This window comes from Bacillus siamensis (assembly GCF_051628075.1).
Classification (GTDB): Bacteria; Bacillota; Bacilli; order Bacillales; family Bacillaceae; genus Bacillus; species Bacillus siamensis.
The window spans coordinates 1075210-1534411 of the sequence record NZ_CP155579.1 but is presented as its reverse complement, the minus strand read 5'-3'; the positions used below and the strand labels follow the sequence as shown (position 1 = coordinate 1534411).

The window sequence follows — 459202 nt, the reverse complement described above, 5'->3', positions numbered from 1 at the left end:
CGAATATTCCCCTTTATCATTTGTCACCGCAGGCTCAATTGCAGCGTCCTCCACTACATAAAGCGCGGCCCCTTCCACCGGTTCGCCTGTCGACTGATTGGTGATGGTTCCTTTTAACGTGCCGGACGGCATTTGCTCCAGTGTAAAGTCTGCCTGTGCGGTTTTGTCTGCTTGAACAGAAACTTGTTTTGCAGCGGGTTTAAATCCGTATGCCTCGGCTTTCAGCGTATAGTTTCCCGCTTTATGAGACAGGCTGTAGCTTCCGGTTGCGGGGTCGGAATATACGGATTTCCCCGTCTCGGCGACACTGATTTGCGCTCTGAGCGGCAGGAGATTCGTTTCACGTTTCACCGGTTTTCCGGATGATTTTACCGCCGGTTTGGCCAGTTTCGGACTGACGGTTTTTTTCTTCAGATGGCATGGCGGTGTTTGTCTATTGTGTTTACTTTTTTTGGCCGCCTTGCCGAGAGGACTGCTTGAAAGCCGGACGTCATCAATATACCATCCGTCTTCATTGAGTACTTCGTCTGACTGCATATTAAACATAAGCTTTATATTTTGGCCTTTATACGCGGATAAGTCTGCTTCTTCATCATTCCACCCTGCGGAGTCACCATTGTAAACAGCCGCCTGCTCCCAATTCGATTTTCCTTCCGGCAGAACGAACACGTACCCGTAATCAAAAAATTCTTCGAGCTTGTGCCAGCTTTTAAATTGTAAAAACAACCGTCCTGAATCCGGAACCTGGATCGGAGGCATCACCAAATTCATATTGGCTGAATCGGCATACGGTCCGGACAGGTTCGTCGCATACACTTTATCTCCGGAAAATGCAGCGCCGGGGCCTGAACTCGGAATCCCCCATTCCCATTGGTCATGTGTCCCGTAACTGGACCAGCCGGCCGGCTGTAATTCAAAATCTTCTTTGTACCCCGCCGTAATGCTCGGTTTTACGTCAGCCCGGTACGTATCAGATTCTGCAGAATGACCCCCGAAATCTTTTATTGTCCATTTATAACTTACCGTGCTGCCCGTTACGTGCGGAATTTCTGCCTGGTAAAGTCCCTTTTTTTCATCACCGCTTTTTTGAACGGCGGCGATCGTTTTCCACTCTCCTTTATCAAATTGATAGGAAAGTAACACCTCAGTCACGCTTACATCATCTTCTGCTGTAACCGTTAACGGCAGATTTGCCCCTTTGTAAGCTTCATGGACGGGTTCATGCTGCCAGCTGGGGGGATTGTGATCTTCGCCCGCAGAAGATACTTTGCCTTTTACGCTTCCGATTCCGTCTGTTACGGCAGAAACGGCGTCAAAAGCATTGACTAAACCGTGGCCGTAGCCGTTATTCGGTGATTCCGGAAAAACGGAGTCTGTCAGCTTTTCAGCGGTGCGCGTCAAAACGTCTTCCATTTCATCAACCGTAATAGACGCGTTCGCCTGCCTTAACAAAGCCGCCGTCGCCGCCACATGCGGCCCGGCCATTGAAGTTCCGTTCCAGCCGCCTTCATATGTTCCCCCAGGAATAGAGGAACGGATATTCACTCCCGGAGCCGAAATATCCGGCTTAGTTTCATGATACGGTGAGGGGCCTTGAAGTGAGAAATCAGCGAGTTTCTTGTCGATGTCAGTCGCACCTGTCGCAAATGCTTCCGGATAATTGGCCGGATTTGCGATTGAACCGGGTCCTCCCGGTGTAAATAAGTCTTCATTTCCCGCAGAGAATTCCGGAAAAATCTCGGCTGCTCTCCATGCATTCACCATATCGCGGTACCACTCGTCCATTCCTGAACCGCCTGCCCAGGAATTATTGACAACATCCGGCGCCATCTCGGGATGCGGAGTGCCGTTTTTATCTTTTGGCGCGAGCACCCATTCACCGGCATCCAAAATATCGGCATCGGTTCCTCCGTCATCTGAAAATGCTTTTACTGCAATCCATTTCGCGCCCGGAGCGACACCGATTTGATTTGAGCCGTCAGGTTCTGAACCCGTCATGGTTCCTGTTACATGAGTGCCGTGTTCAAGATCATCGTAGGGCGCGTCTTTTTTAGACACGGCATCATACCAGTTCATTTCATGGTTCGGCGCTGCGGGATTTTCAGGATCGTACCCCCGGTATTTTTCCTTAAGCGCAGGGTGATCCCACTGGACCCCTGTATCAATCGAGGCGACAACCGTACCGGTGCCGTCGTAACCAGAGGCCCAGGCCTTCGGCGCATCAATTTGGCTGATGTTCCATTCAACGCCTCCCTTTGCCTTGATCTCTTTTTGTTTTTTCTTCAATTGAAAAGGAGCTTTCGATTGAGTAAGCTGACGCTTTTCATTCGGGAGAACTTTTTCTACTTCAGGAAATGAAGCAACTTTCTCCATCACCTCTTTCGAAGCCGTGACTGCCATTCCGTTGACAATATAATAGGAATGGATGTGCTCCGCCTTGCCTTTCTTTTTTTGTTTTTCCAAATATGTTTTTATATTCTGCTGGGCATTATGAGCCGCTACTTTTAAAGAAGAGACGACCGCTGACCGCTTTTGATATTCTGTTTTTGCTGCGGAAAGCGATTGGGACTTGGCATTTTTCTCTGCTTTTTTGACCGCTTTTTTCGTATCGGCTTTCTCTTTAAATTTGATGAGAAATGTGACTTTATCATTTTTCTCAAAACGCTTCTTGACTGAATCGGAAATCTTATGCTGAATGCTCTTAGAGGAAGAAAGATCTTTGGTGGCAGAAACTGTTCCCGGTGTGGTCTCCGCTACGGCTGCACCCGGAAACAGCAGTGAACTGACGACAATCGCGCTTAAAACGGAGCCTGTCCATCTGTTTCTCATTTTTTTCTTCAAATCGTATCCCCCCTTATTTGGAAACGCAATATAAATTTGTATTCCTTCCCTCTCAATTGGAATGGTTTGTCATTTCGATGCTGTACGTTAAATGTAGACAATCTTCTATTCAGATATTGTCACATTCTGTCAGAAAGCCGGATGAAACTAGAAAACAATCAATTGGTCATAGGTATAAAGTTTCTATTTTCACTGTATAGATCATGGGGATGGGCAGGAAGACTGAGCGAAAAAAGAAAAAGGACAAAACCATGTGGTTTTGTCCTTTTTGCATCAGCCGCGTTTGTTGCGGTTTCTTAAAAATGTAGGAATATCAAGGGCATCATCCGCCGGCTGTGAAGTATGGCGGTTTCCCGTGTTTTGATGCTGTGTTTCTTCTCGTTTCGGCTCACGTTTCGCAGCAGGCTGGCTTTGAGACTTCAAGCCTTGGTTTAAAGTCGGACGCTGCGGTTTTGAGTCGTCTTTCTCCTGTTCGATAAAACCGGTCGCGATGACGGTAACGACGATTTCATCTTTCAGATTTTCATTGATAACTGAACCGAAAATCATATTCACATCAGGATCAGACGCAGAAGCGACGATATCGGCTGCTTCCTGCACTTCGTAGAGGCTCAGATTTGTACCTCCCGTAATGTTCATTAAAACACCTTGCGCTCCGTCGATTGCCGCTTCAAGGAGCGGGCTGGAGATGGCCTTTTTAGCGGCTTCGGCAGCACGGCTTTCTCCTGTTGCGATCCCGATACCCATCAATGCTGAACCTTTGTTGGACATGATGGTTTTAACATCGGCAAAATCCAAGTTGATTAAACCGGGCGTCGCGATGAGGTCTGAGATACCTTGCACCCCTTGGCGAAGGACGTTATCAGCTTCACGGAATGCTTCAAGCATCGGTGTGTTTTTATCGACAATTTCTAAAATCCGGTCATTCGGAATAACGATCAGTGTGTCAACGGCTTCTTTCATCGCCGTGATACCGCCTGCAGCCTGCAGCTGGCGTTTTCGTCCTTCAAATGTAAACGGTCTTGTTACGACTCCGACAGTCAAAGCGCCTAAGTCTTTTGCAATTTGCGCAATAACCGGTGCGGCTCCCGTTCCGGTACCGCCTCCCATTCCGGCTGTAACGAACACCATGTCAGCGCCTTTTAACGCTTCTTCGATTTGTTCTTTACTTTCTTCAGCGGCTTTTTTGCCGACTTCCGGATTCGCTCCCGCTCCGAGACCGCGGGTCAGCTTTTCTCCGATCTGCATTTTCACTTCTGCTTTTGACAGGTTAAGAGCTTGCGCGTCCGTATTTACCGCGATGTACTCTACACCCTGTACTTCGTTTTCAATCATTCGGTTGACCGCGTTATTACCGCCGCCTCCTACTCCGATTACTTTAATTGATGCTAAGCCGTCTATGTTTGTTTCGAAATCCAACATGCTAAATCCTCCTAATCTGCCGAATGACTATCAATCTATTCCCAAAACATGCTTAATAGTTTTTTCATTTTGCTCGGTTTGTTGTGTTCGGCTTGTGTTTTTTGTTTTGCTTTTGGACGCTGCTGCGCCTCAGGCCGCTGATGATGTTCTTCTTCGTGAGAGACCGCGATTTCCTGCACGGCTTCTTCCGGCATATGAAAGCCTATTTTTCTTCCCTGAATTCTGGCATTTCGGCAGGCAAATTGTATCAAGCCGACACCCGTCATATATTGAGGGTCTCTTACACCGATATAATTCGGGCTTGCGACCCTGACATTGTGCCTCAGCACTTCCTGTGCCAATGAAAGCACTCCGGGCATTGCGGCCTGTCCGCCGGTCAGCACAAAGCCGCCGGGCAGATCTGTAATTCCCATATGCTCAATTTCGGCTGCGGCAATCTCAAGAATCTCTTCCACTCTTGCTTCAATAATATTGGCAATTTCCTGCTGTGTAAAAGATTGCTTTTGATTCGTTCCTATGACGGTGACTTCAAATACTTCATCTTCTGAAGCCTCATCGTAGAATGCATGTCCGAATTGTTTTTTTACTCTTTCAGCCTCTTCGGTGGAAGTGCGCAATCCGATCGATACATCTTTCGTGATGTTTTCGCCTCCGAGCGGAATGACGGCTGTCTCCTTCAGGTGCCCCTGTTCAAATACCGCCACCGTCGTCGAGCCGCCGCCGATATCAATCATGGCGACTCCGAGGTTTTTTTCGTCTTTTGACAAAGCCGCTGAACCGGCCGCAAGCGGCTGCAGGCAGATATCTGTAATTTCGACGCCCGCTCTCTCCACACAGCGAAGTAAATTATGTAAGATCGTTTTGGAGCCGGTAATCAGCGTGCCTTCTACTTCCAGGCGCACGCCGAGCATTTTTTTCGGATCGGTAATTTCGTCTCTTCCGTCAACGATAAACTGTTTCGGAACGACGTCAACGATCAGCTGCTCGTGCGGAACTGACACGACCTGTGCCGCTTCCATTACCCGGCGGACGTCTTCAACGTGAATTTCTTTGTTTTCACTGGAAACAGCGACAACGCCGTTCGTATCTTGAATATGAATATAATTTCCATTAACGCCGACAATGGCTTTTTTCAGCGGAAAACCTACCATTCTTTCAGCTTGGTCAAACGCTTTTCTTATAGAATGAACGGTTTCATCTATATCAACGATTGAGCCTTTTTTCAACCCTTCAGACGGTACATTTCCCACTCCGATAATGTTAAGGGAATCATCTGTCATTTCTCCGACGATCACTTTTGTATTGGACGTACCGATGTCAAGACTGACGTAAAGTTCATTGTTGTTCATTCTATGGCACCTCCTCACATTTCGATCAAATTCTATTCTATTATTTGCGGAACAACAATACAATGGATGTGGCTTTACAAGTGTGTAACAAAAACAACAGCATCAACAAATTTTCATCTGATTTCTCACAATTTATGTTTAATGAAACTATTCGTTATATTCTATGTATATCCTCTTTTATATCGCATTTTTTTTATTTTTTTTGGAGACGGCCCACCTTACCGTAAGATTTCTTGTCACGGGTCATCCTGTGCAATCCAGATGCAAATATACCCGCTTTCCATTAGTCTACACTAAGATGAACCTTCAGAAAAGCGATAGATATTGCCAGAAACATCCGAAAAAAGAAGAAACAGGAGGAAAATTCCAAATGCAATGATCACTGCAGATGACACGCCCATTGCATTAAGAATTTTCCGCTTGTCCGGCAGCCGGAATCCCCGGCAAAAAACAAACATAGTCATAATGATTCCGCTATCGGTTATATCGGCTGCCATGCTGATTGTAACAGTCCCTTTTGAATCACCTTAAAATTAGTCCTTTAGAACTATTGATCAGTTTCTTTTTTCTTGCCGGATTGACCTTTTTTAAATTCTTCAAAATATGTAGCGACTTCTAAGTGGATAATTCCCTTTTTTCCGCCGTCCAGCTGAGAAACGATAGAAGGATAGGTCTTCATCCGGGCGGCAAACGTTTTAATTGAAGCGGTCACCACATATCCGTCGTTCATATACAGCTTAATCCGATCCTGATCCATTTTTACCGGCGTGTAGTAGATTTCAGAAATTGACTGCTTTAACGAACCTGAAAGCTTATCAAGCTGCTCCGCCATTTTGACCCGCTTTTTCGCGTTTGTCCAGTCTACCAAAATCGGACCCGCGTCATCGGGCGTGACTTCGTTCGGCAGCACGGTGCCGTTCTCCAGCACTTCATAATACACATCATTCCGCTGCAGATACGCGATGGTCTTATATTCTTCAATGTGAATTCTGACTTTGTTAGGAAATGCTTTTGAAAGCTCCGCCTTTTTCACCAGCTTATTCTGCTCAATCTTTTCTTCTGTTTTTTTCTTGTTCAGACTCCAGAACTCGGTCTGTCCGTTATGTATATCAGAAAGCGCGCTGATCTCTTTTACAGACACGTTTTCGTTTCCAGAAACGGTGACAGAAGAGACTTTGCTGATCGGCATCTGCAAATACACGATGATTAAAACCATCATAAAAAAGAGCACAATGAATGAAATCAGCCGGCGGTTTGCTTTTTGTTTCCGCTGCTCTTTGATTTTCGGAATCCGTTCTTCAATATTTACGATTTTTTCTCTTTCATGATTCGGGTTCACTGCCTGTCCACCTCGCTAAGAATGAAACAGCTTGACATTCGTCTGATTGAAAAACAAACGGCATGCTGTGATGCCGTTTGACATTTGTTAAAAGTATATCACATGAGCTCACGTAAATCAGAGAACCTTTAGCGATTCCCGCCGATGATTTCAACTTCTGTATGCATGTCAACATCATACTGCTCACGGATGGTCTTTTTCACATACTCAATCAGGTCAAGGACGTCCTTGGCAGTCGCCCCGCCGGCATTGACGATAAAATTCCCGTGCATTTCGGACACTTTCGCTCCGCCGATCTGATATCCTTTTAATCCCGCTTTTTCAACGAGGTTTCCGGCATGATCCGGCAGCGGATTTCTGAATATGCTTCCGGCGCAGGGGCTTGAGTACGGCTGAGTATTTTTTCTGTAATCTTTGTTTTGCTGCATTTGCGCCGTGATGGCTTCCCGTTCCTTTTGCTCAAGCTTTAGAACTGCCTCGAGACACACGCCGGGACGTTTTTTCTGCAATACAGATGTTCTGTAGCTGAAGTCCATCTCTTCGTTCGTCAGCCATTCGATCGTGCCGTCTTCAAATAAGATACGGGCTTTCACGAGAATCTCACTCATATCAGATCCGTGCGCCCCCGCATTCATATAGACGGCTCCGCCGATTGATCCCGGAATGCCTGCTGCAAACTCGAGTCCGGACATTCCTTTTTTACTCATCGAAGTCGCAAGACGGACGACTGAATAACCGCCTCCGACTGTCACCTGATCGCCGTCAATCTCCAAATGATCGAGTCCCGCTCCCAGCTTAATAACAACTCCTCTTATGCCTTCATCAAGCACGAGCAGATTTGAACCGCGGCCGATAACCGTCCATGGCAGGTCATGTTTCTTCACAATATCCATAATATCTTTGACCGCTTCCACACGGTTGGGGATGATTAAAATGTCCGCCGGACCGCCGATTTTCATCGTTGTATGATTCGCGAGCGGTTCTTGTTCCAGCACTTTGCCGACTTCGCGGTCTCTTAATTCCTGAATTACGTTCTCCATCGTAAACCTCCGCATTCCATTTGCTCTATTTTTTAATGTCTTCCATGATACTGTACAGTCTGGCTGCCGCATCGGGAACACCGAGTGATTTTGTCCGCTCACTCATGTCTTTTAACGTTTCGTCATTCATTACGATTTTGTCCAGCGCAGCGATCAGTTTTTCTCCGCTGAGCTCGGTTTCTTTCAGTACGATTGCAGCGTCATGCTGGCTGAGCGCCTTCGCATTGACTTCCTGGTGATTGGCTGTCACGTACGGGCTCGGAATGAGCACACTCGGAATGCCGAGTGCAGTGATTTCCGCAATGGTTGTCGCCCCGGCTCTGGCCACAATGACATCAATTGATTTTAAGTACTCCGGCATTTGGTGCAAAAACGGTTTTGTCACCATATTATCAGCGGCTTTTCCGCCTTTCAGCTCAGCCGTTACCTTCTCATAATGCACTTCCCCGGTAATATAAAGCACTTGGTAAGGTCTCGTTTTCAATTCTTCCTGCATATCAATAACTGCACGGTTAATAGGAGCCGCACCTCTGCTTCCGCCGAAAATAAGCACCGTTTTTTGATCTTCTTTCAGCCCGAATTCAGTTAACGAGCGGCCTGTCTTAATTGAGACGACTTCAGAGGCTCTCGGGTTTCCCGTAAAAACAACTTTTTCAGCAGGAAAATGCGATTTTGCCTCTTCAAAGCAAATCGCCACCTTATTAACATATTTCGAGAGAAACTTATTCGTGATGCCCGGAAGGCTGTTTTGCTCATGAATGATCGTCGGAATTCCCATTTTTGCCGCCGCGTATACAACCGGACCGCATACATAGCCGCCTGTGCCGATAACAGCATCTGGTTTAAATTCTTTTAAATACGATTTGCTTTTCTTCACGCCTTTTAAGAAACGCATGATGGTTTTTACATTTTCAAAAGAAAGTTTTCGTTTGAAACCTGTAATTTCAATGGCGCGAAACGGAATATTTTCCCGTTCAACAATTTTTTTCTCAAGACCGTTTTCTGTTCCGATATATAAAAATTCCACGTCCGGGTGCCGGCGCTGAACTTCTTTAATAAAGGCCAAAGCCGGATAAATATGTCCTCCGGTTCCGCCTCCGCTTACTGCAATACGCATTCGTATGTCCCCCTTAATCACACAGCGATAACCCTGTTTTTTAGGACAGGGTTATTGATGTTGTCTGTTTTTTTATAAATGACGAATATATCATGAGTGATGAGGCAAGATACAGATCAATACCTCGAGTACCGGCTGACATTTAAAAGCACGCCGACCGCTGCGAGCATCAGCGTCAATGATGACCCTCCGTAGCTTAAAAACGGCAGCGTAATTCCTGTTACCGGGATCAGCCCCGTCACAACGCCGATATTAATCATGACTTGAATAGCAATCATAGAAATAATGCCGATGGCGACAAAGCTTCCGTATAAATCCGGAGCGCCGAGGGCAATCCTGACGCCCCGCCATAATAAAATACTGAACAGCAGCAATATGAGCGAACCGCCGATAAAGCCGAGTTCCTCAGATAAAATAGCAAAAATGAAATCGGTTTGCGGCTCCGGCAGGTAAAAAAACTTTTGCCGGCTTTGGCCGAGCCCCATTCCGAACAGACCGCCCGGACCTACGGCATAGAGCGACTGAATGATCTGAAATCCGCTTCCAAGCGGGTCCTCCCACGGGTTTAAGTAGGAGGTGATCCGTTTAATCCGATAAGGAGCGGACAGAACAAGCGCCGCAAATCCGCTTAAACCGATGAGTCCGAGAAACGCGAAATGAGCGATTCGCGCACCGGAAACAAATATCATCACGATGCACGTGCCCACCATCACCGTCCCCGTTCCAAGGTCGGGCTGGCACATGATAATAATAAATGCAGAAAACACGATTCCGAGCGCGGGAACGAATCCGCGTCTGAATGACGTAATGTTCTTCTGTTTTTCAGAAAGAAATTTAGCCAGAAACGCAATCATCGCGAGTTTCATAAACTCCGAAGGCTGAATGCTGAACGCGCCCACTCCGATCCAGCTTCTTGAACCGTTCCGCACCATTCCGACTCCCGGAATCAGTACAAGCACAAGCAGGAAAAAACAAATGATCAGAAGCAGCTTCGACCATGTCCGCCATGTCCAATAATCCACATTCATAATGAAAAACATGGCAATGACGCCGATTCCCGCAAACAGCAGCTGCCGTTTCGCAAAGAAAAACGAGTCGTCAAATTTATAATCCGCCCAAACCGCACTTGCACTGTAAACCATAATTAATCCTATTGTTAAAAGCAATAACGTAATGATAACTAATAACAAATCAGGCGCTGTTTTTTTAGTAGTCAAAGCAATCGACACCCCAAGCATAAGTCATTTAGGGCTGCCGATGAACAGAGACAAGCCCTTACTTAAGCATATGCACGGCATCTATAAACATGTCACCGCGTTCTTCAAATGTTTTGAACTGATCCCAGCTTGCACACGCAGGTGACAAGAGGATGACGTCTCCTTCATTTGAGAGCGCAAACGCCGCAGATACTGCTTGTTCAACATTATCGACACGTTTGACATGTTGTATTCCCAGCTCATTGCCCAGTTTTTCTATCTTCGGCGCCGTCTGGCCGAACGTAAGGACCGCTTTGACATTGTCCATATACGGTTTCAGATCGTCAAAGCCGTTGCCGCGGTCAAGTCCGCCTGCAAGCAGTATAACCGGAGCGTTGAACGCGGAGAGCGCTTTGCTTGTGGCCAAAATATTCGTTGCTTTGCTGTCATTATAAAATTTACGATTCCGAATCGCAGTCACATACTGCAGACGGTGTTTAACACCGGTAAAGCTTGTCAGCACCTTCTGAATAGCATTATTGGATGCGCCCGCCGTTTTTGCCGCGGCTACAGCGGCTAGAATATTTTCTAAATTGTGCGCGCCCGGCAGTACGATGTCATCAACAGGCAGAATCGCTTCATCGCCGAACATCAGCATCCCGTCTTTAATGAATGCGCCGCTGGACAGTTCCTGATGAACTGAAAACGGAACGGTGCCGGCTTTTCCGCCTTCGGCAAGCCGCACGACTGTTTCATCGCTTTGGTTCACGATGGCCGTATCGCTCTCAAGCTGATGCAGATACACCTTCTGCTTGGCTTTTTCGTAATTTTCACGGCTGTGGTGATAATCCAAATGAGCGTCAAATACATTTAAAATCAGGCCGATTTCAGGTCTGAACGCATGAGTCCCCATCAGCTGGAACGAAGAAAGCTCCGTGACGATCCATTCATCACCGTCAGCATGATAAGCCACTTCACTGGCGACAGTGCCGATATTCCCCGCGATCAGCGCCTTTATCGAGTCAGCCTTCAGCATTTCGTAAACCAGGGTCGTCGTTGTTGTTTTCCCGTTCGAGCCTGTAATGCCGATGAATTTTGCATTGGTGATATAATACGCAAGCTCGATTTCCGTCCAGACCGGGATGCCTCTTCTTTGCGCTTCCTCCACCATGATATTTTCATACGGGATTCCGGGATTTTTGATCAGAATGGTAATATCATGCTGATCAAAAAGTGATGTCGGATGTTCACCGCATATAACCTCAATTCCTCTTTCTGAAAGCCTTTGGGCAGGTTCGTTTTCTTCAAAGGCTTTTTGATCATTTACGACGACGTTAATGCCTTTTTCATGAAGAATTGACGCAGCCGCATATCCGCTTTTTGCCAGTCCGAGGACCAGAAAGTTTTGTTTTTGCAAAAAAAGTTCGTTTTCCACTTATAACCACACCTCGATGTAAATTCCTAAAACGGCAAGCAGCAGTCCCGCAGTCCAGAATGTGACGACAACTCTCCATTCAGACCATCCGACCAATTCGTAATGGTGGTGAAGCGGACTCATTTTAAAGATTCGTTTTCCTGTCGTTTTAAAGCTGATGACTTGTAAGATAACAGATAAGGTCTCAATAACAAAAACTCCGCCGATAATGACGAGCAGAATTTCAAGCTTCGTCAAAATGGCAACGGTCACGATGGCTCCTCCGAGCGCAAGCGAACCGGTATCCCCCATAAATACTTTGGCGGGATGGGCATTGAATACAAGAAAACCGAGAACGGCGCCGACAACGGCAACCGAGAAAATCGCAACGTCATATTGTGACTGGTTCCACGCAAGGATCGCGAAAGCGCCGAATGCGATAGCAGCGGTACCGGACAAGAGACCGTCCAGACCGTCTGTCAGGTTGACGGCGTTTGAACCTCCGACAAGCATAAAGAGAACGAGGATAAAGTATCCCCAGCCGAGATCGATTGACAGATGTGTTCCCGGCACCCTGATGCCGGTTGAAAAATGGCAGTAATGATATACTCCGTAGAATACAATGGCGATAATGATCTGGCCGATCAATTTCTGCTTCGACGTTAATCCGAGATTCCGTTTCATCACCACTTTAATATAATCATCCAAAAAGCCGAGCAGGCCGTATCCGATCGTGACAAACAGCAGAAGAAACATTTCCGCGCTCAAATGCGAAAATTTCTGCGTCATGACAATCGCCGTAATGGCGATGGATACGATAATCATGACCCCGCCCATCGTCGGCGTCCCTGATTTTTTCATATGTGATTTCGGCCCTTCTTCCCTGATGCTCTGGCCGAATTTTAAGCGTCTTAAAAACGGGATAAGAATCGGAGATATCAGAACACTGATTAAAAATCCCATTATTATTGTAAATAAAATCACTTGCTCAAGCATTGCTCTTTTCTCCTCCCGTTTCGTTCAAACGACATACGTATTTATCATATTCACATTGTTTCCCCGTAATTCTTTTCATTTCCCTCATTCTAACACTCTTTCCTGTTTTACTTTTTATTCAGCTCAACGATAGCTCTTCCCGCTACTTCGGCGTCATCAAAGTCGAATGTTTCATTGCCGATCTGCTGATAGGTTTCATGCCCTTTTCCGGCAATCAGGACCACATCACCCTTTTTCGCGTTGGCAATGGCAAAAAAGATGGCCTGCTCGCGGTTGGCGATACTGTGATAGTAAGTTCCTTCTACTCCTCTTTCCATATCTCTTAATATGGCCAGCGGGTCCTCGCTTCTCGGGTTATCTGAGGTAAAGATCGGTTCGTCGGCAATCCGCACCGCAATTTCCGCCATTTTCGGGCGTTTTGTTTTGTCCCGGTCACCGCCGCAGCCGACGACGACGAAAAGCTTGCCCTCTGTCATGTCTTTGCATGTATTCAGGACGTTTTCCAGACTGTCAGGCGTGTGCGCGTAATCGACGACGACAGGGAACGGCTGATTGTGATTCACCAGTTCAAACCGGCCTCTGACACCTTGCAGCTCTTCAAGTGCGCTTGTGATCGTATCGAACGGGAGACCCGCTGCGATCGCTGTCGCCGCTGCAGCCAGTACGTTATACACATTGAACCGGCCGACGAGTGAAACCGTGATCTGTTTTGTTCCTTTTGGCGTAACGAGTTCAAAGCTTGTGCCTTGCGCAGAGATCTCAATTTGTTTCGCCATGACATCGGCATCGTTTTCGATTCCGTATGTAAGGATGTGTGCCGCCGTCACTCTTTCAAAATAAGCGCTAGCTTTGTCATCTGCGTTTAAAACGGCCCGCTTCGGCTTTTCATGGTTGAAAGAGCCGCCCAGCTGGGAAAACAGGAGGCTTTTAGCCTGTCTGTAGTCTTCCATCGTCTTGTGATAGTCTAAATGGTCCTGCGTCAGATTCGTGAACACGGCGATATCATAATCGCAGCCGTGAACCCTGCCGAGTGACAGAGCGTGAGAAGACACTTCCATAATGGCTGTATCAACATGCTCGTCATTCATTTTCTTGAACGTTTTTTGCAGTGTGACGCTTTCGGGTGTTGTATTTTTGACCGGGAATGTCTCATCACCGATTTTAATGTACATCGTTCCGATTAAACCGGTCTGTCTTCCCGCTTTTTTAAAAATCTCCTCAACCATATGCGTCGTTGATGTCTTGCCGTTTGTGCCGGTGATGCCGATAAGCTGAAGTTTCTTTGTCGGCTGCCCGTAAAACGCATCAGAAAGAACGCTGAGCGCCCGCTGTGACCGGCGGACGATAATGACAGGAATATCGACGTCAAGCTCTTTCTCGGCGACGATGGCCGCTGCGCCGTTTTCTGCGGCTTTTTGGGCGAAATCATGTCCGTCCACCGTATACCCTTTTATACACACAAAAAGACTCCCTTTTCTCACTTCCCTGGAGTCCATCTCAATTGAAGTTATATCAGGGTCATGAAAGTCATTTTGAACAGGTTCGGCCATTAAATATGTAAGCAGCTTTGTAAGTTTCATTGTATCAAACCTCTCAGAAATTCTATTCATTCTTTTATCATGATAATTGTTTGTAAAAGTCAGAATGGCTTTTAAACATACAGTTCATATTTTAGCGTAAATAAAAGGATACATCCAGTTAATCTTAAAAGTTATCTTCTTTTTTTATCTTTATGATAAAAGGCAGCCGAAAACAATCGGCTGCCTCAAAAAGACTCATTCTTCACTCAAGTAAACACGGATCTTTGAGCCTTCTTTTACTTTCGTTCCGGCTGCAGGTGATTGCTTCACAATTTTGCTTCCTTTTCCTGAGGAGTCTATATTCAAATTGACAAGCAGCGACTCAAGATCAGAGACAGACATCCCTACAACATTCGGAACCTCTATTGTTTTTGTGTCGTTCCATTGATATTTTTTCTCGATTTGATTTTTTCGCGGTTTAACGCCGAGCTCCGGCAGACTGTCTCTCATCATATTTCCGACAATCGGGGCGGCGACGGTTCCCCCGAATTGAATCGTGCCTTTCGGATTATCAACCGCGACATATACGACAAGGCTCGGGTCATCAGCCGGCGCAAAACCGATAAAGGAGACGATATGGTTGTTTTCGAGATATTTGCCGTCTTTGACCTTTTGAGCCGTTCCAGTTTTCCCCCCAACGCGATATCCTTCTACAAAGGCATTCCGCCCCGTTCCCTGAGCGACGACGCTTTCTAAAGCGTATCTGATCTGCTTTGACGTTTCCTGGGAAATAACTTGTCTTTTCGCAATCGGCGATTGTTTCTTAACGGTTTTTTTCGTGACGGGATCAACCCACTCTTTGGCGATAAACGGAGTATAAAGCGTTCCGCCGTTTATTGCTGCGGATACGGCTGCCACCTGCTGAATCGGCGTGACGGAAACCCCTTGTCCGAAAGCGGTTGTCGCCTGTTCGACCGGGCCGACTCTGTCAAGCGGAAATAAGATTCCCGTTCCTTCCCCCTGCAGATCGATGCCTGTTTTCTTTCCAAATCCGAAGTCCTTAATATATTGAAACAGCTTTTGTTTTCCGAGCCGTTCCCCAAGCTGTACAAACCCAGGGTTGCAGGAATTTTGAACGACTTCAAGGTAAGACTGCGAACCGTGGCCGCCCTTTTTCCAGCATCTGAGGCGGGCGCCGTCCACCTCGGCAAATCCTTTGTCATAAAAATGATCTCTTTGCAAGTTTACTTTTTGCTCTTGGAGCGCCGCCGCAAGCGTAATAATCTTAAAGGTCGAACCCGGTTCATACGTACTCCATACCGGCAGATTCCGGTTGTAAACGGACGGATCCACTGATTGATAGTCAGCCGGATCAAAATCAGGACGGCTTGACATTCCCAGCACTTCTCCGTTTTTCGGATTCATTGCGACCGCAATCATTCCGTCCGGGTTGTATTTCGCCGCTGCATTGTCGAGCTCTCGTTCTATAATCGTCTGAACCTTGGCGTCAATCGTCAATTTCATATCAAGTCCGTCTTTCGGAGGGGTGTAATCATCCGCTTCATCAGGCATTTTCTTCCCCTTGGCATCCGTATAAAATTTCACGGAGCCCTTTACACCTTTTAAGTCATCATCATAATAAGCCTCCAGTCCGAGAAGGCCCTGGTTATCAATACCGGCAAAACCGAGAACATGGGACAAAAAGCTTCCGTACGGATAATGACGGATGCTGTCTTCAGCTACATAAACTCCTTTTAAATCGAGCGCTTTGATTTCTTTCGCTTTTTTATTTGAAATTTTCCGGCCCTCGGGTGAGATTTTTTCTATGGATGTTTTCTTTGTAATGTGTTTGTAGACCTTCTCTTCTGACATATTTAAAACTGACGCGAGAAGCTTGCCCGTTTTTATGGGATTTTGAATCTGGCGCGGTACGACAAAGACGGTCGGCGCGCTTTTATTAGTAGCCAGCTTCACGCCGTTCCGGTCAAGGATCTCTCCCCGCTCAGGCTCAAACGGCAAATTCCGGCTCCAGGAATCCTTCGCCAGCGAAGTCAGCTTTTCCCCCATTACAAATTGGACATAGCCTAATCTGCTGTCAATGATCAAAAAAATGATCACGCCAAAAAGCAAAACCAGTAATAAACGTTTTCGAACCGTTACATTTGAAACGCGCAAGGGACCGTCCACTCCTTATTTAGGCTTGTTTCATTTTATGCCTCAGCTTGGACACATAGAACGGCGCGCATAAAAAAGAAGCCCGCGGGCATCCGCGGACTTCTCTGTCCCGTTAATCAGGATTTTTAAATTTCACCTTGATCACGGTATTTCCCTTCAGTTCTTTGCCTTTTTTGACACTTTGGCTGGCAGCGTAACCTTCGCCGCTCACATCAATGTGAATGCCTGATACCTTGCTGAATTGAAGCACTTCCCGTCTCGACCATCCGGACATATCCGGCATCGTCATCTTTCCGTCTGTTTTTAAGAAGATTTTCTGATTGGTGATCACATCTTCTCCGGCTTTCGGATACTGCTCTTTTACGGCAACATCACTGCCGATGACAATCGGTGTGAGATGTTCATTTTTCGCTTCCTTCTCAGCATTCGTAACCGTCTTGTCTGTCAGATCAGGCATCTTTTGGCTTTTCGTTTCTTCCTGGCCGGAATCTGACTTTTCCGTCGGCTCGATGTTCAGATAATGCAAACTGTTTTTCATCGTCGGGTTAAAGATTTCCGCGACAGGATCGGAGCTGCTTTGGCCCGCTTTTAATTGCGGCTGCTGCACGGCTACATAGATGACGAGCTTAGGATCATTTTTCGGCGCCATGCCCATGAATGAAAACACATAGTTGCTCGTCCCTTTCAAATATCCGCCCGTCCCCGCGATTTGCGCGGTTCCCGTTTTCCCCGCAACATCAAAACCTTCAATTTTATAAGGCTTTCCCGTTCCGATGTCTGACGTCACGACTTCTCCGAGCAAATTCCGGACTTGTTTGGCTGTATCAGCCGAAATCGGCGTGCCTGCTTGTTCGGGCTTTGTCTGCTTGACGACTTTTTTCGTATCAGGGTCGACGATATGGTCAATGACGTAAGGCTTCATCATTTTGCCGTTATTGGCAATCGCCGTGACTGCCTGAAGCTGCTGAATCGGCGTTATCGCCGATGCTTGGCCGTAAGCCGTAGACGCTTTATCAAAATCATATTTGAAGTTAATTTTACTTGATACTTCACCGGGCAGATCAATCCCTGTTTTTTGATAGAGCCCGAATTTGTGCAGGTACTCATTAAACCGGTCAAACCCGAGTTTTTCATTTGCCAGCTTGGCGAAAGCAACATTTGACGACCTCATGAGGCCGTCATGGAAGCTTGTCATGCCCCAGCCGGCTCCGTCGTTCCAATCTCGTACTGTTCCGCCGCCTACTTTATATGTTCCTGATTTATATTTCTCGTTTGCAGAGAACGCGTTTTCCTGAATCGCCGCGGCAAGCGTAAAGATCTTCATCGTCGATCCCGGTTCATACGCATACGACACTAAGTCGTTGTAATAATTGGTGACGTTTCTGAGATTCGGGTCAAAACTCGGACGCTGCCCCATCGCAAGCACTTTGCCTGTTTTCGGTTCTACGACAGCCGCCATGATTTTTTTCGGTTTATATTTTTCCGCCACTTTCATCATGCTGTCTTCCAAAAAGGTTTGAATTTTCTGATCAATGGTTAAATATACATTGTCACCGTTTTTAGGTGCGGTGATTTTTTCTTTGCTGTTCGGAAGTTTCCAGCCGGATTTATCACTTTCATACGTGACAGATCCGTCGCGTTCCGTCAGATAGCTGTTCAGTATTTTTTCCAGCCCTAAAGATCCTTGTATCTGGTTTGTTTTTTCATTTACATCAGCATAGCCGAGAACATTTGATAAAAACACGCCATTCGGATAGTAGCGCTTCGTATCTCTTAAGAAAGAAATACCCGGAAGATTCATTTTTTCGATCTTTTGCTTTTTCGCATAAGAGATATCGCGGCCGGCTGAACCGAATTCCACCTGCTTCGCGCCATTCCTGTTTAAGATGTCCAGAATCTCGCTTTTGTCCAGGTCAATAACGGACGCCAGCTTTTCCGCTGTCTTCTCTTTGTCTTTGACATGCTGAGGATGCTTCTTGTCGGTCGTCATCTTTTTATCAAGCACGGCAATGAGCTTATAAGTCGCCGTGTCCTCAGCGAGCACTTTGCCGTTCCGGTCAAGAATGGAGCCGCGGCTCGCTTCTATCGTCCGCTTTTTTTCGTGCTGCTCGGTCGCTTTTGTTGCAAGTTCCACCCCGTTAGCTTTACCGGTTAATTGAATGTACGCCATTCTCCCGAGAATGACAAAGAAAAAGAGAGCGAAACAAATACTCAGTATCGCTGCTCCTCTGTTCATAAACTTATTTTTTTTAGGCATGGGTTATCATTCCTGTATGTTTTTCACTTTTTTATCTTTCAGATTCAAACCGTGCTTTTTGGCGATATCCATCAATCGCTGCGGCTGGCTTAAGTCACCCGCCGTTTTTTGGAGATCACCGATCTGCTTATTCTTCTCTGATACTTTCTCCTCCAGTTTTTGCACCTCAATATTGGATTGGTACGCCGCGTATGCCTTTGATACGATAAACATTGAAGTGGAGAGAACGGCAATGGCAAACAGGACGAGCAGCACCTTTTCCCCGAGTGTAATGGAAGCCCTTTTTTTGACAATCACCTTTTTTTCGGGACTTATCACTGGCCGTTGTTGTTTTTCCTGCTGGTAAGCTAAGTTGCTCATAGGCTGATGACCTCCTTTATGTTGTCATTTGCTGCCCGTTATTTTCGTTTCTCCGCAATGCGGAGCTTCGCTGAGCGGGCGCGGTTATTTTCTTCAAGCTCCTCTTTTGATGCCGTAATGGGTTTTCTCGTAATCAGTTTTAATTCCGGTTCAAATTCTTCCGGTATCACAGGAAGACCCGGAGGCAGTTCGGGAAGTGATGATTTTTCCTTGAATGTCGTCTTGCACATTCTGTCTTCCAGTGAGTGAAAAGTGATCACAGATACCCTTCCGCCCGGCTTCAGCATCTCTATCGCCTGCAAGAGAGCCTCTTCAAATACTTGAAGCTCATCGTTTACGGCGATTCGAATGGCCTGAAATACGCGTTTGGCCGGATGACCGCCGCTTCTTCTCGCCGGAGCCGGTATCGCGTCCTTTATTAGATCGACCAGTTGGCCGGTTGTTTGAATAGGCGATTTCTCTCTTGCCTCTTCAATTTTTCTGGCGATTTGCTTGCTGAATTTTTCTTCTCCGTATTTAAAGAAAATCCGCACAAGATCCTCATACCGCCATTCATTTACGACCTCTTTCGCCGTAAGGGCGGCCGACTGGTCCATCCTCATGTCCAGCGGTGCGTCATGATGATAGCTGAATCCCCGTTCCGGTGTATCAAGCTGCGGTGAGGATACTCCTAAATCAAATAAAATTCCGTCGACACTCGTAATGCCGTGTTCGTGTAAACATTCTTTTAAATAACGAAAGTTGCTTTTCACCAAAATGAGCTGTCCTTTGTACTCAGACAATGTTTGCTTTGCGTTTTCAAGCGCCGTGTCATCTTGGTCAAAGGCGATTAAACGCCCTTTTTCCGATAGTTGCTGCAATAAATATGTACTGTGCCCGGCGCCTCCCAGGGTGCAGTCCACATAGGTTCCGTCCGGTTTGATATTTAAACCGTCGACGGTTTCACGTAGAAGTACTGTCTTATGCTGAAACATTTGTGTCGGTCCCACCTTTATCAGGAATGAATTGAATTGTCAGTTGCTGTGATGCACGAAGATCCATTATATATCAAATCCAATCATGTTTTCAGCAATTTCAGCGAATGAATCTTCTTGCTCTTCTGTGTATTGTTCCCAGATTACCTTACTCCACAATTCAATTCGATTGGAAACCCCGATGACAACACATTCTTTTTCCAGTTTTGCGTAATTCAGAAGAGATGACGCAATATTAACCCTTCCCTGCTTGTCCAGTTCGCATTCGGTCGCACCGGAAAAAAAGAAACGGGTAAATGCGCGGGCGTCTTTTTTGGTGAGCGGCAGCGCCTTCAGCTTTTCTTCGATCAGCTTCCATTCATTCATCGGGTAGCCGAAAAGACATTGGTCAAGTCCTCTTGTCAGCACAAACTGCTCACCGAGGCCTTCTCTGAATTTTGCGGGTACGATCATGCGGCCCTTTGCATCAATTGTATGCTGGTATTCACCCATAAACATGATAAGGACCCCCACTTTCTCCCCTAAACTCACCACTATCCGCCACTTCTCTCCACAACCTCATTTTACACTGTTTAAACATAAAAAAAAACCCTGAACTATTCAGGGTTCTTTAAAACTTTATTTCAAAGTTTGACAATCTGATGTTGGTTTTGAAAAGAAAATGGCAGATGTTTGAAGGTTGTGAAGAATTTTGGACCGTAACGGTTCAAATAATACATTACATTCCAGATCCGTTCCTGCGGAGCGCCGAGCGGTCTGATGCTGTTTTGGATTCTTTCATAGTCACGAAGCACAAAACCTTCTTTTTCTTCAATTCTTTTTGTTACCGTCCGTTCTAGAAACAAAAGCTGATCTTGAATGAAGGCGGCATTCTTCTGTAAGAGCGGCTCAAGGCTTGAATCGACTTTAAGCGCTTCGTCCCTTGCTTTTTTATGGGCAGCTTCAATCTGTGACTTCGCCTGTTCCATCACAGAAGAAAACTCTTCAGGAATCTGCTCGTTAAAATAAGTCTCCTTCAGATGTCCCGTGCCGTGTTCGATCGCTTCTTGAAGCGGGATATTCCGTTCTGAAAGCTTCTTTTCAATATGGCGCTCAAGAATCGTAATGTTTAACCTCGGCACTACCGGAGTCATAGAAAAGCCCATTAATGAGAAAGCCTGCTTCAGCTCGCCCCAATAATTGACTTCCCCCGGCCCTGCGATGAACGCAAGAGTCGGGATGAGAAACTCCTGCATCAGCGGCCTTGTCACAACGTTATTGCTGAAACATTCCGGTTTTTCTTCCATATGGGTATGAAGCTCGTCGTCCGTCCACTCGAGGTCAAGCTCTTTAATGACAAAAACGCCATTTTCTTTTTCAATTAAGAAGCGCTCTCCCTCATACTCGTAAAATAAGTTGGCCTGTTCTTTGTCCGATTCAATAATCGGGTGATAACCGGCTTCCCGCATAAGACGCTGCTGATTTGACACTGCTTCGGCAAGTTCATTATTGTGCTTTAAAATCTGCTGAAACATTCCCGTTTCCAGCTTTTTAATTCCGGGATCTCCGGAATTCATCAGAATAAGTCCTTCTTCTTGAAACAAGCCGGCGATTAACAGTTCAAAAAAGTCCGTAAATGTCTCTGATGAGCGTAAACATCGCTTCACATTTTGAAGGAGTGCGTTTGTGTGATCCGTTTCCTCAAAAGAAGCGAACACCTCATCAATCCACGCCGCACATTTTTCCTGATCAAGAGAGGTATTGGCTGCCGATGTTTTTTTCCAGTAAGACTGCGGCAGCTTCTGTTTCACCGGGCCTTTTTTCTCTGTTGACGTATGCACATAATTGATTTCTTCCAGATCGTGATCTTCACCCGCCACCCAGAAAATCGGAACGACAGGAATCCGGAGCGCCTCTTCCTGCTGTCTGGCAAGTACGATAATGGAGATAATCTTATGTATGGTGTAAAGGGGTCCTGTTAAAAGACCGGCCTGCTGTCCGCCTACAACCGCTGCGCTTTTTGGATCTCTCAGTTTTTTGATGGAGGCCTGCATGGCGGCGGAGTTAAATTTTTCGTGATACGAGGATAGGTAATCGGCTAATTCCTCTCTGGCAAACGGCCTTGAAGACAGGTCTTGAAGCCGCTTTTGCCATACATCCTCAGAATGAATATCATAATCAAAAAATGAAGACATGTTTTCTCCATCTATATAGTGCTGCACAAACGTATTTTGACTTTTGATGGAAAGTTCAGTTAGCTGCATCTGTCTGGAACTTCCTTTCTCCAATAAATAGTTAGGTTTCCGAAATGAGTATAGCATGTTACCGGAAAACCTCAAAAGACTTTGTTTCAGTTTCTTTCTAACACTTTTATGCTGCGGTATAAAAACGGGAGATGAACGGCCGGCAATCCCCGACTCTCCGCTTCTTTCACAAGGTAGCCGATAATCGCATCGGCCTCCGTCCGTCTTCCCTCCAAGATATCGACAAGCATGGAAGAATGATTTTTTTCCGTCAGGCTGCAAACTTCGCAAACCCTGTTCCACGCTTCCTCTCTATCCGCGAGGCCAAGTATTGTCTCCGCTTCTTCAAACACGTTTCTCATATATGTTTTGTAAGCGGCATTTGTTAACAGCTCTCCGTTTTTCACGCGCAGCAATGCAGTTAACGGGTTGATGCATACATTTATGATCAATTTTCCCGTTAACAGCTGATACCAGTCGTTTTCATCATATACGGGAAAATCCCGGTGCATGCCGGATAAGATGGTTTTGAGCGTTTCCGGACGGGATGCGCGGAATACACTCCATCTTACGGCTCCGGTCCCAGTATGTTCAACGGCATGATCTGATATCCTTTTTGCCCCGTGCTCAACCGTGCCGGCATAAAGCGAATGATCTGTATGCCAATCTTTGATGTCGTGTATGTGTCCCATGCCGTTTTGCAAAAACAACACATTCGTCCCTTTTATTGTCTCAAGATCCGGCAAAACATCGCTGAGCTGGTGCTGTTTAACAGCTGCGATTAAGAGATCGAATCCGGAAGTGATGCCTGTTTGCGCTCTGCATGACGCCGTACATTCTTTTCCGTCTTTCACCAGGCGTATACCGCCTGAGTTAATCGCATCAGCCTGCTCCGTCCGCCGCGTGATGACCGTTACCTGATGGCGGGACGATAAGTAGTAAGCACATAAAAGGCCCACCGCTCCGCCGCCGATAATTCCGATTTTCACACTGTCACACCCTATATCTGCTTTTTTCCATATTATCATAGCAGAAGCCGCCGCAAATTACTTCAATTTCGTTTTGAACAAAATGACAGACGAACATATTATAGTTGGAATTTTCAATTAAAGCGTTTACAATAATAAGTAGAACACAACAAAGGGGGAGTTTGTGTTGAAAATAGAGCGCCTGCTCATCAACTTTAAGACACTCGAAGAATTTAAAAGGTTTAAAGAATACGGGATGCAGGAGCTGTCCATGCTTGAAGATCTGCAGGATAATATCATTGAAAATGACAGCACCTCGCCTTTTTACGGGATTTACTTCGGGGATAAACTAGTGGCGAGAATGAGTTTATATCAGGTAAGCGGCAGTGCGAATCCGTATTTTGATCAGCGTCAGGACTTTTTGGAACTATGGAAGCTGGAGGTTCTTCCTGGCTATCAAAACAACGGATACGGCAAAGCGCTTGTCGATTTTGCAAAATCCTTCAGAATGCCGATCAGGACGAATTCACGCATGAAATCAGCAGAATTCTGGGATAAGATGAATTTCGAGCCCGTTAAATATGATATGGCGCGCGACAAAGGAGAAAACCCTTACATCTGGCATCCTGATATGGATGGTGAAATGACAGCCGGGGAAACGGCATAATAAAAAACCGGCCGGGACAATGCCCTCAGGCCGGTTGATTTTACAGACTCTGCGCCGATTTTCTTTCATCATCTTTCAAATTGACCATCCTTCTCGCCCTGTCCATAATATCAATTAACGCTTTGTAATCTTCTTCTGTCATCTCCAGCTTGTTTCTCAAGCTTTCGTTTTCCTCACGCAGATCCTCGACTTCTTTTTGCAGCGCGGTCAGCTGTTCTGTGAGTTTTTCTTTTTCATGACGCGCATCCGCTGCGGCTGGCGACTCTTTAAATTGCTGCAGAAACAAAATCACATCATCAATGGACAGCTCTTTTTCTCCTTCCGCCCTGCGGATCGGGGGCTGCTTGACGGTTCCCGGCAGATTGGCGGAATGCACCCCGATTTGCTTTCTTAATTCCTTCCGCTGTTTTTTCGCGAGTTCTATCCCTGACTGATATTGTTTCCTGACATAAGAATTCCATCTGAACCCGCAGGCGGCAGCCGTTCTCGTCAGCGCTCTGCCGACTTCTTCAAAAGCGGAAAGCTGCGTCCCGCCTTCCCGTATGTGCCTGAGCACCACTTCGGCCAGCAGCAAATCTTCATCTTGCGTCCACGCATCTTGTCTCGTAATCGTCAATCGTATCTCCCTCCATATTTGCTCATTTACCTCATACATATGCCGCTGATAGATTAGATAGACTATTGGCGCTCACAATTTTTTCGGCGGCAGCAAGCCGGAGGGAGAAAAAAAGAAAAGCGCAGGAACCGAAATTCCCGCGCTTTTCTTCATACATTAATTGCTTTTTACATTTATGTCTTTGCCGTTGTATGATCCGCATGCTTTACATACACGGTGAGACAATTTCATCTCTCCGCATGACGGGCATTCTGTCATACCAGGTACATTTAGTTTGAAATGTGTACGGCGCAATCTTTTTTTCATTTTAGAAGTTCTTCTAAAAGGTACAGCCATTATTCCCACCTCCTTAAAGAGTTAAGATTCATCATCTTGTGTTAAGAGCTTTTTCAGATCCGCAAGTCTGGGGTCGATCTGATTTTTCTTCTCTTCCTCAGAAATCACTTGCCAATCCTTTCCCACTTGGGGAGCGGCCCCTTCTTTTTGTTCAGTTTCACAAAAGATTTGCATAGGAATTTCTAAAAGAATCTCTTCTTTTACGATCGGAGTCAAGTCGACGGTATCGTCTTCAGCAATATGAACGTCCTCATCTTCTATATCATCCGTCTTATGAAATCTAAACAGTTCTTTTGTCGCGATTGTAAATGGATACGGCACATCAACTAAAGTTCTTGAGCACGGCAAAACCATTTCGCCTGAAATCGTAAAGTCAAACGAAACCTGCTTGGATTCAATCTCCGCGCGGCCCTTCACCCGGACGGGAGAAATGCGGCGGATGTCAGAATTCAATTTTGTCAGCTCATTCAACTCAACTGTTTCATCAAATTCAAAGCTCTTTTTCGCCATTTGATGAAGCTGATAAATCGTCCATTTCATTTGTATCACCTCAGGAAAGCAACAAACATGATTATAGCTTTTCAGAATGTTTTTGTCAATATTTTTTCTTTACAGCATAATGCCGCCGTCATGCAATCGTTGACAGCCGGATAGGCTAATCATACACTAAACGAAACGGACGAAAATATGCACTTCATTTGCAAATGTACCATACGAAGCAAAACATAGCAAGAAAGGCGGAACAAATATGAAAGCAGTCGGCCTCGTTGTTGAATATAATCCCTTTCATAACGGACACCGCTATCATGCGGAACAAGCAAAAATCAAGACGGACAGCAGCGTCGCGGCGGCGGTGATGAGCGGCCCTTTTTTGCAGCGCGGGGAACCGGCCGCCGTCTCAAAGTGGGCCCGGACAAAAATGGCGCTGGAAAACGGCGTGGATATCGTCATTGAGCTCCCTTATATGTATGCCGTACAAAAAGCGGAATTATTCGCGCGCGGCAGTGTTTCACTTCTTCACCAATTAGGATGCAGCAGCTTATTTTTCGGCAGTGAGAACGGACGGATTGACCCCTTTATTGAAGCCGCTGAAGTGTTCAGCCGAAAGGAATCTGACTGCATCCAGATTCTGAAAGAGGAGCTGAAAAAGGGGCTCAGCTATCCGGCCGCCGCCTCAAAAGCTTTTTCACACATTTTCAAAGGACAGGACATGCTTGATTTGTCTAAGCCGAATAATATTCTCGGTTTTCACTACGTCAAAGCGATACACGCCTCCGGTTCCGCCATGAAACCTTATACGACAGCCAGGATCGCTTCCGGATATCATGACGCCGAGCTTCCCGGGGATGACAGCCGGATAGCCAGCGCCACAAGCATCAGAAAAGCGCTGATCGAAAAAGGAACGGCGGCCGCAAAGAGCTTTCTCCCGGAAGCGTCTGTGCGCGAGCTGGACGCATACAGAAACTCATACGGATTATGGCACAGCACGGAAGACTATTTTTCATATGTAAAATACAGCCTCAGCACTCTGTCCGCTGAAGAATTGAGCCAAATCTATGAAGTGGAAGAAGGCCTTGAGCACAGAATTATGCGCACCATCAGACAAGCCCGCTCCTACCAGGAAATGATGGAACTATTGAAAACAAAACGATACACGTGGACGAGGCTGCAGCGGATGAATACGCACATTCTGACACGGACGAAAAAAGAAGACATGCACCGGCTTTTAAAGCCTGCAAGCGCACCTTATATCCGTCTTCTCGGAATGACGAAAAAAGGACAGGCATACCTGTCGGCAAAGAAAAAAGAGCTTACCGCGCCGCTCGTCAGCAAGCTCTCCTCTTTCTCCCATCCCGCTCTGGATCTGGACATATCGGCGGGACGGGTTTACAGCCTGCCGATAAAAGAACCTGAACGCACATGGTTTGAGAAACAGGAATTTTCACAAGCGCCGATCCGCTATGATGAAGACGAAAAACATTTTTTGAATGCGTAAAAAAAGCACCTGACTGTATCAGGTGCTTTTTACTTTCAGCTTATCCAAATAATCAAGTGCGTCCTGCATGGTGTCGACCGGAACGATCTTCATATCGGACTTGATAGCTTTTGCCGTTTTTACCGCATTTTTATAATCAGAGTTTTCAGCACCGTTTTGGTTCGGCGCAAAGAAAATATCTTTCCCCGCTTTGTCTGCGGCGACGACTTTCTGATCGATTCCGCCAATCGGCCCGACTTTGCCGTCAACGTCGATTGTTCCCGTTCCAGCTATATTATAGCCTTTTGTTTCGTCAGGTTTTGTCAGCTGGTTGTAAATTTCTAAAGACATCATGAGACCCGCAGAAGGCCCGCCGATGTTTTCAATGCTGAAATGAAGATCGGGCTTCACTTTCACGTTCCGGTCCGTATATAACGCGACACCGATTCCCGCTCTTTTCGGGTCGTCCGGGAATGATTTCAGCCCAATGTCAACGGTCTTTTCTTTCGTGTCCCGTTCAATGTGAAACGTGACTTTTTCCCCCGCTTTTTTGCTGCTGATATAATCAATCAGCTTTTCAGCGGATTCGTATTTCTTCCCGTCCGCGCTGATGATTTTATCACCGACTTCTATTTTTCCTTTTGCCGGCATGCCGGAGACGACTGAGCTGGCGTAAATGCCGTTAAATGAGTATTTTACCTGTTTTCCGGCTTTTTGATAAGCGGCAATGACCGCGTTTTCTTGAGAGCTTTTCATCATCTGCAGCTGGCGCTTCATATAGTCTGAATCTGTTTCGCCCTCTTCTTTTATGCTTTCATCCGGGACGATTTCATCGTAAGGATGCACTTTCGCCCAAAGATATGTATACGGATTGGCTGGGCCTACTTTGACAGTCATCAAGGAAAGGCTTCCTTTTTCAGGATAGCCTCCGTCCACCTTAATCAGCGGCCTCAGCTCTGATGCTTCTCCCGGCTGTGTGATGTAATACGGAAGCTTAATAAATGTAACAGCGATTAATAAGATCAGGATGATAAACACCCAGCGAAAATGTTTTGCTTTCATATGAGTTAGCCCTCCCAGTTCTCTATTTCTTGTTTAATCCGGCCGATCATCCGGTCTGCGGCTTCTTCGCCTGCTGTGATCATATGATCAATGTTGGCAAAAGAGCTTGAACTGAATGATTCAAGAGAAGGGCGGATCATGACGTCTGCGGCAATGGTCTGGTGACGGACCAATTCATTTTGCAGTATATCCATACTTTGCATGATTACATCAAAAATATGTGCCGCTTTTTCCGTTTTTTTCACCCGCGATACGTCGGAGGCGATGACGATATCAGCGCCCATATCTTTTACCGCGGAAACCGGGATTCTGTCGACTACCGCGCCGTCCACTAACATGCGCCCGTTCATTTTTTGCGGGACGAAAACGCCCGGTATGCTGATGCTCGCGCGGACGGCTTCGGATACGGAGCCTTTTGTAAAAACGAGTTTTTCTCCGGTCTGGAGGTCGCATGCCACAATGCCGAGCGGGATCCGCAGTTCTTCTATCGGCTTGCCGTACGTATACGCATGTACGAGCTGCCTGATGCGGTCCCCTTTTAAAAATCCGAGACGCGGCATCGTATAATCCGCATACAGCCGCCGCTTAAATGCTTTGGCGACTTTTTTCATCGTGGCCACGTCATGCCCGGCCGCATAAAAGCTTCCGACTAACGCTCCCATGCTGCTGCCGGCAATCATATCAATTGGAATCTGGTGCTTATGTAAACTGGATAACACTCCGAGGTGGGCAATGCCTCTTGCCCCTCCCGAACCTAACGCTAACCCGATTGTAGGTTTGGCCAACGCGACGAACCCCCTATAGACATCCTATACATGAATTCTATGGTCTAAATTGAACCCCTATGCTCGTATATTAGTACAGGATGACAAATAGGTACTTGCCCGGCCGTCCTTAAGGTCTGTTCTATATTTTATCATGATATAAATGTCAGTGTGCAATTTTAGCATCGGGGAGGTAAGAATGAACTTGTCTAAGTTTCATACATTTTTGATTTCATTGTTTTTTATTTTTTTGACGGCGACGGTTATTTCACACCCGCAGGCCTCATTCGAAGCCTCCAAAACCGGACTTTCCATGTGGTGGGAGGTAGTTTTTCCTTCGCTGCTTCCGTTTTTTATTTTATCTGAGCTTTTAATCGGATTCGGTATTGTCAGGTTTGTCGGCCTTTTACTCGAACCCTTTATGCGCCCCATTTTCAGAGTGCCTGGGGTCGGCGGATTTGTACTGGCTATGGGGATGGCTTCAGGAAATCCGGCCGGCGCGAAACTGACTGCACGGCTGCGCCAGGAGAAACAGATCTCCAGAGTGGAGGCTGAACGACTCGTCTCTTTTACCAATTCATCCAATCCGTTATTTATATTCGCGGCTGTGGCGGTCGGCTTTTTTCATAACGCCTCTCTCGGCATTCTTTTAGCATCGGCTCACTATCTCGGAAACATCGCCGTCGGCCTGACGATGCGTTCATACGGACGGAAAGAAGAAGCGTCGTATACCGGGAAAAAGACGCTCTCTCTTCCTTCACTGAAAGAAGCATTTCTGGCGCTGCACAAAGCCCGGCTTTCGGAAAAGCGGCCGCTCGGAAAAATTTTAAGCGACGCCGTCACGTCTTCTGTACAAACCTTGCTGATGGTGGGCGGTTTTATTATATTGTTTTCGGTTTTCAGCCGGTTATTATCAATCGTACAAGTCATGGATGTGCTTTCTGTATTTACAAACGCGCTTCTTTCGCTCTTCCATCTTCCCGTAAGTCTGGACATTCCTCTTATCAGCGGAATGTTTGAGATTACGCTTGGGAGCAAGCTGGTCAGTGAAGCGGATGCCGCCTTGCTGCCGAAAGCGATGATTGTGAGTTTTATTCTCGGTTTCAGCGGCCTTTCCGTACAGGCCCAAGTGGCCGGCATTTTATCGGAAACAGACATCCGCTTTAAACCGTTTTTCGCAGCGCGTATCCTTCAAGGCATTTATGCCGCCCTTTTTATTCTTTTACTGTGGAAGCCGCTTTATCTTGCATTGGACGAACCTTACCAGTCCGTATTCCTTCCGCTCCGCGATCAGGGCGCGGCCTCGGCTGCCGTCAGCGGATGGAACACACTTGTTGAAGCCGGCCCCGCCGTAACCCTGGCTGCCCTCGCCGTATACGCACTGATTTATTGTTACAGGCTGTCAGCACGGATAAAAAAAGGATGAGACGCCATACGCGCTTCTCATCCTTTAAATTTCTGCTGCAGCGCCTGTTCGACTTCCGGAGGAACAAACTCTGAAACAGGCCCGTTATATTTTGCGACCTCTTTTACAATGCTTGAACTTAAAAAAGAGTACTGATTGTTCGTCATCATAAAAAAGGTTTCTATTGACTCGTCAAGCACGCGGTTGACAGAGGTTCCCTGCATCTCATATTCGAAGTCAGAAACAGCTCTGAGTCCCCTGATAATCGCATTCGCCTGCTTTTTTTTGGCGTAGTCGATCAACAGTCCCCCTGACGTCTCGACCGTAATATTCGGTATGTCTTTTGTCACTTCCCGCAATAGCTCACAGCGTTCTTCGACTGTAAACAGCGGCTGCTTGGAAGAATTATTAAGCACGCATACGTACACATGCTCAAACACGTTTGCTCCCCGCCTGATAATGTCCATGTGTCCGTAGGTGACGGGATCAAAACTTCCGGGACATACAGCTATACTTGCCACATCATTACCCCCTATTTCGGTATATCGTCACTCCTGTAAGCCCGTAAATTTCCCTTCTTGTTACAGTAAGCGCGCCGACGGCTTCAGGAAGCGCAACCGCTTTATCATGCTCGGCTACGACAAAACCGCCTTCATTCAGCATGTTCTCTTCATCAATCATTTCGATAAGCGCTTTCAGCTTTTGTTCCTTATACGGGGGATCTAAAAAAATTCCGTCAAAACCTTTTTCACGTTTCGCCGCGGCATAGAGGGCCCGCTCTGCATCATTGCGGTATACTTCCGCTGAAGACAGCAGATCCAGCGCTTTTATATTCGCTTTTACCGTTTGGATGGCTTTGAAATCCCGATCCACAAAGATACAGCGGTCAAATCCGCGCGACAGCGCTTCAATTCCGAGACCGCCGCTCCCCGCAAACAAATCCAGCCCCGTTCCTCCGTCAAAATACGGGCCGATCATATTAAAAATAGACTCTTTTACTTTATCCGTCGTCGGCCTTGTTGATGTGCCCGGCACAGCCTTTAAGGCTCGTCCTTTTCTTGAACCGGAAATTACTCTCATTTTTCACACCACTTTTTCTGAAAACTTTGATGTTTCGCATCGGCTGAGCCGTTATGTACAAAAACAATCCCTATCTTATCATAAAGCATTCTTTCAAACAATGAGCGTGAAATCATGTATACATGCTCACATTCTTGTCAAAACTACGTGTAACAGCATCAATAAATGATGTTGTTGCCAACCGCGGAGAAGACTTACGTTTCCCCATAAGTTCTTCCTCCGGTTTCTCCTCTCCCTTTGCCTTCTCCTTAACTTGTTAAGGAATAGAAGGACCCCGCAGGTTTCTGCGGGGATTTTTTTATATGCCGATCTTATAATCGTACTCTTTCGCTTTATCAAGCTTTGATTCAAATTCCAGCTTTAAAAAGGGCTTATATGAAGGCTCTACTTTCTTCACATATGAATAAGAAGAAATCTTTTCCATCGTTTTTTCGATTTGGCCCATATCGCAATACAGCACTGCGTATTTCAGCCGCTTGGAAACATAATGAACGTTGCCGAATTTTCTCAGCATTTTACTGTGTTTTAAAGAATGCAGATATACGATTATGCCTTGGCGCTTGCTTTCCATCATGATCACCCGCCTGACTCTCTGTTCATTTTATGTAAAAGACGAGACGGCCGTCTCGTCAGGAAACTTTGCATCCGCAGCCGCCGCCGGAACCGCAGCCGCCGCCGCAGGATGACAGGCCGTCAAAATAAGGATTCCCCGTCGGAACTTTTACATGCTCCGAAACGGCCGTGCCGAGTTCGATGCTGATCTCGTCAAGCAGCGACTGAAGCTCAGTCTCCGCTTTTTTAAATTCGGCCACCTTATCATTTAAATCCAGCTCCCGCTTCAACTCTCTCATTTTGCGGGAAATTTCTCTATAATCAGGATGGTATTTGCCAAAGCGCTGCACATCCTCATACTGCTCTTTAATGCTCAAAAAAGAACGAATAATCCGCCCTGCCTCTTCATCTTCATGGAGACGCTTGTAACAATCGCGGTAATTTTCAGCCGTCTCAGACTGCAGAATCATGCCGGCAAGCTGCTCCGCTTCACTTTGAAGCCGGACGGACTCAATTGTTGCATACATTAATACGCACCTCCAGTTGTTAGTTTACCACGAAACCTGCCAATTGGAAAATGCGGCGTTTAAATGCTTTTTAATCCTGCGAACGCATGGCGTGAACCATCTGCATCATCATCTGCGCCATCTGAATCCCGTTTGAAAATTGGCTTACCCGGTGCGGTATCGTTTTTTCATAAAAATTCATCATGTCCAGCTGAAATGAATTGAGATCGTCCGGCTTTCTCGCGAGTCTTCGGTACCAGACGGGGCGCTGCCGTATAAACCGTTTCCGTTCCTCATCTGCAGATATGAATTCCTGAACCTCTTTTCGCATACACGATCCCCTTCTTTAATCCTTCCTGAACGAAAAAGGATGTTGTCCGGAGCCTTGCCGGGGCTGCTTTGTATCGCTGCTCGAAAATTGGCTTAAAAGGCTTTGCAATGATGAAATAGACTGGCTCATTTTATTGATCTGCTCATTCATTTGGTTGATATCCATCTTTTTGACGGCAGTGACCATTTTTGAAACGAAATCGTTCTTTTCAGCTGGTTCCTGTTTGGTTTCCGCTTCAGAAGCAGACTGGACGGCCTCGTCTTTAAATGGGTCCCACATCGAATCGTCCTCGCCGAGGAGAACCCAATTTTCATAGACTTCCTGCCAGCTTCTTTGTTCCTTGCGAACATTTTGAATCAGTTTGGGATGCTTTTTTACGAATTGTTTAAAATCATCGATTGATTGCCGTGATTGCTGATTCGCCACAATTCTCACCCCCTCCGAAAAGTTTTGCCTGCTATAATGTATCGGTTCAGGCGCCTTAATGTTCGCCTAAATTGCGAAAAAAAGCAGGTATATGCAAAAATTATTTTTCCCGGCAGGAGCCCGCTCGCGAAAAAACATAAAAAAACCGCGGGGGCTGCGCCCCTCTGCGGTTTTTACTGCCAAGGCTTAATGAAGTTTTGCGTATAATATTTCCGGTCCACGCCGACCCCGAGGTGGGTGTAATCAGGACTTAACAGCGCTTTTCTGTGTCCTTCACTGTTCAGCCAGCCCTCCACTGCCGCCGGACCGTCCACATAGTTGTAGGCAATATTTTCACCGGCCTCCCGGTATTTCACATCACCTTTTTCCAAGCGGTCCTTCAAAGTCCCGTATTTCTTTGAGACATGGGAGAAATACTTGTTGTCCTTCATGTCCTGGCTGTGGCCGAATGCCACTTTTGCAGCGCCTTCGTCCCATTTCAGCCTTGTAAGTCCGTGTTTCACGCGGATGACATTTGTAATATCGAGAATCTGCTGTTCGCTCGCCCGTTCAATGCTGTCCCATTTTTTATCGGAAACAGGCTCGGGTTCTGTCAGTCTTCCTCTGTACATGACCTCGTACGGCCTTTGTTTTACTAACGTCTCCGCATCAAATGCCCTGATGCTTGACAGATTCCCGTCAAATTTGTCCATGTACAGCTGAACATACATACCGCCGATCTTGACAGTTGGACGGGTATTGATATCTTCTTCAGAAAACTCAAACCGGTACGTGTTACCCTTATCCGTCACATTGACAAACGGAGCAACCTGCGTCGTTTTAAAGACTTCGCCCGTCGATTCGCCGATCTTAAACGGTTTTGCGTTGATGCCGCTTCCTGAAGCGTATAAAGTCACGGCTTTATCATTCAGAATACCGACTTGTACATATTGGTCTTTCCCCTGGTTGTACACCCACCATTCATAATCATAGGCAGAAGGATCTTTCCGGGACGGTTCCCCGAGTTTCTTTTTCACATCGGCAGCAGATTTCCCCATGAGAGAAAGCAGTCCGGATGACGGTATTTTCAGTCGTTTTCCGCTCGCCTCCTCATTGGAAACCTGAGGCTCCTCCTGATTCGTTTTTTTCTGAGGAGCCGATCCATATTGTATAAACAGAACATACGCTCCGTAAATAAGCAAAAGGATAACGAGAGCCCTGGCGATATTTTTCAACCTCTCACCCCCATGAAATCAAACCGTTCTATTATTGTTTTTCTTATACAGTACAGCCTATTTGCAGCGTCCGTCATTTATGTTTAATGGATAAACCCTTCCGGACCTTCGTCTTCAGAAATGTCAGACAGCGCCCGGCCTGCTTGCTCATTTGATTGCTCAGCCAAGGAAAGGTCGCCGAGCGTGACAATGCCGACGAGTTTTTTATCCCGTGTGACGGGAATTCTTCTGAGCTGATGTTCAGCCATCATATGAAGCACTTCTTCCACAGAAGCGTCTTCTTCTGCACTGATAACCCGCTCTGTCATTGCGTCGGTTATTTTTTGAGAGTTCGGCTTTTTGGAAGCAATTCCCCGTAATACGAGATCTCTGTCTGTCACGATCCCGACAAGGGTCGCTCCGTCTTCATCCACTATCGGAATAGCGCCGACATCCGCGTCTTTCATCTTCACCGCAGCTTCATATACATTATCTAATACTGTACAATATTGCAAGTCTGACGTCATGAGCTTATTGATCTTTGTCATTGCGGAATTCCTCCTTTTTTCTGCTACTATTGTCGTCAAATTTTTCTTTTTGCATACTTTCACCGTATGAATCATTGAATGTGCAACGCTTTCATACTATGATTGTCAGGAAAGGTAAATTTTAAAAGGAGGGGGAAGGTTTGAAGTTTGAAAACAGCGGTCTTGAAGGGGTAACTGCGGAGCTCAGCCGCTTGAATGATCTGATGGAAAGCAAAGGGCTCATTCTGGCCGGACAATGGGATTATGAAAGAGTGACTTACGACAAAAAGTTTTCAGTTGCTGAGGGGACATTTTATCTGCGGATTCAAGGAACGGCAAAAGAGGGCGATGTAGGCGGCAGCCGTGCCGTGATTCAGCTGAAGGCCCCTCTTTTAGGAAAGCATTATTATCCGCACGGCGTAGAATACGGCAGCGATGAAGAATTTCCGGAACATGTCGTCGCAAAAAGCAAGGCATTACTGCTTGAATTGGCAGAGTCTTTAAAAACAGTGCAAATGTAATAAAAAAGTACAGCAGAATATGCTGTACTTTTTTTATGAGACGGTATGCTCAATATACGGCGGCTCTGAGAGCGTATCTTTTTCCCGTTCCGTTCTGACCCACTGAAAAAAGACGACAGCCAAATATGTTCCGTAGACAATCTCTTGTATGATTTTCATCAGCACTGCCCCGAGCTGCTGATCTTCCAGAGGAGGAAGCGTGTTAAATATCTCCGGACCGGATAAAGGGATCTTTTCCACCAAGTCTAAAGGGACACAAAGCTTCATAGCTTCGGCCCAAGCCGCCGGATCTGTGTACGTGGCATACATGGGCGCCCCGCTGAACATAATGAGTGCACAAGCCGGCGTTAACAGAATCCCGTCCGCCATAATGTATCCAAGCTTCATTAAACCGCTGAGCCGGGGCAGACCGTCCACCTGATGGACAAGCGGCCACCACATAAAAAACGCCGTTACAAAGATGAGTCCGTTCATCAGCGCGTGATACAGCGAATCCGTTTTGACGAAATCAAATATAAACGGAATGTGATACAGTGAAAAAATGCCGTTAAACAGCAGCAAAGCGATAAGCGGCTGTGAAAAAAATGAAAACAGCCGCTTTACGATGGGACGGAAAATCAGTTTTTTCCATGCCCAGCCGGGAATTCCGGAAATCAAGAGCGGCGGCACGACTAAAAACAGAACCGCCATCTGCACCATATGAGCGCTGAACATCACGTGGCCCAATAAGTCAACCGGACTTCCCGCAGCCGCGTAAAAAAACAGCGCGGAAAGCACAAACAGCACCTTCTCTTTAGCCGACACACGTCCTTTATGCCGGCTGCACCAGTAAAAGTAAACACCTGTTATCACGGCAGTTATACAAAACAGATACGGGCTCCACATGGCGCGAAACCCGAACATTTCCAAATTAATCAAATCTCTCACTCCCCGCCGCCCCGATTACCACCAAATAATCGTGACAAATGCAAGCACGGTGATAAACGCGACAAATATTCCCGAATACAGAAATAGTGACGGCGCTTCATGCCCTTTCTGGCTCATATGCATAAAGTAAAACAGCTGAAAGATGACCTGGATGACCGCAAGCAGGATAAGAAACGGCATCGTAAACCATCCGGCAATGCCGTCAGCAGCCACCGTCAAAAACGCGACAAGCGTAAGTCCGATCATCAAACCGAAGGATATGACCTGATATTTCATCTCCTCGGCATTTTTCTTTTTCCGATATTCGAGATCCGTACTGACAGTCCCTCTGTTTTTGTTATCGTCCATCGTTATCCCACCATCCCCATTAAATATACAACGGTAAAGATAAAGACCCACACGACATCAATGAAATGCCAATATAGACTGGCCACATAATATTTCGGCGCATTATAAAGGCTGAGCCCTCTTTTAGCATTCCGGATCATCAGGGCGCTGATCCATAATAACCCGAATGCCACGTGTGCTCCGTGTGTGCCGACCAGCGTGTAAAACGCCGAGCCGAGCGCAGAGCTAGTAATGGTGAAACCGAACTCGTGAGTGTAATGCTTAAATTCATAAATTTCCACCCCTAAAAATCCCGCTCCCAATAAAACGGTAATCAAAAGCCACACCTGCATTTTTTTAAAGGAGAAATTTTTCATATGATACATTGCATACACACTCGTTAAGCTGCTCGTTAACAGAAGCATCGTGGCGATAAACACGATCGGCAGCTCGAACATGTCAGCCGTTGACGGCCCGCCCGCTTTAGATTCCCGCAACGCGAGGAATGTCGCAAAAAGCGAGGCGAACAGAACCGTTTCCCCGCCGAGAAACAGCCAAAATCCTAAAAACTTATTTTTCCCTTCAAGCGTTGCTTTTTCAGGAGAAGCCGGAAAGGTTTCAGCCGTCATTTTTTCCTGTAGCTGCATTACGCCTTCACCCCTTTATCATCATTCGGCAGATCTTCTTTGTGAATATGATAGCCGTAATCATCGACCAAGGACCGAAGCAGCATGGTAAAGAATGTGATGCCGAGGCCTATAAAGATAACCGGAAGCCCCCATGAATAATCGGAGTGGTATAAAAACCCGAACGCTGCGACAAACAGCCCGAAGGACATGATAAACGGCATGATGGAGCCGTTCGGCATATGAATGTCCTCTACAGGCTCTGCAGGAGACATCCCTTCATTTCCGGCCTGCTTTTCAATCCACAGCGGGTCAAGTCCCCGCACAAACGGAAGCTGTTTAAAATTATATTCAGGCGGCGGCGAAGAGACCGCCCATTCGAGCGTACGTCCGTCCAGCCACGGGTCATTCCCGACGTATTTCCCTTTTACAGAAGTATAAATAATATTGACGACAAGCAATACAGCCGCGCCCGCCATGAAAAAAGCGCCGATTGAACTGATCAGGTTGCCGGTATCAAGCCCCTGGCCGGGCAGATATGTGTAAACACGCCGCGGCATTCCCATTAAGCCGAGGAAATGCTGAATGAAGAAGGTAAGATGAAACCCGATAAAAAACAAGACAAAGGAAATTTTCCCCATCGTTTCATGAAGCACCTTCCCGAACATTTTCGGCCACCAGAAATGCACGCCCGCCAGAATGCCGAACACCACGCCGCCGATGATGACGTAGTGGAAATGCGCTACGACAAAATACGTATCATGGAACTGATAATCTGCCGCTGCGGCCGCCAGCATGACACCCGTCACACCTCCGAGCACGAAAGACGGAATAAAAGCGACGGCATACAGCATAGGCGTCGTGAATTTGACGTTTCCTCCCCAAATCGTCAAAAGCCAGTTGAAAATCTTAATGCCCGTAGGCACCGCGATCGCCATCGTCGCAACCGCAAATATCGCATTGGCAATCGGTCCGAGTCCGGTCGTAAACATGTGGTGAACCCATACCATGAATCCGAGAAAGCCGATCAGCACGATCGCAAAAACCATAGAGGAATAACCAAACAGGCGCTTTCTCGCAAACACAGGAATGATTTCTGAAAAAATCCCGAAAGCAGGAAGAATTAAAATGTATACTTCCGGATGCCCGAAAATCCAAAACAAGTGTTCCCAGATAATCGTATTTCCGCCCAATTCAGGATTAAAGAAATTCGTCCCGAACAGACGATCCAGCATCATCAGCGCTAAACCGGCGGTGAGCGGAGGAAATGCGAATAAAATGAGTGCCGACGCCACAAATGTCGTCCACGTAAACAGCGGCAGTCTCATATACGTCAAACCTGGCGCCCTCATATTAATAATGGTTGCCAGAAAGTTAATCCCCGCGATCAGCGTCCCTAAGCCTGATATCTGCAGGCCGAGCACGAAAAAGTCAATGCCGTGTCCTTTCGAATTCAGCGCAAGCGACGCATACGACGTCCAGCCTGCATCTGGAGCGCCTCCTAAAAACCAGCTCAGATTCAAGAAGATTCCCCCGAAGAAAAACAGCCAGAACCCAAGCGCATTCAGAAATGGAAATGATACGTCACGCGCCCCGATCTGAAGCGGCACAACCGCGTTCATCAGCCCGAATAACAGCGGCATTGCGGCCAGGAAGATCATTGTCGTGCCGTGCATCGTCATAATTTCATTAAACTGCTGCGCATTCACAAAATCGTTTCCCGGTCTCAAGAGCTGAATCCTGATAAGCATGGCCTCAAGTCCGCCGACGACGAAGAAAAATCCCCCGGCGATCATATATAAAATCGCGATTTTCTTATGGTCAACCGTCGTCAAATAGTCCCAAAGCAAAGAGCCTTTTCTTTGCTGCCCTGTAAGCGTATTCATCATTTGCGACCTCCCCCCTGATATCTCCCTGTCCTCACTTGTTCTCCGCTTTCAGCCCTTTTAAATATTCATACAGCGCATCTGTTTCAGAGTCCGAAAGCTTCGGATAAGTGCCTGTCATCTTATTGCCCGGTTTAATGCTGTCCGGATCTTTCAGCCAAGCTTTTACATTCTCTTTATTCGCATCCTTGATGCCGGCCACTTTGACACGTTCGCCGAAGGTAGCCAGGTTCGGAGCCGTTCTTGCCGCTTCAGCCCGTTTATCATTAGGCTCAACCGCATGACAGCTCAGGCAGTTTTTTTCCTTAAACAGCTCTTCTCCTTGCGCGGCTAAATCGGAATCTGTTGTATGCTTATAATTTTTCATCGCTTTCGTCCATTGTTTAAATTCTTTTGACGGCAGCGGTTTCACTTTGAAATCCATCAGCGCATGTGAAGGGCCGCACAGCTCCGCGCATTTCCCGAAGAAATATTTCCCCGCTTCTTTGCTGCGTTTAGAATCGAAGGTCAGAAAGAAAGTATTGTCGTTATCCGTATTCGTATCGATTTTTCCCCCGGCTGACGGAATCCAGAAAGAGTGTTTCACATCTGAGGACTTCAGCTTGAAATAAACGCGTTCATCTGTGGGAACGATCAGCTCCTGACTGGTCACAAAGCCGTAATCAGGATACTCGAATTCCCACCAGTATAAATTCGCCCTTACATTAATCACGAGCGCATCCTCTGCTTTACGGTTTTTCTTATCCATCGGCGACGTATCCGCCAGCGCCAGTGTCTGGATGACAACCGGGATGACAAGAATAATCAGAAGCAGGATCGGAATAACAGTCCAGGTGATTTCTAAAAAACGGTTCCCCTCCACCTGTTTCGGTATCGTGTCTTCCCCTATACGCGACCGTCTGAACCTCACAATGACGTAAAAGAAAATAACTGCTACGACCGCAACGACGACAACCATGATAAGTGTGCTGAGCACCGTCAGATCATACTGTTTATCAGCCACTTCGCCGGCAGGCTTGAGTGTGGACAGAAACGGTTTTCCACAGCCGCTCAATAAAAGCGGCACTAAGGCTAATAATGATAAAAGACGCCAACGCTTTAACATTTCACCCAACCCCTTTTTTGAATCAGTACAAAATGCACGAGCAGTAAATCTGCTTCCAGCTGAAATACTTCATTTCCTCATTTCTTAAAATATGAGATTTTTTACTTAAAATTCCATCTATGTATAAAAGCAAAGCCGCCTGATTAAACAAAAGGTCAAGGCGGCGTTTACTAGTTGTCATTGTTTGTTTTGGCGATCAAACAAGCTCATTATTCAATTAAAACAGCGTGAAGACCACCATTGCTACGAAATAAATGGTCATGTAATTAAGCGAATAGACAAACATAAGAGTTGCCCACTTCATAATGTTTTTCATACGGAAACCCATCAGTCCGAGAACAAGCCATCCCACATTCAGCAGAGTGCCGAGAATGACGAGCGGAAGACCGAGACTGCCGAGGAAAAACGGAAGCGGCAGCAGGCATGCGACCCAGACGATAATCTGTCTTTTCGTCACCTCAAAGCCGTGCACTACCGGAAGCATTGGAACATTCGCTGCTCTGTAATCTTCCGTCTTCTTAATCGCAAGCGCTAAAAAGTGCGGAATCTGCCAGATGAATAAAATCATGAATAATACCCATGCGACAACACCGATGTGCCCTTCAACCGCTGTCCAGCCGATTAACGGCGGAACCGCGCCCGATACACTTCCGACAACCGTATTAATCGTATAGCGGCGTTTCGTCCACATTGTATAAAGAACAACGTACGTAAACACCCCGATAAAACCGATGACTGCCGCCATTACGGTGGTCATTAAAAGCATGATAAGTCCTAAAGCAATGAGTAAAATTCCTGACCACAGCGCTTGATTCGGCTGAATCTTTCCGGTAACCGTCGGTCTTACTTTCGTGCGTTCCATTAAATGATCAATATCACGGTCATAATAGTTATTAACCGCACAAGAACCGGCGATGATCAGTGAAGATCCTATTAATGTAAGAAGCACGGTGTTTAAATTGCCTAAAAAACTCAGACCGGATATATGTAACGCAAGCCACATGCCGGTAAAAGTCGTAATTAAATTCGAATTGACGATTCCTATTTTAATAAGCGAAAGGAAATCCTTCCATGCCGTCGTCTCTTCAATCTGTCCGTCTATAGCTGTATCGTTTAAAATTCTGGAATTAGCCATAACGTAAACCTCCCTTACAAACCTAAAGCAGGTTTTTTAAGACCTGCAACTCTATCATACAAGATAATGACCTGTAAAAAAACATCCTCTTAAATATTAAACGAGAAACAGGAATTTATTTGTGAACGTTTTATGAATTTTACCAAATCTGCCGATTGCATAATAAAGCGGTTACTTTATTTCTATCAGACCCATCTGGAATAATCAACCCCATTATCTAAGAAGTCCTGATTCTATTATATTTTTGTGAACAAACAGAATTGAGAATTGCCACAAAACACATATTCGCTTACACTTGGTACGTATATCATTTTGTCCAGTTTGTTAAGAAGGTGAATGTAAAATGAATAAAGCTTTAAAAGCGCTCGGTGTGCTGACGACATTCGTCATGCTCGTCGTGCTGATCGGCGGCGCTCTTGTCACAAAGACAGGGTCGGGTCTCGGATGCGGAAGACAGTGGCCGCTTTGCCACGGCCGCTTTTTCCCGGAGCTTAATGCCGCTTCTATCATTGAATGGAGCCACAGACTCGCAAGCGGTGTCTCAATCGTTCTCGTGCTGAGCCTCGCGTTTTGGGCATGGAGAAAAGTCACGCCTGTTTTCCGTGAAACAACCTTTCTCGCCATTATGTCCATTATCTTTTTATTTTTACAGGCGCTTCTCGGCGCATTAGCGGTTGTTTTCGGATCAAATGCGCTCGTTATGGCGCTTCATTTCGGCATATCGCTGATTTCTTTCGCTTCTGTTCTGATTTTGACGCTGCTCATCTTTGAAGCGGATAAATCAGACAAAAAGCTCGTCAAGCCGCTCAGAATCGGCAGGAAAATGCAGTTTCATATGATCGGCCTTTCGATTTACACGTATATCGTCGTTTATACGGGGGCTTATGTGCGCCATACGCAATCAAGCCTTGCCTGTCCTGATGTTCCGCTTTGCAGCAGACTGAACCACGGGCTTCCGTCCCAATTTCAGGAGTGGGTGCAGATGGGCCACAGAACGGCAGCGCTGCTTCTGTTCGTATGGATCCTTATCGCTTTCGTGCATGCGGTGCGCTCCTACAAAGACCAAAAACAGATTCTTGGTGGCTGGACGGCGGCTCTTGTCTTTGTTTTATTACAGGCGCTCTCCGGAATCATGGTTGTTTATTCAGAAATGGCCACCGGTTTTGCACTTGCCCATTCACTCTTTATTGCCGGGCTGTTCGGTGTCCTATGCTATTTCTTATTATTAATTGCCCGCTTCCGTTATGAATCAAAACAGCGGAACATTTGAGGCGCATGAAAAGACCGAAGCATCAGAGCTTCGGTCTTTTTACATACAAAAAACCTGATCGCACATGGATCAGGTTTTTAATGTTCATTCTTTTACGCTTTTTCAATCTCGATCAGTAAATCGCCTGTCTGAATCGGTTCCCCGTTTTTCACATGGATCTGCTGGATCGTCCCGGAGAACGGCGCCTGCACCGTCGTCTCCATTTTCATCGCTTCATTAATCATCAGATGATCGCCTTTGTTCACCTTCGCGCCGGTTTCAGTTAACAATTTAATAACGGTTCCCGGCATTGATGCTGCAATGTGGCTTGGGTTTGTCCGATCGGCTTTTAATTTTTCCTTTACGGATGATTTAATGCTTTCATCTTTAATGACTACCTCACGCGGCTGGCCGTTCAATTCGAAATAAACGACCCGTGTCGCATCAGGCTGCGGTTCACCGATAGATACAAGCTTCACGATCAGCGTTTTTCCGCGCTCGATTTCCACTTCGATTTCTTCACCCAGCGTCATGCCGTAGAAGAAAGTCGGTGTGTCCAATACGGAAATATCACCGAAGCGTTCAGCCGTTTGTACATATTCAGTGAAAACCTTCGGATAAAGAGCATACGCGATTGCATCCTGATCACTCAATGCCGTCTGATGTGTTTCTTTCCATTCTTCTTTAATGCCTTCAAAAGATACCGGTTCAAGCAGCTCACCCGGTCTTACCGTGATCGGCGTCTGCCCTTTCAGCACGAGCTTTTGCAGTTTTTCCGGAAATCCGCCGTGCGGCTGGCCGATCTGCCCTTTAAAAAGCTCAACGACTGAATCCGGAAAATCAAGCGTTTCGCCTTTATCATAAACATCTTGTTCTGTTAAATTGTTTTGCACCATGTAAAGTGCCATATCTCCGACGACTTTGGAAGAAGGTGTTACTTTCACGACGTCGCCGAACATGCGGTTAACGACGCTGTACATCTCTTTCACCTCATTCCAGCGGTCACCCAGGCCGACTCCTTTTGCCTGCTGCTGCAAATTGCTGTACTGCCCGCCCGGCATTTCGTGATTATAAATCTCAGTGTGCGGAGACTTCATCCCGCTTTCAAATTCACTGTAATATTGACGGACGGATTCCCAGTATTGTGACAGTCTTTCAACCTGCCGGACATCCATTTCAGGACGGCGGCTGTTCCCTTCAAGCGCATGGTAAAATCCGCTTGCGCTCGGCTGTGAAGTCAGCCCCGCCATTGAGCTGACGGCGACATCCACGATATCCACACCCGCTTCAACAGCTTTGGCATAGAGAAAGACGCCGTTGCCGCTCGTATCATGCGTGTGAAGATGAACGGGAATATCAATCGTTTCCTTCAGCGCGGAGACAAGTTCGTATGCTGCTTGCGGTTTCAAAAGACCGGCCATGTCTTTAATGCCGAGAATGTGCGCACCAGACGCCTCAAGTTCTTTCGCCATGGAAAGATAATATTTCAAATCATATTTCGTCCGGTTCTTATCAAGAATATCTCCCGTATAACAAATCGCAGCCTCCGCCACTTTTCCGGTTTCACGGACGGCATCGATGGCCAGCGTCATCCCTTTCACCCAGTTCAGACTGTCAAAGATCCGGAATACATCAATACCTGATTCTGCTGACTGCCGGACAAATTTTTGGATGACATTGTCCGGATAGTTGGTATAACCGACGGCATTTGATGAACGAAGCAGCATCTGGAACAATGTGTTCGGCACTTCCTTGCGAAGATCTTCAAGGCGTTTCCAAGGATCTTCTTTTAAGAAACGGTACGCTACATCAAATGTCGCGCCTCCCCACATTTCAAGGCTGAACAGTTCAGGCCACAGGACAGCCGTGGGGTTCGCGATTTTTTTCAAATCATTTGTTCTGATTCTGGTCGCAAGCAGAGACTGATGGGCATCCCTGAACGTTGTATCAGTCAGGAGTACAGACTTTTGCTCTTTCACCCAGTCAGCAAGCCCTTCAGCGCCTCTTTCATCAAGAATCTGTTTCGTGCCGTTTACCGGCGTTTCTCCGATACCTAACGCAATGGCCTGAGGCTTATCAAACGCAGGTTTTTCTTTTTTCCCGATTCCCGGAAAACCGTTTACCGTTACATTGCCGATGTAAGAAAGCATTTTTGTTCCGCGGTCCTTCTGTTTAGGAAAAACAAACAGTTCGGGCGTTGTGTCGATAAACGATGTATCATATTGCCCGGTCAGGAATTTTTCATGCTTCGCCACGTTTTCAAGAAACGGGATATTGGTCTTAATGCCCCTGATTCTGAATTCCTGCAGGTTGCGTACCATTTTTGCCGATGCCTGCTCAAACGTCAGCGCCCATGTCGACAGTTTGACGAGCAGTGAATCGTAATAAGGCGTGATAACCGCGCCCTGGAAGCTGTTCCCTGTATCAAGGCGGACGCCGAAGCCGCCGCCTGAGCGGTAAGCCATAATTTTACCCGTGTCAGGCATAAAGTCATTCAGCGGATCTTCAGTGGTCACACGTGATTGTATCGCATACCCGATTGTAAAAATGTCTTTTTGCTGAGGAATATTGACGGCACGGCTGTGGAGTCCGTGGCCCTGCGCAACGAGAATCTGCGTCTGAACGATATCAACCCCCGTAATCATTTCCGTAATCGTATGCTCCACTTGTACGCGAGGATTCACTTCAATAAAGTAAAACTCACCGTCCGCTACGAGAAATTCCACGGTTCCCGCGTTGATATAGCCGACATTTTTCGCAAGGGCGACAGCCGCTTCACAGATCTCGTCCCTTAATTCAGGCTGTAAGGATACACTCGGCGCCACCTCAATGACCTTTTGATGGCGTCTCTGAACGGAACAGTCCCGCTCATACAGATGGACGACATTGCCTTCTTTATCTCCGATCACCTGAACTTCAATATGCTTAGGATTTTCGATCAGTTTTTCAACATACACTTCGTCGTTTCCGAATGCGGCTTTCGCTTCTGATTTGGCCCGCTCAAACGAATCTTTCAATTCGCCCTCGCTTCTGACGATTCTCATCCCCCGGCCGCCGCCTCCGAGCGAAGCTTTAATAATAAACGGATACCCGTGAACTTTTGCGAATTGTTCGACATCTTTTAATGTTTCAGCAGGCCCGTCACTCCCCGGGATAACGGGGATGCCGGCTTTTTCTGCCTGCTCTCTGGCCTTGACCTTATCTCCGAACATATCCAAATGCGCTGACGTCGGTCCGATAAATACGATGCCCTCTTCTTCACAGCGTCTCGCAAATTGGATATTTTCAGACAGAAATCCGTAACCCGGATGGATGGCGTCAACACCGTTTCTTTTCGCAATCCCAATAATTCCTTCAATATCAAGATACGCGTCTATCGGTTTTTTGCCTTCTCCGACAAGATAGGCTTCATCCGCTTTATAGCGGTGGTAGGAACCCGAATCTTCTTTTGAATAAACGGCTACCGTTCTGATGTTCAATTCTGTGCACGCCCGGAAAATCCGGATCGCAATTTCTCCCCTGTTTGCTACTAACACTTTTTGGATGGATTGTTGTGACAAATTTCTCTCCCCCTTGGCCTAATAAATATGTAGTTTATAATAAAGGAATATCCTCCCTGTGTATACACTTGTTTTTTACAGATACACAGATTTTTCCGTCTGCCGTCTTTTTATCCCCTTAGACGGAACGGGTTCCCTCTTTTTCTTCTTTTCTGAGTACTTGACATGCATACTGACGTTCACCAATATACCGGCGCTCGTCAATAATAAAAACATGGATGAGCCTCCGTAGCTGATAAACGGCAGCGGAACACCCGTAATCGGAATTAAGCCGCTGACACCGCCGAGGTTGATGAAGGTCTGAATCGCAATCATACTGGATATCCCGATTGCCAGGAGACTGCCGAACGGATCTTCACATTTTCTCGCAATATAAAAACCTTTTAACACAACAAAAGCAAGCAGCACAATGACGAACAGGACGCCGAAAATGCCGAGCTCCTCTGAAATCACCGCCATGATAAAGTCTGTATGCGATTCCGGCAGATATCCGTATTTTTGAATGCTTTCTCCTAGACCGAGACCGAAAAAACCGCCTGAGCCGATCGCATAATACGAATTTATAATCTGCAGGCCTGATGTGCCGGCATATTTAAACGGATTTTCAAGGCTTTCAAACCGGCTCATGCGCCCTGGTGTCAAAATATCGTCCCATTTCAGATAAATGATCGGGCTGACAAGAAGTAATACGATTCCCGCCATGATAACCAGCCTGAGCAGCGTCTTTCCGCTGAATCCCGAACACATAATGACGCAAAACGCGATCAGACCGATAATCATCGCCGTTCCGAAGTCAGGCTGAATGGCGATAAGCGCACAAATGACTACGGTGACGATCACCGGCGGAGCAACTCCTGTCAAAAGCTGATCGATATAGCTTTGTTTTTTCGCGTACACCGCGGCAAGATACAAAATCAGGGTCAGCTTGACAAATTCCCCCGGCTGAATGGCCATTCCGCCGATTTTAAACCAGCTTTGCGCGTTTCCGGCAACATGTCCGAAAACAAACAGCGCGCAAAGCGCAGCCACTGACGCAAGCAGTAATATTTTCTGGACCTTTTGATGGGCGAGCACTTTGTACGGAAAAACGGCCGCGATGATAAACAGCACGAGCCCTGCAATGACGGCGAACAGCTGCCGTTTAAAAAAATAGTCGCTGCTCACGCCGTAACGCATAACGGCGGTAATCATACTTGAACTGTATACCATTACCAATCCGAAGCTGCACAGCAGAATAATAGCGCTTATCAATGAATAATCATAAGATTTTAACATTCTTTTAAACATAACATCCTCTTTCCTGCTTAAAGCTTACGTTTAATACCTATTGCGTATTATATTTTACTATAATTCATAAACAATTTACGCAGTTTCTTTATAGTTTTTCGGATGAAATGCAGATTAATAGACCGTCTCACGAAAAGAAGATGCAAAAAAACGGTTTACGGTTATAAAAAAACCCAAACCGTTGAATAGTTTGAGTTTGATCATTTATTTTCCTGTAAACGCGTCATGCAGAGCAGACAGTTCTCTTTCAAGTCTGTCCAGCAGCTCTTTTCCGTCGTTTTCATCAACTAATCCCAGGCGGACAGCAAAATCGATTTCCCTCGACAGTCCGAACATCTGAGTATCCAAGACCTCTTCGTACAGAGGACATTGAGGCATCGTTAAGTTATCCATTTGTACTCGGATCAGCTTCAAAATCTTCTCAGCATCTGACTTCAACAGTTCGAATGCTTTCTGCTGATGGTCAACTATAATCTCTGAAGCCAAAAGTATCCCTCCGTTCCCCAGGCGAGTACCTAATTCTTCTATTTATCATAAAGGGTATCAGGTGAAATTGCAAGAGGATTTAAGCAGATGTCGTGATAAAAAATGTTTCAAAAAATACTCAGCCTGTATTTCTCAGACATGATTTCCAAAAGCTTCACACCCGCGATGCTGTTGCCTTTTTCATCAAGCGCCGGGCCGAATATACCGATTCCGAAATTGTATGGCGAAATGCCCATGATTCCTCCCGAAACCCCGCTTTTGGCGGGAATGCCGACCTTGATCGCGAATTCCCCGCTCGCATTGTACATGCCGCATGTCACCATAAACGTCTTGCAGATTCTCGCCACATCTTTTTTAATGACCTGTTCCCCGGTCTCCGGATGCTTGCCGTCAAGTGCGAATACGCAGCCGATTTTGGCTAAATCCAGACTGCTCATCTTAATCGCGCACTGTTTTGTATACAAATCCATGACCTCGTCAACATCGCCTTTAAAAATGTCATACTGCTTCATGTAATAACACATTGCCCGATTGATCATGGAGGAACTGAATTCTGATTCTGCGACATGTCTGCAATATGTAATTTCCTGATTATTCGCAAGCCTTCTGATAAATCCGAGCAGATAATCCAGACGGTCTTTCGGCGTATGCCCTTTAATAAAACTTGTAACGACGAGAGCGCCTGCATTAATCATCGGATTTAAAGGCTTGCCCGGGTTCATCGTCTCAAGCTTCACAATGGAATTAAACGGGTCGCCGGTCGGCTCCTGCCCTACGCAGCTGAATATCTTTTCCTTTCCGTAATCCATCAGTACGAGCGCCAGAGAAAGCACCTTCGAAATGCTCTGCAGCGTAAATGTCCGGTCGGCGTCTCCTGCCGTCAGACATGTATTTTCCGCATGATAAATCGTGACTGAAAGGCTGTCTTGCCCCGATTCTGCCAAAGCCGGAATATAGTCTGCCACTTTGCCTTCTCCGGTCTTTTTTTTCGCTTCTTGAACGAGTGCGTCCAGCTCCTGGTAATGCCGGCATACCATTTCGATCCCCTCACTTTGCTGCCGTTGGTTACGTCTAATTTGCGACGCAAAGTGACAATTCATGCGAAAACTTTTATACTTTAAGTAAAGGGGGGCTTCACCATGAGCGTTATTCAAGTTAAAGGCAATGTTACATACCCGATTACAATTGATCCGAGTGTCTGGATTTTCGATGACCGCAAGTTTCCGTTTGAAAACAATCAGCCCGTTCACTCAGACGGCTCGGCAGAAACTAAGGAGCATACACTTGATCCGGAACGGGTGATCAGAGAAGGGCGCATTTCGCCGCCGACTTTAAAAAGCGAAAAACGTTTTGAAAAAGAAAGATTAATGAACGGCAGCTTCGCCATGAAGCTCGGTGCTGTCTTAGCAAATGCCGAGCCGAAAGAAAGCGCTGTCCTTTGCGTATTTATTTCAGGATCTGAAAGAACCGAGGTGCCGCTTGAAAAGGCGATGGACGCAATCGCCCATTTCTGTGAGTCAGGGAAGCCTCTTCAAGACGGCGGTCCGGTCCATTTTTACGTGAACGAAAACTTTGAAAAACCGATAACGGGCGTCACAGAAATCGAAGTTCTATAACAAATCGGCCGCAAGCTGTGCAAGGCCGGATCTTTCGCCTTTCATAAGCTTCACGCTGCCGGAGACGGTTTGTCCTTTAAACCGCTCTACGACATAAGCAAGTCCGTTATTCAAACTGTCTAAATATGGGTGATCTATTTGCTCCGGGTCGCCCATCAGGACAATTTTGCTGCCTTCTCCCACCCGTGTCAAAAGCGTCTTGACCTCATGCCTCGTCAAATTCTGAGCCTCATCAATAATAATAAACTGATCCGGAATGCTTCTTCCCCGAATGTATGTCAGCGCCTCGACCTGAATTGATCCGATGCCCGCTAAAATCGCTTCAAGTTCACCCGGCTTTTTCGCATTGAACAAAAATTCAAGATTATCAAAGATCGGCTGCATCCACGGCTTGAGCTTCTCCTCTTTTTCACCCGGCAAATATCCGATATCCTTGCCCACCGGGACGATGGGACGAGCGACGATCAGTTTTTTATAAATACCGAGATCCTCCGTTTGCAGAAGCCCCGCCGCGAGAGCAAGCAAGGTTTTTCCCGTTCCCGCTTTTCCGATCAGGGTGACAAGCGGGATATCTTTTCTCAGCAGGAGTTCAAGCGCCATTGTCTGCTGGACGTTTTTCGGCCTGATGCCCCATACGTGCTCATCATCAAAGACGAGTCTTTTTACGGTCTCCCCTTTCTTATCTGTCATGCCGACCGCAGAAGAAGATCCTCCTAATTCATCTTTCATCAGCACAAATTGATTCGGATAAACCTGATGCTGCTGAAGCTCCTTGACTGAAATTTGTTTGTTTTTATAAAACGAGTCAAACCGCTCTTTATTCATAAATATATCTTTGTACCCACTGTATATCTCATCATGGTCAACGACTCTGTCGTTTAAAAAGTCCTCCGCCAAAAGCCCGATGGCATCCGCCTTTACCCTGACCAGCACATCCTTGCTGACCAGAATGACGGGGCGTCCGTTTTCTTTCGTTTCCTCCTCAAGGCTTAAATTTTTTGCCACCGCCAAAATGCGGTTATCATTTGTTTTTTCGATGAAAATTTCCTGAAGCTGATGAAATGACCGGTGGTTCAGTTCAATTCTGAGCGTTCCTCCGCTTTCAAGCGGAACCTTTTCGTGCAGCCTTCCTTTCTCCCTGAGCCCGTCTATCAGCTTAGATACGTGCCTCGCATTCCTCCCGACCTCGTCCATATACCGCTTTTTTGAATCGACCTCTTCCAGCACGACGGCGGGGATGACAACTTCGTTTTCTTCAAAAGAAAAAATGGCGTTAGGATCCTGCAAAAGTACATTCGTATCTAACACATAAATTTTACTCAAGTCTCAGCCTCCTGAAAAATAAGGATCAAAGCCCAGCGTGTGCTTCTCTTTTCGTGAAAAACGGGGATGCCTGCTAAAATATATGATTTGGTGAATAAAGATAGAAGGTTAATTCAACAATAAAAGAAATGAAAGCATTAAAGGAGGGAATCTGACGTGCGAATTCTTTTCATTATCATACAAGCTTTATTTATTCTGACCGGCTGCACAGCTGTACAGGACAGCCGCGGGCGCAGCAATATCCAAAACGAATCAACCGATCAGGGCGGAGCAAAACCGATTCATGTGAGTGATACAGCTCCTGAGACTGCTGTGAATCCCGGACGGACGGACATTGCAAAGCATCTAGTCGAAGTGACTGAAAAAATCCCAGGCATTACAGACGCAACCGCGGTCGTACTCGGACGATACTCAGTCGTCGGAATCGATGTGGATGACAATTTAGAACGGAGCAAAGTGGAAAGCATTAAATACACCGTAGCCCAAGCATTAAAAAACGATCCTTACGGCGCCAATGCCGTTGTCGTCGCTGATCCCGATACAGTCTCCCGCCTGAGAGGCATGGGCAGCGATATTAAGGCCGGACGTCCGGTTTCAGGCATTTTGGACGAACTCGCCGCAATCGTCGGACGTGTCATGCCGGAAGTTCCGAATGATGTGACCGACAATGAAAAAGAATCACCGACTAAATCGAATGATGACCAGCTGAATCAAAGAGATCAGAACAAGCTGCAAAACGAGCAGAATGATCAATCAGATCATCACATGAATAACCGCCGGTAAAAAGCAGCGCCCGCTACAAAGGAAGGGCGCTGCTTTCTTTCCCTTTGGCAGGCGGGTCATCCATGATATAATGCTTGTCATAGTGAAAGAGGTGAAAAATCAATGAGAGTTAAATGTTCCATTTGCGACAAAATTGAACAAATTGATGATGAAACACTGACAGCCAAACGCCTCCGCAACCGTCCGATTCATACATATATGTGCCAGGAATGCCATGACCGAATCAAAGTCAAAACAGAGGCGCGGCTGAATACCGGACATTTCTCCTTTCATCCAGGGCAAAAAACGAAAAAAGATAAAGTGAAAAAATAAACCAATAAAAAAATGACCCGCCGAAAGGCAGGGTCATTTTTTTATTGCGGTTTAGCTGACTGGCTTTTTTTGGACTGGTGCAGACGGATTTTGTAAATGATCAAAATCAAGGCGGCGACAACAAGCCCTTCTCCGACCGGCAGAAACACACCGAAAAAAGTCAGCACGGTGCAGCCGAGCACGAGAAAGAGATAAACTGCCGCAGCCTTTAAAACCGGCAGCCTTTTGGCAAAGCCGAGTTTAAATACAATCACCGAGAGCACGACGATCGTTCCGTATAACAGCCACATTCCCGTCAGCGGATGCTCATCCACTTGGTAAAGCGCAGCAAAGAACGACAGCCGTTCACTTACTTCATTCAAAAAGATCCCCTCCCCTTTTCCGTTCGGGTTCTATCTTTTCAAATTCTGCAAGTGATTAAGACATTCCTGCTGTTTTTTTCTTTTTCGCCGCTTTTTCACGTTCGTTTTTGTTCAGGATTTTCTTTCTTAAACGGATGGATTCCGGTGTTACTTCACAGTATTCATCATCGTTTAAGTACTCGAGTGATTCTTCAAGCGACATAATGCGCGCTTTCTTAATCGTAGTCGTTTGATCCTTCGTTGCGGAACGGACGTTTGTCTGCTGTTTCATTTTGCTGACATTGACGACAAGGTCATTGTCACGGTTATGTTCGCCGACAATCATGCCTTCATATACTTCTGTGCCCGGCTCAACGAAGATGACGCCGCGGTCTTCAATACCTTGAATTCCGTAAGATGTCGCTTTTCCATTTTCCATGGAAACGAGCACACCCTGACGGCGGCCTCCGACTTGGCCTTTTTGCATCGGCTGATAGCTGTCAAACGTGTGGTTCAGGATACCGAAACCGCGTGTCAGTGACAGAAACTCAGTAGAATAGCCGATGAGCCCGCGTGAAGGTACGGTAAAGATCAGGCGGACCTGGCCGTTTCCGTTATTAATCATATCGAGCATTTCGCCTTTTCTCGCACCCATTGATTCCATAACAGAACCGGTATGCTCTTCAGGCACGTCAATCTGCACGCGCTCAACAGGCTCGCAGCTTACACCGTCGATTTCCTTAATGATAACTTCAGGTTTAGACACTTGAAGCTCATAGCCTTCGCGGCGCATGTTTTCAATTAAAATAGACAGGTGAAGCTCACCGCGTCCTGAAACAACCCATGCGTCAGGCGATGCCGTCGGTTCGACACGAAGACTGACGTCTGTTTGCAGCTGTGCGTTCAGACGCTCTTCAATTTTACGGGCTGTGACATATTTGCCTTCACGGCCTGCAAACGGGCTGTTGTTTACGACAAATGTCATTTGAAGTGTAGGCTCATCAATACGAAGAACCGGCAGCGGCTCATGGTGGTCAGCCGGACAGACCGTTTCACCGACGTTGATGTCTTCCATACCGGAAACGGCAACAAGGTCTCCCGCTCTCGCTTCTTCAATTTCCACGCGCTTCAATCCTTGGAAACCGAAAATTTTCGTTACACGGAATGATTTGACCGTTCCGTCAAGTTTCATCAATGAAACCTGCTGGCCGACTTTCATCGTGCCGCGGAAAACGCGTCCGATACCGATACGGCCGACATAGTCATTGTAATCAAGAAGCGCCACTTGGAATTGAAGAGGCTCTTCGGCGTTATCAACCGGTGCAGGGACATGTTCAAGAATCGTTTCATACAGTGATTCCATGTTTTCGTCCTGCTTTTTCGGATCAAGACTTGCCGTTCCGTTAATCGCAGAAGCGTAGACGACAGGGAACTCAAGCTGTTCTTCGTTTGCATCCAGCTCGATGAACAGATCAAGCACTTCATCGATAACTTCTTCCGGGCGGGCGAAATCACGGTCGATTTTGTTTACGACGACAACCGGATTTAAGTTCTGCTCAAGGGCTTTCTTCAGTACGAAACGGGTTTGCGGCATGCAGCCTTCATATGCGTCAACGACTAACAGAACGCCGTCAACCATTTTCATAATCCGTTCAACCTCTCCGCCGAAGTCGGCGTGTCCCGGAGTGTCCAAAATATTAATGCGTGTATCTTTATAGTTAATCGCAGTATTTTTCGCGAGAATTGTAATACCGCGTTCACGTTCAAGATCGTTTGAATCCATTGCGCGTTCGGCAATATTTTCGTTGGCACGGAAGGTTCCGGCTTGGTGAAGCAATTGGTCTACCAAAGTCGTTTTCCCATGGTCAACGTGGGCAATAATCGCGATATTGCGAAGATCGTTTCGAAGTTTCACATTTTCATCTCCTAAAAAAATTAGATAACTTTCATATTATACCACACATCCTCTTTAAAAGCGTCACGTTTTTCTGTAAACTGAAAGTATGACGTTAAAGGGGATGGAAATATGAAAAAATTGAATTGGCTCTTATTATTATTTGCATTCGCAGCAGTCTTCAGCATGATGCTGATCGGCGTATCAATCGCTGAGAAAAGCGCATGGGGTGTCATCGGAAGCATTGTTCTCGTTATCGCCTTGATGGGAAGCGGTTTCACTGTAAAGAAAAAAATGCGCGAACAGGGACTGCTTGATTAAAAGCATGACCCTTTGCAAAATTCCGTAAACATGAAAAGCACAATATTGATGAAGCCTGAATGAAAAATTCAGGCTTTTTTGCACCCTCAAAACCGGCGGGATGTAAGGCTTATCTCCCCCGCCGCCTAGTCAGGAAGCCGGAAACAGCGGCATGCATCCTAGTGACAACAGCAGAGTCCGTCAGAAAAGGCAGCCGGAATTAGTCCGGCATCGTTATGCAGAAAATACCAAACTTCCTATTTCAATTCCATCACTGGCTTTTTATACTTGTGGCTGTAAGCAAATACACATAACAAGGAGAGAACGAAATGAAAACATCTTTTTTGAAGAAAACCGCTGTAACTGCCGCTGCAACCGCTTCAGCCGCCTTGCTTGCATTCAGTCCGCTTGAGTCTGCCGGTGCAAAAACAATTCAGGCAAATGAATCGCCTGTCTTGCAGGCTTTTGCCGAGAAAACACCGGAAGATGCGGCAAAGCTTTTAGACATCATCAGCCAATCCATTTACGAAAAAGACGGCGTCTATTATTTTGACGGTGAAAAAGCGGTTGAATTGGGATTAGATAAAGAAGCCGCACAGACCATTCAAAAGCTGTGGGACAGCTCAACGGAATTTTTAACCGTCCTTTCCCAATGTATCGAGAAAACGGACGGCGAATATACATTTAATAAAGAAAAAGCAGTGGAGCTCGGCTTTACGGAAAAAGAAGCTCTTATCGTTGATCAGCTGTTCACCGCTTTCTCCCAGAGTCTTCATATTCTTCAATCTGCGCTGGTTGAAGAAGACGGCGTGTATACGTTTGATCAGGAGCTGGCTGAAAAAGCAGGTGCAGGTAAAAAAGAAGCAAAGCTGTGTGCCGGATTCTTTAATTCACTGCCGCAGGAATTACTTGAAAGCATTTATACAGCCTTTCACCCGGCTGAGTAAACGAAAAAACGCCCGGTCATTCAGCCGGGCGTTTTTTTAATTCAGCAGTTTAAGCGCAAGCATGATGAGAAATACAGTCCCGAACATACAGGCGGCTTTTGTCAGCAGCCTCCCGTAATATCTTTCCTGAAACCGCCTCTCCTCCTCTTCATAACCGTCTGGCGCCTTCATCTCAGCTTCGCCAAAGTCAAGCGGCTCCTTCATCATATGATATACCCTTTTGCACTCACCGCATGTATCAAGATGGCGGGAAATATACCGCTCTGTTTCTGTTTCGCAATCGCCTTCAATATATAAAGGGAGTAAATCTCTCACTAAACAGCAAGTCATATGTGTCCGTCCTTCCTTTTTTCCGCCAAGTGCTGTTTCAGCTGCATTCTCGCCCTGTATAAGGTGCTCTTCACCTTCGGCAGGCTCCAGCCCAAAATATCAGCAATCTCTTCGTATGACAGCTCTTGAAATTCCCTTAAAATTAAAACGGTCTGCTGATCATTTTTCAGACGCTGAATCTGCCCGGCCAGCGCGTTCTTTGTGTCTGTCCGGTCAACGTAATGCTCCGGCAGTTCATATGTTGTTTGCTGAAGCCCTTCATTCAAGGTGATATCTGAAAATTGGTATTTTCTGTCCCGTCTGTACCAATTGATGAAGGTATGGTGGGCAATTGCATAGAGCCACGTGCGGATAGACGAGTGCCCCTTAAACGACTCAAGCCCGTTAAATGCTTTCATAAATGTATCTTGAGCGAGATCTTTAGCGGTCTCAGCATGATGTGTGCGTCTGTAAAGGTAATACATAATATCTTGATAATGTTCACGGTACAACTGTTCAATTGACATCTTGTTTTTCATTTAAAAATAAAACCACACTGTCATCCAGATTGAGAGCACAATGAAGAAACCATACAGTCCATACGTCAGGCATTTCATATATTTAATTTGGCGGATGTCGCCCGGCGGCGGCTTCATATCATGTTCATTCTGTCGTTTTCTGTTTTCCGCCTCTGCTCCGAATTCCGGTTCATGTTCTTTCATCCATTGAAGCGTGCCGCCTTCAAGTTCCCCTTCCTTATACAGGTCGTATAAATCGAAGAAGACAGCCTTTCTTTCTTTATTGTTCATAAAGGTTCACCGCCTCGTAAGTATCCGCGTTTACTACATATGCGTCATGGCGGTTTGAACCGAACGGCTGAATAATAACAAGCCATGCGTTATATGTTACGCCGTCTTTCACCGCTATGACAGGCTTCACCCGCTTTTTGTAAATGATGCCGTTATATGCCCCTGCCACTCTTTTGAAGGCTGTTTCCCCGTCTCTGTATGTATGCGGGAATGTTTTGGCGCTTACCTGTCCGCAAAATGAGGCCTCTATCATGCCTTCTTCATTCCGGAGCGTAAAAACGGACGTTCCTTCAGGGTTTTCAAAAACGAGGCCGTCTTGCGATTTGTCCATTTGTTTAAGCTTTGAAGTATCCGCGCCCAGCAATGTAAAAAGCCTCTTCTGAAGTTCTTTTTTTGTCAAAACGGTGCTACCGGATGAGATTCTGATTTTCATAAGGCGTCCGGATTCGGCATCAAATATCAGCTCCGCCCCGTTATTCGCTGTTACGGTCACACTGCTGCCGATCAGGCTGTTGATATCTGTATTTGTGATTTCAAATGTCTGATCAGGCATTTGCAGCGTATGAAAGGCGGATTTTGATGCTTTCATTATGTCTTTTTCCGTCATGTGCACCTGCGGCAGCGACTGAAGCTGATAAATAGACGTGTCTTCTGAAAAACCCATGATGGTTTCTTTTTCCCAGTAAAATACAGCACCCGTTTGTTCGTGATGCTTCCCTTGTCTTTTCGGCGCGATCTCCACGACAAACTGTCCGTCTTCTTTTCTCACTGTTGTCTGAATGCCTTGTGTTTTTAGTTTTCGGCCGTGCGCCGACAAGAAATCCAGCGACTTTTTCCGATACTCTTCTTCTGTTAATGTCCGGCCTCTCGGTTTTTTAAGATATTGATAATTTGTAATCATTCGGGAAACCTCGTCCACTTCCGCTTCATAATCTTCCGTTTTAAAGCGGTAAAAGTAATGGAGATCCTGATTGGTTTCTGTCAAATAAATCGGATTCTTAGCAGGAAAAAATGACGTAAGGATCCGTTCCGCCTGGTCTGAAGTAATATGTTCGCCCACATAATCAACAGAATCTTCAGCTATCGGTTTTGAAACCGCAAATGCGGCATCTCCCGCGTTGTACACCGGATTCAAAAAGACGATAAAACCAGCGGCAACGGCCGCCGCAAGAAAGCTTTTCGTCCGCCGTCTGATCCTGTCTGACCGATGAAATAAATGATGGGTCATCAGAAAACCCGCCATTGTTAAATACACCGTAAACGGGAGAAGCCTGCCGTAATCTTTTGATACCCCGGCCGAGGACGGAGAGAGCACCCACACCAATAGCCCGATGACCGCTGCATAAAACACGCCGATAAAAACCGGCCTCGGTTTCCAATACATTTTAAAAAATAAAACATTCATAGAAATCAGAAGGAGTAAAACAACCGCAACGGAACAAAGCGAGGAGACTATATCCTCTGCAGCCATCGTGTCACGATTGCTGTTCCAGAAAGCAAAAAAACTGAAGATCAGCTGAATGACGGGCAGTGTCACCAGAGTGAGATCAAACGTATAAAACATGCCCCTTCCCCTCTGCACCTGCGGCATCAGCATATAGTGAAACGCAGTGAGCAGCACATATCCGTACATTAAGAGATGAACGATCGGAAGAAGCTCTCTTTCTTCCGTTGTCAAATAGTGCGCGCTAAAGTGAGTGCTCTGCACCTGATGAACCAATTCAATCGTTATGCCCGCCAATAATACGGCCCGAAGCATGATCCCGCCATAAAACCAAACTCTTTCAGGGCTGATTTTCGGATGGAAAGTCAGCCCGTATAAAACAGCAAGGCAGACGGCCGACCACTGGATGATCAACACACTCTGTCTGCTCAAAATGAAATATCTGTCGAAGTGCTGAATAAAATGACTGAAAATCTCTGACATCTGTAACAATCCTTTACGTTTATTAAGGCCTCACCCGTTTAGACAACCGGCATTAAAAAAAGTTTTAAAGATCCTAACATTTTTCCCCTATCATTTTCCCCGTCTTCATCTGTCATTTTTTTCAGAAGAAATCGCGTCATTCGACTCATGTCTATTCCGACACGTGCCTCTCGGCTTATCCCCTGACACCGCCTCCCAGGAGCCTGTACGGGACGATTCTATCAATTCAGCTGCGGAGTCTAGTTTTATATTGCAGAATGAGAGATTGCTGGTTTATTATAACAATATAAGTTTTCATTATTTTCAAAAAGGGGGATTTATTGTGGGTTTAGGTAAGAAATTGTCTGTTGCTGTCGCCGCTTCTTTTATGAGTTTAACGATTAGTCTGCCGGGTGTTCAGGCCGCTGAGAATCCTCAGCTTAAAGAAAACATGACAAATTTTGTGCCGAAGCATTCTTTGGTGCAATCTGAATTGCCTTCTGTCAGTGACAAAGCAATCAAGCAATATTTGAAACAAAACGGCAAAGTCTTTAAAGGCAATCCTTCTGAAAGGCTGAAACTGATTGACCAAACGACCGATGATCTCGGCTATAAACACTTCCGTTATGTGCCTGTTGTGAACGGTGTGCCTGTGAAAGACTCTCAAGTCATTATTCACGTTGATAAATCCAACAACGTCTATGCGATTAACGGTGAATTAAACAACGATGCTTCTGCCAAAACGGCAAACAGCAAAAAATTATCTGCAAATCAGGCGCTGAACCATGCTTTTAAAGCAATCGGCAAATCACCTGAAGCCGTTTCTAACGGAAACGTCGCAAACAAAAATAAAGCCGAGCTCAAAGCAGCAGCTACAAAAGACGGAAAATACCGCCTCGCCTATGATGTAACGATCCGCTATATCGAACCGGAACCTGCAAACTGGGAAGTAACCGTTGATGCGGAAACAGGGAAAATCCTGAAAAAGCAAAACAAAGTGGAACATGCGGCTGCAACCGGAACAGGTACGACTCTTAAAGGAAAAACGGTCTCATTAAATATTTCTTCTGAAAGCGGCAAATACGTGCTGCGCGATCTTTCTAAACCTACCGGAACACAAATTATTACGTACGATCTGCAAAACCGCGAGTATAACCTGCCGGGCACACTCGTATCCAGCACCACAAACCAGTTTACAACTTCTTCTCAGCGCGCTGCCGTTGATGCGCATTACAACCTCGGCAAAGTGTATGATTATTTCTATCAGAAGTTCAAACGCAACAGCTACGACAATAGAGGCGGCAAGATCGTATCCTCCGTTCATTACGGCAGCAAATACAATAACGCGGCCTGGATCGGCGACCAAATGATTTACGGAGACGGTGACGGTTCATTCTTCTCGCCTCTTTCCGGTTCAATGGACGTAACGGCCCATGAAATGACACACGGCGTTACACAGGAAACAGCCAACCTGAACTATGAAAATCAGCCGGGCGCTTTAAATGAATCCTTCTCTGATGTATTTGGGTACTTCAACGATACTGAGGACTGGGATATCGGTGAAGATATTACGGTCAGCCAGCCGGCTCTCCGCAGCTTATCAAATCCGACAAAATACGGACAGCCTGACAACTACAAAAATTACAAAAACCTTCCGAACACTGATGCCGGCGACTACGGCGGCGTGCATACAAACAGCGGAATTCCGAACAAAGCCGCTTACAATACGATTACAAAAATCGGCGTGAACAAAGCGGAGCAGATTTACTATCGCGCCCTGACGGTATATCTCACTCCGTCATCAACCTTTAAAGATGCAAAAGCAGCTTTGATTCAATCAGCGCGGGACCTTTACGGCTCTCAGGATGCTGCAAGCGTAGAAGCGGCCTGGAATTCAGTCGGCTTGTAAATAAGAAAAGAGACCGGATGTCCGGTCTCTTTTTTATATCTGATACATTTCACAATGGCTTCACCATGATCATATATGTCTTTTCCCGATCGTCTTTTTCAAGCTTCAGCTGTTCAAAACCGCATTGGCTTAAAAACAGCACCCATTCCTGCCTGTCCAGGGGAACGGCTGCAAACATCGCTTTATGCGCCGCTCTCAGCCGGCCGGCAATTTCTTCAATGACCGCCCGTCCGATTCCTTTCTCTTTTGCCTCTGGAGCGACGGCCACAGTCCCGAGCCACGGTTTTCCGTTTGAGGGCGCCCATTCTAAGTGAAAGCTGACGGCGGCAGGAGCGCCGTCAAGCTCCCATACGAGCCACGTTCCATTGTACATGGAGTATGCAAGCATAAACTCCGCCGCATTTTTTGTTCCGAATTCTTCGGCTCTCCACACCGGGTGTGCCGCCGCCAGCTGCTCCAGAAATTCCAGATCTTCTTCTTCAAACTCCCTATCTGTCAGCATGTAAATAGTCGTCAAAGATGATTTTATGTATCGCCGGATTTCCCGCAAGCACGCTGTGGTTATCTAAAAACGTAAACGGTTCGCCGTCTGTTGTCGTGTAAATGCCGCCGACTTCGTTCAGCAGCACGCAGCCGGCAGCGTAATCCCACGGCGCGAGCCTCATTGTGATGTATGCGTCAATGCGGCCGGCCGCAACACTGGCCAGCTCAAGTGCAGCCGAGCCGTAGGAACGCGTTCCTCTTACCCGTTTTACGAGCGGCGCCAAAATACTCGGGTCGATTCTTCTGTTTTCCGTCACCCATGTGGCATTGATTGCAATAATCGCTTCTTCAATGGAAACCTCTTTTAAAGGCTCAAGCGGCGTGTCGTTCAGATATGCCCCTTTTCCGCTGAATGCATGATACAGCTCGTCCTGCATCACATCATAAATTAAGCCGATTTTGCCTTTTCCGTCTTCAAAAATACCGATGGAGATTGCGAAATGCCGCTTTTGATGGACAAAATTCATCGTCCCGTCAATCGGATCAATGATCCAGACGATTCCGTCAAGGGAGCGGAGTTTATCTCCCTGCCCTTCTTCGCCGAGGATGCGGTGTCCGGGAAAAGTTCCCTGTATACGGTCAATGAAAAAGCGTTCCGTCTCTTTATCCATATTTGTGACTAAATCATTCGGATTTGATTTTGTTTCAATCGTCAAGCTTTCCTGCATGGATTGTCTGATTCTCGTTCCGGCTTCTTTTACCCATTGTTTTGCGATATCATCAATTTCCGTCCAATTTGTCATACCGTGTACCTCTTTTCTATGTATAGCTTACTCTATAGCATACTGATAAAAACGATTAAAAAGCAAGGAAAATGAAAAAAATGCCTTCTCACGTAAAAACGAACCATTTCCTGCGGTTCGTTTTTACTATTCTTTATCCGTTAAGACGAATCCATTCTTTTCTGAGACGTTCCAGTTTTCTTTTACTGAGATCGATTTGATCTTCATTCTCTTTTTGCATGGCCTCATAAAGGGTTGCCAATTCATAATCAACCTCTAGTCTCCAGACAGCTACACGGTTATTTTTTTCCTCCCTGAATCCTTCCTTCACCACTTGCCTCATTGTCTTTCGCCCCTTCCAGAGATCATTTGTTAAAAAAGCATCCCATTTTCCAATTCATTAATGATACTTCTTATATCCTATGGAAACTTATATTCGGCTGTAACAACATTCTTAAAATTGTGTGTTTACCTATTCATTTTTTACCACCACTCCCCTCCGCTCAAACGTTCTCAATGTTTTTGCGGCCGGCAGGGGCTGTGGTAAAATATGAATACTTACGATAAGGAGGAAAAAGATGACTCAGATGCGTTTTACAAAAGAAGACTTTGACACATTTACAATAGAAGGATTAGATCCGCGCATGGAGGTGTTAAAAGAACAAGTGCGTCCGAAGCTGACTCTTTTAGGAGAACATTTCGCACCGACATTGTCGGCATTGACCGGAGATGAAATGTTCCCGCATGTCGCCAAACACGCGAGAAGATCTGTCAACCCGCCGGCTGACAGCTGGGTTGCCTTCGCAAACAGCAAACGCGGCTATAAGAAGCTCCCCCACTTTCAGATCGGATTATGGGACACTCATATGTTTGTATGGTTTGCCATCATTTATGAGTCTCCGATAAAAGAGGAATACGGCAGATTGCTGGAAGCAAAGCAGGATGAAATCACAAAACAGATTCCCGGTCATTTCGTATGGTCGCCGGATCACACGAAGCCTGGTGCGTACAAGCAGTCGGAGATGGATCAGGAGCAGCTGAAAACATTATTTGAACGTCTGCAGACCGTGAAAAAAGCAGAGCTTTTGTGCGGCATCCAGCTGCAGAAAGAAGACGTGATCAACATGAACAACAATGAATTCCTGCAAACCATTGAAGATACTTTTAAGAAGCTTTCCTTTTTATACACACTGACTCAGAAAGTCTCATAACATAAAAGCGGGCCGGTTTCCGGCTCGCTTTGTTTACATTTTGATAACCGCTTGATCTGATTGTTTCGCCTCTTTCACAGTCCGATACGGGGAATAGGTGCTGTCCGCTTCAAATTGGCTGCAGATTTTCTTTTCCTCCGCCTTTCCGGGAACGATTTCTTTAAAGCGGCGGTACGCATCCAGAAGTCTGTTGCGGTCAGCTCCTTTTTCATAGGCGTTTTCCACCTGCTGAAAAAACGCGATGACATCCACGGCCTCCTCTGTCGTCCAGTCTTCATTCATCGGATATTGATATTCCAAATGTCTTCACTCCTTTATAATCATGCTCAAAATAAGCATCTTCCATAGATCATAAATTGTTCTTTACTTTCTTTCAAGTTCATAATATAATTCATTTGTTTTACGTTTAAAAAACGGGTAATCATACTGAATGTAATACAAACTAATCCGTAGGTATTATGATAAAGGTGGGAAAACAATTGCCGCAACATGAAACACCCCTGTACAGCGGACTGAAAAAGCACGCGGACAGACAGCCTGTCCAATTCCACATTCCGGGCCATAAAAAAGGCGCGGGAATGGATCCGGAATTCAGACAATTTATCGGAGAAAACGCGTTAAGCATAGATTTAATTAATATTGAACCTTTGGATGATTTACATGCGCCAAAGGGCATCATTAAAGAAGCGCAGGACCTGGCCGCGGAAGCATTCGGCGCAGACCACACCTTCTTTTCCGTACAAGGGACGAGCGGCGCCATTATGACGATGGTCATGGCCGTATGCGGACCCGGAGATAAAATCATCATCCCGAGAAACGTTCATAAATCCATTATGACGGCCATTGTATTTTCCGGAGCGGTGCCGATTTTTATACACCCGGAAATTGACGATGAGCTCGGGATTTCTCACGGCATCACGCTTGAGTCTGCCGAGCGGGCTTTGACTGAGCACCCAGACGCAAAAGGTCTGCTTGTCATCAATCCGACGTATTTCGGTGTGGCGGCTGACCTGAGCAGCATCGTCAAGCTCGCGCATTCTTTCAATGTGCCTGTTCTTGTCGATGAAGCGCACGGCGTGCATATTCATTTTCATGATAAGCTTCCTTTGTCCGCCATGCAGGCGGGCGCTGATATGGCAGCCACAAGCGTGCACAAATTAGGCGGCTCTCTGACGCAGAGCTCCATTTTAAATGTGAGAGAAGGCCTTGTGTCCAAAGAAAGAGTCCAGTCGATTTTAAGCATGCTGACGACAACGTCAACATCCTATCTGCTTCTCGCTTCACTGGATGTCGCAAGAAAGCGGCTCGCTACAGAAGGCCGCGGCCTTCTTGAAGATACGATTCTGCTGGCGAATCAGACACGGGAACGCCTCAATCAAATTGAAGGCATTCGCTGTGTCGGCGAAGAAATCACAGGATCTAAAGCCGCCTTCAGTTATGATCCGACTAAATTAATCATTTCGGTCAAAAACCTCGGCTTGACCGGGCATGACATTGAAAAATGGCTGCGCGAATCATATAATATCGAAGTCGAGCTGTCCGATTTATATAACATATTATGTATTTTCACTCCCGGAGACAGAGCAGGAGATGCCGACCGCCTTGTAAACGCGCTTACAGACATTTCAAAGCAGGCTGCTGCCAATGAATATGCTCATCAGCAAACGGAAGTTCTGCTTCCTGAAATTCCTCTGTTAGCGATGACGCCAAGAGACGCGTTTTACGCAAATACGGAAGTCATTCCGTTAAAAGAATCCGCAGGACGGATCATTGCAGAGTTTGTTATGGTGTATCCGCCGGGAATTCCGATCTTTATTCCGGGCGAAATCATTACTGAAGAAAACATCAGCTACATTTTCAAAAACCTGGACGCCGGCCTTCCCGTGCAGGGTCCTGAAGACGCGACGCTTGAAATGATCAGAGTCATCAAAGAACAAAAAGCCATCCAATAAACATAAAGAAGCCCGAAACGAAATCGTTTCGGGCCTTTTTTACGCTTTTTACTCTTCTTCAAGATGACACCGGCATTGTCCGCAGCATGTTCCGTATAACGTCGTTACCTTCTCATCCTCAAAGTAATGAATCGCTTCGTTACAGTCTTGGCAAACAATCGTACCCATCTCTCATTCCCCATTTCTCAGAATTTGAAAACGCTTAATTCTTACTTGTTGTTATTATATTATTATGTCACATTTAATATGTCAACCGATAAATTGTATAACACATTTATTTTTTACGGTCTTTTTATAGCTCGAAGATCAATCACGGTATATCCTTTAGTACGCAATCCTTTTACAATGTCCGGCATGGCTTCGGCCGTCCACTTCCGGTCATGCATCAATATGTTGGCGCCGTCCCGCAAATAAGGGCTGCTCAGCGTGATATCGGTAAGCGCTTTTTTGGATTGATATTTCTGATCCCAATCGTAGCCGAAGGTCCAGTTCATTTTCACCATACCTTCTTGTTTTATAAGTTTGTCACTGTAGTCCGTATTGCTTCCGAAAGGCGCCCTGAAAAAAGCCGGTTTCTCCCCTGTTATCTTTTCAACAGCTTTATTGACGCCGATGATTTCTTCCCGTTGTTTTTGTTCGGAAAGGTCTTTTAAATTTTGATGAGTCATTGTATGATTTCCGATCATAAAGCCTAACTCATGAATATGCTGAAGCGCTTTCTTATTTTCATCTTTTTTTAAAAATTGGCCGTTCACAAAAAAGATCGCTGACGCATGGAGATCATGAAGTTTGTCCGCAATCTCAGCGGCATGCTGATCTGGTGCATCATCTATCGTTAACAATGCAATCGGTTTTTTGTCTTTCTGGTCATCCAGTTTTTCCGCGGCAAAGGTTTTCGGATTGATATAGTAACGGGGCTCTGCCTTCTGTTTTTTCTGTTTTTCCTCTTTTGTATGAGTGTTTTCCTGTTTAGCATGATTGACCGCAGCTTGAGAGTGGGGTTGTTTATTTGTTTGCGTTTTTTCAGTTGATTGGCAGCCGACAAGCAAGCACATCCATATGACGGCGGCAGCGGCTTTATACATGACAATCCCTCCTGATATGGTTTTGCCCACAGTATAACGAAAAAACAGCGCTCTCACGAAACATAATGTGCCTTTTTTACACATCGGCTTCACAAGTTGTCACACGTATTATTTCTTCATTAAAAACGGTTTCAATTATATAACAATTAAGTAACAAGCCTTAGGTTTTTCACCTCTCGTGATACACTTGATATAGTCCTTATAAATGGATGAACCAATATATTATATAAAACAGAGGAGTAAGATAGATGCGCTACCGTACGGTGATTCCCTTTTTTTTGATGCTGTTCGTTCTGTCAAGCTGTTCGGTTTCTACTGTCAGTCCATTCAAAAATAACCGGATCGACAGCATTCATCACACTCAAATCTTGTTTTTTTCCGATGAAAATCATATAGATAAAGAAGTGCCCTACTACGATGCGATTCTTGATTTAGAAAAGAAATATCCCCATCATGTTGATCAAATGAAAGTTTATGATAACAGAAAGGGCTGGGAAGAAGAAATCAACACATTCCCGGCACTGATGGTGGTCAATCACCGGCATGTCGTCATGAAGATTGAAGGCGCGGTAAAGAAAAAAGAGGATATTATCAAGCCTATGCAGCATGTGCTTGCACAATAAAAACAGCCCCCGCTTTTAAAAGCGGGGGCTGTTCATTTTCTTGCAATGATTATTTTACGATATGGATCGGGCTTCCGATTGCCACTTCGGCAGCTTCCATTGTGATTTCGCCCAATGTCGGGTGAGCGTGAATTGTCATTGCGATATCTTCAGCAGTCATTCCGCCTTCGATCGCCAGGCTCAATTCAGAAATCATGTCAGAAGCGCTAGCGCCGGCAATTTGCGCACCGATTACAAGACCGTCTTCTTTACGAGTGATCAGCTTCATGAAGCCGTCAGTTTCGTTAAGAGACAGCGCGCGTCCGTTTGCAGCAAACGGGAACTTAGCAGCAACGACTTCAATGTCTTCTTCTTTCGCCTGTGCTTCAGTGTAACCGACAGAAGCCAGTTCAGGCTCAGAGAATACAACCGCCGGAATACCGAGGTAATCGATTTCAGCAGGCTCTCCCGCAATAGCTTCCGCAGCGATTTTACCTTCGTAAGACGCTTTGTGAGCCAATGGAGGGCCGTCAATGATGTCACCGATTGCGTAAATGTTCGGTACGTTTGTGCGGCACTGCTTGTCTGTTTTAATGACACCACGGTCAGTCATTTCGATACCGACTTGCTCAAGGCCGAGCTCATCAGTGTTCGGACGGCGTCCGACAGTGATTAATACGTAATCAGCATCAACTGTTTTTTCTTCGCCTTTTACTTCGAACGTAACTGTTACGCCGTCAGGTCTTTCTTCAACGCCTTTAGCCATAGCGCTTGTATGGATTTCAACGTTGCCTTTTTTCTTCAGTCTGCGGGTAACGAGAGAACTCATTTGTTTTTCGAAGCCAGGAAGAATTTCATCTCCGCCTTCTAAAATCACCAATTCAGTTCCGAAGTTTGCATACGCTGTTCCAAGCTCAGTGCCGATATATCCGCCGCCGATAACAACGAGTTTTTTCGGAATTTCTTTAAGCGCCAGTGCGCCTGTAGAATTCAGAACACGTTCGCTATATTTGAAGTTTGGCAATTCGATAGGGCGAGAACCGGTAGCAATGATTGCGTTTTTAAATGTGTATGTTTGCGCAGAGTTCTCATCCATTACACGTACAGAGTTGCTGTCTACGAAATAAGCTTCCCCTTTTATAACGTCCACTTTATTTCCTTTTAAAAGACCTGCAACACCGCCGGTAAGCTTATTTACAACAGAAGCTTTCCATTCTTGGACTTTTGCAAAGTCAACTTTTACGTTCTCAGCAGTGATTCCCATGTCATCTGAGTGTTTTGCATTCTCGTAACGATGGCCTGCATTGATAAGCGCTTTTGAAGGAATACAGCCGACGTTCAGACAAACGCCTCCAAGAGTTGCTTTTTCAACGACTGTTACTTTTTGTCCAAGCTGAGCAGCGCGGATGGCAGCTACATAGCCGCCAGGTCCCGCACCAATCACAAGAGTATCTGTTTCAATAGGGAAATCTCCTACTACCATAACATTACGCCTCCATTAAAATAAGTTGTGGATCGTTCAGTAAACGCTTGATGTGGTTTAACGCATTTTGTGCAGTTGCTCCGTCAATCATACGGTGGTCAAAGCTGAGAGAAAGAGCTAAGACAGGAGCAGCTACAATTTCACCGTCGCGGACGATCGCCTTTTCAGCGATGCGGCCGATACCGAGAATCGCAACCTCTGGGTGGTTGATAACCGGTGTGAACCATTGGCCTCCGGCAGAACCGATATTTGTGATTGTGCAAGAAGCGCCTTTCATTTCCGCAGGTGCAAGCTTGCCTTCACGCGCTTTTGTAGCAAGGCTGTTAATTTCATCAGAGATTTCGAAAACGGCTTTACGGTCGGCATTTTTCACTACCGGCACAAGCAGGCCTTTTTCAGTATCCGCTGCAATTCCGATGTTGAAGTAATGTTTTTGGATCACTTCATCTGTTTTATCATCAATAGATGTATTTAAAACAGGGAATTTTTTCAGAGCGGATGTTAAGGCTTTTACGACGTAAGGCAGGTAAGTCAGCTTGATGCCTTGATCAGCAGCAACTTGTTTGAACTGTTTGCGGTGAGCAACAAGATTTGTTACGTCAACTTCATCCATAAGAGTTACGTGCGGTGCAGTATGCTTAGAGTTCACCATTGCTTTCGCGATCGCTTTACGGATACCGCTCATTTTTTCGCGTGTTTCAGGGAACTCGCCTTCAGGAGCCTGAGCCGCTGCAGGTTTAGCCGTTTCCTGAGGCGCCGCTGTTTCTTGCGGTGCCGCTTCTTGAGCTCCGCCGTTTACAAAGCTGTCGATATCTTCTTTTACAACACGTCCGTTATTTCCTGAACCTGTTACTTTACGGATATCCACGCCTTTTTCACGGGCATATTTGCGTACGGAAGGCATCGCGATTACGCGTTTGTTCGGATCAGCTTCCGCTTGGTCCTGCTGTCCTGCGCCTGTTTCTTTTGCAGGCTCTTTAGGAGTCTCTTCTTTAGAGATATCCTGCCCTGCTTCAGCAGACGACTGAACTTGAGCTTCAGTTTTCGCCTCTCCTGAATCATGGCTTCCTTTAAATTGAAGATCTTCGTAACCAGGTGCGTCAAACGTAATAATCGTTTGTCCAACAGTTGCAACTGTTCCCTCTTCAACTTTTAATTCTAATACTTTTCCTTTAACAGGTGAAGGAATTTCTACCACTGCTTTATCATTTTGCACTTCAGCCAGAACATCGTCTTCTTCTACCTCGTCGTTCGGCTTAACAAACCATTTTACGATTTCGCCTTCGTGGATACCTTCCCCGATATCCGGAAGTTTAAATTCAAATGCCACAGTTTTCGACCTCCTAGTTGATTAAGCAAATTTTAGTTATGCATTCGCAAGCATTGAACCTAGTAAACAGACTCCTTCATAATAAGAGAAAAGGACTCTCTTTACCGTCTTTTATGATGCCTGATTAAAATTCAAGAACTTTTTTCGCAGTTTCAAGAACGTCTTTATGGTTTGGAAGCCATACGCTCTCAGCAAGCGAGAAAGGAAATACTGTATCAGGCGCCGCAACACGCAGAACCGGAGCTTCCAAGCTCAGAATCGCGCGGTCATTGATTTCAGCTACAACGTTGGCAGCGATGCCGGCTTGTTTTTGAGCTTCTTGCACGACAATTGCGCGGCCTGTTTTTTCAACAGAAGCAATAATCGTATCAATATCAAGCGGACTTACAGTGCGAAGGTCGATAACTTCAGCAGAAACGCCTTCTTTTTCAAGCTCTTCAGCAGCCTTAAGCGACTCATGAACCATCGCGCCGTATGTGATGATAGAAAGGTCAGTACCTTCGCGTTTCACATCAGCTTTGCCAAGCTCGATTGTGTATTCCTCCTCTGGAACTTCCTGACGGAAAGAACGGTAAAGTTTCATATGCTCTAAGAAAACAACCGGATCATTGTCTCTGATAGAGGCAATCAGCAGTCCTTTTGCATCGTAAGGAGTGGATGGGATAACAACTTTAATACCCGGCTGCTGAGCGATAAGGCCTTCCAAACTGTCAGCGTGAAGTTCAGGTGTATGAACCCCTCCGCCGAATGGAGAACGGATTGTCACCGGAGAAGTCCAGCGTCCGCCGGAACGGTAGCGGAGACGAGCCATTTGTCCTGAGATTGAATCCATTACTTCATATACGAATCCGAAGAATTGGATTTCCATAACAGGACGGTAATCTTGCAGGCCTAAACCGAGAGCGAGACCGCCGATACCGGATTCAGCAAGCGGCGTGTCAAATACGCGGTCCTCACCGAATTCTTTTTGAAGGCCTTCAGTTGCACGGAATACGCCTCCGGCAACGCCTACATCTTCCCCGAAAAGCAGAACGTTTTCATTGTTTTTCAGTTCTGTGCGTAACGCATCAGTGATTGCTTGAATCATTGTCATTTGCGCCATGGCTTACTTCGACTCCTTCGCTTTGTAAATTTCAAGTTGTTCTTTCAAGTTGAACGTCGGCTCTTCAAACATATTCTCAATCAGCTCTGTTACTTTCGGTTTTGTTTCGCCGTCAGCCTTTTTGATAGCTTGTTTGATTTCTTCTTTGGCCTGTTCAATCACTTTGTTCTCTTCTTCTTCAGACCATAGTCCTTTGTTTTCCAAGAACTTGCGGAAACGGACGAGCGGGTCTTTTTGCTCCCATTCATTTTCTATTTCTTTCGTACGGTATTTAGTCGGATCGTCACCGGACATTGTATGAGGTCCGTAACGGAATGTAAGAGTTTCAATCAGAGTCGGACCTTCACCGTTAATTGCGCGCTGGCGTGCTTCTGCGGTTGCAGCATAAACGGCTAGTGCATCCATTCCGTCTACTTGAACACCTGCAATACCGACGGCAACTGCTTTTTGGGCAATTGTCTGTGCGGATGATTGCTTTTCTACAGGAGTTGAAATCGCATAGCGGTTATTCTGAACAACGAAGATCGCTGGCGCTTTAAATGCTCCGGCAAAGTTCATTCCTTCATAGAAGTCACCTTGAGAAGCTCCCCCGTCACCAGTGTAAGTAATAGCTACCGCTTTTTTACCGCGCTTTTTAAGACCTAAAGCTACACCTGCGGTTTGAATAATTTGAGCACCAATAATAATTTGAGGTGATAAAGCATTTACTCCCTCAGGCATCTGATTACCTTTAAAATGGCCTCTTGAGAACAGGAATGCCTGATGTAAAGGAAGACCGTGCCAAATCAGCTGAGGAACGTCACGATAACCCGGAAGGATAAAATCGTCCTGTTCAAGCGCGAAGTGAGATGCAATTTGAGAAGCTTCCTGGCCCGCTGTCGGTGCATAGAAACCTAAACGTCCTTGACGGGAAAGAGAAATTGAACGCTGGTCTAAAATGCGGATATACACCATTCTTCTCATTAATTCCTTTAACTGATCATCTGAAAGATCAGGCATTGCGTCTTTATTTACGACTTCACCTTCAGCATTTAAAATTTGGAACGTTTCAAACTGCTTATTAATAGCATCAAATTGTTTTTTGCTATCAACAATTGAAGTTTTTGTCTTTGCAGCCATTTTTTAAACCACCTCTTCTTTTGATTTAACAGGGTTAGGATACCGTTTAGCCATCCGTATTAAAAACAGTCTTATCATGCTCTGCAATTCTAAAATTAATCATTCAGAAATTCACATAGCGCTTAAGCAAAGATAATGACGTTTAAACTGTACTAATAAAAAAAGATTTTTTATTAGTACAATATGATCAACAACCATAGTTTACAGTAATTAAACAAAGCCGTCAATTGTTTATAACCTCATTTTGAAACCGCTTATAAAACTTAAGATCATATTGCGCCAAACTGTACTATAAAAGACTTTAAACTGTATTATAAAAATGCTCTACTGTACTATAATTTAAAAAAATTACAAAGAGTAAATTAAGTTATTTAACTTAGGGGCGGGCTTTGAAAAGATGCTCGGGATAAAAACGGGCAGTTAGCAATCGTCCCGCCTGCCGAACAGACGGGACGATGCTTTTGTCTAATTATTCAATACCCGCCCACACGATATTCAGCGGCGTCAGCACGGCATGAGGATGAAACTCGGAAACCGGAGTGAAAAATACATACGTAAAATCTTCGGCTGGATCAGAAAACATGCCGCACCAACCCATTCCAAGATGTGAGAAGGTGCCTTCTGTCATGAAATAATGGTCACCGGCCGGCCACAAATTAATGCCTAAACCAAAGCCGCCTTCCTCTCTGGGCGCTCCGAAGAAGTAAAAAGGAAGACCAGGCTTTATTTGATTTCTCAGCATCGCTTCGACTGTTTTTCTTCCAAGCAGCTTCTTATCTTTCAATCTGCCTTTATTTCTAAACATTTCAGCTAACTTCCAAATATCTCGCAACGAAGAGTACAGACCGCTTGTCGCTTTATTCGGAAAATACGGGTGATGACTTTTTTCCAGCTGTACGCACTCGTGCTCATTGATCACACAAACTTCTTCTTTTAAAGCATCAGGCACATAAAAATACGTTCTTTCTAATCCGAGCGCTTCAATAATATGCTTTGTTACATACTGTTCGTAGGATACGCCTGTTACTTTTGAAATAATGATGCCAAGTATAACAAAACCGGTTCTGGAATAGTTCCATGCTTCATCCACTCCGTACTCCAAAGGCGTACTGACGAGATAGTTTATCCATTCTTCCTCATTCGTTAAGTCAATGCCTTCAGCCTTTTGAATATCCAGCTCAAAACTTAATCCCGCCGTATGAGTCAAAAGGTGCAAAATTTTAATTTCTCCGAAACCCGGTTTATCAAACGCAGGCAAAATGAGCTTGACCGGCATTTTCAGATCGAGCAAACCTTTTTCGACGAGCTGCATGACGGCTACAGCGGTAAACACTTTTGTCAAAGAACCGATTTCTCTGATTGTATCAAGCTGAAATGTTTGCTTTTCGTTTTGTCCGCCGGTAAATTCCCCTAACGACTCAGCTGCAAAAACCTCACCTCCTCTTGACATCATATAACTCGCACATTGCAGAACTCCATTGTCTATCATCGTCTGATAATGGCTGTTAAGAGCGTTAATTTGTTTCATATCAAATGCCGGATTGCTTATTGTTTGTTTCATTGTTTTCTCCCCCTGTACTGTATGTATCGTTTTCATCCTTTACTTACCGATTTCTTGATGAATTCTGACACCGCTTTATTAAATTCTTCCGGATGTGTGATGTTCGGAAGATGCCCCGCTCCCTTAATTTTCTTTAATTCTGCATTGCTCAGCAGTTTCCGCAGCCTTTTTGTTTCTTTCTGATCAACTACGCTTTCCTTCTCACCTGTAAGGATAAGCGTTCTTGTATGAATGTCTTTTAAAAAGCCGATTGTAGAATAGCCTTCTTGTTGATGTATCTTCATAAAACGTTCAATAGAAGCATTTAAGAATTGATTACTGTATAAACTTTCATATTCATGCGACTTTCCTATAGCTATAAAATCATTTTTCAGTTTTTCCTCGACACTGCTTTCAGGGTCTTCTTCGTATTCGGTGTAACTTCCGGAAAGAATGAGTGTTTTTACTTTTTCGGGGTATTCATAGGCTATCCTCTGCCCTATCATGCCTCCCCAAGAAGCAGCCGCAATGTGGATCGGCCAAGCAACCCCTATCTCGTTCAGCACTTCGATAAAAGTCTGAGCCAGCCCGCTCAGTGTAAAATCGGCGCTCCCCTCACTCAGCCCGTAACCCGGTGTGTGTATGACAATTACATTAAATTGATCTGCCCACTCCTTCATTTGTTCTTTCCACATGTAAGCAGTGGTAGCGAAACCGCAAATCAGTAAAATTGTTTCGCCCTTACCGCTCATCAATATTTCCATATGCCGGGCATTTTCTGTGTTTGCCAGAAAATGAACGGTTTCCGTTTCTTCTGTCTGGTAAAAAGCGATGAGTTTTTTTGCGGCATCGCTTTGATCGTGCTGAAGGGCTCCTTTCTTCAGTCTGCTCCAATAATGCAAATAATCGTCGAGATGACGATTGGAGGCCGTGCCGAGTATTCGGAAAGGACTTTCAGCTTCTTCCGTAACGAACGACGAAGCATCAAAATCGGCTGCAAGCGCTGAATCTCTTACTAGAGGCGGTGCTGAACGGGCGGATAACGGCTTGAAATCGTTTTGTATTTTTTCTTTTTCCCCGTATAACACGATCAGCTGGTGGCCTTGGCCGAGAAGCGAGTGTTCAAATGCTTTGATTCCGGCAGTATTTTCTAATGGGTGAAGTCCGTACTCCATTTTCAAAATATCTTGAATACCGGGATCAACTGACATGCCTCCGTCTTTCCAGAAAGGCCAATTTACAGCGATAGTTTTTCCTGATCTTCCCCCCGCCTTTCTCATACATTCCCTCCACTCGGCAAAATGCTCCAGAAAACGATTGGCGTAGGCGTAATCGGCTTGACCCAGACTTCCGATTTCTGAGGAGATGGAAGAAAACAAAACAAAAAAGTCTAAAGGCATATCTCTGAGCGCTTCATCCAAATGAATCACACCATTGACCTTTGATTGCAGCACCGCTTGAGCTTCCGCTTCTGTTTTATTCATAATAAGGGAGTCTTTTAACACGCCTGCACTGTAAATGACCCCGTTGATTTCGGAATAATCAGCATGAATTTTTTCCGCTAACTTGATTACCTGCTGCTTATCTGACATGTCAGCCTGAATATAAGAAATGCTTGCCCCGTCATAGCGGATGCTGTCTAATTTTTCTTCCATGTCTGCTGTCATTTTCGATCGCCCGGCAATGATAACGCTGGCTCCGTGATTTGCATAAAGAAACGCTGAAATAATCCAGCCGATGCCGCTTAACCCTCCGATGATGAGATACACCCCGTTTTTTGCAAACTTTGCGGCCTTTTGTCCTGTTTGCAGCGAAGCGTCTTTATATGCTGTCACCCACCTTTTTTGATCGCCGTCATATTTCACAGCCTGATGATGTCCGGCACTTAATTCATTGAGAAGCAAAGGTGCTTTTTTAATGGTTTGTCTTGAAGAAATCTCAACCGTTTTACACTTTATATTCGGCTGCTCCGCATTCAGCGTTTTAAAAAAGCCTCCAATCGCGGCGTAAACCGGATTTGTATATTGACCCTTGTCATGTACGTACAGAATGTTGATGTTTTCTTTTACTTTTTGATGGATCAAAGCTTTGCTCAAATAAAGAATTGAATAAAAGCTGAGAGTCAGATCTAACGCTGCCTCAGTATAAGCTTTTTTTGACAGGTAATGAATGATTGACGCCGGAAACGCTCCGGACTTTTTCATATCTTCTAACAGTCTGGTGTAATGAGCAGACTGCTCCGGATTAAATTTATAATGCTTTTCATTTACCATTTCATATTCATCGGCGGCTTCCGCATAAATAACATTTTCACTGCCGATGTACTTTCGGATTTCATCACTCAATGAACTGTTGAAATCGAAAATCAATGTATTTTCCTTAGGTACTTCTCCGGACTTTAATGGCGATTCTATCCATTCTTTTTGTAAATACAAAGATTCAAGCATCGGCTTTTCAGACGGCTCTTTCGTTTGCGTTTTTTCTTTAAAAGCTGCGGCCGGCGTATTACGCACATCATATTTTTCTTCTAAATAAGCCGCTAAATCATGAATATTGTTATAATCAAAAAGCAATGTCGGATACAATTGTGTATCCAATCTTTCCTCGAGAATTTTCGATATATGCAGCAGCTGTTTTGAGTCAAGACCCATTTCGTAAAAAGATTGGTGTTTGTCCGCTTTATTTGGCGGTGTGTTTGTAACCTCTCCAATAATGGATGACAGCTCATCTGTTAATGTTTTATGACTGTCTTGGTGCTGAACTGTAACAGAGATAGAGTCTGTAATGTCGGCTCCGTATTTCTCCTGCAGATATTCCGTCAATTCACCGATTGTGGAGTAATCAAATAATAAAGTCGGGTACAGCTTTGTATCTAACATCAGTTCTATTTTTTTGGATAAGTCTAATAATTGTTTAGAATCCAAGCCCAACTCATAAAAGGAAATATCATTCTTCACTGTTTCAGCAGGTTTTTCAATCATGCCGGCTATCTCTTGGATCAAATTATTTCTGATCATTTCTTTATTGTTCGTTGCGCTGCCGACCTCTTTACCTTTTTGGGAATGCTCCAGCCTTTGTATTGATTTTTCATTTCTGACTCTTTTCACACCGAATCGCTCATAATAAAAAGCAAGCTCTCCATCAGGTCTGTATACTTCTATGTCCGCATATAAAATGTCTTTAGAAGGCGGCTGCGTTATACTGTTTTTATCAATATACACAAAACAAGACCCAGTTGTTTTATGCAGTGCCCGGAATGTCTCAATATATATAGGGATAAACGCATTTGTTCCTTCATCCGGCAAGTCTGATGTAAGGATTCCCAACAAGCTGAGAGACCCATCCAAAAATGCGGGATGCATGTAAAAGTCATCTGTATATTCTTTTGAAAGTCCGCTTAAACTGACCTCTCCCAGAATATAATTTTCACCTTCATATACCGTACCTTCCAATTTCATAAAATCTTTATGAATCAGGCCGCCCCTGCGCAAATTACGATAGGCGGCTTCAGCATCCGAAATCCGGACGGCCCCTTTCTTTAATGCTTCGATTGAAATTGTCTTTTCGTTTATCGCATTTTTTCTTATGATTTCCGCCTGCAAGTTGACTGACGCTTCACCTTCCGCCTTTTCAGCGACCCATTTCCTGCTTGTTGTTTCAACAAGCCAGCCGTTTTCTTGTTCCGTAAACTGGAAGGTGACTTTTTTAGCAAAATGGACTGACGTCGCAACAGGTTCACGGAATAAAACATGTTTGATTTCAAAACTTCGGGGTGATATCCCTTTCTCAGCTAAAAATCGTGTTATTAAATCCAGATACGTTACGCCGGGTATCGTACGCACTTGATGAAGGACATGGTCTGAAACAATATAATCGTCATGTTTGACTAATACGCTGAACCTCATGCAACTCGACAACCTTTCTTCTTTTACAAAGTAAAGAAACAGAGCAGGTGCTACTCTGTTTCATCAATAATTTCAAGAAGCCGTTTTTTATTCTGTTTGATTTGTTTTTTCCGATTTGAATCCGGCCAGTACTCTTTTCTGACAAACTCGGCAGGCGGCAGCGGAGTCCTGACGGAATGATATGAATCATCCAGGCCGCTTACCAAAAGGTGGGCGTTTGTTCCGCCAAAACCGAAAGCGCTGATGCCCGCCCACCGTTTTCCATCTTTCCAGCTTCTCAGCTCTGTATTCGGATAAAAAGGCGACTTTTCAAATTCAAAGCGGGGGTTTGGCGTTTCACAATTCAATGTAGGCGGAATTTCCTTATGCCATATTGATAAAATCACTTTAATGAAACTTGCCGCTCCGGCAGCGCTTAATAAGTGTCCGATATTGGTTTTTACACTTCCTACTCCGCAAAATTGCGTTTTGTTTGTGTCTCTTCGGAATACTTTTGTCAGAGCCTGTAGCTCAATCGGATCTCCAATCATCGTGCCTGTGCCGTGAGTTTCGACGTAGCTGACTGATCCGGGAGTGATATCGGCTTTTTCAAATGCATCTTGAATAACCTGCTCTTGAAGCTTAGGATTCGGGGTCGTAATTCCCATTGTCGCACCGTCGTTATTAATAGCTGATGCTTCAATGATACCGTATATCCGATCTCCGTCAGCTTTCGCTTTCTCCAGCGGTTTTAACAGAACAGCGCCAAAACCCTCTCCGGGTACAAAGCCGTTTGCCCTTTCATCAAAAGTAAAACACTGACCGTCCGGCGAAAGAGCTCCTCCTTCTGTTAACATCAGGTAAGGAATTTCATCCAAAAGCAGATCCGCCCCTCCTGCCAGCGCCATCTCTGAATCACCGTTTTTTATGCTTTGGCAGGCTAAATGAATGCTGACTAATGAAGAAGAACAAGCGGTATCAGAAACCATGCTTGGACCGTGAAAATTAAAGAAATGCGACACATGTGAAGCAATAAAGTTTTGACTAAGCCCGACGATGTGGCTGCTGCTTTCTTTCGGCAGTTTGTGACCGTAGCCGCCCATTCTGGAACCGACAAATACGCCGACTTTTTTTCCCGATAATTCCGTTTCTTCATAACCGGCATCCCGTACAGTCTGTACACTCGTTTCTAAGAAATGTCTTATCAGCGGGTCCGTTTGGATGGCTTTCTCCTCTTCCATGCGGAAATACTCCGGATCGAAGCTGCCGATTCCATTGATAAACCCTCCCCATTTGCTGATGCTTTTTCCCTTTTGCTGCACCGGAGAGTAATTTTCTTCTATATTCCACCGGGAATCAGGTACTTCTTTAATATGATTCTTCCCTTTTCTCAGATTGTCCCAAAATTCCTCTTTATCAGCCGCTCCAGGGAACTTACATCCGATTCCGATAACAGCTATCTTTGCAGAGGAAGCCGTCTGCGGTTCTGTATTTCGGCTCGTCACAGACTGCATTTCTTGCTGATTGCTGCTTTGAGAATCAGTCTGTTCGATTTGTTTTTTCAACGGCGGCGCCGTCTTACCGATATATTCCGCAAGACCATGAATCGTGTTGTGTTCAAGAAGCACAGTAGGGTCAATTTTTTTCTGAATCATTGCTTCTATTCGATGTATAATGCTGACAAGAAGTATAGAATCCACACCGTATTCCTGAAAATCCGTATTTGGGTTAAGCTTTTCAAGGGGAATGCTCAATTCCTCGGCAAATACGGCAGAAAGTTCACTGACAAGCCCTTCTGAACGATCAAAAGTGTCGGGAGTCTCCTGTCTTCGGACTGGCACCGAAGCTCCGCCGGTTTTATTGATGTTCAGGAGACTGTCTGCATGAAACACTGTTCCTTTTTTCACGATAGGAATGATATTGGCCGATTTTCTCTCCAGTGCATGATACAAAATCGCCAGTCCTTCCCGTGTGGAAAGAGAGTCCAATCCCAATTCATCATATAAAGGACTCGTCACAGTACCCATTCCGACTTCTTTCCAGCTCGGCCAATTGATGGACGTGAAATACGTTCTCCCCTTTTGAAAATGATAAGCCGCGAAATAGTCCATATATGCGTTTGCAGACGCGTAATCAGTCATTCCTTTCGACAGTTTGGGTGACTGTGCAGCAATTGATGAAAATAGAATAAAGAAATCCAGCGGCCTATTATTAAAAATCCGCTCCAAATTCTGAAGTCCAGTGACTTTCGGCCCGTACACCGTCTTAAATTCACTCATTCTTTTATGAATAAAGGCCGGATTTCCGCCGCTATGCAGTCCGGCACAGTGTATGACACCGCTTATATCTTTAAATTCAAGGCTTACTTGGTGAAAGAATGAACGCAGCTTCTCTTCATTTGTGAGAGAACCGCTGTAATACAGATAGTTGACACCTTTCTCTTCAAAACTTTGAAACAGTTTTATATTGCTGACTGTCTTTTCGTCCTGTCTGCCCTCTTTCAGCAAATGATCCCATTCACTTCGCAAAGGTAATGGACGCGTACCCGTCAGCACGAGTTTTTTCACTCCCCGTTTCACCAAATCTTCAGCTATTGCTCTGCCAATGCCCCCTGTCCCGCCGGTAATCACGATGGCTTTATCCGCAGGAAATGAAACAGGCCCGCCGTTATGGATTCTTTCTTCTTCAAAATACGGAACATATCTGACGCCGCTGCGGTAGCATACTTCATTCTCTGCGGTACATTGCGCCCTTTCATTCTCAAAGATTTGTTTCAGCTCATGCGTTTCTTTCATGCTGTCTATATCTATTGTTTTCACATGAACAAAGCCGTATTCCGCAGAAAGGGCTTTCAGAAAAGCCGCTGATTCTGCCCCCGTCAGCTTTGGTTTTTCCGCTTTAAATACCTGCAAGCCATTGGTGATTTGTAAAATGGATAATGGTGTTTCCTTTTTACTCCTCTTAATTATTTCTTGTATAAATAAGAATTTACCATATGGGATGCCGTTCTGATTTTCACTCTGGTTTCCGATATCTGAGAAATCAAATATATTTTCGACCTGCCGCTCACCGCCCGAGAAGATCTCACGAATAACGTCGTATGCGTGGTTTTCATCTAATAAAGAACACTCAAACATTTGATCAGAGTGTTTTATAAATGAAGAGTGATGTTTTATGACAATCAGATTCTCCTGATCTATATCCGAACAAATGGTGCGGGCAATTGATTCTGTGTCTTGATTTACAAATGCTACTGTCAGTCCGTACTCTTTTGTTTCGGATGGATTTACAAACGGATTCTCTCTCCATTTTTTTTGCAAGTGATGTTGAAAGGAATGTTGAGGGATCTCTGTCTTCTCAGTCCTGGACGGAACCCAATAACGTTCTTTCGCAAACGGATAAGTCGGAATTGAGATCCGATTACCCGGCTGCTGTAAATGTTGATGAACGGATTTCCAGTCGATATCCGCCCCCCAAACCCATAATTGAGCCAGCTTTTCCGCTTCACCGTTCTCAATAATGGTCTTTACAAACAATTCACCTGCTCTGCCTTCCGTTAACGCCTTCATTTTTTCAGCAAATGCATCTGCTGATTGCTGATTAACATATACGCCTGGAACTTGCTTGTCACCGCGGCAAAACTCAAATAATTTATCCTTAATTTCTTTAAGAGAGGTACCGGTAATCGCCGCTCTGGCCTCCATCGCTTCTCTGCCCGATTGTGTAGTGTATGCCAGATCCCGTAAAACGACGCTTTCCGATTGGCCGGCTTCCATCACTTCATTCGGGAACAGGTTTCTTATCGCTCCGGCATATTCCTTCAATAAGTATTCAGTAACTGCTTGAATGGAGGGGCAATCAGTTAATTCATACATCGTAAGTTCAATATGAAACATTTCGTTAATAAAATCCGCCATCCGGCTTAATTCCAAAGGCCCTACGCCAAATTCACTCAGGTGATCAGCAATATTAATTTCTTCCGGATGGATATGAAGCAATTCCGAAACAAACGGTTTGAGTACTTCATTCACCTTTTCTTTCATATCAGGCTGTTTATCCTTTACTTCAGGACTTAGTGAACGTTGAATAAAATCTCTCATGTTTTCGGCATACTCAAGAAGACGTTCATTGTCTCTAGCAGATAACAGGACAATACGCGGTTCATTCTCAACATGTTCTGTTGAGACGTTTGTTTCTTCATATTCTTCTATAATGATATGAACATTCGTTCCTCCCGCTCCGAATGAGCTGATCCCCGCTCTCCTCGGAACAGTTACTGTTTTTCCGTTTTCCTGCAGTTTCGGTTTCTTCCAGTCTTGCAATGACCGCTGTACATAAAAGGGAGATGCTTTAAAATCAATATTTGGATTCAACGTCTCCGCATGTATGGAAGGAAACAGTTTTTTCAGTTTCATTTGCAAAAGAACCTTTGTCAAACCGGCAATTCCCGCTGCGGCCTCAAGATGGCCGATATTTGATTTGACAGAACCGATGGAACAATATTGAGTGTGCTCCGTAAATTCCCGAAACGCTTTTGTTAATCCGGTGATCTCAATCGGGTCTCCCAGAGAAGTTCCCGTTCCGTGAGCTTCAATATAACTAATTGTACGAGGATCAATACAAGCTTTCTGAAGCGCGTCCTGTATCAGTTCAGACTGACCATTCGGATTAGGAACCGTAAAACCGTTTGTTCTCCCTCCGTGATTGACCGCTGTCGCTTTAATCAGCGCATAAATATGATCTCCGTCCCTTACCGCTTCCGCCGCCGGCTTTAAAAGTACGGATCCCACTCCTTCTCCCGGTACATAACCGTCACCGCCCTCGCCGAATGTACGGCATCGGCCATCACTTGCAAAGAAGCGGCTTTGATTTAATAATGTATATTTATTCGGATGAAGCGTAAGATTGACCCCGCCCGCAACAGCAAGTGTGCTTTCTCCTCTTCGTATACTTTCACAGGCTAAGTGAATGGCGTTAAGAGAGGAGGAACACATTGTATCAACCGCCATACTCGGCCCCTTAAAGTTAAAGAAATACGATATTCTGTTTGCTATTGCAGAAAATGGAGACCCGACGGCCAGTTCATTTCCTTTAAGTGATTCTTCAACGCCGAAAAATTGATAGCTTCCATATGTGACGCCTGCAAAAACTCCGACCTTTTTGCGGGTCAGATCTGAAGGTTTATAACCCGCATCCTCTATGGTATTGTACACTGTCTCTAAAAAGAGGCGTTCCTGAGGATCTAGAAAAGCCGCTTCTTTCGGTGATATCCGGAAAAATAAAGGATCAAACCGGTCTGGATTTTTCAGAAAACCTCCCCACTTATAGCAGCTTCCCTCCAGCATTTCCTTCCGGTCATCGGGAATTTCGCTTACGCAATCCTGTCCATTCATCAGCACATTTTGGAACTCCCTGATGTTTTCCGCACCCGGGTATCTGCCGCTGACACCGATAATGGCTATATCAGCAGAAAGGGGATCGGCCGCAATGTGCTCTTTTGAATCTTCTTCTTCAGAGCGTACCGGCGCTTTTGTTTCCAATGGTTTTCTTTTTTGCTTTTTTTGATACGACACAAGTTCAGATGTGCCGGCCGGGTTCAGCAGTTTCATCATTCGTTCGCTGTGATGACTCAGGAAATATTCGGCTAACTGCGATATTGAATGATATTCAAAAAACAATGTTTTCGACAATCTGCCGATACTTTGCTCCAGCTTTTTGGTCAGACGCATGATCATCACTGAATCAATGCCGTATTTCTCCAGATATTGTTTTTCATCTATGAGTGAGGCAGGTAATTTCAACTCTTCGGACATTATATTTTTCAGATAACTGATTATATTTTGTCTTAATTCATCGTTTTTCAAATCAGCATCTTCCTGCTGCTCTGAATGAAAGTTGATTGTGCCGGCACGCATCAGCACATCTTCAATCTTTTCTTTTCGGCCTTTCAGGGCAATCAGCTGTTCAGATGATTGACACAAGCTGTTCTCCAGAGCCTGTATTCCGTCACTGTCATCTAACGGGTCAAGACCGAGTTCCTGTTTCATGTAGGATATTCCTTCATCGTCAATATTCATCCCGCCGGAAGTCCATAGCGGCCAATTGACTGACACTACCCTTCCGGCAGACTCTTTTGCAGTCATAACTGCTGCATACTGATCCAAACAGGCATTGGCGAAAGCATAGTCACATTGGCCGGCTGAGCCGAAGACTGCCGATGTGGATGAAAACAAGACAAGTAATTCAACTTTCATTTTTTTGATTTCTTCCGCCAGCCACAACGTGCCATACACTTTCGAGCCTGTGACTTGATCCATTTCTTCTTTTGTCTTTCTTAAGATAAAAGAGTCACGGAGTACGCCGGCACTGTGAAATACTCCATGTAAGGTGCCGAACTGCTCTTTTGCAAAAGCAAACATCCGTTCAGCATCACTTTGTTTTGAAACATCAGATCGGATATATACAACTGTTGAACCTGAACTTCTTAAATATTCGATCTTTTTCTCCTGCTCTTCAGTTAAATCAGAGCGCCCCGTCAATATGAGGTTCGCTTTCCATTTTTCCGACAGATGTTTTGCCAATATATAACCGAGACCGCCCAGGCCTCCTGTAATCAGATAATTCCCATGATGTTTCAGCGGCTGGGTTAAATCGAATGAGCCGGCTTTATTATAGCTTTTCGTAAAACGTCTGCCGTTTTCATAGCGCACTTCAAAATGGATATCCCGTTTTTCGTCACACTCTCTCTGATATATATCCGCTATTGCTGGAAGAGCGGCTCCCGTACCCTCTGATTGCGTGATATTGATAATCTGATAGTGAAAATTGGGGTGTTCCTGGTGAACGGTTTTCACCAATCCGCCGAGAGCATGATGCAGCGGCAGTTGTTCTTTATTCTCAGTTTGAAAAATATGCGTCAGTTTTATTATCTTTTTCCATTTCAGTTCAATCAGCGCCTGTGTAATATACAGAAGAGAAAACAATCCGTTTTCCAATTGTTTCTGTATACCTCCCTTACTCATGTCAGCCTGAGAATCAGACCACAAGTGAAGAATCTTTTCGGGCAGCTGATAATGATCATAAATGTACCGGAACAGCTTTAGATAATCGTCTTTTTTCACGTGATTCATACAAATCGTATCATCATGCAAAACAGCAAATTCTTTTCCGCGGATAACAAACAAGAGAGTACAGTCCTTAAACAAACCGCTCAATTCTTGTATTTGCCGTTCATTTTCTGCAAAAATCAGGAGCAATCCCGTCAAGGGTACGCTCTTCTTATTCGGAATGAACGATTCTGTCCATTCCGGCTTGTAATAAAAAAGCGGATGGTTCGATGCCCGTGATTTTTGATTCTGAATGGATGTCACACGGGCATAGCCTTCGTCAGCCGATATCTGTCCTGATTGAATCAGATCAAGAATATCGCTGATTTGTTCACGTTTTCCGTTCATCATTCTTCCCCCATTAATTGTTTCAATACAGCCTTCTGATCAATATCATTGGTTTCCAATTGACGCAGGAGACGAATGAGTTCGTCGTCCGTCTGAACAGTGCCTTTTTTATGACCATATCTGAATCTCACATCTCTGCACTCTGCCAGAATGCTTCCGTTTTCATCTGTAAATGTCATATGACACGTTACATCACGGCTGTTCTGCCGGTTCTCTTTTTGAGTATAGACATAAAAATTTTGAGCGAGAGGCTGATAGACATCCGCTGCTCCCATTCCGATCAATTCCGGAAAGGTTTCTCCGCTGACAAAAAACGCACTGGCTTCAATCGCGGACTCAAGCGCTTCGGGAGAGATCGTAAAATTCTCTCTTTTTGCATAAAGCTCATCCGGCAATGAATGAAACGACAGCATTCCGTCACTGTTTTTCGCTGATTCAATGACAAAAGGCGATTCAGCAGGATGTTCAGTCATTTCTGATTTGACTTCAGCAATATCAAGCGCTTCAGGAAGCATACCGCTTTCAGGCTTAACAATATGCGCATTTCCCCTGGCAAGACGTACTTTATTCTCATTTTTTGTGTTTGCATATATGTCAAACCGCGCAAAGTCGCGCTCAGGCGTCAGCGTAATCATCAGTTCCCGTATATCAGTCATTCCGTTCATGCTTTCGGTCCACAATAAATCAGTTAATGTATGAACTGGTTGTCCAAATGCCTCCGCTGCATTGACGATAGCCATTTCAGCCAAAGATGCATAAGGGAAAAACGACACGTTTCCTTCAGACAGACTTAGTGCGAACGGATGATTACGGCTGATTTTTTTCGTGAAACTGAACTGATTAAAATCGGACGTGTTACTCCCCAAGAAAGGGTGAGTCGGCTTACTCACATCTGTTGAAACAAGCGTTTCCCCTTTTTCCGCTATCCAATACCGCTGTTTGATCAGCGGTTGTCCCGGAATAGAAATCCTGCGAGCATTCCAATTCACCTCAAAAGTCTCCCAATCTATCTTTCTTCCATTTACCCATTTGGATGCTGCTTCGGCGTAATCTGAACAAACGTGAGGCATTTCATTGTGAACTTCTGATTCGAATGTATTACCGGTATAGCTCAAGCTGCTTTTTTCTCCCCTGATATAAGCTGAGAGCTCTTCAGCAATGACCTGCCCGGAATCTGCCACTATCGCCAGCCGTTCTTCCATATGATCGCGTCCCGTCTGAAGTGTATAGGCAATATCCTGAAGACGCAGTTTATGATTGTTATCCTTCGATTCATTTTCTGATAGAAAATCAGCCATAACCTTCGCATATTTTATCAGCCGTTGTTTGTCTTGAGCCGATAAAACAAAGATCACTCGGCCGCTTTGATGATCAAAAGCTTTTGGCGGCTCATAAGCTTCCAATATAAGATGCGCGTTTGTCCCTCCTGCCCCAAAAGCGCTTACCCCGGCTCTCAAAGGATGAACAGCATTGCTGTTTTGCGGATAATTCCATTCAGCCGCTTTCCGCTGCACTTGAAAAGGAACCTGATCAAAATCTATAAACGGATTAACAATATCGGAATGCAGAGAAGGAACAAGCTGCTTATTCTTCATTTGGAGAAGCACTTTCGTTACTGCAGCGATTCCTGCCGCAGATTCTAAATGTCCGATATTTGATTTCACCGAACCGATGGCGCAAGGATGATTCAGTTGATAGGAATCTTTCAGTCCTTGAATTTCAATCGGATCGCCTAATGACGTACCCGTTCCATGCGCTTCAATATAATTGACGGTATTCGGATCAATGTCAGCTTTACGAAGCGCTTCTGAAATGACCTCCGCCTGCGCATCCGGATTCGGTATGGAATACCCGCTCGTCTTTCCTCCGTGATTAACGGCGCTTCCCTTAATCACACCGTATATTTGATCTTGATCTTCTATTGCTTTTTTCAATGGTTTTAACAATACGGCTCCGACTCCCTCACCGGGAACATAACCGCTTCCGTCTTTTCCAAAACTCCGGCATCTGCCGTCACTTGATAGAAACTGTCCCATGCTGAGGAACTTATATTTATTCGGATGTATTGACAAATTCACTCCGCCGGCTAATGCCATATCGCTCTCTCCGCAATGTATGCTTTGGCATGCGTAATGAATAGAGGTCAGTGATGAAGAGCACATTGTATCCAGAGCCAAACTCGGACCTTTTAAATGAAAATAATAAGACACCCGATTGGCAATTGAAGAATAGACGGATGCCGGCGAGAAAGCCACTCCATTTTCTTCTCCTTCAAATAGTTGATATTGGCCCCACATTGCACCGACAAATACACCGACTTTCATCTTTTCCAGCATGTTTCTCGGGTATCCTGAGTCTTCAAAACAATTTTTGGCCGTTTCTAAAAAGAGCCTTTCCTGGGGATCCATAAGTTCTGCTTCCCTTGGGGAAATATGAAAGAAAAGCGGATCAAATTGATCGGCTCCGCTGATAAAACCTCCCCACTTGCTGTAAGACTTCCCTTTCATATCTCTGTCTTCGCTGAAGAAATCATCCATATTCCAGCGGTCAGGCGGGATTTCTGTAATACAATCTTTTCCGCTCTTTAAATTCTCCCAAAATTCAGGTAAGTCTTCAGCCATCGGATACTTCCCGCTTAATCCGATAATGGCAATGTCCTCATGCCTTGTATCAGCTGTTTCATTTATTTGGATCTCACGGTTTTCATCCTCCATGAAGGTATCTTGAAGTGCAGATTTCAGTTTTTCTTTGTCACCTTCAAACACTATCAGCTGTGATGCGTTCAGAGAGAGTGAATCTTGAAAAGCTTTGATCCCATTGGTTTTACTAAGAGGAACCATACCGATTTTTTGTTTCATCCATTTTTCAGTTTGTTTATCCACTTTCATGCCGCCGTCTTCCCATAGCGGCCAGCCGATGGCTACTGAGACGCCGGAGCGTTCTTTTTTCCGCCTCATTCCTTCACGCCACTCAGCAAAAAGATCGATGAACCGGTTGGCCAATGCGTAATCCGTCTGTCCGATATTCCCGTACATCGAGCTGCTTGATGAAAACATCACAAAGAAGTCCAAAGGTTCGGTTTGCAGCAAGCTGTCCAATAAGACCGTCCCATTTATTTTCGGAGCGATCACTTCCTTGATTTCATCTTTTGATTTTTGAATCAATAAAGCGTCGTGCGTCACACCGGCACTGTGTATCACACCGTTGATTTCTCCGAATTGCCTTTTAATGGTTTTTATGATTCGCTCTGCATCGCGGCTATCTGAAAAATCACCTCTTATATATTGAACCGAAGAACCGCCTGCTTTCATTCGACTGATTTTGTTCTTTTTGTCTTCCGTAAGTTCAGAACGGCCCGCTAAAATAATATTGGCTTTTGTTTGGGCTGCGATATGTTCTGCAAATATAAGGCCTAAGCCGCCGGACCCTCCTGTAATCATGTATACTCCGTTTTCTCTAAAGGAGAAACCTGAGTTTTGAGCCGGTTCCGCTTCCCGTAAGGCACGGACCCAGCGCACATTTCCTTCATAATAAAGATCGGTTTCTCCCGGATGCGCTTCAGTTGATTCGCATCTGATGATTTCAGCTGTGAGATCCGGCAACGATGACTTGTCTGAAACTGATATCCCGATTGTCTTAAGGGCCAGTTTCGGGTTCTCAAGCAAAATAGACTGCCCTGCACCATGGACTGAAGCGTAAAGCGGCTGATCATTTTTATGGTCCGCCGGATAAAGGAAAAGCGATACAACCTTTTTTTCCGCCTTGCTGCGCATCAATGCCCGGCTGAAAAAGAATAGCGGGTAAGCCCCTTTAGAAAGCTGTTCATTTATTTTTTCCGGGCCGGCAAATGCCCCTTCCGGCCACCCGTAAACCACGGTGTCGGGCATTTGCCCCCTTTTTTTCAGATCAGCTGCAAGCCTGTCAAAGTGAGCTTCCTCCCTGTGATCTATCTCATAAACACCGTCTCCGTGATAGGAGAAACGATTCCCTGATAAAACGAGAATGATCTGTGTATTTCCGAATCCATTTTCAGCATTTTCCCGCATAAAATGAAAAAGCTCTCTGTCATATTGAAACAGCAGGTATATTCTATTCTTTTTATTTCCGCAATTTGGGTCCCAAGCGGCAGCCTTTTGTCTCCAATGCGGCGTTAAATAGGTCAGAGCCGTATGATTCTCTCCATGATGAAGAGGGAGGTCTTTTTCAACGGAAGTTTTTTCGCCGCTCTCTGCAAAATAGTTTGCAAGTTTTTGAATCGTCGGATACTCAAACAATAAAGTAGGGTACAGTTCCCTGCCTGTTTTCTCTTCCAATGCCTTTACGGCTTGCATAAGTGTTACGGAATCGAGGCCTTGTTCATAAAAACCTTTTACCACAGAGAGTGTTTCAGGGGCAGTCCCTTTGATATCTGCGATCAGCAGCTGAATGTCTCCTTCTGTTATAAGAGCGGAAAGATTTTCGTTCTTACTTTCTTTCATGTCAGGCTTTTCAGCCGGTTGATTTTGCGTTAAGAAATAATCGGACATTTTTTGATTTTCTTTAATATATGCGGCGAGTTCCCGGATCGTTTTCTGCTCAAACAGGAGTGTAGGATACAGCTGTTCCCCTGTTTTGTTTTCAAGTTCTTTGACAATGGCAAGCAAAGAAGCTGAATCCAGGCCCTGTTCATAAAAACCAATGTCTGTCCTTATGTCACGCAGATCTATATTTGAAACCCCGGATATTAATTCTTTAAGGTGTGTCTCGATATTTTCGCTTCGATTTATGATTGAATCTTTTCTGACCAGGCTGTCTTTTGGCTGAGAAGCCGCTTCAGTTTCCAAACGAGTCTGCTTCAGGTTTTCAATTAAATCTTTTGAGCGAATATGTTTCACAGACAGCCGCGTAAAATAAGCGATCATCTCCCCGTGTGCATCGTACAAACCGTAACTTACTTGGATGACATCCCCTGAATCATGATTTTGGTCTTGCTTCTCTATGTACACATAACACCTGTCTTCCAGGCGCTTCGTCATACGGAAAGATTCAATATGAATGGGAATATACGTTTTCATCCGGCTTGCCGGAGATCCTTGTGTAAAATATTCGGGACATGCCTGATAAAGGATCGATATGATGGTAGACGCATCAAGAAAAGTGGGATGCAATTGAAAATAGCCGGTATATTGATTTGCAATTTGGCTGAGCGTCAACTCTGCAAGTACAGAATGGTCAGACGCATAAACCTTCCCCAGACTCTTCATAAATTCAAAATGCTCTATATCAACCTTTTTTAAATAGTCATAACATATCTCCATATCAGCTTCACGGACGGAGGCATGTTTGATTTCATGGATATGAATTGAACTCATGCTTTCCGGGATTTTCGGCATGAGCCTGCAGTTCATATTCTCATCCCAGCTTTCATCCAGAATGCGGTCATCTTTTACCTTTCTGCTCTTCGCCTGAATTTCCCATCCCTGTTCCAATCCCTGAAAACGGATGCGGATTTCTCTGTCAAAGGTATCCGATGTTGCTACAGGTTCCAAATACAAAATATTCTGACACTCGAGTTCTTCAATAGGCAAACCTTTGCTCAGCGCCATACGGTATATCATATCTAAAAATGTGACACCGGGTATAATCCGGGTGCCATGCACCCGGTGATCCCTGACAATATAGTCCGTATGTTTAATTGTTAATGTGAACTGATAGTTTTGATTACTGGCCACCTGTCTCATTCCTTTTCTTTTCTTTATAATTCTTTGAAATCAAGTAAAGGAATCAGCAATTCTGACTCTTCCTTTTCTGGAGTTTCTCCATTGTCGATCCAGCATTGTTCCTTATTGAATATAATCGGAGAAAGCGGGTGTCTTTTTGTCTCTCCATATCCTAATGTGAGATGGCTGTCGCTTAATATCATATGTGCGTTCGTGCCCCCGAATCCAAAAGAGCTGATTCCGGCTCGCAAAACCCCTTTTCTGGGACACCATTCTTTTAAAGACGTGTTCGGAAAGAATGGCGACTGATCAAATTTAAAACGCGGATTTGGCGTTTTACAATGTAATGTCGGCGGGAGCATCTGATTTTTTATGGATAAGGCAACCTTTATAATACTCGCTATCCCCGCTGCACTCATTAAATGTCCGAAATTCGTTTTTACGCTGCCCACTCCGCAAAATTGCGTTTCTTCCGTAACCTCCCGGAACACTTCTGTCAGCGCTTTTAATTCAATCGGATCTCCTATCATCGTACCGGTGCCATGCGTCTCGACATAACTGAGAGTATCTGCATCAATCCCGCCTTTTTTCAGGGCTTTTTTTATCACTGCGCTTTGCGCTTTCGGATTAGGTGTTGTCATTCCCATTGTCTGTCCGTCATTATTAACCGCGGATGAGTCAATTACCGCGTAAATTCTGTCACCTTCGGCAAGGGCGTCATCAAGTCTTTTCAAAAGGACTGCGCCGCATCCCTCTCCCGGTACAAATCCATCTGCCTTCTCATCAAATGTATGACACTTTCCTTCAGGTGAAAGCGCCCGAGCCTCACTCAACATGACGTAAGGCTTTTGATCCAGCAAAATGTCAACCCCGCCCGCAATCGCCATATCTGACTCTTTTGACATCAGGCTTTGACAAGCGAGATGGACGCTGACCAATGAAGAAGAACAAGCCGTGTCTACAACCAGATTCGGTCCTTTCAGATTAAAAAAGTGTGAGATATGCGCACCTATGAAATTTTGTCCTATACCCACGATCGTATTTTTTGAAGGGGAACCTATTTTGGACATAAACGTCCCGGTCCGCGAACCGATGAAGACGCCGACTTCTTTGTTTGATACTTCTTCTTTTGTATAGCCGCCGTCTCTCAATGTCTGGACGCTGACCTCAAGGCATTTTTTGATTAACGGATCAAGCTCTGATGCCTCACTTTTGTTCATATTAAAAAACGCGGGATCGAAAGACTCAATATCTTGAAGAAATCCGCCCCACTTACTGATACTTTTTCCCTTTTCATAGGTGTCAGAGTAGTATGAAGAAATATCCCATCGCGACGCCGGGACTTCGCGGACACTATTTTGTCCTTTCTTCAAATTTCTCCAGAACGTTTCTGTGTCCGGAGCATCCGGAAACTCACAGCCCATTCCGATAATAGCGATTTGGTTCAGACTGGTTTGTTGTATTTGAGATCCGCTGTCCCGTACTTCGGAAGCATTTTGATTTATATCTTGCTCTTTTTTCCGAATCTCAATGTTTTCTGAATCAATTTGAGGACTGATCCCCTCACTTGCAAATAATTCGTTTAAATAGACGCCCAGTTGTGAAAAACTCGGATACTCCAGAAAAGCTGATGGTTCAATTTTTATTTGAAATGCATCTTCCGCTTTTTTGACAAGCTGAACCAGTAAGATTGAATCAACTCCGTAATCCGCAAAAGACGTATCCTGATCTAAATTCTCGTAAGGTATTTTCAGCTCCGCGGAAAAAATCTCCATTAACTTCCTGATCATAGCTTCATTGTCTCCCTGACCAGAGATCTCTTTTTCTTCAGCATCCGGGTTATTTTTAGCAGCTTGAATTCTTGTCTGAAGCAGCTGCTCCAGCTTGAATTTCTCCGGATGTGTCTTTGCCGGTATAAGGCAGGGGTATCCGTTTATCGTCATCATTTCATCCAGCATGGCAATACCTGTTTCTGTTGAGTGTGAAAGTAAACCAAGTGCCTGATATGTTGGACTTGTCACCTCGCCCATCCCAATGTCCCTCCAGCTCGGCCAGTTAATTGATTGATAATATGTTCTGCCGGCTGCATGCTGATACGCCGCAAAGTAATCCATAAAAGCGTTCGCTGCGGCATAGTCACTTGTTCCGGCGCCTAATAAAGGAAAGGCGCTCGCAACAGATGAAAACAAAATGAAGAAATCAAGTTTGTCATCAATAAAAATGTCATGGAGTACCTGCATCCCCTGCACCTTTGGCTCAAATACTTCTCTTATTTCTTGATCAGATTTATGAATAAAAGCCGGATTCGAATGATTGGCTGCACCAGCGCAATGAATGACCCCGCCGATTTTGCCGAACTTCAGTCTCACCTCTGAAAAGAAGCGTTGTAATTTTTCTTTTTCCGTGAGCGGCCCGGAATACACTTCCACCTGAACTCCCTTTTGATCCAACTCATGCAGCAGTTGTAGTTTCGAATAAAGAGGTGACTTTTCATCGGTGTCTTTTAACATGCCGGCTATTTTATCAGATTCCGGAAGGTCGGTTACTCCCATCAACACAAGTTTTTTGACTCCCTTTCCGGCATAATGTCTGGCAAGTTCTGCCCCGATCCCTCTTGTTCCCCCTGTAATAACCAGGGTTTGATCCGTACGGCATACCGGCAGGCCGGATAGTTTCCGGTTTATTTCCGCTGCATGTAATTTCTCGACGTATGGAATATAACGTTCACCGTTCCGGTAGCAGATTTCACTATACAGCCCGTCAGCACAAGCTTCATCTGTGATTACCCGTCTCAATTCCGCCGCAGTCCCGACATGCCCGTCTACATCTATTGTTTTTGATTTTATCTTTTGATACTCCGCACTCAGCATTTTATATAGTCCGGCTGTTTCGGCTCCGGCTAACGACGGCTTGTCATTCAGAAATGTCTGCAGCCCACTGGTCACATGTAAAACGAAAAGCTGTTTACGTGTCTTTATGATTTCCTGCAGCAGTGTCAGCTTCCCGATTGTGCCGGTGCGTGCCCCGTTTTGATCACTCCGCAAATCTGACAGGTCAATTATGCCGATGATTTCCGGATTTTCTTCTATGACTGCTAGAGCCGTTTTTTTGGCTTCCCCATCCGAAGGATCCCAGTTATCTGCGCAAATGACAGCGGATTCAATCAGAGGATCTGAATCAAACAATTTGAATGCAAGCCGCTCACTTTCACTATTAGCCAGGATCATCACCTGTCCTTTCATAAAAGCGGAAGGCGCAGCCTTTTGTTTTTTCCATGATTTTTTTAATACATCAAATGATAAGTCAATCGGTGCATGGGGCAGACTTTGCGGTACACCTGTTTTTTTCTCTTTCTGTGCTGCTTTTGCGGCAGGCACCCAATATCTGTTCCGTTCAAAAGGATATACAGGAAGAGAGATAAGCTTCGGTAATTCCGCAGTGTACATCTCTTCCCATTCAACGTCTCCTCCGTTCACCCAGTGAATGGCCATTTCTCTTGCACTTTTAAAGTGAGCGGCTGACAGGGCATTCTTTTGACCAGCGCCTCGGCGGGCCTTTCCCCTATATAAACCGTTTACCTTCTGATCTGACCGCAAGTACATCGTCAGCTTATTGCGAAGATCGTCAATGCTGCTAACCTCAACAGCGAGCCGCTCTTCCATAGCGTTTCTCCCGGTCTGCGAAGTGTACGCAGCATCAGCTAGTGACGTTTTTGGCTCCAGTTCTTTTATATATGCATCAATCAAGAGTCTGAGCCGTTCTTCATTTTTAGCAGAAAGCAGAATAATTTGCGTCTTGTTGCTCTGTACCGTTTCCATCTTTTCTTCATTCTTATACTCTTCGATGATAATGTGGGCATTAGATCCTCCAGCGCCGAAAGAACTGATGCCTGACCTTCTGGCTTGATTTTGCGGCGTCTCCCAATCGGTCAGTTCAGACTGCACGTAAAACGGTGTTTCCTCAAAATCAATATTAGGATTTAAGTTACCGGAATGAAGGGAAGGAGCAAGCTGTTTATATTTCATTTGCATCAGCACTTTTGTGATAGAAGCAATTCCCGCCGCAGCCTCTAGGTGTCCGATATTTGACTTAACCGAACCAATTGCACAACGATAATCGCTTTTCGAGCTGTGCAAAGCTTTGATTAAACCTGAAATTTCAATCGGGTCTCCCAAAGATGTTCCGGTGCCATGCGCTTCAATATAACTTATGCTGTCTGCATCAATCCCCGCCTTATCAAGAGTTTCACTGATGACGTTTGCCTGCTCGCCCGGATTTGGCACAGTGTATCCGTTTGTTTTTCCGCCGTGATTTACAGATGTTCCCTTAATCACACCGTAAATCCTGTCCCCGTCAGCCTTTGCGGCAGAAAGCGGTTTCAAAAGAACGGCCCCGACTCCTTCTCCCGGCACATATCCGTCTCCTCCCGCTCCAAAGCTTCTGCAGCGCCCATCGCTTGAAACAAAATGATTTTGTGAAAGCAAAGTATATTTATCCGGGTGTAAGGATAAATTCACTCCTCCGGCTATGGCGAGGGTGGATTCTCCCCTTTTTAAACTTTCACATGCAAAATGAACAGCAGAAAGTGAAGAAGAACACATTGTATCAATTGCAAGGCTGGGTCCGTGCAGGTCAAAGAAATATGATACCCGGTTTGCGATAGACGAATAAGAAGACAGGAGCGCCTGACGTTCCTCATCATCTGAAGCACCGGCTGCAAATAACTGATAGTGGCTGTAGGTGACACCGACAAATACACCTGTCTTATGCCGTTTCAACTTTTTCTTTGTGTAACCCGCATCTTCAAACGTGTGCCACGCTGTCTCTAAAAATAACCGTTCCTGAGGATCAATTAACTCGGCATCACGGGGCGAAATTGAGAAGAACAGCGGATCGAATTTATCAGCGTCTTTTATAAACCCTCCCCATTTGCTGTCATGACGGGCATTGTCACCTGTGTGATAATATTTCCGAAAATCCCAGCGCTCTTTCGGTATTTCCGTTATACAATCTTTTCCGGAAGAAATATTTTCCCAAAACTGTTCCACATCCTTCGCCATCGGGTAGCGGCCGGCTATACCGATAATTGCAATATCTTCCTCGGAAGGTGCGGATGGTATGCGGGAAACGGAAAGCTTCTCTCGTTTCCCCGGCGCCGAATGATCAATTCGCTGTTCGGCTGCCGGTAAAAACACCTTCTTCAACTCATGATGATAGTGTTCAAGAAAATACTCTGACAGCTCTTCAACACTGCTGTATTCAAAGAAAAGAGTCTTAGACACTCTTCCAAAATATTTTTCCAGACGGGAGTTAAGACCTAAAATCGTTAGAGAATCAATTCCGTAACGGTCAAACGTATCCTCGGGTAAAATACTGTCCGCCGGTCTTCCCGTTTCCGCACCGACGATCTCTGTCAAAAGACGGATCGTTTGCTTTTTCAGATCTTTTTCATTTAATTGCAGCAGATTACTGTTTTTTCCAGGCACAGTCTCTATTTCTTTATGATCCGTTAAGAGTAATTCATTTATTCTATCTTTGTCTCCGCTGATAACAGCCAGCTGAGAAGCAGAGCGGCTCATACTGTCCTGAAAAGCGGCAAGCCCGGCTTGAGCGGATAAAAGTTCCAGCCCTGCATGTCTTAAAGCCTGCAGCTCTCCCGGCCCGACTGTCATATTCCCCGCATCCCATAACGGCCAATTAATAGAAAGTGTTTTCCCGGGACGACCTTTAATGCTTCGATACTGGGTGAATCCGTCCATACATCCGTTAGCGAAGGCGTAGTCGCTTTGACCCGCATTAGGCAGAACGGCCGAAAGGGACGAAAACATAACGAAGAAATCAAGAGGCTCTTCTTCAGCTGCTTTATCCAGCCAAACGGTTCCGAATACTTTAGGCGCTATAACTTCTTCTATGCTTTCTTTCGTTTTTTTTATGATAAATGCATCTTTAACAAGTCCGGCGCTGTGCAAAATTCCGTTTAATTCTCCGAATGTCTGCTTAATGTGCTTCATTAACGCGGCCGTCTCTTTTTCCTTTGAAATATCTGCCGGGACATATAAGGCTTCAGCGCCAAGATTTTCAAGAGCGCTCAATTTTTGCGCCGTTTCACGGGAGGCCGGGGAACGCCCGGTTAATATCAGCTTGACTTCTGCCTGTTTCGCCAGATATTCCGCAAACAGGTACCCGAGACCGCCGGCTCCTCCCGTAATTAAATACACACCGTTCTTTTTTACACTGAAACTATGTTTCTCCCCATCTTCTTTTTTTACTCTTTGAAGCTGCCTTTTATAATAATGCCTCGGCTCATAACAGGTAACGTGGTTCGTCTTACATTGATTGTTCCATTCAAAAGAGATGACATCTGCAACATGCTGCTTTGTAAACGGCTCGTCAAACATTGATTTCAGCTCTGCAGCCTTACATGTGAAATTCGGATTTTCGGTCTGTACGGTCTTAAGAAAACTTTCAACCGCGTTATAAATCGGCTGAACCTCGCCCTCGGTATTTTCATACAGGTACAAAATTTCTGCTTTCGGACAAAGTTTGTTCGCCATGAAGGCCTGAAACATGTGAAACAAGGAATACAGACTTTTATTGAGCTGCTTTCTCATTGCATCTTCTGTATTTTTGAAGAGCCCGGCAGCCAAAAAATGAATAATATGACGGGGTCTTATATTTTGAGAACGCAGAACCCCGCATAACGCATCATAATCCTCATCTTTTGCAAAGTTCATTGTAAAACGACCGTTCCGGCAATCTTCGAAACGCTCGCCGGAAGTCACGTAAATGAAAGGTGCCTCATAGCCTTCAAGCTGCCTCTTCATTACGGTATACATGCTGTCGTCTTCGCAAAAAAATAAAATTGGCTCTTTCGTATGCGGGAATTTTTCACTGCCTTTAAATTCATGTCTATCCCATACCATTTCATATAGATGGGTTTTCCCCAAGCTCTTAATTAATTCCAGCCCTTCTTCAGGCGTCAGGCTGCATTCTTTCACCTTTTTCACGATTTGCTCAATTTGCATCGTTTTTTCGTTCATGGAAAAGCAACTCCTCTATCAGCTCTGACGTCTCTTTCGTATTCATCTCACCTGTTTGTGCTTTTTCAAGAAGTGACATGATTGTTCCATCTGCTGCATCTTTATTTGAGTTGTGAAGCTCAGTACCCGAGAAAGCCTCAGCCTTCTGCGCTTCATCTTTATTTAAATGAATCCAATGTCTGTTCTTGCTGAAAGGATAAAGAGGAAGAGACAGTTTAACCGGTTTGAGTTCCTCCTCATACAAGTCTTCCCAGCTGATTTCACAACCGATCGTCCACAACTGAGCCAGTTTGGCCGGCTTGTTTTGCTGAATCAGTGATTGAACATATGCATGACCTTCGGGGCCGCCGAATAAAGGAGCGTACAGACTATCAAAATCCGTTACATTTCCTGCATAAACACCTTGCAGCCTGCTCCCCTGGATGTAACCGTTTAATTTTTCAAGAAGATCTCCGGTATTCGAGCAAGTGATCGCAAGGCGGCATTCAAATGGTTCCCTTCCGGTTTGCAGCGTATATGCTATTTCTTCAAGACCGATTCCGGACTTTTCTCTAAAATTGCCGTTATACGGTTTATCAGCTGATCGATTCCGGACGCTGCTGATATAGCGGCACAGCTCGCTCAGGGTCATTAATTCCTGAAATATGTCTAGTGATATTTCTGTGCCGTACATTTGGTTTATATAAGAAATTAATTCGGAATAAGCCAACGGATCAAATCCGAATTCAGAAAGAGGTATCTTTGCATCTATATCTGCGGTATCTAAACGCAGGATACCCGCTGCCGCTTCCCGAACCGCCTCTTGCAAATCACGTTCCTGCACCTCTTGCTGACTGAATTGAACTGATAGTTCTTCATGTAAAAACGTTGTTAACTCTTTGGCTTTAACCATCAGCCTTTCCTTTGTTTTGGCCGATAGAACAATGATTTGTTCCCGCTCGGCAGTTACTGCTTTATCTTGTCCGTATTCAAATTCTTCCACGATGACATGAGCATTTGCCCCGCCGAATCCAAAGGAACTGACTCCGGCACGGCGCGGAATTTCATTTCCTTTTCGATCTATTAATCTGGCCCACTTCATTGTTTTATTGACAATATGAAACGGCGTTCCGCTTAATTGAATGTAAGGGTTCAGTTCCTTGACATGTAGTGTGGCAGGCAGTGTTTTATACTTCATGGATAGTAATACTTTAATCAGCCCCGGCATTCCAGAGGCGGGCTCTAAATGACCGATATTCGTTTTTACTGAACCGATGCCGCAATATTGATCATGATTCTTTCCTGAATGCGGCTCAAAAGATCCAAACGCTTTTTTCAAGCCTTCAATCTCAATCGGATCTCCCAGTTCTGTCCCGGTTCCGTGTGCTTCAATATAAGATATCGTATCAACAGGAATATCGGCATTTTTGTAAACAGACGTTAACAGTTCTGCCTGAGCTTCCGGGTTCGGCGCGGTCAATGAAGCAGATCTTCCTCCGTGATTTTCTCCGGTTCCTCTCAGGACTCCGTAAATATTGTCTCTGTCATTCATTGCCGCTTGCAATGGTTTCAATAACAGAACAGCTGCACCTTCACCGCGGACATAACCGTCGGCAAGTTTATCAAACGTCTTACACCGGCCGTCCCTAGACAAAATACCGAGTTTATCAGTATACATATGCGTGACTGGATCTAAGAGCAGCGAAACCCCGCCTGCTACCGCCAGCTCACTTTCACCATTTTGAATCGAGCGCACAGCTCTGTGGATTGCTACAAGACTGCTTGAGCAGGCTGTATCAATGGACTCACTCGGACCTCTGAAATTAAAATAGTGGGATACACGGTTGCTGATGAGCGCCTGACTGTTTCCGGTTCCCGCAAACGCATGCGCCCCGTCCGAATGCCTCATCAGCAGCTGGCGGTAATCATTAAATTGAATGCCCGTAAACACCCCGATATTTTTGCCAGACAGCTTTGAAGCTTTGTAACCCGCATCTTCTATCGCTTTCCAGGTTTCCTGCAAATAAATTCTGTGCTGAGGATCCATGAGTTCTGCTTCCCGCGGATTAATATTGAAAAATGCCTCATCGAATTTATCGGCATCTGTGATAAAGCCGCCCCATTTCGAATGTACTTCGCTGCTTCCTTTGCCTTCGGCGTATTTTTTCCAATCCCAGCGATCCGGGGGAATTTCCTGAATCAAATCTTTTTCATTGATTAAATTGATCCAAAACTCATCTGCATTTTTTGCTCCCGGAAAAACACAACTCATCCCGATAATAGCAACTGGCGGCTTCTCTGGATGATGGTCAGCCTGTCTTGTTGTCTTTTTTTCAAACGGAAAACTTCGCGGCGGCTTCACGTTTTTCCCGGTGGTTTTCCCAGCGTGCACTACTTTCCTTTTTTCAGAAATGTTTTTTTCTGCATCTGTATTCCCCTTTGCAACAGTACGCAGTTCACTGTTTAGAAATTCTGAAAGAGATTTTATATGGCTGTAAGTAAAGAAAACGGCAGGTGTCAGCTTAAGCTTGTATTTTTTATTCAGTCGGACAGCTAATGTTTTCAAACTGATAGAATCAAAGCCGAGATTGCCGAAATTCTCTGCCGTATCCAGCTGTTCAATGTTAATTTTCAATAATTCCGATACCATTTGCTTCAGTTCTTCCAGGACATTGTCTGCAGACACCGGTGCTGTATAAGAAATTTCCTCTTGACGAACCGGAAGCGTATTTACTTTTTGATGCGGCAGATCTTTTTTTGCTGGTGTTGTTCCGGCATCCCCGGTAACAACCGAAATTTGCGGACAGTCATTTGCCAAAATCGTCTCAAAAGCCGCTATCCCTTCTTCCGTTTCCAAATAATCAAACCCGGATGCAGAAAGATAAGCTTCTTCCGCTTCTTTGTTTAAATGCATTCCGCCTTTACGCCACAACGGCCAGTTAATCGAAATGCTCTTGCCTTGTCTCTCTTGCCGGCGGCTCTGTTCGGCTCTCCAATTTATATATTGATCTTGAAAATAATTGCCCAACGCATAATTAACCTGTCCAAAATCTCCGAAGACCGAAGAAATAGAAGAAAATACGATAAAGAAATCAAGCGGCTCATCTTTCGTTAATTCATCTAAGCATACCGTTCCTTCAATTTTAGCAGTCATGCCTTCTGAAAAATCAGTCAGATTCATCTCTGTAAATAACCGATCATCGGCATGACCAGCTGAATGAATAACACCTTGAATGGAGCCCCAAGTCCGTTTCGTTTCTTCTATGACCCGTCCCATCGTCTTTTGATCTGCGGCATCAGCTTGATAATATACAGCATCTCCTCCAAGTGCCTGCAGCCGGTCAATGTTATGGCGTTTATCAGCTGTTAACGGTGACCTTCCCGTCAATACTAATTTTGCTTGATACTGAGAGGCTAAATATTTTGCGAAAATCAGGCCCAGACCGCCTAAACCGCCCGTTATGAGGTAAACCCCTTTCTGTTTCAGCTGATGAGAGTGCTCTGTATGATTGAATACATACTCCTTTAATGTCTTAACATACCTCTTGTCATTTATATATTTAACTTCTTCCGCCTGCCGTTCCATGCCTGAAACCATTTCGTTAAGACAAAATTCAGCCATTTTTTCAATTGATATACGTTCTGAAAAACCGATTGACTTCACATTCTCTGCGGATGGCACCAACATATTTGCCGTTTTTAAACAGCCTGCAAGAGCGCCCGTATACGGATCATTCACGCCTTCTTTAAAAGAGTGAACAAGAAGCAGAGAATGAAGATAAAGAGAGGCATCACTGCGGGCGCTCAGAGCTTTTAATAAATAAAAAATTGATTCCAGGCCGCTGAGAAGGTGGTCACCCGCGTAAAATGTTTCTCCCGTGTGTAAGATGACATCAGGAGCAAACCCCTTTTTCTCTAATTCTTCGAATAAACGAATGTAATCTGACGTCACTTCCGGGTTTACACAGAATGTCAGCAGATTTTGATCGGTCTGCCGCTGATCCGGCGTGACGAGAATGACACGGCTGTCTGATTGATTTTTCAGAGCTCCAGCCAGTGCTTCATCTTTTGCAAAGACCAGAATTGTTTTTGGCTCCCTATCTTTGATTTCAATCAGAGGGTTTTTTTGATCCCACTTATGCTCATAAAAACGTGCATTTTTATTAGGCTTTTCGCCAAAAACCAGCCCGCTCAGTTCCATCAAAATCCCGCCGGCATTGTCTAATACATACACATCATAAGCCGAATCGGTTTCTCCAGTTTGTTCTGCATATACATAAACGGGTTCAGTCTCATGATCAAAAATCGTACATTCTTTAATATTTTCCGGGAGCTCTCCGGCATTTTCCCCCGCAAGGTATATGACGGCTTGATATACGCTCTCAATAACTTCCGGTTTGATTATGCACCCTTTCGGCCCGGCCTTTGCTTTTATCTTTAAAAGTACCTGTCCGTTCCTGCTGACACATTGCTCTGCCGCTTTCAGACTGTCACTGCAGCTGTATCCGAATTCGGCAAGCCGCTGATAAAACGCTTCGTACGGTATGCGTTCTGCGCGCTGAGACAGAAACGGCTCAAGATGAATATTTCCGTTCTCGTACGCCCCGCCTTCTAATTCGAGCCGCCCTGAGGAATAAATGGATGAGTCGCTCTGTTTTTCTATAGAATACGATGCACCCTGATTATCCGGGGTTAATACAATCCGGATCTGCTCATTGCTTCCGCTTTGTAACATCGGTTCTCTAAAGGAGAGCTCTGTTAATTTAATAATCGGATTCCCTGAAGCCATCGCTCCGGCAGCTCTCGCCATTTCAATCTGACTGAGAAACGGAAACATTTCCTTGTCTTGATACTTTGTTTTTATATATAAACCAGTATCGCTTACATTGATAAGAAACTTCTGTGCTTTAAAATCAGATATATTGCATGAAATGTAAGGATGCAGATCGTTATTAACGTTCATCCGGCGGCTTCCAATATTTTGCGCATCTATTCTGCACAGCTCTTTGGCAAATGGATATCCGGGTGCTGATACCCGTCTCAGAGTGGCATCTTTATAAAGTGACGGCCAATCTACTCCGTTACCGGCAACCCAGTATTCAGCAATCTTCAAAAGATCTCTGTTTGCGGCTGCTTCTTCAATTTCAGCTTTGTTCATCCTTTGAGCTTCTGTTGTGTCTTTGCCGCTTGTAAAAATATGATCCATCGCGTTTCCGAGAGTATAGCCTGTCAGTCTTTTAAGCAATTCCTCTCTTGTGGAGGCGATAACAGCCAATCTGTGCGGCATTTCTTCTCTCCCGGTTTGTAAAGTAAATGCTGTATTTCTAAGTGTTTCTAATGGATAATCTCTGGCTGCTATATGTTCTTTTGCGCGTTTTGCATATTCTTCCAGCCTGTCGGCATTTTTTGCAGAAAAAACAAATAAAAGCTGTTCAGGTTCTTCAGCCGCGAGAGGAGAGATAGCTTGATCCGCAAATTCTTCTAAAATAACATGGGCATTAGCTCCTCCTGCCCCGAAAGAACTGATTCCGGCACGCCTGGGAACGGATGACTCCCATTTTTCGGCACTGTCCGGTACATAAAAAGGTGTTTTTTGAAACGGTATATTTTCATTCAATTCAGCAGAATGAGTCAGTGACGGAACAATCGTTTTATGTTTCATTTGAAGAATAACTTTCGTAATGCCCGCTATGCCTGCAGCAGCCTCAAGATGTCCGATATTTGATTTAATCGACCCGATCGCGCATGTTTTCTTATCGCGTTCGGCACCTGAAAATGCTCTGGTCAGACCGGTGATTTCAATCGGATCTCCTAACGCGGTGCCTGTTCCGTGAGCTTCTATATAGCTGATGCTTTTTGGATCAATTAACCCTTTTTTTAAGGCTCTCGTAATGACCTCACTTTGAGCTTTGGGATTCGGTACGGTATATCCATTCGTCTTAGCACCGTGGTTGATGGCTGTTGCCTTTATAACTGAATAAATCTGATCACCGTCCGCAATAGCCTTTTTTACAGGTTTCAGCAGCACGGCACCTGTCCCTTCTCCCGGCACATAGCCGTCCCCTCCGGAACCGAAGCTTCTGCACCGGCCATCACTGGATAAAAATCCGCCTTGGGTCAGAAGTTCATATTTATGAGGATGAATGGATAAATTGACGCCTCCTGCAATTGCAATTTCACATTCATTCCTGATTAAACTTTCACAGGCAAAATGAACAGCCGTTAATGATGAGGAACACATCGTGTCCAAAGCAATACTTGGCCCGCTGAAATTAAAGAAGTAGGATACCCGGTTGGCGATTGATGCATACGAGGAAGAAACGGCCGCTTCGTGACCGACACTGTACAGCTGATATTGGCCGTACATAACCCCTGCAAAAACACCGACGTTTTTTCTTTCAAGCGTTTTCTTTGCGTACCCCGCATCTTCTATGGTGTGCCAAACCGTCTCTAAAAACAGTCTCTCCTGCGGATCAATTAATTCAGCTTCGGCAGGAGAAATATTAAAGAACAACGGATCAAAATGATACACATCGTCAATAAATCCCCCCCATTTGCTTTGGTTTTTTACTTCATCGCCTGCTGCGGGCTGATAGTGCAGCCCCGAATCCCACCGATCCTTAGGTATCTCAGTTATACAGTCTTTACCGTTCAATAAGTTTTCCCACAGAGTATCAAGATCATTTGCCATCGGGTAACGTCCGCTGATACCGATAATCGCGATATCATTATCATGATACTTCTCCTGCTGCACCTGATTTTTCATCTGGATTTTCTGTTTCCCGTTAACATCGGCTGTCTGTTTATTATCTTTTTTCTTCTGAGATGGGGTGCTGCTCCCGTTTTCTCCTAACCGGAGTTTATGAAGAAGAGTATCCCTGTGCTCCTCAACGAAATACTGTGACAATTCTGCCGCAGTCTGATATTCGAATAACAGCGTTTTTGAGAGCGCGCCGAAATGTTTTTCAAGCTCATTCGTAATATTGATAATCATAACGGAATCAAGTCCGTATTTTTCCAGTGCCTCTTCTGCATCTATTTTGTCCGCAGGCATCCTGAATTCTGCAGCAATCATTTTTATGATGAAATCAGATGTTTCAGCTGTCAGTTTCTCTGAATCAAATGATTCGATATTTCTCCCTGTTCCTTCATCTGCCTGAATGCTGTCTTTTCGTTCATATAATTGATGAACATGATTGTCAATTTGCTCATCTCCGTAAAACACAGTAAATTGCGAAAAACCGGAGGACAATGCGACTGCAAACGCTTCTTTACCTTCTTCTTTTTCTAAAGGATAAAAACCCGCCTTTTTCATTGTCTCTACCGTTCGCTCATCCACTTGCATGCCGACTTCTTTCCACAGCGGCCAGTTCAGAGAGAGAGAAATCGTATCAGAATCCTGGGCAGAACGCATATTCATGAAATGATCCATATAACTGTTTCCGAACGCGTAATCAGATTGCCCGACATTTCCCAACACTGCGGAAGTAGAGGAGAAGCAAATGAAAAAGTCAGGATTTTCTTTCTCAACAGCATCATTCAGCCACATCGTACCCAATACTTTCGGTCTGATTACCTGATCGAATTCCTCTCGTGACTTGTTAAGAAGGAAAGAGTCACGGATGATTCCCGCGCCCTGAATGACCCCGTTTACTTTTCCATAAGAAGTTTTGGCTTTTTTGACTACATATTCGGCTTCTTCCTTATTGGTAATATCAGCCTGAACATAAACAGCTGAAGAACCGGCATCCTCCAATCGTCTCAGCTGTCTTCTTATATGGTCTGAGAGCGGAGACCTCCCCGTTAAAACAAGGCAGCATTTTGTTTGAAAAGCCAAATATTCTGCAAAAGTAAATCCTAATCCGCCCGCGCCTCCTGCGATAATATATACTCCATTTTCTCTCAGCGGCACATCTCCGCTTCCGGAATTTTTTTCGGGTTCATACGTTTTGAGCTGTTTGACATAACGCTGCATGTCTTTATAACGGATCTCTACATCTGAAGGCTGGAAATTACTCAGCTCATTGCGTATGATATCAGCTGCGTGAACGGCTGCTATTGACTGCTCCATTTCAATGCTTTTTGCTGAGATTAACGGATTTTCCAGCTGCAATGTCCGCAAAAATCCGCTTGCCGCCGCGTAAAGAGGCTGTTCTCCAGAAAGATGCGAAAAATATCCATATAACAGCTTGATCGGTTTGCGGCAGTTATTTTTGAAGAGCGCCTGTTGTAGTAAAAACAAAGAATAGACTCCGCTGTCGCATTGTTCACGAATCGCTCTCTCTGTCTTTTCAAACGGCATGTCTGACCACAAATGCACCGCTTCCCGTATATCTGACTTCTCTTCTTCTATAAGCCATCCTAACAGGTTTATGTAATCTCTTTCAGAACGGGGATCGATTTCAAATACACCGTCCCCGATTTTTCGAAACTCTTTCCCCGGCTTAACCAAAATAACCCTTGTATCATGCAATGCAGCAAGTTCTTTACTCACATCTTCACTTTTATCAAATAATAAAAGGCTGCCCTCACGTCGGCCGCCTTTTACATGAATGCTGAGATCTGTCCGCTGCCAGACCATCTGATAATATATCGCCTGTCCGTTACCCCCTGCGGAATGAGAACCAAGCTGCTGTATCCGCTTTACTCCTTCTTCCAAAGAAATGATGCCGCTTTCTATGTCAGAAAGTACTTTTTTTCTAAAATGACGGGCTTCTTTCATAAAAATCTTCATCCCCTTTACAAATGGCACTGCCGCAAAATGATAAACTAATCCTGCATACGCTCCAGCGCATAATCTGCTTCCTCCGCAGTCAGTTCGCCCGCTTTTAATTGTCTGAGGAGCTCTTTTACTCTCTCGTTCTTTCGATTGGAATCCGCTGTTGCATGATTCTGTGTCTCCGCGGAAAACGTTTCTTTTTTACGAATGGTTACATCCTTTAAACCTGCAAGTCTCTCTCCGTGTTCATTAAGCAGCTGAATATCGTAAATAAGCTCGGATTGACCTTTTTGGCCTGTTTTACGCGCATAAGCCCAGCATTCTGCTGAAACTTTTTTCCGAATCGTAATCTCTCCTATTGAAAAAGGAACATAAACAGATGCCTCTTCTCTTCCGTCCGTAATGCCGAACAAAGATTGCAGAGCCCCATCAATTAAAGACGGATGCAATGTATAATTTTCAAGAGCATATGCGGCTTCTTTTGGCAGCAATAAGTGTGCAACCGCTTCCGTTCCGCCGCCCCATAAACGTTGAATCGGCTGAAAAGCGCGCCCATACAGGAACCCGTTTTCCCGAAAATACTCGTAACATTCATCTTGTTCACGGACAAAAGCACTTCTGTTTATTATCTCTTGTCTGTCCGTATTCTCTATATCATCATCACCGTAATCATGATCATAATCTAATTCACCCGTCACAAATCCAGTCCTTACAGCAGCATCCTCGTCAGGTGACATGTTAAATAATATGCTGCCGTCTTTTATGGAAATGTGAGTGTAAATGGTCAGGCTCTCTTGCAAAAGCATGGCCGGTCTGGCAAATATCACGTTTTTTAAACGAGTGACCTTTTTCTTTCGATATGACCGCGTTCCCGCTGCGCATGCCATTTCAAGAAAAGCAGCTGCCGGGAGAATGCTCTTGTTTTTTACAATGTGGTCTTTTAACCAAATCTCTTTTTCTCTTAATGTCGTTTTAAAAAACTGCTGTTCCAGAGTAGATTCATTCGAATCCAGAAGCGGGTGCAGTGAAGACTGCCGCGGCAATATTTCCGGAAATACTGCACTTTGGTTTCGAGGCACCCAGTAAGACTCCTCAGCAAATGGATATAAAGGAAGCTTGACCTTTTGCGGGGTATATTCTTCATATAACTCTCTCCATTGAATATCAGCCCCGAAAGACCATAATTTTGCAAGAAGATTCAAGTCCTTTGTCTCCATCATCACCTCGAGGAATTTATCTTTCATCTTTTGATCATGAAAGATAAAGACTTTATCAAAATCTTTCGTAACATTGCCTTTGTATACGCCCTCTCCAATTGTTCCTTCAGTACAGAAAGTTCTCAGCTTCTCCTTAAGTTCCGGCAAATCAGAAGCTACAACAGCAAGTCTGTCTTCCATCGGTTCCCTGCATGTCTGCAATGTAAAAGCGATATCAGCTGCCGAGGCCTTTGTCTCCCGCTCTGTGAATTGCAGAAGGCGCCGAGCGTATTCTTTCAGCCTGTCTTCATTTTTGGCAGAGAGAACTGCGGCAAACGGACCGCTTATTGTTTGTGTGTCCGCATGGTTTTGATATTCTTCCACAATGACATGGGCATTTGCTCCGCCCGCTCCGAACGAACTGATTGCTGCTCTCCTGTTGGAGGCGCCTGATTCTTTCCGCCACTCTTCTTCTTTCTGCTGAACGTAAAAAGGCGTCTTTTCAAATCGGATATTTTGGTTCAGCTGTTCCGAGTGAATGGATGGCGCCAATTTCTGATGCTTAAATTGTAAAAGAACTTTTGTAAGGGCTGCTATACCTGCGGCAGACTCCAAATGTCCGATATTAGACTTCACTGAACCTATGGCACAAAATTGTTTATCGTCCGTAAATTTCTCAAAAGCTTTTGTCAATCCTGCGATCTCAATCGGATCTCCGAGCGAGGTACCCGTTCCGTGTGCTTCCAAGTAGCTGACGGATCGCGGACTGATGCCCGATTTCTTGAAATTTTCAGCAATCAGCTCAGCTTGTGCATTCGGATTCGGAACCGTAAATCCATTGGTTTTTCCGCCATGATTTACAGATGTTCCTTTAATTACTCCGTATATATGATCCTGATCAGCAATTGCTTTTTCCAGAGGTTTCAACAGGACGGCTCCCGAACCTTCTCCCGGGACATAGCCGTCTCCGCCCTCTCCGAAACTTCTGCACAATCCTTCCGTGGAAACAAAATTACCTTGACTCAGCCAAAGGTATTTGCTGGGGTGTATGGACACATTAACGCCGCCCGCAAGCGCAATTTCACTTTCCCCTCTTTTAATGCTTTCACATGCCAAGTGAATGGCCGTCAGCGATGATGAACACATCGTATCCAGTGCAATGCTCGGGCCAGAGAGATTAAAAAAGTATGAAACCCTGTTCGCAATAGATGAAAAGAAGGAACTGAGCGCAATCGGATTGCCCCGCGCAGTTTCTTCTGCGCCGAATAATTGATATTGTCCGTACATGGCTCCGACAAACACACCGGCTTTCATACCGTTAAGCTTCTCTTTTGTATATCCTGAATCTTCAAACGTATGCCAGGAGGTTTCGAGAAAAATTCGCTCCTGAGGGTCCATCAGCTCAGCTTCTTTATGAGAAATGTGGAAAAACAGCGGATCGAATTGATCAACACCGCTGATAAAACCGCCCCACTTACTGTTGATTTTCCCCTTCTCCATTCTGTCAGGACTGTAATTCGATCTGAAATCCCAACGTTCCTCGGGGATTTCAATAATACAGTTTTTCCCTCCGGCAATGTTTTCCCAGAACTCCTCAAGAGTATCGGAATTCGGATATCTTCCGCTCACACCGATAATGGCAATATCCTCACCCGGCTGAACCATGCTCGGTGCAGCTGCAACTCTATGCTGCCGGTGCTGTTTTTTACTCAGATTTTCTCTTTTCTTCGGCACTCTTGTTACCGGAGCTGCCCCTGCGGCCTTAAGCACTTTTTCTTTAAAAGATGTTAGGAAGAAGTTTGAAAGCTCTTCAATGTTCTGATATTCAAAAAAGATTGTTTTTGGAAGATCCCCGAAAGTATCTTCAAGCTTTGAAATAAGTGACATGATCATAAGTGAGTTGATTCCGAATTTCTCAAAAGAGTCTTTCGCATTTATTTTATGAGCTTGGATTTTCAAGACACCGCTGATGATCTTGATTAAATAGTCATTGACTTTTTCTTTCGCAGCATATTCCTCTTCTTCATTGTGTTCCGCCGTGAGTGTATCTTGATCTGCTGCAGCTGTGTTTCTTTGAATCGAAAGCGCTTTTATCATTTTATCCCGCTCTCCTTCTGCAGGCATTAAGCTGGTAAATGAAGACCGCAGCATTTTCAGAAACGCTTCCAGAACAGAGGAAGTTCGCATCGGAGTCATTCCGTATTTTTCTTTTATTTGAATGATTCCATTGCTGTCGAGACTCATCCCGCCATCTTTCAATAACGGCCAATTGATTGAAAGGGTTTTTCCGTTTCGGGAGAGCTGAGATCGAAGCATTGCAAAACTGTCCATAAAATGATTTGCGTACGCATAGTCACTTTGGCCGGCATTTCCGTAAGCGGAAAAAGAAGAAAAGAGAACAAAAAAATCAAGATCTTCGTCTTTTGTCAGCTCATCCAGCCAGATTGTCCCGTAAACTTTCGGTTTCAGTACGTCCGTAAAATCACTGAGACTTTTATTTACAAGAAATGAGTCACGAAGGATGCCGGCAGCATGAATGATCCCGTTTATGCTGCCGTACCGCTGTTTAACGTCGAAAATGAATCGCTCTGCCTCTGTTCGATCTGTTATGTCCATCCGCTGATATTCAACAATAGAGCCGCTCTCATTAAGCTTACCGATCCGTTCTTTTTGATCAGCTGTTAAAACAGAACGGCCTGTAAGTATAATCACGGCTTGGTTTTCTTTAGCGATGTGTTCCGCAAACAGCAGCCCGAGTTTTCCGGCTCCTCCGGTAATGATATATATGCCGCCTTTTTGATACGTTACAGATTCTTTATTGTGTTCCGGAATATCAATATGCTGCAGCCCTTTCACAAAACGGGTATGTGAGTCTATTAAAATCTCACATTCATCGGATTGAAAGCGCTGTATTTCACTGATTGCAGCATCCCATATCTCAGAAACCGGAGGATTTATGTCAGAATGCTCATGGCGAATCTGTATGGTTTTCGCTTTAAGCTTGGAGCTTTCCATGTTTACCGTTTTAATGAAACCTCCGACAGCTTCATGAAACGGCTGATTCAGACCCCTTGTCCAATAAATATGCAATAACGTAACAGGTTCGTTTCTCCGCATTAAAGCTTTTGATAATAAAAAGAGCGAGTTTATCCCTCTGCAAAGAGTTTCATTAACGGATTTTTCAGTGAATTCTCTGTTTTCTCCGTTCCATAAATAAAGCACGACATCAGGTGTAAATCCGTTTTCATCCAAATCAGACAGCAGCATTTCGACATGACTTTCATCAGAAGGATTGATTGTGCATCTATTCCGTTCAATTCTATAATCAGAATCGGGCGTTACGAGAATGACACGGTTATGATCTCCATTCATCATCTCGGCATGCTGAAAAAGACGGTTATCCTGATCAAAAATCAGCATATTCCCCGGTGCCTGCTGATTCGGCATATCAATGTTATTTGTCCTTACCCAATCGTTCTTTAAAAAAATGGTTGGGGACGGAGCTTGCTCCGCCTTTTTTTCCATTTGTTCTTTTCTGTAAGTGCGAATTAGCTCCAGTCCTGCATCAGGAGACATTTGCTGTTCTTCAATTAAGGAAAGTATTTGTTTGATCTGCACTATTTTCCCTCCAGCAGCTGATAAACTTGGTCAGCAGAAAGTTCACCGTTTTTCAATTGTTCTAATAAGAAGAGAATTTCCTGATCTTCATTTTTACGTCCTGCGGTTAATTCTCCCCCGGTCACTTTTCTGACAGAAAAGTCTTTCATGCTCACGGCTATTTCGCCGCTCTCGTTAATAAAATCAATGTTATACGTATAAAAACCGGTTTCTCTCACCGAGACATGGCATCGGGCAGTAAGCGCCCTCTTAATGTGAAGCTCTCTAAGTGAATATGGAACAAATAAGCCCTCTTTCTCATTATCTCTTAACAAAAATGCCGCCGCCTGAAAACCGCCGTCAATTAATGAAGGATGGAGTGTAAAATGTGAAAACCCGTTCGCTAAATGAGCCGGAAGCTCCAATTCTGCCATTAACTCCATATCACTGCGGTATACGGCTTTCAACGTTTGAAAACTGCTATAATATGTCAGGCCCATACGACTGAAGCGGTGATAACACTCTTCCCGGGTTATGGCAGCCTTACTGCTGCGTTTGAACTTATCAATATCGACATACTCAGGATTGCTGTTTATGTCTCCGAATACTGTTTCACTTTGTGTGCAGATTTGCTGCACGCCATCCGGACCCTCTTTACATATCGTTACGTTCAACTTACCTTGTTTCATTTCCAAGTCGGTATAAATGTGCAGCGTTTTTCCTTTATATAATATAGGTCTGTTCCACATCACGTCTTTTATTTTATATACTTTACTTTCTCCGCTTATTTCCGCACAAACAAGAGCCATTTCAAGCGAAGCGGCTCCCGGCAACACATAGTCTCCTGAAACAAGATGATCAGTGACGAAAAATTCAGTTCCGGAAATAACAGTTTTAAATGCTTGTTTCTTTAATGTTGAGACATTCTCGCTGATTAATGGGTGAAGACTTTTGCTATTAACCTCGCTTTTGTTCTTTTTCGGAGTAAACCAATAACTCTCTTTTGCAAACGGATAGGTTGGCAGCGGCACTCTATTCAATTTCTGATTGCCGATTGTCTTCCATTCAAACTCGGCTCCATTGGCCCACCATTGTGCGAGCAGCTCCTCTTTTCCGCTTTGAAGAGCCTCCTGAATCATATATTCAGAAACAGCTGTACGCTCTTCAGTGTTTTCGCTTATAAATACGCCTTTTTGCACCTTGCTGTCATCAAGAAAGCTGACGTACTTATCTCTCAGCTCAGTCAGACTCGCTGCACATACGGCAATTCTTTCGTTCATTGCTTCCCGGCCGTTTTGCAATGTAAATTCCATGTCACTGGCATTAACGGTCCTGTCACCGGCAATCACGCGATCCAAGTACTGAACCATAAGCCGGATATACTCAAGTAATTGATCTTTGGTTTTCGCAGATAAAACAAAAATGTGTGTTTTACCGTTGTTTTCCGGCACTTCTTTTTGAGGTTCCCTATATTCCTCTAAAACAATATGCGCGTTCACACCGCCGAATCCGAATGAGCTGACACCTGCTCTCCTCGGCAGATCGTTGTTCTCTTCATCTTTTATCGGATTCCACTTTTGAGCGGTTTCTGTGATATAAAATGGCGTATTTTCCAGTTTGATGTATGGATTGAGTTCTGAAAAATGGGCGAGTCCCGGTAGTTTGCGATATTTAAAAGCCAGTAACACTTTCATCACTCCGGCTATTCCGGCAGCGGTTTCGAGATGGCCGATGTTTGTTTTCACAGACCCGATTCCGCAGCATTTCTGTTTCGCAAAGGGAATGTCCCATTCATGATATAACGTTTTAAATGCCTTTATGATGCTGTTCACTTCAATCGGATCGCCAAGACTTGTCCCTGTGCCATGCGCTTCTATATATCCCGCAGTGGCAGGGCTGACCCCCGCCTTCCGCCAAGCTTCGGTTAATAAGTCCGCCTGTGCGTTCGGATTCGGAGCTGTCAAAGAATTGGCGCGGCCGCCGTGATTTACAGCTGACCCTTTAATCAAACCATATATATGATCACCGTCTGCCTGTGCTTTGCTGAGCGGCTTAAGCAATACTGCAGCCGCCCCTTCACTCCTTACATAGCCGTCAGCGCTTTTATCAAACGTTTTGCACTTTCCGTCTTTGGAAAGCATACCTGCTTTATCAAAAGCTATAAACAGAGTAGGGCTTGTCATAATATGCACACCGCCTGCAATCGCCATTTCAAAATTGCCTCTTTGAATCCCCTCAGCCGCACGATGAAGCGCAACTAACGAACTTGAACAGGCAGTGTCAATCGGTTCGCTCGGACCCGTCAAATTCAGCTGGTAAGAAATACGATTTGCCAATATACAATGATTTAAACCGGTTGCGGTCTGCGCCTGAACAGAGACACCATTTTCATTCAGACGTTCCGCATAATCCGTTGTGGCGACCCCTGCAAACACCGCGGTTTTCGTCCCTGCCAAATCAGACGGCTTATAGCCCGCATCTTCTATTGTTTTCCATACAGTCTCCATAAAAATTCTTTGCTGGGGATCCATTAATTCTGCTTCGGCGGGAGAAATCCCGAAAAACAACGGATCAAAACTGTCCGCGCCTTTGATAAATCCGCCTTTTTTTATTTTTGTTCTATTGACGTCCCTGATCGGATCGCCGTCAAACTCTTTCCAGTTCCAACGGTCTTCAGGAATGTCTGTAATCATATCCCGCCCTTTTTCAATTCCTTCCCAAAAGTCTTCCAGCGAATCTGTTTGGGGGAAACGGCCGCTTATTCCCACTATTGCAACCGGCTCATTCATATGTCTTTCCTCTTGCCTGGTTTTGTTTTCAGGCTCAGGGGAATGTTCATAGGATTCCGCCGGAGGCGCGCTGTACAATGTTTTTTCGTCAGCTGCAGAAAAAGATTCTGTCTCAGCAAAAAGGATTTCTCCGTATTGCTCGATTACATAATCAGTAAGCTCAGCCAGTGAATTGCATTCAAAGAAAATGGACGGCAATAATTCCGTACCATATTGTTGATTGATTTCATTTCCGAGTCTGGTAAACGTAATCGAATCAAATCCGTACTCGCCGAATGAAGTCTCTTCTTCTATTTCCTTTCTGTCAATCTTTAAAATACTTGACATAATCTTTGCGATGCCCTCAATCAGCATTTCTCTCCGGTCTTTCGCTTCAGATTCCTCCGAAGAAAAAGAGCCGTACAGATGAAGCTCTTCGGAATACTCACTCTTTAAAAAGTCAAGAAGTTCATTAAAATCAGTAAGGCCGAAAAAATCTGACGGCATCATTGATATTTCTAATGTTTCGTTTAATTCGTTGCCCAGCATTGTAAACATAATTGAATCAAATCCGTATTCACTTATCGGCAGTTCAAAATCAAATTCCCGTTCTTCAATTTTTAATACGCCGGTGATGATGCGCGTCAAAGTGCTTTTTAAAGATTCAGTTATTGACAGCTCTTTCGGTTCGTGATTTTCGTCGGCGATTGCCCGGTCACTTTTTCCGCTGTCAATCGTTATCATTCGTTCCAGCTTTAATTCATTACCGCTAAATACCATTATTTGATGTTCACACCCTGTCATTGCTTGATCAAATGCTGCAAGGCCTTCTCGTTTTTCCAGAGGCAGCATTCCGAAACGGTCATAAAGGAACTTCTCTGAATGAATATCAATTTGCATACCGCCATCTTTCCATAAAGGCCAATTAATCGAGACTGTTTTTCCAGGTTTATTTTCCGCCGCTCTCATTTCCGCAAAATAATCCATAAACCGGTTTGCATAAGCATAATCGGTTTGTCCGGCATTCCCGATTATTGCGCTGATAGATGAAAACATAACAAAAAAGTCCAGAGGTTCTCTGTCTGTATACCGGTCAAGCCATATCGTTCCGTAAACCTTGCTGGCCAAGACTGAATCGAGATCCTCTTCACGCTTATTGATGAGTAATGAATCTTTTATCACACCGGCGCTGTGAATAATTCCTTTAACAGGACCTAATTTGCTTTTGACGAGTTTTATCAGGTTGTTGACATTTTCCTTATCAGAAATATCGGTTCTTACATAAAAAACCTCTGATCCGTTTTTTTCGAGCTCTTTTACATTGCTTACGGCTTCCTCAGAAAGCTCTGACCTGCCGATAAGCACAAGCTTGATTCTCCCTTTTCGCACAAGATGTCTGGCGAAAATCAGTCCCAGACCGCCTGTTCCTCCTGTAATGAGGTAAACTCCCCCTTCTTTTACTTCCATCTTTTGGGAGGTATCTGCACTTTCAATTTCTGCGGAGTGCTTTACCTGCCTGATTCCATCTCTGTATCTGATTTCTGAAGAAGTATCATCGCTTGTGACTGTTTCTTTCACAAGGTTTTTTAATTCAGGCAGACCGGTGTTCAGCTGTAACTGAATTTCATCGCTGTGTATTTCAATATTTTTACCGGACAACATTGGATGTTCTAAATGAAGCGACCTAAAAAAGCCGCTGATTGCCATTTGATAAGGGTAGATTTGATTGTTCCTTGTGAAAAATACATGTGATATCAGGATTTTATGTCTTGGGATTGTTGCTAGCAGAGCTTTCGTTACATTGAAAACCGGCAAAACAGCCTCTTCCAGCTTTTCATGAATGTTATGCTCAATTCCCGTTTCAGGGCTCATCCCGATTAAAATGACGCGGTCAATTGTCACTTGTCTTTCTTTAAGAATCGCCAGCAATTTCTTATAGCCTTCAAGTTTGACGCTGTTCAATTCAAAGGAATCAGCTTCTTTTTCTTGAAAACTGCCGCCATGGCGGACAAAGATCATGTTCAGGCCGATATCTTTATATGCCTTGCGGATCAGCGGTTCTGATATATCCTGACGGAGTGAAATCACAAGGCAGCTGTTTAAACCGCTGCCTTCAGGCTGATGAAGCATAGGGGCCCGCTTCCACATATCAGTGTAATACTTAGCTGAATGCCGCTCATTTTGAGTCTGCGGTGTAACCCTTAATGCCTTCAACGCTAAGTTTTTTATTTTAAGACTTACAGATCCGTTTTCATCCATAAATAGTATATGAAACCTTTTGACATCATCATGTTGTCTTTCATCGGCAGCTGTAATGTAAGCATAGCCGTTTGCCGAAGGTGCGTGAAGAATCTCCAGCTCACCTAATTCAAAAGGCAAATATGCGGTGTGATCCCCTTCTTGACCGGACATAAACCCGGTTGTGGATTGAAAAATTCCATCCAATAAACACGGTTCCAGCAGCGTGCCGGATTTTTTATGAATGCTCTCAGGAAGTGATATTCGTGCAAGAACAGCATTTTCATGGATAAACAGCTGTTTTATTACCTGAAAGCTGGCTCCATAGTCCAAACCGCTCTGCCGGAAGTTCCTATAACACTCTGCGCCGCTGATTAATCTTTTCTGTCCGGTTAACCAGCTGTCCAACTTAAAATGCTCTGTATGTGAGGCATCTTTATCTCCGCATGTGATAATGTTTCCTTGGCAATGAACTGCCGCATCAGGTTGCATATCGGTTTTCACCACAAATCTGCCGTTCTTTTGATTCGGCAGCAGATCTATCATTATCGTCTTTTCTTTTTCAACGGTTATCGGAACCGCCCATACAACCTGACTCAGTTTTATGACTGATTTTCCGTACAGCCTCTCTCCCGCTTCTCTGGCCGCTTCGATGATTGCCGCTCCGGGCAGAACGGTTTTCCCATGCACAACATGGTCTTTTAAATAATATTCAGAATCTGAAAGCGTTTTATAAAATCGGCACTCACCTGCAGAAAAATCAAATAAAGGAGCTGTACCGGCTGCTGATTTTGTTTGCGCCTTATTTGACACCCACAGTCTGTTTTTTAAGAAAGGGTAAGTCGGCAGCGCAATTTTTGCCGGTTTTCTGCCGGTGCGGAAGTCACCCCAGCTTAAATTGCCTCCTGATACCCAAAATTCAGCCATTTCGGCTAATGTGGTTCTGCCGGATTTGAGCGGAAGATCCGATTGCCGCTGTCCGCGTTTATGATTCGGTTTTTTCCCTCTAAATATTTCGTGATCGTCAATTCCATTATAAAAGTGATTTAATTTCAACATCAGATCATCGATATTATTTGAAATGACAGCAAGCCTTTCTGGCATGGCTTCACGCCCTTCAAGAAGGGTATACGCAATATCAGAAAGGTGAAGCGGCTTATTTGTTCCCGCCGGCTGCAAAAACTCGTCCTGCTTATGACGGGCCTTTTGAAGATATTCCTCCAGCTGTTTTGCCGATTCCCGTAAACTCAGTGAATGCTTGGCTGAGAGTACGATAAGTTCCTCACTTTCCTCACAATCCGTATGACAGCCAGCAGCAGACTCATACTCTTCCACAAGGATATGAGCATTTGCCCCGCCCGCTCCGAAAGAACTTAATCCCGCGCGCCGCGGATATTTGCTGTCAGAATGTTTTTCATTCGCGGGTTTTATCCAGTCGGCGGTTTCCTGCTGAAGGCAAAAAGGTGTCTCTTCCAGATAAAGATCCGGATGCACCCGTTCAGCATGCAGTGTTGCGGCTATTTTTTTATACTTCATTTGTAAGATAATCTTTGTCAGGCCGGCAATACCCGCAGCCGCTTCGAGATGACCGATGTTAGATTTAATCGATCCGAGAGAGCAATATGAAACATCTTCGGTATAAGCTCTAAACGCCTTGGTCAGGCCTCGGACTTCAATTGGGTCACCCAGCGGCGTCCCCGTGCCGTGGGCTTCAATAAAGCTGACACTTCTGGCGCTCCAACCGGCCGCTTTAAGAGCTCCTTGAATTAAATCCGCCTGTGCGGCAGGATTAGGCACCGTATAGCCATTCGTCTTTCCGCCGTGATTAATTGCCGTTCCTTTAATGACGGCGTACACAGTATCATTATCACGTATGGCATCTTTAAGCGGTTTAAGAATAACGGCCCCGACACCTTCCCCGGGTACGAAACCGTCGCCGCCTTCTCCAAAACTTCTGCATTTTCCCGATTTTGAAAGCATCCCCATCTGACATCGGTATAAATAGTCAGAAGGATGAAGATACAAATTTACTCCTCCCGCAACCGCAACCGAGCACTCACCCTTTGTTAAACTTTGGCAAGCCATGTGAATTGCCGTTAAGGATGAAGAGCAAGCCGTATCCACAGGGACACTGGGACCCGTAAAGTCAAATGTGTAAGACACTCTGTTCGCGAGAGACCATGGGAACGAATTTGGAAGTACATCGTTTTTATCCGTCGGTATTCTTTCGCCGAGCAGCTTGTAAGAATTGGTTGTCACTCCCGCAAATACACCGACATGTTTTTCGGTCTGCTTTCTCAACCCTTCAATGGTATAACCCGAATCTTCAAATGCTTTCCACACGGTTTCGAGAAATATTCGTTCCTGAGGATCCATCGCTTCTGCTTCTCTCGGCGATATTTGGAAAAACAAAGAATCAAATGATTCAGCATTCTTTAAAAATCCGCCCCATTTGCAATAAATTTTTCCCTCATGCGCTTTAGCGGGATCTGGATCATAGTATGTCTCATAATTCCATCGTTCTTTCGGAATTTCTGTGATTGCGGTTCTCTCTTTTGATAGAAGCTCCCACAATTCTTCGATATTTTCAGCCCCGGGATAACGGCCGCTGATACCGATTACCGCTATCCCGTCAAGATGTTCTTTTTCCTCCGCCGCAGGTGCAGTGATGTTTTGTTCCGGCCTGGCAGGGGTAATGCTCTGAATCTGTTTTCCTTTTTCCTCCCGTGAAAATAAACGCCCCAGCCGATCCGGATATTCCTTTACAAGATGATCTGCTAAATCTCTGATTGTATGAAATTCAAATAAAAGCGTTTTCGAAATTGCTCCCAGTGACTGCTCCAGCTTTGTGTTGCATTGATGAATCATAACCGAATCCATTCCATATTCAGCCAGATGCACATCTTGATCGATCTCTTCCCGTTCTGCACCGATCTCAGAGGAGATGATATTGGTTAAAAACAAAACTGTCTGATCCAAAATATCGCCTTGAGCCAAAGGAATGGCACTGCCTGTCTCTGTTTCGTCCGTCAAAAATCGCTGCTGCATAAATTGTTCAAAGCGCTCATGATCACCGCAGACTGCAATATTATGCAGCTGACCCGAAGTTACAATCCGCGAAAACCATTGCGTTCCGTCTTCAGCAGGAAGTTCTTCGAGCCCGGAACCATGAAAAAGAGACGTCCGCCCTTGACCTGACAGGTTCGCCCCCATTCCGATGTCTTTCCATAAAGGCCAATTGATTGTCAGCGTGCGGCCGCTGCGCAGAGAATTTTGCCGTTTCTGTTCCCGATATTCTGCAAAATGATCTAAAAAGCCGTTTGCATATGCATAATCACACTGTCCTTCGTTCCCTGCAATAGAGACGACTGAAGAAAAAACGGCGAAAAAATCCAATTCCAGCGACTTCGTTGCATGATCAAGATTCAATGCACCATGAACTTTTGGAGCAATCACCTCTGAAAGTTCCTGCTTTGTTTTTCGAAAAAGCAGCGAGTCTCTGATAACTCCTGCACAATGAATGACGCCATGAAGACCTGCATGCTGATCGGTAATACCGTCAATCATTTTTTTTACCGCTTCTTTATCGGATATATTCGCCTGTATATAATAAACCTTTGCTTTAAAGCTGTTCAGGTATTCTAAATGTTTCTGCTTATCTCCGTTTAAAGCAGATCGCCCCGATAGAATAATGGTGGATTTTTCAGTTTTCGCGCAATATTCAGCGACTTTACTGCCAATCCCCCCAAATCCCCCTGTAATTAAATACATTTTATCTTTTTCAGGGTATTGAATGGTCTTTGTGTATGTTTCTCGCTGCTTCTCTAACATCCGTGCATATCTTACGCAGCCTCTGTAAGTGATATGAATATGCCGATCAGGTGCTGTGTTTATTTCTTTATAAAGAATGGCAGCCTTCTCTGAAAATGAAACGGTTGCAGAATCATGTTCAAAGCAAACCGTCTTACAATGCAGCTGCGGATATTCTTGTTTTACCGATTTTAAAAAACCGTTCACACCTTCAAAATACGGCAATTTTTCTTTTTGATCTGCGCTGAATGTATAAATGAACGTTACTTTGTTTATAAGGTTCTCGCTGATTAAAGCCTTAGTCAGATAAAACACGGAATAAATTCCTGATTCGAGTGTTTCTTCCAGTTCAGGCCGTTTTTCAGACCACGTATGCAAAATTGCATCAGGCGCTGCGCCTTTTTCTTTTAACAAACGAATGACACCTTGATAATCTTCGGGACGCTGCCTGTTGATCGTGAAAACACTGTCGCTTATCTGCTCTAAACGGTCACCGGGCATAATAAGATATGCGGACGTATTCTCTCTTTTTTTCAACTCTTCAAAATAGTCTTTGTTTCCGGAGAACAACAAAATAGTACAGGCTTGTCCGCTGTCCGCTTCATTCTCAAGTGCGGTTTCTTTCCATACCGGCGTATAAAGTGCCTGATTCTTCTTTTCTGAAAAAGCCGCGTCTGATTTTACCTGCTGAGGGTTTAAAGAAAATTGACAGCGCTCAAACGGATAAGGCGGAAGCGGGGCTTTTCTTTTATGATAGTCACCTAGTTTCGTCCATTCAATCTCTTCTCCTGAAAGCCACATTTGCATAAATGAATGATAAAGAGCCTCATCAGCTGCTTTGTCCGTTTCAAAAGCAGCCGCTTTGTTTAGTTTTGCTGATGGAGGGAGCGATCCGAATTGAAAAACTGAAAAATCAGAAATATCCATATCCGGCTCCGTTCCCTTTTCTTCCGTGTGATGCGGCATATGATCAGCTATCTCCTGAGACACGGCATCCATTTGATTGTATTCTGTCATCAACGGAAAACGAGTTTTATCATAAAAACCTGCCGGCTGCTCATTCATACAAGCAACAGCCTGTTTAATTCCGTCTTGCTTTCTCAATAACATGCTCAGAAAAAGTTCTTTAGACAAGATTCCTTCGTCCAGTAAATTTAATATTTCCAGAACATAATCATTATTAAAGAATCCATCATAATCTGTTAAATCCCATCTCTTATACAGTCTTCTCAAAGAGGCAAGGATAGCCATGATCGCTGCTTCCTCATCAGCCGGCAATGCGTTTCTTTTATCCGCCGTGCGATTCACAATTAAAGATAAAATCTCGATTTCCTGAGTCTTTCCCGCTTTATCCCACTCTTCTAAAAACCCTTTAAACGTATATTGGTGCTCAAGAAGCAGCCGTGTTTTCCCGTACAGGCGGTCTGTAAAATCTGCCGGGAAGCTCAGACCGTTCAGCAGCATCCTTACATAATCTTCATTTAATCGAACCGGCGGGTACGTTTTTGAAGTGTACGGATTGACAAATGGAATGGACGGCGGCTTACAGGATATGTGCGAAGGTTTTTCAGCGCCTGTGATTACAGAAATGGCCTTTTCAATTTTGATGATATCCGCTGCTGCAAGAGCGACGTAATATCCGTCTCCGGCGCCTGTAATGAGGCTTGGCTTAAAACCGGATGCCAGGATACTTTTTATGATTTCCGTATTGATAACTAAAGAATACAAGCGGATTTTCTCAGGCGTCCATTTTCTTTTAAATGAACTGTGCAATGTTGGTATACCCTTCAGCACCGGCCTTACGTTCTTTTCTAAATCAGGGAACACCCGTTTCAAAACGGCAAATTGTTTATAACTTTCCCATTTGAAATCACCGATGGCAAGCGCCCATTCAGAATCTTGTTTCCTCCGAAAACTTAATCCCTCTTTAAGCTGATTTTTAAATTCCTCCTTGCTGCCTGCCAATAAACCAGCCCTGTAATCAAACGATGTCCTTGTTAAAAGGGTGCTGCTGATCACTTCATTTGATATTTTGCAAAATTCCTCTGAATCGTCAGCAAAGGTTCTCCAATGATGTATCATTTGTTTCATGCTTTCTTCACTTTTAGCGGAAAAAAGGAAGGGTACCCTTCCTTTTCTGTCAGATTCGTCTTTTGTATGTATAAATTCTTCGATGATGACGTGAGAGTTAACACCCCCAAAACCGAAGGAGCTGATTCCCGCCCTGAGCGGAGCCCCGTCTGCCGCCTTCCAATCACTTGAATCAAGCGCCGGCCTAAACGGTGTTTTTTCAAACTGTATAATTGGATTTACCGTATGTACATTCAGGCTTTTCGGCACCCTCCGGTGTTTCATCATCATTAGAACTTTTATCAATCCGGCCATTCCCGCTGCTGCTTCTGTATGACCGATATTTGTTTTCACACTTCCGATCCTGCAATATTGAGTATCCTCAGTATATTGCCGATACGCTTTTGTCAATGCTTCTATTTCTATCGGATCGCCCAGAGATGTACCTGTGCCATGTGCTTCTACATAAGAAACCGTCGCAGCATCGACAGCAGCGTTGTGTAAAGCTTCTGAGATGACCCGGCACTGCGCTTCTGCTCTGGGAGCGGTTATGGAACGGGATTTACCGCCATGATTAACAGCTGTCCCTTTTATGATCCCGTATATATGGTGACCGGCTTTTACTGCATCACCAAGGCGCTGCAACAATACAACGCCTGCCCCTTCTCCGGGAACGTACCCGTTCGCCGCTGCGTCAAAAGTTTTACATTTGCCGTCAGGACTCAGCATTCTGGCTTTAGAAAAAGAAATATATTTTCCGGGTTGGAAATTCAAGTTTACTCCCGATGCGATTGCATAATCGCTTTCTTTTGTCCGCAATGACTTAACCGCTTCATGTAAAGCAACAAGCGACGATGCACAAGCGGCATTTACAGACATGCTTTTTCCGGTCAAACCGAATGTGTATGAAAGCCGGTTGGAAAGCATAGCTTCGAAACTTCCTAAACAGGCATAACTGTCGATTTCCGATTCAGCATGACCTGTCTGCCGGTAGTCAGAATTCATAATGCCCGCAAAAACAGAAGTGGTTTTACGCTGGAGATCCTGTAAAGAGACCCCGGAATCTTCGATGCACCGCCAAGTTTCTTCTAAAAGGATTCTTTGCTCAGGATCCATGTTTTTCGCTTCCCGGGGAGAGATATTAAAAAACTTATGGTCGAAATGGTCAGCTTTATGAATAAAACCTCCCCACTTGCTGATTGTTTTGTTCGGTATACTGATATCAGCTGAATAATAAAGATCGGGATCCCACCGTTCAATCGGCACTTCCCGGATGGAATCTTTGCCGCTATTTATGTTTTCCCAGAATTCATGATAATGATCTGCATCGGGGAATCTGCAAGCAACCCCGATTATCGCGATATCCGCATCCTGTTTATTCAAATGAACCATTGGCCTCCACCCGCCCCTTCTTTAGTGTAGAAATAACGTATCCAATCTGCGCCTTAGCAGACTTTCGGTCTCATTCATCAATTTTTCACCAATGTCATCGACATGTCTGTTTCTCCATGATTCCAAATCCGTGCCCTTTACCCAATGATTAAAAGCGCCTAAAGACGGGCCGCAATGAACTTGGAAATTCACCTTTTGTTCTTCCTGCCCTTCCAAAGCAAGCAGACATCCTCTTTGCAAATACCACTTAAATAGTAACAGCATCTTATATTTTTGATTGCGCTCAGCTTTTTGGGCCAGGTTCGGCTGTTTTTCTATTATGCTTTCGTAGATTTCATCAAAAGTCTTGTTAAAATAATCATTTTCGAGCTGAATCTTTGTCTTTTCATCTATCTCACTCAAAGACTCATATTGTTGGTAGATTTGAAATAATTTATTTGCCCTGACCGGAAACAGCGTGCCCTTTTTCAGCACCTGAACCTTTGTTCCGAACTCAAACAGAGTCTCCGAAGGCGCATAAGCAGTATCGCATATTCCTGTCTCACTCAGCATTTCTTTAATAAAACCGCTTGTTTCGGCTTCAACTGTACATTGATTAATGGATCCCGTCATAATAAAATCAGCGCCCATTAAAAAAGCAGACGCCGCAGACTCGGGAGTTCCGATTCCTCCCGCAGCCCCGACTCTGATCTTCCTTGCGTATTTGTGTGTTTCCATCATCTCATCCCGCAGGTTAACAAAAAACGGCAGCATCGCCGTCAATGAGCCCTGTTCAGTATTACTACCACAATCTGCTTCAATAATGATATCGTCTGCTGCCGGAATACGGCTGAGCCACTCCGCCTGCTCTTCCGTCAGCATACCGTGCTGACACATTCTCTTTACGATACTTTGAGGAGGCGGACTCAGAAATGCGGCCGCAACTTCCGGCCGTGAAACTTTGGCAATGATCCGATTATGAGGTATAACCCTGCCGCTTTTGTCTATCTTCAACTGATGCGCTTTGTAATAAATTAATGGTGCGCTGACGGAAAGATACGAAGACACTTCTATTACTCGTACGTCATGCTTGATATATAAATCTATCAATTCCTTTTCTCTATCTTGATGATCCGGCTCAAATCGCAGATTCATTCCGTAGGGCTGACCATTTTTGAGTGTCTTCTTAATAGAAATAAGGGCCTGTTCAATTTCCCTTATAAGTAAACCCGCTGTGCCAAAGAACCCCAGCATTCCTTTCTTCCCGAGGCGGATCAGCATTTCAGCAGAAGAGATCCCTCTATGCATCGCACCTGCCAAATACGCGTATGTCAAACCGTAATCTTCTTTGAAAGATTGATCACCCAATCGGGACACCGGTGAAGCTGTACCGCTCTCTATATTTTCGGCCAAGAGGCTATGCTCTTTCCCGCTTTCCGAATTGTCCTTATTCCCTTCAGAAAAAAAGAGACTGTCTTCCGGCGCACTGATAGTAAGCGGTTCCTCATCTCTTTGTATGGTGTGAATTAATTTAGTCAGAATGTTGCCGGGACCGATCTCTTCAAACACAGTTACGCCTTGTCCCATTAGATACCTGATGCTTTCAGTCCATTTTACCGAGTTTGTTATTTGTTCAATTAAATTCCGTTTGATATCTTCTTGTTTATAAGGTCTTGCCGTATAGTTAGAAATGACTGGGAAATTCAATTCAGAAAAATGAAACTCCTCGATAAATTCCGCAAATTCACGCTGTGCACTTTCCATGAAACGAGAATGAAAAGCTCCGCCGACTTGCAATACGATATAAGCTTTCGCCCCTTCTTTTTCAAAAAAAGAGGCTGCCCGCTTTATCTCATCTGCAGCCCCTGCTATCACAATTTGTGAAGATGTATTGTAATTGGCGATATCTATTTGGCCGAATTCATACTTTTGAAGTATTTTTTTTATGTGATCCTCATCCAGTCCGATCACAGCAGCCATTCCGCCCTCGGAAGCCTCACTCATTAACTCGCCTCTTTTAGCAACCAGCCGGAGACCTGTCTCAAAATTAAAAACGCCGGCCGCAAAAAGCGCAGTATATTCACCCAGACTATGTCCTGCAACAGCATCAGGGCGTATATGACCTTCTTTTAAACTCTTTAAATATTGCAGTGCGCTCACTGTATAAATTGCAGGTTGTGTATACTTCGTATCAGTCAGCCTCTCTTTTTCATCTGAAAGGCATAAATCCTTTATGGAGTATCCTAAAATATGATCTGCCTTTTTAATGAGCTCACTGAATTCATCGAATAAGTCTCTGCCCATTCCTTTAAACTGCGCTCCCTGTCCGGGAAAGACGTAAGCAAGCATTTGTTTTCCTCCTGTTCCGTATTTCTGCCGTTTCTTTTCGTTCCGATTTTGATTAACTTTTTCACTTCAATTTTAAAATTTGTCGTTTACTCTCAGCACCCTTACTTAATAAGCATTACTAAGCAAAATAAAAAAACCTTTATGCCGGATAAAGGTTTAAAAGCAAAAAGCATGTACAAATACCATGTTGCCGTAAATATAAATAGATAGAATTTTCTGATAATTAAAATCGCATTTTCATTCTGCTTTATATATATATCAATATAATAAAAACATTCCAACGTGCCGAAACAACGATTGGTTTTATGTGAATATTTCCCTAAATAAATCCTATACCATGATTTACTTGTTGTCAATGGGAAACACACGTAAATACCAATTCTTCAGCCGCCTTTTTACAGGCGGCTGAACTCGGTTGTTATCAGTTCATCAGCCCATGCCGATTTGCCTTCACTATACTATTTGCGGAATAATAGTTCTTTCTCTTTGTTGTAGTCTTTAGTATATTGATTGAACTCATCTGCTTGTTTATGCACCTTTTCGTAAACTGAGTTTACTTTGCTGATTTGCTCTTCCAGCTGCGCTAATGTGAGCTTTTTATCTTTAATCAGTTTATAAAGGTCCTGATCAAGTGAAATGGCTTTTTCGTACTTTTTGTACAAAAGATCATAAGATGCATACCTTTTCCCCATTAAAGCGACAGCATGCCCGGCTTTTTCTTTTACTTTCTTATCCTTTATTTCTTGAGAAGTTTTTTTTGCGGATTCAAACGCTTTTTTTGAATCATCAATACTGTCTTTTTCTGCTTTCAGATGTTTTTTTCGCTGATTTGCATTGCTCAGAGCCTGATCAGACAGTGTGACAATTTTCTGGTAATCATCCATATTCAACTTAACCGCGCTGTCGTATAGCTGATGCTCTTTTTTCTCCAATTTTTCTAATGTTTTCTGCTCTTTTTGAAACGGTTTTTCCGCCTGTACGGCTTTTTCCATCGAATCATGAATCGTTTCAACCGGGTCTTTCCCCCCGCAGCCTGCAAGCAGCATACTTGCGGCGGCGAGCGCTCCAATTCCCGCCAGCATCTTTTTTTGTAACATATTCACTTAAAATCCCCCAATCTTGACAATTTCCACTATAGAAGCCCGAACGCCTTTTGACAATAGCTGAGCTGTAATTGGTATTCCCGGAATTTTTGGGAAAAGACATTTATGGCGCCGCGAGAGCGTACTTGCGTAAAAAATTGAGAAAACAGGGCGGATGACCATACATCTTTTTGGCTTTTACATAGTTTATAGTAGACGCCGGCCCTGCTGAAAAGGGTCAGCGTAATTAAAAGAGGAGGTTTTTTTATGTACGGATATGGATTTGGCGGCGGATTTGGCGGCGGTTGCTGCGGCGGCGGATTTGGTTATGGCGGCGGATACGGATATGGCTGCGGAGGCGGTTACGGCCGCACATTCGCATTAATCGTCGTATTGTTTATCTTATTAATCATCGTCGGTGCCGCTTATTTAGGCTGCGGCTGCTGACCTTATACACCATGAACATCGGCTGGCCTGCTATGGCCGGCCAATTGTTTCGTTGCGCCGCGATAAGGAAGTTCGCTATAATTTACATATTAAGCTTTAGGAGTGAAGTTTCTTGATTACTATGGAAAATATTGTCCGCGACGGACATCCCGTGCTCAGAGAGATCGCTGAAGAGGTCCGGCTTCCCGCCTCTGACGAAGAAAAACAGCAACTTGCTGATATGATTGAGTTTGTGAAAAACAGCCAAAATCCTGAATTAGCCGAGAAATACAACCTTCGTCCCGGAGTCGGTCTTGCCGCTCCTCAAATAGACGTAAAAAAACGGATGATCGCCGTTCATGCTGAAGATGCGAAAGGCACTTTATACAGCTATGCCCTTTTCAATCCTAAAATCGTCAGCCACTCAGTGGAAAAAAGCTACTTGACGAGCGGAGAAGGCTGCCTGTCAGTAGACGAACCCATTCCCGGCTATGTGCCGCGCTACGCACGCATCCGAGTAAAGGCGACAACGCTTGAAGGGGAACAGATTGACATCCGCCTCAAAGGTTTTCCGGCCATCGTGTTCCAGCATGAGATCGACCATTTGAACGGTGTGATGTTTTACGATCATATCGATCAGGAAAATCCATTAAAAGAACCTGAAAACGCCATTGCTATTGACCGTTAAAAAGAACCGGCACTTCTTGAAGTGCCGGTTTTCTTCATTTCAAAAGCCCCAGTTCTTTGACAGCCCAGCTGATTCCCTCTTCATCCACCGGCTTTGTGACGAAATCAGCGGCATCCTTTAATTCCGGAACTGCATTTCCCATCGCCACCCCGGTGCCGACAAAACGGATCATCTCAAGATCATTTAGTCCGTCTCCGAAGGCATAAGTGTCGCTTATGCTGTACGGAAGGCGCTCAAGCACTCTTTTAATGCCTTCCGCTTTTGAACCGCCCTTCGGAAGCACATCCGTTGACAGTTCATGCCAGCGGACATAATCAAACTCCGGAAAAGCCGCATATGCTTTTTCTTCATGTCCGCGGCAGAATAAAAGCAGCTGATAAATATCTTTTCCTTTATAAAATGTTTCATCAACTTCGGGATAAGGCGCTTTCAGACTGCCGATTCCTTCCGAGACGTGCGGATGTCCCGGAACGGTCGTTTTCATCGTGTCTTCCGCCATGAATACGACGGGGTGCTCCCCTTCCGCCGCCTGCTTTAATAAACGCGCGACCGCATCTTCCGGCAGCGGATTTTTATAAATCACATTGCCTTCAAACACGACAAACTGGCCGTTGTATGAAATAAATGATTCAATCTCCAGCTCTTCCAGAATCGGTTTTACCATAAACGGAGACCGCCCGCTGGCGATAAAAACGTGATGGCCGGCCTCTTGAAGCGCCGCCACGGCGTTTCTTGCGCTATCGGGGATATGTTTATCATGGTCATAGATCGTGCCGTCAATATCAAAAAAGATCAGTTTTGGTTTCATGTCAATTTCTCCTTTATCCCGTTTATCAGTCGTGTCTTGTTCAATATCATCATACAGAAAGTTTTTCTTCCGGCAAACAGCCTTGATGAAATTCCAATTTTACCCACGAAAACAAATCAAGATTTGCCGCATACTACTGCTATAAAGGGCTTTAAAGGAGGTATATGATGCTGCGCCGGTTACGGAAGAAACTCAGAAGACAGTGGGGCGGAATGCTCCGGAAAAAAGTCATCGCGTAGAAGGGATCTTTCGGTTTTTGAAAGTCCCTTTTTTGCTCGAGACTTTCCTTATAATCCGTTTTCGAATATAATAGAATAAGCGAGTCTAACATACGGCATTTAAGGAGAGATTTGGATGATTTATAAGGTATTTTATCAAGAGAAGGCTGACGAAGTACCTGTACGGGAAAATACAGATTCACTTTACATTGAGGGCGTTTCAGAACGGGACGTCAGAACAAAACTGAAAGATAAGAAATACAACATTGAATTTGTTCAGCCTGTGGACGGTGCTTTTTTAGAATATGAGAAGCAGAGCGAAAATTTTAAAGTATTGGAGTTATGAGCGGAATGAAATTTGTAAAAAATGACCAGACTGCCGTTTTTGCCCTCGGCGGATTGGGCGAGATCGGGAAAAATACGTACGGGGTGCAGTTTCAGGATGAGATTGTACTGATTGATGCGGGAATTAAGTTTCCTGAAGATGAACTTCTCGGCATTGATTACGTAATCCCCGATTACACGTATTTAGTAAAAAACGAAGACAAAATTAAAGGTCTGTTTATCACCCACGGTCACGAAGACCATATCGGCGGTATTCCGTACCTGCTCAGACAAGTAAATATTCCCGTTTACGGCGGTAAACTCGCGATCGGCTTACTTCGGAATAAACTTGAAGAGCACGGACTGTTAAGACAGACAAAATTAAACATCATCGGTGAAGACGACATCGTTAAGTTCCGGAAGACGGCTGTATCCTTCTTCAGAACGACACACAGCATTCCGGATTCATACGGAATCGTCGTCAAAACACCGCCGGGCAATATCGTACATACCGGGGACTTTAAGTTCGATTTCACACCGGTAGGCGAGCCGGCAAACTTGACAAAGATGGCCGAAATCGGGAAAGAAGGCGTTTTGTGCCTGCTTTCTGACAGCACGAACAGTGAGGTGCCCGATTTCACCATGTCAGAACGCCGTGTAGGCGAAAGCATTCACGATATTTTCCGAAAAGTGGACGGCAGAATTATATTTGCGACATTCGCTTCGAACATTCACCGTCTTCAGCAAGTGATTGAAGCTGCCGTTTTAAACGGCAGAAAAGTTGCCGTATTCGGACGCAGTATGGAATCGGCTATTGAGATCGGACAGACTCTCGGTTACATCAGCTGCCCTAAAAATACGTTTATTGAGCATAACGAAATCAATCGTATACCCGCCAATAAAGTAACGATTTTATGTACGGGCAGCCAAGGTGAACCGATGGCGGCGCTATCACGCATCGCTAACGGCACGCACCGTCAGATATCCATTAATCCCGGAGATACGGTTGTCTTTTCTTCTTCTCCGATTCCCGGAAACACAATCAGCGTAAGCCGCACCATCAACCAGTTGTACCGTGCGGGCGCAGAAGTCATTCACGGTTCGCTGAATGACATCCATACATCCGGACACGGCGGACAGGAAGAACAAAAATTAATGCTCCGCCTGATTAAACCGAAGTTCTTCATGCCGATTCACGGGGAATACAGAATGCAGAAAATGCACGTCAAACTCGCGACTGATTGCGGCATACCTGAAGAAAACTGCTTTATTATGGACAATGGCGAAGTGCTGGCGCTCAAAGGCGAAGAAGCCGCTGTGGCAGGCAAAATCCCGTCCGGTTCCGTGTACATTGACGGAAGCGGAATCGGTGATATCGGCAATATCGTGCTCCGCGACCGCCGCATTCTTTCAGAAGAAGGCCTTGTTATCGTTGTTGTCAGCATCAACATGGACGACTTTAAAGTATCGGCAGGACCTGATTTAATTTCAAGAGGTTTTGTATACATGAGAGAATCAGGTGATTTAATCAACGACGCACAGCAGCTCATTTCGAACCATCTTGAGAAAGTAATGGATCGGAAAACAACGCAGTGGTCCGAAATTAAAAACGAAATTACCGACACGCTCGCTCCGTTCCTATATGAAAAAACAAAACGCCGTCCGATGATCCTTCCGATCATTATGGAGGTCTAAAAAAACTGCACTCATCATGAGTGCAGTTTTTTATTGCAGCGGAATATGCTGAAAGGCTTTGACATCAAACAGACCGGTTGCCGTCATTTTAATATCCGGAATCACCGGAAGCGCTAAAAACGATAATGTAAGAAACGGATTGAAATTACCGGTGAATCCGAGCAAAGGAAGCTTTTCATGAAGCACGCCCAGGCTGTCATTCACCCATTCCGCAGACTTATCAGACAAAAGCCCGGCGATCGGAAGCGGGACAGAGTGAAGCAATTCTCCGTTTTTCACGGCTGTCAGCCCTCCTCCGGTGTCACGCAGTCTGTTGATTGCTTTTGCCAAATCGGCATCGTTTGTACCGACAGCGATGATGTTGTGGGAATCGTGAGAAATGGTTGTAGCAATGGCGCCTTCTTTTAACCCGAACCCTTGTACAATACCGAGACCTATCATTTTTTCTCCGCTGTGGCGTTCAACGACGGCGATTTTTAATAAATCATTTTCTGTATCAGGGCAAAATGTGCCGGCAGACGGTGCAGGGACTTCTCTTTTCCTCGTCTCTAAATGATTTGGTATGATTTCGATTACATTCATCAGCCTGCCCTCTTGAATCGGCATGCGAAAATCTGATTCAGTCAGCGGCGCTTTCAGCCGTACTGTATCTAACAGCGCCTGATCCTGAGAATAAGAGCCGGCGGACTGCTCATAAACCGGGCAGCCGTTCTCGGCAACGGTCCGGCCGGCGACCAAGGTTTTTGTGACGGCAGCCTCCCGTAAATCTGAAATAAACAAGAGATCCGCGTCAAAACCCGGTGCAACCGCGCCTTTTGTTTCAAGGCCGTAGCACTCGGCCGCATTTAAGCTGGCGAGCTGATACGCAAGGAATGGATCAAGTCCCGCTTTTATTGCCATTTTGACTTGGTGGTTCACACTTCCTTCTGAAAGCAGATCGTCTACATGTTTATCATCCGTACAAAAGAAGAAGCGGCGTGCATTTTTTTCGTTCACCGCCGGCAGCACATTAAGCGTATTTTTGGCCACTGATCCTTCGCGCAGCATGACATACATTCCCCGCCGGATTCTGTCCAGCGCCTCTTCTTTTGTCGTCACTTCATGATCATTTGACACTAACGCGGTTCTGTATATATTGATGATATCTGAAGACAGGCCGGCTAAATGTCCGTCAATCCGTTTTCCGTGAAGCTTGGCGTCAAGCAGTTTCTGAAGCATATCCTCTTCACCTTCGGCAACAGACACGTAGTCCATTACTTCCGCCAGTCCAAGCACCTCTTTTTCCTGATAAAAAGGCTTTAAATCTTTGGCTTTTAATACGGCTCCCGAGCGTTCAAAGCTTGCGGCCGGAACACAGGAAGGAAGCATGAAACGGATGTTCAGCGGCGCTTTTTTCGCCTGCTCTATCATAAATGAAATGCCTTTTGCCCCCGAAACGTTCGCGATTTCGTGAGGATCAGTAATGACAGTCGTCACTCCGTGAGGGAGGACTGCTTTTGCAAATTCAATCGGAGTAACCATAGAGGACTCGATATGAACATGTCCGTCAATAAAGCCCGGAACGATCATTTGGCCTTCTGCATCAATGACTTCTTCCCCTTCATACTCGCCCAACCCGACGATCACTCCGTCCGTAATGGCGATATCTGCAGAAATCCATTCCTGGTTAAATACATCCATGATTTTTCCGTTTTTAATGACGGTATCGGCTTTTTGTCGGCCGGCTGATGCATTCAGCCGTTCAGCCAGTGTTTCTTTGTTCAAAATGAGGCCTCCTCTTTTTCTTTATATGGTACAATATGCTATCGGATCGCCTGATCATAGTCAATAAAAACTGCAGAATATACCGCTTACACGATAAATGTCTTTCTATTCTGACATATAAAAAAGACCGTCCTTTTACGGACGGCTTTTCACTTTGTATGAAGCACTCTTTTTTCAAATCGGGAAATGTCCGTAAGAGAGCCGATAACGATGAGAATATCTTCTTTTTGGATCATTTCAGTCGCCAGCGGAGATACGATTACTTCTTTTTCTCTCTTGATGGCTACGATGTTAATGCCGTACTTCGCGCGTATGTCCAGATCAAGCAGTGTGTTGCCCGCAAGCCTGCTGTTGGCTACGATCTCCACGATGCTGTGTTCGTCAGACAGCTCTAAATAATCAAGCACATTATTTGATACGATGTTGTGGGCGATGCGTTTTGCCATGTCACGTTCAGGGTGGACGATGTGGTCGGCCCCGATTTTCGCAAGCACTTTTTCATGATAGTCGTTCTGTGCTTTGACCGTGATCGTGTTCACACCGAGTTCCTTTAAGATCAGCGTCGTTAAAATGCTCGCCTGTATATTTTCGCCGATTGCCACAATGACGTGGTCAAAATTGCGCAGCCCCAGATTTTTCAGCACCGATTCATCGGTTGAATCGCCGATGACGGCGTGTGATGCGATTTTGGCATATTCATTTACTTTATCTTCATCAATATCCATCGCCATGACCTCAAGGCCTTCTTCACTTAATGCTTTGCAAATACTCCCGCCGAAGCGTCCGAGACCGATAACGGCAAACTCTTTTCTCATAACAGTACTCCTTTAAACAATATCTCTAATAGGAATAGTATCACATTTTCGGCAATGAGTTCATATGGCGTTTGAGCTTTTCTGAAAAGGCGGGCGATAAATACAGGTCTGCTCCGCGTTCGATTTCTTCCTGATAGTGACCCGGAGGCGCAATTTCCTCAGCTTTATCAAGCACAAGAAACGTCAGGCAGCCCCTGTATATACGGCCGCCGGCATTCACTTCTATGAACGCGGGACGATATGTATGGCTATCAACACCTTCCCTTTTATACAGATAGGTTGCCGCTTCAAACGGGAGCTTGTACAGCACGCCTTCAGTACGGCCGCCGTCTTCAACAAGATCGGCTCTGGAACCGTCAGGACGCCTTAACGTGAATCTCGTCGAATACCCTTCAACAACCGCCCCTCCGACCGGCTCGGCGAAAAAGTGATCGACCCCCGCCTGTTTAAAACGGGCATTATCCATACATGAACCGTAAGCGAAATAATAAACCGGGCTGTCATCCTCCCGTTTCATAAAACGATATTCTTTCCAGTCTCCGCTTTTGATCCGGCTGAATGAAGCACACTGCTCGGGCTTTACGACATATGCGAAGGCCGTTTTATTCCCGAGATCCGTCGTCACAGCGACTTCCTCCCGGTCAAAATCGGAATAATGCGCATCCAGCTTACGGATCATCTGATGATCTGTTTCATACAATTCTCCGTATACAAAAGCTGTTTCTGCTAAAGACGCCGCGGGCTGACCTTTTTCTGTTTTATACAGCACGCCGTTTATCGCGGCCTGCTCGCACACACACGGAGCGCCTTTCAGCAGCTCATGATTTTCTTCACGCTTCCGTAACAAACCGTATACAAAAAGAAGCAAGTTATTTTTCCTCCTTTTGGACAGCATCCGCTTCTAACGGCAGAAATACCTGAAACGTACTGCCTTCTCCATTTTTGCTCTTAATGTTAAGTTTACCATTATGCTCCTTCAGAATTCGTAAACAAATCGGAAGGCCGAGGCCTGTCCCCTGATCTTTTGTCGAGAAAAACGGTTTCCCAATGTTTTTAAGCTTTTCTTTCGACATGCCGTTTCCTTCATCCTGTATGCTGATCACCGCGTATTCTTCATCCCGTTTTGTGTAAATATGAATATTCCCGCCGTCAGGCATCGCCTCAATCGCATTTTTAATAATATTGATAAATACCTGTTTCAGCTGGTTTTCGTCACCGTTGACCATACAGGACTCAGTCTGCCTGAAATCCTTCTCAATCACAGTGTTTGACAGCACCGCGTTTGTGTCAAGAAGCGTCGCCACCTGCCTTAAAATATGGTTGAGATGATGGGCGGTAAACGTCACGGTCTGCGGCTTGGCGAGCAGTAGCAGCTCTCCCAGCACAAGATCTATCCTTTTAATTTCCGAAAAAATAATATCGAAATAATCCGTTCGTTCCGGATACTGAGCTTTCATCAGCTGAAGAAAGCCGCTGACTGATGTTAAAGGATTTCTTACTTCATGGGCGATTCCTGCCGCAAGTTCACCGGCGATAGCCAGCTTTTGAGATTGCATGGCAAGCCGTTCATTCGTTTCCAGAAGCTCATCAACCGCTTTTTTCCGTTCACTGATATCAGACATCGTCCCCAGGCTTCCGACAAATTTCTGTCTGCGGTCATAATACAGCTTATAATGAACTTCTCCCCAAAAGATAGTGCCGTCTTTTTTAATATATTTAGCCGTGAACATTCCTGACGGGGACAGCTGCTTAATTTGGGAGATAATATAATCAATGATATGTTTCTCTTTTATAAAATAATCATTATACATCGTGCCCATACATTCGCTGATGGAATAGCCCGTAATCGCCGTCCAAGCTTGATTCAAATATGTAATATTCCCTTGTGAATCTGTCTGAAAAACAATTTCCTGCAGATTGTCCATAATCCGGTTTTTCTCATCTGAAAGCGCCTTTGCTTTCTGCTCGCTGTCCTTCAGCTCCGCCAGCAGCTGCTTTTTATGATCTACATAATAAGCCAGCAGCCAGACGCTGATTAACGTGACAGTGGTAAAAGTGATATCAACAGGCCAGTTAATCGGATTCCGTTCAATTATGTAAAATAAATAATCCCAAAACATAATAAAAATCATTGCCAAGATTAATGAAATGATACGCGCTTGATATTTTCCCATAGTCCCACCTGCCGCTAGCATTTCTACATATATTGTAACATTGTTGACCGCATTATTGACTAAAAAATGATAACTATTCCCAATTATTTGAGCAGGTTTGCTTGATTTTACCGTGAGTTTTTGCACAAGTTCATAATAAAAGGGCGGAATGACGCTCCGCCCTTTTTATCATTATGATTTATCTTTTAACGCTTCCTCGATTTCCTCAAGCAGCATTTTCGCTCCTTCAGGGCTTAAGATGATTTTACCGTTGCCGTATTCCTGATTGTCGGGGGTAATTTCTCCGGTCATTAAGCAAATGCCGTGCGGTTTGTATTTTTTCAAGACAATTTTGTCTCCGTCAACAAAAAATTCAATACTATCTTTAATAGCGATATCCAATGCTCTTCTCAATTCAATCGGCATGACAATACGCCCTAGTTCGTCTACTTTTCTTACTACACCAATTGATTTCATAGAAATCCCCTACTTCCTTTAATGTCTCTTATATATGTCCAAGGAAAATCCTTCATAAACGTAGACGAAAGTAACGGAGCAAAAGTTTCTCCGCATCCGGTAATGAATGTTTTTTTACAGAAGAAAGCCTTTTTGAAATACGGGATACAGACTTTCCCTCCTTTTTTACAAAAACATTTCATTCCCGGCGGAAACCCCCAAAAATCGTGGTTTTTCTCAGAAACTTTAAATGTAGAATCAATTAAATCAGGATAGGGATTGGGTGAAAATATGTTTCAATCAACTGAGATCGGAATCGACTTAGGAACCGCTAATATACTTGTTTACAGTAAAAATAAAGGAATTATTTTAAACGAGCCTTCCGTTGTCGCTGTAGATACAACAACGAAAGCGGTGCTTGCCATCGGAACGGATGCCAAAAACATGATCGGAAAGACGCCGGGGAAAATCGTCGCCGTACGGCCGATGAAAGACGGTGTCATTGCTGATTATGATATGACAACTGACTTATTAAAACACATTATGAAAAAAGCCGGAAAAAAAATCGGGATGACCTTCCGCAAACCGAATGTCGTCGTCTGCACGCCTTCAGGATCAACAGCCGTTGAACGCCGGGCCATCAGTGACGCTGTCAAAAACTGCGGAGCAAAAAACGTTCACTTAATTGAAGAACCCGTAGCAGCTGCAATCGGAGCCGACCTGCCGGTTGACGAGCCGGTCGCAAACGTCGTCGTGGATATCGGAGGCGGTACGACTGAAGTCGCCATCATCTCATTCGGAGGCGTCGTGTCCTGCCACTCTATCAGAATCGGCGGCGACCAGCTTGATGAAGATATCGCTTCGTTCGTCAGAAAAAAATACAACCTGCTGATCGGAGAACGTACGGCAGAACAAGTGAAAATGGAAATCGGTTTTGCATTGATTGAACATGTGCCGGAAACGATGGAAATCCGCGGCCGTGACCTCGTAACCGGTCTGCCGAAGACGATCAGACTGCAGTCTAATGAAATTCAGCACGCGATGCGTGAATCGCTCCTACATATTCTTGAAGCCATCAGAGCGACACTTGAGGATTGTCCGCCGGAACTCAGCGGGGACATCGTTGACCGCGGCGTCGTGTTAACCGGCGGGGGCTCGCTTTTAAACGGGATGAAAGAATGGCTGACAGAAGAAATCGTCGTTCCCGTTCATTTGGCCGCAAATCCGCTTGAATCAGTGGCTATCGGCACGGGGCGTTCGTTAGACGTCATCGACAAGCTGCAAAAAGCGATTAAATAATAAGATTGTGCTTCTTTTTTCTCCGGCCGGCTCATATTGTGAGAACTGGAGAAACATTAAGGAGGAAGCATATGCTTAGAGATGTGGGAAGACGCATAGCGGTAGCTGTCATTTTAAGCGGAATTATCTTGGGGGGTATGAGCATTTCGCTGGCCAATATGCCCCATTCTCCGGCCGGCAGCACCGTAAAACTGAATCATCCGTAAAGACGCAGCAAAGGCTGTGTCTTTTTCATTTGCGCTCCTTTCTTTTCTTTATGAGGCGATATTTGATATGATGAGAAAAACCGATGAGGAGGAATGAACGATGAGTTCGTTTACTGAAAAGTTAAATACATATGCTCGGCTGGCGGTAGAAGTCGGCGTCAATGTCCAAAAAGGACAGCATGTCGTAATCAATGCCTCAACCGATGTCCGGGAACTTGTCAGACTGCTGGCCAAACATTCGTATGAAAAAGGCGCAAAAAACGTCACCGTAAATTGGCAGGACGATGAATTGTCCAGATTAAAATACGAAATGGCTCCGTTTGAAGCGTTTGAAGAATATCCTGAATGGGAAGCGAAAGGCAAAGAAGAGCTCGCGAAAAAAGGAGCTGCGTTTATTTCTGTCGTCTCATCCGACCCCGACCTGTTAAAAGGCACTGACGGGAAACGGATTGCAGCGTTCCAAAAAGCCGCCGGAAAAGCATTGCATACATACAGACAATATATTCAATCAGATAAGGTCAGCTGGACGGTGATCGGAGCCGCTTCAACAGGCTGGGCGAAAAAAGTGTTCCCGGATCGGCCGGAAGAAACAGCCGTTCAGCTTTTATGGGAAGAAATTTTCAAAACGACCCGCGTAAATGAAGAAAACCCAGTGGAAGCATGGAAAAAACATGACCAAAACCTTCATGAGAAAGTGGAACACCTGAACAAAAAACATTACAGCGCCCTGCACTATCAAGCTGAAGGAACAGACTTAACCATTGAATTACCGAAAAAACATGTATGGGCAGGCGCGGGAAGCGTGAATGAGAACGGGCACGAATTCATGGCCAACATGCCGACAGAAGAGGTTTTCACTCTTCCGCAGCGTGACGGGGTGAACGGCACGGTTTCCAGCACGAAACCGCTGAGCTACGGCGGCAACATTATTGATAACTTTACACTTACCTTTGAAAACGGCCGCATTGTTGATGTGAAAGCTGAAAAAGGCGAGGAGATTTTAAAAGGCATCGTCGAAACCGATGAAGGCTCGCATTATCTCGGAGAAGTGGCCTTAGTGCCGTACGATTCACCGATTTCAACATCGAATATTTTATTTTATAACACACTGTACGATGAAAACGCATCAAACCACTTGGCGATCGGCAGCGCGTATGCCTTTAATATCGAAGGCGGCAAGCAAATGACACGGGAAGAGCTTGTCAAAGAGGGCTTAAATGAAAGCATTACGCACGTAGATTTCATGGTCGGCTCCAAAGATATGAATATCGACGGGATTACCGCTGACGGCAAAAGAGAACCGATCTTCAGAAACGGAAACTGGGCATTTTAATAAAAAAGGAGGCGCTTCGGCCTCTTTTTTTATTTTGCTTCATACATTTGCAGGTTGGCAAAGACGGTTTCCAAAACAGGGGTATCAACTGACAAGCCTTTCGCTTTCTCAAGCAGAAAACCGTGTAAATGTTCACCTTCTGTCACCCGCCCATTTTCCATGTCTCTCAGCATCGACGATTTCATGTGATAAGACATGCTTGTCAACGTACGATAACTCTCTTCTTCAAGGTCAGCGTCCTTCGGAATGCCGGCAGCCTTGAAAATGGCTCCGATTTCTGCAAAAAGACGCTTTGCCGTATTGCGGCCGCCTTCTGTATCTAAAATCGGTCCCACCGGCTGTTGAAACAAAGTGGTCACTCCCGCCTGCGCGGCAATGAACATGTACTTTTTCCAAATATCCTTTTCAATATCCCGGCTGATGATGACATCCGCTTTCACACCCGCAAACGCTTTTTCCAGCTCATTTATACGTTCCGTGCGTTCCCCGCTCCATTCACCGAACACAAAGCGGTGGGCAGCGCTCGTATGAAGAATGTCCCCTTTTTCGTTAAGAGCGCTCTCAATAAAGCAGAGGCCTCCTAACACCTGCCGTTTTGAAAAAGCTTCGAACAGCTCGTTATAGTGCCTGTACCCGTTTAAAAAAGGAATAATGACCGACGAAGGTTTGACAAACGGTTTGACATCCCCAATGACGTCCTGCAAAGAATACGCTTTTGATGCGATGATAACGGCGTCAAACTCTCCATCTTCACCCGCCATGATTATTTTCGGCTTGATTGAAACATCACCATTTGCACTTTTGACGGTCAATCCCGTCTCTTTTAATTGTTCCGCCCGCTTCTGACGGACGAGAAACGTAACGTCATTTCCCTTCTCTGCAAGACGTGCGCCGATATAACCGCCCACTCCCCCTGCTCCGACAACTAAAAACTTCATGATGCATTCCTCCGTCTCTTTTCAATTCATATGTTCCTTTATTGTAACGGGAAGTCAGAAGATTGAAAACTTTTCCCGCAAATAAAAAGCAGAGTCTCCTCTGCTTTTTTTTTACGCGTATAGCTCTTCAAGCTTTTTCTGAACATCCGCATTTTCAAGAAATTCGTCATAAGACATTTGTTTGTCAACGATGCCTTTAGGCGTTAATTCAATGATGCGGTTGGCAATTGTCTGTACAAACTGATGGTCATGAGATGAAAACAGCATAGCGCCTTTAAAGCTGATTAAACCGTTGTTAAGCGCCGTAATGGATTCCAAGTCTAAGTGGTTTGTCGGTTCATCCAGAATTAAAATGTTCGCGCCGGAAAGCATCGCTTTTGAAAGCATGCAGCGCACTTTTTCTCCTCCGGAAAGAACGTTTGATTTTTTGTTGACTTCTTCCCCAGAGAACAGCATGCGTCCTAAGAAGCCGCGCAGAAAGCTTTCGCTTTGGTCATGCGGCGAGTATTGGCGGAGCCAGTCTACAAGGTTCGCATCGCTGCCGTCGAAATATTCGCTGTTGTCTTTAGGGAAGTACGCCTGAGAAGTGGTGACGCCCCATTTGAATGTGCCGCTGTCAGCTTCCATTTCCCCGGAAATGATTTTGAACAATGTCGTAACGGCAAGCTCATTGCGGCCCGTAAACGCGATTTTGTCTTCTCTGTTCATAATAAAGCTGACGTTATCAAGCACCTTAACGCCGTCAATCGTTTTCGTTAAGCCTTCTACCCGCAGCACGTCATTTCCGATTTCGCGTTCCGGCGTGAAATTGACATAAGGATAACGGCGTGATGACGGTTTGATATCATCAAGCGAAATTTTATCAAGGAGTTTCTTTCTTGATGTCGCCTGCTTTGATTTAGAGGCATTGGCGCTGAATCTGGCCACGAACTCCTGAAGCTGTTTAATCTGCTCTTCTTTTTTCTTATTGGCTTCCTGAGAAAGCTTTAAAGCAAGCTGGCTGGATTCATACCAGAAATCATAGTTGCCGACATACACTTGAATTTTATTAAAATCAAGATCGGCGATGTGCGTGCACACTTTATTTAAAAAGTGACGGTCATGGGATACGACGATGACTGTGTTCTCAAAGTTGATCAGAAACTCTTCCAGCCACTGAATCGCTTTCAGATCCAAGTGGTTCGTCGGTTCATCAAGCAGCAGAACGTCCGGCTTGCCGAACAGCGCCTGCGCCAAAAGCACTTTCACCTTTTCTGAACCGCCTAAGTCCGCCATTTTCTTCGTATGCAGGTCTTCAGAGATGCCCAGACCCTTTAACAAAATAGCGGCTTCACTTTCAGCTTCCCATCCGTTTAATTCCGCAAACTCTCCTTCAAGCTCGGCGGCGCGGATGCCGTCCTCATCAGAAAAATCCGGTTTCATATAAATCGCGTCTTTTTCCTGCATGACTTCGTATAAACGTTTATGTCCCATAATGACGACTTTCAGAACTTCGTAATCTTCATATTCAAAATGGTTCTGTTTCAGAATGGCAAGGCGTTCGCCCGGGCTCATATGGACATCGCCGGTCTGAGGCTCCAGTTCACCGGATAAAATTTTCAAGAATGTTGATTTTCCGGCACCGTTTGCGCCTATTAATCCGTAGCAATTGCCCGGCGTAAATTTAATATTGACATCTTCAAATAACTTGCGATCCGCAAAACGCAAGCTCACATTATTTACAGCAATCATTTATAATCCTCCATCGTGTCTAACATCAATAAAAGTATACCATGAATAAAGGGGAAGAGAAATGTTTCCCTGCGAATATAAGGGTTTTGAAAAGACGCAAGCGCCAAACCCGAAGCCCTGTGATACAATAGATATATATACATATTCATCACGGAGGAACAAGTTGAAGCTTTTAACACTCACAGAATATTGTCTTATGATTTTCTTTACCGGGGTTTTTCTGGCCGTCACAGGCTTTACCGCACGTGACATCGGCCTTTACGTCGGAATCGCCCTCATTTACACGTTTTCGCATCTCTTTTCAAAACGGATGCTTGAAAAACGCGGCAAAGAGAAGCAGCAGGTGAATCTTTTTTTCAGCGTTCTGGCCATTGTCGGATCAGTGCTGGCCACGGTAATGTTCATCGCCGTCGCCGCCTCGTTTGCCAAATAAAAAACGCCGGCCGTCCGAATCGGGCAGCGCGGCGTTTTTATTTTGTCTGACGCATATCATGAAACGGGAAGAACACAAACTTCGAGGTGCCGACGATCCGTTTCTCGGCAATTAAACCGAGCCCGTTCCGGCTGTCCATTGAGTTCAGCCGATTGTCGCCCATGACGAAGTATTTGCCTTTCGGAACCTTTACGGGGCCGAAATCTCCCGTCAGGTTGACTCCCAGTTTTTTCGCTTCTTTTTTATTGCTCGCGAGGTACGGTTCATCGATTTTTTTGCCGTTTATATAAAGCGTATCATTTTTCATTTCCACCGTTTCTCCGGGTTTTCCGATGAGCCGCTTTACATAATGGACTTTCGATGTATCGCCGTTAATAATGACGATGTCCCCCCGCTCGATTTCTCCGATATAATTGACGCTTTTGTTGACAAACAGCCTTTCACCGTCATGTAATGTCGGGTACATTGATGATCCTTCCACTAAGTACGGTTCAAACAGGAAATGGCGGATTAAAAGCGCAAGAGCGACCGCTATAATGATGGCCTTTCCCCATTCCCAATACGTGTTGGATTTTCTTTTTACCGATTTTTCAGAAGTAGGTTTTTGTTCTTCAGTCAACGTGGTTCCTCCTAGACGATCACTGTTACGGTTCATGTACTATCTTTACTTTATCACAACTCATCACAAAATACATAACGCTTCTATGCGCATATGATTGAAAAAAGCGCCCGTAAAGGACGCTTTTTGCTTATTTCTCTACTACCGGTTTTTTGATGATTCCTAAGATAACCGCTGTTACAACCGCTCCGATTACGATGCTCATTAAGTAAAGCAGCGGATGGTTCGTAATGAATGCAACGAATATTCCTCCGTGCGGTGCAGGGAGCGTTACCCGGAAAAACTCTGTCAGTCCGCCCGCTACCGCAGAACCGATAACGGCTGCAGGGATGACGCGAAGCGGATCAGCCGCCGCAAACGGGATGGCGCCTTCTGTAACGAAAGCAGCTCCCATGAAGTAGCACGTAATACCGGCTTCACGGTCACGTTTAGAGAATTTATGTTTAAAGAATGTTGTCGCAAGTGCGATTCCAAGCGGCGGAGCCATTCCGCCCGCCATGATGGCTGCGTGCGGGGCATAGTTTCCGGCATCGATCATCGCAATACCGAAAGTGAACGCCGCTTTATTGAGCGGGCCGCCCATGTCGATAGCCATCATACCGCCTAAAATAATACCCATTAAGACAAGGTTTCCGGTTCCAAGGCTTTCAAGCCAATTTGTTAAGAAATTCATAAACGCTGCTACAGGTGTGTTAATGACAAACTGCATCAGGACACCGGTGATAAAAATACCGAGCAGCGGATAAATCAATACAGGTTTTAATCCGTCAAGAGTCTGAGGAATAAAGACAAACAGCTTTTTCAGCAGGACTACGACATAACCGGCTAAGAATCCGGCAATCAGTCCGCCCAAGAATCCGGCATTCGCCTGCGTAGCCATAAAGCCGCCGACCATACCCGGCGCAAATCCCGGACGGTCCGCAATACTCATTGCGATGAATCCGGCAAGAACGGCAACAATCAGTTTTAACGCATTATCGCCGCCGATAAAGTTCAGCGCTGCAGCAAACGTGTTGTATGTCGGATCTTTCGGATCAGCTGAATGAATTCCCCAGAAGAATGAAATCGCAACGAGGATTCCGCCGCCGACGACAAATGGCAGCATGTTGCTGACACCGCTCATTAAGTGTTTATAGAAAGTGCTTCCGATGCTTGTGCCTGATTTCTGTTTCGGACCGTCTTCATTAGAAGAGGCAGATCCTCCGCCGCTGCCTTCGTAAATCGGCGCATCTTGATTAACCGCTTTTTCAATCAGTTCCTGAGGACGTCTGATACCGGCCGTTACGGGCACTTGAAGAACATGTTTGCCTTTAAAGCGCTCCATTTCAACCTGTTTATCAGCCGCTACGATAATCGCAGGCGCATCTTCAATTTCCTGAGCCGTCAGCTTATGCTTGATTCCGCTTGAGCCGTTTGTCTCTACTTTAATGTCGACGCCGAGCTCTTTCGCTTTTTCTTTCAGTGCGTCAGCAGCCATGAATGTATGGGCGATACCTGTCGGACATGCAGTAACCGCAAGAATTTTGCCCTTTCCTGACGGCGCTGCCTGTTCTTCCTGCTCTTCTTCTTCCTCATCGTCATCTTTGTCATGCTGATTGATGATGTCAATGATCGCATCTTCTGATTCAGCCTCAAGAAGCTGTTTGCGGATTTCTTCACGCATGAGAAGCGTTGAAAGTCTTGATAATGCTTCAAGGTGCGTATTGTTTGCTCCTTCGGTTGCCGCAATCATAAAGACCAGGTGTGCCGGCTGACCGTCTAATGATTCATAGTCCACACCTTCTTTTGAACGTCCGAATGCGATGGCCGGGTTAATGACGCTCGCCGTCTTCGCGTGAGGAATGGCAATGCCTTCGCCGATTCCCGTCGAGCTTTGGCTTTCACGATTTAAAATGGCTGCTTTGTAAGCCTCTCTGTCATTTAATCTGCCGGCTTTGTCAAGCACTGTCACCATTTCATCGATAACGTTTTCTTTCTCTTTGCTTTCTATATTGAGATGAATTGTATCTCTTGTTAACAGCTCAGTTATCTTCACTTTTCTTTCCTCCTCTATAGACGTGTGACTTTAACTTCAGGAAGAAGCTGCTGTACAAACTCTTCAGTTCCGAGCTCCTCAGAAAACGCCGTCGCGCTTCCGGAAGCAACACCTAGACGGAATGCGTCTTCCAAAGGCAGCTGTTTTGAGATTCCCGCAAGGAATCCCGCGACAACGGAATCACCCGCGCCTACGGAATTGACCAGCTTTCCTTTAGGAACATTAGCGAGGAAAACCGCCTCTTTCGTAAATAAAAGCGCACCGTCGCCAGCCATCGAAACAATCGCATGTTCAGCGCCTTGTTCAATTAATTTTTTGCCGTACGGAACGGCTGCTTCGGCTGAGTCAATGACCGTATTGAACATTTCACCAAGCTCGTGATGGTTCGGCTTCATCAAAAACGGTTTCATTTCTGTCGCTTTCATAAGCGCTTCACCGGAGATGTCTACCACTACTCGGGCATTCTGCTTTCTGCATGCCTCAGCAATTTTTTCATACGTGTTATGCGGAAGAGAAGATGGGATGCTTCCCGCTAAAACGACGATGTCTCCTTCTTTCAGAGCGGAGAACTGTTCTAAAAAGGCACTGAACACTTCGTCTGAAATCGTCGGGCCCTGACCGTTAATTTCCGTTTCATCGCCCGTTTTCAGTTTTACATTTATACGCGTGTCTTCATCTACCTCAGAAAAAGCCGTTTCCAGACCTTCCTGCTGCAAAAATGACGTGATATAATTTCCGGTAAATCCGCCGACAAACCCCAATGCTTTTGACGGCACATGGTGTCTTTTCAGTAATCTCGAAACGTTAATGCCTTTCCCGCCGGGGTACTTCGTGTCATAGCTGGAACGGTTTAAACCGCCTACGGCAAAATCTTCAACGTGAACGATATAGTCAACAGACGGATTGAGGGTTACAGTGTAAATCATTATTTCACTACCTTTACGACAGTTTTTTCTTGGTAATTATCGAATGCAAGTTCTTCAGCTTCAGTGGTAATGATAACGGCATCGCCCAAAGCGGCGAACGCTGCGAAAGAAATCTCGCCGAATTTGGAAGGGTCAGCTAAAACATACGCGTTTTTCGCCTGTCTCACAGCCTTTGTCTTCAGAAGAGCCTCATCCGGATCGGGTGTTGTAAAACCGGCTTCAATGTGCACGCCGTTCACTCCGAGAAAGCTTTTGTCAAACCGGTACTGGCTGACTGCTGTTAATGAGGCGCCGCCGATCATCGCACCTGTTCGATGCTTCACATATCCTCCGAGAAGATAAAAGGGGATCCCTTTCCTTATTAAAGCGTCGATATGCATAACTCCGTTTGTGACAACTACAATGTCCTTTGTTTGATCTATAAAATCAATCATGTGCAATGCAGTTGTTCCCGCATCAAGATAAATACAGTCACCTTCTTCTAATAAAGATGCCGCTTTTTCTGCAATCTTCAGCTTATCTTGAAGGTTTTTGGAGGATTTTTCAAGCATATCAGGTTCTTGCCGGCTGTTGGAAAGCTTAGATGCCCCGCCGTGAACGCGCTTTAAAAACCCGCGCTCTTCAAGCGTTGATAAATCTCTTCTTATCGTTGATTCAGAAGCGTTTGTCATGCTTATCAGCTCTTGAATCTTTACCACGTCACGCTTTTCAATCTGATCAAGGATCAGCTGATACCTTTCAGGAGTGAGCATATTCCGCCTCCTTTGAAAACGTATTCATTTCACCTACAACATTATTGTAAACGCTTTTTTTACTTCGAGCAACTAAAATCACTCAAATTCATTCAATAACTATCAAAATCTTTCACATTTGTTCATATTAACGTATGTACATAGGGTTTGTAAACTGTAAATTCGACAAAAAGGGGGACAATTGTATGACATTTCTTTTTATCATAAATGAAAAAAGTCTATTATATTCATTCAATCTTTAAAACACAGAAAAAACCCCATGCGGACTGCATGGGGACGTTCCACTATTCATACCGTAACGCTTCAATCGGATCTAAGCGGGATGCTTTGTTGGCCGGCAGCATGCCGAAGATGACACCGATCAGCATACTGAACAGCACGCCGATACAAACCACCTGCCAGGAAACGAGCGACGGCCAGCCCGCGATAAGGGAAACGAGTGATGCTCCCCCGTAGCCGAGACCGATTCCGATTAAGCCGCCGATTAAAGTAAGCACAACGGATTCAATTAAGAATTGTGTCAGAATCTGGCCTCTCGTGGCACCGAGCGATTTGCGGATGCCGATTTCTCTTGTCCGTTCCGTTACTGATACGAGCATAATATTCATGACCCCGATTCCGCCGACAACGAGAGAAATACCGGCGATCGAACCGATGATTGTCGTCATGACGGTCGTGACCTGACCGATGCCCGCGGCGATTTCTTCCATATTCATGACTTGATAGGCCTCTTTTGTGCCGTGATTGTCATTTAAGAGGCGGGCCGCTTCTTTACCTGTTGTTTTGATTTGATCAGCGGATTCCGTCTGAATCGAAACGTTGCTGTAGTCATTTGTGCCGAAAGACGTTTTCAGCATGTTGAACGGGACATACATTTCACTGAGCCCTAATGATAAAAACCCGCTCTCTTCTTTTAATACACCGATTACTTCTACGGGCTGTCCGCCGGCCCAGACGATTTTTCCAAGCGGAGATGTTTTCCCGAACAGCTTTTCAGCCATTTTTTTCGAGATGATGCCCGCTCTTTTCCCGGAAAGGAAATCGTTATCCGTAAATGTCCGCCCATCCTGAACGTCCAGCTTTTTTACGTCCGTGTAGCCGCTGTTAATGCCATTCAGCGTAATGTCCGTTTCTTCTTCATGATAACGGGCCGTCATTGATTTTACAGCGGAAGCGACAACCTGCTTTACGCCGTCCACTCCTTTTAATCCATTAATATCTTCTTCTGTAAAACTCGCTTGCTGCAAAGCGTTCGGATTGGCTGTTAATTCTTCATCGCTCGGCAGATAATACAATTCAATTGTATTGCCCGGCCCGCTGATGGATTGCTTCAGCATTTGCTCTCCGCCCTGGCCGACAGCCACAACAACGATTACTGAACCGACGCCGATAATGATGCCGAGCATCGTCAGAATCGATCTCATCTTGTGAGCTCTGACGGAGCTGAGAGCCATCCGGAGATTTTCTAACAGGCTCATTCCCCCACTCTCCTCTGCTCAGAATCGCGGGAAACGATACTGCCGTCACGGACGAAGATCACTCTGTTTGTACAATCCGCCACTTCAGGCTCATGTGTGACAAGCACCACGGTCACGCCCTCTGCATTAAGCTCTGTGAACTGCTCCATAATGGAAATGCTTGTTTTCGTATCCAGCGCGCCGGTCGGCTCATCAGCCAAGATAAGCTTCGGTTCGTTAACGATGGCTCTTGCAATCGCGACACGCTGCTTTTGGCCGCCGGACAGCTCATTCGGCATGTGAAGCATCCGATCCGCTAAGCCGACTTTTTCCAGCGCATATTCGGCCCGTTCCTCACGCTCTTTTTTGCCGATACCTGCGTAAATCATGGGAAGTTCGACATTTTTTCTTGCATTCAATCGCGGCAGCAGCTGAAATTGCTGAAAAACAAATCCGATTGATTTGTTCCGGACCGCCGCAAGCTCTTTTTCCGTGCATGAAGATACATCTTCTCCCGCAAGTCTGTAACTGCCTGATGTCGGTCTGTCCAGACAGCCGATGATATTCATAATCGTAGATTTACCTGATCCCGACGGTCCCATAATGGATACATATTCCCCTTGTTCAATCGTCAGGTCGATTGAACGGAGGACATCAAACGTTTCCTTGCCGATCTGATAGCTTTTTTTCACCTTTGAAAGCTGAATCATCTATGCTTTCACATCCGTTCCGTCAGTCAAACCGTCAGCCGGATTCAGAATGACTTTATCATTCTTTGAAAGTCCCTCTTTTATCTCCGTTAACTGATTCGAGGTGTCGCCGACTTTGACTTTCACGCGTTTGGCCTTCCCGTCTTTTACCGTAAAGACCCAGTGCTCATCTCCGTCTTTTTTGACTGCGGAGGACGGCAGCGTATCGGCTTTCCGCTTGTCGGTTTCAATGTTCATAATGAGTTTAAACCCCGGTTTGCCCTCCGGAAGCTTTCCGATCAGCTTGACCTGAAACGGATACTGCACGGCTTGTTCCGTGCTTTCACCCGAAGCAGCTCCTGACTTTTGTTCCGGAACGAGACCGACAGCCGTCACTCTTCCCTTCCATGTTTTATCCGGAATGGCGTCTGATGTAATTGTAACGCTTTGTCCCTTTTTCACTTTCAGTGTGTCGTATTCAGACAAATTGCCGGCAACGATCAGGTGTTCCGGGTCGCCTATATGTATTACCGGTTCTTGAATATCCGATTTTTTAGAAGCGGCTTCTTGATTTACCGAGATAACCGTTCCGTCCATCTCACTCTTGACATTGAGATTCGCCACCTGGTTTTCAAGAGATTGCTTTTGCAGGTCAGATTGCTTTAATTCAATTTCAGCCGTTTTTTGCTGAAGCTGCAGATCAGTCCGTTCGGATTCAATTTGTTTTTTGGCTTCCGCTTCTCCCGCTTGTTTTGCCAAATCTTTTTCTTTACTGTTTAAGGCTTGTAGTTTTTCTTGAATTTGTTCGATTTGCAGCCGTTTTGATTGTTCTGTCAACTCATTTTGCTCTTTATCAAGGTTGAGCTGTTCGTTTGTATACGTGACTAGCGACGACCCTTTTTTTACTTTGTCGCCTTCTTTTACTTTTACTTTATCAAGGGTTCCTTTATCCGCTTCATAAAAAACATACTGTTCTTTGGAGAATTTAAGTGTTCCCGGAACCATGACCGCAGATGAGATTTCTCTTTTTTCCATAGTCCCGGTATCGACTTTTTCCCCGGCGCTGCCGCCCGCGGGAGCGGCCGACTTATAAATATTGATACTGATGAATACTGCAACAATGACTGCGATGCCGATTCCGATCCAAAGTTTTTTCATGTTATACACCTGCTGCCACTGAATTTAACAGTCCTCCGACTGCCGATACCAAAAGCATAATAACAAACAGGACAATTGCGGAAATCCAGCCTGCTTTTTTAGAAATGCCGCCGGTATAGCGCAGACCTAACGCGAGCAGAATATAGCTCCAGATGCTGAAAATATCGATCGCGCTTAAAAAGACCGATACGCCGTCTCCGGCAGGTATGACACTCGCCAAAGATGTGACAGGGTACAGTGAGCCCGCACCGGTAAAATAAATGACAAGTCCGTTAATGACTAAGCCGATGTTAGTAATCAATGCAGTAAAGAGGCCGAGTGAGAGCATTTTTTTATAAGTTGTCACGCCGCCTGAAATTTTGACGCACAGCCAATAAATAAGCGGAACGATAAAGAGAGCGATAATGCCTCCGAAAATCCCTCCGAAAATCGAGCCGAATTTCGCGATGGTTTTGGTCATTTCAATCTGATCATCGGTCAATCCGTCAAGAGATGAGCTGTTCAGCAGTTCTTCATAATTCATTCCGAGCCCGCGCAAAATACTCCCCGCCGCGATGAGAATGATGACAATCAGGAGAGGAATGCCGATGACCGGGTGTTCTCTTAATCTTTTAAACTGCACAACAGGACTTGTAATGACGCCGAAAATTGACGGCTTTTCCGTTACTGCCGTATTGTTTTTTTCCAGATTTGGTTCCATATTGCTGATGCCTCCTATGTATTATTCTGTTTATACGTACGCATCCGGCTTATAAAAGTTTCAATTTTTTTGCCGTTTGCGTATTTATGCTAAATTGTAACACAAATTCTTAAATGTACGTTCCATAATTATGTAAAAAATGACCAGCGCCGGACTGATATGAAAGCAGGCTCAAAATCTTGTGGTGACACCTTTTTAAGCCTGTGTATGTAAAGAAAACCGCACAATTAAAAATTCCTTAAAGTTCCATTTGGTTTCCCTCTGGAATTCAGCCTTTCTTGCCGATGTTATCGGCGTACTGTGCAAAAAAGCCGGATGGCAATGATGCACATCCGGCTTTTATTCACCCTCCGCTTACAGGCGGGATAAAGGCAATGGTATCGCCTTCTGTTACGATGCTGTTGTCTTTTACGTAAGTTTCATTGATTGCGATCATGGCATTGTCTATCGTCTGGAGGCCGTACCGTTCTTTTAACAGCGTTTTTACAGCAGACGCTGCCGCCTCCTTTTCATCAAGTTCAATGACCGGTGTTCCCGCCTGCTCCGCAAGCCCGGCAAACAAAAGTACTTTAATCATCGTGATTCCCCTTTATTTAAATCCGGTTTTCCGTTCGGATAAGGCGTCGTTTCCAGCTGATCGCCTATCCATTCTTCGCCGTCTTCCCAGATCTCTTTTTTCCAAATCGGAACAATCTGTTTTATCCGTTCAATGGCATATTCATTCGCCTCATATGCCGCCTTTCTGTGCGGAGAAGACACGGCGATTACGACCGCTGCTTCTCCGATATCAAGGACGCCGACGCGGTGAGTGATCGCAGCTTCGGCTCCCTCCCATTTCGCGCTGATTTCATCGCCGATTTGAGAAAGCATTTGAACAGCCATCGGTTCATATGCTTCATATTCAAGACGCACCGTCCGCCGTCCGGCAGTCCACTCTCTGACCGTGCCGATAAACGTTGTGATGGCCCCGGCTTCGCGCTTTTCAACTTTTTTCACGATATTTTCCGCAATGATAGGTTCCCTTGTAATTTGAAAACGTTTCATTTATGCAGATCCCCCTTTCAGCTGCGAAAGCACAAACATAATGGCATCCGGATCATCCGCATGGAATACGGGTGTGCCCGCATCTGCAGGCATATGCTCCGTACTTCTGCTGACAACCGCGAGCACGCGCTCCAAATGCTTCAGCTTTTGCCAATCTTCGCTGCTTTTAATCATAATGATTTTCGGATGCGGCGCATGTTTAAAACCCTCAATGAGAAGACAGTCGATTCCCACATATTCATACAGGCCGATCAAACCAGCCAGATCCCATTTTTTTCGCGCCGTAAGCTGCAAGACCCCGTCCCCTTCTACTGCCGTAACCGCGGCACCGGCTTTTGATAAGCGCTCTGAATCCTTTCTGTCAGAAAAAGGTTCCGGCTCTCCGCCATGTCCGTGATGCTTTAAACATCCAACCGTGCAATTTTTCGGCGCCGCTTTCAGTATACGTTCGATAAACGTTGTTTTACCGCTGTTTTGAAAGCCTACGATCTGGACGATCGGGAAAGAATTGACCATGGCCATTCACTTCCATTCTCATCGCGGATGAGAAGCACGTGAACCGTCCGTCCCGCTTCATATCCCCTCGTTCCTCCCGGCAGAAGGATAAACGCGTTTGCTTCAGCAAGAGATGTGACTGAGCTTGACTTGTCGAGACCGACTGGTGACGCCATCATCTTTCCATCTTTGTGGTAAACAAACGCCCTCACAAATCTCGCAAACGGATTCGGCTTTGGAAAGTCGTTTGTTAACACGGCTTCCGCCCATCCGGCGTGAGGTTTTTCATTCAGAAGCCACGACTGAATCATCGGTTTGACAAACAGGGTGAAACCGACGTAACATGCCGACGGATTGCCTGAAAGGCCGAACAGCAGCATGTCATCAGCCCGTGCGACAGTTGTCACGCTCCCCGGGCGCATTGCCACTTTGTTAAATAAAACTTCCGCTCCCAGCTTAGCATAAATGTCAGGAAGAAAATCAAAATCACCGACTGACACGCCGCCGGTCGTGATCAGAAAATCGGTTTTTTTCATGGCTTCCTTCACCGCCGCATAACTGTCATCAAAATCATCGGAAATTTTGCCTAAGTTCAGCGGCACCGCACCCGCTTCAATGATCTGGGCATACACCATGGCCGCGTTGCTGTTGCGGATTTTCCCGGGTTCAAGCGGATCGCTTACATGAAGAAGTTCGGTTCCCGTGGCGATAATCCCGACCACCGGCTTTCTCACCACAGGAACAGAAGAATAGCCGAAGGTTGCCAAAAGAGCGGTGACGCCCGGCGTGATTTTCGTTCCTTTTTTTAAAAGCGAACTGCCCTTTTTCGCATCTTCTCCTTGGTATGAAATATTATCGCCCGCATGGAAAGGGCGTTTTACCGACATGTAATCCGTGCCGTTTTCAGAATACGTTTTTGTCAGCTCAAGCATCACTACGGCATCCGCGCCTTTTGGAATCTGCGCCCCTGTCATAATGCGGACCGCTTCATACGGTCCGAGCTCTTTTTCTGACACGGCGCCGGCTCCGATATGGTCAATGACTTCAAACGTGACGGCATTGTCACGGGAAGCCGTCTTTGAATCGCACGCCCTGATGGCAAAACCGTCATACGGAGAACGGTCAAAGGCAGGCACATCATGGTCCGCCTTAACATCTTCCGCCAAATAGCGGTGAAGGCTGTCCTCCAGCGGCACCCATTCGGTATCCCCCTGTTTTTTATATCGGCTCACTCGGCGGACTGCTTCGCCCACCTGTATCGGCGTTCTTTTTTCAAGCATAGCAATACCTCCCCTTACTACAGTCCGATCACTCTGGCCAGAACTGAATTTGCTTCTTTGATGTCATTTGTACCGTGAATCAGAGCCCGTCCGTCTTGAAAAATAACGATTCTGAAGCGCTCGTATGCCATGTGCAGCAGAAATTCATTTGCTTCGACTTTGCCGATCTGCTTCAGACGTTTGACGAGCTCTTCTTTGTCCAACCTCTTTAACGCTTCCGATCTGATTTGAACGGTGTCTCTTCCGCACAGCACGCTTGCTTTCGGCCTGTTTTCCGGCTGCAGGTACGGGTATACGGGCTCCGCGCCGCAGGAAGGGCAATGATCCCGTTTGGTCTGATCCACATTTACGCTCATATTGGTGTTATTCCACACATCAAACGTAAAAAAGCGCCGATTTACCGCTTCATGGTTTCCTGTCAGCAATTTCAGCGCCTCAGCCTGCTGATAAGCCGAGACGATATGAACCGCCGGAGGTATGATGCCTGCTGTATCACATGTCGCTCCGCCTACGGGTATTTGCTCAAACAGACAGGATAAACACGGCGTAACCTCAGGGATAATCGTCATACACATCCCCTGACTGCTGACACAGGCACCGTAAATCCAAGGCGTTTTCGTTTTCAGCGCCAGATCATTGATGACCATTCTCGTTTCAAAATTATCTGTCGCATCCACGATGCAATCCGCTTGTTCAATCAGCGGTTCAAGCGTTTCCGCCGTACCTTCGGCCGCATAAGCATCTATATGTATGTCACTGTTTATCGCCAAAAGACGCGTCTTTGCCGCCACGGCTTTCGGCAGGCGTTCTCTCGCGTCTTCTTCTGTATACAGCTGCTGTCTTTGTAAATTGCTCCATTCCACATAATCCCGGTCAATAATCGCCATACGGCCTGCTCCGGCTCTTGCCAGCCCCTCTGCTGCGGCTGTTCCGAGGGCCCCGGCCCCGACAATCAGGACACTGCTGTCAGCCAGCGCCTTCTGCCCTTTTTCCCCTATCGGCTTAAATCTTGTCTGCCGCGAATAGCGCTCTTCCATCTGTGTTGTCCCCTTGCATTTTTATTTCCATCATACCATGTTTCCTCACAATCAGTCCTGATGTGAAGACTCGATAAGCGCCAAAAGTCTGGCGTAATCATCGCGGGTGTTGATATTGACGAACTCTTCCGGCCCGGCGCCGATGTCTTCAGCCTGAACATAACAGACAGACAGATGTTTCAGCGTGTCTGCCATTTTCAGCTTGTTTTGTGCCAGCTGATCAAAAAGCACCTCTTGCACCCGTTTATGATAAACCGCCAAGAGAGGCTGCGCTCTGTTTTCACAAATCGGAATGACAGCGTCCACATTTCCGGTCAGCTTCATTTCAAGCGCTGCCATGGTCTTTCTAGTCACGAGCGGCGTGTCACAGGATATGACCGTGTATGTTTCGCCTTCCGTTTGTTTCATTGCCGTATATATGCCGGCCAGCGGCCCCATTCCCCGAAACTGCGGCACATCGGCAAGAACATGTCTCTCTTTGTTTGCTAAGAACCTTTTTATATGTTCAGGGCGGCTGATCATCACCGTCTCTCCGCAGCCGAAGGCTTTTTTCGCCTGCTCATAAAACATGCCGCCCTTCCACTTTGCAAAAGCTTTCGGTTCCCCGAACCTTCGGGAAGCTCCCCCTGCTAATATTACATTCACCCGTTTCATGTCATCTCTCCCCATTCTATATAAAAGCATAGCAAACGCCTCAGCCGAAATACAATATTACAGTGCTTGTCAGTTTAATTAAGAGGAATAGCCGTCTGTCCTATCCCATATTGTAGTGTTAACATCATGAGGGAGATGGTTCTTATGAAAATATCAGGTCCGTTTTTCCACGACACTTCTCAAGAGAACCTTTATTTGAAGTCTGAACTTTCGAGATGCAGAAAACTGATTTCGGAGTTTGAAGCAAGCTACTTTCATCAAAAAAACAATAAGCTTCAAGAGGAAAACGCTAATATTAAAGAGCGGCTTCACAAGCTTACTGACGAACTGGAAGCAATGGCTCAAAAACACAAACAGACAAGTAACACGGAACGGTCTCTGCATGAAATCAGGGCCGGGCTGCTCGATAAAATCGTCATTCTGCAAGAACTGCTGCAGAAGGAAACGTTTCGGCGGAAAAATGAGATGGAAGAAAAACACCGTCTCCATCTTACGAATGTAAAATTTGAAGAAGAAAATAAAAACTTACATACCCGTATCAGCTCACTTGAGACCGCCATGGAAACCGAACAGACTGCTCACGAAGATACGAAACGGCGTTTTCAGGCTGCTGCAGAAGAAAATATCCGGCTGCAAACACAAATGACAGAAAAAGAATACCAGCTCAAACATATTAAAATAGAAATTAATCATATGAGAGATCGAATACTAGAAACAAAAGAACGGCTTGTAGAAATAGAAAAAACGAAAGAAAAGTTATTTCAAGAAACCATTCTCTCGTACAAAAGGCAGCTGGACGAAAGTGATGCTTGGATTGCCGGCCATTTTGCTGATATTGACAGCCGGACGGCGGAACCGGCAGAAAAAGAGCTGGAACTTCCTTCTGCTGCGGCCGGGACTGTTCAGGCAGAAGACTTGCTTAAAGCGGTCACCGAACAAGTCATCTCCCTGCAAAAACAGTTTGCACAATCAGAGTCCCGTGATCAGTCGTTTGAAGAAAAGCTCGACGCGTTGAAAGAACGGGCTGATGAAGAAAAACCGTTCCAGAAATATGTCGTCAAGCTTGAAAAAAAGGCGTTAAAAGATACGCGGGACAACGCAAAAAAACTGCTTGAGTAACGCAAGCAGTTTTTTACTGTTTTATTCAGCAGCCGTATCATTTGCCGTTTCTTCTGTTTCCTGAGAAATTTCTCCCTCAAGAATATATTGGCCGCGGTATGGTTTTTTCACTTCCGGATACATTTTAATTAAACTTTGCATAAACGTTGTCATATTAGGGATTTCAAGGCCGCTTTCCTTCTCAATTTCCTTTTGCAGCTCCGAACTTTTGATCGCCGCATTGTGGCGCTTCAATGTTTTAATGGCTGCTTCACGCAGTTTTGCCGCTTTTGAACCCGGTCTTGCCGTCCCTCTTCTTCTTCTTGTAGAACCGTCCGGAATGCCGGCGGGAAGAGACGTAATAGACTGCATTTGCGGCTGTGAGGATTGAGGCTGTGTCTGCGGCTTTTGGTAGCTTCTCATTTCCTGTGCCGCAAGCTCTGCAAGCACTGGGAGAGAGTCACTTTTTTTCTCCGGACGAAACTCTTTTTTTGTATCGGACAGGCTGCCCGTATTGTCTAATTCTCTCAGTTTTGCATATATTTTATCACGTTCTATTTGATATTCACGAATGACTTTTACCTCTGCCTCGTTCAATTGTTCTAAACGTAAGCGCAGCGCTTCTCTTTCATTAAACATGTGTAAAACCCCCTGTCAAAAATTTAAACACTTTTATTTAGATATTAGATTACAAAAGTAATTTTATCAACTATTATTTTAGCATTTTACTATTTTATTTACTCTATGAAAAATTGCTTATTTTCTGAAAATGGTACTTTCTATACAAAAACCCTTATCATATAGGGGATTCTGGGCGGTGTTCCATTTTATTCAATCACTTCAAAATATAACTTGAAATTACTTGTTTAATGAAAATTAGCGTAATATCTACAATTTTCGACTATAATATGTAAAAGCTAAAGATACGGAGAAAACATGCGATACAGCGTGTTTTCTCCTGTTTTTCTTCATTTTCGTTTTCACTCCGGCTCAACAATCATGCATGTCATTTTGGAATTTTTTATCCAATAAGCACAAAAAAACCCTATTACCTAACGGCAAAGGGTTTGCAGAACCGAGACAATAGTCCGACGGAGATTGTCCCAATTATTCAGAAGCATGCTCCATTTCTGAAAGTACGCGGCTGACGCGTTTTTCAAGCATTGTCATTCCGTCTCCTCCCGCTTGAAAATGACGGAGCTGTCCGGTTTTATCAAAAACGTAATAAGCCGGCACATATTGATTCCCAAATGCTTCAGTCAGCGTATGATTGCTGTCCACGTAAATCGGCTGAGAGATATTGTGTTCAGCCGCTGTTTCCTTGATTTTCTCAAGGTCAAGATCATCTTCGGAACGGGGCATATGAACGGCTGCCACATTCAGCTGATCTTTATATTTATTACGAAGCCCGTTCACCTCAGGCATCGCTTCTTTACACATGCCGCAGCTGACAGACCAGAAGTGAATCAATGCCGGCTTTTCACCGATCAGCTGTTCCTTCGTGACTTCTCCGTTAATCCAGGCTTTGGCGCCTGTCAATTCAGGCATTTGCTGATGTAATTTCATCTGATGTCCCTCCTTATGAAAAAGATTTGTGAGCTTTCGTCCGCACTCTCATTTCGATCGGGCAACATCCGGCTGTTTTCCCCTCTAAAGTAAATGATTTGGCTGAACTGCCATGTTAAAATGAGAGCGGAGATTCTTTAGTTAATATCTTCACGAAAATAATGAGAGTGAAACCGTTCAATAGAAAAAATCATAACGGTAAATAACTGATTTCTATTAAAAGGTTTATTCTATTGGAAAACGGGTAAATAACTTTTAGCTTTTTCTGCAATAGACTTGAAAGGAAGACATCACTATGATTGATTTAAAACACTTTGATTGGGCCGGGCTCATCACTTCTGCGGGGATTTTCATCGTCAAGCTGGCACTTATTATTTTAACGTATTTTATTTTCAGAACGGCAGGCAAAAAGCTGATTAAACATCTGTTTCAGAAATTCGAGCAGCAAAACAACCTCTCCACGGGCCGCGCTTATACTTTGCGGAGTCTCGCGCTGAATGTGTACGGATACATACTGATTTTCGTTTTTATCGTCATGATATTGGATTTATTTCACTACAATCCGAGCGCTCTCATAGCAGGCGCCGGCGTGGTCGGTCTTGCGGTCGGCTTTGGCGCTCAGGGGCTTGTCAGTGACATTGTCACCGGATTTTTTATCCTTTTGGAAAAACAGATCGATGTCGGTGATTATATTACGGTTGCCAGCTACAGCGGCATTGTCGAGCAGGTCGGTCTGCGTACGACGCAAATCCGAAGCTTTGACGGCACGCTTCACTATCTTCCCAACCGGGGGATCACGAATGTGAGCAACCATTCCCGCGGAACGATGCAGGCGCTTGTCGATATTAAGGTGCCGCTTGAAAAAAACCTTGATGAAACCATTCAAGTCCTGCAAAACGCCTGTGACAAAGCAGCCCTTGAGCTTCCGCAAATTAAGGAAGGACCGGATGTCATCGGGGTTCAGGATTTAAGCACATCAGAAATGGTCATCAGAATCATCGCCAAAACAGAAAATATGGAGCAATGGCGGGTTGAACGCGTGCTGCGGAGAGAAATGAAAATCGCGCTCGACCGTTTGAAAAACGCCTCTTCTGCCGAATAGAAAAACCGAAGCATAAGCTTCGGTTTTTTCTTTTTAATGAAATTTTTTTTCTACTTCGCTGCAGATTTCGTCAGCTGTCATTCCGGAAGCCGTAATGACGGAAGCCTGAGTTGACGTATCGGCAATGCCTTGGACATTGCTGTCAAGTCCGGTTACGACACAGCAGTCACAATCCTTCGCATCCTCAGGAGTCTTCATCATCACTACGTCATATCCCTTTTGTTTTAACGCCTGTTCTACATCCGATAAAGATTGTTCAATTCCAATTTTTTTCGTCATATTGAACACCTCCGTTACGTAGAATGCTCAATTTTTGTTAGATTATTCTTCTTTTCGGATTTAATTGGCATACTCCGAAAAATATCCGACCATGACATTTACTGCGGTTTCCATCGCAGCTTCATCCGGATTCAGCTTTGCGTGATGAAGCCCGTGGGAAGAATCGGCACCGAGCCAGAACATGAAGCCGGGATATTTTTTCAGCATATACCCGAAATCTTCTCCGGTCATCGCTTCTTTCGCCGTCTTCACTTCTGCAAGATGATGATCACTGACAAATTGCATAAATTCTTCGGTCAGGCCGCTTGTATTATAAACTTGATGATAAACGGACGGGTACGTGACCTTTCCTTTACAGCGGAAGCCGATTTCAATTCCTTTGACGAGTTCTTCAATCCGCTTTTTCACATTATGCATTGATTCTTCAGAAAGCGTCCGGATCGTTCCTTCCAGATGAGCACGCTCTGCGATGATATTTTGCGCCGTGCCTCCGGTAATTGTTCCGACAGTAATTACCGCGCTGTCAAGCGGGTCCGTATTTCTGGATATGACCGTCTGCAGCTGCGTGACAAGCGTACTTGCGGCGACGACCATGTCATCTGCTGTATGCGGATATGCCGCATGTCCGCCTTTCCCCTCAAGGTCGATGACAAGCTCGCTCGTATTGGCAAACAGCAATCCGCTTTTGGTGGAGATTGTGCCGACCGGCAGTTCAGGTGCTATATGGAGAGCCGTGATCAAATCCGGCGTCCATTTTTTCAGCACATCGCTTTCAAGCATCGGTTCCGCTCCGCCCGGTCCTTCTTCAGCCGGCTGGAATAAAAAGAGCAGATCATGCTTGACCGGGTGATGGACAAAATGATCAATAATGCCGAGCGCGATGGTCATGTGCATATCGTGGCCGCATGCGTGCATAAAACCGGGATGTTCAGATGCAAACGGAAGCCCCGTCTGTTCTTCAATCGATAAAGCATCTATATCCGCTCTGTAGGCGAGCATTTTTTCCGGAGCCGTGCCGTTGACTTTGACAAAGATTCCGGTTCTCCACGTTTCGATTTCAATTCTATCTTCCGGATATTGTTTTAATATATTCAGCAGGTACTGCTGTGTTTTATATTCCTGAAAGCCGATTTCCGGGATGCGGTGCAGATCTCTCCGGATCGCTATGAGCCGCTCTTTTTCCATATGTATTCCTCCTTAAGATAAGAATAAGGCGTGGATTTTATCATCCACGCCCATTCTATCAAACCATTCCTTACAGCTGGCGTAATTCCTGTTTGATTTCTGTTTTGCCTTTTGTTTTTTCATCGATATCTTTGATTTTTTTCGCTGGTGTTCCTGCTACAACAGTATATGGCTCAACGTCATTTACTACGATGGCTCCCGCAGCGACAACCGCGCCTTTTCCGATTGTTACGCCTTCAAGCACAACCGCATTTGCGCCGATGACAACATCATCTTCCACGACAACAGGCTTAGCGCTTGGCGGCTCAATAACGCCCGCTAATACAGAACCCGCTCCGATGTGACAGTTTTTTCCGACAGTCGCGCGTCCTCCGAGCACAACGTTCATATCAATCATTGTGCCTTCGCCGATGACTGAACCGATATTAATGGACGCCCCCATCATGATAACGGCATTATCGCCGATTTCGACTTGGTCGCGGATAATAGCGCCGGGCTCGATGCGCGCTTTTACATCTTTCAAGTCAAGCATCGGAATCGCAGAGTTGCGGCGGTCATTTTCAATGACGTAATCCTCAATTTTGTCTTTGTTTTCTTCAATTGCCGCTTTAATGTCAGCCCATTCGCCAAAAACAACGCCGGATTGGCCGTTCAGGAATGTTTTAGCGGAATCGCCAAAGCTGATTCCCTCAAGATTGCCTTTTACATACACTTTTACAGGCGTTGATTTTGTACTATTTTGAATAAATGAAATAATTTCATTTGCATCCATCATTTTCATATGTATTGTCCTCCTCTGATTTTCTACCTCATTACTGTAACAAAGGAAGGATGCAAAAACAAGAAAAAAAGGAACAAGCCTTTATTCTGCCGGCTGTCTGCACAGTGCGGCAAACTGTCTTCCGAATTCCCTGAGCTCTTCTTCCTCACTGCCTTCAGGGTTGTTTTCAATTTTGACCGATGGCAGCACCACCCGTCCTCCCCGGGCCGTGATCACTTTTTCCAATTCGTCAACCGCTCCGCAAAAAAACGCATAGGACGTATCTCCGGAACCGAACAGAGCAAATGTTTTCCCTGCAAACTCCAGGTTTTCCATATCTTCAGCGATATCGAGCATTTCATCAGGAAGATCCCCGTCTCCCCACGTATATGTGCCTAATAAAATATACTCGTAGTCATTAAAAAGTTCGGCATGGATATCCATCGCTTCATATCTGTCTACAGATGCTTGTGCTTCGATCAGCCCTTTTTCAATCAAATCCGCCATTGCCTCGGTGTTTCCTGACATTGTCGCATAAACAAGCAATACTTTCCCCATCTCCGTCTCTCCTTTATGTATAGAAACTAATGTGCGAGCCGGGCCGCCTCATACGGTCTGACAAACTTACATTCGTAAAGGCCCGCGCAAAAAAAGCTTTCTTTCTGATTGGCCACCCGCCATCCGTGACCGCGGATCGTATCAAACCATTTTAATTCTCCGGCGGCGAAATCAGCTTGGTAAATGCGCGAAAATCCGTTTTCGTCCTGTGCCGAAGTGACATAAATAATACCGTCATCCTCAGAAACGTCGAGAAATGATTTTTCCCGTACGGCGGGCGCGGCTGTAATGGCAAACGCCTCTTGCGTCCGCACGTTTCGGACGGCAACCTCGCCCCGTTCTCCCTTTGCCGCTCCCTTTGCGGCAATGAGCCAGTCCTTCTTGTACATAAGCATGGAAGCCGTCATGCGCTGTCTTTCACAGCTTATACGCCGGATGCGGTCTTCTGTCAGATCATACGCCCAAATGCCGCCATAATTCATATGAATCCGGGTGCCGATATAAATCGTCTGACCGTGCAAACAAAGCGAGCGGATGACAGGCGGCTCCTTTAAATGTGAAAAGGGCTTAGCCACATGCCAAGTGACACCGAAATCATCAGATAAGTAGAGACAGTGCGTGCCGTGCGCACAGACGAACCCGTCATTCCGCCCGGCAACTGCCCAAACAGAGGCGCTGGTCGGAAATCGGGATGCCGTCCAGGTCTTTCCCTGATCGGCCGATCTGAGGACAGCGCCTTTTTCCCCCGCCGCGAATATGTAAGGCCCGATGTAAGTCAGCACATGAATCTTGCTTTTCATCCGGTACAGCCTTTTCCAGCCTTCTTCTGCGGAAAAATGAAAAATGCCTTCTCCTTTTACTGCGACAAAAAATCCTGAAGACACTGATGCCATGACAGCCGTCGCGCCTTTATGAAACATGGCACCGGTCTCCTTGGTGAGCGGCCCATGCAAGAAAACCGCGGACAAATTCTTTGCAGCATTCCTGATCCTCAGCCGTCTCAGGCGCCAATTCGATTTTCAGCGTTTCCGGATATAAATTGGCTCCGGCCTGTTCAAACGCATCGCAAAACAGCGTAACCGCTTCACAAAACTTCGGATAGGCGTGATCGCCTGAACCGAAACAAGCCGTTTTCAGTCCGTTCAGCTGGCGGTGCAGAATATCATCATAAAAATCTTCCGCTTCGTAAGGAAGATCACCATCTCCCCATGTGTATGTTCCGACAAAAACATAATCATATGCTTCGAGACAATCCGCATCTGCCTCATCCATGTCAAGACAGTCAATTGCAATCTGATGCTCGCTCAGTGTTTCTTTTATAATGCCGGCAATATCCTCCGTATTCCCCGACATGCTTGCGTATATCATTAATGCTTTCTGCATATGATCACCTCGTAATTGATAATGATTTTCATTAACATATACATTACTTTAAATGATAATGATTTTCACTGTCAATAAAAAAATAAAAAAAGACAGCCTCATTGCTGTCTTTCTAAAAAGGGTTCTCCTGCTTCAGCATATCTTTGATGACAGAAACGAAAGCCTGCACCTGTTTTAATTCAAATGCCGGCTCATAACCGAGCAGCCATGTGTCGCGGCCGATCGGATGATCCTTTGCATCAAGCAGGGGCATTTTATTTACTTTGTCTTCCTCATCTAAGGTGACTGACGGCAAAATGGCATAACCGATTCCGTGCAGCGCCATCTGCTTGCACGTTTCAATCTGATCGACGAGGATCGTCTGTTTCGGCGAGGTTTTGAATTTTTGATGCCACCAATGCTGAATTTCCTGAAAATATGTACTGTCACTTTTGAACTGGATAAACGGCCGGTCGGTATAGGCTATATCATCAATGCAGGAAATTTCCGTATCGACCAAATATAAATGATCGGTCATTAGATATTCTTTTCGGCCTTTCCATTCCGGGTTTCCCCGGATTATGCCGATATGTACCTGATCTTCATACAGACTTTTCAGCATTTCGCTGCTCCATCCTGTAATGAGGGAAACCTTTGCATTCGGATAACGCTCCACATATGTTTTTAACACTTTCGGAAGCCAGTGCTGCCCGATAATGGAGGCGACGGCAAGCTTCAATGTACCGTGAATTTCCCCTTCAAGTTCATCAATATTTTCTCTTATTCTCTCTTGCCGGTCCGTGACATCATTTGCAAATTGTATGATTTTTTCTCCTGCCGGCGTTACCGTAAGTCCTTTTTGAGATCTTAGAAAGATCTTTGTTCCCCAGGCTTTTTCAATGGTCTGCAATCGCTGGGACAGAGCCGGCTGGGACACGAATAACCGTTCGGCAGCCTTCCTCATGTTTAATTCCTCAGCTAAAACTACGAGCATATGAAGCTCTTGAAGCTGCATGTCGTCCTCCTTTTCAATGCCTTTTCGTATTTCTTATCTACCATTCTAATAAAATAAAGGCTGCCGAAGCAAGTGCAATAAATATGTATACGCTTTCTTTTTCTGACATGCAAAGAACAAATAGGCTGATCGTGCGAGCCTACTTATTCAATGACCTGAGATGGCTGCTCAGCTGCTTTAATACGACTCTTCTCGTAAAGATGCCTTCAAAGACACCTTCATCATTTTCAACGCAGACAAAGCCGTTGTTAATGACCATGCTGAACCCTTTGATAATCGGATCATTGATGTGGAGACGGGGAATGTCTTTCAGCATGACCTCCTCAACCGTCATTTGATCCAGCTTCTCAAACTCAATCCGCTCAAGTCCGAAAATGCTGTTCATAATCATATTTGTGCCGATCAAACCGTGCAGACGGTACGAAGCGTCAAGGACTGGAATAGCGGTATAGCCGGTTTTCGTCAGCACTAAAAGAGCATGCTCAAGGTTGTTTCCGACTTGTACGTGCGCCACTTTATCCGCCTCGATCATAAATTGTCCGACTGTTGCATCAAGAAGCTGATCTGATTGTAAGCTAATCATGTCACTTCGACCCCTTTACATTTTTCATCAAAACATGTATTCCCTATATCGCCATAATATAAACATTATCATTTTTTGTCGAAAAGTTTCCGTCAATAAAAAAGATACTCTTTGCAATCGAGTATCAATTTTTAGGCCGCTGATTAATTTTCATTCCGGAAACGGTCATAAAGCGTTACGAGTTTTTTATAAGTGGTTCCATCAACGCTTTTTGACCCTGCTTCTATATCGTTGATTTCGCTGGTCAAAAGCTCAATGGCATATTCATGATTGATCAGGATATTCAGCAGAAGTTTTTGTTCTTCTTCCGTAAATCGTTCACCGATAAGACTCATACGTAATCAGGCCCCCTATTTTTAACTGAATACCTCTGAAAGCAAGTTGATATTTGCTTTCAGCTCTACCGCTAGGATAAGTAAACAGAAAAAAATCGTCAACCGCATAATTCGACAATTTGCGGATTCTGTAAGACATATTATTTTGTGTAACGATTGGCATAACTGAATGCTGTGCAGGAATCGGGCTTGATTTTCGCTTCAATGCCCATCGAGGTAATACGGCCGGTCATTTCTTGTATCAATTCTTTTGTCAGCCCTTTTTGGCCGATATCCAAGTGCACTTCAAATGTAAGATCCGCTCCTTCATCAGCGAAAGGCAGGAGCAAATCGGTAATTTCCATGAAACGTCCGTCGAGGATATGCGCAGCCATCTCCTGGCTGAATGCGGTTTCCAGCGAAATTTTTTCGCGAAGGCTATGTATCGGTCTGGCGAGATCGTGATTTTTCAAACAGCCCCAAGCTCCCTTGCCTGTACGGTGCAAGTGTATAGCCGTAATAAACTTCGTGAAGTCGCGGTAAACTTGTGAATCAGTCCCCACAGACAGCACGTATGCTGATCGGGGGTCTTTATTGACAAAGCGTTTCAGCCGCTCCATCACGTCTTGAAAGGTCATCTGTGCCTCAGAAAGATTATAAAACAGAAAAGAATCAGCCATGTACGGACACTCCTCTTTCCAAAATCTACAACCAAACGAACGAGCACGGTTCCTTTGCATGATTTAATAAAGCTCCGCTTGCTAAAAGACGGGAAGCTTGGTCAGCCTGAAAAATCAAACCAAATTACTGAAGGAGCTCAAAAATTTCAATAGAAATCATGTCAATGTTATCAAACGGATATGTGTTAGGTTTTTCACCTTTTTGGAAAACCGTCAGCTCAAACGTTTGATTCTTTTCAAAATATTTAACACTGCATATTTTCTCACCATTTACTTCGAAGTAACGCTGCATCGGCTCATTAGCCGCTTCGGCTGTTTCTTGCAGACTTTGCAGCCGTGTGATGATACCCATTAATTGTGACATTCTAAAAAAAGACTCCTTTCAAAAAACAACTTCAAATCAACAAGTATTTATTATAATACAAGTTCTACAGAGCATCATACCATAAAGTAGACCGGGATGGCATTTTCCCGCTGGATTTTCAATAAGAAAATAAACGGGAAAACTGTGTTTTCGAATAGTTTGAAGCTTTTTTCGGAATGTCATACACCTTTTATAAATGATTTTTCGCTTTTTGAGCCGCCATTGTCAGATATATGTGAGAAGGAGCCTTTTTATGCGCAGGAAGGCATAAAAAAACTTGGCGGGGGTAGCGCCAAGCTTTTTCGGATCTTGATCTGATAGAGGGGTTGGGGAACAGAGAGTAACTTCTCTCTATAACTAAATGATAATGATTATCAGTATCATTGTCAATCGTTTTTTATAAACTTTTTCACATTTATAAAAAAAGCGGCCTACAGCAGCCGCTTTAAAGTAATCCGTCCTGTTCATATAAATAAGAGTAAGGCAGATCGATAAATAAATACATATTGTCATCCATCGGGTATGAAAAGGTTCTGATCATCTCACCCGTTTCAATATCACTGTACAGGTCACTGAAAAAGCCTTTTCTCGAATTACGCATCTTCATGATGTTTTCTAAAAAGTACGGACGCCAGCTCCAGTTTTTCTCCCTGTATTCAGGCTGATAAAGCCATTCGCCGGATTGCTTGAACACATTTCCCGTCAGCTGATAGCCTTCTTCATCACACATATAAATTCTGAAACAGCAGTCCGTCAGGTTTTCCGCCAGTTTCTTAATAAACTCATCATCCGCCTGATGGGTTTTCTTCAGCTCGGAAACTGCCTGATTGACCCGCTTATAAAAATTCTCAGAGTGTTCGTATACTGTCTCCAGCTTCTTTTTTTCTCTCGTGATAAATTGCTGAAACTCCGTTTTCAAGCGTGCTTTTAACAGGCTCCGGTCTATAAAATCGCCGCTCGGCGCCTGCAGATAATAGCCTTGAAAAAATCGGCCTCCGTTTCTCCATGCGTACTGGAGCTGGAAATCAGCTTCTATATCTTCATACAGCAGCGCGGCGCCGATTTTTCTCGCCAGCAATGAAATGCTGTACAGCACATGCTCATAGGATGGTGACGGCTGAGATACCTTCAGCGCCTGCAAATCTATTTTCAGAAGGTCCGGTGAAAGGAGCGCGATTCTGTCCAGGTTGCTGCTCTCCTTACCTATATTGTCCACTGCGATTTTAATGCCATATGTACGATAGTAGGCAAGCATATGGTACAGCTGTTCAATGTCGCCTTCGAAATTGTGCTCGGTGATCTCAAGCACAATACGGTTCAATTCAATGCCCTGCTCTTCGTATTCTTTCAAAAGCTCAAGAAAGCTTTCGCCGTGGTCAAGCATCAATACATTCGCATCCTGATTGATAAAAATCAACAGATCACGATCAGCTTCTTTAAACCTCTCCAGCGCCTGCCTGATGACTCTGTCATCGACCTCAAGCTTATATTCTTCCGGAATGCCGGAATCTAAGAAAAACGGCCCTAGGCTCTCAATCTCCGTATCTGCCAAAATCCGGCCAAGCACTTCGTAGCCTGCGACTCTTTGTTCCTCAGCGTTAAAAATCGCTTGGTAATACGGAATGACATCATCAATATTCGTCAGTATATCAAGTGGGTCCAACATGTTATCACCTGCTTCTCTATCTTTGTCTGATTATACACAATTATATCAGCACCACAAATGTTTAGATTAGGGGAAAAGGAGGCAGTATGGCAGCAGCTTAAAATAAAAGGGGAACATTTTTAAGATCACTCTTTAGACCGATTCATTTTTGACGTTGTTCATTTGTTTCACAATCACAAATAAAAGGGTAAATATAAGAGCATTATAACCTGCAGCTGTCCAAAAATAATGGCTCCAATCAGTTCTGTTATATATCCAATCATCCTCATGTTCCAACTGAAAGAAAGTTCCTTTTTTATCTAAAGTGCCAAATGTAAGAGTTGTTAACCCGCCAACACTCTTGGAAACGTCAACTCCATACATTGAACCGGCATGATCAGTATGATTTATTGGCATATACGTATAATCAGATAAAATTGTTTCCGCCAGCTTAGTTGGCAGAGACACATATCATACAGCCGATGTATCGCCTCCGAGCCCACTCAAATACTCCCTGGCTTTAATAAATTTCGTTTCATCAGGAAAATCGATGTGATATAGCTTTTCAAATCTGATTATTTCATCAGAAGTAAGATTGGTATTTTGATAATACTGTGGAGTAAAAGCACAAATCATAAAGTACCAAATATTAAAGATGATAACTAAACTGCTTAAAAATAGTACAACAAACCATTTTAATAATTTCTTCAATTAATCGCCCCTTAATCTTTCAAAATTATATCATAATTTTGAATAGAAAATAAAACAAGCGAACGGCCGGCTTTGCCGTTCGCTTGTTTTGCAAAATAGTCAATATACGAAAAATTAAAACGGATAAGGATTCAGCCACTGCCCGCCGTCCATTGTGATACAATCCCCGTTTATGTAGGCCGCTTCATCAGAAAGCAAAAACGCTGCCAACGCGGCGATTTCTTCCGGTGTGCCCAGCCGGCCAAGCGGGACACTGTTCATAGTGCGGGACATTGCTTTTTCCGATTCAAACAGCTTCTCCGCACCGCCTGTTCGTTCAATCGGGCCTGGGGCTATCGCGTTTGTGCGGATGCCGTATTTGCTCCCCCATTCAACGGCCAGCGTTCTTGTCAGTGACAATACCCCCGCTTTGGCTGCAGCGGAATGAACGACCCCTGCTCCCGCTCCCCATGCGTATGTGGCGGCCATATTCAATATGACACCCTTCTGCTTTTGCTCGATCCAATGCCTTGCCGCGGCTTGGCTGCAAAAAAAAGTGCCGTTTAAAACAATCTCAATAACCGCTTTCCATCCGTTGGGCGTCAGCTTTTCTGCCGGGCAAATAAAATTACCGGCCGCATTGTTAATCAGCGCATCAAGCCGGCCAAAGACTTTTACCGCTTCTGTCATCATGTCTGAAGCGGCGGATTCTGAACGGACATCCATTTGAAAACAGGCGACCTGTCCCTCAAAGGTCTCAATTTCTTTTCTTGTTTCCTCAAGTGCTTCCTGGTTCCTCCCCGTCACCATGACGTGCCATCCCAGTTCAGCCTGTTTTTTCGCCATTGCTTTTCCCATGCCGCTTGAACCGCCTGTAATGATTACCGCTTTCTTATCCATAACAACCCCACCCCTTTTATTGAATGAATAATCATTCATAATTCTATCACAGATGACTCTGCCCGTCATTACATGCTGAGAAGGGATTTTCCGGCCAAGCTGATGATATAATAGAAAAACTCTGACAAAGGTTGGTTTTACATATGGAGAAAATGACGAGAAGAACATTTTTAAAAAGAGGATTCGGCATTTTTGGCACGGTTCTTGCGACGGCTTGCGGAGGCTACGGCTATGCCCGGTATATTGAACCGCGCATGATTGAAATCACTCGGCATACAATCACCAGCCGCCTGATTCCACGCGGCTTTGACAATTTTAAAATCGTTCAATTCAGCGATACGCATCTCAGTGACGTGTTTACAGCCGAAGACTTGAATAAAACAGCGGAAAAGATCAATCAGCTGAAGCCCGATCTGCTTATCTTTACGGGAGATTTAATTGATAAGCCGCATTTATATCATGATCATCAGCATGCGCTCGCCGTGCTGGAAAGGCTTGAAGCTCCTTTCGGCAAACTTTGTGTATACGGGAACCATGACCACGGAGGCTACGGCACGAACACGTACAAGACCCTGATGGAAGCGGCTGATTTTCAAGTGCTTCGAAACGGCTTTCGTCAGGTGCAACTGGCAGATGGAAGCCGGATTGAACTTGCGTCTTTGGATGATGTAATGCTCGGAAAGCCAGATTATGAAGGCACTCTATCCCGTCTTTCCGAAGATGCGTTTTCCATTTTACTCGTTCACGAGCCGGATGCCGCACTCAAGATCGGCGGACATCCCGTAAACCTGCAGCTGTCGGGACATACTCACGGCGGTCAGGTGCAGCTTCCGTTTTTCGGGCCGCTCATTACGCCCCCTTACGGAAAAACGTATACCGACGGCATGTATACGCTGCATGACACAACCGTTTATGTCAATCGCGGGCTCGGTACGACAAGACTGCCGTATCGATTTTTAGCAAGACCGGAAATCACGCTGTTCACATTAAAAACCGTACAAAAATAAGACTTTTATCCCGATGCACAAACAGCCCCTCCTTAATATGTATATGGAAAAGAACAAAAAGGAGGGTGATGAAACTGCTGACCTATCAAGTGAAACAAGGAGAAACCATCTCAAGCATTGCGCAAGACTTCAGAATAAGCACGGCCGCTCTCCTTCAGGCAAATCCCTCAATCCAATCGGTCATTTACGCGGGACAGTATATTATCATACCGAATCTTCCCGACCCATCCACTATTCCCTATTCCATTGTCGTGTATATCGGAGCGAAGAAACTGGAGTTATACCGCCTTGGCAGGCTCATCCGTACGTACCCGATCGCAGTCGGAAAAATATTGACGACCACGCCGACCGGGGAATTTTACATCGTGAATCGCCAGCCTAAGCCCGGCGGTCCGTTCGGCGCTTATTGGCTCAGCCTCTCTAAGCTCCATTACGGCATTCACGGGACAAATAATCCTTCCTCCATCGGCAAAGCGGTATCAAAAGGATGCATCCGCATGTATAATCAGGACGTCACTGAACTTGCCGCTACCGTCCCTAATGGAACAAGGGTGACGATTATAAGATAGAAAGATCTCATTTGTTTATGGAACGAGCTGATGATAATATATTACAGTGGGACCTTTAGGGTAAGGAGCGTGTTTATGGATATATTTAAAAATCGCAATTTTGTCCGTTTATTTTTCGCAGCACTCGCTTCTCAAATGGGAACGACTGTAGGTAATATGGCTTTCGCTTTTTACTTACTGGATCGCTTTGCCAACCAGCCGGCATACACGACTTTGGCAGAGCTCATGTATTCGCTGCCGACAGTTTTCGTATTTCTGATTGTCGGTGTCGCAGCTGACCGGCTCGACAGGAAAAAGGTCGCAGAAAATTGTGACTGGATCAGGGCGGGACTGACGATCGTATTGTTTGCGGCATTATACAGCGGGAATATTCCTCTCGTGTTCTGTATATTGTTCATCAGAAGCGCCGTGACCAAGTTCTTTTTCCCGGCGGAAGCCAGCCTTGTACAAGCTATTCTGCCTAAGGAGCATTATGCGAAAGCAGCGGGACTTAACCAGATCCTGTTCAGCATCTTTATGGTATTCGGCGTCGGTATGGGTGCGTTTATGTATAAAACGATCGGTGTTCACGGAGCCATTATCCTTGATTTTGTCAGCTTTATTGTGTCAGGCTTTCTGATCCGCGCCTGCCGCATTCCGATAGAAGCCCGTCAGCCGAACGGCCCTTTTAAATGGGGAGATTCGTTTCTGAAAGACTCGGCCGCTGATTTTAAAGAAGGGATCGTATATATTATTAAAAACAAATTGCTTGCTTCTCTTATTTTCGGCTTTTTTATTTTTGGATTTGTCAACGGCGGCTTTGCCGTACTTCCGATGTTTACGATGAAATACGGACTAGCGCCCGATCATTACGAATCACACACTTCCATCTTCACCGTCGCACTCGGCTTCGGTTTGCTTGCCGGAAGTGTGATCGGAACGATGCTCGCAAAAAAAGTCAAACCGCATCATTTGATGTCGCTTCCGATTTTGGCTGCCGGACTGCTCATTTTTGTCCTCGGCTATACGGATCAGCTGTGGATTTATTATGCGGCGGCTTTTGTCCTCGGCATGTGCATCGGCCCTGTCAATATCGCCATCGGCGGCTGGATGCCGAAAATCGTTCATCCGAAAATAATGGGCCGGGTCAGCGGCTGGCAGGATCCCTTTATGATGTTTGCCCAATCGATTACACTCGGACTTGTCGCCCTGTTATTTCCGAAATTCGTTTCCAATATTGATTACCTTTATTACGGCATGGGAATCGTGATTTTGGCGGTATTTGTGTTCTATTTTATCGCCCTTCCGAAGTACAGCGCCGAGGCGGCGGAAATCGATGTGCAGCAATCATTAAAAGCTGATTCTGAAAAACATGCGAATCCTGTCTAATAAAGGAAAAAAATGCGCCCTTTTCATCAGAAAAAGGCGTATTTTTATATTCAATATTTGCATTTCAACGCTAAAAAAGTATAATCTATATATGAACTTGATCAATGCAAAGGAGAGAAATAATGGACGACCACGCTTATTCGAAAGAGCTGCAGCCAACCATCGAGAATCTTTCAAAAGCTGTTTATACTGTGAACCGCCATGCCAAAACCGCCCCCAACCCTAAATACCTTTATCTGCTGAAAAAACGGGCATTACAAAAGCTTGTGAAAGAAGGCAAAGGGAAAAAAATAGGGCTTCACTTTTCAAATAATCCCAGGTTTAGCCAACAGCAGTCAGACGTACTTATCTCTATCGGAGACTACTATTTTCACATGCCTCCAACAAAAGAAGACTTCCAGCATCTTCCGCATTTAGGTACGTTAAATCAATCGTACCGCAATCCTAAAGCACAAATGTCTTTGACAAAAGCGAAAAACTTATTGCAAAAATATGTGGGCTTAAAGGAAAAACCGCTAGCCGCTAACAGGCAGCAGCCCGCTTATCATAAACCCGTGTTTAAAAAACTTGGTGAGAGTTATTTTTAATTCCACTGCAAAAAAGCCGATGCATGACGCATCGGCTTTTTTCTATTCAATCACGTACGTATCCACTTTTTTAATTAACTCACTGATTTCAGGCTTGCTGATCTGTTCATCCGCTCCGACGACTTCGCCCCGGTGGCGCAGGTCATCCGTAATCAGGGACGAAAAGATCATAATCGGCACATCAGAGCTTTGCGGGTTATCCTTAAGGAGCTTCGTCAAACGGTGCCCGTCCATTTTCGGCATCTCAATGTCACTGATGATCATGTCAATATGGTCTGACAGATTTGCTCCTTTATCCGTTAATTCCACGACATAATCATACGCTTCTTTTCCGTTTTCAAACGTAACGATTTCACTGTACCCCGCTTCAGTCAGTTCATCCGTCAAAAGGCGCATCAGAAGCGGCGAATCTTCTACGATAATCAGTTTTTTACCCGCCCGTCTTTCATCAAATCCTTCCTGATGGACATGGTACGTCTCAACTCCGGATGCCGATTCAATGTCGTAAATGATCTTCTCATAATCAGGTAAAAAGATCATCGTGTCTTCCAGTTTAATGATACCCGTTAAGTGCCGCTCCATGCCCTGATTCAGCGAAGTCGGCTTTTCAATCGCCTCCCAGGACACCCTGTGGATCTGTGATACGGAACCGACGTGAAAGACGATTTTCCGCTTGTTGAATTCCGTCACGATATATTTATCGTCTTTTGCCCCTTCGGCATCAACGCCGAAAAAGGTATACAGGCTGATGACGGGAAGAATTTCGCCTCTCAGCTTAATCATCCCTTCTACGTCTTTGTGAGACTGGGGCACAGATGTGACATCTACCGGCTGAATGATTTCCCGGACTTTCATCACATTTATGCCAAATGTATTGACGCCTACTTCAAATTTGACGATTTCTAATTCATTTGTGCCTGAATCCAATAAAATATCGTATTGTTGTAAAGACAATTCAATCCCTCGCTATCCGCATTCAGTATTGTACTGTTTATATCGGCTGTAAACGGAAAAAGTGAATGTATTCGGGCCAACTGGCCATTAACTCTTTATAAAAAGATTCTTTTTTCTGTTATCCCATTGACTTTTTGACATCGAGTGGTAAAATAGTCAAGGATTTTTCAGGAAGAAGGGTGTAATAAATGGGTACAGTAGTCATATTCGACCAAGATCAAATGACGGTGTTAGAAGATATCAGTAAAACGGCTTACCTGCAAATGAAAAAAGAAGCGAATGAGTGTCCCGATAAGCCCGCTCCGTATATCGTATGGCGGGAAAACATCAGCTTTGAATACGGGTATTAATGACATTCGCCACATATCACAATAGATAGATCATGATACAATGAAGACAATCATTTCAGCTGGTTGTCTTATTTTTTTCTGAAAGAAGGTATGTTTTCACATATCGGACATATACTCGGGATAGTTCACTTAAATAGATGACAAATGCTCAGCTAGTGGTAAAATAGGATAAACTCAATATATAGTATAAGGTGATGAATTATGGAACATTTGCTTAATCCGAATGTAAAAGAAATTGAAATTTCAGGAATTCGCAAATTCTCAAATCTTGTAGCTCAGCATGATAATGTCATTTCGCTTACGATCGGCCAGCCGGATTTCTTCACGCCGCACCATGTCAAAGCGGCGGCCAAAAAAGCAATCGACGAGAACGCTACGGCGTATACTCCGAATGCGGGCGGTCTTGAGCTGAGACAGGCCGTACAGCTTTATATGAAGAAAAAAGCGGATCTGAATTATGAGGCCGAAACGGAAATCATCGTCACAACCGGGGCGAGCCAAGCGATTGACGCGTCTTTGCGGACGATTTTATCTCCCGGCGATGAAGTCATTCTGCCCGGACCGATTTATCCCGGCTATGAACCGATTATCCGCATGTCCGGCGCCGTTCCCGTTCATGTGGACACGACGACACACGGATTTAAGCTGACGGCGCGGCTCATTGAAGAATCGCTGACGCCTAAAACAAAATGCGTCATTCTTCCTTATCCGTCAAATCCGACCGGAGTGACATTGTCTGAAGAAGAGCTGAAAAACATCGCAGCTGTACTGAAAGGCAGAAATGTTTTTGTACTGTCGGATGAGATTTACAGCGAATTAACCTATGACAGACCGCATTATTCGATTGCGTCTTATTTGAGAGACCAGACGATCGTGATCAACGGGCTGTCAAAATCACACAGCATGACAGGCTGGAGAATCGGTTTCATTTTCGCACCGAAAGACATTGCCAAGCACATCTTAAAAGTTCACCAATACAGTGTGACATGCGCGTCCTCGATCTCCCAGAAAGCAGCGCTTGAAGCGGTGACAAACGGCGTTGATGATGCGCTTATTATGAGAGAACAGTATAAAAAGCGGCTTGATTATGTATATGACCGTCTTGTGTCAATGGGGCTTGACGTCGTAAAGCCGTCAGGCGCATTTTATATCTTCCCTTCCATTAAGTCATTCGGAATGTCATCGTTTGATTTTAGTATGGCTCTTTTAGAGGATGCAGGTGTGGCTCTGGTGCCCGGCAGCTCGTTTTCAAAGTTGGGTGAAGGGTATGTGAGGCTGTCATTCGCATATTCACTGGATACATTGAGAGAAGGTTTAGACCGGCTGGAAGCGTTTATTTTAAAAACGAGAGAATCCATGCAGACTATTTAAACAACGGCGTTACGCCGTTGTTTTTTATTGTTTCGGGAATGTAATGTGAAAAGCTGTGCCTTTATCCGGTTTGCTGTCTACTTGGATGGCTCCCTGATGGTTTTTAATAAGGTTGAATGTGACCATCAGCCCCAGGCCGGTTCCTTTTTCTTTCGTTGTCAGAAACGGTTCGCCTATTCGTTTCAGCACGTTTTCCGGTATCCCGTCACCCTCGTCTTTGATCGTCACCTTAACGGAATACTCATCTTCTGTCATGAGAATGTGGACCGTTCCCCCATCAGGCATCGACTCAACGGCATTTTTTATCAGATTGATAAACACCTGCTTCAGCTGATTTTGATCACCGTTAATAAACATGCTGTCCCGTTCGTAATCCGTTTTGATGAAAATCCCTTTAAGATTTGCCTGCGTCTCTAAAAGAGCGGTTACCTCACTTATAATTTTCTTTAAGTTTACACGCTCTTTCACTGCGTTATGCTGAGGTTTGGCAAGCATTAAAAGTTCACTTAAAATTAATTCGATTCTGCTCAGTTCAGAAAACACAATTTCAAAATAATGTTCGTTTTCTTCCATCGTCGGCTTCATGAGCTGTAAAAATCCTTTGATCGCCGTCAGCGGGTTGCGGATTTCGTGAGCGATTCCCGCCGCCAGTTGCCCTGCGATAGACAGCTTTTCCGACTTCAGCATTAATTCCTCCGTCTGCTTCCGCTCAGAAATGTCACGCAGAATGACCTGCACGGCCGTTTCTCCGAAAAACGTCGTCGGAATGCAGACCATTTCCGTGTAGATCAGCCGGTTTTTAAAAGTAAACCACGATTGTTTAATGATTTCGGACTCGGTCTTTCGGTCGATAATATGTTGAATCCGCTGTCTCACGTCGTCATGATCACAGGGATGAAGCTGATCATAGACGTTTTTTCCGATTAAATCTTCATAGGTTTCGGCTTCAAACAGCGAAATACCCGACTCATTCATGAATACCCATTTGTCATTGTGAATCACGGCGATCGTATCAATTGAATTCTGAATGAGGAGCTGATAACGCTCTCTGCTTTTTTGAAGAATCGTCTGGAATTTTTTCCGTGAAGAAATATCAATCAGAAGCAGTAATTCCGCCCGCTGATTTTTATATGTCGTCGGCGCCGCCTTCACTTCTAAATGAATGGGCGTGCCGTCAAGTCTTCTCCACGTCTGTTCAATCATTCCGACTTCCATTCCTTTTTGCATCCGCACAATTCGGTTTTTCACAATGTCGTGATACTCTTCTTCAATAAACTCATAAGAGCGCCTGCCGATTACCTCGTCTTTGCTTTCGGCTCCCAGCATGGCAAGCATCGCGTTATTGGCGTAGGCGATTGTGCCGTTGATACTGACGTATAGAGGATTCGGCAGCGTTTCAACAAGACGCTCAAATTCGCCGTTTCCAGCCGCTTCTGCTGACTGTTGTTCTGCCTTTGGCTTCTTCTGTTCATACATATAAGACCTGCACGGTGTCTTCTCCTTAAGCACCTTGATTTTAAGGATAATTTCCCGATCTGTCCCCTCCATTTGCGGTGTGACAATTTCCACACCTGCTTCAAGCCAAACAATGGTATGATCTTTTTTAATAAGGCGAAAGGTGCAAGGCATTAAATGATGCTCATTATAGAAGTAACTTTCAACCAAAAATTGATCTTCCTCATGCAGGAACGTTTTGAGAAACGATCCGATCATCTCTTCCTGGGAATAACTGAAATACGATTTGCAGTTTGCAGAAATATACATAATACGCCCATTAGACGTCAAAACGGCATGAAGATCGGTTTTCGATTGAAGCTGTTTGACATGCTGAGTATCCTGTTCCACAGAATCCCTCCTTTGCATTTTACTCACACTGCAGGCTGGTCACGGGCTGATATTAAAAGAATTTCCACTAGATTGATTCGCTAAAAAATGAGCATTCTCCTTCTATTCTTATTGTGAACGTCAATTTTCCTGAATGAAAGAAAGGGCGCACGATATGTTCGGCCGCCCTTTCATTTGTTATTTTTTATTGTATTTCTTTTCAAGCTCTTTGTAAGCGTCAACTGCTCCCTTGGCAATATTTTTGCTGACATGATCTTTATCATTTCGAACAGACGGAACGACGACGCTGAATGCCACTCGTGGATGTTCTGACGGATAATAGCCGACAAAAGTCAGGTTATACGTGTATTCCCCCCACCAGTTTTTGTTCGTTCCGTAATAGTGCGTCTCCGCGGTTCCCGTTTTTCCGGAAACATCAGCGCCGGAACCTTGGAATGTTGAATAAGCCGTTCCTTGAGGTGAGCTTGTGACCAATTTCATTCCTTTATGAACCTGATCAAAATCGCTCGGGCTGTTATTTACTTTGTTCAAAACTTTAATATCACGCTGTTCAATCGCTTTTCCAAGTTTGTTTTTGCTGTCCGGTTCATGAATGCTTGTGACGATCCGCGGCTGCACGCGATATCCGCCGTTTGCGATGGCCGAAATATATTGAGCCATTTGAAGCGGCGTATATGTATCAAACTGTCCGATCGCAAAATCCAGCAGCAATCCCCCGACCAATTGCGGATTTGACTGCATTCCCGCTGATTCCTGAGGAAGGTCAATCCCGGTTTTGACACCCAGGCCGAATTGGGCGTAGTAGTTGCGCATTTTCTTAATATCGTCTAATCCGGCCGGCAGTGTGCCGTGCGGAACGTAGGGTATGCCGGCGATATGCATGGCCACATGAAACATATATACGTTTGAACTTCTTTGCAGCGCGGTCAGCTCAGTAATGGGTCCCATTTGTGTCCACGATTGTTTTGTCGTTTTCCCTTTAAAGCTAAGCGGTGCATCGACAAACGTTTTATAATGCGGGAGGCCGCTTTGGTAACCCGCAAGAACAGTCGCTCCTTTAACAGAAGAGCCCATCTCATATTGGGTCGTAAATGCTCCGATCGCAAAATCCTGTGTTTTATTCGTTTCGAGATCAATGCGTTTCCCCGCCATTGAGAGAATATCCCCGTTGTTCGGATCCATCATGACGGCAAATCCTCTGTCAACCATATAGTTGCCTGCGGCGCGGCTTCTTCTCAGCTCTTTTTCAATGACTTTTTCGACTTTCGATTGTAATTCCATATCGAGCGAGAGCTGCAGATCGTAGCCTCTGCTGCCTTCATCGACGGGCTTTTGGCTGATGACTTCACCTTTGCTGTTTTCCACATACTCTACTTTTTCTTTATGTGCGTTTAAATAGTCTTCATACTGATATTCAATGTAGCTTTTACCCACCCGGTCATTCAGTGAGTATCCTCTTGTGACATAATAATCTTTCCGTTCGCCCAACAATCCCTGTTCCGGTGTCGTCACACCGCCGAACAGAGAGTACAGCGTTTTGTCGTACGGATATTTCCGCGTCCAGTCATTGATTACGTCAATGCCGGGGAGCTCTTTCAGGTGCTCGGATACGACGGAAACTTCTTCATATGTCAGGTCGCTTTTCGGTTTCTGCTTGTTGTTGTCATGTTCGTCAAGCAGTGAACCGCTGTTTCCGTTTCCGTTCAGCTTATTCGGGTCCATTGATTTGACCACTTGCGGCTGATAAGCGTTTCCGCTTGAAAAACGCGTATAAATCGCCGCGATTTGCAGCTCTTTTTTATCTTTTTTGACCGCATCAATCTCCTGCTTCGGAACGCGTTCAATCTGGCGTTTGTACACTTCTTGGGATTTCAGGCTGTTTTCTGAATCCTTTATAAGCTTTTCCGCCTTCTTCGGATGTGCGGCAAGCCAGTAATCAATGATATTTCGATCCTTCATAAATTCAGTATCAATATGGATCAGTGCGGCGAGAGTTTTTGCCGTTTTCAATTTGTCCTTTGCCGAGGTTTTTGAGGTAGAAACGTATACAATTTCAGGCACAGCCTGGTTATCAACCGCCACTCTGTTCCGCTTGTCATACATCTTTCCCCGCGGTGTCGGATAATAGGCGGTTTTTGCATTTGCTTTCTCCGCATCCTGGCGGTGTTTATCCCCTTCGACAATCTGGACGATGCCGAGTTTAAAAATCAGTGCCGTAAAGAGAAGGAAAACAACTAAAAAATAGAGATTCATTCTCAGCGCTCTGTAACGTTTCGTTTTTTTCTTTGGTTCACGCGCGACTTCAGCCACTTTCTGTTACACCTCTCAAATCATTGAATATATTTACATAAACAGATTTTAATTGTAACATTTTTGTAAAAGTTGTTACAGCGAAAATGGGTAAAAAAAACTGTCAAGATCAAATTATCTCAAAATATATCTAACACTTCAAATAACTTGAAGTGATGTAACAGATTTTAAAATATAAATACAGATCGTTTTTCCTGATATAAAGCCATTTTTCTATGCTCAATTACAATTATGACAAGAGATTGTTGTCAAAGGAAATGAATGCCTGCATTATGACAAAAAAGCTGTGATAAGATTTTTCATGTAGAAAAAAACAACTTCTCTGGGAGGCTATAAACTTATGAAGAAAGCATTTCTCTTATCTGCCGCCGCGGCAGTCAGTTTGATTACATTCGGAGGCATTCAGCAGGCATCTGCCAAAGAGCTGTCATGCCAGCACGTCGTTACTGTGAAAAAAGGAAACACCGTACAGCATCTGACTCTTCAAGAGGCTGTTGAAAAACTACATATGAAAAAGAGCGCGAAACAGCTGAGCTTTAAAAATGAGAAAGAACTGAAACAGCAGCTGCAAAAACACGCAAAGCATTCTGATATGACAGTTAAAGACGTTCAAAAAGAAACACCGGCAAAAACGGCACCGGCAGCTGCTGAAAAACCGAAAGCCGATCAAAACCAGACGGCTGACAATGCAAAACAGACAGATAACACAAACAACAGCAGCGAGAAAACTCCTTCATCTGTCAGTGCGTATGAAAAGAAAGTCGTTGAATTGACAAACGCAGAGAGACAAAAGCAAGGCTTAAAACCTCTGCAGATTGATGATAAACTAAGCAAATCAGCTCACGCAAAATCACAAGATATGAAAGACAAAAACTATTTTGATCACCAAAGTCCGACTTACGGTTCACCTTTCGATATGATGAAGTCTTTCGGAATCACTTATAAAACTGCCGGTGAAAATATCGCCAAAGGGCAGCCGACTCCGGAAGCTGTCGTCAAAGCTTGGATGAACAGTGAAGGCCACAGAGAGAACATCATGAATCCTGAGTTCACTCAAATCGGTGTCGGTTATGTAGAATCAGGAAACATCTGGACACAGCAATTCATCGGAAAATAAACAAAAAAGATTGCCCCGCGGGGCAATCTTTTTTATTTCACCCAAAGCTTATAAATGCTTTGAGTCCCGCTGTTTTCTTCTCCCTGCGCGGAAAGCTTGTCGTATAATGATTTGGCCAGCGCCAATCCAGGCATTTCTTCTCCCATGAGCTCCGCTTCTTCAAGAGCAATTCCCATGTCTTTAATAAAGTGTTTCACGTAGAATCCTGGTGCAAAATCGCCTTTCAGCATACGGGGAGCGAGGTTGGACAATGACCAGCTTCCGGCCGCTCCGGTTGTAATGCTTTTCAGCACTTGTTCCGGGTTCAGACCGGATTTTTCAGCGTAAGCCATCGCTTCAGCCACTCCGACCATTCCAGCTGCAATCGCGATCTGATTGCACATTTTCGTATGCTGGCCGCTGCCGGCCGGCCCTTGATACTGAATGTTTTCCCCCATAACGGAGAAAAGCGGCAGGCATGCTTCAAACGCTTCTTTTTCTCCTCCGGCCATAATGGCAAGCGTTCCGTTCCGCGCGCCGATGTCTCCGCCGGAAACGGGTGCATCCAAGGCGTGAATGGATTTTTCTTTGGCTTTCTCAGCTATCTTCTTCGCCAGAGACGGTTTTGATGTCGTCATGTCAATGACAAACGTCCCTTCTTTTGCGTGCCGGAGAATGCCGTTTTCGCCGAGATAGATGTCCTCGACATCACTCGGATAGCCGACCATGGTAATAATAATGTCTGCTTTCTCTGAAAGGTCTTTGACCGTCTCCTGCCAGACCGCTCCCTTATTCAGAATCTCTTCCGCTTTTTGTTTCGTCCGCGTGTAGACTAAAACAGGATAGCCCGCTTCTAAAATGTGCGATGCCATACTGTTTCCCATGACACCTAAACCGATAAATCCGACCGTTTTGTTCACTGCGCTTTCCTCCCCTGATGCGATTCATATATCACTCTTTCATGTCTATATTACCATATAATAGGCTGATAGAGTCCGCGTTACAAGGTGAATTTAGAAATGGCGCTGATCAGATCTTCGCTCGCGCTCTTTAACATATCAGTCGATTGCTTTACTTTTTCAAGCGTAACGAGCTGTTCATCAGTAGAAGCATTCACTTCTTCCGCCGCTGCCGCAGATTCTTGAGAAATGGCGGATATGCTTTGAATCGCTTCTTGAATCGCGGCTTGTTCTTCACTCATTTTTTGAATGTCATTGTAAATATGATCTATACCTTGAACGAGAGACTGCATTTCCGTCGTAATCAGATTGAGGACCTCACCCGTTTCATGAATGGCGCTGTTTTGTTCATCATTCATTCTGCTTGCCTCGATCATCGCGTGTGACGCTTCTTTTGTCTCAGATTGAATCAGACGGACCGTCTCACTGATATGGCCGGAAGAAAGAGCTGATTGTTCAGCAAGCTTGCGGACTTCTTCAGCGACGACGGCAAAGCCCCGGCCGCTTTCTCCCGCTCTTGCGGCTTCAATGCTCGCATTCAGCGCCAAGAGGTTCGTCTGGTCTGAAATGGCGGATATTGCCGTCACGACTTCTTCTATGTTTTTCGTTTGTTCTTCCAGGTCATTCAGCATTGCCTCTACTTTTTTCGTTTCTGAATTGGCTTCGTTTGACTTCATCAGAAGCTGCCCGAGCGCATCCAATCCTTTGTAGCTGGCATCCTCTGAAGATTTTGAGAGTTGTTTTATGCTGCCCGCGCGATCTGCGATTCCTTTTATTTTGACTGAGAGATTTTCTGATTTTTCATTGATCGTCTCAACCTCTGACGCTTGCTCTGTCGCTCCGGCGGCGACTTCCTCTATCGCTTTTGCGATTTGTCCGCTCGTTTCATTTGTTTCTTGTGAAATGACGGTTAGTTGCTCAGATGTATCAGACACGTTTTCTGAGGAGGCCTTGACCTGTTCGACCATCTCTTTCATATTTTCAACCATTTGGTTAAAGTCTTTTGTTAACTCGCCTACTTCATCTTTTGATTTCGTCTGGGCGCGGACGGTTAAATCTCCAGCTGAGACCGAGTTTGTTTTCACGATCAGCTGCTGAATCGGCCCGGTTATCGTTTTTGCTAGGAAATAGCTGAGTCCGATCGTAATCACAAGGGCGATCAGTGACATAAAAATGCTCACCGTGTTCATTTTATCGGCTACTCCCATTAGCTGATCTTTTTCAAACTGCGTTCCGACTTTCCACCCTGTTTCTTTTACCGTTTGGTAGACGACCATGTTCCCCTGCAGCTCTTTGATGCCTTCTTTGTCTGAACTGATGTCTTTTAATGCCTGATCTTCCGAAATATTTTTCCCCTGTTTTGACGGATGCGCCAGAAGAGAACCGTTTTCATCCGCTAAAAACGCAAATCCTTTATACGGAACCTTTTGCTGATTGACCATGCTCTGAATGGAGGACAGCTTCAAATCTAAGCTCGCCACTCCGATGACGGTTCCGCTGTTTTGAATGGCTTTTGAAGCCGTCACGATCATATCCCCTGTCACAGCATCTTTATAAGGCTCAGTCCAGACAACCTTATCGGGTTTTTCGGCCGCCATTTTATACCACGTTCTATTTGTCGGATCATAGTCTTTGGCAAAGTCAGCCTTCGGATATGTAAACATTTGTTTGTCTGCGGTTCCGACGTATGCAAGCGCGACATATTTGTCATTCTGTCCGATCTGCTTTAACTCATCGTTAAAGAGCCGCGCTGTTTCTTTATTCCCATCTGTCAAAAATGTGCGGGACAATTCACCGCCTGCTAATCTCAATAATACAGTCTCATCATTTTTCAGCTGAAGCTCAATGTTCTGACCGAGTGAATTGGTGACATTTTCTGTCGTGCGCTTTGCTTCATCTGTCATCATCGGCTTTAATGTCAAATATGAAGATACCGTTAAAAAAACAACTGTTACGATAAGCATTGCCGATACAAACACAGCAATTTTAATATGCATTTTTTTAAACATAACCATCCCCTCCTGAGAGTTATATCGGTCTTTCGGCCAAGAAAATGAATAAACCTTGAAATAAATATCAAAAATTTCCGTCATTTGGCGCAGCAAAAAAAAGAGCCGTCATGCCGACAGCTCCGCCTTACGTAAAATATTCGATTTTCGCTTTCGGAAAATAGGTTTCGATATAAGACTCGAGCGTTTCCCTTAAGGCATGTTCTTCGTCCTTTTGGTATATATATTTGCCGATTCCGTAACGTCCCCATTTGTATCTTCGCTTTTCTTCATCCAGCTCAAGCTTTGTTTTCGGATAGTTCTTCTCGATCACCCGTTTGGCCGGTTTTGTAAAACGGTGCTGGATCAGTTCAAATGTAATATCATGCCGAACATCTTCATCAAGTGCCGCATCCAGCTTCTCAAACAGTTCCTTATAGCCTTCCTCCCAGCCATCATGAATATAAATGGGCGCCACGATGAAGCCGAGCGGATAGCCCGCTTTAGCGACTTTGACGGCGGCTTCAATCCGTTTGTCGAGCGGAGAAGTTCCCGGTTCAAAGTTTTTAATGACATAATCCGCATTGATGCTGAATCTGAATCTTGTCTTTCCGTTATGCTTCGCATCAAGCAAGTGATCGACATGATGGAATTTGGTCACGAATCTGAGCTTTCCCAGTTCGCTTTGTCCGAAATGCTCAATGGCTCTTTTTAATGTATGTGTCAGATGATCAATTCCGACGATATCAGACGTACAAGAGGCTTCAAATCTTGTAAATTCCGGCGCCCGTTCTTTCATATACTCATCAGCCTGATCCAGAATCTCTTCCACATTGACATATGTCCGGATGTACGGCTTTGACCCCATCGTCGTCTGCAGATAGCAATAGTGGCAATGCCCCATACAGCCCGTCGCAAACGGAATGGCATATTCGGCGGATGGCTTTGAAGAATCGAATTTCAATGTTTTCCGCACGCCGATCACCAAGGTCGATTTCGCGTTCCGGTATTGCTGCAAATGATTTTTCCCCGGAATATTCCGGACTTGATTATGCGATGTCGTTTCTCTGATTTCAAGCCCCATGTTTTCAAACTTATGTTTCAGCTCTTGCCCTAACGGGTATTCGAGTGCTCGCGGTTCAATATAAACAAGCTGGGGAACAAACGGCTTCAGCATGGACAGACACTCCCTTTACATATTCTCATGATGTTACTTTCCGTCCAAAAGAGAGTGAATATGCGTTGTAAACATTTCCTTTGATCAGTGGTGCCGGTCTTCTTCAAAAAGCTCGCTGTAAAGCGCTTCCGCTTCTTCATATGTCGAAAAGACCGCATCATCTTCGGCCAGCGGATGATAGGTTTCGTGTAAAAAAAGAGACAGTTCCCCCTCATGGTATGGGTGATGAACGATCTCCGCCTCTTTAATATGGGCAACATTGGCGGCATGCGGATTACGGTAAATGACGTAGACCGTATCCCCCGCTCCAAATGATTTTGTCATGATAATCCCTCCTGTTGAAAGTTATTGTTCCCCCCTTTTTTCCGAATATGAAAAAAACCAGACGGCTTACACCGTCTGGCTGTTGTATTACTTATTGAAAGTTTCTTTAACGAATGCGACAACCTCTTCAGTCGTGCTCATAGACAAGATTGTTTCTTTGAATGATTCAGCTTCTTTTTTAGAAAGCTTGCTGATCTGCGTTCTTGCCGGAAGGATGGATGTAGCGCTCATTGAGAACTCATCTAAGCCTAAGCCGAGAAGAATCGGAATCGCAATTTCGTCTCCTGCCATTTCTCCGCACATGCCGACCCATTTGCCCTCTTTGTGAGCGGCTTCAATGACAAGCGTGATAAGACGGAGAATCGCCGGATTGTATGGCTGATACAGATAAGCCACGCGCTCGTTCATGCGGTCAGCAGCCATTGTGTATTGGATCAAGTCATTTGTTCCGATACTGAAGAAGTCAACTTCTGTGGCAAACTGATCTGCGATAACGGCTGTAGACGGAATCTCTACCATCATACCGACTTCAATATCGTCAGAAACCGTTACGCCGGCTTTGACGAGTTTTTCTTTTTCTTCAAGAAGAATCGCTTTCGCCTGTTTAAACTCGTTTACTGTCGCAATCATCGGGAACATGATTTTTAAGTTTCCGTATGTACTTGCACGAAGCAGCGCACGCAGCTGAGTTCTGAAGATTTCTTGTTCTTCAAGGCAAAGGCGGATGGCTCTGTAGCCCAAAAACGGGTTCATTTCTTTAGGAAGCTGCAGGTAAGGAAGCTCTTTGTCGCCGCCGATATCCAATGTCCGCACGACTACTGATTTTCCTTCCATACGCTCAAGAACCGTCTTATAAGCGTCAAACTGCTCGTCTTCCGTCGGAAGCTGGTCGCGTCCCATGTAAAGGAATTCCGTACGGTAAAGCCCTACAGCTTCTCCTCCGTTTTCAAGAACGCCTTTTACATCGTCAGGTGTGCCGATATTTGCGGCAAGCTCTACATGATGGCCGTCTTTAGAAACAGTCGGTTCATTGACGAGCTTCGCCCACTCAGCTTTTTGCGCCAGGTAAGCACTGTGCTTTTCTTCATATTTCTTTAACGTTTCACTGGAAGGATCGATGATCACATCACCATCGATGCCGTCTACGATTACCGTAACACCGTTTTCAATTGTCCCTGTAGCCGCTTTTGTGCCGACAACAGCCGGAATTTCAAGCGAACGGGCCATGATCGCGGAGTGTGAAGTGCGTCCGCCGATATCAGTTGTAAAACCTTTTACAAACTGGCGGTTTAATTGCGCCGTATCAGACGGTGTCAAATCTTCAGCCACGATAACAACCTCTTCTGAGATCATGCTCGGGTTCGGAATTTCCACGCCCAGCAGGTGCCCCGTCACACGTTTTGTTACGTCACGGATATCCGCCGCACGCTCTTTCATGTATTCGTTATCCATTGATTCAAACATGGTCACGAACATGGAAGCCGTTTCTTTCAAAGCGAATTCAGCATTGACTGAATCTGTGCTGATTTTCTCCTTTACCGGGTTCAACAGCTCAGGATCACTCAGAACTAAAAGGTGCGCGGAGAAAATGTCAGCTTTGTCTTGTCCCAGTTCTTTTAAAGCATGCTCTTTAATTTTTTCAAGCTCTTCTTTAGAACGTACAATCGCTTCATCAAAACGGCTTACTTCAGCCGCAGCATCAGCAATGTTTTTCTTTTCAACCGTTAAGTCCGGCTCTTCAAGCCGGTATGCTTTCGCAATCGCAATTCCGGCTGAAGCGCCTATTCCTTTTAATTCTTGCATTACTCGCCGAGTCCTTCGCTTTTCATTGTTTCTTCTAAAGCGTTAAGAGCATCGTTTTCGTCAGCGCCTGCAGCGGAAATTGTGATTTCAGCGCCTTTAGCGATACCTAGAGACATAACGCCCATGATAGACTTAAGGTTTACTGTTTTGCCGTTATATTCTAAGTTTACGTCAGCATCATATTTGCTTGCAGTCTGTACAAGAACTGTCGCAGGACGAGCGTGGATTCCGGAATCTGCTGTTACTTTAAATGTTTTTTGTGCCATGATTATCATTCTCCTTTAAATTAAAGCTATTTTACTACACAATATTATATCATACAGCCGTACTTGTCATCTGACAAGCACGGCGTATTTATATGCTTATTTTCCGATTTTCACAATATCTTTTTGTTCCCGTTTTACAGTACCTTCGGCCGAAAGGGAAATCGTTTCACCCTCAGCAAGATTTGTAAAGACAATCGGTGTCATTAATGAAGGAACATGAGGTTTAACCGCCTCAAGATCAACTTCAAGCAGCTTTTGCCCCGGTTCAACCCGGTCACCCTCAGAAACAAAAGAAGTGAATCCTTCACCTTTCAGGCTGACTGTATCGATTCCGAAATGAATCAGAATCTCTCTTCCGCCGTCAGACTGGAGGCCGATCGCATGTTTTGTCGGGAAAACATTCAGCACTTTTCCGCGGACTGGCGATACGACGATTCCTTCTTCCGGAAGAATCGCAAAACCGTCACCCATCATTTTGCCTGAGAACACCTGGTCAGGCACATCTGTAATCGGATGGATTTCGCCGGTGATCGGAGAAGCGAACACTTCTTCACCCTGCTCGTTTTGGAGCGGATCCGCGATAACCTCTTCAACCTGCTGGCTGACTTCTTCTTGTGCGGATACTTTCGGTTCAGGGCGCGGCGTGCGTCCTGCGATGATATCCTGCATCTGAGTTTTTAAACCGTCAGAGCGCGGGCCGAAAATGGCCTGAATGTTGTTTCCGACTTCAAGGACGCCTGATGCGCCGAGCTGTTTCAGGCGGGCCTTATCCACTTTCTTCTGGTCGTTGACCGTCACACGAAGTCTCGTGATACAAGCATCAAGGTGTTTAATGTTTTGCTGATCACCCATCGCCTGAAGGATTTCATAAGGAAGGTCGCCGGCTTCGCCTGATGCGCCTGCCCCTTCATCCGCAGCTTCTTCTTCACGGCCCGGCGTTTTCAAGTTGAACTTCCTGATCGCAAACCGGAAACCGAAGTAGTAAATGAGGGCTAATCCTAAGCCGACCGGAATGACAAGCCACCAAGCCGTCCGGTTAGGCAGAATTCCGAACAGGAAGTAGTCAATCAGACCCCCTGAGAAGGTCATACCGATTTTTACATGCAGCAGCTGCATGAGCATAAAGGAAAGTCCCGCGAATACGCAGTGAATCGCAAACAGGATAGGAGCCACAAACAAGAATGAGAATTCAAGCGGCTCGGTGATTCCCGTTAAGAAACTTGTCAGAGCGGCAGAACCCATGATTCCGGCTACAAGTTTTTTCTTTTCAGGCTTCGCTTCATGATAGATTGCAAGCGCTGCCGCCGGAAGGCCGAACATCATAAACGGATATTTCCCCGTCATAAATGTACCTGCCGTCAGCTGTACGCCGTCTTTAATCTGAGCCATGAAAATCCGCTGATCTCCGCGGATAATGTCTCCGGCTGCATCTTTATAGCTGAAAAATTCATACCAGAACGGCGAGTAGAAAATGTGATGAAGACCGAACGGAATCAATGACCGTTCAATCATTCCGAAAATAAAGGCCGCCAAGGTTGGATTCGCTTCCACAAGTCCCGTTGAGAAGGAATTCAGACCATGCTGGATCGGAGGCCAGATTACTAACATAATAAGACCGAGAATTAATGCGGAAATTGATGTGATAATCGGGACGAACCGCTTACCCGCAAAGAATCCGAGATACTGCGGAAGTTCAATTTTATAAAACTTGTTGAACAATAACGCGGCCAGAACCCCGACGATAATACCGCCGAACACGCCCGTCGCCAAAGTCGGTATCCCAAGCATGTTAATATAGGCCGGGTGGTTTTCCGCAAAAAACTTAGCGCGTTCAATTTTGTCAGACGGAATACTGCCGTTTGCCATAAGCACGGCGCTCATGGATACGTTCATGACCAAGTATCCGATAATGGCCGCGATTCCGGCAACGCCGTCTCCGTTCGCAAGACCGATCGCAACCCCTACTGCAAAAAGAAGCGGCAGGTTGTCAAATACGATTTGGCCGGCGCTTTCCATAACGTTCGCCACAAGCTGAACGTTATCATTGCTTAAGAAATGCATGACTTGGATCATATCTTTGTTCTGCATGGCATTCCCTAACGCAAGCAAGATCCCCGCAGCCGGCAAAATCGCAACCGGAAGCATAAGAGCACGGCCGATTTTTTGGAGAACGCCGAATAATGCTTTAAACATAAAGAATGTACCTCCCCTGTTAGCTAGTGTGACCTTACAGCGAAAATTCATGACAACGAATTCACAGGCGCAAGTCTTCAGTTTAACCGTTTACATTTGCCCTTTTACACAACAAAAAGCATGAGTAAATAAGGGTGTGCAAAATAACGGGGCCGTTCTTCCCGTTTTTTACCCTCAATCACTCATGCCTGATCGAATCAGTGACACGTTTTTAAAGGTCTCAACTGAAATTATGAAATTTTATTGGTTAATCGGTACAGATGAAGCGTGAGATAAACCGCTTCCGCCTCATGAACTGGTTTTTTCAGCATTTGCTGTAAGATTTTTATCAGTTTCCAAGCAGTATTGTAGCATAGCGGGTATTCATTTTTCAATAATAACATTAACTTTTCTGGTTCTTTTGTCTGCTCTTCCCGTTTAATCCTATCTATGGTAAATCTGATATGCCGGATCAGCCGCAAATAGTGGACGCTGTCTTTATTGACTTTCATTTGGAAAGATTCCTCTATCACTTGAACGAGCCGGGACATCAGCTGCGAATGCTGGTTGACCTCTGAAAGGGACCGATTCGTCAGGGCGGAGTGGATATGAAGAGCGATAAAGCCGATCTCCCCTTCCGGAAGGCAGATTCCAGTCTTTTCATTAATCATGCCGACGACTTCACGGGCAATCTGAAATTCTTCCGGATAAAGCGTTTCGGTTTCCATAAGAAAAGGGTTTTTAATGTCAAAGCCCTGCTGCAGCCGCTTTACCGCAAAGGCGATATGATCCGTCAGCGCAATATGGATATGTTCATTTAACGGTTGGCTTGTTCGGTTCCTGATATGATAAATGACGTCATTGGAGATGTCGACAAGTGTCTCGTCCACATAACCGAGGAGCTTTTTAAATTGTTTTTGTTCTTTTTCATCCTTTAAGATGAACATCTTGTCATACCCTTTATCTTCAATGACATCCGCTTGTTTTTTTCCAAAGCCGATTCCTTTTCCGATCAAGACGACCTCACTGTATCTATCATGTGTTGCGATCAGCACATTGTTATTTAATACCTTCTCAACTGTAAAGGACCCCTTCATGATCCTCAGCTCCTTTGTCATTCAATACCTCATATCGTACAAAACGAACAGAAAGCGCGTCAATTCTTTTTTTAGACGGTTGATCGTTCAATAAGACGGTAATCAAAAATCTTCCTTGCCGGAGGCCCGCCGCTGATCCGATTCTTAAGCATGTGAAAAGCCTGCTTTCCCATTTCTTTCGTTTGTATATCTATTGTGGAAATACCTAACATCTTGCTGATATCATGATTGTCGATGCTCAAAATCGCCAGCTCTTCCGGAATGCGCGTCCCGTTTGCCTTGGCTTCAAGGTAAAGACCGGCGGATACTTGATCATTCGCCGCAAACAGCGCAGTCGGTTTGTCATCCCATCTCTTCCATCTGTGAAAAAGGGCTTTCCCGTCAAGCAGCGTCAGCGCCTTTTCCACAACCAGCTCTTCCCTGTAAGGCCGGCCGATCTTCTTCAGCGCCTCTTTGTATGCGGCAATGCGGACTTGACTGTTTTTTCCCTTTTTTCTGGCCAGGCTGATTGCTATTTTTCGGTGTCCCTTTTCTATCAGATAATCCAGGCCGTGCCGAAATGCTTCCCCATGCGGATTACTGATTGAGGACAGCTCAGCCGCATCAGTGTGCTGGCAGAGGATAATCGGTTCTTTCACGGTAAGCAGCTGCTCATCGGAAATTGCTTTGGAGCAGATAATGAGGCCATCCACCTGGCGCTCCTGTAATTGCGATAAAGCAAAGCGTTCTCTTTGCTGCTGATAATCCGTCTGGTATAAAGAAAGATGCACGCCTGACGCTTCGGCAGCCTCAGCAATACCCGCGACAAGGTCTGCAAAATACGGAAGATTCACCGACGGCAGCACAACGCCGATCATATCGGAAAAGCCTTTGGATAAATGCACAGCATGGATGTTGCGCGTATAGCCGAGCGATTGTACCGCTTTTTTCACTCTTTCTCTTTTGTCTTCGCTTACATAAGGATGATCGTTTAATACTCTTGATACCGTTGTAACAGAAACCCCGGCAGCGCCGGCAATGTCTCTGATCGTAGCCATGGCGTCCCCCCTTTCTTTTTTCCCTTGATCTGGAATGCGTTTCATACAGTAAGCTAAAAACAAATACAGCCTATTCATTTGAAAGGAGAATAACAGTGATGGGGATTCTTTGCTTAATCGGTTTGTGTCTGGCCATACTCGGCGGCAGTTATCTTGCTATGCGGCCGCTGCGGGAAAAGCATGATATCAAACCATTTCAGCATTTTGATGACTTTTTCATTTAACAAGGTGATAAAAAAGGACGCTGCGTTCCAGAACCGTCCTTTTTTATCACAAAGCTTTCTATTATTTCAGGATCGTTAATTCTTTCGGATATTGCGTTAATGCTTCGGCGCCGTCTTTTGTGACAAAAACATCATCTTCAATGCGCACGCCGCCTACATCCGGCACGTAAATCCCCGGTTCTATCGTGTACACCATACCTTCTTTGAGGAGCGTGTCGTTCGCGCTGCTCATTGATGGATATTCATGAACCGAAATCCCGAGTCCGTGGCCGAGGCGGTGGGGGAAATAGTCTCCGTATCCGGCTTTTTCAATAATGCCGCGGGCTTTTAAATCAAGATCGCCGATTCTTACACCGGGTTTGCTTAATTGAAGCGCCGCCTTTTCAGCTTTAAGCACCGTTTCGTAAATCTCTTCCTGTTTCGGGCTGATTGATTGGTATGCGAATGTTCTCGTAATGTCTGAGCAGTAGCCGTCAAGAATAACACCCAGATCAAACAGAACGAAATCGCCTTTTTTCAGACGGTCTGTACCCGGATTGCCATGAGGCTGGCCTGATTTTTCTCCGAACAGCACCATCGTTGAAAACGACATGCCCTGCACGCCTTTTTTCTTCAGCTCAAACTCAATCTGCGCCAGCACTTCAGTTTCACTCACGCCCTCTTTAAGCGCTGCGACACCGACTTCAACTCCGTAATCCGCAAGTTTTGCCGCTTCCCTGAGAATGCTGATTTCTTTCTCATCTTTTACGAGACGGAATTGGTTGAGCGTTTCTTCTGCCGAAGCGAACGCGGCGCCCCCTGAAGCATGCTTGAGTTGTTCTGAACGTGAAAGCGAGATCGAATCCTTTTCAACCGCGATGGAATCAAGGCGCACATTTCGTTTTGTGAGCTCGGCTTTGATCAGCTCCCACGGGTCTTCGTGATCGCCGTAGCCGATAATTTCATGCTCCCACCCGGCACTGCGGGCTTGTCCTGCTTCCATTCCCGGACAGACGAAAAACGGCTCCTGTTCTTGAAACAGGAACAATCCCATTAACCGCTCATGCGGATCCGTATAAAAATCAGTTAAATAAAATACGTTTTCCTTTGTATGTATAAACGCCGCATCGTGTCCTTCTTTTTTCAGCCAATCTGAAACACGTTGTAATCTGTTCATTTTTGTTTTTCCTCCTTACCAAAGTGGCTCTTTATTCATTCTATCAGTTTTCAAGCGTTTATGCTGTGAACGAACATTTAACAAAACAGCCGCCCGATGTGCGGCTGTTTTGTTTATTTTAATAATCTGAGTCCGTTCAGTATGACCAGAATCGTGCTTCCTTCATGCCCGATAACGCCAAACGGCAGTTCCATCACCTGCAGGAAGTTGGCGCAGATCAACAGGCAGATGACCGAGAGCGAAAAAACGATGTTCTGCTTAATAATCCGGTTCATTTTCCGTGAGAGCCTGCACATTTTCACAAGCTTATGAAGATCATTTTTCATCAGGACCAAGTCAGCCGTCTCTAAAGCCACGTCCGTTCCCCCTCCCATCGCAATACCGACGTCAGCGGTTTTCAGAGCGGGCGCGTCATTAATGCCGTCTCCGACCATGGCGATTGTGCCGTACGTTTCTTTCAGTTTCTTCACTTCCTCTGCCTTTTGGTCAGGCAGACAATCGGCAACAACCGTCGTCATGCCAGCCTCTTTTGCGATGGCGGCCGCTGTTTCAGGCTGATCTCCGGTAAGCATGGCCGTTTTAATCCCGAGTGATTCAAGCTCAGCCATTACGGCTTTTGCTTCTGGCCGGATTTGATCCTTTAACGCAAAACAGCCCGCTATCCTGTCATCTTTCTTAACAAAAACCAGCGTACAGCCTTTATCTTTCAACTCATTTCCCGATGTGTTCAAAAAAGCGTCTGCATCCTCTTTCCCTGCAAATCCAGCTTTTCCGATCATCCATTTGGCGCCTTCTATATCGGCCTGAACACCGAACCCGGACGTCTCGTCAATCGATGTATGGCCTGCAGGCACAGCGCCCCGGCTTTCGGCAAATTCAGCTATCGCCTTTGCAAGCGGGTGGCTTGATTGCTTTTCAATCGTATACACCGCTTGCATGATCTCATCCTCATTCACATATTCCGCCGCTTGGAATGCAGCAACTGCCGGCTGTCCCTTTGTGACCGTGCCGGTTTTGTCAAAAGCAATCATCCGGACGCTTCCCAGCTGCTCTAAAAACACACTTCCTTTAACCAACAATCCGTTGCGGGCTCCATTTGAAATAAGGGAAAGCGCAGCGGGCATAATGGAAGCGACAAGAGCGCACGGGGAGGCGACCACCATAAACACCATCGCCCGGTAAAAGGTTTCACTCCAGCTCCAGCCTAAAGCAAAATGAGGAACGAATAAAAGCAAAGCCACGGCTAAAAGCACGCCTTTTACATAGACACTTTCGAAACGCTCAATAAATGCCTGAGCCGGTGACACGCTGTTTTGAGCAGATTCCACCAGCCGGATGATTTTTCTGAACAGAGACTGCTCATTTGTTTTCGTAACTCGGACCGTTAAAGAGCCGTTTCCGTTTACCGTTCCTGTAAACACAGAATCTCCGGCTGTTTTTTCCGCCGGCATCGATTCACCCGTCAGCGCCGATTCATCAAGACTCGTCGCGCCTGACTCGATGATCCCGTCGGCCGCTACGCGTTCGCCCGGCTTAATGACGATCATGTCGCCGATCATGAGTTCAGCGGCCGGCACCCGCTTTTCCTGTCCGCCTTTAAGCAGGGTCGCTTCCTCCGGTTCCAGTTTCATCAAGGAGGTTAAATCACGGCTGCTTTTATTCATCGTATACGTTTCCAGCGCGCCGCTTAACGAAAAAATAAAGATAAGAACAGCGCCTTCCGCCCAATACCCGATAAGGGCAGAGCCGACAGCCGCAAAAATCATCAGCAGTTCAACATTTAAAGCCTTCGTCTCCAGCGTATCTTCAATTCCTTCTTTCGCTTTTGCAAATCCGCCGATCACAAAGGCCAGGATATACAAAGTAACGGACAGGCCTTTTGCTTCGGTGAAAAACCAGGCCGCAAGAATAAGGGCGCCCGATACGAGAGCCGCAATGAGTTCCGCATGCTGGAGCCACTTTTTTCCGGACCGCTCTTCTTGAATCTGCTGTTGTGAATGGGTTTGAGTCACCACTTGTTCATTCATTATGAATTCTCCTCTCTAATTGAGAACGCAAATCATCTTCATTTCCCCGATAAAAGCAAAACTGCCGCCTTACAGGCAGCATTTTCATAGTAATATCGCAGTGTTTTTCTTTATTATAGCACGCCGGCGAAAGATTTCAATTATAATTGTTTTAATTTCTTTTTGATAATAATTATCATCAGCAACCCTTCAGCTGTTCATGATATGCAAAAAAGGTGCAGGAGGATTTCCTCCCGCACCTTTTTACTTCTCAGACCATTCTTTTAATTGTGAAGCGGTCATCGGACCGACGATCTTTTTTTCGATTTCTCCTTTTTCATTCAGCAGAAATGACGTGGGAATTGTCATGATCCCGTATTCCTTCATAAGCTCGCCCTTAGAGTCAAGAACGACCGGGAATGTGAGATGGTGCTGATTGACAAATTTTTGAACGGCCTCTTTGTTTCGCTCAGCATTCATAAGATTTACCGTTACAAGACTTACATCATCGGATTGATGCTGTTCATAATACGTTTGAAACTGAGGCAGTTCTTTTTTGCACGGCGGACACCACGATGTCCAAAAATGCAAAATGGTTTTCTGCCCTTTATTCGGGACCGATATCTCGTCTCCTTCAATCGTCTTCATCAGAAACACGGCGGGAACTGCCTGTTTTTCTGATGAAGCTTTTGCTTCAGGCATCCAGACGGAGGCAGCTATCAAAAGGACTGCACATGCAATAAGACGGTTTTTATGCATAAGATCTTCCTTTCACGCGTTTCGGATAGCTTGCCCCTCCTTACTGAAATGTATCAGCCTTTTCAGCTCTCGATCCGGGGCGCTGTTCTTCCGCCGCCGGTCAGGAACACGGAGACACCGAGGTCTTTGCAGATCGTCGCGTAATGTAAACTTGTCAAAAGAATCATGCCGGTATTCATGCCAAGTATAATGCCGAGCATTTGCAGATTCGGCATAGAACCAAGCACATACATCATCGAAAGACCCACAATGCTGCTCCATACATTATGATAAAACGCCGTTTTCACATGACCGATGCCGATCAGACAGGCCTGAAGCGGCATCACAAACAGCTGAAAAAGAAAATACGGCCACAAAAGCTGCAAAAAATACTGCGCTTCCGGAGACTGAAAAAATAAATGGGTCAGCGGGCCGGCGAACTGAAACATGATCCAGACTGCCGGAATGCCATAGCCGAATGTAATAAAAATCGCTTGTCTCAGCCGTTTCAGTACAATGTCATATTGAGACAGCGCGTACGCTTCTGAAATGCTCGGAATCATGACAACCATCAGTGAATGAGCGATAAATGCGGGAAACGAACCGATCGTCACCGCTACACCGGCAAGCATGCCGTATTGATCAATCGCGGCTGCCCCGGCCGCCCCTGAGGCCAGCAGCGCTCCTTTTACTAAAAACGGTTCAATGGCATTTGTCACCGCGTGAAAAATACGAAGCCCCGTTGTCGGAATAGATACCGCCAGAAGACGTTTCCGCACATCTTTGCCGCGCAGATGAATGTGCTGATGGCCGGAAAGCGTCCTCCTCGCCAAAATAAACTGCGTATACAAGTATACGAACACCACGACATCACTTGCGACCAGCACAAATAACGAAATGAGCACGGCCATATCAATTTCAAAAGAGTACCATTGAAAAAAGATAAACAGACAAAGCACTTGAATGATTTTTTTCAAAACATTCGCAACCGCGATTTTCCCCATCTGCTGCACACCCATAAAATAGCCTCTGGCGATGGATGTAAAAGCGACGACGGGAATCAGTCCGATGACAATCCCTTTAATAAAAGGGTGGTACGTATCGAATACAGGAATGAACGGCAGCGCGATGCTTGCGGCCGCGGTTGAAAACGCGGTAAATACGGCGGTCATTCTGAAGGCATGCCGGAGCATGCTTTCATGCAGCTTCTGATTGGATTCCGCGATGAATTTTGAGATGGAGATCGGAAGCTCCAGACTGGCGATCACGATAATGAGAAAAATGGTGGGCAGAATGCTCATGTAAAGCCCCATCCCATGCTCGCCAAGCTCCCGCGCCAGTATCATATTCACGACAAATTCCAGACATTCAGCGAAAAAGGCGGCGATGGATAAAAGAATGATCCCTTTCACAAATCGATTCATGGTGTCTCTCCTTGTCTCTCGTTCTTTCATCATCATATGAGACAAGTTCTGAAAATATTTTCGATTTCTTAAAATTGAAAAAAGCATAGCCGGGATATTTGGTCCCGCTATGCTTACATAGCAAATACGTGTCTGCCGATCCGTTCGATAATTTTTCGGGAACGGATCCAGTGGTCAGAAGCTGTTTTCGGATTGTAGAAAAACAATGCGCTCGTTTCTCTGCCCGGATGGTTAAGCGCCTCATTTGCGGCGGCGATGGAATCCTTATCCGGCTTTTGATTAATGCTTCCGTTTGCTACCGGTTCAAATGCATTCCTTTGATAAATCACACCCCGAATGGTATCCGGGAAGCCTTTCTTTTCAGTCCGGTTCAGCACGACGCTGGCTACCGCGACCTTTCCTTTATAAGACTCACCCTTCGCTTCTGCGTGCACGAGACGTGACAGAAGTTCCCTGTCGGCACTGGAATACGTTTTTTTCGGCGGCTGATAAGCCGTTTTCTCCGGTTTGGCTTTCTGTTCAAGATGAGATGACAGCTTTATCAGATGGACCGAATGCTTATGATCCGTATTTGAAAGCTTCGGAACCGAGCTTTTTTTATTTAAATCAGCAACCAGTGTGCTGGATTCTTGCTTTGGCTTCTTCGCTAAAGTAAACAGAGCTTCTGTATGTTCAATTTTTGTTGCAGGCATAAAACATAGAAAAAAGACAGCCAAGGCAGCAAATTTTGTCGTCATACGCTTTCCTCCTTAAATACTTCACTACCTTAACAAGAGCAGTGCACAAATTCACGGTTAAAGATTTTCCAGCACTCCCAATCAGCTTTTATGATGGAAGAAGTTCGTTAACGGCCTTATTATTGGCAGAAAAACGGCCGTCATTTTCACAACATTAACCAAATTGCAGTAAAAGTATCCATCGGAGGGATTTTACATTTTGTTTACATCTGTTACAGGCAGATGAAATGAGCAGCGAAAACAAAAAAAGACTCCTCATATGCGAGGAGCCGTCAGCTTCTTGGCTGTTCTAAATACTGGAAAACAACATCTCCGCCCTGCTGTGCAATACCGCGGAAATGCTTAAAATCTTCCTGCTTCGATAAAACTGCTCGAAATGCAAGAAAATGTTCTTTCTGCACCCTGAATTCTTTGATTTCACCGGTGCGCATTTGGTTGATACGTTCTGATATTTCTTCAGGCAGCAACGAACACAGCCTCCTTTTCTCGGCTTTTTCCCGAAAATCAATATACCATCTTTCCCCCGCAGGGACAATGATTGAGCAGGCCGATACCCATATCGCTTTACTTCTTAAAGAAAATACTGCAAAATATTTTCAAACAGGATTTATGATAAAGGAGAGGAAGCTCGTGAAAATTGCTAAGGTTGGAAACGTCATTGAATTTAAAAACGGATTAACCGGTGTTGTTGAAAAGGTAAATGAAAACTCCGTCATCGTTGATGTAACCATCATGGATAATTATCGTGATCTTGAATTAGATTCCCTCACTGTCGTCAACCATAAAAATTATAAAATCATCAGAGACTCCTATTAACCCCCACTGAACAATCCGAACCATTTACATATCCCGCACAAAAGCTGCCGCCCGGCAGCTTTTTCAAATGTTTCAGATTTCCGTCATTTCAACGAAAAAATCTCCGGTCTCATCTTTATTGTAAAGATTTGTGATGGATGTATGGTAGTTGGTTATTTTGCCGCGGAATTCAAGACCCCGATCGGGCGCCTTAATTTCAAATGTTTTTTCATACAAAAGGACGGCAATGTCATGATACGTTTCAGAGGTCACCTTCAGTATAAATGAGATGACGCGGCCGTTTTTTCCCGCACTTTCTTTACAGTCATACATTTCAAGCCTTACACCGTTTAACTCTAACGGCTCCATGACAAACACTCCTTCTTTTTACAGGACATGCTATCATGCTGACCATTCATTTACAATTGATCCGCTCCGGATAAGAAAAAAACGGCGCAGGCCTTTACAAACATACGTTCCCTATTTTATAATGAAACAGACGAGCTGCCATCCAGCACCCGTCACGTAATGAAGCGGCGAGTACACTCCCCCCGGGTTTACTCGTCTTTTTCTTTTCTCCAGATGATTTCTTTTTTTATTATACAAGTTCCCGAATACGTCGGCGCGCCACAGACGAAAAATACCCCCGCTTAAAAGGCGGGGGTATTTAGGCTGCGCCTGGAACATTAACGGTTGTCAATCGTCTCCGGATACATATCATGATTCATCATCCGATGTTCAGCCATTTTTTCATATTTTGTTCCCGGTCTGCCGTAGTTTGTATACGGGTCAATGGAGATTCCGCCTCTTGGCGTGAATTTGCCCCATACTTCAATGTAGCGGGGGTCCATTAATTCGATCAAGTCATTCATGATGATGTTCATGCAGTCCTCGTGGAAGTCTCCGTGGTTGCGGAAGCTGAAAAGATACAGCTTTAACGATTTGCTTTCCACCATTTTTTCGTCCGGAATATAGCTGATGTAGATGGTTGCAAAATCCGGCTGTCCCGTTTTCGGGCAAAGCGACGTAAATTCCGGGCAGTTGAATTTAACGAAATAATCACGGTTCACGTGTTTATTCGGGAATGATTCCAAAACCTCCGGCGCATATTCAAATAAATAGTTTGTCCCTTGATTCCCCAGAAGTGTAACTCCTTCTAATTCTGATTCTTTTCTTGTCATGTAAATTCTCCCTTTCTATTAAACTCCCCGTTTATTGCCCCAAAGCAATGTATGAAGCTGAGGCAGGACTCTGACGAGATTCAGATCCGAATCGGCAGAAACCTTATCAACGAGTTTTTCATATTTTTCGAGCAGATGCGTAATTAATGCCCGGTCATCCGTCGTGTGGACATTATCGTTTCCGACCTGAAGATAAAACGGGATATTCGGATACCGCTTATGCACAGTTTTCGCGAATTGCAGATCTTCATCATTAAAAATGACGACCTTTAAGCTGACTGCGCTAAGCCTTTCAGCCGCATCAAGCGAGGACACGATGTGATCGAGCTTTGCAAAGTCGGTTGTCATCCCTGAACTCGGCGGCTTCGGTGAAATCGTCAAGTCGTTAATCATTGTGAACCAATCCTGATAGACCGTTCCCTGCGTTTCTAAAGCGGCGCGCACACCATGCTCTTTCAGCAGCAGAATCAGCGCGTCAAGCTGCTTTAACAGCGCCGGGTTTCCTCCTGAGATGGTAACATGGGAAAAGGCGTCTCCGCCGATTTCTCTCAGCTCGCGGTAAATGTCTTCCGCCGTCATCCAGCGGATATCTTTTTTGGCTGAGCCGTCCCATGTAAAGGCGGAGTCGCACCAGCTGCAGGAGTAGTCGCAGCCCGCCGTGCGGACGAACATGGTTTTCTGGCCGATGACCATGCCCTCTCCTTGTATCGTCGGTCCGAAAATTTCTAAAACCGGGATTCCTTTAGCCATTCAAATCACCTTTTTTCGGGCGGTATACGCAATAGCTTGTCGGGGTTTCCCTGACAAAAACCTGGACGCAGACCGGCTGATTCTCCAGTGTTTCAAGGTAGGACTGAACTTTATCATAAATCGTTTTGGCTACGACTTCGGTTGTCGGCAGCGAATATCGGTCATCATCAGAAAATTCATCATGGTCATTCAGCAATGTATGATCGTAAGCGCCGTGCACCAATTTCTTCAGCACGCTGAAATTCACGAGAAAGCCTGAATCATCCAGTTCATCCCCTGCAACTGTAATATTTACTGTATACGTGTGGCCGTGGACTCTGCTGCACGCTCCGGCACTTTCACGGGGAATAAAGTGCGCTGCTGAAATGTGCATGTCCTTATTCAGCTCAAACGAATAAGGATGCTGAACCTGCGGGTAAATTTGAGAAAGCAATTAGTTCCGCTCCCCTTTCATTTTCATATATTCATCATATCCTTTATTGCGAAGCAGACATGCCGGGCATTCTCCGCATCCGTCCGCAATGATGCCGTTATAGCAAGTCAATGTGTTATTCTTTACAAAATCAAGCGCGCCGAGCTCATCAGCAAGTTTCCATGTTTCCGCTTTGTTCAGCCACATAAGCGGCGTATGAATGACGAACGGCTTTTCCATCGCCAAGTTGACGGTGACATTGCAGGACTTGACAAACTCGTCCCGGCAGTCCGGGTAGCCGCTGAAATCAGTTTCGCATACACCGGTGATGATGTGGCGTGCGCCGATTTGATATGCAAGAATCGATGCAAAGGATAAAAATACGAGGTTGCGACCCGGCACAAATGTTGTCGGCAGTTCCCCGTCCTTCGCTTCAATTTCGATATCATCCCGTGTCAGCGCGTTTGGCGCAAGCTGGTTTAAAAGAGACATATCAAGCAGATGATTTTTGACACCGAGCTTTTCGGCAATCGATTTAGCTACATCAATTTCTTCTTGATGACGCTGATTGTAATGGAATGTAACGGTTTCTACTTCTTCAAAGTTTTGCAAAGCCCATAATAAACACGTCGTGCTGTCTTGGCCTCCGCTGAACACTACAACCGCTTTTTCTTTTTTCATGTCTTTCTCTCCCTTATCTATCATTCAATAAAAAAAGCGCCTTTCTCGGAGAAGGCGCCCTAAAAAACATAAAAAAAACCGTATCCAAGGATACAGCTCGTCCTTAGTTTTTTATAGAGGGTGTAGCTAGAACCTCTCCCGCATCAGTACGGATTTTCTTCTTTTTTTCACTTTTGCTATCATACCATAATGCCGTTTCCCCTGACAATAAAAAAAACAGCCTGAAACTTGTGTCAGGCTGCAAAGACCGATTTAAGCCCGGCTTTTCTTTTTCGGAAATGCCACCAGTGCAATCCCGATCAGCACAAATAAGGCAGGCCAGAAAACAGAAACCGGGATGATCGGCTGATACATCAGCGTAAAGCATAGCGCGGTCAAGGTCAGAACCGCAACCGGTATGAGCAGCGCCTTTTGTTTCCCGCCGAACAGCCACAGTTCAAATAAACCGAATGCCGCCGCCAACAGGTAAACAGGCCATGTCACACCGGAATAGGCCCAATGGGTCGCCGTTTCAAAAACAAACAAGATCCCCGTAACCAATAAAATGCCGCCCGGTACGAGAAGTCCTGCGTTTTTGACCGGCTTCGGACCGAAAATCGGAATGTGAAAAGCGGCGGCAAGCAAAAGAATGAGCGCGGGCCAGCCGCGTTCGCTGATGACTTCATTTACATTGGTGAATATGCCGAAAATCCCCATTACGCAAAGAATCGCAGCAGCAGCCAATAGCCCCCTTTGCTTTCTGCCGAACAGCCAGGCTTCAAACAGGCCGAACGCGACGGCAAAGAGGTAGACAGGCGATGTCATATTTGCGTATGTCCAGTCTGTCAGCGTTTCAAACCATAATAACCCGCCGATCACAAGCAATGTTCCGCCCGGAATGAGAAGGCCCGTTCTTTTTTTTGGCTGCATGAAGGCTGCGGCGTGAAACAGAAGCGCTACTGCAATGATCAAAAGCGGCCACAGCCCTGTCAACAGCATACCGGCAAAGCATAGGACACCCGTCCCTGCCAAAATCAAAGCAGGAATCAATACGCCGATCTTTCTCCCGCCGAAATACCACAGTTCAAACAGACCGAGAGCAGGCGCCCATATATAAACAGGCCACGTCACGCCTGAATACGCCCATCCTGTTGCCGTCTCAAAACAAAACAGACAGCCCAGCACAAGAAAAAGACCGCCGGGAACGAGCAGTCCCGTCTGTTCAGGCGTTTTTTTCGAAAAAACAAATCCGGCGTGAAACCCCGCGGACATTATAATGAAAAGAAACGGCCACGCCGAACCGGCGGAAATATGTATAACCCCCGCCTTCTGTAAAAAAAACGCAATGCCGATACAGATAAAAATAAATCCCAATAATACACGTCGCTCTTTCATCTCTTACTCCTCCCCATCATTTCCCAATTCATTATACAGAAGTGACAGGAAAAAAGAAGGGGAATTCCCAAAAAATACAGACGTTTTCATTATTTACGTTGTTTTTCTTTCGGGACTTTTTTGCAAACCAATGCGCCGATAAAGGCCAGACTCACATATCCAAACACCGGATAAACGGTGGAAATCAGCTGTCCGTAGCCGATTTGACTGACAATAAACGCAAACACCAAAATGCCGCCGTAAATATATGTACTTTTTGTATGAAGAAAACTGTTTAATTGTTTTTCCAATCCATATAAATTGCCGATAACCGACGTAAACACTTCCCCGAAAATAATAAACAAATAGATGATATGAAGCGAGCGCGAATACAAATACACTACTTGAGCCATCGGAATGTCAAACTCCAGCACATCCGGCAGCACCGATAATGATAAGAAGCTCGCGGCAAGCACCAGTGTCAAAAGAGCGCCGCCTAAATAAGCCCCCCTTCTGATCACTTTCTCTGATGACATTTCATTCGCAAGCGGCACAAGAACAGCTTGGGCGAGTGATAAATTTAACGCGCCGTAAGAGACGGCGGACAAAACCCAATTCCACTTGTCAGGCCATACCCATTCGTCCGCATTTCTCACACTTGTAAATACAAAAGAATCAGCGGCAACGATAAAAGAGAAGGAAATTAAAAGCGGCACAACCAATACATTGACGCCGAACACACCTTTTACGCCGCTTGTCATGACAGCAAAACTCAGGACGATCGTCAGAAGGATCCCCGCTTGTGCAGGCCAGCCAAGCTGTTCATGAAACAGCGCTCCCGCTCCGGACAGCATGACGGAGGTTACTCCAAGCAAGATAAACATCATAAATATGTTCACGGCGCGTCCGATGGACCGGCCGAATAAATATGTGTTCAATTCCTGATAAGATGATGCATGAATCCGTTTGGATATAATCATGATTTTGGCGCCTAAATAGATAAACATCAGGCCGCTTACCATAATACCGAACAGACCGATCCAGCCAAACCTCAGAAAAAATTCAACGATTTCCCGTCCCGTGGCAAAACCGGCTCCTACAACCGTTCCTACGTATACGAATGCAAGCTGACTTGCAGAACCTTTTCTTTGTCCCATTTCACCCTCCGGCTAAGCGCAGATTTGTCCAGGCCTTTTTATCAGCATATGAGACAAGTCGCCTGAAAAGAAGAACAAATCATCCTTCCCCAAAAACGAATTCAGCTCTCCCCTTTAAGCAAAAATATTGAAAGAAAAAAAGGACCAGCGTATACTCTTCATCAAGAAAGGTCAAACATTTCAAATGCCGCTTCTCATGCTGTAAACTTTGATTTTTCACGGTTTAAAACAAAACACTTGAAAGTCAAAGAAGGTCAGAGTATACTATTAATCAAAGAAGGTCAAAGTTAAGACCTTATTTTCTAATTCATTTGGTCAAAGAAGATCAAACAAGGAGGTTTTGGCAAATGCGTTGTCAACACTGTCAGAAAAACGAGGCGACGATTCGCCTGAACATGCAAGTCAATTCCATTCAAAGACAATTCGTTTTATGTGAAACATGTTATACAGAATTAACCCGCAAACCGGCTATGAGCATGGGTCCGCAATCTTTCGGATTCCCGTTTGAGCAAGGCTTCGCTCCCGGTCAAAATAAACAGCAGGACAGCCGTAAAAAAGGTCTGCTCGATGAGCTCGCTCAAAACGTCACAAACGGCGCAAAAGCAGGTCTGATTGACCCTGTGATCGGACGCGATGATGAGGTGGCGCGCGTAATTGAAATTTTGAACCGCCGGAATAAAAACAACCCTGTGCTTATCGGTGAACCCGGTGTCGGCAAAACGGCTATTGCAGAAGGTTTGGCGCTTAAAATCGCTGAAGGCGATGTGCCGAACAAACTGAAAAACAAAGAACTTTATCTGCTTGATGTCGCTTCCCTCGTCGCCAACACAGGAATCAGAGGCCAGTTTGAAGAAAGAATGAAACAATTAATGAACGAATTAAAAGAGCGGAAAAACGTCATTTTGTTCATTGACGAGATTCACCTTCTCGTAGGCGCCGGCTCTGCCGAGGGATCAATGGATGCCGGAAACATCCTGAAACCGGCGCTGGCCAGAGGCGAACTGCAGGTCATCGGGGCGACAACGCTGAAAGAGTACCGCCAGATTGAAAAAGATGCAGCGCTTGAAAGACGCTTCCAGCCTGTCATGGTTCATGAGCCTTCTATCGAACAAGCCATCAGCATTCTTGAAGGCATTAAAGATAAATACGAGAAATACCACGGCGTCACATTCAGCGATGAAGCGATCAAAGCGTGTGTTACACTTTCTTCCCGCTACATTCAGGACCGCCATCTGCCGGATAAAGCGATCGACTTGTTAGATGAAGCCGGTTCTAAGGCAAACCTGGAGCTTGATACCGTAAATGAAGAAGATGCGGCTGAGAGACTCAAAGCAATTGACGCGGAGAAAACAAAAGCGCTTCAGGAAGAAAATTATGAGCTTGCCGCGAAACTGCGCGATGAAGAAGCGGCGTTGGAAAAGCAGCTGGCGCATGAAACACCGGCCGCTTCTTCAGAAATCGGGGCGGAGCATATTCAAGCCATCATTGAACAGAAAACAGGCATTCCGGTCGGAAAGCTCCAGGCTGATGAACAAGTCAAAATGAAGGAACTTGAAGAACGCCTTCATGAGCGCGTCATCGGTCAGGAAAAAGCCGTGAAAAAAGTGGCGAAAGCGGTCAGACGAAGCCGCGCCGGCTTAAAATCAAAAAACAGACCTGTCGGCTCCTTCCTCTTTGTCGGACCGACCGGGGTCGGAAAAACCGAGTTATCAAAAACACTCGCAGATGAACTGTTCGGCACAAAAGATTCTATCATCCGGCTCGATATGAGTGAATACATGGAAAAACACGCCGTTTCTAAAATCATCGGTTCACCGCCGGGATATGTCGGACATGATGAAGCCGGGCAATTAACGGAAAAAGTGCGACGCAACCCGTACAGCATCGTGCTGCTGGATGAGATTGAAAAAGCGCACCCCGACGTCCAGCATATGTTCCTGCAGATTATGGAGGACGGCCGTCTGACAGACAGCCAAGGCAGAACGGTCAGCTTCAAAGATACCGTTCTGATTATGACAAGCAACGCGGGAACCGGCGAAAAACAAGCAAAGGTCGGATTCCAATCTGAAGAAAGCGTCATGGAAGAACAAACGCTGATTGATTCACTGAGCGCGTTCTTCAAACCGGAGTTTTTAAACCGGTTTGACAGCATTATTGAATTCCAATCCCTGAAAAAAGAACATCTCGTGAAAATCGTCAGCCTGCTTCTCGCAGAGCTTGAAGACACATTAAAAGAGCGCGGCATCAGCCTGAGCGTCACCGATGATGCAAAAGAAAAAATCGCTGAAATCGGCTATCACCCTGCTTTCGGAGCACGCCCGCTCAGAAGAACCATCCAGGAATTGATCGAAGACGAAATGACAGATCTCTTATTGGATGACAATGAAATAAAAGCCTTCCATGTCGTAATGGAAGAAGACGGCATCAAAGTCCGTGCACAATAAGAAAAAGCGGTTCCCTGTCTGGGGAGCCGCTTTTTTGTATCTTTTTCCATGCCGGAGGGCAGAAACTGTGAAGAATTCGGCAACAATTTCGCATTCACCCTAAAGTTCCATCCACTGCCACCGATATTAACCATAGAAAGCTAGTATAAAGGATTTGGTGAAAACTATGGATAAAACATCGATTATCGGTATCATCCTCGCCCTGATTGCTTTAAGCGTGGGCATGGTGCTGAAAGGGGTCAGCTTAAGCGCACTCGCTAACCCGGCAGCTATTCTGATTATTTTGTTCGGTACGATTTCTGCGGTGATCATCGCATTCCCCGGAAAAGAAATCAAAAAAGTGCCTGCCCTTTTTAAAGTGCTGTTTAAAGAAAACAAACAGCTGACCATTGCGCAATTAATTCCCATGTTCTCTCAATGGGCGCAAATCGCCAGACGGGAAGGTCTGCTCGCATTGGAAGCAAGCATCGAAGACGTGGATGACGCGTTTTTGAAAAACGGACTGAGCATGGCGGTTGACGGACAAAGCGCAGAATTTATCAGAGATATTATGACTGAGGAAGTTGAAGCGATGGAGGACAGACACCAGGCCGGCGCGGCTATCTTTACCCAAGCCGGCACATATGCGCCGACACTCGGCGTTTTGGGTGCGGTCATCGGCCTTATCGCCGCTCTTTCCAATATGAACAATACCGAGGCGCTCGGACATGCCATCAGTGCGGCGTTTGTCGCCACCCTTCTCGGAATCTTTACGGGATATGTACTATGGCATCCTTTCGCCAACAAGCTGAAACGTAAATCAAAACAGGAAGTCAAACTGCGTGAAATCATGATTGAAGGCGTTCTGTCGGTGCTTGAAGGACAGGCGCCGAAAGTGATCGAACAAAAACTTCTCATGTATCTCCCTGCGAACGAACGAGCAAAAGTCATTGAACAAGAAGGAGAGGCAAACAATGGCGAGAAAAAAGAAGAAGAAGCATGATGACGAGCATGTGGATGAGTCTTGGCTGATCCCGTACGCGGACCTTCTCACCCTTCTTTTGGCTCTGTTCATTGTATTGTTCGCCATGAGTTCTGTCGACGCGGCGAAATTCCAAATGCTGTCTAAATCATTTAACGCCGTTTTTACAGGAGGCACGGGGGTCCTTGAATATTCAAGCGTCACCCCTCCCGAAAATGAAAAAGACGGTGTTGACCAGTTAAAAAAAGACAAGGAAAAAGATAAAGAACAGAAAAAGAAAGAAAGAGAAGCAGCCGACCGCGAAGAGCTTGAAGGTGTGCAAAAGCAAGTCAAACAATTTATAAAAAACAAAAAGCTTGAACATCAGCTGGAAACAAAGCTGACAAAAGAAGGCCTCTTAATTACCATTAAAGACAGTATCTTTTTTGACTCAGGACGGGCGGATATCCGCCAGGAAGATATTCCGCTTGCGAAGGAAATCTCGAATCTCCTTGTGCTGAATCCGCCAAGAAACATTATCATCAGCGGGCATACGGACAATGTGCCGATTAAAAACTCGCAATTTCAATCAAACTGGCATTTAAGCGTCATGCGTGCCGTCAACTTCATGGCTATTCTTACAGAAAACCCGAAACTTGACGCAAAAGTATTCAGCGCCAAAGGTTTCGGCGAGTATAAGCCGGCTGCGTCGAACAAAACCGCGGAAGGACGCAGCAAGAACAGGCGTGTCGAAGTATTGATACAGCCGCGAAACGCCGCCCCTGACGAAAATCAGTAATATAAAAAAGGAAGCCTTTCAAATGGCTTCCTTTTTTATTTCTGATGAAAATGTTTAGCGTTTAATCCCACTCTTTTCAGCATTTCCGTACACATTTCTATCTCTTCATCACTCAGCACACTGATCATTTCTTTAATTTCGGCTGCATGATCAGGGAAAATATCGTCCAAAAGACGGATTCCCTTTTCGGAAATCTGTGCGAAAGTCACCCTCCTGTCAGTCGGCGAGGCTTTTCTGATGAGAAGTTCTTTTTTCTCTAATTTGTCAACAACGTATGTAATACTTCCGCTCGCTAATAAAATTTTGTCGCCGATCTGCTGCAGCGGCTGGTTGCCTTTATGATACAGCAGCTCAAGCACAGCAAATTCCGTCGGATTCAGGCCGTGCTTATGAATATGTTTATTCATATGGTCGTTTATGGACCGGTACGCACGCGACAGTACAATAAATAATTTCAATGAGTTTTCTGTTTTATCCGTCATACATTCAATCATCCTTTTACAAAAGAAACCGTTACAGAGAAACATTAATAAACAAAATGAAAAATGTCAACAAAAATGTTTCCAAAATTTCTCTTCTTTTTGAGGGACCTTAATAAAATAATTTGTTTTTATAGCATTTTGGTTATTTTTTCTTATTAAAGAAGTATAAACAATGATATAATACCTCTATTCAAGTGTAATGTTGGAGCGATGCAGAGTGAATACATTTAAAGGTGCCCGGGGAAAGATCAAACTTTATCTCTTATTGGTGATCATCCCGGCACTTATTATCAGCTTTTTCATATATGAAAAAGAAAAGCAGAAAATAGCCGATAAACACATACAGGAAGCCAGTATGATGCTCAATCTTCACCGCAATAAGCTCAATTATTTAATCGGTGAAACAAAAGCCCGGATGACAACACTTGCGATCGCTGTCGATAAGCCTGTCAATGAAGAAAAGATAAATGAGATCCTCACTCAGGCTTTTGAGGATGAACCAAGATTCAGCGGATTGTATATGCTGAATTCCAAAGGTGACGTCATCGCAAGCACGACCGATCTGAAAACAAAGGTGAATTTGGCCGACAGACCGTATTTTACGAAGGCAAAAAAGACGAAAAAAACGGTCATCACAAACGACTACTCCAGCAGAATTACAGGCCAGCGCATCTTTACGATCTGCGTGCCAGTGTTAGACGCAAACCGGGAGGTCACGGATTATTTAGTGGCCGCCATACAAGTCGATTATTTGAGAAATATGATCAATATGCTGAGCCCCGACGTTTATGTCAAGGCAACCCATGAGGATAAAGTGATATTTGCCAGCGGACGGGCAGATCAGTCAGAAGGCGTGAAACCGGTCAGCGGCTATCTGGATGATATTAATTGGAACATCAATGTCTACCCGAAACCGGTAGAGCTGAACGAGCTGACCAAAAGCGTGCTGCTGCCGATGTCCAGTATTGCCGTGCTGCTGAATATTCTGTTCATCCTCGTTCAATATTATCTGCTTAAGCGCAAGACCGAGCTGGAGCGCGCTCAAAACGAGGCGCAAAAATTGGAGCTGATCGGAACGCTTGCCGCAAGCACCGCTCATGAAATACGCAACCCGCTTACAGGGATCAGCGGCTTCATTCAGCTTTTGCAGAAAAAATATAAAACGGAGGAAGATCAGCTGTATTTCTCAATTATTGAGCAAGAGGTTAAACGGATCAATCAGATAGTCAGTGAGTTTTTAGTGCTCGGCAAACCGACCGCGGAACGATTGGAAGTGAACTCGCTGCAGGATATTCTTGATGAGATTATGCCGATTATTTATTCGGAAGGGAATCTTTATAATGTGGAAGTGAATGTGGAGATTCTCGTCAATCGGCCGCTCAAGGTCAACTGCACGAAAGACCATATTAAACAGGTGATCTTAAATGTCGCGAAAAACGCGCTCGAATCAATGCAGGAAGGCGGCAGGCTGTCCATCTATTTAGAGGCCCTCGACGATAAAGCGGTCATTAAGGTGGCCGACAACGGAATGGGTATTTCTGAAGATATGCTTGAGCACATTTTCCTTCCGTTTGTCACATCAAAGGAAAAAGGCACCGGCCTCGGTCTTGTCGTATGTAAACGGATCGTGCTGATGTACGGCGGTTCGATTGACATTCAAAGTGAAGTCGATAAAGGTACAGAGGTCACCATTACCCTCCCTGCCGCTTCACGATGAAAAAACACCCTGAAACAGGGTGTTTTTTATATAAGAAGAATATGTGTAAGAGGATATACAGGGGAACGGCATCATAGCCGGCAGATAGATACGAGGCGCTTCGTGAGCTGTGCCAGCGGAAAAGCCCGCTGACTGTACGCGGTCATCTTTTTAGATGCGGCGGTTGATCATGAAGCGCATTCAGTCTTCGTTATCTGTTTATCATCAATCATTTGTTTGCTTCATATGCAGGCATGACGTCACCGCGGGAGAACAAGCCTATTTTCTTCACAAGGCCCTGTATTCCTTGGTGATGTGTGCGCTCACGGTTTATCAGCTGCTGATACGCGTTCATCAGACTGTCCAGTTCCTGGCTGTGTCTGATCGTGTCATATCCCGTAAATCCCTGCCTGTTAGCCGCATCTATCATCATTTTTCTCTTTTCATCAATAGATACTAGCAATTTTTCTTGTTCAGAATAACTGCCCATTCACTTCACCCCTCACCGCTAAAAGAATAGGAAACAAGTTTGATTGGGTTATTGAGCATTATTACAGATTATACTTTATTTGTAAACATTTTTTTACTAAATAACTTAATTTTTCATTTCATATTGGAATCTTTACTATGATTACGAGAATAATACCCATTCAGGTAATGATATAAACAAAATGCGCCCATTTAATGCATAAAAAAACAGAGATTTTATATTACAATAAAAAACCTCTCATGCGGCTGACCGCATGAGAGGTTCGGACATCTATCCGTTTTGCACACTTTCATTTTCATAAATCGGCACCCATCCTTCAGTCGTCACGAAGATTCGGATTGCGACGACCCGGCGGTCCTCCTGAAGCGTAAAGTAGTGGCGGATGTTCTCCGGAACCGAAATCAAATCCCCCGGATTTAAACGGACATCAAAAAAAGTGCCGTCTTTGCCCTGAATGACGAAGATGCCGTGCCCGCTGACGATAAAGCGGACTTCATCATCCGTGTGGTGATGTTCTCTTTGAAAATTTTTCAACAGCTCATCAAGATTGGGTGTTGTATCTGATAAAGAAATGACATCCTGAGACCGATAGCCGCGCCGGGCTGAAATATCCTGAATCTCCTTCTCAAACACCGTGAGAATCCGGTTTTTTTCATCTTCGGTTAGATCGTATTTCTCCGAAAGCTCAGGCGGAAGTTTTTCAATGTTCCACTGCTCATAGATCACCTCTTGTTCGTCTAAAAAGCGCGCTACTTGTTCCTGATGTTCAATGATCGTATTCTTTTCGTCATGAATTCTGATTGTCGCCATTTTGCATTCCTCCTTTTATTTTACAAGCTGCGGCCGAAGTGACAGAAGCTTGATGTGACAGCTGAATAAAAATTCATAGGCTTCCAGCACCCTTTTCGCCTCAAACGCGGTCCGCCCCCATGCCGTAATGCCGTGGTTGCGGATTAATACCGCGCCTGATCCGGCGTCTGCATGGCGCGCAAAGCTTTCGGCCAATGCCGGGATGTGCGCCGGATTGTCAATGATCGGAACGGTCACCGACGCGTTTTCCTCCCACAATCCGAGCGCCTTAATAATCTCCTGCCCCTGAAAGGTGATCTGTTTTTCATCCCCGTAGAGCTCTGAGATGACATTATTATTAACGGTATGGACATGCAGACAGCAGCCCGCGTCTGTCTTTTGGTATAAGTACGTATGGAGAAGCGTTTCTGCCGAGGGTTTTAAGGAATGGCCGGTCTCAGCGGGCTCCCCGTTCTCATCGACTAAGAGAAAATCTTCGTCTGTTTCTTTTCGTTTGTCTTTTCCGCTTGCCGTAACGAGAAACGTCAGCGGCCCGTCGGATACTTTGATGGAAAGATTCCCGCTTGTAGCCGGGAACCAGTCTCTTTCAGCCAGCTCGCGCTTTACTTCGGCAAGTTCGCGCCAGCGTTCTTCTTTTGCAGCCATGCCTGCACCTCCCCGATATTTTCGATGCCTGTTTTCACTTCATGAAAATCTTGAAAAGGCTGATGCCGAAGACCAAGCTCTTTGCATTCAGTCAAAAGATAATCTCTCGCAAAACACATATCGGATAACTTTGCAGCCTCGACATCCGTCACCGAATCACCGATCATAATGAGAAATTTCTGCCGGTCGGATAGCTTCCGGATGACGGACGGTTTGCAGCAGCCGCACTGATTCGTGCAGGCTTCGTCACAAGCGTGCGGCCAATTGATATGAATATATTCATTGTCAAAGGATGCATGATTGCAAAAGATCCGCTCTTTTTCTACGATGCCTTCTAAAAGCGGATGCACAAAAAAGTCCATCCCTCCGCTTACGATGTAAAACGGGAGATCGTTTGACCGGACAAACGAAACAAAATCCAAAAAGCCGTCCCGTATTTTCGCATCCTTCAGAATAAAGTCAGTCAGCTCTTCTTTTAAGCTGCTCGGCAGCAGCCCGAACATCCGGCCGACTCCTTCCTGAATTGATATGCTTTTAGACAGAACACCGTCTTTTAATTCAAGCCACTCAGGTGGCGCGAATTTTTTCATCATGCTGACAATGTTGTCGTTCATGGTGACAGTTCCGTCGAAATCACAAATAATCAGCGGTGTGCGGGTCATACGGTTTCCGCCTTTCCCCATTTGTCTAATGCGAGCTGAAGATCTTTGCACGACGCGGCTTTTTCTTCAATCGGCTGTGCTTCAAGCACCGCATCAATGATGGCGCGGAACGCTCTTCCGCCGCCCTCGGCTCCTTTCGGATGGCCGTGAATGCCTCCGCCTGCATTGATGATGTGATCAATACCGAAATCACGCATCAGCAATGGCACCATGCCGGGATGAATGCCTGCTGACGGGACGGCAAACGTCGGGTGAAAGACGTCGTCTTTTACACATTCATGATGGATCGCAAGTGCGGACTCCTTCGGAAGAGCGACGGATCCGTATGGTGACGGGAATAAGCTGAAATCGGCGCCGCAATAGCGGTTCAGCTTGCCGAGCAAAAGGGCGTGCGATAAACCGTAAACGGGAGATGATGTAAACGCGCCGCTGACCGCCGGGTGCGCCATAATCGGAAGCGGGATTTCCCTGTCTTCAGCAAGGCTTTGCATGACGTCTAAGCCGTAGGCGAACACATTCAGTAAGAGGGCGTCTGCCCCGAGTTCTGCCGCGCGTCTCGCTTTATCCCGCAATTCAGAAGTCCTCCCCGTCAGGTTTACGGCGTACAGCGTGTTATGCCCCGTCTCCTCCCGCGTTTCCTTCAGGACTTGTTTTCCTTCGATAATGCGGGTTTCAAACGGAGCCAGTTCATTTTCAAAGAAAATTTCGTCATCTTTAATAAGATCCACGCCGCCGAGCGCCTGTTGTCTGAGCTGCTCTTTAATGTCGGCAAGATCACGTCCGATCACGCCTTTAAAGATGCTCATCAGAAGCGGTCTTTCAAATTCGCCCAGCAGTTTGCGAATGCCGTATATACCGAATTTCGGCCCGGGAAGGGAACGTTTAAACCCTTCGGAAAATTCAAGATCAGTCAATTTTATTTTTCCGTCCAGTGACAGCTTTCCGAATACCGTCGTCAGGACGGCCGGTATATCTTTTGAAAAGTTCGCCTCAGGATAGGCGATGGTGATGATGGATTGTGTTTCGTTTTCTTTGGCCCCTTCTTTATCCTCAACTTTCACGACCCGGCCTTTATGCTTTCTGAGCTGTTCCTGTTTCACCAGGGGCAGATCCGTCCAGGAGCCTACCGTCAGCCCCGCCGCAATCTGTTCCGCCCGCTTTTCACTGTCCGTTGTGTCCGTCAGAAGATATGTTGCCAATACTTCGCTCATGCGTGAACGCCTCTCTTTCTTTCGCAAAACATAAAAAAGCCTCTTCCTTATGAGCAGAAAGAGGCTTCGTGTTATGTCCGAATCTTATCTCTCAGCTCCTGCTGCAAGAATTAGCACCGTGCTTTATCAGTCGGTTGCCGGGCTTCATCGGGCTCGTCCCTCTGCCTGCTCTTGATAAGAATAATGATTTTATAAAGTATTTTGAATTATCGCATTGTTATCCTGATATGTCAATGCTTTTTCGGGTGAAAAGATTCAGCTTCCCGATCCGTTCCGCAGCTTCTTTAAGTCTTTCTTCACTTGTCAGAAGACCGACTCTTATATAGCCTTCTCCCCATTTTCCGAACCCGTTTCCGGCTGCGACCGCGACATCCGCTTTTTCCAAAAGCAGATCTGAAAACGACTGCGACGTATAACCGTCCGGCACCGGAAGCCATGCAAAAAAGGAACCCGCCGGAGCCGTCACATCCCAGCCGATATCACGGCAGGCTGCAATCCAGGCATTGCGTCTCGACTCATATCTGTCATTTTGCGCTGCGACGCACGTCTGATCCGCCAAAAGAGCGGCGGCTGCCGCCTGCTGCGCCGCGGGAAACAGGCTGACAAACATATGATCTTGATAAAGGTTGATCGCTTCGATGACAGACGCGTTTCCGACGGCAAATCCGACCCGCCAGCCCGCCATGTTATACGTTTTGGACAAAGTATAGATTTCAATCCCCGTTTCTTTTGCGCCTTCTGTCTGCAAAAAGCTCAGCGGTTTATGCCCGTCAAAACCGACGGCCCCGTATGCGAAATCATGAACGACACAAATGCCGTTTTGTTCCGCAAAGCTGACCGTCTCCTCGAAAAACGCCTTTGTTGCCACAGCACCGGTCGGATTATTCGGATAATTGAGATACAGCAGCTTCGCCTCGTTCTGCACCTTTTCAGGAATTGCGCTGTAATCGGGGAGAAACCCTCTATCTTCAGTCAGCGGCATCATTTCCATTTTCGCTTTCGCAAGGGCGACCCCCGACCAGTAGTCAGGATATCCGGGATCAGGCACAAGAATTGTATCTCCCGGGTTCAAAAGACATTGCGGAAGCTCAACAAGCCCCGCCTTGCCTCCGAACAGCACGGCTACTTCCGTTTCCGGATCAAGCGTCACCCCATACTCCCTTTCATAAAATTCAGCCGCGGCTTTTTTGAAGCTGTAAGCGCCCCGGAATGATGAGTATTTATGATTTTCCGGCCTTTCGACGGCGCGCTTCATTTCTTCAACGATATGCTGAGGCGTCGGCTGATCGGGGTTTCCCTGTCCTAAATTGATGATGTCTTTGCCTTCTTTCAGCTTTTGATTGACCTTTTGCACCAAAGATGCAAAAAATTGTTCCGGCAGCTGTTTGAGTACATCTGAGACTTCAAAGTTCATATTTTCACCTTCTAAAAATGTCTTGAAATGATAGTCCATCATCATATATGGTTAAATAAAAAAAGTAAAGAGAAACTTGAGGTGTATAAAAAATGAAATGGACCGTTTCCTGTTTGCAATTTGATATTTCATACGGAAATCCTTCAGAAAACTTCAAAAAAGCAGAAACTTTAATCGAGCAAGAAAGCCGCCATGCTGATGTCATCGTGCTTCCTGAGCTGTGGACGACCGGCTATGATCTCACACGGCTTGACCAGCTGGCGGATGAAAACGGCAAAGTTTCGGAACAATGGCTTAAAAAAACGGCCAAAGCATACAACATACACCTCGTTGCCGGATCTTTTGCGGTCAAAGAAGGCGAAAACGTCTATAACACTATGTACATCGCAGATAACAACGGGCAGATCGTGAAGCGGTATCAGAAAGCCCATCTGTTTCAGCTGATGGACGAACATCTGTATCTGGCAGCAGGAAACAGTGACGGTTCCTTTGAGCTTGACGGTGTCAAGTGCGCCGGGCTGATCTGCTATGATATCCGGTTCCCCGAATGGATCAGAAAGCATACGTCCCAAGGAGCGAATGTCCTGTTTATCTCTGCGGAATGGCCTCTGCCCCGCCTCGATCATTGGCGGAGTCTGCTTGTCGCCAGAGCCATTGAAAACCAATGTTTTGTCGCGGCCTCTAACTGCACGGGGTCAAATCCCGATAATGAATTTGCCGGCCACAGCCTGATTATTGACCCGTGGGGCCGGATTTTAGCCGAAGGAGATCGGACGGAAGGCGCAGTCCGGGCGGAAATCGATGTTTCAGAAAGCGCGTCCATACGCGAGACCATCCCGGTATTCAAAGATTTGCGGCGTGATTTATATTAATTTTCAAAAAAATGTTGACAAGAATATCCGGCACCTGCTAATATTTTCATCAACTGATTAATCCGAATTGTGATACAAATCAATATATTTTTCTCTTATCGAGAGTTGGGCGAGGGATTGGCCTTTTGACCCCAACAGCAACCGACCGTAATTCCATTGTGAAATGGGGCGCGTACATTTTGCGCCGAGACGATTGTCTCATAGGGCACGGTGCTAATTCCATCAGATGTTATCTGAGAGATAAGAGGCGGACTGCACTGTTTCGGCCTCCTTCTCTTTCAGAGAAGGAGGCTTTTTTTTCGGGCGTATTCTCCGTCACGATCTCTTACTGCCACTACATAATTGGAGGGTAAATCCATGTCTGCAACTAAAACAAGTCTTTATGAACAATTAACGGAAAGCTCCGCCGCAGCGTTAGCTGTGAAGCTCGGCTTATTTCAAAGCAAAAGCACTCTCACATGCCGTGAAATCGGCGACGGCAATTTAAATTACGTCTTTCACGTTTTCGATAAAGAAAACAAAAAGGGACTGATTATTAAACAGGCGATTCCTTACGCGAAAATCGTCGGGGAAAGCTGGCCGCTTACGATTGACCGGGCGAGAATCGAAAGCAGCGCCCTCATCCGCCAGGGCGAACACGTGCCCCATCTCGTTCCGGCCGTTTACTATTCCGATACTGAAATGGCGGTTACGGTAATGGAAGACCTTTCGCATCTGAAGATCTCAAGAAAAGGACTGATGGAAGGAAAACATTATCCGAATTTATCAGCCCATATCGGTGAGTTTCTGGGAAAAACGCTCTTTTACTCATCCGATTATGCGCTTGATGCGAAAGTAAAACAGCAGCTCGCAAAGCAGTTTACAAATCCCGAACTTTGCAATATTACAGAAAGGCTTGTGTTTACAGAACCGTTTTTCGACCATGAAACAAACGATTTTGAAGAGGAGCTGCGCCCATACGCAGAAAAAATTTGGAACAATTCCCGGCTGAAAGAAGGCGCTGATGAATTGAAAGCCGTCTTTCTGAATTCCGCGGAAACATTGGTTCACGGCGATCTGCATACGGGAAGCATCTTTGCCGATGAACATGAAACAAAGGTCATTGATCCCGAGTTTGCTTTCTTCGGACCGATCGGCTTTGACATCGGCCAATTTATCGCAAATCTGCTGTTAAACGCCCTCAGCCGGGACGGTGACGACAGACAGCCGTTATATGACCACACCGCCGCCGTATGGGACACATTTGTAAAAACATTCAGTGAAGCATGGGAGAAAGACTGCCTGCCTTCCTGCAGACACCTGCTGGAAGATACACTGAAAAACGCGTTTGAGGAAGCGGTCGGTTTTGCGGGATGCGAACTGATCCGGCGCACGATCGGGCTCGCCCATGTGGCTGACTTGGATGAAATCACTCCGTTTGATAAACGAATTGAACGGAAGAAGCTGGCGCTTGAAATCGGCGCCTATTATATCGAAAACAGAAAAGAACTGAAGCATATCACTGAGGTTCTGGATCAATTTAAGCTCCGTGTAAAGGAATGATGCAGCATGACAAATGAATTTGCCATCCCCCGTTCCGTGGAATGGAAAGAAACACACATCCGCATTTTAAATCAGCAAAAGCTCCCTGATGTCACTGAGTATGCGGATCTTGAAACAAAGGAAGATGTATTCGACGCGATTGTCACACTGAAAGTAAGGGGCGCTCCGGCCATCGGTATAACTGCGGCGTTCGGACTCGCGCTTGCCGCCAAATCGTTTGAAACACGCGATCTTTCTGATTTCCGCCGTCAGCTCGCCGATGTCAAAGCATATTTAAACAGCTCAAGACCGACTGCCGTCAATCTCACTTGGGCGCTTGACAGATTGACGGATTCCATCAGGAATGCAATCTCAATCAATGAAGCGAAGACAACGCTCGTTCATGAAGCCATTCAAATTCAGGTTGAAGATGAAGAAACATGCCGGATGATCGGCCAAAATGCGCTGCACCTTTTTAAAAAAGGCGACCAGATCATGACCATCTGCAATGCGGGTTCAATTGCCACAAGCCGGTACGGTACGGCGCTTGCTCCCTTTTACTTAGCGAAACAAAAAGACCTCGGCCTTCATATTTACGCATGTGAAACAAGGCCCGTTCTCCAAGGATCGCGGCTGACGGCGTGGGAGCTGATGCAGGGCGGGATTGATGTCACGCTCATTACTGACAGCATGGCCGCCCATACAATGAAGGAAAAACATATTTCAGCAGTCATTGTCGGCGCTGACAGAATTGCTAAAAACGGAGATACGGCCAACAAAATCGGAACGTACGGCCTCGCGATCTTGGCAAACGCCTTTCAGATTCCGTTTTTTGTGGCCGCACCGCTTTCGACATTTGACTTGCAGATTGAAAACGGCGATCAGATTCCGATTGAAGAAAGAGATCCGGATGAGGTCAGACAAATCTCCGGCATACGCACCGCTCCCGAAGATGTGCCGGTCTTCAACCCGGCCTTTGACATCACACCGAGCAGCCTGATTTCAGGCATTATCACCGAGAAAGGAATTGTGACGGGTTCTTACACGGAAGAAATTGAACAATTATTCGCAGACTGCCAGCTGAGCTGAAAAATCGCTGATGATGTTGCCTCAGGCAATGTCAGCGGTTTTTTTGTCTGCATAATGTCATCACTTCATCTTTTTGGGCGGCTGAAATCAGATGCATTTTAAAAAACAGCTCTGCATAACCGGCTATCTTTTGCGGACGGCTCATTTTCATCAGGCTTCGTCCTCCTTTTTCATCAGACCAACTTTTTTTACTTAATAAAATGATATGTCGGACGTGAAAAAACGGAACGTGCCATATGCTTTATTTTTCTTTATAGGATATTTGTTCGATGTTCAGCAGCGCCGCTTTTACATCCGTCTTCGTGCCCGCGTATCCCGTTAAGGCGCTGTTTTTGCCGATTACCCGATGGCACGGGACAAAAATCGGCAGCCGGTTGCGTTTATTGGCCTGTCCGATGGCGCGCACCGCTTTCGGCTTGCCGATAGCTTCAGCTACATCACCATAGCTTCGTGATTCACCGTAAGGAATCATCGTCAGCGCGTTCCATACCTTTTCCTGAAAGAGTGTGCCTTGTTGTTTCAGAGGCAGAGAGAAATGCTTTCTCTCTCCGGAAAAATATGATGTCAGCTGCTGTTTCGCCTCCGACAGCAAATCGGTTTCGCACGATTTCACGCCGGGCGTATCTTTCCGCCATTCCTCAAAATCTTGCCCGGTGAGAAACAGGCCGGTAATAAAGCCATCTTCCTCCGTCAGGCTGACCGTTCCAAACGGTGCTTTCACACTTATAAAGCAGATCATTCGCCGCTCCTTCTTTCTTCGGTATTCTGCCGGATCGGAAGCGTCAAATGAAAAACCGTGCCCTTCCCTTCTTCACTTTCCACATGAATGCGGCCCTGATGCTCTTCGATGATTTTATAACTGACCATGAGACCGAGACCCGTCCCCCTATCTTTTGTCGTGTAGAATGGCTCGCCCAGACGTTTTAATTTGTCTTCAGAAATGCCTGTTCCTTCATCTTGAAGGGATATCAGAATGTGGTCCTTATCAGAAGGCTGGATCGTCACGTAGATATTGCCGCCGCCCGGCATGACTTCAATGGCGTTTTTTAAAATATTGATAAACACCTGTTTTAATTGATTCGGCTCACAGTAAATCTGCGGGATGTTCCCGGTCTGGTTCAAATGGATCTGCACATTGACAAGATTGGCCTGGGCATTCAAGAGATCAGCCGTGTCTTTCATAATCTGCGTCACGTCTTTTTCTTCATATAATATTGCCTGAGGTTTCGCTAAAATTAAAAATTCGGTAATGATAGACTCGATGCGTTTCAATTCTGAGGTAATGACGTTAAAGTACAGGGAATATTCACCTTCAATACTTCCTTGCAGAAGCTGAATGAACCCTTTCAGCGCAGTCATCGGATTTCTGATTTCGTGGGCGATGCCGGCCGCCAGCTCCCCTACGACGTGAAGAGTGTCGGATTTCCGCAGCCTCTCCTCAAGCTCTTTGGCCTCGGTGACATCTTTAAAGATGGCCAGGTTCATATTTTGAATGATATTCCTTTTGAAGGAAAATTCCAATTTGCGGCTGTCACTGCTGCTTAACAGGAAGGGGATTTCATTATCCATTCCTTCCAGATCGATCTTTTTGGCGGGTACACCCGCGTTTTCAATTTCAAATAAAGAAAGAATATCCGGAACGGTATGCGCTCTCAGCTCATCATCCGGCATGCCGAGTATACGGCTTGCGAGAGGATTCGCGTCAATTATGCGGAATTGGTTGTCAAACAAGACTTTTCCGTCCATTGAGCCGTTGAATACTTTTCTGAATTTCAGCTCGCTTTCCCGCAATTCTTTTTCCATCCGCTTACGATCGCTGACATTTCTTAAAATGGTTAAATGCTGACCTTCGAGTATGGTTCGTTTTGATGTGAACTCAAGCTCTTTGTACTGGCCGTTTGCCATTTGAAACAGCATCTCTGCCCGGATTTCCCCGTATTTTTCATATTTCTTCTTAATCTGCTTGTATTTTTTCTGCGGATCAACGATAAACGTACATAAATTCGTTTCCGTCAGCTTATCCATCGGCAGCTCGAAAATACGGCACGCCGACTCGTTTGCTTTGGCAATTTTTCCGTCATCATTCCAAATGACAATCGCGTCCATGGCGTTTTCAAAAATTTCGCGGAAGCGCTCTTCGCTTTTAAAAAGTTTCAATTCCATCGATCGTTTCTCCGTTATGTCTCTCATAATAGACATGTAAAACCCGCTGATTAAGTTGGACGTAATCGTAAACTCAAACAGCTTCTCCTCGCCGGACCGGAGCTTGACCGGCAGTTCTCCTTTAGCGCTTCCTTTTCTCCGGAGGGTGTCCCAGATTTCTTTCAGGTGCTTTTTGTTTTCTCCGTCGGTAAAATGGCGGAGCGACAGATGGGACAGTTCATTCTGGCCGATCTCAAAGCTTTTGCAAAAAGAGAGGTTCGCATCAATAAACCCGCCGTCCTTATCAAACAGCACGATGCCGTCGACAGCTCTGTCAAACAAATCTTTGAACAGCTGCTCGTTCATAGAGAATTCACGCTCTAAGATTTTTTTAGAGGAGATATCCCTCATGACCACAAAAAAATAATCCTCCCCAATTCCGTCTCTGGCGAGGAATTCAATGTATTTCGTCGCGCCGCTGTCAAGCTTAATCGGCACCTCTTTCCACAGATAGCCCTTTTTCAAAAATTTTTTCACGGCCTTATTCAGTTCTTCCTGAGGCACGGAATATAAAAAGTCCAGAACGGAGCGGTTCATGAGGCGCTCTGCCTCAATCTGCATCATCCGGGCCGCGGCCTCGTTCGCCTGGACGATTTTCATTTCCTTATGGCATATAAAAATGGCATCAAGCGTGTTATTCATAATCACATGATACCGGTTCAAATCACTCTTCAGGCGGTCATTTTCCTCCTTCAGCCGCTTCAGCTGCTCTTTCAGCGACTCCTTTGTCTGCAAATCCAGAGTTTCAGCCATTCAGTACACTCCTTCTTCAAAAACCTATCCTTCAATATTTCTACAAAATACCTCATCTTCCTTCATTCGCCCTATACATTTCAGAAAATTTCAATGATATGACAAGTTAGAGTCTTTTTCTACGATCCTTACCTCCCCGTTACATCATCCTAACAATCCCTTTTTTCCTCCTTCAATTTTTTGTTTTTTATTTTAAAATGAACATCATCAGGAAATAATCATGCAGTGGATGATTTTTGAAGAGAAGGTGATGCTATGACAAAATCGCGAGACAGTTATTTTGACAACGCCAAGTTTATCTTGATTTTTCTGGTGGTGTTCGGCCATATCCTCCGGTCATTTATTAACGGAAATGAGTTTATGCTCCATCTCTACAAATTCATTTATACTTTTCATATGCCGGCCTTTATTCTGGTTTCCGGCTACTTCGCAAAAAACTTTAAGCGGAAAGGTTATGTAAAAAAGCTGGCTGTGAAGCTGATTATTCCGTACCTGATTTTTCAGGGCATCTACTCGGTTTTTTACTATTTGATTCAGGATGAAAGCATGACAAGCGTCAATCCGATTGATCCGCAGTGGTCTCTTTGGTTTTTAGTCAGCTTATTCTTTTGGAATCTGCTGTTGTATCCCTTTACGAAGCTGCCGAAAATGTGGGCGCTTGGGGCAAGCTGCGGGCTTGCCGTCATGATCGGGTATCTTGATTTCATCAGCAGCACGCTGAGTCTTTCACGGACGTTTGTCTTTCTTCCGATGTTCCTCGCCGGGTTTTATTTGAAAAAACAGCACTTTGATTTACTTCGGGCCAAAAGGGGCAGGCAGATTGCCGCGGGCGTACTGGGCATTGTTTTCCTCTTATGCTGGTTCATTGATTTTGATTACTCGTGGCTGTTCGGATCGGAGCCTTATTCTACATTCGGCACAGTGACGCTTTTGAGCGGTCTGTCGCGGATCTGCTGGTACGTATTGGCCTTTGCCGCCACCTTCAGCTTTTTGGCGCTCGTTCCGAAAAAGCGTTATTTCTTTACGAAGTGGGGTACGAGAACGTTTTACGTCTATCTGCTGCATGGATTCATTATAAAAACGCTGCGGCAGATCGGGCTTGAAGATCATCTGTCCGATTACCAGAATTTAGTTGTTCTCTTGATGTTAACGGCCGCCCTCACGTCCATTCTCTCCAGCAATGCGGTGAAAACGGCCGCACAGCCGTTTATTGAATTGCGGATCACCGGCTGGCTTGAAGCGATTAAAGGAACAAGGAACGGGGCTTATTCGAAATAATGTAAAATACCTCTTAAGCGTTATCGCCTAAGAGGTATTTTTTTATTTTTTGCCGTCTTCTTTTTTCTTTGGCTTCGTCTGTTCAAGCGTTTCAATCCATTTTCCGGCGTTATAATCTCCGAGCTCACTTGAAAATTCTTCTTCAAGCAATTTAGGGTCCATCGGCTTTTTATGATTTTGCATGTCTTTGCTGTGCCGGTTTGTTTTCGTCATATTATTCGCCCCCTTGTCTGCCGTGCTTTGATTTGCGGTTTGCCCCTCTCAGTCCGGGATCGCCGTCATATTGTGTTTTGTATGCATCTTTATCCATGCTCTCAGTCGGTGTATTGTTGTTGGTCAAAGCTTCATTCTTCGCTGCTTTTCGTTTCATTTGATTTCCTCCTTCTGTCTGCAGATCTGTTTTGAATTCATCAAACATTTTTTTAAGGTCGCGCACTGTCACATTTTTGGCATCATCAATGAGCTCATAGCCGATCTGTCCGTTCGGCTCAAGCAGCACATATTTAAAATCCTGTATGTCCCCGAGGCCTTCCTGCCTGATCCGCATGGAGAGCTGCGCCTCGGTGAAACGCATCTTTTTTAAATTTTCCGGGATGATTTTTCCGTCTCTGACAACGGCGACGGTTTTCCCCGAAAACAAAAACTCAAAAAAGTTTGATTTGATTTCTAAATATTCCATCAGAATCAGTACTGCGATAAAAATCGACGCCGCGAAAATGGTTTCCCATAAACTATGTTCAATAAACGGCTGAATAATAATGGAGCCGATGGAAATCATGATGACCGTCTGAGTCACCGACAGCTGGCTGATCGATTTCCGTCCGGCAATTCGCAATAAAAAGGTACCGACAGCTATCATAATCAAGGATTTCCAAAAAACGGCAAGCAATGACGTCACCTCTTTACGAATTAGAATCTCCAACAAAACCGTTTCCACCCATCCATTTTCCGGTAATAAAAAAACACCGCTTTTCAAAAAGCGGTGTCAGCCGATAATGATTCTTTCCTTCGGATAGTGATAATTAGCTTCGATTTCTTTTCTGCCGATTAAATAAAGGAACGTCAAAATACCGATTCGGCCGATAAACATGACCACCATGATCACACATTTTCCGATGTCGCTTAAATGCGGAGTGATTCCCAGCGAGAGCCCGGTCGTTCCGAAAGCGGAACAAACTTCAAACAGCAGTCCCAGCAGCGTCTGATTTTTCTCCGTCACTGCCAGAATCAGCGTTGACCCAAACACGAGCAGAATCGCCATCATCGTAACGACCAGCGACTTTATGACATCAGCCTGATGAAGCTCGCGCTTAAAGACCTTGACCGCTTTATTTCCGCGGGCAAAATGAAACAGAGCAAGAAGGTTGAGCGCAAATGTCGTCGTACGGATTCCGCCGCCGACCGAGCTCGGCGATGCGCCGATAAACATAAGGGCGCAAATGAAAAATAATGTCGGCGCCGACAGCTGGCTGATATCAATCGTCGCAAGCCCGCCGCTTCTCGTAGCGGTTGATTGAAAGAGACATAAAAATAAAACATCATGCCAGCTTTTCCCCTTCATGACATGGGTGGCTTCAAGCGCGTATATTCCGACAGCCCCGAACAAAACGAGCAGTCCGAACGTTACGGTCGTAATTTTCGTGAACAGCGTAAATGAGTATCTGCGCTGTTTTGAAAACAAAAAGTCCTTCACTTCTACGAGCACCGGAAACCCGATCGCACCGAAAACAATCAGAAGCATCGTAATAAACTGCACGAAATAGTCATGCCTGAACGGAACGAGTGAATTTCCCGTAATATCAAAACCGCCGTTCGTCGTTGCGCTGACGCTCGCAAAGAAGCCGTGCAAGTACGCCTGTTCAAACGAATCATAGTACGTTAAAAAATAGGTTCCTAAGATGATGCCGCCTAAAAACTCGATTAATAAAATCAAAAACAGCACTTGCTTCATCAAGTTGACGATACCGGAAAACTGCGATTGATTCTGATCCACCATAATGAGCTTCCGTTCCCGCAAACCGATCCGTTTGCCCATAATAAGCCAGACGAATGTTCCGAGCGTCATAATGCCGATCCCGCCGAATTGAAGCACGAAAGCCAAAATGACAATTCCGGCCGTGCTGAATGTGTCAGCCGTGTTGACGACCGTTAAACCGGTGACACTGACTGAGCTGACCGCCGTAAACAGCGCGTCTATAAACGACCAGCTGGCCCCTTGTTTGTGGGCCGCCGGCAGACTTAACAAAATAAATGCCACCGTCACAGCAAGAAAATAATATAACGCAATCAGCTGTGCAGGCGACAAAACCTGTATGAATTTCTTCAGCTTTAATTTCATAAGATAGTTCCTTCTGCCTCTCAAATGTAGTACGTAATTATTCTAATGATATTGGGAGATTTTTTAAAGGGCTTTTTAGAAAGATTTTTCATTACCTTATGTAATTTGCCGATCTTTAAACAAAAAACCTCTGAAACGATTGTCAGAGGTTTTGTTGATTATTTGGCTTCCAGCCTGCGGATGCGCTCATCCAGATCAGGGTGTGTGGAGAACAGTGACGAATGCTTTTTGCCGTTAATTTTCAACGTCTGCACCGCCGTCTGGTCCTCTTCATTCACATGTCCCGTATAAGACTTCAGCGTACGCAGGGCGTGAATCATTTTATCCTTTCCGGCAAGGTCGGCACCGCCGCGGTCAGCGTGGAACTCTCTGTGACGCGAGTATGCGAAGACGACAAGACTGCCGAGAATGGAAAAAATAATCTGAAACACGATCATCGCGATAAAATGCACGACCGGCGCGAGATCTTCTTTGACAAAGCGGCTCGCAATCCATGCCGCGATACGGGAAAGGAATACGACGAACGTATTGACGATTCCCTGAAGCAGCGTCATCGTGACCATGTCACCGTTTGTAATGTGTGCGACTTCATGGGCAAGAACCCCTTCCACCGCAGCATCATCCATCTGCTGCAATAAACCTGAGGAAACCGCGACGAGCGAACGGCGCTTAGAAGGACCGGTCGCAAAGGCATTGACCTCAGGTGAATGATATATGCCGACTTCAGGCATTTTCGTCATTCCGGCTGCACGGGACAATCTGTGCACACGGTCAACCAATTGCTGCTCTTCATAGCTGAGTGACTGCTTCTTCGGATTTAACACCCGGACGCCCATCATCGTTTTTGCCATCCATCTGGACATTCCGAGAGAAATAAAAGAACCGACAAAACCGACGACAAGGCTGAACACGAGCAATGCCATCAGATCGACGCGGCCATTTTGTATATACGAGCCGACACCGGTAACGCTTGTAATAATCGTAAGCACAATTCCGATTGTCGTAATGACCAAAAGGTTCGTTAAAATAAACAGAAATATTCTTTTCGCCATAATTACCTCCGTCTTTTTTAAGATCAAAAGAACTTATTTAATTAAATTATAAATGATCTGTTTGAAAATGCAACAATTTCGACGTATGATGTTAATGTAATTCTCAGTGATATAAGAAAGTGAACACGTAATCAATCAGAGGTGAACCATGAACACGTTTAAACTGACCCGAACCGATATGGTGCGGCTTCTTTACGCGTTAAAAGGCCAAGGAGACGCAACCCCTCTCCAAATCTTACTGCAATCAGCGGACATGACATTGGATGAAGCGGAAAGCCGGCTGCACATCCCTGAATTTCTGACGAGATTCGAACGAAAAAAAGAGAAAAAGGAATACGGGCTTTCAACAAACGAGATTGTCGAGCTGGGAAACCTGTGCGAGCTGACGTCTTTAAAATCAACCGCCGTCCAAAACTGGGTGAAGCGCGATATTAAAGATTTAATCGGACACCCTTTACTCGGAAAAAAATATACAATTGAACAAGCTGTCATCCTTCTCATTGTACGTGATTTAAAATCAATTTATGACTTCGAACATATACGCGCCATATTAAAAATCGCTTTTAACACGATTACCGACAGATCAGATGACGTCATCAGCCCGATCAGCTATTATGAGAGCTGCGCCCAGGTGATTGATTATCTTCATCATAAGACAAACCCGCCGATGAAGGAAACGAGCCTGCAGGAGCTCGTTGAACAGCAGACGGACAAGCTCAGAGACTGCTTTCAAGAACTCGAAAGCGGGCAATGGAACAATATCAGGTCCATACTCGCGGTTACCGTGCTCTCCGTTTTGACTTTCCATATCCAAGCCTCCGCCTACAAAATGACCAGCCATTTATTATAATTCATACGTTTTTTTGCCCCGGTGTCTGCGCCGGGGTTTTTTCAGGTGCACAACAATTGCCAGCATAATCAATACCGTTCCGTTTGAAACTAAAACGCGTAAAAACATCTTGCCAGAGAAAAGGAGATGAAAAAGATGGCGAGCAGAAATAAACTCTTAGTTCCAGGGGCTGAGCAGGCACTTGACCAATTTAAATACGAAGTGGCTCAAGAATTCGGCGTGAACCTTAGCTCTGATACAGCAGCACGCGCAAACGGCTCTGTAGGCGGGGAAATGACAAAGCGGCTTGTACAGCAGGCTCAATCACAATTAAACGGCAAAACTCAATAATGCAGCTTATTCGCCGGGATTTCTCGGCGAATTTTGATGTTTATCAGCATTCTCCCTTCCGTGGCGGTAGCCGTTCGGGTTCCTTCGGTCTGACGGATCTTCATGGCGCCGATAGGATTCCCAATGTTCATTTCGTTCATGATTCCAGTAATGATTGTTATACCTCTGCTTAGGCTCTTTGTCATTTCCGTTTTCCTGAGGATTTTGTGTTTGGGGCTGCTCTGTTTCCCCATCTTGTTCCTTCTGGGTATTTTCCTCTGATCCAGAAACTGCATTTTTTTCGTTTTGCTGATTGCCGTCTTGACTGTCCGGCTTCGCATCTTCCGTGCCGGGCGTTGTTTCATTATTATCCGGCTGCTCTGCTGCCTTTTCTTCATCAGGAGCCGTGTTGTCATCAGCCGCCGGTTTTTCTGTGTCCGGCTGCTTGTTTTGATCGGTATCTGTTTCAGTGTTTTTCTGTTCGTTTTCACTATCGTCGGTTTTCTTTTCAGGCTGTTTATCTTCTGTTTTCTTTTCGTTTCTTCTTATGTAGGTGCCTGTTGACATCCCTTCCTGTTTTGCTTTTTCCCTTGTTTCCATATCCGATTCAAGAGATTGAAGCTGGTAGGTGCCCTTATATTTTTCAGTCATGTCAGCCAGCTGTTTTTTAACGCCTTTTTTATATGTATTGTCATCTGTATTTTCGTAAACCGTGGAAATTAAAATCTCTTTTGATTCCTTTACATATCCATGCTTGCTGCAATCGGTAATAATATTACTGATGACTTCCTTAAAGTCGCTGCTTTTCCAGTCTCCGATGTCACTTATGACCTTTTGGGCGTCATGGTTCAGCGGTGTGAGTTCAATGACTTCGTATTTGCTGTTTAAAGCCATTTCAATGCTTGGATTAATGTCAAGCGTCATATACGCGTAAGCTTTGTTATCAGAAAAAACCGGGAGCATGATTAAAATAAATAGGATAATAGCAGTCATTGTAAACACTCCCAATTTAAAAGGGCGCAGTTTCAGAAAATCAAAAAAGCTGGCCCTTCTTCCCATACGCGTTTCGCCTTCAAACGTCATTTCCTCTCCGATTTCACAAGCGCGGTGATCATTTTTTGTTTTCAAAAATTGTCCGTCAGGGGTTAGCAACGTGACGAATTTTTTATTTTTCTCTACTATGATCCCTCTTCTCATGAGTGCAACACCCCTTTAAGATAATCTTTTAAATAAATATAATCACCGGAAATAATAATACTCATGGCGATGATATATTTTCGGTTCCGTTCGATCGTTTTTCTGCTGACCGACACGAGCTGCTCCAGCTGTTTGACCGGAAGCTGTTTCTTTTGGTGCAAAATAGACGCCAGCTCTTCATTTTCCACAAGCGTGTAGGCTACCTTAATCGCATTCTGCCTCGCATCTGTATGCTTCGGCGATTGTTCCAGCAGCTCTTTAAAAGACAGACCGTATTCTTGCAGCTGCTTCTGAAAAAAAAGAATTTCTTCCCGGCGCTGCTCAATCTCTATCTGTTTGCGGTATTCATCAATGGAAAGCTCCGCTTCAATAAGGCTTTGCGAAGACTCCTGGTCGTCGCCTTCCTGCACATCCATATTGATATGCTGGGCGGCTCTTGCTTCTTTTCTGATATAATCTATTACTTTTCTTTTTATAATCAGCTCTGCAAATGCAAGCAGCGAATTACCTTTTTCAGCCGAATATTTTTCAATGGCTTCGTTAAACGCGATCAGCCCGATGCTGAATTCGTCGTCTTTTTCATCTATATATCGTTTACAAACGGATGAAACCGTCTTCGCGATAAAAGGCTTATATTGCTGTATTAAATCGTTCTGCAGATCTTTGTCGCCTTTTTGTATTTTTTCAACAGATGTTTCAAGCGTTTGCTTCTTTTTTCCCAATTTAAACAAAAGGCTAAGCACTGGTTTCACCTCAGTTCCTCCCTATAACTACTCATAATCATAGCTAATTTAGTAGGGATTCGCAAAGGAAGAAAAAGAGAAATCGATTTCATTTGTCTCAATTATGACAAGCCAATAAGACGTACTATACATGATTTCGTGCCTTCGGGCAGAATTAAGGGGGTTTTCTCTGTGTTTTTTGTAACAAGGCTGTTATAAAATTGTTATCATATGTCTTAAATGTAAGCGTTTCAAATAAAAAAGGGAACCTGCTTTTTTTAAAAAACAGTCCCCTTTAAGATCCCTTTTACGCGTGTTCTCTTTCCGCTGATGCCGCGTCCTGCTCTATTTGTTTTGTTCCTGACATAAACCATCCGCAAACCGCAATGGCTGCCAAAACCGTCCAGAAAATGATTTTCCAAGCCGCAGAATGAATAACATCCGCCGGAATGGCGCCGAGTTCCTCATGAGCCAGAGTATAAAGAGCGAGCTTCACGCCTACCCACCCGACAATAACAAATGCCGCCGTTTCAAGGCCCGGTCTGGTTTTTAATAAGGAAACAAACATTGACGCCGCAAAGCGCATGATGATTAAACCGATAACACCGCCGGCTAAAATAACGAGAAACTGACCGCCATCCAAGCCGCCGATGGCAGGAAGCGGCGTTTCCGGAAGCGTTACGGCAAGCGCGACCGCCGCTAAAATGGAGTCAACGGCAAAAGCGATGTCAGCCAGCTCCACTTTCAATACAGTCTGCCAAAACCCGCTCTCTTTCTGCGTTTTCTGCCCTGTGCCATGTTTGAATACATACCGCTTCAGCAAATGACTGACCGCGATGTAAAACAGATATAAGGCGCCCAGGGCCTGAACCTGCCAGACATTCACCAGAAAAGAAATGGCGAACAGCGACCCGAAACGCAAAATAAATGCGCCCGCCAATCCGTAAAATAAAGCCTTCTTCCTTTGTTTTTCCGGAAGATGCTTCACCATCACAGCCATCACCAGCGCGTTATCCGCCGCTAAAATCCCTTCCAGCCCGATTAAAACGAGAAGAACCCATCCATACTCCAATAATAATGCAAAGTCCAATCCATTCCCTCCGTTTCTTTTCTATCATCCGAGCTTATACCGGCGTTTTTTTACGCAAAAAAGACCTTTGCCGATATAAGGCAAAGGTCTTGCTAGACATGAATGATTGGCATGCCAACAAAGCCGATGGATATGATCCATGAATTGACGACTTTGTTTCCGGAACATCCGGACGCTACTCCCCTTTGGGATTTCAAGAAATATTTTGTTTATACGCTCATGATAAAGCCTGTTTCACCATTTGTCAACGCTTAACTTTTTTAGCAAATTGAGAAATTTTTTCTGTTTTATCCCGATGCTTTCCTCTTTTTAAAAGCAGATAAAAGACAAGAAGCAACACAATGAATATACCGAGCGGCAGCATATATTGATCAAGAATGGAACCGACGCTTTTCCAATTTTCCCCGAGCTTCATTCCGAGGTATACGTAAACAAACGTAATCGGGAGCATCGCTGCATATGTATAAAGAGAAAACACCCAGACATTCATTTTCGCAATTCCGCACGGCAGAGAAATCAGCGTCCTGACCCCCGGTATAAAACGGCCGCTGAACGCTACCAAACCTCCGTGTTTCTGAAAGAAATGATCTGATTTCTGAAGCGATTCGGGTTTTATCCATACATACTTTCCATACTTCAGCAAAAACGGCCGGCCCCCCAGCCTTCCGATTCCATATAAGACCAGCGGACCCGAAACACCGCCGAGCGATCCGGCAAACACGGCTCCGGCAAGCGTCATATCCCCTTTTGACACCCAGTAGCCCGCAAGCGGAAGTACAATTTCCGCCGGGATAAATTCTATACTCAGCGCCAAAAAAATTCCGGCGTAGGATAAGCTTTTAAACGCTTCTATTATTGATATGATAAAACCTTCGATCATTTATCACTCCAGGCAACTTGTATTCTGAATCTTAAGAATCATTTTAACACAAAACCTCGAAACTGAAATATTTTTATGTCGCGCCGATATAAATGAGGATCGTTTCAGATCGGTAGTAGTAGGAGGAATCATCTTTTGGAATTACATGTACAATACAATGTCCCGCTTGTCGGGCTATCCATCCTGATTGCTTGTCTGGCGGCATTTACTTCACTTGAAATTTCCAGAAAAATAACGCTCAAAACGGGGATTCATAGTAAGCTGTGGCTGTTTGCGGGTTCAGTTATCATGGGTTTCGGCATATGGTCAATGCACTTTGTCGGAATGCTTGCCGTTTATATGAACATGCATATGAATTATGAAGCTGTGCCGATGTTCTTTTCTGCAGCCGCCGCGATTTCCGGATCTTTTGCGGCTTTATACATCGTCAGCCGGAGAATCTTAACATTCAGCCGGCTGATTACCGGATCTGTTTTTATGGGAGCGGGAATTTCTCTCATGCATTACATGGGGATGTCGGCCATTTCCCGGGTAATGATTATGTATAATCCCTTTTTGTTCTGTATGTCTATTCTGATTGCCATGGCTTCTTCTTTCATTTCGCTGAAAGTATTTTTCGGTTTGGCAGGGAAGAAACCGACGGAACCTTTTACTTTTCACAAAATCATCGGTTCTGTATTCATGGGAGCGGCCGTCTCAGGGATGCATTATACGGGAATGATGGCTGCCTCATTTTATGAAGACATGAGAAAGCCGGAAAACGATATGGAAATTCATTCGTTTCATTGGTCCGTTTATATTACGCTGATCATCTTTTGTTTTCAGATGTTATTGTTTTTCAGCTCACATTTCGATCGTCAGTTTTTCCGCCACAATGAACGTATGAAAGACCATGAACAGCGCTTTCAATCATTAATCAATCATAATATTGACCCTATTTTCATCCTGTCTCCTGACGGTAAAATTCTTTACTCTAATGAAGCAGGAGCCGAGATGAAACACAATTTCGGACTGGACAGCCAAAATTGGCGCCGGCATATCAGCAGGCAGCTGAAAACCTATTTTAAACAAGTAAAAAAAGAACAGCAGGCCCTGCATATTGATGCTGATCTGAAAACAGACGTCGGCTTATTTTATATTAATGTTACCTTTATCCCCGTTTTGGTCGATAACGGACTGGACAGTGTATATGTCATCTGCAAAGACATGACCAAACAGCGGAAAGCCGAGAAGGACATTCACCGTATGGCGCATTATGATTCTTTGACAGACCTGCCGAACCGCCGGCATGCCGTTCAGCGGTTGACAGAAGTTCTGGAAAGAGATCATTCATTCGGACGCTTGACCGTTGTGTTCTTTCTCGATTTAAATCGGTTTAAAATTATTAATGATGCGCTCGGGCACAATGCCGGAGACGGACTTCTTCAATCAGCGGCTCAGAGACTCTCCTCCATCATCCCGGATAATGGTTTTATCGCCCGTCTTGGCGGTGATGAATTTATTATTATTTTAACTGACGTCCCTTCTGAGAACGATGACATTGATGATTTAGCAAAACAGATCATCCTGCAGTTCGAAAAACCGTTTACCATTCAGGAGCATGAGCTGATCACCTCTGTCAGCATCGGCATCGCCGTCTCTCCAAAAGACGGGTCGGACGGAATGGAACTGATGAAAAAAGCCGATATGGCGATGTACGCCTGCAAAGACCGAAACAAAAGCAAATACAAATATTACTCTGCCCAAATCGGAGAAAAAGAAGCGAAAAAGCTTCGGCTTGAGATGGAGCTGAGAGAAGCGATTGAGAAAAAAAGGTTCGTCCTTCATTATCAGCCTCAATACAGCGCTTCTGATCAGCTCATCACGGGAGCTGAAGCGCTTCTGAGAGTGGCCGGCGCGGATGGGAAACTGCAGAATCCCGGAGACTTTATCCAGGCCGCCGAAGAAACCGGGCTGATTATTGACCTCGGCAAATGGATCATCACCGAGGCGTGCCGGCAGGCGAAGGAATGGCATGAAAAAGGATACCACCTTCCAGTCGCCATTAATATTTCGGCCAAACAGTTTCAATCAGAAGAACTGGTTCCGTTTATTCAGAAAACACTTTCCCATTACAAGCTTCCTCCCCGGCTGCTTGAAGCAGAAGTGACTGAAAGCATGACAATGGAAGATCACGAGCACAGCAAAAAAGTGCTTACCGCACTAACTGAGCTGGGAATCAGTGTAAGCATTGATGATTTCGGAACGGGTCACAGTTCTCTCAGCTACTTGAAGGACTTTCCGATTCACAGATTGAAAATAGATAAATCATTTATAGATGATCTTCAGACACATCCTAAATCTGCGCAGATCACCGGCGCCATTATTGCCATGGGCCATCAGCTTTCTCTTTTAGTCGTTGCTGAAGGGGTTGAAACGGCGATGCAAAAAAAGATTTTAGATGAAAAAGGATGCGATTTTCTCCAGGGATACTATTTCAGCAGGCCATTGCCTCCTGAGGAGATTGAACAGCTCCTCAATGAAGCGCCGGGCCACCCATAAGTTTCTACACATGGAACGGACCCGATTATCCACAATAAAGAAAAAAGGAGTTTTTATTCATGCACACGATGTGGAAGGGTTCGATCAGTTTCGGCCTCGTCAATATCCCGGTCAAGCTCTTTGCGGCCACTGAAGATAAAGATATAAAATTCCGCAGTCTTCATAAAGAAGATCATGCGCCGATTAAATACGAAAAGATCTGTACCGGGTGTGAAAAGAGTCTGGAGCCGGATGAAATCGTTAAAGGCTATGAGTATGTAAAGGGAAAATACGTCATTTTGACAGACGAAGACCTGAAAGACGTAAAACAGGAACACGAAGAAAAAGCGGTTGAGATTGTTGACTTTGTCCAGCTGCAAGAGATTGATCCGATTTATTTTAACCGGTCTTATTATGTCGGCCCTGGAGACAACGGCACAAAAGCCTATACACTTTTGCGGGAAGCGCTGAGGACGACCGGTAAAATCGGGATTGCCTCTATTACGATCCGTTCTAAGCAGCAGCTTGCGATTCTTCGGGTGTATGACAACTGCATCGTGATGGAATCCATTCATTATCCGGATGAAGTCAGAAATGCCGGACATGTGCCGGGCGTTCCGGAGCAGACAGCGGTTAATGAAAAAGAGCTGCAGACGGCGATTACGTTAATTAATGAGCTGACAACCGAGTTTGACCCAGAGCAATACGAAGACACATACCGGAAAGCCCTTCTCGCCAAAATTAATGATAAGCTTGAACATGAAGAAGCAGGCGTAACACCCGCTGCTGCCGGCCCGCGCGAAGATGTCATTGATCTTGTCAGCGCCCTTCAGGCAAGCATCGACCGGACGAAGCGGCCGAATCGCGAGCAGGCTGCACCGGCGCGGACAAAAGACGCCGCACCTGCAGGCGGCGAAGGCAAAAAGCGGAAGACGACCAGACAAAAAGCCGGAACGTCTTAATCATGGTGCTGACGATGCAGCCGATTTTGACCTCTTCACCGCCCATAGGCAGTGAGTGGCGCTATGAGGTAAAGTATGACGGATTCCGCTGTCTTCTCCGCATAGACGAAAGCGGGGTCACATTGACCAGCAGAAACGGCCAGACGCTGACGAATCAATTTCCGGAAATCACAACCTTTGCCGTCCGGTGTTTTCAGCACATGAAAGACCGGTTCCCCATTACGCTTGACGGAGAGCTTGTCTATTTAATCAATCCGTACAGAGCGGACTTTGAACATATTCAAATCCGCGGGCGTTTAAAACGGGCGGAAGCCATTGAAAGCACCGCCAATAGACGGCCGTGCCGCTTTCTGGCATTTGATCTCTTAGTTCTGGAAGGTGCCGGCACCGTCTCATTGCCGTATGTGAAGCGGAAGCGCGCCCTTTTCAAACTGTTTGAAGAAGCAAATCTTCCGAAAAGCCCCCATCACTTAGCGGAGGAAGCGATTCAGTACATTCCGGAGCACACTGACTTTGAAGCGCTCTGGGACAAGATCGTCCGGCATGACGGAGAAGGAATAGTAGCAAAAAGAGCATCAAGCGGCTGGGCGGAAAATAAACGGTCTCCCGACTGGCAGAAGTATAAACATATGAAAACGGCTCACGTGCTATTAACCGGGTTTAATCCGAAGAACGGGTACGTGACGGCCTCGGTATTAAAAGACGGCACCATTGTCCCGATCGCTTCCGTTTCCCACGGCATGCAGGCGGAAGAAAAAAACGCCGTCAGAACTATTATGGAGACTCACGGCAAAAAACAAAAAAGCGGCGAGTATATACTTGAGCCTTCCATCTGTATGACCGTGCAGTATTTAACCATATTGCAGGACACGCTGCGTGAAGTATCTTTTGTTTCTTTTCAGTTTGAAATGGATTGGACTGAATGTACGTATGAGCAGCTTATCCTCCGTTCTAAAACGCTGCCGCCGAAGCTGCAGTTCACAAGCCTGGATAAGACCGTTTTTAAGAAGTCTGAAAAAAAGAAAGCGGATTTCCTTTGTTATATGGTGAAGATGAGCGATTTTCTTATGCCTTTTCTCAAAGATCGGGCCGTCACGGTGATCCGTTATCCGCATGGAGCGCCGGGCGAATCTTTTTTTCAAAAAAACAAACCGGATTACACGCCGGACTTTGTCTCAAGCGTATTTGACGGAAGCCACGAACACATCGTATGCAGCAGCGTACCGTCTCTTTTATGGCTCGCCAATCAGCTGGCGCTGGAATTTCACGTTCCGTTTCAGACCGTGCATTCTGAAAGGCCCGCAGAAATCGTCATTGACCTTGATCCTCCGTCAAGGAACGATTTTCCTATGGCCGTGGAGGCGGCCCATGTGCTGAAACAGCTGTTTGACTCATTCAGCATTACATCATTCCCGAAGCTCTCCGGGAATAAAGGCATTCAGCTCTACATCCCGCTTTCACCGGAAGCATTCACCTATGAGGAGACCCGCGCGTTCACAATGCTCATCGCCGATTATTGCGTCAGGACGCGTCCGGATCTTTTTACGACAGAGCGTTTTATCAAAAACCGAAACGGCAGGCTCTACCTTGATTATTTGCAGCATGCCGAAGGAAAAACGATCATCGCTCCTTATTCGACCCGGGGCAATGAACTAGGAACGGTTGCCGCCCCTCTTTATTGGAACGAAGTCAACTCCTCTTTAACACCCGATGATTATACGATTGATACAGTGGTGAATCGGGTCAGGACAGAGGGAGATCCGTTTTATGATTTTTACCGGAATCCGCAGGACGGCCCGCTTTCAAACGTGCTTGAGCAAATCAAGAGAAAGAGCTGACGCTTTTCGTCAGCTCTTTTCAGTCTGATACGTGTACATCAGTTTTTCTTTAGAAATGAATAAATAGCAGGAATAAGGAATGTTTTTGAGGGTGAGCTGTTTTGCAGTAAAATATAAAATCGGAATATGTGCCGCTTTTTTAAACAGCCTGTAGCAGCTGCTGGACGGCTTTATTACATCAAATCCGAGCCTTGCCGCCCCTTTATGAAGCATTGTAATGCCGACGACGCCTTTAATCTCGTCTTTCCGTTTATGCTGGTTAATATAATCAGCTAAATGAGGCATGGATTGATAAACCTTCTGATATAGCATAATCCCCCTTCTGACCGCGCTTTCAATAGGCTGCAGCTCTTTCAGGAGTTTGACGTTATGAAGATGAATCTTGACTAACACGTCGTTTTTTTTAATTCTGGTTCCGTCGCTCAGGATGACCTCTTTCCCTTTATATCTTGTCAAACGAACGCGGAATACATTCGATTGCTGTTTATCAATCAGCGTCAGCCGGGTAAAGAAGAAATAAAGCGGATCAAGTAAGTACCATATAGTCAGCAGACAGCTTCTCACACGTTCACCTTCTTTATAATCAAAGCACTTTCATATTTTGGCATGGGGCATGTCACATTATGATTGGTAAATAATGATGCCGCCCTGTATCAGCATATGCAAAATCCGCTTCAGGCTCTACCGTAGGACAGAAAAAAACACTCTCCTTGAAGAAGAGTGTTTGTATCCGCTTTCTTTTAACGGAAAAGCAAGTGCTGGCTGTGAATCCCCGCTTTTTTCAATAAGGCTATCAGCTGTTCCTGTTCCTCAGGCATAAGTCCTGAAAACGCTCTCGCAATTCTCAATGAATGAATCGGATAAATTTTGTCTAAATACTCATTTCCTTTATCAGTTAAATGGGCGTAAACAGACCGTTTGTCCTTCGGGTCTTGTTCTCTGACCAAAAACCCGTTTCTTTCAAGCTTGTCGATGACATAGGTGACATTCCCGCTGACAAGCAAAAGACGCGACCCGATTTGCTGGAGCTTTTGCGGGCCTCTCGTATACAGCAGCTCCAAAACGGCAAATTCAGTCGGATTAAAACCGTGTTCTTTACTGTCGCGGATGCTGTGTTCAGAAACACTTTTGAAAGCCCTTGCAAAAACTTTGTACAAATTCATCGAACGCATCACTTCTTCTTCGTTAAATGATAATCTCATCATATCTACCCCGTATTTAAGATTTTTATAAAAAAATAATGTAAACCCTTACAATTCATAAGAGTCGTTCTTTGTTTTATATTCTATTCGTGCCGTTTTTCAGAATTCCTTCTTTTTTATATAAAAAAATACCCTTATACATCATTTAATTTGTATAAGGGTTTCGTTCTTTATAGGGAATGTTCCGAAAAAAATACGCGTATTCCTTTCTCAGCTCCGTGATTGTCATGGAGTTCAGTATTTCTTTCGTATAGACTCCGATCTGAAGAAGCTTTTTGGAATAATGGTTTCTCTCTTTGTCCAGTGCATTTTGAAACAAATGACTCATGACGCCCTCCTTTGTTTTCCGTTATTCTATGATCAGAATACCGCTTTTATTTCAATGACGTATGAAGCCATTGTAAAACTTATGTGGAATTATGATGTTTTTCGGTAAAGTCCGTTCTGGACGGCTCTGAGCAGCGGAAAAGCGTGTTCCCCGGCAAGCTGCATAAACGTCTCCAGCATTTCATCGCGTTTCATATCTAATTCAATGATTTCTTTTGCCAGCGAAACCGCTTTTTCTTTCTCCATTCATATCCTTCCTCTCATTGTATCTGTAAAATAAGCATAAAACGGGATACAGAGCCATGCATTAACCTTGTTAATTTTTCTGACGCTTTTTTTCTAAAATCTTCTATTTCACGTCAGAAAACCTGACAAGCGTCAGGTTTTTTCTCTTTTTTTCTTATATAATATGAGTAAAAGACATCCAGGGGTGGAAAAATGACGACAGACGAACAATCTTACAAAGATAAAAAAGTAATCTCGATCGGCATTGTAAGCGAATTAACCGGATTGTCAGTCAGGCAGATCAGATACTATGAAGAACGGAAATTAATTTACCCGCAGCGCTCATCGCGGGGAACGAGAAAATATTCCTTCGCGGACGTTGAGCGGCTGATGGATATTGCCAACAAGCGTGAGGACGGCGTACAGACGGCTGAGATTTTAAAAGACATGCGCAAAAAAGAGCAGGCCCTCAAAAACGACCCGCAGCTCCGCAAGAAAATGCTGGAAGGACAGCTTAATGCTCATTTTAAATATAAAAACCGCTGACAAAAAAAGTCCGCCTCCTGTGAGACGGACCTTTTTTTATAAAGCATGAAGAAATGCAGTTGCAATGCCGAAATAAATTAATAAGGACAAAATATCGTTCAGCGTCGTAATCAGCGGCCCGGATGCAATCGCCGGGTCTATGTTCAGTTTATGAAGAATAATAGGGACGATCGTTCCGGCCATCGTACCGATAATCAGCGTTGCAAGCAGCGATGAACCGACGACAAAACCGAGCGTTAAGTCTTTCTGCCAGACGGTTGCGACAATCGTAATCGCAATCGCACAGACAATACCGATGTAGATGCCGGCTCTTAATTCCCGGAAAATCAGTTTAAAGATGGTTTTTTTATTCATTTCTTCTTTAGCCAATCCTCTGATAACGACAGCGAGTGACTGTGTGCCTGTATTTCCCGTCGTTCCCGCGATCATCGGCATGAAAAATGCGAGGGCGACCACTTTTTGCAAAGTATCTTCAAAATAATTCAGGATGCTTCCGGAAATCAATCCGATAAACAAAAGGAGAATGAGCCACGGCAAGCGGCGGTATGCCGCCACGTACGCTTTCGTATCAAATGTAATCGCCTTACCGGAGGCGGCGAATTTTTCGTAATCTTCATCAGCCTCTTTAATCACGACGTCGATAATATCATCGACAGTGACGATGCCGACAAGCACATTATTTTCTTCAACAATGGGAATGGCTAAAAAGTCATACCGCTGGATCAGCCGGGCGACTTCTTCCTGATCCTGGAGCACCCCGGCCGAGATGACACGCGTAAACATGAGATCCTGCACTTTATCGTCAGGCTCGCCGAGAATTAAATCTCTGTAAGACAGCACCCCGACAAGCTGCTTGCTGTCATTAATCACGTACAAGTAGTTAATTGATTCTGCGATTTCCGCAAAGCTTTTCAGCTTCACAACCGCATCTTTTACTGTATAATGCTGCGGAATCCAGACGAAGCGGTTCGTCATCATCCGGCCTGCGGATTCTTGCGGATAGTTCATCAAAAGCTGGACGGCCTTTGATTCCTCGGCCTCCATACTGGACAAAAGCTGCTCTTTCAGCTCTTCATCCATCTCTTCCAGCAAAGCGGCGAGATCGTCGTTATCCATTTTATTCATTGCGAGAGTGGCTTTCGTTTTACCGACTTTATGGAGAACGGCAAGCTGAAATTCCCGCTCCAGCTCTCCGATCATGTCGGTGATGTCATCAACCGTCATATATGACAGATAGCGGGCTCGGTGCTTTTCCGGCATTTCTTTAAATAAAAAGGCCATATCATAGGGCTGAAGCTCGTCTATCATGTTTCGGAATTCTTTTATTTTTCCGTCCCGCAATAAAATGATAATGCGTAATATGAGTTCGTCATAGGTCATGTTTTGGACCATCGGGACTCGTACCTCCTTTACGGAGACGCGCCGTCCGTCAAGGGAAGTGCGGCGGTTTGTCTCCTCATCATGTCGTCACTGGTTATCTGGCTGTATATGGGTACTTCTTCTGACATACTCGAATGGGGAGAATCCATACTCCGCACCTCCTTATCATGCTCAGTCATGTACGTTTTGAGGCATAAAAAAAACCTTCCGAAATGAAGGCGAAAACAAGCACGGCAAATAAACGTGCGGGGCCTTCATTCGTAGAGCTTTAGCACTGTATGGCATAGGACAATCATCCAGCTGCGTTAAGAATCACCTTATGTCGATGATTCCTGTTGACCCATTGGCGTCTTTGGACATTTTTGGGCAGCAGCGTATCTCCATACAGGAGCCTCACCTAACGAAGTTGTTATTTGAATTGACACACTGAGATTACAGAAAAAAAAGGAATGTGTCAACCTTTAAATTGTTATTTCAGCATATGCCTATAAAATAAACGGAATAAAGGCATAAAGCCCTTATTCCGGCAAATCGTTTTCATCCTCTTCTGAAAGTAAATGATAGGATTCATGCAACATGAGCGCGTATTCCCCTTCTTTTGTCGGGTGCGGTACATACTCAGCCTCGTTGATATACTGCTCTTCCCTTTTCTTCACAGAACAGACCTCCTTTTCAACTTTAGATTGTCCAAAAGAAGATCCGTTATCATAAGAAAGAAAAACTCTCCGAAAAAGCGGGATAATGCGGTTATATCTTTCGGATGGTGAAAAAGTTCCGCAACAGCCACGGACCCGGTTTGAAACCGAGCGTTAATTGCCACGCGCCGATCGCCTGCAGTCCGAATTCCCGCACGAGAACCATTTTTTCACTCATGCTCCGCACATCCTCGAACCATACTTCATGCGTTCTCCCATTTTCATCCGTATACCGGAAGTAAGGGGAACGATCCCTCTGAGAGTAGCGGATCACTGATTGATATTTCATGGCGGTTTCCATGGCGCGCTGATTGGAGATCGCCGATCCGATCGTCCCGGGGCGGTACGGAATCACCCAATCATATCCGTACAGCGGCACACCGAGAATCACCTTTCTTCTCGGCACCCTGCTGATGGCAAAATTGATGGTTTCTCTGACCTCCGTCAAAGGCGCTACGGGTCCCGGCTCACTGCCGGCGTGGTGCCAGTCGTACGCCATGATGAACATATAATCGACGACGGCTCCGATTCCGCCGTAATCATATCCCCTCAGCCACGGCACCGCTTCATTTGTTTTCGCCGGAACCGATATCGTTAGCGCGAGCTGATGCTCTGAGAGCCGGGTTTTTAACTGCCGGAGAAATCCTGTAAACAGGTCCCGGTCGGCTTCCCTGATCCGTTCAAAATCAATATTTACACCGCCGTATCCCTTTCTTACGGTCAGGTAGACGATATTATTGACGAGGTTCGTTCTCGCCGTCGGGTTCTGCAGGACTTGATGGGCTAATTCCGGGCTGAACCCTCCTTCTGTCAGATTCGTGATAACCGCAAGCGGCCGCACTCTGTTTTGCCATGTGGTTTCTATCGCGGTCCTGTCGTTTAAATCATTCATGATATCTCCGTTTGGGCCAAAATGATATTCAAACAAAGAAATCGCCGATGAATAGGGTGCAAAATCATTAATGAGCTCTCTGTCCGCTTCAGGTGTCCGAATGACGTAAAATTGCAGGGTTCCCGCCAAATAGTTGGAGATATCCGGAATTCTCACTTTCAGACCCGGCCGCAGCCGGTTCGGCGGAATATCCGGGTTTGCCTGCATCAGCTGCATCTGCGGCACATAAGTCTTACTTGCGATAACGGCATACGTATCATTCGGCTGAACCGTATATTCATTAAGAGGGATCAAAAGCGCCTGCCCCGGAACGATATTCGTTTCCTCAAGCCCGTTGACGCTTCTGATGCTGTCAACAGGGTATCCGTACTTTCTGCTGATGGAAAATAACGAGTCACCAGACTGCACTGTATGAACAAACATAGATGTCCTCCGTTTCCTTTTGATCAAAAGGGCTCTTCTTATCTTTATGAATGATCTTCCGGTCCGATTCCAAACTCTGTTTAGAGAAAGGCTGTTTACAAATCAGATATGATCAACTATGATGATGTCATTATAAAAAACTGTATAGGAAACGCACTAGGGGTGCTGTTATCGGCTGAGATAAAACATGCGGCAGGCGTGTTTTGATCCCTTATAACCCGATCTGGATAATACCAGCGTGGGGAAGTGCAGATTGACCGGAGCGCAGGGTTTTTTCCATGCGTTTTCGTTCTGCTGCTGCATATTCCCTCGGATATGCAGTTTTTTATTTTTCATTAAAAAACGGGGAGGACACTGCAATATGAAACTTACGATCAATCGTCTTTCGTAAAATCAACTCTTTCATACATACGACTATCCGATAAGAAAGCAGGAGATCACAATGAAAAATTGGAAAATGAGAGAAATTGTCGTCATGTCCGTCATCAGTGTTGTATTCGCTGTCGTTTATTTATTATCAACTCATGCAAGCAATATAGCGGCAGGGTTTTTCGGCCGGATGAGCTACGAACCGATTTACGGTATTTGGTTTATCGTCTCGGTGATTGCCGCCTACATTATTCAAAAACCGGGAGCGGCGCTTGTTTCTGAAATCATCGCCGCGTTTGTGGAGTGTTTACTCGGAAATCCGTCAGGGCCGATGGTGATTCTGATCGGCATCGCGCAGGGAATCGGTGCGGAAGCGGTCTTTTTTGCGACACGCTGGCGGGTGTATACCCTGCCCGTGCTCCTTTTATCCGGTATGGGGTCTTCTGTTGCGAGCTTCATTTATGACTTGTTCATTTCCGGATACTCTGTTTTGAATCCGGGTTTATTAGCCGTCATGCTTCTCATCCGCCTGGTCTCAGGTGCGCTTCTTGCCGGCCTTCTCGGCAAAGCAATCAGTGATGCGCTGGCTTACACAGGGGTGCTGAACGGCATGGCGCTCGGAAAAGAATTCAAGAAGAAAAAGAAACAGGTGAACCAAGATGCAGGCATCTGAACCCCTTCTATCGGCCCGCCGTCTTACCTTTTCTTATGAGCAGGATGAGAAGCCGGTTTTTCAAGACGTGTCATTTCAGCTCCGCAAAGGAGAACGGGTTTTATTGCTCGGGCCGAGCGGATGCGGTAAAAGCTCGCTCGCACTTTGTTTAAACGGTCTGTACCCGGAAGCCTGCGATGCAGTTCAAACGGGAACCGTTTCCTTATACGGAACACATCTTTCGGACCTGTCAGAACCCGCCGCCCGATCCATCGGCGTCGTGTTTCAAGATCCGGATCAGCAGTTTTGCATGCTGACGGTTGAAGATGAAATAGCCTTCGGTCTGGAAAATTTGCAATATACAAAAGAAGAGATGGACTCAATTATTGAGGACGTTTTGGAAAAATTAGAAATCACTCATCTGAAAACACGGACGATCGCCTCGCTGTCAGGCGGTTCAAAACAAAAGGTCGCGCTCGCCTGTATCATTGCGATGGAACCGGAACTCATTATTTTAGACGAACCGACGGCACAGCTTGATCCATATTCCGTGCGGGAATTGGTGCGGCTGATCAAAGAACTGCAGGCCAAAAAAGGCTTCGGACTTCTCGTTATCGAGCATCAGCTAGATCATTGGGCGCCGTGGATAGACAGGACGATTGTCCTTGACGGAACGGGTCAGAAGGTGATGGACGGAGAGACCGACGCGATCTTTGAAACAAAACTTGAAGAGCTGACGCAGCTCGGCATTCCGATTCCGCGGGTGATCTCATTGCAGAAGCACGTCAGCATCCCTTTTACATTGTGCAAAGAAAGACTGTTTCAGGAACCTGTACCGCCCTTTCCCGGCCCCCGGCCCGCCGCGCTTTCGGCAGAGGACGCGCTGAGTGTTCACGGGCTGTCATTCAGAAGAGGAACGGACACCATTTTTCAGGACGTGAGCTTTTCCGTAAAAAAAGGGTCAATCACCGCGATTGCCGGCCCTAACGGAACCGGAAAATCCACGCTCCTGTCCGCCGCGGCCAAGCTCATCCGCCCTGTGAGCGGAGACATCAAAATAGACGGCAGACCGGTAGATTCCTATTCGGAAAAAGAGCTTCGGCGGCTGATAGGGTATGTTTTCCAAAATCCTGAACACCAGTTTGTCACAGATTCTGTCATTCAAGAGCTGCTGTTCGGCTTTGAAAACGGTAAAGCCGCAAAGGAGAAAGCTCTTCAGCTCTTAACCCGGTTCGGCCTGAGACGCTATGCCTCACAGCATCCGTTCTCTTTAAGCCAAGGACAAAAGCGCAGGCTCAGCGTCGCCACGATGCTTATGCATCAGGTGAAAGTTTTGCTGCTTGATGAACCGACTTTCGGGCAGGACGCAAAAACGGCGCGTGAGTGCATGCTGATGCTTCAGGAGATCCAAAAGGAAGGAACGGCTGTTTTAATGGTGACACATGATATGGAGCTCGTCTCAGATTATGCCGATACGATCCTTGTGCTCTGCGGCACGAAGCTTGTGTACCGCGGAACGCCCGACTCATTGTTTTCCGATCATATCGGAATCGCGGAGCGGGCGCATTTAGCTTTGCCGCTGCGGTATGAATGGATGAAACACGACAGGAGGCGGAGAAATGAACCTGCGGCTGGAGGCTGTTAACCCGTCAATTAAGGCGGCGGCTGTTTTGTTATGCGTCATTATGCTGTCGTTTATTTATAACCCGTACACGCCTGCTTTGTTTTATATTATCATTGCCGGAGGCGTCCTCTTGGCGGGACGTGTGCCGCTTAAAAAATGGCTGCTGTTTACGGTTCCGTTTGTCATTCTTGCCTTCGGATCTTTATGGACAGCCGCCGTATTCGGAAACGTCCCGACAACCGAAAGCAATCTGTTGTTTAAGCTCGGACCGATTGCCGTCAACAGTGATAATGCGGCGCTCGGGATTTCTATCGCGTTTCGTATTTTATGTTTTTCCGCTTTGTCGATGATGTTTCTTTTCACAACCGATCCGATTCTGTTTATGCTCAGTCTGATTCAGCAATGTAAGCTCCCGCCGAAGCTTGCTTACGGCGTGATTGCCGGGTTCCGGTTTCTACCTCTTCTGAAAGATGAAATCCTGATTATCAGACAGGCGCACAGAATCAGAGGCGCGGCATCTGATTCCGGGCTGAAAGGAAAGCTCTTTGCCTTCAGGCGCTTTACCATCCCGCTTTTGGCAGGCGCCATCAGAAAGGCGGAACGCACAGCGATCGCAATGGAATCTAAAGGTTTTACAGGGAGCCGAAACCGCACGTTTTACAGAACGGTTACTGTGCGCCGCGCCGACTGGTTCTTTTTCATGCTCGTGCTCCTTTTATTCGGCGCAAGCTGTCTCATTTCACTGTTGTTTGTATAAAAACAGGCCGCCGGAGTGATTCGGCAGCCTGTTTTGTATGTATGTTACTGATGATAATTGAGAGCCTGGGCGAGGTTGGATTTAATCGTAATATCCGAGAAATTAATGCCGAGCTGTACAGCGGTTTGGGCAATTTCCGGCCTGATCCCGGATAAAGTGGACGAAACGCCGATCAGGTTCAGCGCTTCAATTAATTTAAAAATCTGGTGCGCCACCATTGTATCGACAACCACTACGCCCGACAAGTCGATTAACAGATGCTCAATCAGCCGGTTTGCACATGTACTCAGCGTATTTTCAAGAATGTATTTGGCGCGTTCCGTGTCAATATTGCCGACAAGCGGCAGAAGACCCGTCCGTTTGCTCAGCGTAATAACCGGCGAGCTTAATTCTAAAATCATTTCTCTTTGCGCATTCAGCTGCATTTTCGAATTATATTCGGCGTGATCGACAAATGTGTAAATCGTAAAATCAAATACTTGAACGATTAAATTCTCCCATCTCTTCCTTTCTCCCTCGGCAAACGAAGATTCATGTTTATCGGCAAACGCATCATAATAACTGATGTACAATCTCCGGTTTCTCATGAATTCACGAACCACATACTGGACCGGGGTATCCAGATGCTTCTGGTCTTTCGCAAGCTCAATCACCCATCGCTCAAACTCTTCTAAAAATTCTTTTTCCGGTATGATATACATTTTATTAATATGCCGGTAAAATTCTTTATCTTGCTCCATCAGCTCTTCTATGATGACGGGATTTGTCAAAGAGTAAATCGAATTCGGATCCGAATCTTCCATCGTTTCAATCCATTCTTTCGCAATTTGATCCACCCGTTCGGAAAAATAGTCGTACAATGCTTCATTTATCTTCATACCTCTTCTCCTTTCCCATTTCCAATTATAGCGTCAGCTGATGCCGAATCAAAATAAAAGCCGTTGAACCATCCAATTATTTGAAATTATTTAGTGCAATAGATTGCGCCTTTTTTATGAAAATGCTTCAAATGACTCTTTCTGAACGGCATAATCTGCCATAAAATAGTAGCAACACCCTTGAATCCACTCGCAAGCATAAAAAAGGAGGGCTTTTTTATGAATGGTGAAATGCGGTTGATTCCTTATGTCACGGATGAGCAGATCATGGATGTGAACGAGCTTCCTGAGGGTATTAAAGTGATTAAGGCGCCAGAATTGTGGGCAAAAGGGTTTAAAGGAAAGGATATTAAAATCGCGGTGCTTGATACAGGCTGCGACATTAATCATCCTGATTTGAAAGACCGGGTTATCGGCGGAAAAAACTTCACCGATGATGACGAAGGCAAAGAAGACGCGATTTCCGATTACAACGGCCACGGGACACATGTTTCCGGAACGATTGCGGCCAATGATTCAAACGGCGGAATTTCAGGTGTTGCGCCGGAAGCGAGCCTTTTAATCGTTAAAGTTCTAGGCGGTCAAAACGGCAGCGGCAAATACGAATGGATCATCAACGGCATCAACTACGCCGTTGAACAAAAGGCGGACATTATTTCCATGTCACTCGGCGGGCCGAACGATGTGCCTGAACTGAAAGAAGCCGTCACAAATGCGGTAAAAAGCGGTGTACTGGTCGTTTGCGCAGCAGGAAATGAAGGTGACGGAGACGAGCGGACAGAAGAACTGTCGTATCCGGCCGCTTACAACGAAGTGATCGCCGTCGGATCAGTCTCAATCGCCCGTAAATCGTCAGAATTTTCAAACGCAAATAAAGAAATCGACCTCGTGGCGCCCGGAGAAAACATTCTCTCCACCCTTCCCAACCATAAATACGGGAAGCTGACGGGCACTTCAATGGCCGCCCCGCACGTGAGCGGAGCGCTGGCCTTAATAAAAGGGCTTGAACAGGACTCGTTTCAGCGGACGCTTTCTGAAGCCGAAATTTATGCCCAGCTTGTGCGGCGGACTCTTCCTTTGGGCATCGCCAAAACATTGGCCGGGAACGGATTTCTGTATTTAGACGCACCTGATGTGCTCATGGAAAGAGCCGAACAGGCACAGCTGCTGTCTTTCTGATATTTTTCTCATATAATGATTGATCCGCTTGTCAACATCACCAATTTTCAAAATGTGAGATTTTCTATTGACAGTGATCTGAATAAGCTGATAAGATAACCAACAAATGATGTAACTTTTCAAAAAAATTGAAATATTTTCTCTTATCGAGAGTTGGGCGAGGGATTGGCCTTTTGACCCCAACAGCAACCGACCGTAATTCCATTGTGAAATGGGGCGCGTGATTTTTGCGCCGAGACGATTGTCTCCTAAGGCACGGTGCTAATTCCATCAGACGTGATCTGAGAGATAAGAGAGGCTTACATTTTGATGTTAAAGCCTCTTTCTCTCATGAGAAAGAGGCTTTTTTGTTACATCTCACTTAAAGGAGGAGACTTAATGACTACAATCAAAACTTCAAATCTCGGTTTTCCGAGAATCGGCTTGAACAGAGAATGGAAAAAAGCGCTTGAGGCTTATTGGAAAGGAAACACTGATAAAGAAACGTTTCTTAAAGAGCTTGACAGTTTATTCTTATCAGCTGTCAAAACACAGCTTGACCAAAATATCGATATCGTGCCGGTCTCTGATTTTACTCATTATGACCATGTGCTTGATACAGCCGTCAGCTTTAACTGGATTCCGGAAAGATTCCGCAGCATCACGGATCCCGTTGATACATATTTCGCGATTGCCCGCGGTGTTAAAGACGCCGTTTCCAGTGAAATGACAAAATGGTTCAACACCAACTACCATTACATCGTTCCTGAATATGACGAAAGCATTGAATTCCGTCTGACGAGAAACAAACAGCTTGACGACTACCGCCGGATCAAAGAAGAATTCGGAGCGGAAACGAAACCTGTCATTGTCGGTCCGTATACATTCGTCACACTTGCGAAAGGATACGAAGAATCAGAGGCGAAAGCGATTCAAAAGCGCCTTGTTCCTCTTTATGTACAGCTGCTGAAAGAGCTTGAAGCAGAAGGCGTCAAATGGGTTCAGATTGATGAGCCAGCCCTTGTGACAGCCTCAGCTGAAGATGTCCGCGCCGCAAAAGAACTCTATGAATCTATTACAAAAGAGCTTTCAGGGCTGAATGTCCTCCTGCAGACATACTTCGATTCGGTTGATGCATATGAAGAACTCGTTTCGTATCCTGTACAGGGAATCGGGCTTGATTTCGTGCATGATAAAGGCAGAAACCTTGAGCAATTGAAAAAGCATGGCTTCCCGAAAGATAAAGTGCTGGCAGCCGGTGTGATCGACGGCCGAAACATTTGGAAAATCGATGTTGAAGAACGCCTTGATGCGGCTTTGGATATCCTCAGCCACGCTGATGTTGAGGAGTTATGGATTCAGCCTTCAAGCAGCCTTCTGCACGTGCCGGTGGCGAAACACCCTGACGAGCATCTTGAAAAGGATTTGCTGAACGGCCTGTCATACGCTAAAGAAAAACTGGCGGAACTCAGCGTCTTAAAAGAAGGACTTCTGTCCGGCAAAGCGGCCGTCAGTGAGCTGATTGAAGAGTCAAAAGCGGCACTTAAAGCTTTGAAAGCATTCGCAACAGGAGCGAACTCAGCTCAAAAAGAAGAATTGAATCAGCTGACAGAAAAAGATTTCTCCCGCCCTGCAAGCTTTGAAGAACGATTGGCGCTGCAAAATGAATCACTCGGTCTTCCCCTTCTGCCGACAACGACAATCGGAAGCTTCCCTCAATCTGCTGAAGTGCGGAGCGCACGGCAAAAATGGCGGAAAAAAGAATGGACGGATGAACAGTACCAAGCATTTATTAATGCGGAAACGAAGCGCTGGGTTGACATTCAGGAAGAAATCGGCTTAGACGTGCTCGTTCACGGAGAATTTGAACGGACGGACATGGTCGAATACTTCGGTGAAAAACTGGCCGGGTTCGCCTTTACGAAATATGCATGGGTGCAGTCTTACGGTTCACGCTGCGTACGTCCGCCTGTCATTTTCGGAGATGTCGAATTTATCGAACCGATGACGGTAAAAGATACGGTCTACGCCCAATCGCTGACAGAAAAGCACATGAAAGGCATGCTGACGGGACCTGTCACCATTTTAAACTGGTCATTCCCGCGCGTGGATATTTCAAGAAAAGAAATCGCCTTCCAGATCGGGCTTGCCCTCAGAAAAGAAGTAAAAGCGCTTGAAGATGCCGGTATTCAGATTATCCAAGTGGATGAACCCGCGCTCCGTGAAGGCCTGCCGTTAAAAACGCAGGATTGGGATGAATATTTAACTTGGGCCGCAGAAGCTTTCCGATTAACGACGTCTTCTGTGAAAAATGAGACGCAGATTCATACGCATATGTGTTACAGCAACTTTGAAGATATTGTCGATACGATCAATGACCTTGACGCTGATGTCATCACAATCGAACACAGCCGAAGCCACGGAGGATTCTTAGAATATCTGAAAGATCATCCTTACGTGAAAGGCCTCGGACTCGGTGTATACGACATTCACAGCCCGCGCGTGCCGGCTACTGAAGAAATCTATCAAATTATCGATGATGCGCTTGAAGTGTGTCCGACAGACCGCTTCTGGGTAAACCCGGACTGCGGGCTGAAAACAAGACAGCAGGAAGAAACCGTTGCGGCATTAAAAAATATGGTCGACGCTGCGAAACAGGCGCGAAAAAAACAAGCTCAGCTTGTATAATGAAAACAGCCATCCCTAATGTGCGGATGGCTGTTTTTTTGAGCATGTTACTTATTCTTCAGCGCCTCTGCAAGTTCACTCAGTGAATCATGCTGCTTAATTTGATAGCCCCGCCCTTCTTTCTGCAAATACCCTTTTTGGCAGAATTGCGTCAGCACATGCAAGAGATGACGGTAAGATACACCTAAATAATCACAAACCGTTACGTGCTTCTCTTTATAAAATCCTTCATACGCCGTCTGCAAAATAAAATCAGCAAGCCGGTTTTCAACCGGGAACGCCAGACTTTGTGAATACTTTGAAGCCATAAGCGTTGCCTTATCACTTAAAAACTTAGCCAATTCACGCAGAAAATTCGCATCCTGCAGCAATTGCGCGCGGCAGCGGCAAATTGGCAGAGCGAAACAAACAGTCTTCGCTGAGGCCTGAATGCCTTTTGTGTAATATACTTCATGTAATAGTTCCATCTCTCCGATGTAATCATTTTTGTTGATAAAATTAATTAACGATACTTTTCCGTTTTGATGGGTTACATATATTTTCGCTTTTCCTTCAATCACGTAAAACAGGAAATCCGGCCTCATGCCCTCTTGAATCATCCATTCATCCCGCTGATATTCCCGCACTTCCATATACTCTTCAGCGGGAAAAGAAAATAAATGCGCGATTGAGTGTTTTTCTATCTGATGCCGTTTTTTCTCACCTTTATAAATTTCCATCGTCCACCCCGAAATATATGAGATATCTCATATTATCTTTACGTTTTACATGATAACATGCCAATGAAAAGGAGGAACGGGAATGAACGCATATCGCTGGATGAGTCTGCATTTTTTTAGCTTTTTTATGACATGGGGGATTTTTCTGCCCTATTGGACGGGATGGATGGTTCATATAAAAGGGGTTTCCGTATCCGAAGCCAGTTTCATTATGAGCTTAGGTCTGGCGGCAAGAGGTATTTCCACATTGCTTTTCTTTCCTTATTTATCTGGAAAATTCAGCAGCAGAGCCATATTGAACGGAGCCAGAATCGGTACGCTTCTTGCGCTTTTATGTTATATTCCGGCTGACTCTTTTCAAAGCCTGCTTCTTGTCACATTAGGGCTGCATGTGTTTTATCCGGCTTTGATGCCTGCTTTGGACAGCGCTTGCGGCGTTTTGGTACAGCATAATGAATTAAGAGATTACGGAACCAGCCGGCAATGGGGGTCCGCCGGATTTGTTTCAGCCGGCGTCATCCTGTCCGTCTTTACAGGTATATTTGGAGATCAAGTGATTTTATGGGCACTGCTTTTGGGCACTCTGATATTCGTATGCCTCAGCTTTATGCATGCGCCCGCTGTTCTTTCAAAACGGCCGGAAACAGATTGTACAAAAAAAGAGGGCATGCTTGCCTTATTCCGCATCAAACATTTCGGTCTGGTGCTCGCAATCGTTATCTTGCTGCAGGCGGCACATGCGTCTTATTACAATTACGGTTATCTCTTTTTGCAGGAAATCCATGCACCCGCATATGCAATCGGAATCATCATCAACATCGCCGTTATTGCGGAGATCATTTTCTTTGCAATCGCTGACCGATGTTTTCATCAATTTACGGCTGGTGCTTTGCTCGCTTTGGCTGCGCTTGGTGCAACCGTACGCTGGATACTCGTATTTGCCTTTCCGCATGTCATCATTTTCTGCCTCGCGCAGACGCTGCATGCCTGTTCATTCGCGATGGGACACTATGCATTTATGAAATATTTAATTAAACATATTTCCCCTGCGCAAGTCCCGAAAGCCCAAGGCATATATTCAGCGCTTGCGCTCAGCTGGAGCACTGCGGTATTTACTGTTTTCGGAGGTTTTTTATATGAAATTGAACCCCGGTACGCCTTTATCGGAATGATTGTTTGTACGATCCCCTCTATGCTTCTTGCCCTTTTATACAGAAAACTGGAAATGAAAAAGAGAGTTTTTGCAGGATATGCACAAGATATATAGACAAAGCTTTCTTTATATATATGATCCCATTTCCGGCTGTTATTTTGACTGATTTGCCAATGTTTTAAGATGTATCTTCCGCTATAGTTAAAGTAATCGATCAACCGAGGGGGATTTGAGATGAATCAGCATATTTCATTTTTAAAGAGGGCGGTCACGCTGGGAGTTGAGAGCGTGGATGAAGGCGGAGGGCCTTTTGGCTGCGTCATCGTTAAAAACGGCGTCATTATCGCCGAAGGGCAGAACAATGTGACCTCCAGCAACGATCCGACAGCCCATGCTGAAGTAACGGCGATCCGGAATGCGTGCCGGACGCTTCAAACATATCAGCTTGATGATTGTGTGATTTACACAAGCTGTGAACCCTGCCCTATGTGTTTAGGCGCCATTTATTGGGCGAGGCCAAAAGCGGTATATTACGCATCCAGCCACTCAGATGCTTCTGACGCAGGCTTTGATGACACCTTCATATATGATGAAATCAAGAAACAGCGGACGGAGAGATCAATTCCTTTTTATCATCTCAGCTTCTCCGATCATACCGCGCCCTTTGACGTCTGGAAAACTTCCGCCCGCAAAAAAGTATATTAATCCAGAATAACCTGCTCACAACGCAGGTTTATTTTTCGTGAACGCAATTGATTCATTAAGGTCATTCTTTCAGAAAAATGGACAGCACAAGTGAATATATTGATACAGTACTGCTTTACGCTTTTTTTCGGGGACTTTATACGTAATGAAGACATTTTCTGTCAACTCATAAGGAGGGACATTGTGTCACAGCCTAATTTACCAAACATCACCCCTGTCGTGACCCATTCCAGAGACGATACCATAGACCTTCTTCTTTCATCAATTGCTATGGAAGAGCTGGGAATGGTACATATTCTGAATGCGGAAGGAGAAAAAATCCAATATGCGCTCGGAACGATTCCCGGATTAACAGGGCCGCCGTCAAGTCTTGCAGATATTTTGAACTTGAATGAGAGCGTCCGTGATACGCTTGACAGCTTAATGAAACAGGAGCTTCTTCTCGGCTCAAAATTGGACAGTATCTCAAATATCTCTGCACTGGCGGGGCCGACTGGACCGACCGGGATTACCGGGGTCACTGGCACTACTGGAGAAAATGGACCGATAGGAATTACTGGAGCTACAGGGGTCCCCGGGCCCACAGGCAGCACTGGTGCTGCCGGAGCCACCGGACTGACTGGACCCACTGGTATCACTGGAGCCACCGGCGCTGCGGGTGTCACCGGAACAAGTTTAACGGCGACTTCCGGATTTGCAAGTAATACGGGCGGCGGTGTTGTCGCTGTTGTTATCGGCGGCACAGCCATTTCCTTGCCGAATGATCAAAACCTTTCCGCAGATATTACGGCTAATGCTGCTAATACTATGTTTACCGTTGCGCCGGCAGGGCGGTACTATATCTCCTACCAGATTAATTTAGCAGCCGGCCTGCTTGTAAGTTCACGGGTCCTGATTAACGGCGCCCCGCCTGCAAGTTCAATTATTGCACCTGCCGTGTCATTGGCAAACTTCAACAACTCCTTCATTGTGAATTTGACAGCAGGCAGCACCATCCAGCTTCAGCTGTTCGGATTATTAGGTGAGGCGGCATTGCTCGGAGGAAGTGCCGGTGCGGCGTTGAACATTATTCGATTATCTTAACGGAACAAAAAAAGGATCAGGCGTTTGTCCGCTGATCCTTTTTTAATTGTGTCAGAAGTTCTTGTGCAGGTTTAAATTGAGGATTAAATTTCACGGATTTTTTGGCGTAAGCGACGGCCGTCATATCATGGTTTAATGCAGCATGGCATTTCGCCATATGATAAAAAGCTCTGAAATCGCCGGCACCTTTTAAATGTAAGTGGCCAGCATTTTCTTCTTCAATCTTCGTTCCGTTTTCAAATGCTTTGATAGCCGCTCTGTACTTTTCCAAATGATATAATATAAGGCCCTTATAATAATGAAGATTGCAGTAATCAGGATAAAGCCTGAGCACCTTGTCAATCCCTTGCTCCGCTTCTTCATACCGTTTGAGTTCAAGCAATATTGTATATTTTAAATGATACAAGAGAGACGGAGGCATTCGTTTTTCACTTAAAAATTGAAAAATTGAGCCGTTGACAAGATGTAATGCTTTTTCATAGTCTTTTATTCTGCAGCATTCGCTTGCCAAATGATAAATAAGCCACGGATCCGGATTTTCCTCTGAAAGCTCTTCATTTAAAATGCTGATATTCCGTTTATGTTTTTGTTTGATCTTTTCTTCCTGCTCCAAATAACCGTAGTGATGAATCACACAAGGAAGCGTAAAAAAAGCATTGTTTTCTTCCTCATTGGAAGAGGTGATATTTTCGTGTATTCTGCCTTGATACAGAAGGCCTTCATGATTGCGGAACAGTCTCGGCTGCATGCTTTCAAACGCTTCATTTTCATCCAGCTGCTTCCCCGTGTAATTGATGATTTTCAAAAGACCCCGGCTCGGTAATTCATCATGAAGCAGCGAAGTGATAAAGCGGCCGCTCTCCTGATCGAGCTCTTCATCCGCGTCAAGCATTAAAATCCAATCCCCTTTTGCATGCTGCAGGCCGTAATTTCTCGCCTTGGCGAAATCATTCTCCCATTCTAAATCAAACACTCTGGCCTGAAAACTTTTGCAGATATCTTTTGTATTATCTTGTGATCCTGTGTCTACAATGACGATCTCGTCCGCAATATCTTGTACACTTGATAAACACCGGGAGATATATCTCTCCTCGTTTTTTACAATCATGCAAAGCGTCAGTTTACATTCAGCATTTCCGCTCATGTTCTCACCTTTCCCGCTTTTGGAGTTGTTGATTGAACCAAGGCTTTTCAGGTGTGCCGTTCATCGTTACGAAGACAGGCCGCCCCCATCTGACAGCAGGTTCGGCAGATGATTCCGGATCCCATTCCCGAAGCTGCCTGACCGCCCGTTTCGTAACGGGATGCGTCCGGAATTCTGGCGGGCTTTCAGAAATGAATTTTTTCGTTCGTTCCGTCACTGTCTTCATTTCATGAAAGTGCCGCTCATACATCCGCTTCTGCTCTCTTTCCATGCTGATCATTAAAAACAGCCGCCCGCCTGTTTCCGCCTGCCAGCGGCACAATGCGGAGAACAGCCTGATTTCTTCTTTGTAATTTGAATCCTTTCTTTTATCAACGGTCACAGCTAATATATGTAACAGCGCAATTGTGAGACAATGCATCGCTTCAAAAGATGTCTGTTTCGCTTTTGAGAGGCTTTGATACGGCATATGCTTCACCCATCTCTTCCTTTATGAACGCTCCCCGCCTTTCCTCCTCCATTCGCATTCCTCACAATCCTCGCACTCACAGCAGCCAATGCGGCCGTAAAACAGACCGTCGCACGGATCTTCGGGCGGAGGATTCGGAAAGCGCGGATCACATGAGTCGCTTGGATTGTCGCACGGGTCATCCGGATCATCACCATCGCAGTGTTCATCTGGGTCCCGCGGGTCATCCGGGTCATCACGATCGCAGGGTTCATCTGGGTCCCACGGGTCATCAGGATCGTCCGGGTCACTCGGATTGCTTCGGTCGTCAGGATCCATGCAGGCTTCAGAATCCTGTAAGTAGATAATGTCCTCAAGCTTCGTCTGCAAAAGGAGCTGGGATTTCATGACTGTGCGCAGAAGCCGTTCGGTGCTTCGATTGATGGCTGACAATTCCCCCAGAGAAGGATCGCCGGAAGCGCCGAGAAACGTTTGAATTCGATCTGCTTCCGCCTGCAGAATATGGGATAGTCCGATTTCTTCCATAGCCACAGATGAAAGAAGGAAGTTCAAAGTCTCACATTTGGAGAGTGTAATGTCGGGGGTGATGTTCGGGATATTTGGAAGAGACATCGATTTCTCCCTCGTTTCTCTTGGTGTCATTATGCAAAAGTGCTATATCGTATTCTTATTCCGGAGGAGAAGAGTTCATTACTGATGTTTTCGTTAATAAAATATCCCGGATTTTATATCCGGGATATTCGTTCGTTTAATTATTTGAGTTCAAGTTTTACGTCAACATTTCCTCTTGTCGCTTTTGAATACGGACAGAACTCGTGAGCGGCGTGTACAAGCTTCTCCGCCGTTTCTTTATCAAGGTCTTTTGTATCAATGACGAGCGTTACGCCGATTTTGTATCCCCCGTCACTCTCATCTTTTAAAAGGCTGACCTGCCCTTCAATTTCAGAGGTCATGTCGATATTCTGTTTTTTGGCGGCGAGCTCAAGCGCTCCCCCGAAGCAGGCAGCATATCCTGCCGCAAAAAGCTGTTCAGGGTTTGTGCCCGTTTCTCCGTCTTTTTTTGCATTCGGCATGATGATGTCAAAATCCAGCACTCCGTCTTCGGATTTAATATGTCCTGACCGTCCGCCGACTGCGGTCGCTTTTGCAGTAAATAATGCCATAATTATCAGCCTCCTCATTGTACTTATTATTTATATTGCCCATGCTCATATTTTTAAACATATTAGAATAGGAAATGGGCCATTTTTCGGCTACAATAGGGGTAACGTTAACAAACAAAGAGTTGGTGAAGAAGTTATGGCAGAAAAAGAATTTGAACATATGAAACTGGAGAATCAGCTTTGCTTTTTGCTGTATGCAAGCTCAAGGGAAATGACGAAACGGTACAAGCCGCTGCTTGATAAGCTCAATGTGACCTATCCGCAATATTTGGCGCTTCTTTTATTATGGGAGCATGAAGAACTGAATGTAAAACGGATGGGTGAGCTTTTGCATCTGGATTCAGGAACGCTGACACCGATGCTGAAACGGATGGAGCAGCGCGGAATCATTATAAGAAGGCGGTCGCCTGAAGATGAGCGCTCTGTGACGATCAGGCTGACAGATGAAGGATGGGCCATGCAGAAAACGGCGGCGGATATTCCCATTGCCATGCTGGAACAGACAGGACTGTCAAAAGAGGAATTAAAGCAGGTAAAGCAGTCGCTTTATGAGGTTTTGAAAACGCTGCACGGCGTAAAATAAGGATGCCCCGAATGGGCATCCTTATTTTTATTCTGCTGCCAGAAGCTTTACTTCTATATTTCCTGCCGTCGCTTTTGAATACGGGCAGACACCGTGCGCTTTTTGGATAAGTGCTTCAAGCTCCTGTTTCTCAATGCCGGATGCTTTAACCTCAAGCGTAACGCCGAGTTTATATCCTTGATCTGCTTCATCTTTCAGCAGACTGACATGCGCAGTGACTTCTGTTTCAATACTCAGGCGCTCTTTTCTCGCTACGAGCTGAAGGGCGCTGTCAAAGCAGGCTGAGTACCCTGCAGCAAACAGCTGTTCAGGGTTTGTGGCGTGTTCGAGACGTTTCGCTCTTGGCGTTCCCGGCATGGCAACATCAAGATTCAGCACACCGTCAGAAGACGTGACTTTTCCCTCCCGTCCGCCGGCGGCTGATACTGTTGCTGTAAATAATGGTTTTGTCATGTGAATTCACCTCTATTATATTTTGTGCAATTTAATTTTACACAATATAAAGTGACTCGTCAATCTTTCTGTATAAAAAAAGCCTACCCTTTTTCAGGATAAGCTTAAGAGACTATACTCGGATTTGTCCGTTTCCTTTGATGATGATTTTTGTAGATGTTAACGCCGGAAGCCCCATCGGCCCTCTCGCGTGAAGCTTTTGCGTGCTGATGCCGATTTCGGCCCCGTATCCGAATTCAAAGCCGTCTGTAAACCGGGTTGAAGCATTATGATACACGGCAGCGGCGTCTACGGCTGTCTGGAAGTATGCGGCATGCTCGCCGTTTTCCGTCAGAATGGCTTCTGAATGGTTTGTGCCGTACTGCTGAATATGGCGGACCGCCTCCTGTACGTCCTGCACCGTCTTCACACTGAGGATCGGCGCCAGGTATTCAGCTCCCCAATCGGCTTCTTCGGCTTGTTTCGCTGCAGGCTCCAGTCCGCAAATCACCTGATCTCCGCGAAGCTCCACCCCTTTTTCTGTCAGCTGGCGCAGCAGCTTTCGCCCGTGTTCTTCCGCCCATTTTTCATGAATCAAAAGAGATTCAATCGCATTGCAGACGGAAGGACGCTGTGTTTTGGCGTTGATGACGACTTCGCTTGCCATATCTGGATCTGCTGACTCATCTATGTACACGTGGCAGTTTCCCGCTCCGGTTTCTAACACGGGTACGGTGGATTCTCTGACCACAAGATCAATTAAATTTTTGCCGCCGCGCGGGATCAATACATCCAGACCGTCATTTAATGTAAAGAGCTGTTTCGCGGTTTCTTTGCTTGTATCTTCTATGAGCTGAACGGCATCAATCGGAAGCTTTGACAGCCCGAGTGCGCGCTTCATCACACTGACAAGCGCTATGTTGCTGTGGATGGCTGAGGAACTTCCTCTGAGGACAACCGCGTTTCCGGTTTTCAGGCAGAGTGTGGCAGCATCTACGGTAACATTCGGTCTGGCTTCATAGATCATGCCCACTACTCCGAGGGGCACGCGGATTTTTTCAATGAATAATCCATTCTCTTTTTGAATGGTCTCCAATGATTCACCGACGGGATCTTCAAGACCGATTAACAGTTCCACAGCGTCCGCGATATCGAGCAGGCGTTTTTCATCAAGAGTCAGCCTGTCAATAATGTCAGGTGTCAATCCTCTTTTCTGTCCTGCTTCAATGTCTTTCTGATTCTCTGTTAAAATCAGCTGCCGTTCATTTCTGAGTCCGTCTGCGATACATTGGAGCGCTTCGTTTTTTTCAGCCGTCGTTTTCATGACCATTTCGGCAGCGGCTTCTTTTGCCAAAGCCGCTTTTTGCAATACTTCACTCATTTGTTTTCCCCCTCGTCAAATAAATTCACCCAATCATCTCTGTGAATCACTTCCACCTGCTTCGTGCCCGGAAGCTGATCGCTCCGCTTCCCTTTAGCTTCTAAAATCTCATCGGATGAGTAAAGCGTCTGGCCTTTTCCGATGATGCCGCCGGGCCCTCTGACTTCCACCACAGCCCCTTTCGGAAAACTGCCGCAGACATCGGCGACACCGGCCGGGAGCAGACTTGATCCGTTATGGATCATCGCCTGCTCCGCTCCCCCATCAATGATGATTTCCCCTGATATCGGGGAATGAAACATGATCCATTGCCGTGTATTATTCACTGAGGACAGCTCTTTATCGCCGATATATGTGCCGTCACCTTTTCCGTCTAAAATCACCCTCAGTTTTTCCCGTCCGGAGCCGGTTCCGATAAACACCTTCACTCCGAGCGACAATGCGGTCTGGGCGGCGAGAAGTTTTGACTTCATGCCGCCTGTGCCGACCTTTGAGCCTGTTGATCCGGCATACCCGAGCAATTCAGGTGTGATGTCATTCAGATAGTCAAACCGCTTTGCGTCCGGGTTTTCATTCGGATTGGCATCGTACAGGCCGTTAATGTCTGTGAGAATCATTAATTGGTCTGCATGAATCAAACCGCTCACAAGCGCCGACAGCATGTCGTTATCACCGAACGTCAGCTCTTCGACAGATGTGGAATCATTTTCATTGATAATCGGCACGACTCCCCGCTCCAGCAGCTCCATTACCGTAGCGTACGCATTTCTGTACCGCTCTCTTTTTGAGAAATCATTTCTTGTTAATAAAATTTGCGCCGGCGTCAGTCCGTATCTTTTTAAATGGTCCATGTATTGCTGCATTAAAAGCGTCTGGCCGACCGCGGCAGCCGCCTGCTTTCCTTTTATCGTAACGGGGCGCGACGGATAGCCGAGAGCGGCAAAACCCGCGGCCACAGCGCCTGAGGTAATGAGAATGACTTCATGCCCGTCTTCTTTTAATAATGAAATGGCTTCCGTATGCTCTTTGATTTTGGTTTCATCAATGCTTCCGTTACTGTTGGTGAGCGAGCTGCTCCCGATTTTCACAACAATTCTTTGCTTTTTCATCGTTTCTCCTCCGTGGCAATCAATCCAAACCGGCTTTCTTCAATAAAAAAAGCCCATTCCGTCCTGAAAAATAAGGACGAAATGGGCTTTCCGTGGTACCACCTTGTTTGAACGCGTTTTGCACGCGTCCCGCTTTCCTGTAACGCCAGGTTATCGCGCCTGAGTTTTCCCCTCAGGACTCCAAGGCAGGTTCGGCAGGTTTCATGCGGCAAAATGTTTCAGCGGGCCATTTTGCTCTCTGTCACAGAAATTTCTGCGTACTGATCCTCTTCAACGCTCAATGATTTTTTTATATTATGCAAAGAAAAAAGGTTCTTGTCAAGACATTTTTATCCATAAAAACAGCCCGCCTCCCCAGCGGGCCGCTATCAATTAAATACGATCGTTTTGTTTCCGTGAACGATGACACGGTCTTCCAAGTGCCATTTTACGGCTCTCGCCAACACGCTGCGCTCAATGGTTCTGCCGATATTCTTCAGATCCTCCGCGTGATCTCTGTGATCGACGCGTTCAATATCCTGTTCAATAATCGGGCCTTCGTCAAGATCGTCTGTCACATAGTGAGATGTCGCCCCGATTAATTTCACTCCGCGCTCATAAGCCCGTTTATACGGATTAGCACCGATAAAGGCCGGCAGGAATGAATGGTGGATGTTAATAATCCGATTCGGATGGGCAGATACAAAATCTGACGTCAAAATCTGCATGTAGCGGGCAAGAACGATCACATCAATCTCATACCGCTCCAGCAGCTCAAGCTGGCGCCGCTCCACTTCGGCGCGGATGTCTTTGTTGGCTTTCATGTAATGGAACGGAATATTCAGCGGCTCGACCACTTCTTTCGCCTCTTCATGGTTGCTGATGACGACAGCAATTTCGGCCATCATATTGCCGCTTTGCCACTCCCAAATGAGTTCATGAAGGCAGTGCAGCTCTTTGGATACAAAGATTGCCACGCGCTTCAGCTCACTTGCCAGAGAGAGGCTCCATGTCATGCCGAATGTCTGGGCGATTGAGGCGAACGCCTGCTTTAAATCCTCTTTTTTCTCATGAATGCCCTTGCAGTCGAATTCAATCCTCAGAAAAAAACGTCCGCCTTCAGGGTCAGTCGTATATTGATTTGATTCAATAATATTCGCGCCGTGGTCAAACAAAAACGCGGACACAGCCGATACAATTCCCGGCTGATCGGGGCAGCTGACAAGCAGGCGCCCTTTTTCCTCATTCCCGTCGCGGTATTCTTTCAGCCGCTGTGTCATATATGAATTCATATGCTTTAATCCCTCGTATCTTCATAATTCGTAACTTATTATAGATTATACTGAAAATTTGATAAAAATCAATTTATGAAAGAATTTTCAGCCCTACGGCGGCGCACAAAATAAGCGCAATGAAAAAGATGCGCTTCGCATCCTTCTGCTCGCCGTAGAAAAGAATGCCGGCTAAAGCGCCGCCCGCCGTGCCGATACCGGTCCAGATCGCATAGGCCGTTCCCATCGCAATCGTCTCCATCGCATAAGAAAGCAGGGAAAAAGAAGCCGCGAATCCGACGATAATGAAAAGAATCCATTTGACTTTCTTTTCTTTTTGGAATTGATTCATTAAAATGACCCCGAGCATTTCACAAAGGCCCGCGGCTATCAGGCTGATCCAATGCATTACGCGTTCTCCCCCTTCGTCTCAGGCTCATCCTGTGTGACCAGCTTTAATCCGATGACACCGATCAGCAAAACGCCGATCAGCACGATTTTCACCGGATCGGCCTGCTCTTTGAAAAGCAAAATTTCACTAAGCACGGTGCCCGCTGTCCCGAGTCCGGTAAAGACCGCATATACCGTTCCAACGGGCAGGCTGTTTGTCGCCTTGATTAATAGATAAAAACTGATGATGATTCCCATAATTGTGGCGCTCCACGTCAGTGCCGAATCAGCATGTTTCAGGCCGGTGACCCATACCACTTCAAATACGGCCGCTATGACCACTAAACCCCATTTCATGTTTTTCACCCTTTCTGTTTCCGGACAATACAAAAAGCCCGGATAGTCGTCTCACATGAGATTGACTCTCCCGGGCTTTTTTCCCTCCGTGTGCATATGCGGGAATATGTCCGCATATGTGTTTTCTCTCGGACCAGGCCATGTATGAACATGCGGAACCCTAGAAAACATGTCTGTTCGTATCATACTACATTTCGCCGAAACGTTCAACGTCAGATGTGATGTCAAAAACCGTCAGCTGCCTCTCCCATTTGTTAACAGTCTCTCCTGGCACCATGCCGATTTTTTCCGCGACGCGGACGGAAGCAAGATTATCCGGGTCAATCAGCGCCGTGATTCGTCCGTATTGCTGTGTATGAAAACCGTAGTCCAGACAGGCTTTTGCAGCCTCCGTCGCATAACCGCATCCCCAGCGGCTGCGGGCAACCATATAGCCGATTTCCATCAATGTGTTTCCGTTTACCGTCTGCGGAACGATTCCGCATTGACCGAGAAATGCGCCCGTCTCTTTATCCTCTGCGATCCAAAGACTGACGCCGTATCCTTTGGCCAGCCGTTTGTTCCAGGCAATCCATTCCTTCGTTTCACGCCTGCTTTTAAGAGAAGGATAATATTTCATGACCTCTTTGTCGGTAAACAGCCCGTACAAATTGTCTTCATCGTCATCCCGCATAGTCCGCAGGCGGATACGCCCGGTTGTCAGGATGGTGCCGGAAGATTTATGTTTCATCATACACGCCACGCTCCTTTCCCTGTAATAGATTATGGATCCGGCAGGAAAAGTCCTTTTTCAGCGTAAAAAAACCGCCTTTTTAAAAAAGCGGTTTGACGATTGATTACCAAGGCTTATCTGTTCCAAGCGCCTCAGCCAGGGCCTTGCTGTGTGTTAAGCGGTTTTTTCGTTCTCCGGCGCGCTGAACGGCCGTCTTGTGAAGCATGATTTCTTCCTCTGTTTCAGGCACGATCCGCGGAACGGCCACCGATTTCCCGTTTGAATCAAGCGCGACGAATGTCAGAAACGACGTTGCCGCAAGCTCGCGTTCACCCGTCATCAAATGCTCTTTAATGACTTTGACAAACACCTCCATAGACGATGTGCCGACCCATGTGACGTAGGATTCAAGACATACGGAATCCTGTTGGCCGATCGGGCGCAAAAAATCTACAGAGTCCATTGAGGCCGTGACTGTTTCACATCGGCAGTGGCGGGCCGCGGAAATTGAGGCGATATCATCTATGTAGCTCATCAGCTTTCCGCCAAACAGCGTATTGTGATTATTCGTATCGAGCGGAAAAACCCTGCTTGTCTTGACAACCCTTGTTTCTTTGCAAAACCTTGATTCTGGCAACTTCATATGATTTAAACTCCCCTTTGTGTCTGGTCGTACTGCATCTGTACTTTATTAAACAATAATTTGACCATTTTGTCTAAAATTTTAAATGTTAAGTTGGTTAGATATTCTATCAGAAATGTTTCATTAATCATCGCATCCGGGAATAATAAACGCACATTGATTACTGATAGGAGGCTGTCACATGGACGTATCCATTCCCAAATCCACACAGAAACCGGCATGCCGCAGTGAATATGATGCTTTGAAAACCGTTATCTTATGCCGGCCGGAACACATGGCCATCAAAGATATTATTAACGGAACACAAAAACATTTCAAACAAGAAAATATTGACATCCCCGCCGCCCTCAAACAGCATGATGCATTTGTTGACATTTTAAAATCCCATCAGATTGAAGTCGTCCTGCTTCCCGCCGATCCCGGATTGCCCGAGCAGGTATTCACCCGGGATATCGGATTTGTCTTAGGAGAGACGGCGTTTATTTCAAGCATGGCGGCTTCAGTCAGGCAGGGAGAAGAAAAAGTCTTTCAAAACCTGCTTGACGAGGAGAACATCCCTTATACGCGGCTCAGAAAAGCGAACATTGAAGGCGGCGACGTCATGATCGCAGACGGCACCGTTTATGCCGGGCTGAGCGAGCGCACGGATAAAACGGCTGTCCGGGAGCTGCAGGAAGCGCTGCCGGAAATGACCGTTGTTCCGATCCCTCTCAAGGCGGATTTCTTACATTTGGACTGTGTATTTAATATGATCTCGGAAACGGAGGCGCTATACTGCAAAAATGGCTTGGGGCAAAAAGAAATTGATCTTCTCGCCGAACGTTTTGAGCTGATAGAAGTGCCTGAAGAAGAGCAATTTACGCTCGGCCCGAATATCCTGTCCATCGGGAATCAGACAATTATCAGCCTGCCCCAGCACCGTCATACGAACCGCGAGCTTAGAAAAAGAGGATATACAGTCATTGAAACCGAGTTTTCCGAAATTATTAAATCAGGCGGTTCCTTCCGCTGCTGCACCCTTCCGCTTGTCAGAACATCTTAAACATTTACAAGGCAGTTTCCTTCAAGATACGTTAATATAGAGAAGACAAGACTTAAAGGGGGAAACCGAATGGCGAAGTACATAGGATATGCAGGAACATATACAAAAGGCGGAAGCGAAGGCATTTATTGTTTTGAACTTGATACAGAAGCGAAACGGCTCAGCCGGCCGAAGCTGGCTGCAAAGCTCGGCAACCCGACGTACGTCACACCGAACTCTGATAACAGCATGCTGTATTCCATTGAAAAAGCAGACGGTAAAGGCGGCGTGGCAGCCTATCAGATTCATCAGAACAGCGGGGAATTAACTTTTGTGAACCATCAGCTGATTGAAGGCCCGTCACCGTGCCACGTCAGCATTGATGAGAAACATGAATATGTGTTAACCGCGAATTACCACAGCGGAAAAGTGCACGCCTTTCCGGTCAATGAGGACGGAAGCCTGCGGGAGCCGGCAGCCGAAGCCGCTCATACGGGGACCGGCCCTCATGAAAGACAAGAGAAACCGCATGCCCATTTCGCAGGCTATACACCTGAGCATAACTACATTGCAGCCCTCGATTTAGGGACGGATACGCTGTATACGTACCAAATGAAAAACGGTGCGCTCACTGAGGTGAAAACCCATTCTTTCGCGCCCGGTTCAGGGCCGCGCCACATCGTTTTCCATCCGGCGGAGAAATACGCCTATGTCATGACGGAAATCAGCAATGAAGTCATTGCGCTTGAATACAACCCGACCTTAGGTGAATTCAGAGAGCTTCAGGTCATTTCCGCTTTGCCTGAAGGATTTACGGACAAATCGCAGGGCAGCGCGATCCGCATATCTAAAGACGGCAGATTTCTTTATGCGGCCAACCGCGGACATGACAGCATCGCCATCTTTAAGATCAACCAGTATTCCGGTGAATTGTCTCTTATTGAATGGGTGCCGACAGAAGGAAACTGGCCGCGTGATTTCGCGTTTGATCCGTCCGAAACATTCCTTGTCGCGTCAAATGAAGAAACGGGAAATCTGGTTTTGTTTGAACGTGACCCCGAAACGGGCGGACTGACTCTGCTTCAATCCGACGTACCGGTTCCGTATCCGGTCTGCGTGTCATTTCTCCATCAGGTTTAATCAAAAAGAAAGCTGACGGCATAAGGTCAGCTTTCTTTTTTATATAAGTGGCAGGCGACAAAACGCCCTGTTTTCACTTCCTCAAGCTCAGGCGTTATTCTGCCGCAGATCTCCATCGCTTCAGGACATCGCGTCCTGAACACACAGCCGCTCGGCGGGTTAAGGGGACTCGGCAGCTCCCCTTTCAGAATGATCCGTTCACGCTTGTCCTCAAGAAGCGGATCAGGAATCGGGATTGAGGATAAAAGCGCCTTCGTGTAAGGGTGAAGCGGTTCCTTATAAAGCGCAGCGCTTTCTGTGATTTCCATCATGCGCCCCAAATACATCACGCCGATCCGGTCGCTGATATGCTTAACCATTGATAAATCGTGGGCTATAAATAAAAATGTCAGCCCTTTCTCTTTCTGAAGCCTTTTTAACAGGTTGACGACCTGGGCCTGTACGGACACATCAAGCGCGGAAATCGGCTCATCCGCCACGATAAACTCGGGGTGCAGAGAAAGCGCTCTGGCAATCCCGATTCTCTGCCTCTGTCCGCCGCTGAATTCGTGGGGATACCGGCTGCCGAAATCCGGATGAAGCCCGACAGATTCAAGCAGTTCATCGGCCATCATCAGCCGGGCTTTACGTGTATTGTAAAGATTATGGATTTCCATCGGCTCCATAATAATTTCACGTACGGTCAAACGCGGATTTAACGAGGCGTAAGGGTCTTGGAAAATCATCTGCAGCTTGCGGAAGAGGACGGACCGCTGTTCTGCCGCGGCACGGTGTATGTCCGTCCCTTCATATGATACCGACCCGGCCGTCGGATCATACAGACGGAGAATAACCCTTCCGAGCGTCGATTTACCGCAACCCGATTCTCCGACGAGTCCGAATGTTTCCCCTCTTTGAATGTGAAAACTGACACCGTCGACTGCTTTGACGGCTTTCTTTCTTCCGGCGTCAAAATGCATTTTCAGCCCGCTGACTTCAAGGAGCGGAGATGCCGTCATATTCATTCCCCCTTTTCGCTTATACAGCGGCGTACGGTGCATAATTCTTTTTCATAGACGGTTCCTTTCAAACGCAGCACTTCGATGGCTTTTCCCGTTTTCGGGGAGTGGAGCATCCTGCCGTCTCCAAGCGCCAAACCGACATGGTGGATCGCGCCTTTTCCTTCTTCATAGGCGAAAAACAAAAGGTCTGCCGGCAGGATATCGTTTACTTCTGCGCCGCGTCCCGCTTTTGCCTGGTCCCGGGCATCCCGGGGAAGGGTATAGCCGTTTGCTTTAAATATCGAATACATCAATCCGGAGCAATCAAACCCGAAACCGCTCAGTCCTCCCCATAAATACGGAAGCCCGAGAAACATCATTGCCGTTTCGATAACATCTGCGGCGCGCCCTTCCGTATGCCGAAATTCGTCTGCGTCAGCTTCATTTATGAGCCGTTCCCCGAGCGGCGTCATCACGCGAAAAAAGCCTTTTTCACGTCCTGATGCCGGAAGACGCGTTAAGAAACTCACTTCCAAGTCCGGTTCGCCGTTTGTGTGATATAAAAAAGCTGTCGGTTTGGTAATCCAGACGGCAGGAGAAGATGTTTGAAAGCCGGATGCTGAAAGCTGGCTTTTCTTCATCCAGCCCGGATATCCGCGCGTGTCCTTTTTTGAAGGCTGACCGGGAACGGCAACAAAAGCCCACTCTCCTTCTTCTTTGAGAATGATCACCTCTTCTCCGAAAAGCACTTGCGTTTGGACAAGATTGTCCGTGCATAATTGGAGCCGCTCTTCATATCCCATAGCCGCCAGCCATTTTCTGATCTTGGGCGGGTTTTCGAGCATCGGTGCATCATGCGAACGGGGAGATGACGGCAGCGTCCATATGTTGGCTGCCGCCGCAGTTACGGCTGCTCTCATTGTTTCGCCTCCTCTTGCACCGACACACCGGTAATGCCGAGACCCGGTTCATCGGGGATCGTAATCTGGCTGCCGCTGTATGTGATGCCGCCTTTAATGAGATCATTTTTCAGCATAAGCGGCGCATCAAAATCAAACTTTGTCACATTGCGTTTGCCCGCTGCAAAATGGGCTGCGGCGGTGATGCCGAGCTTGGTCTCAATCATGCTGCCGACCATGCATTCCACACCGCACATTTCTGCCATCGCATTGATTGTTTCCGCCTGCTTGATGCCGCCCGCTTTCATCAGCTTAATATTGATTAAATCGGCGCTTCTCGTCTGCAGCACGTGAAAGGCCTGACGTGGCGTAAACACGCTCTCATCCGCCATAATCGGCGTGTCTACGGCATCGGTGACCTGCTTCAGCCCGCCGATATCGTCTTTGTGAACAGGCTGTTCGACAAGCTCAATGCCGAGTCCGGCGTCTTCCATCTTTCGGATCGCGGTCACGGCTTCTTTCGGCGTCCAGCCTTGATTCGCGTCCAGTCTCAGTTTGACGTTTGCGCCGACACGTGATCTGACCGCCTGAATCCGCGCCAAATCGTCTGATATATCACCTATGCCGACTTTTATTTTTAAAATACGAAACCCTTTATTTACATAATGGTCTGCGTCCCCCGCCATCTCCTCTGGAGAATTGACGCTGACGGTAAAATCCGTTTCCAGTGTATTCCGATAGCCGCCGAGCAGCCGGTAAAGCGGCTGCCCGTGCATTTGCGCCCATCCGTCATATACAGCCATATCTACAGCGGCTTTTGCGCTTTGATTCCTTTCCAATAGCCGGCTGATATCATACAGCACAGCTTCCATGCCGGAAAGGCTCCGCCCCAAGAGAGCGGGCTTCAGCACATCGCAGACGGCGCTTTCAATACCGGCTACGCTGTCGCCTGTAATCACAACCGTCGGCGGTGCCTCGCCCCAGCCGGTCAGACCGTTGTCAAATGTAAGCTTCACAATGACCGATTCAGCATGATAAACCGTGCGCAAAGCGGTCTTAAACGGCTTTTTCAGCGGGACGGATATCCGCCCCGTTTGAATATCTGTTATCCTCACGCCTGATCACTCCCTTCCCGAAACCCCCGATTCAATCGTTACCGCTTTGGCCGCCGTATCCATAACCGCGCGGGCTCCGATCGGAACGGCGAAGCTCGGTGAACAATGGCCGATTTTAAAGCCTTTAAGCACAGGCTTTCCTGACTTGACAATGTAATCGTTCAGCACTTGCTCTAAAGTAAGAGACTTTTCTTTATTCTTCGGTTCGCATTGGTGAAAATCACAGACCAAAATTCCTGCTGCGTCTGACAGTTTTCCGGCCATTTTTAATTGATTCAGCATTCTGTCGATTTGATACGGTTCCTCATCAATATCCTCGATAAACAGCAATTTGTTTTTTGTATCAATTTCAAACGGCGTGCCGAGTGTCGATGTAATGAGGGACAGATTGCCGCCCGCAAGCTCTCCCTCGGCTCTTCCGTCTGTCAGCACCTCTAATGGGGAAATGTCCTCCGTATAGGTGAATTCCGTTTCTGCGAAAAGCTGGTGATATGACGCCTTTGTCAGCGGATCAGCATCATCCAGCCCGACATCCGTACTCAGCATCGGGCCGTGAAATGTGACGAGTCCCGTATTTTGATGAATGGCGGTATGTAAAAACGTAATATCGCTGTATCCCCAGAAAATTTTCGGATTGCGGCGGATTAAGCCGAAGTCGATATCAGCAGCAATGCGGCCCGTGCCGAATCCTCCGCACGCGCATATCACCGCTTTGACTTTCTGATCGCTAAACATGTCATGAAGATCATCGAGACGCGCGCGGTCCTCTCCCGCCAAATAGCCGTGACGGGCTTTCAGCGCCCGGCCGAGTTTCACTTGAAGACCAAGCTCATCTTCTAAAAAAAGCAGCGCGGTTTGCAGCGTCCCGCTCTCAGGCGGGCTCGCAGGGGCAATGACACCGACCGTGTCGCCTTTTTGCAGTGCTTTCGGTTTATAGTTCATGGCTTTTTCAATCTCCTTTTCCATGGATTGAAAAGTGAAACAGACCGCTCCTTTACCGTCAAAAGAGCGGTATTTGTTTCCGTTCTGATATCAGGACTTTTCCGCCCATTTCAGATCAATGTAACCGACGGGATGCCGGACAATGCCTTTCACGCCGCTGTTCTGCAGATGCACCTGATTGTAAAAATAAATCGGAATGATCGGTGCCTCGTTCATGAGCAGCTTTTCCGCTTTATGCATGAGCGCAAAACGTTTTTTTGCATCGGCTTCCTGTTTTGCCTGCTTGATATATTCGTCGTAATCCGCGCTGCCCCATCCTGTGCGGTTCATGGAATTCCCCGTCTGGAAGGCTTCAAGAAAACTGATCGGATCTGCGTAATCCGGTAAAAATGAGCTTTGAGAAAACTGGAACTTCAGTCCTTTCTGCTCCTCTAAAAAGACGTTCCATTCCATATTGGCGAGCTTAATGTCTATACCGAGCACACTTTTGAGCTTCTGCTGCATCGCTTCCGCTATTTTCTTATGCTCCGGTTTTGTGCTGTATGTCAGTGTGACAGCAGGCAGCTTATCATAATGCTCTTCTGCCATGCCCTTTTCCAGCAGTTTTTTGGCTTCTGATTCATTCGGGGTTAATAAACTGCCGCCCGCTTCGCGGAAATCTTTCCCGTCAGGCTGCGTAAATCCCGGAGATACGAAAGCATGCGCCGGCTTTTCCCTGTTTTTGGTCACATAATCCGTGATTTCTTTTTGATCAATAGCTGCAGCAAACGCTTTTCTGATCTTTTCATTTTGGAACGGCTCCATTTTTACGTTAAAGCGATAGAAATAAAGTCCGGCCTGATCCCACGTGCGGACGTTTTTTCCGCTCATCAGCTGCTCACTCAGCTCTGCCGGCACGAAAGCGGTATCCAAATCCCCCGACTGGAACATTTGATAGTCTGTATTCCGGTCACTGACCATCGCCCATGTGACTTGATCCAGTTTCACCGTCTTTTTATCCCAATACGTCTCGTTTTTGACCATCGTCATGCTGTCATCATGCTTCCATTCCGTCAGCTTGAACGGTCCGTTGCCGACAAAGGTTTTCGCTTCAGTGAACCATTTCGGATCAGCCTTGGCGGCCTTTTCATTAATCGGGAAATACGCCGGATTGGACACGACACTGAGAAAATAATCCTGCGGTGCCGCCAATGTGACGACCAGTGTTTTTTTATCTTTTGCCTCAACTTTCACGTCTTTTTTTTTGCCCTTTCCGCTGTTAAATTCTTCCCCGCCTTTGATCATGTAGCCGAGAAATGCGGAAGATGCGCCCGTTTTCGGATCAAGCATCCGTTTCCAGGCGTAGACGAAGTCTTCCGCCGTGACGGGATCGCCATTTGTCCATTTGGCGTTATTACGGATATTGAAGGTATATGTCAGCTTATCAGCGGACACCTTCCAGCTTTCCGCCATGGCCGGTTCGGGCTTATTATCTTTTCCAAGCCTCGTTAAACCTTCCATGATGTTATTCAGCGGCTGCCAGGAAACATTATTAAATCCGATCGGCGGATCAAGTGAGGTCGGCTCATTTTCGTTATTGAGCCGGAGCACCGTTTCGCCCCCCTGTTCTTTTGCTTTGCCGGGTTCTGTCCCCGCCTGCTCATTGGCCGTACAGCCCATCAAAGCAAACGAAACAACAGCAATCACTCCGATCGCCCATTTCTTTTTCATTTGAATCCCCCTTTTTCCGCTGCTGCCGTCAGCTGTTTGTGCTTCAGCCGCTCTGCACGGTGATCCTGAAGCCAGCAATTGACGAAATGGCTTTTGGATTTCTCGGTTGTTTCCGGATATACCTTTTCACAGACGATCATCCTGTCCGGACAGCGGGCGGCAAACGGACAGCCCGGCGGCGGATCGAATAAATCAGGCGGAGTCCCGTCAATCGGCGAAAGCTCACTTTCCTCCATATCCAGCCGCGGCACTGAGCGGAGCAGCCCCCTAGTGTAGGGATGAGCCGGCCGGTAAAAAATATCATGTCTCGTGCCGATTTCGGCGATTTTTCCCGCATACATGACGGCGACCCTGTCAGCGGTTTGAGCGACAACACCGAGGTCATGCGTGATCAGAATTATAGATACGCCTGTTTTTCTTTGAATCTTCTTAAATAATTCAAGGATTTGCGCTTGAATCGTCACATCAAGAGCCGTTGTCGGTTCATCGGCGATCATGATTTCCGGCTCACAGATCAGCGCCATCGCGATCACGATCCGCTGCCGCATGCCCCCGCTTAATTGGTGAGGATACTGCTTCAGGCGGGATTTCGAGTCAGGGATTCCGACCAGATCCAGCATGGCGAGGACCTCGGATTCAGCTTTTTTTCTCGTCATGGCGCGGTGTTCCAACAGCGCTTCCGAAAGCTGCTCCCCTATGGTTAACGTCGGATTGAGCGCCGTCATCGGGTCCTGAAAAATCATAGAAATGTCGCGCCCCCGAATTCCCCGCATTTCCCGCTCCGTCATTTGACAAAGGTCTTTCTGTTTAAATTGTATGCTTCCGGATTCAATCTTTGCCGAATGTTTCGGAAGAAGACCCATCACGGCTTGTGACGTCACGCTTTTTCCGCAGCCCGATTCACCGACGATCGCAAACGTTTCACCTTTATATAAATCAAAGCCGACGCCTCTGACGGCTTTTACGGTGCCGCCGTATGTCGAAAAAGTAACATGCAGATTTTGAACTGAAAGAATTGGCTGCGTCATTTTCCCTACCTCCTCAGTTTCGGATCTAACGCGTCCTGCAAGCCGTCTCCAAGCACGTTAAACGCGTACATCGTTAAGGAAATGAAAAAGGCGGGGAAAAACAGCCGCCACCAATGGCCTGATAAAATCGCCGGCAGCCCGTCGTTTGCCATGACGCCCCAGCTTGCAAACGGCGCCTGAATGCCGAGTCCGAGAAAACTTAGAAATGATTCCGCAAAAATCGCCGCCGGCACCGTCAGCGTCATCTGGACAATAATGGCTCCCATCGTATTCGGCAGCAGGTTTTTCTTAATGATCCGAAATGTTTTCGCCCCAAACGTTTTCGAAGCAAGCACGTGTTCATCATGCTTCATCCTCAGCACCTGCCCTCTGACAATCCGCGCCATGCCGACCCATCCCGTCACGGTCAGAGCGACGATGATGGAACCGAGCCCCGGTCCCATCAGCACCATTAACAAAATGACAACGAGCAGATACGGCAAGCCGTAGAGAACTTCGATGATTCTCATCATGGCGCTGTCTGTCCGTCCACCTTTGTAGCCGGCGATGCCGCCGTAAATGACGCCGATCAAAAAGTCGATCAACGCTGCCATCACACCGACAAATAAAGAGATCCTCGCTCCGTACCACGTTCTTGTAAACACGTCCCGCCCCAGCTCGTCGGTTCCGAACCAATGTGAAAAAGACGGCGGAAGATTCTGCTCGGCGAGTGTCTGCCTCGTCACACTGTGCGGTGATATCAGCGGACCGAACACAGCTGAAAGAAACAGGCAGCATAAAATCAAAAGGCCGGCCATCGCCAATTTGTTCTTTTTAAGCCGCCGCCACGCATCCTGTGTGTAAGACAGGCTCGGACGCTTCACCGACTCGGTTTCACCCTTTCTTTCCATGCCCGGCTGAAACCAGTCATCTGGCACTTCTGTGTGTTTTACCGTTCCTTGCGGGAGATTCATCAGGCTCCCCCTTTCTTATGAAGTTTTATGCGCGGATCCAGCAGGCCGTATGCCAAATCAACCAGAAACAGCATGACGATCAGAATCACACTGTAAAAAACGGTCGTTCCCATAATCACCGGGTAGTCACGCTGATTGATGCTTTCCACGAAATATTTGCCCATTCCCGGAATGGCAAAGATTTTCTCGATGACGAAACTGCCCGTCAGGATACTTGCGGCAAGCGTGCCGAGTACTGTCACAACGGGCATAAGAGCATTTTTCAAGGCGTGTTTGATGACAATTTTGACAGGGGAAAGACCTTTTGCTTTTGCCGTGCGGATATAATCCTGAGTCAGCACTTCTGCCATGCTTGACCTTGTCAGCCTCGCGATAATGGCCATAGGGCCGACGGCAAGCGCAACAGTCGGCAGGACCATATGTATGGGACTCGTCCATGTGGCTGCCGGAAACCATTTCAGATGAACCGCAAATTGCTGAATCAGCAGTGTCGCCATAATAAAATTCGGAATGGAAATCCCCAGCACCGCAAGGCTCATGGCTGCATAATCGAGAAAGCCGCCGCGTCTGAGAGCGGCCGTTATGCCGAGCGCGAGCCCTGAAATAACTGCGATGATGATCGCCGTTATGCCAAGCTCAAAGGAAACGGGAAATCCGCGTTCAAGCATGGCGTTTACACTGTCTGACGGTTTTTTGATTGAAGGACCGAAATCAAAGGTGAGAATGGATTTTAGATAAATGGCGTATTGAGTGATAAGAGGTTCGTTCAGATGGTAGTAGGATTCGAGATTTCGCTGGACCGCTTCGTTTGTGCCCCGCTCTTCGTTAAAAGGCGAGCCGGGTATCACTTTCATCATGACAAATGTCAGAGTGGTGATGACGAGCACGGTCACAATCATGGCGATAAAACGTTTGATAAAATACCGCAGCATGCCGTTCACCCCTTTAACAGAATGTTGTTCTCATGGCGAGTTCTGTCATGACGAGCATGGCCTGATAAGCTTCCGGCATGTCTTTTGCCTGAAATTGAACGGTTGTCGTTTTCGGTACAATTTCTGTGCCCGGCATTAAATGGGCCCATTCAGCCTGTCCGTAGTTGGCAAATTCAATGCCTAATACAGGTCGATCAGGCGGTGTCAGCGGCTTGACCTTATCTTTATTTTTGAGCGCATAAGCTGTTTTTTCCGTCAGGAGCCGCCCGGCTTTTTGAGGAGACAGGCATTTGACAGCGGTTCTTGAAATGGTTTGTTTTACGGCTGCAGTGGTCACATTCGGTATCAGCTCCTCCGCTTCTTTTGCGGCGCAATCGTCTCCGGCTGCCATGATAACCGGGACGCCGTAAAATCCGGCGAGGTAGGCATTCAGCCCCAGTTCACCGACCGGCTTATCATTTATGTAAAAATGGCGCACGCCGAAAATCATGCTGTGTGACATGACGCCCGGCATCGAGGCTCTCGCATGATAGCCGATAAACATCGCGCCCGCATATGATTCATCAAGCCCCTGCATCATAGAAAACGGCTTGACATCCCCCGTGATCAGCTCTGCCTCAGGATGAAGTTTTTCTGCAAGCAGATTATTCATCTTAGAATGGCTGTCATTTACGGTCACTTCCGTGCATCCGTTTTTAAACGCTTCAGCGATGCACCAGTTTGCTTCTTCGGTCATCAGAACCCTGCCGCGCTCATAATTGTGCATGCGGGAATTGACAAATGTTTCATCCGGCAGTCCGGAAATCCCCTCCATGTCTACAGATAGATACAGTTTCATATAATGCCTCCTTTTTTATTTAAAATTCCAATATTAAATTATGAATATTCTAACAAATTATATTAAAAAAGGATGAAACATGCAATATATCATTATGCCATTATAGGAAAAAACAAACCCTTTTCACGGGGAAAAGGGTTTGCTGATAGAAAAAGTTACATACTGTTTTTGTTTATAGGGTGACCCTGAAACTGTCTGACCGCACTTCTGTATTCGCGATCGGGAATGACCTGATGCCTGATCGGTTCAGGAGCCTGCGGCGAAGGCTCTTCAGCCGCCTGCCTGCGTACGGCATGCGGTTTATGCGCCAGCTTATGTCCCATGCCTGTCGCATTCATCACAAATGATAAACACACTAAAAGCAGGCTAAAGATAAAAGCAATAAGAAACAGATCGCTGTATGTCCCCATCAGCTGGTCATAGTGCGATTGTGTGCTGTGCGCGCCCCAAAGCGTGCCCGAAGCATCTCTTTTCGTAAAATACCCGATTAATACAGGCGCGCCCATATAAATGAACAGCCGTAAAAACTGAACGGCCGTCATGCGTTTCACCAGTTCCGGAAGCGGCCCGCCCAACGCGGCGCCCATCAGTCCGGCCGCCACGATAAGCCCTGTCCCTGCCGCCAGCATCACGAAAAGCCCCGCAAATAGAATAAGCGGCAGATGATGATCCGTCGTCATCCATTGAAAATTCACGAACACCAATATCACAGAGCCTGTTATGCCGAGCATGCCCGGGCCGACTTTATCATATGCGAAAGCACTGATGACAGCGGCAACGGCCACGCCTCCCAAAAGGCTCGCATATAAGAAGATTAAATGGGTTTGTGACAAATGGTATGCGGTCTGAAGCTCCCCGCGAAATGCAGAAAGGCTGACCGCTATGGAAATGCTGGCCGCGGCGATCATGAAAACACCCAGAATCGGCTTTGGAATCAGCATCAGTTTAATCGAAATCAGCGCATGTTCGTTTCTGTACTGCATAATCAGCAGGATCAGCAAAATGACGAAGCTTCCGCCAAATCCCGCCAATGTATGCCAAGACGAAAAGCCCCATTTCGGCAGATGAATAAACGTATAAGCGGTCAGCACGGCTGATATACCGGCCAAAAGAAAACCGATGCCGTCAAATGGAGATTTTTCAGCAATTTTATGAGCATCATCCCGTAGCCACACATAACTGAAAATCAAGCCGAATAGAGACAGCAGGCCAAAAATGATAAACAGCCAATGCCAATGGCCGGCGCTTGCCGCCGCCGTGCCTAAAACGGTTCCCATAATGACAGACCCGTAAAATCCGCCGATTAACACAAATAAGGCGTAATTGCGGCGCTCAATCGGAAACGAAAGCACCAGCATCGGAATCATAATCATCAGCATAGTGCCCGCCGCAGCTCCTTGCAGCAAACGGCCCGCAGCGAGCAGGTAAATATCATTTGTCACAGCAGCAAGCAGCGCACCGATGACAGCTGCAGCCATCAAAATCATATAGACAGGCCGGGAGCCGAACCTTTTTCTTAAATACGGCCCAGCCGGCACAAATAAGGCGAATGCCATATTACCGATAATAATCGGATGAAAAGAGTCAAAGTTTTCCCCGCCGACCGCCTGCCGGACAAGGCTTTGGACAGCCGCAAGAGCGGTGTTCGACATCAGTCCCGGCCCGACCGCCAGCACAGCAAGCAGAGAAATAATCCAGTGATGTTTTTCTTTCATTCGACAGCCCCTTTCTAAAATTTTACAAAGTGAAAAAGCTAACAGATTTCCCCCATTAGCTTGACAGAATTTTCATATCTTTTCATGTGAAGGATTGAACATAATATCTTATTTATTATTTCAAATCCGATGGAAATTGTCAATATAGAGCGCCGCCGTCCGATTATGTCTTTTTCACAATTTCCCACAATCTTTTCATTATTATCCCACACTTTTTGTTTAAGATGGAGTCAGTAATAATAGGCAAATCATGCTATGATGAAATAGAGAAACGGAGTGAACATGATGGATAACTATCGTGATGAAAATCGGACAGACCAAAAAGAACAGGAAGTCCTTTTAGTAAAAGAAAATCAGCAGCCGGCGAGATATTCCGCGCCGGACGAGGACAAGAAAAAAAGAAGCTTCGGCTGGTTCAGACCGCTTCTCGGCGGGGTGATCGGCGGAGGGCTCGCCCTCGGCATCTATACATTTACGCCGCTTGGGGACCATCAGACTCAAGATACTTCAAATCCGGCTCCCGCTCAGGAAACGTCTTCAGTAACCGCTAAGCAGACATCTTCTGATTCCGGCAGCGGCAAATCGGCAAACAGCTCATCCGCAAATTCAAGCAGCATTTCGAATATGGTGGAAGACATTTCACCGGCGATCGTCGGAATCACCAATCTGCAAAAGCAGCAAAACAGTTCAGATTTATTCGGATTCGGTTCCGGTTCAGATTCGAACTCAAATTCATCGGGTGAAGATGCGGAAACAGGCTCAGGTTCCGGCGTTATCTTTAAGAAAGCAAACGGCAAAGCGTATATTATTACGAATAATCACGTGGTTGAAGGCGCCTCTTCTCTTAAAGTGTCATTATATGACGGCACCGATGTAACAGCTAAACTCGTCGGCCGTGATTCGCTGACAGACTTGGCCGTATTAGAAATCAGTGATAAACACGTAACAAAAACGGCAAGCTTCGGCAGTTCATCCGCTCTCAGAACGGGTGAATCCGTGATCGCCATCGGTGATCCGCTCGGCAAAGACCTGTCCCGCACCGTCACACAGGGAATCGTGAGCGGCTTAAACAGAACGGTCTCGATCTCTACATCAGCCGGTGAGTCAAGCATCAACGTCATTCAAACCGATGCCGCGATCAATCCCGGAAACAGCGGCGGGCCGCTCTTGAATACAGACGGCAAAATCATCGGTATCAACAGCATGAAAATCAGTGAAAATGATGTAGAAGGCATCGGCTTTGCGATTCCGAGCAACGATGTAAAACCGATTGCCGAAGAGCTTCTCACGAAAGGACAGGTGGAGCGCCCTTATATCGGGGTGAGCATGATCGACTTGGAGCAAGTGCCGCAAAACTATCAGGAAGGCACACTCGGCCTCTTCGGCAAACAGCTGAATAAAGGGGTTTACATTCGCGAAGTGGCGCAGGGCTCACCTGCAGCCAAAGCCGGATTAAAAGCAGAAGACATCATTATCAGCTTGAAAGGGAAAGAAACTGACACGGGCAGCGAACTTCGCAATATTCTCTATAAGAATACGAAAGTCGGCAGCACCGTTGACGTGAAGATTATCAGAAACGGCAAGGAAATGACGAAAAAAATGAAACTGACTCAAAAAGAAGAAACTTCGTCTTAACAAAAATCCAAGGCAGCGGCCTTGGATTTTTTTACATCAATAATGAAACTTTCAGCGCAGACCGTCCGTATGAAAGTTTGTACAAAGGAGGATACATACCTATGAAACATACCGGACTTTTGCTGGTCGTTACCGGAATTATCTTATTGCAGCTGAGCATTCAGCTTCCTCAGCAAAACGTTGCTTGGGGCATGACGCTGGGTGCAAGCATTTTATTGAACCTGACGGGAACCGGCCTGATCATGCGCTCTCTGCACATCCAGACCGGCCGCAGATGAATGAAAAAATCCGCGGGACACGATATGTTCCTGCGGATTTTTTTTTGACATAAAAGGACCCTGCCCGGGTGGCCGGACAGGGTGTTTCGGTTAAGACATATGCTGATCCCGATAAACCTTTTCGTTTTTAATGCCGTACGCTTTTTGCACGATATAGAGCGGACGGTCTTTTGCTTCATCATAAATCCTTCCGATATATTCGCCGATCATTCCGAGCATTAAAAGAACGATGCCGCTGAATAACAGCTGTATCACAATCAGAGAGGACCAGCCCGTTATGGTGCTGTCTGTAAAGAGTTTCATATATAAAACGATAAACATATAGAGAAAACCTGCCCCGGACATCATCATTCCCGCGTAGCTTGCCGCCTTGAGCGGTTTATGGGAGAACGTTGTGATACCGTCCATGGAAAGCTTCAGCATTTTTTTAAGCGGGTATTTCGTTTCTCCCGCAAGCCTCTCATCACGTTCATATTCAACAGCAGTCTGCTTAAAGCCGACCCAGCTGACGAGCCCCCTGACAAAAGGATTTTTCTCTTTTAATCTTTTCATTTCGTCACAGACTTTTCGGTCCAGCAGGCGGAAATCTCCGGTATCGAGCGGAATATCAATATCAGTCACGCTCCGAAGCAGCCGGTAAAACATAGAAGCCGTCTGTTTCTTGAAAAAGGTTTCTCCCTTTCGTTTTGTTCTGACGGCGTACACGACATCGTAGCCTTCTTTCCACTGTTCAATCATATCAAGGATTAGTTCGGGAGGGTCCTGCAAATCGGCGTCAATGACGACGATTGCATTTCCCTCTGCGTAATCCATGCCCGCGGTGATCGCGATCTGGTGTCCGAAGTTTCTGGAAAAATCAATAATTTTCACTCTCGGATCAATCAGACTGTGTTCTCGTAATATTTCAATACTGCGGTCTTTGCTTCCGTCATTGACAAAGATTAATTCATAATGGTCTTTTGTTTGATCCATGACTTCTTTCAGGCGCTGATAGGTTGTCTGAATGACGGGTTCTTCGTTATACACCGGGACGACAATTGAATATTGAATATGTCTGCTCATATTTTTTCCTCCTATTCATCAGATTGCAGTTCGTATAGTGAAGCTGACTGATTCATTCCGCCGGGGCCGCCGCCCATCCGGCTGTTTTCACCTGAGGTCTTGCTGCGCTTTGTATCAGCTGCATCATGATTTTTCGTTTGTTGATCTGTGCTTGTTTGCCATTTATCTGAAGATACTTTCTTTCCGTTTTTCTCAACCCATTCAACAATATCGTTGTTTCCGCCTTTGCCCATTCCGGATGTTAAGAAGTATTTTACTTTTCCTTCTTTTACGAGCTTTTTAAATTGAGTCAGCGTGATGGCCGGGTCAGATCCGCTGAATCCGCCGATCGCCATGACCGCTTTTTTCGTTTTGATAATGTAAGGCGCCGCTGTGTTGGAATCGGTTGTTGCAAATAGATAGTCCGCTCCGGCGTTATGTTTCTCTAAATAGTTGATCAGTTTTTTATTTACAGAGGCGTTATTCATTCCCATGCCTTTCCCGCTTGTTGATGCAAGCTGGGGGCCTGTTTCAGGCAATGAGCTGTTGCCCCCGTACAGAAGCGGTGTGCTCGCCCAATATATCGGCATCACCAGCAAGACGAGAAGAGCTGCAAGTGACAGATAATAACTGAGCGGTTTTTGGCGCTGTTTGAACACGGACAGAGCGATTGCAGACAAAGCTCCGATAACGCCAACACCGATGCTCCAGCCTGCGCCGATTTGGTCAATCCAGTTTCTGAGGATAAACAGCTCAAATCCGGTTGTCGCAAGAATGGCTGCCGGCAGAAGCCAAGACTTCCAGCCTGTCTCCGTGCGGTACAAATGAACGAGAGCGACCCACCCCGCGCCGACAAGTGCCGCAATCGGAGGCGCCAGCATAATGAGATAATAATGGTGGAAAAATTCCGCCACACTGAAGAATCCGGCAATCGGCACTAGCCACGCTGCCCAAAAGATCGTTTCCTTCTGTTCTTCTGACAATCTTCTTCTTTCTCTCGCTCCGGCGATCAGTAAACCGGCCATTCCAAAAATCGCAAACGGCAGGAGCCAGCTGATCTGATCAGATAATTCTTGTTGGAAGAGTCTCAGCGGACCAGGGGTTCCCGTGCCGAACATTCCTGAACCAGATTGCATTTTCGAGCCGGTGCCTGCGCCTCCTTTTCCTCCGCCGCTTGGAGGGCCTCCTTGACCGCCATTCGGCATTTGCCCGTTAGATGGAGGTGCCGTCATGTTGCTGTTTTGAGATTTGCCTTCGCTTGAAGACTGACCGGGCGGCGCCTGCAGTTGTGAAGAACCGGCGGAAGAAGCCTTTTCTTTCGAAGCGTTGCCGTGCGGCATGCCCTGACCGCCTCCGGAACTTTGGCCTGTCAGCCGCTGAATCCCGTTATATCCGAAAGCCAATTCCAATACGGAGTTGGTCTGGCTGCTTCCGACATATGGCCGTTTGCCGGCAGGGATATTGTCAACAATGAGCGGCCATGACAACGAAACGGCCGCTAATACGGCCAGCGCGCTTACCAATGAAATGATTTTTTTCTTAATGGTTGTGTTTGCCGCAATCATATAGAACAGCAAGAAAGCCGGTAAAATCATATAAGCTTGAAGCATTTTTGTATTGAAGCCTACCCCGACGACAAAGAACGCCGCCAGAAGCCAAATCAGTCTGCCTTTTCGAATCGCTTTAAAGAGGAGCCATGTAGCGAACAGCAGGAAAAACACGAGTAAAGCATCGACATTGTTTGTCCGCGCGACCGCTGCAGCGATCGGGGTGCATGCCATGACAAATGAGGCGATTCGGGCCGCCGTTTTTCCGAACGTCGGCTTTATTAATAAGTACATGAATAGAACTGAGCCTACACCTGCCAATGCCTGAGGCAGGATGACACTCCACCCGTGCATACCGAATATCAGCGCGCTGATCGTTTGAATCTGGTATGTAACAGGCGGTTTATCTACCGTGATAAATCCGGCTGCGTCAAATGAAGCGTAAAAGAAATTATGAAAGCTTTGAAGCATACTCGTTACCGCTGCGGTGTAATAAGGGTTCACCGTATCGTCATTCCAGATGTTGTACATATTCAAGAATGCGGAAGCGAGTAAAATGAGGATTAAGACTGCGTCTATCTCGCGTTTTTTCATTTTCACCTGTATTTTCACTCCTTTGGTTGAACTTTGAACAAGTGTAACAACCAAATGTGAAAAATTTATTAATAAACAAAGACAATTATTTTGCCGTTTACAAATGGGTAAAAAGAAGGACAAAACGGTTTTAGAAAGCAAAAAAAGATGCCTCCCTCAAGCCGGGAGGCATCTGTCATTATTCCTGATTTATTGAATCGGTTTCAGCCGCGCTTCTATTTCAGAACGGCGGTGTTCGAGATAAGGCGGAAGCGCCACCGTTTTGCCGAGCTCCTCAGGTTTTTCATCAACCATAAAACCCGGACCGTCCGTTGACAATTCAAACAGAATTCCGTTCGGTTCCCGGAAGTACAGCGCTTTGAAATAATAACGCTCTACGATGCCTGAGTTGCTGAAACCTTCTTTTGTAATGATGCGGTGCCATAAAGCAAGCTCCTCTTCATTCTGAACGCGGAAGGCCACATGGTGGACGCTGCCTTTTCCCGGACGCTCGCGCGGAAGATCGTTTCTTTCAATCAGATGGACTTCCGTGCGCGCGCCTCCGTTTCCTGATTCCAGCACTGTAACTGTGCCCCGGTCTTCATGGGTTTCTTTTCCGATTTCAGTGAAGCCGAGCACATCGGTTAACACACGCAGCGTCGGCTCCGCATACGGGACGGTCAATTCAACGGGCCCAAGACCGCGGAAAGAATATTCTTCCGGAATGCCGCTTTGTTTCACCGCTTCACCGATGTCTTTTCCTTTTTCGTCAGCCGTCAGTACAAGCCGCTGTCCTTCATGATCCTGAAAAGCGAGTGTCTCTCTGCCCGCTATTGTCATGATGTCGCCATGAGCGACCTGATGCTCTTCGAATCGTTTTTTCCAATATTGCAGCGCTTGTGCGTCCGGGACGCGCAGGCCGATTGAAGAAATACTGTTTGTTCCCGCATGAAACGGCGCAATCCGCGGAATTTCGAAAAACGTCAATTCAGATCCCGGATTGGCTGTTTCATCACCGTAAAACAAATGATACATCGTCGGTTCATCTTGGTTTACGGACTTTTTCACAAGTTTCAGCCCCAGGATGTCCCGATAGAAATCTAAATTTTTCTGCGCATCAGCCGTCATTGCTGATACATGGTGTATTCCGTTAACTTTCATTATGTTATCCTCCACTCAATTATCTCGATTTCGAGATATTTTATATATACAATTTATGTTATCCGGAGCATAAAGTCAACACATCTGCTTTGCCGACGGTCTGCAGATTTCCGCCTTTAAAACAACGAACTATAGGGATTTAAAAACTCTTAATGTTCGTTTTTAAAATAAGATATTTTCCTTATCAAAAGCGAAAACCTTTGTTTTTAAGCAAAAAACCGAAATCAGAAAATTTATTTTATTCGCGTTTCAGCAATTAGGGTTTACAATATGGAAAATAGTTTTTTCAGCATGACGATTTTACATCTGGAGGGAAAGGATATGCAGATTGAAGAAAACGGACTAAAAAAAGAGATCGGCCTTACCATCGCCCTCTCACTTGTTATCGGCACCATCATCGGTTCCGGCGTATTTATGAAACCAGGCGCCGTGCTTGCCTACTCCGGTGATGCAAAAACCGCGCTTATCGCGTGGCTGTTAGGAGGCATTTTGACGCTTGCAGGCGGCTTGACCGTTGCGGAAATCGGCACTCAGATTCCGAAAACGGGCGGACTTTATACATATCTTGAAGAAGTGTACGGCGAATTTTGGGGCTTTTTGTGCGGCTGGGTGCAAATCATCATTTACGGCCCCGCGATTATCGGAGCAATCGGCTTGTATTTCGGCTCTTTGATGGCGCACTTGTTCAATTGGGATTCCGGCTGGTCTAAATTGATCGGAATTACAGCCGTTTTGTTTTTAAGCATCATTAATATTATCGGAACGAAATATGGCGGCATCGTCCAGGGAATTACGACGGTCGGCAAATTGATTCCGATTATCTGCATGATTGTGTTCGGCCTTTGGAAAGGCGATCAGCATATTTTCACAGCCGTTACAAGCAACATGTCCGAAATGAATTTCGGCGCTGCCATACTGGCTACCTTGTTTGCCTATGACGGCTGGATTCTGCTTGCGGCTCTCGGCGGTGAAATGAAAAACCCGGAAAAACTTCTCCCGAGAGCGATGACGGGCGGACTCTTGGTTGTCACCGCCATTTATCTTTTCATTAACTTCGCACTGCTGCACATTCTTCCCGCGACGGACATTGTCAAACTCGGTGAAAATGCCACAGGCACCGCTGCCGGAATGCTGTTTGGCGGCATCGGGGGAAAATTGATCAGCGTCGGGATCATCGTCAGCATTTTCGGCTGTTTAAACGGAAAGATTCTCGCTTTTCCGCGTGTCTCGTTTGCAATGGCTGAACGGAAACAGCTGCCGTTTGCCGGACAGATTTCACGGGTGCATCCGACGTTCCGCACCCCTTGGATTGCCGTGTCATTTCAGATCGCGCTGGCCATTATTTTTATGCTTATCAGCAATCCTGATAAGCTGTCTGAAATCTCTATTTTCATGATTTATATTTTTTACGTCATGGCCTTTTTCGCCGTTTTCATCCTAAGAAAAAAAAGCGGCGGAAAACCGCGCGCGTACAGCGTGCCTCTGTATCCGGTCATCCCTGTTTTGGCCATAGCGGGTTCACTGTTTGTGCTGATCAGCACGATCATTACAGATACACTGAGCTGCGGGCTTTCCATCTTGATCGGCCTTTCCGGACTCCCGCTTTATTTTTGGCTGAAAAACCGCAGAAATGACTGACAAAAACGGTTCCTTTTATGGGAGCCGTTTTTTTTCGGCAAAATCACGTGCAAAAGTTGACAGCAAATTCACATCTTTTGTTATACTTTTTAAGCAAGATGTCTGAATTCGAAGTATGTTACGTTTTTTTGGCAAAGTGGGTAACATAAGAAAAACAGGATGAGACACGTTTTTACGAAAAAATCAAGAGGCGTTTTTTTCGACTTTATCTGTTTTTTTTCGACAAAAGGCTATATAATAATTTGATGTGTGCATTGTCTCATTCAAACAATGGAGGGTTTTTAATGATAAAAAGAAAAAAAGATAAGTTCTCACTCCTTTTAACAGAAATCGCAAAAAATATAGATGAAACTGCAGAGTATTTTGTGAACTTTAAAGTCACAAACCAAACAACACTTAAAGAATTTGCAGATACGTTAAAAGAATACGAAACAAAAGGTGACAATCATGTTCATGTCATGATTAAAGAGCTTAACAAAGCATTCATCACTCCTATTGAACGCGAAGATATCCTTCAGCTGACAAACAGCCTGGATGATGTGCTTGACGGAATTGAACATTTCTCTGCCATGATGGAGATTTTCTCAATTACTTCATCAGACGAGCATATCGACAAATTCAGCGGATACATTAGAGAATGTGCGAAAGAAATTTTAATTGCAACTGAGCTGTTGGCAGAAAACCGCTTAAAGGACATTCAGCCTCACGCCATCAAAATTAAAGAGTATGAGCACAACTGTGACAACCTGCACAGAAAATCATTAAAAAATCTTTTCGGCCATGAAACAGATCCGATCAAAGTGATCCAATATCGTGAAATTTACGAAACGCTTGAAGAAATTGCTGACTCTTGCCAAAGCGTTGCCAATAATCTTGAAACCATCATTATGAAAAACGCGTAACGAGGGGTTATAATGGATACTCTATTACTTTTAACGATATTAATTGTCATTTGCGCTTTGGTATTTGACTTCATTAACGGATTTCACGATACCGCCAACGCAATCGCCACCTCAGTTTCGACAAAAGCGCTGAAGCCGCGGCACGCGATTATCATGGCCGCCATCATGAACTTTCTCGGAGCGATGACGTTTACCGGTGTGGCGAAAACCATTACGAAAGATATTGTGAATCCTTATACATTAGACAACGGATCGGTTGTCATTCTTGCTGCTTTACTCGCCGCAATCGTCTGGAACTTGATCACATGGTATTTCGGCATTCCGAGCAGCTCTTCACATGCGATTATCGGAGCGATCGCCGGTGCGGCCATTGCAGCATCAGGTTTTGCGACGCTTAATTATAAAGGGTTCATTAAAATTATCGAAGCACTTATTTTATCACCGATCATCGCCTTTGTTCTCGGCTTTATCGTCTATTCGATCGTGAAGCTGATTTTTAAAGACAGCAACCTGGCGAAAACAAATAAACGCTTCCGCAGAGTGCAGATTTTGACGGCTGCCATTCAGTCCTATACACACGGAACAAACGACGCGCAAAAAGCGATGGGTATCATTACGATGGCGCTTATGACGGCCAATTTACATAAAAGTGATACGATTCCTTTCTGGGTGCAGCTCTCCTGTGCCCTGGCAATGGGTCTCGGCACATCCATCGGCGGCTGGAAAATCATTAAAACCGTCGGCGGTAAAATTATGAAAATCCGTCCGGTAAACGGCGTATCTGCCGACTTAACCGGCGCAGCCATTATTTTCGGGGCCACGTTTATTCATCTCCCTGTCAGCACGACGCACGTCATTTCGTCTTCCATTCTCGGTGTGGGCGCTTCCCACCGCGTAAAAGGCGTAAACTGGGGAACGGCTAAACGGATGCTCATTACATGGGTCATCACCCTGCCGATTGCAGGTACACTCGGCGCCATCGCCTTTTTCATCTTAGATCTCTTTTTCTAATGACGGCATCCGCTTCTTTACAGAAGCGGTTTTTTTTGTGACAGGAAAATGATGTCGTGACATAGAATGAACATAGCAGACCATTTTTCGAATTGTGAGGGATGCTCATGCTTATGTTTTTTCAGATCATGGTGTGGCCGATGGCCGCCGCACTCATTTTATATGTGTACGCATCCTGGCGGTATGAGGCAAAGGTAAAAGAAAAAATGTTTGCCATCCGTAAAACGTGGTATTTACTATTTGTACTGGGCTCCATGGTCTATTGGACATATGATCCCGAATCGCTCTTTTCCGCATGGAGACAATATTTGATTGTTGCCGTCTGCTTTGCTCTTATTGATGCGTTTATCTTTTTGAGCGCATATATCAAAAAGCTCGCCGGCAATGAATTAGAGACGGACACGAGGGAGATTTTGGAAGAAAACAACGAAATGCTTCACTCCTATCTTGAAAAACTGAAAACCTATCAATATCTGTTGAAAAATGAACCGATCCATGTATATTATGGAAGTACAGAAGCTTATGCAGAAGGCATCAGCAGACTGCTGGCCGCTTATGCAGAAAAAATGAATGTCACGGCTTCATTGTGCGACTATTCGGCACAGTCGGATAAGGACCGCTTGACGGAGCATATGCCTGATGCGGCAGATGTTCAGTCCCGCCTTAACCGAAAAGACGTCTACTATGATCAAAAGGGCAGGCTTGTGCTTATTCCGTTTACAGTCCAGGACCGCCATTATGTGATCAAACTGACATCAGAAAACCTGTTGACGGAATTCGATTATTTGCTTTTCACATCGCTCACGAGCATTTATGATTTAATGCTGCCAATAGAAGAGGAAGAGGAAGGTGACGGATAATGGAGCAGGCATTTCAAAACGGGCAGCCGGAACAAAGAGCGAAACCGTTCAAAATGTTTAAAAAACGCTCAATGACAAGTATCGCAAGTTACCAAGTCAGCCCTCATACCGCCAGAATTTTCAAAGAAAACGAACGGCTGATTGACAAGTATAAACAAAAAAAAGCTTGATTACACTAAGGACAGGAGACACGGCTCTTGTCCTTATTCCTTTTTTCCTTATATTTCATATAATAAAATCAACAAAGAGATGCGACAGGTGATGATGTGAAGAAAATTGTAAGGCGCGTAAAGTTTGTGGATTACGGACGGTTCGGGCTTTCCGCTTATTCGCTGAGGATGCGGGCGAGGAGTCTCGGGCTATTGAACCGATTAAAAAAGAAGAAAGGCTGAATCCCGTAATGTGATCGGGACCCAGCCTTTTATTTTTTAAAGCTGCATCAGAATTTTCGCTTTTACAGCGGGACCGTAGATGCCGTCAGACGGCAGTCCGTTTACCGATTGGAATCGGGCCACGGCATTTGCGGTTTTCGGTCCGTAGATGCCGTCAATGCCGTTATTGACAGCTCCTTTTTCAGGGTAAAAATAAAGCGCGGCGAGCGCGTTTTGCACCTGGTATACTTTTTCACCGGACGTGTACGGCTCTGTCAGCTGAATCACCTCATCAGGAAGAGGATACAGTGCTTCAGCCGGCGCGCTGACAAACAGCACTTGTCCGACTTTAATCAGGTTCGGGTCTGCGATGTTATTCCATTTCTGCAGATCAGCCACACTGACGCCGAATTTTCGCGCGATGGCCGACAGCGTATCTCCTTTTTGAACAGTATACGTCTGTCTTTCCTCAGAACCGATTCCCGCTTTAAACTCGTCCCATGTATCCAACAGTCTTCTCGGACAAAGCTTTCCTGACCAATGTTTGTGCGCAACGACATTTGAAAGCGGGATGCCGTGCGACGTCATTAATGTGCGGATGAGCCATTGGGCGTTTGCCACGGCCTTTGAAAAGTTGCCGTCGGCGTTTTCACAAATTTCAATACCGATAGATTTGCGGTTGCCGTCCCCGTTTCCGTCTCCGGCATGCCAGCCGCTTTCGTTGAGCGGAAGATGCTGATAAATTTCTGTATCATCGACTGTGAAATGCCAGCTTGTCGGCGTATCGGGGTTTTTCACATAGTTTGCGTGACTTTTGGCGTTAGCGCCGGCTGCGGTATTGGCCGTATTGTGCACCGTAATGTAAATCGGTGTCATTGCATAGCCGGGGCGGTTATTGTTTCCTGCCGGGATAAAATCCTGTGTGATTTTCACCATGTTCTCATCTCTCCTATTTCGATAAATTGTTTATTTTTAATAAAGCCTGCTGTTTTTTCCCTTTTGCTGTGACGTAATTGTTTTTAAACCAGGCTGCGGCTGTCGTTACGATCGTAAAAACGGCCGACCCGGCGGCATACAGTGTATCTGCAAGCTGGCTGACCTGGTCCTCCTGAATATCAAGCGGCGATTTGCCGAACATCAGCAAAGTCTGGTTTAATAAAGCAAGCAAAAGAAGCACCGTCCTGACGACCGTGCCTTTGTCCGCGAATTTCATATCGGTTTCCCCCTTACTTTTGCAGCAGATTGTACATGATGGCGATGGCTCCGCCAATGACGCCCGTGCAGATTGCTGTCACGATCGCTCCTGTAATGGTCCGCTTAATCCATGTTGTGTTTTCGTCAATTTTGTTCAGTTTTTCATTCAGCGTCATGATTTGCTGATCCTGCCGGTCGGATACCCGCTCTAATGCGGCCACCCGCTGTTCAAGCACCTTTTGTTCACCTTTGATGCCTGCGAATTCTTTTTGCACCGCTTGTTCATCCAGAAGCACTTCCGCTCCCCCCTCTTACATTGTTCTCACCTCCCTTCGGAAGCTTCATTCTTAAGAAAATGCCGTGCCTTTGACAGACAGGCTGCCGCCGGAAATGCTCTTGATTTCCATGACGATTTCTTTAAAGCCGGCAATATCAACTAACCACACTTCTTCTGTGCCTGACGTGCCGGCGGCTGAGGTTCCGTCGTCAGATCTGATTCCCCTGATCGGCACATTTTTCCCCGAGATAGACCTTCCCCAAAAAGCGACATGGCCCGACTCAGCCGTGCCGGTGATTTCGACGAGAAGTTTTTTCTCCTTATTTACAGAAAAAACAGCTCCTTCGGCGGCGCTTTCGGTCTGATGATGAAAAACAAAGTCGCTCTGGCTTTGATTAATGTCTACAGGTAAGGGCTTTGTTTTTTGCAATTGAATATCGATTTCTCCCGCACCAAGTGATTGATAAAGGACAAATTCAGATTGCTGCAAATTCCCGTTCACATATCGGAAACGATAATACCTTTTAGTAAGATACACCCATTCAGACGCAGAAAGCTCACCCGGAGCAACCTCAATTGCTGCAGTGGTTGACCATGAAAAGTTATTGTCACTTTCTTCAATAAACAGCGTGCCTCCGCGATCAGCATAGGCAAATCCTTTTACTTTAGAAATAAGCACTGCACCAAGGCGATCCTGTCCGTATTGATTGTAGACCTCTGTCGCTTTCAGAACCGAGTTAGTTAACAGCTCGGCCACGCCCGATAAATGGGATACAGGTGTTACAAAATCTGTTTTTTCTCCTCTGTAAGGCTTTACAGCACCTGCTTTTCCGCTCCGGTCTGCCGGAAACTCATATTGATATTTCACGATCATCATCCTCCTTTTTCCGTTTATTTCAAAAAAAACCAAAATAAAAAAAGCCTTACATGGCTTTACCTGTGATCTCCTCATATTGATCGGACGATATCAGAGACTGACGAACCCCTTCTTGCAGATCTTCTATCGAACAGTCTTTATAACGCAAAGCTTGTTTAACCATATCTGTCGTCGCCCACTGATAATGAAGCGCCAGCACCCAAAAATTCATTATGCATTTTCTCCTTTCAATGATAAAAGTGTAAGCTTAACGTCTGACAGTGCATTTCCGAGCTTTCCGTTCAGCTCTTCCAGCTGCTTGCGCGCAAGTTTTTCCTTTGACAGCTCCTGTGCAAGCATTTCTATTTGATCAGGCGGCTCATATGACGGATTTTTTTGCAGTTCCTCCCACCACGCCTCAAGCTGTTCTTTAGTAGGTATGGGAGCGTTGAGGTTCCATTGAGCTATATATGATGAAGTGCCGTTCCCGTCATTTTGAACAATGAAGTCTTTAGTAGGATCTGATTTTGGATATTGATATAGAATTGCTTTCCCTATATTCATTATTTCCTCCCTGAGTTGCGTTAGTCTACTCTCGGATAGTTCAGTCCTCCGATTTCCTGTATATCAAAAAAATTAAACATCCCTTTTTGATCAGCTACACCTCTTTTCAGAGACATATCTCCTCCATAGTTGCAATAACAATAAATCTCTAAGTAATCACCTTTATTCATCGGGACTGTTGCATTGCCATTTAAAGATACATACATTTCTGTTGAACTATTGTTGAAGTACCCCCTTAGATGATCCAGGTTTTTATAATGCGTCCCATTTAAATATACCTTCACAAGAAAGTTAATATATGACGGATAATTAATCATATAAAGTCCGGTTCCAACCATATACATACCATCATTCGGGGCTATAAACCTATTATTATTTATATCAAACGCATTGTGGCTGTCCTTTATTTTTCTGTTAAATTTAATTTTCGTATGATCAGTGCTGTCTAAATATTGAACACCAGTCGTTCCAATGTTAGCATGGGCAAACCCTGAAATTTTACTCCACCTTGTCCATCCTGAACCACTCCACCAATGTCGTAACCATACCCCCGTACTATTGAAATAAGTACCGGATTCATTACCCGTCCCATAAAAATATTGTGCGAATCTATAGTCGGAATATCTCTCGTTTTTTACTACTCCATAGGTAAGCGGATAACCGGTGGTGTTCCCTTGCCCTATATCCATCATCGTAATTCCCTTAGGATATTCATCGCCACCTGTTCTTGCATCAGTTATCGCGTTTGATCCAGTAATAATAGTGAGCTTATCATTTGAATAATTTTCTTGAACAAAGGATTTCGCGTCAAAAAGAGCTTTGTCTGCTTTTTTCTGGGATTCCGTTTCAGTCTCAATCTTATTCCATCCTTTAAACAAGCCGTCTGTATGAATGGTTGCCATCCAAAAGGTTCCGTCATAACTTTTGGATGCTAATATAGTTTTTCGGCCTCCATTGCCTGTTTCAATAACATCATAGTTATACCAAGACGCATCTCCTGCAACAGGATTATTTGTTACCACATTTCCTACTGCAAAATAGAGGCCAGTGGGCAATGTTAATAAGTCAGTACCATCGGGGATCTTAGTTCGGAAGCCTTGGGCATCAGTTAATTTATATAACTGTGCATTATTCCATTTGTCCTTATCGGATTTTGTTACGTGAATATCTGTTTTATTAGCATGGGCATCTATCTTTGATTGCACATCAGTTGTAGACTCTATAGGATACCAATTGATTGCTGTTTGATTAGAGTTATAGTAAAACCACCATGCGTTACCCTTCACGTCTACGGCATAACCATTACCTATTCCCGGCTGCCCCACTAATTGCATGCCGCGTAAGCTTGTATCTGATGGGTTGTCTGTTACTGCATTGGTTCCGTAAAAAGTTACAGACCCAACGTCTTTTAACGAGTCATAAAACGAGCCGGAAGTTAAATTGATTTTTTGAGTGCCATTATCAGCGGTGATTTTAAACAGCTGTCCTGCATTCCATTTATCCTTATCAGCTATCGTCACATGCCGGTTCTGATCTTGATTGTGCTGGTCGAAATCTTTTTTTGCTGCCTGCTGGACGTTGTCCACGTTTCCGAGGCCGATTTGCGCCTTTGTCGTTTTGTGCGGGTTGTTCATGTCATTTTTATGGACCGCCAGATCCGTGTGTGCGTCTTTTATGCCTTTTTCCCAGCGGTTGACGTCATCTTCGTTAATCGGATCGTCTGGGAGCCAGTCTGTTTTTTCTTCGTAAGCCATCGTTACACCACCTCAAAAGTAAATCTTAAATCAAGCGTTCTGTTATTGCTGAGGTCCAGATTTGTTTTTCGTTCTGTGATGATGCTCCCTGTTTCGTCAAGCATCTGCACGGTTTCAATATGTTTAATGTCTTCTTCCCTGCGTGTGAGAACGGTGACTGCGGCATCTTTTACAGAAATGTCCGCAATCGGTGTTTCTTTGCCGTTTAACAGCACTTTTGTGATCCTGTTTTTCAAATCGGCTGCGGCACGCTGTCTGTAAGCGGCTGATATCATGGTAAGACCACCTCGTTATTGTTGAGTGTGACGGAATAACCGACCTTCAGTTCACTGACTTTTCGGTATCGTCGATTGTTGAGAATGACCCGGTCTTTGATTTCCAGTGTTTCGTTTAATGCAGCTCTCAGTGTATACGCCAAATGAGCGGGTTTGATTTTTTCAAGCGTTTCAATCAGCTCGTTCATGTGCTGCAGGTCATCAAGCTCCATATCGGCATAAAAACGATATTCCCCCGGAAACATCCGAACGTAAGCTGACGGATGTTTTAAAAAACGGTTTAACGCCTGCTCAATCGCTTGATGGGTGATGGGCGGAATATTCGACATCTTCGAGATCAGCCTGAGCCGTCTCATGTCTTCCGTGTCACCTGACTCCCGCGGTATTTTTAATATTTTTTCCCAGCGGTCAAGCCCCCACGTCGCCGTCGTAATAAAAAGCTGGTCTGTCAAATCGAAAATATCGTTATTCTGCCGCTCAAATTCGGGAGCTTCCGCCTCAAGAATTTCCGCCATCTCTTTTAATTGAGTTAAAAACGGCGGGAGGTATGCCGTCATCTCATCGAGTCTGCTCAAGGATTGTCACCCCTTTGAGTTTAGGAATTTCCACATCACTGAGCACAAGATTTTCCGCCGCACCGTTCATTTTGATATCTGCGTAGTCACTGACGGATGCCGCGTTATAAACGATGTTGTTAATTTGTGATAAGCGGACGGTGTTTTCTTCGAAGGCCATTTTCTTAAATAAATTCAGGATGCCTTTTTCAATCTCCGCTTTTACATCATCTATCGAGCTGTTCAGCTCGGGCAGCACGGAAGCGGAGATTTCGATCTCTTTCCATACCGCGCTTTCCACTGTTACTGCCGCTCCGATCGGCGCCTGGCCTTCTCCCTGTCCTTCATCCGGATCAATATAATCCTTTACTTTCTTGATCAGAATATCTGATGCCGGTTCCAAATTCGCATTTGTAATGACCACTTTCACCGTTCCGTCTCCGTTCCAAAGCGGGAAGATTTTCGCTCTGCCGACACCGTCCACTTCTTCAGCCCACTGTTTATAATGCTGTTTATTTGCGCTGACTGCCTCCCGGCGGACACGGGTAAAATATCGCGTCCTTAAGCTGCTGTCATCTTCTTCCTCACGGCCGGGAATTAATATATCGCGCATGACCGCTTTCTCAAGCCCGGGAATCGTATCAAGCGGCAGCAGATTTTGACCTGTAATGCCGGCATTCCCCGCTTCTCCGGCCGTTTCACATTCGAGCGTTCCATCCTCCGTATATTGAAAATACAGGTTATCGACGAAAAAACGGGAGCCTGTCGGAATGGTGATGCCCGCTGTGAATTCTCCGGCTCTGACCGCTTTTGTGGCAGGTGTTCGTTCAATTCCCGCTTCGGCAGCCCGCCTGTCCAGAAATTCTCCTTGAGCCGTATCGGAAAAAACAAGCTCCAGCACGGTATCAAGCCAAATATAAGACTTTGCGAGCTCAGCGGCCGCAGGCGCGAGCGCATTGTAAATGACGCTTCCTTCTCTCGTATCAATATCCGCCGTAATGCGCGCCAGCATTCTGTCCATAATGCCGTCAAACGTCTGAGCTTCAAACATCCTCTCCCAGCACCTCCTCTATCTCAAGCATGCCCTCATCCGCTTCAACGGTAAAAGAGACGATGAAGGCATCATCTTTTTTCTCAATCTCAAAATTGGCAACAGCCAAAATCCGGTCATCATACAGCAAGGCTTCTTCTATCAGTCTTGGAATCTCCATTTTTTTATAAGCATCCGTCGTATTCTGATCAGAAAGCACTTCCTGCAGTTCATTCCCGATATCATGGCTGAAAACCGAATATGAATACCGTTCTGTGTGAAGAGCGATATAGACGAATTGTCTGATGGCGTCCAGTCCGTTTATCAGTTCATTGGTAATCCGGTTGTTTTCAAAATCAATTCGGTAGGTTTGTGAAGTTTCAATGGCCTCACTCACATCCTCCAAATCTTCAAATTCGATTTCCGGTGTCAGGGCCATTGCACCCGCTCCTTTTTGATTTATTCATGTAAAAAAGCCCTCTTCAGAAAAAGAAGCGGCTTTAACAGGCTGATATCTTTAATCCATTTCTGTCCAGACGGATGAATTTTCAAAGTCACACTCCCGGCATTCATCGAATGCGGTTAGATTTTATCCAGCACAAAAAAGGACTGTCCTCCTGTTAATGCGGCGGTCATCACCCGGTCTCCTGCCTGAAGCTGATCATCTCCCCCGGATTTCAGCCGCTTCGGCACAATGAGTGCATCAGACGGAATCAAAAGTTTGTCGTGATCTTTCAGCTTCAGCTCCAGCGGCGAAACCGAGGTCACTTCGGCCGTCATCAGCTCCACCGGCGCTTCGGCGTCTACCGCCCCGACGGCTAAATGTTTAATGGCATCGCTTAATCTCATCAGGATGTCCCCTCCGGAAGTGAATTTTTCTCCGTGACATCAATCGTCATGGTATGCTTTGTTCCTTGGAATTCATGGCGGTCCGTATCTACATAATAGGTTTTCTTCAGTCCGATTTCCGGAATTGAGATATAGACCGGCAATCCGCTTTCCAACCCCGGAATACCGATCGCCTGTATATTTTTCAGCTCTTTCTTAACGCCTTTTTTCTCAGCCTGCTTCACTTTTGCGCGCTGTTTCAGCTGGGCTTCGTTAATGTCGTCAGAAACCGTTTCGGTATACTGTAAAACGCCGAATGTTTTCATGCCCGCGCTGTCTGACGCGGAAGCTTTCACGGTTTTATCGTCTTTTTGCAGCCGCATGACGACACGGGTTGCGGTATCATCAATGGAGGTGCTGTATTGATACCCTGTAATATTAACTCCTGTTTCCAGCACCCAAATGTCAGACGGGTCCGGCCATTCACGCAAGCCGAGTCTGCCTTTTTCTGAATAGAGCTGATAATTGCGGCCCGTCTGGCTTTTTGTCTGTTTTAACGCTTTTAACATCATATCGTAAAGGCTTGTATCATTTTTGAAAACGAGTGATTTAATGGTATGCCCTGTGTTGGCAATGGATGTCACGGGAATTTGAAAATCGCTGGCGATCCTTTTTAATATTTGATCGGCGCGCTTGTTGGAAAACACATAAACGTCCTGGTTTTTCACAAGGTATTGGAGCATATCGTATGCGGTGAAGGCGACGGTATGCTCATCCGGCGTTCTTGCAAAGACAATGCCGCGGAACAGCTCTTTTCCGTTCCATTTGAACAAAACCGTATCCCCTTCTGATACGCCGTAATACGTCTGGCTGCCCTGCTTTACGACAATTGTCGCTTCGATGGAGCGGGGCGCCTGATATCTGTGTCCTTCCAGCGTTACGCTTTCTGTGACAAGCTCAAGCCACTCCGTTTCTTTTATGACAAATAGTTCAATCATCTTCTCACCCGTTTCATTGCGGTATCTTCAGCTTCTGCCCCGGGAAGATCCAATGCCCCGGCTGCCGGATATTCCGTTTGCTGCGCTTAATCATGGCGGTTTTATTCGCGTTCCAGATTTTCCGCCACTCCGTGTGGTTTCCGTAAAACTTGCCGGCGATGTCCCAAAGCGTATCCCCTTTTTTGACGGTATATGTTTTGGGTGAAGCTTTGGATGGGCGCTTCGCTTTCGTTTTTTTCTTTTGTTTGATTTTTCTTGGCGAAGCGGTTTTATATTCTTTCAGCACGATATCAAAATTCCGGTCGCCGATTTCATTGTCACCTTCGCTGTAATTGAAACTTTCAATACTGCATGTGACATTGATTTTTGTCCCTGTAATTAAAAACTGAACGGGTTTTTTCGCTTTCATCCATGTTTCAATGGCTGAAATGGCTTTTTCCGGTGAAGGAATGCTTTGATATTCGGCAATCGGGGTGTATCGTTTCGGAAAAAAAGAAGAGAACGAAATTTCTTTCGCTCCCGGTTCTTCAATAAACGTCACCTCTCCAAGACCCGTGACTTTCACGGAATCATTCTGCACGCTGTTTGCAATATCAATCGCTTCAGGGAGAACGGGAAGCCGAAGCTTGTCCTTCCCCTGTGACAGCCAAAATTCGTAAACAGATTTAGTCAAAAGCAACAGCCCCCTTTGCTCCGGTATAAATGTCTTTTTGCAGTTCATCAATCAGCGCCTGTTTGATTTTGGCGGCGAGGCTGTCGGCGTCCTGTCCGTTATGGAAATGCTGATCGCCGCTGAATTCGATTTTAATTTCTTTTGTTCCCGTTTTTTGAACGGTTTGTCCGCCGCCTTTAACAGCTGCGGATACCGTGCCGGCTGAAAGTGCCGCCGGTTCCGTCTGGGACGGATCGGACACTTCCATGCCGAGCGCTTGAGCCGCTTTTTGAAGCAGATAACGGCCGCGGATGCCCCGTTCTTCAGGGATGATCCACTCCCGTTTGTTCCCTTCGCCGACACGGGCGATCTGTTCCTTCGTAATCAGACCCCCGTTGGCATAACCGACGTATGGGCCGCCGCGCGCCATACTCTTAATCCCCGGCACATTGTTGATCGAGCCGTATCTGCTTTTAATATAGCCGATAGCGGCAGCGGCGTTGTGGATTGGGTTTCTGATATCATTCATTCCCGGCGCTTTGTGCGATTCAAAGGTGCTCGGAATTGTCTGCATTAAGCCCTGTGACGGGTGTCCGGCTTTGGCATTGCTGTCCCATAAGTTAATGGAATTAGGGTTGCCGCCTGATTCATTCTGTGCGATCGTCATTAATCCGGGAAGCCAGCTGATCGGAGTATTGGTCGCTTTCATTGCGGCTAATAGCCACTCTTTGACGCTTCCTCCCGCTGCACCCATGCCGGAAAAGGCCGCTGCAAGCGAGCCTGCCTGTTTTTCGGCGTATTTTTTCACGTCAACTGAGCTGAGCCCTTTGACGACGCCGACTGAAGCAAAGCGTCCGAGACTCATCATGACACGGGAAGGAGAGTGAATATCAAGCTCTTCCCTGAATGCGTCCTCGACTTTTTTGGCCAAATCTTTGGCCGCCTGTTTGACTTCGCTTCCCTTCGCAGTCATCCCTGATACGAAGTGTCCGATCAGGCCTGACCCCCAGCCGTTCGCAGAATCTCTTGATTGCACAAACGGTTTATTGATGTGTGTGCTCACGTATTGTGCGGTTCCCGTATCTTTTGCATTCTGTCCGGCCGAAAATCCTTTAACTGTGGCGGTTCCCCACGAGGACGATTGATTGACCGCCGATTGATAAGGTGTTTTCACCTTTGTTTTTAAAAACGAATCGGTGCCCGTCTGTGACGTATTCTGACCTTTCACATAGCCCGCAACGACTTGCTTTCCGTAATCAGGCGAAGACGAAATGAGGGCGTTAAACGGCGTACCGATGTTTTTCTCTTTCCAGCCGTCCATATCCACCGCTTTATTGCTGATCCCGCTGTCAAAGCCTTCTGTAAACTGTTTGCCGAGTGATGAAGCCGTCCCGGCAAATCCGGAAGCATCCACAGACGCAGCGGCCGATACAGACGCCGAAGAAGAAACACCGCCCGCTCCCGCCGGTGCAGCGGAAGACTGAGCCGAAGCCGCGCCCATATCGTCGACGACACGCATGCCAAGCTTAGACGCAGCTTGTGAAAGCAGCATCTTCCCGCGGCCGCGATTGTTGTCAACGGGAATAACAAATTCTTTACCGGCTTCACCGATCCACGAAATGGTCGGCTTTGTAATGTAGCCGCCTGTGGCGTTTTTGTCCGGTTTTTTCTTTTTATCTCCTCCGCCGCCTGTGACGAAGTTCATTATGCCTGAAATCATTTTGCCGCCGGTTTTATCCCAAATCTTTTTCACCCAGTCGAATGCAGCAGAAAAAGCATCTGATATGGCCGTTCCCACTTTTACGAGAGGTTCTTTTATATTTTTCTCAAACCAGCCGCTTAACCCTTTCCATATATCCTTTACCGTATCTAAAGCAGTCGTGAAAGCGTCTGATATTCCTTTTCCGACTTTCTCCACCATGTTTTTCACCGGGTTCCAGACAGTATCCATGAACCAGCCGGATACCGTACTGAAAACAGATTTAATTTTATCCCAAGCTCCTGTGATTTTACTCCAAATGGACGTCGCTACTCCGACTACAGCCGATTTTACGGGCTCCCAGACAGTGCTCATAAACCAGCTGGAAACTGTGCTGAAGACACCTTGAATCGTCGTCCACGCATTCACGATATTTGACCAGATGCTTGTCGCCACTCCGACTACTGCCGTTGAAACCGGCGTCCATACATTCTCCATGAACCAGGATGACACCGTGCCGAAAATCCCTTGAATCGTCGTCCATGCATTCACGATATTTGACCAAATGCTTGTCGCCACTCCGACTACTGCCGTTGAAACCGGCGTCCATACATTTTCCATAAACCAGGACGAGACGCTTCCCCAAGTATCTTGTATTGTTGACCAAGCACTTTGTGCCGCTTCGGAAATATCATTCCACGTGTCTTTCAGTGCCCCTGAATCAAAGGCCTCTCCTAAGCTGGAACCGCCTAAACTGCCGGCGATGCCGCCTACCGCGCCGCCAATTAATGTGCCCACTCCGGGAACAACACTGCCTATTGCCGCGCCGGCCGCTGCCCCGGCAAGACCGCCTCCCGCCGAGCCGACTTTTTCTCCTGCATTATCTTTATTGATGCCGGCCAAATCAGTAAGTGACAACAATTCACCTATGCCTGGAATTCCTTTAGCGGCACCTTTCAACCCTTTCATACCGCCTTTCAGCGCCTTTGAACCTCCCAAGTCTTTCAAAAATGCGCCGATTCCTTTACCTGCCCCTTTTGTTTTCGGCGTATTTACAGATGCCTGTTTGCTTTCCTTTACAGAGGAGTCTTTTTTAGAAGATTTATTTCGCCCTTCGACTTTACTGCTTTTGCCCATTGTCACCCCGGTACAGCAGCAGCAGCCCCCAAAAGCCCCGCCGGTTTTTTTGGCTGACTTTCCTGAAGATTTTGGCGCTGTTGCCGTGCGCTGTGAACCCTTTGTCAGATCAGGACGCTTCGGGCCGTTGGAGCCGCCGGCAGAAAGGCCGCCCTTACTCTTTTCTTTTTTCGTGCCGCCGCCTAATAATCCGCCGATATTGAGTTTGCCTAATTTTTCGGCGATGCCTGAGAATATTTTTTCTATTAATTCCCCGGCTTTTTCGATGATTTTGTCCGGGCTGAATTTCTCAAATTTCTTTGCAATCTTGCCGACAATTTTATCAACAAATGCCTCAGCTTTTTCGATGATCGCATCAGGACTGAACTTGCCGAACTTTTTATCAATGCCTCCGAACAGTGAGGATGTAAACTGCTCCACTTTTTCCAGAATCTTATCCGGATTGAGAAAATCGAATTTCTCAGAAATTCGGTCGATCGTGTCATTTACAAATTGTTCGGCGCGGTCGATTAGCTTATCAGGACTGAATTTACCGACAACGTCGTCGACTTTCTTCATAAATGAATCAGTAAAATGATCCAGTTCTTTCAATATGGCTTCCGGACTGAATTTGCTGACAACGTCATCTATCTTTTTCATAAATGAATCAGTGAATTTATCCAGTTCTTTCAATATGGCTTCCGGACTGAATTTGCTCACGATTCCGTCTACCTTTTTCATAAACGAATCAGCGAATTTATCCAGCTCTGCTAAAATTGTCTCCGGGCTGAATTTGCTTGCGATTTCATCCACTTTTCCCATGAATGACGTCGTGAACTTGTCCAGCTCCGCTAAAATCGTTGCCGGGCTGAACTTGCTCGCGATTTCGTCCACTTTTCCCATGAATGACGTCGTGAACTTGTCCAGCTCCGCTAAAATCGTTGCCGGGCTGAACTTGCTCGCGATTTCGTCCACTTTTCCCATGAATGACGTCGTGAACTTGTCCAGCTCCGCTAAAATCGTTGCCGGGCTGAATTTATTTGCGATTTTGTCCACTTTTCCCATGAATGACGTCGTGAACTTGTCCAGCTCCGCTAAAATCGTTGCCGGGCTGAATTTATTTGCGATTTCGTCCACTTTTCCCATGAATGATGTCGTGAACTTGTCCAGCTCGGTTAAAATCGTTGCCGGGCTGAATTTGCTTGCGATTTCGTCCACTTTTCCCATGAATGATGTCGTGAACTTGTCCAGCTCCGCTAAAATCGTTGCCGGGCTGAATTTGCTTGCGATTTCGTCTGCCTTTTTCATAAAGTTTGCGGCAAATTTGTCCAGTTCCGCGATAATCGTTTCCGGATAGAACTTGGATGCGATGTCATTGACTTTTTTCATGAAGGTGTCTGCAACGGAATCAAGCATTGAAAAATCGGTTTTCGGCGAAGCAGGAGCAGCAGATGCAGAAGCTTTTCCGAATTCCGGCATATTCTTTTGCATTGCAGCCAGCTGTGCTGTCACCTTTTCGTTTAACGATAATTGAATGACATTGTTTTTTCCCGTCAGCGAATCAATGCCCGCTGAAATTCGGCCGACTGTTTTCATGACATGATCTATGACGCGTATAGTGACGGAGTACCCGTTTTTTAACGCAGATTGCATGTAGCGTTTGATGCGTTCCATGGCAGGAGTCACTTCGTCTGACGCATACAGTGAAACGGTAAATCCTTTGAAACCCGCAGCCAGATTCCGCAATCTCTCAAATGCCGCTGTCGCGCTGTCTTTTGCTCCTATTTTAATGGTTAAAGACGCAGGCAGACCCGCTAATTGGGCTTGCACCTTTTGAATGACGGCACTGGCTCCGTCTTCAGCTGAAATAGAGATCGTTTGTGCGCCCAGCTTTCTTTTCATAGAGCGCTGAATGCGGTCAATTGTTCTTAAAACAGATTTACTCTCTTTGCGTATATCAATTTCACTTTGGCGTTTTGTCATTTTCCTGTATTTCTCAAGCGCTCTGAAACCATTTTGGATTTTCCTTATTTTCTTTGAAACCCGATCTTCCAATTCAAAACGGGCGGTCAGCTTTGCCATGATGTCGCTCCCCCTTTCTTCGCTTGTTTTTCAAGAATGTCCAGCTTGTAACCGATTAAACCGTACAGCAGCGCCTTAAAATGCCTCGGTGCTTCATATAACTCTTTCAGTTCTGATGGAGAATAATGAAGCTCGTGCATCGCGTAATAAAGATACACGGCTTCCTTATTCCCATCTTTTATCAGTTTTTTGCTTCTTGCTCCAGATCTTCTAATTCATCTTCAAAACCATTGATCTCAATCGCTTTATTCAGCCAATTTGCATATTCGCCGCCGACTGAAAGAACACGTTTTGCGACTTCGACCGGATCTGCTGTTTTGTAGGCATCACGTAGCTCCTTAGACCGGAAATCAGGGTAAATCGTAGATTCAACGGCGATCCGCGCATAAAAACGCTGGCTGTCTAAGTCTTTTACGCGGCCTCTGCCTTTTACATTTTTATAAGTCGTGCTTTCCTTTTCCAGTTCATCAATGCGTTCCGTCGTAATGGCTTTAAAAATAAAAGGCACGATGTTTCCTTTTTTATCGACAAAACGCTTTGAAAGCGGAACGCGGATCTCCTCAGCCTCGACTGTTTTACCCGGCATAAAGAATGACAGATCATATACTTGTTCGTTTTTTTCGCTCATGATGAAAACTCCCTTACTCTTTTTTTTATAAAAAACAGGCCTGTACAAGGCCTGTTTCACTCATACCGATTTTGATTAAAACGTTTCAGAAAGCTTTTCCGGCACATCGAAATCTTCAAAGGTAAACGGCACTTCTTCTTCAAGCGCCTCTGAGTCTACGTCCAGTCCGGCGATTTTTGCAGAATCAAAGTTGACGTCATACAGAGTGACGCGTTCTGTTCCGCGGCCTGATGATTTGTCGTCAAGAACGGCTTGCAGCGTAAAATACGGGTCGCTGCCTTTTTTCACGTAATCCATCATAAGCACGGCGAATTTGGATGTGACTTTATAGAACGTCGCCGTGCCCGTTCCGTTGGCGCCAGTCGTTTTATGCCCCGTCATGCGGCGTCCCATGATGTTTACTTCTGATTTGTTTTTTTCTACGTTTGCTTCAAAGGTTTTAATATGCGCCATCTCTTCTCCATCGAGAAATAAACGGCCTTCTTTTCCTGAAATTGTGTTTTGCGCTTTTAATGCCATCTTAGTTTACCTCCACATTAAAGTAGAATTTTTCTGCTGCATCCACAGGCTGCACGGCGAGATCAATTAAAAAGCCGTCGCGGTCTTCATTAAGGCCGATTGTAATGTCTTTGTCTGAATCAAAGTTGGCGATGCCGCCTGCATCCTGAAGCGTTGTCAAATATTGAATAATCATCGTTTTGACGAATTGAAGGCCGTCGTTTGTCGCTGGAAGATCGCTTCCGGTGCCTTTTTTCGATTTAATTAAGGCTTTCAGTTCACGTGTCAAATCGTTATTCACCGCATCAAGCACACGGACGATTTTATTTTTCGCAAACTTTTTGTTTTTCTCTGCCGTAAATGTCACCAATGAGTTGATATCTTTTTCAACACTGACTGACTTATCACGGGCGTCATAAGAGAAAAGGAATTCACCTTTGGAAAGGCGTTCGATCACTTCATCATGAGTCAGGCGATGCAGCACATCGACCGCGCCTTCGTATTCAACAAATGTTAAGGACTGATTAAATGCAGCGCCGGCACTTGCGCCTGCCACCCACGCGGTCGCATCTTCAGCTTTAATTTCGGTTCCGTCTTCAAGCAGGACGCCCTCAGTCACATTGATAATGCCTTCATAATCTCCGTTGTAATGGGCAGTCACCCCTTGCACTTTCTGTCCCTGTGCATCGCGAAGGCGTTTAATGAATGCGGCAAATGTCGCTTTCAGCTGATCGTTATCCGCGACAGGAAGAGCGATGACATCGAAATTCTCCGTTTCAGCCGCAGCTAAAAAATCCGTATAGTCTGAGTTGACCGGCGCTTTATCAGTTCCTCCCGCAAGACGGATGCCTGCCTGCGGATTTAACGTTTCTCCGGACTCCTCGTCAGTGCCTGTCAGCGGGATGGAAGCCGACAGCTCGCCCGTTCCCGTGAATGTGACATAGCCGTTTGCTTTTAATTCTTCGGCTTTTTTCACCGTTTGTTTGTCAACTTCCGCTTCATCCATGTATGTGGTCACATCGAAAGCAGTCTGGTCAAGGACGTTCTCACTGATGCGGATGATGATGTCATTTCCTTTTGAACCGCCGTACAAAGCGGTTGCTTTTACACCTTGCGAAAGATCGGCGCTCGCTCTGATTCCCTCTGTCAGACGGTACATCAAAACGGTTTTTGCTTTCTTTTTCGCCTCGCGCAGCAGAATCAGTGACGGGTCTTCAATGCTGAGCCCCACTTTTTTATTCAAATCTTCAATGCTTGAAATAGAGACGAATGTTTTCGCTTCCCCCCAGTTAGATGCGACGGGAAGGGCGACAATCCCCCGTTCACCGATTGTGACCCGCTCCTTGGCAGTTGTCTTAAAGTTAAAATAGATCCCGGCACGTTCTTTTTCTTTTCCTTGCGTAAATGTTCCGCCGTTCATTATTGCATGACCTCCTTGGTTAAAAATGCTTGAATGTAAGTCTGGGCTTGCGCTTTTGTCATTTGTTTCTGCTTCACGCCGAATAAAGCCCCCTGGAGAATCTCAGGTTTTACGCCGAAAAGCTCCTTTGCGTGCTTTGTTAAATCCGCCGTGTCAAAAAGAACGGCTCTTTCTGCCGTTGCGGCGTTTTTCTTTTTATGTTCTTTCACTTTTGTTTCACCCCGCTGTTAATGTCCACATCCCGCAGTGCGGGAGATGTTTGTTTCTGATAGTAGTAGCGGCTCGTCCAGCGGATGGTGATCACTGCCTCGCCTTTGTCTCCGACTCTTGTTTCGATACGGCTGATGCGGACGAAATCACCCGTATCCTCTCCTGATTCCGTAAGCAGCGGAATGATCTGTCTTGATTCTCTCACCGCATCAGCAATCCGGTCGGCTGCAGAGAGCGCCTGCACCGAGTCGGCATGAAACAGCTTCACATTCAGACTGTATGTCTTCTTAAAGGTGGAGACTGTGTCATTCTCGTCAAAAACATACGGGGGCGGGATGTAAAGGGACGGCACCTGAAATTGTTCAGGCAGTTCATTTTCATATACGGGCACGCCGCACTGCTGATACAAAAAAGCGGCGATTGAACCGGTCTCGCGATTCATCCGTTATCTCCCCCCTAACGTGTTGAGCCACTGATTGAAGCGCTTGTCCAGCGAACCGGCGAAGATGGTTTCATACATAAGAAGGGCTTTGTCCCAAAACCCATTCCCGCTGATCCACTGTTTTTTGAGCGCCATTCCGGTTGAAGCTGACGGATCATAGATGAACCGGGAGCCTTGAAAATACCCGGGCACCCATCTGACATTTTCATCTGAGACGGTCCAATGCCCGTCATTTATGAATGAGGCATACTCTACATTGGTGCCGATTTCAAGGATCAGACCCCCGTTTTCAATGATCCATACATGATCCTGCGCTCCTTTTCGGAAGGAAGACAGCAGGTTTTCTGTATCAATCCCTCCCGAATGCATAAGCTCCTCCCGTACCAGGTCGAGAAAATCCTCTCCTGATTGTTCCAGCCATCCGCCAGCCTGACGGGCAAATTCTCCGGATGATGCCTTTTGCAGCGACCGATTCCATTTTTCCAGGCTCATTTTGCTCATAGTCTGTCATCTCTCACAGCAATGGCCTCCCAATGGTGCTGTCTTGCTTTCTTCGGCATTTCCAGAATATACGCCTGTCCTTCCCAAATGATTTTGTCATTCACACGCACTGCAGCCTCTTTCGGAAAATGAACGAGAAACCGCTGATATACTTTATGATCAGGCGCAAGCTGAATAAGCCGCTGCTGTTTTTCAACAAACAGGCACGGCACTTCTTCAGCGTCGGGAACGTCCGGATAAGTAAAAACAGGCTGGAGCTTTTCAGCGGGAATGCCGAAGCGCCCGGCCTTCGGAACTGACACCGTCTCATGATAAATATCGCATCTGTCAGTGAGCAGCCGTTCATAGCTCATAACGGTCTCACCTTAGCGCTTATAGAAACCGGGGAATAGCCCGGCGCGATATATTCACAGAGCAGATGGTATACCGCCGGTTTTCGGATTCCGCCTTCACCCGACACTGTATAGGAATAGTCGCCTATCTTTTCAGATTGATAGGCGGAAGCGGCGGCTTCATTCTGATTGATCAGCGCAAAATATTGAGAAAGCTTTAATAACGCAAGCTTAACCTTCTCGGGAAGCGGTGAGTAAACAGGATCAGTGAACGAGTGCCCCGCCATTCTGGCCGCTTCCGCTTCCGCCTCCAGAATGTCCTGTATAAGCAGCGGCTCCGGCCTGTTTTTGACTTCATCATAAACTGAATATGAGACAACGTCAGACGGCTGAATTAACATAACTGCCACCCCCGGCTTATTCTTTAACGTTTACGATTTTGGCGCTTGCATCTTCTTCTTCAAATTTGCTGTCAAGTTTAGCCGTCAGTACGATAATAAATTTGCGGCTGCGGATATCTTTATCTACTTCGATTCTGATATTCCGTGAAAAACCGAGAATGATATTTTTCGGATGAGTCAAAATGATGTCAGACGCATCGTACTGGGAATCACCTTCCCCGACTGAGTACGGCTGCAGGTTGGAAACCCCTTTGACCGGAACGCCGAATGCTGAGGATAAACCGCCCTGCACCGCAAGATCCCCCAGGTTGGTCTGACGGTCAGCCACACGGTCTTTCCATTCAATCTCCATGCCTTGAGACGTGTAAAATCTGAATTCCTGAGGCAGGCGTAAATATTTTGCCGGAATGGCTTTTAAACCTTTTTTAAATGTAGCTCTGGACAGTTCTTCCCCGTTTCCGTCGATGACGTGAGACACAGTCTGTTTACGGATTCCGTCAAGCTGTGCCAAATACGGATCAGAAGAAGATGTATCGCCGTTTACGACAAGCTCTTCAATATCGACTGCCGCCCGCTCCGCTAAAATCTGCATGATCGTCTGCTGCAGACCGTCTTTTTCAATGTTGTTTTCAAGCGTGTCATAGGTGATGTTAATTTCCGCAATGACTTCTTTCGTATTCAGCTGCACCGTACTTGTTGCCGGGACGGTCAGCTGATCGTCCGTTAAGGCTTTTCCTTCCTCAGCGGCACGCAGAATACGCTGGCCGAAACCGATTTTTTCAAATTTCTGCGAGTCGTTTTCCATTTGAATCACACGTGATTCGCTGAAAATGGTCGGCGTGTTCTGCACCATGCGGATAAATGCTGAAGCTTGTGCGGGATTCATTAAACCGCCGCTTTTTAAAGCGGAAAGTGACATTTCCGCCTTTCTGATGATATCTTGATTTCTCACTAACAGTTCCTCCTTCTGACTGGGCTTAAAGCAGTCCGCTCCAAATGGATTTTTTAACAGGTTCTTGGCCGCCCGTCTCTTCTTCCGGCTGCTTTGAAGCGCCTCTTGCTTTTTCAAGCGCTTCGATGCGTTTAATAATCGGCGCCAGCATGTCCTCGACAAGCGTTTTCAGCTTTTCTTCATCAGACTGTGCAGGCGCCCCGTCTTTGTCTTCCGTATTTTGCTCCATATTGTCAAGCCGCTTTAAGAGCGGGTGCAGCGCGTGTTCAATCGATTCTCTTACATCATCTTTTCTCATCTTGTTCAAGTCCTCTCCCTTGCGGTATCTTGATTTGCGGTCACGATCGAGAAATTGCTTGACCGCGCCGATTAAGCCGGCTTGCTTTTCTGCCGGCTCCTCGTAAACATCAGCGGTTCCCGCCATGCTGTAGCCTGTAATGACACCTGCTTTAATCTGATCCCATACTTCATCGGAGGCTTTGGTGACAAGAACCCAAGATCCTTTCCGGATTACAGCATTCCCGATTTCAAAGTCATCCGGGGCGACGTACGACTCCACCACCTCGCCGGTTCCGCCTTCAAAATTATGATTTGTATCAATGTTGCGGGCGTCCGCCAAAAAACCGTGAGCGGCCTTTTCAATCTCTTCGGCCGTCATATAATCGCCATGGGCATCCGGGACATCCGGCTCGTAAACGATGCCGTAGACAAGCTTCTGTTCATCCGGTTCGCTTTTTGTAAACACCTGCACCTTTTTTTCAAATGACGGAAGACCGGCTGCTTTTGTGAAAAAAAATTCCGTTTGGTTCGCCGCTTTATCGACATAGCTCACAAAACTGATGACAGCATTTCTTAATTCTCTCGGCACGAGATGTTTTCACCCCCTTTCAGGATTGCTCTTTTTTCCCTTTGAGCACCGGCCGGCTGTAGTACTCTTCCGGCCATTCCTCAAGCGTTTTGCCGAGCACTCTTCCGGCCAGATCACGGAGGTCATTAGGAGAAACGGCACCGGCGGAGATAAATGGCGTAAGCACCTTCGCAATTTCAAGCGGATCGCGAAAATCAGGCCCTTTTAATGTGAGCTGTACATCGTGAAGCCCCAGTTCAGGCAAAAATAACGTATTGAGCTTATTAATCAGCGTTTTCCGCTCCGGCTGAAACACCTGCTCCTCCGTGATTTTGCGTGCCGTATCGGCTGTGGCTTTGTTGTATTCCTGCGCCTCGCCCGTATAAAGCGGCGGGAGACGAAACGCGGAGCGGAGTTTATTTCTGCTTTTGTCGTCATATTCAAGAAACAGCGCATCCTCCTGCAGAATTTCCGCAAGTGATTTAATTTCCACAGACACAGGCGTAATGTCTTCGCCTCCGTGAAGGTCTTTTTCCTTCGCAATGCCTTCCGCCTCAATCAGCAGAAATTTGTGGGCGTTTTCCACCCCTTCAAGGTCATTCATATAATCGTGTAGCTCTTTGTACGATGCTTCAGACAGCATGCCGTTTTCAACCGTAATGGCGGCTGGCACGTGGCGGCCCTGTTTGAAATACATAAAATTCAGTTCTTCCGCTTTCCGGGCGCCGTACAAGTTGACGATATTGCCGACCCAGCGCGGAATACCATACGTGCCGCTTCCGATTTTCAAGTGAACGGCTTCATTTGCCCTGAACTTTTCAGGCAGGGTTTTTACGTATTCGCCGGTTCTCATGTCCATCATGCGGGGATCGCCGTATTCTTTGAAAAACACTTTCCGTCCGTTCAGCATCTGAACATATTTACGGAACCGTTTTTGCCTTTTAATCGTTTTGGATGCGCCGTTTTCTTCATAGGAAAACGTGACCTCAACAGGATCAGTCACACCGCATACCCGCATATGCTTTACATCCAGATATTCAATCCCCGCCGGTTTTCCCAGCCCGTCCCGGAGCACCTCGAGAAAACCGTTGCCTGTTTTTTCACGGTCTTCAATCGCATATCCGAGGATCGTCTCAGCCGATTCATCAAAATGAAGACATTTGTAAAAGCTCTCCAGCTTCATCCAATTTTTTTCGGCCCGCGCCTTTTTGCCCGGGGAGCAATCTGAACTATTTACGTCAAAGGTATATTCCACATCGAATCCAAAACCCGTAATATTGACCCGGTATGCATCAATGCACTGCTGAAGAATGGTCGAATATTCAGCGATCGTTTTCAGCTCGATCAGATTATAGGGCGGTGAAATGATATCTTCTCCATACAGATCGGCAAATTGATCTTCGTGCATCTGCCTTGCCTGCGGCGCGGCCATTTTTGATTTAATGACGGTGGCTCTAACGTTTTGATTGTTGGGCAACGTTTACCTCCTCCTTTCCCGATTCGGACGCATCCGTTTTTGCGATGACTCTTTCAAATCCGCCGCGTCATAATCATCCAGCGCGTACCAAATGGCTGAAAGTGTGTGGGGATCAATTGAAAACTCATCTTCCGACAGAGCGCCGTTTTTGTTTTTCGCATATGTTAAGTTCTGCAATTCGCGGATCGTATTTTCACAGCTGTCTGAGCAATAGATGTGTCTGAACCGTTTCAGCTTTTTCGTATACTGGAGCCTTGAGCCGGGAAATTTTTTGGCCGCGACCATGCAAAAGCCCTGCCTGCGGAAATATTGGATGCTTTTCGGCTCGGCCGAATCCGCTTTGATCAGCTCTTTTTGATCCGCCAATTCCTGAAGCTCTTCAGCTGTCTGGTCATCGGTCATTTTGTTTTTGTAATACTCCCAGAAAATATAAAGCTCTTTTTGGTCGGGATCGACGGCAAGCCGGATGACCGCATTGTATGACTCTTCAAAACCGAAATCCATGCCCGTCCGAAACAGAGGGCGCCTGATGGCGGCAATCCTCTCTGTTACTTCGTTGTGCTCCAGGACCTGAAATTGCGGAAATACACGGATGCCGTTCACGCCAAACTGTCCTTTGCGTGCGATCCGGTACAAATCGGGATCGTATTGCCGTAAGCTGTCCAGCTGCTTAATATAGCTTTTCGGCAAAAACAGATTGTCGCACGCTGTGGAATGATGGTAATACGTATCTCCCTTAACGACGGTGCCTTTTTCATACAGCATCTGATCATCCAAAACGAACCGTTTTTTTTGCTCATCACGAAAAAAATGCCGGTACGTCCAATTGGAAGTGCCGACGGGATTTGTAGTGCATATCATATGAAGCGAAAGCTCGGGATGACGCAGACGGCCGATCAGCTCCTTAAAGCCTTCATATTTCACTTCTGAGCATTCCTCAATCCAAATCAGAGAAATATGATGAATGGATTTCAATTTGGCGGGGTTGTCCATCCCCTTAAACATAATCCGGCTTCCGTTTGAAAATCTCAGCTGCATCGGTGAAGATACGGCCTTTACGGCATGTCCCAGCTCAAGCTCCTCGATAATGTCCTCAAACAAGGCAAAGGTAGAATCTCTGTGCGTATCGAAAACTTCCCGCACCACAAGCGCCGTCCGCTTTTCACGAAGCAGCTTCAAGATGATTTTCAGCGCGGTATGATAGCTTTTTGACGACCCATAGCCTCCGACGAGAAATTGGTACGTTTCATTCCAATTGAACAAATAATCTTCAAAGCGCGGGTTGACCGCTTTTTCAATCATGGCCGTTCCTCTTTCCGCGTAATGACAATGTCAATCGGCTTTTGGCTGTCTTCTGATTTTTCCAGCTTCTGCTGCGCCAGCTTTAATTTTTCATTTTCGATTTTTTGTTTAAATTGATCGGGGAAAAGGTCAAAGTACAAAGACAGCTTTTCAAGAGCCTTCATTTTGTCGGCAAGCTTGATTGCAATGCCTTCTTTCCCGAGTTTTGCCTCCGTGACGATTGTTCCGTCCAGCAGATTCGAATCTTTAACATCAACGTAGCTGATCTCCTGCATAATCGGATTATCATTTTCGTCAAAGAGCGGCCCTGATTTTCCGAAGGCCTGAACCTCTTTTTTTCCGAAGGTTACATAATCGGTAATGTCGGCAAAAGCGATTTTCACATAGACTTGAAGAACGTCCATCGCTTCGACAAACACTTTATTGACCATTTCCTTTTTCATGCGGCTGATTTCTTTGGCGACTTTTTCGTTTTTTAACAGCCTGCTTCCCGTGACATGCGCGCTTTCCGGTGAATACCCGGCTTTTATCGCAGATTGGGTGGCGTTAAAGCTTTTCACATAATAAAGACAAAACAGCCGCTGCCGTTCGTTTAACTCATCACTTTCGGCCGGGGCGATTTTCCCGCCGCTTTCCGCGTTATTATCGAGCGCCTCGTCCCAGCGCCCTTCTTTTTTCCATCTGCCGATCGTTCTTGCGGATACGCCTGATTTGCCGGCAAGGGCGCGATTTGTGATGCGGCCTTTATGAGACTGATAGATTGTAAATGCCTGTTCTCTTTTTGCGTTTTTCATGCTACGGCATCACCGCCACCTCCGACATGGATGTCTATAATAAAAAGCAGCTTCTTCCGGGCCGCTTTTTGTAATCGTCTGTTCACTTCTAAGTGGCAAACGTATGACAACATTTTAAGCAGGCGACTGATTTCTTTGTTCCTGCTGTTTTTGAATTTTTAGAAGCGCCCGTTTGACCGTCGTCTGTACGGTTGATTTTTTTACATTCAGCAATGCGGCGATCCGTTCATATGAAAAGCATTCCGCTTTGTGGAGCAGCAGTATTTCTTTTTCTCTTTCCGTTAAAACGGCTAATGCTTCCCGCAGTCTGATTCTGTCTTCTTCAGTCACATTCCCGGAAGGTTCGAACATCAGCGCCTGTGAATAGGTATCTATGATGCTCGGATCTTTAATCAGCATCCTCTGATAAGCGTCTCTGCGGTCTATTGCTCTTCTTATGCCGGGCTGCCGGCCTTTTTCAAGCCATTCGGTGACATATTCCAAATCTGTAATGATCGTTCTGATGATTTTTTTATCTTTCAGTTCTTCTGAAGTCAGCGCCGCTTCATCGGCTTCCCCCAGCTGCTTGTACCATTTTTTCGTCTCTTTCAGCGTGCGTTTATATTCAAATAGTAAGTCTTCCATCATAGATCCTCCTCTTTTTCGGACAAAAAAAGGACACCGACCAATGCGCAGCATATGCGCGATTGATCAGTGTCCGCAGGCTTTCCGTCTTGGACGTATTTTGTTTTCTCGATTAATTCAATTTAAAGCCGATTTCATATTCGACACGGGCCAGGTCGCCTTTTCTCGTTTCGACAAGCGTTTTGCCGTGCTCCGGCGCCTCGGCGAGCCAGGCTTCATTCTTCAGCCCGTCTACAATAATCACCCGCACCTTGCCTTCTTCCAGCTGGCTTTTTAATGTTGTATGTTCAATGTCTGACAGTTTTTTAGGATTCATGTTTTACGTCCTCCGTCTTTTTCAGGATATTCACTTCATGTATGAGGCTTTCGAGCTCATTTATGAACGCTTCTTTTTCTTCAGCACTTTCTCCCCGGAGCAGGCGGAGAGCCGTTTCGGCCGCCTCAAAAAGTTCCGGGGCTTTCGCCATCATTGCCGCGTTGATCCGCTGTGAGTATGAACTTAAGTTGAAAACGGCCGCGATAAGCCTTCCGTTTGAATAAGGAAATTTCTCTTTTTCCGCTTCGCTGTATGCAGAATAAATGTAAATGGGTTTTTCTTCTCCGCTGTGTACGGCCCGCCACGGAGCGGGGCTGTTGTTTACTTGCAATGTTTATCCTCACTTTCCATCAGCCTCATGCCATGCTTCAATTTGCTTTTCGATCCGTTTCGCCCTGAACAGCAGGCAAAAAAGCCATTTGATATATTTATACACGTGCATCAAGCCTCGCTTTTGCGTCTTGAACCATTCGCTCAAGACGTTTAATGACCGGCGTTAAATCAGTTCCTGTTTTGCAGTTCGGGCAAGGGTGAAAGACAGCGCCGAAACTTGTTTCCGTCACAACGACCTTCTTTGGCCCGCACAGTTTACACATTATCTCGCCCCCTCTAATCTGTGGTTGACTTCGTATGGGTTTCCATTAATGATGACTAAATAATCGCTGCACATCTCATATATTCTTGTGCCTAATGCTTCATCAACCTGCACCAGCTCGTCACACGCCAGCTCACTCGAGATAAGAAGCGGTTTATGATTTAAATAGCGGTAATTCACGACGGCGTACATTTGTTCAATCTGCCAATCGGTCGCGCGGGGTTTTCCGTTCAGCGGTTTGAACAGATCATCAATAAAAAGCACATCCGCCCGTTTCATACGGGTCAGTTTTGTATCGAGCAGATCAAAATCATTTTTTTAATCTGTAAATCCCTCCACAAAAGGAAAATACAGCACCGGTGTCTGCTTCTGTCTCATGACATGATTGCTGAGAGCAGTCAGAAGGTGGGTTTTCCCCGATCCCGGACGCCCTAATAAGGCAATGCTGTTTTTCCGGCAGTTTTTAATCTTGTCGAAGTTGTCAGCAAATTCAAGGGCGCATTCATATGCGTCAACGATCGCCTGAGGCTTGCCCTGCGTAATAAATCCTTTGAAATCCAGCTTCCGAAAAGCGCCTGTAATCTCACTTGCGCTGAGGATGCGCTCTGCTTTTCGTTCCGCGGCGCAGCGGCACTTAACCCACACATCCATGCCGAGCTGTTTTTCGAGATAACCGCCCTGATCTTTACAGAGCGGACAATCAAAGCGGCTTTCGTCTGATTCTTCCGGTCTGTCCGCCAGTAATGGACGTTTTCCGTTTTTCAGGTCGGCCAGTATCTGCTCGATCGTTCGTTTTGTCATGTATCGTATTCCTCTCTTTTTTTGTTGTGATTGTCCTTCCCGCAATTCGTGCATTCAAGCGGTCTTCCATAAACTTAGCGCAATAGCTGAAAGCCTTGATCGTTTCAGCTGAAGAGGTGCGCCGCTGTTCAAAAGCGGTAAAGCATTCGCCGAGCCATTTGATTGCTTCTTGTGCTGACGCACCGAGAGAAACAATACGGGCGATGGCCTGATAGTCTCTTGGCGACGGGTAAACACTCCGCCCCTCCTGTGCAGACCTTAATCTGATAAAATGGGCGGCAATGTCGTTAATCGCTTCTTCAGCAGTATGATTTTTTGTTATATCTATTTCTCTCCGGACATTTTTGTCCCGGTGATCTGCCGATATTGTCCGGTCAGTTGCTTCCTGGCGGGTCAATATCCCTTTTGGCGTGAATCTTTTCGAGTGTTTTACGGAGATGATAAGTCCGTAAGGCGCGCGGACGGTTTTGATATACTCATGCTGTTCCAAGCTCTCGAGCCACCGCCTGACGGTTTTTTCACTGACTGCGAATACATCGGCCATTTCTCTGGCTTTTATTGGCTTATGTCCGAGGACAAACCCCCACTTGACGCCGTCTTTTACGTGTTCCTTTGTCGTTGAACTGATGAACCATAAAAACAGCCATAAAGCGGAACCTATTTTGTCATAATGTTCTGAATTCAATAATCCGGAATAGATAAAAAACGGGTAGCTTTTACGATTCATAACGGACATCTCCGTTTTTCTTCAAACTTATATAGTGTTCATACTGCAATCGGTTATCAAATCGGAACACCGGAAGTCCGCAAGCGGTAAAAGATATCGACCCGCCTGCTTTTCCTAAACTTCTTTGGTCAGCCGGATTGCTGCTGAAACAGATGATAATCGGATGCATCTCTCGCCCTCCTGATCAATTTCTTATCACTTTTCGATACATTTTGTATCCCTGTGATGTTGATTATAAACGATACTTTTCGTATCATCAAGACCTTTTTGATACTTTTTTTATCATCTCTTTATTTTGATACATTTTGTATCTATAATGATAAGTAACTTAGGGTGTTGAAAAAAGAGAGGTCGTTCGGATGATAGGCGGAAGATTGAAAAGTCTCAGAGGAAAAAAAACGCAGGAAGAAGTCGCAAATCATATCGGTGTCTCGCGCGCCAGATATTCTCATTATGAAAACGGCCGATCTGAACCCGATTATGAAACGCTGCAAAAGCTTGCGGATTATTTCAAAGTGTCGACGGATTATTTGTTAACCGGGAAAGAACCTTCAGATGAAGACATGTTTGCCGATCCCGACCTGCAGATCGCATATCGGGACATGCAGGACTTTTCACCGGAAAGCAAACAGCAGGCCATTGAATTCATTAATTATTTAAAAGAAAAAGAGAAAAACCGCAGGCCGAAACATAAATAATTCGCTCTTTTCCTTAAAATGCTTAACGTTCAGCCGATATAATATCTGAATGTTTATTTTTGAAAGAAAAGGGAATTGATTCAAAGTCCGATCAGGGCTTTTCTTTCTCGCTTAAAAAAGAACATATGTTCGAAAGGGTGTATTCAATTGGGCGATTTTTTAACACATCTTGAGGAATACGTCAAAAACTTATATTGCCGCATGGGAATGACCGCCCCCCTCCATATTGATATGCAAACGATTGCCAAGGAGCTTGACATTTGGATTCATTTTGAAGATACGCACAGCATGATGCTGAAGCGGGACGGCATGTACAGCATCGTCCTGAACCAAAGAAAGTCACCTGAGGAACAATGGGAGGATTTTGCACACGAGCTGTGCCATGTGCTGAAGCATACCGGGAACCACTTTTACATGAACAAGCTGTTCAGGGAACTGCAGGAATTCCAGGCCAACCATTTTATGTACCACTTCTGTGTACCGACCTTTATGCTGTTAAACATGGAGCTTCCCCAGCGGAGGAACCACGCCGTCATTTTAATCGCAGCCGCTTTCCGGGTGACGGCATCATTTGCGGAAAAAAGGCTTGAGCTGTTTGAACGGCGTAAAGCAGGTATTCAATTTCAGAAGCGGCTCACTTGTCTGTTATCCGACAAGCGGCCGAATGTGTATTACGAAGGCAGGCAGACACACTTGCATGCCGCTGAAGAACAATCGCCGTATTTTATTGAAAATTAGCGATTCTCTGCCGGCTTAAAACACAGCCGGCAGAATGTCATCATTTTGACATCGGAGGAAGAGCAGTGTATGAAAGCCTGCTCATTTACTCATAAAAACCGGCTTTCACGGCTTCTACATACCGAAAAAACAGATCCGTTGGCGTATATTCTTCTCCCCGGCAGCCAAAATTGCTGAACAGCGCATTTCTCTGTGCCGTACTTACTTCCAATTGCAGCCCCATTTTCCTTTTTGTCCGATTCACAATATTCCTGGGGTTTACACCTGCCAGCCGGTCGTTCATGTCCGTCAGCTCGGCGCTAAAACCCGCTTCACGCAGAAGATCACAAATCAGTCTGGCTTTTTCCAGATCCGCGCCCCCGACGAGTGTATTTGCCGTTTCCCGATCATGGTACCCATGAAAAGCCAATGCATAGTGATGAGCGGTCACTTTTTCTAAAGCCAGCGGTTCATCAAAGCGTGTGCTTGTCAAGTGGAGGGAGCGGTTGCCGCACTGCTTTGTGCCTTCAAATAAGTAAATTGAGCTTTCGTCAGAAAATGCCCGCACCAGTTCACTGACACCGGGCTCAATTCTGCCGCCGTGGGGAGCGAGGACGATACGTTCACTTCCCTCATTTTCTTCATAGATAATTCTGTATTCCGATTCAGCAGCACAAAGAGCTGCGAAGCTGTCATATCGATCTTTCATGTTTAACATGCTCTCCTTTTTCAGTCAGCACCAGTTTACTCTACTCGTCTAGGAATGAAAACCTTTTTATCGTATGATTTGAAAGAATACGTATCAGGGGGGATATGTCATGGGGTTTATCAATGGATTGCTGGGTAATGCGTCGACAATATCGACGGCTGAAGCAAAAGAAGAACTGGCCCGTATTCTGCTGGAAGGTGAGAATGTCAACGCCGCGTTTAAACTCGTCCGCGATATCATTGTCTTTACGGATAAACGTCTTATTCTTGTTGATAAACAGGGACTTACAGGTAAGAAAACAGAGATTCAATCCATTCCGTACAAAAGCATTTCCAGATTCAGCGTAGAAACCGCCGGCCGCTTTGACTTAGATTCAGAGCTGAAAATATGGATTTCCGGCGCGGACATTCCCGCTGTCTCAAAGCAGTTTAAAAAAGATGAAAGCATTTATGATATTCAAAAGGCTCTTGCCGCAGTTTGTATGTAAAAAAAACGGAAGCCCGGGGAGCTTCCGTTTTATTGATTACAGCCTTTCCTCGATTTTCGCCTTCGTTTTCGGGCCGTAAATTCCGTCTGCTGTTAATCCGCTGACGGATTGAAAACGTTTTACGGCATTTGCCGTTTTCGGGCCGTAAACGCCGTCAGCCCCGTGATGTTTTGCGCCTTTATCAGGATAAAAATAAAGGGCGGATAAAGCGTTTTGCACTTGTTTCACGTTTGTCCCTTTCGTCAGCGGGTTTGTCACTTTAATCACTCCGGACGGGAGCGGATAGGAAGACGCAGCCTGACTTTTCGAGGAAGATCCCGTCTGAGACAGCTTGATCACCTGCCCGACTGTAATGAGATTCGGGTCGGTGATATGGTTTAAGCTTTGCAGCGATTTTACACTGACACCGTGTGTTGCGGCAATCTCCGACAAGGTGTCACCTTTTTTCACATGGTATTCAGATACCGAAGAAGAAACGATGGCCTTTTTCGCCGGCATACTGCCGTTTAATTTCTTTTCAATTTTCGCCTTCACTTCATCCCAGCGGCCTTCAGACAAAATGCGGTGCGGGCAGTACTTTCCGTTCCAGTCCTGGTGCTTTCTGATTCTGTCAATCCCCCATCCCCGCTCCTTCAGAAGCTGAGCGGCAAACTCAATCGCCAGTTCTTCTGCGGCTCTGTACCGTTCGCCGCCTGACTTGCTGTAACAGATTTCGATAGCAATCGACTTCCGGTTTCCGGTGCCGTTTGTGCCGTCTCCCGAATGCCAGGCATTCCGATCCAGCGGAATGCCCTGAATCACTTCTTTGTCATCGACTGCAAAATGATAGCTCGTTGATTCGCTGTTCCCCGTCATATAGCTGATTTCATTGGCGGCGGATGCGTCGTTTGCCGTGTTATGGATGGTAATATACTCCGGCGTCATTGGGTTCGGACATTTTAACGCATATTTATCAGCCGATACGAGCCGTTTTTTCACTTCAATCCCCACTCTTCATCTCTCCTTATGCCTTTTTCATAAATAGGTGGCATTCGTAGGACAGACGCCTTGAGTATATAGACCCCCGCAATCGGATAAAAGTGGAATGTTTGCGCTTAGGCAAAAAAAGACCCTTCCTAAGAAGGGTCTTTACTTATGTTTGGTTGCGCGCGGCAATATGAAATGTGCCGTCCGCTTGGTTTTCCAAATGGCTTTCATGGCCGATTCCCTGTGTAAAGCTGAACCCGACAGCAACAAGCAGCAATCCTGACAACAGTTTAGATTTCATATAGACAATCTCCTCTCTGGATTTGTTTTTGGGCGTGCACCATTTTTTCATAAAACGTGAGCGCTTTTTCAGGCTGTCCGTGCTCCATGTAAAATTTAGCAGCGTCATGCGCCAATTCTTCAACATACGGATACAGCATGTGTTCCTCCAGAAACTCAAAGGTATGCCTGACGCATGCGTTATCCATCTTGCCGTATAACGCATGTAAAAATTGAAACAGCTTGACAAACAATTCATCATTGTATTCGCGGGCGATACTAAGCCCGAGGCGGTATTGCTTCTCTGCTTCGGCAATGGTGTTCTGTTTATAAAGGACCTGTGTTAATGAGTAAATAGAATGCGGAAGATTATCGAACTTTTCTGACTTGCAAATGGAAACGGATGTCTCAAAATATTCGGCTGCTTTAGAGAGGTCTCCCATTTTTTCATAGCAGTTTCCGAGATTATATAAGGCTGAACTAATAAGACGGGGATTGCCTTCTTGTTTCGCAAGATCTAAAGCAAGTTCTAAGTGGGGCAATGCTCTTTCTGGATACTGCATGTCATCATAATTCCCTGCAATAACGAATTCACATTGGATTCTGCGGACGTTGTACGTCTCATACGATTGGTACGTTTCAAGGGCTTGTACAGCATAACTCATGGAGACGTAGGTTTGTTTCAGGTTGTAAAATATCTCGGCCATTTTAAAAGCAAACTCAGCTTTCTCGATGTCATCAGAAACGAGTGCAAGGTTTTTTTCAGCCCGTTTGTAATACATCATGGCGTTTAGGAACATCTTCTGTTTAAATTCATACATTCCTCGAAAAAAATTAAAATAGTAATCAAGCAGTCCTGTCAGCTTATATTGGCTGCCTTCAATGTCTTCCAACAATTCTGAAAACTCAGGCTGAGAAGGGTCCTCCTTTAAGGGCTTAATGTAATCCAGCATGACGCGGTGTCTGAATTCCATTAATGAATAATACAGCAGCAGATCCTGATCTTCTTCCATATCCTCGATCTCTCTCTCTACTTCACGTTTGACGCGCTCCGCCTCAAGGACGTGAAACTGCCGGATATGGGTATACCATTCATTAATTTTGAGCCCGACAAAAGAGGACGGAATAGTCTGCTTCATCCTCAATTAATCCCCCCTTTTGGAATGACCGAGATATGTCATATTTTATCATATTTGCTAGAAAAAGAAGAACGCAAAAAGACCGCAATTGTCGAATTTCGGAAATCCGCAACGATTTCTCCTCATTAAGAGCTTATTGCTTGTTTCTTCCGTGCCGTTGATATAGCATATCCTTGCATCATTTTAATTCTTGATCAAATGGGGGTTTTCACATGACAGCACAAAATCAATTGGTCAGCCACTTTCTGTCACATCGAAACGTGACGATTGAGCTGGCGGAAAAAATCAGCCGCGAACATTACGATTACAAGCCGGCAGAGACATCAATGTCCGCTCAGGAACTTGTAAAACACATCGTGTATTCTTTTCTCATGTTTGCAAACGTCATTAAGGACGGAGACGGATCAGCCATCCAGAACAAGCCGAAAGAAGAAGCAGAAACAGACCTCGTCAAACTGGCGAAAGCATGTACTGAAAAAACGACAGACATCCTGTCACAGCTGACTGAAGAGCAGCTGAACCGCGAAATTGACCTGACTGCCTCTTTCGGCAGAAAAATTACCGGCTCCGCTCTCCTTCAGCTTGCCATGGAACATGAAATTCATCATAAAGGCAATCTTTTCGTGTATGTAAGAGAAATGGGCCACACGGAACTTCCTTTTTATCAGCAAAAATCATAATCCGGCCATCCGCCGATCTGCGAATAACAGCAGGCCGGCGGATTTTTTTGTTCTGTATAAAATTTTCCGAAAATTTAATTGATAATCGCCCCTTAATCATATATAATCTGATAAAAATAGTAGGATTATTCAGGAGGCACACAGATGACTGTAAGCATTGTGTTTATGGGGTTCATTGTCGGAACGCTGGTCGGATTGACGGGTGTTGGAGGAGCAGCGCTTTTAACTCCTTTACTGATCGTTTTGGGAATCAACCCGTCAATTGCCGTCGGCACGGACCTTTTATATAACTCGATCACCAAACTGTTCGGTGTCGTTTCTCATTGGAAGCAGCGCACCGTTCATTTTAAACTTGTCGGCTACTTGGCGCTCGGAAGTATTCCCAGCGCAACAGCCGCCATCGGCATTCTTCACCTGTTTCCCGCTTTTCACCAGCATCAGGAGCAGATTATTAAACAGGCGCTCGGCTACGTGCTGACTCTTGTCGCCATTTCCATTATCGCCCGCCTTTTTTTCGATAAAAAACTGCGGCCGAACCGCTGGCAGCAAAAAACGCTTGAAGAAAAACGGACACTTATGATACTGATCGGCGTCATTTTCGGTTTCATCGTCGGCTTGACATCTATCGGGTCCGGCTCATTATTCGCGATCGCCATGCTGTACCTGTTCAGAATGAAAACTGCAGAAGTGGTGGGAACAGATATCGCACATGCCTTTTTGCTCGTAACGGCCGCAGGTCTGTTAAACGCAAGCTTCGGCAGCGTCGATTACCTGCTCGTATTGAATCTTCTGCTCGGCTCCGTACCGGGTGTGCTCCTCGGCAGCTTCTTTTCGCCGAAATTCTCTCCGCGCCCGCTGCAGTTTGTGATGGCGGCGATTATTTTGATCAGCGGAATAAAATTAATATAAAAAAAGCGTCCTTTACAGGAACGCTTTTTTATTTGGAAAATCGCCCCAACGAGGCACCTTTATTATTACCTTACACTTATTAAAATATAAACAGCAAACATAACAATGTATACCAGAAATGATCCAGCCATAAATTTTACGGGTTTTCTTGAGACGTTTAATACTCCTCTTAATCCGTCATTCAAAATCATTCCGAAAAATGTCACCAGTGTAACTCCTAAAGCGAGCATTGAAATCACAAAAATAACCTGCTCCATGTCAAATCACCCTCCATTTACATTCTATTTTTTCAAATATGCCGATTAGTCTGGGAAAAGAAAGGACGATTGCGACCGGACATTTTCATTACCAGAAATGAAACGTTACGAGGTTCATAGCAGCAGAAAAAAATGCCGCTATTAATCGCTTGCCGGGACTGAAGTTGGAGGAAATATCCCTAAAAGAACTTTAAGCAATGTCGTTTTTCCTGCACCGTTGGGACCGAAAAACGCATCATTCCTTTCCGTCTTGTTCTGTTTATAATATAAACTTACGAGGTTAAAAAGAAGATATAGTCAAGGTTAATTTACGTTTAAATTTCTCAACATAAAAAATACGTGAAGCCTCTAAGGCTTCACGTATTCACTGCTGTTTTGATAAATAATAAAAACCGTTCCGTTTTGATTGCTCTTTATTTTATGTTCAAGCCCCATTTGTTTAAGCATCATATTAATGATCGATAAGCCAATCCCGGCGCCTTTTCTTTCAGATTTATTATTCATTCCCGGGCCCCTATCCTCAATTATGATTACGGGTTTGTTTTCAATTAGCTTTGTCTGTACAGAAACGTATTTTCCTGAACGAGCATGGCGCAAAACATTTTGAAAAATGTTATCAAGAATTCTCTTCATCCAAGTCTCGTCTATTTCCCATACGATGTTTTCCGTCAGATCAATATCTATTGTAAAGTGCTCTTTCTCAAAAATCGGATACCAAGCTGTTAACGAGGAACGTATTATCTTTAATATGTCACAACTCTTTTTATGAAGCGGCAATTTACCTGCGGCAAGAAGAGAAAATGATGACAAATTGTCAATCAGTTCGCCCATAAACGTTATTTTATCGTTTATGATGCCTAAAGAATGCTTTCCATTTTCACTGCTTATTTCATTCTTTAATGTAAATGTATGCCCTCTTATAACCGTAAGAGGGGTCCTTAAATCATGAGATAAATCAGCAATCAAGTTTTTTCGGATTTCGCCTTCTTCGCGCTCTTTTTGTCTGCTGTTCCTTAGTTCCTCAACCATATGGTTGAATGAATATTCCACTTGGCCCAGTTCATCCTTCTGTTTAACTGTTACAAATTCCGGTATGCCGTCATTATCTTGTTTTTTCATATGATTCCCTAAAGAAATTAACCTTTTTTGTATTTTCGCAAAAAACATCCATGAATTAATCACAAAAAGTGAACAGACAAAAATCAAGGCGATAAACCATATATAGGAATACTTAGCCCTCATAACCTCCCATTGAGATCCTATAATTGAGCGCGGAGTTTCTAAAAATGCATATCCGCTGTCTTCACTCCCATTTACATAAGCACTCAGCAATACATATTTCTTTTGATTTTGTTCCATCAATTTTATCAATTCGCTAACGTGAATAACCTCACCCTTTTTGGCCCACCGTTCTGAGTTCGAAAACATCACCTTTCCTTTATCATTTATCCATACAATATCAGAGTGTTTATATTGCTTCATGTGAGGGAAAGCAGACGTAATTTCCCGATTGGATTTCCCTGAAAAATCTTCCACATCAGACTTCCAATCACTTTCCAATTTGTTTGGTTCATAGTGTACTTGCCCCTGGTGATCTAACATGTATGTTAATGTGACATAGTATAAAAAATTCACGCCTAAAAAGGCTATCGGAAAAAACAAAATGGAGGCAACGATATTAATAAGGTATTTTGTTGATAATTTCATTGTTTAATCCTGTATCCAATCCCTCTGATTGTTTCAAGAATTTCCGGCTCATTTGGATTGATCTCGATTTTTTGCCGTAAATGCCGGATATGCACCATCAACGTCTTATCCCCTTCGATATAAGGCTGTTCCCAAATATTTTCATAAATTTGTTCCTTTGTTAATATTTGATTGGGATGTCTAAGCAAAAGCAAAAAAATCCTTAACTGCTTGTCAGTTAAAAATATTTCCTCATGAGTTTGATGATTTAAAATTCTTTTTTCTTTCAAATGAACACTTAAGTGTTTTAGCTTCAATTCATGAATGGCAGTCTTGTCAAATCTTCTTAATAATACTTCGATTCGAGCGGCCAGTTCATCGGGATGAAAGGGCTTTGTGACGTAATCATCCGCAAATCCTAAGCCTTTCAGTTTATCTTCCAGACCCGTTCTGGCTGTTAAAAGCAAGAGCGGGATCTGCGGATGTGTTTTTTTCATTCTTTGACCGATTGTAAATCCATCTAAACCGGGCATCATTATATCAAGCACGATCAAATCTGCCTTTTCTATATATGTTTCGTAATGATAGGAAGAAGTGAGCCATATCATCATATAGCCCCGATCTTCTAAATCATCCTTTACAAATTGACCAATTTCTTGGTCATCTTCAATATATAAAATGTGATTCATGAGAGCCTCCTCTGACATTACGTGATCTGAAAATCAATCTTCCATAATAATTATATATTATGAAAATTTCCTTTATTTAAAGTGTCATTCCATGATTATAACTTAATCAAGTATGCAGTAACATTTTTCTTCTGCCTGCATTTTCGGGACTTCCCATTTTCACAATTCATTCCAAAACAAAAAAGCAACCCTTTCACGGATCGCCTTTTCCCTTATAACGTCACACCGGACTTAAAAATCGATCTGCCGGACTGATAAAGCCCGCAAGAAATTGCCTTCACCGAACTGAAGGAATTTTTCAGGATATTGAATGCAGCTGCCGCAAGCTGTCCGCTTCCTGCTGCATTTATGCACACGTTAACATTTTTCCGTACAAAAAACCCGGATATTCAGACGGGCAGTTTATGTGAGTTTTTTGATTGAATCTCTTATCATCACCTCAGTGTTTTCATATATTTTTTCCGCCGCCGTATTCGGATCAGCGATAAGCGCCAGAATCTTCTCTGCGCCGAGGATACTGATTTTTTCAACCGGGCGTTTTACGGTCGAAAGCCTCGGCGTCATGTACTGTGAAATGCCGATGTCATCAAACCCAATGACGGATATGTCTTCGGGAACGTTCAGACCTTTGGCGAAAATGGCGTTCATCGCTCCGATCGCCATATCATCATTTGAACAAAAAACAGCGGTAGGCGGTGATTGAAGCGCCAAGAGTTTTTCCATCGCCTGACTGCCGCTCTCCATATCGTAGCGGCCTTTTACACTGTATTCTTGCTTAATCGGAATAGAATGATCAATTAAAGATGACAAATAGCCTTCTTTCCGCTGAGAAGTTGACCTGAATCCTTCTTTTCCCTCAATGATCGCGATATCTCTGTGTCCGTTTGCGATCAGACAGTCGACCGCCTGTCTGGAGCCTTCTTTATCGTTTGACAGGATATTCGTGATGCTCCGGTCATCAATGTCCCGGTTCAGCACAACGAGCGGAATGTTTTTCTCACGGATATGATAAATAAAGGAATTATCACTGTCGCTTTGGCTCATTAAGATGATTCCGTCATATCTCATGGGCGTAATGGTTTCAAAGCTTTTCAGGTCGTCAATCGCGCGGACGAACAAATTATATTCCTCGCTGATTGTGCGGTTTACTCCTTTGATGGTATCGGAAAAAAAGCTGTGTGAAGTTCCGTTTGTGACGCTTGTAAAAAACAGTCCGATCGTATGGGACTTTTGCATGGCGAGGCTTTTTGCATTTACATTCGGTGTGTAATTCAGCTGTGAAGCGAGCTCTAATATCTTCTGTTTTGTATGCTCTTTAATGTAGGGGCTGCCGTTCAGTGCCCGGGATACCGTTGTGTGGGATACGTTAGCGAGTTTTGCGATATCTTTTATGGTTACCATCGGTTTTCCTTTCTCCCTGTATACTGTCATTTATTTCTATTGTACCATTAACGGACAGTCCATAAAATCACTAAAGTTAGGTTTTGCATGATGTAAGTCCTGAACGGGCTCGGCATGCTGCCTGTCTGTCAGCTTATCCATCATACCGATAATCAGCATGGCGCACAGCAAAAGGAGCCTATAATCCCGATTAACGTGCCTTTCGTCTGAGATGTATTCGGATTAGCCGGTATTGATCAGCCTGATGCCTGAAAGAAACCCTGATGACGGAAGACAGAAATTCAGCGCATCAGCCGCGGCGCTGACTGTTCACGTTAACATTCAGACATAAAAAAACACTGCCGAGAAAGTCGGCAGTGTCATTTGAAGGATTAGTAAGCCAGGCTGAATAATCCTTTGATATGTGTTAAATAACGTACGTTACTTGCTTCTTTCATTAAAGATGCCGGAAGACCTTTCAGCGGAGTAGAGTTCGCTCCGATGATGGCAACCGCGTCTTTACGTCCGAGACTTGCAAGCGTACCAGAGTTTACAGGCTTGAATGTTTCAAGCGTTTTTCCTTCTAAGTAAGCGAACAGGTTGTAACCGACAAGTTCACCCATCTGCCATGCGATTTGCGCCGTAGGCGGGTATGGACGGCCGTCCGGCGCAAAGTATACTGCGCTGTCTCCGACAACAAATACATCTTCGTGAGAAGTAGATTGTAAGAAATCATTAACAGTCGCGCGGCCGCGGTTCACTTCAAGACCTGATTCGCCGACTAACGGGTTGCCTTGTACGCCGCCTGTCCATACAAATGTGTTGGCAACGACTTTTGAACCGTCTTTCAGATCAATGACGTTTCCTTCCACGTTTGTAACAGGAAGACCTGTTAAGAACTCAACGCCGCGTTTTTCAAGACTTTTTGTCGCGCGTTCGATAAGATCATCAGGAAGAACAGGAAGAATTTTCGGACCTGCTTCAACTAGTTTCAGTTTGATTTCTTTATGGTCTACGCCGTATTTTTTCGTAAGGTTCGGCATGATGTCAGCAAGCTCACCGACAAGCTCAACGCCTGTTAAGCCGCCTCCGCCGATAAGAATCGTTGCATCAGCTTCGTTTTTCGTTTTAGAGTATTCACGCACACGGTCTTCCACGTGTTTGTATACTTTGTTGGCATCCGCAGCGGATTTGAGCACCATGCTGTTTTCTTCGAGTCCAGGAATGCCGAAATAAGCCGTAACTGAACCAAGTCCGACAACAAGCGCGTCATAAGTCAGCTTAGAACCGTCAGAAAGGGCGACTTCTTTTTTATCAACTGAGAAAGAATTGACTTCTGCGATTTTAATGTCAACGTCTTTTCCTTTAAGAAGTTTTTCAAGCGGCATAGCAACAGCCTGTTCAGACACGTTGCCGGCTGCAAGGCGGTGCAGTTCCGTAATAATTTGGTGAGTCGGGTATTTGTTCACAACGGTTACGCGTGCTTCATCTTTACTGTAATGTTTGCGAACGGTTAAAGCAGAAAGAACTCCGCCGTAACCAGCGCCTAAAATGACAATATGTTTTGACATCGTATATCCTCCGTCCTTTATATCAATTTGAATCTGAGATTATTTTTGTTTTTCGTTCATGATTTCAAGATAGCTGTTAGCAAAACGGAACAGCTTTTGCGCTTGAGGATCTTTCAGCATGCGCAGCAGGCCGAAAAGTCCGATCGTGTCATTGCTTGCATCCGCGCGGTCTTTTGCTTCGATCGCAGTAGCCGCAATATCTTTCGCTGTTTCTTTCACAGGCTCAAGAATTTCTGTAAGCGCACCCACTGTATCGCTCTTCAATACTTCGTCTGTCGCTACAGACTGTGCAAAATCATAAGACTTCGTTAAAATATTTACTAACTCAGTCAGTTTTGGTAGCTGATCCACTAAAACAGTCAGTGATTCTTGAACTTCAGGTTTTAACAGCTGATCAATAAGATCGCGTTGGCCTTGGCTGACAGATGCATTTGTTTGATCGATTGTTTCTGGCATATCCGATTCTCCTTTACTATAAGCAGTGTGCTGATTTTTTTGGAAAGGGTAGCCTTTCCCCTTTCATGCAGAAAAGCATGAAAAAGCAAGATTGTGAATCCGTGCACAATCAGTTACAAAAATAAATGTTTACTACCCAGTTTTTCACTTTGCCATATTCAGTATTATTTTTATATCAACAAAAACAATTGAATAAGTCAAAATTTCTTTTTCCTCTCTGAAAATAGCAAACATAAAAAACCCCAATTTGAATTACTCTTATATAATAACACTTTTTGAACAAAATTTGAACGTGAATTGTTTCGTTTATGAAATTATTTATATGGCGGGGGTGTCATAACGTTTCTTTTAGGCTATTTTTTTACAGACCATCCGCTTTTCCCCTGTCATTTCTCCCACATTTTTATAAGCGGGCCCGTTTTTCCCGTAAAGGGATCATATTCCGGGAGCGGGACACGGCTGATTTCTTCTGAAATTCTATCATTTTTCTCCGTTTTTGTATCGTACTGCCGGCCGCCCGGGTAAGCCCCGATCACGGTAAAATCAGAACTGGCCGACAGTTTTTTATGTCCGGTGCCGGCCGGAATGACCGCTGCGTCTCCAGTTTGAAGAACGGCGTCTGCGCCTTGTTCCCCGCCGAACCTCAAAACCGCGTTTCCTTTTACCGCGACGAGAACTTCGTGGGTGGTGCTGTGAAAATGGTGATACGGAAATACTCCGCCCGTCCAGCTGTTCGACCAATCGTGCCGGCGGAGGACGGACTCCGCTTTTTGTACCGTTTCTTCATTAAATACCGCTTTATAAATGACAAGCGGGAGATTCGGATTATTCGGAATGCGGCCGTCATCTTCAAAATAAAGAACTTCAATATCCTCTTTCTGCATTGTGTTCACCTCCGTATATGTCTGTTTCCCATTCATCAGTTGTTAAAACGCTATTTTCACATATTCCATTGCGAAGCCTGCCGGTGAATAGTATAGTATAAAAAAATATGTGTCAAAATGAGGGATTTCATGAAAGCCATCATATTCGGAATATTGGCATCTCTGTTTTTTGCAGTCACATTTATTTTAAACAGGGCGATGGAGCTTTCCGGCGGAAACTGGATGTGGAGCTCTTCACTGCGTTTTCTTTTTATGGTTCCGTTTTTATTTCTGATCGTTTATGCGAAAGGAAAATGGGTGCCGCTCTGGCATGAAATCCGGAAAAAACCGTTTTTTTGGCTGAAGTGGAGCTTTACCGGCTTCGTGCTTTTTTATGCCCCGATTACCTTTGCGGCGGCATACGGGCCGGGCTGGCTGATCGCCGGCACGTGGCAGGTTACAATTGTCGCGGGTGTGCTCCTGTCGCCGTTTTTCTATGAAACAAAAGATTCACCGGCGGGCCCGGTTCCCGTCAGACAAAAGATCCCGCTGATTTCGCTGGTTACTTCCGTCATCATCCTGATCGGAGCAGGCCTGATTCAGCTTCAGCATGCAGGCTCTCTGTCCGGGCGCACGATACTATTCAGTGTTGTGCCGGTCGTCATCGCCGCATTTGCCTATCCGCTCGGCAATCGAAAAATGCTGGAGCAATACGGCGGTAAACTCGACACGTTTCAGCGCGTGCTCGGCATGACGCTCGCAAGCCTTCCGTTTTGGCTTCTGATCGCCGCATTCGGCTGGCACAGAGACGGGCTTCCGTCAATGGGGCAGACATTCCAATCCTTTATCGTCGCGCTCAGTTCGGGCGTTATCGCGACCGTGTTATTTTTCCGCGCCACCGATATGGTGAGGAATGAGCCGCAGAAGCTCGCTGCTGTTGAAGCGACGCAATCCGGAGAGGTTCTGTTTGCGCTGATCGGCGAGATCGTCTTTTTATCCGCAGCGTTTCCGTCACTTCTTTCGTTTGCCGGACTGTTCATTATTATTGCGGGAATGGTCATGCATACATTCGCTTCCCGGCAGGCAGACCCGAAAACGGCGGAACAAACGGCAGCCGATCTCACCGGTTCCTGATTTTTTTACGAAAGGTGTCATCCTGTATGAAAGAAGAAATTCCGGCAATATCTTTTCTGTCGGCCGGCAAACGCTATAAACAAAACAATACGTCCTTTGATGTCCTCAACCAGGTAACCGGACATATCCAAAAAGGCTCTATTACGGCGTTGATAGGGCCGTCCGGCGCGGGGAAAAGCACGCTGCTGTCACTGTGCAATCTGATGAATACACCTGATGAAGGCGAAGTGCTTGTATTCGGAAAAGAAATAAGGTGCTGGGACATCAGAGAGCTCAGGAAAACCGCGGGCCTTGCATTCCAGTCAGCTCCCGTCATCGACGGCACGGTGCGGGACAACCTTCTGCTCGCAGAAAAACTTCACGGCGTGCAGCACTATACGCCTGAAGAGCTCGCAGCCTTCACTGATCTTCCGCACGGGCTTCTGGATCAGAATGCAAAAGAATTATCCGGCGGACAGCGGCAGAAGCTCTCGTTGGCGAGAACCCTCGCCAGCCTGCCGTCTATCCTGCTTCTCGATGAAATTACATCGGCTCTGGACCCCACATCTGTTCTCATCATCGAAAAGCTGATTACAAAGCTCCATCGGCAAAAACAGCTGACGGTCCTGTGGATCACTCATAACCTCGAACAAGCGGAACGGATATCCGATACGGTGTGGTTTATGGCCGAGGGCAGGCTTTTAGAGATCGCGGAAACGAAAACATTCTTTAAAGAACCGAAACACGAAAAGGCCCGGGCGCTTTTACAAGGGAGCGGGTGCTGATATGGATTATCTTTCTCTGTTATTTACAAGTGTATTTGTCATTATCGCTTTATTTCTGTCTAAATCTTTTAAAGCCGGCGTAGAAAAAGATATGATCATCGCAACCGTCAGGGCCGTCATTCAGCTTCTCATCATCGGCTATGTGCTGTCGCTGATTTTCCACGGTGATCACCCGGTGTTTATCCTACTCATGGTGCTTCTTATGCTCACGGCCGCTTCGCATAATGTCGCCAAACGGAAAAAAATGCGGATCGGTTCATTTTGGCGCGTTTTTCAGACACTGGCTATTGTGGAAATCGTGACACAGGGAATTTTACTCGCCCTTCATATCATTCCGTTTACTTCAAGATATGTCATTCCGATAAGCGGCATGGTCATCGGAAATTCCATGGTGCTTTCAAGCCTGTTTTTAAACCGGCTCAGTTCGGAAGCGGATCTGCGGAAGGAAGAAATTCAGCTGATTCTCTCTCTCGGCGGAACGCCTAAGCAGGCAGTCCGCCATATATTGACGTCCAGTATGAAACTCAGTATGATACCGACACTGGAAAGCCAGAAAACATTAGGTCTTGTTCAGCTTCCCGGCATGATGACGGGGCAGATTTTAGCGGGGGCTGATCCGATACAGGCGGTGCGCTTTCAGCTGTTGATCGTTTTTACAACGATGGCCTCCGCTCTTCTTACATGTATCATACTCAGCGCCTTAACGTATCCATCCCTTTTCACGGAACACTGGCAATTAAAAAAATTCAGCAGGGAAGCTTAGGCTTTTCCCTGCTGAATGATTGTTTATGACAAGGTCAGAGATTCATAGTAACGGGATAATTCAATAATCATCGCTCCCATCCGCTCAATGTCCGGAGCAAGGACCCTCTTCACCCCTTCATCCTTGATCGCTTCAGCCGTCACTTTGCCGACTGCGGCGGCAAGAACATGGTTTTCGAATGCTTGCTGCAGTTCTTTTGCGGACCCTGTTTCTTTTGCATAATCAAAGAGAGAACGCACTTGAATGGCTGTCGTAAAACAGACGGCGTCAACCTCGCCGTTTAACAGCTCTCCCAGCAGTTTATCAACCGTCTCCCTTTCAGGCGGAACATGCTGATAAGGCAGAACGGGGAATACCTCCGCTCCGTTTTTCTCGAAAAATTCCGTTAAAACGGGCGCTTTTTCGCCATGAAGCTGTATCATGATTTTTTTGTCTTTAAAGTCAAACCGTTCCAAGGAGCGGATCAGCCCTCTTGTTGTACCGTCTTCATCAGAGGCATGCGGCGTGATGCCGAGCTTTTTTAAGGCCGCATACGTTTTATAGCCTCTGCAGCCGATTTTCGCTTCGTGTACGGTTGCTAGAAATTCTTCTTTCAGACCTATTTTTTCTGATACGGACAATAACGTTTCTGTCCCGATGCCTGTGGTGAATATGACCCAGTCAGCTTTTTGCTCAGCAAATGTTCTTACGTCAGGTTCTATCTGATCCTCCGCCAAGTATACGGTTCCTTGGAGGGAACGGGTGACTGCCGTTCCGCCCTGCTTTTCTATTAATCTTGTGATCTCTTCTGTTTTCCGCGAACCGCCGATGGCAATCCGTTTACCTTTCAATCCTTTTCCCATCGCTGTTTTTTCTTCCCTTCAGATGCCGGGCGCCCCATGGCAGGCCGTCATTTATTTCTATTATTGTTACGCAATCAGCCGGGAAAATCAAGCTATGCTCCGTTGAATCCCCCGTGCAGTTGCTGTATCATTAACCGGGCAGAATGATTTGATTCGCGGAGGGACTTTCAATCATGGAAACAAAAAAAGAGTTCGAAACAAAAGGTTACGATACTTCGGTCATTTATGAGTTCAATGAATATCCTGATGTTCACAGCGGCCGATGTGATAATTGCGACTATACGCTGTTTAAAAGCTCAGTGAAGGGCGGAAAATTTTTGCGGGAATGCCGGAGATGCGGCATGAAGAAAAATATATAACAAAACAGGCAGCTGTCCGGCGCTGCCTGTTTTTTCAATCAATTTTCGACGGACGCCTCTTTCAGAAATTCTTCAATGGCACAAACAGCCTGTTTGGCGCCGCCGGTTTCTTCTATTTTCTGCTGCATGCTTTTCACACGGCTGAGGATGTTTTTATCACCGTAAACTTTCTGAACCTCTTTTTGAAGACGCGCCGCAGTGACTTCCTTCGGCGGCAGATGCACGCCGAGCCCCAATTCATCCACGCGCTTTGCAGTGACCTCTTGTTCGTGCATTTGCGGAACGACAACGAGCGGAACACCCGCATTCATCGCCTCCATTGTACTGTTCATCCCGCCGTGAGATACGAACAGCTTTGCTTTCTCCAGTACATCAAGCTGCGGAACGTGCTGGCGGATGATAAAGTGATCGGGCACATCCGAAAAACTGTCCGGATCAATTGTTGTGCCGACTGACATAATAACCCGCCAGTCTGAGTCCCGAAACGCATCGATACACATTTGGTAAAATTCAGGCCAAGCGTTAAACGCAGTTCCCAGTGAGATGAGCATAAGCGGACGTTCATCAGCCGTATCAATTTCCAAACTTCCCGTATTTGTGCGTTTCCCAAGGGACGGACCGGCAAAACAAAACCGTTCATCAAAGGTTTCCTGTTTCGGCTGAAAGGCTCTTGGCATAAAGACGATATTCAGTTTTTCAGGCATGAAAAACTCTTCCATCGTCATCCGTTTCAGTTGTTCATTTTCAATTTTCTCCTGATATTCTTCTATCGCCTGTTTGGCGGCTTCCATCGTTTCTTCGTCTCTTCCTAATTGAAAATACTCATTCATTGCATAGCTTGGGCAGAACTTTACGGCCGGGATGCCGCCATTATCCGCAAATAACTTTCCGGCAAGCGCTAAAAAATCAAACAGGACGATGTCGGGAAGGTCGTCTTTGTACAGCTCTTCCAGCTGCGGAAGCACTTCAACCGCTTCTTCCAGAAACATCACAAACGCGTCATTTTTATTGACCCGTTCTTTTATTGTCTTCGGATCCGCCTTAATGCTTGTGCGGTATAAAAGAGGAACAGCACCCGTTTTGGCAACGGCAGCCTCGAATTCCTCAGTCGTAGCGAATGTCACTCTGTGCCCGCGATTGACAAGCTCTTCGGCTACGGGCAGCGTGGGATTGACATGGCCGTGAGCACCCACATTAATAATGGCGATGTGTGTTTGTCTCATCTTTGTTCCCCTCCCTTATTTTCGTTTATCTCCGCTTCTAAAGACTCCAGCCCGTACATGACACTGTTTCGGATCGGCTCAATCCGGACGGGCTCCAGGTGTGGAAAGGACTTTACAATTCCTTTCAGTGCGGCTTCCGCTTCAAGTCTGGCAAGCGGAGCTCCTAAGCAGAAGTGTACACCGAACCCGAAGGAGAGGTGCGGATTTGACCGGCGATGAATATCAAATACGTCAGCCTGCTCAAATTTGTTTTCGTCACGGTTGGCAGATGCAATATAGCAAAGAACGATATCCCCGGCTTTCAGACGGCGGCCGCACAATTCAGTATCATGCCGGACCGTCCTTCTGACAAATGGAGCGGGAGCGCGAAAACGCAGTGTTTCCTCCACCGTTTGCGCGATGAGAGAAGGGTCCTGCCTCAATTCTTCATAAAGGCCGGGCGTCTCTAATATACTGTAAACCGCATTTGAAATGAGATTAGTCGTTGTTTCATTTCCCGCTACTAAAAGCAAATTGCAAAACGGAATCAGGTCTTCTGCCGAGAGCTTCTCCCCCTCTTCTTCCTCTTTGATCAAAATAGAAATAATGTCTCGGCCGGGCTGTTTTCGTTTGCTTTCTATTATTTCCGCAAAAAATGCCGCCAGCTCCGCCTCACATTGGTCACGTTCCTGCTGATTTTTCTCCGCCGCTTCAGGACTCGCGTCTTTCGGCATGCTGACGAGAATGTCCGACCATTTTTTAAACTGCTCCATGTATTCGGACGGGACGCCTAACAATTCTGAAATCACCGTGACCGGCAAAGGATAGGAAAGATCTTTCACGATATCAATCCGCCCTTTGTTCTTTGCCTGTTTCAGCAGATTCTCTGTAATGTCTTCAATTCTCGGCTCCCATTCCTTCAGTACGCGCGGAGTGAAAGCGCGATTGACGGCCGATCTGATTTGGGTATGCTTCGGCGGGTCCATATTCAGCATGGACTTTGCAATCGAGCTTTTCACGTCTGGCATAAGGCTTGAGAAAGTCTCTTTATCACTGATGACCCTTTTGACATCATCATATAAAAATACACTCCATACCTTAGTTTCTTCATCAAATTGAATGGGGCTTTCCCGTCTCATTTTTTCGTACCAAGGAAAAGGGTTGTATACGTCCAGGCCGTTTTTTCCTTTCATCAGGGTTCTTTGGATGGCTTGTCTCGGGCTCCTCAGCTTACTCATGTTTTATCACTCCTGATTGTTTCATATTTGAACAGTTGACCTACTTTGAATTTTATCCTAGCACATATTTTCAATTTTTTTCTATTCATAACCTTAACTATTAACATAACACAACAAAAGTCATGAATCCGGAGGTGAAATTTTTCCCAAGAAAACAGCGTGAACGCACAAAAAACCCGAGCCGCAAGAGAGGCTCGGGGGATTGATGTTCACTCATTCGGCTGTGGTTCCTGATGGTGCTTTTGGTCTTCAGGGGGCCGTGTATTTCTCTCCATATCGCTTGTATCAGCACCCATGCCTTTCAGGAAAGAAAACAGCAGCGTGACGGCCTTGTTGATTTCCGGGTCTTTTAAAGCGCGGACGATATCAAAATAACCCGTCTTTTTGCTGCTGTCCTTCTCCTCAACAGCCTTTGTGACACCCGCGTTGATTTTGACGATAAACGGCTCAAGCTGTTTTACATCAAGCATGCCGAGGACGCCAGTTAACAGCAGGAGATTTTTCAGCATATTGGCCGTTTCCGGCGTATTCGCCTTTTTCACGAGGATATCCATCACTTTGTCGCCCTGGCCGAAAAGTCCGCGCAAAAGCGCCAAAACGCCGCGCTCATTCATGTGCTGAAGAATGTGCAAAGACTCCAAAATCGCGTCTTTATTTTGCAGAAGAGCCGTCTCAATCTCTTCTAAATCCTTTCTTCGTTTGTCTTCTTCCGTGACGGTCTGTTTTCGGATAGTGCGGGTTGCTTTAGCCATTTTGCTGTTTCCCCCTTTTTACCGCGTCTCCCGGAAATACATAATCTTTTCGCTCCCATTTCCGCTCAACCTGGACACCGATCTGCGGCTGCGGGTTTCCGTAACGGAAATTGATTTTCGGAAGCGGATTAATGCCTTCTTTTTTCAAAACCTCCATCTTCGCAGAGGTTTCTTTATAGGCTGGTGTATCCGTATCCTTATCCGCATAGCTGCTTGTTAAAAGGTTAATGGCGGCATCTTTTGAATCGTTCATCGGCAGATAAACCTGTTTCCCTTTTACCCGGTCTGTAATGACGCATTTGACTTTCACATTTCCGTACGGTGATGTCAGGCGGACAAGCGTCCCGTCTTCAAGCCCTCTTTCTTCAGCGAGTTCGGGTGAGACCTCCAGAAACACACTCGGTGTTTTTTCGGAAATTCCTTTTGACCGGTAAGTCAGGTTTCCTTCGTGAAAATGCTCAAGCAGCCGCCCGTTATTCACATGGAGATCATACTCTTCATCAGATTCTTTCGGCTCGGTCCACTGAACGGGATAAAGAACCGCTTTGCCGTCTGAAAACGGGAACTTCTCTGTAAATAAAAGCGGTGAATCGGTTCCGTCCGCTGCAACGGGCCATTGCAGTGAATTGTAGCCTTCGAGACGTTCGTAAGTGACGCCTGCGTAAAGCGGTGAAAGCATCGCCGCTTCTTCCATAATGTCTGCCGGATGTTCATAGCGCCAATCAGCGCCCAGCCGGTTGGCGATGTCTGTAATGATCTGCCAGTCAGGCTTTGAATCGCCCAGCGGTTCAAACACTTGGTAAAGGCGCTGCACCCTCCGTTCCGTATTCGTAAACGTGCCTTCTTTTTCAAGGCTCGGGCTTGCCGGGAGCACCACATCGGCGAACTCGGCCGTCCGCGAGAGAAAAATATCCTGCACAACGAAGAAATCAAGCTTTTCAAAGGCGGCATGAACATGGTTGATGTTGGAGTCGACAAGCCCCATTTCTTCTCCTTTTAAGTACATGGACTTCAGTTTTCCCGAGTGGATGCCTTCGATCATTTCATGATTTGTCATTCCGATTTCTTTCGGCAGGTCTGCTCCCCAGCCCTGTTCATACTTTTTGCGGGCTTTTTCATCCGTTACTTTTTCATAACCGGGGAAGCTGTCAGGCATGCTGCCGAAATCACTGGCACCTTGCACGTTATTATGGCCCCGAAGCGGATATGAGCCTGCCCCGGGCTTGCCGTAATTTCCGGTCACAAGCAGCAGGTTGGAAATGGCCGTGCTCGTATCACTTCCTCCCATATGCTGGGTAACCCCCATTGCCCACAGCGCGCACACGCTGCCGGCTTCATGAATCATCCGCGCTACTTTGATTAAGGTCTCCTTGTCCACACCGGTATGTTTTTCCGCATATTCCATCGTGTAAGGTTCAAGGCTTTTCACGAATTCATCTAATCCGTTCACTCTTTCATTCAGAAATGCAGTATCCGCCAAATCGTGATCAAGCAGATACTTCGATACGGCATTCAGCCAGACAATATCCGATCCGGCACGCGGCTGGAAAAACACGTCGGAGCGCTCGGCCATTTCATGTTTTCTCAAGTCCGCCACGACGAGCTTCTGTCCGTGCAGCTTATGGGAACGTTTAATGCGTGTAGACAGAACGGGGTGAGACTCAGACGTATTTGAGCCGATAATCAGTACGAGCTCAGCTTTTTCTATATCTGTAATCGATCCTGAATCGCCGCCGTATCCGACCGTTCTGAACAAACCGGCCGTAGCTGGAGACTGGCAGTAGCGTGAGCAGTTGTCGACATTATTTGTGCCGATCACGGCTCTGGCAAGCTTTTGCATCACGTATGATTCTTCATTTGTGCACTTGGAAGATGTGATAAAAGCAAGCGCGTCCGGGCCGAAATGTTCTTTTATATCGGTAAATTTATCAGCGATCAGCTGCAGCGCTTCATCCCATTCCGCCTCCCGAAACGAGTCTCCTTCCCGTATAAGCGGTTTGGTAAGGCGCTTTTCACTATTGACGAAATCCCAGCCGAATTTCCCTTTTACACATGTCGAAATTCCGTTTGCGGGCGCCTCGGCCTGAGGTTCTACCTTTAAAATGTCTCTTCCTTTCGTCCATATATCAAAACTGCAGCCGACACCGCAGTATGTGCATACGGTTTTCGTCTTTTTGATTCTTTCATCACGCATGGCCGATTCCATGTCCGATATGGCTAAAATCGAGCCGTAGCCGGTTTCGACGCCTTTTGTGATGTCAATCATCGGCCGAAGCGTCTCTTCATTGATGCCTGTTAAATAGCCAGCTTCGCCTTCCATGCCTTTTTCCATCATGGCATTGCACGGACATACGGTTGAACAATGTCCGCAGGAAACACATGATGATTCATTGATCGGTACATCCTGATCCCAAATGACCCGCGGGCGTTTGCGCTCCCAATCGATGCTTAAAGTCTCGGTTACCTGTACGTCCTGACAGGCTTCGACGCAGCGTCCGCATAAGATGCACTGATCGGGATCATACCGGTAAAACGGATTTGATTCATCTTTAGGATACGGTTTTTGATCAAAAGGAATGCTTTGATGATTGATTTTCATTTCCTTTACGGTATTATGTACTTCGCAGCTCCCATTGTTGTAATCACAAACCGTGCAGTATAATTCATGGTTGTGCAGAATGTTGTCCATGCCGATAATCTGCGCTTTTTTCACATCGGACGAAAGCGTATCGATCACATCTCCGTCCGTTATTTGCGCGGAACATGAACGGACGAGTTCCCCGTTAACACTGACGATACAAGTATCGCACGTTTCAATCGGACCGAGACTCGGATGATAGCACACGTGCGGAACGTCAATCGAACTATTGTTCAAAAGCTGCAAAACGGTTTGTCCGTCTGCCGCTTCCATTTCAACGCCATTGATTGTAACCTTCTTTGTATCAGCCATTTTCTTTTCCCCTTTCTGTTCCCCTCTATACATCCTTTATGATTCCCAGCCGGCCTTTCACTAAAACATCCCGTTTAACTGAGGAAACATGCGGGTATGAGCGGTAAAAAGGAGGCTTCACATATGCTGAAGAAAAAAACACTCATCACGGGATTGTCGGCCGTGATGCTCACAGGAGGCGCATTCAGCGCAGAAGCAGTTTCGGATACACAGTCCGTTCATGCCGAAGCCGCTTCAAAAACGGAAGATCAACGTGCACAAGAACTGGTGAACACCCTTTATCAATCAGCGTTTCAAGGGGAAATGCCGCAAAATGTGAAAGGCCTGAAAATCAACCAAAGCACAAGACAGGATGTTTACGATAAAATCGGCGAGCCGGAACAGAAAGCGGACAGCCGCAATCCATTTGATTTATACAGCTGGAACATGGGAAACCCCGGTTATGGATTTTCCTATCATAAAAACGGCAAAATCTCAGAAATCCGCTATTTCGGGACAGGGGTGGAGCGGCGTTTAAACCTCGGCAGCGTCACACCTGACGTTTTAAGCAAACAAATCGGCAGCGCTGACAAAATCCTGACAGTGCCGAAAACGGGCGAAACAGATTACGTCTACCATACGGGACAGTATGAGCTCCGCTTCGTCATCGGCAGTGATCAAAAAGCAGACCATGTCAACCTAAAAGAAAGATAATCCGAAAAAGCGGCCTCCCGGGCCGTTTTTTTCATAGACAGCTTCTCCGTCATTCCTTACAATACATGGGAGTACAAAAAAAGGGGAACAGTGTGAAGTGAACAGACATCGATTGACATACGGGGCATTGACCGTTTTTATCATCGCCCTCGGTTTACTATCCAGAACCGCCTGCATTACCAACCTATTGCCCGGCATGATAAATGATTATTTAGGGGATGCCCTGTGGGCGGCAATGATTTTCACCGGATTCGGGTTTTTGTTTTGTAACATCCGGACAGAAACAGCCGCTATCCTGAGCCTCTCGTTTTGCTGTCTGATTGAATGCAGCCAGCTGTATCATGCGCCGTGGATTGACGAGATCAGAAGCAGCACGCTCGGCGGGCTGATCCTCGGCTGGCAATTTGTCTGGAGCGACATTTTCGCCTATACCCTCGGAGTATGCGCGGCCGCGCTTTTAGAATGGGCCGTCAAAAGAAAACGCCGGCTCTCTTCATAATCGGAGCACGCCGCCGATATGAAGGGATAAGGAGGTGGAAGCTATGGATATCCCTGCGTTATCAATCGCTATGCACCAGGCATCTCTGGCGCAGAATGTAAATATCGCCTTAACAAAAACGGTCATGCAGAATGCCCAGGCCGCTGCGGAAGAAACCGTAAAAATGCTGCCGGCCCAGCACCCGACTGCCGGCCATTCCATTGATGTGAAAGTGTAAAAAAAAGATGCCGGATGATAACCGGCATCTTTTTTTCTGCCCGGAGTACGCACACCATACCGGGCATGCAGGAATATGGTAAACGGAATAATGTACGATCCTTTTTATTATGAATACACAGCCGAGAGCCATGAACGGGTGCCGTATATCCCGTTCTATCCTTGGTATTAATATTTGAAAAGAAATGACCGCAGAAAGAGGAGCTTCCCCTTTTCGCTATTCAACTTTGACGGACAAGATATACGGGAGGGATTGAACTTTATCCATCACCGCGGCTTTTCCGCTTTTGCTTTTCACCCTTCCCTTCACTTCAAGCACCGCCTTATTCAATTCATAGGACGTGATGAGAATTCCCTTTGCTTCAAGCGAAGTTAAAATTTCATGCATAACGGCTTTCTCCTCAATCTGGAAACTGGCAGACAGAGAATGCGCCGCCGGTTTAAACAGAAAATTTAAAAGTTCAAGCCCGATTAACGCCAATATCGTGCCGCTGATCCCGATGACATACATCCCCGCCCCGATCGTCAGCCCGATCCCGGACGTGGCCCAAATCCCCGCGGCTGTCGTAAGCCCCCGCACGACATGCCGCTGCAAAATAATCGTGCCGGCCCCTAAAAATCCGACGCCGCTGACGACCTGCGCCGCCACCCGGCTCGGGTCAAAGGACGTATGGCTGTTGGATAACAAATCAAAAAAACCATATTTGGAAACAATCATCATCAAGGCGCTGCCGACGGCCACTAGAAAATGCGTCCTCAAACCGGCCTCCTTCGCCCTGAATTCTCTCTCCAATCCAATCAGGGCCCCAAGCAGCCCCGCAACCGCCAGACGAATCACAAAATCAAGTTCCATCCGTCTCTCTCCTTTCCTTATCTTCTTACCCGCTTTTTATTCCGTGTATCTTTTTCAATCAGCACATGGTATTTTAATATATTCTTTGGTTCTTCAACTTATTGTCAGTGCCTTTTTATTATGCTAAAAAGCTTCTTTCTCTATTTTGGCTTTGAAGTCAGCGGCTGCTTTCGCTTCCATCTTCCAAAACAAAACGCAGTTCCATCACTCATGTTTAAAAACTTCTTTCAATCCGTTAATTTATATCGTATTATAAGATATAATCTCAATAAACGACAAGGATTGATGACGATGGCAAACGAAATGCAGGAATTAAATGGCCTCTGGACCGATATTTACTATCGGCTCCGTTATCAGCATCATGAAAAAATCACTCACCAAGGTGTGCGAATTCTGCAAGTCATTCAAAAAGAGCAGGCAGTCGGAATAAAAGACATTGCCGAAGCAATTCAAGTATCACATAATACCGCTTCAGAACATATAAAACGTTTACTCAAGAAAAAGTACGTTTATAAAATCAGAAGTGTTGAGGATGAGCGGAAGGTTATTTTAAAACTTACCAATTTGGGGGCGGATGTCCTTTACCGTCATTCCGGCCTCGATGAAGAAAAGCTTAAACAGCTTCTTTTTGACAACATGAATAATGAAGAAAGAACACTTGTCTTAAAAGCATTCAGTTTGATGAAGGAGCGGGCTGAAGATGTTTACGATCGTTAAAATTATTGTCTCCGCTGCTATTATTGGGATTATCACTGAAATATCAAGAAGAAGCCCGAGTTATGGAGGTATAATAGCCGCTTTGCCAATTGTCAGTATGCTGAGCATGGTTTGGCTGTACATCCAAGGAGAAACGAAGGAGACATTAAGTCATTTTGCCTTCAGTGTGGCTTCCGGCATCCCCTCCACAGTCGTTATGCTGGTCATTATCGGCATCGCCCTTCACCATTCACTGCCTTTCATTGCCGCATCAGGGCTTGGACTAACAGGATGGCTGCTATTCTTATATGCTCAGGATGTTATCGTAAAACATATCAGCAGTCAGTCATAAGACTTCAATACATGCGAGCGCTTAATTGAACATGTGCGAAAAAAAGAAGAAAGGCCCCTGTCGGAAACTGATTCTGCACAGTCTCATCAGAAAAAGACACCGTCCGAACACAAAAACATCTTGTGTTACGAACGGTGTCCGCATCTGTAAGGCCATACCAACATGAAGAACCGGCTGATCCCTCAAACAGAATGTCCGGCAATCACCTCAAAAAACGAGGTGAAATCAGTCAGTATCCCGTCATCCGCCAGCTGTTTTTCTTCAAATAACGCGCGGTTTTTTCCGAACGGGTCAATGGCCATAATCTTGCCCGCACCTGCTTTTTTCGCCGCTGTGAGTCCGGAAAAGGCATCTTCAATGACTAGGCACTCTTCAGGTTTAAGGCCTAATTTTTCCGAGGCGATGATAAAAATATCCGGCGCCGGCTTTCCGGGGAAGCTTCCGTCATCAAACGTGACTTTGTCAAAATCAAACCACTTCCCCAAATGAAAAACGTCAAAGTAAAACTCGACATTTTCCTTTACCGTAGCCGTGGCGATGGTCATCGGCATTCCTGACTTTTTCAGATGATTTAAGACGTCGGTCAGCCCCTTCGTCAGCTTTAACTCAGCTTTGTTTTCAAGGCATAATTCTCTGTAGTAGGCTTCTTTTTCAAAAGACATCTTCTCGATTTCTTCATTTGTTAAATCGCCGGAAATAAAATGTGTCAGGATTTCACTGTTTGTTCTTCCGTGAATGTTAACGAAAATATCTTCATCGGAAATCGCTTTCGGAGAGTATTTTTTCACCATGTAAAACCACGCTTTTTCGTGGAGATGTGAATCTTGAAACATCGTGCCGTTGAAATCAAAAATAACCCCTTTCATCGAACCGCCTCCCCTTTTTATTTTTTTGCGATTTTGACATCCACATATTGCTCATAATGAATCTGAACATCTTTCATCACTTTATCATCCGTGATCAAATAATCCATATCGTGTAAGTTGTAGAACACGTAAAAATCTTCCCGGTTGAATTTTTTATTGTCCGCCAGCAAAAATTTCGTCCGCGAATTATTCAGCGCGATTTGATGGGCTTCTCCTTCTTCAATGCTGTAAGAAGAAATCTCATCATTATGTATGCCGTTTGCGCTGATGAAGGCTTTCGTAAAATTGAATTTCTGCAGGTTGCCGTTCACAATGGGCCCGACGAATGCACCGGTGTTTTTTCGGAAGTCGCCGCCGATCAGGATGGTATCCGCAGTGTCGCCATGCTTTAAAATATCAAACACGGGGTAGTTGTTGGTGATAATCCGGATTCTCTTATGCAGCAGGTGTTTCGCTAAAAGTTCAATTGTCGTGCCCGGTCCTAAAAAAACGGTATCGCCGTCATTTACATATGAAGCCGCGAGTTCCGCGATTTTCCCCTTCTCCTCCATTTGAACATCCAGTTTTTCATTATGCGATAATTCGTGGTCAATAGAATAAGAAATGCTCTGTGCGCCTCCGTGAATACGCACGATTTTTCCGGCCTTATCCAGCTCATCCAGATCTCTTCTTACCGTCATATCAGAAACTTCCAATTCATCGATAATATCACTCACCGTAATAAACCCCCGCGAGTTTACGATATCGATGATTTTTAAAAGGCGCTCTTTTTTTAACATGCTCAATCATCCCCTCAACTTTACACACAATCTAACACACCGCGGCACTCCGGTCAACAAAAACAAACATTAACAAACAACATTATCAACATATAAAACATTGAAAAACTTGTTTCATCCTTGTAAACACAGCTATTATTTCCTTATGAAGCTATTGACAACAAAAATGTATGCGTTTACTATTAAACAAAAGATAACATTTACAAACATTAACAAACTTCAATTCACACATTGGCGAAGGAGGATTCAGTAATGCTCAAATTACCTCATGACTTTATTTTCGGCGGGGCGACTGCGGCATACCAAGCGGAAGGCGCCACAAAAGAAGGCGGCAAAGGGCCTGTAGCCTGGGATGAATTTCTTGAAAAACAGGGAAGATTCAGCCCAGATCCGGCAAGTGATTTTTACCGGCAGTTTCCGGAAGATATCAAACTATGTGAGAAATTCGGAATAAACGGCATCCGCCTTTCTATAGCATGGACGAGAATTTTTCCTGACGGCACGGGCGAAATCAATCAGGAAGGCGTTGATTACTATCATCGTATTTTCTCAGAGTGCCAAAAACGCAGCGTCACCCCTTTTGTCACGCTTCATCATTTCGATACGCCGAAAAGATTATTTGATCAGGGAGATTTTCTCAACCGCGACGCAATAGATGCGTTCGTCAGGTATGCGGAGTTTTGCTTTAAAGAATTCAGCGAAATCCGATATTGGAGCACGTTTAACGAAATCTATCCCACAGCCACCAACCAGTATTTACTCGGCGTTTTTCCGCCATCTGTTAAAAGTGATATCACAAAAGTCATTCAATGCCTCCATCACATGATGGTGGCGCATGCGATGACCGTCAACCTCTTTAAAGAAGGCGGCTATCCGGGAGAAATCGGTGTCGTCCACTCACTGGAAACAAAATACCCCGCCAGTGACTCGGAAGAAGACCGCCATGCCTGCTTTCTCGATGACGCGTTATCAGTGAGATTCCTCCTGGATGCGACCTACCTCGGCTATTATTCTGAGGAAACCATGCGTGCTCTGGATGAAATCTGTGAGGCGAACGGCGCTTCATACGAGTTTTCAGACAGCGATTTTGACGTGATGAAAAGAGCGTCAACACGCAATGATTATCTCGGCATCAATCATTACCAATGCCATTTCGTCAAAGCGTACGACGGAGAGACCGTTATTCACCATAACGGAACGGGCGATAAAGGCACTTCGGTCTATAAAGTAAAAGGGATCGGCGAAAGAATTTACAAAGAAGGCCTGAAACGGACCGATTGGGACTGGCTCATTTATCCTGAAGGCATGTATGACATGCTGATGCGAATCAAACGGGACTATCCGCAATATAACAAAATGTACATTACCGAAAACGGCATGGGCTATAAAGATGAGTTTGAAGACGGCATCATTATGGATAAGGCAAGAATCGACTATTTAAAAGTATATTTAGAAGCCGTCAGCAAAGCGATTAGCGACGGGGTCAACGTAAAGGGATATTTCTTATGGTCCTTAATGGATTTATTTTCATGGACCAACGGCTACAACAAACGTTACGGTCTTTTTTACGTCGACTTCGACACCCAAAAACGGTATCCGAAAGAATCGGCCTACTGGTACAAACTTGTAAGTGAAACAAAAACAATCATTTAACGATCATACATGGTGAAAAGAATCTCTTTTCATCATGTATGCCGTCTTTAGGAGGGGTTTTTCATGACAAAGGAAGAATTGCAGATGCTCGGTTTTGAAATCGTCGCCTATGCCGGCGACGCCAGAAGCACTTTATTGACAGTCCTGAAAGAAGTCCGTGCCGGAAACTTCGAAAACACGGAAGCAGCATTAAAAAGCGCAGATGAAAATCTAACCCTCGCCCACAATGCGCAAACGAAAATGTTAGCTGAAGAAGCTGACGGCAAGGACATGGAATTAGGGTTTATTTTCGTTCACGGTCAGGACCATTTAATGACAACCCTTCTGCTTCGTGATCTTATTCAGGATTTTATAGAACTCTACCGAAGCCGCCGATAAGGAGTGGAAAAATGAACGGTATCATCAAGCAAATCGAAAAGGGAAAACCGTTTTTTGAAAAAATCTCAAGAAACATTTATTTAGGCGCGATCCGCGACGGCTTCTTAACGGCCATGCCTGTTATTTTATTCGCCAGCATTTTCATCCTCACCGCGGCTGTGCCGGAAGTGTTGGGTTTCACTTGGCCTAAAAGTGTTTCTGAATGGCTTTGGAAAGTTTATAACTATTCAATGGGCGCCCTCGGCCTGATTGTCGCGGCAACAACTGCGAAATGCCTGAGTGAATCAATGAACCGGAAAATGCCGAAAAACAAAGGGATCAATCCCGTTTCAGCGATGCTTGCTTCAGTCGTCGGATTTCTCATGTTAAGCGTCACTCAAATCGACGGCGGGTTCTCGACGGAATATCTCGGCACAAAAGGACTTTTAGCCGCTTTTGTATCCGCTTTCACAACAGTGAATGTATACAGATTCTGCGTTCTGAAAAATATTACGATTAAAATGCCGAAAGAAGTTCCGGGAACCATTTCACAAACATTTAAAGATGTTTTTCCGTTCGCCTTTTCCGTTTTGGCCATGGTGATCATTGATTTATTGATCAGGAATACGCTGAACGTATCGTTCGCTGAGGCTCTCTCCTCTCTCTTATCGCCGTTTTTTACCGCTGCAGACGGTTATCTAGGGATTTCTGTCATTTGGGGAATGATGGCGCTGTTCTGGTTTGTCGGCGTTCACGGGCCTTCTATTGTGGAGCCGGCCATCGCGGCTATTATTTACGCAAATGTGGAGGCGAACCTGCAGCTTCATAATGCCGGTGAGCAGGCGTCCAACGTGCTGACCGTCGGGCTCGGGAACTTTGTCGGCACTATGGGAGGAACCGGCGCAACCCTTGTTGTTCCGTTTATCTTTCTTCTTTTCGCGAAATCCAAGCAATTGAAAGCAGTCGGAAAAGCATCCGCGGTTCCGGTGTCTTTCGCAGTAAACGAACCTCTTCTCTTTGCTGCGCCGATCATTTTAAATCCATATTTCTTCATTCCGTTTGTTGTAACGCCGATAGTGAATGTCTGTCTGTTTAAATTTTTCGTTGACGTCATCGGAATGAACAGTTTTATGTATGTTCTTCCGTGGGCTGCCCCCGCTCCCGTCGGCCTGATTCTGGGGACCGGGATGGGGCTTTCGGCTTTTGTTCTCACAGCTGTGTTAATCATTGTCGATTTCCTGATATACCTGCCATTCTGTAAAGCTTACGACAATGTATTAGCGGCGAAGGAATCTCAACACACCGAATCTGAAACCGCGTTGCAAACATCCCGGGAGATACAGCCCGCAATGGCCGGCGCCTCAGAAGACGCGGCCTCCGTCATCAGCACAAATCTTCAGGAATCCTCATCCGCCTTGGAACACGGCACCAATGTGTTAGTGCTGTGCGCCGGAGCGGGAACGAGCGCCATGCTTGCGAACGCACTGACAGAAGGAGCCGAGGAATATAACGTGCCGATCACCGCCTCAGCAGGCGCCTACGGATCCCATTATGACATCATGAAAGACTTCGATATGATCATTTTGGCTCCGCAGGTCGGCTCTTATTATGATGACATTAAAGAAGATGCGGACCGCCTGCATGTGAAACTCATCGCAACGAAAGGAGCGGAATATATCAGCCTCACCAGAAATTCGCAAAAAGCCATTCAGTTCATACTGGAACATACCTCAAAATAAAATCGGAGGGTTATCATGGATGCCAAACATTTGAAATCAAGATTTAAAGACGTTTTCCAGAGAAGTAACGGGGAACTGTTTTTCGCACCCGGCCGGATCAACCTGATCGGGGAACATACGGATTATATAGGCGGCCACGTTCTTCCCTGCGCGATTACGATCGGAACATATGCCGTCTGCGCAAAACGCGGAGATCACCAAATCCGGTTATTCTCAGAAAACTTTCCGGACAGCGGCATTGTCTGCCTTGATCTCCACGATACAGCATACAAAAAAGAAGACGGCTGGACCAATTATCCAAAGGGAATGATCCGTTACCTTCTCGAAGCCGGCGGCCAAATAGACAGCGGAATGGATATTCTTTTTCACGGAACGATTCCAAACGGCGCCGGGTTAAGCTCCTCCGCTTCTATCGAAATGTTAACCGGCTCCATTTTAAGAGAGTTATTCAGTCTGAATGTTTCCGATACTGAACTGGCACTTATCGGAAAAAGAGTCGAAAATGAATTTATCGGCGTGAATTCAGGCATTATGGATCAATTCGCAGTGCAAAAAGGCAAAAAGGACATGGCCATTCTTTTAAACTGCGATAAGCTTGAGCACGAAATGATTCCGGCTGCTTTTAACGGATATAAAATCGTCATCATGAATACGAACAAACGCCGGGAGCTGGCAGCTTCAAAATATAATGAACGCCGCAGTGAATGTGATGAGGCTCTTTCAGAACTTCGGCAATATCGGAATATCGCATCACTTGCGGAATTAACGGCAGAAGAATTCAACAAACTCGAACACCTTCTCTCCCGTGAAACATTGCGCAAAAGAGCCCGTCACGGAATCAATGAAAACGAGCGGACCCTCTCAGCTGCGGAAGCTCTCAAATTGAATGATTTGAAAACGTTCGGGGAGCTGATGAACGCGTCCCACCGTTCATTACGCGATGATTATGAAGTGACCGGTGCCGAATTAGACGCGCTCGCTGAAGCAGCCTGGAAGGAAGGTGCGCTCGGGGCGCGGATGACGGGCGCGGGGTTCGGGGGCTGCGCCATAGCCATTGTGGAAAGCGGAGAAACCGCCGGCTTTATCCGGGCTGTTTCATCTCAATACCGCAGCAGGACGGGACTTGAAGCTTCTTTCTACATCGCGGATATAAGCGATGGCGCTGCTGAATGGAGGGAGAAATAAGCGATGGCCATTCTCGTTCTCGGCGGCGCAGGCTATATCGGTTCTCATGCGGTTGATCAACTAGTGGCCAAAGGGTATGAAACGATAACGGCGGATAACCTGCAGACCGGCCACCGGAAAGCTGTTCATGAAAAGGCAGTTTTTTACCATGGAGATATCCGTGACAAACCGTTTCTTCGCTCTGTTTTTGCGAAGGAGAACATAACAGGCGTTCTCCATTTTGCCGCTCAATCCCTTGTCGGCGAATCAATGAAAGACCCGCTTTCATACTTCAATCATAATGTGTACGGCACACAAATTACACTGGAGGTCATGCAGGAATTCGGGGTGAAACACATTGTGTTTTCTTCATCTGCCGCTGTATACGGCGAACCTGAAAAAGTGCCCATCACAGAAGACATGCCGGAAAAGCCGGAAAGCGCATACGGCGAATCAAAACGCATGGCAGAAAAAATGCTGAAGTGGTGCGATGCCGCCTGTGGCATAAAATATGTCTCCCTTCGATATTTTAACGTGGCCGGCGCGAAAACGGACGGTTCCATCGGAGAAGATCATCATCCGGAAACCCACCTTATCCCTATCCTTTTACAAACCGCGCTCGGTCAGCGGGACGAGGTTTTGATATTCGGCACTGACTATGATACTAAAGACGGCACGTGCATCCGCGATTATGTTCATGTTTCTGATTTAATCGATGCCCATATTCTCGCTCTGGAATATTTGCAGAACGGCGGAGACAGCGGCATTTTCAATTTAGGCTCAAGCAGCGGATTTTCCGTATTAGAAATGGTCAATGCAGCCCGGCAAGCAACCGGGAGAGGCATAAAAATAAGAGCGGCCGAAAGAAGACCCGGTGATCCGGGCACGCTCATCGCATCAAGCGATAAAGCGCGGAACATTCTCGGCTGGAATCCGAAACAAACGGACATAACGGAAATCGTTGTATCAGCATGGAATTGGCATCAGCATCATCCAAACGGATACAAAGACAAATGAAATGGAGGCGGCGGTCATTGAAGTTTTTGAATCAGTGGCAGGGTTTCTGAAAGAAAGCACTGTCTTAGGCGACATAAATGAAACAGATGTGATTTACACAAGAAACAGGCTTCTCGATCTGCTCGGACTGACGGATTATGCAGAACCAAAACAGATCAAGAAACAAAACAGGCTTCACTATTTGGACGAAATGGTGAAAGACGCGGTAAAACGGTCAATCATCAACGACACGCCGGCTGAAAAAGACATGCTGGAAAGCAGGATCATGAATGTAATCACACCGGCCCCTTCTCTGATCAATGCCACATTCAGCGAATTGTTATCAGATTGCCCGAAAAAAGCAACAGATTATTTTTACCGTCTGAGCCAAAGCAACGATTATATGAAGACGCGGGCCATCCGAAAAAATATCGTGTACCGCTCACCAACACCTTTTGGCGAATTGGAGATCACAATTAATTTATCAAAGCCGGAAAAAGACCCTAAAGACATCGCCGCGGTTAAAAACAGTCCGGAAAACCGTTATCCGAAATGTCTGCTCTGTATGGAAAACGAGGGATATGCCGGGACTTTACATCACCCTGCCCGTTCAAACCACCGCATCATCCGGCTTGACTTAGCGGGAGAACAATGGGGTTTTCAATACTCACCTTATGCGTATTACAGCGAGCATGCCATTTTCCTTTCAAGCGTGCACAAGCCGATGAACATCAGCCGAGGCAGCTTCAGAAGGCTTCTGGCCATTACGGAAATCTTCCCGCATTATTTCGCGGGATCAAACGCAGACTTGCCGATCGTAGGGGGATCCATTCTTTCACACGATCATTATCAAGGCGGCGCCCATGAATTTCCGATGGCAAAAGCGGACTCCCTTTATCCTTTTCGTATGCGTCATTTTCCAGACGTTCAGGCTTTTGTCGTGAAGTGGCCGGTATCAGTAATCCGCCTTCGCGCAAAAGATCCGGATTTGCTGACTGAGGCGGCTGCATATGTTTTTGAAAAGTGGCGGGAATATACAGACGAAACCGTCGGCGTCATTGCAAAGACGAATGAATCCCATAATACCGTCACTCCAATTGCCAGACGCAGGGGAACGGATTTTGAAATCGATCTCGCCCTCAGAAACAACCGCACCTCCGAAGAATATCCGGATGGCATTTTTCACCCGCATCAAGACGTTCATCATATCAAAAAAGAAAATATCGGTCTGATTGAAGTGATGGGGCTCGCCGTTTTGCCTCCCCGCCTGAAAGATGAGCTGACAGAAGTAAAAAAGTATTTGCTGAATAAACCTCATGACATCAAAGACATTCATCTTCCGTGGGCCGAAAACATCAAAGCGGATAAAGACGTGATACCGGAAAATGCAGCCGCTGTTTTACAAAGAGAAACCGCGAATGTATTTTTACGTGCGCTGACCGATGCAGGCGTATTTAAAATGACAGCCGAAGGCATTCAGGCGTTTCAGCGTTTCACGAAGGTGCTAGAGAATGGCAGCTGAGTGAACTCAATCAACAATCTTTTTTATCAGGAGGTATTGTGATGTTCAAAAAACATGTATTTGTAAACGTCATCTGTCTTTCTCTCATTTTCACCGCTTTTACATTCTTTGAGAAGTCTCCTAAAGCAAAAGCGGAGGCCTCGTTTGCCTATGGCGCTGATATAGGTTGGCTGAAACAAATGGAGGATGAAGGTGTGCGCTGGCTGGATGACGGCGGGAAACAGAAAGATGCCTTGCAGATTCTTAAAGATCACGGAATAAATGCCGTGAGACTGAGAGTGTTTGTGAATCCGCCAAGCAGCTATTATTGGCTGAAAGACGGCACAACATGGACCATGCTCGGCTATAGTGACAAAGCGGGCGTACTTGCTGCGGCCAAAAGGGCAAAAGCGTTAGGAATGAAGGTAATGGTTGATTTCCATTACAGTGATGTGTTCGCCGATCCCGGCCATCAGATTAAGCCGAACCAATGGACCGGCTATTCAAACAGCCAGCTGCAGGCAGCGGTGTATAACCATACGTACGACGTCATGAAAGAACTTAAAAATCACGGCATCTCCCCTGATTGGGTGCAAGTAGGAAACGAAATGAATTCAGGAATTTTACTGCCCGACGGCAGCACGAACGATTTCAGCAAATTGACCGCCTTATTGAACAAAGGCTATGACGCCGTGAAATCCGTCAGCCCGGCCACCAAGGTAATCAGCCATTTGGCACACGGCACGGACAACAGCCTATTCAGATGGTGGTTTGATCAATTCTTTAAAAACGGAGGGAAAACCGACATCATCGGCGTTTCGTTCTACCCCTATTGGGAGGGTAAGCCGTACTGGGAGCTCACCGGCCAATTATCCTCCAATTTAAATGAGATCGCCTCCCGCTACAACAAGGAAGTCATGGTGGTTGAATTGGGCGGAGATGAAAATAATCCGAAAGATTCCTACTGGACCATAAAAGACACCATAAAACTGGTGAAATCGGTTCCGAACGGTAAAGGAACCGGCGTATTTTACTGGGAGCCCGAGGCTCACTCCAGCGTTCTGTCAGACGCGTATCCATTAGGCGCAACCGCAAAAGTGTCTAAAAACGTCTTGAAATATACAACCGCAATCGACGCTTTTTATGACGCCGCAACAGGAAAATGATTGATTCGATTCTAAGCAGGCTCATTGCGCAGCCTGCTTTTTTATAAGATGTTATGAAAAAGAGCAAGTAACGAATCCGGAAAGAAAAATACCCGAAAAACCACGTTTCGGTTAACTCTCAGTTCTAATAAGAACTTTACGATTGTTGAAAAAGAAACAAAAATTTTATAATATTGTGTAAGCACCACCGAGCAGGAGGACGGGCCATGGACAAAAAAGAACAGCTCCTCACGAATTTCAGGGACTTTTTTAACAAGATGGTGTGGCTGAATAGGCTGAAGATGGAAGAAAGCCTTAAGGGGCATAAACCTTCTGAAGTGCATTGCATCGAATTCATCGAAAAAATTGAAGACGCCAATGTGACTAAACTCGCGGAGTCCCTTTATATGACAAGAGGCGCCATCAGTAAATTAACGAAGAAGCTTATCAATAAAGGCCTTATCGAAAGCTATCAGAAGCCGCTTAACAAGAAAGAAATCTATTTCAGGCTTACCGAGCAAGGAAAAGTCATTTATAAAATTCACGAGGAATTGCACAAAGAGTTTCAAGAACGGGACAAAATCGTGTTTGAACAAGTAACTGATGAACAATTTGACACGATGCTGAACTTCGTGGAAACATACAGCAGGCATTTGGATTCAGAAATAAAGAAACTTGGTGCAGACATGAAATCGGAATAAATATGAATAAAACCACCGGCAGCCCTGCTCCATGAAAACGGGCTGCTTTTTATATCTCTCTTATTGTTGACAAAGAAACAAAAACACTCTATTATTTTGTTGACAAGGAAACAAAGACACTCTATTATTTTGTTGACAAGGAAACAAAGACAGCGATTTTGAGAGGAGAATAATATGTCAACACATAAAAGCAAGGAACTTCGTCTGCCAAAAGAAGTTCTCACAGCTGCCTGGGCTATTGCACTGGGAGCAATCGCTCCCATGCTTGACTCTACGATGGTAAACATCGCCATCGGCAAACTGACTGAAGACTTCCACACGACATTGGATACCATTCAGTGGTCCGTTACAGGCTATATGTTAGCCCTTGCGATTGCAGTACCCGTATCCGGCTGGCTTATGAACAAATATAACGGCAAGAAAATCTTCATCGGCTCAGTCATCGCCTTTGGTGTCATTTCTGTTTTTGCGGGAATGAGCCGTGACGTTTCCAGCTTCATCTTCTTCCGTTTGCTTCAAGGATTCAGCGCCGGCATTATCACTCCGCTTATGTCAACACTCTTGGTTAAAACGGCAGGTCAGGAAAACCTGGGAAAAGTGATGGCAATCGTCAGCACCCCTATGATCTTCGGCCCGATCTTAGGACCTGTCATCGGAGGCTTCATCGTCCAAGGTGCTTCATGGCATTGGATTTTTTACATCAACGTGTTCATCGTTTTGATTGCTGCACCGCTTATGATGAAAACCATTCCGGACTTTGAACCATTCAACAAAGATCGTAAACTCGATATTTTCGGGATTATCAATTTGTCATTAATGAGCGCGGCATTGATGTACGGTATTACGAAAGCGGCGGCTCATGCATCATTTAACAATAGCGACACGATCTTTTGGGTGGTCATCGGTCTTGTTTCAGCAGCGATTTACCTCGTATATAATCGGATCAGAAAAAATCAAACCGTGCTGCCGATGAATTTGTTTGCTCACAAGAGCTTCTTAGCATCAGCGATCGGGTTGTTCTTAGCGAATGTTGCCATCATGGGGCCGATGTTAATACTTCCGCTGTTTTTTCAAAACTTCCGTCATTTCACGGCAGTCGAAGCAGCACTCGCTTTAATCCCTCAAGGAGTCGGAATGCTCGTGACTCGTCCGCTGACCGGAAAAATGATTGATAAGATTGGTGCGAAATACGTGGTTATGGTCAGTCTTGTTCTGTCGCTGATCGGATCTGTCCCGCTTATTTTTATCACCGATAACACAAGTATGATTTGGATTTCCGTCATATTGTTTATCCGCGGCACCAGTTTTGGAGGAATTATGCTTCCATTGATGAGTGACGCTTATACCGGCCTTGACAGCAAACAGCTTCCGGAAGCAGGTGTCGGTATTCATATGATTGAAAACCTCGGTTCCAGCTTTGGGTCAGCTGTGATCGCAACCGTTACCGCAACTGTCATACAAGGATTGCAGCCGACGATTTCGAACAGTTTAAAAGGCTACCATGCCGGATTCTTAGTATCCGTCATCATCCTTGCCGCCATCTTCATTCCAAGTCTGTTCCTTACCCATAAAAAGACTGCAGTATAAAGAACTTTTTAAAGTAAAAAACCCTTGCGCAGCAAGGGTTTTAGTGAATGAAACTGATGATTGTTGCTGGAAGAGCCGGCCAACAACAGACAAAGCCTTTTACTCACTCACATTGCTTTTCATTAACCATTCTACTTCCGTTAATTTTTGTTTTTGAACGTCTTTTGTATGCTTTTTCGCGAAATGGACTTTAACAGCTTCTTCGTTTTCCCAAATCTCCCAAAGCGTGTATTTCATTAAGGTCTCTGTCGCTGATGATGTTTAAGCATGCCGTTATGTAATGCATCGCAATTCCCCCTCTTCCCATCATTTTATGGCTTTCATTATCACATTTATCGAAAAAAATACCGCGTTCTCAACATATAAAAAACCGTCCATAAAAAATGAACGGCAATGGTTATTTAAGGCCATCAAGGGCGGCTTTTGCAGCCTCCGAGATAAGAGCATTATTATAATTGGCATCTTCCGTAAACCGGTTTGACAGGATTGCCAAAACAATTGGAGCTCTGTCAGGCGGCCAAACGATCGCAATGTCGTTTCGTGTGCCGTAGCTTCCGGCTCCGGATTTATCGCCGACTTCCCATCCTGCAGGAGCGCCTGCCCGAATCAGTTCGTCGCCGGTAACGTTGCCCCGCATCCAATCTGTTAAAATCGTGCGCTTGTCAGCCGTGAGAGTATTACCCAAAGCGAAAGTCTTAAGGTCAGTTGCCAGTGCTTTTGCGGTGCTTGTGTCACGACGATCCCCGGGAATCGCCGAGTTTAAATCCGTCTCGAATCGATCAGCTTTCGTTACATGATCCCCGATCTGTTTCAGTGATTTTTCGAAACCTTTAGGACTGCCAAGCTGCTGGAGCAATAGGTTCCCGGCGGTATTATCGCTGTAACGGACAGCGGCTTCGGAGATTTCTTTCAGGCTCATGCCTGTATCCAGATGTTTTTCTGTGATTGGAGAATATGTAACAAGATCATCTTTGGTGTAGCGGATGATGTCATTAAGTTTTTCATTTGAGCTTGTCTTCAGAACAGCAGCCGCGGCCAGAACTTTATAGGTTGATGCGTAAGCAAACCGTTCATTCGGCCGGTAGGTGATTGTCTTGTTTGACCCCGTATCAATCGCATAAACCCCGAGCCTGGCATCAAATTTTTTCTCAAGCTGAACAAATTTTTTGTTCGTTGTACAGCTTGTCATTTTTGTGTCTTCTATGGATTTCGCTTCAGCATGCGTTGAGCCGAATAAAGGGCTGAAACCGGTAAAGCTTAAACATAAAAGCCCAATGCATATTCCAACTTGTATTCTCGCTTTATTTTTCACATCCAGACCTCCTCATTATAATGATTTTGTATACTCCTTCTAATAAACATCACAAACAGGAAAACAGTCAATAATTTTCCTTTGAAATGTTTTCCGTGACAGTTAGGAAATCAGCTGAAAGGTGCTAACTGTAAACAACGAGAGTCAATCAATCGAACAGAAATGTTTACTGCCTCGACGAAGGCGGTCAAGGCCCTCACTCATTTACTGAGCCCGATAAAATGCGCCGCCCTCTAATGAAAATAAAACCAGAATCCTAACTCCACATCGAATCCCCCTTATTTGATGTGACATGTAGCTGATTCAAATGATCCGATGTAGTTCCGCTTGCCGGAGTCAAGAGTTCCCTTTCCGGTCTTATTCCGGATTGTTTTCACGTTGAATAATTTCAGAGGTGTTGCCGTTTTATAGCTGCCCTGCTGTGCTTCTTGTATAAGTCGCGGACACGGCCGCTCTACCCGGATGCATTTTGCCAGCCGGACCAAGCTGCGGAAGCAGACGGCGCAACGGCTGCCGCTCCCGTTAGTAATACCGCTGATAGAATTTCCTTGTTATTGCTTCTCCTGCTTTTTGTATTCTGCGATTTCCTTAGGGGTGGCCATCCGGATTCCGTCTGTGTCTGTCCTGTTTGCCGCTTGAACGCCTTCCATGTTTTTCACCTCGCCGACTACTCCCAAATGCTTTAAATACACATGATCACCAATCTTGAAACGATTCTGTTTGGCCCGCTCCTCGATCACGCTCCTGTATTCAGTTGCGGCTTTCTTTTTTAAATCAGCCAGACACTTTTCACAAAGTGTTACTGTTACAGAATTACCGTTAAAATCAGTAAACGAAACCGCTCTGACAGATTTCTTTTCCGGGTGCATCGTGCATGTTTTCTTCATAGGCGATGGCCGTGTAAATTTAATCATTCCGCTTCCTCCTCAAAACATGTCTTTTCGCCCCTCTGACATAACAGCGGATGAATGGGAAGTTTCCATGGAGATTGCCTTTCCTTCGCCGTCTGACGGATATTCATACATCCTGCATAGCTGTAAGCCTATATTTCTTTATATTCCCAATGCTCGCCGGATTTCCCTGTTATGATGAAGTTTCTAAAGCTGTTGACCAATTGCCGCATGTTGGCTCCATGCGAAAAGGCCGTATCCCAATTCATATGGGTAATTTTCAGCCCTCTAATATGTGTGTATGCTTTTTAAAGGAGGTGCATCACATGATGTTCTAACAACCAATCCAACTTAAACAAAGTGATTTAGTCGACAATTCAGGAGCAATAAGAACGGTGAATCTAAAAACAATTGATCTTTTTGAATATGGATTGTTAATTTCCCAAATTAATAAGATAAATAAAAATAGACCCCCTCACAGTTATGGTGAGGGGGTCTATGCGGCCGATATTTCTTTATTGAACGACAAATGTCTGCATGCCAATACCGTCTGCAGATATACTTTTTCTAGATTGAAATATTTTAAGCATGGATAAGGTAACAACTGAAATAAACGAAGAGATGCAAAAATGGATTGATGAGGTGATGATTTTCCCTTAAAAAGGAAAAGAATTAAACAAGGAGTTAGATGGTTTAAATTAAGTCCTTCAGAGCGATGGTGAAGAAACATAAAGAACTTGCTTAATGCTGATTTTTTATCCTTTAATGCTCCGCTTTATTTTTCACTTTTGTTATTAAGATAAGAGAACCACAATAAACTTATGAACCCAGCGGCTCCTATAATTGTAGATATAATGTAAGTCCAATTAAGTAAATCCATAAACTTTCTCCTCTAAGAAAAAATTTCAATACGTCTAAATAAAATGATTATTTCATAACTGTAAGGAATTTTAACATTTTATGTTTTTTCCTGATTAATAAATTCTTTAGTCTTTCTCAAATTTTTTTATTCTGCTTAACATTTTCCTATCATTTTCCGAAGCTCTTTTCAGCGATTTTTTCTCATATGATGTTCCTTTATTAATCACAACAAAATCAGAATTATTTTGCACATAAACTTGAGAGTCAGATGATTCATAGTAACCCGTAACGTTTTCTAAAACCGTCTTGGAATTGTCTTTATGATATAGATTATAGTTGACCGGCGGTCTGCTGATTGCAAATTTCCCAAAAACAGCAACATCATCCTTACCGGGAGTATGGCTCGCTCCTTTAATAAATATTACGCTAAATATTAAAATCAAAAAAATTGCAATTAAAGTTCCTGCAAACATAAATTTTTCGTTTCTTTTCCAGTTCAACATAAACAACCCTTTTCTTTATCATGCCGTGTTGATATAAGTAAATTTCACAATTTATGTACTAACAAATTTAAACAAGCAGCTTCCATTCAACATACTTAAATCGCTGCTGATAAAGGTCCTCCAGGCAAAACATTCAACAAATTTTGATAATAGTTAAGCTGTTCGTTATTGCTTTTTCTTGTTTGTTGACATTCTATCTTGTTGTCAGCTGCCGGGACTTGGTAAGAAGTGCTTGATCTTCTTTCATATCGCCTAAGTATAAATCTTCGGATATGTGATGAAATGAATACCACAAGGCGTTCAACGTCTTGGGTTCATCGATAAACGAAGATAATGCTTTAAAGGATTCTTTACGTAACCCTTTTTCTTTGAGAGAGCAAAACTTTTTAAATAATGGGTATTCATCCAGTCTGTCATTTTTTAAGATATGAGTTAAGACATGTATCATGGTTCACATCTCTCTTTGCCTGAAGTAAACTTAAATAATTTGAAATACGACATACAATGCAACTTCAGCTACAAGCAAATAAATCATATATCTAGCATAATTTAATACATCTTCATCAGTATTTTTCTCTTTTTTAAAAGTCCATGCAAATAACCCTAATACAGTTGCCACTAACACGATTTCAATTATTGTTAAAATTGAAATACCTTCCTCCTAAAAAAGAACAGGATAAATAGACTTATGTTAATTTTCATTGAATTAAGTCTCTCCAGTGAGGATGTATCTTATGAAAAATTTCCATTTCTTCATGTTCATCACCTTCAATGAGTTCAAAGCCGCCCGGTACATTATACATTATTTTCCGTTAACATATCAATTCCGGTTAATAACACACCTTTATCCTGAATTACACCATTTTCATCTTTTACCCACTACAATTCATTATCTAATAATACTGTACCTTTAAATCGAAATTGTTTCATAATTATTTCTCCTTATCAAATTAATCTTACCTTTAATGTGACTGTTCCAACCATTTTAACCCGCTTACTCTTTCCAATTCACTTAATTCAAAACGCTGCCGAGTAATTCCCTGCACTCCGGTTGCTCATCCATAAACTCTCTTCTCAAATGCTTAATCACATAATTATAAGGACAAAGAATTAGGTCATATGATTCATTTTTCCATTTTAGATAGTACATTGACCTTATTCCTCATTCCTCCATGGTAAAATCTTGTTGAAATATTTCGAATGAAAGGATATGGTCATGAAAGTTTTCGAAGCAAACAGCCTGCTGGCCGCTGCCAAACAGCGCGCGGGTGAATATAAAAAACTGCGCGGTCAGATGGCCAACCTGAAAAAAGCGTTTCAAGGCATGGCTGATCTTGGTGACAATGATTTCTCAGGCCGGGGAGCAAATAACATTAAAGCTTTTTTCAAGGACCACGCCGGCGTCACAGACAGCTGGCTTGATCTGATCGATATGAAAATCGCATTTCTCACAAGCCTTCCCGGTAAGGTCGAAGATGCCGGACTTTCCAATTCGCATGTAGAAGAATCATTTCTGGAACACGAGCTCACCCATGCCCTCAGTAAATCAAAGGCGATTATGGAAGAGCAGAAAAAGGACATGCGCTCCATCCTCGGAGAGATCGAAGACATCATCTCCCTCGAATTGTTTTCAACGGAAAGCACAGATCAGAAGCTTTCTTCAGCTGACAAAAAAAGAAGCGAAACGATACATAAACTCGGCAAACTTGATCACGATCTAACGAAAGAATACGCAGAAACCGAAGTGAACGAACAGTTCATTCAAGCTGACTTCCAGCAGCTCCAAAACGCCACAGGCAAAGGAAAAAGCGCCACGCCGCTTCACTACAACGCCAAAGCGTACCGAGAAAGCGACATCCATAAGAAAAAAGGTGATATCGCAAGACATTCGGATGCTTATTTGACGATTAAAAAGGAAGAGGCGAAAGAGCGGGAAATCAAGGATCTGAAGAAAAAGCTGGCTGATGGTGTCACCGATCCGGATGAGTATTTGGAAATCGCGAAGAAGATCGGCTATGAAAACCTTGAACCCGCTCAGGTGGAATATGTGATGCAGCTTGAACAAGCAAAACAACTCGAAGAAGTCGGCGAAACGGCTTGGGACATCGTCAAAGGAATAGGCGTCGGCCTTTATGATGTCGGAAAAGACACCGTAACCGGCGTCAAAGATCTGGCTGTCGGCGCATGGGATTTTTATCATCTCTCTGATGAACAAAAAGTCGCTAAAACCATATCGGCTGTACTGAACACGCCCTCTTACGCAAAAATCATATGGACAAACCTGGCGGATTCATGGAATGATAAAATGGTTAACGGGGATGCGTATTCAAGATCACATTACATCACCTACGCCATCGGGAGCATCGTCGGACTAAAAGGTTCCGGCTCAGCTGTAAAAGTAACAAGCAAGCTCGCTAAAACAGGCGCCTCTAAAGTGGATAACGTCTTGGAAGCCGGAGAAAAAGCGGCTGCAAAACATGTAAAAACCGGGATTGAAAAAGGAAAAGGCTATATCAATTCCGTTTCGAAAAACAAGTACGAACCCGCGCTTGCCGGAATAGCACAGGATATTGAAAATACTCACAATGTGAAGAATACGCCTTTGTTGAAAAGTGTTATTGAAGATCAAAAAGAGAGTGTGCTCAGGCAATCTGTCAATTCAAATGGTATTAATAAGAAAACGATAAAGCACGTATATCATGGTGAAGTTAATAGGAAAAATAAAGCTGTAGGTTATCATCATGAGAGTATGATGGGTGGCAATATAATACCTGGAACAGAAGAAGTACCTGATATAAATGGGGTATATAGAGCTAAAGTAGAAGTAAAAGGAATAAAAAAAGTAGCAAGGTCAACTTTCTTTCCAAAAGAATGGGATAGAATAAAAGTTTACAATACAATTTCAGAAGCTTACAAAAACAAAAAACAAGTACGAGATAATAAGTATATCGGCAAAACATCATCAGGGATTGATGTAGAGATGTATATTAATAAAGATGGCTCAATAGCTACTGCATATCCTTTATATAAAAAACCAAGGGAATGATTGAATTTATTATGGAATATTCATTTGAATGTAAAAGAGACCATTTAGGATACTTACGAGTAGTTCTCCCCACAGAGTTAGAATACTTTTCTGATTTCATTGAAGACATTGTTTCGGTAGATGAAGCTGATGAATACTTGAAAATGATTCAAGACGTATTGGATGGTTCTTCTGAAGAATATGAGATTCAACTAAATACAACCATTGCATATATAAAAGAAGATCAAACAGTCATAGAACACCTTTATACAGAAAATGAAAACGATAGAAGCTCCATGGAGACAGAAAAATTCAAAAAACTTATACTCGACTGGAGAGACAAGATCCCCCAAAGGTATAAGAGTGATGATTAAAACTTTAGGTCCCTTGAAATTCAAGGGACCTTTTTATTACCTTAATACCGCTTCAAGTTTCACTTTGTTTTCGATCCGCAGTTACTATCTGGAGAACTCATAAGGAACGGTCTGACGAATTTTCGGTTTTCAGTGCATAATAGCTATCAATGCCATTTCCTTGCCCTTCTTACTGGAATCATGTAAGCCTCTAGAGCCGTTTCAATAAAAAGTAAAAAACCCTTGCTACGCAAGGGTTTCGGCTATGATTCCGACTGGGCTCGAACCAGCGACCTCTACCCTGTCAAGGTAGTGATTACCTTCTGAGCTGTTATTTTTATTCCTGACAAATACTTATCTATCAAGGGATTGCAAATTTAAGATCTGATCTTTTCTGATTAAAAATAATGATTGTTGGCAAGTTTGGACAACAACTCGCCAACAATTTTCCACTTAAAACCAGAGATTGAATTCACAGCCTTGTCAATATTTTCTCCATTGATAAAAGAACATTCGTTCGCATATAATTTATTCAAGGAGATGAAATCAAAATGACCGATTTTGAACGGAAAGTGTATCGGATTATTTTTAACATGACCCGCTTCGGGAAAAATCCCTCCATGGAACAATTGAAAAGGAAAACCGGGAAAGATGAGCAGACGATCCGTGCTACTGTGAAAAGCTTATTGATAAAAGGTGAATTGAAGTGGGATAAACTACAGAAAAAGTGGATAATAAATTGAGGTAATTAAAAAAAGCTCACCGACAGGCGGGCTTTTTATTCAAGTTCTATTGCATTTTCAGTTATTGGAAACTTACTCTGTAAATCTGGTAATGCCATCGCATAAGATTGATACTTCTTAGGGAAATAACTACCTAGATTACGCATTTCTGTAAACAACTGATTACACTCATCTACATTGATTATTTTTTTTTCAGAATGAGCAAAATATAAAATAGCTAATGTGCCTCCGACTGCTTTCACATTATATTCCTTCGCTCTCTTTCTAGGACCGTTGTCGTCTGTTAAAAGAGCGCAATTCTCATATGAAGCATACACTAAGGAGGCCGCCTCACCATCACCTAATTTTGCTTTATATCCTAGCGTTCCAGGATAAGATTTTGATAGCATATAATAATCCCTAAGCATGTTTCGGCCTTTTATTTTTTCAATTTTAAGCCATCCTTCATCTATAGCCTTCATAACATCTTCTTTAACAATAGGATCTTCGTAGGCTTCTCTTTGAACAGACAGCATTATAATAGGTATTCCCTTTAAGGTTTCTTTTATCAAATAAAAAGAGCCTGTTTTTGAAAAATTAGAGAGAACAGTATTGTCTATTACAACTTTATCAGTCAAAAAACGGTTTATCATATTTCATCCCACCCCAGTTCATCAGGGTAGTTTTCATCTGCAATTTTAATATACTTTTCAACATCTAATTTTAATGATTCTTCTAATGGCTTTAAATAATGTTTTATCAGAACTGATCTACTAATGTTTGCTTTATGATATGACTTATATAATAGATTAAAGAACTCTTCTGAAATATACGCTTCTTCTGGAACACAAAAGGTTGAATTATCTAAACCATGTTCCTCGCAAACTGCTCTGAGTTTCAGTTTACCTTTTTTGCTTTGATTTTGATAATGCTCATATTCTTCCTTCGGTATTAATCCTAATATGTATAATCTTAGTGCCATTGATTGAAAAGAAACTTTATATTTAACGCATAGTTTTATAATGTCTAGCTTAGTTATATTATCCAAACTTTGACAATCGACAATTATACTTTCTTCTGGCATTAAAAAATGTGCAGCAAAATGATCAGCTAAAATTTCTTTTTCATCCCTTTTTGTTATATTGTCAGGATAGCAGATGTCTATTAACTCGTCTTTATCAAAGAGGACATGGGACAGCTCATGTGCAGCTGTGAAATTTTGCTGACCTTTAACTCTATTTTTATGAATTAATACCAGTTTAACATCATTTTCTCCTTTTTTTCTTAGATACATGCCTGTTGCAGCTGTACGACCCAAATCAAACGTTACCACAAAGCAACCCATTTTTTCTAAAAATTGAAAAATAGGACCTGTAATAGGCCCATCCTCAATACCAAATTTTTTTCTTGTTACAACAGATCTATCTTTTGCAATTTGATAATATTTATTGTCTTTATATATCGGAGAATGAATTTTCATTTTACCCCACCAACATTAATCAACTAGACTTAAATGCTTAAGTTCTTCAATTTTGCCAATTAAATCCTGTCCAAATTCGATTGCCTTATTTAATTCGGCAGGTTGTTTACCTTGAATTCTAAATCTTGCTTCAGTACTTTGATTAACGCTAGGGGCTGGTTCAATTCCTAATAAATATCCTGGGGACACATTTAGAGACTTAGCCAGTTGTTCTAATTGCTGTTCATCTACTTCTTCAGTTTCAGCTTCTAAACATGCAATAGTTTCTTCAGATACACTGGATACAGCAGATAATTCTCCCAATGACAATCCGCAGCGTTCTCTTGATAAACGTAATTCCTCCCAAAACATTTTCACAACCCCCTTAACTATAACTAAGATTACAATTATTTTACCCAATATCAAGGATTTCCAATCAATAAGTTTACACATTATTACAGTTTTTCAACTTGTTACATAACTTTCTCTAAGCTAATTTTAGATTATTTGTTCTTGATTAGCAATACTTTTGGTTGATTTATTTCAACTAATATTGTATAATCCCATATCTTGTGTTTTTATAAAAGCAATGTCTATATATTGTGTTTCAATTCTTTAATAACATGCCCCAAAACACAATATATAGACTCACGCCCTGTTTTTAGCACCTTTGATCAATATATAGTATCACCAAGCAATATTAGACCTGTCACTTATAGGTAGCATTAGTATTACAATTTTACACAAAAAATCCCTTCCGATTTACAGAAGGTCTTCATTCATCATAGGGACAGTACCTCTTCCGGCCAGCTTTCAATTCTTTTTAAGGGCTTACCCTTTTCGCAGCGCTCAAAAAAAGCCCTACTGATTACACTGGGCTTTTTATGTGTTTCATTTCCGCTTTCTGTGACAGATATAACAATCCTATTGGCATCCCTGAAACTAAAGACTCTCCTTTCAAAAGCCTTCCATACAACTTCTTAACTGTTTTTGGTAATTTTATGGAAATATAAAATTTAGCATGTTACGCTCAAATTGTTATAAGTATGATTCCATGAAGGGAGAAACCGAATGAATAATGTATTAGGGAGCTTCAAAAAAAGGTTGTCTATTGTCTTTGCATTAGTTTTGGCTTTGGGGTTTGCCTCTGTTTTCGGAACGCCGCCGGCTCAAGCTGCACAGCAGGATAAGTACCAAGACAAAAGAGAAGCTGAACGTCTTGCTATCGCCCTTTATGAAGCATCAAACTATGACACCGAGAATAACAAATATTCATTTGATGTTGATAAAGCTATGGCGGCGGGGGTTACTTTAAGTGACGCTGTCCAAATGAAGAATTACCTTGAATCCCTTTCGCCAGCTCAAGCGAAAGACATTCATGATCAGCAAATGGCTGCAGTAAAGGATGGGAAGAACCAACCGCAAATTTTGCCGATTATTGCATGGGCCGCAAGAGTATTGGCAATGGCCGGTCTTGGGTGGGCGGCTAAAAAGTTATTGGATATGGGCGGATATGAATTCTGTAAGAGATGGAAAAACTATAACAGTGTCACGAAATATGTTTGCAAATTCATAGGATGACATCTGGGAGTGATTAAATGAAACTGTGGTTTCTTTATGTATTGATTGCAACTGTGATTTCTATGTTTATACAAACGGGATTAGACAATGTCGGAGTATTGAACTTAAAAAATGTGTGGGCTGACTTTTTTAGCTGGCTCGTCATTTTCTTCGTGGTTTACGTATTAATTGAATTGGCGGGAAGGGCCGTTATTGGTTCGCGCAGCAATTAAGAAAAGCCCCTCATGATCAGAGGGGCTTTTTCATTATTTCAAAAGCGCTTCGATCTTCGCTTTCGTTTTCGGACCATAGGTGCCGTCAGCAGACAGGCCATACATGGACTGGAATCGTTTGACCGCATTTGCTGTTTTCGCGCCATATGCTCCGTCGATCCCAAAGTTTTTTGCGCTCTTATCCGGGTAGTAATGAAGAGCCGCCAGCGCCGTTTGAATCTGTTTTACGGCCTCCCCTCGGGTCAACGGGCTTTTGACTTTAAAAATACCCGCTGGCAGGCTGAATTTTGATTTTTGAGTGGATTTAGGCTTTGACGATGTTGCTTTCTTCTTGCCGCCGCTTTTCAGCTCGTTATCGCTTTTGATATAGGAGACATTCACATACCCGTGGAATGTCTGGCCTTTTGAATTGGTGTATTCAACATATCCCCATCCGTTGACAGTTGATCCAATCTGATATTTTACAACCGTGCCATTCGGCAGGTTAAGCACCATGGAAGAAGAGGCGCTCCGTTGTGTACGTAGAACAAGGCCATCGCTTGAAACCACCGTGTTTTTGATGAACCTTCCTGTGTCTGTATGGGTAACATCCGAATTTGATTCAGGCGCCGTTACAACCACACCATCCATTCGCTTTTCGACACGGGTCTTAAAATTGGCAAACCCTTTAGAGTTGCTTACCCATGGGGCCGGACAGATTTTGTGTGTAATGTCATAGTGCCGCACGATGTCATTGATCGGATCAAGTTTAAACTTCTTGCATAGCTCAGCACAAACTTGTTCTGCGCGGGCAATGGTATCAGGATGGAAAGTGCTGTTCTTTTCAATGCAAAGCTCCACGCCGATAGATAAGAAATTTGCATTCGGTTTCAGCGCCGCGACACCCCGGTAAGGCTGCCCGTTAACAATCTGTTGGACATCATTAGCATGATAAGCCACCTCATTCAACGGAATGATACAAATAGCCTCTGTACGATCGACAAAGATATGCGCAGATGCAAATGTCTGTTTCTTCTCAGACAGATTTCTGTTCTGGACGGGGAGCGTTTGACCAAAGTATCTATAATGGTTGGCAGCAGGCGCACCGGGGTTTGCCGTGTAATGCACCACCAGTTTCTTCACGCCGTTGTTTTTGATTCCCGGCCGCGTCCATTTGTTAATATCAATATATTGGTTTCTGTATACTGACATAAAATCTCTCCTATTCTGTTTTTGGATTCAAAAAAAGCAGCCGGATTAACCAGCTGCCTGATCGTCTTTTTCTTTTGTCTGATCGTTGTCGCTTTCAATTACGTGAAGCCGGTCAGTGATGACGGCCGGGATTTTAACGCCGATCTGTGCCAAGTTTTCCGTGATAGACAGGCCCTCATTTGCGATATAAAAAAGAACGGTCCCAAAGGTCAGAACACCGTTCAAATTTGTTATCGTATCAATAATGTTTGCGACGATGACCACCATAAAACTGAGCATCTTCCTTACATATCCAAACCACGCGCTGCGGCTCCGGAGCTGCTTCATTTTCCACGCTTTGATAATGCCGGTGATGACATCCAAGATGCTGAGGATTAGAAGCAAGTCAAGGTACTTCACCTCCCCGAAAAGATATGTTCTTGCGATCTGTAAGCTTTCAAAATTCATCCACACATGTATTCCCTCCATTTTGATCACCTCCTTCGAGGCAAAATAAAAACACCTATTCAGTTACAGGTGCTGGTTCACTATGGCCTTCATTCGCTGACAGTGCAGCATTTAATTGTTCTTGAAGTTCCTTGCGCTTCTTTTCTGCAAATGTATATAAAGCCTTGTATTCGGCGCGCTCCTTATTCTTTTGATTCAATTCTTCCTGGAGTGAAATGGAGTTATAGATTTCAATCTGTAGCTGTTCCTGAAGCTGCTCTTTTGTCATTTCTTGCATCCTGTTCCCCTCCCTATTCTTGATCTGGATACGCATTACCGCGCTCTTTTGCTGTAATTTCATCATATTCCGCTTGAGTGATGCGGCCTTTCTCAACGGCTTTTCTCATTTCAACGGTCAAAACAGTTCCATTTTTCCAGCAGTCTTCAAAAAAACCGAAGAGAACGCTTCGATTCTCCAATGAAATTTCCTCCGCTTCTTATGATTGATTCATTAAGAGATTGCAAACACGCTGAAGATCAAGAGTTCTGGCTTTCAAATTTTCCTCTTCATCAGTTTGAGAACCTTCGCTTTCTTCTTTAATACGTTCAATATCTTCCGTTGATAAGCCCTCAGTCCAGCAGTTATTTTCAAAATCTCTTTTAACCATAAAAAACTGTTCGGCCGGAGCTTCATAAAAACCTTCAGGTGGCTCACGATCTTCAGAATTCTGATAAAACACGCCGTTTACAAAACCTTCTTTATCAACTCCTAAAAAAGTTTTCATGGCAATCCCACCTATTTATCTTTTGGTCTAAAATGAATGTTGCTAATTGACACTTCATATTCTCGCCCGTCAGTCGGTCCATAAAATAGCTTTATATCGCCGCTCGGATACACAGTAAAACGTTCCTTTCCGGTTCCGTTCCAAACGTAAGCAGGAAAGATCTGCTGATACTCCGGTGCAACTTCTTCAGGCAGACTGCAAATTACATAATCACGCAGTTCCCCAGCACCCATTTTCCTCAAAAAGCCCCGCAACATTACATCGCCGCTTTCATTAATTCGATATCTAACTGGACCAAAAGAGCCTCCTTTACTTGCGAAAGGGCTCATAACCTGCAAATATTCCCACCCACTGTCTTTATTTCTTATCACAAATCTTGATTTTTTGTGCTCCAAAACCGCTTCATATCTATCTCCATCTCCGCCGATGTAATTGACAGTATTTTTCAACTGCATAACAACCTCATTGTTCAGTGAAAAATCAAAATATGTGCCAGCTGAATCATGCGTATCATTTTGATTTTGTGAATAGATTTTCAGGGCCGAAGTATAAGTTTCTTCCGGAAATGTTTTGCCTCCGTCTATCGTAATTGTGCCATTCTCAATTAACACGCGGTTTATGTCATATTTAACATTCCCGCTTGTATCTTCAGCCTGCCTTCTTTGTGAGAATGACGAAGCTGTCAATTCTAAAACATCATATTTTAACCCTTCATTTGCTCTTTTTCTTTGATATATTGTGCCTGCTTCAATATAGGCAGTCAGTGAATCCGAATTTGAAATCGGCTCAAACCGGGCCCCTTTTATCAAAGAACCTTCTATCGTGATCCCCTTGATCGTGCCGGCGGTTATTTTATCAGCAGACAGATTGGCGATTTTTGCGTTTGTAATTGCTCCGTCAATAATATGTGCGGTGTCAATTATCGCCGTTCCGAGATGCGCCTTTTTAATTGCGGCGTTCGCAATAGCAGCAGATCCAACCGCCGCGTCTGCGATTTTCGCTGATGTTATCGCGGCTGATTGAATATTGGCGGAACCGACCGCAAGGTTTGCAAGATAGTTATTCGTGATAACCCCGTCAACCAAGGCTACGTCATAGGGACTGTAGCCATATTCTTTAATTACCGATCCTTTTCTGACTTGAACTTTTCTTACGATATAACTGCAATTACTGTTATCATCTGAACCACGACCGCCCAAACCAATTGTGTAATTATTACTGGTTTCCGGTGCCGTGAATTGTATATTCACTCTCACGAATTCATCAGCCGGGTAATTGCTTATGTCAGTGAGCCCGCTTGAATCCAAGGAAATAAAAGTGCTGCCTTTTTTTAGATGATTCCAAGATATATCTGTTGTATTATTTCGTTTTACTTCAAAAGACAGGGTATATACTTGATCTTTTATAAGCGACATCGTCTGTTTCACAGAAAGTTGACTTACACCAAAAGCCTTGGTCCCATCCTGAGAGATTGTCATTTCATTGAATTCTTTTTTGTCTATTGTGTACTTTGAGCCTGAATAGGCATACCACCAGCTGCTATCTATCAATGAGCCCGGCAAAATATTGGCATCATCAAAGTTTCTGGAAAGCTTATCAGCGTCAACGGCTAGCTCGGCCAGTTTTTCTTTTGTGATCGCTCCGAAAACAATGTCATCAGTCAGAATGCGCTGAGTGGTCGCGGAAAACTGATCCGTGAATTCGCTTGCTGTGCCCCGTGTGTTAATTGAGCGCAAGCGATAATACCAAACTTCATTTACTCCTGTAAAATGCTCGTATCCGCCTGTTTTGCCTCTGAAAATACGATTCTCTTTTAATGGGGTGAATCCATTGACTTGTGAAGCATACACCTCATAGGCTGCAATATAACTGGACGGATCATAGTCCCATGTCAGGGTCACATTCTGAAACATTGGCTTGACCACTACATTCGATGGAACAGGTGGGGCTTTATCAGGGAAACTGCCATCCGTAACCTCTCCGGCATCCGGTTTACTTTCCCAAGTGCCGCGGTTTTTTTCAATTACGCTTTCAATTTGATCAATCCGGCCGTCCTTTTGTAATGCTGATAAAAACTGGCCGATCTCAACGACGCAAGTATTTTCAGGGTCGGTAATATCGTATTCCATTGAAATAACGCGTTGCGATGTCTCGATTGGAATAGCGAAGTTTCGATCAATTGCGATCGTTGTATCTCCCAATTCCACATGTTCGTGTTCGTGTCCCGGCACGCTCTCAAGCAGTTGCACGGACAGCTCATAATTGATTTCTGTCTTGCATGCAGTCGTAATCAAATGATTATATGTGGCCTTTAAGAGCTCTTCCGGATCCGTTATATCTTCATTATTGAACTCGCCTTCTCGATGGATCAACTTCCCATCTTTAAGACGCCCCAATCGTTCTAATAAATCCGGATCGCCAACCCATTCCTGTCCTAAAGGCTTATCAACCGGGTCGCCTTTTGATTTTTTCCATTCTACTTCAGAGAAATCAATAAAACGGGAATAACCGCCCGTTTCCTCTCCTTCCTCATCCGTAGATGCTATGGATGCCCCGTAACCCCAAAGGGCTGTCACCGGGTAACTGATAACGGTCCGCCGGATATTTGTTGTATCCTTATCACTCTCAAAGCGCTTCCCGCCGTCTTTACCGCGACGGGGAAGTATTTTTATGATTCGTTTGACGACCTGATTTCCGTCAAATTCTATAGTATCCTGAAGTTCTCCGCCCCAAATATTGATCACGTCAGCGATACAATCCAGCGCTTTTTTCTTATAGAAGGTAGTCGAATTCACTCCAAGCTCGGCTGTTACTTCCGCCACCCATCTTGACCGAGAAAGAACGTTGTCCAGTACAAACTGTGCAGTTTTATTGGTAGGACGGAAATCTTTCACAAAGGTTTCCGCAAGCTCCATTATGGCAGCCTCACAGGTAACCTGGGTATTAACCTCTCCATCTTCGTCTGCATCATCCAATTCCTTGATGACAAACAGACGCAGTACACCGTCCTTATCCCGGAACACCACTTGATTCTCTTCGAATAGGAAGCGCGCGTCAGGGTGGGAGGCATCGGCTACAAAAGAAAAAGAAGAGCCCTTGTTGAGCTCTTCTTTGTATTTAGCATCCCAGAACGTACAGGTTTCTCGTCCGTGGCTGGACAGCACTGTCAATAATTTGTCATCTGGTGAAAGTATATAAATGTCAGCCATGACCGGACCTCCTTACAAATATGCCTCATTAAATTTGATGCTGCTCTTATGACTGAACTTGATTTTAACTGGCGTCCTGGGCGGCAGCAGAAACCAATCTGATTGAATTTGAAGTGCTGTCATGATTAAATTACCGCTACAAGTGACCTTTCTTTTTGCTGAATCAATTACAAGAGTGTCACCAGCGATAAAATCGTACAGCAGCTTGATCGTTTTCGATACAGACCCATCAGCATTAAGAAGAGCCACCTCATATGAAGTGGCTTTCTCTTCAAAAACGCATTCGATTGTTGGGTCTACGGCTGCATAACCCGGATTAGTGATAGTTTGAATGCCTGAATTGAATTCGAAATCCTTTGCCGGTCCATATTTTTTGGGATCGGGGCAGATAAAAGTCAATGTTGCAGCCTGAAAGCCGCCCTGTTCTTCGCCTTCTGAAATGCTTTCAAAGACAGCATTATAGACTCTGTCAGGCTCATCGTTAAAAATTAACGGCTTAGGCTCTTCAGTATGCAGAATAAAAGTCAGTTCCTCCTGCTTTTTCTTCAGCTCTTCTTCACTACGGAAGGCAAAAAGAACCTCAACGGTTATGACTCTTACAGGAATTCTTGCGTCCCGCAGGAAACCTCCCGGACGATTCCCGATAGTGGCTGTATTCACTTCCCTCCCTGTCACGCCTCGGCCGCCCGTGGACTTTACATAAAAGAAGGGTGATATATCAATGCCGTCAAACGTGATTTTCCATTGGTTAGGCAGCAGTTCCTGATAATTAATCATTGAATCTCACCCTCCTTGCGTTTGACCTTTTTTGTGCGTTTGTGACAGGCTTTTCTACTCCTTGACCGACCTTCTTGCTGTCCATCTCAATAACAATCATCCTGTCAGGCAATTCAAGGTTCCGGATGTCCGCGCTCAATTCTTTTCTAACGGTGCCAAGTTCACCGCTAGAAATGGATGTGTCATATGCAAAATTCATATCCTCTTGCTGAATAGTCATAGCATCACTGACGGCTCCCATAGCTTTTTGAACAGTGCCGATACCATTCTGAATCCCCACAGCGATACCAGCAGGAACCATGATCCCGACCTGATCCCGCATCAATCTGGATGGGGAGTGGATTTTCAATTTTTTCTTAATGGTTTTCTCAATTGTCGAGGCGATGGAATTTGCTTCTTTTGCCAGCTCGCCCTTCATGTTTTGCATTCCAGAAATAATTCCGGCCATTGTATTTGACCCGATGGCTTTTCCGCTTTTCTTGAGAGAACCGAGCTGTTTCACATCCACTGTAAGCTCCCCAATTTTGCGGAGATAGTCATTTTTCAGAAGTGCCAGTTCTTTATTTGCAGCCGATCGTAATTCAACTATTTTCTTGGTTGTCTCGTTCTTCAGTCCGGTTAATTCTTGTTCCGCCTGAGTGCTTGCCAGCTTATGCTTTTCCTGCCACAGCTTGACATACTCATTTAACTCGGAATCTGTCATGCGTGAAATCGCATTAATCTGATCAGCTGACCCGATACCCATTTCTTTCAATTCGTCTGTGAATGCCTTCGGTGCCCGGCTTGCTATTTTTGTAATGTCAGTGTTGAACGTTTTGATCTTGTCCAGCTGCTTTTTAAGATTCGCAGTCAGCTTGGAGCCGTTCACTTTTTCACTTGAGACATCGTCAAATAGGCCGATGGCGTTATAAATCGCGTCAGTTCGGTCTTGCAGCTCTTTTTTATAGGCATCATTGGCCGCCTTAATATCGGCAGTCAGTTTATCATTCACACTTTTGAATTTTGAGAGATACGTATTGTTTGCAGAAAGAATGCCCTTGTTAAGTTTGTCAGCCGCTTTCTTTTCGGCTTCCTTCTGCTTTCTGGCCTTATCAGCCATCGCTTTTTGAGTCTGATAGATTTCCCGTTGAACCTTTATTTGCTGGTCAGAATTCAGCTTGTTCTTCTTCTTGATTTTCTCAAGCGTTTTGATATAGGTATTCCCGCTGATTTTTCCTGTATCGTATTTTGCCTCAGCTTTCTTAATCTGATCTGATACTTTCTTGGTATACGCCAGCTTCGCCTTCGCTTCCTTGCGCTGTTGCTCTTTCAGAAGCTTCTTCTGTTTATCAGAGGCGCTTTTGGATGCCTGATATATCTCACGCTGGATTTTTCGGTTTTGCTCGCTGGTAAGCTGGTTTTGCTTCTGAATCTTCTGCAATGTTTTGATATACGTATCGGCGCCCATTTTCTTGGTGTCATACTTTACTTCAGCATTCTTAATTTTATTGGATACCTTTACCTCTGCCGCCTTCTGAGCCGTTTTCGCTGCTTTTGCCGCGGCCGCTTTTACTTTACCCTGCGATTTATCAATACCAGCCGCCATACCGGTACCGACGTGATAGCCGACCTGGTCACGCATTACCCTTGACGGAGAATGGATTCCCAGAAGCTTTTTCATGCCGCTAGGAATAGCATTTGCCATTGATTTCACTTTGCTCGCTAAAGCCCCCGCCATGCCGCTGATACCATTTATTAAGCCTTGGATGATGTTGCGGCCAATGGACTTGAGGTTGATGCCTTTAAAAAACTTCATGACGCCATTCCAAATGCTTACAATGCGTTCTTTCGTTGCTTGGATACGGTTTACGATTTGCGCTTTCATATAGCTGAACGCTGTAGAAGCTGCGCTTTTAATGCCGTTCCAAATGGACATCACTTTGCTTTTCACTGTATTCCAGAGGCTTATTACTCTGTCTCTCGTCGCTACAATTCTATTGACGATTTGCGCCCGCATGTAGTTGAAGGCTGTTACAGCTGCACTTTTTAAAGCATTCCAGACAGATGTCACTTTGCTTTTTATCGAGTTCCACAAACTGACCATTTTGTCTCTGGTTGCAATAATGCGATTCACAATTTGTGCGCGCATATAGGTAAAAGCAGTCACTGCAGCACTTTTCAGGGCATTCCATATGGACGATACTTTACTCTTAATTGCATTCCAGATGCTGATCATTTTATCTCTCGTCGCAATGATCCTGTTAACGATCTGCGCCCGCATATACGTAAAGGCTGTGACGGCCGCCGATTTAAGACCCGACCAAATTGAGGTAATAGTGTTCTTAATGCCGTTCCATACTGAAGTCGCAGTCTTCTTAATACCATTCCAGACATTAGAGAAGAACGACTTTAGTCCGTTCCATGTTGATGTTGCTATCGTCTTTAGACCTGTCCAGACAGTAGACAACCAACTGGAAATAGCACCCCATACCGCAATTGTAGCCGATTTCACCGTGTCCCAATTCGCGATGATCAAAGCAACCAGACCGATGACAGCCGCCGTAATCCATCCGATAGGCCCCATTGCGATGACCCATGATGCCGCCATACGTGCCGCCTGTGCTGCCGCTTGTGCCGCAAGCACGACGAGTTGCCGGCCGAATAAAACCATTTGCTTACCCCCTGCAACCAACAAAGATATAAAATTGCTGATCTGCGCCGCCGTCCAAGCCGCTGCCATGCGGGTTGCCTGCGCTATGGATTGCGCTGCGAGCACGGTCATTTTGGCAATGAAAAGACCCATCTGCTTAATCCCGTTTGTCAGCATTGTGATAAAAGAGCTGATCTTCATTGCTGTCCATGCGGTTGCTGTACGGGCAGCACTTGCGATTGATTGAGCAGCCATTACAGTCATATTCTTGATCCATAAGCCCATTTGAACAATGCCGCGCTTCAGAGCAGAAACAAACGATGATATTTTCATGGCTGTCCACGATGCCGCCATTTTCACAGCATTAGCTGTTGCGCTTGCTGCCATCGCTGTATACTTCGCAATGAATTGTCCCATAGTTGCTATCGCTGATTTTAATTGGCCGATCAGGCCGGCCAGCTTTATACCCGCAGCTGTGGTTTTGAAGGTTCGTAGATATTCAGCTGCATCTTTAAAATCTTTAAGACCGTTGGTAACAGCGCTGACCGCTACTATCGCCGGAACAATAGCTCTTAAAGCTCCAATTAATGAAATGCCCGCCGCAATGAACTTCCCGATTGCCGGGTTTGCTTCCATCGCCGCATTAGTAAATTTCAAAAACCCGTTTACATTCTCCAAGATTGTTTGACCAAGTGGAGCCATGCCAACAAGCAAGTTGATGATAGTCTTCGCGATCTGCCCCAATGTGCTCCATACTGTAGGGCCATTGGTTTTGATATAGTCAATGAAAGATTGAAATTCTTTTGTTTTCGTAACGCTGCCAGCCCACTCATTGAACCGCTTGGTCAGATCTACGAGTGATGTCATCATGTCTTGAGACATAGGAGCGAATCCAGTAAACAGCTTTGTCAGACCGCCTGAAAAGTTTCTGATGATCTGCAGCAGTTTTGGACCGTTGGTTTTTGTATACTCCACGAAAGCCTGAAATTTCTTCGAAGAACCCAAGTTCGCTGACCATTTCACCCAGGAAGCCGTTGCTTTCTCCATGCCGGCGGCCATACTGTTTCCTAATGGTCCGAACGCAACAATTAAATTCATGACAGTCCGCAAAACATTGCCGGCGATCTTGCCAAACGTCACGAACGCTTGCCCGGCATTTTTGTTCATGAAGCTTATGAAACGTTTCATATCCGGCGCTTTAAACGCATTATCAAGGCTTTTCGAAAGGCTTACTGATCCGGTCGCCACTGATTTGAACATTGGCCGTAATGAGTTCAGCACACCCTTGAACGTTGTCAGCGAGTTCGTGAAGGTTTGCAGAATCGGCTTTTGAACAGTCTTCGCAATATCATGCCAGTTACTTTTGAAATCTTCTAATGTATCCAGCGCTTTTTTCTCTTCTTTTCCAAGAGATTTTTGAAGATTATTGATCTGCTCCATGATTTTAGCGCGCTCTTTTGCGCTCGTTGCATTATCCAACTTCTCCTGCAGCTTCGAAAGATCTTCTGATGCTTTGAATACGTCGCCTATTGAAGTAATGGCAAGGGCGCCGAATGCAGCCGCGCCTGTTCCCGCTGCCGCAAACGCACTGGTTAACCCCATAACTCCGCCGGCTGCCACCCCGAGCATAGGGCCCAATGAGCCGATTGCTCCGGTAATACTGGCCAGCACTGGTGAAACAGCAGGCATAATAGAAGTGAAAGCTCCAGCAATCGAATGGCCTATGACAGTTGAAACAGAGTTAGTGATTTTGGCGAGCCTGTTCATTGACGTTTCAAATCGATCAATTCGGGCTTCGATGTGTATCCAAACACGTTTTGGCAAGGAATTTGTCTCTGTTCTGGCTACTGCTACTGCTCTTGTTAAATTCGAAGTATCACCGTTTATGTTGGTCGTAACTCTATTTCGCAACGAAGCTAATGCTGCCCGGGCTTCTGATACAGCTCTGGTCAGAGGGTCTGAATCGGCATTTAAATCAACCCGCGTGCGTTCATGTCGATGAACAAAGTTATCTATTTGTTGCGATGCCTGCCGTACTCTTGCCTGAAAGCTGGCAATCTCGGCATCAATCTCGACTGTATGATGATCAGCCATCCGGCGCATTATATCGTTGACACGATCCATACTACGATTAAATTTTCGTGTCTGCGCTTCAACTATTGCTGTCAGTCTTTCGATCATTCCCTCACCCCATTCCTTGTCCGAATTTTGCAAAGTGGTTGCGGATTGCATCATTAAACCGCTGAACCCCTTTTGCTCGCTTGCCGAGCTCGTTTACATCTGTCTTACGCCATTTGTCGTTATCGCCAGTGATATTGCGCTCCAATTGACGTCTGGCCTTATTCGCATCAAACATTTTCTTTTCTTTGGGGCGCTTCTCATTCATGGCGTAACGGTGAAACATGGCGTTTCTTGCCATAAGCTCCAATTCATCTATTTCTCGCAACTTGGCCCCTTTGAGCAGAAGCTTGTACTCGTTAGGAGTCCATGACATGATTAAATCCACATCATAAACCCCGAGCCAATGTGCGGAATTCGTAATTATTTGGTCATAGTCGATCCCGTTCTCTCTTTGTACGCCTCTTTCATCATCTTCAGGACTTCTTTGCCGTTCTCTTCGTCCTCCAGCCGCTTCGCTTCCATTTCCGGTGTTTCGTTCGGAGCCGGTTTCTTCCCTTTGTTCATCTTCTCCATCATCTTCCAGCGCTGACGGATCACACCTTTGAAAAAACCCGCTGAGTCCAGTGTTGTGAATGCTTCATTGATCATCTTGTCAATTGCCTCGCCTGTCTCGTCTTCATCAATGATTTTCATGATTGCTTCTTCAATAGCCTCAGTTGAAGGCTTTTCTTTCTTCAAGTAAGCGAGTGCGCAATCCCAAAAAGCAGAAAGATAGGAAGCCTCTTCGTTGAGCAGACTCATGTAGATATTCATTGTGCCGCCTTTGCCCTTTTCGTCCTCTGTGGAGTATTTTTCGTTTGCCAATCTGTCAAAAGCAAAGTCGCAGCGTGATTTGTATTCTTTATCTCCGATAGTTAAGTAAGCCATTTATAAAACCTCCGATTATTTTTGTATGTTAAAAAGAGCCCGGGAAGCCCGGACCCTATGATTCCTTTTCTGTTCGTATCGTAAAATTGGCCGAACGTTCCGATTCCCCGGCCGAGTTCACAGCCGACACGTTAAAAATGTAGGCGGTGTCCGGCTTCAGGTTAGGATTCGACGTATACGAATTCTCTGAGACAGTCGCTATTTTTGCATAAAATCTGTAAATGTTGTAAGATGTCGCCCCTTTCACCGCATCCCATGAAAAACTCACCTGATTTGAAGTGGCGCTTTTCGCAGTTATATTGCGGGGGACGTTAGGGCGTAACTGCTTGTGTTTGCGTAACAATCTCAGTCATTGAGGACTCACCAGCATCGTTCACAGCAGAGACGTTGACCGTCAGTTTCGTGTCGGCCGCAATTCCTGTCAAGGTGTGGGATGTGCCAGTGACAGTTGCGTCCAGCTGCTTGCTCGCTCCCCTGTATACCTTATATGAAGTTGCCCCATCTACCGCATCCCATTTCACGGTCACGCTGTCAGCCGTAGCCGTGAACGATAGATTTTGGGGCGCATTAGGGCGTAGTGCTTTTAGTGCCGAAATCTTCAAAGCCTTTAGCGCCGGCCGATGATTTAATTGTTTCCAGCACATCATCAGGGATCGCGGGCAATTCTCCCTTAAAGGTTTTTCCTAATACCGGTAAGGTGACTGATACTTCGACAAAGCCATCCTGTGGAGAGCCTGATTCTAAACTTTCGATGATCGCATGGCCATAAACGGCAGGGTGTTTGCCATTTGCATTTTTGTTGATATTCGCCTTCCAGACTTTAATTGCTTTTTCGTCGTCAAATGCTTTTTCAATCGCTTCTTGTCCTGGATCGGTAACGGCAGCAAAATACGTCAATTCAAAGCTTTCGTTTTTCGTACCATATCCAACGATCCGACCTGACTTTGTAGACTCGTCTAGTGTATCTTGTTCTTTCGTGTGTGATCCTTCCGTCTGAAAGGCAATAAATAGACCTTCGCCATCTTTTGCATCCATTGGCTGCACAAAGAAAATCTCATCTTTACCGTTTAATAAGTCTGGCATTTCTTTCATCCTCTCAATTGTTTATTGTGAAGCGCATTCTGAGAATGCCGTGACGCGTGTACCCGTCAATATCGGTGATCACCTGCATGCTGCGCATCTCAGAACGGCATAAAGAAAAGCCCTCTATTGTTAGGGGCCTGCTTGTTAACGCTTGAAGCATGAGGCTCAGAATCTCCATCGCTTCCTTTTTTCCGTTATAACCTGACCAGCAGTGTAGAACGACATTGATTTCTTCACCGCTGGATGTCTTGGTTTTAAATGGGGAAACATCATCATCCCCCATTGTTACATAAGGCTTTTCCTGATCTTTCGGGACTGCATCAAAAACGCCTGTGACGCGCCCGTTCAGCTCTTCGTCTGTTGATAACCTCTTAAATAGAGCAGCCTGCAACGGCCACAGGGCAGATCGCATGATGACAGCTCCTTTCTATCACATTTGACTGGCAAAATACCGCATGCCTTCGTCCACCGCTGGATTCCAGAACGGTTGCGCCCGCATTCCCCGGGTGACCACCCATCTATTAAGCTTGGTGTCATAATAAACCCACGGCGTTTGCCGGCCGCCGCCTTCCTCTGCGTAAATCCCTGTTCCGTATTCCACATATACGGCATAATCGGCACCAACAGAAATAACGACCCGTAAGCCGCCCTCTTGGTAGTCGATTTCAATTGAATTTTTCAGGTTCCCCCCGTCTATTGCGGCGGTCGGAGCATTCAGAACAGCATGGCTGTAAATCAGCTCGGCCGTGTCTGTGACCAGTTGCTTAATATCATCTATGACCCGGCTTCTGAACTCGCTTGTGGCTCTTTGCATCTGCCTGACCCATCTACCGCTCACCTCAGCCATTGCCCTTCAGTACCCCCGTTACCTGACATTTCAAATTCATAATCTCATGCATGCCGCCCTGGTCGATCGGATCTGATTTGAGAGTCAGCACCTTGTTTTCGTAGATGATCCGCATTGTCTTCTCAATATCATTGCGATACGGGAAATACACATTGCAATCAACCGGGTTCTGAAGCTGCTGAGCCTGATAATATTCCCGGGACGTAATCCCGCCGACAAAGGCCTCTATTGTGAGATAATCAGTGAATTTTTCAACATAGCCCCCGCCGCCGTCCGGCACCTCTTCCCAACGCTGAAACGTAACGATATGCGGGAATTCTTCATAGATCATATGACTCTCAGCTTTCTGTATGGAGCAAGAAGCTTCGTAATGCTGCTTGGCAGCTCTGTTTCATAAGAATATGAGACATCTCCCATACTTCGGCCTGAAAGGTTGGAAGGAGTCATGTTATGCTCGATCGCTTTCGCGACATACAGCTTTACCCCTGCTGGTAATTTTTCATCTCCATTGACCATGAATGAGTTGTTGCACCAGTCTTTCGCTTGATCTATGAACAGAGGTAGGACCTCGGCCAGATAGGTATCGTGGCTGTCTGTTTTTATGCCAAGCATATTTTTTACGGTTTGAATATCCATAGAATCACCTACACTTCACCGAGAACAATTTTGATCAGTTCCTCTTTAGGCGCTTTGGGATCAAATTCATATTCGTTCTCCTTCAGAAAGGCGACGATTTCATCCTTATTCACCTTTTTCAATTGCTCTTCAGTCATATCAAGAAGGTTTGTACCCGGCAGTTCGTTCGGCTCTTTAGATTGTTTGGCCTCTTCCACTCTCTTAAACCCAATGTGAGAATAAACCACCTCAAAAGCCTTTTCAGTGCATTCAATGGTTTTGGAACCGTTAGATGCTTTCATATCACGCGCCGCCTCCTTCCAGTGCTTTTACCCGATTCTCTAAATCAGATAGTTTGGCTGTCACATCGTCACCGAGTTTAGCTAAAGTAACTGCCTTATCTCCCACATTTTTTGTTTGAACGCTCCCGGTGCCAATATTACGGTTTTGGACAGACCCATCACCGATATTGATGTTTTTCACTTCTCCGTCTCCGATCATTTCCGAAGTGATAGTTTTAGGAGCAGGCGCAGAACCCGATAACCCGGTCACCTTCGCGCCCTCTTTTATTTCGAGCTCGCCGCCGATCACCAATTTGTCGCCGTTATTAGTGTTATAGTTTTTAGATGTGTACCCCATAAGCTTACGCCTCCGTTGCTGGTGTAATAGCAGCAAAAGCATCATCGGTCAGTGTCATGAATCCGACTTGCTGAGTTACACGGAGAGCAACCATATCTCTCTCATACAAGTTGATCGGGTTTCCGTCTGCATCGACAATCGTTGTCAATGTTGCATCCTCTGAGATTTTGTATTCCATTCCTTGAGGGATTCCATAACGTGTGTAATTCCAGTCAGCCGCAAGTAATGCCGCTTTTTCGTAATCCCATGACTTAGAGTCCACATATCCGATCGGAAGGCCAAGAGCTTGCGGTGTGGCACCACCTGTCGCATCGTTGAAGATCGGAAGCCCGTTACCATCCTTAGTACCACGAAGTTTCTGACGGAATCGGCGAGTTGTTGTAAAGCCGTTTACATCTTTGTCAGCCTCTTCGACCAGAGCCGTGACCCCGTTTAACTCATCATATAGATTGCCAAGTGAGTTTAACGCAATAGTGTTACCAGATTCCTTGATTTTTTCAAATACAGATACGCCTTTTCCAAACGGTGAATCTACACCGAATAACGCAGCCTGATCAAATTTGATCGCAAAGGCTTCAGCAATAGCCGGGCGCATTTGTGTGAAGAAATCAGCGATAGTGTAACGTAAAAATTCCTTTGAAACCGGAATGATGACACCCAATTTCTTTGAAATCATTTTTGTTGTTAACCATTGAGCCTTAGAAGTTTGGATTCTCTCGCCTTCTCCAACCCAGTAAGCTCCCGGTCCAGAAGCCAAGTACGTGAATTCCTTCTCCGGCTTATTCATTTCTTCATATTTTGCTAGTTTCGTGACAGCAGATTGCGTCATAAATTCTTTTAAAACTAGCGTTCCTTGTTCAGTCGGAACCTTCCCATTTACTGAGTCTTGCATTAATGCATTGTTCGGATTAAATGTTGGCATTAAAGATAGCCCTCCTTATTTTCTAATACTTGCTTCAGCTGCAAGCGAGCTGATGTCTAAATCTTGATTTGTCGGTTCGTTGCTGCCGGACTGGACATCACGGCCATTCTCTTGAAACTTGGATTCAATAGCCTTTTGAAGTGCAGCATTGTACTTCTCTTCGAATGCTCCGAGGTTCTTCATCGTTGATTCTTCATCCTCACCGATAAAGAATTCCACTACATCTGCCGGCAGTTGCTTTTCAGAAGCATAAGAAACAGCTTTGTTTAAAAGCTTTTCACGTTGTGCCGCTGTCTTTTGATCTTCCAGCTCCTTTTCGAGCTTCCTGATCCGCTTCTGCTCTTCTGTTTCTTCCGGATAAAGCTCTTTTACCTTTGCATCAACCAGAGCATCGAGGTTGTTCGCCTTCCACGTATCAAGGCTTTTCGTAAAATGAGAATCCAACCGAGGCTGAATGAGACGTTTTCCTTCTTCTGTATCTAAAAACCCATTCACCTTGTCAGCAGACACGGCAGAAAGTTCATTCAGATACGACTGTACTTCTTCGTTCTCTTTATTTTCTTCAAGAAATTTTTTCACATCTTCTAATGTTGGCATTACGCTTCTTCCTCCTTTGCCCTCTACAGTGCGCGCCTGTTATGAGTGCATGAAAAATAAGCCTTTTAACGTCATGCTCAGGACAAAATAAAAAGCCGCTGTTTAACGGCTCCCCTTTTCCTCGATAGATTTGTACCAATCTTCATATGTTTGATATGGGATTGTTTGGCCTGCCCCGCTGCCGCCTTCCCTCGCCCTTCTCGTATCCGGTAGGACGCCGTTCACTTTAAACGTGATTGTACAACGGCAGTTTATGTCATCTTTTGCATTATTCATGTGCCCCGGAGCCGGTCCGACGCCGCCGTAAATTGATTTGAAGAGCCCATTGCGTTCTATTGTCTTCCCGTCCAGTTTCCTGTGCCCGGCTCGTGTTTTAAGATCAAGAGTAGCATTCCACATCTTTTTAAGATTGCTCCGTTTTGAGGCCTTTTCAGCGCTTTCCATCCTCGCCGAGACTTGTACCCTATGGGCTTCTGTTCTCGCCACGTCACGGGCTTTCCTGCGGGCAAATTCGGTTGCTCTTTCAATGCGGCGGGCGATCTTTGAATAATCCTCCCCCGCTTGTAGGCCCTGCGCGACAGAAATTTGAATTTGCCGGACATAATCGTCTCGATGCCGCCTGTATATCGCTGACAAAGTCAATTCAGCTATAGGGTTCAGTATGGCCTGTCGGATGACTTCGGCTGTCGGGATGCTAAAACCCAAGTTAACCACGGATTCCATTTCAAATAGATAAGCAGAACGCATATAATTCTCTAAAAACTGCTTGGCCGCTAATGCCTCAACAATAGTCAGAATGGTTTTAAAGGCCTTGTGGGATTCCTCGGCCATCCTCTCCATTTCCTTGTTCAGACGATTGTATTTGTTGGCATCGGCTAAAGTAAGCTGGCCGTCCTTGCTGTATTTCGCATACAGCCGGGCAATTTGTGCATTGATCTCCTTTAAGCGAGATGCAAAAACGACATCAATCTTTTGAGCATCCTCAGTGATCATGTCGTCCAGGTACTTATCAATATCATTCTGGTTCATCTTCATCACTGCCTGCGTCTGTTTCCACATCCGTTAATGGCGGCATGTTGAGCCTGTATTCCTCTTCTTCCTCTTCCATCCTCTTCAGCTCATACTGGACATCATCAACAAACGACAGCAGAGACAGGCGGGTTTCTTCGCTTACCATTCCTTTAAGCTGTCCCGTTGTGTTTGCTTCTTCCAGTACATTTGCCGGAAGGTTTCGCTTAAATCCAAACCAAACTTTTTTATAATCTTCCGCCGCCGCTTGCCTTTTAGTGCCCCATGCGGAAAAAATCAGTTTATATTGATAACGCAGAGCAGCAGTCATCTTCCGTTCCATTGTGATGCATTTGTTTTCAAGCGACATCAATTTATATTTCATCGCAACCCCTGAAACATTCCCGCCAAAAGATTCATCGGAGAAATTGACCGATTTTGCAAAGCGAAGGATATTCTCTTCCAACCTATCAAGATGGTTTTCTATGATGGCATCGTTTATATCCTTTGTCAGATAGCTTACGTCATCTTTTTCGTCATACAATTCAAGGACTCCGGTCTTTTTGAGCTGGTCAAGCGTCTCTTCATCAGCGCCAAGCCCTTTTAAAATCAGGTATGCCAGCCGGTATTGCTCAATCTCATTCGATGCATCGGACAATGTGCGGTCATACGCATCAATTAACGAAAGGACCTTTTCGGCGTCTCCCTTTAGTTCCTTGTTATTGGCTAAACCGAATAAAGGACAGCCGTCAAAAAGATGCAATGTTTTTTTATCAAAAGTGAAGGCTGAGTTGTCTTTCGTACTGAAATAATAGACATATTTCTGATCATAGAATTCTGCTTTGATCTTTCCGCCGTTCACCGTGTAGTATCGCAAAGCGTAAGTAGGTTCATGGATGCTTCCATCAGTAATAAAGGCGCATTCCCATGGATCAATATTTTTTATACGCTCGTTTCCAGAACGATCAACGTAAGCGAGGCGGGCGCCGTAACCGCAAATAGAGGCCATTTTCCCCCACTCGCTGTCTTCATCAGCAATGTTATTTTCCATATTGAAATTTTCGATCAACTGTTTTACAGGTATTGCAGTGCTTGCCGTATTGCTCTCATCAAACTCATATGCAATAGGGTGGCCGAACAAATAGCCCACCTTTGTATCAATGATTTCAGAGTCAAACGAGTTGTTCAGCCTATTGTTTACTTTGTGATCAATACGTTTTAATTTTCCTGTTTCAAAATCCTCGTATTCAATGGCTTCTCTGGATAAGATCGGAACGCCTTGAACTTCAGCCTCGTACCGTTCATAAAGCTTTTTCATTCTGTCATGATCCGGCTTATGCTCCTGAATGATCTTGTCAATCAATTCAGGTGTTATGCCGGACTGCTCAATCATTTCTATAAACTGATTCATCAGCTCACCCCTCTCCGTCTTTTCGGTTTATTATGCGAATACAGAGCGTACCGGAGAGCATCCAGCACATCGTCCCATTCCTTCACAGGATCGCCGGTCTTTTGATTCCAAACATACATGAAAATTTCCTTTTCAAAGCGAGCGACCTTATCTTTCACGATGAACAATTCGTTTCGCTTAAACAGCCGCGCCACTTCTTCAATACCAGATATGACCGCCTTATCAGCGTTCAATGCACGTAGTTTCTCCCTGCGGAATCGCTGAACGTGTTCCGGCCGCGCGGAATCGCAGTAGAAATTAATGTTTCCGTACCGCTCTTTGATGTCCTTCGCTACCTTCACCCAGTAGTCAATCTCTTCGTGCCGCTTGCAATGTTCTTCGAGCAAATAAAAACACCCTTGGTCATCTTGTCCGATTACGACAATAGAACCCGGGTGATCATATCCCCAGTCAACCCCCGCAAAATACTTCTTGAAATTGACGCGCCTGTTTTCAAATTCATCGGAGCCGATATAGTGAATGTCCTTATTGAAATCCTTGTAAATGACCCCTTCAGGCGCCACCCAATAACCGTATATATCCCGATCTGTAAACATGCCGCTCGGCGTCGATGCCACGATGCTCTCCACATATTCTGGATCAAGAAAATTGTTATCGAACAGCGAGAAATGAAATGACCGGATGTTCAGCCGGCCGCTTTTCAACATTTGCCCGTCTTTGTCGATGTAATCGGTTTTGACGGTGTGCATCGGGTTTTCGGGGTTTGTATCCATCATGACCACAGCGCCTTTATAAGAGCACCGGGAGATGACTTCTTTCACAAAAGAGTCATGCAGGGCAGTTGCTTCATTCAGGAATGCGCCGGCTGACGTGAATCCCCGCGCTTTTTTCCATGAATTTGCGTTTGCTCCATCAAAGCAATATACCTGATTACCGAATATCTCAACGGCGCTCGACTTATTGAGTTTCAATTCCTTGCCGAGAATCTGTTCTAAATCATTCAGAACGTTCCGCCTGATAGTTCCCAGATTTGCCCCGCCAATAACAAAATTCAATCCCATGTTTTGATACTTGCTGACATGAGCAAGAAACGCCAAAAGGAGCACGAATGTTTTTCCTGCCCTCTTTGCGCCGCTACAAATTAGAATTTTGGGCTGCTCTTTTATAAAGCTGTCCCACACTTCCTTTTGTTTTTTATTCAGCTCCATCGGCATTCACCATTTTTCTCAACATTGTAGCAATCTCATTTTCTTTGGTGTTTTCGTCGCCGCCGTTAATAGCCTTCTTGGTCTTCTCGATATTCAAGCGCATTTGTTCCAATTTAAGGCGCCGCTCATCTTGCTCATGCGCCAGCTGGTCAAACTGCTTGATCAGACTCCGGAGCTCACCCATTGCCCGAGATTGAGCGTTCAGGAATGTAGCGTGACGATCCCACGCAAATTGAAATTCATACTCTTCCTCTTCAATTTCGCTGACCTCAGATATAAGGGACCTTTTCTTTTTCAGCTCTTTGATCATTTCTTCCTTATCAGAAACGAACATGATACGCTGCGCCCGAATAATAGCTGCGTATTGGATCTGAATCTGATCCCATATCATATCAGCAGGGGAACGCTCCTGAATCTCTTCCATAATGGACAGCGTTTCTTCCGGCAGATACTTTGAGAAGAACCCATGTGATACAGCATTTTGATTTCTTGCCGGAGCCGCCCCGCCGCTATTTCCTAATGCGTTTTTGTTGCCGGGTTGCCCGCCTATTTTTGTGTGCACACTTTTTTCGGTGGGTGCACCCTTTTTCCTTTCCCAACCATGCCGCTGCTTCCACGATTTGATGGTGTTCACTGACACCCCGTATTTTTCGGCAAGGTCCTTGTATTTCATGCCTTTGGCGTAATCCTTATACGCCTGAATGTGCTTTTCAGTCATCTACATTCACCGCCGCCCCCTTCTGATTCGTGTTTGTTTTGGAAAAGATATTCTCTCTAAACCGACGCCGCACTCAGACCGTTAACCGCCAATTGTTTTTCTGAGATTTACCGGAATCAGTTTACAGAGAATATAAAAAAGCATCCCGAAGGAGGCTTTTCTTTATTAAATCGCGTCTATTTCCTTTGCAAGTTGATCAAATTTCGCTTTATCATTATGGAATAACAATAAAAGGTTGTTCGATAATATAAATGCTTGTGTTACCCATCCAACTGAGGGGAATAATTGAAGAATAACTTCATCCATGTTAATAAACTCTGTTTCCACCTTTCCGTTTGAATTTTTTTTGTATACAAACTTATTTAAGTCAGGTTTGAATACTATACTCAAATGCGCATCTGAGTTTCTGACAAATCTATTAATTAAAGTTGTGATGTTTTTAAGGTGTCTATGACCTTCAACTTCTTCAATTTTTTTATGCAGAGTCATTTTATGAATTTGATATAGATTGTATTTTTTGTTCTGAGATAATTTATATATAGCAATGCAGTATGTTAAAAACTTACCAATCATCTCTATTCCTTTTGAATAAACATTCACAATGTCAGAAGCAAGTCCTTTTTTTTCTACATAACTAAGATTATTATTTTTGAATTGGGCTAGTTTATTTTTTGTGCCAGTGAATAAAATCGCAAATTCATTATAAGAAGAATATGATTCTAGACCCGGATCATCTTTAGTACCGTGAAAAAAAACACTGAGTATATCTACTGTTTTTTGCGCATCAATTTTAGTAGCTTCACCAAAAAGAGTTAAGAAAATACCAATATATCTTTTTACATAATCCCTGCCATATAATTTTTTATCATCGATCCAAAGTTTTACGCTCTGATATAAATATTCGTTTATATCCATCTCGTCCCGTTTTGCGGTTAACTCACGGACACCTTCACCAAAAAAACCCGATAGAGCTAGAGTATCCATTTCTTTTGCAGTTTCTTCAAACTCATTATATTTGGTCAATATTACAACCTCCCTTTAACATCATTATCGGATAAGGGGATGCATAAAAAAACCATTTACGAAATTTGTCGAACGAAAGTGTCTTTCATAAATAGGTGGCAACCGTAAGACGAAAAAACACCCTTTTGACAGGGTGCTCATTTTCGTCTATGTTTTTGGAAATCCAAAATATCCTCTTTCAGAAAAAGCCTGTCCCGAGGCATTTCTTTCATCGGCTCCAATTCCCCGTTTTTTACTAACTGGTTCAGATACTGACGGGTGAAACCCAATATCTCAAGCGCCTCACTTGTATTGAGTATCTCTTCATTCAAGAATTTCTTGATTGCGTCACGCTCTTTAGGCTTGTACATTTTTGAATCATCCTTTTTTCTCACGATATTTCAAGTAAAGGGAAAATGCTTTCTCAATGATCGAAACAACAAATAAAATGATCAGGCTAATGTCGAGAGCCGTTTTCAACGGTCCCGCTGCCACATCCTGACGGAAAAACAGCATATACGCCAGGGCGAGAAGAACAACAATATCGGTCGTGGACTGTACACTTTTCATTTTTTTGAAAGTGGCTGGCTTTCAAGTATTTTTCTTTAGTCGCCGCATTTGCTATACTTGGAGCAAGGGAGAAGCGCTACCTTCTCCCTCGGCTCAAAATCATCTGCGCTTTCTAGGACGTTGGCGTTTTTTGATTTTGGGCTTTTTTGTTTTAAGCTTTTCCCTGATGATGAGGACTTTTTCAACAACTGTGAGAGTTGTGAGGATAATCCCCAGTACCAATGCGATTTCAGCCACTTTCTTTCCCTCCTTTCTATACTTTAATTATACCTCATCACTTTACTCACGTCAAGTTATTTTGTGGACTTTTTTCATTATTTCTCCAATAACAAAGAGCCTATTCACGCTAAACAGAATAGGCTGTGATCTGCTCTATTTTTCATTTTCAGGCGGGAACGCTCGATGTTCTTCTGCACAGTTCCTTTTTTAATCCCCAATAACTGCGCGATTTCTTCGAATGACATGTTTTGCACAGCATGCATCATGAAAATGTCTTTTTCTCTTTCAGTAAGCACGGATAGGGCATCAGCGATTCTTTCCTTATCCCAATCACTTACCTCTCCCTCAGCCTCTTGAACGATTGCGTATTCTTCCGGGAGCGCATCAATTAAGCGCGGATCAGCAAGAATCGTCCTTTGGTATGCGTCTCTTCTGTCAGCACCTCGGCGGGCGCCGGGCTGTCTTCCGTTCTGCAGCCATTCGAGAGTGAATTCAATATCGCTGATCATGCTACTGATAATCTTTTTGTCGTTAATCTGTTCGGCCGTCAGATTGACTTCAGCTGTATCTTTGTAGAGCCGATACATTTTTCTCGTTTCTCTTAAAGCTCGTTTGTATTCAATGATTAAATCCTGCATTCTAATTCCTCTCCCTTATTTGCGCTTAAATGCGCCGCCCTTGCCTCGTTTAAGTGTTTGCATATTCGTTGTTGATCATTTGTTGCCAGAGACGATCTGACCGCTCCTGTTGCTTCTGTGATGGTTTCTTTTTGGGCTGTTTCATGTCTCACCACTCCTTTCACCGATAGTAATCGCGATAAAGATCAAGATAGTTGCGAAATAAAAAAACGGACACCAATCAGAGCACAGTAATTCTGTGCAATGATCAGTGTCCGCAGGCTTTCCGTCTTGGACTTAGATATTAAGATCTTCTCTTTGGTTTTTTTATAGATCGCTTACCTTTTTCTAATAGATAATTATAAAAAAGGGTTTCCAGTAATTTGTAATTTTTATTATAACTTGATTTGTTGTGAAAAGAATGTATTGTTGTAAAAACCATAGATCCCAACACAATTGTACTAATTCCTAATATAACCCATAACCACATGGCTTGATTAAATTCTTCTTGTCTAAAATATGTCTCTTCAACAGCACTATTAATAATAAGTGTAAAAAAACTGGTAATCATTGAAACAAAAATAGTAGGAATGATAATTTTTAAAAAAGTTGTTACAGAACCTGCTTGTCTATCTTCATTACTTGATTTCAAATAAGGTAAAAGATACTTCTCTATTTGGTTTATATTAAATTTACGAGTTTCCAGATGTTCTTTAAAAGCTTCATAAATTTTTGCTCTTCTTAAAAGATAGATTTTACTATAGCCAGATAACAATGCAAACTTAGTTAAGGCCTTCCTTACACTAAAAAGGGCGATAATTAAACAAACACAGGAGCTAGCTACTAATCCAATTAAGAACATTTTTCCCTGAAGGTAATGATATAAGACAAAAACACATAATATTAAAGCGATTAAATAAAATATTAATTTACAAATTAGCACAACAAAAATCCTGTTCTTTTGGACTTTTTCTTCTTCTTCTTTTAAAAAGGGTGAATCAATATAAAAGTATTTAAATTTCTTAACCCTACTCACTTCCTGATAAAGCTTGAATAGTTCATTTTCAACATCTATCATAATGTCACACCACCTCTGTACATTCTTACGAAGAGAATTATTAAAAAGATTCACTTTTTTCAGGAAGTGACCAAGGTTAGTGATATCCTATTCCTTATGGGAACAGAACCTAGAAGCCAGCAATAATCACCTCTTTTTCTCCGTATACTTATCAATATCTTGAAAAAACGCCGCGGCCGTGAATGCGATGATTGCGCCTATTAACGTGATGTTTGCTTTCATGTCCGGCCTGTATTCGTACTGGAAATAAAACCAGAATCCTAACCCCATCAGCATAAATATTATTCTCAGCGCCATCGAATCCCCCTTATTTGATTTGAAATTTAGCTGATTCAAATGTTCCGATGTAGTTCCGTTTGCCGGAATCAGAGTAGCAGTCCAGCTGAATGACATAGGTTCCCTTTCCGGTCTTATTCCGGATCGTTTTCACGTTGAATGATTTCAGAGGCGTTGCCGTTTTGAAGTTGCCCCGCTGTACTAAATTCGTATCAGTCAGACTGCCGCCGCTGCGCTTCTTGTATACGCCGGCCGTGTAATAAAGTGTGCTTGATCCTTTTTTTTCGGCTTTCCAGTCCACCGTTGAGGCGCCGGCCGTGTACGTCGCGGCATCCGTAAACACCCGGCCGCTGTACCCGGATTCATTTTGCCAGCCTGACCATGCAGCGGAAGCAGACGGCGCAACGGCCACCGCTCCCGTAAGTAATGCAGCTGATAAAATGATTGATTTGAATAGTTTTTTCATTATTTTCCCCTTCCTAATTCACAAATAATTAACATTTATTTACAAGGATAATCGTTATTTTGCTCGAATTCTTACTTTGTTCCATAAAAAACCAAAGGAGTGTTTAAAATGAATTTCAAAAAGACTGCTGTTACTGCACTATCGATTCCTGTATTAGCTTTTTCCATTAGTGGTATGGCTTCCGCTAAGGAGATAACTCCTCAAAAAAATGAAGCGCAAACAACTATATCTCCTGGTCCAATTAAAGCCTATTACGATACCTTTGAAGTGAGAGCCGGGGGTTCTAAACAATTAGATGCCAAATATTTAGGATCAGGATTCGCTTATCATTCAGATAATAGTGCTGTTTTTACAGTAGATACCAATGGACTTGTCCGTGGCAATAAAGCTGGAAATGCATATTTAACTATATTCAAAAATGGATCAGTATACGGTCAGTTACACGTATTTGTCTATTAATTTTCTAATAGAAGAGCATTCTAATATGCTCTTCTATTTTTCCACTTCACCACCCATGCAGCGCCCACAATGCGGGCAGCGGGCATCTGCACGGATTTCTAAATCAAGTTTTTTATAATCGCAGTCCAGGCAATGGCATTTGATCATAGCCGGGCCACCGAATCAAATAAGCTGAGTTGGGTGATCTTATAGTTGAACAGCAATAATTCTTCAGCTCCGCGGCTTTTTCCGGATCCGCCGACAACCTGTTTGTATGCGGAAAAGGTTTCTGTCTCCCAGTTCGGGTAGATCTCGAGTATCAAAGGATCATCGTAATAAGAAAGAACCACTTTCCCTTTGACCTGATTAAGCAGCCGGGCCAGTTCCCGGTGATCCTCTTCGGTAAAGCCGCCAGCATAAAACCGTTCGCGCCCAAAATATGGCGGATCCACATAAAACAGAGTATCCGGGCTATCGTATTTCTCAATGATGTTGCGAAAATCCTTACATTCGATCATGACGCCCTTCATACGGTTGGCGAAAGACTCGAAGGCAGCGCAGGCGCTTATGTATCCGCCAGCAGGGTTCTGCCCGCTTTGTGTGCTATGCCTCCAGCCTGTCTGCGGTACTTCCTCCGCGTTCCCCTTACTAATGCCGGAGCGATTCATATAGAACCACCTGACAGCCCGGTCAAAATCATTTTGCGGATAATCTTCAGTTTTCCATTTCTCATAGAGCGCCCGGCTGTACGGAATGGATTCGCAAGCCTGCTGCATGGCCTTCGGATCCTTTCTGACTTGCATCAAGAAATTCACCACATGGCCGTCAATGTCGTTATACACTTCATGACCTATTTGCGGCTTGTTTGCTATGACATGAGCCGCGCCTCCGAAAGGCTCGACGTACACCTTATGAGCGGGCATTTTATTTATGATGTGATCGGCGTATTTTGCCTTGCCACCGAACCAGATTAACGGTGATCTCGGCATTTTGCTGCCTCCTGGTCCATAATGGCTTTGAATATCGGGTATATCTGTTGCGGCACAACCGCGTTTCCTAATCCTTTAATTCTGTCCAACCGATTGGGAACCCCATCATCGCTTCCCAAAAAGCAGGATTCGCGCGCCCTCTTTTCCCAGTCAACACCATTAAATAGTTTGGTAACTGCCCTAAATGTGCTCTTTCTCCATTTTGTAACTTTGTCATTGTTTTCTGATAATCGTTCAGTCCCCTTGTATCCGATGCTGTTGGCGTTGGAAAGATATCCGACAACAAAGACCCTGTCTCTTTTATGCGGTGCCCCGATGGCGATAGCTGGTATAATAAACGATTTCCCTTTGTAACCTTCACTTTCCAAGTCAGATAACGTGCGGTCGAGCTCCATATTTGCGAAGTTAGCAACGTTTTCACCAACAACCCAAGTGGGTCTAAGCTCTTTGATGATCCTAAACATTTCCGGCCAGAGGTCGCGGTCATCTTCCGTGCCTCTTTGCTCCCCGGCAATACTGTAAGGCTGGCAAGGGAATCCCCCTGAAATAATGTCAATTGTTCCACCTGGTTCAATCACTCCTTTTTCTTCTAAAAGCTGTCTATTCAAAGTGCATACATCATCGAAGATAGGTACGCCCGGGAAATTTTTGTTTAATACCTTTTGGCAAAAAGGTTCACGCTCGCAGAATGCTACCGTCTCAACCCCGGCCCATTCAGCGGCAAGAGCGATTCCCCCAATGCCGGCGAATAATTCAATACTTTTCATCCCGTCACCCCATCAATCCCGGCAGGACAGCGACAGCGAAGAAGAAAAGCCCCACGCATGCCCCGACCAGCCAGATGTTTGTTTTATCCCGTTTAGCGATAATGGTATCGCCAATCATTTTCAGATCGTCAGACCGAGCGACCAGCGTCGGGATGTAATCCGGGTGAACCTTTAAAAGCTCGGCCGCCTGCTCGACGGTCATTGCTTCGTCCTTCGTGGCCTTCACGTTCCGCTGGAGAACTACTTGTAAAGGCATCATTCTACTTCCCCCTTCGGTGTAAACTCTTTGATCACTTTAAAAATATAAGCTGTTTCCCCGTTATCTAATTCATCCATAGCGCACTCAAAATCTTTTCCCGCGCTTTTCATTGTGCCGTGGAATTGTACATCTTCACTTTGCGTGTCATATACCATATAAGTATCATTCATTCCGCTTGCTTCTTTCTGTTCCTCGACCTTTAATTTTAGTTCTTCGTTCTCTTTTGTAAGCCGCTGAATCTCTTCCTGAGCCTGCCGAAACTGATTGACCGCGATTTCCTGCTGACGCTTGTTTTCCTCAATGATTTCCTGTTGTTTAGCAGACAATTCAGCTTGTTCAAGAAGCCATCCCATTTCCTTTTGCGGAATATACGTAAGCCCTTTTAACCACTCAATTCTCTCTTTCATGCCCGTTCCTCCCCCGCAGGGGAAACCCCTGCTATTTGAATTTGTGGCCGATCTCGTAATCACAACGAGCCAGGCCGCCTTTTATTGTTTGAATGATTGTTTTACCGTGTTCCGGGGCGTCCATTAAATGAGCAGTCCCTTCAGTGCCATCTAAAACGATGATGCGGACTTTCCCCGGCTCGATGCTTTGCTGAATAGTTGTTTCATGATTTTTTATTTCTGTTGGCTTGTTCACTCTGGCCGCCCCCTGTGCTATGATAGAAGTACCAGTTCATATCAAGGGCACTGAGGCGCAGCTTCGGTGCTTTTTTACGTTTTACGACGGAAGCCGCATCGTTGAGCCGGCAGATGGCTTTAATTCCTCATCGTTTGTATTCGGAACAGAGCGTCATGCAGGCCATGAGCTTATCTTCTTCCTGCACCCACAACGGCCGATCGTCTGCGATTACCACGTTTTGCAGTGGTCTTCCCCGCCTTTCTTTTGAGTTTTTTCAGCTCGTCCAGCTCAATGAAGCCGAGTGACTTATCCAGAGCCAGCACCTTGAGTGGCGTCTCGTAAAGCCGCTCGTACAGCTTGCGTTTGATGGCAAATTCCGTTGTTTCCACGCCCTTTATGTCAATAATCTCGATGCTGCCGTCCAAGTTATGAACCTCAAAGTCTGCAATATATTCAATCTTCCGAAAAGTTTTGCCGTTCTTTTTGAATGCCTCTTGAAGCAGGAACCGGGGTTGCAGCTTGAAATCTTTGATCTGCTTGCTCGCCTTAAGCCATTTCAGCTGCTCATAGTACTTGGCTTCGGCCCGGCTATCGAACGTGATGCCGTCCACCTGTGTTTTCCTTGCGCCGTACTTATTCGTTTGCATGTGATGCCTCCATATCCCTGACTATTTCCTTATCGGCCCGTTCCCGCGTGCCGTCGTTACCTCCCGTCAATTTGTTCCCAGTGCTGAATCTTCTTTTCCTTGTACGGCGCTGTGAGGATGATGGCCGGCAGCAGGATAACCGCTTTAAGCACTGTGCATCAGCTCCATTTGTTTGATTTTTTCCTCAAGAACCTGGATCGCCGGGGTAAGATCCTGGCCGGCCGTTTGCTCGGCGGGCCCGAACAGATACATGCCGCCGGTTGCTGTGAAGTTCGCTTTTTCCGTCATTCCCAATCTCCTAACCTATGATTTAATTGCATCCGGTCGCCCTTAATGATCACCGTGTAATCTCTGCACATTTGATGAATCCGGGAGCCAAGCGCCTCGTCAATGTCCAAAATTCCGCCCATATCAAGCTCGGAAGAGATTAGCAGAGGCTTATGATTCAAGTACCGATAATTCACAACCGATTGAATTTGTTCCACTTGCCAATCCGTCGCCCGCGGTTCCCCCTTCACTGGCTTGAATAAATCATCAATGAACAGAACCTCAGCTTTTCGCATGGCGTCGAGCTTTGTTTCCAGCTGGTCAAAGTCATTTCGCAGATCGCCCATTCCCTCTACGTACGGGAAATACATGCAGTAAATTGATTTTTTCTTGATCAGATTGTTCATGATCGCCGTTAACAAGTGCGTTTTACCGCTGCCTGGCTGCCCGAGCAAAGCGATGCTGTTTGAACGTTTTCCCTTGATGCTCTGAAAATCCTTATAGTATTCCACCGCGCACTCATAAGCGTCCTTGATCATGTCCGGCTTCCCGTCCTTAATGAAGTTTCCAAAAAGGAGCTTTTCGAATTCCTCCGTGATGCCGCTGGCCTTCATAAGCCGGGCGATCTTTTTCCGTTTTACACACTCGCATTGCTTAGAAAATGTGGTTTTCCATTCCCGGGCCTTATCCGGCAAGCATACTTTCCCCGCAAGATAATCCTCTTCTCTGACCATTTGATCAGGGGCCAGGCTTTCCATTGTCTTATGATCTTTCCTCAGTTGGCGCTCTGTGTCTTGGTGAATCCGGTAAACGATAATGCCCTTATCCTTGCAGTCAGAGCACTCATATTCAGCCTTTTCTTCTGAGGCGGCCTGTCCCGTTGAAGATGCTGCTGACCGATCCCGGAGCTTGGTTAGAATTGCCTTCATTGCCGCGTCCATATCTTGCGTTTTGCGAGCTTCCATGCTGCTGTTTCTCCTTTCGTCTCTGGCTGAATGGGTTTGAGAGGATGGCTTCAATGTAATTCAGATTGACGTTGTTGCCCTTGAATCTGAAAGCCTGTTTCATTGCCTCCATGACTTTCTCTTCGCCGTAATCATCCACCATATACCCGAGCCGCTGAACCTCCATCGTGCCAATGGTGCGGGCTGTTTTGTTTTCGAATAGTTCAAATGCATTTTTCATTTTTTCGTCAACCTCCTGCTGTCCTAAAGGTATTGGAGCCGGTTCTATCTTCTTGTTGTAATTTCCAAGCTGTATGTACTCGGCATAATTCAACACCGTCACAATGAAACCGCGTTTTTGCGGCAGCCGGTCCAACTTCAAATACTCTTGCTTTACCATCCGATCTAACGAGTATTTGATCTGATCAGAAGACCAGTTGAAGCGCCTGGCTAAATCTACAAGCTTAATGATTGTCTGCCCGAGCTTTAGTTCTTGATCTGCCCTGTACTCCGCCCGTTTGAATAAATAATCGTATATTGTCTCATCTCGTGAATCTTTAAATGGCAGCCGGGGCAGGACCACATACCCCAAACCTTGCATATCCATGCCGCTCACCTACTTCCTTTCACACAGTGCTGTCATGCCGCTGATGCGGACTAAACGTAAGCCAGGTTCATTTGTTCTGAGATAGCCTTCGACATACTCACGGAACAGCTGGGCGCGATTTGGTGCCCCTTCCGTCATCCACTTGTAACAGAAAGGGATGCCTACCTTAATCAAATGGGAGGTCATTTTCACTAATGTCAACAGGCTTACCATCAAAAGGATCAGCATTCTGCGCGCTTGGCTTTTCCTCCGGTGCTCCGGCATCAATAATCTCTGGCTCTGCCATTTCGTCAGTAATGTCAATGCGCTCACGTTCCTCGTTATCCTCAATGACTGCCTTTTGCATTTCAATGGAGAGAATCCCCCATTTACTAAGCATGGATTTAAGAACGGTTTTAAGCGCCATTGCGTCCCAGTCCTTGCCCCAACCAAAGTCCGACTTACTAAACTTCTTTTTGTGTTTCTCTACTTGCGCCTTTGTCCAATACACTGTTTTCCGGAAACCGTTTAAAAGCTCAAAGTAAGCAGCGTAGCCAATAACCGCATCTGATTCCCGTTTTTCAAAATCAATCTCTATTTCCTCGGTTAGTGGGTTCCACTTTTGCAATTCTCCTTTATGGACAGATATGCAATTGATAGATTTATATTGGCCTGTCCGCAAAGCAAGCTGAATGTATCCTTTGTAACCAAGCTGAAATTGTGCGCGCCCTTTATACGGAACGATCCAGGCATAACCCAAGTTCTTATCCACTGGCAGATCAAGCGTTGCCGCCACCATAGCCGATGAAATTACACTCATAGGTTCTGCTTTTTGAAGAGTATTTTCACTGTTGTACAGACTTAAAATTGATGCTGTGAATTGAGACGCCCTTTTCCCCAGAACTTCTTCAAACCGGTTCATGACTGCCGGAGAAGAAAGCAGGCCCTTCATCGTTGTTCCCTGCGGCTGCCCTGGCGCGTTATTCTGTTTTTGAATGTTATTTTTAAGTGATTCATTTGTAGCCATATTTAGCTAACCTCCTTAATTCCAAAGCGTCTGTATTGCACTTCTTTTGTGACTTTCTCATATACATCTGGAAACTGCTCTTTCAGTTTATTAGTGTCGATCCGGTTAGTTGTAACCGGTTTCCAGCTAGTCTGATAGTTTCCAATGAATCCGTATTCTGCTTCCTTCATTTCGTGCTTGATTTGGTTTTCCAATTCTTTCGCCTGCAATTGCAATTCAGCGATGCTTTCCTTTAATTGCAAATACTGCTTTATCCGTTCACGGTTTACCGATGTAAGATCAATAACCTTGTTGCTTTCTGTTTCCGCATACCTTTTTTTCAGATATTCTTCTGCTGCGCTTGATCCGTCCAATGCGGGAGCAACCCCACCCAAAACCGCAGTATTCCAAAACTCGACTTCGGCAGTGAATATCATTTCGATTAATTCATCATCCCGCTCAATTTCTTTCCAGACGAATTTATTGCCGCCGATCAGAACAGCAAAGTATGCTTTTTTATACTCGGGACCAAGCACTCCAAGATAGTGCTGGACCTGAACAATATAGTCAGCAGGGATCTCGTCATTTTCCCATTCTTTCAAGTTGTATTCCGATGTGGTCTTGCATTCCAGAATGGACTTTTCTCCAACGATCATTCGGTCAACATTCGCCAAAATGAAATCATATTCAGGATGCTTCAGCATGGACTTTTTACGCCTAACTTTTTTTCCGCTCCGTACTTCAAATTCTTTTGCGACAATGTCCTCAAGGATTGAGCCGAAGTAAGCCGCCTCACTGGCTGAGTCACTGACCGGGACTTGTCCCGTTTTGTCCAGCCATAATTCAAATGCGGTTCTCCATTTGTTTAACCCCAAGACTACGGAGGCATCAGAGCCACCGATGCCCTTCCGTCGCTCAAGAAGCCATTCGTCCCGACTCATGTCCGCTGTCGAAGCGAAAACCTCTGCTTGCATCAGATCAGCCCCACCTTTCTTTTGTAAGCCTCCGCGCCAAGCCGCTGCCATTCCCGGTAGTGATCCATTGAAGGGAAACTAAACTGCGCTTTACCGTTTTTGGCGAATACAATTGAACCGCCTACCTGTCTTAAACGTTGCTGATCCTCCGCACGCTCACTGAATGCCACTTTAACTGCTTTAGCCATGTATAAAACCTCCATTGTTTTTTATGGGGCGTTTTGGTATAATAGGAATACAATCAATTATCAAAACGCCTTACCTAGTCCACTCTGCAAAGTGGGCTTTTTTATTGTGCTGAATGAAACCTAAATCCAAGTTGCTCCTTCAAATAGCGTTTAAGATTGTCTTGTAAAATTACCTCGCCGCTGTCGATTACATAATTATCTGCTGACGTTACTTCGTCCCCGAAAAAGTCCTTTTTTGTTTCCGGCTCAGTCAGCTTGTCATGCCAGTTGTTCAAGACCATCGGATTTTCAATATTCATCGCGAATACCTACTCACAACACTCAGGTGAATTCCGCGGGCTGCCATATTTAAAACAGTTTGATGTAAGTGCCCTTTATTGGCCAGTCTATTAATATCCTCCGCAATAACCTTGATGCTCCCTGCAAGACTGATAGCTTCTTCGTAATCGCCATCCCGTAACGCCTCCGAAAGCAAGATAGAGAGCTCTTCCGCCGACTCGATTTTTCTTTTTGCTGAATCTGCATCTGCTTTAAGAAACTGATTGATTTTCATACCAGCACCGCCTGCCTTTCCTCTGTTTTTGCCATTGCAACTTGACTCATTAGCGCTTTCCGCGTCCATCTTTCAGCCAGTTCCTTCATGTTCAGGCCATGACTGCGGGCCAGCGAATATATCAGCGTTTTGTTTGCTGGGATCAGATCAAAAATCTGTTTAATATCGGCCATGGGCAGTTCTTCCGCCTGTCGGCCTGGCCTATCATTTGCCAGCCAGCGCGCTAAATGCTTTGTTGCCTGCAATGCTTCTTCAAGCTGGTGAATCATGTTGATTACCGCTGTGCTTGCGCTCTCATTAAGAGCTGGGTCTATTGGAGCTGCCGTTGTCGGGTGCAGTTTGAAGAGGTAATGTACCAGATCAATATGTTCGTATGCCTCGCACGCCTCAAACCACCTGATGCATAATTCGGGGGTCAGCTTACTAAAACCATTTTCAACATCGGAAACGTAACGTTGATCCTTCCCGCCTATCAAACTGCCGATCTGATATTGTGTAAACCCGGCCGCTTTACGAACACAGCGCATGATCTTCGGTAAATTCCGCAAGTTGTACGGATTGTTCTCCATATGTTTGCCTCCTGATATATTCAGCTGTTTGCTGTTAAAATTTAATTAGGGTCAAAAGATGTTTTATTGTATTGGCTTATGATTTTTCGAATATCCGGCCTCATGGCTCTAAATTTCGCTTTGTGGCCACAATAAAAACAAATATTTACTCTATAGAGCCTCTTTCATGATTGCTTGTTCTTGTGCTTCGATCCATGCATCAATATTGTGTTTGGTAAAGAAAATCCGATTTCGCACACGAAAGTGAGGAATTTGTTTTTCTCGAACCATTGTGTAAATTGTGTCATGGTGAACACCCAGGTAATCAGCTGTTTCCTGAACAGTTAATGTGTTACGTATCATACTTAAACCTCCTATCATTCCTGTTGCTAATCAAGCAACATTTTGGGTAAAAAAATCAGTAACATCGCACTTAAGGACATTGGCCAAACTTGGTAACTGTTTAGCTTTGAAAGAGTACTCTCCTCTTTCATACTTTAGATATGTTGATGCATCTTTAAAACCCAAAGCATTAGCTAAAATCTGCAGTGAAAGGTCGAGTTCAATTCTTCTTTTTTTAATAAAGACCAGATCAAATATCACTTTATCACCCCCATATCGTTGTTGTTCCAGCAACTTATCTACAGTATATGTTGTTGTTTCAGCAAAGTCAACACTATTGTTGCGGTTTTAGCAAAATATTTATTTCTGGATTGGAAACATGCTATTATTATGTTGCTATTATGGAAATGCCAATAAAAGGACTCTGGTGATTTTAATGACAAATAAATTAGGTCAAAGAATTAAGGAACTTCGCGAAAAAAATAATTGGTCATTACGAGAACTAGGAACTAGGATCAATATTAATTATAGTGTCTTGAGCAGAATAGAATCAGGCAAAAGGCCAGTGACGGATACCGAGTTACTTAAGTTCTCAGAACTGTTTGATGTTTCTACTGATTACCTAATTGGCAGAAGCGACTCTTTGGAATCTAAAGTATCAGAAAAAACAACAGCAAATGAATTTAAAGACTCTGATCTACAAATTGCTTTTAGAGATGCTATTGATTTCTCAGAAGAAAACCAAAAGCAAACAATTGATTTTATAAAGTATCTCAAAGAGAAAGAAGAACGCGAAGGAAGAAATCCAAGAAAGAAATAATATCGCGGAGTATCCCGGTATTATTTAATACTGTTATTACGTTAAATTCTGTTTACTAATAAGATCTGAATTCTCTTCCGGATTGGTCCTGAACCCCTTCCGGAAAGGTAATATTTACAAGCCCTTCCCCCCTTATAAAACAAAGGTTTCAGTATTTAATCTCATCCGGATTTCCTTCCGAACTGATTCGGAATTCTCTTCGGGATAAAAACTTGAAAAAAATTGATTAAAACCCAGAAATAACTAACCGATAATATATCTAGAAGACATTTCAATAAAAAGGGGAAATTATTTTGAAAAAATGGTTGTTATGTATCGGTGCTTTATCTTTGAGTTTTTCTTTAGCAGCGTGCGGGTCTGATTCAGCTTCAACTGATAAAACAGATTCGGATAGCAATAAGACAACGCAGCAAGAAGACAAAGGTAAACAAGAGACAAAGACAGATCAGAAAACAGAGACAGAAAAGCAATCAAATAACAAAAGTGCTGATGAGTCAAAAAAATCCTCAGCTAAAGAGACACCTGATAAGAAAAAGCTGGTGGATGTAACACTAAACAAAACAGTTGATGGAGATACAATTAAAGTCAATTATAAAGGCGAAGTTAAAACTGTTCGTTATTTGCTCATTGATACTCCTGAAACTAAAAAACCAAATTCTTGTGTCCAACCATATGGAGAAGATGCTTCGGCGCGAAATAAACAGCTGGTGAACAGTGGTAAGCTACAATTAGAATTTGATAAAGGTGACCGTACTGATAAGTATGGAAGAATGCTAGCTTACGTTTATGTTGATGGAAAATCAGTACAAGAAACATTACTTAAAGAAGGATTAGCTCGAGTTGCTTATGTATATGAACCAAACACGAAGTATTTAGGTACTTATGAAAAAGATCAGGAAGTTGCCAAAAATAAGGACTTGAAAATTTGGAGTAAGAATGGCTATACAACTGATAAAGGATTTAATGGTTGTGTAACAAAGCCTAAAAAATCAGTAACTGCTTCTAAACCTGTTGAAAAATCGGCTACAACTCATAAATCGACTACTTCACATAAATCAAGCTCAAACAGTTCAAATTCTAGCGAAAGTAGCTCAACAGCAAGCAGTTCTTCTAACTCTACACAAGCCTCCACATCTACTGGTGGAACAGAATACTTTGCAAACTGCACAGAATTAAGAAAGAAATATCCTCATGGTGTCTCGAGTTCTCATCCTGCATACCAGGCGAAAATGGACCGCGATCACGACAACTTTGCATGTGAAAGATGATTAAAAAAGAGGATTTAATACTTTGGTTTTTATGAGAGAATAAAAAATAAGAACGGCCCTCTTCAGGGCTTTTCTTTCACACCAAAAACAGAACATACATTCCCTTCATGGTGGTGTTTTTAATGTCAATCCAGTTATCGTACCTCGAAGAAGAAGTAAAAAAAATCTATCACAGATTAAATATTGAGACTCCTGAAGACATTGATTTAGAAAGGATCGCCGCGGCATTTCGTATCTGGCTGCATTATGAGCAAAGAGAAAGCTGCATGTTTCAAATTAACGGTGAGTATAGTGTCGTCCTTGATGCTCGAGCCTCTCCACAAGAACAGTGGCAAGACTTTGTTCATGAGCTATGTCACGTCTTAAAACATACTGGAAACCAATTTCACATGAATAGAATGTTCAGGCAGCTTCAGGAATACCAGGCGAACAGTTTCATGTATCACTTCTGTGTACCAACGTTCATGCTCATAAAATTGAAACTGCCCCGTCTTAAATCAGAAGTCATTAAATTATTAGGAGATACATTTAATGTGACATATTCCTTCGCGGCTAAACGGTTAGAAATGTATGAGAGAAAAAAATTTTCAGATAAAATCTATTCAATGAGGTGTAAAACATGGGCCATTGGATGCCAAGAGGTAAAAAGTCATTCTTATTAGTAGTTGAGAATGGATACAATACCAAAGGGAAACGCGACAGAAAAACTAAGACTATAAAGATCGAAGACCCAAAGATTCTTAACAGCACAAGAAAAAGAGAAAAATATTTAAATCAGCAGCTTCTTATGTTTGAAATGGAAGTCACTTCAGGGGAATACATATCACCTGAAAAATCAACGTTTGAATCCTTTGCAAATGAATATAAAGACCGGATCTTGTATAAAAAATTCGCTCACCGAACATCTGAAATGCATGAAAGCCATATAAAAAACTATATTGTACCCTCAATCGGCCACAGGAGATTGGATCAAATTAAAACAATGCATATTGTTGATTTTATGGATTCCCTAGAAAAAGACGGAATTCGTAAAGACGGCAAAGCAGGAGGTTTATCAAGTTCAACCAGATACGATATATTCAAAGTTTTGAAAGCGATGTTTAAAATTGCTGTTAAACAATGGAAACTCATTAAATCAGATCCAACAGAAGATTTAGATCCTCCTACTGTTGAAACCAAAGAAATGCAATTTTATGATTCAGAAGCAGCTAAAGAGTGTATTGAGGCTCTGTATCAGATTGATATAATGTGGAGATTGTATTTTTTAGGCGCAATGATTGGCGGTCTTAGAAGAGCAGAAGGATTAGCCTTTGAATGGCACTTAGATGTTGATTGGGATGCAGGAGGTTTTTATGTAAATCGTTCAATTCCAAAAACAATTGACGGAAAGCCGCTTATCAAAGATCCTAAATCAAAAAAATCTAAGCGCTTTGTAAAGATGCCTGATTGGTATATGGATGAGCTTGAGAAGTATTATAGAATGTGGAAAAAAGAGAAACTGAGATTAGGTGATGCTTGGGAAGGCGGAGAACATCAATACGTTTTCCATAGTGGGAAAGGAAAGCCCTATTATTACACAACCCCCACCGCAAAATGGTCCAAGTTCACCAAAAAGTATGGACTGAAAAAAATACGACTACATGAGTTGCGTCACACAATGGTTACTTTATTAATTGAAGCCGGGGCAAATTATAGAGCGATTCAAGAACGAGTCGGTCACGCCAGTTATCGAACTACATTCGATAGATACGGCCATGTAACAAAAAAATTAACTGATGAGACAGCTGAACTTTTCAACAATTTTGATCCTAAAAAGAGATACGGACAATAAATTTCGAGCCAAAAAATCAAGTTCGCCAACAGTTTGCCAACAACTTGCGAATTTGATTAACCGGCTTTATTAAGAGAAAGTAAAAAACCCTTGCTACGCAAGGGTTTCCGCTATGATTCCGACTGGGCTCGAACCAGCGACCTCTACCCTGTCAAGGTAGCGCTCTCCCAGCTGAGCTACGGAATCATGATATGTATGTGTTGCTGGGTATGTTGTTGTCTCTCTGACATTTATAATTATATATCCTGCTCAGCCATTCGTCAACACTTTTTTTATCAAAAATAAAAAAAGGGCGCGTCGCAAAAATTGACGGCGCCCTTTTCGTTTATGACCTGACTTTGGCGGGAGTTATTTTTTTCAATGCCTGTTCGAAGTCGCGTTCTAAATCTTCGGCGTTTTCGACCCCGACGCTCAGGCGCAGAAGGCCGTCTGTGATGCCGCGTTTTTCCCTCTCCGCTTTCGGCATGGCGGCATGCGACATGGCTGCAGGGTATGAGAGAATGGATTCGACGGCGCCGAGGCTGACCGCAAATACCGGAAGAGATACATGTTCGACCAGCTTTTTGACGGCTTCTTTGCTTTCCAGTTCAAAGGACAGGACGGCGCCCGCTCCGCTTGCTTGCCGTTTATGGGTATCGGCGCCCGGGTGTCCGGCAAGGCCGGGATAGTAAACGCTTTTGACGGCGGGGTGCCCGTCAAAAAAGGCAGCCAGCCGTTCAGCCGTCCGGCTCGCTTTTTCCAGTCTGACCTGCAATGTTTTTAAGCCTCTCAATACGAGCCAGCAGTCCTGAACGCCGAGCACCGCTCCAAACGAGTTTTGCAGCTTATACAGCTGATTGCCGAGCTCTTCATCCTTGACGGCGGCAAGGCCTGACAGCACATCGCTGTGGCCGCTTAAAAATTTCGTCGCGCTGTGAAGCACGATATCTACGCCGAAATCAAGCGGCCGCTGCAGTGCAGGCGTCATGAAAGTGTTGTCAAGGTATGTCAGACAGCCGTGTTCTTTTGCCAGCTCGACGACGGCTTTAATGTCCGTGATGCCGAGCGTCGGGTTTGACGGTGTTTCCATATAGATGGCTTTCGTATTCGGCCGGATGGCGCGGGCAACCGCTTCTGTGTCCGTCATATCGACAAAGGTGTGTTCGATTCCGAAACGGGACAGCACTTCTGTCACCATGCGGAATGTTCCGCCGTACACATCCTCCGTGACGAGAACATGGTCGCCTTGGGATAAGAGCAGAAACGCCGTCGAAATCGCCGCCATTCCGGAGCTGAAAGCAAAACCTCTCGTTCCGCCTTCAAGACCTGCGATCGTTTCTTCAAGCGCTGTTCTTGTCGGTGTGCCGGAGCGGCTGTAATCATATGTTCCGAATTCTTCAAAGGAAGACTGATGAAATGTGGAAGCATGCTGAATCGGCACGCTGACGGCTCCGGTAGCTCCGTCTGTTTTAAATGGATTGTGCACGAGCTGGGTTTCCAGCGTCCAATTTTGATTACTCATATGACACGGCCCCCTCTTTTACTTGCTGTAATGCCTGCTTTACATCCCGCTTCAAATCTTCTGCATGTTCAATTCCCACTGAAAATCTCAGCAGACGGTTGCAGACGCCGTTTGCGATACGGATATCTTCCGGAATGTCCATGTGCGTCTGTGTCGCGGGGTATGTAACAAAGCTTTCCACCCCGCCGAGACTTTCTGCAAAACAGATCGTTTTCAGCGCCTTTAAAAACGGATTGACCCATTCCTCTTTTTGCAGCCTGAAAGACAGCATTCCGCCTTTTCCGGGATATAACACGTCGGCGATTTCTTCTTCCTGTTCTAAAAATGCTGCAAGTTCACGGGCGTTTTCTTCATGACGCTGCATTCTGAGCCCGAGTGTTTTCATCCCTCTCATTAAAAGCCACGAATCAAACGGCGGGAGAACGGCTCCGATCGCATTTTGGTGATTAAACATGATCTCGCCGAGCTCTTCATCCTTTACGACAGCAAGACCGGCAAGGAGATCATTGTGCCCGCCTAAATATTTTGTGGCGCTGTGAATGACGATATCGGCTCCCAGTTCAAGCGGGCGCTGGATGACCGGGGTATAAAACGTATTATCGACAATCAAGAGCAGGCCGGCTTCTTTCGTAATCCGGGCGATTTTTTCAATGTCGGCCTCCTGCATTAACGGGTTTGTCGGCGTTTCAACAAATACCGCTTTCGTGTTTTCCGTTATTTTGGAGCGTAAACAGTCTTCATCACTGAAATCATCGTAAATAAAGCTTAAGCCGTATTTTCTCCATTCATTTTCAAATAAACGGTATGTGCCTCCGTATAAATCGGAGGATACAATCAATTCATCTCCGCTTTTAAATAAAGCCATAATCGTTTGAATGGCTGCCATTCCCGAGCTGAAAGCAAAGCCTCTCGCACCGTTTTCCAACACGGCGATGGCGTCTTCAACGAGCTGGCGTGTCGGGTTTTTCGTGCGCACGTAATCAAAACCTGTAGATTCTCCTATTCCTCTATGTCGGTAAGCGGTGGACAGATAAATCGGCGGACTGACCGTTCCCGTTGCTTCTTCGCTTCTATTTCCAATTTGGGCTAATTTTGTTTCGACATGCTGCGTCATCAGTAAGCACCATCCTTTTTCAAAAATAAAAAAGCCCCCTCTTCATAAGAAGAAGGAGCTTTTCTCTTCCTCTTATCTTCCAAGCATGTGAATCGCTTGCTGGATTTAGCACCTTGGCACTTTGCCTTCCCGCGGCAAAGCAAACCGGTTGCTGAGGTTTCAAAGGGCCAGTCCCTCCACCTCTCGTGATAAGAATATTGTTTTGTATTTTCTGATTGTTCTATATTAACGCACTATAAAATGGATTTCAACAACTTTTTAATTTTCTGAACTCTCACAAGAAGTGCATCTGAAGAAAGAAATTTCTAATAATTCATGGTACAATAGGGAAAAACCATCAAGACAAGAAGCGGCCTGGAGGAATGCGAAGTGGCACCGAAAACCGGAATCATTCATGAGAAAAAACTTTTCTCTCATGAGCTTGAAGAAGAAATGACCGTTTTGGTCTACCTGCCCAACACTTACTCCCCCCTGTATAAATATCATACGGTCATCGCCCAGGACGGCCATGATTATTTCAGATTAGGGAGAATCGGGCGGCAGGCGGAAGAGCTCATGGCAAAAGGGGAAATTGACCGCTGCATCATTATCGGCGTCCCATATAAAAATGTGCGGGAGCGAAGAAACACATACCATCCCGAAGGCTCTAAGTTCGCCTCATATAAACGGTTTATCGCAAATGAGCTCGTCCCTTTTATCGACAAAGAATACCCGACTTATCAAGTCGGATACGGACGCACCATGATCGGGGATTCCCTCGGCGGAACCGTCTCGCTCATGACGGCGATTGACTATCCGAACATGTTTGGAAACGTCATCATGCAGTCCCCGTATGTTGACGGGCACGTGCTGGATGCCGTCCGGCAGTCGGAGGATCTCAAACAGATATCCGTTTATCATCAAATCGGAGAAAAAGAAACCGATGTCCATACGACGGACGGCCAGGTGCTTGATTTCACCGCGCCGAACGAAGAGCTCAAACAGCTGCTGGAAAGCAAACAGTCTGAATACACGTATGAAACCTTTGACGGGGATCATAAATGGACATACTGGCAGCCGCTCATCACGCCGGCGCTGAAAAAAATGCTGTAACCATTCATTAAGGAGGGAACTTTCATGAAATACGGTATTGTTTTATTTCCATCAAAAAAATTACAGGATCTCGCAAATTCGTACCGGAAACGCTACGACCCGAGCTACGCGCTCATACCGCCGCATCTGACGGTAAGAGATCCGTTTGAAGCGACAGAACAGGAAATCGAGCAGATCGTATCACAGCTGAGACAGACGGCGAAAGAGTCGCACCCGCTCGTTCTGAAGATCACAAAATACAGCTCGTTTTCTCCTGTGAATAATGTGATATATATGAAAGCGGAGCCGACGGAAGAATTAAAAACCCTGAGTGAGAAATGCTATTCAGGAGCATTATCCGGTAAGCCGGAATACAGCTTCGTTCCGCATGTCACGGTCGGCCAGAAGCTGTCGTCAGATGAACATTCCGACGTACTCGGACAGCTGAAAATGCAGGACATTTCCCACGAAGAAGTCATCGACCGTTTTCACCTGCTCTATCAGCTGGATAACGGCTCATGGACTGTGTACGAAACATTTTTATTAGGCGGAGGAGAATAACTGTTTGGAAGCCATCGATGCAAAAACTGAAAAACATCTGAACGACGCTTTTTTCGTCAGAAAAGAGGTCTTTGTTAAAGAGCAGCACGTTCCGGAAGAAGAGGAAATTGATCAATTCGAAGACGCGTCAGAGCATATTGTCATTTATGACGGCGGTCAGCCGGTCGGAGCCGGCAGATGGCGCTTGAAAGACGGGCGCGGAAAATTAGAGCGTATCTGCGTGATGAAAAGCCACCGCTCTCTCGGTGTCGGAGCAATCATTATGCAGGCGCTTGAAAAAGCGGCGGCCGCCCAGGGCGCCGGCAGCTTTATCCTACATGCGCAGACGCAGGCGGTTCCGTTTTATGAAAAACAAGGGTACCGCGTCACATCCGGCGAAGAATTTCTTGATGCCGGCATCCCCCATCTGGAAATGATAAAGGAACACAAACGATAAAATCAAAAGCACTCCTGTTGATATGGCAGGAGTGCTTTTTTATGAATTTTATTGAATTTTATGGAAGGTTGATGTATGTTTAGTATACGAAGTATTACAATTCATACAAAAAATACAATTCTCACAACGGAGGGATACACATGACAGCACCTAAAGGAAAGCATATATTCGGGACCGTTAAAGTTGGCACAAAAGGCCAGATTGTCATTCCAAAAGAAGCAAGAGATGTTTTTGATATAAATCCCGGGGACTCACTGCTTATGCTCGGAGATGACCAGCAGGGTATCGCACTTGTAAAACAAGAACTCTTTTTCGAATTTGCAAAAGATATTTTAAACGCAAAGCCAATCGATGCAGATGGCGAGGATGAGTAAATGCACGCGATTGAGCTGAAGCAATTAACGAAACATTATAAAGAAACCGCCGCCGTTGACCGTCTTGATTTTTCAGTTGAAAAAGGAGAATTTTTCGCTTTACTCGGTGAGAACGGAGCCGGAAAAACGACATTAATCAGCATGCTCTGCGGCCTCCTTTCTCCGGATGAAGGTGATGCATCAGTGCTCGGCTTCAGCATTTTGACTGATTTGGATAAAATTAAACCGAAAATGAATATATCTCCGCAGGAAACAGCCATCGCCCCTCATTTAACCGTACGGGAAAACTTAGAGTTTATAGCCGGAGTCTACGGAATTCCGAAAAAAGAAGGAAAAAAAAGAACGGATGAGATGCTCGAATTGTTTCAATTAAAAGAGAAAGAAAGAGCAAAAACAAAAACATTATCAGGCGGAATGCAGCGCCGGCTCAGCATCGCCATGGGCATGATTACAAAGCCGGATATTTATTTCTTGGATGAGCCGACATTAGGGCTGGACGTCCGTTCACGCCGCGAGTTGTGGAAAAATCTTGAGGCATTAAAGGGGGACATGACGATTATTTTAACGACACACTATTTAGAAGAGGCCGAAGCCCTGGCAGACCGTATTTGCATTTTAGAAAATGGGACATTAAAAGCACTGGGTACGGCGGAGGCTCTGAAAAAGCAAACTCATTCAGCCACATTTGAGGATGCCTTTTTAGCGATTTGTGACGGGGAGGCGGGTCTTTATGCTTGATTTCGCCATACGCAACCGAAAAGAGATTTTTCGTGATCCCCTATCTATCATCCTTGGAATCGCACTGCCTGTTATTCTATTGTTTCTGTTTACGGCGATTGAGAAAAATGCGCCGCTTGACACCTTTAAAGTCCAGCATTTAGCACCCGGGCTCATTGTTTTCGGCTTTGCTTTCCTTACGATGTTCTCTGCATTGCTGATCGCAAAAGACAAACAGACCGCCCTTCTGACCCGTTTGTTTGCTTCCCCTTTAAAAACAGCAGATTATGTTGTCGGTTATACACTGCCGATGCTCCCGTTAGCCGTTTTACAAATTGTCATTTGTTTTACCGCAGCAGCGGCTGCCGGTTTGTCAGCCGAATGGATCAATCTTCTCGCCGGTATCGCTGTACTGCTGCCGATTGCGATGATGTCCGTTTTCTTCGGTTTATGTTTAGGCGCTGTGTTTACGGACAAACAAATTTCGGGTATCGGAACGATTTATATAACACTCGTGCAATTTCTGGGCGGAGCTTGGATGGATGTCAATCTGCTCGGTGAGACGTTCAAACATATCGCTTATGCCTTGCCGTTTGTCCACTCGATCGAGCTGGCTCAGGAAGTCATATCCGGAGATTATTCTTCATTTCATCAGCATGTTTGGCCGATAGCGGGATATGCCGTTTTGGCGCTTGCACTTGCTTTCCTTTGTTTTGTGAAAATCAGGAAGAGATAAAAAAGCCGGCACTCCGTAATGGGAGCGCCGGTCTTCTTTATTGCTTTTCTTTCAGGAGACTTATCGTATGAGGCAGCAGACGGGCATCTCCCGGGCTGCCATGGCCCGGAACGACAATACTGATATCTTGATATCTTTTCATCACTTTGATATTTTCCAGGTTTTTCACACGTATTGATTAATCAATCGGCCTTTTCCCATAATTTGCGGCAAGCGGGAAAGAGAGCGCTTACGTTTTTCCTCATGTACTTTCTTTTCTGCGGCTGCGGTGTTTTCCTGGCGGCGCTCCACCTCTCTGTACAGCCTGTCATTGGCGAGGGCGGCCGCTTTCGTAATGCCGGCGTAATCAGGCCTATAACCCGCTGTCCGGTTTGCGTATTGAGTATACTGCTGGTTTTGAATCCGTCCTGCATAAATCATATGTACCCCTCCCCTTCGCTTTTCATTTCCCTTAATCTTACTTTTTGAAACGCGGTTCTTTTGTTATGATATTCTTTGTCTATCAAATGGATGAACACCTTTTAATGGGAGGACCCCTTTTTGAAATGCGCCCGACTGAATAACCGAACGATACATTTACATACATATTCTAGAGAACATTACCAATTCCTTTTTGAAGAAGCTCAGAAAGGAAATATTTTTTGCGCACATTGTGACCAGCCTGTCTTCATGCGGCTTTCGATTTTAGAGCAGCCGGCGTTTTATCACCGGCAAAAGGGAGACTTTACCGCCTGTGAAAAAGCATGCGCGGCCAAGGAGCCAAAAGCGGAGAAGGAAAAGGAAGAGTATAAGGAAGCCGGCATGTTCCGCCTGCCGAAAGGAAAAGCGATTTCAGAGAATCCGAAACCGATCGTCTCAGAATGGAAAAGCCCGAAAAAAGTGCCTGCAGCCGAGCCGTTTTCCCCAACATCTGAAGCGGCTGATACATCGCTGTTTCCCGGTATCGGCCTGAACCGTGAACAGATGCGGGCAGTCACAGAAACCGACGGGCCCCTGCTGGTGCTCGCCGGAGCGGGAAGCGGAAAAACGAGGGTGCTGACAGCCCGCGCCGCCCATATGATTGAACATCTCGGCATTTCACCTGAGAACATGCTGCTTGTGACCTTTACGACAAAAGCCGTCGCCGAAATGAAAGAGCGGATGGCGACTGAGTACGGGCTGGCAGCCGGCAAAGTCTCCCGCCTTGTGACGGGAACATTCCACAGCTTTTTCTATAAAATACTCTATCATTTTGATTCTTCAAAATGGAACGGCAGCCAGCTTCTAAAAATGGAATGGCAGAGAGAGCAATATGTGAAAAAGGCGCTCTATGAAGAACATTTGGACGAAAAAGAGTTTCCCGTCGACCAGGCGCTTCAGCTTATCGGCTGCTGGAAAAACACGTACCTCCCCCATGAGACAATCCCGCTTGCGGATGACTGGGAGAAAAAAGTATACAGGCTCTATGAACATTATGAACGGCAAAAGCGGGAAAATCGGCAGTTTGATTTTGATGACATGGCCCAAGGCTGTTATGAGCTGTTAAAAAGCCGGCCTGATATTCTCGCACAATATCAAAACAGATTTTCTCATATTTTGATTGATGAGTTTCAAGATATTAATCCTGTACAGTATAAAATTATGCAGCTGATCGCAAGCCCTGAGAATAACCTGTGCTGCGTGGGGGATGACGACCAATCCATTTATGCGTTCCGCGGAAGCAGCCCGTCTTTCATCCTTGATTTTCAGAAAGACTATCCGGCAGCAACAACCATTTACTTAACGGCAAATTACCGCTCGCCGCATCCGATCGTTTCAAGCGCTCATACCGTCGTAAAGAAAAATAAAAAACGGTATGAAAAAACACTTTCTGCCGTCAAAGACGGCGCTCACGATCCCGTGATGTTTTATCCTTACGATGAGGAAGAAGAAGCAACCATGATCGTTTCGGATATAAAAGAGAAAATTCAAAACGGGGCGAGCCCTGGCGATTTTGCCGTGCTTTACCGGACAAACAGCGCCGGGCGGGCCATTTATGAAAGACTGCATCAATCATCAATCCCTTACCATGCCGACAGGGGCGTGCAGACGTTTTACAGCCGCAGAATCGTCCGGCAGATCCTCGCCTACTTATACGCGAGCCAGAACGAGGATGATACGGATGCAGTGAAAGATCTGCTTCCGGCCTTATTTTTAAAGCAATCCGCCCTGCAAACGCTAAAGGCGCTGTCAATCACAGAAGATTGCACGATGATTAAGGCGCTGACGAAACTGCCTGACTTGAAGCCGTTTCAAATAGGGAAAATCAAGCAGATCGTTCCGTTTTTCGCCAGCATCCGGACAATGAAGCCCGTTGAAGCCATCACCTTCGCCGAAAGCAAAATGGGCTTTTCCGAGTATTTAAAAAAACGGGGCAATGAAGGAAACAAGCTGGAAAAAGGCTCTGATGATCTCCGGGACGTCAAAGTGGCTGCTAAAAAATTTAAAACCATTCCGGATTTTCTTGCGCATGTCGATCATATGCGTGCCGCCGAGAATCTGAAAACCGATGAAAACGGCGTCGAACTGATGACCATTCACCGATCAAAAGGTCTTGAATTCAATACGGTCTATATTTTAGGCGCGGCTGACGGTTCGATCCCCCATGACTTCGCGCTTGAGACGGCGAGACAGGGCGATCCCGCTCCGCTCGAAGAAGAAAGACGGCTTCTGTACGTCGCAATGACAAGGGCCATGCAGCATTTATATGTATCATGTCCCGCGAACAGACGGGGGAAAACAGCGCGCAGTTCAAGATTTCTCGAGCCCCTTCTTCGGACGGACAGACGGAGCGCACTCAGAATATAAAGAACCCGGCAGATCACTGCCGGGTTCTTCTCACATAAAAAGGCCTTCAATAAGGCCGGCTGACGCCTATTTTTTGTCCATCATTTTAGAAATGGTGCCAAAATCAAGTTTCTCTTTACCGCTTGTAATCGATTGGACGATTTTGTCTTCCAATTCTTTCGGTACACGTTTGTTAGCCAGCTGGGATACCTTCTGAATGACACCTCTCACCGTGTTTTCATCTTTGAAATTTGCATTTTGCAATGATCCCGCGAGGTTCATGACATCCTTCATGCTGACGCCTGTTTTCTTCTCAATATTTTTAAAAAATTGATTATCCATGTTGTGCCTCCTTTTTGTGGAGTAATACGATATTGTATGAACTAAGGGCGGAACATGTGCCCGTAAGACAACGGAAAAATTCCGCTACCCCGTTTTCATACGCCTTCATACATCAGGCAAGCACGGGACTGAATGGTCCCGCGCTTATCCTGGGTCTAGCTAAGGTTTATCCGAAAAAGGATGCACCGACAATGATCAAGAGGATGAACAATACGACAACAAGAACAAATGTTGAGCCGTATCCGCCGCCTCCGACATAGCCGCCACCGTATCCGCCGCAGCCGCCGTAGCCGCCTCCGTATCCGCCATATCCGAATCCCATACTTAAGCACCTCCTTTACTCTCTATACTCTATGTGATGAGACTTGTTTGGCTTGGATAAATGCATAGGGCCGGTGCGGATTTCATTTCATTTTATTGAGAATGCTCATTTTTCTTCAGTTTGGCTTCGGTTTCAGCGGCAAACGCATCTATCCATTCCTCGAAGCGCAAACCGGCTTCATCAAACTTTGACAGCTGCTTTTCAATAGATAAGATATGTTTGTTATGCTCCCGCTGATTTTGATTGTGTCTGCGGTATTTTCCATTGATCAACGATTCAAATATATTCATAACAACCCCTCCTCCTATGATCTATGCGGAACAGGGACCGGTGTTCGGCAAAAAACAAAAAAACCGGAATCCCCGGTTTTTTTTAGAAAACGGCTATCTCGGTTTTTTCTTTTGGCCGCAGCCGCAGCCTTTCTTTTTAATTTTTTTTTCGTAAGGCTGATACTCAGTGGATTTGTATGGAGTGTTTTGGGAAGGTTTGCTTGATTGATTCATGTTGATCCTTCCTTTCCTTATGTCATATATACCATTTTATGCAGAAAATAATGGTAAGTTGCTGATGGAACCGCCTTATTCCTGGAGAAGACGCGAAACCGCAGCTTCAATGATCCCCGCCGCGCCGGCTATGGCTAACAGCAAAATCAGCCATTGCGCAGCCTCAGGAATCACAATCTGCGCTGCAATTAAAAAGGCGGCGCACCATACGCCCGTACACCAGTAACAGCTGAGCAGTTCACCGATAAAAGCCCTGATGCCTTTTCCTTTTATGACAATATAGGTTTCTGTCGTGCCGTCTGGTGCGGTTTCTGTTTTTTCCTCGTGAAAAAGGCTCCGGAGCGGCGCCATTATGGTGTCAAATACGAAAAGCCTGGCCAGCCGAAAAACGGCAAACGATAACAGAATAAATGAAAGCCAATTGATAACCACCTGTTCACTCCTTTTTAAAACTTGACCTCTTAATATATATGCGAAAACCCTGTTCTTCATGAATCGCACCTTGTCCGGGAAAAAAATAGGTGCGGTTTAGTTGTTTTTCTTATTCCGCTCGGCGTTTCATTTGCATTATATAAAGTATGAATGAGAAAGGAGTGAAGGTTATGTCGTTTGAAGAAAATGTTGAAACACTGCAACCGCAAATATTCGAACAATTATCCAACGAATTCGAGCAGAAGATCGAAGTGATTGATTGCGAAAATGTCACAGTAGATACAACACATATAACGGCCGCTCTTTCTATACAAGCCTCAGTTACTGCGGCGATTATCCTCGCGACACAGCTCGTGATAGCAGATGAAGACACAGCCGACCAAATGGTAACCGAACTGCTGATCCTGGATGATTGCCAAATAAAAAAGAGGACCGTCATTCAAGTTCTGAACAGCCGCAATGTCAAAATCACACTGGCAGCAGACGATATCATGGCCTTTGTACAAATTTTGTTTCAATTATTAAATATACTTTTTGCTGAACTAGACATCCTTTAACTCTTTCTATTCAAATTTTTAAAATTAGAGGTGAGAACAAATGGCAGATAACGAAAAATTAAAAAAAGAACTCGAAAATCTACCAGAAGTGGATCCGCTTTTAAAAGTGCTTGTCAGCAATGTCTTCAAAAAACACGGCGTGACAAAGGACAAAATGCGGGAAATACCTGATGAAGAAAAAGAAATGCTGATCGCATTAGTCAAAGACATGCAGGCAAAAACAGAAGCTTTTCTTGAAAGCCAGAAACAGAAAAAAGAGCAGGAAAAAGCACAAGAACAGCAGACAACTCCGCAAACCCGCAGAGAACAATTAATCGAACAGCTCCGGCAAAGACGCCAAAATCCCGGTCAATAACTAAAAAATAGTGATTTTTATCAGGATATATGCCTGAGTCAAAGTAAGGGGCCGGCTCATTTAATAATAGTAAAAGAAAAGGAGGAATAGATATGGAAAGCAGACCATACTCTTGGGTTGCACTTGATCCTGAATGCGAACATCCGCGAGAAGAAAAAGAAGAAAAAGAAGGCAGAAGATGCAGTGTTTGCTGTAACGGAAACGGATTCGGCGAAGATAACGCCTTCCTTGACCAAGACCTGGCCCAGGCGAACATCAACAAACAAGTTTCTGAAGAAGCCATTATTATCAGAGACTCTTGTGATATTAATGTGACGTCAACAGACGTTCAAGCAGTCGCTTCAGTCATGACAGCAATTAATGCAGCAGTCGTAACGGCTACTCTCACTTCAATCGCTGACGGAGTCATCGCTGAATTGGTCGCACAAGACTTACTGCAGCTGACAGCCAACAAACAAATCAACCGCCAAAAACTGCTCATCGAAAACTCCCGCGGCGTAAACGTGACAACAGTAGATGCCGATATCGCAGTGTTGATCTCAACAGCGACAAATTTACTGATTGCTGTCTTAGTCATCACCCTCGTCCTCTAAAAAGAAAAGCAGAGCTAAAAAACGCTCTGCTTTTTCTTATTTTCTCCGCATATGATGAATATATAGACGTTCACCCACACCAAGTGAGGCTCGCGTACATATGTTGTTAAAGACAAAAGTCAAATACCCTAAAAGAAGGAGCTGAAATCCATGAGCTGCGGAAAACACCATGGCCGAGATGAAAATTGTGTATGCGATGCAGTCGAGAAGATTTTAGCAGAACAAGAGGCTGTTGAAGAACAATGCCCGACTGGATGCTATACCAATCTGTTAAGCCCGACGGTTACCGGTAAAGATACCATCCCGTTTCTCTTGTTTGATAAAAAAGGCGGTTTGTTCTCCACATTCGGGAACGTCGGAGGATTTGCCGATGACAGCCAGTGTTTCGAGTCTATTTTCTTCCGGGCAGAAAGAGTTTGCGATTGCTGCGCGACGCTTTCCATATTGCGCCCCGTAGATGTGCACGGCGACACCCTCAGCGTCTGCCATCCTTGTGATCCGGATTTCTTCGGTTTAGAAAAAACAGATTTTTGCATTGAAGTTGATCTGAGCTGCTTCAGCGCCATTCAATGCCTTTCACCCGAACTTGTCGACCGGCCTGCGCCGCACAAAGAGAAAAAGCATCACGGATAGTCATTGATTCGCATCTTTTCTAAAGAGGAATCCCCTTCCAACCTTCTATTACAGATGCAATCATCAGCCCGCCCGGACGCCCGGGCGGCTGACTCTCCGATATCGTTTAATCCGGTGCCATTTAAAACGTGAAGTCAGGAGGGAAATTATGAGTAAGAATACAACATACTGTGTGCGTGAAGCGGTAGAAAATATTGAGGACCTGCAAAATGCGGTTGAGGAAGATTGCCCGGCCGGATGCTATTCCAACCTTTTATCGCCGGGTTTTTCATTAGGCGATACAGTGCCGTTTGTGCTTTTCACTTCTAAATCATCGCCGTTTATCGCCTTCGGAAATGTCGGCGAGCTGGATAACGGTCCGTGCTTTAATACTCTTTTTTTCAGAGTTGAAAGAGTCTGTGACGGCTGTGCCACATTAAGCCTGCTTATTGCTTTTGACGAACATAAGCACATTCTTGATTTTACAGATAAAGATTCTGTCTGCGATGTATTCCGTTTAGAAAAAACAAACTATTGCGTTGAAGTCGATCTTCACAGCTTCTGCGCCATCAATTGCCTTAGCCCGAGACTGCTGAACCGCACACATTCTTAACCGAAAAGCATAAAAATAAGCTGCCGGAGTAAAGAATTCAGGCAGCTTTTTGTATGGTTAAAAACCGAGCGGATGCAGCGAGGTGATATCGCTGATGGCAAGCTCCGCAGGCGCACCGTTGCTCGTCGTCCTCAAATAGATGGCATCATTTTTTCTGCCGACGATTACGCCTCTGTAAGTTTTCCCATTGGCTTCTATCAAACAAAGCGCCCGGGGCATATTATGCGGCAGTTTCGTTAAGAAATCAATTTTTTCAAGAATAGACATTCTGCTCATCGGCTTTTTCACGCGCTTTGGCGGAACCCTCTCCTCCGAGGCGTCATTGTGAACCGCTTCAGGCTCTTTTTCTGCGGCGTCGGGCTCAGCAGCATCCTGCACTTGAGCCGGAATTTCTTGTGCGGCTTCCTCTGTGCGGCTGTGCTGATCAGGTGTCTGCTTTTCTGGTTCGGCAGGCGCTGCTTCGACAGGCTGAGCTTTACTTTTTTCCTCCTGCTTTCCGTGAGCGGGCTCTTCTATTGGCGGCTGAGGTGTTTTCCTTTTGATTAATATATCCTGCATTGATGATTGCGTGTCTGAATAATCCGGCTGCACAATATACATGAGCGGTTTTTTGTCCGCGTTTCTGTTTTGTTTTGACATCTTCATCCCTCCGATTCTGTCATGTTTTATCTATATGACGGAATGATTAAAATCAGAAGAAAGAAAAAGCAATCCCTAAAAAGGGACTGCTTGTCAATTAACGTGCGGTAATATGGAAACCGGAATCAACGTGAAGATTTTCGCCCGTGATGCCTCTTGACAGATCACTGAACAAGAATGCGGCCGTGTCACCCACTTCTTCAGGTGTTGTCGTGCGGCGCAGCGGCGCACGCTCTTCGATTTCTTTCAGGATAGAATTGAAATCACTGATTCCTTTTGCAGAAAGCGTACGGATCGGTCCTGCTGAAATGCTGTTGACGCGGATGTTTTCTTTTCCTAAGTCAGCCGCTAAATATCTGACACTTGCATCAAGAGACGCTTTTGCAACACCCATTACGTTATAGTTTGAAACGACGCGCTCGCCGCCGAGGTAAGTGAGTGTGACGATGCTGCCGCCTTCAGTCATGATCGGACGAGCCGCTTTTGCGACCGCTGTCAGAGAGTAAGAACTGATGTTATGCGCAAGCAGGAATCCCTCACGGTTCGTATTTAAATATTCACCGACAAGCTCCTCTTTGTTTGCAAACGCGATGCAGTGCGCAATGCCGTGAATCACGCCGACCTGCTCTTTAATGCTCGCAAAGCAAGTTTCGATCTCAGCGTCATTTGTCACATCACACGGAAGGATGAGAGAATCATTTCTTTCTAATGTAGCCGCAAGGTCATGAACTGATTTTTCCAATCGCTCCCCTGCGTAAGTGAAAATGAGGCGCGCTCCGGCTTCATGAAGAGAGCGGGCGATTCCCCAGGCGATACTGCGTTTATTGGCAACGCCCATCACAACGATGTTGCGGCCTTCTAGTGAGAAATTCATATGTATAAAGCCTCCTGTAATCGTCTTAAAGACATAATTTAGTACCTGATCTTAATTTTTATCATATCATAACCTTGTCCAGATTGAAAGCATGGGAAAAAGACCGCCGGGTGTTGAAGCGGTCTCTTTTTATCTCGTCTGCAGACTGTTTCTTTTATAGGCAAAATGATTTGTCGGCCCGTGTCCCGCTCCGATGCTGAGCGTATGTTCCACAGCTTCACGCACAAAGTTGGCGGCTGTCTCAAAAGCGGCTTGAATATGTTTTCCTTTTGCGGTTTCCGCCGTCAGCGCCGCCGCAAATGTACAGCCCGTTCCGTGGGTATGTTTCGTGTCAATATAGGCGTGACTGATTCCGGTAAAAGATGAACCGTCAAATAATAAATCAACGATTTTCCCCTGTTCAGGCTGGTGTCCGCCTTTTATGATGACGTTCTTTGCGCCAAGCTGGCAAAGGCGTTCGGCTGCTTTTTTCCGGTCTTCAAACGTACGGATTTCCATTCCGGTCAATGACTCAGCTTCCGGAACATTCGGCGTAATCGCATAACTGCGCGGAATTAACAGCTCTTTTAACGCGGCCTGTGCTTCCTCACGCAGCAGGGATGCGCCTCCTTTGGCAATCATGACGGGATCGGTGATGAGATGCTCCAGTCTGTACTGATCCATTTTTTCCGCAATTTCTGCAATCATCTCCGCGCTCCACAGCATTCCCGTTTTTATCGCATCAGGCCGCAGATCTTCCGCCACCGCGTCGATCTGGCTGCCGAGCGCTTCCCGGGTGAGCGGGTAGATGCCGTGAACACCCAATGTATTCTGGGCGGTTACCGCTGTAATAGCTGACATCCCGAAGACGCCGAGCTCCTGAAAAGTTTTCAGGTCCGCCTGTATACCGGCCCCTCCTCCTGAATCTGACCCGGCAATCGTCAATGCTTTGCAAATGCTCATGCTGTTTTTCTCTCCTTTCGCATTATCCGATCCATTTATGATAAAAAGATTTCGCTCTGCTGATGTCGCTTGTGCCGTGAATTAATGCTCTGCCGTCACGAAACAGAACCATCTTGAAACTGTCTGTGCGGAAAGAAATTAAATACGGATTGGCCGAAACGTCAAGCCCGGCCCGTCTGAGCTGTCCCGAAAGCCTTTGCAGGTCAAACGGCTCTGAGATTCCCGTTCTGATCTGTACCGTGTTTCTCCCGCACAGAACAGCCGCTTTTGACTGATTCTCGTAAGATAAAAACGGAAAATCGTTTGTGCCGCAGCTCGGGCAATCAGCTTTCTTGAGACGGGCAACGTTTATTTCGGACCGTTCATTTTTCCACAAATCAAACGAACGGAGAACATGCTCAACAGGTCCGCCCGTTAACAGCTTCAGCGCGTCTGCAGTCTGAAAAACAGCCGTCTGTAATACAGCCGGACTGATAATTCCCGCCGTATCACATGTCATACCGCCTAAAGGCAATGTCTCAAGCAGACAGTGAAGGCACGGCGTGACCCCGGGAATGACGGTAAAGGAGAGTCCGTAGCTGCCGACACAGGCGCCGTACAGAAAAGGAACTCCTTTCTGTACAGCCGCATCGTTCACAATCAGCCTCGTTTCAAAGTTGTCAGTCGCGTCAATGATAAGAGATGCGTCACAAATCAGTCCGGGTGCGTTTTCCGCAGTGACATCCATGACAAATCCCTTCACATCTACATCGCTGTTTATGGATGTAAGCCGCTTTTCAGCTACCGCGGCTTTCGGCATTTCCTGTCTGACGTCATCTTCGGTATAAAGCTGCTGGCGCTGGAGATTACTCCACTCCACATAATCTCTGTCAGCGATCGTTACCTTCCCGACCCCTGCTCTGACAAGCATCTCCGCATTTGCCGCGCCAAGCGCACCCGCGCCGATAATCACGGCATGAGACGACCGGAGCTTCTCCTGTCCGGAGGGACCGATCGGCTGATACAGCTCCTGTCTGGAATATCTGTCCGTCATACCGGAAGACCGTCCCGCGGACTGCTTGCAGTTCCGTAATCTTTCACCGGAATCCGCCCGGCTTCATAAGAAAGGCGGCCCGCTTCTACGGCAAGCTTCATCGCCCGGGCCATTTTGACCGGATCATCAGCGCCTGACACGGCGGTATTTAATAACACGCCGTCAGCTCCGAGCTCCATCGCGCAGGCAGCGTCTTTTGAAGAACCAATGCCGGCATCGACAATGACCGGAACTTTCGCCTGTTCAATGATGAAGGACAGATTCAGCGGATTTAAAATTCCCTGGCCTGAACCGATCGGTGAAGCGCCCGGCATAATAGCATGGACTCCGAGCTCCTCAAGACGCCTTGCGAGCACGACATCATCTGACGTATACGGAAGAACGATAAATCCCTCTTCAAGCAGCTGCTCTGATGCTTTCAGCGTTTCAACCGGATCAGGCAAAAGTGACCGGCTGCATCCGATGACTTCCACTTTTATCATGTCACAAAGCCCTGAAGCTTTAGCAAGCCTTGCGATTCTGACCGCCTCTTCAGCCGTTGCGGCACCGGCCGTATTCGGCAGAAGCGTGTACTGAGACAAATCAAGCTGTTCGAGAAAGTTTGGCTGAGACTGTTCAAAGATATTCATCCGCCGCACCGCAAAGGTTAAAATATCTGATTCCGAGACGGCCACCGCCTCTTTCTGAATCTCAAAACTCGGATATTTTCCCGTGCCTAACAGCAATCTTGACTGAAACTGTTTTCCGCCTATTGTTAACATCCTCATCCGCCTCCTACAAAATGGACAATTTCTATGACATCGCGATCACACAAACTTGTGTTTTCATAATTCTTTTTTTCGATGATTTCTTTATTTCTTTCTACAACTACGATTCTTTGATCAAGCTGATACGATTCAAGCAAATCCTGAACCGTCCCCTCTTTTCGATTCCAATCAATTTGTTTTCCGTTCAGCTGAAGGATCATATTTGAACAGCCTCCTTGCGATCAATTCGAAACGCTTCTTCCCATTCATGTTTAACCTGTCTTCCCAGGATCATATCCCGCACCATTTCAGCCGTTGCCGGAGCTAGCAAGATGCCGTTTCGAAAATGGCCGGCGGCGAATATGATGCCGCTGTTATCAGGATGCCGCCCGATAAACGGCTTTCCGTCTTTTGTTCCCGGCCTAAGCCCCGCCCAAAACCGGTCTATTTTCATATGTTCAATGGCGGGCAGCATGGTTTTCGCTTTCGCAATGATAGCCTCAATCCCGCCGACGTCAGGCGTGTCGCTCCAGTCGCCCCGTTTCATCGTGGCGCCGATGACAAGCCGCCCGCTTTTTCTCGGAACGACATAACTTTGATTATGGTAAAGGGTTTTGGTCAGCGGGATTTCGTCATTCCACACAGAGAGGCATTCTCCTTTCACAGGGAAAAAAGGCTGTCCCAAGCCGAGCTGGCTGAAAAACCGGCCGCTCCATACACCGCTTGCAACTGCGACTTTGTCAGCATAAACATCCCCGCCGGACGTTGTGATGCAGTATTCCCCGTTCATCCGTTTTACGGAAGTGACTTGTGTATGCTCATATATGTCAGCGCCATAACGCCGCGCCCCTTTTGCATACGCTTTGCAAACATAGTAAGGTTCGACATGGACATCGTCTTTTATAAAACATGCGCCGAGAATGTCCTTTGAAGCGTAAGACTCTTTTTCAAGAACCTCTTCCGCTGAGAGCCAAGTGACGGAAGGTAAATCATCCATCTTCCGTAAACGGGTCATGTCTTCTTCTGTATACGCCAATTTAAGCATTCCGCCGTTATGGCGCCTGATGTTAATGCCGCTGGCTTCCTCAAGCTCTTGCCCCGCCGCTTCATACAGTCTTTGGCTGTGCATAGCAAAATCAAAAAACGCATCACGGTTTTCACATTCCGCATGAGCGCCAAGCATTCCCGCCGCAGCGCTTGTCGTTTTTCGGCCGATTGCTCCGTCTTCAAACAAGACAACGTTCTGCTGCATCTTCGCCAACTCATAAGAAATGGCGCATCCGATAATTCCGCCCCCGATAACCGCCGTATCATAGTGCTTATTCATCATCAGCCCCCCTCACCGCGCGTGCATACCGTTTTGCCGCCTCCTCAGGGTTTTCAGCTGAGAAAATGCCCGACATAACGGCAATTCCGTCCGGTTTCGCCTGCTTTGTGAGCCCGATCGTCTGCAGTGTCATTCCGCCGATTGCAATGACGGGGATGGAAAGCGTACGTGTGATATCTGAAAGCAGGCCGATGCCTCTTGCCTCAAGTCCTTGTTTACATTCCGTTTCAAACACATGGCCGAACACCACGTAATCCGCATCTTCTTTTTCAGCTTGGACGGCTTCTTGCAGTGAATGAACCGAACGTCCGATATGGAGATGGGGAAATCTGCTCCGCACCTGCTTTACGGAAAAGCTGCTGGACGGAAGCTGAACACGTTGTATATTGGCAAAAAGCGCGATATCTGCCCGATCATTGATGATCAATTTGTCCTTATCCGCACCGCCTTTTTTCAACAGTGACAAAAGCTGCATGATCTCTCCCGCTGTTTTGCCCCGCTCACGGATATGGATAAAGCTCACTTCGCGCTGAATCGATAGAATATCCTCGGCCAGCTCGGCAACGGGTTTGCGATTATCAGTTACGGCGTGCAGCTCCAAAGGACTCCACCTCTTTTCCGCCCTTCTCCGACCAGCCTTCTTTTTGATAAGCCATTCCCCAAAATTGATATTCATAATAGCTTGAAATCACAAAATTCTCTTTCATTTTCGCGCGGATTTCCTCTGTGCTGTTTTCAGCAATCTCGTCAAAACGGCTGATCTGTTCTTCGACCTGCTGTCTGAACCAGTCTCCGCCGTATGTACCGATCCATTTTTCGTAAATCGGATGTTCCGGTTTGCATTCCTTTAAGCGTTCGCCAACTTCATAATAAAGCCAATAGCAGGGCAGAAGCGCGGCTAAAATTTCTCCAAAACGGCCGCTCAACACCGATCTGTACATATGAGACGTATAAGAATAGGCTGTCGGTGCCGGCTTAAATGCCGCACGCTCTTCTTCTGTAATCCCTAAAAGCTCCGTAAATTCGCGGTGCAGCGCCATTTCCGCTTCATATGTGCCCTGAGCGTGGCCCGCCATCCTTCCCGTCGTAAACAAGTCTTCGGCATATGCGGCTGCAAACGCCTGAACTTTTGCAAAATGCGTCAAGTAGTAGGAATCTTGCAGCACATAATAACTGAAACGATCTAACGGCAGGCTTCCGTCACCGATCCCTGTTACAAACGGATGAACAAAGCTTCCGTCCCACCATTCGGCTGCCGCCAGTCTGCATTCTTCAGAAAATGTCATAAAGTTTTCCCCCCTGATAAAATAAAAAAACCACTTTCCCGCATCGGAAAAGTGGTTTGGAATTTATCTGGATAAAAGGAACCCAAAAAATACCGCTCCACTTCCCTACGCAGGTCTGAACCTGTTCAAGTTATGAGGGTCTAAAAGTCTCACTTTTATCTCAGCCCTTATGAAGGACACCCCTAGTGGTCATACGATTATAATTTACTTGTTATGCCTTCTATCTTATCACGAAATGCAATTTGGTCAAGCTTCAAGGATTTTTCTCAGCTCCGACACGTAGTTGCGCGAGCCCGTAACGATGAGACGGTCTCCTGTTTTCAGCCTCGTGTCCCCGTGCGGAACGATGCTGTCCACACCTCTGAAAATCCGGACGAAAATCACATCACCCATCAGCGGAAATTCGCGCAGAATAATGCCGTTATACGCCGTGTTTTCCAGATTGATCTGATAAAGCGAAGACTCTTCATTCGTCAGAAGGTTCATCACGCCCGGCGCCTCAATTAATGCGCGCAAGAGCGTCTTTGTAGACAGAAGGATAGAAAAAATACTGATGCCCTCTTCCTTCAGTTTTGTTTCATGTTCAACCGAGCCGACGCTTGCGATGATACGCTCAGTCCCTTTCTCTTTCGCCATTAAGGCGATTTCAGCGTTCACATCTTCATTTCCCGTCGCCACGACAAGAATATCCGTTTTAAAAATACCGTGCGACTCAAGCGTGCCGGGCTCGTAATCAGAAATCGTTTCAACAGAAAAAACGGATTCCGCAAGCTTTTCCCCGGCATTTTCCTGATACACATGGACGACCCGCACATCATATTCCTCATCAGGCAGCTCCAGCGTCACCGGAAGCGTCATTTGGTTGGCGCCGATAAATGTAATGCGCTTTTTTTCCTGCGGCGCACTTTGCCGCTTGAATAATTTTTTAAAGCCGATCGGTGAGATGATGCTGGCGATAACCGCAACCAAAGTCAGCGCGCCGGACATATTGGCGCTGATAATGTGAAGCCTTTCTCCGATCGTAGCCGCCGCGATAACAAGTGACAGCGTAGAAGTCAACAAAAACCCCGAAGCAAACACGGTTCTTTTGTCATACCATTTCTTTAAATAAAACACCGGGAACATTTTGCTGATAAACAGCGCCAGCAGAAGCAGCGGAATCATCGTCAATGTTTTCGGATCTTGGAAAAGCGTCCATATGTCCAGCTTCACCCCGACCATGACGAAAAAGATCGGAATTAAAAACCCGTAGCCGAATGAATCCAGCTGCTCCACCATTTCTTTATTCGGCGACAGAAGCGATACTAAAACGCCTGCTAAAAATGCACCGAGAATATTTTCCGCCCCGAGAGATTCCGATAAAGCGACAAGCACGATAATCAGTGTAAAAATGGCTCGCGTGCCGATCTGGACGGTGCCTTTAGACATCGACTGCACAAATGAGCGGTGTTTAAAGATCCTGCCGAAGAAATACAGCACCACCCCCGCGGCAAAGAGAATCAAAAGAAGCCACATATTTCCGCTGTCTTCCCCGTAAAGAGAAGAGAAGAAAGCGAGCAGAATCATCGTAGCCAAGTCCGCAATAACGGCGACAAGCAGAATAATCTGGCCGATATTGGAATTCATGATCCGTTCTTCCTTTAAAGTCGGAACGACCACACCGAGTGATATTGTCGAAATAATAAGCGTCATTAAAAACGCGTTTTGAATAAAACCGGCTAATACAAAGGCATAGGACAGCAGCAATGATAAAATAAAGATGCCGAAAAATATGATCAGTGCGGCAGAAAACGTATTGGGTGCTTCCTTGCCGTTCGGAAGGAATTGTTTTTTCTTCCCTTTCTCAAATGACGAAAAGTCAATTTCCAATCCGCTTAAAAACATTAAAAAGATAAAGCCGAGAACAGACAGCGTCTCCAGCCACGTGTCTCCCTGAACGACGAGATTCAGGCCGCTTTTTCCGATAATAAGCCCCATGATGATTTCCGCGACGACGACCGGAATGCTGAGCTTAAACCGATGTAAAAGGAGCGGCGTCAAAAAAGCGACGATCAGAACGACGACTAAAGAAGCGACTGATGTGTGTTCCATTTGTAAATACCTCCTTAAAACAAGGGTTATAAAAGCCCGCTTAAAGCGGGCAATACCTTACTTTTTTTAAAAACATAACGCATATTCTAACAAGGCTGGCGGCGAAAAAAAAGTAATAAGGCATTATTTCTTCAAATTCTTTTTTTAATTTGTACCAAAACAGCGTAATTAGGTAAAGGAATTAGTCCCATAATAAATAAAAAACCGGAAAAGGGAGGCTGACAGAATGGCTTATGACATCATCAGCGATATACACGGATGTTATGACGAAATGATCGCGTTAATGCAAAAGCTCGGATATGAAGTGAAAGACGGAATGCCCGTCCATTCTGAAGACAGAACGCTTGTCTTTGCGGGGGATTTAACAGACAGAGGCCCCAAATCCGTAGATGTGATGCGTTTCGTGGCAAAAGCATATGAAAAAGGCATCGTCCGTTATGTCCCGGGAAATCATTGCAACAAACTGTATCGTTACTTAAAAGGAAACCCCGTAAAAGTGATGCACGGACTGGAAACGACGGCAGCCGAACTGAAAGAGCTGTCTCCCGCCGACAGAACGGAAGTCTCCAGACAATTTATCCGATTATATGAGTCAGCGCCGCTTTATGACATTTTACATAATGGCGATCTCGTTGTCGCCCACGCCGGCATAAAAGCTGACGATATCGGTAAATACTCGCGTAAGGTAAAAGAATTTGTGTTGTACGGCGATATCACGGGTGAAACGTATCCCGACGGCAGACCCGTCAGAAGAGACTGGGCCGCCGCCTATGAAGGGAAGGCATGGATTGTTTACGGCCATACCCCTGTAAAACGCCCCCGGATCGTCAACCGTACAATCAACATTGATACAGGATGCGTCTTCGGGAATCAGCTGACAGGCTTTCGCTTTCCGGAGCATGAAACCGTCTCTGTGGAAAGCTCAATGCCCTATGATGCTTCACGCTTTCGCGAGGATCAAGGCAGTCAGACATGAAAAAAGCCCGAAACCGGTAAACGGTTCGGGCTTTACATATGTTCGATCAATGTTTTCATATCGTCAGGAACGGGAGCAAGAAAAACGAGCGTTTCTCCTGTTATGGGGTGTACGAATGAAAGCCGCTCACTGTGAAGCGCCTGCCGTGCAATTCCCTCGTTTTTTCCGCCGTACAGCGTATCACCGACTAACGGATGGCCGAGGTAATTCATGTGCACCCGGATTTGATGCGTCCGCCCCGTCTCAAGCCGCAACTGCGCAAGCGTAAACACACGTCCGGTTTTTTCTGTTTGAAAATGCGTTACCGCTTTTTGTCCCTCCGGCGTTACCATCCGCTCAATAATGCTGCCGGGTTTTCTGCCGATTGGCGCGTCCACCGTTCCTTCTTTCTGCTGCATGACTCCGTGTACGACAGCGAGATACCGCCTGCTGACAAGCCCCTTCTTCTGCGCTGCCGACAAAAGAGAATGAGCAAGCCGATGCTTGGCGATCAGCATCGCTCCCGACGTATCCCTGTCAAGACGGGTGACGAGATGAACCGTGGACTGTACGCCGCTTTTTAAGTAATGGCTGATCACTCCGTTAGCGATGCTTTCCGACGGGTGTTCCCGTGATGGAATTGAGGAAACAAACGGCTGTTTATTGACCACCAGCACATGGTCATCTTCATAAAGAATGTCAAGCGGAACCGGCTCAGGCAAAAGCGTTTCACTCACATGCTCCTTTGGAAATTCAATCCTAAGCACATCCCCTGCCGCTAATACGGCGCGGACGGTTACATGCTCTCCATTGACAAGAAGATCTCCCCCGCCGAATTTGATGTCAGCGAGAAGCCGTTTCGAAATGCCGAGCTGCGCCGTATATTCTTTTACCGTCATGCCGGCTTCCCGGGCTGAAATATTCTTTTGGATAAAAAAGTTGTTCAATCCGTTTCCTCTTTCTATTCGCCTTTTCCGATAAAGGAGTCCTGCACTCTTTTCCAAAACGGAAAAGGGCGGAATCTTGCAAATCTGACTTTTTCATTTGCCACCCGGCATAGAATAGATTTGACATCCTTATGCAGCAAGGTCAAATGATCAATTGTGACTTGGAAGTCGACGTCGTTTCTCGGTTTGATGACACAGTTATGATGATCGGGAAGCAAAAGCGGCGAACCGACAGTCCTGAACACTCTGTTGTTGATGGATGCCATTTCCGCGAGCTGAATCGCTCTGATGGAAGGATGGATGATCGCGCCGCCTAACGCTTTATTATAAGCCGTGCTTCCGGAAGGCGTTGACAGACATAAACCGTCTCCCCTGAACGTTTCAAACAGCTGGCCTTTAATTTCAACGTCAGCAACGAGACTGCCTTCTATGCTTTTGATCGTACATTCATTCAAAGCCAGATACCGTTCTTCACGCTCTTCATCATGATAAGTGACAACCACTTCAAGAAGGGGATATTCCACGGTATGATACGGCGTTTTGGCGATGGCAAGAACAAGCTTTTCTATCTCCTGCGGAACCCAATCGGCATAAAAACCCAAATGCCCCGTGTGAACCCCGACAAAAGCCGTTTTATCCAGACGGTCGCTGTATCTGTGGAATGCGTAGAGAAGCGTTCCGTCACCGCCGACGGAAATAACAATTTCCGGCTCTTTTTCATCCAAGGTCATATCAAAATCAAGTAAATACGCCTGTATTTTGCTTTTCAGTGTATCTGAAACTTCGTCTCCTTTTGAAGAAACGGCAAATTTCATGCCATTCCCCTCCTTTCTACTGGTGGCCTCCCGCTTTTTTCTTTCGTGAAAACGCGGCTTGGGCTTCCTGAATCTCTCCGCGGATTTCAGACATTTCTTCATCGAGACGGGATGCGGCTTCCGAGGCCCGCTGCAGCCTCAGCTTTACTTTTTCGGGAATGTTCCCGCTGTATTTGTAATTCAGTGAATGCTCAATGGTTGCCCAAAAGTTCATGGCAAGCGTCCGAATCTGTATCTCCACAAGAACATGCTTTTCTCCGGACGCAGTTTGTAAAGGATATAAAACGACAAGGTGGTAAGACCGGTATCCGCTCTCTTTATGCTCTGCTATGTAATCCCTCTTGTCGACAACGGTAAAATCTTTTCTGGCAAACAGCATATTTTTGACGATCTGGATATCATCGACAAATTGGCACATAATACGCAGTCCTGCGATATCCTGCATCGTTTCAATCTGATGAAGCGGTATGCTTTTCCGTCTCGCTTTTTCAAGTATGCTTACCACCGGCTTCACGCGGCCTGTCACAAACTCAATCGGTGAGTGGTCATCTTCATACTCATAAAGGGTTCTGACGCCTTTCAGCTTCACCTTTAATTCCTCAACAGCCTGGCGGTATGGCGCTAGAAATTGCTCCCATTGTTTGTCATCCATCGTACATCCCCCAATTCCGAACCTGTTCTAAAGAAATACGCTTTTCACTTTTTCTTCCATATCCCCGTAGTTTGCATTATCTTTAATATTTTCAATAAGATAATCGAGTTCTTCATGCAGCCCTGAAAGTTCAACCGTTTTGCCGCCGGCCTCCAGCACCGCCGGTTTTCTTTTGTCAAAAGCCTCTTTCAGATCCGGCCATACATGTTCTTTTATAATGACATATTCAAAAGAGTCAGCTGTTTCAAGTATGTATACAAAAGCAAAGTGATCGGAATCAACAAGCATTTGACCTGAGGCTTTGCGTTCCGCTCCGCTTAAGTCCTCTCCGCACTTCAGGCGGAGCACGTCTTCTGTTAATGATGCATTTTGAATTTCAATTCTCTTTTGCATAATGTTCTCCTTTTTTAACAAAGTACAGCATTTATTTTATCATATCAAGGTCGATATTGATAAACGTAACCTCTAAAGAGATAATGGGAATTATACAATTTTTCGTCCTGAAAGGAAGACTGTCATGACCCAAGAAATAGAAATTGAATTCAAAAATCTGCTGACAAAATCAGAATTTCAGAAGCTAAGTGAAGCACTCGGCATGAAAAAAGATGATTTTAAGCAGCAAATCAATCATTACTTCGATACAAAAGATTTTTCTCTGAAACAAAAAAAATCAGCCCTCCGCATCCGTGAAAAAAACGGCGCGTTCGTCCTGACTTTAAAAGAGCCTGCCGCGGTCGGTCTGCTGGAAACGCACCAAGAGCTTGCAAAACAGCCTGACCTTGACAGCTTCAAGATCCCCGAAGGCCCCGTAAAACGGCAGCTGGACGGTCTCGGCATCCATTCAGAAGCCATTTGTTACTTCGGAACGCTGTCGACTGAACGCTCGGAAAAAGAATCAGAAAAAGGCTTAATCATTTTAGATCACAGCCGATATTTAGAGAAAGAAGACTTTGAATTGGAATTCGAGGCTGCTGACTGGGACGAAGGAAAACGGGCGTTTGAACAACTGCTCAAACAATTCGGCATCCCTCAGCGGGTCACTAAAAATAAAATCCAGCGTTTTTATGAACAGAAACAAAAAAAGGTGGAATGACACAGTGAATATAACGAATTGGGCGTCCCTTCTCCAGCTTCAATCTATGGCGCTGCAATCAATGTCTAATACAAGCACCGCTTCAAGCGGACAATCTGCAGAAAGCCCGCTTGCAAATTTCAGCGCGCTGCTCAGCCAATATACGGGCACAGCCGTCCGGCAGCAGCCGGAAGCGGGTATTTTAAACGGGGTGCGGACCGATCATACTTCATATTCACCGAGAATTCCGGTGTCAGTCAGTCCCGCGGCCGCTTCACAGACCGCTTCTTCCGGCATAAAACCTGCGCATACAGCTTCTGACATCAGCACCGGAAACTTTTCAATAGACAGCGCCATTCAAAAAGCGGCCGAAAAATACGGAGTCGACGAAAAGCTGATCCGTGCCGTTATTAAACAGGAATCAGGCTTTAATCCGAAAGCGGTCAGCGGTGCGGGGGCGATGGGACTGATGCAGCTCATGCCTTCCACGGCTGAATCACTCGGGGTGTCAAACCCGCTTGATCCCGTCCAGAACGCTGACGGCGGGACGAAATACTTAAAGCAGATGCTCACAAAATACGACGGAAATGTGTCTCTGGCGTTAGCCGCCTACAACGCAGGCCCCGGCAACGTAGATCAGTACGGAGGCATTCCGCCGTTTAAAGAAACACAGCAATATGTCAAAAACATCACCCAACAGTATTACGCGTAAACCAGAGAGGCTTTCTTCTCTGGTTTTTTTGCGGAGTAAATCTTACACATGAATGAAGTCGATGTGATATGATATGAAATACAAGCGCCTGACAGAAAGGCACTTTGTTTGTAGAAATAAAATGTTATTGCTAAAATATACAGTAACTGAAGATAGTAAAACTGAAAGATAATTTCGCAATAGGAATTATGATTCCTATTAGCCATATAAAAGGAGTAGTCAACATGGGACAATCGTTTAACGCACCATATGAAGCGATTGGAGAGGAACTTCTATCGCAACTTGTTGATACTTTTTATGAGCGTGTCTCGTCTCATCCCTTGCTGAAGCCGATATTCCCAAGTGATTTGACTGAAACGGCCAGAAAACAAAAGCAATTTTTAACCCAGTATTTAGGCGGGCCTCCCCTCTATACTGAAGAACATGGCCATCCCATGCTCAGAGCAAGGCATCTTCCCTTTCCGATTACAGCAGAAAGGGCTGATGCGTGGCTGAGCTGTATGAGCAGAGCGATGGATCATGTCGGGCTAGAGGGCGATATTCGTGAATTTCTGTACGGGCGTCTGGAATTAACGGCCAGACATATGGTAAACCAGTCAGAAGCGGAGGATCGATCATATTGACGAATTATCAGCATGAGCAATACTTCGCCCATTGCCACGGACATCCAAAAAAACCGCTGGAAATTTACATGTTTGTCGACCCTTTATGTCCTGAATGCTGGTCGCTGGAGCCCGCCATAAAAAAATTAAAAATCCGATACGGACGTTTTTTTACGCTGCGGATCATTGTTTCCGCGAGCATCACATCGCTGAATAAGCAAAAGCGTAAAAAACACCTTCTTGCCGAAGCTTGGGAAAAAATCGCGAACCGTTCCGGGATGCCGTGTGACGGAAGCCTTTGGCTTGAGCAGGATCAGCCCCTTTCATCACCTTATCTTGCGGCACTCGCTTTAAAAGCGGCCGAACTGCAAGGAAGAAAGGCCGGCATCCTGTTTCTCCGCAACATGCAGGAAAGCCTGTTTGTCTCAAAGCAGAATATTACAGATGAAGACATTCTTTTAGAGATTGCCAAAAAGACGAAATTGGATGTCGAAGAATTTAAACGTGATCTCCATTCACAAAGCGCGGTAAAAGCGCTGCAGTGCGATATGAAAATCGCTGCGGAAATGGACGTAACTGTTAATCCGACATTGACGTTCTTTAACAGCCTGCATGATGATGAAGGGCTGAAAGTGCCCGGCAACTATTCTTATGAAGTATACGAAGAAATCTTATTCGAAATGCTCGGCGATGAACCGAAGCCTTCTGAAACGCCGCCTTTGGAATGTTTCATTGAATATTTTCGATTTGTCGCATCGAAAGAAATTGCACTTGTTTATGATTTAAGCCTTGAAGAAGTTGAAAAAGAAATGAAAAAACTGGCGTTCGCCAAAAAGGTCGCCAGAGTGGATGCAAAGCACGGTCTGTTTTGGAAATCCTTAACCGGAACCAAAGAGGATGTCACCTGCTGCGATCATTAAAAAAAGCTGATTCCTAACGGAGCCGGCTTTTTTTGTGCAAATAAAGAAACCGCGCCGGGATAAGCGCGGTTTCATATGTCTTAACGACAACAAAGGGGATGGGAGAAATTTTTCACGGTCAAACAAAGGGGTAATGTTTGTTTGTGATCAATTTCACATCCTTATCATATCAAATCTTGTCGAGTTTTGACAACCCATAAGCTTAATGTTCATATTTTTGTCACAAAACATAACTGACTGCTTGTTTTCATAGAATATATCAATGTAAAACAAGGAGGGACATACATGCTTCGCACCGTACTGACCATCGGAATGATTGTGTTTTTCTTCTTTTTAAATCTGCTGGCCATGATGCACATGCTGCCGATTTACATCACATCTCCCCTGCTGTTTCTGTCGATATTGTTTGCCCTGTACCGGCTGAATCACCGAAAAACGTTTAAAGGATTTTAAAAAGCCTGCGCATCTTCTGCACAGGCTTTTTCTATTATGAAGGGTTCACTTTCGAAAGCAGCTCTTCCATTTCATTCAGTTTCTCTTCAAACATTTTGCAGGCCGCCTCGATCGGTTCAGGCGATGTCATATCGACTCCCGCTTTTTTCAGTATGTCGATCGGGTATTCTGAGCTTCCCGCTTTTAAGAATTCGGTATAACGCTCAACCGCAGGCTTGCCTTCTTTTAAGATCTGGCTGCTCAGCGCTTGGGCCGCACTGTAGCCTGTCGCATATTGATACACATAATAATTGTAATAGAAATGCGGAATTCTTGACCATTCCAGGCTGATTTCTTTATCAATCACCATGTTGTCTCCGAAATACTTTTTATTGAGATCATAATAAAGCTTGCTCAGCAGTTCAGGCGTCAGCGGCTCGCCTTCTTGCGCTTTCGTATGAATCAGATGCTCAAATTCAGCGAACATCGTCTGTCTGAAGACTGTGCCTCTGAAACCTTCAAGCATGTGGTTGAGCAGGTACAGACGCTGTTTTTCATCTTTTAAGCTGTTCAGCATGTATTCACCAAGCAGCGCTTCATTGGTCGTAGAAGCGACTTCAGCGACAAAAATGCTGTAGTTTCCGTACGGATACGGCTGATATTTTCTCGTATAATAGCTGTGCACGGAATGGCCGAACTCGTGAACGAGCGTAAACAGGTTGTTGACATTGTCATGCCAGTTCATCAAGATGTACGGATTCGTGCCGTATGTACCGGACGAATAAGCACCGCTGCGTTTTCCTTTGTTTTCGTATACATCGACCCAGCGGTTTTCAAGTCCTTCTTTTAAAATAGACGCGTATTCCTCGCCTAACGGAGCAAGCCCTTTGAGCATATAATCTTTTGCTTCCTCATATGTGACCTTCATTCCCGAATCTTTTACAAGCGGTGTGTACAGGTCATAAATATGGACTTCATCAAGGCCGAGCACCTTTTTCCGCAGATCAATGTAACGGTGTAATAACGGAAGGTGTTTATTGATCGTTTTGATCAGGTTATCATAAACTTCTTCAGGGATGCTGTTATTGGATAAAGCCGCTTCCCGTGCTGATTTGTATTTTTTCACGCGGGCATAGAAATTGTCTTTTTTCACAGTGCCGCTGAGTGTAGTCGCCATCGTGTTTTTATACTGTCCGTATGTTTTATATACGGCTTTAAAGGCGTTTTTACGGACTTCCCGATCGCTGCTTTCCAGAAAATTAATAAAGTTGCCGTGTGTGATTTGAGTTTCCTTGCCGTCTTCATCTTTAATCGACGGAAACGTAATATCAGCGTTATTTAACACACTGAATGTATTGGAAGGCGAAGACAGCGCTTCTGACGCTTCCGCAAGCAGGGCCTCTTCTCTTTCACTCAGCACGTGCGGACGCTGTTTTGTAATTTCTTCAATTGCATGGGAGTAAAGCTTCAGCTCTTCTTTTTCCAGAATAAACTGATGCAGCTTGTCCTCCTGAATCGCCAGAATTTCCGGTTCAATATAAGCAGTCGCGCTGGCAGCCTGAGAATACAGACTTGCGGCTTTGTCGTTCAGCCCTTGGTAGAAAGAATTTCCCGTATCCTGGTCTGAACGCATATGCGCGTATGCATAAAGTTTCCCCAGACGGCTCGTCACTTCATCCTGTGCGGTAAGCGCCGCGTATAAATTATCGGCTGAATGAGCAAGCGTGCCTTTAAAGGAAGATAAATTCGGAATTAATTCTTTAACCGCTTGAAATTCTTTATTCCAGGCCTCATCACTAGGAAAAATATCCTCTAGTCTCCATGTATGCTCTGCCTTTACTTCACTTCTGTCAGGCAGCTGTGCTGCTTTATTTTCCTCAGTCATGGTGATCCCCCTCGTTTTCTTTACTTCAAGCCAATTGAAAAAACGATTGTTTCTCCAAAAACTTGTGTTGTGATTATCTTCCGGCTTTTCACTGCCTTTTGTCAAATCATATGCGGCATATAAGACCAAGCATACCAATAATCCAGTGAAAAAACGAAAACAAAATGCCCGTACGCCCTTCACATTCAGCCACCACCTTGACGTTAGGGTGAACGAAATGACGCATTCTCATTCCCCAAAAAAGAGCCGATCCCGCTGACGCAGCTCTTCAGCCGTTTGAGGGCGCTTCTGTTGAGATGAGGGCATATATACTTCATTCTCAGTTTCCCTTAAAAAATCCTGCAAGCATAAGAAATCCGCATATTGTTTCACCGCCATTCCGATAAGATGTTCGTGAGAATCGTACCGCATCCGGATTTCCTGACGGCGGATGTTATGCCGTACATTTTGAATCATGCGGGATAATCGGATCGGTGCTCCTTTTTCAAAAAGCTCCGCAAGCCGCAAGTATAAATGGCCCTGCCACACGAAAACGGGACTTGCAAACACAAATCCCGCTGAAACGGGAATAAACACTTCAGAAGGCAGAAAAGGAAATGCAACCTGGTGTCTCTCGTAAAAAAGCCGCCGGATGAGACCGGCCTCCTCAGATAAAAACCGGCCGCTTTTTGTGCGGAAGCCGGCTACGGCGCGTCTCCAAGAGGAAAGTTTGACGCTGTGCCGCTCTTCCCGATGACAAATGTCTTTCAGGTTTGCTTTGTGAAGTGGGATCGTGGTTAAGCCGGCATAAGAATAGCCGGTGTAAAACGGGGTGATGGAATGCAGTTTGTAAAAGGAGCGGGCGTCGGGGCAGTAAAACATCAAGGCTGAAAATGAATTGACTTCAAAGAACTGCCAGTGATATGCAGAAAGCCGGAAAAAATGCGCAGCCAGCCGTTTCAGGCGTTTTGCCCCGATGATCCAGACCGGCTGGTATCCGGCGTTTTTCAGGCCTGCCGTCCGGCTCTTTAAAGAGTCTGCCGAAAGGTTCGCACATTGAAATTCAATAGCCAGCCTCTCTTTTCCATTTTCAGCGGTCAAGTCAGGCCGCTGACCTGCGGAAGTCAGATACGGCTCTAGGCTGACGGTGCACCCTTGTGCCTTAAGCCAGAGAAAAAGCTGTCTTTTTCCTTCCAGATGGTATTCGCTTTCAGGCTCGGATTCTCCCGGACACAGCCTGCTTTTTTTATGGGCGAAATGCGGCAGTTTCTCCCGTCCCAGTTTGATATCAAGCTCACTTTTACACACGGGGCAGAACCAGCGTTTCTTTCTCAGCTCCGCCGCCTTTTCCTTTGAATAGTTTCCGGCCAGCTGAATGAGCCGGCCGTCGGCATTCACAGCACTGAACATGTTGCATCTTCTCCTTTTCTGAATCTTGATGTATTCAGCAGAAAGAAGGCATAATCCTGTTTGCGGGTGAGCGCCGTTATGGGATTTTCAGCCGTTTATCATGTCATTCAGAACAAAAAAAACCGATTTCTGCTGAGAGAAATCGGTTTTTTATGATGCAAAGTGTTTTTTTATCGTATATAACGCATGATCAGCGATCACCAATTTTCCGTATTCTTCAAGACGGTGAATGCTGACTGACGATTCGTGCGCGTACTCCAACAGGATGCTTAGCTGATTTTCAACCTCTTCATCAGTTTGCTCATAAAAATCTGCATATAAATAATATCGGTTTTCAAACGAATACAGGGTCGTTTTAATTCCGTTAAGATTCAATTTTGATAGCGAGATGAGATCCTCAAAATCATCGAACCGCAAAGTGAACTGAAGCTTTTGCTCCTTATCTTCCTGGCTCTCGGCCTGCTCTTCTTTCTGGAAATCATCAAGTAAAGCATCGAGATTTTCATCTGCCGGCTCTTGTTTTTTATCTTCCGGGATCGGCAGTTCGAGTTTTTGTCCGTCCTTGGAAAGCTGGGCTTTTGTTACGATTATTTCCAGTCCTTTGTCCAATGCCTGAACCTGAATCCAAAGAGGACCCTCGACAGCGAATTCCTCTTCATCATGAACTTCATCCATGACTTCCCAGAACAGTTCTTCACTGCGCTCGCGATTGTACCAGATTTCTTCTCTGTCAAAACCGCGATCTTCAATATCACCATAAGACATATAAAATTTTACAGTATGCTCGTTAATTCTTTCTATTTCCATTTTGCCAACCTTCCCTTCTTTATAAGATGTTGAAGGGACATCTAAGCTCCCGATGAATAGTACTTTACTACACTTTACCCATTCCGTCCACATCTTAACCTTATAGAAGACAGCACAAATTCTGTATATTTCTATTTTATGATAAAACAGTTATAAAAGAAATAAAAAAGCATTTTCACGCCGAAAAACAGGCTTTCTCCCGGTTCCCATCATAAATGGCGCACTGCTTCATATATTAGCTGTACAAGCAACCGATCTATAAGCGAGGTGTTACCATGCCGAACGATTACCTGCTGTCCCTTCTGCTCATTATCGGAATTGATCTCATTCTCGGCGGTGACAATGCCGTCGTCATCGCGATGGCCAGCCGGAATCTGGCGCATAAACAAAGACAGCAAGCGATCCTCTTCGGAACGTTTATCGCAGTCGTCTTGAGAATCGTACTGACGAGTGCCGCGGTCTATTTATTGAATGTTCCTTTTTTACAATGCGCAGGCGGGGTGTTTTTATTGTATCTCGGCTATCAGCTTCTGATTGAGAAGAAAGATGCGCAGCATGTGAAAAGCAGTTCTTCCCTTTGGAAAGCCATCCGCACAATTGTTTTGGCTGATATCTTTATGTCTCTTGACAATGTCATCGCAGTAGCCGGCGCTTCTCACGGTGAGCTGACGCTTGTAGTGATAGGGCTTTTCATCTCGGTGCCGATTATCATTTGGGGCAGCAAGCTCGTTCATGCCGCTATGGAGAAAATGCCTTTACTGATGTACGCCGGAAGCGGCCTTCTCGCATTTACCGGCGGTGAAATGATTGCCGGGGACAGCAAGCTGTCTTTCTTCATGGCAGAACACGGCACTATACAGATGATGCTGCCGATTTTGACCGTCGCTTTTGTCATCCTCGCCAGTATGATTTATCAGCAGACTGAAAAATAATAAAAAGCCCAAACCGCGACGGTTTTGGGCTTTTTCCATGCTTATCGTAAGCTTATATCAGTTAGCCAGACGCTGTGCTTCTCTTAATTGGAAAGAACGTACTTTTCTAGGCAGGAATCGTCTGATTTCATCTTCGTTATAGCCGACTTGCAGACGTTTTTCATCAATGATGATCGGACGGCGGAGCAGTCCCGGATGCTCATTGATCAAAGTGTACAAGTCTTGAAGCGGCATTGATTCAACATTTACGTTCAGTTTCTGGAATACTTTAGAACGGGTAGAGATAATTTCATCCGTACCGTCTTCAGTCATACGCAGAATCTGCTTGATTTCATCAATTGATAACGGCTCAGAGAAAATGTTTCTTTCTTCAAACGGAATCTCGTGCTCCTCAAGCCAAGCTCTTGCTTTTCTGCATGACGTACAGCTAGGTGATGTGTATAATGTAACCATTAATCTTCACTCCTCTAATTAGTAGGATGAACATGTTTGTATTCTCAAATTGAAATGACTTTAAAAAAGGAATCTTTATAGGTATTATACTATAAAAAAGTAAGTATGAACAGTCTCCTGAGAAAAAAATGTGTCAATCCGGCAAATTTACGTTTTGCGGATTATTTCCCATTCTCAATTAGCTCAGCTGATCGAAAATGTTTTTTCGTTTGTTCTCCTCAATGACTTTGAGAACTTCATCCGTTTTTTCGTATGATTCTCCGTACCATTTTTCATCTTTATAAGTGTGAATGTTTTCATATGTCTGTTTCATCGCTTCAAACATTTCTTCTTCAGATTCCGTCTTAGGCGACCAGTACAGAATCTCCATTTTGTTCACTTCATTCGTAGCCAATGACCGGCGCCGATACCCGATTGACTGCGCGTGCTTGAAATGCTCTCTTTGATAAAAACGCAAGCGTTTCTGTGTGTCCGTGTCATCCTCGTCAACAGGCTCCACTTCAAGAAGAATCGGTTTGTTTTTCTTTTTCAGCCTGCCGATCAGCTTGCTTCCGAGACCTTGTCCTCTGGATTTCTTCGACACAAACAGGTAATCAATAAAGATGAAAGAGTCAAATTCCGCATACATCAGCACGTGGTACTGCCCTTCTTCTTTATGATAAACATCGCTTCGCTCCTTTAACAGAGCTTCCATATGCGCTTTTGATTTCATTTCTTCAATCGGAAAATATTCACTCAGCTTTTCGTACCAGTTCATTCATTTGCTCCTTATGGGTTCGTTGTCTTCACACTTTTAGATATACCCCATTTCCGATTGTTTAAACAATCTTACATCTATTAAGACGTGTGACCCTTTGACATGGTTTCAATTTTTTTAAAATGGTGTGTAATCAACATTTTTTGTATAACGGTTTGCCGCATCCCATAATAAAAATTCGTCAATTCCTTCATCATGCAGCGCTTTAATCTGGTCTTCCACCTGGCTTTTTCCGTACTTTTGATAATTTCCGCTGCCAAGATAAGAAGCCGTGAAGTCCTGAAGCCACGGGCGCGACACAGGCGGGTGTTTCAGCTTAGACAGTTTGTTATTTTCCACCTTCGCGTATTCTTTGACGACATTGTAAGGTTCAAGATCCGGTTTATCAATGCCGAAATAGCTTGTCCAATGGCTCGGATAAATCATGGATGAAATGACATCGACCTGTTCTGAAATTTTGCTGAAATTCTGGCCGATCCCAGGCGCTTCCGGCAGTGTGGCAGAATAACCGAAAATATCAACCGACACATTTGCGCCATACGGCCTGAGTTTTCTCTTCGCATATCTGACAAAATCGGTGACGGCATGAACGCGTTTTTGCACATTGCTGTCTGCTGTTTTTCCGTAATCGCCGTGTCCGTATGTCAGTTCGCCATCACGTTTTTCAAATCCTTCAGGAAAACGGACATAATCAAACTGAATTTCCTGAAAACCCATCTTCGCAGCTTGTTTTGCAATCTTTACATTATAATCCCATACTTCTTTCATAAACGGATTGACGAACGATTCTCCGCGGCCGTTTTTCCAGACGCTTCCGTTTTTTTCTTTAAAGGACCACTCCGGCTTTTCGTTCGCGAGTTCGCTGTCTTTAAATACGACAATACGCGCGATCGGATAGATCTTTTTTTCTTCCAGCTTTTTCATCATCTTTTTTGGATCTTTGATGTACGGTTTAGCGATTTTGTCATACTCAGAATGACCGTCCGGTTTAAAGGTAAGATTTCCGTTGTCGTCCTTCACATCAATCACCATTGTGTTGAGCTTCGATTTGTCCACAAAGTCTGTCAGCTCCCCGAATTTGCTCCCTCCCGCTGAATGTCCTGTGACGTAAATGCCCCGGACCTTATCAGGATGCGTAAAATGCAGTCCTGACGGATAAGCAAACCTCTCATTTGTTTTTGGCAGTTCTTTTTCAGTCAGCGCTATTTTTACAAGCGGCTGCTCTTCTTTTACAGCCGCCTGTGCCGGATAAGCGGCTGCACTGAAAAACAGTCCCGCCGCAAAGGCGCATAAAATGGTTTTCATACTGATCTCCCCCTTTTTTCCATTATAGGAAAACGGGAGCAGGCTGAATAAATTTGGATGTGCGCAAAAAAAATCCTCCAAGACTAAGTCTTGAAGGATGCGGCTTTTATAGATAGGTTTTAAATTCAGCTTCTGTGCACATAACAAAATGTCCCGGTTTTACTTCGCGAAATTCCATCTTTTCTCCGTCTTGGAGCTGATGAATTGACGGATCGTATTTCTTTCGCACGCGATTTCTTTCGTAGTCCGGATCAGGAAGCGGGATAGCGGACAGCAATGATTTCGTGTAAGGGTGAAGCGGATTTTCGTAAAGCTCATCCGCCGGCGCAAGCTCCACGAGCTTCCCGAAATACATGACGCCGATGCGGTCGCTGATGTATTTGACCATTGATAGATCATGGGCGATAAACAGATAAGTGAGCCCTTTTTCTTGCTGCAATTCTTTCATTAAATTGACGACCTGCGCCTGAATGGAAACGTCAAGCGCCGAAATCGGTTCGTCCGCAATGATAAACTCCGGATCAACCGCCAATGCTCTGGCGATTCCGATACGCTGACGCTGCCCGCCCGAAAATTCATGCGGATAGCGGTTGGCGTGCTCTTTATTTAAACCGACCGTTTCCAGCAGTTCGTGAACCCGCTGCATCCGCTCTTTTTTCGTTTTGGCCAGGCGATGAATATCTATTCCCTCGGCAATAATGTCGGCGACTGTCATTCTCGGATTTAACGAAGCGTACGGGTCCTGGAAAATCATCTGCATTTTCCGGTTAAACTCCAGCAGCTTTTTGCGGGATTTTTTCCCGTGGACATTTTCCCCGTTAAAGAGAACTTCCCCGCCGGTTGCCTCATACAGCCGGATAATACTGCGGCCCGTCGTTGATTTACCGCAGCCCGATTCTCCGACAAGGCCGAGCGTTTCGCCTTTATAAATATCAAATGATAAATCATCTACGGCTTTTACCGTTCCTTTCGGCGTAAAAAAATGCTGTTGTAAATGTTTGATTTCAAGCAGTTTCTCAGTCATTTTTTTCACCTTCCTTCATTAAAACAGGCTGCTGATACGTATTCGGCAGCTGACGGATTTTAGCCTTCACCGCTTCTGGCGGCTCGACCTTAGGCGCATCAGGATGCAGAAGCCATGATTTCACATAATGCGTGTCGGACACTTTATACATCGGCGGTTCCTGTTCAAAGTCAATTTTCATCGCATACGAGCTGCGGAGCGCAAATGCGTCCCCTATCGGAGGGTTTGTGAGATCAGGCGGCGTGCCCGGAATGGCCGTCAGTTTTTCCTGATCTGTGCTGTCCAGACTCGGCATTGAGGCAAGCAGTCCCCACGTATACGGATGGCGCGGATCATAAAAGATTTCATCCACCGTGCCCGATTCAACCACCTGGCCCGCGTACATGACGGCGACCCGATCGGCGACATTGGCGACAACACCGAGATCGTGCGTGATGAAAATGATAGACGTATCAATTTTCTTTTGCAGATCTTTCATCAGCTCAAGGATCTGCGCCTGAATCGTCACATCAAGTGCTGTTGTCGGTTCATCGGCAATTAACAGCTTCGGATTTGCCGCAAGCGCCATTGCGATGACGACGCGCTGTCTCATACCGCCTGAAAATTCATGCGGGAATTGGCCGACCCGTTTTTCAGGCATCGGGATTCCGACGAGATCAAGCAGCTCTATGGCGCGTTTTTTCGCTGCTTCTTTTGAGATTTTTTCATGTTTGAAAAGCACTTCCGTAATTTGTTTGCCGACTTTCATCGTCGGGTTCAGGGAGGTCATCGGATCTTGGAAAATCATTCCGATTTCCCTTCCCCTGATGGCCTGCATTTCTTTTTCGGACATCGGCACGATATCGCGCCCGTCAAAAAGAATCTGTCCTCTTTTAAAATAGCCCGGAGGCATCGGGATCAGCTTCATAATCGCCTGAGATGTCACACTTTTTCCGGAACCTGACTCCCCTACGATCGCCAGCGTCTCTCCTTTATTCAAATGGAAATTCACGCCGCGGATTGCCTGTACCTCTCCGCTGTATGTTTTAAATGAAATGGCTAAGTCTTTTACTTCTAGCAAGCGTGTCACTCATATCACTCCTTATTTGCGTAACTTAGGATCCAGCGCGTCTCTTAACCCGTCGCCGACAACGTTAAAGCCGAACATCGCCAGGCAGATAAATCCTGCAGGGAAGAACAGACGCCAAGGGTAATAGGTTAATGCAGGCAAGCCGTCTGAGGCCATCGTCCCCCAGCTCGCAAGCGGCGCAGGTACGCCAAGCCCCAAATAACTTAAAAACGCTTCTGTAAAAATCGCCGTCGGAACCGTGAGTGTCATCGTTACAAGTATAGATCCCATCGCATTCGGGACAATATGCTTAAACAAAAGCCGGCCGGTTTTGGCACCGAGTGTCTGTGAAGCAAGCACATACTCCTGATTCTTTAATTGCAGCACCTGTCCGCGGACGATTCTCGCCATATTGATCCAGCCCGTGATTGTCATGGCGACGATAATGGTCAGCAACCCTTTCGGCAGAACAACCATCAGCAAAATCACCATTAATAATGAAGGAACAGCCCACAGAATGTCGGCGATGCGCATCATCACTTCATCTGTGCGTCCGCCGCGGAATCCGGAAATGCTGCCCCAGATTACGCCGATTAATAAATCAAGCACGGCAGCTGCGACACCGATAAAGATGGAAATCCGCGCGCCCACCCATGTCCGGACAAATATGTCCCTTCCAAGGTCATCCGTGCCGAACCAATGATCTTTCGACGGTGCTTTATCAGCATTTAATAGATTGGTAGTCGCATAATCATATTTTGAAAAAATAGGAGCAAAAATCGCCATAAGAATAATAAGAACGATCAGTACCAACCCGACCATCGCAAGCTTATTGCTGCGGAAGCGGAGCATGGCGTCTTTCCAGAGTGAAAGGCTTTTTTTACTTATTTTTTCGGCATCGCCGGCATTAGCTGAAGCTGGTTCAAACATATTTTTAGGAATGTTCTGCATGGTCTAGGCTCCTTTCTTTGCTTTAGAAAGCTTGATTCTCGGATCGATTAATCCGTACAGCACATCTACAATCAATACGCATAAAAGCAGGATCACACTGAAGAACACGGTAACTCCCATAATGACCGTATAATCACGGTTTGTAATGCTGTTTACAAAATGCGCGCCTAAACCGGGGATTCCGAAAATCGATTCAATGATGAAACTTCCCGTTAAAATGGATGCCGCCATCGGCCCCATATATGTCACGACGGGCAAAAGCGCGTTTCGAAGCGCATGGCGCACGGTGACTGACGGCCGGGAAAGGCCTTTTGCTTTTGCAGTCCGTATGTAATCGCTGTTTAACACTTCAATCATGCTTGAACGGGAGAGTCTGGCAATGAACGCCATCGGCATGGAAGCGAGCGCAATAGAGGGCAGAAAGGTGTATGCCCAGGATTCCCACCCCGCGACCGGGAACAGTTCTAATTTAATGGAGAAAATATATTGCAAAATCGTCGCCAATATAAAACTCGGAACTGAGATCCCAAAGATCGTTAAAATCGCAATGGTATAATCCTGCCATTTATTATGGTACAGGGCAGCCAGCACCCCGAAAAGCACACCAAACGCTAATGCGAGGAGAATTGCTTCTGCACCGAGAGTGAATGAGACGGGGAAGCCGGAATTGATTAAATCATTAACGCTTTGGCCTTTATATTTAAAAGAAGGCCCAAAGTCCCACATCGCTACAGATTTTAAGTAGCTGACATATTGAACGAAAAGAGGCTTGTCCAGGCCATAGTGTTCGTTTAAGTTTGCTTCAATTTCAGGCGTCAGCTTTCTTTCGCCGGAAAATGGTCCGCCCGGGGCTGCCTGCATTAAGAAGAAAGTGGCGGTGACAATCACAAACAGCGTGATGATCATGTAAATGAATCGTTTACCGATGTATTTCAGCAAGGTGAACACCTCCATATTTTTTACCATTTTAAACTTAATAAGCAAGAAAGGTATACGGGGACATCCTCCCCATATACCTTGGGTCTTTTGTTTTCAGAACCGCCTGTTATTCAAAAGAAGCGTTTCTGAAGAAAACGTCACCTGTTCCGGTCAAGATTACATTTTTGAGGTTTTTATCCTGCACCCAAGTATCTGTATAGAAGTAAACTGGCGCGACCGGCATTGCGTCCATAAAGATTTTTTCTGCTTTTTTCAGCTCTTCGATACGTTTATCCGGATCCGTTTCAAGCTGAGATTGGTTCAGCAGCTTTTTAAACTCAGGGTCTTCCCATCCTGTATCATTGTTTCCCCCATCTTTATCGCGATAGGCTTCAAGGAAGTTAATTGCATCATTAAAGTCGCCTAACCAGGCCATACGCCCGACCTGATAATCTTGGCTGTGCAGCTTATCGATGTACACATTCCATTCGGAATTATCAAGCTCAGCTTTGACACCTAAGTTCTTTTTCCACATTTCCTGTACGGCCTGCGCGATTTTCGCATGCGCATCATTCGTATTGTAGGACAATTTGATTGCCGGAAGGTCAGAGACGCTCTTGACTCCTAATTCCTTCAGTCCTTTATTTAAGTATTCTTTTGCTGTTTTGACGTCATTGTCTTTGAAATAGCCTTTTTTGTTATCCTCGAATCCCTTCATTGACGGCGGCACTGCAGCCATGGCCGGGATTTGTTCCCCCTGCGTCACATTTTTCACGATAGATGAGCGGTCGATCGCATAAGCAAGGGCTTTACGGATGTTAACATTGTTCAGCGGTTTCGCTTCTGTGTTGAATTTGTACCAATACACACCTGCGATCGGTTCAACATGGAGCGATCCATCCTTTTTCAAAGTCGGCAGAGATTCGGTCGGAAGCTGGCCGAGCGGCATTCCTGCCCAGTCAAGCTCACCCGCCTGGAATTTTTTCAGTTCGGTGTTGTCATTGTTAATCATCACCATGTTGATTTTCTTCAATTTCACAGCGTCTTTATCCCAATATTGATCGTTCTTTTCAAGCGTGATAGAACCGCTGTGTTTCCAGGCCGTCATTTTGAACGGGCCGTTTGACACGTAATTTTCGCCTGCATTTGTGTTCCAGTTTTTATGTTTTTCAGCAATTTTCTTGTTGATCGGCATATACGTATAGAATGAAGTTAATTGCAGGAAGTAAGGTGTCGGGTTGTTCAGTTCAACCTTTAATGTTTTGTCATTTACGGCTTTTACGCCTACGTCATCAAGCTTGCCTTTTCCTGTATTGGCGGCTTCAGCGCCTTTGATGTAGTAGAGCTGATAAGCGTATTGTGATTCGTTGTTCGGGTCAAGCACCCATTTCCATGCATATTCAAAATCCTGCGCAGTCACGGGGTCGCCGTTAGACCATTTCGCACCGTCACGAATCGTAAATGTATAGGTCTTTCCGTCTTTGCTTGTTTCAATTTTAGATGCCATTCCTTCTTCAGGCTCACCTTTGGAGTTTACGCGTGTCAATCCTTCATAAATCTGGCGGATTACGCCTCCTGAAACGGAATCATTCGCTAATCCCGGATGCATTGAAAACGGCTCAGTTTTAATATTGATATTAAGTGTAGTCTGTCCTTTGGTATCTTTTTTACCGTCTCCTGATCCGCCGCTGAATCCGCCGCACGCACTTAACACAAGCGAGAAGATAAGCATCAAACCTACAATAGACCAACGCTTTTTCATGCACTAACCCCCTAATCAAATTTTCAGCCTTTACTACTAAATACTCAGAAATATCAGACAAAATAACGTAATATTTTTCTAAACTTTAATTGTGTTCCGTCTTTTCTGATTATTTTATGTAAAGAAGCTGTAACAATAGAGTGAACAAGTTCATTATAATGAAATGAATAATTTATTGCAATACTATTTTCTCAATTTAAAATATTTAAATTTGGTCAGTTTTTCTGCCAAAAAGGTGATACACTTCTACAGTTTAAAGCATGACCTAACTAAATATTTTTATTGTAATTTCCAGTTCATATTGCTTTTTACATATAATATTCGTTATACGAAATGTTGATATCCGTTATCATTTAGGCATTTTCAGTTCTTTTTGGGATTTTCAGCCCTTAAACAAATTGGAAATAAGCTTGTATTCTTCTGATGACATTTGGCTATAATTGATTTATAATAGATCAATCAAAGAACATTTTGTTGTGATTGCTATGATGAAGAGTAGTACACATATCAACCCGTTTGAAGAGAGCCTGCGGTGCTGGGAGCAGGTAACGGGCCCTGTGGAATGGACTTCTGAGCAGCTGACCGAACGTAAAGTAGGCCCAGCCGGAGCAGCCTCCGTTACCAACGTCTCGAGCGATTCCATTGTAATGGAATAATCAGGGTGGCACCACGGTTCATTCGTCCCTTTTTTCTACGGGAAGAATGGGCTTTTTTTATTATGTTTTAAGAAATGAGGTAAGAACTATGAAGAAAACGATTTTTTCAGGCATTCAGCCGAGCGGCTCTGTTACCCTCGGCAACTACATCGGCGCTATGAAACAATTTGTCGATTTACAGCATGATTACAACGGATATTTCTGCATCGTCGATCAGCATGCAATTACGGTTCCGCAGGATCGGCTTGAGCTGCGGAAGAACATCCGCAATCTGGCGGCTCTTTACCTGGCCGTCGGACTAGACCCCGAGAAAGCGACCCTCTTTATCCAGTCAGAGGTTCCCGCTCATGCCCAGGCGGGATGGATGCTCCAATGTGTCGCATATATCGGCGAGCTTGAGCGGATGACGCAATTTAAAGATAAGTCAAAAGGCAAAGAAGCCGTCGTCTCAGGGCTATTAACATATCCGCCGCTGATGGCCGGTGATATTTTATTGTACGGCACGGATCTTGTTCCGGTCGGAGAAGACCAAAAACAGCACCTTGAACTGACCCGCAATCTGGCGGAGCGCTTCAATAAGAAATACAATGACATCTTCACGATTCCTGAGGTGAAAATCCCTGAAACGGGCGCGCGCATCATGTCACTGGCTGATCCGCTCAAAAAAATGAGCAAATCAGACCCGAACCAAAAGGCATACATCACGCTTCTTGATGAGCCGAAACAGCTCGAAAAGAAAATCAAGAGCGCCGTGACTGATTCGGAAGGCATTGTAAAGTATGATAAAGAAAACAAACCGGGTGTTTCTAACCTTTTGACGATCTATTCTATTTTAGGAAACACATCAATTGAAGAATTAGAGGCAAAATATGAAGGCAAAGGTTACGGTGAATTCAAAAGCGATTTAGCCGAAGTCGTTATCGGCGCTTTGTCACCGATCCAAGAGCGCTATCGTGAATTAATTGAAAGCGACGAGCTTGACCGCATTCTCGACGAAGGGGCAGCACGCGCAAACAAAACCGCCGGCAAAATGGTGAAAAAAATGGAGAACGCCATGGGTCTCGGACGGAAAAGAAGATAAAGAAAAGAGGCGGGATGATCCCCGCCTCTTTTTTAGTTCACTTTTGATTCCTGTTCCATTTCCCAAAGCTTTTCGAAAAACGGCTGCCCTTTAATCAAATTTTCACAGAACGCAAGATGCTTGTCTGACCAGCCTTCGATTGTTTCATTATAAAGCATGTCCCAAATCTCTTCAAAGCTCATCCGTTTGATCTGCTCGTACATATGCGGATTCCATTCCGTGTACCAATACACTATTTCCGCGCGGTTTTTCAGCCCTTTCAGCTGGTCAAGCGCCATAAACATCAGCTGCTTGATCTGCCGTTCTTTTCTTGTCAGCCCTCTGACATGCTCCGGCGCCAATGATAAAATGTGATATTCCTTTGAAGACTCCAATTGTGCAGGCTCAAATTGAAACGATTCCGGCTCTACATCCTTTACCATTTCATAAACAAGCTGCTCCTGCCTCGGAATCAGGCGGCTCTTTCTGACCGGAATGGTATACCCGATCGTATCCACGGCAATGATGCCGATTCCGTCAGTCACGACAAAACAGTACTCAAGCTTCGTCCGTTCATGATTTTTTCGCACATATGACTTTTGATGCACTTGTTCCAGCAGCTCTTTCGGAAGCTCTGATAAGTCGTTTTCTATGTAATGAAATAATACCGACGGCACTCTGAGCAGCGGCGTCTGATCCAAAAGCTCAACCGTGTCTTCCTTCCGCCATTCGTGAAAATGGCATACATTGTAGCCATTCTCTTCCCCTTCAAACCAATTGACCCACACATCATGAAGAAATAACATATTCGACCCCTCACTTTATAAAAACTGTTGTCCACAGTATAGGCAAGGGATAGATAAATTATTCCATTTTGATATGAGATTTCCTCAAGAGAGGGCTGGATTTCCCCTTGCATCGCAACAAAAAAAATCTCCCGTTCCGTCCGGGAGATCATTTCACATTTTTCGGATCAAGCGCGTCACGCAGCCCGTCTCCGACAAAGTTGAAGCACAATACGGTAAGAAGAATCAACAACCCTGGGAATAACGGGTACCACCAAGCCTGAATCATAAGCGTAAAGTTCTGTGCATCCTGAAGCATATTGCCCCAGCTTGCGATCGGCGGCTGAATCCCGAAACCGAGATAACTCAATGTAGATTCTGCCAAAATAACCGTTCCGACCTTTAATGTGGCCGAGACAATAATCGGCCCAAGCGCATTCGGCAATATATGAGAAAAAATAATATGATGATTTTTTGTACCGATCGTCTTTGCAGCCAGTACAAATTCTCTGGAACGAAGCGATAAAAACTCCCCTCGCACAAGGCGTGCTGTTGTTGTCCAGCCTGTAAGGGAGAAAATTAAAATTAATTTATCCATTCCGGGCTGAAAAATCGTAACAAGTGTAATAAGCAAAAATATATCAGGTATGGATAATACGATATCCACAGTTCTCATGAGAACGGCATCGACAATTCCCTTAAAATAACCGGCAACGGCTCCGACAACAGTTCCGATTGTAATTGCACCGATCACAGATGCGAATCCGACAAGCAAGGAAACACGCGCCCCGTACAGAACCCTCGTAAAGATGTCTCTTCCGAATTTATCAGTTCCCATTAGATGTTTTAAACTCGGCGGCTTCAAACGATTGACAAGAGATTGACTCTCTGGAGAGTAAGGAGCGATTACCGAAGCGAATAAAGCTGACAAAATGATGATGGTTAATATAACGGCTCCGATTACAGCAAGTTTGTTTTGAAAGAACTTTTCGAAAAAAATCTTAGTCATTGTTTCCGGTTTGGATTGAATATTTTCTTTTAATTTTATTTCACTGGGGGGTGTGCCGGTATTTGGCTGTAACATTTGACCTCTCACCTCTCTTAGTTAATATTCAATACGCGGGTCAGCCAACGCATATAAGATGTCCGCAATTAAATTCCCCACTACAACCAAAACAGCTGAAATGACCGTCATGGCCATGATAACCGGATAATCTCGTGAAAAGGCTGAATCAATAAACAATTTGCCGAGACCCGGCCAAGTAAAAATCTGTTCTACCACTACCGCTCCCCCGATAAATGACGGTATCATCAGACCAAAAATAGTGATGACAGGAAGAAGTCCGTTTCGCAAACCGTGCTTAAAAATCACTTTATTATCTCTGAATCCTTTCGCACGCGCCGTGCGTATATAATCCTGTTTTAACACATCAAGCATACTGGATCTTGTGTATCTCGTTATCCCAGCCATGTCTGCCGTTGCGAGCACAAAAGCAGGCAGAATCAAATGATGCAAACGGTCAAATATGTTAAAGTCAGCATTCAAAGTGCTTACTCCGCCAGTGGGAAACCACCCAAGATTCACAGATAAAACCATAATTAAAATCAAACCGAACCAAAAATTCGGAATAGCAAGCCCTAAGAATGAAGTAACAGTTATCCCGTAATCCAATTTGGAATAAGGACGTTTCGCTGACAAAACACCAAATGGAATAGAAATCAGAAGAGCGACAAGGGTTGAGAAAAGCATAAGCACAATCGTATTCGGTAAGCGGGATAAGATAAGTTCAGAAACAGGGGTGCCTTTCTTCACAATAGAAGTCCCGAAATCGCCTTGCAGCATATTCCCCAGCCATTTCACATATTGAACCGGTTCCGGATCGTTCAATCCGTATTTTTCAATGAATTTCGCCCTGTCCGCTTGACTGATTGTAGGGTCCATCATAAGTGACATCGGGTCTCCCGGCGCTGCTTTCATGATGGCAAACGACAAAATTGTAATGCCTAAGAGAATCGGCAAGGACATTAATGTTCGCCGTAAAATATATGTAACCATATTCTTGTCCCCTTTTTAAATAGGATAAGAGAGGAAAGGAACCTCCTTCCCTCTCAAGGGCTTTTGCTATTTTTGATCCAGCCACCATTTTTCAATATTGTACAAGTCATTTTTAGGGTGGAATACATAGCCTTGTAAATTATTCGGCATCGCTCTGTGATAGTTGTAATAGAATAAGAAGCTGTACGGCTGATCTTCCGCAATCAATTTGTATATCTCTTCATATTTCTTTTGGTATTCTTTTCTGTCAGTAATTGACTTCGCCTCTTCAAGCAGCTTATCGACTTTCGGATTTTTGTACCAAATATTATTCAGCCCGTTTTTAGATTGGCTTGAATGGAAGATGGAGAACTGATCCGGGAACGTAGCAAGACTCCATCCGAGAAGAAGAGCGTCATAATCCCAATTAGGGGCACTGGTCTGTTCAATTAACGCACTGAATTCAACAATCCGCGGCTTTGCCTCAATTCCTACTTCTTTTAATTGCTGCTGAACGACAACCGCTAAATCTTCACGAATTTTATTGCCTTGATTCGTTTTAATTTCAAAAGAGAATTTTTTCCCGTCTTTATCAAGGTAGCCGTCACCGTCATGATCTTCCCATCCGGCTTCTTTTAACAGCTGCTTTGCTTTTTTCGGATTATAATCAAATGTCGGCACTTTAGACTTCGGATAATTCCATGACAGCGGACTTTCAGGAACATCCGCTACCTTACCGTCTCCGTTCAGCACTTGATCTACCATTGCCTGCCTGTCAAGAGCGTAAGTCAATGCCTGACGCACTTTTTTGTCCTTAAAAAGCTCTTTTTTCTCATTCCAGCCGATATAGCTGTAGTTTAAGCCGAGATCAGATTTAACCTTTACGTTCCCAAACGTCTTAACCGTATCAAAATCTGTGCCCGGCACAGCGAAGAAATCAATGTCCCCCGCTTTTAACTGGGCCACGGCTGCGTTGGAATCAGGAATTGTTTTGACTGTCACTGTATCAAGATATGGTCTGCCTTCAAAGTAATCATCATTTGCTTTCAGTTTGACATACTCGCCCTTTTTCCACTCGACAAACTTAAACGGACCGGAGCCGATTGGGTTTTTACGGTTAAATTCATTTTCTCCCAGATCAGCAACCGGGACCTTACCCAATATATGTTTTGGCAAAATGCCGTAACTGCCGAGAACGACATTGTAGAAATAGGCATCTTTTTTCTTCATTTTAAACTGAATTTCATATTTTCCTTTTTTCGTTACGGATTTAAGTGACTCAAAACCTGAGCCCCGCTCACCGTTGTAATCTTTGTTAAGAGGAATGCTGTAGGTGAACACTACATCATCGGCCGTGAGCTCTTTTCCATCATGGAATTTTACGCCTTTTTTCAGTTTTACATCATACGTTAATCCCCCGTCAGACTCTGTTACTTTTTCAGCCAGCGACGGCTTGACGTTCAATTTCTCATCGGTTTCTAATAATGTGCTGTAAATCATTCCTTCAATATCGGAACTTGCAACATCGGTGGAGTAAAGAGGATTAAAAAGCGTTGGTTCCCCAGTTGACCCGACAACCAAATCTCCGCCTTTTTGCGGTTTTCCGGCCGGTTTGGATTCGGTGCTTGTGGATTTTGAGCCGGAGCAGGCTGACAGGAAGATGGCGAGCGCCATAAAAACACTTAGCATCATCAGTGCGGTTTTACGTAATTTCATATCAATTCCCCCTTTGTGATATATATGCAGCAAACAGGTTATGTAATCCGGCATACCCCCTCTCGATGCTTGTCATTTCAGGTATATAAATGGCAGGCGACGTAATGGCCGGGAGCGGCTTCTTCAAATGCCGGGATTTGTTCCTTACAGATCGGTTTGGCCATCGGGCACCGCGTGTGGAACACGCAGCCTTTCGGCGGGTTTGCCGGGCTCGGCAGTTCTCCTTTCAGGATGATTCGTTCCCGCTTGACGGCGTCTTTTTTTCTCGTGACGGGCACTGAAGATAACAGCGCTTGCGTATAGGGGTGAAGCGGATTGTCGTACAGCTCATGTTTATCGGTCAGCTCCATCATTTTCCCCAGATACATAACGCCGACTCTGTCACTGATATGGCGGACAACACTTAAATCATGGGATATAAACAAATAGGTCAGGTTGAATTCTTCCTGCAGTTCTTCCATCAGATTGATGACCTGAGCCTGAATGGAGACATCAAGCGCCGATACGGGTTCATCCGCAATAATCAGCTCGGGATTCAATGTTAAAGCACGCGCAATCCCGATCCGCTGACGCTGCCCTCCGGAAAATTCATGCGGATAGCGGTTCGCAAAGCTCGGATGGAGACCGACTTTCGCCAGCAGCTCCTCTACTCTCTCGTTCCGCTCGCGAATGCTGTACATATGGTGAGTCTGGAACGGTTCTTTAATAATGGAGCGCAGCGTTTTTCTCGGATTAAGCGATGCGAAGGGGTCCTGGAAGACCATCTGGATGTTTTTGCGGACACTTTTTCTCAGCTTTTCTTCTGATAAGCCGGAAATATCCTGGCCCTTAAAAAGAATCCGGCCGTCTGTCGGTTTGTATAAACGGATCATCGTCCTTCCCGCCGTTGATTTGCCGCATCCTGATTCACCGACGATGCCGAGCGTCTCGCCGCGCTTCAGTGAAAAAGAAACACCGTCGACAGCCTTGATGTCTCCGACTTTTCTTTGAAAAAAACCGGAACGGATCGGGAAATATTTTTTTACGTCTTTCAGCTCTAATATCGTTTCTTGGTTCACAGCTGTCATTTTGATTGGGCACCCTCTTCCTCATATAAAAAACACCTTACAGAACGGCCGCTTTCATGTGTTATCAGCTCCGGCTGCCCCGTTTTGCATTTGTCCATCGCCTTCGCACACCTCGGAGCGAATCGGCAGCCTTCCGGAAGATGATCCGGTGTCGGGACACTGCCTTTGATCGCTTTTAATGTATCAATCTCTCCGTCTATCACCGGTATGGAGTTTAACAGCCCTTCCGTGTACGGATGAAGGGGGTTTAAAAATAAGTCTTCCACGCTCGCGCTCTCAACGACTTGTCCGCAGTACATCACGATCACCCTGTCGGCGGCTTCGGAAACGACGCCTAAATCGTGAGTGATCAGCAGAATGGAAGTATCGAATTTTTTGCAGAGGTCTTTCATCAGCTCCAATACTTGGGCTTGTATCGTCACATCAAGCGCCGTCGTCGGTTCATCGGCTATTAGAAGCTTCGGGTTGCAGCTGAGCGCAATGGCGATCATCACCCTCTGTCTCATTCCCCCGGAAAGGCGGTGCGGATATTCTTTCATTACTTGTTCCGCTCTTGAGAATCCGACGAGCTTGAGAAGCTCAACGGCTTTATTCGCGGCTTCTTTTTTACTCATTTTTTTATGGTATTCAAGCACTTCGGTAATTTGTTCGCCGATGGTCAGCACCGGGTTTAGAGAAGTCATAGGTTCCTGAAAGATCATAGAGACGTCATTTCCGCGGATTTTGCAATATTCGTTTTCGGTGAAGGAGGCCAGGTCCCTGCCTTCCAGCTTAATCGAGCCGTCCACAATTTTCCCGCCCGAGCCTTGGACAAGTCCCATAATAGAAAGAGAGGTGATGCTTTTGCCCGAGCCGGATTCTCCTACAAGGGCGACGGTTTCGCCCTTGTTAATGTGAAAATCCACCCCGTCGACTGCGGGAATCGGCTGTTTCTTTCTGAAAAAATAGGTCTTTAAGTTATTCACTTCTAATAGTGTGCTCATGATACGCCCCTTTCTCATTCCGCTGCAGCAGAGGGAAACATACGTTTCGCTATCACAAAATATAGAATAGTCAAAAATTTTATAGTTGTATATTATTACATCATTATTACAAAAGCAAGAATTTTTTAGGATAAATGTAATATCATCAAATAATTACCATTCTTTCATTCTTTTAAAGCGTTGCTTCCAGAAAGGTTTTTGAAGGGATGGCCAATGCTTCTTTTACTGTTTTTTGATGATCGGTTAAATATTTTTTTACTATATTGAATCCGACGGCATAACCAAGCATTGAGGGGAAGTATCCTTTTCCGTATAAGAGCTGTGAAAACATTCTGCTGTCTCTCGTTAATCGGAGGTTCGGCTTGACTCTTTTTTCAAACAGAAAATCAAGCTGCTCAGGCGTATAGTAGGACGTCCATTCCGCCGTAAGATTTGAGCCGAATCGCTCATATACAGCATATTCTGCCAGCCCCTCCATCATGATTGTATCAAGTAATGTCTCATCTTTTTCGTCCTTTGTCACATGTTCTAACCGGCAGACGTGATTATATTCATGTGTCATAAGGGCGGAAACAGCTGAATTGGAACTATCCGACGATAAGAAGAGAAACATTTTGTCCCGGAAAGCAAGACCGGATTTTGACCCGAATTCCAGACGGATTTTCCGGTTTCGTTCATCAACGGGCAAAACAACGATCGGCACATCGGGTCCGCTCCACTTCTCCTTTAAATAAGCTTCCTCCTTTTGGATATGGCTGTAGCTTCCTCTTTCTTTCAGCCGTTTACTGGTCCTAACGCCGTCCTTCAGATGGCGGAACATTCCGTGGTTTTGCAGCATCGCGAGTATCGGCTTCCACTCTTTCTTTTCGGCCCCTGAAAAAAGCGGCAAAAGGTGCGGGGCCAAATCATTCATGGATGCCGCCTTTTCCATCCATTTATATGTCTGCTTGACGCTCATACCGGTTCGCCTCCTCTTGTTGTTATCATATGCACGCACAAAAAAACCGGCCGCCTTTTTCAGGCAGCCGGTCAAAAAACTGTATTATTGATATTTTTTAAAGATCAAAGTGGCATTATGTCCGCCGAATCCGAGCGAGTTGCTGAGAACGATGTTAACATCCTGCTCGCGCGCTTTGTCCGGTACATAATCTAAATCACACTCTTCATCAGGTGTTTCGATGTTAATCGTCGGCGGGATAACGCTGTCTTTAATCGCCATGACGGAGAAGATGGCTTCAATTCCTCCGGCAGCGCCTAACAAATGGCCCGTCATTGATTTTGTCGAGCTGATGGCAAGCTTGTACGCATGATCACCGAAAACGGTCTTAATGGCTTTTGTCTCGTATTTGTCATTGTAGTACGTGCTTGTGCCGTGAGCGTTAATGTAATCAATTTCTTCAGGCTTGATGCCCGCATCTTTGATTGCTTCCTGCATCGCTCTCGCACCGCCTTCTCCGTCTTGGGCAGGCGCGGTAATGTGGTAAGCATCACCCGTTGAGCCGTAACCGACAATTTCTCCGTAGATGTTTGCACCGCGGGCAAGCGCGTGCTCAAGCTCTTCAAGTACGATAATCCCCGCGCCTTCTCCCATGACAAAGCCATCACGGTTTTTATCAAACGGGCGGCTTGCCGTTTTCGGATCAGGATTTGTAGAAAGGGCTTTGTTTGCGCTGAAGCCCGCAAATGACATTCTTGTCAGCGGCGCTTCCGTTCCGCCCGTAATCATCGCATCGGCATCGCCGCGCTGAATGACTTTAAACGCGTCACCGATAGAGTTTGTTCCCGTCGCGCATGCCGTCACCGTACAGGAGTTGACTCCTTTTGCTCCGAGAGCGATTGAGATTTGGCCTGTCGCCATATCCGGAATCATCATCGGAACAAAGAACGGGCTGACCCGTCTCGGCCCTTTTGTCAGGAAGATTTCGAATTGGGATTCAAGCGTTTCAAGGCCGCCGATTCCGGAACCGACCCAAACGCCGACTCTTGGCGCGATCTCTTCTGTGATGTTCAGACCGGCATCTTCAACAGCCATTTTCGCAGCTACAACAGCATATTGTGTGAAGCGGTCCATTTTTCTCGCTTCTTTTTTATCCATGTAGTTTTCAATATTGAAATCTTTCAGTTCAGCAGCTACTTTCGCCGGATACTCGTCCGATTCCACACGTGTGATCGGTCCGATTCCGGATACGCCGCTAATCGCATTTTTCCAGCTTGTTTCGGCGTCGTTGCCAAGCGGAGACAGGGCTCCAAGTCCTGTAACGACTACTCTTTTTTTATTCATCATGTGTGCACCTCACCTTTTTTCTATCGTCCCCAGCGCACCGCTATGGCGCCCCATGTCAATCCTCCGCCGAAACCGACCATGACGATGACATCGCCGTCTTTAATTTTACCTGCTTCCAGTTCCTCTACTAATGAAATCGGAATGGATGCCGCGGATGTGTTTCCATATTTATGGACTGTTTTAGACATCTTTTCAACCGGAAGCTCCAAACGTTCCCGTGCCGCTTCCATAATGCGGATGTTTGCCTGATGGGGAATCAAAAAGTCTACGTCCTCTTTGGAAAGACCGGCTTTTTCAATGACATTTACACTTGATTCACCCATTTGCCGGACGGCGAATTTGAATACTTCTCTTCCATGCATGATTGTATGCCCTTTTTCATCTAAGTACAAGTGCTGACCGCCTGTACCGTCTGCTCCGAGCTCAAATGACAGTATGCCTCTGTCGTCGCTGACCGGTCCGATGACAGCCGCTCCGGCCCCGTCCCCGAACAGAACAGCCGTATTGCGGTCTTCCCAGTCAGTAATGCTTGAAAGCTTTTCGACTCCGACCACAAGGACATGTTTGTATGTTTGCGATTCAATGAACTGTTTGGCGGTTACGATACCGTACATAAAACCGGCACATGCAGCGCTGATATCCATCGCGCACGCTTTTTTGGCCCCGAGCTTTTCTTGTATCATACAGGATACGGTAGGGAAAGACTGGTCGGGAGTGACCGTCGCCACGAGGATCATATCAAGCTCCTCAGCGGAAATGCCCGCCTGATCAAGCGCTTTTTGCGCAGCCTCAGCGGCCATGCCGGATGAATACATATCTTCAGCGGCGATTCTTCTTTCTTCTATACCTGTTCTCGTACGAATCCACTCGTCCGATGTATCTACCATTTGTTCAAGATCATGATTTGTCAGCACTTTTTCCGGGATATAACGGCCGACACCAAGAATTCCAGCTTTCATAGGAAAGACTCCTTTTTATAATGAATTTAAAACTAATTAGTTATGATCAATTGTTAGTATCAGGTACTAATTCTACCCTATTTTTTTTCTGTTGGCAATATATTCGTCTAAACTATCGGCTCCCGCTCTTCATAGAATATAAGGAAGATGAAAGGAGGCTTTATTATGGATATTTTCACTAAAATGATGTTCGGCAATTCCGGGGACCGGGATAAAGAACCGGAAGAAAACGAAAAAAACGAAGAAAACCCCGAGCAGCCTCAGGCTGAAAACGAAGGTCCGGTCGATTACAACCACGTGATGAATCAGCTGGGCTCCATCATGAACTCCCTCGATCAATTAAAGCCTGTATTTAAAGACCTTGGGCTTGGATCGATGGTTTCCGCCATCAAGAAAAAAATCATGTGAAAAGCCACTTCATGAAAAAGTGGCTCTCTTTATTTATTCAGCTCTCCGGCATCAGATCTGCCAAGCTCATATGCTTCCGCCATGACCGATGTAAATAGATCCATAAACGGCTGAATCATTTCCATAGACAGATCAATGCCGGATTTCTCAAGCTCCGCCTTTGCTTCCGGCAGGTATTTCATTGCGATCTGCATAAATTCAAGAGACTTTTCATGCTGCATGTGTATCCACCTCTATTCATTTGACGGCAGTTCATTTGTTCGGTTATACGTTTTTACAAGATCTGAGATTTTGTCTTGAAATGCTTTGTCCACCAGAGGGCTGAACGTCCCCATTTCAACGACTCCTTCCCTGAAATCGAAGTTGTGATCTCCGCTCTTGAGCGTGCCGTTATTATATTGCTCGGCGATTATTGTATAGGCTTTGTCTACATTTTGCACGGTGCTTGTCAGCACCGTGTTTTTGCCGAGGTTCGATTGCTCGGCGACATAGCCGATGGCGTAAAGCCCGTCTTTTTTAATTTGCTGAATGACAGGAACATTATACCCGTCTCCGGCCGGATATACAACATCCGTGCCTTCTGCTTTTAACTTCTTATAAAGATGCAGTGCTTCATTGCCGTTATCCCAATGGTCCGTAAATTCAGTATTGACGGTGATATCGGGCTTTTCATATTTTGCCCCTTTAATAAAGCCGTCTACCTCAGGCTGCCATAAAAACGAGGCGATGACGCCGACCTCATTGGTTTTTGACATATGGGCGGCCGTCATTCCCCCAAAAAAGCCCATCGCTTCTCCCATAAGATGAACGCTTGTGACATTATCGTTTTTCGCCGTTCCGTTTGCGACGACGAATTCCATGTCGGGATAATCCTTACTGATCATATTGAAGATTTCCTCGTATTCATTTCCGTGCCCGTATAAAAGATTGACTCCTTTTTTATGCAAATCATCTATCGCTTTTAAAATATCTTCATCAGATCTGATATTTTCTTTATAATAAACGTCAACGTTAAATTCAGATTGTATCGCTAATAAACCTTTGTAACCTTTTGTGCCCCATACCAGGTCACTGATGGTATCGGGAAACAGCATTCCGACCTTCTCAATTTTCCCTTTAAACGGAGTTTGTGCGCATCCGCTCAATAAAAGGAGGACAGAAAAGACCATGACAAGCCTGGTGATCAAGCCGTGTTCAACCCCTTTTTTACTCATAACATGTATAATTGGTATACATTTATTGTAGCGGTAATGCACATAA

Annotated in this window: 449 protein-coding genes, 1 tRNA gene, 11 pseudogenes, 9 riboswitches and 2 other annotated features (1 of these 472 cut by a window edge); of the genes and pseudogenes, 120 read left to right on the top strand and 341 right to left on the bottom strand. The window is 45.3% G+C overall.

Translation table 11 applies throughout. The features are described from left to right. The 17 genes from ABDB98_RS07870 to ABDB98_RS07790 all read right to left on the bottom strand — a co-directional run. Nucleotides 1-2841, bottom strand: the 5' portion of a protein-coding gene (locus ABDB98_RS07870; RefSeq protein ID WP_438421879.1) for a S8 family serine peptidase. The gene continues 1449 nt to the left of window position 1, outside the view; 2841 of the gene's 4290 nt are visible here — the first part of the coding sequence; the start codon lies at nt 2839-2841; its stop codon lies off the left edge, out of view. Between the two features lie 273 nt (nt 2842-3114). Then, nucleotides 3115-4263, bottom strand: a complete 1149-nt coding sequence (gene ftsZ, locus ABDB98_RS07865; protein ID WP_438421878.1) for a cell division protein FtsZ — start codon at nt 4261-4263, stop codon at nt 3115-3117. Between the two features lie 35 nt (nt 4264-4298). Beyond that, nucleotides 4299-5612: a cell division protein FtsA gene (gene ftsA, locus ABDB98_RS07860; protein ID WP_003154425.1), complete on the bottom strand. Its 1314-nt coding sequence runs from the start codon at nt 5610-5612 to the stop codon at nt 4299-4301. A 547-nt stretch (nt 5613-6159) separates the two neighbouring features. Continuing rightward, a complete protein-coding gene (locus ABDB98_RS07855) occupies nt 6160-6951 on the bottom strand; it encodes a cell division protein FtsQ/DivIB (RefSeq protein ID WP_438421877.1) in 792 nt (263 codons plus the stop codon). A 128-nt stretch (nt 6952-7079) separates the two neighbouring features. Further along, nucleotides 7080-7991, bottom strand: a complete 912-nt coding sequence (murB, locus tag ABDB98_RS07850; protein WP_047475120.1) for a UDP-N-acetylmuramate dehydrogenase — start codon at nt 7989-7991, stop codon at nt 7080-7082. A 25-nt stretch (nt 7992-8016) separates the two neighbouring features. Continuing rightward, nucleotides 8017-9108, bottom strand: coding sequence for an undecaprenyldiphospho-muramoylpentapeptide beta-N-acetylglucosaminyltransferase (murG, locus tag ABDB98_RS07845; protein WP_438421876.1), 1092 nt, complete (start codon nt 9106-9108; stop codon nt 8017-8019). A 116-nt stretch (nt 9109-9224) separates the two neighbouring features. After that, a complete protein-coding gene (gene spoVE, locus ABDB98_RS07840; RefSeq protein WP_003154430.1) occupies nt 9225-10325 on the bottom strand; it encodes a stage V sporulation protein E in 1101 nt (366 codons plus the stop codon). A gap of 58 nt (nt 10326-10383) precedes the next feature. Continuing rightward, nucleotides 10384-11739: a UDP-N-acetylmuramoyl-L-alanine--D-glutamate ligase gene (gene murD / locus ABDB98_RS07835; protein ID WP_438421875.1), complete on the bottom strand. Its 1356-nt coding sequence runs from the start codon at nt 11737-11739 to the stop codon at nt 10384-10386. Further along, complete coding sequence (gene mraY / locus ABDB98_RS07830; RefSeq protein WP_007409707.1) at nt 11740-12714, bottom strand: phospho-N-acetylmuramoyl-pentapeptide-transferase; 975 nt, start codon at nt 12712-12714, stop codon at nt 11740-11742. Nucleotides 12715-12821: 107 nt separating this feature from the next. After that, on the bottom strand, nt 12822-14294 hold the full coding sequence (locus tag ABDB98_RS07825; RefSeq protein ID WP_269775130.1) for a UDP-N-acetylmuramoyl-L-alanyl-D-glutamate--2,6-diaminopimelate ligase: 1473 nt from the start codon (nt 14292-14294) through the stop codon (nt 12822-12824). 195 nt (nt 14295-14489) lie between these two features. Further along, nucleotides 14490-16409 (bottom strand): stage V sporulation protein D, encoded by a 1920-nt coding sequence (locus ABDB98_RS07820; protein WP_003154438.1) that lies wholly within the window; start codon nt 16407-16409, stop codon nt 14490-14492. A gap of 112 nt (nt 16410-16521) precedes the next feature. Then, the gene (pbpB, locus tag ABDB98_RS07815; RefSeq protein ID WP_438421874.1) at nt 16522-18666 is read right to left on the bottom strand and encodes a penicillin-binding protein 2B; all 2145 of its coding nucleotides are present in this window, start codon (nt 18664-18666) and stop codon (nt 16522-16524) included. Between the two features lie 6 nt (nt 18667-18672). After that, nucleotides 18673-19026, bottom strand: a complete 354-nt coding sequence (gene ftsL / locus ABDB98_RS07810; RefSeq protein ID WP_016936212.1) for a cell division protein FtsL — start codon at nt 19024-19026, stop codon at nt 18673-18675. Between the two features lie 38 nt (nt 19027-19064). Continuing rightward, the gene (rsmH, locus tag ABDB98_RS07805; RefSeq protein WP_016936213.1) at nt 19065-20000 is read right to left on the bottom strand and encodes a 16S rRNA (cytosine(1402)-N(4))-methyltransferase RsmH; all 936 of its coding nucleotides are present in this window, start codon (nt 19998-20000) and stop codon (nt 19065-19067) included. Between the two features lie 66 nt (nt 20001-20066). Continuing rightward, on the bottom strand, nt 20067-20498 hold the full coding sequence (gene mraZ, locus ABDB98_RS07800) for a division/cell wall cluster transcriptional repressor MraZ (protein WP_013352164.1): 432 nt from the start codon (nt 20496-20498) through the stop codon (nt 20067-20069). A gap of 125 nt (nt 20499-20623) precedes the next feature. Further along, nucleotides 20624-22243 carry a bacillithiol biosynthesis cysteine-adding enzyme BshC gene (gene bshC / locus ABDB98_RS07795; RefSeq protein WP_438421873.1) on the bottom strand — a complete coding sequence of 540 codons (1620 nt, stop codon included), beginning with the start codon at nt 22241-22243 and terminating at the stop codon, nt 20624-20626. Nucleotides 22244-22329: 86 nt separating this feature from the next. After that, nucleotides 22330-23211 carry a 2-dehydropantoate 2-reductase gene (locus ABDB98_RS07790; protein WP_438421872.1) on the bottom strand — a complete coding sequence of 294 codons (882 nt, stop codon included), beginning with the start codon at nt 23209-23211 and terminating at the stop codon, nt 22330-22332. A gap of 163 nt (nt 23212-23374) precedes the next feature. Between ABDB98_RS07790 and ABDB98_RS07785 the strand changes: the two genes are divergently transcribed. Further along, nucleotides 23375-23857: an N-acetyltransferase gene (locus tag ABDB98_RS07785; protein WP_060962853.1), complete on the top strand. Its 483-nt coding sequence runs from the start codon at nt 23375-23377 to the stop codon at nt 23855-23857. Nucleotides 23858-23897: 40 nt separating this feature from the next. On the opposite strand, the gene gerR is transcribed toward ABDB98_RS07785, so the two are convergent. The 3 genes from gerR to ABDB98_RS07770 form a co-directional block, all read right to left on the bottom strand. Beyond that, the gene (gerR, locus tag ABDB98_RS07780; protein ID WP_095240755.1) at nt 23898-24473 is read right to left on the bottom strand and encodes a sporulation-specific transcriptional regulator GerR; all 576 of its coding nucleotides are present in this window, start codon (nt 24471-24473) and stop codon (nt 23898-23900) included. 156 nt (nt 24474-24629) lie between these two features. Then, nucleotides 24630-24809: a 50S ribosomal protein L32 gene (gene rpmF, locus ABDB98_RS07775; protein WP_003154457.1), complete on the bottom strand. Its 180-nt coding sequence runs from the start codon at nt 24807-24809 to the stop codon at nt 24630-24632. A gap of 21 nt (nt 24810-24830) precedes the next feature. After that, nucleotides 24831-25349 carry a YceD family protein gene (locus ABDB98_RS07770; protein ID WP_016936218.1) on the bottom strand — a complete coding sequence of 173 codons (519 nt, stop codon included), beginning with the start codon at nt 25347-25349 and terminating at the stop codon, nt 24831-24833. 208 nt (nt 25350-25557) lie between these two features. Here ABDB98_RS07770 and ABDB98_RS07765 point away from each other — a divergent pair, with 208 nt between their 5' ends. After that, complete coding sequence (locus ABDB98_RS07765) at nt 25558-26805, top strand: nucleotidyltransferase (RefSeq protein WP_438421870.1); 1248 nt, start codon at nt 25558-25560, stop codon at nt 26803-26805. Nucleotides 26806-26823: 18 nt separating this feature from the next. Here the strand turns inward: ABDB98_RS07765 and ABDB98_RS07760 are convergent, their stop codons facing one another. Together ABDB98_RS07760 and ABDB98_RS07755 are read right to left on the bottom strand one after the other, a co-directional pair. Next, complete coding sequence (locus ABDB98_RS07760; protein WP_060962855.1) at nt 26824-27846, bottom strand: SepM family pheromone-processing serine protease; 1023 nt, start codon at nt 27844-27846, stop codon at nt 26824-26826. Between the two features lie 5 nt (nt 27847-27851). After that, the gene (locus ABDB98_RS07755) at nt 27852-28631 is read right to left on the bottom strand and encodes a patatin family protein (protein WP_014304961.1); all 780 of its coding nucleotides are present in this window, start codon (nt 28629-28631) and stop codon (nt 27852-27854) included. 178 nt (nt 28632-28809) lie between these two features. Here ABDB98_RS07755 and ylbJ point away from each other — a divergent pair, with 178 nt between their 5' ends. Then, on the top strand, nt 28810-30036 hold the full coding sequence (ylbJ, locus tag ABDB98_RS07750) for a sporulation integral membrane protein YlbJ (RefSeq protein ID WP_438421869.1): 1227 nt from the start codon (nt 28810-28812) through the stop codon (nt 30034-30036). Nucleotides 30037-30053: 17 nt separating this feature from the next. On the opposite strand, the gene coaD is transcribed toward ylbJ, so the two are convergent. From coaD to ABDB98_RS07710, 8 genes are all read right to left on the bottom strand, one after another. After that, a complete protein-coding gene (coaD, locus tag ABDB98_RS07745) occupies nt 30054-30536 on the bottom strand; it encodes a pantetheine-phosphate adenylyltransferase (protein ID WP_016936222.1) in 483 nt (160 codons plus the stop codon). 4 nt (nt 30537-30540) lie between these two features. Continuing rightward, nucleotides 30541-31095, bottom strand: a complete 555-nt coding sequence (gene rsmD, locus ABDB98_RS07740) for a 16S rRNA (guanine(966)-N(2))-methyltransferase RsmD (protein WP_045927180.1) — start codon at nt 31093-31095, stop codon at nt 30541-30543. 298 nt (nt 31096-31393) lie between these two features. Beyond that, on the bottom strand, nt 31394-31666 hold the full coding sequence (locus ABDB98_RS07735; protein ID WP_016936225.1) for a YlbG family protein: 273 nt from the start codon (nt 31664-31666) through the stop codon (nt 31394-31396). A gap of 58 nt (nt 31667-31724) precedes the next feature. Continuing rightward, nucleotides 31725-32174: a YlbF family regulator gene (locus ABDB98_RS07730; protein ID WP_016936226.1), complete on the bottom strand. Its 450-nt coding sequence runs from the start codon at nt 32172-32174 to the stop codon at nt 31725-31727. Between the two features lie 70 nt (nt 32175-32244). After that, the gene (locus ABDB98_RS07725) at nt 32245-32484 is read right to left on the bottom strand and encodes a YlbE-like family protein (RefSeq protein WP_003154475.1); all 240 of its coding nucleotides are present in this window, start codon (nt 32482-32484) and stop codon (nt 32245-32247) included. Between the two features lie 15 nt (nt 32485-32499). Beyond that, nucleotides 32500-32910 carry a YlbD family protein gene (locus ABDB98_RS07720; RefSeq protein ID WP_047475165.1) on the bottom strand — a complete coding sequence of 137 codons (411 nt, stop codon included), beginning with the start codon at nt 32908-32910 and terminating at the stop codon, nt 32500-32502. 173 nt (nt 32911-33083) lie between these two features. Beyond that, nucleotides 33084-34124 (bottom strand): CAP domain-containing protein, encoded by a 1041-nt coding sequence (locus ABDB98_RS07715; protein WP_438421867.1) that lies wholly within the window; start codon nt 34122-34124, stop codon nt 33084-33086. Between the two features lie 83 nt (nt 34125-34207). After that, on the bottom strand, nt 34208-34651 hold the full coding sequence (locus tag ABDB98_RS07710; protein ID WP_016936229.1) for a CBS domain-containing protein: 444 nt from the start codon (nt 34649-34651) through the stop codon (nt 34208-34210). A 140-nt stretch (nt 34652-34791) separates the two neighbouring features. On the opposite strand from ABDB98_RS07710, the gene ABDB98_RS07705 reads away from it, so the two are divergent. After that, entirely contained in the window at nt 34792-35151 is a 360-nt protein-coding gene (locus tag ABDB98_RS07705; protein WP_016936230.1) for a YugN family protein, read from the top strand. A 33-nt stretch (nt 35152-35184) separates the two neighbouring features. Here ABDB98_RS07705 and ctaG read toward each other — a convergent pair whose 3' ends face one another. From ctaG to cyoE, 6 genes are all read right to left on the bottom strand, one after another. Continuing rightward, nucleotides 35185-36069 (bottom strand): cytochrome c oxidase assembly factor CtaG, encoded by an 885-nt coding sequence (gene ctaG, locus ABDB98_RS07700; protein ID WP_438421865.1) that lies wholly within the window; start codon nt 36067-36069, stop codon nt 35185-35187. Between the two features lie 24 nt (nt 36070-36093). Continuing rightward, nucleotides 36094-36426, bottom strand: a complete 333-nt coding sequence (ctaF, locus tag ABDB98_RS07695; RefSeq protein WP_007409686.1) for a cytochrome c oxidase subunit IVB — start codon at nt 36424-36426, stop codon at nt 36094-36096. 2 nt (nt 36427-36428) lie between these two features. After that, nucleotides 36429-37052: a cytochrome c oxidase subunit III gene (gene ctaE, locus ABDB98_RS07690; RefSeq protein ID WP_013352146.1), complete on the bottom strand. Its 624-nt coding sequence runs from the start codon at nt 37050-37052 to the stop codon at nt 36429-36431. Next, the gene (ctaD, locus tag ABDB98_RS07685; protein ID WP_438421864.1) at nt 37052-38920 is read right to left on the bottom strand and encodes a cytochrome c oxidase subunit I; all 1869 of its coding nucleotides are present in this window, start codon (nt 38918-38920) and stop codon (nt 37052-37054) included. The genes ctaE and ctaD overlap by 1 nt, the downstream gene beginning before the upstream one ends. A gap of 31 nt (nt 38921-38951) precedes the next feature. Continuing rightward, nucleotides 38952-40022: a cytochrome c oxidase subunit II gene (gene coxB / locus ABDB98_RS07680; RefSeq protein ID WP_438421863.1), complete on the bottom strand. Its 1071-nt coding sequence runs from the start codon at nt 40020-40022 to the stop codon at nt 38952-38954. Between the two features lie 217 nt (nt 40023-40239). Beyond that, nucleotides 40240-41157: a heme o synthase gene (gene cyoE, locus ABDB98_RS07675; protein WP_060962860.1), complete on the bottom strand. Its 918-nt coding sequence runs from the start codon at nt 41155-41157 to the stop codon at nt 40240-40242. Between the two features lie 343 nt (nt 41158-41500). Here cyoE and ctaA point away from each other — a divergent pair, with 343 nt between their 5' ends. Next, complete coding sequence (gene ctaA, locus ABDB98_RS07670) at nt 41501-42427, top strand: heme A synthase CtaA (protein WP_438421862.1); 927 nt, start codon at nt 41501-41503, stop codon at nt 42425-42427. A 92-nt stretch (nt 42428-42519) separates the two neighbouring features. Here ctaA and pyc read toward each other — a convergent pair whose 3' ends face one another. The 4 genes from pyc to glsA form a co-directional block, all read right to left on the bottom strand. Further along, entirely contained in the window at nt 42520-45966 is a 3447-nt protein-coding gene (pyc, locus tag ABDB98_RS07665; protein ID WP_438421861.1) for a pyruvate carboxylase, read from the bottom strand. Between the two features lie 75 nt (nt 45967-46041). Beyond that, entirely contained in the window at nt 46042-47253 is a 1212-nt protein-coding gene (locus ABDB98_RS07660; RefSeq protein ID WP_049628415.1) for an FtsW/RodA/SpoVE family cell cycle protein, read from the bottom strand. A 204-nt stretch (nt 47254-47457) separates the two neighbouring features. Then, entirely contained in the window at nt 47458-47739 is a 282-nt protein-coding gene (locus ABDB98_RS07655; protein WP_016936238.1) for a YlaN family protein, read from the bottom strand. Between the two features lie 107 nt (nt 47740-47846). Next, on the bottom strand, nt 47847-48776 hold the full coding sequence (gene glsA, locus ABDB98_RS07650) for a glutaminase A (RefSeq protein ID WP_438421860.1): 930 nt from the start codon (nt 48774-48776) through the stop codon (nt 47847-47849). A gap of 102 nt (nt 48777-48878) precedes the next feature. Here glsA and ABDB98_RS07645 point away from each other — a divergent pair, with 102 nt between their 5' ends. Beyond that, nucleotides 48879-49355: a peptidyl-prolyl cis-trans isomerase gene (locus tag ABDB98_RS07645; protein ID WP_438421858.1), complete on the top strand. Its 477-nt coding sequence runs from the start codon at nt 48879-48881 to the stop codon at nt 49353-49355. Here the strand turns inward: ABDB98_RS07645 and ABDB98_RS07640 are convergent. Continuing rightward, nucleotides 49350-50678: a PhoH family protein gene (locus tag ABDB98_RS07640; RefSeq protein WP_438421857.1), complete on the bottom strand. Its 1329-nt coding sequence runs from the start codon at nt 50676-50678 to the stop codon at nt 49350-49352. The two genes, ABDB98_RS07645 and ABDB98_RS07640, sit on opposite strands and share 6 nt — an antisense overlap. A gap of 156 nt (nt 50679-50834) precedes the next feature. Here ABDB98_RS07640 and ABDB98_RS07635 point away from each other — a divergent pair, with 156 nt between their 5' ends. Together ABDB98_RS07635 and ABDB98_RS07630 are read left to right on the top strand one after the other, a co-directional pair. Beyond that, the gene (locus ABDB98_RS07635) at nt 50835-51461 is read left to right on the top strand and encodes a YhcN/YlaJ family sporulation lipoprotein (RefSeq protein WP_269775145.1); all 627 of its coding nucleotides are present in this window, start codon (nt 50835-50837) and stop codon (nt 51459-51461) included. Between the two features lie 102 nt (nt 51462-51563). Then, complete coding sequence (locus ABDB98_RS07630; protein ID WP_016936243.1) at nt 51564-51773, top strand: YlaI family protein; 210 nt, start codon at nt 51564-51566, stop codon at nt 51771-51773. A gap of 41 nt (nt 51774-51814) precedes the next feature. Here ABDB98_RS07630 and ABDB98_RS07625 read toward each other — a convergent pair whose 3' ends face one another. Together ABDB98_RS07625 and typA are read right to left on the bottom strand one after the other, a co-directional pair. Next, nucleotides 51815-52135, bottom strand: a complete 321-nt coding sequence (locus ABDB98_RS07625; protein ID WP_015239793.1) for a YlaH-like family protein — start codon at nt 52133-52135, stop codon at nt 51815-51817. Nucleotides 52136-52190: 55 nt separating this feature from the next. Beyond that, a complete protein-coding gene (gene typA, locus ABDB98_RS07620) occupies nt 52191-54029 on the bottom strand; it encodes a translational GTPase TypA (RefSeq protein ID WP_016936244.1) in 1839 nt (612 codons plus the stop codon). 111 nt (nt 54030-54140) lie between these two features. Between typA and ABDB98_RS07615 the strand changes: the two genes are divergently transcribed. Both ABDB98_RS07615 and ABDB98_RS07610 read left to right on the top strand, forming a co-directional pair. Then, nucleotides 54141-54329, top strand: a complete 189-nt coding sequence (locus ABDB98_RS07615; RefSeq protein WP_438421855.1) for a YlaF family protein — start codon at nt 54141-54143, stop codon at nt 54327-54329. A gap of 308 nt (nt 54330-54637) precedes the next feature. Further along, the gene (locus ABDB98_RS07610; protein WP_438421854.1) at nt 54638-55255 is read left to right on the top strand and encodes a hypothetical protein; all 618 of its coding nucleotides are present in this window, start codon (nt 54638-54640) and stop codon (nt 55253-55255) included. A gap of 36 nt (nt 55256-55291) precedes the next feature. On the opposite strand, the gene ABDB98_RS07605 is transcribed toward ABDB98_RS07610, so the two are convergent. The 4 genes from ABDB98_RS07605 to ABDB98_RS07590 are packed head-to-tail and all read right to left on the bottom strand — an operon-like array spanning nt 55292 to nt 58300. After that, nucleotides 55292-55585, bottom strand: a complete 294-nt coding sequence (locus ABDB98_RS07605) for an anti-sigma factor family protein (RefSeq protein ID WP_438421853.1) — start codon at nt 55583-55585, stop codon at nt 55292-55294. Beyond that, the gene (locus ABDB98_RS07600) at nt 55582-56103 is read right to left on the bottom strand and encodes a sigma-70 family RNA polymerase sigma factor (RefSeq protein WP_049628411.1); all 522 of its coding nucleotides are present in this window, start codon (nt 56101-56103) and stop codon (nt 55582-55584) included. Before ABDB98_RS07600 ends, ABDB98_RS07605 begins: the two co-directional genes overlap by 4 nt. Further along, a complete protein-coding gene (locus ABDB98_RS07595; protein ID WP_016936249.1) occupies nt 56104-56373 on the bottom strand; it encodes a hypothetical protein in 270 nt (89 codons plus the stop codon). Further along, nucleotides 56363-58300: a hypothetical protein gene (locus tag ABDB98_RS07590; RefSeq protein ID WP_438421852.1), complete on the bottom strand. Its 1938-nt coding sequence runs from the start codon at nt 58298-58300 to the stop codon at nt 56363-56365. Before ABDB98_RS07590 ends, ABDB98_RS07595 begins: the two co-directional genes overlap by 11 nt. Nucleotides 58301-58622: 322 nt before the next feature. On the opposite strand from ABDB98_RS07590, the gene ABDB98_RS07585 reads away from it, so the two are divergent. After that, nucleotides 58623-60188 (top strand): M4 family metallopeptidase, encoded by a 1566-nt coding sequence (locus ABDB98_RS07585; protein WP_438421851.1) that lies wholly within the window; start codon nt 58623-58625, stop codon nt 60186-60188. Nucleotides 60189-60237: 49 nt separating this feature from the next. Here the strand turns inward: ABDB98_RS07585 and ABDB98_RS07580 are convergent, their stop codons facing one another. From ABDB98_RS07580 to ABDB98_RS07570, 3 genes are all read right to left on the bottom strand, one after another. Continuing rightward, on the bottom strand, nt 60238-60690 hold the full coding sequence (locus ABDB98_RS07580; RefSeq protein WP_060962873.1) for a GNAT family N-acetyltransferase: 453 nt from the start codon (nt 60688-60690) through the stop codon (nt 60238-60240). Then, entirely contained in the window at nt 60677-61474 is a 798-nt protein-coding gene (gene suhB / locus ABDB98_RS07575; RefSeq protein WP_438421849.1) for an inositol-1-monophosphatase, read from the bottom strand. The genes ABDB98_RS07580 and suhB overlap by 14 nt, the downstream gene beginning before the upstream one ends. A gap of 133 nt (nt 61475-61607) precedes the next feature. Further along, on the bottom strand, nt 61608-61796 hold the full coding sequence (locus ABDB98_RS07570; protein WP_003154513.1) for a hypothetical protein: 189 nt from the start codon (nt 61794-61796) through the stop codon (nt 61608-61610). A gap of 235 nt (nt 61797-62031) precedes the next feature. On the opposite strand from ABDB98_RS07570, the gene ABDB98_RS07565 reads away from it, so the two are divergent. Further along, nucleotides 62032-62664 carry a YktB family protein gene (locus tag ABDB98_RS07565; RefSeq protein ID WP_060962875.1) on the top strand — a complete coding sequence of 211 codons (633 nt, stop codon included), beginning with the start codon at nt 62032-62034 and terminating at the stop codon, nt 62662-62664. A 33-nt stretch (nt 62665-62697) separates the two neighbouring features. On the opposite strand, the gene ABDB98_RS07560 is transcribed toward ABDB98_RS07565, so the two are convergent. Next, nucleotides 62698-62964: a UPF0223 family protein gene (locus ABDB98_RS07560; RefSeq protein ID WP_060962876.1), complete on the bottom strand. Its 267-nt coding sequence runs from the start codon at nt 62962-62964 to the stop codon at nt 62698-62700. 179 nt (nt 62965-63143) lie between these two features. Here ABDB98_RS07560 and ABDB98_RS07555 point away from each other — a divergent pair, with 179 nt between their 5' ends. Continuing rightward, entirely contained in the window at nt 63144-64616 is a 1473-nt protein-coding gene (locus tag ABDB98_RS07555; protein WP_045926937.1) for an aminotransferase class I/II-fold pyridoxal phosphate-dependent enzyme, read from the top strand. A gap of 48 nt (nt 64617-64664) precedes the next feature. On the opposite strand, the gene ABDB98_RS07550 is transcribed toward ABDB98_RS07555, so the two are convergent. Both ABDB98_RS07550 and ABDB98_RS07545 read right to left on the bottom strand, forming a co-directional pair. Next, nucleotides 64665-64784: a GapA-binding peptide SR1P gene (locus ABDB98_RS07550; RefSeq protein ID WP_076982563.1), complete on the bottom strand. Its 120-nt coding sequence runs from the start codon at nt 64782-64784 to the stop codon at nt 64665-64667. 113 nt (nt 64785-64897) lie between these two features. Beyond that, nucleotides 64898-65701: a polysaccharide deacetylase family protein gene (locus ABDB98_RS07545; RefSeq protein WP_438421847.1), complete on the bottom strand. Its 804-nt coding sequence runs from the start codon at nt 65699-65701 to the stop codon at nt 64898-64900. 248 nt (nt 65702-65949) lie between these two features. On the opposite strand from ABDB98_RS07545, the gene ABDB98_RS07540 reads away from it, so the two are divergent. Beyond that, on the top strand, nt 65950-66324 hold the full coding sequence (locus ABDB98_RS07540) for a hypothetical protein (protein WP_016936259.1): 375 nt from the start codon (nt 65950-65952) through the stop codon (nt 66322-66324). Nucleotides 66325-66373: 49 nt separating this feature from the next. Here the strand turns inward: ABDB98_RS07540 and lpdA are convergent, their stop codons facing one another. The 14 genes from lpdA to ABDB98_RS07470 all read right to left on the bottom strand — a co-directional run bounded on the left by lpdA (nt 66374) and on the right by ABDB98_RS07470 (nt 126148). Continuing rightward, nucleotides 66374-67786, bottom strand: coding sequence for a dihydrolipoyl dehydrogenase (gene lpdA / locus ABDB98_RS07535; RefSeq protein WP_438421845.1), 1413 nt, complete (start codon nt 67784-67786; stop codon nt 66374-66376). Between the two features lie 4 nt (nt 67787-67790). Next, complete coding sequence (gene pdhC, locus ABDB98_RS07530) at nt 67791-69116, bottom strand: pyruvate dehydrogenase complex dihydrolipoyllysine-residue acetyltransferase (RefSeq protein WP_438421843.1); 1326 nt, start codon at nt 69114-69116, stop codon at nt 67791-67793. 124 nt (nt 69117-69240) lie between these two features. Then, nucleotides 69241-70218, bottom strand: a complete 978-nt coding sequence (gene pdhB / locus ABDB98_RS07525) for a pyruvate dehydrogenase complex E1 component subunit beta (protein WP_003154528.1) — start codon at nt 70216-70218, stop codon at nt 69241-69243. 3 nt (nt 70219-70221) lie between these two features. Beyond that, nucleotides 70222-71337, bottom strand: a complete 1116-nt coding sequence (gene pdhA / locus ABDB98_RS07520; protein ID WP_438421841.1) for a pyruvate dehydrogenase (acetyl-transferring) E1 component subunit alpha — start codon at nt 71335-71337, stop codon at nt 70222-70224. A gap of 469 nt (nt 71338-71806) precedes the next feature. After that, on the bottom strand, nt 71807-72898 hold the full coding sequence (locus tag ABDB98_RS07515; protein ID WP_438421840.1) for a serine hydrolase domain-containing protein: 1092 nt from the start codon (nt 72896-72898) through the stop codon (nt 71807-71809). Between the two features lie 32 nt (nt 72899-72930). Further along, complete coding sequence (locus tag ABDB98_RS07510; protein ID WP_438421839.1) at nt 72931-76782, bottom strand: alpha/beta fold hydrolase; 3852 nt, start codon at nt 76780-76782, stop codon at nt 72931-72933. Nucleotides 76783-76832: 50 nt separating this feature from the next. Then, entirely contained in the window at nt 76833-84215 is a 7383-nt protein-coding gene (locus ABDB98_RS07505; protein WP_438421838.1) for an SDR family NAD(P)-dependent oxidoreductase, read from the bottom strand. Continuing rightward, nucleotides 84215-89926 (bottom strand): SDR family NAD(P)-dependent oxidoreductase, encoded by a 5712-nt coding sequence (locus ABDB98_RS07500; RefSeq protein WP_438421837.1) that lies wholly within the window; start codon nt 89924-89926, stop codon nt 84215-84217. Before ABDB98_RS07500 ends, ABDB98_RS07505 begins: the two co-directional genes overlap by 1 nt. A gap of 23 nt (nt 89927-89949) precedes the next feature. Then, nucleotides 89950-96954 carry an SDR family NAD(P)-dependent oxidoreductase gene (locus tag ABDB98_RS07495; protein ID WP_438421836.1) on the bottom strand — a complete coding sequence of 2335 codons (7005 nt, stop codon included), beginning with the start codon at nt 96952-96954 and terminating at the stop codon, nt 89950-89952. Beyond that, on the bottom strand, nt 96929-105655 hold the full coding sequence (locus ABDB98_RS07490) for an SDR family NAD(P)-dependent oxidoreductase (protein WP_438421835.1): 8727 nt from the start codon (nt 105653-105655) through the stop codon (nt 96929-96931). The genes ABDB98_RS07495 and ABDB98_RS07490 overlap by 26 nt, the downstream gene beginning before the upstream one ends. A gap of 47 nt (nt 105656-105702) precedes the next feature. Next, nucleotides 105703-110466, bottom strand: a complete 4764-nt coding sequence (locus ABDB98_RS07485) for an SDR family NAD(P)-dependent oxidoreductase (protein ID WP_438421834.1) — start codon at nt 110464-110466, stop codon at nt 105703-105705. Further along, entirely contained in the window at nt 110466-122723 is a 12258-nt protein-coding gene (locus tag ABDB98_RS07480; protein WP_438421832.1) for an SDR family NAD(P)-dependent oxidoreductase, read from the bottom strand. Before ABDB98_RS07480 ends, ABDB98_RS07485 begins: the two co-directional genes overlap by 1 nt. A 21-nt stretch (nt 122724-122744) precedes the next feature. Continuing rightward, nucleotides 122745-125051 (bottom strand): ACP S-malonyltransferase, encoded by a 2307-nt coding sequence (gene fabD, locus ABDB98_RS07475; RefSeq protein ID WP_438421831.1) that lies wholly within the window; start codon nt 125049-125051, stop codon nt 122745-122747. A 458-nt stretch (nt 125052-125509) separates the two neighbouring features. Beyond that, entirely contained in the window at nt 125510-126148 is a 639-nt protein-coding gene (locus ABDB98_RS07470) for a YkyA family protein (protein WP_060965044.1), read from the bottom strand. Nucleotides 126149-126400: 252 nt separating this feature from the next. Here ABDB98_RS07470 and ABDB98_RS07465 point away from each other — a divergent pair, with 252 nt between their 5' ends. Together ABDB98_RS07465 and def are read left to right on the top strand one after the other, a co-directional pair. After that, complete coding sequence (locus ABDB98_RS07465; RefSeq protein WP_315956441.1) at nt 126401-126580, top strand: YjcZ family sporulation protein; 180 nt, start codon at nt 126401-126403, stop codon at nt 126578-126580. A gap of 112 nt (nt 126581-126692) precedes the next feature. Beyond that, a complete protein-coding gene (gene def, locus ABDB98_RS07460) occupies nt 126693-127247 on the top strand; it encodes a peptide deformylase (RefSeq protein ID WP_060962890.1) in 555 nt (184 codons plus the stop codon). A 34-nt stretch (nt 127248-127281) separates the two neighbouring features. Here def and ABDB98_RS07455 read toward each other — a convergent pair whose 3' ends face one another. After that, nucleotides 127282-128055, bottom strand: a complete 774-nt coding sequence (locus tag ABDB98_RS07455; RefSeq protein WP_438421830.1) for a Cof-type HAD-IIB family hydrolase — start codon at nt 128053-128055, stop codon at nt 127282-127284. Nucleotides 128056-128409: 354 nt separating this feature from the next. On the opposite strand from ABDB98_RS07455, the gene ABDB98_RS07450 reads away from it, so the two are divergent. Together ABDB98_RS07450 and rnjA are read left to right on the top strand one after the other, a co-directional pair. Continuing rightward, complete coding sequence (locus ABDB98_RS07450; protein WP_045926930.1) at nt 128410-128619, top strand: DNA-dependent RNA polymerase subunit epsilon; 210 nt, start codon at nt 128410-128412, stop codon at nt 128617-128619. A gap of 5 nt (nt 128620-128624) precedes the next feature. Next, nucleotides 128625-130292, top strand: a complete 1668-nt coding sequence (gene rnjA, locus ABDB98_RS07445) for a ribonuclease J1 (RefSeq protein ID WP_047475206.1) — start codon at nt 128625-128627, stop codon at nt 130290-130292. A gap of 30 nt (nt 130293-130322) precedes the next feature. Here rnjA and ade read toward each other — a convergent pair whose 3' ends face one another. The 5 genes from ade to ABDB98_RS07420 form a co-directional block, all read right to left on the bottom strand. Continuing rightward, a complete protein-coding gene (ade, locus tag ABDB98_RS07440; RefSeq protein WP_438421828.1) occupies nt 130323-132056 on the bottom strand; it encodes an adenine deaminase in 1734 nt (577 codons plus the stop codon). A 149-nt stretch (nt 132057-132205) separates the two neighbouring features. Continuing rightward, the gene (gene ktrC, locus ABDB98_RS07435; protein WP_003154554.1) at nt 132206-132871 is read right to left on the bottom strand and encodes a Ktr system potassium transporter KtrC; all 666 of its coding nucleotides are present in this window, start codon (nt 132869-132871) and stop codon (nt 132206-132208) included. 40 nt (nt 132872-132911) lie between these two features. After that, entirely contained in the window at nt 132912-133739 is an 828-nt protein-coding gene (locus ABDB98_RS07430; RefSeq protein ID WP_438421827.1) for a gamma-glutamylcyclotransferase, read from the bottom strand. A gap of 1 nt (nt 133740) precedes the next feature. After that, complete coding sequence (locus ABDB98_RS07425) at nt 133741-135045, bottom strand: ATP-binding protein (RefSeq protein WP_438421826.1); 1305 nt, start codon at nt 135043-135045, stop codon at nt 133741-133743. Nucleotides 135046-135216: 171 nt separating this feature from the next. Continuing rightward, nucleotides 135217-135501: an AbrB/MazE/SpoVT family DNA-binding domain-containing protein gene (locus tag ABDB98_RS07420; RefSeq protein ID WP_013352109.1), complete on the bottom strand. Its 285-nt coding sequence runs from the start codon at nt 135499-135501 to the stop codon at nt 135217-135219. A gap of 270 nt (nt 135502-135771) precedes the next feature. Between ABDB98_RS07420 and mreBH the strand changes: the two genes are divergently transcribed. From mreBH to ABDB98_RS07405, 3 genes are all read left to right on the top strand, one after another. Next, entirely contained in the window at nt 135772-136779 is a 1008-nt protein-coding gene (mreBH, locus tag ABDB98_RS07415; protein ID WP_029575211.1) for a cell shape-determining protein MreBH, read from the top strand. A gap of 71 nt (nt 136780-136850) precedes the next feature. Beyond that, entirely contained in the window at nt 136851-136985 is a 135-nt protein-coding gene (locus tag ABDB98_RS07410) for a protein YkpC (RefSeq protein ID WP_101605501.1), read from the top strand. Between the two features lie 100 nt (nt 136986-137085). After that, the gene (locus ABDB98_RS07405) at nt 137086-138318 is read left to right on the top strand and encodes an aminopeptidase (RefSeq protein WP_438421823.1); all 1233 of its coding nucleotides are present in this window, start codon (nt 137086-137088) and stop codon (nt 138316-138318) included. Nucleotides 138319-138347: 29 nt separating this feature from the next. Here ABDB98_RS07405 and ABDB98_RS07400 read toward each other — a convergent pair whose 3' ends face one another. Continuing rightward, nucleotides 138348-139256, bottom strand: a complete 909-nt coding sequence (locus ABDB98_RS07400; RefSeq protein WP_438421821.1) for a ketopantoate reductase family protein — start codon at nt 139254-139256, stop codon at nt 138348-138350. Between the two features lie 111 nt (nt 139257-139367). Next, entirely contained in the window at nt 139368-140987 is a 1620-nt protein-coding gene (locus ABDB98_RS07395; RefSeq protein WP_328221233.1) for an ABC-F family ATP-binding cassette domain-containing protein, read from the bottom strand. A gap of 163 nt (nt 140988-141150) precedes the next feature. Here ABDB98_RS07395 and ABDB98_RS07390 point away from each other — a divergent pair, with 163 nt between their 5' ends. After that, a complete protein-coding gene (locus ABDB98_RS07390; RefSeq protein ID WP_007409641.1) occupies nt 141151-141420 on the top strand; it encodes a hypothetical protein in 270 nt (89 codons plus the stop codon). A gap of 37 nt (nt 141421-141457) precedes the next feature. Here the strand turns inward: ABDB98_RS07390 and lepB are convergent, their stop codons facing one another. The 14 genes from lepB to ABDB98_RS07320 all read right to left on the bottom strand — a co-directional run bounded on the left by lepB (nt 141458) and on the right by ABDB98_RS07320 (nt 154266). Further along, entirely contained in the window at nt 141458-142075 is a 618-nt protein-coding gene (gene lepB / locus ABDB98_RS07385; protein ID WP_395940959.1) for a signal peptidase I, read from the bottom strand. A gap of 94 nt (nt 142076-142169) precedes the next feature. Then, complete coding sequence (locus ABDB98_RS07380; protein ID WP_060962898.1) at nt 142170-144074, bottom strand: PTS fructose transporter subunit IIABC; 1905 nt, start codon at nt 144072-144074, stop codon at nt 142170-142172. A gap of 14 nt (nt 144075-144088) precedes the next feature. Continuing rightward, on the bottom strand, nt 144089-145000 hold the full coding sequence (gene pfkB / locus ABDB98_RS07375; RefSeq protein WP_016936279.1) for a 1-phosphofructokinase: 912 nt from the start codon (nt 144998-145000) through the stop codon (nt 144089-144091). Continuing rightward, nucleotides 145000-145752 carry a DeoR/GlpR family DNA-binding transcription regulator gene (locus tag ABDB98_RS07370; protein WP_438421820.1) on the bottom strand — a complete coding sequence of 251 codons (753 nt, stop codon included), beginning with the start codon at nt 145750-145752 and terminating at the stop codon, nt 145000-145002. The genes pfkB and ABDB98_RS07370 overlap by 1 nt, the downstream gene beginning before the upstream one ends. Nucleotides 145753-146036: 284 nt before the next feature. Further along, nucleotides 146037-147230 carry an ABC transporter permease gene (locus tag ABDB98_RS07365; RefSeq protein WP_045926920.1) on the bottom strand — a complete coding sequence of 398 codons (1194 nt, stop codon included), beginning with the start codon at nt 147228-147230 and terminating at the stop codon, nt 146037-146039. Further along, nucleotides 147227-147919 (bottom strand): ABC transporter ATP-binding protein, encoded by a 693-nt coding sequence (locus ABDB98_RS07360; RefSeq protein ID WP_438421818.1) that lies wholly within the window; start codon nt 147917-147919, stop codon nt 147227-147229. The genes ABDB98_RS07365 and ABDB98_RS07360 overlap by 4 nt, the downstream gene beginning before the upstream one ends. Then, the gene (locus tag ABDB98_RS07355) at nt 147920-149056 is read right to left on the bottom strand and encodes an efflux RND transporter periplasmic adaptor subunit (protein ID WP_438421817.1); all 1137 of its coding nucleotides are present in this window, start codon (nt 149054-149056) and stop codon (nt 147920-147922) included. Between the two features lies 1 nt (nt 149057). Beyond that, a complete protein-coding gene (locus ABDB98_RS07350; RefSeq protein ID WP_438421815.1) occupies nt 149058-149756 on the bottom strand; it encodes a YIP1 family protein in 699 nt (232 codons plus the stop codon). A 343-nt stretch (nt 149757-150099) separates the two neighbouring features. Then, the gene (gene moaD / locus ABDB98_RS07345) at nt 150100-150333 is read right to left on the bottom strand and encodes a molybdopterin converting factor subunit 1 (RefSeq protein ID WP_015417377.1); all 234 of its coding nucleotides are present in this window, start codon (nt 150331-150333) and stop codon (nt 150100-150102) included. Then, complete coding sequence (locus ABDB98_RS07340) at nt 150330-150800, bottom strand: molybdenum cofactor biosynthesis protein MoaE (RefSeq protein WP_438421814.1); 471 nt, start codon at nt 150798-150800, stop codon at nt 150330-150332. The genes moaD and ABDB98_RS07340 overlap by 4 nt, the downstream gene beginning before the upstream one ends. After that, on the bottom strand, nt 150801-151322 hold the full coding sequence (gene mobB, locus ABDB98_RS07335) for a molybdopterin-guanine dinucleotide biosynthesis protein B (RefSeq protein WP_438421813.1): 522 nt from the start codon (nt 151320-151322) through the stop codon (nt 150801-150803). Next, the gene (locus tag ABDB98_RS07330) at nt 151283-152575 is read right to left on the bottom strand and encodes a molybdopterin molybdotransferase MoeA (protein ID WP_438421812.1); all 1293 of its coding nucleotides are present in this window, start codon (nt 152573-152575) and stop codon (nt 151283-151285) included. Before ABDB98_RS07330 ends, mobB begins: the two co-directional genes overlap by 40 nt. A gap of 17 nt (nt 152576-152592) precedes the next feature. Continuing rightward, nucleotides 152593-153612 carry a molybdopterin-synthase adenylyltransferase MoeB gene (locus ABDB98_RS07325; RefSeq protein ID WP_438421811.1) on the bottom strand — a complete coding sequence of 340 codons (1020 nt, stop codon included), beginning with the start codon at nt 153610-153612 and terminating at the stop codon, nt 152593-152595. Nucleotides 153613-153663: 51 nt separating this feature from the next. Beyond that, nucleotides 153664-154266: a molybdenum cofactor guanylyltransferase gene (locus ABDB98_RS07320; protein ID WP_438421810.1), complete on the bottom strand. Its 603-nt coding sequence runs from the start codon at nt 154264-154266 to the stop codon at nt 153664-153666. A gap of 144 nt (nt 154267-154410) precedes the next feature. Between ABDB98_RS07320 and ABDB98_RS07315 the strand changes: the two genes are divergently transcribed. Then, on the top strand, nt 154411-155385 hold the full coding sequence (locus ABDB98_RS07315) for a sporulation protein (RefSeq protein WP_438421809.1): 975 nt from the start codon (nt 154411-154413) through the stop codon (nt 155383-155385). 21 nt (nt 155386-155406) lie between these two features. Here ABDB98_RS07315 and rok read toward each other — a convergent pair whose 3' ends face one another. Next, entirely contained in the window at nt 155407-156003 is a 597-nt protein-coding gene (gene rok, locus ABDB98_RS07310; RefSeq protein WP_047475244.1) for a transcriptional regulator Rok, read from the bottom strand. A 468-nt stretch (nt 156004-156471) separates the two neighbouring features. After that, nucleotides 156472-156930, bottom strand: a complete 459-nt coding sequence (locus tag ABDB98_RS07305) for a TlpA disulfide reductase family protein (RefSeq protein WP_438421808.1) — start codon at nt 156928-156930, stop codon at nt 156472-156474. 295 nt (nt 156931-157225) lie between these two features. Here ABDB98_RS07305 and ABDB98_RS07300 point away from each other — a divergent pair, with 295 nt between their 5' ends. Continuing rightward, nucleotides 157226-158032 carry a mechanosensitive ion channel family protein gene (locus ABDB98_RS07300; protein WP_438421807.1) on the top strand — a complete coding sequence of 269 codons (807 nt, stop codon included), beginning with the start codon at nt 157226-157228 and terminating at the stop codon, nt 158030-158032. Between the two features lie 33 nt (nt 158033-158065). Here the strand turns inward: ABDB98_RS07300 and ABDB98_RS07295 are convergent, their stop codons facing one another. From ABDB98_RS07295 to fadH, 14 genes and pseudogenes are all read right to left on the bottom strand, one after another. Then, on the bottom strand, nt 158066-158311 hold the full coding sequence (locus ABDB98_RS07295) for a YkuS family protein (protein ID WP_438421806.1): 246 nt from the start codon (nt 158309-158311) through the stop codon (nt 158066-158068). Nucleotides 158312-158371: 60 nt separating this feature from the next. Beyond that, complete coding sequence (locus tag ABDB98_RS07290; RefSeq protein ID WP_438421805.1) at nt 158372-159496, bottom strand: N-acetyldiaminopimelate deacetylase; 1125 nt, start codon at nt 159494-159496, stop codon at nt 158372-158374. Between the two features lie 70 nt (nt 159497-159566). Further along, nucleotides 159567-160277, bottom strand: a complete 711-nt coding sequence (dapD, locus tag ABDB98_RS07285) for a 2,3,4,5-tetrahydropyridine-2,6-dicarboxylate N-acetyltransferase (RefSeq protein ID WP_438421804.1) — start codon at nt 160275-160277, stop codon at nt 159567-159569. Between the two features lie 81 nt (nt 160278-160358). Next, entirely contained in the window at nt 160359-160814 is a 456-nt protein-coding gene (locus ABDB98_RS07280; protein WP_438421803.1) for a flavodoxin, read from the bottom strand. Between the two features lie 26 nt (nt 160815-160840). Further along, nucleotides 160841-161734, bottom strand: a complete 894-nt coding sequence (locus ABDB98_RS07275; protein ID WP_438421802.1) for a WD40/YVTN/BNR-like repeat-containing protein — start codon at nt 161732-161734, stop codon at nt 160841-160843. Further along, on the bottom strand, nt 161724-162197 hold the full coding sequence (locus ABDB98_RS07270; protein ID WP_438421801.1) for a flavodoxin: 474 nt from the start codon (nt 162195-162197) through the stop codon (nt 161724-161726). The genes ABDB98_RS07275 and ABDB98_RS07270 overlap by 11 nt, the downstream gene beginning before the upstream one ends. 112 nt (nt 162198-162309) lie before the next feature. Next, nucleotides 162310-163191 (bottom strand): transcriptional regulator CcpC, encoded by an 882-nt coding sequence (gene ccpC / locus ABDB98_RS07265; RefSeq protein WP_438421800.1) that lies wholly within the window; start codon nt 163189-163191, stop codon nt 162310-162312. A 139-nt stretch (nt 163192-163330) separates the two neighbouring features. Beyond that, the gene (gene cbpB / locus ABDB98_RS07260) at nt 163331-163774 is read right to left on the bottom strand and encodes a cyclic-di-AMP-binding protein CbpB (protein WP_060962917.1); all 444 of its coding nucleotides are present in this window, start codon (nt 163772-163774) and stop codon (nt 163331-163333) included. Between the two features lie 143 nt (nt 163775-163917). Further along, nucleotides 163918-164109, bottom strand: a complete 192-nt coding sequence (gene abbA / locus ABDB98_RS07255) for an antirepressor AbbA (RefSeq protein ID WP_013352076.1) — start codon at nt 164107-164109, stop codon at nt 163918-163920. Between the two features lie 140 nt (nt 164110-164249). Further along, nucleotides 164250-164768 carry a ribonuclease H-like YkuK family protein gene (locus tag ABDB98_RS07250; RefSeq protein ID WP_016936302.1) on the bottom strand — a complete coding sequence of 173 codons (519 nt, stop codon included), beginning with the start codon at nt 164766-164768 and terminating at the stop codon, nt 164250-164252. 124 nt (nt 164769-164892) lie between these two features. After that, nucleotides 164893-165132 carry a YkuJ family protein gene (locus ABDB98_RS07245; RefSeq protein ID WP_003154613.1) on the bottom strand — a complete coding sequence of 80 codons (240 nt, stop codon included), beginning with the start codon at nt 165130-165132 and terminating at the stop codon, nt 164893-164895. A 445-nt stretch (nt 165133-165577) separates the two neighbouring features. Beyond that, entirely contained in the window at nt 165578-166798 is a 1221-nt protein-coding gene (locus ABDB98_RS07240; RefSeq protein ID WP_060962919.1) for an EAL domain-containing protein, read from the bottom strand. 132 nt (nt 166799-166930) lie between these two features. Beyond that, nucleotides 166931-167488 (bottom strand): annotated as a pseudogene (locus ABDB98_RS07235) (hypothetical protein). A 114-nt stretch (nt 167489-167602) separates the two neighbouring features. After that, nucleotides 167603-168367 (bottom strand): 2,4-dienoyl-CoA reductase, encoded by a 765-nt coding sequence (gene fadH / locus ABDB98_RS07230; protein WP_438421798.1) that lies wholly within the window; start codon nt 168365-168367, stop codon nt 167603-167605. Between the two features lie 143 nt (nt 168368-168510). Between fadH and ABDB98_RS07225 the strand changes: the two genes are divergently transcribed. The 4 genes from ABDB98_RS07225 (at nt 168511) to ABDB98_RS07210 (ending at nt 171898) form a co-directional block, all read left to right on the top strand. Continuing rightward, on the top strand, nt 168511-169374 hold the full coding sequence (locus tag ABDB98_RS07225) for a metallophosphoesterase (RefSeq protein WP_438421796.1): 864 nt from the start codon (nt 168511-168513) through the stop codon (nt 169372-169374). A gap of 74 nt (nt 169375-169448) precedes the next feature. Further along, complete coding sequence (locus ABDB98_RS07220; RefSeq protein ID WP_438422126.1) at nt 169449-169943, top strand: L,D-transpeptidase family protein; 495 nt, start codon at nt 169449-169451, stop codon at nt 169941-169943. A 75-nt stretch (nt 169944-170018) separates the two neighbouring features. Further along, nucleotides 170019-171311, top strand: a complete 1293-nt coding sequence (locus tag ABDB98_RS07215; protein ID WP_438421794.1) for an MFS transporter — start codon at nt 170019-170021, stop codon at nt 171309-171311. A gap of 122 nt (nt 171312-171433) precedes the next feature. Beyond that, nucleotides 171434-171898 carry a YkyB family protein gene (locus ABDB98_RS07210; RefSeq protein ID WP_013352067.1) on the top strand — a complete coding sequence of 155 codons (465 nt, stop codon included), beginning with the start codon at nt 171434-171436 and terminating at the stop codon, nt 171896-171898. A 42-nt stretch (nt 171899-171940) separates the two neighbouring features. On the opposite strand, the gene cheV is transcribed toward ABDB98_RS07210, so the two are convergent. Next, entirely contained in the window at nt 171941-172852 is a 912-nt protein-coding gene (gene cheV / locus ABDB98_RS07205) for a chemotaxis protein CheV (RefSeq protein ID WP_049628385.1), read from the bottom strand. A 188-nt stretch (nt 172853-173040) separates the two neighbouring features. Here cheV and ABDB98_RS07200 point away from each other — a divergent pair, with 188 nt between their 5' ends. Both ABDB98_RS07200 and ABDB98_RS07195 read left to right on the top strand, forming a co-directional pair. After that, nucleotides 173041-173202 (top strand): hypothetical protein, encoded by a 162-nt coding sequence (locus ABDB98_RS07200; RefSeq protein ID WP_167388676.1) that lies wholly within the window; start codon nt 173041-173043, stop codon nt 173200-173202. Nucleotides 173203-173403: 201 nt separating this feature from the next. After that, nucleotides 173404-174617 (top strand): annotated as a pseudogene (locus ABDB98_RS07195) (aminotransferase A). Here ABDB98_RS07195 and ABDB98_RS07190 read toward each other — a convergent pair. Together ABDB98_RS07190 and ABDB98_RS07185 are read right to left on the bottom strand one after the other, a co-directional pair. Then, the gene (locus ABDB98_RS07190) at nt 174598-176418 is read right to left on the bottom strand and encodes a PAS domain-containing protein (RefSeq protein ID WP_060962925.1); all 1821 of its coding nucleotides are present in this window, start codon (nt 176416-176418) and stop codon (nt 174598-174600) included. The pseudogene ABDB98_RS07195 and the gene ABDB98_RS07190 sit on opposite strands and share 20 nt — an antisense overlap. A gap of 177 nt (nt 176419-176595) precedes the next feature. After that, a complete protein-coding gene (locus ABDB98_RS07185) occupies nt 176596-178728 on the bottom strand; it encodes a peptidoglycan D,D-transpeptidase FtsI family protein (protein WP_438421793.1) in 2133 nt (710 codons plus the stop codon). Between the two features lie 340 nt (nt 178729-179068). On the opposite strand from ABDB98_RS07185, the gene ABDB98_RS07180 reads away from it, so the two are divergent. Beyond that, nucleotides 179069-179845, top strand: coding sequence for a CAP domain-containing protein (locus tag ABDB98_RS07180; protein WP_060962927.1), 777 nt, complete (start codon nt 179069-179071; stop codon nt 179843-179845). A gap of 32 nt (nt 179846-179877) precedes the next feature. Here ABDB98_RS07180 and ABDB98_RS07175 read toward each other — a convergent pair whose 3' ends face one another. The 9 genes from ABDB98_RS07175 to ABDB98_RS07135 all read right to left on the bottom strand — a co-directional run bounded on the left by ABDB98_RS07175 (nt 179878) and on the right by ABDB98_RS07135 (nt 190647). Then, on the bottom strand, nt 179878-180744 hold the full coding sequence (locus ABDB98_RS07175; RefSeq protein WP_342794444.1) for an NAD(P)-dependent oxidoreductase: 867 nt from the start codon (nt 180742-180744) through the stop codon (nt 179878-179880). An 80-nt stretch (nt 180745-180824) separates the two neighbouring features. Further along, on the bottom strand, nt 180825-182792 hold the full coding sequence (locus ABDB98_RS07170; RefSeq protein WP_438421790.1) for a methyl-accepting chemotaxis protein: 1968 nt from the start codon (nt 182790-182792) through the stop codon (nt 180825-180827). Nucleotides 182793-182919: 127 nt separating this feature from the next. Then, nucleotides 182920-183948 (bottom strand): spore photoproduct lyase, encoded by a 1029-nt coding sequence (splB, locus tag ABDB98_RS07165; protein WP_049628380.1) that lies wholly within the window; start codon nt 183946-183948, stop codon nt 182920-182922. 84 nt (nt 183949-184032) lie between these two features. Next, the gene (locus ABDB98_RS07160) at nt 184033-184272 is read right to left on the bottom strand and encodes a transcriptional regulator SplA domain-containing protein (RefSeq protein ID WP_016936321.1); all 240 of its coding nucleotides are present in this window, start codon (nt 184270-184272) and stop codon (nt 184033-184035) included. A gap of 87 nt (nt 184273-184359) precedes the next feature. Continuing rightward, on the bottom strand, nt 184360-186075 hold the full coding sequence (gene ptsP / locus ABDB98_RS07155; RefSeq protein WP_013352056.1) for a phosphoenolpyruvate--protein phosphotransferase: 1716 nt from the start codon (nt 186073-186075) through the stop codon (nt 184360-184362). Continuing rightward, on the bottom strand, nt 186075-186341 hold the full coding sequence (locus ABDB98_RS07150; RefSeq protein WP_010334034.1) for a phosphocarrier protein HPr: 267 nt from the start codon (nt 186339-186341) through the stop codon (nt 186075-186077). Before ABDB98_RS07150 ends, ptsP begins: the two co-directional genes overlap by 1 nt. 96 nt (nt 186342-186437) lie before the next feature. Beyond that, nucleotides 186438-188534, bottom strand: a complete 2097-nt coding sequence (gene ptsG / locus ABDB98_RS07145) for a glucose-specific PTS transporter subunit IIBC (protein ID WP_438421788.1) — start codon at nt 188532-188534, stop codon at nt 186438-186440. A 230-nt stretch (nt 188535-188764) separates the two neighbouring features. Next, on the bottom strand, nt 188765-189631 hold the full coding sequence (gene glcT / locus ABDB98_RS07140) for a glucose PTS transporter transcription antiterminator GlcT (protein ID WP_438421787.1): 867 nt from the start codon (nt 189629-189631) through the stop codon (nt 188765-188767). A gap of 50 nt (nt 189632-189681) precedes the next feature. Next, nucleotides 189682-190647 carry a LacI family DNA-binding transcriptional regulator gene (locus ABDB98_RS07135; RefSeq protein ID WP_438421786.1) on the bottom strand — a complete coding sequence of 322 codons (966 nt, stop codon included), beginning with the start codon at nt 190645-190647 and terminating at the stop codon, nt 189682-189684. Nucleotides 190648-190745: 98 nt separating this feature from the next. Between ABDB98_RS07135 and ABDB98_RS07130 the strand changes: the two genes are divergently transcribed. Continuing rightward, nucleotides 190746-190871 (top strand): hypothetical protein, encoded by a 126-nt coding sequence (locus tag ABDB98_RS07130; protein WP_016936325.1) that lies wholly within the window; start codon nt 190746-190748, stop codon nt 190869-190871. Between the two features lie 61 nt (nt 190872-190932). Here ABDB98_RS07130 and ABDB98_RS07125 read toward each other — a convergent pair whose 3' ends face one another. The 6 genes from ABDB98_RS07125 to ABDB98_RS07100 all read right to left on the bottom strand — a co-directional run bounded on the left by ABDB98_RS07125 (nt 190933) and on the right by ABDB98_RS07100 (nt 197399). Beyond that, entirely contained in the window at nt 190933-192027 is a 1095-nt protein-coding gene (locus ABDB98_RS07125) for a M24 family metallopeptidase (protein ID WP_016936326.1), read from the bottom strand. Between the two features lie 113 nt (nt 192028-192140). Continuing rightward, nucleotides 192141-194054, bottom strand: a complete 1914-nt coding sequence (locus ABDB98_RS07120) for a heavy metal translocating P-type ATPase (RefSeq protein ID WP_438421784.1) — start codon at nt 194052-194054, stop codon at nt 192141-192143. A 243-nt stretch (nt 194055-194297) separates the two neighbouring features. After that, on the bottom strand, nt 194298-194792 hold the full coding sequence (gene stoA / locus ABDB98_RS07115) for an endospore biogenesis thiol-disulfide oxidoreductase StoA (RefSeq protein WP_438421782.1): 495 nt from the start codon (nt 194790-194792) through the stop codon (nt 194298-194300). 62 nt (nt 194793-194854) lie between these two features. Then, nucleotides 194855-196195 carry a polysaccharide biosynthesis protein gene (locus ABDB98_RS07110; protein WP_016936329.1) on the bottom strand — a complete coding sequence of 447 codons (1341 nt, stop codon included), beginning with the start codon at nt 196193-196195 and terminating at the stop codon, nt 194855-194857. 113 nt (nt 196196-196308) lie between these two features. Continuing rightward, nucleotides 196309-196932: a cell wall hydrolase gene (locus ABDB98_RS07105; protein ID WP_438421780.1), complete on the bottom strand. Its 624-nt coding sequence runs from the start codon at nt 196930-196932 to the stop codon at nt 196309-196311. A 272-nt stretch (nt 196933-197204) separates the two neighbouring features. After that, nucleotides 197205-197399, bottom strand: a complete 195-nt coding sequence (locus tag ABDB98_RS07100) for a hypothetical protein (protein ID WP_012117423.1) — start codon at nt 197397-197399, stop codon at nt 197205-197207. Between the two features lie 163 nt (nt 197400-197562). On the opposite strand from ABDB98_RS07100, the gene ABDB98_RS07095 reads away from it, so the two are divergent. Continuing rightward, complete coding sequence (locus ABDB98_RS07095; RefSeq protein ID WP_003232446.1) at nt 197563-197748, top strand: YkvS family protein; 186 nt, start codon at nt 197563-197565, stop codon at nt 197746-197748. A 72-nt stretch (nt 197749-197820) separates the two neighbouring features. Here the strand turns inward: ABDB98_RS07095 and ABDB98_RS07090 are convergent, their stop codons facing one another. The 7 genes from ABDB98_RS07090 to ABDB98_RS07060 all read right to left on the bottom strand — a co-directional run bounded on the left by ABDB98_RS07090 (nt 197821) and on the right by ABDB98_RS07060 (nt 203261). Further along, nucleotides 197821-198096 (bottom strand): DUF3219 family protein, encoded by a 276-nt coding sequence (locus ABDB98_RS07090; protein WP_045926888.1) that lies wholly within the window; start codon nt 198094-198096, stop codon nt 197821-197823. 317 nt (nt 198097-198413) lie between these two features. Further along, nucleotides 198414-198908 (bottom strand): preQ(1) synthase, encoded by a 495-nt coding sequence (gene queF, locus ABDB98_RS07085; RefSeq protein WP_003154673.1) that lies wholly within the window; start codon nt 198906-198908, stop codon nt 198414-198416. 18 nt (nt 198909-198926) lie between these two features. After that, nucleotides 198927-199658, bottom strand: a complete 732-nt coding sequence (queE, locus tag ABDB98_RS07080; protein ID WP_327814070.1) for a 7-carboxy-7-deazaguanine synthase QueE — start codon at nt 199656-199658, stop codon at nt 198927-198929. After that, nucleotides 199651-200091 carry a 6-carboxytetrahydropterin synthase QueD gene (gene queD / locus ABDB98_RS07075; RefSeq protein ID WP_016936345.1) on the bottom strand — a complete coding sequence of 147 codons (441 nt, stop codon included), beginning with the start codon at nt 200089-200091 and terminating at the stop codon, nt 199651-199653. The genes queE and queD overlap by 8 nt, the downstream gene beginning before the upstream one ends. Continuing rightward, nucleotides 200092-200751, bottom strand: a complete 660-nt coding sequence (gene queC / locus ABDB98_RS07070; protein ID WP_003154679.1) for a 7-cyano-7-deazaguanine synthase QueC — start codon at nt 200749-200751, stop codon at nt 200092-200094. A gap of 97 nt (nt 200752-200848) precedes the next feature. After that, nucleotides 200849-200893: riboswitch (PreQ1 riboswitch) on the bottom strand. A gap of 110 nt (nt 200894-201003) precedes the next feature. Then, on the bottom strand, nt 201004-202125 hold the full coding sequence (locus tag ABDB98_RS07065) for a hypothetical protein (protein ID WP_438421779.1): 1122 nt from the start codon (nt 202123-202125) through the stop codon (nt 201004-201006). 89 nt (nt 202126-202214) lie between these two features. Continuing rightward, nucleotides 202215-203261, bottom strand: coding sequence for a YkvI family membrane protein (locus tag ABDB98_RS07060; RefSeq protein ID WP_438421778.1), 1047 nt, complete (start codon nt 203259-203261; stop codon nt 202215-202217). A 347-nt stretch (nt 203262-203608) separates the two neighbouring features. Here ABDB98_RS07060 and clpE point away from each other — a divergent pair, with 347 nt between their 5' ends. The 3 genes from clpE (at nt 203609) to motB (ending at nt 207444) form a co-directional block, all read left to right on the top strand. Then, nucleotides 203609-205705: an ATP-dependent protease ATP-binding subunit ClpE gene (clpE, locus tag ABDB98_RS07055; RefSeq protein ID WP_049628371.1), complete on the top strand. Its 2097-nt coding sequence runs from the start codon at nt 203609-203611 to the stop codon at nt 205703-205705. A gap of 166 nt (nt 205706-205871) precedes the next feature. Next, nucleotides 205872-206687: a flagellar motor stator protein MotA gene (motA, locus tag ABDB98_RS07050; protein ID WP_013352039.1), complete on the top strand. Its 816-nt coding sequence runs from the start codon at nt 205872-205874 to the stop codon at nt 206685-206687. After that, entirely contained in the window at nt 206659-207444 is a 786-nt protein-coding gene (motB, locus tag ABDB98_RS07045; protein ID WP_060962943.1) for a flagellar motor protein MotB, read from the top strand. Before motA ends, motB begins: the two co-directional genes overlap by 29 nt. Nucleotides 207445-207479: 35 nt before the next feature. Here the strand turns inward: motB and ABDB98_RS07040 are convergent, their stop codons facing one another. Further along, nucleotides 207480-207926: a MarR family winged helix-turn-helix transcriptional regulator gene (locus ABDB98_RS07040; RefSeq protein WP_016936351.1), complete on the bottom strand. Its 447-nt coding sequence runs from the start codon at nt 207924-207926 to the stop codon at nt 207480-207482. A gap of 199 nt (nt 207927-208125) precedes the next feature. Between ABDB98_RS07040 and ABDB98_RS07035 the strand changes: the two genes are divergently transcribed. Beyond that, nucleotides 208126-209643 carry an ATP-binding protein gene (locus tag ABDB98_RS07035; protein WP_438421775.1) on the top strand — a complete coding sequence of 506 codons (1518 nt, stop codon included), beginning with the start codon at nt 208126-208128 and terminating at the stop codon, nt 209641-209643. 208 nt (nt 209644-209851) lie between these two features. On the opposite strand, the gene ABDB98_RS07030 is transcribed toward ABDB98_RS07035, so the two are convergent. The 6 genes from ABDB98_RS07030 to ABDB98_RS07005 all read right to left on the bottom strand — a co-directional run bounded on the left by ABDB98_RS07030 (nt 209852) and on the right by ABDB98_RS07005 (nt 214854). Further along, nucleotides 209852-210112 (bottom strand): aspartyl-phosphate phosphatase Spo0E family protein, encoded by a 261-nt coding sequence (locus ABDB98_RS07030; protein ID WP_016936353.1) that lies wholly within the window; start codon nt 210110-210112, stop codon nt 209852-209854. Between the two features lie 270 nt (nt 210113-210382). Beyond that, nucleotides 210383-210922 (bottom strand): 1,2-dihydroxy-3-keto-5-methylthiopentene dioxygenase, encoded by a 540-nt coding sequence (locus tag ABDB98_RS07025; protein WP_438421773.1) that lies wholly within the window; start codon nt 210920-210922, stop codon nt 210383-210385. Between the two features lie 15 nt (nt 210923-210937). After that, nucleotides 210938-211567 (bottom strand): methylthioribulose 1-phosphate dehydratase, encoded by a 630-nt coding sequence (locus ABDB98_RS07020; RefSeq protein WP_060962945.1) that lies wholly within the window; start codon nt 211565-211567, stop codon nt 210938-210940. Then, complete coding sequence (mtnX, locus tag ABDB98_RS07015; RefSeq protein ID WP_438421772.1) at nt 211525-212229, bottom strand: 2-hydroxy-3-keto-5-methylthiopentenyl-1-phosphate phosphatase; 705 nt, start codon at nt 212227-212229, stop codon at nt 211525-211527. Before mtnX ends, ABDB98_RS07020 begins: the two co-directional genes overlap by 43 nt. Next, nucleotides 212226-213440: a 2,3-diketo-5-methylthiopentyl-1-phosphate enolase gene (gene mtnW / locus ABDB98_RS07010; protein WP_438421770.1), complete on the bottom strand. Its 1215-nt coding sequence runs from the start codon at nt 213438-213440 to the stop codon at nt 212226-212228. The genes mtnX and mtnW overlap by 4 nt, the downstream gene beginning before the upstream one ends. 81 nt (nt 213441-213521) lie before the next feature. Beyond that, a riboswitch (SAM riboswitch) is annotated at nt 213522-213621 on the bottom strand. Nucleotides 213622-213657: 36 nt separating this feature from the next. Then, nucleotides 213658-214854, bottom strand: coding sequence for a pyridoxal phosphate-dependent aminotransferase (locus ABDB98_RS07005; protein WP_438421769.1), 1197 nt, complete (start codon nt 214852-214854; stop codon nt 213658-213660). 92 nt (nt 214855-214946) lie between these two features. On the opposite strand from ABDB98_RS07005, the gene ABDB98_RS07000 reads away from it, so the two are divergent. The 3 genes from ABDB98_RS07000 (at nt 214947) to mtnA (ending at nt 218336) form a co-directional block, all read left to right on the top strand. After that, nucleotides 214947-215726, top strand: coding sequence for a carbon-nitrogen family hydrolase (locus tag ABDB98_RS07000; RefSeq protein WP_438421768.1), 780 nt, complete (start codon nt 214947-214949; stop codon nt 215724-215726). A 92-nt stretch (nt 215727-215818) separates the two neighbouring features. Continuing rightward, nucleotides 215819-215973: riboswitch (SAM riboswitch) on the top strand. Nucleotides 215974-216083: 110 nt separating this feature from the next. Next, complete coding sequence (mtnK, locus tag ABDB98_RS06995; RefSeq protein WP_438421767.1) at nt 216084-217268, top strand: S-methyl-5-thioribose kinase; 1185 nt, start codon at nt 216084-216086, stop codon at nt 217266-217268. 6 nt (nt 217269-217274) lie between these two features. Continuing rightward, entirely contained in the window at nt 217275-218336 is a 1062-nt protein-coding gene (gene mtnA, locus ABDB98_RS06990; RefSeq protein ID WP_438421766.1) for an S-methyl-5-thioribose-1-phosphate isomerase, read from the top strand. A gap of 241 nt (nt 218337-218577) precedes the next feature. Here mtnA and ABDB98_RS06985 read toward each other — a convergent pair whose 3' ends face one another. Next, entirely contained in the window at nt 218578-219075 is a 498-nt protein-coding gene (locus ABDB98_RS06985; protein WP_438421764.1) for a methylated-DNA--[protein]-cysteine S-methyltransferase, read from the bottom strand. Further along, complete coding sequence (locus ABDB98_RS06980) at nt 219072-221291, bottom strand: PAS domain S-box protein (RefSeq protein WP_438421763.1); 2220 nt, start codon at nt 221289-221291, stop codon at nt 219072-219074. Before ABDB98_RS06980 ends, ABDB98_RS06985 begins: the two co-directional genes overlap by 4 nt. Nucleotides 221292-221546: 255 nt before the next feature. Here ABDB98_RS06980 and ABDB98_RS06975 point away from each other — a divergent pair, with 255 nt between their 5' ends. After that, nucleotides 221547-222569: an acyltransferase family protein gene (locus ABDB98_RS06975; RefSeq protein ID WP_438421762.1), complete on the top strand. Its 1023-nt coding sequence runs from the start codon at nt 221547-221549 to the stop codon at nt 222567-222569. Between the two features lie 42 nt (nt 222570-222611). Here the strand turns inward: ABDB98_RS06975 and ABDB98_RS06970 are convergent, their stop codons facing one another. From ABDB98_RS06970 to htpX, 4 genes are all read right to left on the bottom strand, one after another. Continuing rightward, entirely contained in the window at nt 222612-222782 is a 171-nt protein-coding gene (locus tag ABDB98_RS06970) for a hypothetical protein (RefSeq protein WP_016936366.1), read from the bottom strand. 1 nt (nt 222783) lies between these two features. Continuing rightward, a complete protein-coding gene (locus ABDB98_RS06965) occupies nt 222784-223458 on the bottom strand; it encodes a DUF421 domain-containing protein (RefSeq protein WP_438422125.1) in 675 nt (224 codons plus the stop codon). 96 nt (nt 223459-223554) lie between these two features. Continuing rightward, nucleotides 223555-224907: a TrkH family potassium uptake protein gene (locus ABDB98_RS06960; RefSeq protein ID WP_438421760.1), complete on the bottom strand. Its 1353-nt coding sequence runs from the start codon at nt 224905-224907 to the stop codon at nt 223555-223557. A 158-nt stretch (nt 224908-225065) separates the two neighbouring features. Continuing rightward, on the bottom strand, nt 225066-225959 hold the full coding sequence (gene htpX / locus ABDB98_RS06955) for a protease HtpX (protein ID WP_095240815.1): 894 nt from the start codon (nt 225957-225959) through the stop codon (nt 225066-225068). Nucleotides 225960-226107: 148 nt separating this feature from the next. Here htpX and ABDB98_RS06950 point away from each other — a divergent pair, with 148 nt between their 5' ends. Together ABDB98_RS06950 and ABDB98_RS06945 are read left to right on the top strand one after the other, a co-directional pair. Beyond that, nucleotides 226108-226809: a DUF1836 domain-containing protein gene (locus tag ABDB98_RS06950; protein WP_438421759.1), complete on the top strand. Its 702-nt coding sequence runs from the start codon at nt 226108-226110 to the stop codon at nt 226807-226809. A 135-nt stretch (nt 226810-226944) separates the two neighbouring features. Continuing rightward, nucleotides 226945-227139, top strand: a complete 195-nt coding sequence (locus ABDB98_RS06945) for an alpha/beta-type small acid-soluble spore protein (protein ID WP_013352019.1) — start codon at nt 226945-226947, stop codon at nt 227137-227139. Nucleotides 227140-227145: 6 nt separating this feature from the next. On the opposite strand, the gene ABDB98_RS06940 is transcribed toward ABDB98_RS06945, so the two are convergent. The 4 genes from ABDB98_RS06940 to ABDB98_RS06925 all read right to left on the bottom strand — a co-directional run bounded on the left by ABDB98_RS06940 (nt 227146) and on the right by ABDB98_RS06925 (nt 231007). Further along, a complete protein-coding gene (locus tag ABDB98_RS06940; protein WP_438421757.1) occupies nt 227146-228315 on the bottom strand; it encodes an anti-sigma-I factor RsgI family protein in 1170 nt (389 codons plus the stop codon). Next, nucleotides 228312-229067 carry an RNA polymerase sigma factor SigI gene (sigI, locus tag ABDB98_RS06935; RefSeq protein WP_438421756.1) on the bottom strand — a complete coding sequence of 252 codons (756 nt, stop codon included), beginning with the start codon at nt 229065-229067 and terminating at the stop codon, nt 228312-228314. The genes ABDB98_RS06940 and sigI overlap by 4 nt, the downstream gene beginning before the upstream one ends. Before the next feature lie 277 nt (nt 229068-229344). Beyond that, the gene (locus ABDB98_RS06930; protein WP_438421754.1) at nt 229345-230127 is read right to left on the bottom strand and encodes a TerC family protein; all 783 of its coding nucleotides are present in this window, start codon (nt 230125-230127) and stop codon (nt 229345-229347) included. 244 nt (nt 230128-230371) lie between these two features. Beyond that, a complete protein-coding gene (locus tag ABDB98_RS06925; protein WP_438421753.1) occupies nt 230372-231007 on the bottom strand; it encodes a DedA family protein in 636 nt (211 codons plus the stop codon). A gap of 135 nt (nt 231008-231142) precedes the next feature. Here ABDB98_RS06925 and ABDB98_RS06920 point away from each other — a divergent pair, with 135 nt between their 5' ends. From ABDB98_RS06920 to ABDB98_RS06910, 3 genes and pseudogenes are all read left to right on the top strand, one after another. Continuing rightward, nucleotides 231143-233548: a bifunctional diguanylate cyclase/phosphodiesterase gene (locus ABDB98_RS06920; RefSeq protein WP_438421751.1), complete on the top strand. Its 2406-nt coding sequence runs from the start codon at nt 231143-231145 to the stop codon at nt 233546-233548. A 24-nt stretch (nt 233549-233572) separates the two neighbouring features. Then, nucleotides 233573-234489 (top strand): annotated as a pseudogene (locus ABDB98_RS06915) (Ku protein). Nucleotides 234490-234491: 2 nt separating this feature from the next. Beyond that, on the top strand, nt 234492-236327 hold the full coding sequence (locus ABDB98_RS06910) for a DNA ligase D (protein WP_438421749.1): 1836 nt from the start codon (nt 234492-234494) through the stop codon (nt 236325-236327). A 9-nt stretch (nt 236328-236336) separates the two neighbouring features. On the opposite strand, the gene ABDB98_RS06905 is transcribed toward ABDB98_RS06910, so the two are convergent. From ABDB98_RS06905 to ABDB98_RS06890, 4 genes are all read right to left on the bottom strand, one after another. After that, nucleotides 236337-236891 (bottom strand): YkoP family protein, encoded by a 555-nt coding sequence (locus ABDB98_RS06905; RefSeq protein WP_438421748.1) that lies wholly within the window; start codon nt 236889-236891, stop codon nt 236337-236339. A 176-nt stretch (nt 236892-237067) separates the two neighbouring features. After that, on the bottom strand, nt 237068-237532 hold the full coding sequence (locus ABDB98_RS06900) for a MarR family winged helix-turn-helix transcriptional regulator (protein ID WP_007610911.1): 465 nt from the start codon (nt 237530-237532) through the stop codon (nt 237068-237070). A gap of 142 nt (nt 237533-237674) precedes the next feature. Beyond that, nucleotides 237675-237857 (bottom strand): Fur-regulated basic protein FbpA, encoded by a 183-nt coding sequence (locus ABDB98_RS06895; RefSeq protein ID WP_016936380.1) that lies wholly within the window; start codon nt 237855-237857, stop codon nt 237675-237677. Between the two features lie 89 nt (nt 237858-237946). Then, a complete protein-coding gene (locus ABDB98_RS06890; protein ID WP_101605506.1) occupies nt 237947-238102 on the bottom strand; it encodes a hypothetical protein in 156 nt (51 codons plus the stop codon). Between the two features lie 192 nt (nt 238103-238294). Here ABDB98_RS06890 and tnrA point away from each other — a divergent pair, with 192 nt between their 5' ends. Continuing rightward, nucleotides 238295-238627: a MerR family transcriptional regulator TnrA gene (gene tnrA / locus ABDB98_RS06885; RefSeq protein WP_003154734.1), complete on the top strand. Its 333-nt coding sequence runs from the start codon at nt 238295-238297 to the stop codon at nt 238625-238627. A gap of 36 nt (nt 238628-238663) precedes the next feature. Here the strand turns inward: tnrA and mgtE are convergent, their stop codons facing one another. From mgtE to ABDB98_RS06870, 3 genes are all read right to left on the bottom strand, one after another. Further along, entirely contained in the window at nt 238664-240019 is a 1356-nt protein-coding gene (gene mgtE / locus ABDB98_RS06880) for a magnesium transporter (RefSeq protein ID WP_045925675.1), read from the bottom strand. A 234-nt stretch (nt 240020-240253) separates the two neighbouring features. Then, nucleotides 240254-240419: riboswitch (M-box (ykoK) riboswitch) on the bottom strand. A 106-nt stretch (nt 240420-240525) separates the two neighbouring features. Then, nucleotides 240526-240663: a transcriptional regulator SplA domain-containing protein gene (locus tag ABDB98_RS06875; protein ID WP_438421747.1), complete on the bottom strand. Its 138-nt coding sequence runs from the start codon at nt 240661-240663 to the stop codon at nt 240526-240528. Between the two features lie 91 nt (nt 240664-240754). Continuing rightward, nucleotides 240755-242017, bottom strand: coding sequence for a glycosyl hydrolase family 18 protein (locus ABDB98_RS06870; protein ID WP_060962966.1), 1263 nt, complete (start codon nt 242015-242017; stop codon nt 240755-240757). 148 nt (nt 242018-242165) lie between these two features. Further along, nucleotides 242166-242279: riboswitch (TPP riboswitch) on the top strand. Nucleotides 242280-242459: 180 nt separating this feature from the next. Between ABDB98_RS06870 and ABDB98_RS06865 the strand changes: the two genes are divergently transcribed. The 3 genes from ABDB98_RS06865 to ABDB98_RS06855 are packed head-to-tail and all read left to right on the top strand — an operon-like array spanning nt 242460 to nt 245419. Then, the gene (locus tag ABDB98_RS06865; RefSeq protein WP_269775213.1) at nt 242460-243059 is read left to right on the top strand and encodes an ECF transporter S component; all 600 of its coding nucleotides are present in this window, start codon (nt 242460-242462) and stop codon (nt 243057-243059) included. Further along, entirely contained in the window at nt 243046-244683 is a 1638-nt protein-coding gene (locus ABDB98_RS06860) for an ABC transporter ATP-binding protein (protein ID WP_438421744.1), read from the top strand. The genes ABDB98_RS06865 and ABDB98_RS06860 overlap by 14 nt, the downstream gene beginning before the upstream one ends. Further along, a complete protein-coding gene (locus tag ABDB98_RS06855; protein ID WP_099744333.1) occupies nt 244658-245419 on the top strand; it encodes an energy-coupling factor transporter transmembrane component T family protein in 762 nt (253 codons plus the stop codon). The genes ABDB98_RS06860 and ABDB98_RS06855 overlap by 26 nt, the downstream gene beginning before the upstream one ends. Before the next feature lie 44 nt (nt 245420-245463). Here the strand turns inward: ABDB98_RS06855 and ABDB98_RS06850 are convergent, their stop codons facing one another. Further along, nucleotides 245464-246297 carry an STAS domain-containing protein gene (locus ABDB98_RS06850; RefSeq protein WP_438421743.1) on the bottom strand — a complete coding sequence of 278 codons (834 nt, stop codon included), beginning with the start codon at nt 246295-246297 and terminating at the stop codon, nt 245464-245466. 219 nt (nt 246298-246516) lie between these two features. On the opposite strand from ABDB98_RS06850, the gene ABDB98_RS06845 reads away from it, so the two are divergent. Together ABDB98_RS06845 and metE are read left to right on the top strand one after the other, a co-directional pair. Beyond that, the gene (locus tag ABDB98_RS06845; protein ID WP_060962971.1) at nt 246517-247476 is read left to right on the top strand and encodes a S8 family peptidase; all 960 of its coding nucleotides are present in this window, start codon (nt 246517-246519) and stop codon (nt 247474-247476) included. 140 nt (nt 247477-247616) lie between these two features. Then, nucleotides 247617-247771: riboswitch (SAM riboswitch) on the top strand. An 83-nt stretch (nt 247772-247854) separates the two neighbouring features. Beyond that, a complete protein-coding gene (gene metE, locus ABDB98_RS06840; protein ID WP_438421742.1) occupies nt 247855-250143 on the top strand; it encodes a 5-methyltetrahydropteroyltriglutamate--homocysteine S-methyltransferase in 2289 nt (762 codons plus the stop codon). Between the two features lie 47 nt (nt 250144-250190). Here the strand turns inward: metE and yeiL are convergent, their stop codons facing one another. Further along, entirely contained in the window at nt 250191-250862 is a 672-nt protein-coding gene (yeiL, locus tag ABDB98_RS06835; RefSeq protein WP_269775219.1) for a transcriptional regulator YeiL, read from the bottom strand. An 82-nt stretch (nt 250863-250944) separates the two neighbouring features. Between yeiL and ABDB98_RS06830 the strand changes: the two genes are divergently transcribed. The 3 genes from ABDB98_RS06830 (at nt 250945) to ABDB98_RS06820 (ending at nt 253803) form a co-directional block, all read left to right on the top strand. Next, nucleotides 250945-252129, top strand: coding sequence for an MFS transporter (locus ABDB98_RS06830; RefSeq protein ID WP_438421741.1), 1185 nt, complete (start codon nt 250945-250947; stop codon nt 252127-252129). A 120-nt stretch (nt 252130-252249) separates the two neighbouring features. Beyond that, complete coding sequence (locus ABDB98_RS06825) at nt 252250-252720, top strand: nucleoside deaminase (protein WP_438421739.1); 471 nt, start codon at nt 252250-252252, stop codon at nt 252718-252720. A 183-nt stretch (nt 252721-252903) separates the two neighbouring features. After that, a complete protein-coding gene (locus tag ABDB98_RS06820) occupies nt 252904-253803 on the top strand; it encodes a BclA C-terminal domain-containing protein (RefSeq protein WP_438421738.1) in 900 nt (299 codons plus the stop codon). 16 nt (nt 253804-253819) lie between these two features. Here the strand turns inward: ABDB98_RS06820 and ABDB98_RS06815 are convergent, their stop codons facing one another. From ABDB98_RS06815 to ABDB98_RS06800, 4 genes are all read right to left on the bottom strand, one after another. Then, the gene (locus tag ABDB98_RS06815; protein WP_438421737.1) at nt 253820-254947 is read right to left on the bottom strand and encodes a glycosyltransferase; all 1128 of its coding nucleotides are present in this window, start codon (nt 254945-254947) and stop codon (nt 253820-253822) included. Between the two features lie 4 nt (nt 254948-254951). After that, on the bottom strand, nt 254952-255416 hold the full coding sequence (locus tag ABDB98_RS06810; RefSeq protein ID WP_438422123.1) for a hypothetical protein: 465 nt from the start codon (nt 255414-255416) through the stop codon (nt 254952-254954). A 21-nt stretch (nt 255417-255437) separates the two neighbouring features. Beyond that, nucleotides 255438-256028, bottom strand: a complete 591-nt coding sequence (locus ABDB98_RS06805; RefSeq protein WP_438421736.1) for a hypothetical protein — start codon at nt 256026-256028, stop codon at nt 255438-255440. 140 nt (nt 256029-256168) lie between these two features. Continuing rightward, nucleotides 256169-256579 carry an organic hydroperoxide resistance protein gene (locus tag ABDB98_RS06800; RefSeq protein WP_060962978.1) on the bottom strand — a complete coding sequence of 137 codons (411 nt, stop codon included), beginning with the start codon at nt 256577-256579 and terminating at the stop codon, nt 256169-256171. 136 nt (nt 256580-256715) lie between these two features. On the opposite strand from ABDB98_RS06800, the gene ABDB98_RS06795 reads away from it, so the two are divergent. Further along, nucleotides 256716-257162, top strand: a complete 447-nt coding sequence (locus tag ABDB98_RS06795; RefSeq protein ID WP_047475364.1) for a MarR family winged helix-turn-helix transcriptional regulator — start codon at nt 256716-256718, stop codon at nt 257160-257162. Nucleotides 257163-257189: 27 nt separating this feature from the next. Here the strand turns inward: ABDB98_RS06795 and ABDB98_RS06790 are convergent, their stop codons facing one another. From ABDB98_RS06790 to ABDB98_RS06755, 8 genes are all read right to left on the bottom strand, one after another. Beyond that, nucleotides 257190-257615, bottom strand: a complete 426-nt coding sequence (locus ABDB98_RS06790) for an organic hydroperoxide resistance protein (RefSeq protein WP_049628340.1) — start codon at nt 257613-257615, stop codon at nt 257190-257192. A 112-nt stretch (nt 257616-257727) separates the two neighbouring features. Further along, a complete protein-coding gene (gene proA, locus ABDB98_RS06785) occupies nt 257728-258975 on the bottom strand; it encodes a glutamate-5-semialdehyde dehydrogenase (RefSeq protein WP_438421734.1) in 1248 nt (415 codons plus the stop codon). Further along, nucleotides 258972-260084 (bottom strand): glutamate 5-kinase, encoded by a 1113-nt coding sequence (gene proB / locus ABDB98_RS06780; protein WP_438421733.1) that lies wholly within the window; start codon nt 260082-260084, stop codon nt 258972-258974. The genes proA and proB overlap by 4 nt, the downstream gene beginning before the upstream one ends. 69 nt (nt 260085-260153) lie before the next feature. Continuing rightward, nucleotides 260154-260367 (bottom strand) — a binding site (T-box leader). Between the two features lie 85 nt (nt 260368-260452). Next, nucleotides 260453-261355: a formyltetrahydrofolate deformylase gene (purU, locus tag ABDB98_RS06775; RefSeq protein ID WP_438421732.1), complete on the bottom strand. Its 903-nt coding sequence runs from the start codon at nt 261353-261355 to the stop codon at nt 260453-260455. 73 nt (nt 261356-261428) lie between these two features. Further along, nucleotides 261429-261743, bottom strand: a complete 315-nt coding sequence (locus tag ABDB98_RS06770) for a DMT family transporter (RefSeq protein WP_003154765.1) — start codon at nt 261741-261743, stop codon at nt 261429-261431. Beyond that, nucleotides 261743-262081, bottom strand: coding sequence for a DMT family transporter (locus ABDB98_RS06765; protein WP_060962982.1), 339 nt, complete (start codon nt 262079-262081; stop codon nt 261743-261745). Before ABDB98_RS06765 ends, ABDB98_RS06770 begins: the two co-directional genes overlap by 1 nt. Before the next feature lie 65 nt (nt 262082-262146). Beyond that, nucleotides 262147-262256: riboswitch (guanidine-I (ykkC/yxkD leader) on the bottom strand. Between the two features lie 12 nt (nt 262257-262268). Further along, complete coding sequence (locus tag ABDB98_RS06760; RefSeq protein ID WP_438421730.1) at nt 262269-262814, bottom strand: GNAT family N-acetyltransferase; 546 nt, start codon at nt 262812-262814, stop codon at nt 262269-262271. A gap of 103 nt (nt 262815-262917) precedes the next feature. Continuing rightward, the gene (locus ABDB98_RS06755) at nt 262918-263436 is read right to left on the bottom strand and encodes an acyl-CoA thioesterase (RefSeq protein WP_438421729.1); all 519 of its coding nucleotides are present in this window, start codon (nt 263434-263436) and stop codon (nt 262918-262920) included. Nucleotides 263437-263617: 181 nt separating this feature from the next. On the opposite strand from ABDB98_RS06755, the gene ABDB98_RS06750 reads away from it, so the two are divergent. Together ABDB98_RS06750 and ABDB98_RS06745 are read left to right on the top strand one after the other, a co-directional pair. Continuing rightward, nucleotides 263618-264478: a dimethylarginine dimethylaminohydrolase family protein gene (locus ABDB98_RS06750; RefSeq protein WP_438421727.1), complete on the top strand. Its 861-nt coding sequence runs from the start codon at nt 263618-263620 to the stop codon at nt 264476-264478. Between the two features lie 69 nt (nt 264479-264547). Then, entirely contained in the window at nt 264548-265597 is a 1050-nt protein-coding gene (locus ABDB98_RS06745; RefSeq protein WP_438421726.1) for a lactonase family protein, read from the top strand. Between the two features lie 26 nt (nt 265598-265623). Here ABDB98_RS06745 and ABDB98_RS06740 read toward each other — a convergent pair whose 3' ends face one another. From ABDB98_RS06740 to ABDB98_RS06695, 10 genes are all read right to left on the bottom strand, one after another. Beyond that, nucleotides 265624-266595 carry an ABC transporter ATP-binding protein gene (locus tag ABDB98_RS06740; RefSeq protein ID WP_016936410.1) on the bottom strand — a complete coding sequence of 324 codons (972 nt, stop codon included), beginning with the start codon at nt 266593-266595 and terminating at the stop codon, nt 265624-265626. A 2-nt stretch (nt 266596-266597) separates the two neighbouring features. Next, complete coding sequence (locus ABDB98_RS06735; protein WP_438421725.1) at nt 266598-267497, bottom strand: C40 family peptidase; 900 nt, start codon at nt 267495-267497, stop codon at nt 266598-266600. Continuing rightward, the gene (locus ABDB98_RS06730; RefSeq protein WP_438421724.1) at nt 267494-268591 is read right to left on the bottom strand and encodes a mandelate racemase/muconate lactonizing enzyme family protein; all 1098 of its coding nucleotides are present in this window, start codon (nt 268589-268591) and stop codon (nt 267494-267496) included. Before ABDB98_RS06730 ends, ABDB98_RS06735 begins: the two co-directional genes overlap by 4 nt. 6 nt (nt 268592-268597) lie before the next feature. Further along, nucleotides 268598-269557 (bottom strand): S66 peptidase family protein, encoded by a 960-nt coding sequence (locus ABDB98_RS06725; RefSeq protein ID WP_438421723.1) that lies wholly within the window; start codon nt 269555-269557, stop codon nt 268598-268600. A gap of 66 nt (nt 269558-269623) precedes the next feature. Continuing rightward, a complete protein-coding gene (locus tag ABDB98_RS06720; protein ID WP_438421722.1) occupies nt 269624-271243 on the bottom strand; it encodes a peptide ABC transporter substrate-binding protein in 1620 nt (539 codons plus the stop codon). Continuing rightward, nucleotides 271240-272271: an ABC transporter ATP-binding protein gene (locus tag ABDB98_RS06715; protein ID WP_438421721.1), complete on the bottom strand. Its 1032-nt coding sequence runs from the start codon at nt 272269-272271 to the stop codon at nt 271240-271242. The genes ABDB98_RS06720 and ABDB98_RS06715 overlap by 4 nt, the downstream gene beginning before the upstream one ends. Nucleotides 272272-272276: 5 nt before the next feature. Next, nucleotides 272277-273224, bottom strand: a complete 948-nt coding sequence (locus tag ABDB98_RS06710; protein ID WP_438421720.1) for an ABC transporter permease — start codon at nt 273222-273224, stop codon at nt 272277-272279. Then, nucleotides 273224-274156: an ABC transporter permease gene (locus tag ABDB98_RS06705; protein WP_060962992.1), complete on the bottom strand. Its 933-nt coding sequence runs from the start codon at nt 274154-274156 to the stop codon at nt 273224-273226. The genes ABDB98_RS06710 and ABDB98_RS06705 overlap by 1 nt, the downstream gene beginning before the upstream one ends. A gap of 13 nt (nt 274157-274169) precedes the next feature. After that, nucleotides 274170-274994 (bottom strand): M55 family metallopeptidase, encoded by an 825-nt coding sequence (locus ABDB98_RS06700; protein ID WP_438421719.1) that lies wholly within the window; start codon nt 274992-274994, stop codon nt 274170-274172. Between the two features lie 155 nt (nt 274995-275149). After that, nucleotides 275150-276709, bottom strand: coding sequence for an MFS transporter (locus ABDB98_RS06695; protein WP_438421718.1), 1560 nt, complete (start codon nt 276707-276709; stop codon nt 275150-275152). Nucleotides 276710-276994: 285 nt separating this feature from the next. Here ABDB98_RS06695 and htrA point away from each other — a divergent pair, with 285 nt between their 5' ends. After that, nucleotides 276995-278344, top strand: coding sequence for a serine protease HtrA (gene htrA, locus ABDB98_RS06690; RefSeq protein ID WP_156133000.1), 1350 nt, complete (start codon nt 276995-276997; stop codon nt 278342-278344). Nucleotides 278345-278445: 101 nt separating this feature from the next. Next, nucleotides 278446-278622 (top strand): hypothetical protein, encoded by a 177-nt coding sequence (locus ABDB98_RS06685; RefSeq protein WP_438421716.1) that lies wholly within the window; start codon nt 278446-278448, stop codon nt 278620-278622. 90 nt (nt 278623-278712) lie between these two features. Here the strand turns inward: ABDB98_RS06685 and ABDB98_RS06680 are convergent, their stop codons facing one another. The 3 genes from ABDB98_RS06680 to ABDB98_RS06670 form a co-directional block, all read right to left on the bottom strand. Further along, the gene (locus ABDB98_RS06680; protein WP_045925705.1) at nt 278713-279684 is read right to left on the bottom strand and encodes a glycosyltransferase family 2 protein; all 972 of its coding nucleotides are present in this window, start codon (nt 279682-279684) and stop codon (nt 278713-278715) included. 11 nt (nt 279685-279695) lie between these two features. Further along, complete coding sequence (locus ABDB98_RS06675) at nt 279696-281810, bottom strand: ArnT family glycosyltransferase (protein ID WP_438421715.1); 2115 nt, start codon at nt 281808-281810, stop codon at nt 279696-279698. Between the two features lie 183 nt (nt 281811-281993). Further along, on the bottom strand, nt 281994-282944 hold the full coding sequence (locus tag ABDB98_RS06670) for a ring-cleaving dioxygenase (RefSeq protein WP_438421714.1): 951 nt from the start codon (nt 282942-282944) through the stop codon (nt 281994-281996). A 321-nt stretch (nt 282945-283265) separates the two neighbouring features. Between ABDB98_RS06670 and ABDB98_RS06665 the strand changes: the two genes are divergently transcribed. The 6 genes from ABDB98_RS06665 to ABDB98_RS06640 all read left to right on the top strand — a co-directional run bounded on the left by ABDB98_RS06665 (nt 283266) and on the right by ABDB98_RS06640 (nt 287747). Continuing rightward, entirely contained in the window at nt 283266-284582 is a 1317-nt protein-coding gene (locus tag ABDB98_RS06665) for an APC family permease (RefSeq protein ID WP_438421713.1), read from the top strand. A gap of 284 nt (nt 284583-284866) precedes the next feature. After that, nucleotides 284867-285484, top strand: a complete 618-nt coding sequence (locus ABDB98_RS06660) for a DUF47 domain-containing protein (protein WP_032874614.1) — start codon at nt 284867-284869, stop codon at nt 285482-285484. Between the two features lie 12 nt (nt 285485-285496). Then, nucleotides 285497-286495: an inorganic phosphate transporter gene (locus tag ABDB98_RS06655; RefSeq protein WP_044802872.1), complete on the top strand. Its 999-nt coding sequence runs from the start codon at nt 285497-285499 to the stop codon at nt 286493-286495. Between the two features lie 107 nt (nt 286496-286602). After that, entirely contained in the window at nt 286603-287355 is a 753-nt protein-coding gene (locus ABDB98_RS06650) for a type II toxin-antitoxin system SpoIISA family toxin (RefSeq protein WP_438421711.1), read from the top strand. Then, on the top strand, nt 287355-287525 hold the full coding sequence (locus ABDB98_RS06645; RefSeq protein ID WP_003154807.1) for a type II toxin-antitoxin system SpoIISB family antitoxin: 171 nt from the start codon (nt 287355-287357) through the stop codon (nt 287523-287525). Before ABDB98_RS06650 ends, ABDB98_RS06645 begins: the two co-directional genes overlap by 1 nt. Before the next feature lie 96 nt (nt 287526-287621). Continuing rightward, nucleotides 287622-287747: a hypothetical protein gene (locus ABDB98_RS06640; RefSeq protein WP_141228459.1), complete on the top strand. Its 126-nt coding sequence runs from the start codon at nt 287622-287624 to the stop codon at nt 287745-287747. A 36-nt stretch (nt 287748-287783) separates the two neighbouring features. Here the strand turns inward: ABDB98_RS06640 and ABDB98_RS06635 are convergent, their stop codons facing one another. From ABDB98_RS06635 to ABDB98_RS06460, 36 genes and pseudogenes are all read right to left on the bottom strand, one after another. After that, on the bottom strand, nt 287784-288662 hold the full coding sequence (locus tag ABDB98_RS06635) for an N-acetylmuramoyl-L-alanine amidase (protein WP_438421709.1): 879 nt from the start codon (nt 288660-288662) through the stop codon (nt 287784-287786). Between the two features lie 13 nt (nt 288663-288675). Continuing rightward, nucleotides 288676-288939, bottom strand: coding sequence for a phage holin (locus tag ABDB98_RS06630; RefSeq protein ID WP_016936430.1), 264 nt, complete (start codon nt 288937-288939; stop codon nt 288676-288678). A 13-nt stretch (nt 288940-288952) separates the two neighbouring features. Further along, nucleotides 288953-289216, bottom strand: coding sequence for a hemolysin XhlA family protein (locus tag ABDB98_RS06625; protein ID WP_003154815.1), 264 nt, complete (start codon nt 289214-289216; stop codon nt 288953-288955). Between the two features lie 51 nt (nt 289217-289267). Beyond that, nucleotides 289268-290068, bottom strand: a complete 801-nt coding sequence (xepA, locus tag ABDB98_RS06620) for a phage-like element PBSX protein XepA (RefSeq protein ID WP_438422122.1) — start codon at nt 290066-290068, stop codon at nt 289268-289270. A gap of 52 nt (nt 290069-290120) precedes the next feature. After that, nucleotides 290121-290285: an XkdX family protein gene (locus tag ABDB98_RS06615; RefSeq protein WP_060963001.1), complete on the bottom strand. Its 165-nt coding sequence runs from the start codon at nt 290283-290285 to the stop codon at nt 290121-290123. Next, nucleotides 290285-290617: an XkdW family protein gene (locus ABDB98_RS06610; protein ID WP_438421707.1), complete on the bottom strand. Its 333-nt coding sequence runs from the start codon at nt 290615-290617 to the stop codon at nt 290285-290287. The genes ABDB98_RS06615 and ABDB98_RS06610 overlap by 1 nt, the downstream gene beginning before the upstream one ends. Before the next feature lie 20 nt (nt 290618-290637). Next, complete coding sequence (locus ABDB98_RS06605) at nt 290638-292371, bottom strand: terminase (protein WP_438421706.1); 1734 nt, start codon at nt 292369-292371, stop codon at nt 290638-290640. 2 nt (nt 292372-292373) lie between these two features. Next, a complete protein-coding gene (locus ABDB98_RS06600) occupies nt 292374-292646 on the bottom strand; it encodes a hypothetical protein (RefSeq protein ID WP_016936435.1) in 273 nt (90 codons plus the stop codon). After that, complete coding sequence (locus tag ABDB98_RS06595) at nt 292643-293221, bottom strand: YmfQ family protein (protein WP_438421703.1); 579 nt, start codon at nt 293219-293221, stop codon at nt 292643-292645. The genes ABDB98_RS06600 and ABDB98_RS06595 overlap by 4 nt, the downstream gene beginning before the upstream one ends. Beyond that, complete coding sequence (locus ABDB98_RS06590; RefSeq protein ID WP_438421702.1) at nt 293205-294251, bottom strand: baseplate J/gp47 family protein; 1047 nt, start codon at nt 294249-294251, stop codon at nt 293205-293207. Before ABDB98_RS06590 ends, ABDB98_RS06595 begins: the two co-directional genes overlap by 17 nt. Then, nucleotides 294244-294669: a DUF2634 domain-containing protein gene (locus ABDB98_RS06585; protein WP_438421701.1), complete on the bottom strand. Its 426-nt coding sequence runs from the start codon at nt 294667-294669 to the stop codon at nt 294244-294246. The genes ABDB98_RS06590 and ABDB98_RS06585 overlap by 8 nt, the downstream gene beginning before the upstream one ends. Nucleotides 294670-294812: 143 nt before the next feature. Beyond that, entirely contained in the window at nt 294813-295079 is a 267-nt protein-coding gene (locus ABDB98_RS06580) for a DUF2577 family protein (protein ID WP_016936440.1), read from the bottom strand. Further along, the gene (locus ABDB98_RS06575) at nt 295079-296056 is read right to left on the bottom strand and encodes an XkdQ/YqbQ family protein (RefSeq protein WP_016936441.1); all 978 of its coding nucleotides are present in this window, start codon (nt 296054-296056) and stop codon (nt 295079-295081) included. Before ABDB98_RS06575 ends, ABDB98_RS06580 begins: the two co-directional genes overlap by 1 nt. Before the next feature lie 13 nt (nt 296057-296069). Continuing rightward, on the bottom strand, nt 296070-296729 hold the full coding sequence (locus tag ABDB98_RS06570; protein ID WP_016936442.1) for a LysM peptidoglycan-binding domain-containing protein: 660 nt from the start codon (nt 296727-296729) through the stop codon (nt 296070-296072). Next, nucleotides 296722-301605 (bottom strand): transglycosylase SLT domain-containing protein, encoded by a 4884-nt coding sequence (locus tag ABDB98_RS06565; protein ID WP_438421700.1) that lies wholly within the window; start codon nt 301603-301605, stop codon nt 296722-296724. The genes ABDB98_RS06570 and ABDB98_RS06565 overlap by 8 nt, the downstream gene beginning before the upstream one ends. Further along, complete coding sequence (locus tag ABDB98_RS06560) at nt 301593-301745, bottom strand: hypothetical protein (RefSeq protein WP_015239684.1); 153 nt, start codon at nt 301743-301745, stop codon at nt 301593-301595. The genes ABDB98_RS06565 and ABDB98_RS06560 overlap by 13 nt, the downstream gene beginning before the upstream one ends. A gap of 41 nt (nt 301746-301786) precedes the next feature. Beyond that, the gene (locus ABDB98_RS06555) at nt 301787-302233 is read right to left on the bottom strand and encodes a phage tail assembly chaperone (RefSeq protein WP_003154836.1); all 447 of its coding nucleotides are present in this window, start codon (nt 302231-302233) and stop codon (nt 301787-301789) included. 75 nt (nt 302234-302308) lie between these two features. Then, nucleotides 302309-302752, bottom strand: coding sequence for a phage tail tube protein (locus ABDB98_RS06550; protein WP_003154837.1), 444 nt, complete (start codon nt 302750-302752; stop codon nt 302309-302311). A gap of 1 nt (nt 302753) precedes the next feature. Next, on the bottom strand, nt 302754-304151 hold the full coding sequence (locus tag ABDB98_RS06545) for a phage tail sheath family protein (protein WP_438421698.1): 1398 nt from the start codon (nt 304149-304151) through the stop codon (nt 302754-302756). Continuing rightward, the gene (locus tag ABDB98_RS06540) at nt 304151-304360 is read right to left on the bottom strand and encodes a hypothetical protein (protein ID WP_016936445.1); all 210 of its coding nucleotides are present in this window, start codon (nt 304358-304360) and stop codon (nt 304151-304153) included. The genes ABDB98_RS06545 and ABDB98_RS06540 overlap by 1 nt, the downstream gene beginning before the upstream one ends. Beyond that, nucleotides 304357-304803, bottom strand: coding sequence for a hypothetical protein (locus tag ABDB98_RS06535; protein WP_016936446.1), 447 nt, complete (start codon nt 304801-304803; stop codon nt 304357-304359). Before ABDB98_RS06535 ends, ABDB98_RS06540 begins: the two co-directional genes overlap by 4 nt. Nucleotides 304804-304806: 3 nt before the next feature. Continuing rightward, on the bottom strand, nt 304807-305304 hold the full coding sequence (locus ABDB98_RS06530; protein WP_438421697.1) for an HK97 gp10 family phage protein: 498 nt from the start codon (nt 305302-305304) through the stop codon (nt 304807-304809). Then, nucleotides 305301-305657, bottom strand: a complete 357-nt coding sequence (locus ABDB98_RS06525; RefSeq protein WP_095318170.1) for a DUF3599 family protein — start codon at nt 305655-305657, stop codon at nt 305301-305303. The genes ABDB98_RS06530 and ABDB98_RS06525 overlap by 4 nt, the downstream gene beginning before the upstream one ends. Next, a complete protein-coding gene (yqbG, locus tag ABDB98_RS06520) occupies nt 305654-306037 on the bottom strand; it encodes a protein YqbG (protein ID WP_016936449.1) in 384 nt (127 codons plus the stop codon). Before yqbG ends, ABDB98_RS06525 begins: the two co-directional genes overlap by 4 nt. Nucleotides 306038-306053: 16 nt before the next feature. Continuing rightward, the gene (locus tag ABDB98_RS06515) at nt 306054-306989 is read right to left on the bottom strand and encodes a phage major capsid protein (RefSeq protein ID WP_007407274.1); all 936 of its coding nucleotides are present in this window, start codon (nt 306987-306989) and stop codon (nt 306054-306056) included. Between the two features lie 25 nt (nt 306990-307014). Beyond that, the gene (locus tag ABDB98_RS06510) at nt 307015-307857 is read right to left on the bottom strand and encodes an XkdF-like putative serine protease domain-containing protein (RefSeq protein ID WP_438421696.1); all 843 of its coding nucleotides are present in this window, start codon (nt 307855-307857) and stop codon (nt 307015-307017) included. 19 nt (nt 307858-307876) lie between these two features. Then, entirely contained in the window at nt 307877-309268 is a 1392-nt protein-coding gene (locus ABDB98_RS06505; protein ID WP_156133002.1) for a phage portal protein, read from the bottom strand. 48 nt (nt 309269-309316) lie between these two features. Continuing rightward, nucleotides 309317-310615 (bottom strand): PBSX family phage terminase large subunit, encoded by a 1299-nt coding sequence (locus ABDB98_RS06500; RefSeq protein WP_060963014.1) that lies wholly within the window; start codon nt 310613-310615, stop codon nt 309317-309319. Then, nucleotides 310612-311409 carry a terminase small subunit gene (locus tag ABDB98_RS06495; protein WP_438421695.1) on the bottom strand — a complete coding sequence of 266 codons (798 nt, stop codon included), beginning with the start codon at nt 311407-311409 and terminating at the stop codon, nt 310612-310614. Before ABDB98_RS06495 ends, ABDB98_RS06500 begins: the two co-directional genes overlap by 4 nt. Before the next feature lie 114 nt (nt 311410-311523). Then, entirely contained in the window at nt 311524-312033 is a 510-nt protein-coding gene (locus tag ABDB98_RS06490; RefSeq protein WP_438421694.1) for a sigma-70 family RNA polymerase sigma factor, read from the bottom strand. Nucleotides 312034-312145: 112 nt separating this feature from the next. Further along, on the bottom strand, nt 312146-312349 hold the full coding sequence (locus ABDB98_RS06485) for an XtrA/YqaO family protein (protein WP_045925401.1): 204 nt from the start codon (nt 312347-312349) through the stop codon (nt 312146-312148). Beyond that, nucleotides 312339-312680, bottom strand: a complete 342-nt coding sequence (locus ABDB98_RS06480; protein ID WP_060963016.1) for a hypothetical protein — start codon at nt 312678-312680, stop codon at nt 312339-312341. Before ABDB98_RS06480 ends, ABDB98_RS06485 begins: the two co-directional genes overlap by 11 nt. A 97-nt stretch (nt 312681-312777) precedes the next feature. Next, nucleotides 312778-312945 (bottom strand): hypothetical protein, encoded by a 168-nt coding sequence (locus ABDB98_RS06475; RefSeq protein ID WP_016936458.1) that lies wholly within the window; start codon nt 312943-312945, stop codon nt 312778-312780. Next, nucleotides 312945-313745 (bottom strand): annotated as a pseudogene (locus ABDB98_RS06470) (ATP-binding protein). The gene ABDB98_RS06475 and the pseudogene ABDB98_RS06470 overlap by 1 nt, the downstream one beginning before the upstream one ends. Further along, nucleotides 313645-314472, bottom strand: coding sequence for a phage portal protein (locus tag ABDB98_RS06465; protein WP_438421693.1), 828 nt, complete (start codon nt 314470-314472; stop codon nt 313645-313647). Before ABDB98_RS06465 ends, ABDB98_RS06470 begins: the two are co-directional and overlap by 101 nt. Then, the gene (locus tag ABDB98_RS06460) at nt 314462-314641 is read right to left on the bottom strand and encodes a hypothetical protein (protein WP_045925397.1); all 180 of its coding nucleotides are present in this window, start codon (nt 314639-314641) and stop codon (nt 314462-314464) included. Before ABDB98_RS06460 ends, ABDB98_RS06465 begins: the two co-directional genes overlap by 11 nt. 190 nt (nt 314642-314831) lie before the next feature. On the opposite strand from ABDB98_RS06460, the gene xre reads away from it, so the two are divergent. Continuing rightward, nucleotides 314832-315170, top strand: coding sequence for an HTH-type transcriptional regulator Xre (gene xre / locus ABDB98_RS06455; RefSeq protein ID WP_016936462.1), 339 nt, complete (start codon nt 314832-314834; stop codon nt 315168-315170). Nucleotides 315171-315317: 147 nt separating this feature from the next. Beyond that, nucleotides 315318-315908 (top strand): ImmA/IrrE family metallo-endopeptidase, encoded by a 591-nt coding sequence (locus ABDB98_RS06450; RefSeq protein WP_060963020.1) that lies wholly within the window; start codon nt 315318-315320, stop codon nt 315906-315908. An 85-nt stretch (nt 315909-315993) separates the two neighbouring features. Here the strand turns inward: ABDB98_RS06450 and ABDB98_RS06445 are convergent, their stop codons facing one another. Next, nucleotides 315994-316596, bottom strand: coding sequence for a poly-gamma-glutamate hydrolase family protein (locus ABDB98_RS06445; RefSeq protein WP_438421691.1), 603 nt, complete (start codon nt 316594-316596; stop codon nt 315994-315996). Nucleotides 316597-316705: 109 nt separating this feature from the next. Here ABDB98_RS06445 and ABDB98_RS06440 point away from each other — a divergent pair, with 109 nt between their 5' ends. Continuing rightward, a complete protein-coding gene (locus ABDB98_RS06440) occupies nt 316706-317083 on the top strand; it encodes a PH domain-containing protein (RefSeq protein WP_173612668.1) in 378 nt (125 codons plus the stop codon). 36 nt (nt 317084-317119) lie between these two features. On the opposite strand, the gene ABDB98_RS06435 is transcribed toward ABDB98_RS06440, so the two are convergent. The 3 genes from ABDB98_RS06435 to ABDB98_RS06425 form a co-directional block, all read right to left on the bottom strand. Continuing rightward, complete coding sequence (locus tag ABDB98_RS06435; protein WP_438421690.1) at nt 317120-318073, bottom strand: N-acetylmuramoyl-L-alanine amidase; 954 nt, start codon at nt 318071-318073, stop codon at nt 317120-317122. Nucleotides 318074-318215: 142 nt separating this feature from the next. Continuing rightward, entirely contained in the window at nt 318216-318350 is a 135-nt protein-coding gene (locus ABDB98_RS06430) for a PhrA family phosphatase inhibitor (RefSeq protein ID WP_016936467.1), read from the bottom strand. Continuing rightward, on the bottom strand, nt 318340-319473 hold the full coding sequence (locus tag ABDB98_RS06425) for a tetratricopeptide repeat protein (protein ID WP_438421689.1): 1134 nt from the start codon (nt 319471-319473) through the stop codon (nt 318340-318342). Before ABDB98_RS06425 ends, ABDB98_RS06430 begins: the two co-directional genes overlap by 11 nt. A gap of 206 nt (nt 319474-319679) precedes the next feature. On the opposite strand from ABDB98_RS06425, the gene ABDB98_RS06420 reads away from it, so the two are divergent. Both ABDB98_RS06420 and ABDB98_RS06415 read left to right on the top strand, forming a co-directional pair. Then, a complete protein-coding gene (locus ABDB98_RS06420; protein WP_438421687.1) occupies nt 319680-320147 on the top strand; it encodes a DinB family protein in 468 nt (155 codons plus the stop codon). Nucleotides 320148-320291: 144 nt separating this feature from the next. Beyond that, complete coding sequence (locus tag ABDB98_RS06415) at nt 320292-321056, top strand: sulfite exporter TauE/SafE family protein (protein ID WP_047475431.1); 765 nt, start codon at nt 320292-320294, stop codon at nt 321054-321056. Between the two features lie 65 nt (nt 321057-321121). Here the strand turns inward: ABDB98_RS06415 and ABDB98_RS06410 are convergent, their stop codons facing one another. The 9 genes and pseudogenes from ABDB98_RS06410 to ABDB98_RS06370 all read right to left on the bottom strand — a co-directional run bounded on the left by ABDB98_RS06410 (nt 321122) and on the right by ABDB98_RS06370 (nt 327979). Further along, complete coding sequence (locus ABDB98_RS06410; protein ID WP_438421685.1) at nt 321122-321313, bottom strand: Mas-related G-protein coupled receptor member D; 192 nt, start codon at nt 321311-321313, stop codon at nt 321122-321124. Nucleotides 321314-321472: 159 nt separating this feature from the next. Further along, nucleotides 321473-321538, bottom strand: a pseudogene (locus tag ABDB98_RS06405) (ATP-binding cassette domain-containing protein); the annotation flags it as partial. 123 nt (nt 321539-321661) lie between these two features. Further along, nucleotides 321662-323020, bottom strand: coding sequence for a sensor histidine kinase (locus ABDB98_RS06400; RefSeq protein ID WP_438421684.1), 1359 nt, complete (start codon nt 323018-323020; stop codon nt 321662-321664). Continuing rightward, nucleotides 323017-323688: a response regulator transcription factor gene (locus ABDB98_RS06395; RefSeq protein ID WP_269775596.1), complete on the bottom strand. Its 672-nt coding sequence runs from the start codon at nt 323686-323688 to the stop codon at nt 323017-323019. Before ABDB98_RS06395 ends, ABDB98_RS06400 begins: the two co-directional genes overlap by 4 nt. A 402-nt stretch (nt 323689-324090) precedes the next feature. Beyond that, nucleotides 324091-325089 (bottom strand): LacI family DNA-binding transcriptional regulator, encoded by a 999-nt coding sequence (locus ABDB98_RS06390; protein WP_438421683.1) that lies wholly within the window; start codon nt 325087-325089, stop codon nt 324091-324093. 36 nt (nt 325090-325125) lie between these two features. Then, nucleotides 325126-325353, bottom strand: a pseudogene (locus tag ABDB98_RS06385) (hypothetical protein); the annotation flags it as partial. A 107-nt stretch (nt 325354-325460) separates the two neighbouring features. Further along, on the bottom strand, nt 325461-326639 hold the full coding sequence (locus tag ABDB98_RS06380; protein WP_016936473.1) for an NAD(P)/FAD-dependent oxidoreductase: 1179 nt from the start codon (nt 326637-326639) through the stop codon (nt 325461-325463). Nucleotides 326640-326678: 39 nt separating this feature from the next. Beyond that, complete coding sequence (locus tag ABDB98_RS06375; protein WP_016936474.1) at nt 326679-327095, bottom strand: DUF1641 domain-containing protein; 417 nt, start codon at nt 327093-327095, stop codon at nt 326679-326681. Between the two features lie 386 nt (nt 327096-327481). Further along, entirely contained in the window at nt 327482-327979 is a 498-nt protein-coding gene (locus ABDB98_RS06370; protein WP_438421682.1) for a cupin domain-containing protein, read from the bottom strand. A 129-nt stretch (nt 327980-328108) separates the two neighbouring features. On the opposite strand from ABDB98_RS06370, the gene ABDB98_RS06365 reads away from it, so the two are divergent. The 3 genes from ABDB98_RS06365 to ABDB98_RS06355 are packed head-to-tail and all read left to right on the top strand — an operon-like array spanning nt 328109 to nt 330619. Next, nucleotides 328109-329092 carry a DMT family transporter gene (locus tag ABDB98_RS06365; RefSeq protein WP_016936477.1) on the top strand — a complete coding sequence of 328 codons (984 nt, stop codon included), beginning with the start codon at nt 328109-328111 and terminating at the stop codon, nt 329090-329092. Between the two features lie 26 nt (nt 329093-329118). After that, nucleotides 329119-329856, top strand: coding sequence for an ABC transporter ATP-binding protein (locus tag ABDB98_RS06360; protein WP_438421681.1), 738 nt, complete (start codon nt 329119-329121; stop codon nt 329854-329856). Between the two features lies 1 nt (nt 329857). Next, a complete protein-coding gene (locus ABDB98_RS06355; RefSeq protein WP_438421680.1) occupies nt 329858-330619 on the top strand; it encodes an ABC transporter permease in 762 nt (253 codons plus the stop codon). 23 nt (nt 330620-330642) lie between these two features. Here the strand turns inward: ABDB98_RS06355 and ABDB98_RS06350 are convergent, their stop codons facing one another. Beyond that, on the bottom strand, nt 330643-331461 hold the full coding sequence (locus tag ABDB98_RS06350) for a uroporphyrinogen-III synthase (RefSeq protein WP_438421679.1): 819 nt from the start codon (nt 331459-331461) through the stop codon (nt 330643-330645). A gap of 173 nt (nt 331462-331634) precedes the next feature. On the opposite strand from ABDB98_RS06350, the gene ABDB98_RS06345 reads away from it, so the two are divergent. Continuing rightward, the gene (locus tag ABDB98_RS06345) at nt 331635-331820 is read left to right on the top strand and encodes a hypothetical protein (RefSeq protein ID WP_003154919.1); all 186 of its coding nucleotides are present in this window, start codon (nt 331635-331637) and stop codon (nt 331818-331820) included. Nucleotides 331821-331858: 38 nt separating this feature from the next. Here ABDB98_RS06345 and ABDB98_RS06340 read toward each other — a convergent pair whose 3' ends face one another. From ABDB98_RS06340 to fdhF, 4 genes are all read right to left on the bottom strand, one after another. Then, nucleotides 331859-333043, bottom strand: a complete 1185-nt coding sequence (locus ABDB98_RS06340; RefSeq protein WP_438421678.1) for a macrolide family glycosyltransferase — start codon at nt 333041-333043, stop codon at nt 331859-331861. Further along, nucleotides 333040-334260, bottom strand: a complete 1221-nt coding sequence (locus ABDB98_RS06335; RefSeq protein ID WP_438421677.1) for a cytochrome P450 — start codon at nt 334258-334260, stop codon at nt 333040-333042. Before ABDB98_RS06335 ends, ABDB98_RS06340 begins: the two co-directional genes overlap by 4 nt. Before the next feature lie 209 nt (nt 334261-334469). Then, entirely contained in the window at nt 334470-335012 is a 543-nt protein-coding gene (locus ABDB98_RS06330; protein WP_438421676.1) for a DUF1641 domain-containing protein, read from the bottom strand. Then, entirely contained in the window at nt 335005-337962 is a 2958-nt protein-coding gene (gene fdhF, locus ABDB98_RS06325; protein WP_438421674.1) for a formate dehydrogenase subunit alpha, read from the bottom strand. The genes ABDB98_RS06330 and fdhF overlap by 8 nt, the downstream gene beginning before the upstream one ends. Before the next feature lie 123 nt (nt 337963-338085). Between fdhF and ABDB98_RS06320 the strand changes: the two genes are divergently transcribed. From ABDB98_RS06320 to ABDB98_RS06310, 3 genes are all read left to right on the top strand, one after another. Beyond that, complete coding sequence (locus ABDB98_RS06320; protein ID WP_438421672.1) at nt 338086-338655, top strand: YjgB family protein; 570 nt, start codon at nt 338086-338088, stop codon at nt 338653-338655. A 97-nt stretch (nt 338656-338752) separates the two neighbouring features. Next, on the top strand, nt 338753-339154 hold the full coding sequence (locus ABDB98_RS06315) for a DUF2809 domain-containing protein (RefSeq protein ID WP_438421670.1): 402 nt from the start codon (nt 338753-338755) through the stop codon (nt 339152-339154). A 43-nt stretch (nt 339155-339197) separates the two neighbouring features. Continuing rightward, nucleotides 339198-339371 carry a YjfB family protein gene (locus ABDB98_RS06310; RefSeq protein ID WP_076983035.1) on the top strand — a complete coding sequence of 58 codons (174 nt, stop codon included), beginning with the start codon at nt 339198-339200 and terminating at the stop codon, nt 339369-339371. Between the two features lie 455 nt (nt 339372-339826). Here the strand turns inward: ABDB98_RS06310 and ABDB98_RS06305 are convergent. After that, a pseudogene (locus ABDB98_RS06305) lies at nt 339827-340223 on the bottom strand (MgtC/SapB family protein); the annotation flags it as partial. Between the two features lie 291 nt (nt 340224-340514). Here ABDB98_RS06305 and ABDB98_RS06300 point away from each other — a divergent pair. Next, nucleotides 340515-340940, top strand: a complete 426-nt coding sequence (locus ABDB98_RS06300) for a MarR family winged helix-turn-helix transcriptional regulator (RefSeq protein WP_438421669.1) — start codon at nt 340515-340517, stop codon at nt 340938-340940. Beyond that, complete coding sequence (locus ABDB98_RS06295) at nt 340924-341271, top strand: DUF3147 family protein (protein ID WP_438421668.1); 348 nt, start codon at nt 340924-340926, stop codon at nt 341269-341271. Before ABDB98_RS06300 ends, ABDB98_RS06295 begins: the two co-directional genes overlap by 17 nt. 182 nt (nt 341272-341453) lie before the next feature. Here the strand turns inward: ABDB98_RS06295 and ABDB98_RS06290 are convergent, their stop codons facing one another. Continuing rightward, nucleotides 341454-342137: an HAD family hydrolase gene (locus ABDB98_RS06290; RefSeq protein WP_438421666.1), complete on the bottom strand. Its 684-nt coding sequence runs from the start codon at nt 342135-342137 to the stop codon at nt 341454-341456. 17 nt (nt 342138-342154) lie between these two features. Next, nucleotides 342155-342916: a DeoR/GlpR family DNA-binding transcription regulator gene (locus tag ABDB98_RS06285; RefSeq protein ID WP_045925377.1), complete on the bottom strand. Its 762-nt coding sequence runs from the start codon at nt 342914-342916 to the stop codon at nt 342155-342157. A gap of 252 nt (nt 342917-343168) precedes the next feature. On the opposite strand from ABDB98_RS06285, the gene lacG reads away from it, so the two are divergent. From lacG to ABDB98_RS06240, 9 genes are all read left to right on the top strand, one after another. Then, on the top strand, nt 343169-344569 hold the full coding sequence (lacG, locus tag ABDB98_RS06280) for a 6-phospho-beta-galactosidase (protein WP_438421664.1): 1401 nt from the start codon (nt 343169-343171) through the stop codon (nt 344567-344569). Between the two features lie 63 nt (nt 344570-344632). After that, the gene (locus ABDB98_RS06275; RefSeq protein WP_438421662.1) at nt 344633-344947 is read left to right on the top strand and encodes a PTS lactose/cellobiose transporter subunit IIA; all 315 of its coding nucleotides are present in this window, start codon (nt 344633-344635) and stop codon (nt 344945-344947) included. An 11-nt stretch (nt 344948-344958) separates the two neighbouring features. Beyond that, nucleotides 344959-346665, top strand: coding sequence for a PTS lactose transporter subunit IIBC (locus ABDB98_RS06270; protein WP_438421661.1), 1707 nt, complete (start codon nt 344959-344961; stop codon nt 346663-346665). Nucleotides 346666-346680: 15 nt separating this feature from the next. Next, a complete protein-coding gene (locus ABDB98_RS06265) occupies nt 346681-347850 on the top strand; it encodes a galactokinase (protein ID WP_438421659.1) in 1170 nt (389 codons plus the stop codon). Between the two features lie 3 nt (nt 347851-347853). After that, nucleotides 347854-348846 (top strand): UDP-glucose 4-epimerase GalE, encoded by a 993-nt coding sequence (gene galE, locus ABDB98_RS06260; RefSeq protein WP_438421658.1) that lies wholly within the window; start codon nt 347854-347856, stop codon nt 348844-348846. A gap of 1 nt (nt 348847) precedes the next feature. After that, entirely contained in the window at nt 348848-350347 is a 1500-nt protein-coding gene (gene galT / locus ABDB98_RS06255; RefSeq protein ID WP_438422120.1) for a UDP-glucose--hexose-1-phosphate uridylyltransferase, read from the top strand. A gap of 41 nt (nt 350348-350388) precedes the next feature. Further along, entirely contained in the window at nt 350389-351492 is a 1104-nt protein-coding gene (locus ABDB98_RS06250; protein WP_438421657.1) for a glycoside hydrolase family 53 protein, read from the top strand. 206 nt (nt 351493-351698) lie between these two features. Then, complete coding sequence (locus ABDB98_RS06245) at nt 351699-352172, top strand: MarR family transcriptional regulator (protein ID WP_082997858.1); 474 nt, start codon at nt 351699-351701, stop codon at nt 352170-352172. Nucleotides 352173-352346: 174 nt separating this feature from the next. Beyond that, nucleotides 352347-353759, top strand: coding sequence for an MDR family MFS transporter (locus ABDB98_RS06240; protein ID WP_438421656.1), 1413 nt, complete (start codon nt 352347-352349; stop codon nt 353757-353759). 99 nt (nt 353760-353858) lie between these two features. Here ABDB98_RS06240 and ABDB98_RS06235 read toward each other — a convergent pair. The 6 genes and pseudogenes from ABDB98_RS06235 to ABDB98_RS06210 all read right to left on the bottom strand — a co-directional run bounded on the left by ABDB98_RS06235 (nt 353859) and on the right by ABDB98_RS06210 (nt 357325). Next, nucleotides 353859-354045 (bottom strand): annotated as a pseudogene (locus tag ABDB98_RS06235) (hypothetical protein). A 111-nt stretch (nt 354046-354156) separates the two neighbouring features. Further along, on the bottom strand, nt 354157-355077 hold the full coding sequence (bla, locus tag ABDB98_RS06230; protein WP_438422119.1) for a class A beta-lactamase: 921 nt from the start codon (nt 355075-355077) through the stop codon (nt 354157-354159). A gap of 272 nt (nt 355078-355349) precedes the next feature. Beyond that, a pseudogene (locus tag ABDB98_RS06225) lies at nt 355350-355615 on the bottom strand (hypothetical protein). A gap of 7 nt (nt 355616-355622) precedes the next feature. Further along, a complete protein-coding gene (locus ABDB98_RS06220) occupies nt 355623-355985 on the bottom strand; it encodes a hypothetical protein (protein ID WP_069013278.1) in 363 nt (120 codons plus the stop codon). Between the two features lie 131 nt (nt 355986-356116). Continuing rightward, nucleotides 356117-356237 (bottom strand): annotated as a pseudogene (locus tag ABDB98_RS06215) (hypothetical protein); the annotation flags it as partial. Between the two features lie 710 nt (nt 356238-356947). Then, nucleotides 356948-357325 carry a hypothetical protein gene (locus ABDB98_RS06210; RefSeq protein ID WP_438421655.1) on the bottom strand — a complete coding sequence of 126 codons (378 nt, stop codon included), beginning with the start codon at nt 357323-357325 and terminating at the stop codon, nt 356948-356950. Nucleotides 357326-358541: 1216 nt separating this feature from the next. Between ABDB98_RS06210 and ABDB98_RS06205 the strand changes: the two genes are divergently transcribed. The 3 genes from ABDB98_RS06205 (at nt 358542) to ABDB98_RS06195 (ending at nt 361446) form a co-directional block, all read left to right on the top strand. After that, nucleotides 358542-360371, top strand: coding sequence for a T7SS effector LXG polymorphic toxin (locus ABDB98_RS06205; protein ID WP_438421654.1), 1830 nt, complete (start codon nt 358542-358544; stop codon nt 360369-360371). Continuing rightward, entirely contained in the window at nt 360368-360724 is a 357-nt protein-coding gene (locus ABDB98_RS06200) for a tRNA-Val4 (protein WP_438421653.1), read from the top strand. Before ABDB98_RS06205 ends, ABDB98_RS06200 begins: the two co-directional genes overlap by 4 nt. 530 nt (nt 360725-361254) lie before the next feature. Continuing rightward, nucleotides 361255-361446, top strand: coding sequence for a hypothetical protein (locus ABDB98_RS06195; RefSeq protein WP_438421652.1), 192 nt, complete (start codon nt 361255-361257; stop codon nt 361444-361446). A 35-nt stretch (nt 361447-361481) separates the two neighbouring features. Here ABDB98_RS06195 and ABDB98_RS06190 read toward each other — a convergent pair whose 3' ends face one another. Genes ABDB98_RS06190 through ABDB98_RS06180 form a run of 3 tightly spaced genes read right to left on the bottom strand, consistent with a single transcriptional unit; the run spans nt 361482 to nt 363256 of the window. Further along, entirely contained in the window at nt 361482-362078 is a 597-nt protein-coding gene (locus ABDB98_RS06190) for a hypothetical protein (RefSeq protein ID WP_438421651.1), read from the bottom strand. Continuing rightward, the gene (locus ABDB98_RS06185) at nt 362075-362905 is read right to left on the bottom strand and encodes an ImmA/IrrE family metallo-endopeptidase (protein ID WP_438421650.1); all 831 of its coding nucleotides are present in this window, start codon (nt 362903-362905) and stop codon (nt 362075-362077) included. Before ABDB98_RS06185 ends, ABDB98_RS06190 begins: the two co-directional genes overlap by 4 nt. A gap of 15 nt (nt 362906-362920) precedes the next feature. Beyond that, nucleotides 362921-363256 carry a helix-turn-helix domain-containing protein gene (locus ABDB98_RS06180; protein WP_438421649.1) on the bottom strand — a complete coding sequence of 112 codons (336 nt, stop codon included), beginning with the start codon at nt 363254-363256 and terminating at the stop codon, nt 362921-362923. A gap of 699 nt (nt 363257-363955) precedes the next feature. Here ABDB98_RS06180 and ABDB98_RS06175 point away from each other — a divergent pair. Next, nucleotides 363956-364465 (top strand): hypothetical protein, encoded by a 510-nt coding sequence (locus tag ABDB98_RS06175; protein WP_438421648.1) that lies wholly within the window; start codon nt 363956-363958, stop codon nt 364463-364465. A 17-nt stretch (nt 364466-364482) separates the two neighbouring features. Then, a complete protein-coding gene (locus tag ABDB98_RS06170; RefSeq protein WP_063095592.1) occupies nt 364483-364677 on the top strand; it encodes a hypothetical protein in 195 nt (64 codons plus the stop codon). A 33-nt stretch (nt 364678-364710) separates the two neighbouring features. On the opposite strand, the gene ABDB98_RS06165 is transcribed toward ABDB98_RS06170, so the two are convergent. The 33 genes and pseudogenes from ABDB98_RS06165 to ABDB98_RS06005 all read right to left on the bottom strand — a co-directional run bounded on the left by ABDB98_RS06165 (nt 364711) and on the right by ABDB98_RS06005 (nt 390018). Beyond that, complete coding sequence (locus ABDB98_RS06165; RefSeq protein WP_438421647.1) at nt 364711-365868, bottom strand: N-acetylmuramoyl-L-alanine amidase; 1158 nt, start codon at nt 365866-365868, stop codon at nt 364711-364713. Nucleotides 365869-365913: 45 nt separating this feature from the next. Beyond that, complete coding sequence (locus tag ABDB98_RS06160) at nt 365914-366336, bottom strand: phage holin family protein (RefSeq protein ID WP_003155834.1); 423 nt, start codon at nt 366334-366336, stop codon at nt 365914-365916. 34 nt (nt 366337-366370) lie between these two features. After that, nucleotides 366371-366592: a hypothetical protein gene (locus ABDB98_RS06155; RefSeq protein WP_063095599.1), complete on the bottom strand. Its 222-nt coding sequence runs from the start codon at nt 366590-366592 to the stop codon at nt 366371-366373. Nucleotides 366593-366605: 13 nt separating this feature from the next. Then, nucleotides 366606-366773 carry an XkdX family protein gene (locus ABDB98_RS06150; RefSeq protein WP_014471524.1) on the bottom strand — a complete coding sequence of 56 codons (168 nt, stop codon included), beginning with the start codon at nt 366771-366773 and terminating at the stop codon, nt 366606-366608. A gap of 18 nt (nt 366774-366791) precedes the next feature. Further along, nucleotides 366792-367079 carry a hypothetical protein gene (locus tag ABDB98_RS06145; RefSeq protein ID WP_007408580.1) on the bottom strand — a complete coding sequence of 96 codons (288 nt, stop codon included), beginning with the start codon at nt 367077-367079 and terminating at the stop codon, nt 366792-366794. Between the two features lie 11 nt (nt 367080-367090). After that, a complete protein-coding gene (locus tag ABDB98_RS06140) occupies nt 367091-370288 on the bottom strand; it encodes a phage tail spike protein (protein WP_438421646.1) in 3198 nt (1065 codons plus the stop codon). Nucleotides 370289-370300: 12 nt separating this feature from the next. Continuing rightward, a complete protein-coding gene (locus ABDB98_RS06135) occupies nt 370301-371065 on the bottom strand; it encodes a distal tail protein Dit (RefSeq protein WP_169509767.1) in 765 nt (254 codons plus the stop codon). Next, a complete protein-coding gene (locus ABDB98_RS06130; protein ID WP_438421645.1) occupies nt 371058-375875 on the bottom strand; it encodes a hypothetical protein in 4818 nt (1605 codons plus the stop codon). The genes ABDB98_RS06135 and ABDB98_RS06130 overlap by 8 nt, the downstream gene beginning before the upstream one ends. Nucleotides 375876-375879: 4 nt before the next feature. Then, nucleotides 375880-376188 (bottom strand): hypothetical protein, encoded by a 309-nt coding sequence (locus ABDB98_RS06125; RefSeq protein ID WP_031378546.1) that lies wholly within the window; start codon nt 376186-376188, stop codon nt 375880-375882. A gap of 47 nt (nt 376189-376235) precedes the next feature. After that, nucleotides 376236-376742 carry a tail assembly chaperone gene (locus ABDB98_RS06120; RefSeq protein WP_044802078.1) on the bottom strand — a complete coding sequence of 169 codons (507 nt, stop codon included), beginning with the start codon at nt 376740-376742 and terminating at the stop codon, nt 376236-376238. 55 nt (nt 376743-376797) lie between these two features. Continuing rightward, nucleotides 376798-377085, bottom strand: coding sequence for a fibronectin type III domain-containing protein (locus ABDB98_RS06115; protein WP_438421644.1), 288 nt, complete (start codon nt 377083-377085; stop codon nt 376798-376800). Beyond that, complete coding sequence (locus tag ABDB98_RS06110) at nt 377054-377386, bottom strand: fibronectin type III domain-containing protein (RefSeq protein ID WP_438421643.1); 333 nt, start codon at nt 377384-377386, stop codon at nt 377054-377056. The genes ABDB98_RS06115 and ABDB98_RS06110 overlap by 32 nt, the downstream gene beginning before the upstream one ends. Continuing rightward, nucleotides 377310-377825, bottom strand: a complete 516-nt coding sequence (locus tag ABDB98_RS06105; RefSeq protein ID WP_438421642.1) for a phage major tail protein, TP901-1 family — start codon at nt 377823-377825, stop codon at nt 377310-377312. Before ABDB98_RS06105 ends, ABDB98_RS06110 begins: the two co-directional genes overlap by 77 nt. A gap of 13 nt (nt 377826-377838) precedes the next feature. Beyond that, nucleotides 377839-378237, bottom strand: coding sequence for a DUF3168 domain-containing protein (locus tag ABDB98_RS06100; protein WP_218791592.1), 399 nt, complete (start codon nt 378235-378237; stop codon nt 377839-377841). A gap of 18 nt (nt 378238-378255) precedes the next feature. Continuing rightward, on the bottom strand, nt 378256-378672 hold the full coding sequence (locus ABDB98_RS06095) for an HK97-gp10 family putative phage morphogenesis protein (RefSeq protein ID WP_438421641.1): 417 nt from the start codon (nt 378670-378672) through the stop codon (nt 378256-378258). Further along, on the bottom strand, nt 378665-379003 hold the full coding sequence (locus tag ABDB98_RS06090) for a phage head closure protein (protein WP_150941144.1): 339 nt from the start codon (nt 379001-379003) through the stop codon (nt 378665-378667). Before ABDB98_RS06090 ends, ABDB98_RS06095 begins: the two co-directional genes overlap by 8 nt. Continuing rightward, nucleotides 379000-379308: a phage head-tail connector protein gene (locus ABDB98_RS06085; RefSeq protein WP_438421640.1), complete on the bottom strand. Its 309-nt coding sequence runs from the start codon at nt 379306-379308 to the stop codon at nt 379000-379002. Before ABDB98_RS06085 ends, ABDB98_RS06090 begins: the two co-directional genes overlap by 4 nt. Nucleotides 379309-379316: 8 nt before the next feature. Continuing rightward, on the bottom strand, nt 379317-379589 hold the full coding sequence (locus tag ABDB98_RS06080) for a hypothetical protein (protein WP_007408592.1): 273 nt from the start codon (nt 379587-379589) through the stop codon (nt 379317-379319). 1 nt (nt 379590) lies between these two features. Then, entirely contained in the window at nt 379591-379926 is a 336-nt protein-coding gene (locus ABDB98_RS06075) for a hypothetical protein (protein ID WP_169509762.1), read from the bottom strand. A 4-nt stretch (nt 379927-379930) separates the two neighbouring features. Beyond that, nucleotides 379931-380848 carry a phage major capsid protein gene (locus ABDB98_RS06070; RefSeq protein WP_438421639.1) on the bottom strand — a complete coding sequence of 306 codons (918 nt, stop codon included), beginning with the start codon at nt 380846-380848 and terminating at the stop codon, nt 379931-379933. A 15-nt stretch (nt 380849-380863) separates the two neighbouring features. Next, nucleotides 380864-381445: a DUF4355 domain-containing protein gene (locus ABDB98_RS06065; RefSeq protein ID WP_438421638.1), complete on the bottom strand. Its 582-nt coding sequence runs from the start codon at nt 381443-381445 to the stop codon at nt 380864-380866. A 102-nt stretch (nt 381446-381547) separates the two neighbouring features. After that, nucleotides 381548-382474, bottom strand: a complete 927-nt coding sequence (locus ABDB98_RS06060; RefSeq protein WP_438421637.1) for a phage minor head protein — start codon at nt 382472-382474, stop codon at nt 381548-381550. After that, the gene (locus ABDB98_RS06055; protein ID WP_438421636.1) at nt 382461-383864 is read right to left on the bottom strand and encodes a phage portal protein; all 1404 of its coding nucleotides are present in this window, start codon (nt 383862-383864) and stop codon (nt 382461-382463) included. The genes ABDB98_RS06060 and ABDB98_RS06055 overlap by 14 nt, the downstream gene beginning before the upstream one ends. After that, on the bottom strand, nt 383864-385072 hold the full coding sequence (locus ABDB98_RS06050; RefSeq protein WP_438421635.1) for a PBSX family phage terminase large subunit: 1209 nt from the start codon (nt 385070-385072) through the stop codon (nt 383864-383866). Before ABDB98_RS06050 ends, ABDB98_RS06055 begins: the two co-directional genes overlap by 1 nt. Then, the gene (terS, locus tag ABDB98_RS06045) at nt 385059-385790 is read right to left on the bottom strand and encodes a phage terminase small subunit (protein WP_438421634.1); all 732 of its coding nucleotides are present in this window, start codon (nt 385788-385790) and stop codon (nt 385059-385061) included. The genes ABDB98_RS06050 and terS overlap by 14 nt, the downstream gene beginning before the upstream one ends. A 165-nt stretch (nt 385791-385955) precedes the next feature. Then, on the bottom strand, nt 385956-386813 hold the full coding sequence (locus ABDB98_RS06040) for a hypothetical protein (RefSeq protein WP_438421633.1): 858 nt from the start codon (nt 386811-386813) through the stop codon (nt 385956-385958). 137 nt (nt 386814-386950) lie between these two features. Next, nucleotides 386951-387163 carry a helix-turn-helix domain-containing protein gene (locus ABDB98_RS06035; RefSeq protein WP_115998517.1) on the bottom strand — a complete coding sequence of 71 codons (213 nt, stop codon included), beginning with the start codon at nt 387161-387163 and terminating at the stop codon, nt 386951-386953. Between the two features lie 298 nt (nt 387164-387461). Next, nucleotides 387462-387599: a hypothetical protein gene (locus ABDB98_RS06030; protein WP_172635560.1), complete on the bottom strand. Its 138-nt coding sequence runs from the start codon at nt 387597-387599 to the stop codon at nt 387462-387464. A 104-nt stretch (nt 387600-387703) separates the two neighbouring features. Further along, nucleotides 387704-388219, bottom strand: a complete 516-nt coding sequence (locus ABDB98_RS06025; protein WP_015239615.1) for a sigma-70 family RNA polymerase sigma factor — start codon at nt 388217-388219, stop codon at nt 387704-387706. 15 nt (nt 388220-388234) lie between these two features. Beyond that, nucleotides 388235-388364, bottom strand: a pseudogene (locus tag ABDB98_RS06020) (hypothetical protein). 138 nt (nt 388365-388502) lie between these two features. Beyond that, a complete protein-coding gene (locus tag ABDB98_RS06015; protein ID WP_015239613.1) occupies nt 388503-389276 on the bottom strand; it encodes a hypothetical protein in 774 nt (257 codons plus the stop codon). 126 nt (nt 389277-389402) lie between these two features. Continuing rightward, nucleotides 389403-389573 (bottom strand): hypothetical protein, encoded by a 171-nt coding sequence (locus ABDB98_RS06010; protein WP_015239612.1) that lies wholly within the window; start codon nt 389571-389573, stop codon nt 389403-389405. Nucleotides 389574-389583: 10 nt separating this feature from the next. Continuing rightward, nucleotides 389584-390018 carry a hypothetical protein gene (locus ABDB98_RS06005; RefSeq protein ID WP_015239611.1) on the bottom strand — a complete coding sequence of 145 codons (435 nt, stop codon included), beginning with the start codon at nt 390016-390018 and terminating at the stop codon, nt 389584-389586. Nucleotides 390019-390126: 108 nt separating this feature from the next. On the opposite strand from ABDB98_RS06005, the gene ABDB98_RS06000 reads away from it, so the two are divergent. Continuing rightward, nucleotides 390127-390477 carry an Ig-like domain-containing protein gene (locus tag ABDB98_RS06000; protein WP_015239610.1) on the top strand — a complete coding sequence of 117 codons (351 nt, stop codon included), beginning with the start codon at nt 390127-390129 and terminating at the stop codon, nt 390475-390477. Nucleotides 390478-390620: 143 nt separating this feature from the next. Here ABDB98_RS06000 and ABDB98_RS05995 read toward each other — a convergent pair whose 3' ends face one another. The 17 genes from ABDB98_RS05995 to ABDB98_RS05915 form a co-directional block, all read right to left on the bottom strand. Beyond that, nucleotides 390621-391445 carry a DNA adenine methylase gene (locus ABDB98_RS05995; protein ID WP_015239609.1) on the bottom strand — a complete coding sequence of 275 codons (825 nt, stop codon included), beginning with the start codon at nt 391443-391445 and terminating at the stop codon, nt 390621-390623. After that, nucleotides 391427-392212 (bottom strand): DNA cytosine methyltransferase, encoded by a 786-nt coding sequence (locus ABDB98_RS05990; protein ID WP_327943242.1) that lies wholly within the window; start codon nt 392210-392212, stop codon nt 391427-391429. Before ABDB98_RS05990 ends, ABDB98_RS05995 begins: the two co-directional genes overlap by 19 nt. Before the next feature lie 4 nt (nt 392213-392216). Further along, nucleotides 392217-392471: a hypothetical protein gene (locus ABDB98_RS05985; RefSeq protein ID WP_327943243.1), complete on the bottom strand. Its 255-nt coding sequence runs from the start codon at nt 392469-392471 to the stop codon at nt 392217-392219. Then, complete coding sequence (locus tag ABDB98_RS05980; RefSeq protein WP_015239606.1) at nt 392468-392878, bottom strand: hypothetical protein; 411 nt, start codon at nt 392876-392878, stop codon at nt 392468-392470. Before ABDB98_RS05980 ends, ABDB98_RS05985 begins: the two co-directional genes overlap by 4 nt. A gap of 31 nt (nt 392879-392909) precedes the next feature. After that, nucleotides 392910-393113: an XtrA/YqaO family protein gene (locus ABDB98_RS05975; RefSeq protein WP_003155894.1), complete on the bottom strand. Its 204-nt coding sequence runs from the start codon at nt 393111-393113 to the stop codon at nt 392910-392912. Nucleotides 393114-393283: 170 nt separating this feature from the next. Continuing rightward, nucleotides 393284-393742, bottom strand: a complete 459-nt coding sequence (locus tag ABDB98_RS05970) for a DUF1064 domain-containing protein (RefSeq protein WP_438421632.1) — start codon at nt 393740-393742, stop codon at nt 393284-393286. Nucleotides 393743-393886: 144 nt separating this feature from the next. Continuing rightward, nucleotides 393887-394030: a hypothetical protein gene (locus ABDB98_RS05965; protein WP_438421631.1), complete on the bottom strand. Its 144-nt coding sequence runs from the start codon at nt 394028-394030 to the stop codon at nt 393887-393889. After that, a complete protein-coding gene (locus tag ABDB98_RS05960; RefSeq protein WP_438421630.1) occupies nt 394027-394974 on the bottom strand; it encodes an ATP-binding protein in 948 nt (315 codons plus the stop codon). Before ABDB98_RS05960 ends, ABDB98_RS05965 begins: the two co-directional genes overlap by 4 nt. Beyond that, nucleotides 394859-395560: a DnaD domain protein gene (locus ABDB98_RS05955; protein ID WP_289730663.1), complete on the bottom strand. Its 702-nt coding sequence runs from the start codon at nt 395558-395560 to the stop codon at nt 394859-394861. The genes ABDB98_RS05960 and ABDB98_RS05955 overlap by 116 nt, the downstream gene beginning before the upstream one ends. 166 nt (nt 395561-395726) lie before the next feature. Continuing rightward, complete coding sequence (locus tag ABDB98_RS05950; protein ID WP_438421629.1) at nt 395727-396566, bottom strand: recombinase RecT; 840 nt, start codon at nt 396564-396566, stop codon at nt 395727-395729. A 2-nt stretch (nt 396567-396568) separates the two neighbouring features. Continuing rightward, the gene (locus ABDB98_RS05945; protein WP_438422117.1) at nt 396569-397519 is read right to left on the bottom strand and encodes a YqaJ viral recombinase family protein; all 951 of its coding nucleotides are present in this window, start codon (nt 397517-397519) and stop codon (nt 396569-396571) included. After that, nucleotides 397519-397707: a hypothetical protein gene (locus tag ABDB98_RS05940; protein WP_103803568.1), complete on the bottom strand. Its 189-nt coding sequence runs from the start codon at nt 397705-397707 to the stop codon at nt 397519-397521. Before ABDB98_RS05940 ends, ABDB98_RS05945 begins: the two co-directional genes overlap by 1 nt. A 101-nt stretch (nt 397708-397808) precedes the next feature. Then, on the bottom strand, nt 397809-398006 hold the full coding sequence (locus ABDB98_RS05935) for a YqaI family protein (protein WP_014304476.1): 198 nt from the start codon (nt 398004-398006) through the stop codon (nt 397809-397811). Next, complete coding sequence (locus tag ABDB98_RS05930) at nt 398003-398260, bottom strand: YqaH family protein (protein ID WP_342793891.1); 258 nt, start codon at nt 398258-398260, stop codon at nt 398003-398005. Before ABDB98_RS05930 ends, ABDB98_RS05935 begins: the two co-directional genes overlap by 4 nt. After that, entirely contained in the window at nt 398257-398829 is a 573-nt protein-coding gene (locus ABDB98_RS05925) for a helix-turn-helix domain-containing protein (RefSeq protein ID WP_015388430.1), read from the bottom strand. The genes ABDB98_RS05930 and ABDB98_RS05925 overlap by 4 nt, the downstream gene beginning before the upstream one ends. Before the next feature lie 150 nt (nt 398830-398979). Next, nucleotides 398980-399171 carry a helix-turn-helix domain-containing protein gene (locus ABDB98_RS05920; RefSeq protein WP_042635063.1) on the bottom strand — a complete coding sequence of 64 codons (192 nt, stop codon included), beginning with the start codon at nt 399169-399171 and terminating at the stop codon, nt 398980-398982. A 30-nt stretch (nt 399172-399201) separates the two neighbouring features. Next, nucleotides 399202-399411 carry a helix-turn-helix domain-containing protein gene (locus ABDB98_RS05915; protein ID WP_342793892.1) on the bottom strand — a complete coding sequence of 70 codons (210 nt, stop codon included), beginning with the start codon at nt 399409-399411 and terminating at the stop codon, nt 399202-399204. Nucleotides 399412-399586: 175 nt separating this feature from the next. Here ABDB98_RS05915 and ABDB98_RS05910 point away from each other — a divergent pair, with 175 nt between their 5' ends. From ABDB98_RS05910 to ABDB98_RS05895, 4 genes are all read left to right on the top strand, one after another. Then, nucleotides 399587-399970, top strand: coding sequence for a helix-turn-helix domain-containing protein (locus ABDB98_RS05910; RefSeq protein WP_342793893.1), 384 nt, complete (start codon nt 399587-399589; stop codon nt 399968-399970). A gap of 293 nt (nt 399971-400263) precedes the next feature. Beyond that, complete coding sequence (locus tag ABDB98_RS05905; protein ID WP_342793894.1) at nt 400264-401238, top strand: thermonuclease family protein; 975 nt, start codon at nt 400264-400266, stop codon at nt 401236-401238. 122 nt (nt 401239-401360) lie between these two features. Next, a complete protein-coding gene (locus ABDB98_RS05900) occupies nt 401361-401900 on the top strand; it encodes an ImmA/IrrE family metallo-endopeptidase (RefSeq protein ID WP_438421628.1) in 540 nt (179 codons plus the stop codon). Further along, complete coding sequence (locus ABDB98_RS05895; protein WP_438421627.1) at nt 401858-403069, top strand: tyrosine-type recombinase/integrase; 1212 nt, start codon at nt 401858-401860, stop codon at nt 403067-403069. Before ABDB98_RS05900 ends, ABDB98_RS05895 begins: the two co-directional genes overlap by 43 nt. A gap of 113 nt (nt 403070-403182) precedes the next feature. Here ABDB98_RS05895 and ABDB98_RS05890 read toward each other — a convergent pair. From ABDB98_RS05890 to ABDB98_RS05880, 3 genes are all read right to left on the bottom strand, one after another. After that, a tRNA-Val gene (locus ABDB98_RS05890) sits at nt 403183-403255 on the bottom strand. 139 nt (nt 403256-403394) lie between these two features. Continuing rightward, the gene (gene metC / locus ABDB98_RS05885; RefSeq protein WP_438421626.1) at nt 403395-404570 is read right to left on the bottom strand and encodes a cystathionine beta-lyase; all 1176 of its coding nucleotides are present in this window, start codon (nt 404568-404570) and stop codon (nt 403395-403397) included. Beyond that, complete coding sequence (locus ABDB98_RS05880) at nt 404563-405684, bottom strand: methionine biosynthesis PLP-dependent protein (RefSeq protein ID WP_438421625.1); 1122 nt, start codon at nt 405682-405684, stop codon at nt 404563-404565. The genes metC and ABDB98_RS05880 overlap by 8 nt, the downstream gene beginning before the upstream one ends. 69 nt (nt 405685-405753) lie before the next feature. Then, nucleotides 405754-405879, bottom strand: a riboswitch (SAM riboswitch). A gap of 174 nt (nt 405880-406053) precedes the next feature. Here ABDB98_RS05880 and ABDB98_RS05875 point away from each other — a divergent pair. The 6 genes from ABDB98_RS05875 (at nt 406054) to ABDB98_RS05850 (ending at nt 409579) form a co-directional block, all read left to right on the top strand. After that, nucleotides 406054-406776, top strand: coding sequence for an esterase family protein (locus ABDB98_RS05875; protein ID WP_060963062.1), 723 nt, complete (start codon nt 406054-406056; stop codon nt 406774-406776). Nucleotides 406777-406800: 24 nt separating this feature from the next. Further along, nucleotides 406801-407316 carry a YjcG family protein gene (locus ABDB98_RS05870; protein ID WP_016938190.1) on the top strand — a complete coding sequence of 172 codons (516 nt, stop codon included), beginning with the start codon at nt 406801-406803 and terminating at the stop codon, nt 407314-407316. 4 nt (nt 407317-407320) lie between these two features. After that, a complete protein-coding gene (locus ABDB98_RS05865; RefSeq protein ID WP_438421624.1) occupies nt 407321-407752 on the top strand; it encodes a GNAT family N-acetyltransferase in 432 nt (143 codons plus the stop codon). A 140-nt stretch (nt 407753-407892) separates the two neighbouring features. Beyond that, on the top strand, nt 407893-408126 hold the full coding sequence (locus tag ABDB98_RS05860; RefSeq protein ID WP_060963064.1) for an AbrB/MazE/SpoVT family DNA-binding domain-containing protein: 234 nt from the start codon (nt 407893-407895) through the stop codon (nt 408124-408126). Continuing rightward, the gene (locus ABDB98_RS05855) at nt 408127-408864 is read left to right on the top strand and encodes an ABC transporter ATP-binding protein (protein WP_016938193.1); all 738 of its coding nucleotides are present in this window, start codon (nt 408127-408129) and stop codon (nt 408862-408864) included. Further along, nucleotides 408857-409579 carry an ABC transporter permease gene (locus ABDB98_RS05850; protein WP_438421623.1) on the top strand — a complete coding sequence of 241 codons (723 nt, stop codon included), beginning with the start codon at nt 408857-408859 and terminating at the stop codon, nt 409577-409579. Before ABDB98_RS05855 ends, ABDB98_RS05850 begins: the two co-directional genes overlap by 8 nt. Nucleotides 409580-409744: 165 nt before the next feature. Here ABDB98_RS05850 and ABDB98_RS05845 read toward each other — a convergent pair whose 3' ends face one another. Next, a complete protein-coding gene (locus ABDB98_RS05845; RefSeq protein WP_438421622.1) occupies nt 409745-409999 on the bottom strand; it encodes a hypothetical protein in 255 nt (84 codons plus the stop codon). A gap of 120 nt (nt 410000-410119) precedes the next feature. Here ABDB98_RS05845 and ABDB98_RS05840 point away from each other — a divergent pair, with 120 nt between their 5' ends. Then, nucleotides 410120-412405 carry an ATP-dependent helicase gene (locus tag ABDB98_RS05840; protein ID WP_438421621.1) on the top strand — a complete coding sequence of 762 codons (2286 nt, stop codon included), beginning with the start codon at nt 410120-410122 and terminating at the stop codon, nt 412403-412405. Between the two features lie 66 nt (nt 412406-412471). Here the strand turns inward: ABDB98_RS05840 and ABDB98_RS05835 are convergent, their stop codons facing one another. The 4 genes from ABDB98_RS05835 to ABDB98_RS05820 form a co-directional block, all read right to left on the bottom strand. Further along, nucleotides 412472-412726, bottom strand: a complete 255-nt coding sequence (locus ABDB98_RS05835; protein ID WP_016938198.1) for a stage VI sporulation protein F — start codon at nt 412724-412726, stop codon at nt 412472-412474. Nucleotides 412727-412892: 166 nt separating this feature from the next. Then, nucleotides 412893-413048: a YjcZ family sporulation protein gene (locus ABDB98_RS05830; RefSeq protein ID WP_060963069.1), complete on the bottom strand. Its 156-nt coding sequence runs from the start codon at nt 413046-413048 to the stop codon at nt 412893-412895. Between the two features lie 92 nt (nt 413049-413140). Then, complete coding sequence (locus ABDB98_RS05825; protein WP_438421620.1) at nt 413141-413338, bottom strand: hypothetical protein; 198 nt, start codon at nt 413336-413338, stop codon at nt 413141-413143. 288 nt (nt 413339-413626) lie between these two features. Beyond that, nucleotides 413627-413983, bottom strand: coding sequence for a DUF1360 domain-containing protein (locus ABDB98_RS05820; protein ID WP_015388440.1), 357 nt, complete (start codon nt 413981-413983; stop codon nt 413627-413629). Nucleotides 413984-414153: 170 nt separating this feature from the next. Between ABDB98_RS05820 and ABDB98_RS05815 the strand changes: the two genes are divergently transcribed. The 5 genes from ABDB98_RS05815 to cotZ all read left to right on the top strand — a co-directional run bounded on the left by ABDB98_RS05815 (nt 414154) and on the right by cotZ (nt 416713). Beyond that, on the top strand, nt 414154-414540 hold the full coding sequence (locus tag ABDB98_RS05815) for a spore coat protein (protein ID WP_060963071.1): 387 nt from the start codon (nt 414154-414156) through the stop codon (nt 414538-414540). A gap of 40 nt (nt 414541-414580) precedes the next feature. Continuing rightward, nucleotides 414581-414895 carry a hypothetical protein gene (locus ABDB98_RS05810; protein WP_060963072.1) on the top strand — a complete coding sequence of 105 codons (315 nt, stop codon included), beginning with the start codon at nt 414581-414583 and terminating at the stop codon, nt 414893-414895. Between the two features lie 92 nt (nt 414896-414987). Further along, nucleotides 414988-415488 carry a spore coat protein gene (locus tag ABDB98_RS05805; RefSeq protein ID WP_017417463.1) on the top strand — a complete coding sequence of 167 codons (501 nt, stop codon included), beginning with the start codon at nt 414988-414990 and terminating at the stop codon, nt 415486-415488. A gap of 150 nt (nt 415489-415638) precedes the next feature. After that, the gene (cotY, locus tag ABDB98_RS05800) at nt 415639-416121 is read left to right on the top strand and encodes a spore coat protein CotY (protein ID WP_047478023.1); all 483 of its coding nucleotides are present in this window, start codon (nt 415639-415641) and stop codon (nt 416119-416121) included. 148 nt (nt 416122-416269) lie between these two features. Beyond that, entirely contained in the window at nt 416270-416713 is a 444-nt protein-coding gene (cotZ, locus tag ABDB98_RS05795; RefSeq protein ID WP_016938206.1) for a spore coat protein CotZ, read from the top strand. A gap of 57 nt (nt 416714-416770) precedes the next feature. Here the strand turns inward: cotZ and ABDB98_RS05790 are convergent, their stop codons facing one another. The 10 genes from ABDB98_RS05790 to ABDB98_RS05745 all read right to left on the bottom strand — a co-directional run bounded on the left by ABDB98_RS05790 (nt 416771) and on the right by ABDB98_RS05745 (nt 425651). Further along, entirely contained in the window at nt 416771-417352 is a 582-nt protein-coding gene (locus ABDB98_RS05790) for a CotO family spore coat protein (protein ID WP_438421619.1), read from the bottom strand. Between the two features lie 97 nt (nt 417353-417449). Continuing rightward, nucleotides 417450-418226, bottom strand: coding sequence for an enoyl-ACP reductase FabI (fabI, locus tag ABDB98_RS05785; RefSeq protein WP_013351851.1), 777 nt, complete (start codon nt 418224-418226; stop codon nt 417450-417452). A gap of 129 nt (nt 418227-418355) precedes the next feature. Further along, entirely contained in the window at nt 418356-419168 is an 813-nt protein-coding gene (gene thiD / locus ABDB98_RS05780; RefSeq protein WP_438421618.1) for a bifunctional hydroxymethylpyrimidine kinase/phosphomethylpyrimidine kinase, read from the bottom strand. 22 nt (nt 419169-419190) lie between these two features. Then, a complete protein-coding gene (locus ABDB98_RS05775) occupies nt 419191-420201 on the bottom strand; it encodes a thiazole biosynthesis adenylyltransferase ThiF (RefSeq protein WP_438421617.1) in 1011 nt (336 codons plus the stop codon). Then, nucleotides 420198-420968 (bottom strand): thiazole synthase, encoded by a 771-nt coding sequence (gene thiG, locus ABDB98_RS05770; protein WP_438421616.1) that lies wholly within the window; start codon nt 420966-420968, stop codon nt 420198-420200. Before thiG ends, ABDB98_RS05775 begins: the two co-directional genes overlap by 4 nt. Next, nucleotides 420965-421168: a sulfur carrier protein ThiS gene (gene thiS, locus ABDB98_RS05765; RefSeq protein ID WP_003155008.1), complete on the bottom strand. Its 204-nt coding sequence runs from the start codon at nt 421166-421168 to the stop codon at nt 420965-420967. Before thiS ends, thiG begins: the two co-directional genes overlap by 4 nt. Next, a complete protein-coding gene (thiO, locus tag ABDB98_RS05760; RefSeq protein ID WP_438421615.1) occupies nt 421165-422274 on the bottom strand; it encodes a glycine oxidase ThiO in 1110 nt (369 codons plus the stop codon). Before thiO ends, thiS begins: the two co-directional genes overlap by 4 nt. Next, on the bottom strand, nt 422267-422875 hold the full coding sequence (tenI, locus tag ABDB98_RS05755) for a thiazole tautomerase TenI (RefSeq protein WP_438421614.1): 609 nt from the start codon (nt 422873-422875) through the stop codon (nt 422267-422269). The genes thiO and tenI overlap by 8 nt, the downstream gene beginning before the upstream one ends. After that, entirely contained in the window at nt 422853-423560 is a 708-nt protein-coding gene (tenA, locus tag ABDB98_RS05750; RefSeq protein ID WP_438421613.1) for a thiaminase II, read from the bottom strand. Before tenA ends, tenI begins: the two co-directional genes overlap by 23 nt. A gap of 85 nt (nt 423561-423645) precedes the next feature. Continuing rightward, nucleotides 423646-423754: riboswitch (TPP riboswitch) on the bottom strand. A 52-nt stretch (nt 423755-423806) separates the two neighbouring features. Beyond that, complete coding sequence (locus ABDB98_RS05745; protein ID WP_438421612.1) at nt 423807-425651, bottom strand: monovalent cation:proton antiporter family protein; 1845 nt, start codon at nt 425649-425651, stop codon at nt 423807-423809. A 226-nt stretch (nt 425652-425877) separates the two neighbouring features. Between ABDB98_RS05745 and prpE the strand changes: the two genes are divergently transcribed. Continuing rightward, entirely contained in the window at nt 425878-426627 is a 750-nt protein-coding gene (prpE, locus tag ABDB98_RS05740) for a bis(5'-nucleosyl)-tetraphosphatase PrpE (RefSeq protein ID WP_045925339.1), read from the top strand. A 32-nt stretch (nt 426628-426659) separates the two neighbouring features. Here the strand turns inward: prpE and ABDB98_RS05735 are convergent, their stop codons facing one another. From ABDB98_RS05735 to ABDB98_RS05720, 4 genes are read right to left on the bottom strand one after another with little or no spacing between them, the layout of a single operon-like run. After that, entirely contained in the window at nt 426660-427553 is an 894-nt protein-coding gene (locus tag ABDB98_RS05735; RefSeq protein WP_438421611.1) for an RluA family pseudouridine synthase, read from the bottom strand. A gap of 14 nt (nt 427554-427567) precedes the next feature. Continuing rightward, nucleotides 427568-428368 (bottom strand): NAD kinase, encoded by an 801-nt coding sequence (locus ABDB98_RS05730; RefSeq protein ID WP_047477853.1) that lies wholly within the window; start codon nt 428366-428368, stop codon nt 427568-427570. A gap of 16 nt (nt 428369-428384) precedes the next feature. After that, a complete protein-coding gene (locus ABDB98_RS05725; RefSeq protein WP_016938218.1) occupies nt 428385-429020 on the bottom strand; it encodes a GTP pyrophosphokinase in 636 nt (211 codons plus the stop codon). A 27-nt stretch (nt 429021-429047) separates the two neighbouring features. Continuing rightward, nucleotides 429048-429413: a hypothetical protein gene (locus ABDB98_RS05720; protein WP_016938219.1), complete on the bottom strand. Its 366-nt coding sequence runs from the start codon at nt 429411-429413 to the stop codon at nt 429048-429050. 124 nt (nt 429414-429537) lie between these two features. On the opposite strand from ABDB98_RS05720, the gene ABDB98_RS05715 reads away from it, so the two are divergent. From ABDB98_RS05715 to ABDB98_RS05695, 5 genes are all read left to right on the top strand, one after another. Next, a complete protein-coding gene (locus ABDB98_RS05715; RefSeq protein WP_438421610.1) occupies nt 429538-430113 on the top strand; it encodes a CYTH domain-containing protein in 576 nt (191 codons plus the stop codon). A 4-nt stretch (nt 430114-430117) separates the two neighbouring features. Beyond that, nucleotides 430118-430804, top strand: coding sequence for a lytic transglycosylase domain-containing protein (locus ABDB98_RS05710; RefSeq protein WP_438421609.1), 687 nt, complete (start codon nt 430118-430120; stop codon nt 430802-430804). A 224-nt stretch (nt 430805-431028) separates the two neighbouring features. After that, entirely contained in the window at nt 431029-431427 is a 399-nt protein-coding gene (locus tag ABDB98_RS05705) for a thiol management oxidoreductase (protein ID WP_016938222.1), read from the top strand. Then, nucleotides 431424-432326, top strand: a complete 903-nt coding sequence (spxH, locus tag ABDB98_RS05700) for a protease adaptor protein SpxH (protein ID WP_438421608.1) — start codon at nt 431424-431426, stop codon at nt 432324-432326. Before ABDB98_RS05705 ends, spxH begins: the two co-directional genes overlap by 4 nt. A 285-nt stretch (nt 432327-432611) precedes the next feature. Further along, the gene (locus tag ABDB98_RS05695) at nt 432612-432779 is read left to right on the top strand and encodes a hypothetical protein (protein ID WP_016938224.1); all 168 of its coding nucleotides are present in this window, start codon (nt 432612-432614) and stop codon (nt 432777-432779) included. Between the two features lie 34 nt (nt 432780-432813). Here ABDB98_RS05695 and pepF read toward each other — a convergent pair whose 3' ends face one another. From pepF to mecA, 3 genes are all read right to left on the bottom strand, one after another. Continuing rightward, complete coding sequence (gene pepF / locus ABDB98_RS05690; RefSeq protein ID WP_099745180.1) at nt 432814-434643, bottom strand: oligoendopeptidase F; 1830 nt, start codon at nt 434641-434643, stop codon at nt 432814-432816. 228 nt (nt 434644-434871) lie between these two features. Continuing rightward, on the bottom strand, nt 434872-436032 hold the full coding sequence (locus ABDB98_RS05685; protein ID WP_438421607.1) for a competence protein CoiA family protein: 1161 nt from the start codon (nt 436030-436032) through the stop codon (nt 434872-434874). Nucleotides 436033-436182: 150 nt separating this feature from the next. Next, nucleotides 436183-436839: an adaptor protein MecA gene (gene mecA, locus ABDB98_RS05680; protein ID WP_060963084.1), complete on the bottom strand. Its 657-nt coding sequence runs from the start codon at nt 436837-436839 to the stop codon at nt 436183-436185. A 275-nt stretch (nt 436840-437114) separates the two neighbouring features. Between mecA and ABDB98_RS05675 the strand changes: the two genes are divergently transcribed. After that, nucleotides 437115-437771, top strand: coding sequence for a TerC family protein (locus tag ABDB98_RS05675; protein ID WP_438421606.1), 657 nt, complete (start codon nt 437115-437117; stop codon nt 437769-437771). A gap of 57 nt (nt 437772-437828) precedes the next feature. Here the strand turns inward: ABDB98_RS05675 and spx are convergent, their stop codons facing one another. From spx to ABDB98_RS05635, 8 genes are all read right to left on the bottom strand, one after another. Further along, nucleotides 437829-438224, bottom strand: a complete 396-nt coding sequence (gene spx, locus ABDB98_RS05670; protein WP_003327578.1) for a transcriptional regulator Spx — start codon at nt 438222-438224, stop codon at nt 437829-437831. A gap of 178 nt (nt 438225-438402) precedes the next feature. Further along, nucleotides 438403-438981: a GNAT family N-acetyltransferase gene (locus tag ABDB98_RS05665; RefSeq protein WP_045925331.1), complete on the bottom strand. Its 579-nt coding sequence runs from the start codon at nt 438979-438981 to the stop codon at nt 438403-438405. A 117-nt stretch (nt 438982-439098) separates the two neighbouring features. After that, nucleotides 439099-440286, bottom strand: coding sequence for a putative glycoside hydrolase (locus tag ABDB98_RS05660; RefSeq protein WP_438421605.1), 1188 nt, complete (start codon nt 440284-440286; stop codon nt 439099-439101). A 106-nt stretch (nt 440287-440392) separates the two neighbouring features. After that, a complete protein-coding gene (gene oppF, locus ABDB98_RS05655) occupies nt 440393-441310 on the bottom strand; it encodes an oligopeptide ABC transporter ATP-binding protein OppF (protein ID WP_016938232.1) in 918 nt (305 codons plus the stop codon). After that, a complete protein-coding gene (locus ABDB98_RS05650) occupies nt 441303-442379 on the bottom strand; it encodes an ABC transporter ATP-binding protein (RefSeq protein WP_438421604.1) in 1077 nt (358 codons plus the stop codon). The genes oppF and ABDB98_RS05650 overlap by 8 nt, the downstream gene beginning before the upstream one ends. Before the next feature lie 12 nt (nt 442380-442391). Beyond that, on the bottom strand, nt 442392-443309 hold the full coding sequence (oppC, locus tag ABDB98_RS05645; RefSeq protein ID WP_049628257.1) for an oligopeptide ABC transporter permease OppC: 918 nt from the start codon (nt 443307-443309) through the stop codon (nt 442392-442394). A gap of 3 nt (nt 443310-443312) precedes the next feature. Continuing rightward, a complete protein-coding gene (locus ABDB98_RS05640; RefSeq protein WP_016938235.1) occupies nt 443313-444248 on the bottom strand; it encodes an ABC transporter permease in 936 nt (311 codons plus the stop codon). Between the two features lie 106 nt (nt 444249-444354). Then, complete coding sequence (locus ABDB98_RS05635) at nt 444355-445989, bottom strand: peptide ABC transporter substrate-binding protein (protein ID WP_060963089.1); 1635 nt, start codon at nt 445987-445989, stop codon at nt 444355-444357. A gap of 476 nt (nt 445990-446465) precedes the next feature. Then, nucleotides 446466-446678: a binding site (T-box leader), on the top strand. 55 nt (nt 446679-446733) lie between these two features. On the opposite strand from ABDB98_RS05635, the gene trpS reads away from it, so the two are divergent. Next, nucleotides 446734-447726, top strand: coding sequence for a tryptophan--tRNA ligase (trpS, locus tag ABDB98_RS05630; protein WP_016938237.1), 993 nt, complete (start codon nt 446734-446736; stop codon nt 447724-447726). 32 nt (nt 447727-447758) lie between these two features. On the opposite strand, the gene ABDB98_RS05625 is transcribed toward trpS, so the two are convergent. The 9 genes from ABDB98_RS05625 to ABDB98_RS05585 all read right to left on the bottom strand — a co-directional run bounded on the left by ABDB98_RS05625 (nt 447759) and on the right by ABDB98_RS05585 (nt 457534). Next, the gene (locus ABDB98_RS05625; RefSeq protein WP_016938238.1) at nt 447759-448511 is read right to left on the bottom strand and encodes a YjbA family protein; all 753 of its coding nucleotides are present in this window, start codon (nt 448509-448511) and stop codon (nt 447759-447761) included. Nucleotides 448512-448659: 148 nt separating this feature from the next. Next, nucleotides 448660-449574: an oligopeptide ABC transporter permease gene (gene opp4C / locus ABDB98_RS05620; protein ID WP_438421603.1), complete on the bottom strand. Its 915-nt coding sequence runs from the start codon at nt 449572-449574 to the stop codon at nt 448660-448662. Nucleotides 449575-449595: 21 nt separating this feature from the next. Next, entirely contained in the window at nt 449596-450546 is a 951-nt protein-coding gene (locus tag ABDB98_RS05615; RefSeq protein ID WP_045925327.1) for an ABC transporter permease, read from the bottom strand. A 66-nt stretch (nt 450547-450612) separates the two neighbouring features. Continuing rightward, a complete protein-coding gene (locus tag ABDB98_RS05610; RefSeq protein ID WP_060963092.1) occupies nt 450613-452241 on the bottom strand; it encodes a peptide-binding protein in 1629 nt (542 codons plus the stop codon). 77 nt (nt 452242-452318) lie between these two features. Continuing rightward, nucleotides 452319-453308: an ABC transporter ATP-binding protein gene (locus ABDB98_RS05605; protein WP_060963093.1), complete on the bottom strand. Its 990-nt coding sequence runs from the start codon at nt 453306-453308 to the stop codon at nt 452319-452321. Further along, nucleotides 453305-454291 (bottom strand): ABC transporter ATP-binding protein, encoded by a 987-nt coding sequence (locus ABDB98_RS05600; protein WP_016938243.1) that lies wholly within the window; start codon nt 454289-454291, stop codon nt 453305-453307. The genes ABDB98_RS05605 and ABDB98_RS05600 overlap by 4 nt, the downstream gene beginning before the upstream one ends. 172 nt (nt 454292-454463) lie before the next feature. Continuing rightward, nucleotides 454464-455249, bottom strand: a complete 786-nt coding sequence (locus ABDB98_RS05595) for a DUF2268 domain-containing protein (RefSeq protein ID WP_438421602.1) — start codon at nt 455247-455249, stop codon at nt 454464-454466. 84 nt (nt 455250-455333) lie between these two features. Continuing rightward, nucleotides 455334-456572, bottom strand: coding sequence for a beta-ketoacyl-ACP synthase II (fabF, locus tag ABDB98_RS05590; RefSeq protein ID WP_438421601.1), 1239 nt, complete (start codon nt 456570-456572; stop codon nt 455334-455336). A 23-nt stretch (nt 456573-456595) separates the two neighbouring features. Next, on the bottom strand, nt 456596-457534 hold the full coding sequence (locus tag ABDB98_RS05585) for a beta-ketoacyl-ACP synthase III (protein WP_016938246.1): 939 nt from the start codon (nt 457532-457534) through the stop codon (nt 456596-456598). A gap of 165 nt (nt 457535-457699) precedes the next feature. Here ABDB98_RS05585 and ABDB98_RS05580 point away from each other — a divergent pair, with 165 nt between their 5' ends. Next, nucleotides 457700-457942, top strand: a complete 243-nt coding sequence (locus tag ABDB98_RS05580) for a hypothetical protein (protein ID WP_060963097.1) — start codon at nt 457700-457702, stop codon at nt 457940-457942. Between the two features lie 29 nt (nt 457943-457971). Here ABDB98_RS05580 and ABDB98_RS05575 read toward each other — a convergent pair whose 3' ends face one another. Beyond that, nucleotides 457972-458163, bottom strand: a complete 192-nt coding sequence (locus ABDB98_RS05575) for a ComZ family protein (protein ID WP_003155061.1) — start codon at nt 458161-458163, stop codon at nt 457972-457974. A 12-nt stretch (nt 458164-458175) separates the two neighbouring features. Further along, nucleotides 458176-459129: a BMP family ABC transporter substrate-binding protein gene (locus ABDB98_RS05570; protein ID WP_095240949.1), complete on the bottom strand. Its 954-nt coding sequence runs from the start codon at nt 459127-459129 to the stop codon at nt 458176-458178. Nucleotides 459130-459202 lie beyond the last annotated feature (73 nt).

What these genes read in the sequence shown, in the direction of transcription:
- ftsZ (WP_438421878.1), bottom strand. Translation starts at nt 4,263, where the DNA reads ATGTTGGATTTCGAAACAAACATAGACGGCTTAGCATCAATTAAAGTA.
- ftsA (WP_003154425.1), bottom strand. Translation starts at nt 5,612, where the DNA reads ATGAACAACAATGAACTTTACGTCAGTCTTGACATCGGTACGTCCAAT.
- murB (WP_047475120.1), bottom strand. Translation starts at nt 7,991, where the DNA reads ATGGAGAACGTAATTCAGGAATTAAGAGACCGCGAAGTCGGCAAAGTG.
- murG (WP_438421876.1), bottom strand. Translation starts at nt 9,108, where the DNA reads ATGCGTATTGCAGTAAGCGGAGGCGGAACCGGAGGACATATTTATCCG.
- mraY (WP_007409707.1), bottom strand. Translation starts at nt 12,714, where the DNA reads ATGCTTGAGCAAGTGATTTTATTTACAATAATAATGGGATTTTTAATC.
- ABDB98_RS07825 (WP_269775130.1), bottom strand. Translation starts at nt 14,294, where the DNA reads ATGAAACTTACAAAGCTGCTTACATATTTAATGGCCGAACCTGTTCAA.
- pbpB (WP_438421874.1), bottom strand. Translation starts at nt 18,666, where the DNA reads ATGCCTAAAAAAAATAAGTTTATGAACAGAGGAGCAGCGATACTGAGT.
- ftsL (WP_016936212.1), bottom strand. Translation starts at nt 19,026, where the DNA reads ATGAGCAACTTAGCTTACCAGCAGGAAAAACAACAACGGCCAGTGATA.
- rsmH (WP_016936213.1), bottom strand. Translation starts at nt 20,000, where the DNA reads ATGTTTCAGCATAAGACAGTACTTCTACGTGAAACCGTCGACGGTTTA.
- mraZ (WP_013352164.1), bottom strand. Translation starts at nt 20,498, where the DNA reads ATGTTTATGGGTGAATACCAGCATACAATTGATGCAAAGGGCCGCATG.
- bshC (WP_438421873.1), bottom strand. Translation starts at nt 22,243, where the DNA reads ATGCAGCTAACTGAACTTTCCATCAAAAGTCAAAATACGTTTGTGCAG.
- rpmF (WP_003154457.1), bottom strand. Translation starts at nt 24,809, where the DNA reads ATGGCTGTACCTTTTAGAAGAACTTCTAAAATGAAAAAAAGATTGCGC.
- ABDB98_RS07770 (WP_016936218.1), bottom strand. Translation starts at nt 25,349, where the DNA reads ATGAAATGGACGATTTATCAGCTTCATCAAATGGCGAAAAAGAGCTTT.
- ABDB98_RS07765 (WP_438421870.1), top strand. Translation starts at nt 25,558, where the DNA reads ATGAAAGCAGTCGGCCTCGTTGTTGAATATAATCCCTTTCATAACGGA.
- ABDB98_RS07760 (WP_060962855.1), bottom strand. Translation starts at nt 27,846, where the DNA reads ATGAAAGCAAAACATTTTCGCTGGGTGTTTATCATCCTGATCTTATTA.
- ylbJ (WP_438421869.1), top strand. Translation starts at nt 28,810, where the DNA reads ATGAACTTGTCTAAGTTTCATACATTTTTGATTTCATTGTTTTTTATT.
- rsmD (WP_045927180.1), bottom strand. Translation starts at nt 31,095, where the DNA reads ATGAGAGTAATTTCCGGTTCAAGAAAAGGACGAGCCTTAAAGGCTGTG.
- ABDB98_RS07735 (WP_016936225.1), bottom strand. Translation starts at nt 31,666, where the DNA reads ATGGAAAGCAAGCGCCAAGGCATAATCGTATATCTGCATTCTTTAAAA.
- ABDB98_RS07730 (WP_016936226.1), bottom strand. Translation starts at nt 32,174, where the DNA reads ATGTATGCAACAATTGAGTCCGTCCGGCTTCAAAGTGAAGCGGAGCAG.
- ABDB98_RS07725 (WP_003154475.1), bottom strand. Translation starts at nt 32,484, where the DNA reads ATGCGAAAAGAGGTTCAGGAATTCATATCTGCAGATGAGGAACGGAAA.
- ABDB98_RS07710 (WP_016936229.1), bottom strand. Translation starts at nt 34,651, where the DNA reads ATGACAAAGATCAATAAGCTCATGACGTCAGACTTGCAATATTGTACA.
- ctaF (WP_007409686.1), bottom strand. Translation starts at nt 36,426, where the DNA reads ATGGACGATAACAAAAACAGAGGGACTGTCAGTACGGATCTCGAATAT.
- ctaE (WP_013352146.1), bottom strand. Translation starts at nt 37,052, where the DNA reads ATGCAGCTACAGGAAAAAATGACGGCTGAAACCTTTCCGGCTTCTCCT.
- ctaD (WP_438421864.1), bottom strand. Translation starts at nt 38,920, where the DNA reads ATGATGAATACGCTTACAGGGCAGCAAAGAAAAGGCTCTTTGCTTTGG.
- coxB (WP_438421863.1), bottom strand. Translation starts at nt 40,022, where the DNA reads ATGTTAAAGCGTTGGCGTCTTTTATCATTATTAGCCTTAGTGCCGCTT.
- cyoE (WP_060962860.1), bottom strand. Translation starts at nt 41,157, where the DNA reads ATGGCTAATTCCAGAATTTTAAACGATACAGCTATAGACGGACAGATT.
- ctaA (WP_438421862.1), top strand. Translation starts at nt 41,501, where the DNA reads ATGAATAAAGCTTTAAAAGCGCTCGGTGTGCTGACGACATTCGTCATG.
- ABDB98_RS07660 (WP_049628415.1), bottom strand. Translation starts at nt 47,253, where the DNA reads ATGTTTAAAAGAATGTTAAAATCTTATGATTATTCATTGATAAGCGCT.
- glsA (WP_438421860.1), bottom strand. Translation starts at nt 48,776, where the DNA reads ATGGTATGCCGGCATTACCAGGAGCTGGACGCACTCGTTCAAGAAGCG.
- ABDB98_RS07645 (WP_438421858.1), top strand. Translation starts at nt 48,879, where the DNA reads ATGAGCGTTATTCAAGTTAAAGGCAATGTTACATACCCGATTACAATT.
- ABDB98_RS07630 (WP_016936243.1), top strand. Translation starts at nt 51,564, where the DNA reads ATGAGAGTTAAATGTTCCATTTGCGACAAAATTGAACAAATTGATGAT.
- ABDB98_RS07615 (WP_438421855.1), top strand. Translation starts at nt 54,141, where the DNA reads ATGAAAAAATTGAATTGGCTCTTATTATTATTTGCATTCGCAGCAGTC.
- ABDB98_RS07610 (WP_438421854.1), top strand. Translation starts at nt 54,638, where the DNA reads ATGAAAACATCTTTTTTGAAGAAAACCGCTGTAACTGCCGCTGCAACC.
- ABDB98_RS07605 (WP_438421853.1), bottom strand. Translation starts at nt 55,585, where the DNA reads ATGACTTGCTGTTTAGTGAGAGATTTACTCCCTTTATATATTGAAGGC.
- ABDB98_RS07600 (WP_049628411.1), bottom strand. Translation starts at nt 56,103, where the DNA reads ATGAAAAACAAGATGTCAATTGAACAGTTGTACCGTGAACATTATCAA.
- ABDB98_RS07595 (WP_016936249.1), bottom strand. Translation starts at nt 56,373, where the DNA reads ATGAACAATAAAGAAAGAAAGGCTGTCTTCTTCGATTTATACGACCTG.
- ABDB98_RS07590 (WP_438421852.1), bottom strand. Translation starts at nt 58,300, where the DNA reads ATGTCAGAGATTTTCAGTCATTTTATTCAGCACTTCGACAGATATTTC.
- ABDB98_RS07580 (WP_060962873.1), bottom strand. Translation starts at nt 60,690, where the DNA reads ATGCTGACAGATAGGGAGTTTGAAGAAGAAGATCTGGAATTTCTGGAG.
- suhB (WP_438421849.1), bottom strand. Translation starts at nt 61,474, where the DNA reads ATGACAAATTGGACGGAAATTGATGATATCGCAAAACAATGGGTAAAA.
- ABDB98_RS07570 (WP_003154513.1), bottom strand. Translation starts at nt 61,796, where the DNA reads ATGAGGCAAGTGGTGAAGGAAGGATTCAGGGAGGAAAAAAATAACCGT.
- ABDB98_RS07565 (WP_060962875.1), top strand. Translation starts at nt 62,032, where the DNA reads ATGACTCAGATGCGTTTTACAAAAGAAGACTTTGACACATTTACAATA.
- ABDB98_RS07550 (WP_076982563.1), bottom strand. Translation starts at nt 64,784, where the DNA reads ATGGGTACGATTGTTTGCCAAGACTGTAACGAAGCGATTCATTACTTT.
- ABDB98_RS07545 (WP_438421847.1), bottom strand. Translation starts at nt 65,701, where the DNA reads ATGTATAAAGCCGCTGCCGCCGTCATATGGATGTGCTTGCTTGTCGGC.
- ABDB98_RS07540 (WP_016936259.1), top strand. Translation starts at nt 65,950, where the DNA reads ATGCGCTACCGTACGGTGATTCCCTTTTTTTTGATGCTGTTCGTTCTG.
- lpdA (WP_438421845.1), bottom strand. Translation starts at nt 67,786, where the DNA reads ATGGTAGTAGGAGATTTCCCTATTGAAACAGATACTCTTGTGATTGGT.
- pdhB (WP_003154528.1), bottom strand. Translation starts at nt 70,218, where the DNA reads ATGGCGCAAATGACAATGATTCAAGCAATCACTGATGCGTTACGCACA.
- pdhA (WP_438421841.1), bottom strand. Translation starts at nt 71,337, where the DNA reads ATGGCTGCAAAGACAAAAACTTCAATTGTTGATAGCAAAAAACAATTT.
- ABDB98_RS07515 (WP_438421840.1), bottom strand. Translation starts at nt 72,898, where the DNA reads ATGAAACAAACAATAAGCAATCCGGCATTTGATATGAAACAAATTAAC.
- ABDB98_RS07510 (WP_438421839.1), bottom strand. Translation starts at nt 76,782, where the DNA reads ATGAGGTTCAGCGTATTAGTCAAACATGACGATTATATTGTTTCAGAC.
- ABDB98_RS07505 (WP_438421838.1), bottom strand. Translation starts at nt 84,215, where the DNA reads ATGAACGGAAAACGTGAACAAATCAGCGATATTCTTGATCTGATTCAA.
- ABDB98_RS07495 (WP_438421836.1), bottom strand. Translation starts at nt 96,954, where the DNA reads ATGAACGAAAAAACGATGCAAATTGAGCAAATCGTGAAAAAGGTGAAA.
- ABDB98_RS07490 (WP_438421835.1), bottom strand. Translation starts at nt 105,655, where the DNA reads ATGAAAGAAGCCCGTCATTTTAGAAAAAAAGTACTTTCTGACATAGAA.
- ABDB98_RS07480 (WP_438421832.1), bottom strand. Translation starts at nt 122,723, where the DNA reads ATGGTTCATTTGAATAAACAGGATGCGGATATCGCGATAATCGGGGTT.
- fabD (WP_438421831.1), bottom strand. Translation starts at nt 125,051, where the DNA reads ATGCTTGCTTACGTCTTTCCCGGACAGGGAGCGCAGTTTAAAGGAATG.
- ABDB98_RS07470 (WP_060965044.1), bottom strand. Translation starts at nt 126,148, where the DNA reads ATGTTACAAAAAAAGATGCTGGCGGGAATTGGAGCGCTCGCCGCCGCA.
- ABDB98_RS07465 (WP_315956441.1), top strand. Translation starts at nt 126,401, where the DNA reads ATGTACGGATATGGATTTGGCGGCGGATTTGGCGGCGGTTGCTGCGGC.
- ABDB98_RS07455 (WP_438421830.1), bottom strand. Translation starts at nt 128,055, where the DNA reads ATGAAACCAAAACTGATCTTTTTTGATATTGACGGCACGATCTATGAC.
- ABDB98_RS07450 (WP_045926930.1), top strand. Translation starts at nt 128,410, where the DNA reads ATGATTTATAAGGTATTTTATCAAGAGAAGGCTGACGAAGTACCTGTA.
- rnjA (WP_047475206.1), top strand. Translation starts at nt 128,625, where the DNA reads ATGAAATTTGTAAAAAATGACCAGACTGCCGTTTTTGCCCTCGGCGGA.
- ktrC (WP_003154554.1), bottom strand. Translation starts at nt 132,871, where the DNA reads ATGAGAAAAGAGTTTGCCGTTATCGGTCTCGGACGCTTCGGCGGGAGT.
- ABDB98_RS07425 (WP_438421826.1), bottom strand. Translation starts at nt 135,045, where the DNA reads ATGGGAAAATATCAAGCGCGTATCATTTCATTAATCTTGGCAATGATT.
- ABDB98_RS07420 (WP_013352109.1), bottom strand. Translation starts at nt 135,501, where the DNA reads ATGAAATCAATTGGTGTAGTAAGAAAAGTAGACGAACTAGGGCGTATT.
- mreBH (WP_029575211.1), top strand. Translation starts at nt 135,772, where the DNA reads ATGTTTCAATCAACTGAGATCGGAATCGACTTAGGAACCGCTAATATA.
- ABDB98_RS07410 (WP_101605501.1), top strand. Translation starts at nt 136,851, where the DNA reads ATGCTTAGAGATGTGGGAAGACGCATAGCGGTAGCTGTCATTTTAAGC.
- ABDB98_RS07405 (WP_438421823.1), top strand. Translation starts at nt 137,086, where the DNA reads ATGAGTTCGTTTACTGAAAAGTTAAATACATATGCTCGGCTGGCGGTA.
- ABDB98_RS07400 (WP_438421821.1), bottom strand. Translation starts at nt 139,256, where the DNA reads ATGAAGTTTTTAGTTGTCGGAGCAGGGGGAGTGGGCGGTTATATCGGC.
- ABDB98_RS07395 (WP_328221233.1), bottom strand. Translation starts at nt 140,987, where the DNA reads ATGATTGCTGTAAATAATGTGAGCTTGCGTTTTGCGGATCGCAAGTTA.
- lepB (WP_395940959.1), bottom strand. Translation starts at nt 142,075, where the DNA reads ATGAACCGTAACAGTGATCGTCTAGGAGGAACCACGTTGACTGAAGAA.
- pfkB (WP_016936279.1), bottom strand. Translation starts at nt 145,000, where the DNA reads ATGATTTACACTGTAACCCTCAATCCGTCTGTTGACTATATCGTTCAC.
- ABDB98_RS07370 (WP_438421820.1), bottom strand. Translation starts at nt 145,752, where the DNA reads ATGCTCACTCCTGAAAGGTATCAGCTGATCCTTGATCAGATTGAAAAG.
- ABDB98_RS07365 (WP_045926920.1), bottom strand. Translation starts at nt 147,230, where the DNA reads ATGAGCCTGTTAGAAAATCTCCGGATGGCTCTCAGCTCCGTCAGAGCT.
- ABDB98_RS07360 (WP_438421818.1), bottom strand. Translation starts at nt 147,919, where the DNA reads ATGATTCAGCTTTCAAAGGTGAAAAAAAGCTATCAGATCGGCAAGGAA.
- ABDB98_RS07355 (WP_438421817.1), bottom strand. Translation starts at nt 149,056, where the DNA reads ATGAAAAAACTTTGGATCGGAATCGGCATCGCAGTCATTGTTGCAGTA.
- ABDB98_RS07350 (WP_438421815.1), bottom strand. Translation starts at nt 149,756, where the DNA reads ATGGAACCAAATCTGGAAAAAAACAATACGGCAGTAACGGAAAAGCCG.
- moaD (WP_015417377.1), bottom strand. Translation starts at nt 150,333, where the DNA reads ATGATTAAAGTACTTTTGTTTGCCGGGCTTGCGGAGCAGGCGGGAACA.
- ABDB98_RS07340 (WP_438421814.1), bottom strand. Translation starts at nt 150,800, where the DNA reads ATGAAACGTTTTCAAATTACAAGGGAACCTATCATTGCGGAAAATATC.
- mobB (WP_438421813.1), bottom strand. Translation starts at nt 151,322, where the DNA reads ATGGCCATGGTCAATTCTTTCCCGATCGTCCAGATCGTAGGCTTTCAA.
- ABDB98_RS07330 (WP_438421812.1), bottom strand. Translation starts at nt 152,575, where the DNA reads ATGCTTGAAAAAAGAACGCCGATACAGGTGGGCGAAGCAGTCCGCCGA.
- ABDB98_RS07325 (WP_438421811.1), bottom strand. Translation starts at nt 153,612, where the DNA reads ATGGAAGAGCGCTATTCGCGGCAGACAAGATTTAAGCCGATAGGGGAA.
- ABDB98_RS07320 (WP_438421810.1), bottom strand. Translation starts at nt 154,266, where the DNA reads ATGAAACGGGTGAATGTAATATTAGCAGGGGGAGCTTCCCGAAGGTTC.
- ABDB98_RS07315 (WP_438421809.1), top strand. Translation starts at nt 154,411, where the DNA reads ATGAAAATATCAGGTCCGTTTTTCCACGACACTTCTCAAGAGAACCTT.
- rok (WP_047475244.1), bottom strand. Translation starts at nt 156,003, where the DNA reads ATGTTTAATGAAAGAGAAGCGCTGCGCTTACGTTTAGAACAATTGAAC.
- ABDB98_RS07305 (WP_438421808.1), bottom strand. Translation starts at nt 156,930, where the DNA reads ATGAAATTACATCAGCAAATGCCTGAATTGACAGGCGCCAAAGCCTGG.
- ABDB98_RS07300 (WP_438421807.1), top strand. Translation starts at nt 157,226, where the DNA reads ATGATTGATTTAAAACACTTTGATTGGGCCGGGCTCATCACTTCTGCG.
- ABDB98_RS07295 (WP_438421806.1), bottom strand. Translation starts at nt 158,311, where the DNA reads ATGACGAAAAAAATTGGAATTGAACAATCTTTATCGGATGTAGAACAG.
- ABDB98_RS07290 (WP_438421805.1), bottom strand. Translation starts at nt 159,496, where the DNA reads ATGGAAAAAGAGCGGCTCATAGCGATCCGGAGAGATCTGCACCGCATC.
- dapD (WP_438421804.1), bottom strand. Translation starts at nt 160,277, where the DNA reads ATGAAAATGATGGATGCAAATGAAATTATTTCATTTATTCAAAATAGT.
- ABDB98_RS07280 (WP_438421803.1), bottom strand. Translation starts at nt 160,814, where the DNA reads ATGGGGAAAGTATTGCTTGTTTATGCGACAATGTCAGGAAACACCGAG.
- ABDB98_RS07275 (WP_438421802.1), bottom strand. Translation starts at nt 161,734, where the DNA reads ATGTTTCATAAAGGCGCGACGGCTGTCATGGCATCAGTGTCTTCAGGA.
- ABDB98_RS07270 (WP_438421801.1), bottom strand. Translation starts at nt 162,197, where the DNA reads ATGCAGAAAGCATTAATGATATACGCAAGCATGTCGGGGAATACGGAG.
- ccpC (WP_438421800.1), bottom strand. Translation starts at nt 163,191, where the DNA reads ATGCAGCTTCAAGAGCTTCATATGCTCGTAGTTTTAGCTGAGGAATTA.
- cbpB (WP_060962917.1), bottom strand. Translation starts at nt 163,774, where the DNA reads ATGATTAGCTTACAATCAGATCAGCTTCTTGATGCAACAGTCGGACAA.
- abbA (WP_013352076.1), bottom strand. Translation starts at nt 164,109, where the DNA reads ATGAGTCTTATCGGTGAACGATTTACGGAAGAAGAACAAAAACTTCTG.
- ABDB98_RS07250 (WP_016936302.1), bottom strand. Translation starts at nt 164,768, where the DNA reads ATGGCTGATTCTTTTCTGTTTTATAATCTTTCTGAGGCACAGATGACC.
- ABDB98_RS07245 (WP_003154613.1), bottom strand. Translation starts at nt 165,132, where the DNA reads ATGTCACAATTAATGGGTATCATCACACGGCTGCAAAGTCTGCAAGAA.
- ABDB98_RS07240 (WP_060962919.1), bottom strand. Translation starts at nt 166,798, where the DNA reads ATGTTGGACCCACTTGATATACTGACGAATATTGATGATGTCATTCCG.
- fadH (WP_438421798.1), bottom strand. Translation starts at nt 168,367, where the DNA reads ATGGATAAGAAAGCGGTAATCATTACAGGCGGTTCAAGCGGCATGGGA.
- ABDB98_RS07225 (WP_438421796.1), top strand. Translation starts at nt 168,511, where the DNA reads ATGGAGAAAATGACGAGAAGAACATTTTTAAAAAGAGGATTCGGCATT.
- ABDB98_RS07215 (WP_438421794.1), top strand. Translation starts at nt 170,019, where the DNA reads ATGGATATATTTAAAAATCGCAATTTTGTCCGTTTATTTTTCGCAGCA.
- ABDB98_RS07210 (WP_013352067.1), top strand. Translation starts at nt 171,434, where the DNA reads ATGGACGACCACGCTTATTCGAAAGAGCTGCAGCCAACCATCGAGAAT.
- ABDB98_RS07200 (WP_167388676.1), top strand. Translation starts at nt 173,041, where the DNA reads ATGGGTACAGTAGTCATATTCGACCAAGATCAAATGACGGTGTTAGAA.
- ABDB98_RS07180 (WP_060962927.1), top strand. Translation starts at nt 179,069, where the DNA reads ATGAAGAAAGCATTTCTCTTATCTGCCGCCGCGGCAGTCAGTTTGATT.
- ABDB98_RS07170 (WP_438421790.1), bottom strand. Translation starts at nt 182,792, where the DNA reads ATGTTTAAAAAAATGCATATTAAAATTGCTGTGTTTGTATCGGCAATG.
- splB (WP_049628380.1), bottom strand. Translation starts at nt 183,948, where the DNA reads ATGCTGAAGCCGTTTGTTCCCCAGCTTGTTTATATTGAACCGCGAGCA.
- ABDB98_RS07160 (WP_016936321.1), bottom strand. Translation starts at nt 184,272, where the DNA reads ATGACAAAATCATTTGGAGCGGGGGATACGGTCTACGTCATTTACCGT.
- ptsP (WP_013352056.1), bottom strand. Translation starts at nt 186,075, where the DNA reads ATGCAAGAATTAAAAGGAATAGGCGCTTCAGCCGGAATTGCGATTGCG.
- ABDB98_RS07150 (WP_010334034.1), bottom strand. Translation starts at nt 186,341, where the DNA reads ATGGCACAAAAAACATTTAAAGTAACAGCAGATTCCGGAATCCACGCT.
- ptsG (WP_438421788.1), bottom strand. Translation starts at nt 188,534, where the DNA reads ATGTTTAAAGCATTATTCGGCGTTCTCCAAAAAATCGGCCGTGCTCTT.
- glcT (WP_438421787.1), bottom strand. Translation starts at nt 189,631, where the DNA reads ATGACAAAGGAGCTGAGGATCATGAAGGGGTCCTTTACAGTTGAGAAG.
- ABDB98_RS07135 (WP_438421786.1), bottom strand. Translation starts at nt 190,647, where the DNA reads ATGGCTACGATCAGAGACATTGCCGGCGCTGCCGGGGTTTCTGTTACA.
- ABDB98_RS07130 (WP_016936325.1), top strand. Translation starts at nt 190,746, where the DNA reads ATGGGGATTCTTTGCTTAATCGGTTTGTGTCTGGCCATACTCGGCGGC.
- ABDB98_RS07125 (WP_016936326.1), bottom strand. Translation starts at nt 192,027, where the DNA reads ATGAACAGATTACAACGTGTTTCAGATTGGCTGAAAAAAGAAGGACAC.
- ABDB98_RS07120 (WP_438421784.1), bottom strand. Translation starts at nt 194,054, where the DNA reads ATGAATGAACAAGTGGTGACTCAAACCCATTCACAACAGCAGATTCAA.
- stoA (WP_438421782.1), bottom strand. Translation starts at nt 194,792, where the DNA reads ATGCATAAAAACCGTCTTATTGCATGTGCAGTCCTTTTGATAGCTGCC.
- ABDB98_RS07110 (WP_016936329.1), bottom strand. Translation starts at nt 196,195, where the DNA reads ATGAATCGATTTGTGAAAGGGATCATTCTTTTATCCATCGCCGCCTTT.
- ABDB98_RS07105 (WP_438421780.1), bottom strand. Translation starts at nt 196,932, where the DNA reads ATGACGACAAAATTTGCTGCCTTGGCTGTCTTTTTTCTATGTTTTATG.
- ABDB98_RS07090 (WP_045926888.1), bottom strand. Translation starts at nt 198,096, where the DNA reads ATGGAGCCGTTAGAGTTAAACGGTGTAAGGCTTGAAATGTATGACTGT.
- queF (WP_003154673.1), bottom strand. Translation starts at nt 198,908, where the DNA reads ATGACAAGAAAAGAATCAGAATTAGAAGGAGTTACACTTCTGGGGAAT.
- queE (WP_327814070.1), bottom strand. Translation starts at nt 199,658, where the DNA reads ATGGCTAAAGGAATCCCGGTTTTAGAAATTTTCGGACCGACGATACAA.
- queC (WP_003154679.1), bottom strand. Translation starts at nt 200,751, where the DNA reads ATGAAAAAAGAAAAAGCGGTTGTAGTGTTCAGCGGAGGCCAAGACAGC.
- ABDB98_RS07065 (WP_438421779.1), bottom strand. Translation starts at nt 202,125, where the DNA reads ATGAAAGAGCGACGTGTATTATTGGGATTTATTTTTATCTGTATCGGC.
- ABDB98_RS07060 (WP_438421778.1), bottom strand. Translation starts at nt 203,261, where the DNA reads ATGGGACAAAGAAAAGGTTCTGCAAGTCAGCTTGCATTCGTATACGTA.
- clpE (WP_049628371.1), top strand. Translation starts at nt 203,609, where the DNA reads ATGCGTTGTCAACACTGTCAGAAAAACGAGGCGACGATTCGCCTGAAC.
- motA (WP_013352039.1), top strand. Translation starts at nt 205,872, where the DNA reads ATGGATAAAACATCGATTATCGGTATCATCCTCGCCCTGATTGCTTTA.
- motB (WP_060962943.1), top strand. Translation starts at nt 206,659, where the DNA reads ATGGCGAGAAAAAAGAAGAAGAAGCATGATGACGAGCATGTGGATGAG.
- ABDB98_RS07040 (WP_016936351.1), bottom strand. Translation starts at nt 207,926, where the DNA reads ATGACGGATAAAACAGAAAACTCATTGAAATTATTTATTGTACTGTCG.
- ABDB98_RS07035 (WP_438421775.1), top strand. Translation starts at nt 208,126, where the DNA reads ATGTTGGAGCGATGCAGAGTGAATACATTTAAAGGTGCCCGGGGAAAG.
- ABDB98_RS07030 (WP_016936353.1), bottom strand. Translation starts at nt 210,112, where the DNA reads ATGGGCAGTTATTCTGAACAAGAAAAATTGCTAGTATCTATTGATGAA.
- ABDB98_RS07025 (WP_438421773.1), bottom strand. Translation starts at nt 210,922, where the DNA reads ATGGCGACAATCAGAATTCATGACGAAAAGAATACGATCATTGAACAT.
- ABDB98_RS07020 (WP_060962945.1), bottom strand. Translation starts at nt 211,567, where the DNA reads ATGGCTGCAAAAGAAGAACGCTGGCGCGAACTTGCCGAAGTAAAGCGC.
- mtnX (WP_438421772.1), bottom strand. Translation starts at nt 212,229, where the DNA reads ATGACCCGCACACCGCTGATTATTTGTGATTTCGACGGAACTGTCACC.
- mtnW (WP_438421770.1), bottom strand. Translation starts at nt 213,440, where the DNA reads ATGAGCGAAGTATTGGCAACATATCTTCTGACGGACACAACGGACAGT.
- ABDB98_RS07005 (WP_438421769.1), bottom strand. Translation starts at nt 214,854, where the DNA reads ATGAACTTTGAAGTCTCAGATGTACTCAAACAGCTGCCGGAACAATTT.
- ABDB98_RS07000 (WP_438421768.1), top strand. Translation starts at nt 214,947, where the DNA reads ATGAAATGGACCGTTTCCTGTTTGCAATTTGATATTTCATACGGAAAT.
- mtnK (WP_438421767.1), top strand. Translation starts at nt 216,084, where the DNA reads ATGTCTGCAACTAAAACAAGTCTTTATGAACAATTAACGGAAAGCTCC.
- mtnA (WP_438421766.1), top strand. Translation starts at nt 217,275, where the DNA reads ATGACAAATGAATTTGCCATCCCCCGTTCCGTGGAATGGAAAGAAACA.
- ABDB98_RS06985 (WP_438421764.1), bottom strand. Translation starts at nt 219,075, where the DNA reads ATGATCTGCTTTATAAGTGTGAAAGCACCGTTTGGAACGGTCAGCCTG.
- ABDB98_RS06980 (WP_438421763.1), bottom strand. Translation starts at nt 221,291, where the DNA reads ATGGCTGAAACTCTGGATTTGCAGACAAAGGAGTCGCTGAAAGAGCAG.
- ABDB98_RS06975 (WP_438421762.1), top strand. Translation starts at nt 221,547, where the DNA reads ATGACAAAATCGCGAGACAGTTATTTTGACAACGCCAAGTTTATCTTG.
- ABDB98_RS06970 (WP_016936366.1), bottom strand. Translation starts at nt 222,782, where the DNA reads ATGACGAAAACAAACCGGCACAGCAAAGACATGCAAAATCATAAAAAG.
- ABDB98_RS06960 (WP_438421760.1), bottom strand. Translation starts at nt 224,907, where the DNA reads ATGAAATTAAAGCTGAAGAAATTCATACAGGTTTTGTCGCCTGCACAG.
- htpX (WP_095240815.1), bottom strand. Translation starts at nt 225,959, where the DNA reads ATGGCGAAAAGAATATTTCTGTTTATTTTAACGAACCTTTTGGTCATT.
- ABDB98_RS06950 (WP_438421759.1), top strand. Translation starts at nt 226,108, where the DNA reads ATGAACACGTTTAAACTGACCCGAACCGATATGGTGCGGCTTCTTTAC.
- ABDB98_RS06945 (WP_013352019.1), top strand. Translation starts at nt 226,945, where the DNA reads ATGGCGAGCAGAAATAAACTCTTAGTTCCAGGGGCTGAGCAGGCACTT.
- ABDB98_RS06940 (WP_438421757.1), bottom strand. Translation starts at nt 228,315, where the DNA reads ATGAGAAGAGGGATCATAGTAGAGAAAAATAAAAAATTCGTCACGTTG.
- ABDB98_RS06925 (WP_438421753.1), bottom strand. Translation starts at nt 231,007, where the DNA reads ATGATCGAAGGTTTTATCATATCAATAATAGAAGCGTTTAAAAGCTTA.
- ABDB98_RS06910 (WP_438421749.1), top strand. Translation starts at nt 234,492, where the DNA reads ATGGTGCTGACGATGCAGCCGATTTTGACCTCTTCACCGCCCATAGGC.
- ABDB98_RS06900 (WP_007610911.1), bottom strand. Translation starts at nt 237,532, where the DNA reads ATGATGAGATTATCATTTAACGAAGAAGAAGTGATGCGTTCGATGAAT.
- ABDB98_RS06895 (WP_016936380.1), bottom strand. Translation starts at nt 237,857, where the DNA reads ATGAGTCATTTGTTTCAAAATGCACTGGACAAAGAGAGAAACCATTAT.
- ABDB98_RS06890 (WP_101605506.1), bottom strand. Translation starts at nt 238,102, where the DNA reads ATGGAGAAAGAAAAAGCGGTTTCGCTGGCAAAAGAAATCATTGAATTA.
- tnrA (WP_003154734.1), top strand. Translation starts at nt 238,295, where the DNA reads ATGACGACAGACGAACAATCTTACAAAGATAAAAAAGTAATCTCGATC.
- mgtE (WP_045925675.1), bottom strand. Translation starts at nt 240,019, where the DNA reads ATGGTCCAAAACATGACCTATGACGAACTCATATTACGCATTATCATT.
- ABDB98_RS06870 (WP_060962966.1), bottom strand. Translation starts at nt 242,017, where the DNA reads ATGTTTGTTCATACAGTGCAGTCTGGTGACTCGTTATTTTCCATCAGC.
- ABDB98_RS06865 (WP_269775213.1), top strand. Translation starts at nt 242,460, where the DNA reads ATGAAAAATTGGAAAATGAGAGAAATTGTCGTCATGTCCGTCATCAGT.
- ABDB98_RS06860 (WP_438421744.1), top strand. Translation starts at nt 243,046, where the DNA reads ATGCAGGCATCTGAACCCCTTCTATCGGCCCGCCGTCTTACCTTTTCT.
- ABDB98_RS06855 (WP_099744333.1), top strand. Translation starts at nt 244,658, where the DNA reads ATGAACCTGCGGCTGGAGGCTGTTAACCCGTCAATTAAGGCGGCGGCT.
- ABDB98_RS06850 (WP_438421743.1), bottom strand. Translation starts at nt 246,297, where the DNA reads ATGAAGATAAATGAAGCATTGTACGACTATTTTTCCGAACGGGTGGAT.
- ABDB98_RS06845 (WP_060962971.1), top strand. Translation starts at nt 246,517, where the DNA reads ATGAATGGTGAAATGCGGTTGATTCCTTATGTCACGGATGAGCAGATC.
- metE (WP_438421742.1), top strand. Translation starts at nt 247,855, where the DNA reads ATGACTACAATCAAAACTTCAAATCTCGGTTTTCCGAGAATCGGCTTG.
- yeiL (WP_269775219.1), bottom strand. Translation starts at nt 250,862, where the DNA reads ATGGAAATTTATAAAGGTGAGAAAAAACGGCATCAGATAGAAAAACAC.
- ABDB98_RS06830 (WP_438421741.1), top strand. Translation starts at nt 250,945, where the DNA reads ATGAACGCATATCGCTGGATGAGTCTGCATTTTTTTAGCTTTTTTATG.
- ABDB98_RS06825 (WP_438421739.1), top strand. Translation starts at nt 252,250, where the DNA reads ATGAATCAGCATATTTCATTTTTAAAGAGGGCGGTCACGCTGGGAGTT.
- ABDB98_RS06815 (WP_438421737.1), bottom strand. Translation starts at nt 254,947, where the DNA reads ATGAGCGGAAATGCTGAATGTAAACTGACGCTTTGCATGATTGTAAAA.
- ABDB98_RS06810 (WP_438422123.1), bottom strand. Translation starts at nt 255,416, where the DNA reads ATGCCGTATCAAAGCCTCTCAAAAGCGAAACAGACATCTTTTGAAGCG.
- ABDB98_RS06805 (WP_438421736.1), bottom strand. Translation starts at nt 256,028, where the DNA reads ATGTCTCTTCCAAATATCCCGAACATCACCCCCGACATTACACTCTCC.
- ABDB98_RS06800 (WP_060962978.1), bottom strand. Translation starts at nt 256,579, where the DNA reads ATGGCATTATTTACTGCAAAAGCGACCGCAGTCGGCGGACGGTCAGGA.
- ABDB98_RS06795 (WP_047475364.1), top strand. Translation starts at nt 256,716, where the DNA reads ATGGCAGAAAAAGAATTTGAACATATGAAACTGGAGAATCAGCTTTGC.
- ABDB98_RS06790 (WP_049628340.1), bottom strand. Translation starts at nt 257,615, where the DNA reads ATGACAAAACCATTATTTACAGCAACAGTATCAGCCGCCGGCGGACGG.
- proA (WP_438421734.1), bottom strand. Translation starts at nt 258,975, where the DNA reads ATGAGTGAAGTATTGCAAAAAGCGGCTTTGGCAAAAGAAGCCGCTGCC.
- proB (WP_438421733.1), bottom strand. Translation starts at nt 260,084, where the DNA reads ATGAAAAAGCAAAGAATTGTTGTGAAAATCGGGAGCAGCTCGCTCACC.
- purU (WP_438421732.1), bottom strand. Translation starts at nt 261,355, where the DNA reads ATGAATTCATATATGACACAGCGGCTGAAAGAATACCGCGACGGGAAT.
- ABDB98_RS06770 (WP_003154765.1), bottom strand. Translation starts at nt 261,743, where the DNA reads ATGCATTGGATCAGCCTGATAGCCGCGGGCCTTTGTGAAATGCTCGGG.
- ABDB98_RS06765 (WP_060962982.1), bottom strand. Translation starts at nt 262,081, where the DNA reads ATGAAATGGGGTTTAGTGGTCATAGCGGCCGTATTTGAAGTGGTATGG.
- ABDB98_RS06760 (WP_438421730.1), bottom strand. Translation starts at nt 262,814, where the DNA reads ATGATGAAACATAAATCTTCCGGCACCATCCTGACAACCGGGCGTATC.
- ABDB98_RS06755 (WP_438421729.1), bottom strand. Translation starts at nt 263,436, where the DNA reads ATGAAGTTGCCAGAATCAAGGTTTTGCAAAGAAACAAGGGTTGTCAAG.
- ABDB98_RS06750 (WP_438421727.1), top strand. Translation starts at nt 263,618, where the DNA reads ATGGACGTATCCATTCCCAAATCCACACAGAAACCGGCATGCCGCAGT.
- ABDB98_RS06745 (WP_438421726.1), top strand. Translation starts at nt 264,548, where the DNA reads ATGGCGAAGTACATAGGATATGCAGGAACATATACAAAAGGCGGAAGC.
- ABDB98_RS06740 (WP_016936410.1), bottom strand. Translation starts at nt 266,595, where the DNA reads ATGACGGCATCTCCGCTCCTTGAAGTCAGCGGGCTGAAAATGCATTTT.
- ABDB98_RS06735 (WP_438421725.1), bottom strand. Translation starts at nt 267,497, where the DNA reads ATGAGAGCAGCCGTAACTGCGGCGGCAGCCAACATATGGACGCTGCCG.
- ABDB98_RS06725 (WP_438421723.1), bottom strand. Translation starts at nt 269,557, where the DNA reads ATGGAAAAGGAGATTGAAAAAGCCATGAACTATAAACCGAAAGCACTG.
- ABDB98_RS06720 (WP_438421722.1), bottom strand. Translation starts at nt 271,243, where the DNA reads ATGAAAAAGAAATGGGCGATCGGAGTGATTGCTGTTGTTTCGTTTGCT.
- ABDB98_RS06715 (WP_438421721.1), bottom strand. Translation starts at nt 272,271, where the DNA reads ATGACGCAGCCAATTCTTTCAGTTCAAAATCTGCATGTTACTTTTTCG.
- ABDB98_RS06710 (WP_438421720.1), bottom strand. Translation starts at nt 273,224, where the DNA reads ATGAATCTCCCGCAAGGAACGGTAAAACACACAGAAGTGCCAGATGAC.
- ABDB98_RS06705 (WP_060962992.1), bottom strand. Translation starts at nt 274,156, where the DNA reads ATGCTGCGGTATTTTATCAAACGTTTTATCGCCATGATTGTGACCGTG.
- ABDB98_RS06700 (WP_438421719.1), bottom strand. Translation starts at nt 274,994, where the DNA reads ATGAAACTGTATCTATCTGTAGACATGGAGGGGATTTCCGGACTGCCG.
- ABDB98_RS06695 (WP_438421718.1), bottom strand. Translation starts at nt 276,709, where the DNA reads ATGAAAGAAAAACATCACTGGATTATTTCTCTGCTTGCTGTGCTGGCG.
- htrA (WP_156133000.1), top strand. Translation starts at nt 276,995, where the DNA reads ATGGATAACTATCGTGATGAAAATCGGACAGACCAAAAAGAACAGGAA.
- ABDB98_RS06685 (WP_438421716.1), top strand. Translation starts at nt 278,446, where the DNA reads ATGAAACATACCGGACTTTTGCTGGTCGTTACCGGAATTATCTTATTG.
- ABDB98_RS06680 (WP_045925705.1), bottom strand. Translation starts at nt 279,684, where the DNA reads ATGAGCAGACATATTCAATATTCAATTGTCGTCCCGGTGTATAACGAA.
- ABDB98_RS06670 (WP_438421714.1), bottom strand. Translation starts at nt 282,944, where the DNA reads ATGAAAGTTAACGGAATACACCATGTATCAGCAATGACGGCTGATGCG.
- ABDB98_RS06665 (WP_438421713.1), top strand. Translation starts at nt 283,266, where the DNA reads ATGCAGATTGAAGAAAACGGACTAAAAAAAGAGATCGGCCTTACCATC.
- ABDB98_RS06660 (WP_032874614.1), top strand. Translation starts at nt 284,867, where the DNA reads ATGATAAAAAGAAAAAAAGATAAGTTCTCACTCCTTTTAACAGAAATC.
- ABDB98_RS06655 (WP_044802872.1), top strand. Translation starts at nt 285,497, where the DNA reads ATGGATACTCTATTACTTTTAACGATATTAATTGTCATTTGCGCTTTG.
- ABDB98_RS06650 (WP_438421711.1), top strand. Translation starts at nt 286,603, where the DNA reads ATGCTTATGTTTTTTCAGATCATGGTGTGGCCGATGGCCGCCGCACTC.
- ABDB98_RS06645 (WP_003154807.1), top strand. Translation starts at nt 287,355, where the DNA reads ATGGAGCAGGCATTTCAAAACGGGCAGCCGGAACAAAGAGCGAAACCG.
- ABDB98_RS06635 (WP_438421709.1), bottom strand. Translation starts at nt 288,662, where the DNA reads ATGGTGAAAATCACACAGGATTTTATCCCGGCAGGAAACAATAACCGC.
- ABDB98_RS06630 (WP_016936430.1), bottom strand. Translation starts at nt 288,939, where the DNA reads ATGAAATTCGCGGACAAAGGCACGGTCGTCAGGACGGTGCTTCTTTTG.
- ABDB98_RS06615 (WP_060963001.1), bottom strand. Translation starts at nt 290,285, where the DNA reads ATGAATTTTTGGGTGCTGGCGCTTCATTATCAGTGGGCGACGACAGAT.
- ABDB98_RS06610 (WP_438421707.1), bottom strand. Translation starts at nt 290,617, where the DNA reads ATGAATATAGGGAAAGCAATTCTATATCAATATCCAAAATCAGATCCT.
- ABDB98_RS06605 (WP_438421706.1), bottom strand. Translation starts at nt 292,371, where the DNA reads ATGGCTTACGAAGAAAAAACAGACTGGCTCCCAGACGATCCGATTAAC.
- ABDB98_RS06600 (WP_016936435.1), bottom strand. Translation starts at nt 292,646, where the DNA reads ATGATATCAGCCGCTTACAGACAGCGTGCCGCAGCCGATTTGAAAAAC.
- ABDB98_RS06590 (WP_438421702.1), bottom strand. Translation starts at nt 294,251, where the DNA reads ATGTTTGAAGCTCAGACGTTTGACGGCATTATGGACAGAATGCTGGCG.
- ABDB98_RS06585 (WP_438421701.1), bottom strand. Translation starts at nt 294,669, where the DNA reads ATGGCCCTGACACCGGAAATCGAATTTGAAGATTTGGAGGATGTGAGT.
- ABDB98_RS06580 (WP_016936440.1), bottom strand. Translation starts at nt 295,079, where the DNA reads ATGAGATTAAGCGATGCCATTAAACATTTAGCCGTCGGGGCGGTAGAC.
- ABDB98_RS06575 (WP_016936441.1), bottom strand. Translation starts at nt 296,056, where the DNA reads ATGATTGAACTATTTGTCATAAAAGAAACGGAGTGGCTTGAGCTTGTC.
- ABDB98_RS06565 (WP_438421700.1), bottom strand. Translation starts at nt 301,605, where the DNA reads ATGGCAAAGCTGACCGCCCGTTTTGAATTGGAAGATCGGGTTTCAAAG.
- ABDB98_RS06560 (WP_015239684.1), bottom strand. Translation starts at nt 301,745, where the DNA reads ATGCACGAGCTTCATTATTCTCCATCAGAACTGAAAGAGTTATATGAA.
- ABDB98_RS06555 (WP_003154836.1), bottom strand. Translation starts at nt 302,233, where the DNA reads ATGAGCGAAAAAAACGAACAAGTATATGATCTGTCATTCTTTATGCCG.
- ABDB98_RS06550 (WP_003154837.1), bottom strand. Translation starts at nt 302,752, where the DNA reads ATGGCATTAAAAGCGCAAAACACAATTTCAGGAAAAGAAGGCCGTTTA.
- ABDB98_RS06545 (WP_438421698.1), bottom strand. Translation starts at nt 304,151, where the DNA reads ATGAACGGCGGAACATTTACGCAAGGAAAAGAAAAAGAACGTGCCGGG.
- ABDB98_RS06535 (WP_016936446.1), bottom strand. Translation starts at nt 304,803, where the DNA reads ATGAATCGCGAGACCGGTTCAATCGCCGCTTTTTTGTATCAGCAGTGC.
- ABDB98_RS06530 (WP_438421697.1), bottom strand. Translation starts at nt 305,304, where the DNA reads ATGAGCAAAATGAGCCTGGAAAAATGGAATCGGTCGCTGCAAAAGGCA.
- ABDB98_RS06525 (WP_095318170.1), bottom strand. Translation starts at nt 305,657, where the DNA reads ATGAGCTATGAACGGCTGCTCACTGACAGATGCGATATTTATCATGAG.
- yqbG (WP_016936449.1), bottom strand. Translation starts at nt 306,037, where the DNA reads ATGTTAATTCAGCCGTCTGACGTTGTCTCATATTCAGTTTATGATGAA.
- ABDB98_RS06505 (WP_156133002.1), bottom strand. Translation starts at nt 309,268, where the DNA reads ATGGCCGCGCCGCAGGCAAGGCAGATGCACGAAGATCAATTTGCCGAT.
- ABDB98_RS06500 (WP_060963014.1), bottom strand. Translation starts at nt 310,615, where the DNA reads ATGATTGAAAAAGCGGTCAACCCGCGCTTTGAAGATTATTTGTTCAAT.
- ABDB98_RS06495 (WP_438421695.1), bottom strand. Translation starts at nt 311,409, where the DNA reads ATGAAAAACGCAAAAAGAGAACAGGCATTTACAATCTATCAGTCTCAT.
- ABDB98_RS06490 (WP_438421694.1), bottom strand. Translation starts at nt 312,033, where the DNA reads ATGGAAGACTTACTATTTGAATATAAACGCACGCTGAAAGAGACGAAA.
- ABDB98_RS06485 (WP_045925401.1), bottom strand. Translation starts at nt 312,349, where the DNA reads ATGAATCCTAAAAAACTGTCAGACATTGAACATACAACATTAAAAAGC.
- ABDB98_RS06475 (WP_016936458.1), bottom strand. Translation starts at nt 312,945, where the DNA reads ATGTGTAAACTGTGCGGGCCAAAGAAGGTCGTTGTGACGGAAACAAGT.
- ABDB98_RS06465 (WP_438421693.1), bottom strand. Translation starts at nt 314,472, where the DNA reads ATGAATCGTAAAAGCTACCCGTTTTTTATCTATTCCGGATTATTGAAT.
- ABDB98_RS06460 (WP_045925397.1), bottom strand. Translation starts at nt 314,641, where the DNA reads ATGCATCCGATTATCATCTGTTTCAGCAGCAATCCGGCTGACCAAAGA.
- xre (WP_016936462.1), top strand. Translation starts at nt 314,832, where the DNA reads ATGATAGGCGGAAGATTGAAAAGTCTCAGAGGAAAAAAAACGCAGGAA.
- ABDB98_RS06445 (WP_438421691.1), bottom strand. Translation starts at nt 316,596, where the DNA reads ATGAAAGATCGATATGACAGCTTCGCAGCTCTTTGTGCTGCTGAATCG.
- ABDB98_RS06440 (WP_173612668.1), top strand. Translation starts at nt 316,706, where the DNA reads ATGGGGTTTATCAATGGATTGCTGGGTAATGCGTCGACAATATCGACG.
- ABDB98_RS06430 (WP_016936467.1), bottom strand. Translation starts at nt 318,350, where the DNA reads ATGAAATCTAAACTGTTGTCAGGATTGCTGCTTGTTGCTGTCGGGTTC.
- ABDB98_RS06420 (WP_438421687.1), top strand. Translation starts at nt 319,680, where the DNA reads ATGACAGCACAAAATCAATTGGTCAGCCACTTTCTGTCACATCGAAAC.
- ABDB98_RS06415 (WP_047475431.1), top strand. Translation starts at nt 320,292, where the DNA reads ATGACTGTAAGCATTGTGTTTATGGGGTTCATTGTCGGAACGCTGGTC.
- ABDB98_RS06410 (WP_438421685.1), bottom strand. Translation starts at nt 321,313, where the DNA reads ATGGAGCAGGTTATTTTTGTGATTTCAATGCTCGCTTTAGGAGTTACA.
- ABDB98_RS06400 (WP_438421684.1), bottom strand. Translation starts at nt 323,020, where the DNA reads ATGAAATTATCAACAAAATACCTTATTAATATCGTTGCCTCCATTTTG.
- ABDB98_RS06395 (WP_269775596.1), bottom strand. Translation starts at nt 323,688, where the DNA reads ATGAATCACATTTTATATATTGAAGATGACCAAGAAATTGGTCAATTT.
- ABDB98_RS06390 (WP_438421683.1), bottom strand. Translation starts at nt 325,089, where the DNA reads ATGGTAACCATAAAAGATATCGCAAAACTCGCTAACGTATCCCACACA.
- ABDB98_RS06380 (WP_016936473.1), bottom strand. Translation starts at nt 326,639, where the DNA reads ATGTCAAAACATATTGTCATTTTAGGCGCTGGTTACGGCGGAGTTCTT.
- ABDB98_RS06375 (WP_016936474.1), bottom strand. Translation starts at nt 327,095, where the DNA reads ATGCCAGAAACAATCGATCAAACAAATGCATCTGTCAGCCAAGGCCAA.
- ABDB98_RS06370 (WP_438421682.1), bottom strand. Translation starts at nt 327,979, where the DNA reads ATGCAGAAAGAGGATATTGAAGTTCTTTATTTTGAAGATGACGGCCGC.
- ABDB98_RS06365 (WP_016936477.1), top strand. Translation starts at nt 328,109, where the DNA reads ATGAAAGCCATCATATTCGGAATATTGGCATCTCTGTTTTTTGCAGTC.
- ABDB98_RS06360 (WP_438421681.1), top strand. Translation starts at nt 329,119, where the DNA reads ATGAAAGAAGAAATTCCGGCAATATCTTTTCTGTCGGCCGGCAAACGC.
- ABDB98_RS06355 (WP_438421680.1), top strand. Translation starts at nt 329,858, where the DNA reads ATGGATTATCTTTCTCTGTTATTTACAAGTGTATTTGTCATTATCGCT.
- ABDB98_RS06350 (WP_438421679.1), bottom strand. Translation starts at nt 331,461, where the DNA reads ATGGGAAAAGGATTGAAAGGTAAACGGATTGCCATCGGCGGTTCGCGG.
- ABDB98_RS06345 (WP_003154919.1), top strand. Translation starts at nt 331,635, where the DNA reads ATGGAAACAAAAAAAGAGTTCGAAACAAAAGGTTACGATACTTCGGTC.
- ABDB98_RS06340 (WP_438421678.1), bottom strand. Translation starts at nt 333,043, where the DNA reads ATGAGACAAACACACATCGCCATTATTAATGTGGGTGCTCACGGCCAT.
- ABDB98_RS06335 (WP_438421677.1), bottom strand. Translation starts at nt 334,260, where the DNA reads ATGAGTAAGCTGAGGAGCCCGAGACAAGCCATCCAAAGAACCCTGATG.
- ABDB98_RS06330 (WP_438421676.1), bottom strand. Translation starts at nt 335,012, where the DNA reads ATGGCTAAAGCAACCCGCACTATCCGAAAACAGACCGTCACGGAAGAA.
- fdhF (WP_438421674.1), bottom strand. Translation starts at nt 337,962, where the DNA reads ATGGCTGATACAAAGAAGGTTACAATCAATGGCGTTGAAATGGAAGCG.
- ABDB98_RS06320 (WP_438421672.1), top strand. Translation starts at nt 338,086, where the DNA reads ATGCTGAAGAAAAAAACACTCATCACGGGATTGTCGGCCGTGATGCTC.
- ABDB98_RS06310 (WP_076983035.1), top strand. Translation starts at nt 339,198, where the DNA reads ATGGATATCCCTGCGTTATCAATCGCTATGCACCAGGCATCTCTGGCG.
- ABDB98_RS06300 (WP_438421669.1), top strand. Translation starts at nt 340,515, where the DNA reads ATGGCAAACGAAATGCAGGAATTAAATGGCCTCTGGACCGATATTTAC.
- ABDB98_RS06295 (WP_438421668.1), top strand. Translation starts at nt 340,924, where the DNA reads ATGTTTACGATCGTTAAAATTATTGTCTCCGCTGCTATTATTGGGATT.
- ABDB98_RS06290 (WP_438421666.1), bottom strand. Translation starts at nt 342,137, where the DNA reads ATGAAAGGGGTTATTTTTGATTTCAACGGCACGATGTTTCAAGATTCA.
- ABDB98_RS06285 (WP_045925377.1), bottom strand. Translation starts at nt 342,916, where the DNA reads ATGTTAAAAAAAGAGCGCCTTTTAAAAATCATCGATATCGTAAACTCG.
- lacG (WP_438421664.1), top strand. Translation starts at nt 343,169, where the DNA reads ATGCTCAAATTACCTCATGACTTTATTTTCGGCGGGGCGACTGCGGCA.
- ABDB98_RS06275 (WP_438421662.1), top strand. Translation starts at nt 344,633, where the DNA reads ATGACAAAGGAAGAATTGCAGATGCTCGGTTTTGAAATCGTCGCCTAT.
- ABDB98_RS06270 (WP_438421661.1), top strand. Translation starts at nt 344,959, where the DNA reads ATGAACGGTATCATCAAGCAAATCGAAAAGGGAAAACCGTTTTTTGAA.
- ABDB98_RS06265 (WP_438421659.1), top strand. Translation starts at nt 346,681, where the DNA reads ATGGATGCCAAACATTTGAAATCAAGATTTAAAGACGTTTTCCAGAGA.
- galE (WP_438421658.1), top strand. Translation starts at nt 347,854, where the DNA reads ATGGCCATTCTCGTTCTCGGCGGCGCAGGCTATATCGGTTCTCATGCG.
- galT (WP_438422120.1), top strand. Translation starts at nt 348,848, where the DNA reads ATGGAGGCGGCGGTCATTGAAGTTTTTGAATCAGTGGCAGGGTTTCTG.
- ABDB98_RS06250 (WP_438421657.1), top strand. Translation starts at nt 350,389, where the DNA reads ATGTTCAAAAAACATGTATTTGTAAACGTCATCTGTCTTTCTCTCATT.
- ABDB98_RS06245 (WP_082997858.1), top strand. Translation starts at nt 351,699, where the DNA reads ATGGACAAAAAAGAACAGCTCCTCACGAATTTCAGGGACTTTTTTAAC.
- ABDB98_RS06240 (WP_438421656.1), top strand. Translation starts at nt 352,347, where the DNA reads ATGTCAACACATAAAAGCAAGGAACTTCGTCTGCCAAAAGAAGTTCTC.
- ABDB98_RS06220 (WP_069013278.1), bottom strand. Translation starts at nt 355,985, where the DNA reads ATGATTAAATTTACACGGCCATCGCCTATGAAGAAAACATGCACGATG.
- ABDB98_RS06210 (WP_438421655.1), bottom strand. Translation starts at nt 357,325, where the DNA reads ATGTTGAACTGGAAAAGAAACGAAAAATTTATGTTTGCAGGAACTTTA.
- ABDB98_RS06205 (WP_438421654.1), top strand. Translation starts at nt 358,542, where the DNA reads ATGAAAGTTTTCGAAGCAAACAGCCTGCTGGCCGCTGCCAAACAGCGC.
- ABDB98_RS06200 (WP_438421653.1), top strand. Translation starts at nt 360,368, where the DNA reads ATGATTGAATTTATTATGGAATATTCATTTGAATGTAAAAGAGACCAT.
- ABDB98_RS06195 (WP_438421652.1), top strand. Translation starts at nt 361,255, where the DNA reads ATGACCGATTTTGAACGGAAAGTGTATCGGATTATTTTTAACATGACC.
- ABDB98_RS06190 (WP_438421651.1), bottom strand. Translation starts at nt 362,078, where the DNA reads ATGATAAACCGTTTTTTGACTGATAAAGTTGTAATAGACAATACTGTT.
- ABDB98_RS06185 (WP_438421650.1), bottom strand. Translation starts at nt 362,905, where the DNA reads ATGAAAATTCATTCTCCGATATATAAAGACAATAAATATTATCAAATT.
- ABDB98_RS06180 (WP_438421649.1), bottom strand. Translation starts at nt 363,256, where the DNA reads ATGTTTTGGGAGGAATTACGTTTATCAAGAGAACGCTGCGGATTGTCA.
- ABDB98_RS06175 (WP_438421648.1), top strand. Translation starts at nt 363,956, where the DNA reads ATGAATAATGTATTAGGGAGCTTCAAAAAAAGGTTGTCTATTGTCTTT.
- ABDB98_RS06170 (WP_063095592.1), top strand. Translation starts at nt 364,483, where the DNA reads ATGAAACTGTGGTTTCTTTATGTATTGATTGCAACTGTGATTTCTATG.
- ABDB98_RS06165 (WP_438421647.1), bottom strand. Translation starts at nt 365,868, where the DNA reads ATGTCAGTATACAGAAACCAATATATTGATATTAACAAATGGACGCGG.
- ABDB98_RS06160 (WP_003155834.1), bottom strand. Translation starts at nt 366,336, where the DNA reads ATGGAGGGAATACATGTGTGGATGAATTTTGAAAGCTTACAGATCGCA.
- ABDB98_RS06155 (WP_063095599.1), bottom strand. Translation starts at nt 366,592, where the DNA reads ATGCAAGAAATGACAAAAGAGCAGCTTCAGGAACAGCTACAGATTGAA.
- ABDB98_RS06145 (WP_007408580.1), bottom strand. Translation starts at nt 367,079, where the DNA reads ATGAAAACTTTTTTAGGAGTTGATAAAGAAGGTTTTGTAAACGGCGTG.
- ABDB98_RS06140 (WP_438421646.1), bottom strand. Translation starts at nt 370,288, where the DNA reads ATGGCTGACATTTATATACTTTCACCAGATGACAAATTATTGACAGTG.
- ABDB98_RS06135 (WP_169509767.1), bottom strand. Translation starts at nt 371,065, where the DNA reads ATGATTAATTATCAGGAACTGCTGCCTAACCAATGGAAAATCACGTTT.
- ABDB98_RS06130 (WP_438421645.1), bottom strand. Translation starts at nt 375,875, where the DNA reads ATGATCGAAAGACTGACAGCAATAGTTGAAGCGCAGACACGAAAATTT.
- ABDB98_RS06125 (WP_031378546.1), bottom strand. Translation starts at nt 376,188, where the DNA reads ATGTCATGGACTCCTAACGAGTACAAGCTTCTGCTCAAAGGGGCCAAG.
- ABDB98_RS06120 (WP_044802078.1), bottom strand. Translation starts at nt 376,742, where the DNA reads ATGGCTTACTTAACTATCGGAGATAAAGAATACAAATCACGCTGCGAC.
- ABDB98_RS06110 (WP_438421643.1), bottom strand. Translation starts at nt 377,386, where the DNA reads ATGTGCTGGAAACAATTAAATCATCGGCCGGCGCTAAAGGCTTTGAAG.
- ABDB98_RS06105 (WP_438421642.1), bottom strand. Translation starts at nt 377,825, where the DNA reads ATGCCAGACTTATTAAACGGTAAAGATGAGATTTTCTTTGTGCAGCCA.
- ABDB98_RS06100 (WP_218791592.1), bottom strand. Translation starts at nt 378,237, where the DNA reads ATGCGATCTGCCCTGTGGCCGTTGCAGGCTGCTCTATTTAAGAGGTTA.
- ABDB98_RS06095 (WP_438421641.1), bottom strand. Translation starts at nt 378,672, where the DNA reads ATGGCTGAGGTGAGCGGTAGATGGGTCAGGCAGATGCAAAGAGCCACA.
- ABDB98_RS06090 (WP_150941144.1), bottom strand. Translation starts at nt 379,003, where the DNA reads ATGATCTATGAAGAATTCCCGCATATCGTTACGTTTCAGCGTTGGGAA.
- ABDB98_RS06085 (WP_438421640.1), bottom strand. Translation starts at nt 379,308, where the DNA reads ATGGATATTCAAACCGTAAAAAATATGCTTGGCATAAAAACAGACAGC.
- ABDB98_RS06080 (WP_007408592.1), bottom strand. Translation starts at nt 379,589, where the DNA reads ATGAAAGCATCTAACGGTTCCAAAACCATTGAATGCACTGAAAAGGCT.
- ABDB98_RS06075 (WP_169509762.1), bottom strand. Translation starts at nt 379,926, where the DNA reads ATGGGGTACACATCTAAAAACTATAACACTAATAACGGCGACAAATTG.
- ABDB98_RS06070 (WP_438421639.1), bottom strand. Translation starts at nt 380,848, where the DNA reads ATGCCAACATTTAATCCGAACAATGCATTAATGCAAGACTCAGTAAAT.
- ABDB98_RS06065 (WP_438421638.1), bottom strand. Translation starts at nt 381,445, where the DNA reads ATGCCAACATTAGAAGATGTGAAAAAATTTCTTGAAGAAAATAAAGAG.
- ABDB98_RS06060 (WP_438421637.1), bottom strand. Translation starts at nt 382,474, where the DNA reads ATGAACCAGAATGATATTGATAAGTACCTGGACGACATGATCACTGAG.
- ABDB98_RS06055 (WP_438421636.1), bottom strand. Translation starts at nt 383,864, where the DNA reads ATGAATCAGTTTATAGAAATGATTGAGCAGTCCGGCATAACACCTGAA.
- ABDB98_RS06050 (WP_438421635.1), bottom strand. Translation starts at nt 385,072, where the DNA reads ATGGAGCTGAATAAAAAACAAAAGGAAGTGTGGGACAGCTTTATAAAA.
- terS (WP_438421634.1), bottom strand. Translation starts at nt 385,790, where the DNA reads ATGACTGAAAAGCACATTCAGGCGTATAAGGATTACGCCAAAGGCATG.
- ABDB98_RS06035 (WP_115998517.1), bottom strand. Translation starts at nt 387,163, where the DNA reads ATGTACAAGCCTAAAGAGCGTGACGCAATCAAGAAATTCTTGAATGAA.
- ABDB98_RS06025 (WP_015239615.1), bottom strand. Translation starts at nt 388,219, where the DNA reads ATGCAGGATTTAATCATTGAATACAAACGAGCTTTAAGAGAAACGAGA.
- ABDB98_RS06015 (WP_015239613.1), bottom strand. Translation starts at nt 389,276, where the DNA reads ATGATAGATGTTGAAAATGAACTATTCAAGCTTTATCAGGAAGTGAGT.
- ABDB98_RS06010 (WP_015239612.1), bottom strand. Translation starts at nt 389,573, where the DNA reads ATGGCGCTGAGAATAATATTTATGCTGATGGGGTTAGGATTCTGGTTT.
- ABDB98_RS06005 (WP_015239611.1), bottom strand. Translation starts at nt 390,018, where the DNA reads ATGAAAAAACTATTCAAATCAATCATTTTATCAGCTGCATTACTTACG.
- ABDB98_RS06000 (WP_015239610.1), top strand. Translation starts at nt 390,127, where the DNA reads ATGAATTTCAAAAAGACTGCTGTTACTGCACTATCGATTCCTGTATTA.
- ABDB98_RS05995 (WP_015239609.1), bottom strand. Translation starts at nt 391,445, where the DNA reads ATGCCGAGATCACCGTTAATCTGGTTCGGTGGCAAGGCAAAATACGCC.
- ABDB98_RS05990 (WP_327943242.1), bottom strand. Translation starts at nt 392,212, where the DNA reads ATGAAAAGTATTGAATTATTCGCCGGCATTGGGGGAATCGCTCTTGCC.
- ABDB98_RS05985 (WP_327943243.1), bottom strand. Translation starts at nt 392,471, where the DNA reads ATGATGCCTTTACAAGTAGTTCTCCAGCGGAACGTGAAGGCCACGAAG.
- ABDB98_RS05980 (WP_015239606.1), bottom strand. Translation starts at nt 392,878, where the DNA reads ATGAAAGAGAGAATTGAGTGGTTAAAAGGGCTTACGTATATTCCGCAA.
- ABDB98_RS05970 (WP_438421632.1), bottom strand. Translation starts at nt 393,742, where the DNA reads ATGCAAACGAATAAGTACGGCGCAAGGAAAACACAGGTGGACGGCATC.
- ABDB98_RS05965 (WP_438421631.1), bottom strand. Translation starts at nt 394,030, where the DNA reads ATGACGGAAAAAGCGAACTTCACAGCAACCGGCGGCATGTATCTGTTC.
- ABDB98_RS05960 (WP_438421630.1), bottom strand. Translation starts at nt 394,974, where the DNA reads ATGGAAGCTCGCAAAACGCAAGATATGGACGCGGCAATGAAGGCAATT.
- ABDB98_RS05955 (WP_289730663.1), bottom strand. Translation starts at nt 395,560, where the DNA reads ATGGATATGCAAGGTTTGGGGTATGTGGTCCTGCCCCGGCTGCCATTT.
- ABDB98_RS05950 (WP_438421629.1), bottom strand. Translation starts at nt 396,566, where the DNA reads ATGGCTACAAATGAATCACTTAAAAATAACATTCAAAAACAGAATAAC.
- ABDB98_RS05945 (WP_438422117.1), bottom strand. Translation starts at nt 397,519, where the DNA reads ATGCAAGCAGAGGTTTTCGCTTCGACAGCGGACATGAGTCGGGACGAA.
- ABDB98_RS05940 (WP_103803568.1), bottom strand. Translation starts at nt 397,707, where the DNA reads ATGGCTAAAGCAGTTAAAGTGGCATTCAGTGAGCGTGCGGAGGATCAG.
- ABDB98_RS05935 (WP_014304476.1), bottom strand. Translation starts at nt 398,006, where the DNA reads ATGAATATTGAAAATCCGATGGTCTTGAACAACTGGCATGACAAGCTG.
- ABDB98_RS05930 (WP_342793891.1), bottom strand. Translation starts at nt 398,260, where the DNA reads ATGAAAATCAATCAGTTTCTTAAAGCAGATGCAGATTCAGCAAAAAGA.
- ABDB98_RS05925 (WP_015388430.1), bottom strand. Translation starts at nt 398,829, where the DNA reads ATGGAGAACAATCCGTACAACTTGCGGAATTTACCGAAGATCATGCGC.
- ABDB98_RS05920 (WP_042635063.1), bottom strand. Translation starts at nt 399,171, where the DNA reads ATGATACGTAACACATTAACTGTTCAGGAAACAGCTGATTACCTGGGT.
- ABDB98_RS05910 (WP_342793893.1), top strand. Translation starts at nt 399,587, where the DNA reads ATGACAAATAAATTAGGTCAAAGAATTAAGGAACTTCGCGAAAAAAAT.
- ABDB98_RS05900 (WP_438421628.1), top strand. Translation starts at nt 401,361, where the DNA reads ATGTCAATCCAGTTATCGTACCTCGAAGAAGAAGTAAAAAAAATCTAT.
- ABDB98_RS05895 (WP_438421627.1), top strand. Translation starts at nt 401,858, where the DNA reads ATGGGCCATTGGATGCCAAGAGGTAAAAAGTCATTCTTATTAGTAGTT.
- metC (WP_438421626.1), bottom strand. Translation starts at nt 404,570, where the DNA reads ATGAGTAATCAAAATTGGACGCTGGAAACCCAGCTCGTGCACAATCCA.
- ABDB98_RS05880 (WP_438421625.1), bottom strand. Translation starts at nt 405,684, where the DNA reads ATGACGCAGCATGTCGAAACAAAATTAGCCCAAATTGGAAATAGAAGC.
- ABDB98_RS05870 (WP_016938190.1), top strand. Translation starts at nt 406,801, where the DNA reads ATGAAATACGGTATTGTTTTATTTCCATCAAAAAAATTACAGGATCTC.
- ABDB98_RS05860 (WP_060963064.1), top strand. Translation starts at nt 407,893, where the DNA reads ATGACAGCACCTAAAGGAAAGCATATATTCGGGACCGTTAAAGTTGGC.
- ABDB98_RS05855 (WP_016938193.1), top strand. Translation starts at nt 408,127, where the DNA reads ATGCACGCGATTGAGCTGAAGCAATTAACGAAACATTATAAAGAAACC.
- ABDB98_RS05850 (WP_438421623.1), top strand. Translation starts at nt 408,857, where the DNA reads ATGCTTGATTTCGCCATACGCAACCGAAAAGAGATTTTTCGTGATCCC.
- ABDB98_RS05845 (WP_438421622.1), bottom strand. Translation starts at nt 409,999, where the DNA reads ATGATTTATGCAGGACGGATTCAAAACCAGCAGTATACTCAATACGCA.
- ABDB98_RS05835 (WP_016938198.1), bottom strand. Translation starts at nt 412,726, where the DNA reads ATGGATAATCAATTTTTTAAAAATATTGAGAAGAAAACAGGCGTCAGC.
- ABDB98_RS05830 (WP_060963069.1), bottom strand. Translation starts at nt 413,048, where the DNA reads ATGGGATTCGGATATGGCGGATACGGAGGCGGCTACGGCGGCTGCGGC.
- ABDB98_RS05825 (WP_438421620.1), bottom strand. Translation starts at nt 413,338, where the DNA reads ATGAATATATTTGAATCGTTGATCAATGGAAAATACCGCAGACACAAT.
- ABDB98_RS05815 (WP_060963071.1), top strand. Translation starts at nt 414,154, where the DNA reads ATGTCGTTTGAAGAAAATGTTGAAACACTGCAACCGCAAATATTCGAA.
- ABDB98_RS05810 (WP_060963072.1), top strand. Translation starts at nt 414,581, where the DNA reads ATGGCAGATAACGAAAAATTAAAAAAAGAACTCGAAAATCTACCAGAA.
- ABDB98_RS05805 (WP_017417463.1), top strand. Translation starts at nt 414,988, where the DNA reads ATGGAAAGCAGACCATACTCTTGGGTTGCACTTGATCCTGAATGCGAA.
- cotY (WP_047478023.1), top strand. Translation starts at nt 415,639, where the DNA reads ATGAGCTGCGGAAAACACCATGGCCGAGATGAAAATTGTGTATGCGAT.
- cotZ (WP_016938206.1), top strand. Translation starts at nt 416,270, where the DNA reads ATGAGTAAGAATACAACATACTGTGTGCGTGAAGCGGTAGAAAATATT.
- ABDB98_RS05790 (WP_438421619.1), bottom strand. Translation starts at nt 417,352, where the DNA reads ATGTCAAAACAAAACAGAAACGCGGACAAAAAACCGCTCATGTATATT.
- fabI (WP_013351851.1), bottom strand. Translation starts at nt 418,226, where the DNA reads ATGAATTTCTCACTAGAAGGCCGCAACATCGTTGTGATGGGCGTTGCC.
- thiD (WP_438421618.1), bottom strand. Translation starts at nt 419,168, where the DNA reads ATGAGCATTTGCAAAGCATTGACGATTGCCGGGTCAGATTCAGGAGGA.
- ABDB98_RS05775 (WP_438421617.1), bottom strand. Translation starts at nt 420,201, where the DNA reads ATGACGGACAGATATTCCAGACAGGAGCTGTATCAGCCGATCGGTCCC.
- thiG (WP_438421616.1), bottom strand. Translation starts at nt 420,968, where the DNA reads ATGAGGATGTTAACAATAGGCGGAAAACAGTTTCAGTCAAGATTGCTG.
- thiS (WP_003155008.1), bottom strand. Translation starts at nt 421,168, where the DNA reads ATGATCCTTCAGCTGAACGGAAAACAAATTGATTGGAATCGAAAAGAG.
- thiO (WP_438421615.1), bottom strand. Translation starts at nt 422,274, where the DNA reads ATGAATAAGCACTATGATACGGCGGTTATCGGGGGCGGAATTATCGGA.
- tenA (WP_438421613.1), bottom strand. Translation starts at nt 423,560, where the DNA reads ATGACATTTTCTGAAGAATGCAGACTGGCGGCAGCCGAATGGTGGGAC.
- ABDB98_RS05745 (WP_438421612.1), bottom strand. Translation starts at nt 425,651, where the DNA reads ATGGAACACACATCAGTCGCTTCTTTAGTCGTCGTTCTGATCGTCGCT.
- prpE (WP_045925339.1), top strand. Translation starts at nt 425,878, where the DNA reads ATGGCTTATGACATCATCAGCGATATACACGGATGTTATGACGAAATG.
- ABDB98_RS05730 (WP_047477853.1), bottom strand. Translation starts at nt 428,368, where the DNA reads ATGAAATTTGCCGTTTCTTCAAAAGGAGACGAAGTTTCAGATACACTG.
- ABDB98_RS05725 (WP_016938218.1), bottom strand. Translation starts at nt 429,020, where the DNA reads ATGGATGACAAACAATGGGAGCAATTTCTAGCGCCATACCGCCAGGCT.
- ABDB98_RS05720 (WP_016938219.1), bottom strand. Translation starts at nt 429,413, where the DNA reads ATGCAAAAGAGAATTGAAATTCAAAATGCATCATTAACAGAAGACGTG.
- ABDB98_RS05715 (WP_438421610.1), top strand. Translation starts at nt 429,538, where the DNA reads ATGACCCAAGAAATAGAAATTGAATTCAAAAATCTGCTGACAAAATCA.
- ABDB98_RS05705 (WP_016938222.1), top strand. Translation starts at nt 431,029, where the DNA reads ATGGGACAATCGTTTAACGCACCATATGAAGCGATTGGAGAGGAACTT.
- ABDB98_RS05695 (WP_016938224.1), top strand. Translation starts at nt 432,612, where the DNA reads ATGCTTCGCACCGTACTGACCATCGGAATGATTGTGTTTTTCTTCTTT.
- pepF (WP_099745180.1), bottom strand. Translation starts at nt 434,643, where the DNA reads ATGACTGAGGAAAATAAAGCAGCACAGCTGCCTGACAGAAGTGAAGTA.
- ABDB98_RS05685 (WP_438421607.1), bottom strand. Translation starts at nt 436,032, where the DNA reads ATGTTCAGTGCTGTGAATGCCGACGGCCGGCTCATTCAGCTGGCCGGA.
- mecA (WP_060963084.1), bottom strand. Translation starts at nt 436,839, where the DNA reads ATGGAAATAGAAAGAATTAACGAGCATACTGTAAAATTTTATATGTCT.
- ABDB98_RS05675 (WP_438421606.1), top strand. Translation starts at nt 437,115, where the DNA reads ATGCCGAACGATTACCTGCTGTCCCTTCTGCTCATTATCGGAATTGAT.
- spx (WP_003327578.1), bottom strand. Translation starts at nt 438,224, where the DNA reads ATGGTTACATTATACACATCACCTAGCTGTACGTCATGCAGAAAAGCA.
- ABDB98_RS05665 (WP_045925331.1), bottom strand. Translation starts at nt 438,981, where the DNA reads ATGAACTGGTACGAAAAGCTGAGTGAATATTTTCCGATTGAAGAAATG.
- ABDB98_RS05660 (WP_438421605.1), bottom strand. Translation starts at nt 440,286, where the DNA reads ATGAAAACCATTTTATGCGCCTTTGCGGCGGGACTGTTTTTCAGTGCA.
- oppF (WP_016938232.1), bottom strand. Translation starts at nt 441,310, where the DNA reads ATGACTGAGAAACTGCTTGAAATCAAACATTTACAACAGCATTTTTTT.
- oppC (WP_049628257.1), bottom strand. Translation starts at nt 443,309, where the DNA reads ATGCAGAACATTCCTAAAAATATGTTTGAACCAGCTTCAGCTAATGCC.
- ABDB98_RS05635 (WP_060963089.1), bottom strand. Translation starts at nt 445,989, where the DNA reads ATGAAAAAGCGTTGGTCTATTGTAGGTTTGATGCTTATCTTCTCGCTT.
- trpS (WP_016938237.1), top strand. Translation starts at nt 446,734, where the DNA reads ATGAAGAAAACGATTTTTTCAGGCATTCAGCCGAGCGGCTCTGTTACC.
- ABDB98_RS05625 (WP_016938238.1), bottom strand. Translation starts at nt 448,511, where the DNA reads ATGTTATTTCTTCATGATGTGTGGGTCAATTGGTTTGAAGGGGAAGAG.
- opp4C (WP_438421603.1), bottom strand. Translation starts at nt 449,574, where the DNA reads ATGTTACAGCCAAATACCGGCACACCCCCCAGTGAAATAAAATTAAAA.
- ABDB98_RS05615 (WP_045925327.1), bottom strand. Translation starts at nt 450,546, where the DNA reads ATGGTTACATATATTTTACGGCGAACATTAATGTCCTTGCCGATTCTC.
- ABDB98_RS05610 (WP_060963092.1), bottom strand. Translation starts at nt 452,241, where the DNA reads ATGAAATTACGTAAAACCGCACTGATGATGCTAAGTGTTTTTATGGCG.
- ABDB98_RS05605 (WP_060963093.1), bottom strand. Translation starts at nt 453,308, where the DNA reads ATGACAGCTGTGAACCAAGAAACGATATTAGAGCTGAAAGACGTAAAA.
- ABDB98_RS05600 (WP_016938243.1), bottom strand. Translation starts at nt 454,291, where the DNA reads ATGAGCACACTATTAGAAGTGAATAACTTAAAGACCTATTTTTTCAGA.
- ABDB98_RS05595 (WP_438421602.1), bottom strand. Translation starts at nt 455,249, where the DNA reads ATGAGCGTCAAGCAGACATATAAATGGATGGAAAAGGCGGCATCCATG.
- fabF (WP_438421601.1), bottom strand. Translation starts at nt 456,572, where the DNA reads ATGAATAAAAAAAGAGTAGTCGTTACAGGACTTGGAGCCCTGTCTCCG.
- ABDB98_RS05585 (WP_016938246.1), bottom strand. Translation starts at nt 457,534, where the DNA reads ATGAAAGCTGGAATTCTTGGTGTCGGCCGTTATATCCCGGAAAAAGTG.
- ABDB98_RS05580 (WP_060963097.1), top strand. Translation starts at nt 457,700, where the DNA reads ATGGATATTTTCACTAAAATGATGTTCGGCAATTCCGGGGACCGGGAT.
- ABDB98_RS05575 (WP_003155061.1), bottom strand. Translation starts at nt 458,163, where the DNA reads ATGCAGCATGAAAAGTCTCTTGAATTTATGCAGATCGCAATGAAATAC.